The 457,930-nt window shown below is 64.3% G+C and carries 408 protein-coding genes, 4 tRNA genes, 1 other RNA gene, 1 pseudogene and 2 riboswitches (2 of these 416 cut by a window edge); of the genes and pseudogenes, 179 read left to right on the top strand and 235 right to left on the bottom strand.

The annotated features are described in order from the left end of the window. The 7 genes from H3H51_RS11675 to H3H51_RS11645 all read right to left on the bottom strand — a co-directional run. Positions 1-451, bottom strand: partial view of a hypothetical protein gene (locus H3H51_RS11675; protein WP_183089203.1) — the 5' portion only. Its footprint begins 104 nt before the window's first position; only the first 451 of its 555 coding nucleotides appear in the window; the start codon lies at positions 449-451; its stop codon lies beyond the left edge, outside the window. Positions 452-543: 92 nt separating this feature from the next. Continuing rightward, positions 544-1,257: a TetR/AcrR family transcriptional regulator gene (locus H3H51_RS11670; protein ID WP_183089202.1), complete on the bottom strand. Its 714-nt coding sequence runs from the start codon at positions 1,255-1,257 to the stop codon at positions 544-546. Positions 1,258-1,393: 136 nt separating this feature from the next. Beyond that, positions 1,394-2,896: a lysine--tRNA ligase gene (gene lysS / locus H3H51_RS11665; RefSeq protein ID WP_183089201.1), complete on the bottom strand. Its 1,503-nt coding sequence runs from the start codon at positions 2,894-2,896 to the stop codon at positions 1,394-1,396. 178 nt (positions 2,897-3,074) lie between these two features. Continuing rightward, a protein-coding gene (gene prfB, locus H3H51_RS11660) for a peptide chain release factor 2 (RefSeq protein ID WP_182834046.1) occupies positions 3,075-4,170 on the bottom strand; the annotation gives its coding sequence in 2 pieces (ribosomal slippage) (positions 3,075-4,097 and positions 4,099-4,170; 1,095 coding nt in all). A gap of 209 nt (positions 4,171-4,379) precedes the next feature. Further along, complete coding sequence (locus H3H51_RS11655) at positions 4,380-5,381, bottom strand: autotransporter outer membrane beta-barrel domain-containing protein (RefSeq protein ID WP_183089200.1); 1,002 nt, start codon at positions 5,379-5,381, stop codon at positions 4,380-4,382. 57 nt (positions 5,382-5,438) lie between these two features. Further along, entirely contained in the window at positions 5,439-6,794 is a 1,356-nt protein-coding gene (gene xrtQ / locus H3H51_RS11650; RefSeq protein WP_183089199.1) for an exosortase Q, read from the bottom strand. After that, positions 6,791-8,815, bottom strand: coding sequence for a VIT and vWA domain-containing protein (locus tag H3H51_RS11645; RefSeq protein ID WP_235981347.1), 2,025 nt, complete (start codon positions 8,813-8,815; stop codon positions 6,791-6,793). Before H3H51_RS11645 ends, xrtQ begins: the two co-directional genes overlap by 4 nt. A 127-nt stretch (positions 8,816-8,942) precedes the next feature. Here H3H51_RS11645 and H3H51_RS11640 point away from each other — a divergent pair, with 127 nt between their 5' ends. After that, the gene (locus H3H51_RS11640; RefSeq protein WP_235981346.1) at positions 8,943-10,646 is read left to right on the top strand and encodes a sensor domain-containing diguanylate cyclase; all 1,704 of its coding nucleotides are present in this window, start codon (positions 8,943-8,945) and stop codon (positions 10,644-10,646) included. A gap of 98 nt (positions 10,647-10,744) precedes the next feature. Here the strand turns inward: H3H51_RS11640 and H3H51_RS11635 are convergent, their stop codons facing one another. Next, the gene (locus H3H51_RS11635) at positions 10,745-11,494 is read right to left on the bottom strand and encodes a tellurite resistance TerB family protein (RefSeq protein WP_183089198.1); all 750 of its coding nucleotides are present in this window, start codon (positions 11,492-11,494) and stop codon (positions 10,745-10,747) included. Positions 11,495-11,726: 232 nt separating this feature from the next. Between H3H51_RS11635 and H3H51_RS11630 the strand changes: the two genes are divergently transcribed. From H3H51_RS11630 to H3H51_RS11595, 8 genes are all read left to right on the top strand, one after another. Beyond that, positions 11,727-12,638, top strand: coding sequence for a LysR family transcriptional regulator (locus H3H51_RS11630; RefSeq protein ID WP_183089197.1), 912 nt, complete (start codon positions 11,727-11,729; stop codon positions 12,636-12,638). Positions 12,639-12,772: 134 nt separating this feature from the next. Beyond that, on the top strand, positions 12,773-14,227 hold the full coding sequence (locus tag H3H51_RS11625) for a gamma-aminobutyraldehyde dehydrogenase (RefSeq protein WP_407926493.1): 1,455 nt from the start codon (positions 12,773-12,775) through the stop codon (positions 14,225-14,227). A gap of 77 nt (positions 14,228-14,304) precedes the next feature. After that, complete coding sequence (gene ydcS, locus H3H51_RS11620; protein ID WP_183089195.1) at positions 14,305-15,456, top strand: putative ABC transporter substrate-binding protein YdcS; 1,152 nt, start codon at positions 14,305-14,307, stop codon at positions 15,454-15,456. 372 nt (positions 15,457-15,828) lie between these two features. After that, positions 15,829-16,857, top strand: coding sequence for an ABC transporter ATP-binding protein (locus tag H3H51_RS11615; protein ID WP_183089194.1), 1,029 nt, complete (start codon positions 15,829-15,831; stop codon positions 16,855-16,857). Between the two features lies 1 nt (position 16,858). Then, positions 16,859-17,803 carry an ABC transporter permease gene (locus H3H51_RS11610; RefSeq protein ID WP_183089193.1) on the top strand — a complete coding sequence of 315 codons (945 nt, stop codon included), beginning with the start codon at positions 16,859-16,861 and terminating at the stop codon, positions 17,801-17,803. After that, a complete protein-coding gene (locus H3H51_RS11605; RefSeq protein WP_183089192.1) occupies positions 17,793-18,614 on the top strand; it encodes an ABC transporter permease in 822 nt (273 codons plus the stop codon). Before H3H51_RS11610 ends, H3H51_RS11605 begins: the two co-directional genes overlap by 11 nt. 143 nt (positions 18,615-18,757) lie before the next feature. Continuing rightward, on the top strand, positions 18,758-20,182 hold the full coding sequence (locus H3H51_RS11600; protein WP_183089191.1) for a gamma-aminobutyraldehyde dehydrogenase: 1,425 nt from the start codon (positions 18,758-18,760) through the stop codon (positions 20,180-20,182). A 159-nt stretch (positions 20,183-20,341) separates the two neighbouring features. Then, positions 20,342-20,818 (top strand): ester cyclase, encoded by a 477-nt coding sequence (locus tag H3H51_RS11595; protein WP_183089190.1) that lies wholly within the window; start codon positions 20,342-20,344, stop codon positions 20,816-20,818. A 37-nt stretch (positions 20,819-20,855) separates the two neighbouring features. Here H3H51_RS11595 and H3H51_RS11590 read toward each other — a convergent pair whose 3' ends face one another. Beyond that, positions 20,856-21,293, bottom strand: coding sequence for a nucleoside deaminase (locus H3H51_RS11590; RefSeq protein ID WP_183089189.1), 438 nt, complete (start codon positions 21,291-21,293; stop codon positions 20,856-20,858). A gap of 259 nt (positions 21,294-21,552) precedes the next feature. Here H3H51_RS11590 and H3H51_RS11585 point away from each other — a divergent pair, with 259 nt between their 5' ends. Further along, on the top strand, positions 21,553-22,236 hold the full coding sequence (locus H3H51_RS11585) for a transglutaminase-like cysteine peptidase (RefSeq protein WP_183089188.1): 684 nt from the start codon (positions 21,553-21,555) through the stop codon (positions 22,234-22,236). Positions 22,237-22,380: 144 nt separating this feature from the next. Here H3H51_RS11585 and H3H51_RS11580 read toward each other — a convergent pair whose 3' ends face one another. The 4 genes from H3H51_RS11580 to H3H51_RS11565 form a co-directional block, all read right to left on the bottom strand. Next, positions 22,381-23,715: a choice-of-anchor Q domain-containing protein gene (locus H3H51_RS11580; RefSeq protein ID WP_183089187.1), complete on the bottom strand. Its 1,335-nt coding sequence runs from the start codon at positions 23,713-23,715 to the stop codon at positions 22,381-22,383. 128 nt (positions 23,716-23,843) lie between these two features. Then, positions 23,844-25,559 carry a single-stranded-DNA-specific exonuclease RecJ gene (gene recJ / locus H3H51_RS11575; RefSeq protein WP_183089186.1) on the bottom strand — a complete coding sequence of 572 codons (1,716 nt, stop codon included), beginning with the start codon at positions 25,557-25,559 and terminating at the stop codon, positions 23,844-23,846. A 63-nt stretch (positions 25,560-25,622) separates the two neighbouring features. Further along, positions 25,623-26,027 carry a DUF1330 domain-containing protein gene (locus H3H51_RS11570; RefSeq protein WP_183089185.1) on the bottom strand — a complete coding sequence of 135 codons (405 nt, stop codon included), beginning with the start codon at positions 26,025-26,027 and terminating at the stop codon, positions 25,623-25,625. Positions 26,028-26,159: 132 nt separating this feature from the next. After that, a complete protein-coding gene (locus H3H51_RS11565; RefSeq protein ID WP_183089184.1) occupies positions 26,160-26,699 on the bottom strand; it encodes a YaeQ family protein in 540 nt (179 codons plus the stop codon). A gap of 98 nt (positions 26,700-26,797) precedes the next feature. Between H3H51_RS11565 and H3H51_RS11560 the strand changes: the two genes are divergently transcribed. From H3H51_RS11560 to H3H51_RS11545, 4 genes are all read left to right on the top strand, one after another. Further along, positions 26,798-27,997 (top strand): CaiB/BaiF CoA transferase family protein, encoded by a 1,200-nt coding sequence (locus tag H3H51_RS11560; RefSeq protein WP_183089183.1) that lies wholly within the window; start codon positions 26,798-26,800, stop codon positions 27,995-27,997. A 166-nt stretch (positions 27,998-28,163) separates the two neighbouring features. After that, complete coding sequence (locus H3H51_RS11555) at positions 28,164-29,117, top strand: ornithine cyclodeaminase family protein (RefSeq protein ID WP_183089182.1); 954 nt, start codon at positions 28,164-28,166, stop codon at positions 29,115-29,117. Continuing rightward, the gene (locus H3H51_RS11550; protein ID WP_220790957.1) at positions 29,114-30,247 is read left to right on the top strand and encodes an NAD(P)/FAD-dependent oxidoreductase; all 1,134 of its coding nucleotides are present in this window, start codon (positions 29,114-29,116) and stop codon (positions 30,245-30,247) included. Before H3H51_RS11555 ends, H3H51_RS11550 begins: the two co-directional genes overlap by 4 nt. Positions 30,248-30,306: 59 nt before the next feature. After that, complete coding sequence (locus tag H3H51_RS11545; protein ID WP_183089181.1) at positions 30,307-30,930, top strand: helix-turn-helix transcriptional regulator; 624 nt, start codon at positions 30,307-30,309, stop codon at positions 30,928-30,930. Between the two features lie 94 nt (positions 30,931-31,024). On the opposite strand, the gene H3H51_RS11540 is transcribed toward H3H51_RS11545, so the two are convergent. The 6 genes from H3H51_RS11540 to dmeF form a co-directional block, all read right to left on the bottom strand. Then, positions 31,025-31,801 carry an ABC transporter substrate-binding protein gene (locus tag H3H51_RS11540; protein WP_183089180.1) on the bottom strand — a complete coding sequence of 259 codons (777 nt, stop codon included), beginning with the start codon at positions 31,799-31,801 and terminating at the stop codon, positions 31,025-31,027. A 301-nt stretch (positions 31,802-32,102) separates the two neighbouring features. Further along, a complete protein-coding gene (moaE, locus tag H3H51_RS11535) occupies positions 32,103-32,558 on the bottom strand; it encodes a molybdopterin synthase catalytic subunit MoaE (RefSeq protein ID WP_183089179.1) in 456 nt (151 codons plus the stop codon). A gap of 1 nt (position 32,559) precedes the next feature. Next, entirely contained in the window at positions 32,560-32,805 is a 246-nt protein-coding gene (locus H3H51_RS11530; RefSeq protein WP_183089178.1) for a MoaD/ThiS family protein, read from the bottom strand. Continuing rightward, entirely contained in the window at positions 32,802-33,308 is a 507-nt protein-coding gene (moaC, locus tag H3H51_RS11525) for a cyclic pyranopterin monophosphate synthase MoaC (RefSeq protein ID WP_183089177.1), read from the bottom strand. Before moaC ends, H3H51_RS11530 begins: the two co-directional genes overlap by 4 nt. A 111-nt stretch (positions 33,309-33,419) precedes the next feature. Beyond that, positions 33,420-34,811 (bottom strand): PhoH family protein, encoded by a 1,392-nt coding sequence (locus tag H3H51_RS11520; protein WP_183089176.1) that lies wholly within the window; start codon positions 34,809-34,811, stop codon positions 33,420-33,422. Between the two features lie 259 nt (positions 34,812-35,070). Continuing rightward, positions 35,071-36,081 carry a CDF family Co(II)/Ni(II) efflux transporter DmeF gene (dmeF, locus tag H3H51_RS11515; RefSeq protein WP_183089175.1) on the bottom strand — a complete coding sequence of 337 codons (1,011 nt, stop codon included), beginning with the start codon at positions 36,079-36,081 and terminating at the stop codon, positions 35,071-35,073. A gap of 138 nt (positions 36,082-36,219) precedes the next feature. On the opposite strand from dmeF, the gene yaaA reads away from it, so the two are divergent. From yaaA to H3H51_RS11440, 15 genes are all read left to right on the top strand, one after another. Then, a complete protein-coding gene (gene yaaA, locus H3H51_RS11510) occupies positions 36,220-36,999 on the top strand; it encodes a peroxide stress protein YaaA (RefSeq protein WP_183089174.1) in 780 nt (259 codons plus the stop codon). Positions 37,000-37,661: 662 nt separating this feature from the next. Next, on the top strand, positions 37,662-38,972 hold the full coding sequence (gene algD, locus H3H51_RS11505) for a GDP-mannose 6-dehydrogenase (RefSeq protein ID WP_183089173.1): 1,311 nt from the start codon (positions 37,662-37,664) through the stop codon (positions 38,970-38,972). Between the two features lie 61 nt (positions 38,973-39,033). Continuing rightward, positions 39,034-40,515: a mannuronan synthase gene (gene alg8, locus H3H51_RS11500; RefSeq protein WP_183089172.1), complete on the top strand. Its 1,482-nt coding sequence runs from the start codon at positions 39,034-39,036 to the stop codon at positions 40,513-40,515. 26 nt (positions 40,516-40,541) lie between these two features. Next, positions 40,542-41,747, top strand: a complete 1,206-nt coding sequence (locus H3H51_RS11495; protein WP_183089171.1) for a PilZ domain-containing protein — start codon at positions 40,542-40,544, stop codon at positions 41,745-41,747. Positions 41,748-42,007: 260 nt separating this feature from the next. Then, on the top strand, positions 42,008-43,372 hold the full coding sequence (gene algK / locus H3H51_RS11490) for an alginate biosynthesis TPR repeat lipoprotein AlgK (protein WP_183089357.1): 1,365 nt from the start codon (positions 42,008-42,010) through the stop codon (positions 43,370-43,372). Between the two features lie 64 nt (positions 43,373-43,436). After that, positions 43,437-44,846: an alginate export family protein gene (locus tag H3H51_RS11485; RefSeq protein ID WP_407926499.1), complete on the top strand. Its 1,410-nt coding sequence runs from the start codon at positions 43,437-43,439 to the stop codon at positions 44,844-44,846. A 10-nt stretch (positions 44,847-44,856) separates the two neighbouring features. Then, positions 44,857-46,518, top strand: a complete 1,662-nt coding sequence (gene algG, locus H3H51_RS11480) for a mannuronan 5-epimerase AlgG (protein ID WP_183089169.1) — start codon at positions 44,857-44,859, stop codon at positions 46,516-46,518. A gap of 12 nt (positions 46,519-46,530) precedes the next feature. Then, positions 46,531-47,952 carry an alginate O-acetyltransferase gene (locus H3H51_RS11475; RefSeq protein ID WP_183089168.1) on the top strand — a complete coding sequence of 474 codons (1,422 nt, stop codon included), beginning with the start codon at positions 46,531-46,533 and terminating at the stop codon, positions 47,950-47,952. A gap of 16 nt (positions 47,953-47,968) precedes the next feature. After that, positions 47,969-49,069 carry a mannuronate-specific alginate lyase gene (locus tag H3H51_RS11470; protein WP_183089167.1) on the top strand — a complete coding sequence of 367 codons (1,101 nt, stop codon included), beginning with the start codon at positions 47,969-47,971 and terminating at the stop codon, positions 49,067-49,069. A gap of 294 nt (positions 49,070-49,363) precedes the next feature. Next, positions 49,364-50,866: an MBOAT family O-acyltransferase gene (locus H3H51_RS11465; RefSeq protein ID WP_183089166.1), complete on the top strand. Its 1,503-nt coding sequence runs from the start codon at positions 49,364-49,366 to the stop codon at positions 50,864-50,866. Between the two features lie 12 nt (positions 50,867-50,878). Next, on the top strand, positions 50,879-52,024 hold the full coding sequence (locus H3H51_RS11460) for an alginate O-acetyltransferase (protein WP_183089165.1): 1,146 nt from the start codon (positions 50,879-50,881) through the stop codon (positions 52,022-52,024). Positions 52,025-52,119: 95 nt separating this feature from the next. Further along, positions 52,120-52,764, top strand: coding sequence for an alginate O-acetyltransferase AlgF (locus tag H3H51_RS11455; RefSeq protein WP_183089164.1), 645 nt, complete (start codon positions 52,120-52,122; stop codon positions 52,762-52,764). 184 nt (positions 52,765-52,948) lie between these two features. Further along, positions 52,949-54,388: a mannose-1-phosphate guanylyltransferase/mannose-6-phosphate isomerase gene (locus H3H51_RS11450; RefSeq protein WP_183089163.1), complete on the top strand. Its 1,440-nt coding sequence runs from the start codon at positions 52,949-52,951 to the stop codon at positions 54,386-54,388. A 496-nt stretch (positions 54,389-54,884) separates the two neighbouring features. Beyond that, positions 54,885-55,718, top strand: a complete 834-nt coding sequence (locus H3H51_RS11445; RefSeq protein WP_183089162.1) for an SDR family oxidoreductase — start codon at positions 54,885-54,887, stop codon at positions 55,716-55,718. Positions 55,719-55,723: 5 nt separating this feature from the next. After that, positions 55,724-56,101 carry a hypothetical protein gene (locus H3H51_RS11440; RefSeq protein WP_183089161.1) on the top strand — a complete coding sequence of 126 codons (378 nt, stop codon included), beginning with the start codon at positions 55,724-55,726 and terminating at the stop codon, positions 56,099-56,101. Between the two features lie 97 nt (positions 56,102-56,198). Here the strand turns inward: H3H51_RS11440 and H3H51_RS21300 are convergent. From H3H51_RS21300 to H3H51_RS11415, 5 genes and pseudogenes are all read right to left on the bottom strand, one after another. Continuing rightward, a pseudogene (locus tag H3H51_RS21300) lies at positions 56,199-56,419 on the bottom strand (EamA family transporter); the annotation flags it as partial. Beyond that, a complete protein-coding gene (locus H3H51_RS11430; RefSeq protein ID WP_235981345.1) occupies positions 56,420-56,743 on the bottom strand; it encodes a DUF3325 domain-containing protein in 324 nt (107 codons plus the stop codon). Continuing rightward, entirely contained in the window at positions 56,743-58,269 is a 1,527-nt protein-coding gene (locus H3H51_RS11425) for a PepSY-associated TM helix domain-containing protein (protein WP_183089160.1), read from the bottom strand. Before H3H51_RS11425 ends, H3H51_RS11430 begins: the two co-directional genes overlap by 1 nt. Further along, positions 58,266-58,562: a DUF3649 domain-containing protein gene (locus tag H3H51_RS11420; RefSeq protein WP_183089159.1), complete on the bottom strand. Its 297-nt coding sequence runs from the start codon at positions 58,560-58,562 to the stop codon at positions 58,266-58,268. Before H3H51_RS11420 ends, H3H51_RS11425 begins: the two co-directional genes overlap by 4 nt. A 327-nt stretch (positions 58,563-58,889) precedes the next feature. After that, positions 58,890-59,387 (bottom strand): phosphate-starvation-inducible protein PsiE, encoded by a 498-nt coding sequence (locus H3H51_RS11415; RefSeq protein WP_183089158.1) that lies wholly within the window; start codon positions 59,385-59,387, stop codon positions 58,890-58,892. Between the two features lie 188 nt (positions 59,388-59,575). On the opposite strand from H3H51_RS11415, the gene H3H51_RS11410 reads away from it, so the two are divergent. After that, a complete protein-coding gene (locus tag H3H51_RS11410; protein WP_183089157.1) occupies positions 59,576-60,025 on the top strand; it encodes a MarR family winged helix-turn-helix transcriptional regulator in 450 nt (149 codons plus the stop codon). 232 nt (positions 60,026-60,257) lie between these two features. Continuing rightward, positions 60,258-60,686, top strand: coding sequence for an organic hydroperoxide resistance protein (locus tag H3H51_RS11405; RefSeq protein ID WP_183089156.1), 429 nt, complete (start codon positions 60,258-60,260; stop codon positions 60,684-60,686). Positions 60,687-60,972: 286 nt separating this feature from the next. Here H3H51_RS11405 and H3H51_RS11400 read toward each other — a convergent pair whose 3' ends face one another. From H3H51_RS11400 to purL, 3 genes are all read right to left on the bottom strand, one after another. Next, positions 60,973-61,290: a Nif3-like dinuclear metal center hexameric protein gene (locus H3H51_RS11400; protein WP_183089155.1), complete on the bottom strand. Its 318-nt coding sequence runs from the start codon at positions 61,288-61,290 to the stop codon at positions 60,973-60,975. A 198-nt stretch (positions 61,291-61,488) separates the two neighbouring features. Then, positions 61,489-61,758, bottom strand: a complete 270-nt coding sequence (locus tag H3H51_RS11395; protein ID WP_183089154.1) for a CDGSH iron-sulfur domain-containing protein — start codon at positions 61,756-61,758, stop codon at positions 61,489-61,491. A gap of 30 nt (positions 61,759-61,788) precedes the next feature. Further along, the gene (purL, locus tag H3H51_RS11390; protein WP_183089153.1) at positions 61,789-65,685 is read right to left on the bottom strand and encodes a phosphoribosylformylglycinamidine synthase; all 3,897 of its coding nucleotides are present in this window, start codon (positions 65,683-65,685) and stop codon (positions 61,789-61,791) included. A gap of 219 nt (positions 65,686-65,904) precedes the next feature. Here purL and mltF point away from each other — a divergent pair, with 219 nt between their 5' ends. Beyond that, on the top strand, positions 65,905-67,377 hold the full coding sequence (gene mltF, locus H3H51_RS11385) for a membrane-bound lytic murein transglycosylase MltF (protein ID WP_183089152.1): 1,473 nt from the start codon (positions 65,905-65,907) through the stop codon (positions 67,375-67,377). Positions 67,378-67,402: 25 nt separating this feature from the next. Here mltF and tadA read toward each other — a convergent pair whose 3' ends face one another. The 5 genes from tadA to H3H51_RS11360 form a co-directional block, all read right to left on the bottom strand. Continuing rightward, the gene (tadA, locus tag H3H51_RS11380; RefSeq protein WP_183089151.1) at positions 67,403-67,882 is read right to left on the bottom strand and encodes a tRNA adenosine(34) deaminase TadA; all 480 of its coding nucleotides are present in this window, start codon (positions 67,880-67,882) and stop codon (positions 67,403-67,405) included. Continuing rightward, complete coding sequence (locus H3H51_RS11375) at positions 67,882-69,252, bottom strand: multicopper oxidase family protein (protein ID WP_183089150.1); 1,371 nt, start codon at positions 69,250-69,252, stop codon at positions 67,882-67,884. The genes tadA and H3H51_RS11375 overlap by 1 nt, the downstream gene beginning before the upstream one ends. A gap of 196 nt (positions 69,253-69,448) precedes the next feature. After that, positions 69,449-71,029 carry a glutamine-hydrolyzing GMP synthase gene (gene guaA / locus H3H51_RS11370; protein ID WP_183089149.1) on the bottom strand — a complete coding sequence of 527 codons (1,581 nt, stop codon included), beginning with the start codon at positions 71,027-71,029 and terminating at the stop codon, positions 69,449-69,451. 117 nt (positions 71,030-71,146) lie between these two features. Further along, complete coding sequence (gene guaB, locus H3H51_RS11365) at positions 71,147-72,616, bottom strand: IMP dehydrogenase (RefSeq protein ID WP_183089148.1); 1,470 nt, start codon at positions 72,614-72,616, stop codon at positions 71,147-71,149. Positions 72,617-72,733: 117 nt separating this feature from the next. After that, complete coding sequence (locus tag H3H51_RS11360) at positions 72,734-73,285, bottom strand: sugar ABC transporter ATPase (protein ID WP_183089147.1); 552 nt, start codon at positions 73,283-73,285, stop codon at positions 72,734-72,736. Positions 73,286-73,391: 106 nt separating this feature from the next. Here H3H51_RS11360 and xseA point away from each other — a divergent pair, with 106 nt between their 5' ends. From xseA to leuA, 5 genes are all read left to right on the top strand, one after another. Then, positions 73,392-74,771, top strand: coding sequence for an exodeoxyribonuclease VII large subunit (gene xseA, locus H3H51_RS11355; protein WP_183089356.1), 1,380 nt, complete (start codon positions 73,392-73,394; stop codon positions 74,769-74,771). 52 nt (positions 74,772-74,823) lie between these two features. Further along, a complete protein-coding gene (locus tag H3H51_RS11350; RefSeq protein WP_183089146.1) occupies positions 74,824-75,642 on the top strand; it encodes a peptidoglycan DD-metalloendopeptidase family protein in 819 nt (272 codons plus the stop codon). Positions 75,643-75,758: 116 nt separating this feature from the next. Continuing rightward, positions 75,759-76,427 carry a glutathione S-transferase gene (locus H3H51_RS11345; RefSeq protein WP_183089145.1) on the top strand — a complete coding sequence of 223 codons (669 nt, stop codon included), beginning with the start codon at positions 75,759-75,761 and terminating at the stop codon, positions 76,425-76,427. A 103-nt stretch (positions 76,428-76,530) separates the two neighbouring features. Beyond that, a complete protein-coding gene (locus tag H3H51_RS11340) occupies positions 76,531-77,784 on the top strand; it encodes a mechanosensitive ion channel family protein (RefSeq protein ID WP_183089144.1) in 1,254 nt (417 codons plus the stop codon). Between the two features lie 307 nt (positions 77,785-78,091). After that, a complete protein-coding gene (leuA, locus tag H3H51_RS11335) occupies positions 78,092-79,762 on the top strand; it encodes a 2-isopropylmalate synthase (protein ID WP_183089143.1) in 1,671 nt (556 codons plus the stop codon). 66 nt (positions 79,763-79,828) lie between these two features. Here leuA and H3H51_RS11330 read toward each other — a convergent pair whose 3' ends face one another. The 22 genes from H3H51_RS11330 to trmJ form a co-directional block, all read right to left on the bottom strand. After that, the gene (locus H3H51_RS11330; protein ID WP_183089142.1) at positions 79,829-80,287 is read right to left on the bottom strand and encodes a hypothetical protein; all 459 of its coding nucleotides are present in this window, start codon (positions 80,285-80,287) and stop codon (positions 79,829-79,831) included. 18 nt (positions 80,288-80,305) lie between these two features. Then, positions 80,306-81,094, bottom strand: coding sequence for an amidohydrolase (locus H3H51_RS11325; protein WP_183089141.1), 789 nt, complete (start codon positions 81,092-81,094; stop codon positions 80,306-80,308). An 84-nt stretch (positions 81,095-81,178) separates the two neighbouring features. Continuing rightward, positions 81,179-82,327 carry a pyridoxal phosphate-dependent aminotransferase gene (locus tag H3H51_RS11320; RefSeq protein ID WP_183089140.1) on the bottom strand — a complete coding sequence of 383 codons (1,149 nt, stop codon included), beginning with the start codon at positions 82,325-82,327 and terminating at the stop codon, positions 81,179-81,181. Between the two features lie 145 nt (positions 82,328-82,472). Next, a complete protein-coding gene (gene der / locus H3H51_RS11315) occupies positions 82,473-83,936 on the bottom strand; it encodes a ribosome biogenesis GTPase Der (RefSeq protein WP_183089139.1) in 1,464 nt (487 codons plus the stop codon). 79 nt (positions 83,937-84,015) lie between these two features. Next, positions 84,016-85,167: an outer membrane protein assembly factor BamB gene (gene bamB / locus H3H51_RS11310; RefSeq protein WP_183089138.1), complete on the bottom strand. Its 1,152-nt coding sequence runs from the start codon at positions 85,165-85,167 to the stop codon at positions 84,016-84,018. Beyond that, positions 85,160-85,795 (bottom strand): YfgM family protein, encoded by a 636-nt coding sequence (locus H3H51_RS11305; RefSeq protein ID WP_183089355.1) that lies wholly within the window; start codon positions 85,793-85,795, stop codon positions 85,160-85,162. Before H3H51_RS11305 ends, bamB begins: the two co-directional genes overlap by 8 nt. A 33-nt stretch (positions 85,796-85,828) precedes the next feature. Continuing rightward, positions 85,829-87,118 carry a histidine--tRNA ligase gene (gene hisS, locus H3H51_RS11300; RefSeq protein WP_183089137.1) on the bottom strand — a complete coding sequence of 430 codons (1,290 nt, stop codon included), beginning with the start codon at positions 87,116-87,118 and terminating at the stop codon, positions 85,829-85,831. A gap of 18 nt (positions 87,119-87,136) precedes the next feature. Next, on the bottom strand, positions 87,137-88,249 hold the full coding sequence (gene ispG, locus H3H51_RS11295) for a flavodoxin-dependent (E)-4-hydroxy-3-methylbut-2-enyl-diphosphate synthase (protein ID WP_183089136.1): 1,113 nt from the start codon (positions 88,247-88,249) through the stop codon (positions 87,137-87,139). A gap of 8 nt (positions 88,250-88,257) precedes the next feature. Continuing rightward, a complete protein-coding gene (locus H3H51_RS11290; RefSeq protein WP_183089135.1) occupies positions 88,258-89,298 on the bottom strand; it encodes a RodZ domain-containing protein in 1,041 nt (346 codons plus the stop codon). Beyond that, positions 89,298-90,059, bottom strand: a complete 762-nt coding sequence (pilW, locus tag H3H51_RS11285) for a type IV pilus biogenesis/stability protein PilW (protein WP_183089134.1) — start codon at positions 90,057-90,059, stop codon at positions 89,298-89,300. The genes H3H51_RS11290 and pilW overlap by 1 nt, the downstream gene beginning before the upstream one ends. 13 nt (positions 90,060-90,072) lie before the next feature. Continuing rightward, positions 90,073-91,221: a 23S rRNA (adenine(2503)-C(2))-methyltransferase RlmN gene (gene rlmN / locus H3H51_RS11280; protein WP_183089133.1), complete on the bottom strand. Its 1,149-nt coding sequence runs from the start codon at positions 91,219-91,221 to the stop codon at positions 90,073-90,075. Positions 91,222-91,245: 24 nt separating this feature from the next. Further along, the gene (gene ndk / locus H3H51_RS11275; protein WP_173209171.1) at positions 91,246-91,677 is read right to left on the bottom strand and encodes a nucleoside-diphosphate kinase; all 432 of its coding nucleotides are present in this window, start codon (positions 91,675-91,677) and stop codon (positions 91,246-91,248) included. Positions 91,678-91,778: 101 nt separating this feature from the next. Further along, the gene (iscX, locus tag H3H51_RS11270) at positions 91,779-91,979 is read right to left on the bottom strand and encodes a Fe-S cluster assembly protein IscX (protein ID WP_183089132.1); all 201 of its coding nucleotides are present in this window, start codon (positions 91,977-91,979) and stop codon (positions 91,779-91,781) included. A 14-nt stretch (positions 91,980-91,993) separates the two neighbouring features. Continuing rightward, positions 91,994-92,335 (bottom strand): ISC system 2Fe-2S type ferredoxin, encoded by a 342-nt coding sequence (gene fdx / locus H3H51_RS11265; protein ID WP_183089131.1) that lies wholly within the window; start codon positions 92,333-92,335, stop codon positions 91,994-91,996. Next, positions 92,335-94,203, bottom strand: a complete 1,869-nt coding sequence (hscA, locus tag H3H51_RS11260; RefSeq protein ID WP_183089130.1) for a Fe-S protein assembly chaperone HscA — start codon at positions 94,201-94,203, stop codon at positions 92,335-92,337. The genes fdx and hscA overlap by 1 nt, the downstream gene beginning before the upstream one ends. A gap of 42 nt (positions 94,204-94,245) precedes the next feature. Then, positions 94,246-94,767, bottom strand: a complete 522-nt coding sequence (gene hscB / locus H3H51_RS11255; protein WP_183089129.1) for a co-chaperone HscB — start codon at positions 94,765-94,767, stop codon at positions 94,246-94,248. A 4-nt stretch (positions 94,768-94,771) separates the two neighbouring features. After that, entirely contained in the window at positions 94,772-95,095 is a 324-nt protein-coding gene (gene iscA, locus H3H51_RS11250) for an iron-sulfur cluster assembly protein IscA (protein ID WP_183089128.1), read from the bottom strand. Positions 95,096-95,121: 26 nt separating this feature from the next. Beyond that, positions 95,122-95,508: a Fe-S cluster assembly scaffold IscU gene (iscU, locus tag H3H51_RS11245; protein ID WP_040261926.1), complete on the bottom strand. Its 387-nt coding sequence runs from the start codon at positions 95,506-95,508 to the stop codon at positions 95,122-95,124. A 49-nt stretch (positions 95,509-95,557) separates the two neighbouring features. Continuing rightward, a complete protein-coding gene (locus tag H3H51_RS11240) occupies positions 95,558-96,772 on the bottom strand; it encodes an IscS subfamily cysteine desulfurase (RefSeq protein WP_183089127.1) in 1,215 nt (404 codons plus the stop codon). A gap of 30 nt (positions 96,773-96,802) precedes the next feature. Beyond that, a complete protein-coding gene (gene iscR / locus H3H51_RS11235; protein WP_183089126.1) occupies positions 96,803-97,294 on the bottom strand; it encodes a Fe-S cluster assembly transcriptional regulator IscR in 492 nt (163 codons plus the stop codon). Positions 97,295-97,433: 139 nt separating this feature from the next. Continuing rightward, on the bottom strand, positions 97,434-98,213 hold the full coding sequence (gene cysE / locus H3H51_RS11230; RefSeq protein WP_235981344.1) for a serine O-acetyltransferase: 780 nt from the start codon (positions 98,211-98,213) through the stop codon (positions 97,434-97,436). Beyond that, on the bottom strand, positions 98,206-99,021 hold the full coding sequence (gene trmJ, locus H3H51_RS11225; RefSeq protein ID WP_407926498.1) for a tRNA (cytosine(32)/uridine(32)-2'-O)-methyltransferase TrmJ: 816 nt from the start codon (positions 99,019-99,021) through the stop codon (positions 98,206-98,208). The genes cysE and trmJ overlap by 8 nt, the downstream gene beginning before the upstream one ends. 110 nt (positions 99,022-99,131) lie before the next feature. Here trmJ and suhB point away from each other — a divergent pair, with 110 nt between their 5' ends. Next, on the top strand, positions 99,132-99,947 hold the full coding sequence (gene suhB / locus H3H51_RS11220) for a type III secretion system regulator SuhB (RefSeq protein WP_183089123.1): 816 nt from the start codon (positions 99,132-99,134) through the stop codon (positions 99,945-99,947). Positions 99,948-100,010: 63 nt separating this feature from the next. Here suhB and H3H51_RS11215 read toward each other — a convergent pair whose 3' ends face one another. The 6 genes from H3H51_RS11215 to queA all read right to left on the bottom strand — a co-directional run bounded on the left by H3H51_RS11215 (position 100,011) and on the right by queA (position 106,269). After that, complete coding sequence (locus H3H51_RS11215; protein ID WP_183089122.1) at positions 100,011-100,559, bottom strand: glycine zipper 2TM domain-containing protein; 549 nt, start codon at positions 100,557-100,559, stop codon at positions 100,011-100,013. Positions 100,560-100,740: 181 nt separating this feature from the next. Continuing rightward, positions 100,741-101,649, bottom strand: a complete 909-nt coding sequence (gene secF, locus H3H51_RS11210; RefSeq protein WP_183089121.1) for a protein translocase subunit SecF — start codon at positions 101,647-101,649, stop codon at positions 100,741-100,743. Between the two features lie 9 nt (positions 101,650-101,658). Beyond that, the gene (gene secD, locus H3H51_RS11205) at positions 101,659-103,527 is read right to left on the bottom strand and encodes a protein translocase subunit SecD (protein ID WP_183089120.1); all 1,869 of its coding nucleotides are present in this window, start codon (positions 103,525-103,527) and stop codon (positions 101,659-101,661) included. A gap of 61 nt (positions 103,528-103,588) precedes the next feature. After that, positions 103,589-103,930 (bottom strand): preprotein translocase subunit YajC, encoded by a 342-nt coding sequence (gene yajC, locus H3H51_RS11200; RefSeq protein ID WP_183089119.1) that lies wholly within the window; start codon positions 103,928-103,930, stop codon positions 103,589-103,591. 159 nt (positions 103,931-104,089) lie between these two features. After that, complete coding sequence (gene tgt, locus H3H51_RS11195; RefSeq protein ID WP_183089354.1) at positions 104,090-105,208, bottom strand: tRNA guanosine(34) transglycosylase Tgt; 1,119 nt, start codon at positions 105,206-105,208, stop codon at positions 104,090-104,092. 5 nt (positions 105,209-105,213) lie between these two features. Then, positions 105,214-106,269: a tRNA preQ1(34) S-adenosylmethionine ribosyltransferase-isomerase QueA gene (gene queA / locus H3H51_RS11190; RefSeq protein WP_183089118.1), complete on the bottom strand. Its 1,056-nt coding sequence runs from the start codon at positions 106,267-106,269 to the stop codon at positions 105,214-105,216. Positions 106,270-106,377: 108 nt separating this feature from the next. Here queA and H3H51_RS11185 point away from each other — a divergent pair. The 10 genes from H3H51_RS11185 to H3H51_RS11140 all read left to right on the top strand — a co-directional run bounded on the left by H3H51_RS11185 (position 106,378) and on the right by H3H51_RS11140 (position 119,156). Continuing rightward, positions 106,378-106,461: transfer RNA gene (locus H3H51_RS11185), tRNA-Leu, on the top strand. Positions 106,462-106,753: 292 nt separating this feature from the next. Continuing rightward, complete coding sequence (locus H3H51_RS11180; protein ID WP_160082300.1) at positions 106,754-106,966, top strand: cold-shock protein; 213 nt, start codon at positions 106,754-106,756, stop codon at positions 106,964-106,966. A 101-nt stretch (positions 106,967-107,067) separates the two neighbouring features. Next, a complete protein-coding gene (locus tag H3H51_RS11175; protein WP_183089117.1) occupies positions 107,068-107,571 on the top strand; it encodes an RDD family protein in 504 nt (167 codons plus the stop codon). Between the two features lie 154 nt (positions 107,572-107,725). After that, positions 107,726-109,060, top strand: a complete 1,335-nt coding sequence (locus tag H3H51_RS11170) for an imelysin family protein (protein WP_183089116.1) — start codon at positions 107,726-107,728, stop codon at positions 109,058-109,060. A 209-nt stretch (positions 109,061-109,269) separates the two neighbouring features. Then, positions 109,270-110,682 carry a di-heme oxidoreductase family protein gene (locus H3H51_RS11165; protein ID WP_183089115.1) on the top strand — a complete coding sequence of 471 codons (1,413 nt, stop codon included), beginning with the start codon at positions 109,270-109,272 and terminating at the stop codon, positions 110,680-110,682. 10 nt (positions 110,683-110,692) lie between these two features. Continuing rightward, the gene (locus tag H3H51_RS11160) at positions 110,693-111,757 is read left to right on the top strand and encodes an imelysin family protein (RefSeq protein WP_183089114.1); all 1,065 of its coding nucleotides are present in this window, start codon (positions 110,693-110,695) and stop codon (positions 111,755-111,757) included. A gap of 3 nt (positions 111,758-111,760) precedes the next feature. After that, on the top strand, positions 111,761-112,855 hold the full coding sequence (locus H3H51_RS11155) for a DUF1513 domain-containing protein (protein ID WP_183089113.1): 1,095 nt from the start codon (positions 111,761-111,763) through the stop codon (positions 112,853-112,855). A gap of 208 nt (positions 112,856-113,063) precedes the next feature. Then, complete coding sequence (locus H3H51_RS11150; RefSeq protein WP_183089112.1) at positions 113,064-114,689, top strand: methyl-accepting chemotaxis protein; 1,626 nt, start codon at positions 113,064-113,066, stop codon at positions 114,687-114,689. A 183-nt stretch (positions 114,690-114,872) separates the two neighbouring features. Beyond that, positions 114,873-116,018 carry an efflux RND transporter periplasmic adaptor subunit gene (locus tag H3H51_RS11145; RefSeq protein ID WP_183089111.1) on the top strand — a complete coding sequence of 382 codons (1,146 nt, stop codon included), beginning with the start codon at positions 114,873-114,875 and terminating at the stop codon, positions 116,016-116,018. An 87-nt stretch (positions 116,019-116,105) separates the two neighbouring features. Further along, on the top strand, positions 116,106-119,156 hold the full coding sequence (locus tag H3H51_RS11140) for a multidrug efflux RND transporter permease subunit (protein WP_183089110.1): 3,051 nt from the start codon (positions 116,106-116,108) through the stop codon (positions 119,154-119,156). Positions 119,157-119,211: 55 nt separating this feature from the next. Here the strand turns inward: H3H51_RS11140 and H3H51_RS11135 are convergent, their stop codons facing one another. From H3H51_RS11135 to H3H51_RS11115, 5 genes are all read right to left on the bottom strand, one after another. Further along, positions 119,212-119,454, bottom strand: a complete 243-nt coding sequence (locus H3H51_RS11135; protein ID WP_183089109.1) for a hypothetical protein — start codon at positions 119,452-119,454, stop codon at positions 119,212-119,214. A gap of 2 nt (positions 119,455-119,456) precedes the next feature. Further along, a complete protein-coding gene (locus H3H51_RS11130; protein ID WP_183089108.1) occupies positions 119,457-120,122 on the bottom strand; it encodes a lipopolysaccharide kinase InaA family protein in 666 nt (221 codons plus the stop codon). A 329-nt stretch (positions 120,123-120,451) separates the two neighbouring features. Then, entirely contained in the window at positions 120,452-121,732 is a 1,281-nt protein-coding gene (locus H3H51_RS11125) for a sensor histidine kinase (protein WP_183089107.1), read from the bottom strand. Between the two features lies 1 nt (position 121,733). Next, positions 121,734-122,402, bottom strand: coding sequence for a response regulator transcription factor (locus H3H51_RS11120; protein WP_183089106.1), 669 nt, complete (start codon positions 122,400-122,402; stop codon positions 121,734-121,736). 366 nt (positions 122,403-122,768) lie between these two features. Continuing rightward, a complete protein-coding gene (locus H3H51_RS11115) occupies positions 122,769-123,527 on the bottom strand; it encodes an SDR family oxidoreductase (protein WP_183089105.1) in 759 nt (252 codons plus the stop codon). Positions 123,528-123,639: 112 nt separating this feature from the next. On the opposite strand from H3H51_RS11115, the gene H3H51_RS11110 reads away from it, so the two are divergent. The 4 genes from H3H51_RS11110 (at position 123,640) to groL (ending at position 127,115) form a co-directional block, all read left to right on the top strand. Continuing rightward, complete coding sequence (locus H3H51_RS11110) at positions 123,640-124,371, top strand: HugZ family pyridoxamine 5'-phosphate oxidase (protein ID WP_183089104.1); 732 nt, start codon at positions 123,640-123,642, stop codon at positions 124,369-124,371. 63 nt (positions 124,372-124,434) lie between these two features. Beyond that, positions 124,435-124,884, top strand: coding sequence for an FxsA family protein (locus H3H51_RS11105; protein ID WP_183089103.1), 450 nt, complete (start codon positions 124,435-124,437; stop codon positions 124,882-124,884). Between the two features lie 250 nt (positions 124,885-125,134). Beyond that, a complete protein-coding gene (locus H3H51_RS11100) occupies positions 125,135-125,428 on the top strand; it encodes a co-chaperone GroES (protein WP_173209219.1) in 294 nt (97 codons plus the stop codon). A 46-nt stretch (positions 125,429-125,474) separates the two neighbouring features. Continuing rightward, positions 125,475-127,115, top strand: a complete 1,641-nt coding sequence (gene groL, locus H3H51_RS11095) for a chaperonin GroEL (protein ID WP_183089102.1) — start codon at positions 125,475-125,477, stop codon at positions 127,113-127,115. Between the two features lie 171 nt (positions 127,116-127,286). On the opposite strand, the gene H3H51_RS11090 is transcribed toward groL, so the two are convergent. After that, a complete protein-coding gene (locus tag H3H51_RS11090; RefSeq protein ID WP_183089101.1) occupies positions 127,287-128,294 on the bottom strand; it encodes a DUF481 domain-containing protein in 1,008 nt (335 codons plus the stop codon). Between the two features lie 164 nt (positions 128,295-128,458). Next, a complete protein-coding gene (locus H3H51_RS11085) occupies positions 128,459-129,457 on the bottom strand; it encodes a DUF481 domain-containing protein (RefSeq protein WP_183089100.1) in 999 nt (332 codons plus the stop codon). On the opposite strand from H3H51_RS11085, the gene H3H51_RS11080 reads away from it, so the two are divergent. After that, entirely contained in the window at positions 129,444-129,848 is a 405-nt protein-coding gene (locus tag H3H51_RS11080) for an MGMT family protein (RefSeq protein ID WP_407926486.1), read from the top strand. The two genes, H3H51_RS11085 and H3H51_RS11080, sit on opposite strands and share 14 nt — an antisense overlap. A gap of 38 nt (positions 129,849-129,886) precedes the next feature. Continuing rightward, positions 129,887-131,518 (top strand): AmpG family muropeptide MFS transporter, encoded by a 1,632-nt coding sequence (locus H3H51_RS11075; RefSeq protein ID WP_183089099.1) that lies wholly within the window; start codon positions 129,887-129,889, stop codon positions 131,516-131,518. Here H3H51_RS11075 and H3H51_RS11070 read toward each other — a convergent pair. Both H3H51_RS11070 and H3H51_RS11065 read right to left on the bottom strand, forming a co-directional pair. Further along, complete coding sequence (locus tag H3H51_RS11070) at positions 131,515-132,366, bottom strand: mechanosensitive ion channel family protein (protein ID WP_183089098.1); 852 nt, start codon at positions 132,364-132,366, stop codon at positions 131,515-131,517. The genes H3H51_RS11075 and H3H51_RS11070 overlap by 4 nt on opposite strands. Positions 132,367-132,543: 177 nt before the next feature. Further along, complete coding sequence (locus H3H51_RS11065; protein ID WP_183089097.1) at positions 132,544-133,023, bottom strand: YajQ family cyclic di-GMP-binding protein; 480 nt, start codon at positions 133,021-133,023, stop codon at positions 132,544-132,546. Positions 133,024-133,443: 420 nt separating this feature from the next. Here H3H51_RS11065 and H3H51_RS11060 point away from each other — a divergent pair, with 420 nt between their 5' ends. From H3H51_RS11060 to H3H51_RS11045, 4 genes are read left to right on the top strand one after another with little or no spacing between them, the layout of a single operon-like run. After that, positions 133,444-134,409: a response regulator gene (locus tag H3H51_RS11060; protein ID WP_183089096.1), complete on the top strand. Its 966-nt coding sequence runs from the start codon at positions 133,444-133,446 to the stop codon at positions 134,407-134,409. Continuing rightward, positions 134,406-135,317, top strand: coding sequence for a putative 2-dehydropantoate 2-reductase (locus tag H3H51_RS11055; protein WP_183089095.1), 912 nt, complete (start codon positions 134,406-134,408; stop codon positions 135,315-135,317). The genes H3H51_RS11060 and H3H51_RS11055 overlap by 4 nt, the downstream gene beginning before the upstream one ends. A gap of 55 nt (positions 135,318-135,372) precedes the next feature. Then, positions 135,373-137,388, top strand: coding sequence for a HAMP domain-containing sensor histidine kinase (locus H3H51_RS11050; RefSeq protein ID WP_183089352.1), 2,016 nt, complete (start codon positions 135,373-135,375; stop codon positions 137,386-137,388). 1 nt (position 137,389) lies between these two features. Beyond that, complete coding sequence (locus H3H51_RS11045) at positions 137,390-137,965, top strand: cob(I)yrinic acid a,c-diamide adenosyltransferase (RefSeq protein WP_183089094.1); 576 nt, start codon at positions 137,390-137,392, stop codon at positions 137,963-137,965. A gap of 21 nt (positions 137,966-137,986) precedes the next feature. On the opposite strand, the gene H3H51_RS11040 is transcribed toward H3H51_RS11045, so the two are convergent. The 4 genes from H3H51_RS11040 to secA form a co-directional block, all read right to left on the bottom strand. Beyond that, entirely contained in the window at positions 137,987-138,937 is a 951-nt protein-coding gene (locus tag H3H51_RS11040; protein ID WP_183089093.1) for a Nudix family hydrolase, read from the bottom strand. Then, the gene (locus H3H51_RS11035; protein ID WP_183089092.1) at positions 138,934-139,572 is read right to left on the bottom strand and encodes a glutathione S-transferase family protein; all 639 of its coding nucleotides are present in this window, start codon (positions 139,570-139,572) and stop codon (positions 138,934-138,936) included. Before H3H51_RS11035 ends, H3H51_RS11040 begins: the two co-directional genes overlap by 4 nt. A 266-nt stretch (positions 139,573-139,838) precedes the next feature. Further along, the gene (argJ, locus tag H3H51_RS11030) at positions 139,839-141,056 is read right to left on the bottom strand and encodes a bifunctional glutamate N-acetyltransferase/amino-acid acetyltransferase ArgJ (RefSeq protein WP_183089091.1); all 1,218 of its coding nucleotides are present in this window, start codon (positions 141,054-141,056) and stop codon (positions 139,839-139,841) included. A 117-nt stretch (positions 141,057-141,173) separates the two neighbouring features. Further along, positions 141,174-143,909, bottom strand: coding sequence for a preprotein translocase subunit SecA (gene secA, locus H3H51_RS11025; RefSeq protein WP_183089090.1), 2,736 nt, complete (start codon positions 143,907-143,909; stop codon positions 141,174-141,176). 248 nt (positions 143,910-144,157) lie between these two features. Between secA and H3H51_RS11020 the strand changes: the two genes are divergently transcribed. Then, on the top strand, positions 144,158-144,616 hold the full coding sequence (locus H3H51_RS11020) for a DUF721 domain-containing protein (protein ID WP_183089089.1): 459 nt from the start codon (positions 144,158-144,160) through the stop codon (positions 144,614-144,616). 62 nt (positions 144,617-144,678) lie between these two features. Here H3H51_RS11020 and lpxC read toward each other — a convergent pair whose 3' ends face one another. The 18 genes from lpxC to rsmI form a co-directional block, all read right to left on the bottom strand. Beyond that, positions 144,679-145,590 carry a UDP-3-O-acyl-N-acetylglucosamine deacetylase gene (lpxC, locus tag H3H51_RS11015; RefSeq protein WP_183089088.1) on the bottom strand — a complete coding sequence of 304 codons (912 nt, stop codon included), beginning with the start codon at positions 145,588-145,590 and terminating at the stop codon, positions 144,679-144,681. A gap of 112 nt (positions 145,591-145,702) precedes the next feature. Then, a complete protein-coding gene (gene ftsZ, locus H3H51_RS11010; RefSeq protein ID WP_183089087.1) occupies positions 145,703-146,899 on the bottom strand; it encodes a cell division protein FtsZ in 1,197 nt (398 codons plus the stop codon). Positions 146,900-146,952: 53 nt separating this feature from the next. Beyond that, complete coding sequence (ftsA, locus tag H3H51_RS11005; protein WP_183089086.1) at positions 146,953-148,200, bottom strand: cell division protein FtsA; 1,248 nt, start codon at positions 148,198-148,200, stop codon at positions 146,953-146,955. Positions 148,201-148,220: 20 nt separating this feature from the next. Then, positions 148,221-149,078 carry a cell division protein FtsQ/DivIB gene (locus tag H3H51_RS11000; protein ID WP_183089085.1) on the bottom strand — a complete coding sequence of 286 codons (858 nt, stop codon included), beginning with the start codon at positions 149,076-149,078 and terminating at the stop codon, positions 148,221-148,223. A 3-nt stretch (positions 149,079-149,081) separates the two neighbouring features. Continuing rightward, positions 149,082-150,023, bottom strand: coding sequence for a D-alanine--D-alanine ligase (locus H3H51_RS10995; RefSeq protein ID WP_183089084.1), 942 nt, complete (start codon positions 150,021-150,023; stop codon positions 149,082-149,084). Next, the gene (gene murC / locus H3H51_RS10990) at positions 150,020-151,462 is read right to left on the bottom strand and encodes a UDP-N-acetylmuramate--L-alanine ligase (RefSeq protein ID WP_183089083.1); all 1,443 of its coding nucleotides are present in this window, start codon (positions 151,460-151,462) and stop codon (positions 150,020-150,022) included. The genes H3H51_RS10995 and murC overlap by 4 nt, the downstream gene beginning before the upstream one ends. After that, positions 151,455-152,525, bottom strand: coding sequence for an undecaprenyldiphospho-muramoylpentapeptide beta-N-acetylglucosaminyltransferase (murG, locus tag H3H51_RS10985; protein ID WP_183089082.1), 1,071 nt, complete (start codon positions 152,523-152,525; stop codon positions 151,455-151,457). The genes murC and murG overlap by 8 nt, the downstream gene beginning before the upstream one ends. Further along, positions 152,515-153,735 carry a putative lipid II flippase FtsW gene (gene ftsW, locus H3H51_RS10980; protein ID WP_407926485.1) on the bottom strand — a complete coding sequence of 407 codons (1,221 nt, stop codon included), beginning with the start codon at positions 153,733-153,735 and terminating at the stop codon, positions 152,515-152,517. Before ftsW ends, murG begins: the two co-directional genes overlap by 11 nt. After that, positions 153,732-155,078 carry a UDP-N-acetylmuramoyl-L-alanine--D-glutamate ligase gene (gene murD, locus H3H51_RS10975; protein ID WP_183089081.1) on the bottom strand — a complete coding sequence of 449 codons (1,347 nt, stop codon included), beginning with the start codon at positions 155,076-155,078 and terminating at the stop codon, positions 153,732-153,734. The genes ftsW and murD overlap by 4 nt, the downstream gene beginning before the upstream one ends. Positions 155,079-155,083: 5 nt before the next feature. Next, the gene (gene mraY / locus H3H51_RS10970) at positions 155,084-156,166 is read right to left on the bottom strand and encodes a phospho-N-acetylmuramoyl-pentapeptide-transferase (RefSeq protein WP_183089080.1); all 1,083 of its coding nucleotides are present in this window, start codon (positions 156,164-156,166) and stop codon (positions 155,084-155,086) included. Beyond that, positions 156,167-157,549 carry a UDP-N-acetylmuramoyl-tripeptide--D-alanyl-D-alanine ligase gene (locus H3H51_RS10965; protein WP_183089079.1) on the bottom strand — a complete coding sequence of 461 codons (1,383 nt, stop codon included), beginning with the start codon at positions 157,547-157,549 and terminating at the stop codon, positions 156,167-156,169. Continuing rightward, complete coding sequence (murE, locus tag H3H51_RS10960) at positions 157,542-159,005, bottom strand: UDP-N-acetylmuramoyl-L-alanyl-D-glutamate--2,6-diaminopimelate ligase (RefSeq protein ID WP_183089078.1); 1,464 nt, start codon at positions 159,003-159,005, stop codon at positions 157,542-157,544. Before murE ends, H3H51_RS10965 begins: the two co-directional genes overlap by 8 nt. Then, positions 159,005-160,756 (bottom strand): peptidoglycan D,D-transpeptidase FtsI family protein, encoded by a 1,752-nt coding sequence (locus tag H3H51_RS10955; RefSeq protein WP_183089077.1) that lies wholly within the window; start codon positions 160,754-160,756, stop codon positions 159,005-159,007. The genes murE and H3H51_RS10955 overlap by 1 nt, the downstream gene beginning before the upstream one ends. Next, a complete protein-coding gene (ftsL, locus tag H3H51_RS10950; protein ID WP_183089076.1) occupies positions 160,753-161,046 on the bottom strand; it encodes a cell division protein FtsL in 294 nt (97 codons plus the stop codon). The genes H3H51_RS10955 and ftsL overlap by 4 nt, the downstream gene beginning before the upstream one ends. Further along, entirely contained in the window at positions 161,043-161,984 is a 942-nt protein-coding gene (gene rsmH / locus H3H51_RS10945) for a 16S rRNA (cytosine(1402)-N(4))-methyltransferase RsmH (protein ID WP_183089075.1), read from the bottom strand. The genes ftsL and rsmH overlap by 4 nt, the downstream gene beginning before the upstream one ends. Before the next feature lie 2 nt (positions 161,985-161,986). Then, complete coding sequence (gene mraZ, locus H3H51_RS10940) at positions 161,987-162,442, bottom strand: division/cell wall cluster transcriptional repressor MraZ (protein WP_183089074.1); 456 nt, start codon at positions 162,440-162,442, stop codon at positions 161,987-161,989. Positions 162,443-162,753: 311 nt separating this feature from the next. After that, positions 162,754-163,101, bottom strand: an RNA gene (gene rnpB / locus H3H51_RS10935) — RNase P RNA component class A. A gap of 40 nt (positions 163,102-163,141) precedes the next feature. Then, on the bottom strand, positions 163,142-164,014 hold the full coding sequence (gene rsmI / locus H3H51_RS10930; RefSeq protein WP_183089073.1) for a 16S rRNA (cytidine(1402)-2'-O)-methyltransferase: 873 nt from the start codon (positions 164,012-164,014) through the stop codon (positions 163,142-163,144). A 122-nt stretch (positions 164,015-164,136) separates the two neighbouring features. On the opposite strand from rsmI, the gene H3H51_RS10925 reads away from it, so the two are divergent. From H3H51_RS10925 to H3H51_RS10910, 4 genes are all read left to right on the top strand, one after another. After that, positions 164,137-165,951, top strand: coding sequence for a penicillin-binding protein activator (locus tag H3H51_RS10925; RefSeq protein ID WP_183089072.1), 1,815 nt, complete (start codon positions 164,137-164,139; stop codon positions 165,949-165,951). Further along, a complete protein-coding gene (locus H3H51_RS10920; protein ID WP_183089071.1) occupies positions 165,911-166,303 on the top strand; it encodes a YraN family protein in 393 nt (130 codons plus the stop codon). Before H3H51_RS10925 ends, H3H51_RS10920 begins: the two co-directional genes overlap by 41 nt. A gap of 154 nt (positions 166,304-166,457) precedes the next feature. Continuing rightward, complete coding sequence (locus tag H3H51_RS10915) at positions 166,458-167,051, top strand: phosphoheptose isomerase (protein WP_183089070.1); 594 nt, start codon at positions 166,458-166,460, stop codon at positions 167,049-167,051. Continuing rightward, positions 167,048-167,581 carry a BON domain-containing protein gene (locus H3H51_RS10910; protein WP_183089069.1) on the top strand — a complete coding sequence of 178 codons (534 nt, stop codon included), beginning with the start codon at positions 167,048-167,050 and terminating at the stop codon, positions 167,579-167,581. Before H3H51_RS10915 ends, H3H51_RS10910 begins: the two co-directional genes overlap by 4 nt. Positions 167,582-167,632: 51 nt before the next feature. On the opposite strand, the gene H3H51_RS10905 is transcribed toward H3H51_RS10910, so the two are convergent. From H3H51_RS10905 to rplM, 7 genes are all read right to left on the bottom strand, one after another. Next, positions 167,633-168,055, bottom strand: coding sequence for a ClpXP protease specificity-enhancing factor (locus H3H51_RS10905; RefSeq protein WP_183089068.1), 423 nt, complete (start codon positions 168,053-168,055; stop codon positions 167,633-167,635). Positions 168,056-168,075: 20 nt separating this feature from the next. Beyond that, on the bottom strand, positions 168,076-168,693 hold the full coding sequence (locus H3H51_RS10900) for a glutathione S-transferase N-terminal domain-containing protein (RefSeq protein ID WP_183089067.1): 618 nt from the start codon (positions 168,691-168,693) through the stop codon (positions 168,076-168,078). A 90-nt stretch (positions 168,694-168,783) separates the two neighbouring features. Beyond that, positions 168,784-169,566, bottom strand: a complete 783-nt coding sequence (locus H3H51_RS10895) for a cytochrome c1 (protein WP_183089066.1) — start codon at positions 169,564-169,566, stop codon at positions 168,784-168,786. Further along, complete coding sequence (locus tag H3H51_RS10890) at positions 169,566-170,777, bottom strand: cytochrome b (RefSeq protein WP_183089350.1); 1,212 nt, start codon at positions 170,775-170,777, stop codon at positions 169,566-169,568. The genes H3H51_RS10895 and H3H51_RS10890 overlap by 1 nt, the downstream gene beginning before the upstream one ends. Then, entirely contained in the window at positions 170,777-171,370 is a 594-nt protein-coding gene (gene petA, locus H3H51_RS10885; RefSeq protein WP_183089065.1) for a ubiquinol-cytochrome c reductase iron-sulfur subunit, read from the bottom strand. Before petA ends, H3H51_RS10890 begins: the two co-directional genes overlap by 1 nt. 255 nt (positions 171,371-171,625) lie before the next feature. Then, positions 171,626-172,018 (bottom strand): 30S ribosomal protein S9, encoded by a 393-nt coding sequence (rpsI, locus tag H3H51_RS10880; protein ID WP_183089064.1) that lies wholly within the window; start codon positions 172,016-172,018, stop codon positions 171,626-171,628. 14 nt (positions 172,019-172,032) lie between these two features. Then, complete coding sequence (gene rplM / locus H3H51_RS10875) at positions 172,033-172,461, bottom strand: 50S ribosomal protein L13 (protein ID WP_183089063.1); 429 nt, start codon at positions 172,459-172,461, stop codon at positions 172,033-172,035. 277 nt (positions 172,462-172,738) lie between these two features. Here rplM and H3H51_RS10870 point away from each other — a divergent pair, with 277 nt between their 5' ends. Further along, positions 172,739-173,776, top strand: a complete 1,038-nt coding sequence (locus H3H51_RS10870) for an NADP(H)-dependent aldo-keto reductase (protein ID WP_183089062.1) — start codon at positions 172,739-172,741, stop codon at positions 173,774-173,776. 58 nt (positions 173,777-173,834) lie between these two features. Here the strand turns inward: H3H51_RS10870 and H3H51_RS10865 are convergent, their stop codons facing one another. Beyond that, positions 173,835-174,971 (bottom strand): acyl-CoA dehydrogenase family protein, encoded by a 1,137-nt coding sequence (locus H3H51_RS10865; protein WP_183089061.1) that lies wholly within the window; start codon positions 174,969-174,971, stop codon positions 173,835-173,837. A gap of 142 nt (positions 174,972-175,113) precedes the next feature. On the opposite strand from H3H51_RS10865, the gene H3H51_RS10860 reads away from it, so the two are divergent. After that, entirely contained in the window at positions 175,114-176,109 is a 996-nt protein-coding gene (locus tag H3H51_RS10860; RefSeq protein WP_407926484.1) for a GlxA family transcriptional regulator, read from the top strand. Positions 176,110-176,259: 150 nt separating this feature from the next. Here H3H51_RS10860 and zapE read toward each other — a convergent pair whose 3' ends face one another. From zapE to H3H51_RS10845, 3 genes are all read right to left on the bottom strand, one after another. Next, positions 176,260-177,354, bottom strand: coding sequence for a cell division protein ZapE (gene zapE, locus H3H51_RS10855; protein ID WP_183089060.1), 1,095 nt, complete (start codon positions 177,352-177,354; stop codon positions 176,260-176,262). A gap of 85 nt (positions 177,355-177,439) precedes the next feature. After that, the gene (locus H3H51_RS10850; protein WP_183089059.1) at positions 177,440-178,834 is read right to left on the bottom strand and encodes a tryptophan--tRNA ligase; all 1,395 of its coding nucleotides are present in this window, start codon (positions 178,832-178,834) and stop codon (positions 177,440-177,442) included. Positions 178,835-178,852: 18 nt separating this feature from the next. Next, the gene (locus H3H51_RS10845; RefSeq protein ID WP_183089348.1) at positions 178,853-179,476 is read right to left on the bottom strand and encodes an alpha/beta hydrolase; all 624 of its coding nucleotides are present in this window, start codon (positions 179,474-179,476) and stop codon (positions 178,853-178,855) included. Positions 179,477-179,614: 138 nt separating this feature from the next. Here H3H51_RS10845 and H3H51_RS10840 point away from each other — a divergent pair, with 138 nt between their 5' ends. Next, positions 179,615-180,049 (top strand): YhcB family protein, encoded by a 435-nt coding sequence (locus tag H3H51_RS10840; protein ID WP_183089058.1) that lies wholly within the window; start codon positions 179,615-179,617, stop codon positions 180,047-180,049. Positions 180,050-180,196: 147 nt separating this feature from the next. On the opposite strand, the gene cysN is transcribed toward H3H51_RS10840, so the two are convergent. The 3 genes from cysN to H3H51_RS10825 all read right to left on the bottom strand — a co-directional run bounded on the left by cysN (position 180,197) and on the right by H3H51_RS10825 (position 183,929). Continuing rightward, entirely contained in the window at positions 180,197-182,095 is a 1,899-nt protein-coding gene (gene cysN / locus H3H51_RS10835; RefSeq protein WP_183089057.1) for a sulfate adenylyltransferase subunit CysN, read from the bottom strand. A 1-nt stretch (position 182,096) separates the two neighbouring features. Next, complete coding sequence (gene cysD, locus H3H51_RS10830; protein WP_043309127.1) at positions 182,097-183,014, bottom strand: sulfate adenylyltransferase subunit CysD; 918 nt, start codon at positions 183,012-183,014, stop codon at positions 182,097-182,099. 156 nt (positions 183,015-183,170) lie between these two features. Further along, positions 183,171-183,929, bottom strand: coding sequence for a Nif3-like dinuclear metal center hexameric protein (locus tag H3H51_RS10825; RefSeq protein WP_183089056.1), 759 nt, complete (start codon positions 183,927-183,929; stop codon positions 183,171-183,173). 381 nt (positions 183,930-184,310) lie between these two features. Between H3H51_RS10825 and algW the strand changes: the two genes are divergently transcribed. Then, positions 184,311-185,465, top strand: coding sequence for a Do family serine endopeptidase AlgW (gene algW / locus H3H51_RS10820; RefSeq protein ID WP_183089055.1), 1,155 nt, complete (start codon positions 184,311-184,313; stop codon positions 185,463-185,465). A 46-nt stretch (positions 185,466-185,511) separates the two neighbouring features. Here the strand turns inward: algW and hisC are convergent, their stop codons facing one another. The 10 genes from hisC to H3H51_RS10770 form a co-directional block, all read right to left on the bottom strand. Further along, positions 185,512-186,567, bottom strand: coding sequence for a histidinol-phosphate transaminase (gene hisC, locus H3H51_RS10815; RefSeq protein ID WP_183089054.1), 1,056 nt, complete (start codon positions 186,565-186,567; stop codon positions 185,512-185,514). 109 nt (positions 186,568-186,676) lie between these two features. Continuing rightward, the gene (gene hisD / locus H3H51_RS10810) at positions 186,677-187,987 is read right to left on the bottom strand and encodes a histidinol dehydrogenase (RefSeq protein WP_183089053.1); all 1,311 of its coding nucleotides are present in this window, start codon (positions 187,985-187,987) and stop codon (positions 186,677-186,679) included. A gap of 123 nt (positions 187,988-188,110) precedes the next feature. Continuing rightward, a complete protein-coding gene (gene hisG, locus H3H51_RS10805; protein WP_183089052.1) occupies positions 188,111-188,746 on the bottom strand; it encodes an ATP phosphoribosyltransferase in 636 nt (211 codons plus the stop codon). An 81-nt stretch (positions 188,747-188,827) separates the two neighbouring features. Next, positions 188,828-190,093, bottom strand: coding sequence for a UDP-N-acetylglucosamine 1-carboxyvinyltransferase (murA, locus tag H3H51_RS10800; RefSeq protein ID WP_183089051.1), 1,266 nt, complete (start codon positions 190,091-190,093; stop codon positions 188,828-188,830). Positions 190,094-190,115: 22 nt separating this feature from the next. Next, a complete protein-coding gene (locus H3H51_RS10795; RefSeq protein WP_183089050.1) occupies positions 190,116-190,355 on the bottom strand; it encodes a BolA family protein in 240 nt (79 codons plus the stop codon). Positions 190,356-190,479: 124 nt separating this feature from the next. Further along, complete coding sequence (locus H3H51_RS10790; protein WP_183089049.1) at positions 190,480-190,788, bottom strand: STAS domain-containing protein; 309 nt, start codon at positions 190,786-190,788, stop codon at positions 190,480-190,482. Then, positions 190,785-191,429: an MlaC/ttg2D family ABC transporter substrate-binding protein gene (locus H3H51_RS10785; RefSeq protein ID WP_183089347.1), complete on the bottom strand. Its 645-nt coding sequence runs from the start codon at positions 191,427-191,429 to the stop codon at positions 190,785-190,787. The genes H3H51_RS10790 and H3H51_RS10785 overlap by 4 nt, the downstream gene beginning before the upstream one ends. Before the next feature lie 2 nt (positions 191,430-191,431). Further along, positions 191,432-191,899, bottom strand: a complete 468-nt coding sequence (mlaD, locus tag H3H51_RS10780) for an outer membrane lipid asymmetry maintenance protein MlaD (protein ID WP_183089048.1) — start codon at positions 191,897-191,899, stop codon at positions 191,432-191,434. Then, complete coding sequence (gene mlaE / locus H3H51_RS10775) at positions 191,899-192,696, bottom strand: lipid asymmetry maintenance ABC transporter permease subunit MlaE (protein WP_183089047.1); 798 nt, start codon at positions 192,694-192,696, stop codon at positions 191,899-191,901. The genes mlaD and mlaE overlap by 1 nt, the downstream gene beginning before the upstream one ends. After that, positions 192,696-193,505 (bottom strand): ATP-binding cassette domain-containing protein, encoded by an 810-nt coding sequence (locus tag H3H51_RS10770; protein WP_183089046.1) that lies wholly within the window; start codon positions 193,503-193,505, stop codon positions 192,696-192,698. The genes mlaE and H3H51_RS10770 overlap by 1 nt, the downstream gene beginning before the upstream one ends. 244 nt (positions 193,506-193,749) lie before the next feature. Between H3H51_RS10770 and H3H51_RS10765 the strand changes: the two genes are divergently transcribed. From H3H51_RS10765 to H3H51_RS10720, 10 genes are all read left to right on the top strand, one after another. Further along, the gene (locus tag H3H51_RS10765) at positions 193,750-194,724 is read left to right on the top strand and encodes a KpsF/GutQ family sugar-phosphate isomerase (protein WP_183089045.1); all 975 of its coding nucleotides are present in this window, start codon (positions 193,750-193,752) and stop codon (positions 194,722-194,724) included. Beyond that, the gene (locus H3H51_RS10760; RefSeq protein WP_183089044.1) at positions 194,725-195,249 is read left to right on the top strand and encodes a KdsC family phosphatase; all 525 of its coding nucleotides are present in this window, start codon (positions 194,725-194,727) and stop codon (positions 195,247-195,249) included. An 8-nt stretch (positions 195,250-195,257) separates the two neighbouring features. Continuing rightward, complete coding sequence (gene lptC, locus H3H51_RS10755; RefSeq protein ID WP_183089043.1) at positions 195,258-195,827, top strand: LPS export ABC transporter periplasmic protein LptC; 570 nt, start codon at positions 195,258-195,260, stop codon at positions 195,825-195,827. Next, on the top strand, positions 195,814-196,359 hold the full coding sequence (gene lptA / locus H3H51_RS10750) for a lipopolysaccharide transport periplasmic protein LptA (protein WP_183089042.1): 546 nt from the start codon (positions 195,814-195,816) through the stop codon (positions 196,357-196,359). Before lptC ends, lptA begins: the two co-directional genes overlap by 14 nt. Beyond that, on the top strand, positions 196,359-197,084 hold the full coding sequence (gene lptB / locus H3H51_RS10745; protein WP_183089041.1) for an LPS export ABC transporter ATP-binding protein: 726 nt from the start codon (positions 196,359-196,361) through the stop codon (positions 197,082-197,084). The genes lptA and lptB overlap by 1 nt, the downstream gene beginning before the upstream one ends. 145 nt (positions 197,085-197,229) lie before the next feature. Further along, positions 197,230-198,720 carry an RNA polymerase factor sigma-54 gene (locus H3H51_RS10740; RefSeq protein ID WP_183089040.1) on the top strand — a complete coding sequence of 497 codons (1,491 nt, stop codon included), beginning with the start codon at positions 197,230-197,232 and terminating at the stop codon, positions 198,718-198,720. 158 nt (positions 198,721-198,878) lie between these two features. Next, a complete protein-coding gene (hpf, locus tag H3H51_RS10735) occupies positions 198,879-199,187 on the top strand; it encodes a ribosome hibernation-promoting factor, HPF/YfiA family (RefSeq protein ID WP_183089039.1) in 309 nt (102 codons plus the stop codon). Between the two features lie 13 nt (positions 199,188-199,200). Next, complete coding sequence (gene ptsN, locus H3H51_RS10730; protein WP_183089038.1) at positions 199,201-199,665, top strand: PTS IIA-like nitrogen regulatory protein PtsN; 465 nt, start codon at positions 199,201-199,203, stop codon at positions 199,663-199,665. A 21-nt stretch (positions 199,666-199,686) separates the two neighbouring features. Beyond that, on the top strand, positions 199,687-200,544 hold the full coding sequence (gene rapZ / locus H3H51_RS10725) for an RNase adapter RapZ (protein WP_183089037.1): 858 nt from the start codon (positions 199,687-199,689) through the stop codon (positions 200,542-200,544). A gap of 8 nt (positions 200,545-200,552) precedes the next feature. Next, on the top strand, positions 200,553-200,825 hold the full coding sequence (locus tag H3H51_RS10720; protein WP_183089036.1) for an HPr family phosphocarrier protein: 273 nt from the start codon (positions 200,553-200,555) through the stop codon (positions 200,823-200,825). A 62-nt stretch (positions 200,826-200,887) separates the two neighbouring features. Here the strand turns inward: H3H51_RS10720 and pmbA are convergent, their stop codons facing one another. Then, on the bottom strand, positions 200,888-202,234 hold the full coding sequence (gene pmbA, locus H3H51_RS10715; RefSeq protein WP_183089035.1) for a metalloprotease PmbA: 1,347 nt from the start codon (positions 202,232-202,234) through the stop codon (positions 200,888-200,890). 91 nt (positions 202,235-202,325) lie between these two features. Here pmbA and yjgA point away from each other — a divergent pair, with 91 nt between their 5' ends. Continuing rightward, positions 202,326-202,847 (top strand): ribosome biogenesis factor YjgA, encoded by a 522-nt coding sequence (gene yjgA, locus H3H51_RS10710; RefSeq protein ID WP_183089034.1) that lies wholly within the window; start codon positions 202,326-202,328, stop codon positions 202,845-202,847. 23 nt (positions 202,848-202,870) lie between these two features. On the opposite strand, the gene tldD is transcribed toward yjgA, so the two are convergent. From tldD to mreB, 8 genes are all read right to left on the bottom strand, one after another. Next, positions 202,871-204,313: a metalloprotease TldD gene (gene tldD, locus H3H51_RS10705; protein WP_183089033.1), complete on the bottom strand. Its 1,443-nt coding sequence runs from the start codon at positions 204,311-204,313 to the stop codon at positions 202,871-202,873. Next, entirely contained in the window at positions 204,310-205,164 is an 855-nt protein-coding gene (locus H3H51_RS10700) for a carbon-nitrogen hydrolase family protein (RefSeq protein WP_183089032.1), read from the bottom strand. Before H3H51_RS10700 ends, tldD begins: the two co-directional genes overlap by 4 nt. 101 nt (positions 205,165-205,265) lie before the next feature. Then, positions 205,266-209,108: a YhdP family protein gene (locus H3H51_RS10695; protein ID WP_183089031.1), complete on the bottom strand. Its 3,843-nt coding sequence runs from the start codon at positions 209,106-209,108 to the stop codon at positions 205,266-205,268. 13 nt (positions 209,109-209,121) lie between these two features. Continuing rightward, positions 209,122-210,579: a ribonuclease G gene (rng, locus tag H3H51_RS10690; RefSeq protein WP_183089030.1), complete on the bottom strand. Its 1,458-nt coding sequence runs from the start codon at positions 210,577-210,579 to the stop codon at positions 209,122-209,124. A gap of 60 nt (positions 210,580-210,639) precedes the next feature. Then, complete coding sequence (locus H3H51_RS10685; protein ID WP_183089029.1) at positions 210,640-211,239, bottom strand: Maf family protein; 600 nt, start codon at positions 211,237-211,239, stop codon at positions 210,640-210,642. A 39-nt stretch (positions 211,240-211,278) separates the two neighbouring features. Continuing rightward, on the bottom strand, positions 211,279-211,767 hold the full coding sequence (gene mreD, locus H3H51_RS10680) for a rod shape-determining protein MreD (RefSeq protein ID WP_183089028.1): 489 nt from the start codon (positions 211,765-211,767) through the stop codon (positions 211,279-211,281). Then, positions 211,767-212,753, bottom strand: a complete 987-nt coding sequence (gene mreC, locus H3H51_RS10675; RefSeq protein ID WP_407926483.1) for a rod shape-determining protein MreC — start codon at positions 212,751-212,753, stop codon at positions 211,767-211,769. Before mreC ends, mreD begins: the two co-directional genes overlap by 1 nt. Before the next feature lie 126 nt (positions 212,754-212,879). Further along, complete coding sequence (gene mreB, locus H3H51_RS10670; protein WP_183089027.1) at positions 212,880-213,920, bottom strand: rod shape-determining protein MreB; 1,041 nt, start codon at positions 213,918-213,920, stop codon at positions 212,880-212,882. Between the two features lie 217 nt (positions 213,921-214,137). Between mreB and gatC the strand changes: the two genes are divergently transcribed. From gatC to H3H51_RS10645, 5 genes are all read left to right on the top strand, one after another. After that, positions 214,138-214,425 carry an Asp-tRNA(Asn)/Glu-tRNA(Gln) amidotransferase subunit GatC gene (gene gatC, locus H3H51_RS10665; protein ID WP_183089026.1) on the top strand — a complete coding sequence of 96 codons (288 nt, stop codon included), beginning with the start codon at positions 214,138-214,140 and terminating at the stop codon, positions 214,423-214,425. 16 nt (positions 214,426-214,441) lie between these two features. Beyond that, positions 214,442-215,893 carry an Asp-tRNA(Asn)/Glu-tRNA(Gln) amidotransferase subunit GatA gene (gene gatA, locus H3H51_RS10660; RefSeq protein ID WP_183089025.1) on the top strand — a complete coding sequence of 484 codons (1,452 nt, stop codon included), beginning with the start codon at positions 214,442-214,444 and terminating at the stop codon, positions 215,891-215,893. An 11-nt stretch (positions 215,894-215,904) separates the two neighbouring features. After that, positions 215,905-217,353: an Asp-tRNA(Asn)/Glu-tRNA(Gln) amidotransferase subunit GatB gene (gatB, locus tag H3H51_RS10655; RefSeq protein WP_183089024.1), complete on the top strand. Its 1,449-nt coding sequence runs from the start codon at positions 215,905-215,907 to the stop codon at positions 217,351-217,353. 234 nt (positions 217,354-217,587) lie between these two features. After that, positions 217,588-217,962, top strand: coding sequence for a septal ring lytic transglycosylase RlpA family protein (locus H3H51_RS10650; RefSeq protein ID WP_183089023.1), 375 nt, complete (start codon positions 217,588-217,590; stop codon positions 217,960-217,962). A 36-nt stretch (positions 217,963-217,998) separates the two neighbouring features. Then, positions 217,999-218,382 (top strand): carboxymuconolactone decarboxylase family protein, encoded by a 384-nt coding sequence (locus tag H3H51_RS10645; protein WP_183089022.1) that lies wholly within the window; start codon positions 217,999-218,001, stop codon positions 218,380-218,382. A 154-nt stretch (positions 218,383-218,536) separates the two neighbouring features. Here H3H51_RS10645 and H3H51_RS10640 read toward each other — a convergent pair whose 3' ends face one another. The 9 genes from H3H51_RS10640 to H3H51_RS10600 all read right to left on the bottom strand — a co-directional run bounded on the left by H3H51_RS10640 (position 218,537) and on the right by H3H51_RS10600 (position 232,003). Beyond that, the gene (locus H3H51_RS10640; protein WP_407926482.1) at positions 218,537-219,325 is read right to left on the bottom strand and encodes a YfaP family protein; all 789 of its coding nucleotides are present in this window, start codon (positions 219,323-219,325) and stop codon (positions 218,537-218,539) included. A 5-nt stretch (positions 219,326-219,330) separates the two neighbouring features. Further along, positions 219,331-220,974 carry a DUF2300 domain-containing protein gene (locus H3H51_RS10635; RefSeq protein ID WP_183089021.1) on the bottom strand — a complete coding sequence of 548 codons (1,644 nt, stop codon included), beginning with the start codon at positions 220,972-220,974 and terminating at the stop codon, positions 219,331-219,333. A gap of 4 nt (positions 220,975-220,978) precedes the next feature. Next, positions 220,979-225,535, bottom strand: coding sequence for an alpha-2-macroglobulin family protein (locus H3H51_RS10630; RefSeq protein WP_235981343.1), 4,557 nt, complete (start codon positions 225,533-225,535; stop codon positions 220,979-220,981). After that, the gene (locus tag H3H51_RS10625) at positions 225,532-226,170 is read right to left on the bottom strand and encodes a DUF1175 domain-containing protein (RefSeq protein ID WP_183089019.1); all 639 of its coding nucleotides are present in this window, start codon (positions 226,168-226,170) and stop codon (positions 225,532-225,534) included. Before H3H51_RS10625 ends, H3H51_RS10630 begins: the two co-directional genes overlap by 4 nt. After that, positions 226,167-228,005, bottom strand: a complete 1,839-nt coding sequence (locus tag H3H51_RS10620; protein ID WP_183089018.1) for a DUF2138 domain-containing protein — start codon at positions 228,003-228,005, stop codon at positions 226,167-226,169. Before H3H51_RS10620 ends, H3H51_RS10625 begins: the two co-directional genes overlap by 4 nt. 35 nt (positions 228,006-228,040) lie before the next feature. Next, positions 228,041-228,829, bottom strand: coding sequence for a YfaP family protein (locus H3H51_RS10615; protein WP_183089017.1), 789 nt, complete (start codon positions 228,827-228,829; stop codon positions 228,041-228,043). A 218-nt stretch (positions 228,830-229,047) separates the two neighbouring features. Beyond that, on the bottom strand, positions 229,048-229,989 hold the full coding sequence (locus H3H51_RS10610; RefSeq protein ID WP_183089016.1) for an AEC family transporter: 942 nt from the start codon (positions 229,987-229,989) through the stop codon (positions 229,048-229,050). 183 nt (positions 229,990-230,172) lie between these two features. Next, a complete protein-coding gene (locus H3H51_RS10605) occupies positions 230,173-230,733 on the bottom strand; it encodes a response regulator transcription factor (protein ID WP_183089015.1) in 561 nt (186 codons plus the stop codon). Next, positions 230,726-232,003, bottom strand: coding sequence for an ATP-binding protein (locus H3H51_RS10600; RefSeq protein ID WP_183089014.1), 1,278 nt, complete (start codon positions 232,001-232,003; stop codon positions 230,726-230,728). Before H3H51_RS10600 ends, H3H51_RS10605 begins: the two co-directional genes overlap by 8 nt. A gap of 286 nt (positions 232,004-232,289) precedes the next feature. Here H3H51_RS10600 and H3H51_RS10595 point away from each other — a divergent pair, with 286 nt between their 5' ends. The 6 genes from H3H51_RS10595 (at position 232,290) to H3H51_RS10570 (ending at position 239,538) form a co-directional block, all read left to right on the top strand. Further along, complete coding sequence (locus tag H3H51_RS10595; RefSeq protein WP_183089013.1) at positions 232,290-233,000, top strand: SIMPL domain-containing protein; 711 nt, start codon at positions 232,290-232,292, stop codon at positions 232,998-233,000. Between the two features lie 401 nt (positions 233,001-233,401). Continuing rightward, positions 233,402-234,994 carry an ABC transporter substrate-binding protein gene (locus H3H51_RS10590; RefSeq protein WP_183089012.1) on the top strand — a complete coding sequence of 531 codons (1,593 nt, stop codon included), beginning with the start codon at positions 233,402-233,404 and terminating at the stop codon, positions 234,992-234,994. A 202-nt stretch (positions 234,995-235,196) separates the two neighbouring features. Next, positions 235,197-236,207 (top strand): ABC transporter permease subunit, encoded by a 1,011-nt coding sequence (locus H3H51_RS10585; RefSeq protein WP_183089011.1) that lies wholly within the window; start codon positions 235,197-235,199, stop codon positions 236,205-236,207. 209 nt (positions 236,208-236,416) lie between these two features. Then, the gene (locus tag H3H51_RS10580) at positions 236,417-237,325 is read left to right on the top strand and encodes an ABC transporter permease subunit (RefSeq protein ID WP_183089010.1); all 909 of its coding nucleotides are present in this window, start codon (positions 236,417-236,419) and stop codon (positions 237,323-237,325) included. A 252-nt stretch (positions 237,326-237,577) separates the two neighbouring features. Continuing rightward, on the top strand, positions 237,578-238,567 hold the full coding sequence (locus H3H51_RS10575; protein WP_183089009.1) for an ABC transporter ATP-binding protein: 990 nt from the start codon (positions 237,578-237,580) through the stop codon (positions 238,565-238,567). After that, a complete protein-coding gene (locus H3H51_RS10570) occupies positions 238,567-239,538 on the top strand; it encodes a peptide ABC transporter ATP-binding protein (protein ID WP_183089008.1) in 972 nt (323 codons plus the stop codon). The genes H3H51_RS10575 and H3H51_RS10570 overlap by 1 nt, the downstream gene beginning before the upstream one ends. A 39-nt stretch (positions 239,539-239,577) precedes the next feature. Here the strand turns inward: H3H51_RS10570 and H3H51_RS10565 are convergent, their stop codons facing one another. From H3H51_RS10565 to H3H51_RS10550, 4 genes are all read right to left on the bottom strand, one after another. Beyond that, on the bottom strand, positions 239,578-240,498 hold the full coding sequence (locus tag H3H51_RS10565) for a 5-oxoprolinase subunit C family protein (RefSeq protein ID WP_183089007.1): 921 nt from the start codon (positions 240,496-240,498) through the stop codon (positions 239,578-239,580). Beyond that, complete coding sequence (gene pxpB / locus H3H51_RS10560) at positions 240,495-241,172, bottom strand: 5-oxoprolinase subunit PxpB (RefSeq protein ID WP_183089006.1); 678 nt, start codon at positions 241,170-241,172, stop codon at positions 240,495-240,497. The genes H3H51_RS10565 and pxpB overlap by 4 nt, the downstream gene beginning before the upstream one ends. Continuing rightward, complete coding sequence (locus tag H3H51_RS10555) at positions 241,169-241,915, bottom strand: 5-oxoprolinase subunit PxpA (protein WP_183089005.1); 747 nt, start codon at positions 241,913-241,915, stop codon at positions 241,169-241,171. Before H3H51_RS10555 ends, pxpB begins: the two co-directional genes overlap by 4 nt. Positions 241,916-242,324: 409 nt before the next feature. After that, on the bottom strand, positions 242,325-243,488 hold the full coding sequence (locus H3H51_RS10550; RefSeq protein WP_183089004.1) for a type III PLP-dependent enzyme: 1,164 nt from the start codon (positions 243,486-243,488) through the stop codon (positions 242,325-242,327). Positions 243,489-244,083: 595 nt separating this feature from the next. Between H3H51_RS10550 and H3H51_RS10545 the strand changes: the two genes are divergently transcribed. Then, a complete protein-coding gene (locus tag H3H51_RS10545; RefSeq protein WP_183089003.1) occupies positions 244,084-245,667 on the top strand; it encodes a peptide chain release factor 3 in 1,584 nt (527 codons plus the stop codon). A gap of 146 nt (positions 245,668-245,813) precedes the next feature. Here H3H51_RS10545 and H3H51_RS10540 read toward each other — a convergent pair whose 3' ends face one another. The 10 genes from H3H51_RS10540 to urtA form a co-directional block, all read right to left on the bottom strand. Further along, on the bottom strand, positions 245,814-246,221 hold the full coding sequence (locus tag H3H51_RS10540) for an endonuclease domain-containing protein (protein WP_183089002.1): 408 nt from the start codon (positions 246,219-246,221) through the stop codon (positions 245,814-245,816). A gap of 310 nt (positions 246,222-246,531) precedes the next feature. Beyond that, entirely contained in the window at positions 246,532-247,575 is a 1,044-nt protein-coding gene (locus H3H51_RS10535) for an AAA family ATPase (protein WP_183089001.1), read from the bottom strand. A gap of 217 nt (positions 247,576-247,792) precedes the next feature. Continuing rightward, on the bottom strand, positions 247,793-248,836 hold the full coding sequence (locus tag H3H51_RS10530) for an aliphatic amidase (protein ID WP_183089000.1): 1,044 nt from the start codon (positions 248,834-248,836) through the stop codon (positions 247,793-247,795). Between the two features lie 187 nt (positions 248,837-249,023). Continuing rightward, a complete protein-coding gene (locus H3H51_RS10525; RefSeq protein WP_183088999.1) occupies positions 249,024-249,371 on the bottom strand; it encodes an FmdB family zinc ribbon protein in 348 nt (115 codons plus the stop codon). 133 nt (positions 249,372-249,504) lie between these two features. Next, the gene (gene fmdA, locus H3H51_RS10520) at positions 249,505-250,734 is read right to left on the bottom strand and encodes a formamidase (RefSeq protein WP_183088998.1); all 1,230 of its coding nucleotides are present in this window, start codon (positions 250,732-250,734) and stop codon (positions 249,505-249,507) included. 222 nt (positions 250,735-250,956) lie between these two features. Further along, the gene (gene urtE, locus H3H51_RS10515; protein ID WP_183088997.1) at positions 250,957-251,646 is read right to left on the bottom strand and encodes an urea ABC transporter ATP-binding subunit UrtE; all 690 of its coding nucleotides are present in this window, start codon (positions 251,644-251,646) and stop codon (positions 250,957-250,959) included. Positions 251,647-251,786: 140 nt separating this feature from the next. Further along, complete coding sequence (gene urtD, locus H3H51_RS10510) at positions 251,787-252,548, bottom strand: urea ABC transporter ATP-binding protein UrtD (RefSeq protein ID WP_183088996.1); 762 nt, start codon at positions 252,546-252,548, stop codon at positions 251,787-251,789. Then, positions 252,545-253,729: an urea ABC transporter permease subunit UrtC gene (gene urtC / locus H3H51_RS10505; protein WP_183088995.1), complete on the bottom strand. Its 1,185-nt coding sequence runs from the start codon at positions 253,727-253,729 to the stop codon at positions 252,545-252,547. Before urtC ends, urtD begins: the two co-directional genes overlap by 4 nt. 151 nt (positions 253,730-253,880) lie before the next feature. Then, complete coding sequence (gene urtB / locus H3H51_RS10500; protein ID WP_183088994.1) at positions 253,881-254,798, bottom strand: urea ABC transporter permease subunit UrtB; 918 nt, start codon at positions 254,796-254,798, stop codon at positions 253,881-253,883. Positions 254,799-254,994: 196 nt separating this feature from the next. Continuing rightward, positions 254,995-256,239: an urea ABC transporter substrate-binding protein gene (urtA, locus tag H3H51_RS10495; RefSeq protein WP_183088993.1), complete on the bottom strand. Its 1,245-nt coding sequence runs from the start codon at positions 256,237-256,239 to the stop codon at positions 254,995-254,997. 492 nt (positions 256,240-256,731) lie between these two features. Between urtA and H3H51_RS10490 the strand changes: the two genes are divergently transcribed. Then, positions 256,732-260,130, top strand: coding sequence for an ATP-binding protein (locus tag H3H51_RS10490; RefSeq protein ID WP_183088992.1), 3,399 nt, complete (start codon positions 256,732-256,734; stop codon positions 260,128-260,130). Continuing rightward, positions 260,105-260,779 carry a response regulator gene (locus H3H51_RS10485; protein WP_183088991.1) on the top strand — a complete coding sequence of 225 codons (675 nt, stop codon included), beginning with the start codon at positions 260,105-260,107 and terminating at the stop codon, positions 260,777-260,779. Before H3H51_RS10490 ends, H3H51_RS10485 begins: the two co-directional genes overlap by 26 nt. 337 nt (positions 260,780-261,116) lie before the next feature. Here the strand turns inward: H3H51_RS10485 and H3H51_RS10480 are convergent, their stop codons facing one another. Continuing rightward, the gene (locus H3H51_RS10480) at positions 261,117-261,290 is read right to left on the bottom strand and encodes a hypothetical protein (protein ID WP_183088990.1); all 174 of its coding nucleotides are present in this window, start codon (positions 261,288-261,290) and stop codon (positions 261,117-261,119) included. A 79-nt stretch (positions 261,291-261,369) separates the two neighbouring features. Further along, complete coding sequence (locus tag H3H51_RS10475) at positions 261,370-263,403, bottom strand: AsmA family protein (protein WP_183088989.1); 2,034 nt, start codon at positions 263,401-263,403, stop codon at positions 261,370-261,372. Between the two features lie 148 nt (positions 263,404-263,551). Between H3H51_RS10475 and H3H51_RS10470 the strand changes: the two genes are divergently transcribed. Further along, positions 263,552-264,337 carry a TatD family hydrolase gene (locus H3H51_RS10470; protein ID WP_183088988.1) on the top strand — a complete coding sequence of 262 codons (786 nt, stop codon included), beginning with the start codon at positions 263,552-263,554 and terminating at the stop codon, positions 264,335-264,337. 246 nt (positions 264,338-264,583) lie between these two features. On the opposite strand, the gene H3H51_RS10465 is transcribed toward H3H51_RS10470, so the two are convergent. From H3H51_RS10465 to H3H51_RS10450, 4 genes are all read right to left on the bottom strand, one after another. Then, positions 264,584-266,614 (bottom strand): methyl-accepting chemotaxis protein, encoded by a 2,031-nt coding sequence (locus tag H3H51_RS10465; protein WP_183088987.1) that lies wholly within the window; start codon positions 266,612-266,614, stop codon positions 264,584-264,586. Positions 266,615-267,054: 440 nt separating this feature from the next. After that, a complete protein-coding gene (gene ampE / locus H3H51_RS10460) occupies positions 267,055-267,885 on the bottom strand; it encodes a regulatory signaling modulator protein AmpE (protein WP_183088986.1) in 831 nt (276 codons plus the stop codon). Continuing rightward, a complete protein-coding gene (gene ampD, locus H3H51_RS10455; RefSeq protein WP_183088985.1) occupies positions 267,886-268,446 on the bottom strand; it encodes a 1,6-anhydro-N-acetylmuramyl-L-alanine amidase AmpD in 561 nt (186 codons plus the stop codon). A 100-nt stretch (positions 268,447-268,546) separates the two neighbouring features. Beyond that, positions 268,547-270,889, bottom strand: a complete 2,343-nt coding sequence (locus H3H51_RS10450; RefSeq protein WP_183088984.1) for a DUF1631 domain-containing protein — start codon at positions 270,887-270,889, stop codon at positions 268,547-268,549. Between the two features lie 312 nt (positions 270,890-271,201). On the opposite strand from H3H51_RS10450, the gene nadC reads away from it, so the two are divergent. Beyond that, positions 271,202-272,050, top strand: a complete 849-nt coding sequence (gene nadC, locus H3H51_RS10445; protein WP_183088983.1) for a carboxylating nicotinate-nucleotide diphosphorylase — start codon at positions 271,202-271,204, stop codon at positions 272,048-272,050. Between the two features lie 255 nt (positions 272,051-272,305). Here nadC and H3H51_RS10440 read toward each other — a convergent pair whose 3' ends face one another. Both H3H51_RS10440 and H3H51_RS21365 read right to left on the bottom strand, forming a co-directional pair. After that, complete coding sequence (locus H3H51_RS10440) at positions 272,306-273,670, bottom strand: sulfatase-like hydrolase/transferase (protein ID WP_183088982.1); 1,365 nt, start codon at positions 273,668-273,670, stop codon at positions 272,306-272,308. Between the two features lie 156 nt (positions 273,671-273,826). Next, positions 273,827-274,171 (bottom strand): prepilin-type N-terminal cleavage/methylation domain-containing protein, encoded by a 345-nt coding sequence (locus H3H51_RS21365; protein WP_183088981.1) that lies wholly within the window; start codon positions 274,169-274,171, stop codon positions 273,827-273,829. 221 nt (positions 274,172-274,392) lie between these two features. Between H3H51_RS21365 and pilB the strand changes: the two genes are divergently transcribed. From pilB to yacG, 5 genes are read left to right on the top strand one after another with little or no spacing between them, the layout of a single operon-like run. Beyond that, the gene (pilB, locus tag H3H51_RS10430; protein WP_183088980.1) at positions 274,393-276,096 is read left to right on the top strand and encodes a type IV-A pilus assembly ATPase PilB; all 1,704 of its coding nucleotides are present in this window, start codon (positions 274,393-274,395) and stop codon (positions 276,094-276,096) included. Between the two features lie 5 nt (positions 276,097-276,101). Next, a complete protein-coding gene (locus tag H3H51_RS10425) occupies positions 276,102-277,328 on the top strand; it encodes a type II secretion system F family protein (RefSeq protein WP_183088979.1) in 1,227 nt (408 codons plus the stop codon). Further along, positions 277,329-278,198 (top strand): prepilin peptidase, encoded by an 870-nt coding sequence (locus H3H51_RS10420; RefSeq protein ID WP_183088978.1) that lies wholly within the window; start codon positions 277,329-277,331, stop codon positions 278,196-278,198. After that, positions 278,198-278,809, top strand: coding sequence for a dephospho-CoA kinase (gene coaE / locus H3H51_RS10415; RefSeq protein WP_183088977.1), 612 nt, complete (start codon positions 278,198-278,200; stop codon positions 278,807-278,809). Before H3H51_RS10420 ends, coaE begins: the two co-directional genes overlap by 1 nt. Continuing rightward, positions 278,806-279,000 (top strand): DNA gyrase inhibitor YacG, encoded by a 195-nt coding sequence (yacG, locus tag H3H51_RS10410; RefSeq protein ID WP_183088976.1) that lies wholly within the window; start codon positions 278,806-278,808, stop codon positions 278,998-279,000. The genes coaE and yacG overlap by 4 nt, the downstream gene beginning before the upstream one ends. 12 nt (positions 279,001-279,012) lie before the next feature. Here the strand turns inward: yacG and H3H51_RS10405 are convergent, their stop codons facing one another. The 3 genes from H3H51_RS10405 to H3H51_RS10395 form a co-directional block, all read right to left on the bottom strand. Then, positions 279,013-279,228, bottom strand: coding sequence for a hypothetical protein (locus H3H51_RS10405; RefSeq protein ID WP_183088975.1), 216 nt, complete (start codon positions 279,226-279,228; stop codon positions 279,013-279,015). Between the two features lie 63 nt (positions 279,229-279,291). Continuing rightward, the gene (locus H3H51_RS10400) at positions 279,292-279,984 is read right to left on the bottom strand and encodes an energy-coupling factor ABC transporter permease (RefSeq protein ID WP_183088974.1); all 693 of its coding nucleotides are present in this window, start codon (positions 279,982-279,984) and stop codon (positions 279,292-279,294) included. Further along, positions 279,981-280,406, bottom strand: coding sequence for a GNAT family N-acetyltransferase (locus tag H3H51_RS10395; RefSeq protein WP_183088973.1), 426 nt, complete (start codon positions 280,404-280,406; stop codon positions 279,981-279,983). Before H3H51_RS10395 ends, H3H51_RS10400 begins: the two co-directional genes overlap by 4 nt. A gap of 96 nt (positions 280,407-280,502) precedes the next feature. Here H3H51_RS10395 and H3H51_RS10390 point away from each other — a divergent pair, with 96 nt between their 5' ends. Genes H3H51_RS10390 through H3H51_RS10375 form a run of 4 tightly spaced genes read left to right on the top strand, consistent with a single transcriptional unit; the run spans position 280,503 to position 283,194 of the window. Then, positions 280,503-281,132 (top strand): DUF1780 domain-containing protein, encoded by a 630-nt coding sequence (locus tag H3H51_RS10390; RefSeq protein ID WP_183088972.1) that lies wholly within the window; start codon positions 280,503-280,505, stop codon positions 281,130-281,132. Next, the gene (locus H3H51_RS10385; protein WP_183088971.1) at positions 281,129-281,641 is read left to right on the top strand and encodes an MOSC domain-containing protein; all 513 of its coding nucleotides are present in this window, start codon (positions 281,129-281,131) and stop codon (positions 281,639-281,641) included. Before H3H51_RS10390 ends, H3H51_RS10385 begins: the two co-directional genes overlap by 4 nt. Positions 281,642-281,665: 24 nt before the next feature. Then, positions 281,666-281,839: a DUF3094 family protein gene (locus H3H51_RS10380; protein WP_183088970.1), complete on the top strand. Its 174-nt coding sequence runs from the start codon at positions 281,666-281,668 to the stop codon at positions 281,837-281,839. A gap of 56 nt (positions 281,840-281,895) precedes the next feature. Further along, positions 281,896-283,194: an NAD(P)/FAD-dependent oxidoreductase gene (locus H3H51_RS10375; RefSeq protein WP_183088969.1), complete on the top strand. Its 1,299-nt coding sequence runs from the start codon at positions 281,896-281,898 to the stop codon at positions 283,192-283,194. A gap of 107 nt (positions 283,195-283,301) precedes the next feature. Here H3H51_RS10375 and H3H51_RS10370 read toward each other — a convergent pair. From H3H51_RS10370 to H3H51_RS10360, 3 genes are all read right to left on the bottom strand, one after another. Further along, positions 283,302-283,377, bottom strand: a tRNA-Lys gene (locus H3H51_RS10370). A 5-nt stretch (positions 283,378-283,382) separates the two neighbouring features. After that, a tRNA-Pro gene (locus H3H51_RS10365) sits at positions 283,383-283,459 on the bottom strand. Between the two features lie 10 nt (positions 283,460-283,469). After that, positions 283,470-283,545, bottom strand: a tRNA-Asn gene (locus H3H51_RS10360). A gap of 211 nt (positions 283,546-283,756) precedes the next feature. On the opposite strand from H3H51_RS10360, the gene H3H51_RS10355 reads away from it, so the two are divergent. Further along, positions 283,757-286,135 (top strand): DUF1631 domain-containing protein, encoded by a 2,379-nt coding sequence (locus H3H51_RS10355; RefSeq protein ID WP_183088968.1) that lies wholly within the window; start codon positions 283,757-283,759, stop codon positions 286,133-286,135. Between the two features lies 1 nt (position 286,136). Further along, complete coding sequence (locus tag H3H51_RS10350) at positions 286,137-286,469, top strand: PilZ domain-containing protein (protein WP_183088967.1); 333 nt, start codon at positions 286,137-286,139, stop codon at positions 286,467-286,469. Positions 286,470-286,551: 82 nt separating this feature from the next. Here the strand turns inward: H3H51_RS10350 and clpB are convergent, their stop codons facing one another. The 3 genes from clpB to rluD all read right to left on the bottom strand — a co-directional run bounded on the left by clpB (position 286,552) and on the right by rluD (position 290,942). After that, positions 286,552-289,116 (bottom strand): ATP-dependent chaperone ClpB, encoded by a 2,565-nt coding sequence (clpB, locus tag H3H51_RS10345; protein WP_183088966.1) that lies wholly within the window; start codon positions 289,114-289,116, stop codon positions 286,552-286,554. 126 nt (positions 289,117-289,242) lie between these two features. After that, complete coding sequence (gene pgeF, locus H3H51_RS10340) at positions 289,243-289,971, bottom strand: peptidoglycan editing factor PgeF (protein WP_183088965.1); 729 nt, start codon at positions 289,969-289,971, stop codon at positions 289,243-289,245. Next, on the bottom strand, positions 289,971-290,942 hold the full coding sequence (gene rluD / locus H3H51_RS10335) for a 23S rRNA pseudouridine(1911/1915/1917) synthase RluD (RefSeq protein WP_183088964.1): 972 nt from the start codon (positions 290,940-290,942) through the stop codon (positions 289,971-289,973). Before rluD ends, pgeF begins: the two co-directional genes overlap by 1 nt. Positions 290,943-291,090: 148 nt before the next feature. Between rluD and H3H51_RS10330 the strand changes: the two genes are divergently transcribed. The 4 genes from H3H51_RS10330 to H3H51_RS10315 all read left to right on the top strand — a co-directional run bounded on the left by H3H51_RS10330 (position 291,091) and on the right by H3H51_RS10315 (position 295,422). Further along, positions 291,091-292,119: an outer membrane protein assembly factor BamD gene (locus H3H51_RS10330; RefSeq protein WP_183088963.1), complete on the top strand. Its 1,029-nt coding sequence runs from the start codon at positions 291,091-291,093 to the stop codon at positions 292,117-292,119. 138 nt (positions 292,120-292,257) lie between these two features. Continuing rightward, a complete protein-coding gene (locus H3H51_RS10325) occupies positions 292,258-292,494 on the top strand; it encodes a PP0621 family protein (protein WP_183088962.1) in 237 nt (78 codons plus the stop codon). Next, entirely contained in the window at positions 292,484-294,079 is a 1,596-nt protein-coding gene (locus H3H51_RS10320; RefSeq protein ID WP_328803651.1) for a sensor histidine kinase, read from the top strand. The genes H3H51_RS10325 and H3H51_RS10320 overlap by 11 nt, the downstream gene beginning before the upstream one ends. 2 nt (positions 294,080-294,081) lie before the next feature. Beyond that, positions 294,082-295,422, top strand: coding sequence for a sigma-54-dependent transcriptional regulator (locus tag H3H51_RS10315; RefSeq protein ID WP_183088961.1), 1,341 nt, complete (start codon positions 294,082-294,084; stop codon positions 295,420-295,422). A 4-nt stretch (positions 295,423-295,426) separates the two neighbouring features. Here the strand turns inward: H3H51_RS10315 and thiO are convergent, their stop codons facing one another. Then, entirely contained in the window at positions 295,427-296,524 is a 1,098-nt protein-coding gene (thiO, locus tag H3H51_RS10310; protein ID WP_407926497.1) for a glycine oxidase ThiO, read from the bottom strand. A 73-nt stretch (positions 296,525-296,597) separates the two neighbouring features. Here thiO and H3H51_RS10305 point away from each other — a divergent pair, with 73 nt between their 5' ends. From H3H51_RS10305 to H3H51_RS10275, 7 genes are all read left to right on the top strand, one after another. Next, positions 296,598-297,113: a GspH/FimT family pseudopilin gene (locus H3H51_RS10305; RefSeq protein ID WP_183089343.1), complete on the top strand. Its 516-nt coding sequence runs from the start codon at positions 296,598-296,600 to the stop codon at positions 297,111-297,113. Positions 297,114-297,214: 101 nt separating this feature from the next. Beyond that, a complete protein-coding gene (locus H3H51_RS21360; RefSeq protein ID WP_407926481.1) occupies positions 297,215-297,670 on the top strand; it encodes a GspH/FimT family pseudopilin in 456 nt (151 codons plus the stop codon). 7 nt (positions 297,671-297,677) lie between these two features. Next, positions 297,678-298,181, top strand: coding sequence for a type IV pilus modification protein PilV (gene pilV, locus H3H51_RS10295; RefSeq protein ID WP_183088958.1), 504 nt, complete (start codon positions 297,678-297,680; stop codon positions 298,179-298,181). Beyond that, the gene (locus H3H51_RS10290) at positions 298,178-298,780 is read left to right on the top strand and encodes a PilW family protein (RefSeq protein ID WP_183088957.1); all 603 of its coding nucleotides are present in this window, start codon (positions 298,178-298,180) and stop codon (positions 298,778-298,780) included. Before pilV ends, H3H51_RS10290 begins: the two co-directional genes overlap by 4 nt. After that, a complete protein-coding gene (locus H3H51_RS10285; RefSeq protein WP_183088956.1) occupies positions 298,777-299,253 on the top strand; it encodes a PilX N-terminal domain-containing pilus assembly protein in 477 nt (158 codons plus the stop codon). Before H3H51_RS10290 ends, H3H51_RS10285 begins: the two co-directional genes overlap by 4 nt. Positions 299,254-299,306: 53 nt before the next feature. Beyond that, positions 299,307-303,929: a pilus assembly protein gene (locus tag H3H51_RS10280; protein ID WP_183088955.1), complete on the top strand. Its 4,623-nt coding sequence runs from the start codon at positions 299,307-299,309 to the stop codon at positions 303,927-303,929. A gap of 11 nt (positions 303,930-303,940) precedes the next feature. Beyond that, entirely contained in the window at positions 303,941-304,309 is a 369-nt protein-coding gene (locus H3H51_RS10275; protein ID WP_183088954.1) for a type IV pilin protein, read from the top strand. Between the two features lie 67 nt (positions 304,310-304,376). Here H3H51_RS10275 and ispH read toward each other — a convergent pair whose 3' ends face one another. From ispH to murJ, 6 genes are all read right to left on the bottom strand, one after another. Then, positions 304,377-305,321 carry a 4-hydroxy-3-methylbut-2-enyl diphosphate reductase gene (gene ispH / locus H3H51_RS10270; RefSeq protein WP_183088953.1) on the bottom strand — a complete coding sequence of 315 codons (945 nt, stop codon included), beginning with the start codon at positions 305,319-305,321 and terminating at the stop codon, positions 304,377-304,379. A gap of 81 nt (positions 305,322-305,402) precedes the next feature. Beyond that, entirely contained in the window at positions 305,403-305,840 is a 438-nt protein-coding gene (gene fkpB / locus H3H51_RS10265) for an FKBP-type peptidyl-prolyl cis-trans isomerase (RefSeq protein WP_183088952.1), read from the bottom strand. Continuing rightward, entirely contained in the window at positions 305,833-306,342 is a 510-nt protein-coding gene (gene lspA / locus H3H51_RS10260) for a signal peptidase II (RefSeq protein WP_183088951.1), read from the bottom strand. Before lspA ends, fkpB begins: the two co-directional genes overlap by 8 nt. Then, entirely contained in the window at positions 306,335-309,166 is a 2,832-nt protein-coding gene (ileS, locus tag H3H51_RS10255; RefSeq protein WP_183088950.1) for an isoleucine--tRNA ligase, read from the bottom strand. The genes lspA and ileS overlap by 8 nt, the downstream gene beginning before the upstream one ends. A gap of 51 nt (positions 309,167-309,217) precedes the next feature. Further along, the gene (gene ribF, locus H3H51_RS10250; protein ID WP_183088949.1) at positions 309,218-310,156 is read right to left on the bottom strand and encodes a bifunctional riboflavin kinase/FAD synthetase; all 939 of its coding nucleotides are present in this window, start codon (positions 310,154-310,156) and stop codon (positions 309,218-309,220) included. A gap of 82 nt (positions 310,157-310,238) precedes the next feature. Continuing rightward, the gene (gene murJ / locus H3H51_RS10245) at positions 310,239-311,783 is read right to left on the bottom strand and encodes a murein biosynthesis integral membrane protein MurJ (protein WP_183088948.1); all 1,545 of its coding nucleotides are present in this window, start codon (positions 311,781-311,783) and stop codon (positions 310,239-310,241) included. A gap of 198 nt (positions 311,784-311,981) precedes the next feature. Here murJ and rpsT point away from each other — a divergent pair, with 198 nt between their 5' ends. Next, complete coding sequence (gene rpsT / locus H3H51_RS10240) at positions 311,982-312,254, top strand: 30S ribosomal protein S20 (RefSeq protein WP_160078424.1); 273 nt, start codon at positions 311,982-311,984, stop codon at positions 312,252-312,254. Positions 312,255-312,350: 96 nt separating this feature from the next. Here rpsT and H3H51_RS10235 read toward each other — a convergent pair whose 3' ends face one another. The 5 genes from H3H51_RS10235 to rplU all read right to left on the bottom strand — a co-directional run bounded on the left by H3H51_RS10235 (position 312,351) and on the right by rplU (position 315,922). Then, complete coding sequence (locus tag H3H51_RS10235) at positions 312,351-312,812, bottom strand: CreA family protein (protein ID WP_183088947.1); 462 nt, start codon at positions 312,810-312,812, stop codon at positions 312,351-312,353. A gap of 11 nt (positions 312,813-312,823) precedes the next feature. Continuing rightward, on the bottom strand, positions 312,824-313,942 hold the full coding sequence (gene proB / locus H3H51_RS10230) for a glutamate 5-kinase (RefSeq protein WP_183088946.1): 1,119 nt from the start codon (positions 313,940-313,942) through the stop codon (positions 312,824-312,826). A gap of 61 nt (positions 313,943-314,003) precedes the next feature. After that, the gene (gene cgtA, locus H3H51_RS10225) at positions 314,004-315,230 is read right to left on the bottom strand and encodes an Obg family GTPase CgtA (RefSeq protein ID WP_183088945.1); all 1,227 of its coding nucleotides are present in this window, start codon (positions 315,228-315,230) and stop codon (positions 314,004-314,006) included. Positions 315,231-315,336: 106 nt separating this feature from the next. After that, positions 315,337-315,594 carry a 50S ribosomal protein L27 gene (gene rpmA / locus H3H51_RS10220; RefSeq protein WP_183088944.1) on the bottom strand — a complete coding sequence of 86 codons (258 nt, stop codon included), beginning with the start codon at positions 315,592-315,594 and terminating at the stop codon, positions 315,337-315,339. 16 nt (positions 315,595-315,610) lie between these two features. Continuing rightward, a complete protein-coding gene (rplU, locus tag H3H51_RS10215) occupies positions 315,611-315,922 on the bottom strand; it encodes a 50S ribosomal protein L21 (protein WP_183088943.1) in 312 nt (103 codons plus the stop codon). 305 nt (positions 315,923-316,227) lie between these two features. On the opposite strand from rplU, the gene H3H51_RS10210 reads away from it, so the two are divergent. Together H3H51_RS10210 and H3H51_RS10205 are read left to right on the top strand one after the other, a co-directional pair. Further along, positions 316,228-317,196 carry a polyprenyl synthetase family protein gene (locus H3H51_RS10210; RefSeq protein WP_183088942.1) on the top strand — a complete coding sequence of 323 codons (969 nt, stop codon included), beginning with the start codon at positions 316,228-316,230 and terminating at the stop codon, positions 317,194-317,196. Positions 317,197-317,331: 135 nt separating this feature from the next. Next, positions 317,332-317,574, top strand: a complete 243-nt coding sequence (locus H3H51_RS10205) for a PA4570 family protein (RefSeq protein ID WP_183088941.1) — start codon at positions 317,332-317,334, stop codon at positions 317,572-317,574. Positions 317,575-317,715: 141 nt separating this feature from the next. Here H3H51_RS10205 and H3H51_RS10200 read toward each other — a convergent pair whose 3' ends face one another. The 5 genes from H3H51_RS10200 to H3H51_RS10180 form a co-directional block, all read right to left on the bottom strand. Beyond that, on the bottom strand, positions 317,716-318,345 hold the full coding sequence (locus H3H51_RS10200; RefSeq protein ID WP_183088940.1) for an FKBP-type peptidyl-prolyl cis-trans isomerase: 630 nt from the start codon (positions 318,343-318,345) through the stop codon (positions 317,716-317,718). A 154-nt stretch (positions 318,346-318,499) separates the two neighbouring features. Then, positions 318,500-318,994: a TIGR00645 family protein gene (locus H3H51_RS10195; protein WP_183088939.1), complete on the bottom strand. Its 495-nt coding sequence runs from the start codon at positions 318,992-318,994 to the stop codon at positions 318,500-318,502. 191 nt (positions 318,995-319,185) lie between these two features. Then, positions 319,186-319,527, bottom strand: a complete 342-nt coding sequence (locus H3H51_RS10190; RefSeq protein WP_183088938.1) for a PA4575 family protein — start codon at positions 319,525-319,527, stop codon at positions 319,186-319,188. A gap of 188 nt (positions 319,528-319,715) precedes the next feature. Continuing rightward, complete coding sequence (locus H3H51_RS10185) at positions 319,716-322,172, bottom strand: Lon protease family protein (RefSeq protein ID WP_183088937.1); 2,457 nt, start codon at positions 322,170-322,172, stop codon at positions 319,716-319,718. Positions 322,173-322,251: 79 nt separating this feature from the next. Continuing rightward, positions 322,252-322,578 (bottom strand): TraR/DksA family transcriptional regulator, encoded by a 327-nt coding sequence (locus H3H51_RS10180; RefSeq protein WP_183088936.1) that lies wholly within the window; start codon positions 322,576-322,578, stop codon positions 322,252-322,254. A 165-nt stretch (positions 322,579-322,743) separates the two neighbouring features. Here H3H51_RS10180 and H3H51_RS10175 point away from each other — a divergent pair, with 165 nt between their 5' ends. Further along, on the top strand, positions 322,744-324,591 hold the full coding sequence (locus H3H51_RS10175) for an Lnb N-terminal periplasmic domain-containing protein (RefSeq protein WP_235981354.1): 1,848 nt from the start codon (positions 322,744-322,746) through the stop codon (positions 324,589-324,591). A gap of 112 nt (positions 324,592-324,703) precedes the next feature. Here the strand turns inward: H3H51_RS10175 and ettA are convergent, their stop codons facing one another. Further along, positions 324,704-326,371 (bottom strand): energy-dependent translational throttle protein EttA, encoded by a 1,668-nt coding sequence (gene ettA / locus H3H51_RS10170; protein ID WP_183088935.1) that lies wholly within the window; start codon positions 326,369-326,371, stop codon positions 324,704-324,706. Between the two features lie 381 nt (positions 326,372-326,752). On the opposite strand from ettA, the gene H3H51_RS10165 reads away from it, so the two are divergent. From H3H51_RS10165 to H3H51_RS10155, 3 genes are all read left to right on the top strand, one after another. Next, entirely contained in the window at positions 326,753-330,871 is a 4,119-nt protein-coding gene (locus H3H51_RS10165; protein WP_183089341.1) for a bifunctional diguanylate cyclase/phosphodiesterase, read from the top strand. Between the two features lie 140 nt (positions 330,872-331,011). Beyond that, positions 331,012-332,265, top strand: coding sequence for a serine hydroxymethyltransferase (gene glyA / locus H3H51_RS10160; RefSeq protein WP_183088934.1), 1,254 nt, complete (start codon positions 331,012-331,014; stop codon positions 332,263-332,265). A gap of 265 nt (positions 332,266-332,530) precedes the next feature. Further along, positions 332,531-336,328 (top strand): M10 family metallopeptidase C-terminal domain-containing protein, encoded by a 3,798-nt coding sequence (locus H3H51_RS10155; RefSeq protein WP_183088933.1) that lies wholly within the window; start codon positions 332,531-332,533, stop codon positions 336,326-336,328. 87 nt (positions 336,329-336,415) lie between these two features. Here the strand turns inward: H3H51_RS10155 and yjiA are convergent, their stop codons facing one another. The 3 genes from yjiA to H3H51_RS10140 all read right to left on the bottom strand — a co-directional run bounded on the left by yjiA (position 336,416) and on the right by H3H51_RS10140 (position 339,821). After that, a complete protein-coding gene (gene yjiA, locus H3H51_RS10150; protein ID WP_183088932.1) occupies positions 336,416-337,390 on the bottom strand; it encodes a GTPase in 975 nt (324 codons plus the stop codon). Between the two features lie 150 nt (positions 337,391-337,540). Further along, on the bottom strand, positions 337,541-337,744 hold the full coding sequence (locus H3H51_RS10145; RefSeq protein WP_044872209.1) for a YbdD/YjiX family protein: 204 nt from the start codon (positions 337,742-337,744) through the stop codon (positions 337,541-337,543). 10 nt (positions 337,745-337,754) lie between these two features. Continuing rightward, on the bottom strand, positions 337,755-339,821 hold the full coding sequence (locus tag H3H51_RS10140; protein WP_183088931.1) for a carbon starvation CstA family protein: 2,067 nt from the start codon (positions 339,819-339,821) through the stop codon (positions 337,755-337,757). 150 nt (positions 339,822-339,971) lie between these two features. On the opposite strand from H3H51_RS10140, the gene H3H51_RS10135 reads away from it, so the two are divergent. The 3 genes from H3H51_RS10135 to H3H51_RS10125 are packed head-to-tail and all read left to right on the top strand — an operon-like array spanning position 339,972 to position 343,696. Then, positions 339,972-341,162, top strand: a complete 1,191-nt coding sequence (locus tag H3H51_RS10135; protein WP_183088930.1) for a DUF3142 domain-containing protein — start codon at positions 339,972-339,974, stop codon at positions 341,160-341,162. Further along, the gene (locus tag H3H51_RS10130) at positions 341,149-343,332 is read left to right on the top strand and encodes a hypothetical protein (RefSeq protein WP_183088929.1); all 2,184 of its coding nucleotides are present in this window, start codon (positions 341,149-341,151) and stop codon (positions 343,330-343,332) included. Before H3H51_RS10135 ends, H3H51_RS10130 begins: the two co-directional genes overlap by 14 nt. Continuing rightward, a complete protein-coding gene (locus tag H3H51_RS10125; RefSeq protein WP_183088928.1) occupies positions 343,325-343,696 on the top strand; it encodes a PilZ domain-containing protein in 372 nt (123 codons plus the stop codon). The genes H3H51_RS10130 and H3H51_RS10125 overlap by 8 nt, the downstream gene beginning before the upstream one ends. A gap of 326 nt (positions 343,697-344,022) precedes the next feature. Here the strand turns inward: H3H51_RS10125 and radA are convergent, their stop codons facing one another. Then, positions 344,023-345,387 carry a DNA repair protein RadA gene (radA, locus tag H3H51_RS10120; protein WP_183088927.1) on the bottom strand — a complete coding sequence of 455 codons (1,365 nt, stop codon included), beginning with the start codon at positions 345,385-345,387 and terminating at the stop codon, positions 344,023-344,025. Between the two features lie 67 nt (positions 345,388-345,454). Here radA and H3H51_RS10115 point away from each other — a divergent pair, with 67 nt between their 5' ends. Beyond that, positions 345,455-345,946, top strand: a complete 492-nt coding sequence (locus H3H51_RS10115; protein ID WP_183088926.1) for a GNAT family N-acetyltransferase — start codon at positions 345,455-345,457, stop codon at positions 345,944-345,946. Here H3H51_RS10115 and H3H51_RS10110 read toward each other — a convergent pair. Beyond that, positions 345,943-346,224: a YdcH family protein gene (locus H3H51_RS10110; protein WP_183088925.1), complete on the bottom strand. Its 282-nt coding sequence runs from the start codon at positions 346,222-346,224 to the stop codon at positions 345,943-345,945. The two genes, H3H51_RS10115 and H3H51_RS10110, sit on opposite strands and share 4 nt — an antisense overlap. Positions 346,225-346,379: 155 nt before the next feature. On the opposite strand from H3H51_RS10110, the gene H3H51_RS10105 reads away from it, so the two are divergent. Continuing rightward, entirely contained in the window at positions 346,380-346,628 is a 249-nt protein-coding gene (locus H3H51_RS10105) for a YdcH family protein (RefSeq protein WP_183088924.1), read from the top strand. A gap of 125 nt (positions 346,629-346,753) precedes the next feature. Next, positions 346,754-347,182, top strand: coding sequence for a large-conductance mechanosensitive channel protein MscL (mscL, locus tag H3H51_RS10100; protein ID WP_183088923.1), 429 nt, complete (start codon positions 346,754-346,756; stop codon positions 347,180-347,182). A gap of 34 nt (positions 347,183-347,216) precedes the next feature. Here mscL and H3H51_RS10095 read toward each other — a convergent pair whose 3' ends face one another. Both H3H51_RS10095 and H3H51_RS10090 read right to left on the bottom strand, forming a co-directional pair. After that, positions 347,217-348,776, bottom strand: a complete 1,560-nt coding sequence (locus H3H51_RS10095; protein ID WP_183088922.1) for a TerC family protein — start codon at positions 348,774-348,776, stop codon at positions 347,217-347,219. Positions 348,777-349,368: 592 nt separating this feature from the next. Continuing rightward, complete coding sequence (locus H3H51_RS10090) at positions 349,369-350,145, bottom strand: ferredoxin--NADP reductase (RefSeq protein ID WP_183088921.1); 777 nt, start codon at positions 350,143-350,145, stop codon at positions 349,369-349,371. A gap of 70 nt (positions 350,146-350,215) precedes the next feature. Between H3H51_RS10090 and H3H51_RS10085 the strand changes: the two genes are divergently transcribed. The 4 genes from H3H51_RS10085 (at position 350,216) to H3H51_RS21115 (ending at position 354,307) form a co-directional block, all read left to right on the top strand. Further along, entirely contained in the window at positions 350,216-351,340 is a 1,125-nt protein-coding gene (locus H3H51_RS10085) for a methyltransferase (protein ID WP_183088920.1), read from the top strand. Between the two features lie 398 nt (positions 351,341-351,738). Beyond that, the gene (locus H3H51_RS10080) at positions 351,739-353,184 is read left to right on the top strand and encodes a cytochrome ubiquinol oxidase subunit I (protein ID WP_183088919.1); all 1,446 of its coding nucleotides are present in this window, start codon (positions 351,739-351,741) and stop codon (positions 353,182-353,184) included. Beyond that, positions 353,181-354,185: a cytochrome d ubiquinol oxidase subunit II gene (gene cydB, locus H3H51_RS10075; protein WP_183088918.1), complete on the top strand. Its 1,005-nt coding sequence runs from the start codon at positions 353,181-353,183 to the stop codon at positions 354,183-354,185. Before H3H51_RS10080 ends, cydB begins: the two co-directional genes overlap by 4 nt. Then, positions 354,185-354,307 carry a DUF2474 domain-containing protein gene (locus tag H3H51_RS21115; protein WP_220790950.1) on the top strand — a complete coding sequence of 41 codons (123 nt, stop codon included), beginning with the start codon at positions 354,185-354,187 and terminating at the stop codon, positions 354,305-354,307. The genes cydB and H3H51_RS21115 overlap by 1 nt, the downstream gene beginning before the upstream one ends. 191 nt (positions 354,308-354,498) lie before the next feature. Here H3H51_RS21115 and H3H51_RS10070 read toward each other — a convergent pair whose 3' ends face one another. After that, positions 354,499-355,137, bottom strand: a complete 639-nt coding sequence (locus H3H51_RS10070) for a cation transporter (RefSeq protein WP_183088917.1) — start codon at positions 355,135-355,137, stop codon at positions 354,499-354,501. Between the two features lie 62 nt (positions 355,138-355,199). Here H3H51_RS10070 and H3H51_RS10065 point away from each other — a divergent pair, with 62 nt between their 5' ends. From H3H51_RS10065 to H3H51_RS10055, 3 genes are all read left to right on the top strand, one after another. Next, on the top strand, positions 355,200-355,610 hold the full coding sequence (locus H3H51_RS10065; RefSeq protein WP_183088916.1) for a MerR family DNA-binding protein: 411 nt from the start codon (positions 355,200-355,202) through the stop codon (positions 355,608-355,610). 161 nt (positions 355,611-355,771) lie between these two features. Then, positions 355,772-356,134 carry a hypothetical protein gene (locus tag H3H51_RS10060; protein ID WP_183088915.1) on the top strand — a complete coding sequence of 121 codons (363 nt, stop codon included), beginning with the start codon at positions 355,772-355,774 and terminating at the stop codon, positions 356,132-356,134. A 240-nt stretch (positions 356,135-356,374) separates the two neighbouring features. Continuing rightward, positions 356,375-357,595, top strand: a complete 1,221-nt coding sequence (locus H3H51_RS10055) for an MFS transporter (RefSeq protein ID WP_183088914.1) — start codon at positions 356,375-356,377, stop codon at positions 357,593-357,595. On the opposite strand, the gene H3H51_RS10050 is transcribed toward H3H51_RS10055, so the two are convergent. The 7 genes from H3H51_RS10050 to H3H51_RS10020 form a co-directional block, all read right to left on the bottom strand. Further along, positions 357,596-358,162 carry a nucleotidyltransferase family protein gene (locus H3H51_RS10050; protein ID WP_183088913.1) on the bottom strand — a complete coding sequence of 189 codons (567 nt, stop codon included), beginning with the start codon at positions 358,160-358,162 and terminating at the stop codon, positions 357,596-357,598. A gap of 3 nt (positions 358,163-358,165) precedes the next feature. Then, positions 358,166-359,134, bottom strand: a complete 969-nt coding sequence (locus H3H51_RS10045) for an XdhC family protein (RefSeq protein WP_183088912.1) — start codon at positions 359,132-359,134, stop codon at positions 358,166-358,168. A gap of 1 nt (position 359,135) precedes the next feature. Beyond that, a complete protein-coding gene (locus tag H3H51_RS10040) occupies positions 359,136-360,341 on the bottom strand; it encodes a cytochrome c (protein WP_183088911.1) in 1,206 nt (401 codons plus the stop codon). A gap of 4 nt (positions 360,342-360,345) precedes the next feature. Then, positions 360,346-360,885 (bottom strand): (2Fe-2S)-binding protein, encoded by a 540-nt coding sequence (locus H3H51_RS10035; protein WP_183088910.1) that lies wholly within the window; start codon positions 360,883-360,885, stop codon positions 360,346-360,348. Further along, positions 360,878-363,709, bottom strand: coding sequence for a xanthine dehydrogenase family protein molybdopterin-binding subunit (locus H3H51_RS10030; protein ID WP_183088909.1), 2,832 nt, complete (start codon positions 363,707-363,709; stop codon positions 360,878-360,880). The genes H3H51_RS10035 and H3H51_RS10030 overlap by 8 nt, the downstream gene beginning before the upstream one ends. A gap of 394 nt (positions 363,710-364,103) precedes the next feature. Further along, positions 364,104-365,450, bottom strand: a complete 1,347-nt coding sequence (locus tag H3H51_RS10025) for a choice-of-anchor Q domain-containing protein (protein WP_183088908.1) — start codon at positions 365,448-365,450, stop codon at positions 364,104-364,106. A gap of 210 nt (positions 365,451-365,660) precedes the next feature. Continuing rightward, on the bottom strand, positions 365,661-366,215 hold the full coding sequence (locus H3H51_RS10020; RefSeq protein WP_183088907.1) for a DJ-1 family glyoxalase III: 555 nt from the start codon (positions 366,213-366,215) through the stop codon (positions 365,661-365,663). Between the two features lie 197 nt (positions 366,216-366,412). Here H3H51_RS10020 and H3H51_RS10015 point away from each other — a divergent pair, with 197 nt between their 5' ends. Together H3H51_RS10015 and trmA are read left to right on the top strand one after the other, a co-directional pair. Continuing rightward, complete coding sequence (locus H3H51_RS10015; RefSeq protein ID WP_183088906.1) at positions 366,413-367,711, top strand: NCS2 family permease; 1,299 nt, start codon at positions 366,413-366,415, stop codon at positions 367,709-367,711. Further along, complete coding sequence (gene trmA, locus H3H51_RS10010; RefSeq protein ID WP_183088905.1) at positions 367,708-368,793, top strand: tRNA (uridine(54)-C5)-methyltransferase TrmA; 1,086 nt, start codon at positions 367,708-367,710, stop codon at positions 368,791-368,793. Before H3H51_RS10015 ends, trmA begins: the two co-directional genes overlap by 4 nt. Before the next feature lie 226 nt (positions 368,794-369,019). Here the strand turns inward: trmA and adeC are convergent, their stop codons facing one another. Genes adeC through H3H51_RS09995 form a run of 3 tightly spaced genes read right to left on the bottom strand, consistent with a single transcriptional unit; the run spans position 369,020 to position 374,752 of the window. After that, positions 369,020-370,465, bottom strand: coding sequence for an AdeC/AdeK/OprM family multidrug efflux complex outer membrane factor (adeC, locus tag H3H51_RS10005; RefSeq protein WP_183088904.1), 1,446 nt, complete (start codon positions 370,463-370,465; stop codon positions 369,020-369,022). Further along, positions 370,462-373,599 (bottom strand): efflux RND transporter permease subunit, encoded by a 3,138-nt coding sequence (locus H3H51_RS10000; RefSeq protein WP_183088903.1) that lies wholly within the window; start codon positions 373,597-373,599, stop codon positions 370,462-370,464. The genes adeC and H3H51_RS10000 overlap by 4 nt, the downstream gene beginning before the upstream one ends. A gap of 10 nt (positions 373,600-373,609) precedes the next feature. Continuing rightward, entirely contained in the window at positions 373,610-374,752 is a 1,143-nt protein-coding gene (locus H3H51_RS09995) for an efflux RND transporter periplasmic adaptor subunit (protein WP_183088902.1), read from the bottom strand. Between the two features lie 204 nt (positions 374,753-374,956). Here H3H51_RS09995 and H3H51_RS09990 point away from each other — a divergent pair, with 204 nt between their 5' ends. Next, entirely contained in the window at positions 374,957-375,592 is a 636-nt protein-coding gene (locus H3H51_RS09990; protein WP_183088901.1) for a TetR family transcriptional regulator, read from the top strand. A gap of 908 nt (positions 375,593-376,500) precedes the next feature. On the opposite strand, the gene H3H51_RS09985 is transcribed toward H3H51_RS09990, so the two are convergent. Together H3H51_RS09985 and H3H51_RS09980 are read right to left on the bottom strand one after the other, a co-directional pair. Then, on the bottom strand, positions 376,501-377,181 hold the full coding sequence (locus tag H3H51_RS09985) for a response regulator (protein ID WP_183088900.1): 681 nt from the start codon (positions 377,179-377,181) through the stop codon (positions 376,501-376,503). Beyond that, a complete protein-coding gene (locus H3H51_RS09980; RefSeq protein ID WP_183088899.1) occupies positions 377,181-378,566 on the bottom strand; it encodes an ATP-binding protein in 1,386 nt (461 codons plus the stop codon). The genes H3H51_RS09985 and H3H51_RS09980 overlap by 1 nt, the downstream gene beginning before the upstream one ends. Positions 378,567-378,721: 155 nt before the next feature. Here H3H51_RS09980 and H3H51_RS09975 point away from each other — a divergent pair, with 155 nt between their 5' ends. The 3 genes from H3H51_RS09975 to H3H51_RS09965 are packed head-to-tail and all read left to right on the top strand — an operon-like array spanning position 378,722 to position 384,400. After that, entirely contained in the window at positions 378,722-379,876 is a 1,155-nt protein-coding gene (locus H3H51_RS09975) for an efflux RND transporter periplasmic adaptor subunit (protein WP_235981341.1), read from the top strand. Positions 379,877-379,886: 10 nt separating this feature from the next. After that, positions 379,887-383,009 carry an efflux RND transporter permease subunit gene (locus tag H3H51_RS09970; protein WP_183088897.1) on the top strand — a complete coding sequence of 1,041 codons (3,123 nt, stop codon included), beginning with the start codon at positions 379,887-379,889 and terminating at the stop codon, positions 383,007-383,009. After that, positions 383,006-384,400: an efflux transporter outer membrane subunit gene (locus H3H51_RS09965; RefSeq protein ID WP_183088896.1), complete on the top strand. Its 1,395-nt coding sequence runs from the start codon at positions 383,006-383,008 to the stop codon at positions 384,398-384,400. Before H3H51_RS09970 ends, H3H51_RS09965 begins: the two co-directional genes overlap by 4 nt. 481 nt (positions 384,401-384,881) lie before the next feature. Here the strand turns inward: H3H51_RS09965 and H3H51_RS09960 are convergent, their stop codons facing one another. From H3H51_RS09960 to H3H51_RS09950, 3 genes are all read right to left on the bottom strand, one after another. Continuing rightward, positions 384,882-385,760 (bottom strand): amino acid ABC transporter substrate-binding protein, encoded by an 879-nt coding sequence (locus tag H3H51_RS09960; RefSeq protein WP_183088895.1) that lies wholly within the window; start codon positions 385,758-385,760, stop codon positions 384,882-384,884. After that, on the bottom strand, positions 385,757-387,088 hold the full coding sequence (potE, locus tag H3H51_RS09955; RefSeq protein ID WP_183088894.1) for a putrescine-ornithine antiporter: 1,332 nt from the start codon (positions 387,086-387,088) through the stop codon (positions 385,757-385,759). The genes H3H51_RS09960 and potE overlap by 4 nt, the downstream gene beginning before the upstream one ends. Before the next feature lie 73 nt (positions 387,089-387,161). Then, positions 387,162-387,551: a DUF4345 family protein gene (locus H3H51_RS09950; protein WP_183088893.1), complete on the bottom strand. Its 390-nt coding sequence runs from the start codon at positions 387,549-387,551 to the stop codon at positions 387,162-387,164. 123 nt (positions 387,552-387,674) lie between these two features. Between H3H51_RS09950 and H3H51_RS09945 the strand changes: the two genes are divergently transcribed. Both H3H51_RS09945 and ypfJ read left to right on the top strand, forming a co-directional pair. After that, positions 387,675-388,103, top strand: coding sequence for a DUF411 domain-containing protein (locus H3H51_RS09945; RefSeq protein ID WP_183088892.1), 429 nt, complete (start codon positions 387,675-387,677; stop codon positions 388,101-388,103). A 95-nt stretch (positions 388,104-388,198) separates the two neighbouring features. After that, on the top strand, positions 388,199-389,080 hold the full coding sequence (ypfJ, locus tag H3H51_RS09940) for a KPN_02809 family neutral zinc metallopeptidase (protein ID WP_183088891.1): 882 nt from the start codon (positions 388,199-388,201) through the stop codon (positions 389,078-389,080). A gap of 44 nt (positions 389,081-389,124) precedes the next feature. Here ypfJ and H3H51_RS09935 read toward each other — a convergent pair whose 3' ends face one another. Genes H3H51_RS09935 through H3H51_RS09920 form a run of 4 tightly spaced genes read right to left on the bottom strand, consistent with a single transcriptional unit; the run spans position 389,125 to position 392,766 of the window. Next, positions 389,125-389,715 (bottom strand): HAD family hydrolase, encoded by a 591-nt coding sequence (locus H3H51_RS09935; protein ID WP_183088890.1) that lies wholly within the window; start codon positions 389,713-389,715, stop codon positions 389,125-389,127. Further along, entirely contained in the window at positions 389,712-390,581 is an 870-nt protein-coding gene (gene tesB, locus H3H51_RS09930; protein ID WP_183088889.1) for an acyl-CoA thioesterase II, read from the bottom strand. Before tesB ends, H3H51_RS09935 begins: the two co-directional genes overlap by 4 nt. A 21-nt stretch (positions 390,582-390,602) precedes the next feature. After that, positions 390,603-392,207, bottom strand: coding sequence for a nitroreductase family protein (locus H3H51_RS09925; protein WP_235981340.1), 1,605 nt, complete (start codon positions 392,205-392,207; stop codon positions 390,603-390,605). Further along, complete coding sequence (locus H3H51_RS09920; RefSeq protein ID WP_183088887.1) at positions 392,200-392,766, bottom strand: GNAT family N-acetyltransferase; 567 nt, start codon at positions 392,764-392,766, stop codon at positions 392,200-392,202. The genes H3H51_RS09925 and H3H51_RS09920 overlap by 8 nt, the downstream gene beginning before the upstream one ends. Before the next feature lie 69 nt (positions 392,767-392,835). Here H3H51_RS09920 and H3H51_RS09915 point away from each other — a divergent pair, with 69 nt between their 5' ends. Continuing rightward, positions 392,836-393,750, top strand: a complete 915-nt coding sequence (locus H3H51_RS09915) for a histone deacetylase family protein (RefSeq protein WP_183088886.1) — start codon at positions 392,836-392,838, stop codon at positions 393,748-393,750. 121 nt (positions 393,751-393,871) lie between these two features. Further along, positions 393,872-395,107 (top strand): TIGR03862 family flavoprotein, encoded by a 1,236-nt coding sequence (locus H3H51_RS09910; RefSeq protein ID WP_183088885.1) that lies wholly within the window; start codon positions 393,872-393,874, stop codon positions 395,105-395,107. Between the two features lie 342 nt (positions 395,108-395,449). Here H3H51_RS09910 and H3H51_RS09905 read toward each other — a convergent pair whose 3' ends face one another. Beyond that, a complete protein-coding gene (locus H3H51_RS09905; RefSeq protein WP_183088884.1) occupies positions 395,450-396,895 on the bottom strand; it encodes a TolC family outer membrane protein in 1,446 nt (481 codons plus the stop codon). A gap of 220 nt (positions 396,896-397,115) precedes the next feature. Continuing rightward, positions 397,116-397,222, top strand: a riboswitch (TPP riboswitch). A 90-nt stretch (positions 397,223-397,312) separates the two neighbouring features. On the opposite strand from H3H51_RS09905, the gene thiC reads away from it, so the two are divergent. Both thiC and cytX read left to right on the top strand, forming a co-directional pair. Beyond that, positions 397,313-399,193 carry a phosphomethylpyrimidine synthase ThiC gene (thiC, locus tag H3H51_RS09900; protein WP_183088883.1) on the top strand — a complete coding sequence of 627 codons (1,881 nt, stop codon included), beginning with the start codon at positions 397,313-397,315 and terminating at the stop codon, positions 399,191-399,193. Between the two features lie 152 nt (positions 399,194-399,345). After that, positions 399,346-400,644: a putative hydroxymethylpyrimidine transporter CytX gene (gene cytX, locus H3H51_RS09895; RefSeq protein ID WP_183088882.1), complete on the top strand. Its 1,299-nt coding sequence runs from the start codon at positions 399,346-399,348 to the stop codon at positions 400,642-400,644. Between the two features lie 39 nt (positions 400,645-400,683). Here cytX and H3H51_RS09890 read toward each other — a convergent pair whose 3' ends face one another. Continuing rightward, positions 400,684-401,430 carry an RsiV family protein gene (locus tag H3H51_RS09890; protein ID WP_183088881.1) on the bottom strand — a complete coding sequence of 249 codons (747 nt, stop codon included), beginning with the start codon at positions 401,428-401,430 and terminating at the stop codon, positions 400,684-400,686. 381 nt (positions 401,431-401,811) lie between these two features. On the opposite strand from H3H51_RS09890, the gene H3H51_RS09885 reads away from it, so the two are divergent. The 11 genes from H3H51_RS09885 (at position 401,812) to ispA (ending at position 412,405) form a co-directional block, all read left to right on the top strand. Beyond that, positions 401,812-402,429 carry an NUDIX domain-containing protein gene (locus H3H51_RS09885; RefSeq protein WP_183088880.1) on the top strand — a complete coding sequence of 206 codons (618 nt, stop codon included), beginning with the start codon at positions 401,812-401,814 and terminating at the stop codon, positions 402,427-402,429. After that, positions 402,426-402,872, top strand: coding sequence for a DUF1249 domain-containing protein (locus H3H51_RS09880; RefSeq protein ID WP_183088879.1), 447 nt, complete (start codon positions 402,426-402,428; stop codon positions 402,870-402,872). The genes H3H51_RS09885 and H3H51_RS09880 overlap by 4 nt, the downstream gene beginning before the upstream one ends. A 98-nt stretch (positions 402,873-402,970) precedes the next feature. Continuing rightward, a complete protein-coding gene (cpdA, locus tag H3H51_RS09875; protein WP_235981339.1) occupies positions 402,971-403,786 on the top strand; it encodes a 3',5'-cyclic-AMP phosphodiesterase in 816 nt (271 codons plus the stop codon). A 77-nt stretch (positions 403,787-403,863) separates the two neighbouring features. Beyond that, positions 403,864-404,469, top strand: a complete 606-nt coding sequence (locus tag H3H51_RS09870; RefSeq protein ID WP_183088878.1) for a YqiA/YcfP family alpha/beta fold hydrolase — start codon at positions 403,864-403,866, stop codon at positions 404,467-404,469. Between the two features lie 18 nt (positions 404,470-404,487). After that, on the top strand, positions 404,488-406,386 hold the full coding sequence (parE, locus tag H3H51_RS09865; RefSeq protein WP_183088877.1) for a DNA topoisomerase IV subunit B: 1,899 nt from the start codon (positions 404,488-404,490) through the stop codon (positions 406,384-406,386). Beyond that, positions 406,383-407,378: an esterase-like activity of phytase family protein gene (locus H3H51_RS09860; RefSeq protein WP_407926480.1), complete on the top strand. Its 996-nt coding sequence runs from the start codon at positions 406,383-406,385 to the stop codon at positions 407,376-407,378. The genes parE and H3H51_RS09860 overlap by 4 nt, the downstream gene beginning before the upstream one ends. Then, a complete protein-coding gene (locus H3H51_RS09855; protein WP_183088876.1) occupies positions 407,375-407,905 on the top strand; it encodes a retropepsin-like aspartic protease family protein in 531 nt (176 codons plus the stop codon). The genes H3H51_RS09860 and H3H51_RS09855 overlap by 4 nt, the downstream gene beginning before the upstream one ends. Before the next feature lie 37 nt (positions 407,906-407,942). Then, entirely contained in the window at positions 407,943-410,201 is a 2,259-nt protein-coding gene (gene parC, locus H3H51_RS09850) for a DNA topoisomerase IV subunit A (RefSeq protein ID WP_183088875.1), read from the top strand. A 303-nt stretch (positions 410,202-410,504) separates the two neighbouring features. Continuing rightward, positions 410,505-411,206, top strand: a complete 702-nt coding sequence (locus tag H3H51_RS09845) for a PqiC family protein (RefSeq protein WP_183088874.1) — start codon at positions 410,505-410,507, stop codon at positions 411,204-411,206. A gap of 72 nt (positions 411,207-411,278) precedes the next feature. After that, positions 411,279-411,521 (top strand): exodeoxyribonuclease VII small subunit, encoded by a 243-nt coding sequence (locus H3H51_RS09840; protein WP_183088873.1) that lies wholly within the window; start codon positions 411,279-411,281, stop codon positions 411,519-411,521. After that, complete coding sequence (ispA, locus tag H3H51_RS09835) at positions 411,518-412,405, top strand: (2E,6E)-farnesyl diphosphate synthase (protein WP_183088872.1); 888 nt, start codon at positions 411,518-411,520, stop codon at positions 412,403-412,405. The genes H3H51_RS09840 and ispA overlap by 4 nt, the downstream gene beginning before the upstream one ends. Before the next feature lie 64 nt (positions 412,406-412,469). Here the strand turns inward: ispA and H3H51_RS09830 are convergent, their stop codons facing one another. After that, a complete protein-coding gene (locus H3H51_RS09830; protein WP_183088871.1) occupies positions 412,470-413,342 on the bottom strand; it encodes a phosphatase PAP2 family protein in 873 nt (290 codons plus the stop codon). A gap of 238 nt (positions 413,343-413,580) precedes the next feature. On the opposite strand from H3H51_RS09830, the gene H3H51_RS09825 reads away from it, so the two are divergent. From H3H51_RS09825 to H3H51_RS09810, 4 genes are all read left to right on the top strand, one after another. After that, a complete protein-coding gene (locus H3H51_RS09825; protein ID WP_183088870.1) occupies positions 413,581-416,856 on the top strand; it encodes an acetyl-CoA carboxylase family protein in 3,276 nt (1,091 codons plus the stop codon). Positions 416,857-416,877: 21 nt separating this feature from the next. Beyond that, positions 416,878-417,843 (top strand): alpha/beta fold hydrolase, encoded by a 966-nt coding sequence (locus H3H51_RS09820; protein ID WP_183088869.1) that lies wholly within the window; start codon positions 416,878-416,880, stop codon positions 417,841-417,843. A gap of 83 nt (positions 417,844-417,926) precedes the next feature. Beyond that, positions 417,927-419,828 carry a 1-deoxy-D-xylulose-5-phosphate synthase gene (dxs, locus tag H3H51_RS09815; protein ID WP_183088868.1) on the top strand — a complete coding sequence of 634 codons (1,902 nt, stop codon included), beginning with the start codon at positions 417,927-417,929 and terminating at the stop codon, positions 419,826-419,828. Positions 419,829-420,021: 193 nt separating this feature from the next. Further along, positions 420,022-420,237, top strand: a riboswitch (cobalamin riboswitch). 89 nt (positions 420,238-420,326) lie between these two features. Beyond that, positions 420,327-422,207 (top strand): TonB-dependent receptor domain-containing protein, encoded by a 1,881-nt coding sequence (locus tag H3H51_RS09810; RefSeq protein ID WP_183088867.1) that lies wholly within the window; start codon positions 420,327-420,329, stop codon positions 422,205-422,207. A gap of 99 nt (positions 422,208-422,306) precedes the next feature. Here the strand turns inward: H3H51_RS09810 and H3H51_RS09805 are convergent, their stop codons facing one another. From H3H51_RS09805 to nrdR, 13 genes are all read right to left on the bottom strand, one after another. Next, positions 422,307-423,104 (bottom strand): cobalamin-binding protein, encoded by a 798-nt coding sequence (locus H3H51_RS09805; RefSeq protein WP_183088866.1) that lies wholly within the window; start codon positions 423,102-423,104, stop codon positions 422,307-422,309. Next, positions 423,104-423,523, bottom strand: coding sequence for an MFS transporter (locus H3H51_RS09800; protein WP_183088865.1), 420 nt, complete (start codon positions 423,521-423,523; stop codon positions 423,104-423,106). Before H3H51_RS09800 ends, H3H51_RS09805 begins: the two co-directional genes overlap by 1 nt. Then, the gene (ribA, locus tag H3H51_RS09795) at positions 423,520-424,131 is read right to left on the bottom strand and encodes a GTP cyclohydrolase II (RefSeq protein ID WP_183088864.1); all 612 of its coding nucleotides are present in this window, start codon (positions 424,129-424,131) and stop codon (positions 423,520-423,522) included. The genes H3H51_RS09800 and ribA overlap by 4 nt, the downstream gene beginning before the upstream one ends. Before the next feature lie 163 nt (positions 424,132-424,294). Further along, on the bottom strand, positions 424,295-424,945 hold the full coding sequence (locus H3H51_RS09790) for a retropepsin-like aspartic protease family protein (protein ID WP_183088863.1): 651 nt from the start codon (positions 424,943-424,945) through the stop codon (positions 424,295-424,297). Continuing rightward, on the bottom strand, positions 424,932-425,687 hold the full coding sequence (locus tag H3H51_RS09785) for a transporter substrate-binding domain-containing protein (protein WP_183088862.1): 756 nt from the start codon (positions 425,685-425,687) through the stop codon (positions 424,932-424,934). Before H3H51_RS09785 ends, H3H51_RS09790 begins: the two co-directional genes overlap by 14 nt. 12 nt (positions 425,688-425,699) lie before the next feature. Beyond that, positions 425,700-426,185 (bottom strand): phosphatidylglycerophosphatase A family protein, encoded by a 486-nt coding sequence (locus H3H51_RS09780; protein ID WP_328803646.1) that lies wholly within the window; start codon positions 426,183-426,185, stop codon positions 425,700-425,702. Beyond that, the gene (thiL, locus tag H3H51_RS09775; RefSeq protein WP_183088861.1) at positions 426,178-427,143 is read right to left on the bottom strand and encodes a thiamine-phosphate kinase; all 966 of its coding nucleotides are present in this window, start codon (positions 427,141-427,143) and stop codon (positions 426,178-426,180) included. Before thiL ends, H3H51_RS09780 begins: the two co-directional genes overlap by 8 nt. A 4-nt stretch (positions 427,144-427,147) precedes the next feature. Continuing rightward, positions 427,148-427,630, bottom strand: a complete 483-nt coding sequence (nusB, locus tag H3H51_RS09770) for a transcription antitermination factor NusB (protein ID WP_183088860.1) — start codon at positions 427,628-427,630, stop codon at positions 427,148-427,150. Beyond that, positions 427,627-428,103 carry a 6,7-dimethyl-8-ribityllumazine synthase gene (ribH, locus tag H3H51_RS09765; protein ID WP_173203215.1) on the bottom strand — a complete coding sequence of 159 codons (477 nt, stop codon included), beginning with the start codon at positions 428,101-428,103 and terminating at the stop codon, positions 427,627-427,629. The genes nusB and ribH overlap by 4 nt, the downstream gene beginning before the upstream one ends. 214 nt (positions 428,104-428,317) lie before the next feature. Beyond that, positions 428,318-429,397, bottom strand: coding sequence for a bifunctional 3,4-dihydroxy-2-butanone-4-phosphate synthase/GTP cyclohydrolase II (gene ribBA, locus H3H51_RS09760; RefSeq protein WP_183088859.1), 1,080 nt, complete (start codon positions 429,395-429,397; stop codon positions 428,318-428,320). A gap of 12 nt (positions 429,398-429,409) precedes the next feature. Then, positions 429,410-430,072, bottom strand: coding sequence for a riboflavin synthase (locus H3H51_RS09755; protein WP_183088858.1), 663 nt, complete (start codon positions 430,070-430,072; stop codon positions 429,410-429,412). A gap of 516 nt (positions 430,073-430,588) precedes the next feature. After that, entirely contained in the window at positions 430,589-431,713 is a 1,125-nt protein-coding gene (gene ribD / locus H3H51_RS09750) for a bifunctional diaminohydroxyphosphoribosylaminopyrimidine deaminase/5-amino-6-(5-phosphoribosylamino)uracil reductase RibD (protein WP_183088857.1), read from the bottom strand. Beyond that, positions 431,710-432,174, bottom strand: a complete 465-nt coding sequence (nrdR, locus tag H3H51_RS09745; protein WP_160488971.1) for a transcriptional regulator NrdR — start codon at positions 432,172-432,174, stop codon at positions 431,710-431,712. The genes ribD and nrdR overlap by 4 nt, the downstream gene beginning before the upstream one ends. Before the next feature lie 171 nt (positions 432,175-432,345). Here nrdR and H3H51_RS09740 point away from each other — a divergent pair, with 171 nt between their 5' ends. The 4 genes from H3H51_RS09740 to H3H51_RS09725 all read left to right on the top strand — a co-directional run bounded on the left by H3H51_RS09740 (position 432,346) and on the right by H3H51_RS09725 (position 434,969). Beyond that, positions 432,346-432,801: a YbaY family lipoprotein gene (locus tag H3H51_RS09740; RefSeq protein ID WP_183088856.1), complete on the top strand. Its 456-nt coding sequence runs from the start codon at positions 432,346-432,348 to the stop codon at positions 432,799-432,801. Continuing rightward, positions 432,798-433,454, top strand: coding sequence for a class I SAM-dependent methyltransferase (locus H3H51_RS09735; protein WP_183088855.1), 657 nt, complete (start codon positions 432,798-432,800; stop codon positions 433,452-433,454). Before H3H51_RS09740 ends, H3H51_RS09735 begins: the two co-directional genes overlap by 4 nt. 70 nt (positions 433,455-433,524) lie before the next feature. Then, positions 433,525-434,397, top strand: coding sequence for a thioredoxin (gene trxA / locus H3H51_RS09730; RefSeq protein WP_183088854.1), 873 nt, complete (start codon positions 433,525-433,527; stop codon positions 434,395-434,397). A gap of 134 nt (positions 434,398-434,531) precedes the next feature. Continuing rightward, complete coding sequence (locus H3H51_RS09725) at positions 434,532-434,969, top strand: acyl-CoA thioesterase (protein ID WP_183088853.1); 438 nt, start codon at positions 434,532-434,534, stop codon at positions 434,967-434,969. Here the strand turns inward: H3H51_RS09725 and H3H51_RS09720 are convergent, their stop codons facing one another. Beyond that, positions 434,970-435,323 carry a hypothetical protein gene (locus H3H51_RS09720; RefSeq protein ID WP_183088852.1) on the bottom strand — a complete coding sequence of 118 codons (354 nt, stop codon included), beginning with the start codon at positions 435,321-435,323 and terminating at the stop codon, positions 434,970-434,972. Positions 435,324-435,436: 113 nt separating this feature from the next. Here H3H51_RS09720 and H3H51_RS09715 point away from each other — a divergent pair, with 113 nt between their 5' ends. The 5 genes from H3H51_RS09715 (at position 435,437) to H3H51_RS09695 (ending at position 439,447) form a co-directional block, all read left to right on the top strand. Continuing rightward, on the top strand, positions 435,437-436,015 hold the full coding sequence (locus H3H51_RS09715) for a DUF2796 domain-containing protein (protein ID WP_183088851.1): 579 nt from the start codon (positions 435,437-435,439) through the stop codon (positions 436,013-436,015). Between the two features lie 118 nt (positions 436,016-436,133). Next, a complete protein-coding gene (locus H3H51_RS09710) occupies positions 436,134-436,841 on the top strand; it encodes an ABC transporter ATP-binding protein (protein ID WP_183088850.1) in 708 nt (235 codons plus the stop codon). A gap of 1 nt (position 436,842) precedes the next feature. Next, complete coding sequence (locus H3H51_RS09705) at positions 436,843-438,105, top strand: ABC transporter permease (protein WP_183088849.1); 1,263 nt, start codon at positions 436,843-436,845, stop codon at positions 438,103-438,105. A gap of 7 nt (positions 438,106-438,112) precedes the next feature. Next, positions 438,113-438,625 carry a DUF3299 domain-containing protein gene (locus H3H51_RS09700; protein WP_183088848.1) on the top strand — a complete coding sequence of 171 codons (513 nt, stop codon included), beginning with the start codon at positions 438,113-438,115 and terminating at the stop codon, positions 438,623-438,625. Between the two features lie 135 nt (positions 438,626-438,760). Then, on the top strand, positions 438,761-439,447 hold the full coding sequence (locus H3H51_RS09695; RefSeq protein WP_183088847.1) for an OmpW/AlkL family protein: 687 nt from the start codon (positions 438,761-438,763) through the stop codon (positions 439,445-439,447). A 229-nt stretch (positions 439,448-439,676) separates the two neighbouring features. On the opposite strand, the gene H3H51_RS09690 is transcribed toward H3H51_RS09695, so the two are convergent. The 5 genes from H3H51_RS09690 to H3H51_RS09670 all read right to left on the bottom strand — a co-directional run bounded on the left by H3H51_RS09690 (position 439,677) and on the right by H3H51_RS09670 (position 445,995). After that, the gene (locus tag H3H51_RS09690) at positions 439,677-440,609 is read right to left on the bottom strand and encodes an NAD-dependent epimerase/dehydratase family protein (protein WP_183088846.1); all 933 of its coding nucleotides are present in this window, start codon (positions 440,607-440,609) and stop codon (positions 439,677-439,679) included. Between the two features lie 6 nt (positions 440,610-440,615). Beyond that, positions 440,616-441,500: a sugar nucleotide-binding protein gene (locus H3H51_RS09685; RefSeq protein WP_183089337.1), complete on the bottom strand. Its 885-nt coding sequence runs from the start codon at positions 441,498-441,500 to the stop codon at positions 440,616-440,618. 484 nt (positions 441,501-441,984) lie between these two features. Next, a complete protein-coding gene (locus tag H3H51_RS09680) occupies positions 441,985-443,349 on the bottom strand; it encodes a DUF1329 domain-containing protein (protein WP_183088845.1) in 1,365 nt (454 codons plus the stop codon). Positions 443,350-443,363: 14 nt separating this feature from the next. Next, on the bottom strand, positions 443,364-445,184 hold the full coding sequence (locus H3H51_RS09675) for a DUF1302 domain-containing protein (RefSeq protein WP_183088844.1): 1,821 nt from the start codon (positions 445,182-445,184) through the stop codon (positions 443,364-443,366). Positions 445,185-445,326: 142 nt separating this feature from the next. Continuing rightward, positions 445,327-445,995 carry a TetR/AcrR family transcriptional regulator gene (locus H3H51_RS09670; protein WP_183088843.1) on the bottom strand — a complete coding sequence of 223 codons (669 nt, stop codon included), beginning with the start codon at positions 445,993-445,995 and terminating at the stop codon, positions 445,327-445,329. Between the two features lie 86 nt (positions 445,996-446,081). Here H3H51_RS09670 and H3H51_RS09665 point away from each other — a divergent pair, with 86 nt between their 5' ends. From H3H51_RS09665 to H3H51_RS09645, 5 genes are all read left to right on the top strand, one after another. Beyond that, positions 446,082-447,671, top strand: coding sequence for a xylulokinase (locus tag H3H51_RS09665; protein WP_183088842.1), 1,590 nt, complete (start codon positions 446,082-446,084; stop codon positions 447,669-447,671). A 10-nt stretch (positions 447,672-447,681) separates the two neighbouring features. Beyond that, positions 447,682-448,311: a class II aldolase/adducin family protein gene (locus H3H51_RS09660; protein WP_183088841.1), complete on the top strand. Its 630-nt coding sequence runs from the start codon at positions 447,682-447,684 to the stop codon at positions 448,309-448,311. A 27-nt stretch (positions 448,312-448,338) separates the two neighbouring features. After that, positions 448,339-449,802, top strand: a complete 1,464-nt coding sequence (locus H3H51_RS09655; RefSeq protein ID WP_183088840.1) for an aspartate aminotransferase family protein — start codon at positions 448,339-448,341, stop codon at positions 449,800-449,802. Positions 449,803-449,805: 3 nt separating this feature from the next. Next, positions 449,806-450,417, top strand: coding sequence for a hypothetical protein (locus H3H51_RS09650; RefSeq protein ID WP_183088839.1), 612 nt, complete (start codon positions 449,806-449,808; stop codon positions 450,415-450,417). Between the two features lie 293 nt (positions 450,418-450,710). After that, positions 450,711-451,748, top strand: coding sequence for an AraC family transcriptional regulator (locus tag H3H51_RS09645; RefSeq protein WP_183088838.1), 1,038 nt, complete (start codon positions 450,711-450,713; stop codon positions 451,746-451,748). Between the two features lie 270 nt (positions 451,749-452,018). Here the strand turns inward: H3H51_RS09645 and H3H51_RS09640 are convergent, their stop codons facing one another. The 3 genes from H3H51_RS09640 to H3H51_RS09630 form a co-directional block, all read right to left on the bottom strand. Further along, entirely contained in the window at positions 452,019-453,293 is a 1,275-nt protein-coding gene (locus H3H51_RS09640) for a DSD1 family PLP-dependent enzyme (protein WP_407926479.1), read from the bottom strand. Between the two features lie 152 nt (positions 453,294-453,445). Then, on the bottom strand, positions 453,446-454,840 hold the full coding sequence (locus tag H3H51_RS09635; protein WP_183088837.1) for a D-arabinono-1,4-lactone oxidase: 1,395 nt from the start codon (positions 454,838-454,840) through the stop codon (positions 453,446-453,448). 1 nt (position 454,841) lies between these two features. Beyond that, on the bottom strand, positions 454,842-455,240 hold the full coding sequence (locus H3H51_RS09630) for a c-type cytochrome (protein WP_235981338.1): 399 nt from the start codon (positions 455,238-455,240) through the stop codon (positions 454,842-454,844). A gap of 239 nt (positions 455,241-455,479) precedes the next feature. Here H3H51_RS09630 and H3H51_RS09625 point away from each other — a divergent pair, with 239 nt between their 5' ends. Together H3H51_RS09625 and H3H51_RS09620 are read left to right on the top strand one after the other, a co-directional pair. After that, the gene (locus H3H51_RS09625; RefSeq protein WP_183088835.1) at positions 455,480-456,871 is read left to right on the top strand and encodes a flavin-containing monooxygenase; all 1,392 of its coding nucleotides are present in this window, start codon (positions 455,480-455,482) and stop codon (positions 456,869-456,871) included. Between the two features lie 79 nt (positions 456,872-456,950). Continuing rightward, positions 456,951-457,799 (top strand): SDR family NAD(P)-dependent oxidoreductase, encoded by an 849-nt coding sequence (locus H3H51_RS09620; protein ID WP_183088834.1) that lies wholly within the window; start codon positions 456,951-456,953, stop codon positions 457,797-457,799. Between the two features lie 72 nt (positions 457,800-457,871). Here H3H51_RS09620 and H3H51_RS09615 read toward each other — a convergent pair whose 3' ends face one another. Further along, positions 457,872-457,930, bottom strand: the end of a protein-coding gene (locus H3H51_RS09615; RefSeq protein WP_183088833.1) for a TorF family putative porin. 682 nt of this gene lie beyond the right edge of the window; only the last 59 of its 741 coding nucleotides appear in the window; the start codon falls outside the window, past its right edge; it ends in the stop codon at positions 457,872-457,874.

Genomic DNA, 457,930 nt, shown 5'->3' with positions numbered 1-457,930 from the left:
CGGCCTCGCCTTCAGGGGTTTCCACCGGTTGGCCCTGCAGCACCTCGCCGTCAACTTCCTGGAGGATGCGCTCGACGTCGAGGTTGTAGATCACCAGCTCGTTGCCCGTGGTCAGCTCGAAGCCGGCAATAGCGAAATTGGCGCCCAGGCGCTTGGGCAGGCCGGCCGAGACATACCAGCGACGGCCATGGTGGGCGACGGTGAAGCCGTACTCCTGGATGTCCTTCAGCTCTTCCTCGCTGCCACCCCAGGCGCGCGCCTTGTAGACATTGGAGCCGGCACGGCTGACTGACAGGTATTGATGGTCGCCCCACTCGTCCTGGCGCTCCCACTCGCCGAGCAGCGGCATGGGCGCCGCCTCGTTGGCCGGAATGGGATCTTTGAAGGTGACCAGGCAACCGTTCAGCAACAGGCAGAACAAGGCGGCAACCGCAACGCGCCAGGCTTTCATTACGCACTCCTTGTGAGATTCGAACAGTCGCCAGAGGCAAAAGCAAAAGACCCCGCAGAAGCGGGGCCGGCCCCGATCGTAGGCGCTTTTTCTTACGCCCTGATGACCAGATCGAGGAAGCGCTGCAGTACCGCGCGCTGGCCCTCTATATCCAGGTTTTCCACCCCGTCGACAAGGGCATGATATTCCATCCGCAAAACAAGCGTAGTCAACACCTGCGCATCCTCGACCGGCGCGGCAGAACCCAACGCCCGCAAGGCCAGCTCAGCAAACTGGTAACGCAACTGCTGGTGGGACAACGCCAGCGGGGTCAGGGTCGGATTGGTCAGGGCTTCCTGGCGAAACGCCAGCTCGACGAGCAATTCGGCATTGCCTTCACGCGCCTTGGCTTCGACATGCGCAACCATCAGGGCGATCACCCGCTCGGCCATCTGCCGGCGCACCTGCGGGTCGCTCGCCACCGGCTCGACCAGGCGCTGGAAATCGCGGGCCACATCGGCCCAGAGCAGCGACAGGCTGGCCGAACTGCGCTCGACGAACAGCACGAAGCTGTCGGTGATCAGGTCCCGGATATCCTTGAAATAGTAGGTGGTGGCGGACAATGGCACGCCAGCCTCGGCCGCCACCGCGCGGTGGCGCACGCCGCGCAGACCGTCACGCACGATGATGCGCAACGTGGCATCGAGAATGGCCAGGCGGCGTTGCTCGCTACCCTGGCGACTGGTTTTGCGGCCCTGGTACTGGACACTATCTGCGAGCTCGCCGGCCAACTTGGCCGGGCACTCGAAGGCGGCGCTGAGCGTCACTGCTGATTAACCCCCACAAATCGCGGACAAAAAACAGGGCCTGCCCATGGGCAGACCCTCCTTTTTCGCCAGCCTGACACTACTAGCCATGTGCCATGCCGCGCTATCCGCACAGTGCCCGCAACGGGCACCGCAATCAAGCCTGCGGGCGCATATGCGGGAACAGAATCACATCGCGGATCGACGGCGAGTTGGTCAGCAGCATCACCAGGCGGTCGATACCGATGCCTTCACCGGCGGTCGGCGGCATGCCGTATTCCAGGGCGCGGACGAAGTCGGCGTCGTAGTGCATGGCCTCGTCGTCACCGGCATCCTTGTCGGCCACCTGAGCCATGAAGCGCTCGGCCTGGTCTTCCGCGTCATTCAGCTCGGAATAGGCGTTGGCGATCTCGCGGCCACCGATGAACAGCTCGAAGCGGTCGGTGACGCTCGGATCATCGTCGCTGCGACGGGCCAGCGGCGAGACTTCGAACGGGTAGCGGGTGATGAAGTGCGGCTGCTCCAGCTTATGCTCGACCAGCTCTTCGAAAATCATCACCTGCAGCTTGCCCAGACCCTCGAAGCCCAGCACCTTGGCGCCGGCTTTCTTGGCGATGGCGCGAGCCTTGTCGATGTCGGTCAGGTCGGCGGCGGTCAGCTCAGGGTTGTACTTGAGGATCGAGTCGAACACCGACAGGCGCACGAACGGCTCGCCGAAGTGGAACACCTTGTCGCCGTACGGCACGTCGGTGCTGCCGAGAACCAGCTGGGCCAGCTCGCGGAACAGCTCCTCGGTCAGGTCCATGTTGTCTTCGTAGTCGGCGTAGGCCTGGTAGAACTCGAGCATGGTGAACTCGGGGTTGTGCCGGGTCGAGACGCCTTCGTTACGGAAGTTGCGGTTGATCTCGAAGACCTTCTCGAAGCCACCAACCACCAGGCGCTTGAGGTACAGCTCCGGGGCGATGCGCAGGAACATTTCCATGTCCAGGGCGTTGTGGTGGGTTTCGAACGGCTTGGCCGCGGCGCCGCCGGGAATGGTCTGCAGCATCGGCGTTTCCACTTCGAGGAAGTCGCGCTGCATCAGGAAGCTGCGGATGTGCGCAATCACTTGCGAACGCACGCGGAAGGTCTGGCGCACGTCTTCGTTGACGATCAGGTCGACGTAGCGCTGGCGGTAGCGCTGCTCGGTGTCGGACAGGCCGTGGTGCTTGTCCGGCAGCGGGCGCAGCGACTTGGTCAGCAGGCGCACATTGGTCATCTCGACGTACAGGTCGCCTTTGCCGGAACGCGCCAGGGTGCCTTCGGCAGAGATGATGTCGCCCATGTCCCAGGTTTTCACCGCGGCCAGGGTTTCTTCGGACAGGGTCTTGCGGTTGACGTAGACCTGGATGCGCCCGGTCATATCCTGGATCACCATGAACGAGCCACGGTTGAGCATGATGCGCCCGGCAACCTTGACCGCAATGGCAGCGGCTTCCAGCTCTTCCTTGCTCTTGTCGACGTACTGTTTCTGCAGATCAGCGCAGTAGTTGTCGCGGCGGAAGTCATTGGGGAAGGCGTTGCCCTGCTCACGGATGGCAGCAAGCTTCTCTTTGCGCTGGGCAATCAGCTTGTTTTCTTCCTGTTGCAGTTCGTGTTGGTCGAGTTGTTGGTCGCTCATGATCTTGGTGGTTCCTGGTTAGGCTCTTGCCTGGGTGGAAACGGTTTACTTAACAGGGGGTGTAAAGCGTAGCGAGCGCAGGTCAGGCAAGGCGGAAGATGGCGAGGACGCGGAGTTTACGAGTGTAAATGAGCAGTCCGAGCCATCTTCCAACGCCGCCTGGCCAAGCGCAGTAGCTTTACAGCCCCTGTTTGAGGCTGGCTTCGAGGTATTCGTCTATATCGCCGTCGAGCACCTTGTCGCAGTCGCTGCGTTCGATGTTGGTGCGCAGATCCTTGATCCGCGAGGCATCGAGTACGTAGGAGCGGATCTGGTGGCCCCAGCCGATATCCGACTTGGTCTCTTCCAGCGCCTGGGATGCCGCGTTGCGCTTCTGCACTTCCTGTTCGTACAGGCGGGCACGCAGCATCTTCATCGCGGTGTCTTTGTTGGCGTGCTGCGAGCGTTCGTTCTGGCACGCCACCACGGTGTTGGTCGGTACGTGGGTGATACGTACTGCCGAGTCGGTGGTGTTGACGTGCTGACCACCGGCGCCCGAGGAGCGGTAGGTGTCGATGCGCAGGTCGGCCGGGTTGATCTCGATCTCGATGTTGTCATCGATTTCCGGCGAGACGAACACCGCAGAGAACGAGGTGTGGCGACGGTTGCCGGAGTCGAACGGGCTCTTGCGCACCAGGCGGTGTACACCAATCTCGGTACGCAGCCAGCCGAAGGCGTATTCGCCCTTGATGTGCACGGTGGCGCCCTTGATCCCGGCGACTTCGCCGGCGGACAGCTCGACGATCTCGGCGGAGAAGCCGCGCTTGTCGGCCCAGCGCAGGTACATGCGCAGCAGGATGTTGGCCCAGTCCTGCGCCTCGGTGCCGCCGGAACCGGCCTGGATATCGAGGTAAGCGTTGTTCATGTCCATCTCGCCGCTGAACATGCGGCGGAACTCCAGCTTCTCGAGGATGCCGCGCAGGCGTTCGACTTCGCTGACGATGTCGCTCACCGCGCCTTCGTCGTTCTCTTCGGCGGCCATGTCGAGCAGGTCGCGCGAGTCGGCGAGGCTGCTGTGCAGGTCATCCAGGGTGTCGACGATCAGTGCCAGGGCGGCGCGTTCGCGGCCCAGGTTCTGTGCGTATTCGGGGTTGTTCCAGACGTTCGGGTCTTCGAGTTCGCGGTTTACTTCGACGAGACGATCATGTTTGTGATCGTAGTCAAAGATACCCCCGAATGGTCTGGGTCCGCTCGGACAGGTCCTTGATGCTGTTGAGGATCGGGTTGATTTCCATGATGGGCAGCACTCGCAGGCGTAATTAAGGTTGCAGCGGCATGGCGCGGCCCGGCGTGCTGGCCAGGACGGCCGCAGACCGGACACGGCGGCAGGCCGTGACCTCGAAGGTTCTGAAAAGCCCGCGAGTATACCCGAGTCCCGCTCCAGCGGGCAGCCCGCGGGCGCGCCAGGAACCACCCGGGCAGACCGACGGGGCCGGGCCTGCGCTCAAAACCTCAGGCTGAGCCGACCAGCCAGGCTGTTGTCGCGGGCATCTTCGGCGTACTGGCCGGCGTAGGTCAGCCCCAGGTACAGATCCTGCGACAGTTCATAGTCCAGCCCCAGGTCGAGGCGCAGGTTGTCGCGCTCGAACTCACGCCCCTCCAGCGCCTCGGAAATACCACTGCTCAGGCGCACGGCCGTGCCACGCATCTGCGCGTCGACGAAACCATGCCGACCCGCCAGGCTCGCGCGGCCAACCAGCTTGCGCTGCGCCACCTGCCAGGAGGTTGCCGCGCGCCAGCCGAGGGTCAGGTAGCTGCCGTCCTGCGCCTCGCTCTGCAGGCGCAGCGCCTGGTCGCCGCCGTGCTCGCGCAGGTGATCGGCATCCAGCTGCACATAGGCCAGGCCGGCGAAAGGCTCCAGGCTGAAGTCGCGAAAATCCAGGGAGTAGCTGGCCTCGCCGAACAGCTGGGCGCTGCCGGCGCGGCTGTCGGCATGCAGTGACTGTCCGGCGCGGTGGCGCTCGCTGTGCAGCTCGTGCCAGCTGTAGGTTGCACCCAGCTTGAAACCGAGCTGGTAGAAGCGCGTCGCCGCATAACCGCCCAGGTGATAGCTGTCGACATCACTGTCACCGCCCTGCTCCGCCTGCAACTCGCTGCGCCCGGCGCCGGCCAGCACACCTGCCACCCACATGCCCTGCAAGGGCCGGTCGAGGCCGACCAGCAGCCCACCACTGCGCCGCTCCAGACGCGGTGAGCCGCTGCCAGCGTCCCACGAACCATAACCGCCATAGGCGCGCGCCCAGCTCTGCCATTGCCCGGGCTGCGCCGCACGCTCGCGGAAGGCGAAACGGATCTGCTGCAGGCGATCCAGCGCCGCCTCGCGCGGCAGGCGAGTGTCTTCCAGCAGCAGGCTGCGCTGGTCGAGCGGCAGGCTGGCGTCCGCCACGCAGAAGCCTGAAGTGAGGCCCCCGAATAACGCCAGCAGTGCTGCGTTTGTGCCTTTCATGTCGATCCGCTCTGGTTGAGTCCAGGCAGATTCTATACCCGCACGCCCACCGCAAACTTACAGAGCCTGAGCGATCGTCACCGCCCGCCAGGGCCCGGGCGAGCGCCCTGCCAGTGCGGACCAGTACCAGGCAGAGTTGTCGCTGAACGACTGGCCGGCGGCATCCTCGATGTACTCGCACACCTGCAGATCCTGACCCGCACGGCTGGCGACGAAACAGCGCTGTAGCCCGGCCCGCTCCGGGCGGCGCTGCAGGCTGATGGCCTGGATGCGATAACCCAGTCCGCGGTAGCAATCTGCCGCCGGGTGCAGCTTGCGCGTCGCGCGGGTGACATGGCGCAGGGTGATCACCTGGCGGTCGGCACTGAAACGGGCAATCGCCCCGGGAAACTGCTCGGCAAAGCGCTGCTCCACCGCCGACAGCGCCAGCGGTTGCAGCGACACACCGGCAAACTGCTGCGGCCACTCGACGAAGCCGGTGCTGCGCGTCGCCGCCGCAGGCTGCGCAACCAGCCACGGGCTGCCCGCCAGCAGCAGGAATGCCAACACCAGCCCGGCCTGTACAGGCTGCGCCACGGACGGTTCAACCCGGACAACAGGTGCAGTACGCCGCTCAGGCTCGGCGGCCGCCGCCACATAGCGCAGCACCAGGGCGCAGACGGCGACAAACACCAGCAGGCCGATCCCTTCGTGCATCCACCCGGGCAAGCCCAGACGCCCGGTTTCCTGCAGCACCAGCAGGCTGTTGCGCAGAATGTTGCCACCCAGCACCAGCACGCCCAGCAGCGGGATGCGCCGCAGCAGGCGGCGATCCGTCAGACGCAGCCAGGCCGCCGTGGCGAAAGCGGTGAAGTAGGCGACCCAGGCCATCTGAATGCCCGAACACGGCGCATCGACCATCACCAATTGCCCGGCCACATCCAGCGCACTGCCCTGGCGCGATACCGCCAGGCCTCCGGCACGCAGCAGCCAGGCACTGGCCTCGGCCGTTAGCAGACGCAAGGGATAACCGGCGAAGAACTGCAGCGACGACAGGATCGGCAAGGCCAGCAAACCCAGCCCCAGCCAGGCCAACAGCGCTTGGCCCGGCACCCGCACGGCGAGGATCGCGGCGAACAGTGCCAGCACCGCCAGCACCGAACGCAGCAGGGGCGGCAACCAGGCCTGACTGAGCAGCGCAGCAACCGTCAGCAGCAACGCCAGGCCCAGCCAGGGTAGGCGCGGTACGGCGCGCAACTGGCGCCGCTCGCGCCACAGCATCAGCAGTAGGGTCGCCAGGGCGACCAGGCCGAACGGGTCGTCCGAACCATCGCTCATCCGCCGCAGGCTCCATTGCCACAGCGGCCACAGGGCCAGCGTCGGCAACAGCAGCCATGCCCAGCCCGGCAGAGCCACCCGGTGTAGCTGCTTCACACCTGGCGCTCCAACTGGCGAGTACGCTGGCGCAGCAGCCAGCCCATGCCCAGAGCGGCGATCAACAGCATGGCCCAGGCGCTCGGCTCCGGCGTGCTCGGCACGAAGGTGCCAATCGACTGGTTGCCCACGCCTTGCGGCAACGGCAGCGGCTGCTTGACCTCAGAGCTCTGCGCCGGATCGGGGTTGCGCACCTGCTCATCGATGGCGATGAACGAGGTGTAGGCAGTCAGCAGGCTGTACTTCAGGCCCAGGTCGAGAATCGCCTGGCTGTAGCTGTAGTCGCCGCCCAAGGTTTCCTCGTCGGTCAGCGTCGCCACCTTATGACGCGCCCACAAATAGGCCAGCGCGCGGTTCTCTTCCTGCGCCTCGGTCGGAACGATCGGCACCTCGACCTGATACGGCCCACTGGCGCTACGCCCAGTCACCCGCATGCTGCCAGCCGCCTCGCCGCGCCACTTGCCGAACACCACCAGCGGGCGCTGGGCGAACAGGTCCGGCAGCTGCGGCGGCTCCACGTCATACACCTCCACCCCGCTGAAACTGACCTGCGGGTTGGCCAGCAGCGGCGCATCGATCATCTGGCGGAAGCGCTCAGCCTGCTCGTCGGCCGATTCGGCATTGAGCACCACGAAAGGCTCGCCCTGCCCGGCCCGCGCCAGGCCCTCGATCAGCAGGCGGTTGACCGAGCTGCCGATACCGAAGGCGAACAGGTTGGCCTTGTCCAGGTTGTTGCGTACCAGGGCGAAGGCCTCGCGCTCCACCGTCACATAGCCATCGGTGACCACGATAAAACTGCGCGCCCGCTCCGCATCGCTTGGCGTCGCCAGGGCCTGGCGCAGCGCCGGCAGCAGCTCGGTACCACCGCTGCCCATCTGCGTATCGAGCATGGCCAGCGCCTGCTCGATGTTCTGCGGCGTGGCCGCCTGCGACTGCGGCGCGAGCAGGGTGCTGCTGCCGGAAAACAGCAGCACGTTGAAGGTATCGACCGGGCGCAGGCGGCCGATCAGCTTCTGCAGCAGGCGCTTGGCGGTATCCAGCGGGAAGCCGTGCATCGAGCCGGAGATATCCACTACGAAGATGTATTCGCGCGGCACCAGCATCTCGCTGCGCACCTGTTGCGGCGGTGCGACCAGGGCCAGGAAGAAGTTTTCCTCGGCGCCCCTGGACAGCAGCACGCCACTCTCGAAGCGCTCGCTGCTGAGCTGGTAGTCGAGGACGAAGTCGCGGTTATTGCCATGCGCTTCCTGCGCGCCGAGACGCACCTGCGCCAGGTTCGGTGCGCTCTGCTGCAGTTCGATGCGATGGCTCGGCGAGGCAATCCCGCTCAGCGGCACCGGCGACTGCAGATCGACCTGCAGGCTGAAGCTGTCACGCGCCAGCTCGCCTGCCGGCAGATAGGGGGTGGAGACCCAGGGTTCGGCCTTGTGGCTCTCACTCCCCGGCTTGCCGTTGTAGCGCGGCCCAACCACGGTGGGGAACACGAAACGGTAGGTGCCGGCCTCGGGCAGCAGCAGCTCGGTGTAGCGCAGCTCCACGTCCACCACATCGCCGGGCAGGATGTTGGCGACGTTCATCTGGAACACGTTCTCGCGCTGCTGCTCCAGCAACGCCGCCGTCTTGCCGGCGCTCTTGGCCTGCTGGTAATCCGCCTGGGCCTTCTGTTTTTCACGGATCTGCGCGCGCAGCTCACGCTCGCCCAGGCGCACGGTCATGCCGTACACCGCCGCGCGGGTGGAGCCGGGAAATACATAGCGCGCTTCCAGCGGCCGGCTGCCCTCGTTGCGGTACTGCTGGACGATGCGCACATCGGCGATCACCCCGAGTACACGCACCTCCACCTGGGTCGACTTGAGCGGCAGGCGGTCGAGCTGCGGGTCGCTACTGTCGACTGCGAAATAGGGGCTTTCGCTGTGCGCCGTTTCCTCCATGGCGCACAGCGGTTGCGCCAGCAGCAGGGCACACAGCAGCAGAAAACGGCGGCGCAACCTCGGGCCGGCGCACGACAGATAGCGGAACATGGCAAAACTCCCTGTGACGGAACGAAAACACAGGGCTCATGCTGAGCGGGCTTTGTGGGTGCAGTTTGTAGGGTCTGTGGCGATTGTGTGGAATAGCCGATTGCAGCCCGCGACAGGTGCCAGGATCATGTTGACCAGCCCGTCGCCGCATGCCCATGCTGCCGATGCCGAATTCCCCAGGAGTTGTCGTGCCATGCCGTTTCCGCACAGCCTGCGCAGTCGTTTTGCCCTACTGATCGTCCTGCTGGTCACCCTGCTCAGTTGGCTGCTCGGCTCGTTGATCGGGCAGAACTCTAGCGAACGCATCCGCGAGGAAGTCGGCCGCGACCTGGCCGAAGTGTCGCTGCAGATGGTCGACCGCCTGGACCGCGACATGGCCAGCCGCGCCAGTTACCTGCAAGTGCTCGGCAGCCTGCGCACCCTGCGCCAGCCACAGGACAGTGCGGAAATTCGCGCCCTGCTCAACCGTTTGCAGCAAGAAATCCCCAGCATTGCCTGGATCGGCTTCACCGACCCACAAGGCAAGGTGCTGGCGTCCAGCAACAGCATTCTCGAAGGCGTCAGCCTGGCCCAGCGCCCGGTTTATATCGAAGGTATCAAGGGCCTGTTCATCGGCGACGTGCACGAGGCCGTGCTGCTGGCCAAGCTGCTGCCCAACCCCACGGGCGAGGCGATGAAGTTCGTCGATATCAGCCTGCCGATCATGGCGCCGGACGGGCAGATCGCCGGCGTGCTGGCGTCCCACCTGTCCTGGGGCTGGGCCGAAGAAGTGCGCCGCTCGCTGCTGGAACCGATCCAGGACCGGCGCAATGTCGAATTCCTCGTACTCGGCCGCGACCACACCGTGCTGCTTGGCCCCAAAGCGATGATTGGCCAGAAGCTGGAATTGTCGGCACTGCAACAAACCGCCGAAAAAGACAGCTACTGGGCCGTGCAGCAATGGCCGGACGGCAACGCCTACCTGACCGGCTTCGCCTCCAGCCAGGGCTATGGTGACTATGCCGGCCTGGGCTGGATCGTGGTCGCGCGCCAGGCGCTGGACGAGGCCTACGCCCCGGCCCGCGAGCTGATGAGCAGCACCGTGCTCTGGGGTAGCGGCCTGGCGCTGCTGTTCGCCGCCCTCGGCTGGATGTTCAGCGGCTACTTCACCCGCCCGCTGCGTGAGATCGCCCACGCCGCCGACCGCCTCAGCGCCGGCGAGATCACGGTGATCCCCGACCTGCACAGCCCCAGCGAAATCGCCATGCTCAGCCAGTCGATCCGTCACCTGGTGGAGAGCCTGACCCACCATGAAACGGCGCTCGGCATCATGGACAACAAGGCCCACAGCGACCCGCTGACCGGCCTGCCCAACCGCGCCGCGCTGGAGCGCTACCTGCCCAGCGCACAGCAATACAGCCAGGCGCACAACGGCTACCTGGCCCTGCTTTATCTCGATCTGGATGGTTTCAAACCGGTCAACGACCAGTTCGGCCATGGCGCCGGCGACCTGCTGCTCAAAGAAGTCGCCGCCCGCCTGCGCGCCTGCCTGCGTGACGGTGACCTGGTGGCGCGACTGGGTGGCGACGAATTCCTGATGATCCTGCAGGTGCCGCAACACGAGGCCCTGCAGCAGGCCCGGCAGATCGCCGAGCGGGCGCTGCACAAGCTCGCCGAACCGGCGGACCTGGACGGCCAGCTGGTGCGGATTGGTTGCAGTATTGGTGGCGCGCTCTGGCCGTTGGATCACCGCGACCTCGGCGAAGCCCTGGAGCTGGCCGACCAGGCGCTGTACCGCGCCAAGCAGGGCGGCAAGAATCGGGTGGAATTCCAGAGCCAGCAGCCGATCTGACAACCCACACGCGGGTTGCACCCGCCCTACAACCAGGCCGGCCGGGCCTCACTCGTTGGGCTTCGGCGCAGCGCACCTCAACCCAACCTGCGTTTACCTCAGGCCTTGGCCAGTTCCTGGCGCACCTGGGCTTCCAGTTCGGCCTTGAGTGCCGGCTCGAGCTTGAGCTGACGAGCCAGCTCTTCCAGATAGGCGCGCTCCATGAAGTGCTCCTCGTCGACCATCAGCACGCTGGCGATATACATCTCCGCGGCCATTTCCGGGGTGCTGGCGGCGCGCGCCACTTCGGCTGGGTCGAGCGGCTTGTTCAATTCGCCCTGCAGCCAGGTGCGCAACTCGGCATCGCCGGCGGCCAGTTGGCCCAGCTGCTCTTCGAGCAACTGCCGCTCGCGCTCGTCGACATGGCCATCAGCCTTGGCTGCCGATACCAGCGCCTTGAGGATGGCCTGGCTGTGCAGCTCGGCTTGCGGCGCGGGCAAGCGATCAACCGTCTGTGGCGGCAGCACCTGAGCGTTACCTGTCTGCTGCGAGGCCTGCCAGTTGCCGTAGGCCTTGTAGGCGATCACGCCCAGCGCGGCGAGGCCGCCGTAGGTGATGACATTGCTGCCAACCTTGCGCGCACTCTTGTTGCCCAGCAGCAGGCCCAGCGCACCAGCAGCCAGCGCACCGCCACCAGCGCCCTTGAGCAGGGTGCCGAGGTCGCCACTGGAACCGGCACCCTTGCCGCCTCCACCACCGAGCAGGCCACCCAGTGCGCCGCCCAGACCACCGGCGGACGCACCGCCTTTCTGTTGCAGTAGGTCCTGGCCGGATTTGAGCAGTTGATCGAGCAGGCCGCGGGTATTCATGGGGAGTCCTCCAGATGGAAACGGTTCCTGACAGGCGACCGATTCTAGCCACGGATAACCGCACACGAGGCCGGGCAGATGCTTCGAGATATTGCCGGGGCACGAGAATTGCGTCTGGCCAGGCCCTGGCAGGCGCAATAACGCCTGAGCATTCGTAAAAAAAGAAAGTAAACGCCTACTTTCGACAAACCATAATGACCAGCATCCGCCCTTTGCCGCGAGCCACCGTCGCATGATGACCCTGCGCCAGATCCGCCACTTCATCGCCGTCGCCGAAACCGGCTCGATTTCCGCTGCCGCCCAGGCGGTGTTCATTTCCCAGTCGACCCTGACCCTGGCCATCCAGCAGCTAGAGGAGGAAATCGGCGTCAGCCTGTTCAACCGCCACGCCAAGGGCATGAGCCTGACCCACCAGGGCCACCAGTTCCTGCGCCAGGCGCACCTGATTCTGGCCACCGTGGACAACGCCAAGCGCAGCCTGCAGCAGAGCACCGACCAGGTCGCCGGCAGCCTGACCATCGGCGTGACCAGCCTGGTTGCCGGCTATTACCTGGCCGACCTGATCACCCGCTTCCAGCGCGCCTACCCCAACGTGCAGACCCGCGTGGTCGAGGACGAGCGCCCCTACATCGAGCATCTGCTGGTCAGCGGCGAGATCGATGTCGGCGTGTTGATCCTGTCCAACCTGGAAGACCGTCATGCCCTGCAGACCGAAGTGCTGACCCACTCGCCGCATCGCCTGTGGCTACCAGCGCGACATCCTTTACTGGAGCGCGACAGCATCAGCCTGGCCGACGTGGCCAGCGAGCCGCTGATCCAGCTCAATGCCGACGAGATGGGCCTGCACACCCAGCGTATCTGGACCCGCGCCGGCTTGACGCCACGCGTAACCCTGCGCACCGCCTCAGTGGAAGCGGTGCGCAGCCTGGTGGCGGCCGGCCTCGGCCTGTCGATCCAGCCGGACATGACCTACCGACCCTGGTCCCTGGAAGGCGACATCATCGAGGCCCTGCCGCTGGCCGACCTGAGCGAGCCGCTCGACGTCGGCCTGGCCTGGCGCCGAGGCACGGCGCGGCCTGCGCTGGTCGACCCGTTCCTCACCGTAGCCCGCGAGCAACCCCACAACCGCAAGGTTTCGATTTAATCGAACGCTGCTTTCAATATTTAGAATTTGTCGACCTCTGCGCCGGGCCCTAGTCTCAGTTCCTTATGGACGCAGGGGTTCCGCGCAGCACTGGAGCCAACATGCAGGCAGAAACCAAAAAAAGAAGTCCGAAGATGTCCGAACCCACCCTGTACAGCGCATTGCTGATCGACGGCCAGTTGGTCGCCGGGGAAGGTTTGGTCGAAGCCATCATCAATCCGGCCAGCGGCGAAGTGCTCACCACCATCGCCGAAGCCTCGCTGGAGCAGGTGGAAGCCGCCGTACAGGCCGCCCACCGTGCCTTCGCCGGCTGGTCGCGGACCACTCCGGCACAGCGCGCCACAGCCTTGCTGGCCATCGCCGACGCCATCGAACAGAACGCCGATCAGCTCGCTCGCCTGGAATCGCTGAACTGCGGCAAGCCGCTGCACCTGGCGCGCCAGGACGACATTCCCGCCACCGCCGATGTATTCCGCTTCTTCGCCGGCGCCGTGCGCTGCCAGCAGGGCCAACTGGCCGGTGAATACGTACCCGGCCACACCAGCATGGTGCGCCGCGACCCGGTGGGCGTGGTTGCCTCCATCGCACCGTGGAACTACCCGCTGATGATGGCCGCGTGGAAAATCGCCCCGGCCCTGGCGGCCGGCAACACACTGATATTCAAACCCTCGGAACACACCCCACTGTCGATCCTGGCCCTGGCCCCGGCGCTGGCGCAGATCCTTCCGCCGGGCGTGCTGAACATCGTCTGTGGTGGCGGCGAAGGGGTCGGCAGCCAATTGGTCGGCCACCCGCGTATCCGCATGGTGTCGCTGACCGGCGATATCGTCACCGGGCAGAAGATCCTGCAAAGCGCCGCGCGCACGCTGAAACGCACGCACCTGGAACTGGGCGGCAAGGCGCCGGTGATCGTCTGCAACGACGCCAACCTCGACGCCGTGGTCCAGGGCATCCGCACCCATGGCTACTACAACGCCGGCCAGGACTGCACCGCCGCCTGCCGCATCTATGCCCAGGCTGGCATCCATGATCGCCTGGTCGCGGAACTGGGTGACGCCGTGGCGAGCATCCGCTTCGCCCGCAAGAAAGACAGCGACAACGAGATCGGCCCGCTGATCAGCGCGCGCCAGCGCGACCGCGTGGCCAGCTTCGTCGAGCGCGCCCTCGGCCAGCCACATATCGAGCGGGTCACCGGCGCCGCCGTGCACTCCGGGGCCGGCTTCTATTACCAGCCAACGCTGCTGGCCGGCTGCAAGCAGAACGACGAGATCGTCCAGCGCGAAGTGTTCGGCCCGGTGGTCACCGTCACCCGCTTCGACCAACTGAGCCAGGCCGTGGACTGGGCCAACGACTCCGAATACGGCCTGGCCAGCTCGGTGTGGACGCAGAACCTGGACAAGGCCATGCAGGTCGCCGGGCGCCTGCAATACGGCTGCACCTGGATCAACACCCATTTCATGCTGGCCAGCGAGATGCCCCACGGCGGCCTCAAGCGCTCCGGCTACGGCAAGGACCTGTCCAGCGACTCCTTGCAGGATTACAGCGTGGTGCGCCACATCATGGCGCGCCACGGACAACAACTAGACTGACTGATTACATCCGTTCGGCAGCGGTATCGCCGACATTTTGCTGCCCCAATAACAGTCCACAAGAAGAGGGAATCCCGATGTCCGCGCATAAAACAGCAGTGCTCAGCGCACTAGCCACCGCTCTGCTCGCCTCAGGCGCCGTGCAGGCCGCCGAACCGCTCAAGGCTCTCGGCACTGCCGAAGGCCAGCTCGACATCATTGCCTGGCCCGGTTACATCGAGCGCGGCGAAACCGACAAGAACTACGACTGGGTGACCCAGTTCGAGAAGGACAGTGGCTGCAAGGTCAACGTCAAGACCGCCGCCACCTCCGACGAGATGGTCAGCCTGATGGCCAAGGGTGGCTACGACCTGGTCACCGCCTCCGGTGACGCATCCTTGCGCCTGGTGGCCGGCAAGCGCGTACAGCCGGTCAACATCGACCTAATCCCCAGCTGGAAGAACGTCGACGAGCGCCTCAAGACCGCCGCCTGGCACACCGTGGGCGGCCAGCACTACGGCACACCCTACCAGTGGGGCCCGAACGTGCTGATGTACAACACCAACACCTTCAAGGAAGCCCCGACCAGCTGGTCCGTGGTGTTCAAGGAGCAGAACCTGCCCGACGGCAAGAGCAACAAGGGCCGCGTGCAGGCCTATGACGGCCCGATCTACATCGCCGACGCCGCGCTCTACCTGAAAGCCACCCAGCCGGACCTGGGCATCCAGGACCCCTACCTGCTGACCGAAAAACAGTACGCCGCCGTGTTGGAAGTGCTGCGCGCCCAGCAGCCGCTGATCCACCGCTACTGGCACGACGCAACCGTGCAGATGAGCGACTTCAAGAACGAAGGCGTGATGGCCTCCGGCTCCTGGCCGTACCAGGTCAACGCGCTGCAACTGGAGAAACAGCCGATCGCTTCCACCGTACCGGTCGAAGGCGCCACCGGTTGGGCCGACACCACCATGCTGCACGCCGACGCCAAGCACCCGACCTGCGCCTACAAGTGGATGGACTGGTCGCTGCAAGCCAAGGTGCAAGGCGACGTGGCCTCCTGGTTCGGCTCGCTGCCATCGGTACCTGCCGCCTGCCAGGGCAACGAGCTGCTCGGCGCCGAAGGTTGCAAGACCAATGGCTTCGACAACTTCGAGAAGATCGCCTTCTGGAAAACCCCGCAGGCCGAGGGTGGCAAGTACGTGCCTTATAGCCGCTGGACCCAGGACTACATCGCCATCATGGGTGGCAGATAACTCGCTAAGTGGGTGAGGTGCGGGCGACTGCGCGATCAGTATCAGTACCGCCGCCCTCACCTGTAGGAGCCAGCTTGCTGGCGATGCTGCTGTACGCCAGCAAGAGCGGATCGCCAGCAAGCTGGCTCCTACAGCCTTAGCGATGATCGTCTAGCCGTATTCGTAGGGTGGACGACGCTTTTTTCGTCCACCAACCGGCCTCGCCGGTGGATGGATAGAGCGCCAGCTACGCGCCCCGATCCACCCTACGCTGCGGCAGATCCGCCGCAGCTGTTCACCGTTGTACATCCACCACCGACTCTCCCGTCTTGTGTCGGCAAACCCAACCCGGGCGAGGCGGTGGTGGATGGCTTTTATCCTGGAGCGATTGAAATGACCCTTGCAGTGCAATTTACCGATGTGTCCCGCGCGTTCGGCGACGTCAAAGCCGTCGACCGGGTGTCCATCGACATCCAGGATGGCGAATTCTTTTCCATGCTCGGCCCGTCCGGCTCGGGCAAAACCACCTGCCTGCGCCTGATCGCCGGCTTCGAGCAGCCCAGCGCTGGCTCCATTCGTATTCATGGCGTGGAGGCCGTGGGCCTTGCGCCCTACCGTCGCGACGTCAACACGGTGTTCCAGGATTACGCCCTGTTCCCGCACATGAACGTGCTGGACAACGTCGCCTACGGCCTCAAGGTCAAGGGCGTCGGCAAGTCCGAACGCCTGGCCCGCGCCGAGGAAGCCCTGGGCATGGTCGCCCTCGGCAGCTACGGCGTGCGCAAACCGGCGCAACTGTCCGGCGGACAGCGTCAGCGCGTGGCCCTGGCCCGCGCCCTGGTCAACCGCCCGCGGGTACTGCTGCTCGATGAGCCGCTCGGTGCCCTCGACCTCAAGCTGCGTGAACAAATGCAGAGCGAGCTGAAGAAGCTGCAGCGCCAGCTCGGCATCACCTTCATCTTCGTCACCCACGACCAGAGCGAAGCGCTGTCCATGTCGGACCGCGTGGCGGTGTTCAACAAGGGCCGCATCGAGCAGGTCGACACTCCGCGCAACCTCTACATGAAGCCAGCCACCCCGTTCGTGGCCGAGTTCGTCGGCACCAGCAACGTGCTCAAGGGCGAGCTGGCCGCGCAGATCAACGGCTCGCCGCTGCCGGTATCGATCCGTCCGGAGCACACCCGCCTGGGCAATGGCGAAGCGCTGGGCAGCGACGAAGTGGAAGTCAGCGGCCTGCTCCACGACATCCAGTACCAGGGCGCCTCGACCCGCTTCGAGATCCAGCTGGAGAACGGCCAGAACTTCTGCGTCAGCCAGGCCAACAACCAATGGCAGCTAGGCGATGCGCCAGTGCAGCCGGGCCAGCGGGTCAGCGCGCGCTGGGCGCGTGGCGCCATGGTCGGCCTGCGCGAGGACGTGTGAGATGAGCCAGTCCCTCGCCATCGACAACACCGGCGGCGGCCTCATGCGCCGGCTGTCCGACCTGCTCTATCGCAAGCCGACGCTGTACCTGTCGATGCTGCTGATTCCGCCGCTGCTGTGGTTTGGCGCGGTGTACCTGGGCTCGTTGCTGACCCTGCTGTGGCAGGGCTTCTACACCTTCGACGACTTCAGCATGACGGTCACCCCGGCGCTGACCCTGGCCAACTTCGCGGCGCTGTTCCAGGCGGCCAACTTCGACATCATCCTGCGCACCGTCGGCATGGCGGTGGCGGTGTCGATCGGCAGTGGCCTGGTGGCCTTCCCCATCGCCTACTACATGGCGCGTTACACCACGGGCAAGACCAAGGCGTTCTTCTACATCGCGGTGATGCTGCCGATGTGGGCCAGCTACATCGTCAAGGCCTATGCCTGGACCCTGCTGCTGGCCAAGGGTGGCGTGGCCATGTGGTTCATCCAGGCGCTGCACCTGCAGCCGCTGCTGGAGCTGATTCTCGGCATCCCAGGCGTGGGCGGCAATACCCTGTCGACTTCGCACCTGGGGCGCTTCCTGGTGTTCGTCTACATCTGGCTGCCGTTCATGATCCTGCCGATCCAGGCATCGCTGGAGCGCCTGCCGCCGTCCTTGCTGCAGGCTTCCGCCGACCTCGGCGCCAAGCCACGGCAGACCTTTATGCAGGTGATCCTGCCGCTGTCGATCCCGGGCATCGCCGCGGGTTCGATCTTCACCTTCAGCCTGACCCTCGGTGACTTCATCGTGCCGCAGCTGGTGGGCCCGCCCGGCTTCTTCATCGGCAACATGGTGTATTCCCAGCAGGGCTCGATCGGCAACATGCCGATGGCCGCCGCCTTCACCCTGGTGCCGATCGTGCTGATCGCCGTGTACCTGTCCATCGTCAAACGCCTGGGGGCCTTCGATGCACTCTGACTCTTCGTCTCAAGATCAGGCATCCTGGGGTCTGAAACTGGCCGCCTGGGGCGGGTTGGTGTTCCTGCACTTCCCGATCCTGATCATTTTCATGTACGCCTTCAACACCGAGAGCTCGGGCTTCAGCTTTCCGCCGCAGGGCTTCACCCTGCACTGGTTCAGCGTGGCCCTGGCGCGTCCGGATGTATTGGAGGCGATCAAGCTGTCGGCGCAGATCGCCTGCCTGGCGACCTTCGTCGCGATGATCCTCGGCACCCTGGCGGCCGCCGCGCTTTACCGGCGCGACTTCTTCGGCAAGGAAAGCATCTCCATGCTGCTGATCCTGCCGATCGCCCTGCCCGGCATCATCACCGGCCTGGCGCTGCTGGCGGCGTTCAAGAGCTTCGGCATCGAGCCGGGCTTCCTGACCATCGTCATCGGCCACGCCACCTTCTGCGTGGTGATCGTCTACAACAACGTCATCGCGCGCTTCCGCCGCACCAGCCACAGCCTGATCGAGGCAAGCATGGACCTGGGTGCCGACGGCTGGCAGACCTTCCGCTACATCGTCCTGCCCAACCTAGGCTCGGCCCTGCTGGCCGGCGGCATGCTGGCGTTCGCCCTGTCGTTCGACGAGATCATCGTCACCACCTTCACCGCCGGCCACGAACGTACCCTGCCGCTGTGGCTGCTCAACCAGCTGGCCCGCCCGCGTGACGTACCGGTGACCAACGTGGTCGCCATGCTGGTGATGCTCGTAACCATGCTGCCGATCCTCGGCGCCTACTACCTGACCAAGGGTGGTGAAGGCGTTGCGGGCAGCGGCAAGTAGTGCTTTTCCTCCCCTCTCCCTCCGGGAGAGGGGCCGGGGGTGAGGGATACCCCCGTGCAGCTCGAAACCACCCTCACCCCAACCCCTCTCCCGGGGGGAGAGGGGCTAACACATGACGCAATAGCGATAACGAGGCTCAAGCGATGCAAACCAAACTGCTGATCAATGGCCAGCTGGTCGCTGGCGAAGGCGCCGCGCAAGCCGTGCTCAACCCATCCCTCGGCACCACCCTGGTGGAAATCAAGGAAGCCAGCGAAGCCCAGGTGGATGCCGCCGTACGCGCCGCCGATGCCGCCTTCGACAGCTGGTCGCAGACCGCGCCGAAAGACCGCTCGCTGCTGCTGCTGAAACTCGCCGACGTGATCGACGCCAACGCCGAAGAGCTGGCCCGCCTGGAGTCGCAGAACTGCGGCAAACCCTACAGCGCCGCCCTGAATGACGAGCTGCCGGCGATTGCCGATGTGTTCCGCTTCTTCGCTGGCGCCAGCCGCGTGATGAGCGGTTCCGCCGCCGGTGAATACCTGCCGGGCCACACCTCGATGATCCGCCGCGATCCGGTCGGCGTGGTCGCCTCCATCGCACCGTGGAACTACCCGCTGATGATGGCCGCCTGGAAACTCGGCCCGGCCCTGGCCGCCGGCAACACCGTGGTGCTCAAGCCTTCCGAGCAGACCCCGCTGACCGCCCTGCGCCTGGCTGAACTGGCCGCCGATATCTTCCCGGCCGGGGTGATCAACGTGGTGTTCGGCCGTGGCCCGACTGTTGGCGCACCGCTGACCGGCCACCCGAAAGTGCGCATGGTTTCGCTGACCGGCTCGGTCGCCACCGGCTCCAACATCATCAGCAGCACCGCCGACACCGTGAAGCGCATGCATATGGAACTGGGCGGCAAGGCGCCGGTGATCATCTTCGACGACGCCGACATCGACGCCGCCGTGGAAGGCATCCGCACCTTCGGCTTCTACAACGCCGGCCAGGATTGCACCGCCGCCTGCCGTATCTACGCGCAAAAAGGCATCTACGAGAAATTCGTGACCAAGCTCGCCGAAGCGGTCAGCACCCTCAAGGTCGGCCTGCAGGATGACGAAGGCACCGAACTGGGCCCGCTGATTACCCAGCAGCATCTGGACCGCGTCGCCGGCTTCGTCGAACGCGCCCGCGCCATCCCGCACATCAAGGTGCTCACCGGCGGCAAGAAGGTCGACGGCCCGGGCTTCTTCTTCGAACCGACCGTACTGGCCGGCGCCCTGCAGGACGACGAAGTGGTGCGCCGCGAAATCTTCGGCCCCGTGGTATCGGTGACCCAGTTCAACGACGAAGCCCAGGCGCTGGCCTGGGCCAACGACTCGGACTACGGCCTGGCCTCGTCGGTGTGGACCCAGGACGTAGGCCGCGCCCACCGCTTCGCCGCCCGCCTGCAGTACGGCTGCACCTGGGTCAACACGCACTTCATGCTGGTCAGCGAAATGCCCCACGGCGGGCAGAAGCTGTCGGGCTACGGCAAGGACATGTCGATGTATGGGCTGGAGGACTACACCACCGTCCGCCACGTCATGTTCAAGCATTAAGACAGCGCTCGCGCTTCGCGAGTCCGTGTAGGGCGGGTGTAACCCGCGTCTCTCACCACGCGGGTTACACCCGCCCTACGCGACTGATTTGGGCTACTGCGCGCAGCCCAGATCGCTCCGATTTTTCCACCCCACGAAAATCAGCTGGAGCAATAACAAATGCACAACGCACTCCGCACCGTCAGCTTCCTCGCCTTGTTCGCCTGCGCCGGTCTGGCCCAGGCGGCGGATGACGCCAAGGCCATCGTCGATGGCTACATGGCGGCGTGGAACGCCCACGACGCCAACAAGGCCGCCACTTTCCTCGCCGAGGATGCGGTGTACTTCGACGCCACCGTCGGCACTCCGCAGAACGGCAAGGCCGCCGCCCGCGATAACGTGATCAAGGTGTTTGTCGGCGCCGTGCCGGACCTGAAGTGGGAAATGACCAGCGCGCCGATCGTCAGCGCCGATGGCATTGCCTTCCAGTGGAAATTCAGCGGCAACAACACCGGCGCCTGGGGCGCGGAAACCCCGGCTACCGGCAAGCCGCTGTCGTTCGAAGGCGTCAGTTTCATTCGCATCAAGGGCGGCAAGATCGCCTACCAGGGCGACTACTACGACGCGCTGGGCTTCAACAAGCAACTCGGCTGGTAACCCCACCGCGATGCCCGGTCACCGGGCATCGCCTGCTCTACTCGCCGATGTCCTCGTTCCACAGTTCGGGGCGGGCAGCGATGAATTCCTCCATCAGCTGCACGCACGCCGCGTCCTGCAGCACTTCCAGCGTTACCCCCCGCTCACGCAGCCACGCTTCCTCGCCCATGAAGGTGCGGTTCTCGCCGATGATCACCTGCGGGATGCCGTACAGCAGGATCGCCCCGCTGCACATGGCGCAAGGCGACAAGGTGGTATAGAGCACCGCCTCGCGGTACACGCTGGCGGGCTGACGCCCGGCGTTCTCGAACGCATCCATCTCCCCATGGCGAATGGCACTGCCCTGCTGCACCCGACGATTGTGCCCGCGCCCGATGATGCGGCCCTTGTGGACAATCACCGAGCCGATGGGAATACCGCCCTCGGCTAGCCCCAGGCGGGCTTCGTCGATAGCAGCCTGCATGAACTGATCCATGGTCATACCTCGTTAGCCGATTAGCCTGCGTGCCCGTTAGGCGCTTATAGCCTAGCCCTTCAACGACGTGCCAGATACGCCACCATTGGCTGCCACACAGCGTGCATCGTGACCTGCAGTTCGTCGGCCCGCATCCGGCAGGCAGGCAAAGGGTGTCGGCCGTCACAGCAGCGCGCCAGGCGTGGCCTCTAGGATCGGCGGCATAACAAGAAGCGGCTGCCGTCCTGGCGGGCCGACGTATGCAGACCCCGACACGACCATGCCCGAACGCTCCCCGCATCGAGTGACACCCCTGCGCCGCGCGCTGTGTTCTGCCCTTGGCATGTTGCTGTTCCTCGGCACCGGCCCCAGTCGCGCCGTCGAAGCACCGCCCTCTTCGGCCCTGGCCAGCGCCTTGAGCCAGAGCCGGCTGGAAGCCTGGCGCGGCCTGTTGACACAAGCCGGCAGCAGCGAGCGCGAGCGCCTGGAAGCGGTCAACCGCTTCATCAACCGCAGCGTCCAGCATGGCGAAGACGCCGATATCTGGGGTGAGGCCGACTACTGGGCCACCCCACTGGAAACCCTCAGCCGTGGCCGTGGCGACTGCGAGGACGTGGCCATCGCCAAGTACTTCAGCCTGGTGCGCCTGGGCGTGCCCAGCAGCAAGCTGCGCCTGACCTTCGTCAAGGCGCTGGAACTGAATCGCGCGCACATGGTGCTGGCCTACTATGCCGAGGACAGCGCCGAGCCGCTGATCCTCGACAACCTGCAAGCGCAGATCCGCCCGGCCAGCCAACGCAGCGACCTCCTGCCGGTGTATGCCTTCAACAACCTGGGGATCTATCTCGGCAGCGCCCCGCAGCGCCGCTCCAGCCAGTCACCGCAACTGCTGTCGCGCTGGCAGGACGTCAGCGAGCGGGCGTTGGCCGATGGTTCACAAATGCCGCAACCACCACAGGGCTGACCGCCCCCGCCTGACAAGGAAGGAGCGAGCTCTGCTCGCGAACCGCCTAGCGGAAACGCTTCGCGAGCAAAGCTCGCGCCTACAGACTCAACGGGGCGCCAGATGCGCCACCATCAGCCGCAGACTGCGACCCTGGCTCCCGTTTCAGCGCTTGGGTCCGCGCTCGTAGGCGCCAATGTCGCAGACGCCCAGGCCATCGCCGTCTCCATCGGCTGGGCGTGGATAGCCGCGCTGATCAACGATCGCGCATGTGCCTTGGCCGGCATCCAGCGCTGGGCTGGCGGGAGGCAGGCTGAAAACCGGCAAGCCGGCGCTGTTATCCGCCAGCGCATAGATAACCTTGCCGTAGACATCCTGATTATCGACGTAGATGTCCGCAGGGCAGGTGCTTGAATCAAAGCCGAGCAAAACTCCCCGAGCCTGCAGGATGGTCCCTTGATTGGAGCAATTTACCGACTGATTGGCGACAATCAGACTGTTACGCGCCTCCAGCAAGCCTTGGTTATGCAGGCCTGCTCCCTGGTTGTCGGCAATGGTCACATGCAACAACTTCATGCGCGGGGTGCCTTGATACAGAAGAGGGTAAGCCCCGCCGTTAGCCACAGCGCCATACCAATTATTCCTCGAACTACTGGTCGAAACAGTTGCGTTGGAAAGGGTTAGCACCCCCGAGCCGGCGTTGCGCACCGCGACGCCATGATCGCCTTCTGCGCGGCTGCCCAGAATTGCAACGCGCGCCACGCTGGCTTCGCCGATATTGAACAGCGCTGCGCCTACGCTGGTGCTGTCGGTAGTAATCACGACATTGCTGCGGAACAACGTGTCGCGCACGCTAAGCCGGCCGGCATTGAACACAGCGCCGCCTAGCGCAAGGCCAAGATCAAATACGCCGATGCTGTTGCCATCGAAAACGCTGTCATAGACCTCCAGCGCTCCCTCGTTGTATATCGCCCCGCCGCGGTGGATGCCGTTCCACAAATACCAGATGCGATTCCCCGCCAGCAGGCTACGGTGCACCACGACCTGGCCACGGTTCTCGATGCCTGCGCCGTCCGTGGAAGTGAAACCGTTGCGCAGCGTCAGATCATTCACGTTCAGCACCGCACCAGCCGCCACCTCGAACAACCGATCGATCCCGCCCGCGTCGATGATCGTGTCCTGCCGGCCAGCACCCAACAGGGTCAGGCTGCCAGAGAGCACGTCGAGATCGCCATTGAGATTCTGATCTTCGTCGTAGACGTCACCGTCCACGCCATATTCCGGAGGCAGAGTCAGACTGTAGGTACCGGCAGTCAGCACAATACGATCGGCGCCGCCCGATTGGTTGTGCACGCTAACCGCATCGCGCAGCGAGCAATGGGCGTCGCACACGCCATCGAACTGATCATCGAAACGGTTGACCCGAAAATCCTGGGCCACGACAACTTCGGAAAGAGCCAAAACAGACGCACAAGCAAGTGCGGAGACGGATGGGCGCATGGCGGAAGCTCCAGAGAGAGGACGTTATTCGCGGATAACGCCCAGCTTCCGCAGGAAGCCGCATCAGTGTGGCGAGTTAACTTCATAGGCGGCCTGCCCAACATCGTCAAGACCGTCTATCAGGCCACTCAGCGCGGCGCCAGGTGCGCCACCATCAGCTGCACGCTCTCGCGGCCCTGGTATTCGTTGACGTCGAGCTTGTAGGCCAGCTCGACCCAGCGCACGTTGGGATTGGGCCAGACTTCGCGGTCGATATTGAAGGCGATGCCGTCCAGGGTCTGCCCGCCGCACTCGGTCCTCAAAACCAGCTTGAGGTGCTTCTCGCCGACCAGGCGCTGCTGGACGATCTGGAACACGCCGTGGAACAGCGGCTCGGGGAAATGCTGCCCCCAGGGCCCGGCATGGCGCAGGGCCTTGGCCAGCTCCAGGTGGAACTCCTCGACACCCAACTGACCGTCGGACAGCAGACGGCCGGTCAGGTCGTCTTCGCTCAGCTGGCGGCGCACTTCGGCATCGAAGGCGGCGGCAAAGGCGCCATAGTTTTCCTGTGGCAGCGACAGACCAGCGGCCATGGCATGCCCGCCAAACTTGCTGATCAGCCCCGGGTGCTTGGCCGCCACCGCGTCCAGCGCATCGCGGATATGCAGCCCCGGCACCGAACGTGCCGAACCCTTGAGCAGGCCCTCACCGGCATCGGCAAAGGCGATGGCCGGCCGGTGGTAACGCTCCTTCAGGCGCGAGGCGAGGATGCCGATCACGCCCTGGTGCCAGTCCGGCTCGAACAGGCACAGGCCGAACGGCATGTCGGCCAGCGGCAGATCCTTCAGCTGGGCCAGGGCCTCGCGCTGCATGCCCTGCTCAATGGCCTTGCGGTCCTTGTTCAGCTCGTCGAGTTGCTGGGCCATGTCGCGGGCCAGCGCTTCGTCCTCGCAGAGCAGGCATTCGATGCCCAGGCTCATGTCGTCCAGGCGACCGGCCGCATTAAGGCGCGGGCCGAGGATGAAACCGAGGTCGGTGGAGGTGATGCGCCCATGCTGTCGCCCCGCCACTTCCAGCACCGCGCGCAAGCCCGGACGGGCACGCCCGGCACGAATCCGCGCCAGGCCCTGGTGCACCAGGATGCGGTTGTTGGCGTCCAGCGGCACCACGTCGGCGACACTGCCCAGAGCGACCAGGTCGAGCAGCTCGCCCAGGTTCGGCTCAGCCACGCCGCTGCTGGCGAACCAGCCCAGCTCGCGCAGGCGCGCACGCAGGGCCAGCAGCACGTAGAACATCACCCCGACCCCGGCCAGCGCCTTGCTCGGGAAGTCGCAGCCCGGCTGGTTGGGGTTGACGATGGCATCGGCCGCCGGCAATTCCGGGCCGGGCAAGTGGTGGTCGGTGACCAGTACGGTCAACCCAGCCGCCTTGGCTGCGGCCACGCCCTCAACGCTGGAGATGCCGTTGTCCACGGTCAGCAACAGGTCGGGCTGGCGCTGCAGCGCCACGGCAACGATTTCCGGAGTCAGGCCGTAGCCGTACTCGAAACGATTCGGCACCAGGTAATCGACATGCGCCGCACCGAGCATGCGCAGGCCGAGCACGCCGACCGTGCTGGCGGTGGCACCGTCCGCATCGAAGTCGCCGACGATGAGGATGCGCTGGCGCTGCTGCAGAGCCTGCACCAGCAGCTCGACCGCCGCTTCGATACCCTTCAGCTGCGAATAGGGGATCAGCCGCGCCAAGCCCTTGTCCAGCTCCGCCACGGACTGCACGCCGCGCGCCGCATACAGGCGAGTCAGCAGCGGCGGCAGGTCGCCTAGGTCGGGCAGATTGGCGGGAAGCGGGCGGGGATCGATGCGCATGGGACTCTGTCAGGTGATTTCAACAATGATGGTTCCCACGCAGCGCGTGGGAGCGAAGAGCGATCAAGGCGCGATACAGCCAATCAGTCGCGAGTCGGCCAACGCCGCGGTGCGATGGACGGTGGCAGCCTGGTACTCGCTGTCGGCGAGCATGCTCAGGAAGGCCTCCCTGCTCGGGTAACGCACCAGCAGCACCTCGTCCCAGTGCTCGTCCGGCGGCGCGATCAGCGCGACCCGTGCCTGGGCCAGCACTTCCACCCGGCCACCCACGCCCTGCACCTTGGCAAGCGCCGTGCGGCTGTAGCGGGAATAGGCTTTACGGCCGCTGCAGGCATCGTGCTCGCTGCCTTCCGGGTAACGAGCCTGCTCCTGGTAACGCAGCAGGTTGAGCATGAGGATCGGCTGATCGGCCGGCATGTTCTGGGCGAATTCGGCCAATTGTTCGCGGCTGGGATTGAGGGTCGACATGCTGCTCTCCGTCTGCTGAAAACCAGCAGCCTGGGCAGGCTGCCAGAGCGGGTCAATCTTCATCAGAGTCGCTGATAACGGCGCCAATCCGCTCGCCAGTACTCGACCATCAGCAATGGCGACCGATGCTGATCAGCGCTCGCCGGCCAGCCACTCCAGGGGAATCTCGTGCTGGCCACGCTCGTCGGTAACGAACAGCTCGCCGTCGCTGATCATCACGCTCCAGCTCACCGAACGCGGCAGGTCGCGGGCGAGGTTTTCCAGGGCTTCCTGCTGCACGCCGACCACATTGATGTTCTTCAGGCTGCGCACGCTGTCGAGCACCTTGGTCTGCCACACGCGCAGGCTGCCGTAGGTCACCAGGCTGAATTTCTCGGTACGCCGCGAGCACCAGGTGATGCGCTCGGCATCCGGCTGACCGACTTCGATCCAGTGCAGCACGCGGTCATCGAGGCTCTTCTCCCACAGCGCCGGCTCGTCGATATCCGACAGGCCGCGACCAAAGGCCAGCTGCTCGTGATACCACAGCGCATAGGCGATCAGCCGCACGCACAGGCGTTCCTCGGTTTCCGAGGGGTGCTTGGCCACGGTGAAACGCAGGCTCTCGTAGACATTGCGGTCAATGTCGGTGAGGTTCAGGTCGATTTTGTAGGGCGTGGCTTGCAGGGCCATGGGCGGGCTTCTTGGCTGGCGGGGAAAGGTCGCAAGTCTACCCGATGCCGCCCATGCGGGTTAGAGTCGCGACCACTGCCAGATGGATGGACACCCGCATGAACCTGCCCAGCAAACCCCTCGCCGGCCTGAAAGTGGTCGAGCTCGGCACCCTGATCGCCGGGCCGTTCGCCTCGCGTATCTGCGCCGAATTCGGTGCCGAGGTGGTCAAGGTCGAGTCGCCCGATGGCGGCGACCCGCTACGCAAGTGGCGCAAGCTGTACGAGGGCACCTCGCTGTGGTGGTTCGTGCAGGCGCGCAACAAGCAGTCGATCACCCTCAACCTCAAGCACGAGGCTGGGCGCGAGGTGCTGAAGAAGCTGCTGAGCGAAGCCGACATCCTGATCGAGAACTTCCGCCCCGGCGTACTGGAAAAGCTCGGCCTGGGCTGGGACGTGCTGCACGCGCTGAACCCCAAGCTGGTGATGGTGCGCCTGTCCGGTTTCGGCCAGACCGGGCCGATGCAGGACCAGCCGGGCTTCGGCGCGGTGGGCGAGTCGATGGGCGGGCTGCGCTACATCACCGGTTTCGAGGATCGCCCGCCGGTGCGCACCGGCATCTCCATCGGTGACTCCATCGCCGCGCTGTGGGGGGTGATCGGTGCGCTGATGGCGCTGCGGCACCGTGAGGTCAACGGCGGCGCCGGCCAGGTAGTGGACGTGGCGCTGTACGAGGCGATCTTCGCGATGATGGAAAGCATGGTCCCGGAGTTCGACGTGTTCGGCTTCATCCGCGAGCGCACCGGCAACATCATGCCCGGCATCACGCCCTCCTCCATCCACACCTGCGCCGACGGCAAGCACATCCAGATCGGCGCCAACGGTGATGCGATCTTCCAGCGGTTCATGCGCGCCATCGGCCGCGACGACCTGGCCGAGGCGCCAGACCTGGCCGACAACGCCGGCCGTGACGCACGGCGCGACGAGCTGTACGGGGTGATCGACCGCTGGGCCGCCAGCCTACCGCTGAGCGACGTGGAAGCCGCCCTGGTGCGCGCCGAGGTGCCGGCCAGCCGCATCTACTCGGCCGAAGACATGTTCAAGGACCCACAATTCCTCGCCCGCGAGATGTTCCTCTCGGCCAAGCTGCCGGACGGCAAGCCGTTCAAGATGCCCGGCATCGTGCCCAAGTTGAGCGAGACACCCGGTAGCGTGGAATGGACCGGGCCAACCTTGGGCGAGCACAACGCCCAGGTGCTCGGCACGCTGGGCTACAGCGCCGAGCAGATTGCTGCGCTGAAAGCCGCCGGCACGATCTGAGCCCAACGCCGGGCGGATCGAGCGAATCGCTCCGCCCGGACTACAGGCGCACCTGCGACGCAAGCATTCAGCAAGGCGTCATCCGCAGACCAACGGCCTTGCCGGAAAATACTTAAAAGTCCAAAATGGACAAATAAGTTTATTCCAGACCCGCGGAGCTTCCCTCATGCCCAGCCCGACTCCTTATGTGATCCACCAGGCAGAAGCCGCACAGCTGCTCGCTCGCATCGACGTGCCGGCTGCCCTGCGCAACATGTTCTACAGCCTGGCCGCGGCCCAGGCGGTACAGCCGGCGCAGCAACTGGTGGAGTTCCCCACGGGCGGCGACTTCATCAATTACCTGGGCGTGCTGGCCGAAGCAGGCGTCTACGGGGTCAAGACTTCCCCCTATATCCCCGGCCCGCAAGGCGCCACCGTCACCGCCTGGACCTTGCTGATGTCGATGCACAGTGGCCAGCCACTGCTGCTATGCGATGCCCATGGCCTGACCACCGCGCGCACCGCTGCCACCACCGCCCTGGCCGTCGATGAGCTGGCACCAGCCGCAGCCAGCCGCCTGGCGATCATCGGCAGCGGGCCGGTGGCGCTGGCGCACCTGCATCACGTCCAAGGCCTGCGCAATTGGCAGAGCATCCACTTGTATTCACCGAGCCTGGCCAGCAAGAGCATCGCCGAACGCGCCGCACTGCAGGCCCTGGACCCGCGCCTGAGCCTCAGCGCCAGCCAGGAGGACGCCACTGCCGAGGCCGAGGTGATCCTGCTCTGCACCTCGTCGGCCAAGCCGCTGCTCGATCCGCTGGCGCTCGGCCGCGCCACGCTGGTCACTTCGATCAGCACCAACGCCCCGCGCGCCCATGAAGTGCCGCCTGCCAGCCTGGCCGGCATGGATGTGTACTGCGACTACCGCGCCACCACGCCCGGTTCGGCCGGCGAGATGCTCCTGGCCAAGGAAGGCGGCTGGAGCCCCGAGCAGATCCGTGGCGACCTGCCCGAGTTGCTCAGCGGCCAGGCGCCGAAACCGGACTACAGCCGCCCGGTATTCTTCCGCTCCATCGGCCTGGGCCTGGAAGACATGGCGCTGGCCAATGCCCTGTACCAGCTGCGGAAACACGAGCAATGAGCGCAGTGATCGACAGCGAATTCCTGATCATCGGTGCCGGTATCGCCGGCGCCTCCACCGGCTACTTTCTCGCCCCCCACGGCAAGACCGTGCTGCTGGAACGCGAGAGCCAGCCCGGCTATCACGCCACCGGTCGCTCGGCTGCGCTGTATACCGTGGCCTATGGCACGCCGCAGGTGCGCGCGCTGACCGCTGCCAGCCGTGCCTTTCTCGATCACCCCCCAGCAGGCTTCAGCGAACACCCGCTGCTCAGCCCGCGCGGCGAGCTGGTGGTGGACTTCAGCGGGGACCCTGACGAGCTGCAGCGCCAGTATGAGAGCGGCAAGGCCAGCGTGCCGGCGATGCGCCTGCTGGATGCCGACCAAGCCTGCGCCCTGGTGCCCGTGCTGCGCCGCGACAAAGTGCAGGGCGCGATGCTCGACCCCAGCGCCGCCGACATCGACACCGACGCGCTGCACCAGGGCTTCCTGCGTGGCATCCGCCAGCAAGGCGGGGAAATCCACTGCGACCGCGACGTCACCAGCATCGGCAAGACCCAGGACGGCTGGCAGGTACGCTGCGGCCAGCAGCTATACCACGCCCGCGTGCTGATCAACGCCGCCGGCGGCTGGTGCGACGAGATTGCCAAACTGGCCGGCATCGCCCCTATCGGCCTGACGCCCAAGCGCCGCGCCGCCTTCACCTTCAACCCACCGGAAGGCGTCGACTGCCACGCCTGGCCGTGCCTGGTCAGCCTCGACGAGTCCTTCTACTTCAAGCCGGACGCCGGCCTGCTGCTGGGCTCGCCCGCCAATGCCGACCCGGTCGAACCCCATGACGTACAGCCGGAAGAACTGGATATCGCCCTCGGCATCTACCAGATAGAGGAGCACACCAGCCTGTCTATCCGGCGCCCGGCGCACACCTGGGCCGGCCTGCGCAGCTTCGTTGACGATGGCGACCTGGTGGGCGGCTACGACCCGCAAGGGCAGGACTTCTTCTGGGTGGCGGCCCAGGGCGGCTATGGCATCCAGACCAGCGCCGCGATGGGCGAGGCCTGCGCCGCGCTGATCCGCCACCTACCGCTGCCGGAGCGTTTCGCCGGGTTCGGCCTGAGCGCCGCCATGCTCTCGCCTTCCCGCCTGCGGTAAGTTGCGGCACACTCGCTGCGCCCCATCCCACGGGGCGCAGTAGCCTGGAGCCCTCGCGCATGAAGCCGACACCCGCCGCCGACCTGGACAACTTCCGCGCCATCGCCGATGCGATCGCCACCTTGTTCTTCCCGCATGCCGAGGTGGTGCTGCACGACGTGCGCACGCAGAAGATCGACCATATCGCCAACAACCTGTCCAAGCGTGCGGTCGGCGACGATGCCGCGCTGGAAGACATGCTCAGCGGCGAGGTGGATGAGCGCAACATCGGCCCCTACGAGAAACTCAACTGGGACGGACAGAAGATCCGCTCGGTCAGCACCGTGCTGCGCAACGCCAAGGGCACGCCCATCGCGGTGCTGTGCCTGAACCTGAACATCTCGATGTTCGAGAGCGCCAAGCAGGCGCTGGACCTGTTTCTCTCGGCCAGCAAATTGATCCCGCAGCCGGATGCGCTGTTTCGCGATGACTGGCAGGAGCGCATCAACACCTTCCTGCACAGCTGGCTGCGCCAGCGCCAACTCGGCCTCAACCTGCTGACCCGCGAGCACAAGCGCGAGCTGGTCGAAGCCCTGCACACCGAGGGCGCATTCAAGGGCAAGAGTGCGGCCAACTACGTGGCCAACGTGCTCAATATGGGCCGCGCCACGGTGTACAAGCACCTCAAGGAAATCAAAGCCTGAGGGCCGACGCAGAGCCACCCGGCTGGCGTCAGGCGCAACCTGCACCAGCCACAAAAAAGCCGCGCATTGCGCGGCTTTTTGCTGGGCACAGGACTCAGTCGCCGTAGATGTCGAAGCTGAAGTACTTGCTCTGGATCTTCTGGTATTCGCCATTTGCGCGGATCGCCAGGATCGCCGCATTGAGCTTGTCGAGCAGGGCCTTGTCGCCCTTGCGCACGGCGATACCAGCGCCTTCACCAAAGTAATGCGGGTCGTTGAAGTCCGGGCCGACGAAGGCGAAGCCTTTGCCTTGCTCGGTCTTGAGGAAGCCTTCATCCAATGGAATGGCATCGGCCAGGGTGCCATCGACGCGCCCGGACACCAGGTCCAGGTAGATTTCGTTCTGCGAGCTGTAGCGCACTACCTCGATGCCCTTTGGCCCCAGCACTTCGGTGGCGAAACGGTCGGTGGTGGTCGAGCGCTGCACGGCGATGCGCTTGCCCTTGAGGCTGGAGAAATCGGCGCTGACTTCACTACCCGCCTTCATCGCCAGGCGGGCAGGGCTGTAGTAGTACTTGCCGGTGAAATCCACCGACTTGCGGCGGTCTTCGGTGATGGTCATGGACGACAGGACCGCATCGACCTTCTTCACCTTCAGCGACGGAATCAGGCCGTCGAACTCCTGCTCCACCCACTGGCATTCGACCTTCATCTCGGCACACAGGGCCGCGCCGATCTCCACATCGAAGCCGGCCAGGGCGCCATCGGCCTGCTTGAAGGCGAAGGGTGGATACGCCGCCTCGATGCCCAGGCGCAAGGGTTTGTCGGCAGCGAACAGGCTGGAAGCCAGCAGGCTCAGGGCAAGACCGCCCATCAGGACGAGTTTCTTCATAGTGTGACTCCCGCAGTACAGGTGGGTACCCGCCGCAAACCGGCAGGCAGGTGGGCGTTGGCAATGCGTTGCAGGGCAGAAGAAGGTGCAGCCGAGGCGTGCCGGTGCAGAGATGGCGCTGGGTATAGCTGGCGTTGAGGCATGTTTGTCGGTCGCTAATTTGTACTTATAAATCCATACCGGACTTTTATGTACATGCCGTCAACAGCCGAAAACCGCCGTTAATCGGCGCCAGCCGAACGACTCGAAAGTGCTTGTTTGGGAGGTACAGAACGCTGGCAGCGGGCGGTTGCCAGCAGGCTCAGGACTTGGACCAGCGCGCCGCGGCCTGGCTGTCGCTGCAGCGCCCCTCGACCCAGCGCGCACCCTCGGCCGTATCTTCCTTCTTCCAGAACGGCGCGCGGGTTTTCAGGTAATCCATGATGAAGTTGCAGGCGTCGAAGGCCGCCTGGCGGTGGCTGCTGGCGGTGCCGACGAAGACGATCGGCTCCCCCGGTTCGAGCCGGCCGACGCGATGGAGGATTTCCACCCGCAACAGCGGCCAGCGCTGCTGGGCCTCGGCCGCAATCTGCTGCAGCGCCTTCTCGGTCATGCCCGGATAATGTTCGAGGAACATCCCGCGCACGGCCTGGCCGTCATTGCAGTCGCGCACGTAGCCAACGAAAGTAGCCACCGCGCCGATGCCCAGGTTGGCGGCATGCAGGGCGTTGAGCTCTACGCCCGGATCAAAGGCCTCTACCTGCACCCGGACGCTCACCCTAGCCTCCGGTGACCGTGGGGAAGAAGGCTACTTCGTCGCCATCGGCCAGCTCGGTGTCCAGGCTGCACAGTTCCTGGTTGCGGGCGCACATCAGGTTCTGTTCGGCGAGTACCTGCCACACGCCGCCACGGCCCAGCAGGTGTTCACGCAGCTGCTCCAGGCTGCCCAGGGCGGCCTGCTGCAACTGCTCGCCATCGATGCCCAGCACCTCTCGGTAACGGGCGAAATACTGTACGCGGATCATGCCTGGCTCCCTGCCTGGTTGGTTGCCGATGCGCCACCTTCAGCCTTGAAGGTGCCGCTCTTGCCGCCGGATTTCTCCAGCAGGCGAATGGATTCGATGACCATGCCGCGGTCCACCGCCTTGCACATGTCATACAGGGTCAGGGCGGCGACGCTGGCCGCGGTCAGCGCCTCCATCTCCACCCCGGTCTGCCCGGCCAGCTTGCAGCGCGCCTGGATGCGCACCGCGTCGTCGCCCTCCGCCGCCAGCTCCAGCTTGACGCTGGTGAGCATCAGCGGATGGCACAGCGGAATCAGGTCGGAGGTCTTCTTCGCCGCCTGGATGCCGGCGATGCGCGCCACGGCGAACACGTCGCCCTTGGGATGGCCACCGGCGACGATCATCTGCAGGGTCTGCGGCAGCATGCGCACCAGGGCTTCGGCCACGGCTTCACGGGATGTCACGGCCTTGTCGGTGACATCGACCATGTTGGCGCGGCCTTGGGAATCGAGATGGGTCAGCACGAGCTTGCTCCAGAGGGGATGCCGCATTGTAACGCTGCGGACATGCGGAGCGCGCTGCTTTTACCCCGCCGGCGCGCCCTCCCCGACGGGAGAGCGCGTGACGGTTGTGGGTTACATGTGGGTTTCGGCGTACTCGGCCAGCAGCGAGCGCGGCACCCCTTGCAGGGTGATGTGCACACCGTGCTCGAAGTTTTTGAAGCGTTCCGTGAGGTAGGTCAGCCCGGAGCTGGTCGCGGACAGGTAGGGGGTATCGATCTGCGCCAGGTTGCCCAGGCAGATCACCTTGGAGCCGGTACCGGCACGAGTGATGATGGTCTTCATCTGGTGCGGGGTGAGGTTCTGGCACTCGTCAATCAGGATCAGGCTGTGCTGGAAGCTGCGCCCACGGATGTAGTTGAGTGATTTGAACTGCAGCGGGACCTTTTGCAGGATGTAGTCGACGCTGCCGTGGGTGCTTTCATCATCCGAATGCAACGCCTCCAGGTTGTCGGTGATGGCCCCCAGCCAGGGCTCCATTTTCTCGGCCTCGGTACCCGGCAGGAAGCCGATGTCCTCGTCCAGCCCCTGCACGCTGCGGGTGGCGATGATGCGCCGGTAGCGCTTGCTGACCATGGTCTGTTCGATGGCCGCAGCCAGCGCCAGGATCGTCTTGCCCGAGCCGGCCGCGCCAGACAGGTTGACCAGGTGGATATCCGGATCGAGCAAGGCAAACAGCGCCAGCGACTGGTACACGTCACGCGGTTTGAGGCCCCAGGCCTCCTGGTGCAACAGCGGCTCCTGGTGCAGGTCGAGGATGCTCAGGGTGCTGCCTTCGATGCCTTTGACCCAGCCGACGAAACCCTGCTCGTCGATGATGAACTCGTTGATGTGCACGGCCGGCAGGTTGTCGATGAGCTGCACCTGGTGCCAGGTACGGCCGTGGCCCTGACGGGTCTCGACCTTGCTCACGCGGTCCCAGAACGAGCCCGTCATGTTGTGGTAGCCGCGTGACAGCAGGTTGACATCGTCTACCAGCTGGTCGGTGTGGTAGTCCTCGGACTCGATGCCACAGGCGCGCGCCTTCAGGCGCATGTTGATGTCTTTGGTCACCAGGACCACAGGCGAACCACTGCGGCGACTCTGCAGCTCCACCAGCTGGTTGATGATCTTGTTGTCGTTGAGGTGCTCCGGCAGCCAAGTGATCGGCTCCGCGCGCTTGCTCATGAGGATCGACAGGAAGCCTTGCGGGCCACTCTTGCCGCGCTGGATCGGTACGCCCTTCTCGACTTCGTCCGGCAGGGCCTCACCCAGCACCTTGTCGATCAAACGGATGGCCTGGCGGCACTCGGCGGCGACCGTGTGCTTGCCCGTCTTCAGGTTGTCCAGCTCCTCCAGCACCGTCATCGGGATGGCAACGTGGTGTTCTTCGAAGTTCAGCAGCGCGTTGGGATCGTGGATCAGGACGTTGGTGTCGAGGACGTAGAGGGTGGGCTGGGTAGAACGGTTGCGTCCGTGATCATCCATACTCGGTCACCTTATCGAGAGGCCAGTACGACGGAGACTCAGTACAGCGCTCCGTCGCGGAAGGGCCGCCGATCTCCCGGCCGAAGTCGGGAAAGTGCTAGCAAAAGTGATGGCCGATGGCCGCCACCTGTGCTGCAGGGTTCGGCGGTCTTGTAGTGTTAATACTCCAATGTGGATTACAGAAAAAAGAACTTTTTCATCGCTTTCAGGCTTTTTTATCGGCTCGACGAATAACGCTTGGCGAGCTGGGTGAGCGCCGTTAAAGTCGGAAGTCCTGCCCCTCGGCGAGATGGTCTTTCTCGCCGCAGCGATTCACCTCCACAGTCACATGCACCAACTCTGAAAAGCCCGCCAGCCGTGCCTTGTAGCGATCGGCCGAGGCGTCGCCGTGGGTCACCAGACTGGCGATGCAGGCGTACTGCGCGCGGCCGACCCGCCACAGGTGCAGATCGGCCACTTCGGTGTCCGCCTCCTGCTGCAGGCTGCTACGCACCCGCGCCACCAGCGGATCGTCCATTTCCCGGTCGACCAGCACCTTGCCGGTGTCCAGCAGCAGGCCCTTGGCCCAGACGCCGATGATGATCGCCCCGACCACGCCGATCAGCGGGTCGAGCCAGTTCCAGCCCAGCAATTTGCCGCCGAGCAGCGCCAGGATCGCCGCCACCGAGGTCAGGGCATCGGCCAGCACATGCAGGAAGGCTGCATGGCGGTTGAGGTCGCGCCCTGCGCTCGCCGGTGCGTGCCCATGCGCGTGGCTGGCGTGATCGTGATCGGTATGGGCCTGCTCGCCGTGGCCGTGAGCGTGGCCATGTTCATGGGTGTCGCGCAGTAGCCAGGCCGATGCCAGGTTCACCGCCAGGCCGATGGCCGCCACCCACAGCGCCTGGTCGAAGGCGATGCTGGCCGGCTGCCACAGCCGCCATAGCGACTCGAATGCCATGAGCACCACGACCACCATCATCAGCACCGCGCTGGCGAAGCCGGCGAGCACCTCGATCTTCCAGGTGCCGAAGGCGAAGCTGGGGTCCTGCGCATAACGGCGCGCCAGCAGGTAGGCCAACGCCGCCAGGCCAATGGCGACCATGTGCGAAGCCATGTGCCAGCCATCGGCGAGCAGTGCCATGGAGTTGAACCAGTGGCCGGCGCCAATCTCCACCACCATGGTCACCCCCGTCAGCGCTGCCACCTGCCAGGCCTGGCGTTCGGCGCTGTTCTCCAGCGGCCGGTAGTCGTGCGAGTGCATCCAGTGCGAATGATCGTGACGGCTCATGGCGACTCCTTGGCTCAGCGGCAGGCACGTCCACACTACAGCCCCGCAACCTGCGAGGGTCAAGCCAATCAACCTGATAGCTGGAGCCTGGACGGCCATCCAGCCTAGAATCGCGCCACGTTTTCTGGAGACGACCCCATGCTGATGGTGATTTCCCCCGCCAAGACCCTGGACTATGAGACGCCGCCGGTAATCGGGCGCTTCACCCAACCCGAGCATCTCGAGGATGCCCAGGTGCTGATCGCCCAATTGCGCGAGCTGAGTCCGCAGCAGATTGGCGAGCTGATGCACCTGTCGGACAAGCTGGCCGCCCTCAACGTGGCGCGCTACGGCAGCTGGCAACGGCCGTTCAACCCGTCCAACGCCAAGCAGGCCCTGCTCGCGTTCAAGGGTGACGTGTACACCGGCCTGCACGCCGAGGACTTCAGCGAGGCCGACTTCGACTTCGCCCAGAACCACCTGCGCATGCTCTCCGGCCTGTACGGCGTGCTGCGCCCGCTCGACCTGATGCAGCCCTACCGCCTGGAGATGGGCACCAAGCTGGCCAACCCGCAGGGCAAAGACCTCTATGCCTTCTGGGGCGAGCGCATCAGCGGCTGGCTCAACCAGGCGCTGGCCGAGCAAGGCGACGACGTGCTGCTCAACCTGGCCTCCAACGAGTACTTCGGCGCGGTCAAGCGCAAGGCCCTCAAGGCTCGGGTCATCGACACCGAGTTCAAGGACCTGAAGAACGGCCAGTACAAGATCATCAGCTTCTACGCCAAGAAAGCCCGCGGCCTGATGGCGCGCTATGTGACCAAGGAACGCCTGACCGACCCAGCCGGGCTGAAGGACTTTGCCTACGCCGGCTACCGCTACAGCGCCGAACAATCGAAACCGGACAGTCTGGTATTTCTGCGCGACCAGCCGCTGGACTGATTCCCCTCCTGAGTATGTAGGGCGGGTGCAACCCGCGAGGTTTTCTGCGCCTCGCACACGGGTTTCACCCACCCCTACGCGCCGCCCCAACCCCGCGCCAGCTGGCGCTCTGCTCTGCGCGCCCAAGTTGCAACAGCAACTTCCCTCCTGCGCAACATACTTCCCTCTTGAAACTTTATTGAACTTTATCAACTTCCAATTAATTACAAGTTTGCTATCACCGTGCAATTAGTTGCGGTAGTAGAAAATTTGTACTCCGTCAAAAATCGGGACGAACGGTAGGAACTATAGGAAAATTCTTACACTCTTACCCCCGTAACAACTTTCTTCACACAACTTCCGTGTGAGCCAAAACTGCCCTCCATCGCATCGAGTCCAGGCTCGACGGGCAGTTTCATACTCGAAAAAGTTACCGCGAAGTTAAAGGAGAAAAACGCCTAACCCTATAACCCGAACACAAGCCACGTGGCACTAGCCCTGGCAGGAACAAGCAAGGTAATTAAACGGGCCTGACTTTATAACAAGCCCACTTCCGCCTCCGCCTTGGGAGCCGGACTTATTAATACCTGAACAACTCATTCATTACCCGTGAATGAGCGCCTGAAACACCGTGGCTATCCGCCACTTATTGAATTGCGCGATATATGGATGAGGTGAACGCAATGCGAATCAGCATTTTCGGTTTAGGTTACGTGGGCGCCGTGTGTGCCGGCTGTCTCTCGGCCCGTGGCCATGAAGTAGTGGGTGTTGATATCTCCGCCCAGAAGATTGATCTGATCAATCAGGGCAAGTCGCCCATCGTCGAACCCGGCCTGGAAGCGTTGCTGCAACAGGGCCTGAGCAATGGCCGCCTGCGCGGCACCACCGATGTCGCCGCCGCCGTGCGTGACACCGAGGTGTCATTCATCTGCGTCGGCACGCCGAGCAAGAAGAATGGCGACCTGGAACTGGATTACATCGAAGGTGTGTGCCGCGAAATCGGCTTTGCCCTGCGCGACAAGGCCGGCCGCCACACCGTGGTGGTACGCAGCACTGTGCTGCCGGGCACCGCACAGAACGTGGTGCTGCCGATCCTCGAGGACTGCTCCGGGAAGAAGGCCGGCGTCGACTTCGGCCTGGCAGTGAACCCCGAGTTCCTGCGCGAGAGCACGGCGATCAAGGACTACGACTTCCCGCCGATGACCGTCATCGGGGAGTTCGACACGGCTTCCGGCGACCTGCTGGCCAGCATCTACGAAGAACTCGACGCCCCGATCATCCGCAAGACCATCGAGGTCGCGGAAATGATCAAGTACACCTGCAACGTCTGGCACGCGGCCAAGGTCACCTTCGCCAACGAGATCGGCAACATCGCCAAGGCGGTTGGCGTCGACGGGCGCGAGGTGATGGACGTGATCTGCCAGGACCACAAGCTCAACCTGTCCAAGTACTACATGAAGCCCGGCTTCGCCTTCGGCGGTTCCTGCCTGCCCAAGGACGTGCGCGCCCTGAACTACCGCGCCAGCTCGCTGGACGTCGATACACCGCTGATCGGTTCGCTGATGCGCAGCAACACCGCCCAGGTGCAGAACGCCTTCGACATGATCGCTGGCTACGACAAGCGCAAGGTCGCCCTGCTCGGCCTGAGCTTCAAGGCCGGCACCGACGACCTGCGCGAAAGCCCGCTGGTGGAGCTGGCCGAAATGCTCATCGGCAAGGGCTTCGACCTGAGCATCTTCGACAGCAACGTCGAGTACGCGCGCGTCTATGGCGCCAACAAGGACTACATCGAATCGAAGATCCCGCACGTCTCGTCGCTGCTCAACAGCGATTTCGACTCGGTGATCGACAACGCCGATGTGATCGTCCTGGGCAACGCCGACAAGCGCTTCGCCGGCCTGGCCGAGCGCTCGCCCGACGGCAAGCAGATCATCGACCTGGTCGGTTTCATGAGTCGCACCAGCCATGCCGGTGCCGAAGGCATCTGCTGGTAAGAACCAAAGGAGCGCTCCGAGCCAAGGCTCGGGGCAATCCCGAGACAGAACGGATGACTCTATGGACAAGCTGAAGACAGGCATCAATCAGGCCAGCGGTTGGCTGCTCTACCTGTCACTGCTGATGCTGCTGGCGCTGGCACTGCCGAGGACGGTATTCGACCCCGAGTCGAAGGATTTCCTCCTACTGATCGGCGTGGTGGGCATCTGGCGTTATTCCATGGGCGCCCTGCACTTCCTGCGCGGCTGCCTGTTCCTCTACCTGGTCTACCCGCACTACCGGCGCAAGGTGCGCAAGCTCGGCAGCGCGGCCGACCCATCGCACGTGTTCCTGCTGGTCACCAGCTTCCGCATCGACGCGTTGACCACCGCCATGGTCTACCGCTCGGTGGTCCGCGAGGCTATCGACTGCGGCTACCCGACCACCGTGGTGTGCTCCATCGTCGAGCTGTCGGATGAGCTGCTGATCAAGGACATCTGGAGCCAGCTCGCGCCACCGGCGCAGGTCACCCTGGATTTCGTGCGCATCCCCGGCACCGGCAAGCGTGACGGCCTGGCCCACGGCTTTCGCGCCATCTCGCGGCAGATGCCGGACAGCAATGCAGTGGTGGCGGTGATCGACGGCGACACCGTGCTCGGCGAAGGCGTGGTCCGCAAGACCGTGCCCTGGTTCAAGCTGTTCCCCAACGTCGGCGGCCTGACCACCAACGAGTTCTGCGAGGTACGCGGCAGCTACGTGATGAGCGAGTGGCACAAGCTGCGCTTCGCCCAGCGCCACCTGAACATGTGCTCGATGGCGCTGAGCAAGCGCGTGCTGACCATGACCGGGCGCATGTCGGTGTTCCGCGCCAGCGTGGTCACCGACCCCGAGTTCATCGCCGACGTCGAGAGCGACCACCTCGACCACTGGCGCCTGGGCCGCTTCCAGTTCCTGACTGGCGACGACAAATCCAGCTGGTACAGCCTGATGCGCCTGGGCTACGACACCTTCTACGTGCCGGATGCGGCGATCAACACGGTCGAGCATCCGCCGGAGAAGAGCTTTATCAAGGCCAGTCGCAAACTGATGTTCCGCTGGTACGGCAACAACCTGCGGCAGAACTCGCGGGCCCTGCGCCTGGGCGTGCGACGCCTCGGCGCCTTCACCAGCGTGGTGCTGTTCGACCAGCGCGTGTCGATGTGGACCAGCCTGCTCGGCCTGTGCGTGGCGATCATCGCCAGCGTCAAGTACAGCATCGCCTTCATCCTGGTTTACCTGCTGTGGATCGGCATCACCCGCCTGGTCCTCACCCTGCTCCTCAGCCTCAGCGGCCACCACATCGGACCGGCCTACCCGCTGATCCTCTATTACAACCAGATCGTCGGCGCGCTGGTGAAGATCTACGTGTTCTTCCGCCTCGACCAGCAGTCCTGGACCCGCCAGAACACCACCCTCGACCGTGGCTTGGCCAGCTTCACCCGCTGGTTTAACACCTGGTCGTCGCGCGCCATGACCTTTTCTGCCACCAGCGTTTTCATCGCCACGCTCCTGGCGTTGGTGTGACCGGAACTCGAACAGGAATTCTCCCCATGAATACAGCCGTCAATGTGGTCCACGAAGCGGAAGCCCAACGCCAGCATGCCCGGGTCAAGATCCCTGCGGTGCTGCGCTACCTGACCAAGGGACGCGAGCGCGTCGAACAGCGCATCCTCGACCTGTCTGCCGGGGGCCTGAGTTTCAGCGCCGACCGCCAGCCGGTGCAGGTGGGCGACTATTACCAGGGCCACCTGCAATTCAAGCTGGATGGCCTCAACCTGGGCATCGACATCGAGTTCCAGGTGCGCTCCTTCGAGCTCGACAGCGGCCGCGTCGGCTGCCAGTTCCACAACCTCAAACCGCGCGACATCGCCACCCTGCGCTACCTGATCAGCGCCCACCTGGCCGGCGAGATCATCAGCGTCGGCGACTTGCTCAACACCCTGCAGCGGGAGAACTTCACCAAGGCCCGCAAGCAGGGCGGCAAGGGCTCCGGCCTGGGTTTCTTCGGCCGCTTCAAGGCGATCACCCTGAGCCTAGGCATCTTCGTCGTCGGCCTGGCCGCCTTCGGCTACATCTTCCAGTCGATCTACAACCTGTACTTCGTCACCCATGCCCAGTCGGCCCTGGTCAGCGTGCCGTCCTTGCAGGTGACCATGCCGCGCGAGGGCACGGTGCAGACCCTGCTGCCCGAGGGTAGCGACAAGGTGGCCAAGGGCGCGCCCATCGCCGCCTTCTCCGCGAGCATGCTGGAAATGCTCAAGGGCCACCTGAGCGACGAGCAGCTGAGCCCGGCCAATGTCGAGGAGCTGTTCGGCAAGCAGATGAAGGGCACCCTGACCAGCCCGTGCAACTGCAAGGTGGCGCGCCAGCTGGTGGCCGACGGCCAGTTCGCCAGCAAGGGCGACGTGATCTTCGAACTGGTGCCACAGGACAGCTACGCCACCATCAACGCCAGCTTCCCTTACCGCAACCTGGCCCAGGCCAAACCCGGCTCGCGGGTCAGTTTCTGGATTGGCGATGAAGACCAGCCGCGCCACGGCCTGGTGGTCAGCACCAGCCTGCACGAAGGCGGCCTGTCCTCGGACATCCGCGCGGTGATCCAGCCCGACCAGCCGCTGCCGAGCACCTTCGCCGGCCAGCCCGTGGAAGTCACCATCGACCGCGGCCCGTCGTTCGACTGGATGATCGACAAGGCACTAGGGTCTGTTCCCGCTTCATTCACGGCCGCGACGGAGCCCGTTTATGCGCGGGACTAGGCGCGAGACGCGAAGTTTGGTCGTCCAAATGAGCCGTCGAGTAACGACGTCCCGCGCAAAAACGGGCCCGTCCCTTCGGGTTGCGCGGAAAGTCTCGCCATGCGTCGTTGTGGGACTTGGCAAGGGGACAACCATTGCCTGCATCCCACGCCTAGCCTGGCGAGACTTTCCGCAGCAACGCGGCTCGCGAATGAAGCGGGAACAGACCCTATCAGCCGATTACTGAGGAGGACGCCAGCGTGTCCCATATCGACTCCCGCATGCCCCTGGCCGCCCCGCTGCTGCTGAGCCTGGCCGTCAGCCTGGCCGGTTGCGTCGGCCTGCCGGACCAGCGCCTGGCCAACGAGGCGCTGAAGAACGGCGACACCGTCACCGCCGAGCGCAACTTCCGCGTCCTGGCCGAAATGGGCTACAGCGACGCCGCCGTCGGCCTGGCCGACCTGCAGGTGGCCAGCGGCACGCCCGAGGACCTGAAGAAAGCCGAGCAGACCTACCGCCAGGCCATGGATGAATCTCCGCGGGCCAAGGCCCGGCTCGGCAAGCTGCTGGCGCGCAAGCCCGACGCCAGCACCGCTGAGCGCCGCGAGTCGGCACAGCTGCTCGAAGAGGCCTTCACCGCCGGCGAGCCAAGCAGCCTGCTGCCGCTGGTGATGCTCTATCTGCAATATCCACAGGACTTTCCCGGCATGAACGTACAAGCGCGCATTTCCGCCTGGCGCGAGCAGGGCCACCCGCAGGCCGAGCTGGCCCAGGTCCTGGTCTATCGCACCCAGGGCACCTACAACCAGCACCTCGGCGAGATCGAACGGATCTGCCAGGGTCTGATCGAACAGGCCGACGTGTGCTACGTCGAACTCGCCACCGTGTACCAGGTGCAGGGCCAGGCCGATGCCCAGGAAGCCCTGCTGCAGCGCCTGATGAGTGGCTACCAGAGCGGCGTCGTGCCGGCCCAGCGGGTCGAGTCGGTGGCCCAGGTGCTGGCCGATGCCGAACTCGGCAAGCCGGCCGAGAACAAGGCCCAGGAGCTGCTCGAAACCATCGCCCCGCAGTACCCGGCCGCCTGGGTCAGCCTGGCCCGCCTGCTCTATGACTATCCCGGCCTGGGCGATACCGAAACCATGATGGGCTACCTCAAGCACGGCCGCGAAGCCGCCCTGCCGCGCGCCGAACTGCTGCTCGGCAAGCTCTACTACGAAGGCAAGCTGGTGCCGCAGAACCCGCAGAAGGCCGAGCAGCACCTGCGCAAGGCCGCACCCAGCGAGCCTGCCGCCAACTACCTGCTGGGGCAGATCTACCTGCGTGGCTACCTCGGCGAGGTCTATCCGCAGCAAGCCCTCGATCACCTGCTCAGCGCCGCCCGCGCCGGGCAGATCAACGCCGACTTCGCCCTCGCCCAGATGTTCTCCCAGGGCAAGGGCATCCAGCCCGACCTGACCAGCGCCTATGTGTTCAGCCAGCTGGCGCTACCCAAGAACACCCCACAAGCGGTCGAACTGGCGCGCGCCGTCAGCCAGCAGTTACCCGCCACGCAGCTGAGCCAGGCCGAGCAGAAACTGCGCGAGGAGCGCGCACTGCGCGGCGCCGCGCTGCAGGACCAGGCCCAATTGAACGCGCAGGCGCTGTAAGCGACCTGCCGGCAAGGAGCAACAGATGAAACTGAATAGGATCACCACCAGCCTGGGCCTCGGCATGTCATTGCTGACCGCCAGTTCGGCCTGGGCGGTACAGGTCACCGACCCGAACTTCGGCCTCGACGTGAAGATCACCCTGCAATCGGAAGACGACCGCGACCTCGGCACCGCCAAGGGCGGCGACGTCGAAGGCATGGGTATCGACGTGCGCCCCTGGCTGTATGGCCAGCGCGGCAACTGGAGCGCCTTCGCCATGGGCCAGGCGGTGGCGGCCAGCGACATCATCGAGACCGACACCATCCAGTCCAGCGACCTCGACGCGCAAGAAAACGCCGGTAACGACGGCCGCCAGCCGGACAAGAGCTACCTGGCGATGCGCGAATTCTGGGTCGACTATGCCGGCCTCACGCCCTACCCCGGCGAACACCTGCGCCTGGGTCGCCAGCGCGTGCGCAGCGACGAAGGCACCTGGTGGGACAACAACATCGAGGCGCTGCGCTGGAGTTTCGACACCAGCCTGGTGGAAGCCCATGCTGGCATCGCCGAGCGCTTCTCCGACTACCGCACCGACCTCGATGAACTGGCCCCGGAAGACGAAGACCGCCAGCACCTGTTCGGCGACCTGTCCTACCAGTGGACGCCCGGCCACCGGGTCGGCGTCAAGGCCCACCACAGCCATGACAGTGGCGACCTGCGCAAACCCGGCGAGACCGTCGACGAGCTGGACAAGCGCTACACCGGCGACCTTACCTGGCTCGGTCTTAACGCCGACGGCGACTTCTTCAACCCCAACTCGAAGAACCCGCTCAACTACTGGGCCCAGGCCACCTGGCTGACCGGCGATACCGAGCAGTTGCAACAGCAAGTGGTCGGCGACGAACGCATCGCCACCGGCAAGCGCGATCAGGACGTCGATGCCTGGGCCGTCGACCTCGGCCTGCGCTACAGCCTCGACGAGCAATGGAAAGTCGGCGGCGCCTATGCCCGTGGCAGTGGTGGCGGTGACGACGACAAGTCCGAGCAGTTCATGCAAACCGGCCTGGAGAGCAACCGCTCGGCCTTCACCGGCGTCGATTCGCGCGTGCACCGCTTCGGCGAGGCCTTCCGTGGCGAGCTGTCCAACCTGCAGGTAGCTACCGCCTTCGCCTCGTGGAAGCTGCAGGAAGACTACGACGCCAGTCTGGTCTACCACCGCTTCTGGCGCGTCGACGACAATCAGGACATCGGCCAGAGCGGCATCATCGCCCCGCTGCAGGACGGCGAGAAGGACGTCGGCCAGGAGCTTGACCTGGTGGTGACCAAGTACTTCAAACAGGGCCTGCTGCCCGCCGGCATGAGTGAGCACCTGGATGACCGCTCGGCCCTGGTGCGCTTGCGTGGCGGCGTGTTCAAACCCGGCAACGCCTATGCCAGCGATACCGACTCGCTGATGCATCGCGCCTTCGTCGACTTCATCTGGCGCTTCTGAGGGTATGGCCATGTACGCACAGACCATCAACCCGCCCTACTCGACCTGTAGGAGCCAGCTTGCTGGCGATCCAGGCCAGCTGAAGAGCATCGCCAGCAAGCTGGCTCCTACACCTAGCCGAGGCGTGCCCCTGGGTCTGCGCCTGCTCTGCGGCGGCGTGCTGCTCGGCCTGCTGCAACTGGCCGAAGCCAATGCGCCGCAGCCGACCAAGGAGCTCAAGGAAACCAAGAACTACACGGTGACCAGTGCGCCGATCAACCAGCTGCAACTGGCCAAGCCCACGCTGCCGGAGTTGGGCGGCTACACCCGCGAGGCGGTGCTGGCGAAGATTCAGACCAAGCCCACCGGACAGGTGGTGGTGCGGCGCATGCTGCAGCAGGACGCCCTGAAGGACTTCATCGGCGGCAACGAACGCCTGCGTGAATGGGTCAGCCGCCAGCGCGGCATTCCCCTGGCGATCTTCATCGAGGGCGGCTATGTCACGCCCAAGGACCTGGCCAAGCACCTGCCGCCCAGCCAGTTCGCCGAGACCGCACCGGGTGTATACATCGCCCGCCTGCCGTTGGTGGTCGCCCAGGGCGCCACCCTGCATGTCGGCAAGGAGGTCAAGGAACTGCGCCTGTCCCAGGAGCGCGGTGCGTTCATGGTCAACGACGGCAAGCTGTTCATCACCGACACCCAGCTCACCGCCTGGAATGAAACCAAGGACGAGCCGGCCTGGTTCAAGCAACCGAAGACCTTCCGCCCGTTCCTGGTGTCCTGGGGCGGCAGCGAGCTGTACATCGCCAAGAGCCTGGTCACCAGCCTGGGCTACGACAACTCCAAGTCCTACGGTATCTCCATCACCCAGTACACGCCGGGCATGCACGCCCGCCTGAAACGCCCGGAACCGACCGGCTGGCTGGTGGACTCCGAGTTCGTCGACCACTGGTACGGCTTCTACTGCTTCGAGGCGCAGAACGTGGTGATCAAGGGCAACACCTACCGCGACAACATCGTGTATGGCATCGACCCGCACGACCGTTCCCACGGCCTGATCATCGCCAACAACACCGTCTACGGGACCCGCAAGAAGCACGGCATCATCATCTCGCGGGAGGTCAACAACAGCTGGATCATCAACAACAAGAGCTACGACAACCAGCTCTCCGGCATCGTCATCGACCGCAACAGCGTGGGCAACCTGGTGGCCTACAACCACGTCTACCGCAACCACGCCGACGGCATCACCCTGTACGAGAGCCCGGACAACCTGCTGTGGGGCAACCAGGTGCTGAACAACGCGCGCCACGGCATCCGCATCCGCAACAGCGTGAACATCCGCCTGTACGAAAACCTCGCCGCGGCCAACGGCCTGACCGGCGTCTACGGCCACATCAAGGACCTCTCCGACACCGACCGCGACATCGCGCTCGACCCGTTCGACACCAAGGTGTCGATGATCGTGGTCGGCGGCGAGCTGGCCGCCAATGGCTCCAGCCCGCTGTCGATCGACTCGCCACTGAGCCTGGAGCTCTACAACGTGGCCCTCACCGCGCCCTCCAAGAGCACCGGCATCAGCTTCAGCGGCATTCTCGGTGAGCGCCAGGAAGAAATCCTCGACCTGCTGGTGCGCCGCAAGAAAGCCGTGCTCATCGACCCCGTCGAAAGCCAGGCCGAACTCCAGGACTGAGGAAGGAACGACATGACTCACTATCGCCCCATTCGCCCGCTGGCCCTCGCCGCCTCGCTGCTGACCCTGGCCAGCCCCGCCGCTCTCGCCGAGCCGCAATACCAGGCCCGTGCCATCGGCCCGCTGTGCCCCGCCGCGCAGAACCCGAGCAACTACAACAGCAAGTACCTGAGCTTCTTCACCACCCTGGTGCAGGGCGAGGGCGACTGGCTGTTCCGTACCCGCTACGACCTGCGCACCGACTTCGGCACCACGCGTGAGGGCTACAGCCAGTTCAAGCGCCTGCATGACGCGCTCAAGGCACGCGGCATCGAGCTGATGATCGTCTACCAGCCGACCCGCGGGCTGGTGAACCGCGAGAAGCTCACCGCTGCGGAGAAGGCCGACTTCAACTATGACCTGGCCAAGCAGAACTACCTGCAGGCCGTGGCCGAGCTGCGCAAGACCGGGATCTGGGTCACCGACCTGTCGCCGCTGTTCGACGAACAGGGCAAGGACACCGACTACTACTTCAAGGCCGACCACCACTGGACCCCGGCCGGCGCCGAGCGCACCGCCGAGCTGGTGGCCGAGACGATGAAGGACATCCCCGGTTTCGCCGAGATTCCCAAGAAGGAATTCGCCAGCAAGGTCACCGGCCTGCTGCCCAAGGCCGGCACCCTGCACAAGACCGCCACCACCTTCTGCGGCGTGAGCTACGCCACCCAGTACGTCGACCGCTACGAAACCGAGCCGGTGGGCGATACCGGTGGCGGCGACCTGTTCGGCGACGAATCCAACCCGCAGATCGCCCTGGTCGGCACCAGCAACAGCGGCCCGGCCTACAACTTCGCCGGGTTCCTCGAGCAGTACAGCGGCGCCGACGTGCTCAACATGTCAGTCAGCGGCGGTGGCTTCGACAGCGCCCTGCTGCAGTACATGAGCAGCCAGGAGTTCCACGACAGCCCGCCGAAGATCCTGGTTTGGGAGTTCGCCACCCACTACGACCTGGCCCAGCAGAGCTTCTACCGCCAGGCCGTGCCGCTGGTGAACAACGGCTGCGAAGGCCGCCCGGTGGTGATGAAGAACCAGGTCACCCTCAAGCCCGGCAGCAACGAGGTGCTGGTCAATGGCGAAGACCAGCTGCGCACCTTGCCGGCGCGCGACTACCTGGTCGACCTGACCTTCAGCGACCCGTCCGTGCATGAGTCCATGGCGACCATCTGGTACCTCAACGGCCGCCGCGAGAACTTCAAGATCGAACAGAGCGACCGCGTCGACACCGGCGGCCGCTACGTCTTCGAGCTACGCAACGACGCCGACTGGCGTGACCTCAACATGCTCGCCATGGAAATCCACAGCCCGGAAAACATGCCGGCCAAGCTCAGCGTCGAGGCCACCCTGTGCAAACGCTCGGGCGCTGGCGACAAAGCCCTCACGGCGCAAGCCGACTGAGGAGGAGGAGAAGCCCATGACACCCCGCAACTGGCTCCTGGCCACCGGCCTGCTCACCACCGCCCTGTTCACCCCACCCATCCTGGCTAGCAGCCTGGTGCCGCCCAGCGGCTATTTCACGGCGGTCGACCAGGACACCGGCGACGCCGAACGCTGCACCGCCCCGCCCAAGCCCTACACCGAGAAGCTGGAGTTTCGCAGCAAGTACGAAGGCTCCGACCAGGCCCGCTCGACCCTCAACGAGGAAGCGGAGAAAGCCTTCCGCGACAGCACCGCGGGTATCACCGAGATGGAGCGCGGGGTCAACAAGCAGGTCATGCAGTACATGCGCGAAGGCCACCGCGAACAGCTCGAATGCACCCTGCAGTGGCTGGGCAGCTGGGCCCAGGCCAACGCCCTGCTCAGCACCGAGGGCAATCACACCGGCAAGTCCATGCGCAAATGGGCGCTGGGCAGCCTGTCGTCGGCTTACCTGCGCCTGAAGTTCTCCAGCTCGCGACCACTGGCGCCCTATGCCCAGCAGTCGCAACTGATCGAGTCGTGGTTCAGCCAGTTGGCCGAGCAGACCGTCAAGGACTGGAGCGACCTGCCCCTGAAGAAGATCAACAACCACAGCTACTGGGCTGCCTGGTCAGTGATGGCAACTGCCGTGGCCCTCGACCGCCGCGACCTGTTCGACTGGTCGGTGGCGCAGTTCCGCGTCGCTGCCAGCCAGGTCGACGAACAGGGTTACCTGCCCAACGAACTCAAGCGCCGCCAGCGTGCCCTGGCCTACCACAACTACAGCCTGCCACCGCTGGCGATGGTCGCCGCCTTCGCCGAAGCCAATGGCGTCGACCTGCGCGAAGAGAACCACGCCGCGCTCAAGCGCCTGGCTGAACGGGTACTCGACGGTGTCGACGACCAGGACGCCTTCGACGACCGCACCGGCGAAGACCAGGACATGGGCGAGCTGGAGAAGAACGCCAAGTTCGCCTGGCTGGAACCCTACTGCAGCCTCTACACCTGCTCCGCTGAAGCCAGTGAGCTGAAGCAGGACATGGGCCCGTTCAAGACCTTCCGCCTCGGCGGCGACGTGACCCAGGTGTTCGAGCCGAACAAGGAAGGCGGTAGCTGACACGACGCCCCTCACCCCAACCCTCTCCCCAGAGGGGAGAGGGAGCTGGTCCGAGGAGCTGACGAGATTGGCATCCGTCACACCACCACCAACAGGCCGGCAGTAATACCCCAGGCAACACGAATACCCCCTCTCCCCTCTGGGGAGAGGGCTGGGGTGAGGGGGCGTCCCCCGCCCCACCGCAAACCCCGACCCGCACACCAGACGCGGGCGGGCAGCACGACCTTGCAGTAATACCCGGGGAGGAATGGGTGGGCCGGATGGCCCTGACAGTTCTTCGATGGAGAAAGGCGGATGGTTTTCTCGTCCAACGTGTTCCTGTTCTTGTTCCTGCCGATCTTCCTCGGCCTGTATTACTTGAGCGGCAACCGCTACCGCAACCTGCTGTTGCTGGTGGCCAGTTACATCTTCTACGCCTGGTGGCGCATCGACTTCCTCGCGCTGTTCGCCGCGGTGACGGTGTTCAACTACTGGATCGGCCTGCGTATCGGCGCAGCCGGGGTGCGCACGAAAACCGCGCAGAAATGGCTGATTCTCGGCGTGGTGATCGACCTCTGCGTGCTCGGCTACTTCAAGTACGCCAACTTCGGCGTCGACAGCCTCAACGCGATCATCGCCTCGTTCGGTTTCGAGCCGTTCATCATCACCCACATCCTGTTGCCCATCGGCATCTCGTTCTACGTGTTCGAGTCGATCAGCTACATCATCGACGTGTACCGCGGCGACACCCCGGCCACCCACAACCTGATCGATTTCGCGGCGTTTGTGGCGATCTTCCCGCACCTGATCGCCGGCCCCGTGCTGCGCTTTCGCGATCTGGTCGACCAGTTCAATCACCGCACCCACACCATCGACAAGTTCGCCGAAGGCTGCACGCGTTTCATGCAGGGCTTCATCATGAAGGTGTTCATCGCCGACAGCATCGCGCCGATCGCCGACCACGCCTTCGCCCTGGCCGACCCCACCACCGGTGACGCCTGGCTCGGCGCGCTGGCCTACACCGCGCAGCTGTACTTCGACTTCGCCGGCTACAGCAGCATGGCCATCGGCCTGGGCCTGATGATGGGTTTCCGTTTCATGGAAAACTTCCGCCAGCCGTACATCAGCCAGTCGATTACCGAGTTCTGGCGGCGCTGGCACATCAGCCTGTCCACCTGGTTGCGCGACTACCTGTACATCAGCCTGGGCGGCAATCGCGGCAGCACCTTCGCCACCTACCGCAATCTGTTCCTGACCATGCTCCTGGGCGGCCTGTGGCACGGCGCCAACTTCACCTACGTGATCTGGGGCGCCTGGCACGGCATGTGGCTGGCCATCGAGCGCGCCATGGGCGTGGATGCCGCACCACGGGCGATCAACCCGCTGAAGTGGGCCTTTACCTTCCTGCTGGTGGTGGTCGGCTGGGTGATTTTCCGCGCCGAGAACCTCGACGTGGCCTGGCGCATGTACGCGGCCATGTTCAGCTTCGGCGACTGGCGCCTCTCCGAGTTGGCTTCCGCCTCGCTGACCAGCCTGCAGATCTACACCCTGCTGCTGGCCTACGCGGTGTTGGCCATCTTCGGTATCCGCCAGTTCTTCGCCGACCCGCTGGGCGGCGCGCCGAAGGCCAGGGCAATGGAGGCCGGCGAGGCAACGGTCATCGCCGCTACGCCTAGCGGTGCGGCGGTCTATCAGCCGTCCTGGGTCAGCCAGCTGCCGCAGCTGGCCACCCGCGCAGCGCTGCTCCTGCTGTTCGCCGCGGCGGTGCTGAAACTCTCGGCGCAGAGCTTCTCGCCCTTCCTGTACTTCCAGTTCTGAGGTGTCACGACCATGACCCGAACCGCGAACCTGCTCTATATCGGCGCCTTTGCCGGCAGCCTGCTGGCCCTGGCGATCAGCTCGGCCCGCAGCTTCGGCGACTTCTCGGTGGCCACTGACACGCCCGTGCTCAACGGCAAGCTGAGCCATGCCTTCGAGAAGCACTACGACGCCGAATTTCCGGTCAAGCAATTCGGCACCAATGTCTGGGCCGCGCTGGACTTCACCCTGTTTGGCGAAGGCCGCCCCGGTGTGGTGATCGGCCAGGATGGCTGGCTGTATTCCGACGAGGAATTCAAGCCGGTGGCCGACGGCAAGCAGCACCTGCGCGACAACCTGGCGATGATCCGTGGCGTGCGCGATGAGCTGGCCAGTCAGGGCATCCAGCTGGTGCTGGCCATCGTCCCGGCCAAGTCACGGCTGTACCCGGAGTACGTCGGCGAGAACCGCATCACCCTGATGCGCCAGGACCTGTTCGAGCAGTTCCGTGGCTCGGTGCGCCGCGCCGGCATCATCGCCCCGGACCTGCTCGGCCCGCTGCAGGAAGCCAAGCACCACGGCCAGGTGTTCCTGCGCACCGACACGCACTGGACACCGCTGGGCGCCGATGTCGCCGCCCAACGCCTGAGCGCGGCGGTGCAGCGCGCGGTGACACTGCAGGGCGAGCCGCAGGACTTCGTCACCGAAGACAGCCACAGCGAATCCTACAAGGGCGACCTGACCCGCTTCCTGCCGCTCGACCCGCTGTTCGAACAGCTGATGCCGGCGCCAGACAACCTGCAGCAACGCCGCACTACCGCGGCCAATAGCAGCACAGCCGCCGATGACGCCGCGCTGTTCAGCGACAGCGCGCTGCCGGTGACCCTGGTCGGTACCAGCTACAGCGCCAACCCCAGCTGGAACTTTGCCGGCGCGCTGCGTGAGTACCTGCAGCGCGACCTGAGTAACCACGCCGAGGACGGCCACGGGCCGATCCTGCCGATGCTCAAGTACCTGCAGAGCGACGAATTGAAGAGTGCCAAGCCGCAGGTGGTGATCTGGGAATTCCCCGAGCGCTACCTGCCCATGGCCAATGACCTCAGCGAGTTCGATCCGGACTGGATCGCCGAGCTGAAGAACAGTGCAAACACGCGACTGACCGACACCGCCAGCCGCTGAAACGCCCGGCTTTCCCGGGCTTGGACGAAGCGCCACGCGCCTCATCCGGAACCACGGCCAACCGGCCACCTATGCAAGTGATGGAGGAACACCCGATGAACAGACAGACCAAACGCAGCTGGACGTCCTATGCCTGCGCCCTCGCCCTGGGTATCGGCGCCCTGCACGCCCAGGCTGACGAAGGCGGGCTGTACGGCCCACAAGCCCCCAAGGGCTCGGCCTTCGTGCGCGCTTACAACGCCGGCAATGCGGAGCTCAGCGTGAATGTCGGCAACACCGACCTCAACGACATTGCCCCGCTCGGCTCCAGCGACTTCAAGTTCCTCCCGGCGGGCAACTACAGCGCCCAGGTGGGTGCCAGCAACCTGCCGGTGAAACTGGACGCCGACAAGTACTACACCCTGGTCAACCAGCCGGGCGGCAAACCCATGCTGGTGGAAGAACCGCCGTTCAAGAACAAGCAAAAGGCCCTGGTACGGGTGCAGAACCTCTCCGACACCCAGCTGACCCTGAAGACCGTCGACGGCAAGACGCCGGTGGTCGAGGCCGTGGCGCCCAACGGCCGTGGCGAGCGCGAGATCAACCCGGTCAAGGTCGGCCTGGCGCTGTTCGACGGCGACAAGAAGGTCAGCGACCTCAAGCCGGTGGTGCTGGAGCGCGGTGAGGTGGTGTGCCTGTACATCACCGGCAGCGGCAGCCAGCTCTCGCCGGTGTGGGTCAAACGCCCAGTGGAAAGCTGATCGCTCGTGTAGGAGCCAGCTTGCTGGCGATCAGCGGCGTAACGGGCCCACGATCGCCAGCCAGCTGGCTCCTACAGAAAACCCATAGACGTACCCGCAACATAGAATCGCGGGACGTGGCTACACCTTGATCCGGAGCATTGGGGTTTGACCGGTTTACGACTCATTGAAAGGAGAAACACCCATGATTCCTGTAATCCTCTCTGGCGGCAGCGGCTCGCGACTATGGCCCCTCTCGCGCAAGCAGTACCCCAAGCAGTTCCTCGCCCTCACCGGTGAGCACACGCTGTTCCAGCAGACCCTGCAGCGCCTGGACTTCGAGGGCATGCAGCCACCGGTGCTGGTGGCCAACCTGGAGCACCGCTTCATCGTCCAGGAGCAGCTCGAACAGTTGCAGCTCAAATCGCAGATGCTGCTGCTCGAACCCTTCGGCCGCAACACCGCGCCGGCAGTCGCCATCGCCGCCATGCAGCTGCTCGCCGAAGGGCGTGACGAGTTGATGCTGGTACTCCCCGCCGACCATGTGCTGGACGACCAGCGCGCCTTCCAGCAAGCCCTGGCGCTGGCCACCGTGGCCGCGGAAAAAGGCGAGATGGTGCTGTTTGGCGTACCGGCGCTGAAGCCGGAAACCGGCTACGGCTACATCCGCGCCAACGCCGGTGATGGCGAGCTGCCGGACGGCATCAAGCGCGTCGAACAGTTCGTCGAAAAACCCGACGCCGTGCGTGCCGCTAGCTACGTGAAGTCCGGAGACTACTACTGGAACAGCGGCATGTTCCTGTTCCGCGCCAGCCGCTTCCTCGACGAACTCAAGCACCACGACGTGGACATCTACGACACCTGCCTGCTGGCTCTGGAGCGCAGCAAGCGCGAGGACGGCCACATCAGCATCGACGCCGCCACCTTCGAGTGCTGCCCGGACAACTCCATCGACTACGCGGTGATGGAGAAAACCCAGCGCGCCTGCGTGGTACCGCTGTCCGCCGGCTGGAACGACGTCGGCAGCTGGTCGTCGATCTGGGACGTGCATGCCAAGGACGACAACGGCAACGTCACCAAGGGCGATGTGGTGGTGCACAACAGCCGCAACTGCCTGGTGCACGGCAACGGCAAGCTGGTCTCGGTGATCGGCCTGGACGACATCGTCGTGGTGGAAACCAAAGACGCCATGATGGTGGCGCACAAGGACCACGTGCAGGACGTGAAGAAGATGGTTAACGAACTGGATGCCCTGGGCCGCTCGGAAACCCAGAACCACTGCGCCGTGTATCGCCCCTGGGGCAGCTACGACTCGGTGGACATGGGCGGGCGTTTCCAGGTCAAGCACATCAGCGTCAAACCCGGCGCGCAGCTCTCGCTGCAGATGCACCACCACCGCGCCGAACACTGGATCGTGGTGTCCGGCACGGCCCAGGTGACCTGCGACGACAACACCTTCCTGCTCACCGAAAACCAGTCGACCTATATCCCCATGACCTCGGTGCACCGCCTGACCAACCCCGGCAAGATCCCCCTGGAGATCATCGAGGTGCAGTCCGGCAGCTACCTGGGCGAGGACGATATCGAGCGCCTGGAGGACGTCTACGGACGCAGCGCGGAAGCCGTTAGCAGCTCGGCGCGCTGAGAAGTCCGATGTAGCCGGCTCGCTGCATGGCTGGCTACGGCTGCTCAAGCCAATATCCGTAGGGCGGGTGAAACCCGCGGCGCACACAACGCGGGTTTCACCCGCCCTACGGATTGCGCGAGACGTGAGCGGCTGCAGGTTGCGGTTCAACAACCATGAGTCGGGACCGTTGGGCTTCTTCGCGCCAGCGGTTGGCCCTCCAGCCCATATAGAAGGCTATGTCCCAGTTATGTGCTGTCAGGGGAAACCTTCCCGTTCGCCCAGCTCCGAGCTGGATTCCCGCCTGCGCGGGAATGACGAGGTAGGGGGTATGGCACAGTGTTGTCCCACCCACTCCGTCATTCCCGCGCAGGCGGGAATCCAGATGCCTCCGGCAGCACAGAAAGTAGCGAGCCAGACACAACACGTAACCGGGACATACGTTTTCGCATTGCCTTGTGTAGCATGGCCTGCGTCGCACGCGGCGCCGGGCCGCTTCTCACACAAGGAATGCAGCATGAGCCAACCCGTCGTTCTCATCACCGGATGCTCCAGCGGTATCGGCCGCGCCCTGGCCGACGCATTCCACGGCGCCGGTTATCAGGTCTGGGCCTGTGCCCGCAAACCCCAGGATCTGGCCGCGCTGAGCGCTGCCGGTTTCGTCGCGGTAGAACTCGACGTCAACGACGCCGAGGCCCAGCAACGGGCCGTCAACCGCCTGCAGGCCGAGGCCGGGCGCCTCGATGTGCTGATCAACAACGCCGGTTACGGCGCCATGGGCCCACTGCTCGATGGCGGCGCCCAGGGCATGCGCCAGCAATTCGAAACCAACGTGTTCAGCCTGGTCGAACTGACCCGCAACTGCTTCCCGCTGCTGCGCGCCAGCCGTGGCCTGGTGGTGAATATCGGCAGCGTTTCCAGCGTGCTGTTCACCCCGTTCGCCGGGGTTTACTGCGCGTCCAAGGCGGCGGTGCATGCACTGTCCAGCTCGCTGCGCCTGGAGCTGGCACCGTTCGGTATCCAGTTGATGGAAGTGCAGCCGGGCGCGATCGCCTCCAGCTTCGGCGCCAATGCCGGGCAGAGCGCAGAGCAGCTGATCAACGAGGACTCGCCCTGGTGGCCGCTGCGCGAAGGCATCCGCGCCCGCGCCAATGCCTCCCAGGAGAAACCGACACCCGCCAACGAGTTCGCCGCCGTGCTCCTGGCCGCCGCCCAGAAGCCCAAGCGCCCTGCCCTGCTGCGCATCGGCAATGGCAGCCGCAGCCTGCCGCTGATGGTGCGCTGGCTGCCGCGCGCGCTGATGGACAAGATGATGAGCAAGCGCTTCGGCCTCGACCGCAAACTGAGCTGACGCCCATGCCCAGCATCCGTCGCTATGCCCTGCACCGTTACGCCCTGGGCGCTATCACCGCGGTGCTCCCGCTCAACCTGGTGGCACGCGGCCTGCTCAAGATTGGCGGGGTGCCCGCCACCTTGCTGGTCGCCATCCTCATCGCCCTCGGCGTGCGCTGGCTGTTCATCCGCCTCGAAGGCCGGCGCCCACAGGCAATCGAGGCGTGGGTCCTGGTGCTGCTCTACGGCGTGGGGCTCGGCCTGCTCTACCTGGGCCTCTGGGCCCTGATGTGGCTGAAGGACGAACCCGGCCAGATGGGCCAGCTGATCTTCGTTCTGCACTACCTCAGCTATCCAGTGACCCTGGCGCTGGCCCTGCTGCTGGGCCGCCGCCCACGCTGAGACCGACACAGCACTCGCTCATGTAGGAGCCAGCTTGCTGGCGATCAACACGCTATCAGCCACGCGATAGCCAGCAAGCTGGCTCCTACACAAGCACTTAGCGCGCCGACAGTGCAACCGCCGCCGGCTTAGGCTGGCGGAACACCAGCACGTTGCCGAGCATCACCAAGAGCAGGCCGAACAGCACCCAACCAGCGTCAGGTAGGCGGTGAAGCCGATCACCGAGCCGGGAATCGCCAGGTACAGCAGCGAGTCGATGTAGCGCGTGTTGTATTCGAAACTGAACGGCACAGCGCTGAGCAGGCAGTAGCCCGTGAGTCAGACCAGCAGGGCCAAGCCACCAGCAGCCGGCAGGGCCACGGCGGCAGCGAACACCAGGCGTTCGCGCCAGGCCAGCAGGCTGACCAGCAGCAGACCGGCCAGCATCAGTTGGCACAGCCAGACCACCGCACCAATCTCCCCCCCCAGCGCCCGCCAGCACAGCAGCAGGCCGCCGAGCAGACCGAGCGCGGCCAGGCCACGCAGCAAGCGCTGGCGTCCCTGGCTGGGAGCACCGTTGAGCAGCAATTTGTGGTGGCGCGACATAGCCAGGCACAGGCCGGTCATGGCCAGGTAGTTCAAGGCAAAACCGAGCAGCAACATCAGGCAGTCTCCTCGACCAGGGCACGTCGATCGCGGGCGACCTTGACCGCTTGCGGCTGGGCCAGGCGCCAGGCGCACAGCGCGCTGACCAGGCCGGCGAACAGCAGGAACAGATCGATAGCGGCCAACGCCCAGTCACCGCGCGGCAGGCTCGACAGCAGGCTGCCATGGGGAGTGGTCAAGGCATTGAGCAGCGGCAGGCCCAGGGCCAGCACAGCGCCCAGCGCCAGTTGCTGGCGCAGCAGCGAGCGCGGCTGTTGCCAACGCAACGCCGACCACAGCGCCACCAGCAGCCAGCTGCCGACGAATACCCAGCCTTCGGCGACGGCACGTTCGGCCACACCAGCGGGAATCAGGCGGTTGCCCCACAGCAGCGCCAGACTGGCCAGCGGCAGGCCGGCGAACACCGCACCATTGAGCGCACGCACCAGACCGATACCGGCATCACCACGGGCCTCGCGCTTGTTCAACCAGACCTGCAAACCACCCACCAGCATGGCGCAGCCGGCAAAGCCCATCAGCAGGTACAGCAGGCGCACCAGGGTGCCGCCGAACTGCGCCATGTGCAGCCCGGTCAGCCAGGTGTAGGCGTGGTAGCCGGTGGCGGCTTTCTGTTCGTTGAGCAGGGCACCCGTCGCCTCGTCGTAGCTCAGGGTCTCCAGCGGGGGGCTGATGCGCGAGCCGTCATCCTTGCGGATATCCACCACGGCCGCTTCGTCACCCGGATGGTGCACGCTGACCCAGCCAGGCTCACCGCCGCCCCAATGCTGACGCGAACGCTCGACCAACTCGTCCAGGGACACCTGTTGCGCCGAAGGCTTGTGGATACCCTCACGGTCGTAGGCGCCCATCACTTCGCCGAAGAACTGCGTGATGTTGCTCTGGTAAGCCACCTGCGCGCCGGCCGGCATGTAGGAGGAAACGAAGATCGCCACCCCGGTGTAAGCCAGGACCAGGTGGAAGGGAAAGCCGACCACGCCGAACAGGTTGTGCGCATCCAGCCAGGCGCGCTGGCCATTGGCATTCGGGCGCAGGGTGAAGAAGTCCTTGAAGATGCGCCGATGGATGATCACCCCGGACACCAGCGCCACCAGCATGAACATGCCAGCCAGGCCGACGATGTACATGCCGATCATGCCGCCGTGCAGGTTGTAGTGCAGGGTGAAGAAGAAGAAGCCGCCCACGGTATCGGGCATCGGCTGGTTGGTTGCCGGGTCGAAGGCGACGTCGTGGAACTCTTCGGTCTTGTCGACTTCCCAGCCAGCACGCCAGTACGGCTCGCGCTCGGTCGGCTGGTGCATCCAGAAGGCATGCAGCTCATCCTTGACGTTGCTCTTGAGCCAGTCGCGGACATCATCGGTGGTCATGCTCGAGGTTTGCAGCTCGTGCAGCGCCGGGCGCATCCAGCGTTCCAGCTCGCGGTCGAAGCTGGCCACGGTGCCGGCAAAGATGATCACGAAGAGCAGCCAGCTGGGCAGCAGGCCACCCCAGGTGTGCAGGCCAGCCATGGATTGACGCAGGCTCATGGGCGGATCCCCAGTTCGGTGGGCAGGAAGGCGGCGAGGCACAGCACCAGGGTCAAGCCCCCCAGCCACAGCCAGGCGCGGGTGGCGCTGCGGGCGGCGAATACGTAGATCACCGCGGCGGTCCACACGGCGAAGCACAGCAAGCTGGCGAACACCACGCGGTCGGGGCGCGCCAACGGCAGGTAGACGGACAGGAAGGCGGTGCAGCCATAAGCCAGTGCATAGCCGCCGAGGATGGCGGCCAGCACACGCGAAGCGATGCTCCAGCGCGACAGGGATAGGTTCTTGCTCACGGGCGACTCGATTTTCCGCAGGTGGAGGGCGTGCCAGGGCTGGCACGCCACAGATGCAATCAAGCCGCATATATTATTGAGAAATATTCGCAGTGAATAGTAAGCAACCTATCTTGGCGACTGCTGGCCAGTCGCCAACCCGGCCAGGCGGGCGCAGAAAATGTCACCGCATGTTGCTGCGCTCTCAGAACCTGCCTCGGATCTTTTGAGCTAGAGCCAGGCAAGACGAAGATGGGCAAGGACGCGGAGTTTACAAATTGTAAATGAGCAGTCCGAGCCCAGCTTCAACGCAGCATGGCCGAGGATCAAGAGATCCGAGGTAGGTTCTCAGCTCTCTTCGGTATCCCGCTCATCCGCCCGTCTGGAGGTCGACACCGAAGGGAAACGCGACGAAGCGAAGCGCACCACCAATACCGCCAGACCGAGCAGCAGGATCGCCCCGGAAACGTAGACCACGCCCATGTCCGGGCGGTGGTGATGGGAAATGTCGGAAATCATCAACCGGGTCAACGCAGTGATCGCCACGTAGATCAGGAAGCGCACCGGCATGTGGTTGGTCTTGAAGTAGATGCCGACCATCGCCCCCAGTTCGAGGTAGATGAACAGCAGGAGAATGTCGTCCACCGTGATGTGGCCCTTCTCCAGCATGCCGAGGAAGGCCACCACCGAAGCCCAGGCGGTGATACCGCCAATGCCGAACAGGGCCAAGTAATGGAAGGCTTCAACCAGCAGGTTGCCCACCGATTGCGCCTGGTTGTGCATGCTCTCGCGCCATGCTTCGACCCGATTCGTTTTCACCTGTACATCCTTCTGTCGTGTGTCCATTGGGGTTTTGCGCATCTGCCTGGTAATGCCCATGCAGAATGAAGGCCAGCCGCGCAGCATGCTGCTCGATACAGACAAGGACGAGCCGCGCCTGCAAGGCCGTCACACCCACGCCCATCGGTTAAAGTTGGCGAAATAATACTTTGCGCGATAAATTGTTGCGCAAATCACCTCTCCCGGAGAGCGCCATGAGCCCGGCCAAATCCTGCGCCGCCCTGCACCTGGATAACCAGCTGTGCTTCGCCCTGTACTCCACCTCGCTGATGCTGACCAAGGTTTACAAACCTCTGTTGCAATCCATCGGCCTGACCTACCCGCAATACCTGGCCATGCTGGTGCTGTGGGAAGGCGATGGCATCACCGTCGGTGACATCAGTGCCCGCCTGCTCACCGACCCCGGCTCGCTGACGCCACTACTCAAGCGCCTGGAAGCGGAAGGCTTGATCACCCGCACCCGCAGCAGCGCCGACGAGCGCGTGGTGGAACTGCGCCTGACCGCACAGGGCCGTGCCCTGCAGAAGCAGGCCGAAGCCTTTCCCGCCTGTATTGCCGAGGCTCTTGGGCAATCCGGCAGCGAACTGATGGCACTCAAGGACGACGTGATCGCCCTGCGCGACAAGCTGCAAAATGCTCTCTGAATAGCCAGTGGCGTCCGACCCGGGCGCCCTGCGTACGCCTCTCCCTGCCCTTCCCTCCTCTCTCCCCTCACGCAGCCCAGGCCACGCCAGCTTATTCCTTAGCGCACACTTCATTAGCGCGATAAATTTTAAGAAATACCTTGCGCACTAAATAAATCATCCCTAGAGTTCGCTCCACGCACTTAGTTAGCGCGCAAAACTTTAGACAGCAAACAAATCTGGAGATACCGCCATGCAAACCATCAAAGCTCTCTACACCGCGACTGCAACTGCCACCGGTGGCCGCGACGGCCGCGCTGTTTCTTCCGACGGTTTCCTCGATGTGAAACTGACCACCCCACGTGAACTGGGCGGCCAGGGCGGCGAAGCGACCAACCCGGAACAGCTGTTCGCCGCCGGCTACTCGGCCTGCTTCATCGGCGCCCTGAAGTTCGTCGCCAGCCAGCAGAAGCAAGCCCTCCCGGCTGACGCCTCGATCACCGGCAAGGTCGGCATCGGCCAGATTCCCGGGGGCTTCGGCCTGGAAGTGGAACTGAACATCAGCCTGCCAGGCCTCGAGCAAGGCATAGCCGAAGCACTGGTCGCCGCCGCGCATCAGGTCTGCCCGTACTCCAACGCTACCCGCGGCAATATCGATGTACGCCTGAACGTCGCCGTTTAACGCCGTAATAAAAAAGGCTATGTCCCAGTTATGTGTTGCGTCACCTGACTAGCCGCTTTCCGTGCTGCCGAATGCTTCTGGATTCCCGCCTGCGCGAGAATGACGGTGAGGGTGGGACGACGCTGTGCCACACCCCAGCCTCGTCATTCCCGCGCAGGCGGGAATCCAGATCGGTGCCGAGAGGACGGAAAGGCTCCTCCTCTGGCAACACATGAATGGGACATCGCCACAAAAAAGCCCCGACTCGCCAATGGCGGGCCGGGGCTTTTGCATGTGTGGGATCGAATCAGAAACGCAGGTCGGACAGACGCCAGACGTCGAAGGCCGGGATCTCGTAGGGGTGGGCCTGCTTCATGGCCTTGACCACGTCATGGATCAGCTCATCGGCGACCACCAGCTCGACCTTCCACTCCGCCACTTCCTCGGTCCTGCCGAGCTGGCCGAGGAACGGGTCGCTGCCATTCAGAGGTCGGTACTGACCCGTGCCCAAGGTCTGCCAGCAACAGTTGTCATAGTTGTCGATGCGCCCGGCCCCAGCGGCGAACATCGCCGTCTTGACCGCATCCAGATGGCTTTCCGGCACATAGAAACACAGTTTGTACATCGGGTTCTCCAAGGTGCATCGACGAATACGGGAGCCGCTCGGCCCACCCTGCCAAAGCAATAATGGCATTTTGCCTTATCGTTGCCGAGAGGCACAGTTCGCAAGTCTGCATTGGAGTCCCACCGCAGGGGATAGTCCATTTCCTGACTAGAGTTCTTAGCCATAAGCTCGGCCGCTTTAAGAACCCGTGCAGGAAGGCTAAGTTCCTCGGGCAAAGCGCTGCCAGCGCGCCTTGAGGCCCTTGGCAGGCGGGTTGTGACTGCCGTCGCAATAAGGCAGGCGCTGTGATTGGCCACAGCGACAGAGCAGCAACCTTTGCTCGCGCAGCGGTTCGAGACGCAGACCGTCGGTACAACCGGAAAGGCAATCGGGAAGCTCGGGCGAACGCCCGCAGCGGCATAGCAGCAAGGTTTCGCCAGGCAGTACCTGGCGCACCTCGGGAAGCATGACGAAGGGGTTATCGCTCATCGACAACCCCGTCGTCGGTCAGGCGTGGACTCAGTCCACCCACACGCGGGCATTGCGGAACATGCGCAGCCAGCCGCCGTCTTCCTGCCACTCATCCGGGCGCCAGGAGTTCTGCACGGCGCGGAACACGCGCTCCGGGTGCGGCATCATGATGGTCACGCGACCATCACGGCTGCACAGGCCGGTAATCCCGCGCGGCGAACCGTTGGGGTTGGCCGGGTAGCTTTCGCTGACCTTGCCGTGGTTGTCGACAAAGCGCAGCGCCACGGTGCCGGACAGGTCGGATTCGAGCAGGGCTTCCTCGCTCTCGAACTCGGCATGGCCCTCACCGTGGGCGATGGCGATCGGCATGCGCGAACCGGCCATGCCACGCAGGAAGATCGAGGCCGACTCCTGCACCTGAACCATGGCCACGCGCGCCTCGAACTGCTCGGAGCGGTTGCGCACGAAGTGCGGCCAGAACTCGGTGCCGGGGATCAGCTCGTGCAGGTTGCTCATCATCTGGCAACCGTTGCACACGCCGAGGGCAAAGCTGTCTTTACGCGTGAAGAACTCCTGGAAGCCGTCACGGGCGCGGGCGTTGAACAGCACCGACTTGGCCCAGCCTTCGCCGGCACCCAGCACGTCGCCATAAGAGAAGCCGCCACAGGCCACCAGGCCCTTGAACTCGTCCAGGCTGACACGCCCGCTGAGGATATCGCTCATGTGCACATCGACCGCGGCGAAGCCGGCACGGTCGAACGCCGCCGCCATTTCCACCTGGCCGTTGACGCCCTGCTCGCGCAGCACCGCCACTTTCGGGCGCACGCCTTTCTTGATGTACGGCGCCGCGATGTCCTGATTGACATCGAAGCTGAGCTTCACCGACAGGCCCGGATTGTCCTCGTCGAGGAGGGTGTCGAATTCCTGTTCGGCGCACTGCACGTTGTCGCGCATGCGTTGGATCTGGTAGCTGGTCTCGGCCCACTGGCGCTGCAGCAGGCGACGCTGGCCGCCGAATACCGGCTCGCCATTGAAGCTGATGGCCACATCGCTGCCATTGATAGGCTGGCCAATCACCGCCACGCAATCACCCAGGCCGGCGGCGCTGAACTGCGCCAGCACTTCCGGCGTGGCGTCCTGATGCACCTGGATTACCGCACCGAGCTCTTCGTTGAACAGCACCGCCGCCACATCGTCCTGGCCGTCGGCCAGCGCATCGAGGAACAGGCTCAGGCCGCAGTGACCGGCGAAGGCCATTTCCAGCGCGGTGGTCAGCAGGCCGCCGTCGGAACGGTCGTGGTAAGCCAGCAGGTGACCGTCGGCGTTGAGGCCCTGGATCACCGCGAAGAAGGCTTTCAGGTCTTCGGCATCGTCGACATCAGGCACGGTCTGGCCGAGCTTGCCGTAGGTCTGCGCGAGGATCGAGCCACCCATGCGGTTCTGCCCGCGACCGAGGTCGATCAGGATCAGGTCGGTCTCGCCCTTGTCCAGGCGCAGCTGCGGGGTCAGGGTCTGGCGAATGTCGGCGACCGGGGCGAAACCGGTGACCACCAGCGACAGCGGCGAGGTCACGGATTTCTCCTGGCCTTCGTCCTGCCAGCGGGTCTTCATCGACATCGAGTCCTTGCCCACCGGGATGGTGATGCCGAGCGCCGGGCACAGCTCCATGCCCACCGCTTTCACGGTGTCGTACAGGCGCGCGTCTTCACCCGGGTGACCGGCAGCGGCCATCCAGTTGGCGGACAGTTTGATGTCGGAAATCTTCTCGATGCGCGAGGCGGCGAGGTTGGTGATGGTCTCGCCCACTGCCATACGCCCGGAAGCCGGCGCGTCGAGCAGGGCCAGCGGCGTGCGCTCGCCCATGGCCATGGCTTCGCCGGTGTAGACGTCGAAGCTGGTAGCGGTCACGGCACAGTCGGCCACCGGTACCTGCCACGGGCCGACCATCTGGTCGCGGGCAACCAGGCCGGTAATGGTGCGGTCGCCGATGGTGATCAGGAAGCTCTTGCTGGCCACTGCAGGGTGATGCAGCACGCGGGTAACGGCCTCGTCGATGGCGACGCTGGCGGCGCTGAAGTCATCGCCCTGCTCGGCTTCGCGGGTGACGCTGCGGTGCATGCGCGGCGGCTTGCCGAGCAGCACTTCGAGCGGCATGTCCACCGCCTTGCTGCCGAAGTGGCTGTCGTTCACGGTCAGGTGCGGCTCGGCGGTGGCCTCGCCGACCACGGCGAACGGGCAGCGCTCGCGCTCGCAGATAGCCTTGAAGCGCTCGAAGTCGGCGGCGTCCACGCTCATCACGTAGCGTTCCTGCGACTCGTTGCACCAGATTTCGTGCGGGGCCATGCCAGGCTCGTCGTTGGGCACGGCGCGCAGTTCGAAGCGACCGCCACGGCCGCCGTCGTTGATCAGCTCCGGCAGGGCGTTGGAGATACCGCCGGCGCCGACGTCGTGGATGAACTTGATCGGGTTGTTGTCGCCCAGCTGCCAGCAGCGGTCGATGACTTCCTGGCAGCGACGCTCCATTTCCGGGTTGTCGCGCTGCACCGAGGCGAAATCCAGGTCAGCGGAGCTGGCGCCAGTGGCCATCGAGGAAGCGGCACCGCCGCCCAGGCCGATCAGCATGGCCGGGCCGCCGAGCACGATCAGCTTGGCGCCGACCGAAATCTCGCCCTTCTGCACATGGTCTTCACGGATGTTGCCCATGCCGCCAGCGAGCATGATCGGCTTGTGGTAGCCGCGCACTTCATCGCCACGCGGACTGCCTACAGCCTGTTCGAAGGTACGGAAGTAGCCATTCAGCGCCGGACGGCCGAATTCGTTGTTGAACGCGGCGCCGCCCAGCGGCCCTTCGATCATGATGTCCAGTGCGGTGACGATGCGCTCGGGCTTGCCGTACGGCACTTCCCACGGCTGTTCGAAACCGGGGATCTGCAGGTTGGACACGGTGAAACCGGTCAGGCCGGCCTTCGGCTTGGCGCCACGCCCGGTCGCGCCTTCGTCGCGGATCTCGCCGCCGGAGCCGGTGGAGGCGCCTGGGAACGGAGCGATGGCAGTCGGGTGGTTGTGGGTTTCCACCTTCATCAGGATGTGCACCGGCTCCTGGGTCGCCGCGTATTCACGGGTTTCAGGATTGGGGAAGAAACGCCCGGCAACGTTGCCGACGATCACCGAGGCGTTGTCCTTATAAGCAGACAGCACGCCTTCGCGGTGCAGTTCGTAGGTGTTCTTGATCATGCCGAACAGGGACTTTTCCTGGCTCTCTCCGTCGATGTCCCAGCTGGCGTTGAAGATCTTGTGGCGGCAATGCTCGGAGTTGGCCTGGGCGAACATCATCAGTTCGATGTCGTGGGGGTTGCGCCCCAACTCAACGAAACTCTTCACCAGGTAGTCGATTTCGTCGTCGGCCAGGGCCAGGCCGAGCTGGACGTTGGCCTGTTCCAGGGCAGCACGACCGCCACCGAGGATGTCCACGGCGGTCAGCGGCTTGGGCTGGGCATGGCTGAACAGGTCAGCCGCCTGCTCCAGGGCACTCAGCACCAGCTGGGTCATGCGGTCATGCAACACAGCGGCGGCAGCCTGGACATCGGCCTCGCTCAACTCGCCGCTGACGTAGTAGGCAATGCCCCGTTCCAGACGCTGGATCTTCGCCAGGCCACAGTTGCGGGCGATGTCGCTGGCCTTGCTCGACCAGGGCGAAATGGTGCCAAAACGCGGAATGGTCAGGAACAGGCGACCGCTCGGCTCCTGCACCGGCACGCTCGGGCCGTATTTCAGCAGGCGGGCTAGGACTTGCTCTTCATCGGCGGAGAGCACACCGGTGACGTCGGCAAAATGCGCGAACTCGGCGTACAGACCAGTCACAGCGGGGACCTTGGCGGTCAGTTGCTTGAGCAATTTGCCGTGACGGAAAGCGGAAAGAGCGGGCGCGCCGCGCAGGATCAACATCGTGAACAGCCTCTGGGAAGGGGTGTGCTTTGAGGCCGTGCATTCTAGCCTAAAGCGCTGGCGGGCGGCACCCGTCAGCACGCCCGCACAGCGCATCCAAGCCCAGCCCTGCCTGGCGGCATCAACCGCGACAATTTGCCCAAGCTCGCGCAGCGCCTAGCAGAGCGGCAAACCGCTGTCGAGATATGGCGCCCCGTGGGCTTTGCGTATACTGCGCCGATGTTTGCCCACACCGCGTTGCGCATCCAACCAGCCGCCTGGCTGCTAGCGACCGCAATCCTTCTGCTGCTCGGGGGCTGCGATGGCGAAGCCGCCAAGCAGCCCACTACCCTCGAGCGCGTGCAGAAGGAGGGCGTGCTACGCGTGATCACCCGCAACAGCCCGGCTACCTACTTCCAGGATCGCAGCGGCGAAACCGGTTTCGAGTACGAGCTGGTCAAGCGCTTCGCCGACAACCTGGGCGTCGAGCTGAAGATCGAAACCGCGGACAACCTCGACGACCTGTTCGCCCGCCTGAACCGAACGGACGGCCCGGTGCTGGCCGCCGCCGGCCTGGTCGCCAGCGATGGGCGCAAGGCCCAGGCCAAGTTTTCCCAGCCTTACCTGGAAGTCACCCCGCAAGTTATCTACCGCAAAGGCGAGCCGCGCCCCTCGCGCCCGGATGACCTGCTCGGCAAGCGCATCATGGTGCTCAAGGGCAGCAGCCATGCCGAGCAACTGGCGCAGCTGAAAGCCAGCCAGCCCGAGCTCAAGTACGAAGAGTCGTCCGACGTCGAAGTGGTCGACCTGCTGCGCATGGTCGACGAAGGGCAGATCGACCTGACCGTGGTCGACTCCAACGAACTGGCGATGAACCAGGTGTATTTCCCCAACGTGCGCGTGGCCTTCGACTTCGGCGACGCGCGCAACCTGGGCTGGGCCCTGGCGCCGGGCAGCGACGACAGCCTGCTCAGCGAGGTCAACCACTTCCTCGCCCTAGTCGCCGAGAACGGTAGCCTGCAACGCCTCAAGGATCGCTACTACGGCCATGTCGACGTACTCGGCTACGTCGGCGCCTACACCTTCGCCCAGCACCTGCAGCAGCGCCTGCCGCGCTACGAGCAGAACTTCAAGCAGGCCGCCGACAAGCACAAGGTCGACTGGCGCCTGCTGGCCGCCATCGGTTATCAGGAGTCGATCTGGCAGCCGGATGCCACCTCCAAGACCGGCGTGCGCGGCCTGATGATGCTGACCCAGGGCACCGCCCAGGCCATGGGCGTGGTCAACCGCCTCGACGCACGGCAGAGCATCCTCGGCGGCGCCAAGTACTTCGCCCTGATCCACACCGGGCTGACCGAGGACATGAGCGAGCCGGACCGCACCTGGTTCGCCCTGGCCGCATACAACATCGGCATCGCCCACCTCGCCGACGCGCGCAAGCTCGCCGAAGCCGAAGGGCTCAACCCGAACAAATGGCTGGATGTGCAGAAGATGTTGCCGCGCCTGGCGCAGAAACAGTGGTACAGCAAGACCCGCTATGGCTATGCGCGTGGCGGCGAGACGGTGCACTTCGTGCGCAACATCCGCCGCTACTACGACATCCTCAACTGGGTAACCCAGCCGCAACTGGAAGGCACCCAGGTCGCCGAAAGCGGCATCCATATCCCAGGCATCAACCGGACCATTCCCAAGGAAGAGTCCTCCCAGCTGTAGAGCGGGCTGGTGCTAAGGTACGCGCCTACGAAGAGCGCCGCGCCTTGAAGAAGGCACTGAGCATCTCGCTGCACTCCTGCGCCAGCAACCCACCCTCGATCAGCACCCGGTGATTGAGGAACGCCTGGCTGAAGAATTCGCCGCGACTGATCGCCACACCAGCCTTGGGCTCGGTGGTGCCGAACACCACGCGCGCGATGCGCGAATGCACGATCAAGCCCGCGCACATGCTGCACGGCTCCAGCGTCACGTACAGGGTGCTGCCGGGCAGGCGGTAGTTCTGCACCACGCTGGCGGCGGCACGGATGGCGACCATCTCGGCATGGGCACTGGGGTCATGGGTGGTGATCGGGCAGTTGAAGCCGCGCCCGACGACTTCGCCATCCTGCACCAGCAACGCACCTACCGGCACCTCACCCAACGCCGCGCCTTGCCCGGCCAACGCCAGGGCCTCACGCATGAAGCGCTCATCCTGGCTGCGGTCGATGATCTTCGGCTGGCGCATCAGGCCACCGAAATCGCGGCCATCAGGCCGGTTTCCATGTGATCGATGACATGACAGTGGAACATCCACACGCCCGGGTTATCCGCGACGAAGGCGATGCGCGCGGTCTCGTTCTTGCCCAGCAGGTAGGTGTCGGTGAAGTACGGGATGATCGACTTGCGATCCGAATCCAGCACCTTGAAGCTCAGGCCGTGCAGGTGGATGGGGTGCTGGTACTGGGCCATATTGCGCAGCACGAAGATGTAGTGATTGCCCAACTTCAGGTTGGCGATGGGCCGATCCGCACAGGTCTTGTCGTTGATATCCCAGGCCTGCCCGTTGATCTGCCAGTACTTGGCGCGCCCACCCTGTGCACTTTCCGGCGCCAGGGCGGCGGTCCACTCGAAGTTGAAGCGCAAGGTCTCGGCCTGGACCAGATCCGGCTCGGCCACCGGATTGGCGGGCAATGCAGCTGGCCACTCGCCTGGCGCCTCGCTGCTGGCTACCCCCTTAAGGGTAGCCAGACGCAGCGGGCCGTTGCGCAGGGACAACTCGACGCCTGCCGCCGGCACCTTGAGCGCCAGATCAATACGCATGCCCGGCCCCAGCCAATAGTCCTTGCCCAGAGGACGCGGCTTGACCGGGTTGCCGTCCAGCGCATAGATACGCGCCTCGCCGCCCGGCAGGTTGAGGCGATAGGTCACGGTGTTGTCGAGGTTGAGCAGGCGCAGACGCACGACCTGGCCGGCCGGCAGTTCCAGGGTCGGATTGGGCACCGCGTTGATCGTGGTGAGTCGGCCGCGCGTGCCTTCACGAGCCGCTTCGCGTGGCACGCTGAAGGGGGTGAAGGCACCCTCCTCATCCACGTGCCAGGTCTTCAGCGACAGCGTGCGCTCGTGGCGGAAGCCGGTCGACTCGCGCTCCTCGATGATCAGCGGACCAACCAAGCCACGACCAAGCTGCTCGGAGCTGGTGGTATGCGGGTGATACCAGTAGCTGCCGGCATCGGGCGTGATGAAGTTGTAATCGAAGTACTCGCCCGGCAACACCGGCAACTGCGAGACATAGGGCACGCCGTCCATGTCCAGCGGCAGGCGGATGCCATGCCAGTGGATGGTGGTCGGCTCGCTCAGCTTGTTGATGAAGCGCACCCGCAGGCGCTCGCCCTGCCGGCAACGCAGCTCCACGCCTGGCGCCAGGCCGTTGTAGCCCCAGGCGGGCGTCAGGTGACCGAGCACCAGCTCCAGGTCGAACGGAGCGGCGATCAGCTCGTAGTCATGGGTCGCCACGTTCTCCGGGCGACCGAGCCAGTAACGCACGCCGCCGGCACCGAGGCCGACCACACCAAGACCGGCGAGGCCGGCAAGAATCTGTCTGCGGGTAAAAGCCATGTTCCATCCCGTGGCCCGCCTGGGGTGCGGGCGACCAATTGCAACATCTTCTCATTTCAAGGCCCGTCAAGACGAGCACGCCGACGAGGCCGATTGCCGCAGCGCCAAACCTAGAAGGCTCGCGAGCTAGAGCCTGACAAGGCAGCAGCCTTTGCAGATACGACAAGGGCAGCTCGCGCTGCCCTTGCTGGCTACATCACTCCCACTCGATGGTGGCAGGCGGCTTGCTCGACACATCGTAGGTGACGCGCGAGATGCCTTCGATCTCGTTGATGATGCGGTTGGACACCTTCTCCAGCAGCTCGTAGGGCAGATGCGCCCAGCGTGCGGTCATGAAGTCGATGGTTTCCACGGCGCGCAGGGCGACGACCCAGGCGTAGCGACGGCCGTCACCGACCACGCCGACCGATTTCACCGGCTGGAACACCACGAAGGCCTGGCTGGTCTTGTGGTACCAATCGAAGTTGTGCAGCTCTTCGAGGAAGATGTGGTCGGCGCGACGCAGGATGTCGGCGTACTCCTTCTTCACTTCGCCGAGGATGCGCACACCCAGGCCGGGGCCCGGGAACGGGTGGCGGTAGACCATGTCGTAGGGCAGGCCCAGCTCCAGGCCGATCTTGCGCACTTCGTCCTTGAACAGTTCACGCAGCGGCTCGACCAGCTTGAACTGCATGTCTTCCGGCAGGCCGCCAACGTTGTGGTGGCTCTTGATCACGTGGGCCTTGCCGGTCTTGGCGCCGGCCGACTCGATCACGTCCGGGTAGATGGTGCCCTGGGCGAGGAACTTCACGTCCTGCAGCTTGGTGGCTTCCTGATCGAACACTTCGATGAAGCTGCCGCCGATGATCTTGCGCTTCTGCTCCGGATCGCTAACGCCGGCCAGACGGCCGAGGAACAGCTCTTCGGCGTTGGCGCGGATAACCTTGACGCCCATATTCTCGGCGAACATGGCCATCACCTGGTCACCTTCGTGCAGGCGCAGCAAGCCGTTATCGACGAACACGCAGGTCAGCTGGTCGCCGATAGCCTTGTGCAGCAGGGCCGCAACCACAGAGGAGTCGACGCCGCCGGACAGGCCCAGCAGCACCTTGGAGGTGCCGACCTGGGCACGCACGGTGGCGATGGCGTCTTCGACGATGTTGGCCGGGGTCCACAGCGCAGCGCAGCCGCAGATGTCGAGGATGAAGCGCGAGAGAATGCGCCCGCCTTGCTTGGTGTGGGTCACTTCCGGGTGGAACTGCACGCCGTAGTAGCCGCGCACGTCGTCAGCCATGGCGGCGATCGGGCAGCTCGGGGTGCTGGCGAGGATGTGGAAGCCGGCCGGGATCTCGGTGACCTTGTCGCCGTGGCTCATCCACACATCGAGGCCGAATACGCCGTCGGTGTCGACGTGGTCTTCGATGCCATCGAGCAGGCGGCTCTTGCCGACCACGTCGACACGGGCATAGCCGAACTCACGCAGGTCGGAACCCTGCACACGGCCACCGAGCTGCTCGGACATGGTCTGCATGCCGTAGCAGATGCCGAAGATCGGCACATTCAGGTCGAACACCGCCTGCGGCGCGCGCGGGCTGTTGGCCTCGTGCACGGACTCCGGGCCGCCGGCGAGGATGATGCCCTTCGGCGCGTAGGCGCGGATGGCATCGTTCTCCATGTCGAACGGGTGGATTTCGCAGTACACGCCGATCTCGCGCACGCGGCGGGCGATCAGTTGGGTGTACTGGGAGCCGAAATCCAGAATCAGGATGCGGTGGGCGTGAATGTCAGGGTGAGCCATGGCCGTCTCTCGTAGCGGAATTCACAAATGACACGGGGCTGATAGCAGCCCCGGGTCTTATCTAACTTCAAAAATCGATTTGCCACGCCGCGAGTGCAGCAGCGGCACATCGATTTTTTAACCAACCCGATAGTTGGGTGCTTCCTTGGTGATCTGCACATCGTGCACGTGCGACTCGGCCATGCCGGCGCCAGTGATGCGCACGAACTCCGGCTTGGTGCGCATTTCCTCGACGGTGGCGCAGCCGGTGTAGCCCATGGAGGCACGCAGGCCGCCCATCATCTGGTGAACAATGGCGCTCATCGCGCCCTTGTACGGCACACGACCTTCGATGCCTTCCGGCACCAGCTTCTCGGCACCGGCCGAGGAATCCTGGAAGTAGCGATCGCTGGAGCCTTGCGACTGCGCCATGGCACCGAGCGAACCCATGCCACGGTAGGCCTTGTAGGAACGGCCCTGGAACAGTTCGACTTCGCCCGGCGCTTCTTCAGTACCAGCCAACATCGAGCCGATCATCACGGCGGAGGCGCCGGCGACGATGGCCTTGGACAGGTCACCGGAAAAACGGATGCCGCCGTCGGCGATCAGCGGCACACCGGTGCCAGCCAATGCAGCGGCGACGTTGGCCACGGCGGAGATTTGCGGTACGCCGACACCGGCGACGATGCGGGTGGTGCAGATCGAGCCCGGGCCGATACCGACCTTGACTGCATCGGCGCCCGCCTCGGCCAGGGCCTTGGCCGCTTCACCAGTGGCGATGTTGCCGCCGATCACCTGGACTTCCGGGAAGGTCTGCTTGACCCAGCGCACACGGTCGATCACGCCTTTGGAGTGGCCGTGGGCGGTGTCGACGATGATCACGTCGACGCCGGCAGCCACCAGCGCGGTAACCCGATCAGCGGTATCGGCACCGGTGCCGACCGCTGCGCCAACGCGCAGGCGACCTTGGTCGTCCTTGCTGGCCAGCGGGTAGGCCTTGGCCTTCTCGATATCGTTGACGGTCATCATCCCTTTCAGGTTGAAGGCGTCGTCGACGATCAGTACGCGCTCGATGCGGTGCTTGTGCAGCAGCTCGCGGGCTTCCTGCTTGTCGGCGCCTTCGCGCACGGTGACCAGGCGCTCTTTGGGCGTCATCACATCACGCACCAGCGCATCCAGGCGAGTTTCGAAACGCACGTCACGGGAGGTGACGATGCCGACCAGGTCGCCATTGCTCAGCACCGGAACGCCGGAGATGTTGTTCTGCCGTGTCAGTTCGAACAGGTCACGCACAGTGGCCTCGGCCTCGATGGTGATCGGGTCCTTGACCACGCCGGCCTCGAACTTCTTGACCTTGCGGACTTCGGCAGCTTGCTGCTCGACAGTCATGTTCTTGTGGATGATGCCGATGCCGCCTTCCTGGGCCATGGCAATCGCCAGGCGCGCTTCGGTGACGGTATCCATCGCGGCGGAAACCAGCGGGATATTCAGCACGATGCCGCGGGTCAGTTGGGTCTTGAGGCTGACGTCCTTGGGCAGGACTTCGGAATAACCAGGGATCAGGAGAACGTCGTCAAACGTCAGTGCTTCTTGGCTGATGCGCAGCATGGCGGGGCTCCCGAGCGGGAAAATAAGAAGCGCGGCATTATACCTAGCCGCCCCCATTCACTCAATGCAAAGAATCAATCGGCTCACTCCGAAATTGCCGAGCGGCACCGGCGGCGTTCACACGCGCACCAGCACCTGCGACACGGGATAGCCCAGGCGCTCGGCGAATTCCTCGAGAAAGCGTGGTTTGAAGCGTGCCTCGTCCCAGTTATTGAAGATAAAACCCAGGTTGGAGAAGGCGCACGACTGCAGGAACAGGAAGCCGTTGATGTCGTCCTCATGCCCGCATTCCGGGCAGCGGAAGTTGTCGGTGTGGCCGGGCATCCACTCTTCCAGGCTGTCGAACAGCGCTTCGCCGATCTCCCGGCGACACCCCGGGCATCCGGCTTCCTCCTTGAAATCGATGGTCGGGGTATAGATGCAGCGCTTGCTGATGACCTCCAGGCCATTCAATGGCCGGCCGAACGGCAGCAACTCCGGCCGCTGCACAATCTGCCGCGCGCCTGGCGCGATGGCATAGGCCATGCCTCGTCCGCCTCGCCCGCAGGTAGTCGGTTGTTCCTCGACAATGTTGCGTTTGACCAGCCAGCGCAGCAGCGCCCAGGCCTTGGCCTCATGCCCGGGCAGGCTGGAAATCTGCGGCACCAGGATGATCTGCTGGTCACTCATGACGACATACCGAATCGAAAACAGGCGCGCAGCTTAATCCCGGCAGCCCGCCGGTCAAGGCCGGCCGACCTATGGCTGGCCCGGCAAAGCCTTTATCATGCCGAGCATGATCAACGACCCGTTCCAGCGCCTCGGTCTCGACCGCGACGTCCTCAGCGTCAGCCAACTCAACAACCGCGCACGGCTGCTGCTGGAGGATGTGTTCGCCCAGGTCTGGGTCGAGGGCGAAATCTCCAACCTGGCCAAACCGGCCTCCGGGCACCTGTATTTCACCCTCAAGGATGGCCAGGCCCAGGTGCGCTGCGCCCTGTTCCGGCAGAACGCCACACGGGTGCGCCAGGCGCTGCGCGACGGCCTGGCGGTCAAGGTGCGCGGCAAGGTCTCGCTGTTCGAGGGGCGTGGCGACTACCAGCTGATCCTCGATACGGTCGAGCCGGCCGGTGACGGCGCCCTGCGCCTGGCCTTCGAGGCGCTCAAGGAGAAACTCTCCGCCGAAGGCCTGTTCAGCGCCGAGAACAAGATCGCCCTGCCCGCCCACCCGCAGCGCATCGGCATCATCAGCTCGCCGACCGGCGCGGTGATCCGCGACATCATCAGCGTGTTCCGCCGCCGCGCCCCGCAAGTCCGCCTGACCCTGGTGCCGACCGCAGTCCAGGGCCGCGACGCCACCGCGCAGATCGTCCGCGCCCTGCAACTGGCCGACCGCGCCGGCTTCGACGCACTGATCCTGGCCCGTGGTGGCGGTTCGCTGGAGGATCTCTGGTGCTTCAACGAAGAAGCCGTGGCCCGCGCCGTGGCAGCCTGCCAGACGCCAATCGTCAGCGCCGTCGGCCATGAAACCGATGTATCGATCAGCGATTTCGTCGCCGACGTGCGCGCGCCCACGCCATCGGCCGCCGCCGAGTTGCTGGCTCCCGATAGCAGCGACCTGCAGCAGCGCCTGGACAACCTCAAGCGCCGCCTGCTGCTGCGCCTGCAGGATCGCATCGCCCGCGAGCGCTTGCGCCTGGACGGCCTGGCCCGGCGCCTGCGCCACCCCGGTGAGCGCCTGCGCCAGCAGGCCCAGCGCCTGGATGACCTGGACATGCGCCTGCGCCGTGCCTTCAGCCAGCAACTGAACAGCCGCCACGAACGCCTGGCGCGCCTCGAAGGTCGCCTCAACGCGCAACACCCGGGGCGCAACCTGGCCCTGCTGCGCCAGCGCCTGGACAGCCTGGCCGAACGCCTGCCGCGCGCCGCCGAGCAGCAGCTGCGCCAGCGCCGCCAGACGCTTGAAAGCCTCGCGCAGACCCTGCATATCGTCAGCCCACTGGCCACCCTCGGGCGTGGCTACAGCATCCTGCTCGACGACCGCGGCCAGGCCATTCGCAACGCCGCCCAGACGCGCCCGGGGCAGAAGCTCAAGGCACGCCTCGGTGAAGGCGAGTTGGACGTGCGGGTGGAAGACAACCACCTGACGCCGGTGATCCTGTCGCTGCTGGATTAACCCTGATGGTGGATGGATAAAGCGTCATCCACCCTACGCCGGACTCCCATTTATGCGTTTGTTTGCCGCCCTGCTGCTGTGCCTCGCCCTGCCCGCCCACGCCGAAGGCTTTATCACCCGCCTGCTGAACAAGCCGGTGCCGGGCGGCGTTGCCGTGCTTGATCTGGGCGACTCTGCCAGCGCACCGCAAGCGCGTTATCAGGGCAAACCGGTGCTGGTGGTCAGGGAAGACAACCGCCGCTGGATCGCCATCGTCGGCATCCCGCTGGCGGTGAAAGCCGGTCCCCAGCAAATCGAAACGGCCGGCCGAGCGCTGAGTTTCAATGTCGGCACCAAGCACTACCGCGAGCAGCGCATCACCCTGAAGAACAAGGAACAGGTCAATCCCAGCCCCGCCAACCTCAAGCGCATCGAGCGCGAGCTGGCCGAGCAGACCCGCGCCTACCAACAGTTCAGCCCGCGCCAGCCGAGCAACCTGCTGTTCGACAAACCGGTCAACGGCCCGCTGTCTTCACCCTTCGGCCTGCGCCGCTTCTTCAATGGCGAAGAGCGCAACCCGCACTCCGGCCTCGATTTCGCCGTGGGCGCCGGTACGCCGATCAAGGCGCCGGCAGCGGGCAAGGTGATCCTGATTGGCGACTACTTCTTCAACGGCCGCACGGTGTTCGTCGACCACGGCCAGGGGCTGATCAGCATGTTCTGCCATCTGTCCAAGATCGACGTACAGCTGGGCCAGGAGCTGCCGCGCGGCGGCGTGGTCGGCCGGGTTGGCGCCACCGGACGCGCCACCGGCCCGCACATGCACTGGAACGTCAGCCTCAATGACGCGCGAGTCGACCCGGCGATCTTTATCGGCGCGTTCAAGCCTTAGAAACGGCGCACGCCCGCAGTACAAAGCGTTCGCGTATAAAGTGACAGCTACCCGCTGATCGCCCTCCCGACGTGATGGACACGGCCATCGGCATCCTCCCCGCCCCTGGAGCCACGATGATCACCGTCCACCACCTGAACAACTCGCGCTCGCAACGCATCCTCTGGCTGCTTGAAGAGCTCGGCCTGGAGTACCAGATCCAGCGTTACCAGCGTGACCCCAAGACCATGCTCGCGCCGCCGGAGCTGCGCGCCGTGCACCCGCTGGGCAAGTCACCGGTGGTCACCGATGGCGAGCTGACCCTGGCCGAGTCCGGCGCCATCATCGAGTACCTGGCCAGCCGCTATGGCGAAGCCCTACTGCCCGCTGCCGGCACGCCCGAACGGCTGCGCTGCAACTACTGGCTGCACTACGCCGAAGGCTCGGCCATGCCGCCGCTGCTGCTCAAGCTGGTGTTCGACAAGGTGGAAAACAGCCCGATGCCGTTCTTCATCAAGCCGATCGCCCGTGGCATTGCGCAGAAGGTCAAAGGTGCGTTGATCAACCCACAGTTGAAGCTGCACCTGGACTACCTCGAAGGTGAGCTGGGCAAGAGCACCTGGTTCGCCGGTGAGGACTTCAGCGCCGCCGATATCCAGATGAGCTTCCCCCTGGAGGCCGCCACCTCCCGTGGCGGGCTCGACGCCAGCCGACCGAAGCTCAAGGCCTTCCTCGAGCGCATTCACGCCCGCCCGGCCTACCGCCGCGCCCTGGAAAAAGGTGGCGAGTACGCCTACGCCAACTGAGCCCACCGACGCATTTGGCAAAAGACGCGAGGCCGAACCCCGGCAACCGGTTTGTTAAGGTAACGCCTCGCCGCCTGCTGCCCGCCGCCCGTTCAGGACATCGATGAAAAGCTACTACGACACCCTGCTCGGCTGGTTCGAGCGCTACTCCGAAGTCCACACCCTGCTCAGTGTGGCCCTGCTGCTGCTCGCCGCCTGGATTGCCAACTGGCTGGTCAAGCGCATCCTGGTGCGGGGCATCTATCGCGCCCTGCAATCCACGGCCGCGGGGCAATACCCGCTGCTGGCCGGCTCCCGGGTGATCACCCGCCTGGCCAATATCGTGCCCGCGCTGATTCTTTCGGCTGGCGTCAACCTGATCCCGCACCTGCCCGACGCCGCCATCACCGTGGTGAGCAACGTCTGTGGCGCCTTCATCATCCTGACCATCGCCCTGGCCATCGCCGGCGCGCTGAACCTGCTCAACAGCATTTATCTGCTGCGCCCCAACGCGCACCTGCGGCCGATCAAGGGCTACGTGCAGGTGGCTTCGATCCTGGTCTATGCGATTGCGACCATCCTCATCGTCGCCACCCTGATCGATCGCTCGCCGCTGATCCTGCTCTCGGGCCTCGGCGCCATGGCCGCCGTGCTGTTGCTGATCTTCCAGGACACCCTGCTGTCGCTGGTGGCCAGCGTGCAGATTTCCTCCAACGACATCATCCGCGTCGGCGACTGGGTGGAGATGCCGCAGCTCAACGCCGATGGCGACGTAATCGACATCGCCCTGCACACGGTCAAGGTGCAGAACTGGGACAAGACCATCACCGTCATCCCGACCAAGCGTTTCATCAGCGACTCGTTCAAGAACTGGCGCGGCATGCAGGAGTCCGGCGGGCGACGGATCAAGCGCTGCCTGCATCTGGACCAGAACAGCGTGCACTTTCTCAGCCCCCAGGAGCAGGCCGACCTGCAGCGTTTCGAGCTGCTGAAACCGTACCTGGAAGGCAAGCGCGCCGAGCTACAGGCCTTCAATGCCAGCTTCGCCGACCCGCTGAACGCCCGCCGCATGACCAACCTGGGTACCTTTCGCGTGTATGTCGAGCGCTACCTGCGCCAGCACGACGGCATCCACCAGGACATGACCCTGCTGGTGCGTCAGCTGCAGCCCGGCGCCGACGGCCTGCCGCTGGAAATCTACTGCTTCACCAACACCACCGCCTGGGTCGCCTACGAAGGCATCCAGTCCGATATCTTCGATCACCTGCTGGCCATTCTCCCGACCTTCGGCCTGCGCGTGTTCCAGAACCCCAGCGGCATCGACTTCCAGAGCCTGCGCAACGAGCACCTCGACGCCAGCGCCGCCAACCCGCCCTGAACGCTGTGGACACGGGCGCTAAAGCCGGAAATTATTAGCGCAATAGAAACGCCAAAAACCACTGAATACCGCCATTTAAAATCACCAATAGCAGCAGATCGCTATTAAATGGCGTTTTTCCCGCAAGACTTGCCAGCTTTAACCCCGACCGTTAGGGTTGACACTATGAACAGTGCCCACACCCTCATTCTGCTACGCCAACACGCCTGCCTGCGCCTGGTCAGCCCGCGACTACGCGGCTGAACCGACTCGCCAGATTTCTGCCTTTCTCGTTTACCCGGCCTGCCGCCACCCCAGGATTCGCATCATGACCATGCTCAAAGACCCGTCGACGAAATACCGTCCGTTCACCCCGATCAACATTCCGGACCGCACCTGGCCGGACAAGATCATCGACCAGGCGCCGATCTGGCTGAGCACCGACCTGCGTGACGGCAACCAGTCGCTGATCGAGCCAATGGACGCCGAGAAGAAGATGCGCTTCTTCAAGTGCCTGCTCGCCGTGGGCCTGAAGGAAATCGAGGTGGGCTTCCCGTCCGCCTCGCAGACCGACTTCGACTTCGTTCGCGAGCTGATCGAAGGCGGCCACATCCCCGACGACGTGACCATCCAGGTGCTGACCCAGGCCCGTGAAGACCTGATCACCCGCACCTTCGAGTCGCTCAAGGGCGCCAAGAAAGCCATCGTCCACTACTACAACGCCACCGCGCCGAGCTTCCGCCGCATCGTCTTCAACCAGGACAAGGCCGGCGTCACCGAGATCGCCGTAGAAGCGGCGAAGATCGTCAAGCGCCTGGCTGCCGCCCAGCCGGAAACCCAGTGGGGCTTCGAATACTCGCCGGAAGTGTTCAGCTCCACCGAAATCGACTTCGCCGTCGAGGTGTGCAACGCGGTGATCGGCGTGTTCCAGCCGACCCCGGCGCAGAAGCTGATCCTCAATCTGCCCGCCACCATCGAAGGCGCCACGCCGAACAACTACGCCGACCAGATCGAATGGTTCGGCCGCCATGTCGACCGTCGTGACAGCGTGCTGCTCAGCCTGCACACCCACAACGACCGTGGCACCGGCGTGGCCGCCACCGAGCTGGGCCTGATGGCCGGCGCCGACCGCGTGGAAGGCTGCCTGTTCGGCAACGGCGAGCGCACCGGCAACGTCTGCCTGGTGACCGTGGCACTCAACCTCTACACCCAGGGCGTCAACCCGCAACTGGACTTCTCCGACATCGACACCGTGCGCAAGGTGGTCGAGGAGTGCAACCAGCTGCCGGTACACCCACGTCATCCGTACGTCGGCGACCTGGTGCACACCGCGTTCTCCGGCTCGCACCAGGATGCGATCCGCAAGGGCTTCGCCCAGCAGGACCCACAAGGTGTCTGGGAAGTACCGTACCTGCCGATCGACCCAGCCGACATCGGCCGCGATTACGAGGCAGTGATTCGCGTCAACAGCCAGTCGGGCAAGGGCGGCATCACCTTCCTCCTCGAGCAGGAGTACGGCATCAGCCTGCCGCGCCGCATGCAGATCGAGTTCAGCCAGGTGGTGCAGAAGGAAACCGATCGCCTCGGCCTGGAAATGACCGCCGAGCAGATCTACGGCCTGCTGCAGAACGAGTACCTCAAGGCCAACAGCCCGTACGTGCTGAAGAGCCATCGCCTGCAGGAAGAGAACGGTATCTGCAACGTCGACATCGACGTGACCTTCAATGGTGAGCTGCGCCGCAAACACGGCACCGGCAAGGGTCCGCTGGAGGCGCTGGTCGCCGCCCTGCCGCTCAACGTGGAGATCATGGATTACCACGAGCACGCCATCAGCTCCGGCACCAACGCCCAGGCGGCGGCCTACATCGAGATCCGCGCCAACGGCGGTCGCCCGCTGCACGGCATCGGCATCGACGAGAACCTGACCACGGCGACCTTCCGCGCCCTGTTCAGCGCCCTCAACCGCGCCATGACCCAGGCCGAGGTCCAGGCGGCCTGATCTTCCGCCCAGCAAAAACACAAACCCCGCCAATTGGCGGGGTTTGTCGTTCAGGGCAGGTGAAGATCAAGCCAGACCGGTCAGCAGCATCAGCGGCACCACCACGACCAGCACCGCCACCAGCATCAACAGGCCAATGCCCACGGCACGCCAGTTGGAGTAGAAGGCGCCATCGCGCAGCCGATGCTCGGTGATTTGCGCGGCGATCAGCGACTTAGCGTAGAAGTACATGCCCATCACCTGGGCCACGGTGAAGCCGGTGCCGGAGAGATTTTCCGGCAACACGTAAGTCAGCACCGAGACCGCCAGCAGCAGGCCGATGGCCAGTAACCAGACCGTCTTCACATGCTGGTGCAACCCCAGGCTACGGAAGTTGTGCGCCAGCACGTAGGCGCCGGCCAGCGGCGTGCCGAAGAAGGTCGCCCAGCCCACAGCCGCCAGGCTATAGAGCTTCTCTCCAGCAGCCACTACACCCGGATTGACCAGGTCGGCGGCAGGGGTTTGAAACGGGTTGTTGGCATCCATGCGGGAAAATTCCTGAGGTCAGATGAGATCGAGGGAAAAGCTATCAGCATCCAGGTGAGCCGGAAAGCGCTGGCGGTAAGCCGCCAGGTTTGCCGCGCTCAGCGTGACGCGGAACACCCCGCCCGCCTCGCCCGGCGCCAGCAGGCTGTCACCCTGGAAATCCAGCACCTGGCTGTCACCGCTGTACGGGTGGCCATTGCCGTCGCTACCAATGCGATTGACCGCCGCCACATAGCACAGGTTTTCGATGGCCCGTGCCGGCAGCAGCCGGTTCCAGTGGTTGCGCCGCGCTGCGGGCCAGTTGGCGGTGTAGAGCAGCAGGTCGGTGGTGGCCGGATCACGGCTCCACACTGGAAAGCGCAGGTCGTAGCAGATCAGCGGGCGCACACGCCACCCCTTGAGTTCCAGCACCACCTGCTCGTCACCCGCCGCATAGTGTTTGTGCTCGCCGGCCATGCGGAACAGGTGGCGCTTGTCATAGTGCGCCAACGAGCCATCCGGGCGCGCCCACAGCAGACGATTGCGGTAGCTACCATCGGCAGCCTGGATGATCAGGCTGCCCGTCACCACGGCGCCAATGCGCCGGGCCTGCTCGCGCAGCCAGATCGTGGTAGGGCCACCCTCAGGCTCAGCCAGTTCGGACGAGTGCATGGAGAAGCCGGTACTGAACATTTCCGGTAGCACGACCAGATCCGCACCGCGAGCCTGCTCCAGCAGCGCGGCAAAGTGCGCGCGATTGGCGGTGGGGTCTTGCCAGGCCAGCTCGGTCTGGATCAGCGCCAGTTCGAGGTCAGATTTATCGCTCATCTCAACGCCTCAAAAATTTGTCCGTAGGAGCGAGCTCTGCTCGCGAAACTTTACGGTTGCCTCATTCGCTCGCGACGCTCGCTCCTACACAGAGCTGAGCTTGTCGGCGGCCTGGCGCAGGGTGTCTTCACGCTTGGCGAAGCAGAAACGCACCAGACGCAGCTCAGCCGGCGGCTGCTGGTAGAACACTGACACCGGAATCGCCGCCACGCCATGCTCGCGGGTCAGCCATTCGGCCATGGCCACATCGTTCAGGTCCGGGCGGATCGCCGAATAATCGACCAGCTGGAAATAGGTGCCGGCGGTACGGGTGAAGCGAAAGCGCGAGCTCGCCAGCAGGTCGCAGAACAGGTCGCGCTTGCTCTGGTAGAACGCCGGCAGTTCCTCGACGTGTTCGGGATGCTCGGTCATGAAGTCGGCCAGCGCCCATTGCAGCGGCGTTACCCCGCAAAAGCTGACGTATTGGTGGACCTTGCGCAGCTCCGCGGAAAGCGCTGGAGGCGCCACCACGTAGCCGGTCTTCCAGCCAGTGACGTGGTAGGTCTTGCCGAACGAGCTGACCACGAAGGCGCGCTGGTACAGCTCCTCGTGGGCCAGCACGCTGGCGTGCTGCACGCCATCGAACACCAGGTGCTCGTAGACCTCGTCGCTGACCAGGTAGATGTCGCGCTCGCGGATCAAAGCCGCCAGGCGATCCAGTTCGGCGCGGGAAATCAGCGCACCGCTAGGGTTGTGCGGGCTGTTGAGGATGATCAGCCGCGTGCGCGGGCTCAGCGCGTCCTGCAGGCGCTGCCAGTCGATGGAAAAATCCGCCAGGGCCAGTGGCACATGCACACAGCGTCCGCCGGCCAGCTCCACCGAAGGCTCGTAGCTGTCGTAGCTGGGATCGAAGACGATCACCTCGTCGCCAGGATGGATCAGCGCCTGGATCGCACAGAAGATCGCCTGGGTGGCGCCGGGTGTGATGGTGACTTCCGTATCGGCGCTGACGCTGCGCCCGTAGCTACGGGCGATCTTCGCCGCAACCTGCTCGCGCAGGGCTGGCAGGCCGGTCATCGCGGCGTATTGGTTATGCCCGGCGCCGATATGGCGGCCAACGGCATCACGCAGGGCCTGCGGGCCGTCGAAATCAGGAAAGCCCTGGGACAGATTGAGCGCACCGGTTTCCGCGGCGAGCTGGGACATGCGGGTGAAGATGGTGGTGCCGACGTGCGGCAACTTGCTGGTGAGCATCAGAGCAATTCCTGCTGACGGGCGCGAGCCGCGAGGATAGCCGATGGTCGCCGGCGGATGCAGCAGTCGCTGATATGAAAAAGGCGCAGAAGCTTATGTCTTCTGCGCCTTTTCAAACCCCGATAGCACGCGGCTGGTGCAGCCCTTACTTCTTGTCGCGGCGTTTCTTCTCGGCCTTCTTGTGGTGGCTCATCAGGCGACGTTTCTTGTTCACCTGACGGTCGGTGAGGGTGTTCTTCTTGCCCTCGTAGGGGTTCTCACCACTCTTGTACTCGATGCGGATCGGCGTACCGACCAGCTTGAGCACGCGCCGGTAGGTGTTCTCCAGGTAGCGCGAATAGGACTTCGGCACGGCCTCGACCTGGTTGCCGTGGATCACGATCAGCGGCGGGTTGGCGCCACCCAGGTGGGCATAACGCAGCTTGATACGACGGCTGCCAACCAGCGGCGGCTGATGCTCGCGTACTGCATCTTCGAGAATCTGCGTCAGGCGGCTGGTTGGCCAGCGGGTGATCGCCGACTTGAACGAGGCCTGCACCGACTTGTACAGGTTGCCCACGCCGGTGCCGTGCAGTGCGGAGATGAAGTGGATGTCGGCGTAGTCGACGAAGAACAGCCGGCGCTCCAGCTCGGTCTTCACGTAGTCACGCTCGCCGGACTCCATGCCGTCCCACTTGTTCAGAGCGATCACCAGCGCGCGGCCGGATTCGATGGCAAAGCCGAGCAGGTTGAGGTCGTGGTCGACCACCCCTTCGCGGGCGTCCATGACGAAGATCACAACGTTGGCGTCTTTGATCGCCTGCAGGGTCTTCACCACCGAGAACTTTTCCACTTCCTCGTGGATCTTGCCGCGCTTGCGCACACCGGCGGTGTCGATCAGCGTGTACTTCTCGTCGTTACGCTCGAACGGGATGTAGATGCTATCGCGGGTGGTGCCGGGCTGGTCATAGACCACCACGCGCTCTTCGCCGAGCATGCGGTTGACCAAGGTCGACTTGCCGACGTTGGGCCGGCCGATGATGGCGATCTTGATGCCATCCTTCTCGCTCGGGCCGGGAATGCGCTTGGCTTCTTCGCCTTCGGCAACATCCTCGTCGGTGGCGCCGTCATCCTCGTCACGGGGATATTCGCCGAGCGAGGCCTCCAGCAACTGGGTGATACCGCGGCCATGGGCGCCGGCAATCGGCAGGGCTTCGCCCATGCCCATCGGGCTGAATTCGGCACGGGCGATGTCCGGATCGATGTTGTCGATCTTGTTCACCACTAGGTAGCTGCGCTTGTTGCGCTTGCGCAGGTGCTCGCCAATCATCTGGTCGCCAGCGGTCAGGCCCGCACGGGCGTCGACTAGGAACAGCACGACATCGGCCTCCTCGATCGCCAGCAGCGACTGCTCGGCCATCTTCTCGTCGATGCCCTCCTCGTCGCCGGTGATGCCGCCGGTGTCGACCAGGATGTAGCTACGACCTTCCCATTTGGCCTCGCCGTACTGGCGATCACGGGTCAGGCCCGACAGATCGCCGACGATCGCATCGCGGGTTCGAGTCAGGCGGTTGAACAGGGTCGATTTGCCCACATTGGGACGGCCCACCAGGGCGATTACCGGAACCATTGGGCTCCTCCACAGCTAAATCCAGAAAACACAAAGGCCGCTGCCGTAGAACGGCAGCGGCCGGACATTGCAAAACAGCTTAGCGGATGGTCAGCGCGACCAGCTTCCCGCTGTTGCCGTAGGCGTAAATCCAGTCACCGACTACCAGCGGGCGCACGCGCACGCCGTCGCCGTCGATCTTCTCGCGACCGACGAAATGGCCATCCACCTGGCTCAGCAGATGCAGGTAGCCTTCGAAGTCACCGACCGCCACGTAGCTGGAGAACACTTCCGGTGCCGACAGCTGACGACGGGCCAGAGCCTCGTTGTTCCACAGCGACGAATTGGAGCGTTCATCGATACTTTCCACACTGCCGCCGGCCTGGGTCACGTAGACGTTGCCGAAGCCCTGGGCCAGGCCCACGTAGCTGGACGCATCACGCGTCCACTGCGGACGACCACTGTCGACGTCGAGCGCAGCCACCTGGCCCTGGTAGGTCACCACGTACAGGGTGCCACCGGACAGCAGCAGGTTGCCGTCGATATCAACCACACGTTCCAGCTCGGAGCGGCCTTTCGGCACGGCCACGCGCTGCTCCCACACCGGGATGCCGCGCTGGGTGTCGAGGGCAATCACCTTGCCGCTGGACAGGCCGGCGATGGCCAGGCGGTTGGTCAACACCGGGCTGCTGGTACCGCGCAGTGTCAGCACTGCCGGGCTATTTTCGAAGATCCAACGCTGGCTGCCAGTGCTGGCATCCAGGGCAATCAGACGGTCGTCCTGGGTCTGCACCACCACCACGTCACCGTTGGTGGCCGGGGCCGACAGCACTTCGCTGGTCACGCGGGCACGCCAGCGCTCTTCACCAGAGGTAGCGTCCAGGGCAATCACTTCACCTTTCAGGGTACCGACCAGCACCAGGCCGTAACCGGCACCGACACCACCGGATACCGGCAGCTCAAGGTCGACTTCCCAGGTCTTGTCGCCGGTCAGGCGATCCATGGCGACAACTTCGCCGTCTGCCGATGCGGCGTACAGGCGCTCGCCATCCACAGCCGGGGCCAGCTGGTTGTAGAGTTCGCCCTGGCCGTCACCAATGGAGCGGCTCCATTGTTTCTCCAGCTGCACTTCTTCCTGGATATCAGGCAGTTCGGCCGGTGGCAGTTCCTTCTTGCTGTTGCTGCTGCAACCCACGGCCAGAACGGCGAGGGCCAGCACTGCGGCATTCTTCCAGCGCATCACGTCACGCATCCCCTTTGGCCAGGTCGTCGAGTTTCATCTGCAGGCCGCCCACGGCCGCATCTTCGGCCAGGGAACCCTTGGCTTTCAGATAGGCCGCATGGGCGTCATCGGTACGGCCGAGCTGCACCAGCAGGTCGCCCTTGAGTTCTTCGCGGCTGGCCAGCCAGGCGCTGTCTACGTCACCATCGAGCAGCTTGAGGCCGTCTTCGATCTTGCCCTGGGCAGCCAGTACACGGGCCAGGCGCTGACGCGCCAGCTCACCGACAGTGGCATCCACAGGTTTGTCCAGCAGCGGCTTGAGCTCGGCTGCGGCGTCATCCAGCTTGCCGGATTCCACCGCCACCTTGGCCACGAACAGGCTGGCGTACTGGGCGTAGTGCGTACCGCCGAATTCAGTCTTCAGCTTGGTGGCTAGCTCGGCGACCTTGCCGGCATCCGGCTGACCGCTGGGAGTCAGGCTGGTTTCCAGCAACTGCTGGTAAACCACCGAGGCGCCTTGCGCCTGACGGGTCTGGTAGGAGTTCCAGGCTTGCCAGCCGAACACCAGCACCACCGCCAGTACGCCACCAGTCAGCAGGGGCTTGCCATTGCGCAGCCACCAGTCCTTGATCTGCGCGACTTGTTCTTCTTCGGTCATGCTCACCCCAATAACTCCTTATTCACTTGTTCTTCAGGCCTGCGCCAAACTGGCAGCGAGATGCTGCGCTAGCGCATCCCAGGCAATGGTTTGTTGTTCGCTGTCATCGCGCAAAGGTTTGCAACCTACCACGCGATTGGCCAGTTCGTCCTCACCGAGAATCAGGGCGAAACGGGCGCCACTCTTGTCGGCCTTCTTGAACTGGCTCTTGAAGCTGCCGGCACCGGCATTGACCATCAGCTGCAGCCCGGGAATGGCATCACGCAGGCGCTCGGCCAGGGTCAGGGCGGCCAGCTCGGCCGGCTCGCCAAAGGCGCACAGATAGAGATCGGCCGGGCTGTGCAGCTCCGCCGGCACCAGGCCGAGGGTTTCCAGCAGCAGCACCAGGCGCTCGACACCCATGGCGAAACCAACACCCGGAGTCGGCTTGCCACCGAACTGGCTGATCAGCCCGTCGTAACGGCCACCGGCACAGACGGTGCCTTGCGAACCGAGCTTGTCGGTGACCCACTCGAACACGGTGCGGCCGTAGTAATCGAGGCCACGCACCAGCTTCGGGTTGATTTCGTAGCGAATACCAACAGCATCCAGGCGCGCCTTGAGGCCCTCGAAGTGTGCACGCGACTCCTCGTCGAGGTAATCGTGCAGGGTCGGGGCATCGACCAGCAGGGCCTGGGTTTGCGGGTTCTTGCTGTCGAGAATACGCAGTGGGTTGGTGGTCAGGCGGCGCTGGCTGTCTTCGTCGAGCTGCTCGAAGCGCTCCTGCAGATAGGCCACCAGAGCATCGCGGTATACCGCGCGGGCTTCACTGGAGCCCAGGCTGTTCAGCTGCAGGGTTACCGCGCCGGACAACCCCAGTTGCTGCCACAGGCGCGCAGTGAGGACGATCAGCTCGGCGTCGATATCCGGCCCAGGCAGGTTGAACACTTCAACGCCGACCTGGTGGAACTGGCGATAACGGCCTTTCTGCGGTTTCTCGTAGCGGTACATCGGGCCGGCGTACCAGAGTTTCTGCACCTGGCCGCCACCGGTCAGGCCGTGCTCCAGCACCGCACGCACGCAGCCGGCAGTACCTTCCGGACGCAGGGTCAGGGACTCTGCGTTGCGGTCGAGGAAGGTGTACATCTCCTTGTCGACCACATCGGTGCCTTCGCCAATACCGCGGGCGAACAGCTCGGTGAACTCCAGCACCGGCAGACGGATTTCCTTGTAACCGTAGCCATCCAGCAAGGTGGCCAGGGTGTTTTCCAGATAACGCCAGGTTGGCGTCTGCTCCGGCAGGATGTCGTTCATGCCGCGAATGGCTTGTAGGGTCTTGCTCACAAATATTCCTTAGTGCGGTCAGCCGCGGGCGATAACGGCCGCGTCAGCCTCGACCTTCTCGGCCGCTTTCTGGCGAATCAGCTTTTCCAGCTGGTCCACCAGGTTTTCATTGGTCAGCTTCTGCGCCGGCTTGCCGTCGATATAGATCAGGTTGTTCGGCGAGCCGCCGGTGAGGCCGATATGCGCCTCCTTGGCTTCGCCGGGGCCGTTGACCACGCAGCCGATCACCGCGACATCGAGCGGTACCAGCAGGTCTTCGACGCGGGCTTCCAGCTCGTTCATGGTCTTCACCACATCGAAGTTCTGCCGCGAGCAGCTCGGGCAGGCGATGAAGTTGATGCCACGCGAGCGCAGGCGCAGGGACTTGAGGATGTCGTAGCCGACTTTGATCTCTTCTACCGGGTCCGCGGCCAGGGAAATACGGATGGTGTCGCCAATGCCGTCCATCAGCAGCATGCCCAGGCCAACCGCGGATTTCACCGTGCCGGAGCGCAGGCCGCCGGCTTCGGTAATCCCCAGGTGCAGCGGCTGCTCGATCTGCGTCGCCAGCAAACGATAGGCCTCGACGGCCATGAACACGTCGGAGGCTTTCACGCTGACCTTGAAGTCTGGGAAGTTCAGGCGATCCAGGTGTTCAACATGGCGCAGTGCCGACTCGACCAGCGCAGCTGGGGTCGGTTCGCCGTACTTCTTCTGTAGGTCTTTTTCCAACGAACCGGCATTGACCCCGATACGGATCGGGATGCCTTTGTCGCGCGCAGCCTCGACCACCGCTCGAACCCGATCTTCACGACCGATATTGCCCGGGTTGATGCGCAGACAATCGACGCCAAGCTCAGCGACACGCAGGGCGATCTGGTAGTCGAAGTGGATGTCGGCCACCAGCGGCAGATTGACCTGCTGCTTGATCCGACCGAAGGCTTCGGCAGCCTCCATATCCGGCACCGAGACGCGCACGATGTCCGCACCCGCCTCTTCCAGACGACGGATCTGCCCGACAGTAGCAGCCACGTCACAAGTGTCGGTGTTGGTCATGCTCTGCACCGCAATCGGTGCATCGCCGCCAACCGGTACCGAGCCAACCCAGATCTTGCGGGACAGGCGGCGTTTGATAGGGGATTCGCAATGCATGCTTTAGCTCACTGCCCCAGCTTGAGACGGGCGGTCTCACCATGGGTGAAGGGACCGACATCGACCTGTTGGCCATTGAAGCTGACTACCGCGCCACGGGCATAGCCCAGGCGCAGCTCGAAGGGAGCCTTGCCGTACAACTCGACACTCTCACCTTTGCGCTTGAGCGCGCTGACCAGCACCTTGCCACTGGCATCGGTGAGCTGAGTCCAGCAATCGGCACTGAACATCAGGCTGACCCGTGAATCCCCCGCAGCGGGAGTAGCGGCAGGCGCGCTGGCAGCCACTGCGGGCGGAGTCACTGCGACCGGTTCTGCGGGAGCCGGGACTGGAGCGGGCGCAACCGGTGCCACGGTATTAGCCGGAGCAGTCGTCGAAGCCGGAGCGCTCTCAGGGACCACAGGCGCAGCAGTTGACACTGGCGCCTCTACTGTTTCGCCCGCAACTACCGGGGGAGCTTCGGCCGGCACACCCGACTCGGCAGCAGGGTCGACAACCGGCTGCTCATCGTCACCTTGCACCTCAACGATGGCCTGATCCTCGGGCTCATCGAGCGGATGGATTTCGGTGGTGCCGTCGGCAGCTTCCACCTCTACATGTTCAAGACTGGTATTAGCCAGGCGCGCAGCGGAGTTGTTCGACTCACCCTGCCACCAGAAGAAACCTGCAGCCCCCAGCGCTACCAACACCAGAACGCTGAACCCGCGCAGCAGGTTGTGCGAAACCCGGGCCGGTTCCTCGATACGCCCCAGGCTGGCAACACTGCTGCCCTGGGAGTCGGTACCGGTGTATTGATCGAAATCGGCGACCAGACGATTGGAGTCCATGCCCAGCAGCTTGGCGTAGGAGCGAACATAGCCACGCGAGAAGGTATGCCCCGGCAGTTGCTCGAAAGCACCGCTCTCGACCAGTCGCAGAGCCTGCACCGTCAGGTTGAGCTGGGCCGCCACATCGGCGAGCGCCCACTCCTTGTTTTCGCGCGCCTTGCGCAGCGTCTCGCCTGGATTCACGCGAGTCGCCGCCGCTACTTCAGGATGCGAGGCCTTCATCATTGCTCCGACAGGAATTGCTGATATTCGGGAGTGCCCGGATAGAGGCGCTTGAGTTGCAGGCCAAGAGTCGCAGCCTGGTCACGGTCTTCAAAGACCTTGGCCAGACGGGTCCCCAGCAACAGGCTCTCGGCCGTTTGCTTGGCTTGCCGGCTGTAGTTCAGGTAATAAGCACGCGCCGGCACATACTGCTTGTCTTGATAGGACAGCTGGGCCATTTGAAACAAAGCCACCGAGCGCTGACTGTTCATGCGCAGCGCTTTCTCGAAGTAATGCTTGGCCTGATCCCGCTGACCAAGTTGCAGCGCCGTCAGCCCCAGATTCTCGAAAACCCGGGAGCGTTCCGGGTAAAGAGTGTCTTTGGACGCAGCGATAAACTGCTCATGGGCGTCCTTGTAGCGTTTCTGCTCGTAGAGAAAGCCGCCGTAGTTGTTCAGCAAACGGGCATCGCCCTTTTTCAGGCCTATGGCTTTGCGAAAATGCTCATCAGCAAGCTCTGGTTCCATCTCGCGCTGGAATACCAAGGCCAGTGCAGCATGCGCTTCAGCACTGCCCGAATCGATATCCAGAGCCTTGCGCAGTGGCTCCTTGGCCTTCTCAGTGGCCCCTTGATTAAGGTGCCCGATACCCAGCTGGATATAGGCATCACGAGCTTCCTCGCGCCCCTGCTGGGTACTCAATGGGTCGGCGCGACCACCGCTTTTCACACACCCCGCCAATACCACGGCAAGGGACAGCAACAGCAAAGCGCGCAAGGTCATGAAAATCCTCTCTTCAGGTTCGATTGGCAGCATCGCGAGGCTGTTCAGCCTCGTTGCCCAGCTGACGAACGGCAATATAACGCTCGCTGCGACGAGTGCGGTCCTGCACCTGTCCAACCAGCTGCCCACAGGCGGCATCAATATCATCGCCACGCGTGGTGCGTACGGTGACATTGTGTCCAGCCTGGTGCAGCAGGTCCTGGAAGCGGCGAATGGCGTTATTGCTTGGCCGTTCGTAACCGGAGAAGGGGAAGGGATTAAACGGAATCAGATTGATCTTGCAAGGAAAATCCTTGAGAAGTGCGATCATCTGCGCAGCATGCTCAGGCTGGTCGTTGACGTCCTTGAGCAGGGTGTACTCGATGGTCAGGAAACGCTTCTCGCCGAGCCCGGAGATGTACCGACGGCAGGCCGGCAGCAGCACGTCCAGCGGGTACTTCTTGTTGATCGGCACCAACTGGCTACGCAGCTCGTCATTCGGCGCGTGCAGCGACAAGGCCAGCGACACATCGATGACCTCACCCAGCTTGTCGATCATCGGCACCACGCCGGAGGTCGACAGGGTCACCTTGCGCTTGGAGATACCGTAGCCGAGGTCATCCATCATGATGCGCATGGCGGCGACTACGTTATCGAAGTTCAGCAGGGGCTCGCCCATGCCCATCATCACCACGTTGGTGACGGCACGGTCGATCTTGGCCGGCACGGTGCCGAAGGACTTATTGGCAATCCACACCTGGCCAATGATTTCGGCGGCAGTCAGGTCGCTATTGAAGCCCTGCTTGCCGGTGGAGCAAAAGCTGCAATCCAGCGCACAGCCAGCCTGGGACGACACACACAGGGTGCCGCGGCCGCCTTGCGGGATGTAAACGGTCTCGACGCAGCTGCCGGACGCCACACGAACCACCCACTTGCGGGTGCCGTCTGCGGAGATGTCCTGGCTGACAACCTCGGGGCCACGAATTTCGGCACAGGCCTTGAGCTTTTCGCGCAAGGCCTTGCCCAGATTGCTCATGGCGTCGAAATCATCGACGCCAAAGTGGTGAATCCACTTCATCACCTGGCCGGCACGGAAGCGCTTGTCTCCGATGGACTCGAAGAAGCTCTCCATTTCAGTCTGGGTCAGACCCAGCAGATTGGTTTTACCGGCAGTCTCAGTCATGAACTCACCCTCGCCTGTTCGCGATTAGCGAATGCGAGCGCACACCTCGGTGGCGGCGAAGAAGTACGCGATTTCGCGAGCAGCCGAAGCCTCGGAATCGGAACCATGTACGGCGTTCTCGTCGATGGAAACGGCGAAGTCGGCGCGAATGGTGCCGGCAGCAGCTTCTTTAGGGTTGGTAGCGCCCATCAGCTCGCGGTTCTTGGCGATAGCGTCTTCACCTTCCAGAACCTGGACGATGACCGGACCGGAAACCATGAAGGCAACCAGGTCTTTGAAGAAGCCACGCTCGCTGTGCTCGGCGTAGAAACCGCCAGCTTCGCGCTCGGACAGCTGGACCATTTTCGAAGCAACGACGCGCAGGCCGGCTTTTTCGAAACGGCTGGTGATTTCGCCGACTACGTTTTTGGCGACGGCATCGGGCTTGATGATGGAGAAAGTACGTTGAACAGCCATGTGAAACTCCGGAAACAAGGATTAAAGCGAACAAGTAAACCCGCGAATTATACGCGGGTTAGGGGAAAATGCGTAGGCCGGTGCCCGAGGGCGCCAAGCGGTCACTCGGACTCTTCGATCCAGGCAGCCTGGATCGCTTCCAGAACCTTCTCACCGCCACGCTGCGGGTCATCGCTGAAGTCCGGCAACGCGAGCACCCAGCGGTGCAGATCGACGAAGTTGACATAGCGCGGATCGACATCCGGCTTGCTGTCCGCCAGCTCGATGGCGATATCCAGCACATCAGCCCATTTCAGACTCATGACAACTCCTTGGCTCAGTGCGGCGCTTCAGCGGCGTGATTGAGCGAGTATTTCGGGATTTCGACGGTCAGGTCTTCGGTCCCGACGATTGCCTGACAGGCCAGACGCGACTGCGCTTCCAGCCCCCAGGCCCGATCAAGGAAATCCTCTTCCAGCTCGTCCGCCTCTTCCAGCGAATCGAAACCCTCGCGAATGACGCAGTGGCATGTGGTGCAGGCGCAGACGCCGCCACAGGCGTTTTCCATCTCGATGTGGTGCTCATGGGCCAGCTCGAGAATCGACGTACCGGGCTCGGCCTCGACAACCATGCCGTCAGGGCAGAACTTCTCGTGTGGCAGAAAAATGACCTGCGGCATCAGTTGTCCTCGATTTCATTCAGATTGCGCCCCGCCAGGGCGGCTTTAACCGTCGAATCCAGGCGGCGGGCAGCAAACGCGTCAGTCACTTGCGACAAGCGCCGGGTCTGCTGCTCGATGGCATAACCGTCGGCGCCTTTCATCAGCTCGACCAGCTCCTGCACCTGCATCTCGATAACCAGGCGCTCTTCGGCATCTAGCAAGCGATCACCATCTGCCCCCAGGGCAGCCTGTACCGCCTCGACCAAGCGCTGCGCATCGACCTGTTGCTCGCGCAGCACGCGGGCAACCTTGTCATCGCCGGCATTCTGGAAGGAATCCTGCAGCATGCGCGCGATCTCGCCATCGGTCAGGCCGTAGGACGGCTTGACCTGGATGCTCGCCTCGACACCAGAACCCAGCTCACGAGCCTCCACACTGAGCAAGCCGTCCGCGTCGACCTGGAAGGTCACGCGAATCTTTGCCGAGCCCGCCACCAGCGGCGGAATCCCGCGCAGCTCGAAACGCGCCAGGGAGCGGCAATCGCTGATCAGCTCACGCTCGCCCTGCAGCACATGAATCATCATGGCCGTCTGGCCATCCTTGTAGGTGGTGAAGTCCTGCGCGCGCGCCACCGGGATCGTGGTGTTGCGCGGAATGACCTTCTCCATCAGGCCGCCCATGGTTTCCAGCCCCAGGGACAGCGGAATCACGTCGAGCAGCAGCAACTCTTCACCGTCGCCACGCTTGTTGCCTGCCAGGGTGTCGGCCTGGATCGCCGCACCGATGGCCACCACCTGATCCGGATCGATATCGGTCAGCGGCTGGCGACCAAATAGCTCAGCCACTGCCGCACGCACACGCGGCACCCGCGTGGAGCCGCCGACCATGACCACCGCCTCGACCTCTTCGATCTCGATACCGGCATCACGCACCGCACGGCGGCAAGCCTTGAGGCTGCGCTGGACCATTGGCTCGACCAACGCATCGAGCTGCGCGCGCGTCAGATCGCCGCGCCAATCGCCATGCACCAGCTCCGTGGATTCGGCGGTAGTCAGTGCTTCCTTGGCCGCACAGGCCGCCTGCAACAAGCTGCGCTGGGTGCCCGGATCAATATCCATGGACAGACCAGCCTGCTGCATCATCCAGCCGGCAATCGCATGGTCGAAATCGTCGCCACCCAGGGCGCTGTCGCCACCGGTAGCCATGACTTCGAATACACCGCGACTCAGGCGCAGGATGGAAATATCGAACGTGCCACCACCCAGGTCATAGATGGCCACCACGCCTTCGGCATGCTGATCGAGACCATAGGCAACCGCCGCCGCAGTCGGCTCGTTGAGCAGGCGCAGCACATTAAGACCGGCAAGACGCGCCGCGTCCTTGGTGGCCTGGCGCTGCGCATCGTCGAAGTAGGCTGGCACGGTAATCACCGCCCCCACCAACTCGCCGCCAAGGGTCGCTTCGGCACGCTGACGCAGTGCTTTCAGAATTTCGGCCGACACTTCCACCGGACTTTTCGCGCCCTGCACCGTGTCGATGAACGGCATGTGCGACTCGCCACCGACAAAGCGGTAAGGCAATTGCTCGCCCAGCTGTTTGACGTCCGCCAGGCCACGCCCCATCAGACGCTTGACCGACAGCACAGTATTCAACGGATCGCTAGGCGCAGCGGCCTTGGCAACACGACCGACCTCGACGCGATCCGCGTGATAACGCACAGCGGACGGCAGGATCACCTGCCCGTCGGTATCCGCCAGCGGCGCGGACAACCCGCTGCGCACAGCGGCAACCAGGGAGTTGGTGGTGCCCAGGTCAATCCCCACGGCCAGACGACGCTGGTGGGGCTGAGGGCTTTGGCCGGGCTCGGCGATCTGCAGTAGGGCCATGATGCTCTGGAGTTCAGGCGCGCAGCCGGGGCCGCGCGGCGGTTAATCGTCGAGGCGCTCTTCCAGCTGGCGCACTTCGTGGGTCAGCTTGTCGAGGAACTGCATGCGGCGGACCAGGCGCTCGGCCTCTTCACGCCGTGCAGGATCATCCCAACAAGCGGCAAAACCTTCATCGAGCTCTTCCTGAGCCGTCTTCAGGCGGCGCTTGAAAACCGCCACCCCCGCCAAGTCGGCGCTGTCCTGCAAGTCTTCCAGCTCTTCACGCCACTGCATCTGCTGCAGAAGGAACTCGCCATCCTGCACGGTCACTTCCAGCGGCAACTCACGGCCACGCAGCGCCAGCAGATAAAGCGCCCGACGCGGCGCATTCTTCAGGGTCTGGTAGGCCTCGTTGAGGCTGGCCGAATGCTCTAGCGCAAGGCGCTGATCGCGCTCAGGCGCATCGGCAAAGCGATCCGGATGCACCGACTTGGCCAGCTCGCGATAGCGCACAGCAAGCTGCTGGGCATCCAAACGAAAGCTCGGCTGCAGGTCGAACAAGGCGAAATGACAGGGACTACCCATGGCTTCAGACGTTGAAGCTCTCGCCGCAGCCGCATTCGCCGCGCACGTTGGGGTTGTTGAACTTGAAGCCCTCGTTGAGGCCCTCACGAACAAAGTCCAGCTCGGTGCCATCGATATAGGCCAGGCTCTTCGGATCGATGATCACTTTCACCCCGAAGCTTTCGAACACCTGATCTTCGACCGCCAACTCGTCAACGAACTCCAGCACGTAGGCCAGGCCCGAGCAGCCGGTGGTACGCACGCCGAGGCGAATGCCCTCGCCCTTGCCGCGCCCCTCGAGGGAGCGCTGCACGTGACGGGCAGCGGATTCGGTCATGGTAATCGCCATATCAGCTCCTTACAGACTGCACAGGCTCAGAGCAGGCCTTTCTTCTGCTTGTAGTCGCGCACGGCCGCCTTGATGGCGTCCTCGGCGAGCACCGAGCAGTGGATTTTTACCGGCGGCAGAGCGAGCTCTTCAGCCAGCTGGGTGTTTTTGATGGTTTCCGCTTCATCCAGGGTCTTGCCCTTCATCCACTCGGTAGCGAGGGAGCTGGAAGCGATGGCCGAGCCGCAGCCGTAGGTCTTGAATTTGGCGTCTTCAATCACGCCCTGCTCGTTGACCTTGATCTGCAGACGCATCACGTCGCCGCACGCCGGAGCGCCAACCATGCCGGTGCCGACATCCGGATCCTCGGCATCCATCTTGCCGACGTTGCGCGGGTTCTCGTAGTGGTCGATGACCTTTTCACTGTAAGCCATGGTGCAATTCCTCTTTCATCAGGTGCCGCTCTTGGAGGCGACTAAATAATCAATGCGCCTGCCATTCAACCTTGGACAGGTCGACACCTTCTTTGAACATGTCCCACAGCGGCGACAGTTCGCGCAGCTTGTCCACGGCATCGCGAATCTTCGATGCGGCGTAATCGACTTCTTCCTCGGTGGTGAAGCGACCGAAGGTGAAACGGATCGAGCTGTGCGCCAGTTCGTCGTTGCGGCCCAGGGCGCGCAGCACGTAGGACGGTTCCAGCGACGCGGAGGTACAGGCGGAACCGGAAGAAACCGCCAGATCCTTGAGCGCCATGACCAGCGACTCACCTTCGACATAGTTGAAGCTGAGGTTGAGGTTGTGCGGTACGCGCGCAGTCAGGCTGCCGTTGAGGTACAGCTCTTCCATGCCATCGACCTGCTTGTAGAAGCGCTCACGCAGGGCCAGGATGCGCTGGTTTTCCTGGAGCATTTCTTCCTTGGCGATACGGAAGGCTTCGCCCATGCCGACGATCTGGTGGGTGGCCAGGGTGCCGGAGCGCATGCCACGCTCGTGGCCGCCACCGTGGATCAGCGCTTCCAGGCGCACGCGCGGCTTGCGGCGCACGTAGAGCGCACCGATGCCTTTGGGGCCGTAGGTCTTGTGTGCAGAGAAGGACATCAGGTCGACCTTCATCTTCTCCAGATCGATCTCCACCTTGCCGGTGGACTGCGCCGCATCGACATGGAACAGCACACCGCGCGAGCGGGTCAGCTCACCAATGGCAGTAATGTCGTTGATGGTGCCGATCTCGTTGTTGACGTGCATAACCGAGACCAGAATGGTGTCGTCACGCAGCGCACCTTCAACCATCGCAACGGTGATCAGGCCATCTTCGCCCGGCTCAAGGTAGGTCACTTCGAAGCCTTCGCGCTCAAGCTGGCGGCAGGTATCGAGCACGGCTTTGTGCTCGATCTTCGAGGTGATGATGTGTTTGCCTTTGGTGCTGTAGAAATGCGCAACACCCTTGATCGCCAGGTTGTCGGACTCGGTGGCACCGGAGGTCCAGACGATCTCGCGCGGGTCGGCATTGACCAGCTCGGCAACTTGCCGGCGGCCATTTTCCACAGCCTCTTCAGCCTTCCAGCCGAAAACGTGGGAACGCGATGCCGGGTTGCCAAAGTTGCCATCCACCAGCAGGCATTCACTCATTTTCTGCGCCACGCGCGGATCGACCGGAGTGGTGGCGGAATAGTCGAGGTAAATCGGCAATCTCATCAGGTATCTCCTATCAGGTAGGCGCCCTACTCAATCAACGGCGGACGCTTCAATCTTATCCAGGCGAGGCGTCCTGCCATTGCAGTGGCGCTGATCCTGACGCTGGGCAACTTCCTGCACCTCACGGCGCGTCACCAGATCAGCCAGGCTGATGCCACTGAGGAACTCGTGAATCTGCTGACTGAGGTCGCACCACAGATGGTGGGTGAGGCAGGTATCGCCGGAGTGGCAATCACCCTGCCCCTGGCAGCGCGTAGCATCGACCGACTCATTGACCGCATCGATCACCTGCGCCACTTGGATCACACGCATGTCGCGCGACAGCTGATAGCCGCCGCCCGGACCACGCACACTGCTAACCAGATTGCCGCGCCGCAGCTTGGCAAACAGTTGCTCCAGATAGGACAGGGAAATCCCCTGACGCTCGGAAATGTCAGCCAGGGACACAGGCCCCTGCTGGGCATGCAGCGCCAGATCGAGCATGGCGGTGACGGCGTATCGGCCTTTGGTGGTCAGGCGCATGGTAGCTACCACGAATTCGCTGAATTGCCGCAAGTATCCCCTTTTCCGACTGTTTCAGTCAACTATAAGACCGATTAAAACAGTCGGGATTAGGTGCAGCACGGGGCGCGAATGATAGCAAACTCAACTCCGCAAGGCATCAGGCCGCCGGCTTGTCGCCCTGCTCCTTGCAGACACCCTCGAAGTCCTCATCACGCAAGGCCGGCAACTCCTTGGCGCAATAGTCACTACCCAGCGCCTTGAGCGCCCCACACATGCCTTCCAGGCGCCCATCGACTGCCTGCAGGTGATCGAGCAACTGGCCAATGGCGCGCGCCACCGGATCGGGCATGTCCTGACTGACGCCGTAGGCATCGAAACCCAGCTTCTCAGCCATCGCCTGGCGCTTGGCTTCCTGCTCATCATCGGACTTGGCGATGATCCGCCCAGGAATGCCCACCGCCGTCGCACCCGCCGGCACTTCCTTGGTCACCACGGCATTCGAGCCAATCTTGGCCCCCGCACCCACGGTAAACGGCCCCAGCACCTTGGCGCCCGCCCCCACTACCACCCCGTCTTCCAGGGTTGGATGGCGCTTACCCTTGTTCCAACTGGTACCGCCCAGGGTCACACCCTGATAGAGCGTCACGTCATTGCCGATCTCAGCGGTCTCGCCGATGACGATGCCCATGCCGTGATCGATAAAGAAACGCCGACCGATCTTCGCGCCCGGATGAATCTCGATACCAGTCATCCAACGCCCGAAGTTGGAGACCATGCGCGCCAGCCATTTCCAGCCACCAAGCCAAAGCCCATGAGCCAGACGATGCAGCCAGATCGCGTGCAGCCCCGGATAGCAGGTCAGCACCTCAAACGCATTGCGCGCCGCCGGGTCGCGATGGAAAACGCTCTGGATATCTTCGCGCACACGCTCAAACATCTTCATTTCTCCGCTTGTGTGGCTCGCCACGTACTGCCTTCTGCGTTTCCGTAAGGATACCGCGCAGGATATTCATCTCCAGCTTGCTGACGTCGCTGCGCCCATACAAGCGCCGCAACCGCGACATCAGGTGCCGCGGGCTCTGCGGATCGAGGAAGCCAATCTGCACCAGCGTGCTTTCCAGATGGCCATAGAACAGCTCCAACTCATCCGCCGTCACCGGCTGCCCATCCAGCGGCGCTGCCGCCTCGACCTTGCTCATCTTGGTCGGCAACCCCTGCACCGCCAACCAGGCCATGCGCACCTCATAGGCCAGCACCTGCACGGCAGTCGCCAGGTTCAGCGAGCTGAAATCGGGATTGGAGGGGATATGCACATGAAACTGACAGCGCTGCAGCTCATCATTGGTCAGGCCGGCGTACTCACGACCGAACACCAAGGCCACCTCACCGCCACGCCCGGCGTGCTCCAGCGTAGTGGTGGCGCACTCACGCGGATCAAGTAGCGGCCAGGGAATACTGCGATCACGCGCACTGGTGCCGAGCACCACACTGCATCCGACCAGCGCCTCCTCCAGCGTGCCGACAACCTGCGCACCATCGAGGATATCGACCGCACCGGAAGCCCGCGCCACCGCCTCGGCACTGGGAAAGTCTTCGGGATCGACCAGCACCAGGCGCGACAAACCCATGTTTTTCATGGCCCGCGCGGCACCGCCGATGTTGCCGGGATGACTGGTATTGACCAGAACCACACGAATATTCTGCAGCACCGCGAGCTCCTGGCGTGAAGCGAAAGGGGCACCGATGTTACAGAAGCACCGAGACTTACGCCACGCGTGACAAAGGCTAGGCTACATCCAACAGGCTTTTCTGCTAGTATGGCCGGCTTTCTTTAACGACCCAGGTGAATCCCCTCATGCAGCCCATGCTGAATATCGCACTGCGCGCAGCCCGCAGCGCCGGTGAACTGATCTTCCGCTCCATCGAGCGCCTGGACGTCATCTCGATCAACGAGAAAGATGCCCGCGACTACGTCACCGAAATCGACCGCGCTGCCGAGCAGACGATTATCCAGGCACTGCAGAAGGCTTACCCGACGCACGGCTTCCTCGGCGAAGAAGGCGGCGCGATCCAGGGCACCGGCGATGGCGCTGACTACCAGTGGATCATCGACCCGCTGGACGGCACCACCAACTTCATCCGTGGCGTACCGCACTTTGCCGTCAGCATCGCCTGCAAATACCGCGGCCGCCTGGAGCACGCCGTGGTGCTGGACCCGGTTCGCCAGGAAGAATTCACCGCCAGCCGTGGCCGTGGCGCCGCCCTCAACGGTCGCCGCCTGCGCGTAAGCACCCGCAAGAGCCTGGACGGCGCCCTGCTCGGCACCGGTTTCCCGTTCCGCGACAGCCAACTGGAACACCTGGACAACTACTTCGGCATGTTCCGCAGCCTGGTCGGCCAGACTGCCGGCATCCGCCGCGCCGGCGCTGCCAGCCTGGACCTGGCCTACGTGGCCGCCGGTCGCTTCGACGCCTTCTGGGAGTTCGGCCTGTCCGAGTGGGACATGGCAGCTGGCGCCCTGCTGATCCAGGAAGCCGGCGGCCTGATCAGCGACTTCAGCGGCGGTCACGACTTCCTCGAGAAGGGCCAGATCGTTGCCGGCAACACCAAGTGCTTCAAAGCCGTACTGACCGCAATCCAGCCACACCTGTCGCCCGCCCTGAAACGCTAACTGCAGCGCTTTCAGCCGCATAAAAAAACCGCCCCGAAGGGCGGTTTTTTTTATGCGGGGGATTTACTGTGCAACCTGACCCTGCTGCGCCAGCACCAACTGACCCTGCTCATTGAGCGGAATTCGGCTACCCGGATCGTGATCCATACGTACCTGGCTGACTTTGCCATCCAACTGGTACTTCACGTTGTAACCCGAGAGCTTTTCGCTGGTATCGGTAACCGTGCTGCAACGGGTTTCGGTGGTGGTGTAGGTGTCACGATTCTGCATGCCCTCCTGCACTTTGTTGCCGGCATAGCCGCCACCGACCGCACCGGCCACGGTAGCGATCTTCTTGCCGCTACCGCCGCCCACCTGATTGCCCAGCAGGCCGCCAGCCAGGGCACCGATCACGGTACCGGTAATCTGGTGCTGATCCTTCACCGGCGCCTGGCGAGTCACCGCAACGTCCTTGCAAACCTCGCGCGGCGTCTTGACGGTTTCCATGATCGGCTCAACGGCCAGGACCTCAGCATACTCAGAGCCCTTGACCAGACTGTAAGTGGCGACAGCACCGCCGGCAGTAACACCCACCGCACCCAGCACTGCACCCACAATCATCGACTTGTTCATATGGTCCTCCTGAGACCCATCACAGCGGACTTTTCCGCCCTACTCCCAGCCTTGGATAGGCCTATGGCACACGAGTTCCCGAAACATTCAGACCCGCGCGATAAGTGGGAGCGCCATCACACCTGCCAGCCAATACGAAAAAGCCCGGCAGAGCCGGGCTTTTGCAAAACATAGCAGACGATCAGGGACGCTCGTCGACTTCCTCGGCCACCACCGGAGGAATCAGATCCTCACTGCTCAGGTTCAGCCAGATCAGCACCACGTTGGCGATGTAGATCGACGAGTAGGTACCCGCCAACACACCAACAAACAGGGAGATCGAGAAGCCGAACAGGTTGTCACCACCGAACACCAGCAGCGCCGCAATCGCCAGCAAGGTGGAGATCGAGGTGGCCATGGTGCGCAGCAGGGTCTGCGTGGTCGAGATGTTGATGTTCTCGATCAGGCTGGCCTTGCGCAGCACGCGGAAGTTCTCGCGCACCCGGTCAAACACCACGATGGTGTCGTTCAACGAGTAGCCGATGATGGCCAGCACCGCAGCGAGCACCGTCAGGTCGAAGGTAATCTGGAAGAACGAGAGGATGCCCAGGGTCACCACTACGTCGTGCACCAGCGAAACGATGGCCCCCACAGCGAACTTCCACTGAAAGCGGAAGGCCAGGTACAGCAGGATACCGCCCAGCGCCAGAAGCATGCCCAGGCCGCCCTGGTCACGCAGCTCTTCACCGACCTGCGGACCAACGAACTCGACTTTCTTGTCGCGAATCTGGTTGCTGGCATCGGCTGCCTGCAGCGCAGTAATCACCTTGTCGCCCAACTGCTGATCATCACCACGCAGGCGCACCACCACATCGGTGGTCGCACCGAAGCTCTGCACCAGGGCATCTTCGAAACCTGCGGACTTGAGGTTCTCGCGCACCTGATTGAGGTCGACCGGCTGCTCATAGCGCAGCTCGATCTGGGTACCGCCGGTGAAATCCAGGCCGAAGTTCAGCCCCTGGTAGAACCAGCTGCCCAGCGCAACCAGAGTCAGGAGCATGGTCACGGCGAACGCAGAATTGCGCACGCCCATGAAATTGATAGTTTTCATCTCAGCCCCTTAGATCCACAGCTTCTTGAAGTCACGACCGCCGAAGATCAGGTTGACCATCGCACGGGTCACCATGATCGCGGTGAACATCGAGGTGACGATACCCAGCGACATGGTCACGGCGAAGCCCTTGACCGGACCGGTACCCATGGCGAACAGGATGCCGCCGACCAGCAAGGTGGTCAGGTTGGCGTCGAGAATGGCCGTGTAGGCACGATCGAAGCCCTCGTGAATCGCGCGCTGCACCGACATGCCATTGGCGATCTCTTCACGAATCCGCGAGAAAATCAGCACGTTGGCGTCCACCGCCATACCCATGGTCAGGACGATACCGGCAATACCCGGCAGCGTCAGGGTCGCACCGAGCAGCGACATCAACGCCAGCAGCAGGACCATGTTGAATGCCAGGGCCACGGTCGCCAATACACCGAAGAAACGGTAGATGGCGATGATGAACAACGAGACGAAGAGCATGCCCCACAGGGAAGCATCGACACCCTTGACGATGTTTTCAGCACCCAGGCTCGGGCCAATGGTGCGCTCTTCGGCAAAGTACATCGGTGCCGCCAGACCACCGGCGCGCAGCAGCAACGCCAGTTCCGAAGACTCGCCCTGGCCATTCAGGCCGGTGATGCGGAACTGACCACCGAGCGGCGACTGAATGGTCGCCAGGCTGATGATCTTGCGCTCTTCCTGGAAGGTCTGAACCGGCACTTCTTTTTCGACGCCGTCGACCGTCTGCTTGACGTAGTGGGTCTGCGGCTTCTGCTCGATGAAGATCACCGCCATGCTGCGCCCGACATTGTTGCGGGTGGCACGGTTCATCAGCTCGCCGCCATGACCGTCGAGGCGGATGTTGACCTGCGGACGACCGTTCTCGTCGAAGCTGGCACTGGCGTCCGTCACCTGGTCACCGGTGATGATCAGGCTGCGCTCCAGCGGCACGGCCGGGCGACCCGGCTCGCGAAACTCGAAGGGCTCGGTGGAGGAACGCGGCGCATCGGCATCGGCAGCCAGGCGGAATTCCAGGTTGGCCGTTTTGCCGAGGATCCGCTTGGCTTCGGCAGTGTCCTGCACGCCCGGCAGCTCGACCACGATACGGTTGGCACCCTGACGCTGCACCAGCGGCTCGGCCACGCCCAGTTCGTTGACGCGGTTACGTACGGTGGTCAGGTTCTGCTTGATCGAGTATTCGCGAATCTCGACTTGCTTGGCCTGGCTCAGGCCCAGGCGCAACACCTGCATGCCACCGCGTTCACTGGTGGTCATCTCGAAATCATTGATGCTCTTGCGGATCAGCGCCTGAGCACTTTCCAGCTCGTCGCTGTCAGCAAAGCCCAGCTGGATCGCACCATCCTGCTGCGGCAGGCTGCGATAACGCAGACGCTCCTTGCGCAGGAGGCTCTTCACTTCGCTCTCGTAGACCTTGAGACGGGCGTCGAGCGCCTTGTCCATGTCGACTTCAAGCAGGAAGTGCACACCACCGGACAGGTCCAGACCCAGCTTCATCGGGCCAGCGCCGATATTGCGCAGCCACTGCGGCGTGGTCGGCGCCAGGTTCAGGGCCACCACGTAGTCATCACCCAGCAGTTTCAGCGCCAGGGCCTTGGCCGGCAGCTGGTCTTCCTGCTTGGCCAGGCGCACCAGGCCGCCTTTGCCCTGCTCCGCCAGCGTAGTCGCCTTGACGGTAAGGCCGGCTTCGCCGAGCGCCTTGCCGACGCGATCCAGGTCAGCCTGGCTGATCTGCAGCGCCGAGCTGTTGCCACTGATCTGGATAGCCGGATCGTCGGGATACAAATTAGGCGCGGAGTAGATGAAGCCGACCACCAGCACAGCCAGGATCAGCAGGTACTTCCACAGAGGATATTTGTTGAGCATGACGCCGCCCGTTATGACACGGGGCGCTTAATGCGCCCCGTCGTTGCTGAAGAATGAATCGTTAGATGGCTTTCAGAGTGCCCTTGGGCAGCGTCGCCGCGATGGCCTGCTTCTGGAAGCGCAGCTCAACCTTCTCGGCCACTTCAACCACCACGAAGTCATCGCTGACCTTGGTGATCTTGCCGGCGATACCGCCATTGGTGACCACTTCATCACCCTTCTGCAGGCCGCCGAGCAGGTTTTTCTGCTCCTTGGCACGCTTGGCCTGCGGGCGCCAGATCATCAGATAGAAGATGACCAGGAAGCCGACCAGGAACACCCACTCGAAACCACCAGCGGCAGGACCGGCGGCGGCAGCCGGAGCAGCGGCATCGGCGAAGGCGGCGGGAATCAGAAAACTCATGGGGAACTCCTATTACGAGGTCTTAAGGCTGTTGTTATCAGCGGCAACTCGCCATCTGGCGAGTTGGCATCAGGCGGGAGTGAAATCGGCAATTTTGCAGCGCCCTCACCTAAGTGCGGGCATGCCTGCCGGATTTCAATGGTTCAGGCCAACTACCGTTCAGGACTCCAGCGGCGGCGTCTGCAGGCCGCGCCGGGCATAGAAGGCATCGACGAAGGCGGCCAATGTACCCTGTTGAATAGCCTCGCGCAAACCAGCCATCAGGCGCTGGTAATGGCGCAAGTTATGGATGGTATTGAGCATGCTGCCGAGCATTTCGCCGCACTTATCCAGGTGATACAGGTAGGCGCGCGAGAAGTTCTGACAGGTGTAGCAATCGCAGGTCGGATCGAGCGGGGACTCGTCATGCTTATGCACCGCGTTGCGGATCTTGATCACCCCGGTATCTATGAACAGGTGGCCATTGCGCGCATTGCGCGTGGGCATCACGCAGTCGAACATGTCCACGCCACGACGCACGCCCTCGACCAGGTCTTCCGGCTTACCCACCCCCATCAGGTAGCGCGGCTTGTCGGCCGGCAGCTGCGGCGGCAGGAAGTCGAGCACGCGAATCATCTCTTCCTTCGGCTCACCGACCGACAGACCACCGATGGCCAGGCCGTCGAAGCCAATCTCGTTGAGACCTTCCAGCGAGCGCATACGCAGCTCTTCGTGCATGCCGCCCTGGACGATGCCGAACAGCGCCGACGGATTGCCCTCATGGGCATTCTTCGAGCGCTTGGCCCAACGCAGCGACAATTCCATCGAGCGCTTGGCCACATCGAAGTCCGCCGGGTACGGCGTGCACTCGTCAAAAATCATCACGATGTCGGAGCCCAGGTCGCGCTGCACCTGCATCGACTCTTCCGGCCCCATGAACACCTTGGCGCCATCCACCGGCGAGGCGAAATACACCCCCTCCTCTTTGATCTTGCGCATGGCGCCCAAGCTGAACACCTGGAAGCCGCCAGAGTCAGTGAGGATCGGCCCCTGCCACTGCATGAAGTTATGCAGGTCGCCGTGCTTCTTGATCACCTCGGTGCCCGGGCGTAGCCACAGGTGGAAGGTGTTGCCCAGAATGATCTGTGCACCAATCGCCTCAATGTCGCGCGGCAGCATGCCCTTGACCGTGCCATAGGTCCCCACCGGCATGAACGCCGGGGTTTCCACCACACCACGCGGGAAGGTCAGCCGACCGCGACGGGCACGCCCATCAGTGGCCAGCAGCTCGAAGGACATATGACTCATGGGGTTTCCTCGGGGCCGCGCGGGGCGGGATTGCGGGTGATGAACATGGCATCGCCGTAACTGAAAAAACGGTACTGCTGCTCGACGGCCGCCGCATAGGCCGCCATGGTTTCCGGATAACCGGCAAAGGCGGAAACCAGCATCAGCAGGGTCGATTCGGGCAGGTGAAAGTTGGTCACCAGGGCATCGACCACATGGATCGGTCGCCCTGGGTAAATAAAGATGTCGGTGTCGCCGCTGAATGCCTTCAGCCGGCCATCACGTGCCGCACTCTCCAGCGAACGCACGCTGGTGGTGCCCACCGCCACCACCCGACCGCCGCGCGCCTTGCACGCCGCCACGGCATCGACCACGTCCTGGCTGACTTCCAGCCATTCGAGATGCATGTGGTGGTCCTCGATGCGCTCGACGCGCACCGGCTGAAAGGTGCCCGCCCCTACGTGCAGGGTGACAAATGCGCGCTCGACGCCCTTGGCGGCAATGGCTTCGAGCAACGCTTCGTCGAAGTGCAACCCGGCAGTCGGCGCGGCCACGGCGCCAGCCTTGCTCCGATCGGAATAAACAGTCTGGTAGCGCTCGCGATCGGATGCATCGTCGGCACGATCTATATAGGGCGGCAACGGCATATGCCCGACCCGCTGCAGCAGCGGCAGCACTTCCTCATTGAAACGCAATTCAAACAGCGCATCGTGGCGCGCCAGCATCTCGGCCTCGCCGCCGCCTTCTATATGAATCAGCGAACCGGGCTTGGGCGACTTGCTCGAACGCACATGGGCCAGCACGCGATGACTGTCCAGCACGCGCTCGACCAGAATTTCCAGCTTGCCGCCAGACGCCTTCTGCCCGAACAGCCGCGCCGGAATCACCCGGGTGTTGTTGAACACCATCAGGTCGCCAGGACGCAGGTACTCGAGCAGATCGACAAAGTGTTGGTGAGCCAACTGGCCACTCTCGCCATCCAGCACCAGCAGGCGGCTGGAACGGCGCTCGGCCAGTGGGTGGCGGGCAATCAGGGCATCAGGGAGATCGAAATGAAAGTCGGCAACGCGCATGGTGGGAATCGTCTTGCAGGGCTGCAAATCTTACCGGAAACCGCACATTCTAGCCACGCACCCGGATTGACCGCATTCGACCACCTCCCTATACTCCGCCGCCATCGTGCCCCGGTGGCGGAATGGTAGACGCGGCGGATTCAAAATCCGTTTTCGAAAGGAGTGGGAGTTCGAGTCTCCCCCGGGGCACCAATCATCTTGTTCCAGCGCTCTCACGATGAGCCTGAAACCCCTCTGAAACACCCGCTACAGAGCGCCGCAAACTCGTACGAAAGTGACGATTTGCAGGGGCTTGGCAAACGTCTTTGAGTTAGCGTAGAGTGTGCCCACTGTGTTTGCATGGGTCGCCTTGAATCGTGACCTGGTGCAGTAGATCCTAGATCCGCTACATCCCGCTCGACTTCTCTTACTCTCTGCAACCAGTCCCAGCCCTCTTCGCTCGAGCAAGAGGCTGTCATCAACTCTAGTTTCAAGGAAATAAGACATGTCGAATCGTCAAACCGGCACCGTTAAGTGGTTCAACGACGAGAAGGGCTTCGGTTTCATCACCCCCGAAAGCGGTCCGGATCTGTTCGTGCACTTCCGCGCTATCGAAGGCAACGGCTTCAAGAGCCTGAAAGAAGGCCAGAAGGTTACCTTCGAAGCCGTGCAAGGCCAGAAAGGCATGCAAGCTGACAAAGTCCAGGTTCTGGGCTAAGTCGCTTCCGAAAAAGCCCCTGATGGAAACATCAGGGGCTTTTTTGTGCCTGCGATTTGTTGCCCGTACAATCCGCCGCAGTTTTCTGCCAAGAGCCTTCCATGCCCAAGCACACACTGCGCCCCACGGGTGACTACCCCGCCGCCGGCCTGATTCGCCGCCTGGCCGCGATGTTCTATGACTTCCTGTTAAGCCTCGCCCTGCTGATGGTCATCACCCTGACCTACAAGGGCATCCAGATGCTCATCATCGGCGAAGAAAGGCTGCGCCAACTATCAGACGCCGGCGCCCTGGATGGCGACCCGCTGCTATCGACCCTCCTGGTGTTGGGCCTGTTCGGCTTCTTCGCCAAATTCTGGACCCACAACGGCCAGACCCTCGGCATGCAGGTCTGGGGCGTACGCATCCAGAACGCAGATGGCTCGGCGATCAGCCTGTGGCAGGCGCTGCTGCGCTTCATGGTCGCCATCGGATCTTGGCTATGCCTGGGCCTGGGTTTTTTCTGGGTGCTGTGGGACAAGCAAAAGCGCAGCTGGCACGACATCTACTCGGACAGCCACGTCGTGCAATTGCCCAAGCATGTGCACAAGCAGGGCAAGCTTTAACAAAGGCTCCAGCCCTGATACTGCCCGCCGCGCGCATCACAACACCGCGACTGCGCGCCGCGCCCTTTGCATAAAATGAAAATCTTTCGCATTATTGCGCAGTTTTATAGCGCACTGCGTCTCGCTCTCACTTTCATATGCAAAGGAACTCGCCATGACTCGTATGCCCCTGGCTACTGCCAGCCTGCTGGCTCTCGCCATCTCCCTCGCCGGTTGTGGCGATGACAAGAAAGAAGCTGCCGCACCGCAAGCAGCCGCTCCGGCCGCTGCTACCGCCAGCGCGTCCGGCCTGAAAGTTGAAGACGCAGCCGCCAAAGCCGTGGTCAGCCACTACGCCGACATCGCCTTTGCCGTGTTCAGCGATGCCGCCAGCACCGGCAAAACCCTGCAGACCGCCATCGACGCCCTGCTCGCCAACCCCAACGACGCCACCCTGAAAGCCGCCCGTGAAGCCTGGCTGGCCGCTCGTGTCCCCTACATGCAGACTGAAGTATTCCGCTTCGGCAACGCCGTGGTCGACGACTGGGAAGGCCAGCTGAACGCCTGGCCGCTGGACGAAGGCCTGATCGACTACGTGGTCGCCGACACCGCGCAAGCCCAGGGCAACCCGGCTGGCACCGCCAACATCATCGCCAACACCGAGATTCAGGTCGGCGAAGACAAGGTCGACGTGAAAGACCTGACCGGCGAGAAACTGGCCAGCCTGAACGAGCTGGGCGGTTCCGAAGCCAACGTCGCCACCGGCTACCACGCCATCGAATTCCTCCTCTGGGGCCAAGACCTCAACGGCACCGGCCCTGGCGCGGGCGCGCGTCCGGCCAGCGACTACCTGACTGGCGATGGCGCCACCGGCGGCCACAACGACCGTCGCCGTGCCTTCCTGAAGGCAGCCACCGACCTGCTGGTCAGCGACCTCGACTCGATGGTTGCCCAGTGGAAAGCCGGCGTTGCCGACAACTATCGCGCCAAGCTGGAAGCCGAATCGGCCGAGAACGGCCTGCGCAAAATGCTCTTCGGCATGGGTAGCCTGGGCCTGGGTGAACTGGCCGGCGAGCGCATGAAAGTCGCCCTGGAAGCCAACTCCACCGAAGACGAGCACGACTGCTTCAGCGACAACACCCACAACTCGCACTACTTCGACGCCAAAGGCATCCGCAACATTTACTTGGGCGAGTACATCAAGGTCGACGGCACCACCCTGACCGGCCCGAGCCTGTCGTCTCTGGTTGCCAAGGTCGACGCGGCCGCCGACACCACCCTCAAGACCGACCTGGACGCTACCCAGGCCAAGCTGCAGGCCCTGGTCGACAGCGCTGAGAAAGACAACGTGCACTTCGACCAACTGATCGCGGCCGACAACACCACCGGCCAACAACTTGTGCGTGACGCCATCACCGCCCTGGTCACCCAGACCGGCGCGATCGAGAAGGCTTCCGCCGCCCTGGGCATCAGCGGCCTGAACCCGGACACCGCCGACCACCAGTTCTGATTACCCGTCAGCACTGACAAACGGATGCGCCCACAAGGCGCATCCGTTTTTTTTATGCGCGCTGTATCTGCTACCCAATCGTTAGAAATCACTCCCGATCTTGCTATGCCCGCGGCATTTCGCCCGGCGTGCAAACGCTAATTCCTCTTATTTGAAGTCCATTAGCCTGCTAACATCGCCGGCCTGACTCGCCGCCCTGGTTCGCTCCGATGCTCCATCCGCTCCGCCTCTGTGCACTCGCGCTGGCTTTCAGCCTGGCCGCCTGCAACCAGGCGCCGCCTCCAGCCGAACCCGGTGAAGCGCTTTCCGCTGGAGCCACCACGGTAGGTCAGCGCGACCACAACGCCTTCTCCCTGCCCTCGGCCAACCTGGCGCCCTCACGACGCCTGGACTTCGCCGTGGGCAACAGCTTCTTTCGCAACCCCTGGGTGATTGCGCCGACCACCACCATTGCCCGCGATGGCCTCGGCCCGCTGTTCAATACCAACGCCTGCCAGAACTGCCACATCAAGGATGGGCGCGGCCACCCGCCCGCCGCCAACGCCAGCAGCGCCGCATCCATGCTGGTACGCCTGTCGATCCCGGCAGATGGTTCCAGCGCACACCGCGAGCTGTTGCAGCGCAACGGCGTAGTCCCCGAGCCGGTGTATGGCGGCCAGTTGCAGGACATGAGCAACCCCGGCGTCGCTCCCGAGGGCAAGGTACGGGTGAGCTACAGCAGCGTGCCGGTGACCTTCGCCGATGGCACGCGCGTCGAGTTGCGCCAGCCGCAGCTGCAGATCAGTAACCTGGGCTACGGCCCAATGCACCCCGACGCCCTGTTCTCCGCGCGCATCGCCCCGCCGATGATTGGCCTTGGCCTGCTCGAAGCGATTCCAGAAAGCGCCCTGCTGGCCCATGCCGACCCCGACGATCGCGACGGTGATGGCATTCGTGGCGTGGCCAACCGGGTCTGGGACGACGCGCGTGGCACCACCGTACTCGGCCGCTTCGGCTGGAAGGCCGGCCAGCCCAGCCTCAACCAGCAGAACGCTCACGCCTTCGCCAACGACATGGGCCTGACCAGCAGCCTGCTGCCCCAGGACAACTGCAGCGCGGCGCAAACCGACTGCCGCAGCGCAGTCAACGGCGGTGCGCCGGAGGTCAGCGACACGATCATGGCCAGCGTGCTGTTCTACACCCGCAACCTGGCGGTACCCGCGCGCCGCGCCGTGAATGACCTGGCCGTGCGCCAGGGCAAGCAGCTGTTCAACCAGGCCGGCTGCCAGAAGTGCCACGTACCGAGCTTCACCACTGCAACCGATGCCGCCGAACCGGAGCTGGCCAATCAGACCATTCGCCCCTACAGCGACCTGCTGCTGCACGACATGGGCGACGGCCTGGCCGATGGCCGCAGCGAGTTCCAGGCCAGCGGCCGCCAGTGGCGTACCGCGCCGCTGTGGGGCATCGGCCTGACCGATACGGTCAATGGCCACACCCAGTTCCTGCACGACGGCCGCGCACGCAACCTGCTGGAGGCCATTCTCTGGCACGGCGGCGAAGCCGAAGCGGCAAAACAGCAGGTTCTCACCTACGATGCCGAGCAGCGCAGCACGCTGTTGGCGTTTCTCAACTCCCTGTAAGGAGCCACGCATGACCCGCACCCGTCTTCTGGCCAGCGCCCTCTGCGGCCTTGCCCTGAGCGCCTGCAGCCCGCAGGACCCACAGCAGAAGGCCAGCGCCGCCCTGGTCGATGGCGTCCTGTTGCCGGCCTACAGCAGCTGGAACCAGGCCAACCAGCAACTGGCCGCCAATGCCGACGCTTACTGCAGCGGCAGCCAGGACCTGGCCAGCGCGCGCCAGGCATTCCTCGCCAGCGTCAGTAGCTGGGCCGCCCTGCAACCGCTGATGGTCGGGCCACTGGCCGAAGGCAACCGCGCCTGGCAGGTGCAGTTCTGGCCGGACAAGAAGAACCTGGTGCAGCGCCAGGTCGAGGCGCTGCTCAAGAGCAAGCCGCAACTCGCCGCAGCCGACCTGGAAAAATCCAGCGTGGTGCTGCAGGGCCTGACCGCCTATGAATATGTGCTGTTCGACCCCAACATCGACCTCGACGATGCCGCGCAGAAGAGCCGCTACTGCCCGCTACTGACCGCCATCGGCCAGCACCAGCAGAAGCTCTCCGCTGACGTCCTGAGCCAGTGGCAAGCCAAGGACGGCATGGCCGACCAGCTCAAGCAGTTCCCCAATGCGCGCTACGCCGAAGCCCCCGAGGCCATCGCCGACCTGCTGCGCACCCAGGTCAGCGGCATCGACGGCCTGAAGAAAAAACTCGGCACCGCTCTCGGCCGCCAGAGCAAAGGCATCGCCCAGCCCTACCAGGCCGAGTTCTGGCGCAGCAACGCCAGCCTGACCAGCCTCGCCTCGGCCCTGGCCAGCGCCGAGCGCCTGTGGCTCGGCGCCAACCAGGACGGCGTCAAATCGCTGCTCGGCAGTGAGCAGGCCGATCTTGCCCAGCGCATCGACAAGCAGTACAGCGCCACCCGCCAGCTGCTAGCCGCCATCGACCGCCCGCTCGGTGAAATGCTCGCCGAAGAAGCCGGTCGCACCGAGCTGAACGCCTTCTATGACAGCCTCAACCAGCTGCACCGTCTGCAGGAAGGCGAGCTGGCCAAGGCCCTTGGCATCCAGCTCGGCTTCAACGCCCACGACGGAGACTGAGTGATGAAACGCAGAGCCTTCCTCGGCTTCAGCAGCGCCCTGCTGGCCGCAGGCGCCCTCGGCGGCTGGAAACTGACCCACCAGGGCGGGCAGCCGCTGCTGCTGTCCGCTCGTGACGACAGCGACGGCAAGCACTACGCCGTCGGCTATCGCCTGGACGGCAGCAAGGTCTTCGCCACCCACGTCAGTGAACGCTGCCATGACGTGGTCCCGCACCCGAGCCTGCCGCTGGCGGTGTTCGTCGGCCGCCGCCCGAGCCGCGAAAGCTACCTGGTCGACCTGCGCGACGGGCGTCTGCTACAGACCCTGGATTCGCCGAAGGATCGCCACTTCTACGGCCACGGCGTGTTCCACAAGGACGGCGAGTGGTTCTACAGCACCGAGAACGACACCTCCGACCCAGGTCGCGGCGTACTCGGCGTATACCGCGTCACCGACGGCCTGCTGCAGCGCGAGCGCGAGCTGTCCACCCACGGCCTGGGCCCGCACCAGCTGCTGTGGATGCCCGACGGCGAAACCCTGGTGGTGGCCAACGGCGGCATCCGCACCGAGGCCGACAGCCGGGTGATGATGAACCTCGATGCCATGGAAGCCAGCCTGGTGCTGATGCGCCGCGACGGCAGCCTGATCAGCAAGGAACAGTTGCCCGAGCAGATGAACAGCGTGCGCCACCTGGCCGTGGCCAGCGACGGCACCATCGTCTCCGGCCAGCAGTACGAAGGCGAACCGACCGACGCCGTGCCGTTGCTGGCGATCAAGCGTCCCGGCCAGCCGTTCCAGCACTTCCCGCTGGGCGACACGCAGCGCGCGGTGATGAACCAGTACACCGCCAGCCTGGCGATCCACAGTGAACTGCGCCTGCTGGCGCTGACCGCGCCGCGCGGCAATCGCTTCTTCATCTGGAATCTGGACAGCACCGAGCTGCTGCTGGACGCGCCACTGGCCGATTGCGCCGGGGTGGGCGCGGTGGCCAACGGCTTCGTGGTCACCTCCGGGCAAGGCCGTTGCCGCCTGTATGACTGCCGTGGCGCGCAGATCAGCGCCCAGTCGCTGGCCCTGCCAGCCGGCCTGTGGGACAACCACCTGCGCCTGGCCTGACCCCTGACGCTGAGGCAGAACTCAGCCCACGCCTACAGAACGGCCACGGACGGCCGACCTATACTCACAGAGACTTCGCACTTGCAGCCCGCACACCCTGCAGGCCAGGTGTAGCCGGCCGCCCACGCCGGGAGATAGGGATATCCGAGAAGCCGCCGCCAGCTCCTGGCGCCCGGACATTGCCATTCTCCGATGAGGCATACCTTCCATGTTCCTGCAGAAATCCTTGCGTGCGCAGATCCTCGCCTTGCTGGGCGGCAGCCTGCTGCTGATCCTGATTACCGCGCTGGCCTGTTTCAGCTTTCTCTCCAGCGGCATGCAGGCCTATCGTGGCCTGCTCGAAGGCCCACTGGAAGCCTCGCAACTGGTCGACCAGGCCAACCTCGAATTCAAATCGCAAGTCCAGGAATGGAAGAACGTCCTGCTGCGTGGCCAGTCGCCGGAGAACCTGAGCAAGTACTGGCAGCAGTTCGAAGAACAGGAATCCAAAGTGCAGGGCATCCTCGGCAAACTGGCCACCGAGGTCGCCTTCGACCCCTCATTGAAAAGCCAGGTAGAACGCCTGCGCACTGAGCACCAGGCACTCGGCGCCAACTACCGCAAAGGCCGCGATGCTTTTGTCGCCGCCGGCGCCAACGCCCAGGCCGGCGATGCCGCGGTCAAGGGTATCGACCGCGCCACCAGCGAACAGATGGGCGCCCTGGTCACCGAACTGCATGACACCAGCCTGAGCCAGGCCAAGCAGATCAATGCCGATGCCGAACGCACCATCCTGGTCGGCACATTGCTGATGCTCGGCGCCAGCGTACTGGTCGCCCTGTTCAGCCTGTGGCTGGTCAACCGCAACCTGATCGGCCCGATCACCACCCTGATCGACCATATCGCCAAGCTCAGCCAGGGCAACTTCGGCCAGCGGGTGAATGCCGACCGCCAGGACGAGCTGGGCCGCCTGGCCGTGGCCGCCAACACCCTGCGCGACTTCCTTGCCGACACCTTCACCCGCTTGAAACACAGCACCAGCCAGTTGGATACCGCCAGCGGCGAGCTGAATGCCATCGCCACGCTGATGTCCCAGGGCACCCGCGAGCAGTTCTCCCGCACCGATCAGGTGGCCACGGCCATGCACGAGATGTCCGCCACCGCGCAGCAGGTCGCCAGCCATGCGGCCGACGCAGCCGGGGCGGCGGATGATGCCGACGAGTCGGCGCGCCAGGGCGGCAAGGTGATGGAACATACCATCCAGACCATCACCACCATGCGCAGCGAGATCGCCACCACCGCCGACGTGATCCGCCGCCTGGAGAGCGACAGCGGGCGCATCGGCAAGGTGCTGGAAGTGATCCGTGGCATTGCCGAGCAAACCAACCTGTTGGCGCTCAACGCCGCCATCGAGGCTGCGCGCGCCGGCGAGCAGGGCCGAGGCTTCGCCGTGGTCGCCGACGAGGTACGCACCCTGGCCCAGCGCACTGCCGAATCCACCGCCGAGATCAACCAGATCATCGACACGGTGCAGACCGGCGCGGTCAACGCCGTGCGCGCCATCGAGAGCGGGCAGAGCCGCAGCGAGGAAGGCGTGACCCAGGTCACCGAGGCCGGCGCCATGCTGCAGCGCATCACCGGTGCGGTGGAGGCGATTCGCGACATGAACCGGCAGATCGCCACCGCCGCCGAGGAGCAGACCTCGGTGGCCGAGGACATCTCGCGCAACCTCACCGAGATCACCGCCATCGCCACCACCAACCAGGAAAACGTGCAGCGCACCGAGAGCGCCAGCCACAACCTGCACGACCTGTCCGCCCAACTCAGCGAAGTGACCAAGCGCCTCAGCGCCTGACCACAACCCGGCACAGGGACGTGCCCGGGCAGCACCATGAAACGATCGCCGCAGCAGGCTGCTGCGCTGATCGACCCGGCAATTTCTTGCAAATGCGTGCTTTTTGACTTGATCGACAAGTAAGTCTAAGGTGCCCGCTTCGCCTATTCCCAGGCTCTTCCCGTCTTGCCAAGGAACCGGAATATGTTGCTCCGCCGCATGCTCATCATGCTCGGCGTCGTCGTGCTCATCGTGCTCGCCCTCGCCGCCATCAAGGCTTACTCCGTTTACCAGCAGATCCAGATGTTCACCGCGCCGCAGCCGGCCATCAGCGTGTCGGCGGCCAAGGCCGAGCAAATGCCCTGGCAATCGCTGCTGCCCGCCATCGGCACGCTCAAGGCCTTCCAGGGCGTGGATCTGACCGCCGAAGTACAGGGCACGGTCAGCCAGGTGCTGTTCCAGTCCGGTGAAAAGGTCAAACTGGGCCAGCCGCTGCTGCAACTCGATAGCCAGGTGGAACAGGCGATCCTCGCCACCGCCCTGGCCGTGCGCAACCTGGCCCAGGTGGAATACCAGCGCGGCAAGAACCTGGCTGGCAAGCAGGCCATCTCCAAGAGCGAGTTCGACCGCTTGTATGCCGAACTGCTCAAGGCTGAAGCCAGCGTGGCGCAGCTGCAGGCCAGCCTGGACAAGAAGCGCATCCTCGCGCCTTTCGCCGGCACCATCGGCATCCGCCAGGTGGACACCGGCGACTACCTGAGCCCCGGCAACCCGATCGCCACCCTGCAGGATCTCTCCAAACTGTTCGTCGACTTCTACCTGCCGGAGCAGGCCGCGCCACAACTGGCCATCGGCCAGCGCGTACGCCTGAACGTCGCCGCTTATCCGGGCGAAGTGTTCGAGGGCGAAGTCGCCGCGATCAACCCGAAAGTCGAGGAAACCACGCGCAACCTGCAGGTCCGCGCCATGCTGGCCAACCCGGACAACAAGCTGCTGCCGGGCATGTTCGCCAACCTCGAAGTACTGCTGCCGGGTGAACAATCGGCCGTGGTGGTTCCGGAAACCGCCATCACCTACACCCTTTACGGCAACTCGGTGTACGTGATCGGCGAGAAGAAGGACGACAAGGGCAGCGTGGTGAAAGACGACAAAGGCCAGGCTGAACTGGTGGTGGAACGTCGCTTCGTCAGCACCGGCGAACGCCGCGACGGCCACGCAGTGGTCAGCAAGGGCCTCAAGCCCGGCGAGCAGGTGGTCACCGCCGGCCAGCTCAAGCTGGATAACGGCTCCCACGTGACCATCGTCGAAGACCAGGCGCTGCAATCCCAGCAGCCTGAGGCCGCGCACTGACCGTAGGAGCGGGCTCTGCCCGCGAAGCTTTGGCATAGATGCGTTCGCGAGCAGAGCTCGCTCCTACAAAAGACCCAGGAGCCACCCATGGCTTTCACCGATCCCTTCATTCGTCGCCCGGTACTGGCGACCGTGGTCAGCCTGCTGATCATCCTGCTGGGCTTCCAGGCCTTCAGCAAACTGGTGATCCGCCAGTACCCGCAGATGGAAAACGCCCTGATCACGGTGACCACCGCTTACCCCGGGGCCAACGCCGAGACCATCCAGGGCTATATCACCCAGCCGCTGCAGCAGAGCCTGGCCAGTGCCGAAGGCATCGACTACATGACGTCGACCAGCCAGCAGAACTTCTCCACCGTCGCCATCTACGCGCGCATCGGTGCCGACTCCGACCGCCTGTTCACCGAGCTGCTGGCCAAGGCCAACGAGGTGAAGAACCAACTGCCGCAGGATGCCGAAGACCCGGTGCTGAGCAAGGAAGCCGCCGACGCCTCGGCGCTGATGTACATCAGCTTCTACAGCGACGAGCTGTCCAACCCGCAGATCACCGACTACCTGTCACGGGTGATCCAACCCAAGCTGGCCACCCTGCCCGGCATGGCCGAGGCGGAGATCCTCGGCAACCAGGTGTTCGCCATGCGCCTGTGGCTGGACCCGGTGAAGATGGCCGCCTATGGCGTGACCGCCGCCGACATGGCCAGCGCCGTGCAGCGCTACAACTTCCTCTCGGCCGCCGGCCAGGTGAAGGGCGAGTACGTGGTCACCAGCATCAACGCCACCACCGACTTGAAGTCTCCGGAAGCCTTCGGCGCCATTCCGGTGAAGACCGTCGGCGACAGCCGCGTGCTGGTCCGCGATATCGCCCGGGTGGAAATGGGTGCGGAAAACTACGATTCGATCAGCTCGTTCGACGGCATCCCGTCGGTCTACATCGGCATCAAGGGCACGCCCAGCTCCAACCCGCTGGACGTGATCAAGCATGTGCGCGAAATCATGCCGGAGCTGGAAGCGCAGCTACCGCCGAACCTCAAGGTGGCCATCGCCTATGACGCCACGCGCTTTATCCAGGCCTCCATCGACGAGGTGGTGAAGACCCTGATCGAGGCGGTGCTGATCGTCATCGTGGTGGTGTTCCTGTTCCTCGGCGCATTCCGTTCGGTGCTGATCCCGGTGATCACCATTCCGCTGTCGATGATCGGCGTGCTGTTCTTCATGCAACTGATGGGCTACTCGATCAACCTGCTGACCCTGCTGGCGATGGTGTTGGCCATCGGCCTGGTGGTGGACGACGCGATCGTGGTGGTGGAAAACATTCACCGCCATATCGAGGAGGGCAAGACACCGTTCGATGCCGCCATCGAAGGTGCCCGCGAGATCGCCATCCCGGTGGTGTCGATGACCATCACCCTGGCCGCGGTGTACGCCCCCATCGGTTTCCTCGATGGCCTCACCGGTGCGCTGTTCCGCGAGTTCGCCCTGACCCTGGCCGGCGCGGTGATCATCTCCGGCATCGTCGCCCTGACCCTGTCGCCGATGATGTGCTCCAAGCTGCTGCGCCACGAGGAGAACCCCACGGGCCTGGCGCACAAGCTGGACATGCTCTTCGACAAGCTCAAGCGCCGTTACCAGAGCGCCCTGCACGGCACCCTCAACACCCGCCCGGTGGTGCTGGTGTTCGCCCTGATCGTCATGTGCCTGATCCCTGCCCTGCTCAAGTTCAGCAAAAGCGAGCTGGCGCCGGACGAGGATCAGGGCATCGTGTTCCTGATCGCCCAAGCCCCGCAGCCGACCAACCTGAACTACCTGAACGCCTACACCGACCAGTTCGTGAAGATCTTCAAGGAGTTCCCCGAGTACTACTCGTCGTTCCAGATCAACGGTTTCGACGGCGTGCAGTCGGGCATCGGCGGCTTCCTGCTGAAACCCTGGGACGAACGCGACAAGACCCAGATGGAGCTGCTGCAAGAGGTACAGGGCCGCCTCAACCAGATCCCCGGCCTGCAGATCTTCGGCTTCAACCTGCCGTCTCTGCCGGGCACCGGTGAAGGCCTGCCGTTCCAGTTCGTGATCAACACACCGAACGACTACGAGTCGCTGCTGCAGGTGGCCGAGAAGGTCAAGGCGCGCGCCATGGAGTCCGGCAAGTTCGCCTTCCTCAACGTCGACCTGGCGTTCGACAAGCCGGAAGTGGTGGTCGATATCGACCGCGAGAAGGCCGCACAGATGGGCGTGTCGATGCAGGACCTGGGCTCGACCCTGGCCATCCTGCTGGGTGAAGGCGAGATCAACCGCTTCACCATCGACGGGCGCAGCTACAAGGTCATCGCCCAGGTCGAACGCGCCTACCGCGACAATCCGGGCTGGCTGGACAGCTACTACGTGAAGAGCGAGAGCGGGCAGATGGTGGCGCTGAGCACACTGATCAAGGTCAGCGACCGCGCACGGCCGACCAAGCTCAAGCAGTTCCAGCAGCTCAACTCGGCGATCATCGAAGGCGTGCCGATCGTCAGCATGGGCGATGCGGTGGATACCATCGCGCAGATCGCCCGTGAGGAAGCGCCGCGCGGTTATGCCTTCGACTATGCCGGTGCCTCGCGCCAGTACATCCAGGAAGGCAGCGCGCTGTATGTCACCTTCGGCCTGGCCCTGGCGATCATCTTCCTGGTGCTGGCCGCGCAGTTCGAGAGCTTCCGTGATCCGCTGGTGATCCTGGTCACCGTGCCGCTGTCGATCTGCGGCGCGCTGATTCCGATCTTCCTCGGTATCTCCAGCCTCAACATCTACACCCAGGTGGGCCTGGTGACGCTGATCGGGCTGATCAGCAAGCACGGCATCCTGATCGTCGAATTCGCCAACCAGCTGCGCCGCGACGGCCTGTCGGTGCGCGAGGCGATCGAGGAAGCCGCCTCGATCCGCCTGCGTCCGGTGCTGATGACCACCGCGGCGATGGTGTTCGGCATGGTGCCACTGATCCTCGCCACCGGCGCCGGTGCGGTGAGCCGCTTCGACATCGGCCTGGTGATCGCCACCGGCATGTCGATTGGCACGCTGTTCACCCTGTTCGTCCTGCCCTGCGTCTACACCCTGCTGGCCAAGCCGGACGCGCTACCCAGCACCAGCAATGCCCCGGCGCACTAAAAGCCGGGCAACAAAAAGCCCCGCCTAGGCGGGGCTTTTTTATGGGCCGACCTTTCTACTGCGCGCCTTTCATGGCGTGGGACAGGCCAAATACCAGTAACAGCAGATTGTCGTTATCGGGCTGCGATCGCTCCAGCCGCTGCTTGTGCGCGGCAGCCGGCAATGGGCAGTACGCCGGGCCGTATTGCGCGTCGGCACCGATCACTACCGGTTCAGGCTCCTGCCAGGCGGCTGCAGCCAGGGCAGTAATGCCCAGCGAGCCGACGAGGAAAATACCTCGTGCGATTTCTAGCTTCATACCTATAACCCCTTGATAGTGCCGCCAAACACTTGCTGGTAACCGTAGATGAGTTGCTGCCACTGCGCGTCATTCCACGACGAATGGCGCTTTAGTTGCCGCAGGTCGTGTCGTGCGGCCCGCTGCCGGCTCAGCCGTTTCCTACTTTTTTCCAGATCGAGCAGGGCCACTTCCACGCCCTGCGCATCCACCTTGACGAACACATGCTTGGCATACAGGCAGCCATGCTGCCAGCGGCCCCGGTTCATCCGCGCCAACATGGCGCCGATCTGCTGCAGCAATTGCAGGTGGAGTGATTCGCCCCACTGCTCGAGACCGCCCTGGGCATACCAGCTGTCGATATCGACAAAACCATCCAGCGCCTCGCTGATCAGCAGGCCGCGCCAGCCGTGCTCGGCACCATGGCTGGCATCGCAATAGACCAGGCGCGGTACGCGCACGCCCAGGCGGCTGAGCCCCAGGTAGGCATCGCGTTCGCGCAGTACGGTGGGACGGCCGAAGGGGTGCAGCAGATTGCGATACAGATGGCCGACCTGGCGTTTGACGTACAGCAGGCTGCCGTCGGCATCGCGCAGGCGCTGTACGCCGCTCTCGCCACCCCGCCGCTGGTTGGGCGCTTCGACCCACTCGCCCTGGCGCTGCCACCACTGTTCAAACTGAACTGCCATTCCACCTACCAGCTCGAAAGTAGCCACCGATGCCATTCGTCGCTCCGCAATCGCCAGGGTTCGATCTACCGATGGCGCCATCGTTCCATGACCGATGGCGCCGAGTTTTACGTGCTGACTCGCTAATTCCCGTAACAACGGGGTAACAACGCACCGCCGTCGTAACAGGCGGGCGCCGCCATTGCGGGCGGATACAGCCTCTGGCGTGCAGCATGCAGGGGCCGGCGCAATCAGCGCGCTTATGCCTGCAAGTCGCATACCGGCCTGAGCCTGAGAAGTGTTCGGACTTAAGCTACCCCGAGGCTAAGCGCCAACAGGTGAAAAAGATGTCAATGCGCCTCGGCCGCCAGATTGACCTCGAAGCGACAGCCCCGTGGCAGTGCACTGGACAGGTCGACATGCCAGCCCTGCCCTTCGCAGATGCGCTGCACCAGCGACAAACCCAGGCCAAGCCCTTCGCCACGGGCCGAACCGCCACGCACGAACGGCTGGAACATGGCTTCGCGCTCCTCCTCGGGAATGCCCACGCCGCTGTCCTCGACCACGAAACCCTGGGCACCGAGCTCTAGCTGGATATGCCCGCTCTCGGTGTAGTGCAGGGCATTGCGCAGCAGGTTGCCAAGCACCGAGCGCAGCAGGATGGCGTTGTAGCGCACCGCGCCCGGCTCACCGCGCTGGTAGCGGAATTCCAGGCCCTTGGCCTGCGCCGCATCGCGCCACAGCGCCACCAGCTCATCCGCCACCTCGGCGAGGCTAGCCTGGGGCGTGACCAGGGTTTCATCGTTGTTGGTGCGCGCCAGCAGCAGGAAGGTCTGCACCAGCTCACGCATCTCCTCGCAGGCGCGGGTGATGCGCTGCACCTGTTTGCGCGCCCGCTCGTCCAGGCTGGGGCTTTCCTGCAGCAGCTCGCAGGAGCTGGCCAGCACCATCAGCGGCGTGCGCAGTTCGTGGCTGACATCGCTGGTGAACAGCCGCTCGCGCGCCAGCGCACGGCGCAGCAGGCCCAAGGTGGTGTCGAACGACTCGGCGAGCCTGCCAACTTCGTCCGAGGCATAGTCCGGCGCCAGCGACGGCGCCTGCTCGAGCAACTGGTCCGGGTGGCGAACCTGATTGGACAGGCGTACCACCGGCTCGATGACCTTACGTGCCAGCAGCCAGCCCAGCAGTACTGACAGCCCCATGCTGATCAGGAAGCCGACCAGCACCACGCCGAACAGCAGCTGCTCGCGCTCCTCGAACTCACTCTGGTCCTGCAGCAGCACATAGCGCCGCCCGCCGACGACCTCACCGAAGGCGTGGTAGGACTTGTCGCCACGAAACACCTCGTGGAACCCCGGCGTCAGGTGTTCCAGGTCATCCGGCAAGGCGAAGTCACCCGGCCCGCCGCTGAAATAGAACAGCTGACCCGGCTCCGGGCGGTGGCGCCAGTCCTCCATGCTTTCCATCTTGAGGAAGCGCGCCAAGTCGCCCCCCAGTTCGGTGGAGATCAGCCGCTCCTCGACCTGGTGCACGGTCTCGACGATGCCGATGGAAAAGGTCCCGCCGACGAACAGAGTCATCAGGACGAAGGCGATGACGATGCGGCGCGACAGGCTTTGCTTGAACTCCATGTTATTGCGCCAGCCGGTAGCCAACGCCGTGCACGGTGTGCAGCAGGGCCTCGTCGAAGGGTTTGTCGATCACCTGGCGCAACTGGTGCACATGGCTGCGCAGGCTGTCGCTGTCCGGGCAATCGTCGCCCCACAAGGCTTCCTCGATCATTTCCCGGCGCACCACATGTGGGCTCTTTTGCATCAGCAGGGCGAGGAGCTTGAGGCCCACCGGGTTGAGTTTGAGCACCTTGTCGCCACGCCGGACTTCCAGGGTGTCGAGGTCGTAGCTCAGGTCACCGACCTGCAGCCCGCGCTTGCCGCCACCGAGGCTGCGGCGCAGCACCGCCTCGATGCGCGCGGCCAGTTCGGAGAGGGCGAAGGGTTTGACCAGGTAATCGTCGGCACCGGAGCGAAAGCCTTTGAGCCGATCATCCAGCTGGTCGCGGGCGGTGAGCATGATCACCGGCGTATCACGGCGGGCATCCTCGCGCAGGCGCTGGCACAGGGTGTAGCCGTCGATGCCCGGCATCATGATGTCGAGCACCAGCAGGTCGTAGTGCTCGGTCACCGCCAGGTGCAGGCCGGACAGACCGTCCTGCGCGCAATCGACGGTGTAGCCCTTGATCGCCAGGTAGTCGGCCATGTTGGCCAGGATGTCGCGGTTGTCTTCCACCAGCAGGATACGCATCGTCTGTCCTCGTCGGCGCACGCGCCATTGTTCGCCACGATACCGCGACAAGCCCCTAAGCCACGTCAATTGACGGATTTTTCACGGCCAATTCACTCGCCAGCGACAGCCTGCCACTCCCGCCAGCACCTAATCCAGCCATAAAAAAGCCCCGCAGATGCGGGGCTTTTTCGAAGATAAGTCTCGACTCTGCGAGCTAGAGCCAGGCAAGGCGCAACGACCAGCAGGAGTAACAGCCGTAGGCTGGCCCGAAGGGTGAGCGCCAGCGAATCAATTGGGCAAGGGCGCGGAGTTTACGAGCTGTAAATGAGCAGCCCGAGCCCAATTTCAACGCAGCCTGGCCGACGCGCAGCAAGTCGATGCGGACTACAGGCGCAGGCCGCCGTCGAGTTCCAGGATACGACCGGTGTAATAGTCGTTTTCCAGGATGTAGGCCACCGAGTGGGCGATCTCCAGGGGCTTGCCCAGGCGCTTGAGCGGGATGCCCGAGGTCATCTTCTCCAGGGCTTCCGGCTTCATGCTGGCGACCATGTCGGTTTCGATGAAGCCCGGTGCCACGCCCGCCACGCGGATGCCGTAGCGCGCCAGCTCCTTGGCCCAGACCACGGTGTCGGCAGCGACGCCGGCCTTGGCCGCGGAGTAGTTGGCCTGGCCCATGTTGCCGGCACGGGAGATCGAGGAAATGTTGATGATGGCGCCGTCGTTCTTCAGCTCGATCATCTTCGCCGCCACTTCACGGGTGCACAGGAACACGCCGGTCAGGTTGACGTCGATTACCGACTGCCACTGGGCCAGGCTCATCTTGCTCAGCTCGCCGTCCTTGACCTTGATGGTCAGGCCGTCGCGCAGGATGCCGGCATTGTTGACCAGGCCGTTGATGGCGCCGAAGTCGGCCGCAACCTGGGCGACCATGTGGGTCACTTGCTCTTCATTGGCCACGTTGCACAGGTAGGCACGGGCATCACCACCGGCGGCCTTGCAGGCGGCAACGGCGTCGTCGAGTTTTTCCTGGTTGAGGTCAACCAGCGCCAGCTTGGCGCCCTTGGCAGCCAGGTACTCGCCCATGGCACGGCCCAGGCCCTGGCAACCGCCAGTGATGATGATGACTTTGTCTTTGAGTTGCATACTGCTTATCCCCTTTGGAAAGGTCTGGAATGCGCTCGCTGGCGGCACAAAACGTTATGCTGGCCGCCTGTTCCGCCTTGTTTTCGACGGATTCTTAGCGAGGAGTCATAAAGTGAGCGAGAAAGCCGCAAAGCATGCCCGAGAATTGCTGCTCAAGGAATACCGCGGCGTGCTTTCCACCCAGTCCAAGGCCATGCCGGGATTTCCTTTCGGATCAGTGGTGCCTTACTGCCTGGACGAGCTGGGGCGCCCGCTGATCCTCATCAGCCGCATCGCCCAGCACACCCATAACCTGCAGAAAGACGCGAAATGCTCGCTGCTGGTGGGTGAGCGCGGTGCCGAAGACGTACAGGCCGTTGGCCGCCTGACCCTGCTCGCCGAAGCCGCACCGCTGAGCGACCCGGCCGCCATCGAAGCTGCCGCCACGCGCTACTACCGCTACTTCCCCGAATCCCGGGGTTACCACCAGGCGCATGACTTCGATTTCTGGGTGCTGCAGCCGGTGCGCAGCCGCTACATCGGCGGTTTCGGCGCAATTCACTGGCTGCCCGAAGTGCACCTGGCCAACGCCTTTGCCGGGGCCAGCGAGCTGAGCATGATCGAGCACATGAACAGCGACCACGCCTCGGCCATCGCCCACTATGTCGAGCTGAGCGGCCTGCCGCGCCACGAACCGGCGCAACTGGTCGGTATCGACAGCGAAGGCTTCCACCTGCGCATCGGCAAGAGCGTGCACTGGCTGGCCTTCCCAACATCCTGTAACAGTCCCGGCGCAGTGCGCCAAGCCTTGGTACAGCTGGCCCGCGCCGAAACCTGGCCGACCGCCGAGCAGGCTTCGGCTTGAATTAAGCACAACACCCCATACTTGATCGGTATCGGAAGCCGTTCTTCCGCCAAGGACACTGTTATGCGCGTTTTTCTCTTCCTGTTCCTGCTGTTCCCGATCATCGAACTGGCTGTGCTGATCCAGGTCGGCAGCGCCATTGGCGTGCTGCCCACCCTGCTGCTGGTGATCGGCACCGCCGTGCTCGGCAGCGTGCTGCTGCGCGTGGCCGGCGTGGCCACCGCCTGGCGTGCGCGCGAGAAGCTGGCGCGCGGTGAAATGCCCGAGCAGGAGATGTTCGAGGGCCTGCTGATCGCCGTCGGTGGCGGCCTGTTGCTGCTGCCGGGCTTTATCAGCGACGTGTTCGGCCTGCTCTGCCTGATTCCCTTCACCCGCCGCCTGCTGATCGGCAACCTGCGCCGCCGCGCCGCGGAGCAGGCCCTGCGCCAACGCGCCTTCGCCGATGACCTGGCCGCGCGCTCGGGGCAGACCCGGCCGAATGTGATCGAAGGCGAATACCAGCGCCGCGACTGATCGGCGCAAAGTGCCCTACAGCCGGCCCCGTGCCGGTTCCAGGGCAGGGCGGCGCGAAAAATATTCAGCGGCCGCCCTTGAAATACCCTTGAACGCCCCTATCTAGCTTTCACCGCAAGGTTTCTGCCGGTTTCGGCAGAACAGACTTCCGCGGCCCGCCTTGGCGTGCTGCGACCGGCTCCGCCGGACTTTGCTAACCCGCCGGTACCCCCACCGGCCGCTCAAAACAACTAATCAGGAGAGATCGACAATGAAGCTTCGTCCTCTGCACGACCGCGTCGTTATCCGTCGCAGCGAAGAAGAATCGAAAACCGCTGGTGGCATCGTGCTGCCGGGCTCCGCTGCTGAAAAGCCGAACCAGGGCGTAATCGTCGCCGTGGGTACCGGTAAAGCCCTGGACAACGGTGAAGTGCGTGCCCTGGCCGTTAAAGTCGGTGACAAAGTGGTATTCGGCCCTTACTCCGGCAGCAACACCGTCAAAGTCGACGGCGAAGACCTGCTGGTGATGAGCGAGAACGAAATCCTCGCCGTCCTCGAAGCCTGATTCCCACGAATCTCCGTTCAACCCAAGAATTTAAGGAACAACCACCATGGCTGCTAAAGAAGTCAAATTCGGCGATTCCGCTCGCAAGAAAATGCTGGTCGGCGTCAACGTCCTGGCTGACGCGGTAAAAGCGACCCTCGGCCCGAAAGGCCGCAACGTGGTTCTCGAGCGCAGCTTCGGCGCGCCGCTGATCACCAAAGACGGCGTTTCCGTTGCCAAAGAAATCGAGCTGAAAGACCGCTTCGAGAACATGGGCGCCCAACTGGTCAAGGACGTTGCGTCCAAGGCCAACGACGCTGCCGGTGACGGCACCACCACCGCCACCGTACTGGCTCAAGCCATCGTCAACGAAGGCCTGAAAGCCGTCGCTGCCGGCATGAACCCGATGGACCTCAAGCGCGGCATCGACAAGGCCACCATCGCCATCGTCGCCGAGCTGAAGAACCTGTCCAAGCCGTGCACCGACACCAAGGCCATCGCCCAGGTCGGCACCATCTCCGCCAACTCCGACAACTCCATCGGCGACATCATTGCCGAAGCCATGGAAAAAGTCGGTAAAGAAGGCGTGATCACCGTTGAAGAAGGCTCGGGCCTGGAAAACGAACTGTCCGTCGTAGAAGGCATGCAGTTCGACCGTGGCTACCTGTCCCCGTACTTCATCAACAAGCCGGACACCATGGTTGCCGAGCTCGACGGCCCGCTGATCCTGCTGGTCGACAAGAAGATCTCCAACATCCGTGAACTGCTGCCGGTTCTCGAAGCTGTGGCCAAGTCCGGCCGTCCGCTGCTGATCGTGGCTGAAGACGTCGAAGGCGAAGCCCTGGCTACCCTGGTCGTCAACAACATGCGTGGCATCGTCAAAGTCGCAGCCGTCAAGGCTCCGGGCTTCGGCGACCGTCGCAAGGCCATGCTGCAGGACATCGCCATCCTCACCGGCGGTACCGTGATTTCCGAAGAAGTCGGCCTGAGCCTGGAAAGCGCCACCCTGGAGCACCTGGGTAACGCCAAACGCGTTCAGCTGAGCAAGGAAAACACCACCATCATCGACGGTGCTGGTCAGCAGGTTGATATCGAAGCCCGCGTTGCGCAGATCCGCAAGCAGGTTGAAGACACTTCCTCCGACTACGACAAAGAGAAGCTGCAAGAGCGCCTGGCCAAACTGGCTGGCGGTGTTGCCGTGATCAAAGTCGGTGCCGGCACCGAAGTTGAAATGAAAGAGAAGAAAGCCCGCGTTGAAGACGCCCTGCACGCCACCCGCGCAGCCGTCGAAGAAGGCGTGGTACCTGGCGGCGGTGTTGCCTTGGTGCGCGCCCTGCAGGCTATCGACGAGCTGAAAGGCGACAACGACGACCAGAACGTCGGTATCGCCCTGCTGCGTCGCGCTGTTGAAGCGCCGCTGCGTCAGATCGTGGCCAACGCCGGTGGCGAGCCGAGCGTAGTGGTCGACAAGGTCAAGCAAGGTTCGGGCAACTACGGCTTCAACGCCGCGACCGACACCTACGGCGACATGATCGAGATGGGTATTCTCGATCCGGCCAAAGTCACCCGCTCCGCGCTGCAGGCCGCTGCTTCCATCGGCAGCCTGATGATCACCACCGAAGCCATGATCGCCGATAGCCCGGACGACAAAGGCGCCCCGGCCATGCCGGACATGGGTGGTATGGGTGGCATGGGCGGCATGATGTAAGCCGACCGGCACCCTGCTCCAATAAAAAGCCCCGCCTAGTGCGGGGCTTTTTTATGCCTGGGTTTTCTGTAGGAGCCCGCTTGCTGACGATGCTCTGGCTTTGCAGGTGCAGCCCGGCGGGGCCGGGATCGCCAGCAAGCTGGCTCCTACACGAACGGTCCGGTGTTTGGCTTACCAGCCCACACCCAAGCCCATCATGTAACGACGCTCGTCGGTATCGCCGTTCTCGCTGGAGACTTTGTCCCACTCGGCCTTGAGGCTCAGCGAGGCCCAGCTGCTGAGTTTGTAGCGTACGCCGGCCTCGGTATCGAACTCATACTCGATGGCATCGGTGAAAGGCGCGCCCAGCTCACCCTTGCTGAACAGCTCGAAGTTCTTGCCGATCAGGTAGCGCTTGTAGTCCCACTCGAACGAGCCCGAGTTGAAGTGCTCGGTCTCGCCATTGGCGAAGGTGTAGTCGTTACGGTTGACCAGGCCGGCCACGGAGAACGCGCCCAGCTCGTCATCCCAGAACTGGTAACCGGGACCGGTACCGATGGTGCGCTGGGTTTCCAGGTCCTCGATGCGGTCGTGGGTGTACTTGAGCTGGCCCTGCCAGAAGAATTTCTCGGTGAAGAAGCGGTCGAGGTCGTAGTCCAGCTCGCTGCGATCGGTCTTCTTCTCGTCGTCCTTGGTTTCCTGGTCGTACTGCACCACCACGCCGTGGCGCCAGGCGCCGTGGCGGGCCTTGGTGTCGACGTCGATGGCGTAATCCTTGGTGTCGTTCTCGGCCTGCTTGTAGTCGGCCGACAGGTCGATGTTGCCGGTCCACGTCAGGTCCTGCACCAGCGGCTTGGGCGGCAACATCTGCGAGATGGAGCTCAGCGCCACCTGCTTGGGCGCCTCGCCATTGACCAGCTCGACCATGCCTTCACCAGCCGGGCGCAGCGACTTGGCGTGCTCGCCAACGAAATCGTCCTGTTTGACTAGCATTTCCTGGGTGCTTTCCAGGGTCGAGACCTTGTTCATGTCGAGGGTGATCGAGCCGGCATAATCGGTCTTCAGCAGCAACTTGCCACCATCGAAGAGCTGGATGGTGCCGGTGAGTTTGTCGCCGTTTTTCAGCCAGACCGTGTCGGCCAGCAGCGGAGAAGAAAAGGCGCCGAGCGCCAGGCAAAGCAGGGATCTGGAAAAGGTCATAGGATCGGCCATGGGCTTACTGAGGCAAAAAGGCGGGCATTATCCAGAGCTCCGCCGCCTGAGCAAGCACAGACCGATGATCGACCGTCGAGTTCAGTAAAAATCCCCGTCGATAACGCGCAACCAGCGAGTTAGAGCGGGGGATTCATCCGCGTATCCGGCACCTACCAGCCTACCCCCAGGCCGATCAGGTAATGCCGCTGCGAACTGGACGTGCCCACGCCATACAACTGCTCCAGCTCGTAGAGCAATGACAAGCGCGCCCAGTCGTTGAGCCGATAACGCAAGCCGGCCTCGGACTCGATGATGTAGTCGATGACCTCGATCTGCGGCTTATGCAGGGTGCCGGTGGTGTAGAACTCGAAGCGGGTGCCGCGCAACAACCGCTTGTAATCCCACTCCAACGACCAGGTGTTGAAGTCGAACTCACCATACTCGGAGTTCAGGGCCACGCGGTTGTAGCGGCTGATCAAGTCGAAGCGGCCCAGCTCGTTATCCCAGAAGCGATAACCCGGCCCAGTGCCCAGCATGCGCTGGCGATAGGCATCACTGAAGTGGTCTTCCTTGTGGTCGTAGCCCATGCGCCAGAACCAGTGATCGGTGAAGAAACGGTCGAGGTCGTACTCCACTTCCCAGTTATCCTCGGTCTCCTCGTCATTCTCGGTCTTGCGCTCCAGCTCGCCATTGAGCACGTGGCGCCAGCGGCCATGCTCGATGCGGGTGTCGCCCTTGAACTTCCATTCATCGGTGCGATTTTCGTCGCGGTCCAGGTCCAGCTTGGCGTCCAGGTTGCCTTCCCACAGACGGTCGTGGAGCAGCGGGCGCGGCGGCACCAGGCGCGTGATGCTGGCCAGCGGCACGGTGACCGTGCTGCCGTTGACCACCTGCACCATCCCCACCCCGGCAGCCTGCAGGCGCTCGCTGGCCTCGCTGTCGATACCGTCGCGGCGCAGCATCAGGGGCTTGTCCGAACTCAGGGTGTCGATATCCTTCCAGTCGATCAGCACGCGGCCGGCATACTTGGTCTGCAGCGCCAGCTTGCCGCCATCGAGCAGGATAATTTCGCCGCTCAGGCGGTCTCCATTGTTCAGCCAGACGGTGTCGGCACCGGCAGGCAGACTCAGGATCAGCAGCAGAAATGGCAACAGGATGCGCAACGACATGGTGAACGTACCGGCTAAGAGGCAGAAGACTGCGGCAGACCATGCCCCAGGCCTAGCCCCGACGGCAAGCCCGGAAGGGCGTCGGGCAGCGCTGTATCTGGTATTGGCGCAGATTCCCGAGGGCAAGGTGACCAGTTACGGCGAACTGGCCGCCCTCGCCGGCCTGGGCCGCGCGGCACGCTGGGTGGGGCGCACCCTCAGCCAGTTGCCGGAGGGCACCCGCCTGCCCTGGCACCGCGTACTCGGCGCCGGAGGGCGGCTGAGCCTGCCGCTGGGCAGCCTCTCCGGTGACGAACAGCGCGCGCGCCTGCGCGCCGAAGGCATCCTGGTCAACAACAACCGGGTCGACATACGCCGTCACGGCTGGCGCCCGATGGAGGCGAACGGTTAGAGTGCGCCCTTTGCCGATGCCCTCTCCAGATATCGCCCATGCCCCGTAAATCCTGGCGCGCCGCCCTCTCCATCTACGCCCACCCCGCCGCACTGGCACTCTTGCTGCTCGGTTTCGCCGCCGGTCTGCCGTACATGCTGGTGTTTTCCACCCTGTCGGTGTGGCTGCGTGAGGCAGGCGCCTCGTTGCAGGCGATCGGCTACGCCAGCCTGATTGGCCTGGCCTACGCGTTCAAATGGGTGTGGGCGCCGATGCTTGACCAGTGGCGCCTGCCGTTGCTCGGCAAACTCGGCCGGCGGCGTTCCTGGCTGGTGCTGTCGCAGGGGCTGGTGGCGCTCGGCCTGATCGGCATGGCGCTGTGCGACCCGCAACAGCACCTGTCGTGGCTGATCGGCGTGGCGGTGGTGGTGGCCTTCGCCTCGGCCACCCAGGACATCGCCGTGGACGCCTACCGCCTGGAGATCGTCGACGACAACCGCCAGGCCGCCCTCGCCGCCGCCTACATGGCCGGCTACCGGGTCGCCGCGCTGCTGGCCACGGCGGGTGCGCTGTATTTCGCTGGCTGGTTCGGCTCGTCGAACGACGACTACCAGCACGGTGCCTGGGCCAGCACCTACCTGATCTTCGCCATGCTGATGCTGCCAGGGCTGATCACCACCCTGTGGATGCGCGAGCCCTCGGTGCCGCTGCGCACGCAAATCTCCGCCGCGCGCTACAACCTCTATCACCAACTGGCCTCGGTGCTGGTGCTGATCGTGCTGCTGATCGCGGTGCCGGCGATGTTCACCCAACTGCTGCGCAGCGACTTCCTGCTGATGCTGCAGGGCGAGATAAGCCCGTATGAGCTGATCCACGACGACCGTGCCTTCCTGCGCTTCCTGGTCTACGGCACGCTCTCCGTCCTGTGCCTGTCGAATGTCGGTCGCCGCGGCCTGGCACCGGTGCTGACACCGGTCAACGACTTCATCCTGCGCTACCGCTGGCAGGCGCTGCTGCTGCTCGGGCTGATCGCCACCTATCGCATGTCCGATACGGTGATGGGGGTCATGGCCAACGTCTTCTACATCGACATGGGCTTCGCCAAGAGCCAGATCGCCAGCGTCAGCAAGCTGTTTGGCCTGATCATGACCCTGCTCGGCGCGGCCACTGGCGGCCTGCTGATCGTGCGTTTCGGCATCCTGCCGATTCTGCTGCTGGGCGGTGTGGCCTCGGCGGCGACCAACCTGCTGTTCGCCACGCTGTCTGAACTCGGCCCGGTGAGCCTGCCGAACTACGACGAACACACCGTGACCCAACTGCTGGCGGTGCTAGACCCGCACATGCTGATGCTGGTGGTGACCATCACCCTCGACAACCTCAGCTCCGGCCTGGCCACGGCGGCGTTCGTCGCCTACCTGTCGAGCCTGACCAACCTCAAGTTCTCGGCCACCCAGTACGCCCTGCTCAGCTCGATCATGCTGCTGTTGCCACGCCTGGTCGGCGGCTCCTCGGGGCTGATGGTGGAAAAACTCGGCTACAGCCAGTTCTTCCTCGCCACCGCCCTGCTCGGCATCCCCACGCTGATCCTGATTCTCCTGCAGTGGAGCCGCGAGCGTGGGGCACCACCTGCTCCGGCAGAGCCTGCCGGCGCGGATCAGCAGCCGAGCGTCGAGCAGAGCAAGGTCGGTTAAGCGCCGGCCTTGTCTGCGACACTGACCATGCGCACCAGCCGCTGCGCCAGCGGCAGCTCGATCTTGGCCTCGCGCAGGCGCTCGCGCACATGTTCGTTGAGCATGAAGGTCACCGCCCAGTAGTCGGCATTGCTGGTCCACAGGCGCAGCGACAGGGTGATCGAGCTTTCGCCCAGGGTCGCCACCACCACCTCGGGTGCCGGCTCGGGCAGCACCCGCGAATCGTCCGCCAGGCGCAGCAGCACCACACGGGCACGCTGCAGATCGGCATCGCTGTCCACCGCCACATCGAACACCACCTTGCGCGTGGCCTGGCGCGAGGTATTGGTGATGGTGCCGTTGGACAGCGCGCCGTTAGGCACGATCACCGTCTTGTTGTCGCCGGTGCGCAGCACGGTATGGAAGATCTGGATGCTATCGACCGTGCCGCTGACGCCCTGCGCCTCGATCCAGTCGCCGACGCGGAACGGGCGGAACAGCAGGATCAGCACACCCCCGGCGAAGTTCGCCAGGCTGCCCTGCAGGGCCAGGCCGATGGCCAGGCCGGCGGCGCCGATGGCCGCGATGAACGAGGTGGTCTCGACCCCCACCATCGACGCCACGCTGACCGCCAGGAGGATTTTCAGCACCACGTTGGCCAGGTTCTCGATAAAGCCCTGCAAGGTCTTGTCGCTGTGCCGGGTAGCGAGCAGGCCGCCCACCCGCGCGGTCAGCCGATTGATCAGCCACCAGCCGATCAGCAGGGTGAACACGGCCAGCACCAGCCGACTGCCATAGGCCACGACAACCGGGAACCAGGCCTCGGAGGCTTTCATCAGATGATCGAGATCGATTTGCGTCAGGTCCATGCCTGCTCTCCTTTTTCGCGCTGGAAACAAAAACGCCATGGCAAGCCATGGCGAAAATGATGGATGCATAAAGGGCCTGCTCCCACTTCCTTCACGGCCGTGAATGAAGCGGAAACAGACCCTTAGTACGACGGAGAAAAACCCGCTGGGTTCCTCAACTCGCCCGCACGACGTGCATCAGTCGCGGAAATTGTTGTACTGCAGCGGCATACCCAGGTCCTTGCCACGCAGCAGGGCAATGGCTTCCTGCAGGTCATCACGCTTCTTGCCGGTGATGCGTACCTGCTCACCCTGGATGGCGGCCTGTACCTTGAGCTTGGCATCCTTGACCAGGGCGACGATCTTCTTCGCCAGATCCTTGTCGATGCCCTCGCGGAAGGTGACTTCCTGCTTGATTACCTTGCCGGAGGCAAAGGGGTCTTTGGTCTCCATGCACTGGGCATCGATCTTGCGCTTGATCAGGGCCGCGCGCAGGATTTCCAGCATCTGCTCCAGCATGAAGTCGGCTTCGGCCGTCAGGGTGACGGTCTTGTCCTTACTCTCGAAACTGCACTTGCCACGCAGGTCGAAGCGACGCTCCAGATCCTTCACGGCGTTGTCCACGGCGTTGGTGAGTTCGTGCTTATCCAGTTCGGACACCACGTCGAACGTAGGCATGGAATGACTCCAGATAGACGGCGCGATCAGCATCACGGACTGTATGCGCCTGGCTTGACGGTAGAAATGGCGCGATCATTATACCCACCTTAGGGTCTGTTGCCGTTTCGGCACAACCGCGACGGAGCCTGTTTTTGCGCGGAGCTAGGCGCGAGACGCGAAGTTTGGTCGTCCAAATAAGCCGTCGAGGAACGACGTTCCGCGCAAAAACTGGCCCGTCCCTTCGGGTTGCGTGCAAAATCGCGCCATGCGGCGTTGCGGGACTTGGCAAGGGATCACCATTCCCTGCGTCCCGCGCCTAGCCCGGCGCGATTTTGCCCAGCAACGCGGCGTGCGCCGAAACGGCAACAGACCCTAAGACATGCCGTTCGGCCAAGTACCGGCGGTCATACTGCTTCCTGCCAGCGAGCACACTCAATAATGCCCAACCCCCACCTCAGCATCCTGGTCGTGGACGACGCCAAGTTCTCCAGCGCCATGATCGGCCGCGCCCTGACCCAGGCCGGCTACCAGGATGTGCGTTTCGCCAGCAGCGCTGCCGAAGCCCTGCGCCAGCTCGAGCAACGCCCTGCCAGTGTCCTGCTGGCCGACTGGCTGATGCCGGAGATGGATGGCCTGGAGCTGACCGCCCGCGTGCGCCAGCTGGACGAAACCGCCGAGCACTACACCTACGTCATCCTGCTCACCGGCAAGGAAGGCGACAACGTGATAGTCGAAGCCTTCGACCGTGGCGTCGATGACTTCATCAGCAAGGCGGCGATGAACGAGCAACTGGTACCGCGCGTCTATGCCGCGGACCGCCTGTGCAACACCCTGCACCGCCTGCTCAACGAAAACCGCATGATGACCCAGAACATCGCCAGCCTGGAGCAGCGCAACCTGGTCGACCCGCTGACCGGCCTGGGCAACCCGCGCTACCTGCAGCAGAAGCTGGTCGACAGCCTGCGCCAGGTCGAGTCGCGTGGCGGTGCCGTGTGCTACCTGCTGATCGGCCTGCAGGAAGCCGCCGCGCTGCGCCAGCAGTACGGCAACGGTTTCTACAACGAACTGCTGCATGGTGTGGCCCGCCGCCTGCAACAGCTGGTACGGCCGCTGGACGTGCTGGTGCGGGTGGACGACACCCACTTCGGCCTGATCACCCTGCTCGATGACCTGCAGGAATGCTCGCCGAGCAGCTTCAAGCGCCTGCACGAAGGCCTCAACCTCAAGGCGTTCAAGACCAGCGAAGGCTTCATCACCCTCAAGGCCGGCATCAGCCTGGTGGGCCTGGATGCCAAGTCGCTGCCGATCGATCCGCAAACCCTGCTCGATCACGCCGGCCGCCTGCTGCCCGAGTCCTACGCCAGTGGCCGCGTCAGCGCGGTGCGTCTGCCCCTGCCGCTGTGACCTGGCACGTCCTCGGCGCCGGCAGCCTGGGCAGCCTGTGGGCCGCCCGCCTGTTCCGCGCCGGGCTGCCGGTGCGCCTGATCCTGCGCAGCACCGAACGCCTGGCAGCCTACCGTGCCGCCGGCGGCCTGAGCCTGGTGGAAAACGGCCAGAGTCATCTCTACCCGATCCCCGCCGAAACCGCCGACACCAGCGGCCCGGTGCAGCGCCTGCTGCTCGCCTGCAAGGCCTACGATGCCGAGGAAGCCGCCGCCAGCCTGGCGCCGCGCTTGGGGCCGAATGCCGAGATCATCCTCCTGCAGAACGGCCTGGGCAGCCAGGATGCAGTAGCCACTCGCCTGCCGCGCGCACGCTGCATCCTCGCTTCGAGCACCGAAGGCGCCTTCCGTGAGGACGCCTTTCGCGTGGTCTTCGCCGGCCAGGGCCATACCTGGCTCGGCATCCCCGGCCAAACACAGGCGCCGGGCTGGCTGGCGGAGCTCACGCAAGCTGGTATCAGCCACGACTGGACCGCCGATATCCTCGGCAAACTGTGGCGCAAACTGGCGCTGAACTGCGCGATCAACCCGCTGACCGTGATGCACAACTGCCGCAATGGCGACCTGCGCGACTGGCCGCACGAGGTCGCCGCCCTGTGCGAGGAGCTCACCCGCCTGCTGCTGAGTTGCGCTCAGAAGGATGCAGCCGACGGCCTGCTGACCGATGTACAACGGGTGATCGAAGCCACCGCCGCCAACTACTCCTCCATGTACCAGGACGTCGCCCGCGGCCAGCGTACCGAAATCGCCTATCTGCTCGGCTACGCCTGTGCAGCCGCCCGCCAGCAGCAGCTGAACGTGCCGCGCCTGGATGCCCTGCATGCGCAGCTGCTCGCCCATCTGGCCGCTCGCGGATTGCCCCTGGTCTGAGCCCGCGCTACCCTCGTCCCTCCCAGAACCGCGGAAACCTGCGCCCTTGACCCGAATGCGCCAGCGCCTCGACAACCTGCCGGTCGGCCGCAAACTGCTCGCCGCGCTGCTGGTACTGCTGGCGACCGTGTTGCTGGTGGCCAACCTGGCCTTTATCAGCGCCGCCTACTGGATCTCCCAGGAAAGCGTCGCGCCGCAGGCCCTGCTGACCCTCGGCCGGCTGATCGCCACCCCGGAGCTCAGCCGCCACGCCCTCGCCTCGCCCCAGGCAGCCCAGGCCCTGTTGCAGCAACTGGATAGCTATGCACCGCTGCGCGCCGCCGCGCTGTACAACAGTGATGGCGTACGCCTGGCCGAGTTGCAACTCGGTGAACCGCTGCAACTGCCGCTGCGCAGCGACCGCCTGGAAAGCTGGCGCCAGGGCGAATTTCGCAACACCCAGGTGATCGAGCTGAAGCAGGCCGGCAAGAAACCCTCGGCGTACCTGCTGCTGGTGGTTTCCAGCGAGTTGCCGGGGGTGTTCTACACCAGCACCCTGACCGCCAGCGGGGTGATCCTGGTGATCAGCGTGCTGCTCTGGACCCTGATCGCCCGACAGATCCGCCGCCTGATCACCCGCCCGATCCGCCGCCTGGAAGAGCTCTCGCGCCAGGTCACCCGCGAGGAAAACTACGCCCTGCGCGCCGCACGCGGCAACCAGGACGAAATCGGCAACCTGGCCGACGCCTTCAACACCATGCTCGGGCGCATGGAAACCCGCGAGCAACTGCTCAAGCGCGCGCGCGACGACGCCGAAAGCGCCTTCGCCCAGGCCCACAGCCTGGCCGAGGAAACCCGCCACTCCAACCGCAAGCTGGAGCTGGAAGTGCAGGTGCGCAGCAAGATCGAGAAGAAGCTCACCGGCTTCCAGAACTACCTCAACAGCATCATCGACTCCATGCCTTCGGCGCTGATCGCCCTCGACGAACAGCTCTACGTCACCCAGTGGAACCAGGAGGCCAGTGCGCTTTCCGGCACCCACCTGAACGAAGCGCTGAACCAGCCGGTGTTCCTCGCCTTCCCGCCGCTCAAGCCGTTCCTCGTGCAGCTCAAGCGCACCGCCGAACAGCACCGGGTCGAGAAGATCGAGCGGGTCACCTGGAACCGCCACGACGAGCCGCACCACTACGAGCTGACCTTCTACCCGCTAACCGGCGCCGGCGGCCGTGGCGTGGTGATCCGCATCGACGACATCACCCAGCGCCTGTCGCTGGAAGACATGATGGTCCAGTCGGAGAAGATGCTGTCGGTAGGCGGCCTGGCCGCCGGCATGGCCCACGAGATCAACAACCCGCTGGGCGCCATCCTGCACAACGTGCAGAACATCCGCCGGCGCCTGTCGCCGGACCTGGCGAAAAACCAGGACCAGGCCATCGAAGTCGGCATCGCCCTCGACGATGTCAGCGCCTACCTCAGCGCCCGGGAAATCCCCCAGTTGCTCGACGGCATCCAGCAGGCCGGTTCGCGGGCGGCGAAGATCGTCAGCCACATGCTCAGTTTCAGCCGCCGCAGCAACCGGCAGATGACCCTCTGCCGACTGCCAGCGCTGATCGACCAGGCACTGGAAATCGCCGGCAACGACTTCGACCTGACCGACAGCTTCGACTTCAAGGCGCTGATCATCCAGCGCGAGTTCGACAGCCAGCTCGAGCCGGTGCCCGCCACATCCAACGAGCTGGAGCAGGTATTGCTCAACCTGCTGAAGAACGCCGCCCAGGCCATTCACCAGCGCGACGACGAGGGCGAGCCCGGGCGTATCGTGCTGCGCACCCGGCTCAACCCACCGTGGGCGGAAATCCAGGTGGAAGACAACGGCATCGGCATGCCCGAGTCCGTGCGCAAGCGCATCTTCGAGCCGTTCTTCACCACCAAGGAAGTCGGCCAGGGCACCGGCCTGGGGCTGTCTGTGTCGTATTTCATCATCACCAACAACCACAAGGGGCAGATGGAGGTGCACTCCACGCCAGGGCTGGGCACCTGCTTCACCCTGCGCCTGCCACTGAGCGCCACCACCGAACCTGCGAGCCACTGACATGGGTTATCGACTGAGCAAGATCTACACGAAGACCGGCGACCGCGGCGAAACCGGCCTCGCCGACGGCCGCCGCGTAGCCAAGGACCACCCGCGCGTGGAAGCCATGGGTGAGCTGGACACCCTCAACAGCCAGCTCGGCTTGCTGCTGGCGGACCTCGCCGAACAGGCAGGCCAGTGGCCCGGCCTGCGCGAGCTGATCGACGTGCTCACGCCTTGCCAGCACCGCCTGTTCGACCTCGGCGGCGAACTGGCGATGCCCGACTACCAGGCCTTGCAGGCTAGCGAAGTGGAACGTCTGGAAGCGGCCATCGACCGCTGGAACGAGGAACTCGGCCCGCTGGAGAACTTCATCCTGCCCGGCGGCTCACGGCTGATCGCCCAGGCCCATGTCTGCCGTAGCCATGCACGCACCGCCGAACGCCGCTGCCAGCAGCTCAACGCGCTGGAGCCACTGCGGGCGGAAGGCATGGCCTACGTCAATCGCCTGTCCGACCTGCTGTTCGTCGCCGCCCGCCTGATCGCCCGCCGCCAGCACATCGACGAAGTGCTGTGGCAGGCAGCGCAGAAGCCGTAGCACGGCAGCAGGAACAAACGCCTACAGCGGCTGTTCGGGCCAGAACGCGCGAATACCCGCAACGCCTTGGGCGCCGCACTGCCAGGCCTGTTCGAGGTCAACCGCCCCCAAGCCGCCGAGCAGGTAAGCCGGCTTGTTGAGGCCTTGCAGCAGCTCACGCGCCGCCTCCCAGCCCAGCGGCTGAGCGTCGGGATGGGTCTGGGTGGCCTGGACCGGTGACAGCGTGACGAAATCCACACCCATGCGCGTGGCCAGGGCCAACTCCTCAGGACCGTGACAGGAGGCCGCCAGCCAGCGCTGACCGGGGAATGGCCGGCCCTGGTCGGCGTACTTGCGCAGTTGCTCGGCCGTCAGGTGCCAACCGGCGGCGGGGAAATCGCCCAGCCACTCCAACGGCCCCTTGAGCATCAGCTGCGCCTTGCCGGCGCACAGACCCTGGATATCCACCGCCAGGTCGCGGTACTGGGCATCGAACATGTTCGGTGCGCGCAGCTGGATCAGCCGGATACCGCTGGCCAACGCCGCACGTACGCCGCGCAGCAGTTCACCGGGCTCCAGCTCATCCGGGGTAATCAGGTAGCGATCCGGCAAGCGCGCCGCCGCAACGATCGGCTGGTTGGCCGCCGGGAACTCGTAGTCTTCCAGCTCGCGCGGCGTGGCCCAGGCCAGCAGCTGGCCTTCGACGCCATGGGGTTCACCAGTGAAGCCTGAGACCTCCCAGACATCCAGCAGAACCTGTTTGTCCGGGTAATCGTGCTGCACTTTGATCAGCGGCCGGGCGGCGCTGACACGGATGCCCAGCTCCTCTTCGAGCTCGCGGGCCAGTGCAGCCGACACCGCCTCGCCCTCTTCCACCTTGCCGCCGGGAAACTCCCAGAGACCGCCCTGGTGCTGGCTATCCGCGCGCTTGGCGATCAGCACCCGTCCGTCGGCGCCGCGGATCACCGCAGCTGCCACGTGCACTCGCTTCATGCATTGCTCTCCGTTTCCTGCAGGCCGGCGCGGTACCACCGCTGGAACGCCGGCCATTGATAGATGGTGTTCACATACGCCTCGGCCTCGGCCGGCAACGCCACCTGATAGCTGCGCAGCCGCGCCGCCACCGGAGCGAAGAAGGCATCGGCGATGCTGACGTGACCGAACAGGTAAGGCCCGTCCTGGCCGAAGCGCTTGCGCGCCTCCTGCCACAATGCGCAGATCCGCTCGATATCGGCTTGCGCCTCTGCGGGCACCTGGCTCAGCGGCTGGTTACGGCGCAGGTTCATCGGCAGGTGGCTGCGCAGGGGCACGAAACCGCTGTGCATTTCCGCGCAGATCGAGCGGGCAAAGGCTCGCGCCGTCTGGCCAAGTGGCCACAGATGGGCCTCGGGAAAGCGCTCGGCCAGGTACTCGGCGATGGCCAGGGAATCCCAGATCACGCCGTCTTCGCACTTGAGCACCGGCACTTTGCCGGTGGGTGAATGTAGCAGCAACTGGCGCCGGCTCTCTGGCCCGTACAGCGAAACCAGCACCTCGTCGTAGGCGGCGCCCGTCAGCTCGATAGTCAGCCAGGCCCGTAGCGACCAGGACGAGAAATTCTTGTTACCGATTACCAGGGTCAGGGACATACGCGCTCTCCAGGTGCAGTGGGGTTTCACTCGACCTTAAAAGCGGCCCCCGCAGATAGCAAATTCCCGATATTCATGGGTCCATGAATATCGGGAATGCGGGTGCAGCCGGCGGTACGGTTAAACCTGTTCACGATCTCGCGAGCTAGAGATAAACGGTGGCGAAAGTGGCCGAGGAAGCGGAGTTTACGGTTGTAAATGAGCATTCCGAGGCCGCTTTCAACATCGTTTAGCCGAAGCGCAGCAGATCGCGAGCAGGTTTAAGATCAGCTGCGGTATTCCGCGTTGATTCTTACGTACTCATGGGACAGGTCGGTGGTCCAGATGGTTTCGCTGCAGGTGCCGCGCCCCAGCTCGATGCGGATACCAATCTCTTCGCGCGCCATCACCGCAGCGCCCTGCTCCTCGGTGTAGGTTGCCGCGCGCCCACCCTGGCTGGCGATGCACACCTCGCCGAGAAACACGTCGATCTTGCTCACATCCAGTTGCGGCACGCCGGCATAGCCGACGGCAGCGAGGATGCGCCCCCAGTTCGGGTCAGAGGCGAACAGCGCAGTCTTGATCAGCGGCGAGTGGGCCACGGCATAGGCGACGTCCAGGCACTCCTGATGGGTGCCGCCGCCATTGACCAGCACGGTGACGAACTTGGTCGCGCCTTCGCCGTCACGGACGATGGCCTGGGCCACTTCCATGAACACCTCGAACACCGCCTGCTTGAGCTTGGCGAACAGCTCGCCGCGGGCCTCGCTGATTTCCGGCAGCGCCGCCTGGCCGGTGGCGATCAGCATGCAGCAGTCGTTGGTCGAGGTATCGCCATCGATGGTGATGCGGTTGAACGACTTGTTCGCCGCGTCGCGCACCAGGTCCTGCAGCACGCTGCGGGCGACCTTGGCGTCGGTGGCGATGTAGCCGAGCATGGTCGCCATGTTCGGCCGGATCATCCCGGCGCCCTTGCTGATGCCGGTCACGGTGACGGTGACGCCATCGTGCTGGAACTGACGGCTGGCGCCCTTGGGCAGCGTATCGGTGGTCATGATGCCGGTGGCGGCTTCGGCCCAGTGGTTCTCGGACAGATCATCCAGCGCGGCTTGCAGGGCACCTTCGATCTTCGCCACCGGCAGCGGCTCGCCGATCACCCCAGTGGAGAATGGCAGCACGGCTTCAGCGGGTACGCCGGTCAGCGCAGCCAGGGCGTCGCAGGTGCGGCGGGCGTTGCTCAGGCCATCCGGGCCGGTGCCGGCGTTGGCATTACCGGTGTTGGTCAGCAGGTAGCGCACATCGCCCTGCAGGCGTTCGCGGGTCACCAGGACCGGCGCCGCGCAGAACGCATTGGTGGTGGTCACACCGGCCACGCGTGAGCCTTCGGCGCAGCGCATCACCACCACATCCTTGCGCCCCGGGCGCTTGATGCCGGCAGAAGAGATGCCCAGTTCGAAACCGGGAACCGGGTGCAGGACAGGCAAGGGACCAAGACCAACGGCCATGTGGGACGCTCCTTCATCAGCAGTACAAAGCCGCGCACTGGCGCGGCAAAGGTGGAAAAACGCCGCGAGCGGCTAAGCCGGTCGCGGCGTTGTTTTATATAGCAGGCCTGGCGTGGATCAGCTCAGCTGACCGTGGCAGTGCTTGTATTTTTTCCCCGAGCCGCACGGGCACGGTTCGTTACGACCGATCTTCTGCTCGGCGCGCACCGGCGCGGCAGCTACGGCCACATCACCTTCGCCTTCGGCTTCGTCAGCCATCGGCATGGCCGAGACCTCGGCGTGCTGGAACTGCATGCGCTGGGCCATGGATTCGGCTTCGCGGCGCAGGCGCTCTTCTTCCTCGACCGGGTCTTCGCGACGGATCTGCACATGGGACAGGACGCGGATGGTGTCGCGCTTGATCGACTCCAGCAGTTCCTGGAACAGGGTGAAGGATTCGCGCTTGTACTCCTGCTTCGGGTTCTTCTGCGCATAGCCGCGCAGGTGAATGCCGTGACGCAGGTGATCCATGGTCGCCAGGTGGTCTTTCCACAGGTCGTCGAGCACACGCAGCAGCATCTGCTTCTCGAAGGTACGCAGGGCCTCGGCGGTAGCCAGGGTTTCCTTCTCGGTGTAGGCAGCCACGATCTCGTCGAGGATGCGCGCACGCAGCGGCTCTTCGTAGAGCTGGGCGTCGTCGTCGAGCCATTGCTGGATCGGCAGCTTCAGGCCGAAGTTACTGTACAGCGCCTGCTCCAGACCGAAAACGTCCCACTGCTCGGGCAGCGATTGCGGCGGGATGTGCTCGTTGATCGTGGCGGTCAGTACTTCTTCGCGGAACTCGGTAATGGTCTCGCCGATGTCCTCGGCCACCAACAGGCTGTTACGCATGTGGTAGATGACTTTGCGCTGCTCGTTGGCAACGTCGTCGTATTCGAGCAGTTGCTTACGCATGTCGAAGTTGCGGCCTTCGACCTTGCGCTGGGCTTTTTCGATGGCGTTGCTGACCATGCGGTGTTCGATGGCTTCACCGGACTGCATGCCCAGGGCCTTCATGAAGTTCTTCACCCGGTCGGAGGCGAAGATGCGCATCAGGCTGTCTTCCAACGACAGGTAGAAACGGCTGGAGCCCGGGTCACCCTGGCGACCGGCACGACCACGCAGCTGGTTGTCGATACGGCGCGACTCGTGACGCTCGGAAGCGATCACATGCAGGCCACCGGACTCGATCACTTGCTGGTGACGCTTCTGCCAGTCGGCCTTGATCTGGGCGATCTGCTCATCGCTGGCATTGTCCAGGGCAGCCACTTCGACTTCCCAGTTGCCGCCGAGGAGGATGTCGGTACCACGGCCGGCCATGTTGGTGGCGATGGTCACCGCGCCCGGGCGACCGGCCTGGGCAATGATCTCGGCTTCCTTCTCGTGATACTTGGCGTTAAGCACCTTGTGCTCGATGCCTTCCTTGTTCAGCAGGGTGGAAACGTATTCGGAGCTGTCGATCGAGGCGGTACCGACCAGGATCGGCCGGCCCTGGGCCTGGCTCTCCTTGATGTCGGCAATGATCGCCGCGTACTTCTCTTCCTGGGTCAGGTAGACCAGGTCATTGTAGTCCTTGCGCGCCAGAGCCTTGTTGGTCGGGATTACCACCACGTTGAGGCCGTAGATCTGACGGAACTCGAACGCCTCGGTGTCGGCGGTACCGGTCATGCCGGACAGCTTGGTGTACAGACGGAAGTAGTTCTGGAAGGTGGTCGAGGCCAGGGTCTGGCTCTCGGCCTGGATATTCAGGCCTTCCTTGGCTTCGATGGCCTGGTGCAGGCCTTCGGACAGGCGACGGCCCGGCATGGTGCGGCCGGTGTGCTCGTCGATCAGCAGAACCTGGTCCTGCTGCACGATGTATTCGACGTTGCGGTGGAACAGCTTGTGCGCGCGCAGGCCGGCGTAGACGTGAGTCAGCAGGCCCAGGTTGTGCGCCGAGTACAGGCTCTCACCCTCGGCCAGCAGGCCGGCGCCCGTCAGCAGTTCTTCGATGTACTGGTGACCTTCTTCGTTCAGCTCGACCTGACGGGTCTTCTCGTCGATCTTGAAGTGGCCTTCCTGAGTGACCACGCCTTCCTCTTCCTCGATGTGCTGGGTGAGGCGCGGGATCAGCTTGTTGACTTCGATGTACAGCTTGGAGCTGTCTTCGGCCTGGCCGGAGATGATCAGCGGGGTGCGCGCTTCGTCGATGAGGATCGAGTCCACTTCGTCGATCACGGCGAAGTTCAGCTCGCGCTGGAACTTCTCGTCCTGGGCGAACGCCATGTTGTCGCGCAGGTAGTCGAAACCGAATTCGTTGTTGGTGCCGTAGGTGATGTCGGAGGCGTAGGCAGTGCGCTTCTCTTCCGGCGGCATGAAGGGGGTGACGATGCCCACGGACAGGCCGAGGAATTCGTACAGCGGACGCATCCAGTTGGCGTCGCGGCGGGCCAGGTAGTCGTTGACCGTGACCACGTGCACGCCTTTGCCTTCCAGGGCGTTGAGGTAGACCGCCAGGGTACCCACCAGGGTCTTGCCCTCACCGGTACGCATTTCCGCGATGGTGCCTTCGTGCAGGGCCGCACCGCCGATCAACTGGACGTCGAAGTGGCGCATGCCCATCACGCGTTTGCCTGCCTCACGGGCGACGGCGAAGGCTTCCGGCAGGATCTGGTCGAGGGTCTCGCCCTTCGCCAGGCGCGCCTTGAATTCGCCGGTCTTGTCCCGCAGTTGCTCATCGGAAAGGGCCAACATCTGCTCTTCGAGCGCATTGACTGCCGACACTACTTTGAGCATGCGTTTGACTTCACGCTCGTTCTTGCTTCCAAAGAGTTTCTTCAACAGCGGCGCAAACATATCGGCAGATTCTTCCACTAATGGGGACGGAGGGACGGCGCAAAACACCAGCCCTGCAGCCGACGAGGCTGCGTGCGAAGGGGGCATTCTACCCGGAAACGTCGGCGATGAAAGCGCATCCTGCCCTCTACACCTCAGAGGCGAATCCACCAACCAAACAGTTGTTACAACATCTATATGGGGACGCCAGCCGACAGCTACAACCCCTGTTTGCTAACATGCCGAATCATTGATCAGATTGCCCGCCCATGACCTTTCGCCCACTGCCAGCCAAGGCCACTGCCGCACTGCTGCGCGAAGCCAAGCCGCTGCAGGTGATGCTGGCCCAGGCCCACCGCTTGGCCAATTTGCAGGCGCTGGTCGATGCGCAGCTTGAGGTCGCGGCCCGCGAGCATTGCCTGGTTGCCAGTTGGCGCGACGGCTGTCTGTTGCTGCTGACCAGCAATGGCCACTGGGCCACGCGCCTGCACTACCAGCAGCGGCGCCTGCAACGCCAGCTACAGTCGCTGCCGGAGTTCGCCGGGCTGAAAAAGATCCAGATCAAGGTGCGCCCACCCACCGGACAGGTCGCGTATGTCGGCCGCCAGGCCGAGCTGTCGGACGCCGCGGCAGACAGTATCAACAGCGCCGCCGAAGGCATCAGTGATCCCAGGCTGCGCGCCGCCCTGGAGCGCCTGGCCAGTCACGCCAAGCCCAAGGAAAGCTGAAGGACAGAAAAAAACAGGCCACCCGAAGGTGGCCTGAATACAACTAGAAGGAAGGGTATCGCTTACACGGCCGCAACCGGGCGCATGTAGGAGATCGGCGCGTTGGTAGCGTCGTCGAAGATCACCACTTCCCAAGCGTCTTTCTGCTCGATCAAGGTACGCAGCAGACGATTGTTCAGGGCATGACCCGACTTGAAACCACGGAACTCGCCAATCAGGCTGTTGCCCAGCAGGTAGAGGTCGCCGATGGCGTCGAGGATCTTGTGCTTGACGAATTCGTCCTCGTAACGGAGGCCGTCTTCGTTGAGCACGCGGAACTCATCAACCACGATGGCGTTGTCCACGCTGCCGCCGAGCGCCAGGTTCTGCGAACGCAGCAGCTCGATGTCACGCATGAACCCGAAGGTACGGGCGCGACTGACTTCCTTGACAAAGGAAGTGCTGGAAAAGTCGACACTGGCGGTCTGGGTGCGACCACGAAACACCGGGTGATCGAAGTCGATCTCGAAGCTCACCTTGAAACCGTCGAAAGGCAGGAAGGTAGCGCGCTTGTCGCCCTCTTCGACTGTCACTTCGCGCAGTACGCGGATGAATTTCTTCGGTGCTTCCTGTTCTTCCAGGCCGGCCGATTGAATCAGGAATACGAAAGGACCAGCGCTGCCATCCATGATCGGCACTTCAGATGCCGAGAGCTCGACGTAGGCGTTGTCGATGCCCAGGCCTGCCATGGCCGAAAGCAGGTGCTCCACGGTATCCACCTTGACATCACCATTGACCAGAGTGGTCGACATGGTGGTCTCACCGACATTTTCCGCGCGGGCGGGGATTTCCACGACAGGGTCGAGGTCGGCGCGTCGGAACACGATACCGGTATCCACAGGTGCCGGCTTCAGGGTCAGGTAAACCTTCTCTCCCGAATGCAGGCCAACGCCGGTGGCTCGGATAATGTTCTTCAGGGTGCGTTGTTTGATCATGGCTTGGGCTACTTGTGCGCGAGTTGCGAACTGTTTTCAACAATGGCCGGCGATAATAGCAGAACCGGCCTTTGCTGAACACTAATCACCATCATACTCCCGATAGACTCAATCAATCAGCTTGGCGACGCAGGAAGGCCGGAATATCGAGATAGTCCAGGTCATCCTGAGTATTCAGCTTGGCCGCAGCGGCACTGCCGGCGAGGCTTTGACGCTGAACGGTTGGGCGCTCGTAGTCCTTGTAGTTGACGCTCGGTTGCTCGGCAGCGCGCGGGGCGGCGCTGATAACGGCAGCCGGAGCAGCTACAGCGGTCGGCACGGTATTGTCGATAACCTTGACCGGCTTCTCGATACGCGCGCCCAGGCCGGTGGCCACTACAGTCACGTGCAGCTCGTCACGTACGTCCGGATCGATCACCGCGCCCACTTTCACAGTGGCGTGTTCGGAGGCGAACGCCTCGATGATCTCGCCGACCGCAGCGTATTCGCCGAGGGACAGGTCCAGACCAGCGGTGATGTTGACCAGGATGCCACGAGCGCCCTGCAGGTTGACGTCTTCCAGCAGCGGGTTGCGGATCGCCGCTTCGGTCGCTTCGCGAGCACGGTTCGGACCGCTGGCGCAGCCGGTACCCATCATCGCCAGACCCATTTCGCCCATCACGGTTTTCACGTCAGCGAAGTCGACGTTCATCAGGCCCGGACGCTGCATGATGTCGGAGATGCCGCGCACGGCACCGGCCAGTACGTCGTCAGCCTTGGCGAAGGCGGACAGCAGGCTGGCGTCCTTGCCGAGAATGGTCAGCAGTTTTTCGTTGGGGATGGTGATCAGCGAGTCGACGCACTCGGCCAGGGCACGGATGCCCTCGTCGGCGACTTGCATGCGTTTGCGCCCTTCGAACGGGAACGGACGGGTGACCACGGCAACGGTGAGGATGCCCATTTCCTTCGCCACTTCGGCAATGATCGGGGCCGCACCGGTACCGGTACCGCCACCCATGCCGGTGGTGATGAAGACCATGTCGGCGCCACGCAGCACTTCGGCGATGCGCTCACGGTCTTCCATGGCGGCCTGACGGCCGATTTCCGGGTTGGTACCGGCACCCAGGCCCTTGGTCACGCCAGGGCCGAGTTGCAATACGCTGCGCGCGCCTACGTTCTTCAGCGCTTGCGCATCGGTGTTGGCGCAGATGAATTCAACGCCTTCGATGTTGTCCTTGATCATGTGGTTAACGGCATTACCGCCGCCGCCGCCCACGCCGATTACTTTGATAACTGCGCTTTGCGGGATGGTATCTACGAGTTCGAACATTTCCCCTCTCCTTCTTTTCTAGTTGTATCGCCTACAGCTACCGCGGGTTCACATCAGAAATTGCCCTGGACCCAGCGTTTAAGCCGTTCCAGTACTGGTGTCTTGGGTTCATCGCTATACAGGTTGCCGGCGGACATGGAGATGCCGTCGGCCTGCTTCTGCAGCCCGTACATCAGCAGGCCTACGCCTGTGGAATAGATAGGATTACGCACGACGTCGGTCAGTCCTTTGACGCTGTGGGGTACGCCCAAACGCACCGGCATGTGAAAGATCTCTTCGGCCAGTTCGACGGCACCTTCCATCTTGGCGGTGCCACCGGTGAGGACGATCCCGGCAGGGATCATGTCCTCATAGCCACTGCGCCGCAGCTCAGCCTGAATCAGGGTGAAGAGCTCGTCGTAACGGGGCTCGACAACCTCGGCAAGAGCCTGGCGGGACAGTTCCCGCGGCGGCCGATCTCCCACACTGGGAACCTTGATGGTTTCCCCCGGACCGGCCAGCTTGGCTAGGGCGCAAGCATACCGAATCTTGATCTCCTCGGCATACTGGGTCGGGGTGCGTAATGCCATTGCGATATCATTGGTAACCTGGTCACCAGCGATCGGAATCACCGCCGTGTGACGTATCGCACCTTCGGTGAAGATGGCGATGTCAGTGGTACCGCCGCCGATGTCGACCAGGCACACGCCCAGCTCCTTCTCATCGTCGGTCAGCACCGCATAAGCGGACGCCAGTTGCTCGAGGATGATGTCGTCGACTTCCAGGCCGCAGCGGCGCACGCACTTCTCGATGTTCTGCGAGGCATTCACTGCGCAGGTGACCACGTGCACCTTGGCTTCCAGGCGGACGCCGGACATGCCCAGCGGCTCGCGCACGCCTTCCTGGTTATCGATCACGTAATCCTGCGGCAGGGTGTGCAGTACACGCTGGTCGGCCGGGATTGCCACGGCCTGGGCAGCGTCAAGCACGCGCTCGAGGTCGGCCGGGCTGACTTCGCGATCACGAATGGCCACGATGCCGTGCGAGTTCAGGCTGCGAATGTGGTTGCCGGCCACGCCGACGAAGGCCGAGTGGATGCGGCAGCCCGCCATCAGTTGGGCCTCTTCCACGGCGCGCTGGATCGACTGCACGGTGGACTCGATATTGACCACCACGCCCTTCTTCAGGCCGCGCGACGGATGGGTGCCGATGCCGACGATTTCCAGTTGGCCATCGGCCGTCACCTCGCCCACCAGCGCCACCACCTTGGAGGTACCGATATCGAGGCCGACGATCATCTTGCCGCTCTGCACGATTGCCATGTCCTACTGTTCTCCTCGATTCACTGCACGGCGGCGGTTTCCACCGCCGTAGGCGCGACCGGTGTGCGCCACGCCACGGCCAGGCCGTTGGAGTAACGCAGGTCGATGCGCGCGATATTCGCGATCTGAGCCTTGAGCACCTTGTCGAAGATGGTGCTCAGGCGACGTATTTTTTCCACCAGGTGATCCCGGCCCAGCAGCAGCTCAATGCCCTGCCCGGTGCTGAGGAACCAGCTGCCATGCTCACGCAGCTCCAGGCGGGTGATGGAAAAACCCATCGGCCGCAACATCTGGCTGAGCACTTGGTACTGCTGCATCACCTGCTGCTGGGCGCGTTTCGGCCCGGACAGCAACGGCAGGTGTTCGTAGTGAGTCAGCTCGCGCGGGGCGAAGGCTTGACCCTGGTTGTTGAGCAGGGACTCGTCACCCCAGCGCGCCACCGGCAATTGTTCTTCCAAGTGGATCACCACCTGATCCGGCCACACCCGACGCACTTCGGCGTGGGCGATCCACGGCATGCGTTCCAGCTCGGCACGCATGCCAGCCAGGTTGATGGTGAAGAAGCTCGACGCCACGAACGGCGCGATGCGCTCCTGCACCACCTGCTGGCTGATGTAGCTCAGCTCGCCCTGCACACTGACCCGCGCAATCGGCCGATCGGCATACGGCAGCAGGCGCTGGGCGCCTTCATAGGTCGCGAACCCCAGCACCACCAGCAGCACCGGCCACAGCAGGCGCTTCAGCCCGCTCAGGTCCGGACGCGGAACGCGTGCCGACAGCGGCTCCTGCGCCACCATCCGGCTAGCTCCGCGCGCAGCTATCGGCTGACGCTGGGGAGCGCGGCCGATAGGTTGCGGATGGCGGAGAGTGGCGACCATGACTTAACCCCTTGCCTCAACGCTGTCGGCGAGAATCGCCAGCACCAACTGCTGGAAATCCAGACCGGCAGCACGTGCGGCCATCGGAACCAGGCTGTGATCGGTCATGCCCGGTACGGTGTTGACTTCCAGCAGCCAGAACTTGCCAGCGGCATCCTGCATCACGTCGGCGCGTGCCCAGCCCTGGGTGCCCACGGCCTCACAGGCGCGCGCGGTGAGTTCCTTCAGTTCGGCTTCCTTGTCGGCGCTGAGTCCGCAGGGAACCCGGTACTGGGTGTCATTGGCCAGGTACTTGGCGTCGTAGTCGTAGAAACTGTGCGGCGTGCCCAAGGCAATCGGTGGCAGCACCTGGCCGCGCAGCATGGCGATGGTGAACTCAGGACCGGCGATCATCTGCTCGACCAGCACCTGGGAGTCGTAACGGCTGGCATCCTTCCAGGCGGCAATCAGTGCATCGACATCGCTGACCTTGGCCATGCCGATGCTCGACCCCTCGTGGGCCGGCTTGACGAACAGCGGGAAGCCCAGCTCGGCAGCCGCCATGCGGCAGTCTTCTTCACAGGCCAGGGCGGCGTGGGCCGGCGTTGGCAGACCAAGGCTCAGCCACACGCGCTTGGTGCGCAGCTTGTCCATGGCCAGGGCGGAAGCGAGGATGCCGCTGCCGGTGTAAGGGATGCCGGCACATTCCAGCAGGCCCTGCATGGAACCGTCTTCGCCGCCACGACCGTGCAGGACGATAAAGGCGCGATCGATCTTCTCGCTGGTCAGGCGCTGCAGCAGGTCGTCACCGGCATCGATGCCGAAGGCGTCCACACCAGCCGCCAGCAGTGCTTCCAGCACCGCCGCACCGGATTTCAGCGACACCTCACGCTCGGCGCTCTTGCCGCCGAACAGCACGGCGACGCGACCGAAGGCCTTGGGATCGAGGGTGGATTGCAGACTCATTTCGACTCACCTTGAAACAGGGCATGCTTGAGCAATTGCGGAGCCACGCCGCCGATATCACCGGCACCCTGGCACAGCAGGATGTCGCCAGGACGCAGCAGCGGCTTGATGATCGGCGCGAGATCGACACCGCGCTCGACGTAGATTGGGTCCAGCTGGCCACGCTGACGGATGCTGTGGCACAGGTGACGGCTGTCGGCACCCGGGATTGGCTCTTCGCCAGCCGGGTAAACCTCCATCAGCAGCAGCACGTTGGCATCGCCAAGCACCTGCACGAAGTCGTCGTAGAGGTCGCGGGTACGGCTGTAGCGGTGCGGTTGATAGAGAATCACCAAGCGGCGCTCGGCCCAGCCACCGCGCACGGCCTTGATCACCGCCGCGACTTCGCGCGGGTGATGACCGTAGTCGTCGACCAGCATCACGCTGCCGCCGTCCACCGGCAGTTCGCCGTAGACCTGGAAGCGCCGGCCGACGCCCTGGAAACCCGACAGGCCGGCGACGATGGCGGCATCGTCGATGCCCTCGTCGGTGGCGATGGCGATGGTCGCCAGGGAGTTCAGCACGTTGTGGTTGCCCGGCATGTTGACCGACACGTTCAGCGGCTCACGGTCGCGGCGCAGCACGGTGAAGTGGGTCTGCATGCCCTTCTGCACCACGTTGATCGCGCGCACGTCGGCGTCTTCGGCGAAGCCGTAGGTCACGGTCGGACGCGCCACCTGCGGCAGCAGTTCGCGCACCACCGGATCATCCACGCAGAGCACAGCCAAGCCGTAGAACGGCAGGTTGTGCAGGAATTCGATGAAGGTTTTCTTCAGGACGTTGAAGTCACCGCCATAGGTGCTCATGTGGTCCATGTCGATATTGGTGACCACCGAGACCATCGGCTGCAGGTGCAGGAAGCTGGCGTCGCTCTCGTCGGCCTCGGCGATCAGGTAGCGGCTGCTACCGAGCTGGGCGTTGGTGCCGGCGGCGTTCAGGCGGCCACCGATGACGAAGGTCGGGTCCAGGCCACCGGCGGCGAATACCGAGGCCAGCAGGCTGGTGGTGGTGGTTTTGCCGTGGGTACCGGCGACGGCGATGCCGTGGCGGTAGCGCATCAGTTCGGCGAGCATCTCGGCACGCGGCACCACCGGAATGCGGCGCTCCAGGGCGGTGGCGACTTCCGGGTTGCTGGTGTTGACTGCACTCGACACCACCAGCACGTCAGCCTGTTCGGCGTTCTCCGCGCGGTGGCCGATGAAGATGATGGCGCCGAAGCTTTCCAGGCGCTCGGTCACGGCCGAGGCCTTGAGGTCGGAACCGGAGACTTCGTAGCCGAGGTTGAGCAGCACTTCGGCGATGCCACACATGCCGGCACCACCGATGCCAACGAAGTGGATGCGGCGGATGCGGCGCATGCGGCGGATTTCCGAACGCGCGGCGGCGGGAGATTTAGCCACGGGCCACCTCCAGGCAAGTATCCACCACCGTACGGGTGGCATCCGGCTTGGCCAGGCTGCGCGCAGTGCGGCCCATGGCCTTGAGTTTTTCAGGGTGCATCAGAACCTCGGTCAGCTGCGCGGCAAGTGTGTCCGCGTCAGTCTCGTGTTGCGGGAGCAGGAAGGCAGCGCCCTCCTTCGCCAGATATTCGGCATTGCGGGTCTGGTGGTCGTCGATCGCGTGGGGCAACGGCACCAGGAAGGACGGCAGACCAGCGGCAGCCAGCTCGCTGACAGTCAGCGCACCGGCACGGCACACCACCAGATCAGCCCAGGCGTAAGCACGCGCCATATCGCTGATGAAGGGCGCGACCTCGGCTTCGACCGCAGCTTCGCGATAACGCTCCGCAGTCACTTGATCATGTTGCTTGCCGGCCTGATGGAACACTTGCGGACGCAGCTCGCTGGCGACTTTGCCCAGTGCTGCCGGCAGCAGTTTGTTCAACGGCTCGGCGCCCAGGCTGCCGCCCAGCACCAGCAGACGCGGCTGGCGCTTGGCCAGGTCGTCGCGCGGGGTTTCCAGGAACAGTTCCTCGCGCACCGGGTTGCCGGTGGTACGCCGCTTGGCACTGTGGCCGAAGGTATTCGGGAAGCCTTCGCACACGCGCTTGGCGAACGGCACCAGGCTGCGGTTGGCAGTGCCGGCCACGGCGTTCTGCTCCTGGATGATCAGCGGCGCGCCATTCAACTTGGCGGCCAGGCCACCCGGACCGGTGACATAGCCACCCATGCCCAGCACGCACACCGGTTGCAGCTCACGCATCACCCGGCGCGCCTGCCACAGGGCACGGACCAGCTGGAACGGCGCCTTGAGCAGCGACAGCTTGCTCTTGCCACGCAGGCCACTGACGTTGATCAGGTGCAGCGGCAGACCGGCAGCCGGCACCAGCTCATTCTCGATACCGCGCGGCGTACCCAGCCAGTGCACGCTGTAGCCGCGCGCCTTGAACTCGCGGGCACAGGCCAGCGCCGGGAACACGTGGCCGCCGGTGCCGCCGGCCATAATCAGGACATTACCGGGCATGTTCGGCGCCCTCCTCGGCAAAGTCCGCTTCGTTGAATTCGACGTCTTCGCTGCCCAGGTGGGTGCGACGCTCCCACTCGATGCGCAGCAGCACGGCCAGGATCACGCAGCAAATCACCAGCGAGCTGCCGCCGTAGCTGAGGAATGGCAGGGTCAGGCCCTTGGTCGGCAGCAGGCCGACGTTCACCCCGATGTTGATCAGCACCTGGCCGATCCACAGGAAAGCCAGGCCGTAGGCCACGTAGGCGGAGAAGAACTGCTTGGCCTTTTCCGCCCACAGGCCGATGTACAGGGCGCGCACGCTGACAAAGACGAACAGCGCCACGGTGGCCAGTGCGCCGATCATGCCCAACTCCTCGGCCAGCACGGCGAACACGAAGTCGGTGTGCGCTTCCGGCAGGTAGAACTGCTTCTGGATGCTGTTGCCCAGGCCGACGCCGAACCACTCGCCACGGCCGAAGGCGATCAGTGCCTGGCTCAGCTGGTAGCCAGCACCGAACGGATCGGCCCAGGGGTCTACGAAGTTGGTCAGGCGCTGCATGCGGTAGGACTGGCTGGTCATCACCACGCCGCCGAGTGCCAGCACGCCAGCCACCAGCGGGATGAAGCGCAGCAGGTTGACCCCGCCGAGGAACAGCATGGCGATCGAAGCGCCCATCAGCACCACGGTGGCGCCGAAGTCCGGCTCGGCCAGCAGCAGCACGGCAATCGGTGCCAGCAGCAGCATCGGCTTGATGAAACCGGTGAGCTTGTTGCGCACCTCGTCCTGGCGACGCACCAGGTAGCCGGCAATGAACATCACGGTGAACAGCTTGGCCAGCTCGGACGGCTGCAGGTTGAACAGGCCGAAACCGATCCAGCGTTTGGCCCCGTTGACCTCGCGACCGATGCCCGGCACCAGCACCATGATCAGCAGGACGAAGGCCACCAGCAGCAGGCTGCCGCCATAACGCTGCCACATCGCCATCGGAATCATCAGGGTCAGCAGACCAGCCACCAGGCCGATGAGCAGATAGATCAGGTGGCGCACCATGAAGTACATCGGGTTGCCGGCCAGCGCCGTGGCCACTTCCGAGGACGCCGACGTGATCATCACCAGGCCCAGACCGAGCAGGGCCAAGCTGCCGGCCAGCAGCGGGAAGTCGAGATCGACACCACGACGGGTACGCAGTGGCGAGGGCGCGGCGAGCATGCGGGCGATCAGGCTCATTGCAGGGCCTCCGCAGCCTGGGCAAACAGGCGCCCGCGCTCTTCAAAGTTCTTGAACATGTCCAGGCTGGCGCAGGCCGGCGACAGCAGCACGGCATCGCCCGGCTGGGCCAGTTCGGCGCTGCACTGCACGGCTTCGTCGAGCGTGCTCAGGCGCACCTGCGGTACCGCATCACCCAGTGTCTCGGCCAGCCGCTCGGCATCGCGACCGAGCAGCACCACGGCGCGGCAGAACTTGGCCGCTGGCGCTTTCAGCGCGGAGAAGTCGGCGCCCTTGCCGTCGCCACCGGCGATCAGCACCAGCTTGCCGGCGATATCTGCGCCCAGGCCTTCGATGGCGGCCAGTGCGGCGCCGACGTTGGTGGCCTTGGAGTCGTCGTAGTAGCTCACCCCGCGCAGCTCACGCACCCACTGGCAACGATGAGCCAGGCCGGCAAACGTTTGCAGGGTCTGCAGCATCGGCGCGAACGGCAGGCCGACTGCGTGGCCGAGGGCCAGGGCCGCCAGGGCGTTGCTCTGGTTGTGCGCGCCACGCATTTTCAGTGCAGCAGTCGGCAGCAGGGTTTCGAACTGGAAGGCGAGGAACTTCTCGCCGCCCTCCTCGATCAGGCCGAAGCGTTTGAAGTCCGGCTTGCCCAGGCCAAAGCTCCAGCACGGAACCTGGTCGGCAATCAGCGGCCGCGACAGCGCGTCATCGCGATTCACCACCACCTGGCGGGCGCCACGGAAGATGCGGTGCTTGGCCAGGTGGTACTGCGGCATGCCGGCGTAGCGATCCATATGGTCTTCGCTGACGTTCAGGCAGGTCGCCACTTCGGCATTCAGTTGATCGGTGGTTTCCAGCTGGAAGCTGGAGAGTTCGAGCACATACAGCTCGACCTCGTCATTCAGTAGGTCCAGCGCCGGCGTGCCTAGGTTACCGCCAACCGCGACCTTCTTGCCGGCCGCCGCTGCCATTTCACCCACCAGGGTGGTCACGGTGCTTTTGGCATTGGAACCGGTGATGGCGATGATCGGTGCCTTGGCATGGCGGGCGAACAGATCGATGTCGCCGGACAGCTTGACCCCGCGCGCGGCCGCGGCCTGCAACGCTGGGGTGGCAATAGCCAGGCCCGGGCTCACGTACAGCTCCGAGGCGCGGCAGAGGAACTCCACATCCAACTCGCCGCAACGCACGTCCACCTGCGGATAGTCGCGCTGCAGGGTCGCCAGCTCCGGCGGGTTCGCGCGCGTATCCGCCACGGCGAAGCGCACGCCCTGTTGCGCGAGGAAGCGCACCAGGGACATGCCGCTCTTGCCGAGGCCGACAACGATGCGGAACTGGTCGGAAGCGATCAGCGACACTCTTATTACCTCAGTTTCAGGGTGGCCAGGCCAACCAGGACGAGAATTACGGTGATGATCCAGAAACGCACGATCACGCGCGGCTCGGGCCAGCCTTTGAGTTCGAAGTGGTGGTGGATCGGCGCCATGCGGAACACGCGCTTGCCGGTCAGCTTGAAGCTGGCGACCTGGATGATCACCGACAGGGTTTCCATGACGAACACGCCACCCATGATGAACAGGACGATTTCCTGGCGGACGATCACGGCGATGGTGCCCAGCGCCGCGCCCAGGGCCAGCGCGCCTACGTCACCCATGAAGACCTGGGCCGGGTAGGTGTTGAACCAGAGGAAGCCGAGGCCGGCACCGACCAGCGCCGCGCAGAACACGATCAGCTCGCCCGCGCCCGGCACATAAGGAATCAGCAGGTAGTCGGCGAATTTGATGTTGCCCGACAGGTAGCAGAAGATCGCCAGCGCACCGGCCACCAGCACGGTCGGCAGGATGGCCAGGCCGTCGAGGCCGTCGGTCAGATTGACGGCGTTACTGGTACCGACGATGACGAAATAGGTCAGCACCACGAAGCCCGCGCCCAGGGGAATGGCAACGTCCTTGAGCACTGGCAGGATCAGGGTGGTTTCCACCGGGCTCTGCGCGGTCATATAAAGGAAGACCGCCGCGCCCAGGCCGAATACCGATTGCCAGAAATACTTCCAGCGGCTCGGCAGGCCGCGCGAGTTCTTCTCGATCACCTTGCGATAGTCGTCGACCCAGCCGATGGCGCCGAACAGCAGGGTCACGGCCAGCACCGTCCATACATAGCGGTTGGTCAGGTCTGCCCAGAGCAGGGTGCTGACGGCGATGGCCGAGAGGATCAGCGCGCCACCCATGGTCGGCGTGCCCTTCTTCGACAGGTGCGACTGCGGGCCGTCGTTGCGTACCGATTGGCCGATCTGGCGAATTTGCAGGGTGCGGATCATCCACGGACCGAGCCACAGCGACAGGGCCAGGGCGGTCAACACGCCGAGGATCCCGCGCAGGGTCAGGTACTGGAACACACCGAAACCGGTGTAGAACTGTTGCAGGTACTCCGCCAGCAGCAGCAGCATTTAGTGACTCTCCCCTGTTGCGCGCGCATTGCTCTCAAGCAAAGCCGCGACGACTTTTTCCATCGCCGCGCTGCGCGAACCTTTAATTAGAATGGTGGTGTCGCCCGACTCGCGGCTAACGGCTGCGATCAGGCTGGCTTGGTCGGCGAAATGTTGCCCCTGCGCGCCGAAGGCCTGGACGGCATGGGTCATCAGCGGACCCACCGCGTACAGCGCGTCGGCCTTGCCGGCGGCGTAAGCGCCGACATCGCGATGGCCCTGCTCGGCCCACTCGCCCAACTCGCCAATATCTCCCAGCACCAGGACGGTGCGACCGGAGAAGCCGGCGAGTATATCAACGGCGGCGCACATCGAAATCGGGTTGGCGTTGTAGGTGTCGTCGATCACGCGCACGCCATTGGGCGCCAACTGAGCAACGGCGCGGCCCTTGACCGGCTGCAGGTTTTCCAGCCCGGCCTGGATCCCGACCAGCGGCACCCCGAGCACATGGGCAGCCGCCGCAGCGGCCAGTGCGTTGGTGACGTTGTGCGGGCCCAGCAGATTGAGCTGGATGCGCGCACTGCCCGCCGGGCTCTGCAGGGTGAAGGCCATGCAGCCACGGGCGTCGCGGGCCAGGTCGCTGGCATGGAAATCGGCGCCGCTGTCGTGCAAGGCGAAACTCAGTACCGGGCGGCCAGCGGCGCGGGCCTGCCAGGTGGCGAACGCCTTGTCGTCACGGTTGAGCACGGCCACGCCGTCTGCCGCCAGGCCTTCGAGAATCTCGCCCTTGGCTTCGATGATCTTGTCCGGCCCGCCAAACTCGCCGACATGGGCGACCCCTGCGTTGGTGATGATGGCCACTTGCGGACGGGCCAGGCCAACGGTGTAGGCGATCTCGCCGACATGGTTGGCGCCCAGCTCGATCACCGCCGCGACATGCGCAGGAGCCAGTTCGAGCAGGGTCAGCGGTGCGCCGAGGTCGTTGTTGAGGTTGCCGCGCGTGGCCAGCACGTCACCGTGCAGGCCGGCACGCAGGATGCTGGCGAGCATTTCTTTGACCGTGGTCTTGCCGCTGGAGCCGGTCACGGCAGCCAGCGGGCGGGTAAAGGCGGCGCGATTGAGCGCGCCGAGCTGGCCCAGAGCGATGCGCGTGTCCTGCACCAGCAGTTGCGGCAGCGGCGCATCCGCCACCTCGCGCTGGACCAGGGCAGCAACGGCGCCCTTGGCAGCGACGTCGGCCAGGTAATCATGGCCGTCGAAGTTCGGCCCGCTGAGGGCGATGAACAGCTGGCCAGCCTCGATCTTGCGGCTGTCGGTGGACACGGCAGCGAACGCCACGTCGGCGCCCAATACGCGCGCATTCAGCGCGGTAGCTACTTCGCTCAGCAGCAACGGCTTAAGCATGAGCGACCTCCCAGGCCTGCAGGGCCTTGGTGGTTTCGTCCAGATCGGAGAAAGCGTGGCGTACGCCAGCGATCTCCTGGTAATCCTCGTGACCCTTGCCGGCCAGCACCACCACATCACCGGCGACGGCACTGGCGATCAGCTGGGCAATGGCCTGGCCACGGCCATGAACGAATTCGACCTGTTCCGGTTGGGCGAAGCCGGCGCGGATATCGGCGACGATCTGCGCCGGATCTTCCGTACGCGGGTTGTCGTCGGTGACCAGTACGGCATCGGCCAGGCGCTCGGCCACTTCAGCCATCAGCGGACGCTTGCCGCTGTCGCGATCACCGCCGCAGCCGAACAGGCACAGCAGCCGACCGGTCACGTGCGGACGCAGGGCTTCGAGGACTTTTTCCAGGGCATCCGGGGTGTGCGCGTAGTCCACCACCACCAGCGGCAGCTTGCCACCGCCGAAGCGCTGCATGCGCCCGACTGGACCTTGCAGCTGTGGCATTACGCGGAGGATTTCATCCAGCGGGTAGTTCAGGCCGAGCAGCGCACCGACCACCGCCAGCAGGTTGCTCAGGTTGAAGCGACCGAGCAGCGGGCTGCGCAGGTTGCCTTCACCTTGTGGCGTAGCGACCAGGGCGCGCACGCCATGGTCATCGAAACTCGACTCGCGGCAGTGCAGGTAGGCGGCGCGGTCGTTCAGGCTGTAGCTGATCAGGCGCGAGGCCGAACGCTGCCCGGACAATTGGCGACCGAACTCGTCGTCCACATTGATCACCCGGCAACCCAGCTCCGGCCAGGAGAACAGCTTGGCCTTGGCCGCGCCGTAGGCTTCCATGGTGCCGTGGTAGTCGAGGTGATCGCGCGACAGGTTGGTGAACACCGCCACGTCGAAGTCCAGTGCAGCTACCCGGCCCTGATCCAGGCCATGGGACGACACTTCCATCGCCACGGCGCGGGCGCCGGCCTGTTTCAGATCGGCCAGGGTCGCCTGTACGGCAACTGGGTCGGGCGTGGTGTGGCGGCCGCTCTGCAGCGCTTCGAAGAAACCGTTGCCCAGGGTACCGACGATGCCGCAGCGCTCGCCCAGCAGATCCAGCGCCTGAGCCAGCAATTGGCTGACACTGGTCTTGCCATTGGTCCCGGTGACGCCGACCAGATGCAGCGCCCGGCTCGGTTCGCCATAGAAGCGCCCGGCGATGGCCGACAGCTGCCCAGCCAGATCCTTGAGCGCGACCAGTTCGGCAGTACCGTCGGTCATCGGCTCGGCACCGCTGGCCTCGTAGGCCACGGCGGTAGCGCCACGGGCCACGGCGTCGGCGATATGGCTGCGCCCGTCCTGCACCAGGCCGGGCACCGCGAGAAACAGGTCACCCGGACGCACCTTGCGGCTATCCAGGGTCAGTTCACGGATCAGGGTGGATGTACGTGCCTGCGGCAGCAGTTGGTTCAGTGGCATGGGCATCAGATGCGCCCTCCCTTGCTACCGCCAGCATCCGCGGTTTGCGGCTGCACGGCGTTCGGATCGACCGGCGGCGGCAGGTTGTCCGGGGTAATGTTCATCAGGCGCAGCGAGCCGGCCATGACCTTGCTGAATACGGGGGCGGAGACCAGGCCGCCGAAGTAGCCAGCCTTGCTTGGCTCGTCGATCACCACCACCATCGCAATGCGCGGATTGCTGCTCGGCGCGAAGCCGGCAAACATGGAGCGGTAGGCATTGGCGGTGTAGCCCTTGGTGCCGACGCTAGCCTTGCGCGCGGTGCCACTCTTGCCGGACACGTGGTAGCCCGGCACCTGGGCGCGGAACACCCCGCGCGGCGCCTCGATCACTTGTTGCAGCATGCCCTGCATGGTCTTGGCGACGTCCTCGGGCAGCACTTGTGCGCCCTCGGGCTTGTTATCCACGCGGGTCATCGAAAGGGGCAGCACCTTGCCGTTGTTGGCCAGGGTGGCATAGGCATGGGCCAGCTGGATCGCCGTCACCGACAGGCCGTAGCCGTAAGACAAGGTAGCGGTCTCGGCCTGGCGCCATTCGCGGTGGCTCGGCAGCGTACCGACGCGCTCACCGGGAAAACCAAGGCCGGTGTCCTGGCCAAAACCGACATTGCTCATCAGGTCGTGGATGGCTTCACCGCCGATATCGAAGGCGACCTTGCTCATGCCGACGTTACTGGAGTTGATCAGAATGCCGGTCAGATCGAGCACACGACCCTGGGTCTTGGACACGTCCTTGATGGTGTAGCGACCGATCTGCAGCGAACCTGGCCAGACTTCGACCTGGTCGGTCGGCTTCCAGCGCCCGGTCTTCAGGGCGGCGCTCATCGACAGCGGTTTGACCGTGGAGCCCGGCTCGAACACGTCGATCATCGCGCGGTTACGCATGGCGGCGGGCTGCAGATTACGGCGATTATTCGGGTTGTAGGTCGGCTGGTTGACCATGGCCAGCACTTCGCCGGTCTTCACGTCGATCATCACCAGGCTGCCGGCCTTGGCGCCGTTCTCGATCAGCGCATTGCGCAGCTCGCGGTGGGCCAGGTACTGCAGGCGCAGGTCGATGGACAGGGCCAGGGTCTTGCCGGCCTTGGCGTTCTGGCTGACCTGTACGTCCTTGATCAGACGACCGCGGCGATCCTTGAGCACCTGACGCTTGCCCGCCACGCCGGCCAGCCACTCGTCGAAAGCCAGTTCCACACCTTCACGACCGCGGTCGTCGACGTCGGTGAAGCCGATCACGTGAGCGGCCACTTCGCCAGCCGGGTAGAAACGGCGGAACTCTTCCAGGCTATAGACGCCCGGCACCTTGAGGGCGAGCACCTGCTCGCCCTGCTCGGGCGTCAGGCCACGCACGAGGTACATGAACTCGCGCTCGCTGGCCTGTTCCAGACGTTGAGTGAAGCCCTTGGGCTCCTGACCCAGTGCTGCCGCCAGGGTCGGCCACTGATCACGCGCCTTGGCCAGTTCCTTGCCGTTGGCCCACAGGGTGATCACTGGCGTACTGACGGCCAGCGGCTCGCCATTGCGATCGGTGATCAGGCCACGGTGTGCCGGAATCGGGATGTGCCGCATGCTGCGCGCGTCACCATGGGCCTGAAGGAAGTCATGATCGATCACATGCAGATCGATGATGCGCCAGGAGATCGCCCCGACCATCAATGCCAGCAGCGCCAGCACCAGGCGGAAACGCCAGGGATAGAGAGCGCCTTCGAGGCCGGTCATGGCGCCACCATCTGCACTTCGGCGGGCTCGGGAATACGCATATGCAGCTGGCCGCTGGCCAGGGCTTCAATACGGTTGTGTGCGGTCCAGGTGCTCTGCTCGAGAATCAACCGCCCCCACTCTGCCTGCGCCTTGTCGCGCACACTGAGTTCGCCATACAGGCCGTTGAGCAACTGGCGATTCCAATGCGCGCTATAGGAGACAGCAATCGCCGACAGCAGCACCGCGACGAACAGCACCAGCAAAATGGTGCTGCCAGGCGGCAACGGCTTGGCGAACAGGCGGTTCATCGCAGCTTCTCCGCCACACGCATTACCGCACTGCGCGAGCGCGGGTTGGCCTTGAGCTCGGCCTCGGAGGCGAACTGCGGCTTGCCCAGCAACTTGAGACGTGGCTCGAACGCCTTGGGGATGATCGGCAGATCGCGCGGCAGCGTGTCGGCTTCGCCCTTGGCATGGCGCTTCATGAACTGTTTGACGATACGATCTTCCAGCGAGTGGAAGCTGATCACCACCAGGCGCCCACCCACAGCCAGGCTTTCCAGGGCCGCATCGAGGCCGCCTTCCAGATCACCCAGCTCGTTATTGATATAGATGCGCAACCCCTGGAAGGCACGGGTCGCCGGATTCTTGCCTTTCTCCCAGGCCGGATTGGCCTCGGTGAGCACGGCAGCCAGGTCGCCAGTACGCTCGAACGCCTTCAGCGCACGACGCTCGACCACGGCCCGCGCCATGCGCTTGGCGAAGCGCTCTTCGCCATATTCCTTGAATACCCGGGCAATTTCCTCGGCGCTGGCGCTGGCGATGAACTCGGCGGCGCTGACGCCGGCATCCGGGTTCATGCGCATGTCCAGCGGGCCGTCATTGAGGAAGCTGAAGCCGCGCTCGGCATCGTCCAACTGCGGCGAGGACACGCCGAGGTCGAGCAGAATGCCATCGACCTTGCCCACCAGGCCGCGCACCGCAGCCTCATCGCCCAGCTCAGCAAAGCTGCGCTGCACAACGACGAAGCGGCCGTCTTCGGCCGCCAGTGCATTTCCCGTCGCAATCGCCAGTGGGTCCTTGTCGAAACCCAGCAGGCGACCGTCTGAACCGAGCCTTTCGAGTATCAGCCGGCTGTGCCCTCCGCGACCGAAGGTGCCATCCAGGTAGCAGCCATCCGCCCGCACGGCGAGGCCGTCGACGGCTTCGTCGAGCAGCACGGTGATATGGCGGAAGCTATTGGTCATGGTCACAGGATCAGGTCACGCAGGTCGTCCGGCAGAGCGCCGGGTTGTTTGATGGCGGCCAGGTCAGCATCAGCAAGTGCGTTCCAGGCATCCTCGTTCCACAGCTGGAATTTGTTCAGTTGGCCGACCAGCATCGCGTGCTTATCCAGACCGGCATGGGCGCGCAGGCGCGGCGGCACGAGGAAACGACCACTGCCATCCAGCTCTAGGTCGACGGCATTGCCGATCAACAGACGCTGCAGGCGGCGGGTTTCTTCGCGCAGGGAAGGCAACTCACGGAGCTTGGCTTCGATCAGCTCCCACTCGGGCAGCGGATAGACACAGAGGCAGGGGTCGATGGCATCGATGGTGACAATGAGCTGGCCGGCACAACGCGAAACGAGCTCGTCACGATACCGGCTCGGCATCGCGAGTCGCCCTTTGGCGTCGAGACTGATGGCGTTAGCTCCGCGAAACAAGGCTGCGCTTCCCCACTGTAATTAGCTTTCCGTGCCCAATTGACCCACTTCATGCCACTTCGTGCCACTTCGACACACTATAGAAATGCGAGCACCCCACCGTCAAGGCGCGCAAAAGGGGAAAAGTCCTTATATGACGGAGATTTAGCGAACTAAGAGGGGGTTCTGCGAGGGTAAAACGAGAGGGTTTTCGGCACGACTTTCAGCAAGTCCATGAGGTTAGACTTCGAACTTAAAGTAGTTTCTTAAGAGTAAGATTTTTTCGGTATTACGAAGAGGGGATACAGAGATGAAACAGGCGGGAGAAAAAGGAGGAGAGTCGATCTGTAAGCCGGGTTCTGTCGAGGACAGTCATTCCTCTACGACGTACATCACTGCACGCCTCTAGCAACCTACCCGGTTCCAGCGCGGGCCACGCCAATGGAACCCTATTTGGTCTTGCTCCGAGTGGGGTTTACCTAGCCACGGACTGTTGCCAGCCGCGCGGTGCGCTCTTACCGCACCTTTTCACCCTTACCGGCGCTTGCGCGCTTAGGCGGTTATTTTCTGTGGCACTTTCCGTAGGCTCACGCCTCCCAGGCGTTACCTGGCACTCCGCCCTTTGGAGCCCGGACTTTCCTCCCCCTTCTTGCGAAGGCGGCGACTGTCCGATCGACTCTCCAGCGCCAAGGGTAGCGACCCGAACGCTTCAGAACAAGCTCAAGCGTCCTTTTGCCGCTCAAGCGCAACCTGATAAAGCAGGTTTTTGCGCACCCCGGTGATCTCTGCAGCCAGTGCTGCCGCGCGCTTGAGCGGCATTTCACCTAACAGAAGATCGAGCACGCGCAGCGCTTCACCACTCACCGCCTCATCGCCCTCGGGCTCCTGCCAACCGGCCACCAGCAGTACGCATTCACCGCGCTGCTGATTGCTGTCCGCCGCCACCCAATCGTGCAACTCGCCCAGCGGCAGGCCCTTGAGCGTTTCGAAGGTTTTGGTCAGTTCGCGCCCCAACACGGCCGGGCGATCAGCACCGAACACATCGCGCATATCGGCAATGCACTCGAGAATGCGATGCGGCGCCTCATAGAAAATCAGCGTGCGCGAATCCTCCGCCACCTGCTGCAGGCGCGCCTGCCGCCCCACCGTCTTGGCCGGCAGAAAACCCTCGAAACTGAAACGATCGGAAGGCAAACCCGCAGCCGACAGTGCTGCAACCAGCGCACATGCGCCCGGCACCGGCACCACCCGCACCCCGGCAGCCCGCGCCGCGCGCACCAGATGGAAGCCCGGATCGGAGATCAACGGCGTACCGGCATCGGAGATCAACGCGACATCCTCACCCGCCTGCAGCCGGGTGAGAAAGCGCCCACCCTGCTCGCGCTCGTTGTGCTCATGACAGGCCGCCAGCGGCGTGGCTATACCGAAGTGTTGCAGCAGGCGGATCGAGTGACGCGTGTCTTCCGCCGCTATCAACGCCACTTCACGCAGAATGCGCAGGGCGCGGGCGCTGATGTCGTCGAGGTTACCGATGGGCGTGGCGACCACATACAACGTGCCGGCAACGACATCGGAAACGGCGGAAACGCTCACAGGCACACCTCGAAAAGTCGGAAAGCGCGCATTGTAGCCCGTTTCGCCGCAGCGGCATCGCACGGGGCTCGGGCCTTGGGTACAATTCGGCACTCATCTGATCAAGTACCAGGAACGTTTACATGATCGCCTGCCTGCGCCCGCTTTCCGCCTTCTGCCTCGCCGGCCTGCTTGCCGCCTGCGCCAGCTCGCCCTCGTCCACCCTGGGCGAACTGCCGCGCACGCCACAAGCCAGTATCGAACAGCTGCTGCAGCAAGCCGCCGCCAGCCCCGCCGAAGAGGCCGCATCGCTGCGCCTGTCCGCTGCCGACCTGGCTTATCAGCAACAAGATCTGGGCCGCGCCACGCGCATTCTCGAAGATGTACCACTGGAAGGCCTAAAACCGGCCCAACAGGTTTTCGCCAGCACCCTGAGCGCCGAGCTGGCAATGGCCCGCAATAAACCGAAAAGCGCCCTCAGCGCTTTGCAGCACCCGAGCCTCGAGCGCCTTGGCGAACTGCCGGTTGAACAACAGGCACGCACCCAACTGGTTCGCGCCCGCGCCCTGGAAGCCGATGGCCAGACCCTGGCTGCCGCCCGCGAGCGCGTCTACATTGCCCCGCTACTCAGCGGTAACGCCGCCAGCGCCAACCATGAGGCGATCTGGGCGCTGGTCGCCAGCTTGCCGCAGAGCCAGCTGCAAAGCTCCGGCGACAGCGACCTGGACGGCTGGCTGAGCCTGGCCCTGGCCACCAAGAGCGCCGGCACACCGGATCAGCAACTTGCCGCCATCGACGCCTGGAAAGTTCAGCACCCGCAGCACCCGGCCGCCGAGCAACTGCCGCAACAACTGAGCAAGCTCAAGGAGCTCGCGGGCCAGCCGCTGCAAAAGATCGCCCTGCTGCTGCCGGAACAAGGCCAACTGGCCGCCGTGGCACGCGCCCTGCGCGACGGCTTCATGGCTGCCCACTACCAGGCCCAGCAGGCCGGGCAGAACCCGCCGCAAGTGCAGTTCTACGACAGCTCGCGTCTGTCCTCGCTGGATGACTTCTATCGCCAGGCCCAGGCCGATGGCGTGCAACTGGTGATCGGCCCGCTGGAGAAACCGCTGGTCAAACAACTCAGCGAGCGCCCACAGCTGCCACTGACCACCCTGGCGCTGAACTACAGCGATGCAGGCCGCGAGTCGCCGGCACAGCTGTTCCAGTTCGGTCTCGCCGCCGAAGACGAAGCGCGGGAAGTCGCCCGTCGCGCCTGGGCCGACGGCATGCGCCGGGCCGTAGCCCTGGTGCCGCGTGGCGAATGGGGCGACCGCGTCCTGGCCGCCTTCCAGCAGAGTTGGCAGAACGCCGGCGGCAGCCTGATCGCCGCCGAGCATGTCGACCAACCAGTGGAGCTGGCCCAGCAGATCGCCGACCTGTTCCAGCTGCGTGAAAGCGAAAGCCGCGCCAAGCGCCTGCAGAGCACCCTCGGCACCGCCGTCGCCGGCCAGCCGGCACGCCGCCAGGACATCGACTTCATCTTCCTCGCCGCCACCCCACAGCAAGCCCAGCAGATCAAACCGACCCTGGCCTTCCAGTACGCTGGCGACGTGCCGGTCTACGCCACCTCGCACCTCTACACTGGCGGCACCAACCCGGCGCAGTACATGGATCTGGAAGGCATCCGCTTCTGCGAGACGCCCTGGCTGTTGGACGCCAACGACCCGCTGCGCCAGCAGGTGGACAGCCAGTGGCCACAAGCCGCCGGCAGCCTCGGTCGCCTGTACGCCATGGGCGTCGACGCCTACCGCCTGGCGCCGCGCCTGAGCCAACTCAAGGCCCTGCCCGACAGTCGCGTCGAAGGCCTGTCCGGCAACCTCAGCCTGAATCCAGCGCAGCGCATCGAGCGCCAGCTGCCGTGGGCCGAGTTTCGCAATGGCCAGGTTCAGCGCCTGCCGGACAGCAGCAATCAATAGCAAGAGCGAAACCGGGCGCGCTGCCGAAGCACAGGCCCGCAGCCACCTGGAACGCAACGGCCTGCGCCTGCTGGCGCAGAACTGGCTGTGCCGGCGCGGCGAGCTCGATCTGGTCATGCTCGACGGCGATACAGTAGTATTCGTCGAGGTTCGCTACCGGCGGCACAACGGCTGGGGCGGCGCACTGGAAAGCGTTGACGCGCGCAAGCGTGAACGCCTGACCCTGGCCGCACAGCACTTCCTGCAGCAGGAGAGCCGCTGGTCCAGATCGCCCTGCCGCTTTGACGTGGTGGCCATCGGCCCCGGCCAGAACACTGAATTGAACTGGCTACAGAACGCCTTTGAAACGTGAATAAGCCCGATCAAGAATTTCTAGTCGACCCGCACCAGGCGCTTCCGCTACAAAGCCGGACAACGCCCAGTGCCAAGGCTCGCATTGGCGCCCCGACGAGGGCCAACCCCGACTTCCCCGGCTGCTCCAGCCCGTACATCGAAGGTCATCAGTGATGGACATGCAATCCCGAATTCGCCAGATGTTCCAGGCCAGTATCGACACCAAGCAACAAGCCATGGAAGTGCTGGTGCCCTTTATCGAGCACGGCAGCCAGGTCATGGTCAATTCGCTGCTCAACGAGGGCAAGATCCTCACCTGCGGCAACGGTGGCTCGGCCGGCGATGCCCAGCACTTCTCTTCCGAGCTGCTCAACCGCTTCGAGCGCGAGCGCCCCAGCCTGCCGGCCATCGCCCTGACCACCGACAGCTCGACCATTACCTCGATCGCCAACGATTACAGCTACAACGAGGTGTTCTCCAAGCAGATTCGTGCACTCGGCCAGGCCGGTGACGTGCTGCTGGCGATCTCCACTAGCGGCAACTCGGCAAACGTGATCCAGGCCATCCAGGCCGCACACGATCGCGAAATGGTTGTCGTAGCCCTGACCGGGCGCGACGGCGGCGGCATGGCCTCCCTGCTGCTGCCGGAGGACGTGGAAATCCGCGTGCCGTCCAAGGTCACCGCACGCATCCAGGAAGTGCACCTGCTGGCCATCCACTGTTTGTGCGACCTGATTGACCGTCAACTTTTCGGGAGTGAAGAATGACCCGCAATCCGCTGATCCTTGCCACCCTGGCCCTCGGCCTGACTCTGGGCGGCTGCAGCAACCGCAGCATCGGCAACAAGATCGATGACCAGTTCCTCGAACCGTCCGTGGCCAGCGAGATCTCGCGCAGCCAGGCCGACCTGAGCTCGCCAACCTCGCACATCGTGGTCACCGCCTATAACGGCGTGATCCTGCTCGCCGGGCAAACCCCGCGCGCCGAGCTGAAAGAGCAGGCTGGCCAGGTCGCCACCCGCGTGCAAGGCGTGAAAAAACTGCACAACGAGCTGCAAGTGCTGCAACCGAGCTCTCTAACCGCGCGCAGCAACGACGCCCTGATCACCAGCAAGCTGAAGACCCTGATGCTGGCTGACAGCGCCGTGCCCAGCACGCGAATCAAGGTGGTGACCGAGAACGGCATCGTCTACCTGCTAGGCCTGGTTACCCGTGCCGAAGGCGCCAGCGCCACCAGCGTGGTGCAGAGCGCCTCCGGCGTACAGAAAGTGGTCAAGCTGTTCCAGTACACCGACTGACGCATTGCGCGGCCATGAAAAAGGCGATCCCGAGGGATCGCCTTTTTTGTTTCACTTGACCACTTTCAGGCTCGGCCGTCCGCTGGGCCGCGGCGGCTCACCGCCTGACGGACCATCATCCTCGGGGCCATCCTCGACCTCAGCGTCGATCTCATCATCGATCGGCGGCTCCAGTTCGAAGACCATGCCCTGGCCGTTTTCCCGCGCATAGATGGCCAGCATGCCCCCCGCCGGGATAAACAGGGAATGCGCCACACCACCGAAGCGCCCTTCAAAGCTGACTGCCTCGTTATCCATGTGCAGGTTGCGCACGGCACTCGGCGCCACGTTAAGGACAATCTGGCCGTCATTGGCAAAACCGGCCGGCACACGCACACCCGGAAACTCCGCATTGACCAGCAGATGCGGCGTGCAGTCGTTATCGACAATCCACTCGTACAGCGCGCGAACCAGGTAGGGGCGACTCGAGTTCATGACTGGGTGACCTCCTGCAATCAACGCATATCGCGTTCGACATTGGACAGACTGGCCTTGAAAGCCTCGCGAGCAAACTGCCGCTCCATGTAATCGAGCAGCGGCTTGGCCGGCTTTGGCAGCTCGATGCCCAGTAACGGCAAACGCCAGAGTATGGGCAACAGACAGCAATCAACCAGGCTCAGTTCTTCGCTAAGGAAGAATGCCTTGTCGGCAAACAACGGCGACACCCCGGTCAGGCTTTCGCGCAATTCCTTGCGAGCCACCGCCTTCAGCGCCTCCTTGCCGCGCGGCTCGATAATCTGATCGACCAGCTTGCACCAGTCACGCTGGATGCGATGGATCAGCAAACGACTATTCGCCCGAGCCACCGGATACACCGGCAACAGCGGAGGATGCGGATAGCGCTCGTCCAGATATTCCATGATCACGGTGGATTCGTACAACGACAGATCGCGATCCACCAGGGTCGGCAGACTGCCGTAGGGATTGACCTCGGCCAGCTGGGCCGGGCAACGACCACCCTCGACGTCGATGATTTCAGCGCTTACGCCCTTTTCGGCCAGCACCAGACGCACGCGGTGGGAGTAATGGTCGGCAGGGTCGGAATAGCAGGCCAGCTTATTGGGCGCGGCCATGGCGTCCCTCCTCAATTAACAGAATTACAGAAACAGAAAAACGCACGCGCCCATGATGGGCGCGTGCGTCTACAGCGGTACAGCGATAGATCAGTGCACGTCCTTCCAGTATTCGCGCTTGAGCAGGTAAGCGAACACGAAGAAGAAGGCCAGATACAGCAGCACGTAGGTACCAACGCGCTGGCTTTCCAGCTTGACCGGGTTGGCCGAGTAAGCCAGGAAGGTCACCAGGTTATGCACAGTCTCGTCGAACTCCGCCTCGGTCTGAGTACCAGACTTCGGCACGATGGTTAGCTGATCGCAGGCCTCGTGAGTGATCGGCGCACCGGTCAGCGGGTCATATTGCTTCTTGCCATCTTCGACCGACTGGACCTGCTTGCAACCAACAACCTGGCGACCTTGCAGGCCGACCAGTACGTTAGGCATGCCGACGTTCGGGAACACGGTGTTGTTCACACCCCACGGACGCTTGGAGTCCTCGTAGAAGGAGCGCAGATAGGTGTACAGCCAGTCGGTGCCGCGCACACGCGCAACCAGGGTCAGATCCGGCGGTGCAGCACCGAACCAGACCTTGGCATCGTTGGGTTGCATGCCGATCTTCATGTGGTCGCCGATCTTGGCACCGGTGAACACCAGGTTTTCCATCATCAGTGCTTCCGGAATGCCCAGATCGGTGGCTACACGCTCGTAGCGCTGGAACTTGGCACTGTGGCAGCCCATGCAATAGTTGGCGAAGGTACGCGCACCATCCTGCAGAGCGGCCTTGTCGGTCAGGTCGATGTCGACCTTGTCGAGATGGACTTCATGGCCACCGGAAGCCAGCGCCAGGGCTGGCAGAGCAGCGAATACAAATGCAGCAAGTAGCTTTTTCATCAGCCAGTCACCCTTTCCGGAACCGGTTTAGTCTTCTCCATCCGGGTGTAGAACGGCATCAGGATGAAGTAGGCGAAATACAGAGCAGTGCAAATCTGCGACAGCAGGGTACGGCCCTCAGTCGGCGCCAGAACACCCAGCACGCCGAGGATCACGAAGCTGATGCAGAACACCAGCAGCCAGATTTTGCTCATCCAGCCCTTGTAGCGCATCGACTTGACTGGGCTGCGGTCGAGCCACGGCAGGACAAACAGCACGGCAATCGCGGCGCCCATGGCGATAACGCCCAGCAGCTTGTCCGGAACGGCACGCAGGATCGCGTAGAACGGCGTGAAGTACCAAACCGGGGCAATGTGTTCAGGCGTCTTGAACGGGTTGGCCTGTTCGAAGTTCGGCTTCTCGAGGAAGTAACCACCCATTTCCGGGAAGAAGAACACGATGGCGCAGAACACGAACAGGAACACCACCACACCAACGATATCCTTCACCGAGTAGTACGGGTGGAAGGCGATGCCGTCGAGCGGGATGCCGTTCTCGTCCTTGTGCTTCTTGATGTCGACGCCGTCAGGGTTGTTCGAACCCACTTCGTGCAGAGCCAGGATGTGCAGCACGACCAGACCGAGAATGACGATCGGCAGCGCAATCACGTGCAGGGCGAAGAAGCGGTTCAGGGTGATCCCGGAAATCAGGTAGTCACCACGGATCCACATGGTCAAGTCATCGCCGATCACCGGAATGGCGCCGAACAACGAGATGATCACCTGGGCACCCCAGTAGGACATCTGACCCCACGGCAGCAGGTAGCCCATGAAGGCCTCGGCCATCAGGGCGAGGTAGATCAGCATGCCGAACACCCACACCAGCTCACGCGGCTTCTGGTAGGAGCCGTAGAGCAGACCGCGGAACATGTGCATGTACACCACGATGAAGAACGCCGAAGCGCCCGTGGAGTGCAGGTAGCGGATGATCCAGCCGAACTCCACATCACGCATGATGTATTCGACGGAGGCGAAGGCCTCCTCGGCGGACGGGGTGAAGCTCATGGTCAGCCAGATACCGGTCAGGATCTGGTTAACCAGCACCAGCAGTGCCAGGGAGCCGAAGAAGTAGAAGAAGTTGAAGTTCTTCGGGGCGTAGTACTTGCTCAGATGGTCTTCCCACATCTTGGTCGCGGGGAAGCGCGCATCGATCCAGGCCATGAACTTTTCCATCATGCTTTCTCCTGGTCTACGCCAACGATGATGACGTCATCGGACTCGTACGAGTGCGGTGGAACCGGCAGGTTCTTCGGCGCGGGCTGAGCCTTGTAGACACGACCGGCGAGGTCGTACTTGGAACCGTGGCACGGGCAGAAGTAACCACCGACCCAGTCGGCACCCAGATCCGCCGGCGCAACTTCCGGACGGAAGGACGGCGAGCAACCCAGGTGAGTGCACAGACCGACCAACACCAGCAGCTCGGGCTTGATCGAGCGGTTCTGCGGATCGACATAAGTCGGCTGCGCGGAGTCCTTGGATTCCGGGTCGGCCATCTTGTCGTGGATCTTGCCCAGATTGGCCAGGATCTCGTCAGTACGGCGCACGATGAACACAGGCTGGCCACGCCACTCAGCAACCATCTGCTGGCCGGGCTCAACCTTGCCGATATTCACTTTCACCGGTGCACCAGCGGCCTTGGCCTTGGCACTGGGGAACCATGACCCCACAAACGGAGTCGCAGCACCCACCGCTCCAGCAGCACCCACCACAGAGGTGGCCGCTACCAGGAAGCGACGCCGGCCTGCATTCACGCCGTCATTGCTCATTCAGTCGTCTCCCATCAGCTTTGTGGCCTGTTGTTCAGGCCTCTACTAAGTAATAAATCGGGCCGCACAAAATTTGCAGAATGGTAAAGAAAAGCCCCTTTTCTGACAAGGTAATTACTGGATACAAATACCTTGAAAGCCTTGCCAATCGGGCCTTAGGCCAATGCGACCAGTTGTCGCACAGCAAAAACAGGCGGCAATAAAAAACGCCCAGCTCCGAAAAGGAGACTGGGCGCTTTTGAACGTAGCAGCGAATTAACGCTTGGAGTACTGCGGACGCTTACGCGCTTTACGCAGACCAACCTTCTTACGTTCCACTTCACGAGCATCGCGAGTCACGAAGCCTGCTTTACGCAGGGCCGGACGCAGCGCCTCGTCGTAGTCCATCAGAGCACGAGTAATGCCATGACGAATTGCACCGGCTTGACCGCTGACACCACCACCGAGAACGGTGACGTAGATGTCAAACTTCTCGGTAGTCTCGGTCAGCTCCAGCGGCTGACGCACGACCATGCGAGCGGTTTCGCGACCGAAGAAGGTATCCAGGGTGCGGTTGTTGATGGAGATCTTGCCAGTACCTGGACGCAGAAAAACGCGCGCGGTAGCGGTCTTGCGACGGCCAGTGCCGTAGTTTTGAGTCGCCGACATAATGAACTATTCCGTTAAATCTTCAGTTCTTGGGGCTGCTGAGCAGTGTGCGGGTGAACAGCACCCTTGTACACCTTCAGCTTGCGATACATGTCGCGACCCAGCGGGTTCTTCGGCAGCATGCCCTTGACCGCGGTCTCGATCACGCGCTCGGGGGCCTTGGCGATCAGCTTCTCGAAGCTGATTTCCTTGATGCCACCCGGGAAACCGGAGTGCGAGTAGTACATTTTGTCGGAGGTCTTGGCGCCAGTCACACGCACCTGCTCGGCATTGATCACGACGATGTAGTCGCCGGTATCAACGTGCGGGGTGTACTCAGGCTTGTGCTTGCCACGCAGGCGGCTAGCAATTTCAGTGGCCAGACGACCCAGGGTCTGACCGGCAGCGTCGACGACGTACCAGTCGCGCTGAACAGTTTCCGGTTTTGCAGTAAAAGTCTTCATTCGCTATAGCCTCAGGGGCCGCCCTGAAAATAAGACGGCGGATCTTACTGAATAGTGCTTGCTTTGACAAGTCAAAGACGACCATTAAGACAGACGCTAATCGGGGGCTCGGGTCAGCGCGTCCGCTATGGCAAAGGTTCGGCGGGCTAGGCATCCCCACCTTCTTTCTCGTACGGGCTAGGCATCCCCGCTGAGAAAGCCGCGAAATTATGCCGATTGCAGCAGAAATAGCAACCTGCTTTGATGTTTCCCTTTCGCCACAACCAAGGAGATGCACATGGAATACCGTCCACTGGGGCGTAGCGATCTGAAAGTCAGCGCCTTGTGCCTGGGCAGCATGACCTGGGGCGAGCAGAACAACGAAGCCGAGGGTTTCGCCCAGATAGACCGCGCCAAGGCCGCCGGGATCAACTTTCTCGACACCGCTGAAATGTACCCGGTGCCGCCACGCGGCGAGACCTATGGCGCCACCGAGCGCATCATCGGTAATTATTTCAAGGCCCGCGGCAATCGTGCCGACTGGATCCTGGCGAGCAAGATCGCCGGCCCCGGCAACGGCATCGACTACATCCGCAACGCGCCGCTCAAACACAACCGCGAGCACATTCGCGCCGCCGTGGATGCCAGCCTGCAGCGCCTGCAGACCGACTGGATCGACCTTTATCAGCTGCACTGGCCGGAGCGCAACACCAACTTCTTCGGCCAGCTCGGCTATCGTCACCAGGATCAGGACTTCACCCCTCTACAGGAAATCCTCGAAGCACTGGGCGAGCAGATCAGCGCCGGCAAGATCCGCCATATCGGCCTGTCCAACGAAACGCCCTGGGGCACCATGAAGTTCCTACAACTGGCCGACAGCCTCGGCCTGGCCCGCGCAGTGTCGATCCAGAACCCCTACAACCTGCTCAACCGCAGCTTCGAGGTGGGCCTGGCAGAAGTGGCAATCCGCGAGCAGTGCGGCCTGCTGGCCTACTCCCCGCTGGCCTTCGGCATGCTTTCAGGCAAATACGAGAACGGCGCACGCCCGGCCAATGCCCGGATCAGTCTGTTCAGCCGCTTCTCGCGCTACACCAATCCACAGGCCCAGGCCGCTTGCACCCGCTACGTAGCCCTGGCCCGCGAGCACGGCCTGGACCCGGCGCAGATGGCTCTGGCCTTCGTCACCCGACAGCCGTTCGTCACCAGCAATATCATCGGCGCCACCAGCCTGGAGCAGCTGGAAAGCAACCTGGCCAGCACCAGCTTGACGCTGAGCGATGAGCTGCTGGCCGCCATCGACGCCATCCACCGCGAACAACCCAACCCCGCACCCTGAATCCCTCGCCCAAGAAAAAGCCCGGCAATTGCCGGGCTTTTTTCATTGCAGACGAGCCTTACAGGGCGCGACTGATGATCTCCTTCATGATCTCGTTGGTGCCGGCATAGATGCGCTGCACCCGCGAATCCGCCCAGGCCCGGGCGATCGGGTACTCCCACATGTAGCCGTAACCACCGTGCAGTTGCACGCACTCGTCGATCACCTTGCACTGCAGATCGGTCCCCCAGTACTTGAGCATCGCCGCGGTCGGCACATCCAGCTTGCCCTTGAGATGCAGCTCCAGGCAGCGATCGACGAATACCCGACCGATCTGCGCCTCGGTGGTCATCTCGGCCAGCTTGAAACGGGTGTTCTGGAAGTCCGCCACGGACCTGCCAAAAGCCTTGCGCTCACGGGTGTAGTCCAGCGTCCACTTGATGGCCGCCTCTGCCGAAGCAATGGCACCCACGCCGACGGTCAGGCGCTCCTGCGGCAGCTCCTGCATCAGATAGACGAAGCCCATGCCTTCCTTGCCCAGCAAGTTGCTTTTGGGAATACGCACGTCCTGGAAGAACAGCTCGGAAGTGTCCTGAGCCTTCATGCCGACCTTCTCCAGACGCTTGCCTTTGGAGAAGCCCGGTGTATCGGCATCCACCAGAAACAGACTGATACCCTTGGAACCACCTTTCGGATCGGTCTTGGCAACCACGATGACCATGTCGGCCTGCCAGCCGTTGGTGATGAAGGTCTTCGAGCCGTTGATCACATACTCGTCGCCGTCCAGCAACGCAGTGGTCTTCACCCCCTGCAGGTCGGAGCCGGTACCCGGCTCGGTCATGGCGATTGCGGTGACCACCTCACCGCTGACCATCTTCGGCAGGTAACGCTGCTTCAGCTCTTCGCTGCCGTAGTGAAGGATGTAGGGCGCAGCGATGTCCGAGTGCAGGGAGAAGCCCACGCCGGTCAGCCCCAGGCGCGCCTGCTCTTCGATCACCACAGCGCTGTAGAGGAAGTCGGCGCTCATGCCGCCGTATTCTTCCGGGATGTGCGAGCAGAGCATCCCCGCCTCGCCCGCCTTGTTCCACAGCGCGCGGTCAATGTAGCCGTCCTTCTCCCACTGGGCGTGAAACGGCACCGCCTCCTGCTCGAAGAATTTACGCACGGACTCGCGAAACTGCTCGTGCTCGTGACTGAACAGGGTTCTTGGAATCATTGTTGTACCTGCATCTGAGTGGTCATTGAGTGATCACCACTCTAGGCCAGCCCAGACGCACTAGACACTGGACACATGCGACAAAAAATAAGACGATCCAGCCACTGAATGACCGTTTCACCACCAATAAGAACAACAGCCAATGCCCGCAACAACGCCACAGACCCGTATTTGCATCCTCGCCACCGAAGGGGTGTTTGCCGCCACCCTGATGCAGGCGCGCGATTTCTTCCACATGGCCGGCATGCGCTACAGCAAGCAACAAGGCCTGGATACCGCCACCAACTTCCTGATACGCGTGGTCAGCCCCGACGGCCAATCGGTCACCAGTTTCAGCCAGGCCAATATCCAGGTCGACGGCCCGCTGGAGTCGGCCGACGTGATCATCCTGCCGGCTTTCTGGGGCGATTTCGACGAACTGCGCCAGCGCCACCCCCACGTCACCACCTGGCTCAGGGAACAGCATGCCGCCGGCGCCTCAATCTGCGGTGAAGCCACCGGCGTGTTCTGGATGGCCGAAACCGGCCTGCTCGATGGCAAGGAGGCGACCACCTATTGGCGCTTCTTCCGCGAGTTTGCCGAGCGCTTCCCCAAGGTGCTGCTCAACCAGGACAAGCACTTGTCGGATGCCGACAACCTGTACTGCGCCGGCGGGGTCACCTCGGCCTGCGACATGTACATCTACCTGATCGAGCGCTACTGCGGCGCTACCGTGGCCCAGGGCGTGGCCCGTGACATCCTCTACGAAACCCAGCGCAGCTACAGCCCCGGACGCATCGGCTTCGGCGGACAGAAGCTGCACCAGGACGTAGCCATCCTGCAGGTACAACACTGGCTGGAAGAGCATTTCGCCGAGAAATTCCGCATCGAGGATGTGGCTCGCCAGCACGGCATGAGCATTCGCAACTTCATGCGCCGCTTCCAGGCCGCCACCGGCGACAAGCCCCTGCACTATCTGCAGCGCCTGCGCATCGAGACGGCCAAGAGCCTGCTCAGCTCGACGCGCAAGAGCATCAAGACCATCAGCTACGAAGTCGGCTACGACGATGCCAGCTTCTTCGCCCGCCTGTTCCGCCAGCATGCCGAACTGTCGCCCAACCAGTACCGTCGCCAGTTCCAGCACAAGGACGGCGCCTGAAATACAGAAGACCTCTGGCCTGTAGGACGGGTGAAACCCGCGAGCCTGCCCGCGGGTTTCACCCGCCCTACGCACACAAAAACGCCGCAATTCCGTGAAGGAGTTGCGGCGTTTTTTGGTCGATCGGCAGCGGGCCTTCGCGAATCGCCGTTACGGCTTGTGTGCGCGCGCCAGGAACTCGTGGGACTGCATTTCCAGCAGGCGGCTCAAGGTGCGCTGGAACTCGAAGTTCAGGCGACCGCCGGTGTACAGGTCCTTCAGCTCCACTTCAGCCGAGATGATCAGCTTGACGTTGCGGTCGTAGAACTCATCCACCAGATTGATGAAGCGCCGCGCCATGTCGTCCTTGGCCACGCCCATCTGCTCGACGTTGGACAGGATCACCGCGTGGAAGATCTTGCCCAGTTCGATGTAGTCGTTCTGGCTACGCGGGCCATCGCACAGTTCGCGAAACTCGAACCAGGCCACGTCGTCGCCTTCCTTGCGCGCCATGATCGCGCGGTTCTCGATCATCAGCGCCTTGTACTCTTCCACCGTGCAGTGCTCGGGCAGCAGGCTGCGGAAGCTCTTCTCCAGGCTGACTTCGGCCTCGGCATCCAGCGGCCAGTGGAACAGCTCGGCCTGCTCCAGGGCACGCAGGCGGTAATCCACCCCACTGTCGACGTTGACCACGTCGGTGAACTGCTTGACCAGGGCAATCGCCGGCAGGAAGCGCGAGCGCTGCAGGCCATCCTTGTACAGGCCGTCCGGGACGATGTTGGAGGTCGCTACCAGGCTCACGCCGTTCTTGAACAGCTCCTCCAGCAGGCTGGCCAGGATCATCGCGTCGGTGATGTCGCTGACGAAGAACTCATCGAAACAGATCACCCGGGCCTCATCGGCGAAGCGCTTGCCGATGATGGTCAGTGGATTCTTCTCGCCCTTGAGGGTGCGCATTTCTTCATGCACGCGCTTCATGAAGCGGTGGAAGTGCGTGCGCATCTTGCGCTCGAACGGCAGCGCTTCGAAGAAGGTGTCGACCAGGTAGGTCTTGCCGCGACCGACGCCGCCCCAGAAATACAGGCCCTTGATCGGCTCCTGGCGCTTCTTGGTGAACAGGCCACCAAACAGGCCCGGCTTGCTGCGCTCATCGGCCACCAAGTCGTCGTACAGACGCTGCAGATGGCGCACGGCAGTTTCCTGGGCGGCGTCGTGGAAGAAGTCCGGCCGCTTCAGGTCGGCCTGGTAGCGCTCAAGAGGAGTCATGATGGGAAATTCGGTAACAAAAACGGGGCGGTCACTTTAGCGACGCACCCCGTGCTTGGCAATCAGCCAGTAGCTTGGCCGGGATTTATTCCTGCGGCGCCAGCGCCTCGCGCAGACGGGCAATACCGGCCTCACAGGCCGCGCCATCGGCAAAATCCAGGCTCTCGCCAATCAGTTCGCCATCCAGCCACAGGCCGAAACCTGCGCCCTGCGCACGCACATCCAGCGCCTCGCCGGATTGCAGGCGCTTGCTGGCCTGCCCCGCCGCCTTGCCGTCGGCGAAGGACTTGGACAGCAGCAGTTGCTCGCCAGCGGCATCCAGCAGGCGGAAACGGAAGCTGCCGTCTTCGTCGCGGAAGCTGACGAAGCGTGCAGCCTTGACCGCAGTCTTCTTAGACTTAATTACTCGACCATCCAGCTCTGCCGAAAGTGAAATCGAGGCAGCCCCCTCAATATGAACAACACGAGGCTTAAACGAGCGCAGACCCACCGCCTCACGCAGCTCGTTGAGGAACGGGGTGGCAGTCTTGCGGGCCTTGGCCGCACCAGCGAGGAGAATGTCCTCCAGATCGGCCGGCTGCTCGATCAGCGTGTGATAGCGCTCGCGGGCCTCGCCCAGTTCGTTGTCGAGCAGCTGGAACAGGCGGTTCTTCGCCTCGCCCCAGGCCAGGCCGGCGAGCAATTCGGCACGGAACTCGGCCTGCTGCGCCGGCGTAGAGAAGGCCTGGTAGAGAGTGAACAGGTGCGAGCTGTCCGGATCCTTGGCTTCGCCCGGCAGCTTGGAGTCGGTGACGATGCGGGCGATGGCATCCTTGAGCTGCTTGGCGCTGCCGAACAGCGGAATGGTGTTGTCGTAGCTCTTGCTCATCTTGCGACCGTCGAGGCCGGGCAGGGTCGCCACTTCTTCCTCGATCACCGCTTCCGGCAGGGTGAACAGCTCTTTGCCCTGGCCGAACAGATGGTTGAAGCGCTGACCGATGTCGCGGGCCATTTCCACGTGCTGGATCTGGTCGCGACCGACCGGCACCTTGTGCGCGTTGAACATCAGGATGTCCGCCGCCATCAGCACCGGGTAACTGAACAGGCCCATGGTGATGCCGGCATCCGGGTCTTCGCCCTGCTCGACGTTCTTGTCCACCGAGGCCTTGTAGGCGTGGGCGCGGTTGAGCAGGCCCTTGCCGGCGACGCAGGTGAGCAGCCAGCACAGCTCGGGAATCTCGGGGATATCGGACTGGCGGTAGAAGGTCGCCTTGTTCACGTCCAGGCCGCAGGCCAGCCAGGTGGCCGCAATCTCCAGGCGCGAACGCTGGATGCGCGCCGGGTCATCGCACTTGATCAGCGCGTGGTAGTCGGCGAGGAAATAGAACGAGTCGGCGTCAGCAGCGCGGCTGGCGACGATGGCCGGACGGATAGCGCCGGCGTAGTTGCCCAGGTGCGGGGTGCCGGTGGTGGTGATGCCAGTCAGGATTCGGGTGGTCATGTTCGGATATCGCTTCGATTAGAGACGTGGCTGAACCAGGTCTTTGAGTTCAGGCAGCTTGCCGTGAAAAAAGTGGCCGCATTCTGCCACTTTCAACAGCTCGTGAGGACGTTGCTGGGCCGCCGACCAGGCAAACACCTGTGCAGGATCGATCACTTCGTCTTGCTCAGGCTGGATCAGCGTCAATATGGCCCGCTCAGGCAGTTGCTCAGGCGGCTGCAGGCGATGCACCGCCGGGGCGACCATGAACAGCCGCTCGACGTCCACGCCCTGCTGCTCCAGGCGCCCAGCGGTCGCCGCGGCAACGAAGCCACCAAAGGAAAACCCGAACAGGCTCAGCGGCAACTGCGGCTGCTGGCCACGCAGCCAGTGAGCCGCCGCCTCGGCGTCATCCACCTCGCCGGTGCCCATGTCATGGCTGCCGGCACTGGCGCCTACGCCGCGGTAATTGAAGCGCAGGGTGCTGTAGCCCATGTCACGCACGGCACGCTGCAGGGTGGATACAACCTTATTGAGCATGGTGCCGCCCTGTACCGGGTTCGGGTGGCAGATCAGCGCCACGCCTTTGGCATCGGGCACTTCGAGGTAGAGCGCTTCCAGCGGGCCGCACGGGCCATCGAGGGAGAAAGGGGTTTCGCGGATCAACTGCGGGAACTCCGTGACCCCGGATCGGGTCGACACGTCTTGGTTAAGCACAACGCACAACACAGCTCGCGAGCGGTATACAGCGCGGTTTGGAGCCGCTACCGTAAAGCAAAGCCGTATAGAGAGGAAGGACTCGTGGAACAGACGATCACGCCCTGGTTGCTCCCCGCCATTGCCCTGCTGGCAGGTGTCGCCATCGGCTTTCTGGTGGCGCGCCTGCTGCCCAACGCCGCGCCCAATCGCACCCAGCGCCAGCTGGACGACATGCAGCAACGCTTCGAGTCCTACCAGAGCGACGTAGTGACCCATTTCAACACCACCGCCAGCCTGGTGAAGAAGCTCACCCAGAGCTACCAGGAAGTGCAGGAACACCTGTCCGAAGGTGCCAACCGCCTGGCCCTCGACGAGTTGACCCGCCAGCGCCTGCTCGCCGCACTGCATGCCGACGAAGGCAACGAAAAGCGCGAACGCCTGACCCCGCCGAAGAACAACGAAATGCCCAAGGACTACGCACCGAAGGCACCGGACGCCCCCGGCACGCTGGATGAAACTTTCGGCCTGAAGCGTTGATCAGCGGTTAACAGCCGAGAAAAAGCCCCGTCGATGCGGGGCTTTTTTACGCCTGATGGTTCCCACTCGCGGCCCCGAAACCATCAAACGGTGACCAGGCGCGCACAAAAAAGCCCCGCATGGCGGGGCCTTTTTGCCTAACCAGGCTTAGATCGCGCCGCGGGCCCGCAGTACGTCCAGCACCAGCTTCACGCCCTCTTCCACCGACACCGACTGCGTATCGATCACCAGATCGGCATTCAGCGGGATGTCGTAGGGGAAGGACTCGCCCGGGATGTTGTCGCCAGCGGCGGCATACAGGCCCTGCGGGTCACGCTCGGCGCAGACCTGCGGCGACGCTTGGACGTAGACGGTGATCAGACGATCATTGCCGATCAGCGCCTTGGCCTGTTCGCGGCCTTCGGCATCCGGAGCAACGAACGCAGCAAGGGTCAGCAGGCCGGCTTCGTTGAACTGACGCGCCACGTGAGCGGCACGGCGCCAGTTCTCGGTACGCCCGGCACGGTCCTGCGGCAGACCCTTGTTCAGGTCGTGACGCAGGTTCTGGCCGTCCAGCACGTACACCGCACGCCCCATGTCGAACAGCTTGCGCTCGACGGCATAGGCCAGGGTGCTCTTGCCGGCGCCGGACAGGCCGCTGAACAGCACGGTGGCCGGTTGCTGGCCGAAGCGCGCGGCACGCTCTTCGGTCGACACGTGGGCCAGCTCACCATGGTGAGTGCTGCCACCCGCGCCAACCGCATCGGCGATGATCATGCCGGCGCCGACGGTGCCGTTGGTCAGCCGGTCGATGACGATAAAGGCGCCGGTGGTGCGGTTGTGCGCGTAGCCGTCGAGGGCGATCGGCGCATCGAGGGCAACCTTGACCTTGCCGATCTCGTTGAGCTGCAGGCTGCTCGCGGCGCCCTCTTCCAGGGTGTTCACATCGACACGGTGGGCGATGCTGGCAATCGAGCCCGGCACGTAGCTGGTGGCGCGTTTGATGTCGTATTTCTTGCCCGGCAGCATCGGCTCTTCAGCCATCCACACCAGCATGGCGTCGAAGCTGTCGACCACCTGCGGGCGGTTGTCGGCATGCACCAGCATGTCGCCGCGGGACACGTCGATCTCGTCTTCCAGGGTCAGGGTGATCGCCTGGCCCGGGCCGGCCTGCTCCAGCTCACCCTCGAAGGTGACGATGGATTTGACCTTGCTGCCCTTGCCCGACGGCAGGGCGATGATTTCGTCGCCCTTGCGCACGATGCCGCTGGCCAGGGTGCCGGCGAAACCGCGGAAGTTCAGGTTGGGACGGTTGACGTACTGCACCGGGAAACGCAGGTCGTTGAAGTTGCGGTCACCCGCAACCTCGACGGTCTCGAGAATTTCCATCAGCGACTGGCCGGTGTACCAAGGCGATTGTTCGCTCTTGTTCACCACGTTGTCGCCCTTGAGCGCCGACATCGGTACGAAGTGCATCGAGCTTGGCTTGAAGGCAATGCCGTCGACAAACGCCAGGTAATCGCTCTTGATCTGCTCGAACACGCCCTGATCGAAGCCCTTGAGGTCCATCTTGTTGACGGCGATGACGATGTGTTTGATGCCCAGCAGGCTGGCGATGAAGCTGTGGCGCTTGGTCTGGGTCTGCACGCCGTAACGCGCGTCGATCAGGATGATCGCCAGGTCGCAGTTGGACGCGCCGGTGGCCATGTTGCGGGTGTACTGCTCATGGCCGGGGGTGTCGGCGATGATGAACTTGCGCTTGGTGGTGCTGAAATAGCGGTACGCCACGTCGATGGTGATGCCTTGCTCGCGCTCGGCTTGCAGACCGTCGACCAGCAGCGCCAGGTCGATGTCTTCACCGGTGGTGCCGACTTTTTTCGAGTCTTTGGTGATGGCATCCAAGTGGTCTTCATAGATCATCTTGGAGTCATGCAGCAGGCGGCCAATCAGCGTGCTTTTGCCGTCGTCGACGTTGCCACAGGTGAGGAAGCGCAGCAGCTCTTTACGCTCGTGCTGGGCCAGGTAGGCAAGGATGTCCTCGCTGATCAATTCGGATTGGTGCGACATATTAAAAGTACCCCTGACGTTTCTTCTCTTCCATCGAGCCGGAAGAGTCATGGTCGATCACTCGGCCTTGGCGCTCAGAGGTCTTGGCCAGCAGCATTTCCTGAATGATTTCCGGCAGGGTACTGGCGGTGGATTCCACCGCGCCCGTCAGCGGGTAGCAACCCAGGGTACGGAAGCGCACCATCTTTTTATGGATGCTGGCTTTCTGCTCAGGGGTGAGGTGTTCGAGGATGCGCTCGTCGTCGATCATGATCAGCGCGCCGTTCATCTCGATCACTTCGCGCTCTTCGGCGAAGTACAGCGGCACGATTGGAATCTGTTCCAGATAGATGTACTGCCAGATATCCAGCTCGGTCCAGTTGGACAGCGGGAATACGCGGATCGACTCGCCTTTCTTGACGTTGCCGTTGTACACGTTCCACAGCTCGGGACGCTGGTTCTTCGGGTCCCAACGGTGCTTGCTGTCGCGGAAGGAATACACGCGCTCCTTGGCGCGGGACTTCTCTTCGTCGCGGCGCGCGCCACCGAAGGCGGCGTCGAAGCCGTACTTGTCCAGCGCCTGCTTGAGACCCTCGGTCTTCATCACGTCGGTGTGCTTGGCACTACCGTAGGTGAAGGGGTTCATGTCCTGCGCCACGCCATCGGGGTTGGTATGGGTGATCAAGTCCAGGCCGTATTCTTTGACCATCTTCTCGCGGAAGCTGTACATCTCCTGGAACTTCCAGCGCGTATCGACGTGCATCACCGGGAACGGCAGCTTGCCGGGGAAAAACGCCTTGCGCGCGAGGTGCAACATCACGGCGGAGTCTTTACCGATGGAGTACAGCATCACCGGGTTATCGAACTCGGCGGCTACCTCGCGGATGATGTGGATGCTTTCCGCCTCCAACTGCTTCAGATGCGTCAATTTATCGAGCATGGCTACTCACGGCTATCTCACGAAGAGAGCGTTATTGGACGGCCTACGGGCCGTGGACGAGGGCGGCACTTTATCACAGCACCCCATTCTATTCAGGAGCCCTGTTAGATCGAAACGATCTAGCTTTATGCCTGCAGGAAAGGCCGTATTGGCGCCTTAAATCGGATTCGGACAGTCGATAAACAGGTGCTCCAGCGCGAAACGCCGCGCCAGGTAATCGCCCAGGGCCTGCACACCATAACGCTCGGTGGCATGGTGACCGGCGGCGATGAAGCTGATGCCGTTTTCGCGGGCACTGTGGAAGGTCTGCTCCGAGGCCTCGCCGGTCAGGTACAGGTCGACGCCGGCCGCGATGGCGTTGTCGATGTAGCCCTGGCCACCGCCGGTGCACCAGCCGATCTTGCGGATCATGCCTTCGCCCTCCACCAGCAGCGGCTCGCGACCGAGGACTTCCTGTACGCGGCGGGCGAAATCGCGCGCGCTCATGGGCTCATCCAGCGAACCGACCAGGCCGACAATCCTGGGATTGTTCGGGTCGAGCGGGCCTTCAACGGTGATGTCCAGCTGACGCGCCAGCTGCACGTTGTTGCCGACTTCCGCGTGCAGGTCCAGCGGCAGGTGATAGGCCAGCAGGCTGATGTCATTGCTCAGCAGGGTCTGCAGGCGACGGCGCTTGATGCCGGTGATGCAGGCATCCTCACCCTTCCAGAAGTAGCCGTGGTGCACCAGCACCACATCAGCCTCGGCCTCCACTGCCGCATCCAGCAGCGCCTGGCTGGCGGTAACGCCGCTGACGATGCGCCGTACCTGTGGCCGCCCCTCGACCTGCAGGCCATTGGGGCAATAATCGCTGATGCGCGCGGCGCTCAGAAAGCGCTCCGCTTCTTCCACCAGGGTGGTCAGGGCGATGGCCATGGGGAATCCTCTTCAATCTGTTGCGGGCACTGCATTCTTGCCGGGCGCCCGTCGGGGTCTGCTGCTGTTTCGTTCGCGAGCCGCGTTGCTGCGCAAAATCGCGCCAGGCTAGGCGTGGGACGCAGGCAATGGTCATCCCCTTGGCAAGTCCCACAACGACGCATGGCACGATTTTGCGCGCAACCCGCAGGGACGGGCCATTTTTTTGCGCGGAACGTCGCTACTCGACGGCTCATTTGGACGACCAAACCTCGCGTCTCGTGCCTAGCTCCGCACAAAAAATGGCTCCGTCGCGGTCGTGAACGAAACAGCAACAGACCCTATAATGCCGCCACCTTAAGGGCCACTCAGTGCCCTCGCAACCCTCAGGATTCTCCCTCGATGTTCAAGGCCCTGCGTTTCTATGGCTGGCCCCTGCTGGCCGGTCTGCTATTGGCGATGCTGATCATCCAGCGTTACCCGCAGTGGGTCGGCCTGCCCAGCCATGACGTGTACCTGAAGCAGGCACCGCAGTACGGCGTCGCCCAGGAAGGCCCGGTGTCCTATGCCGATGCGGTGACCAACGCTGCGCCGGCGGTGGTCAACCTGTACACCACCAAGATGGTCAGCCGCTCAACCTCGCCGATGTTCGATGACCCGGTATTCCGCCGTTTCTTCGGCGACAACCTGCCCAAGCAGCGGCGCATGGAATCCAGCCTCGGTTCGGCGGTAATCATGAGCCCGGAAGGCTACCTGCTGACCAACAACCACGTCACTGCAGGCGCCGACCAGATCGTCGTGGCGCTCAAGGACGGCCGCGAGACCGTCGCCCGCCTGGTCGGCAGCGACCCGGAAACCGACTTGGCCGTGCTCAAGATCGACCTCAAGGACCTGCCGACCATGACCCTCGGCCGCTCAGAGCAGATCAAGACCGGCGACGTCACCCTGGCCATCGGCAACCCCTTTGGCGTCGGCCAGACCGTGACCATGGGCATCATCAGCGCCACCGGGCGCAACCAGCTGGGCCTCAATACCTACGAGGACTTCATCCAGACCGACGCGGCGATCAACCCCGGCAACTCCGGCGGCGCCCTGGTCGACGCCCACGGCAACCTGATCGGCATCAACACCGCGATCTTCTCCAAGTCCGGCGGCTCGCAAGGCATCGGCTTCGCCATTCCGGTGAAACTGGCGCTCGATGTGATGAAGGCGATCATCGAGCATGGCCAGGTGATTCGTGGCTGGCTGGGCATCGAAGTGCAGCCATTGACCCAGGAACTGGCCGAGTCCTTCGGCCTGCAGGGCCGTGCTGGCATCCTGGTCGCTGGTATCTACCGCGGCGGCCCGGCGCAACTGGCCGGGCTGCAGCCTGGCGACCTGATCATGCGTATCGGCAATGAAGAAGCCATGGATGGCCGCCGCTCGATGAACCAGGTGGCACGGGCCAAGCCCGGCGAGAAGATCGTCGTCGAAGTGCTGCGCAACGGCGAGACGCTGGAGCTGACCGCCGAAATCGGCGTACGCCCCCCGCAGGAAGCCAAGCAGCAGGAAGAATGAAAAAAGGCGCCGAAAGGCGCCTTTTTTCATAGCAAAGTCCGCGCGATTACAGCACCTGAGCCAAGGCATCCAGCAGCGCCTGGTTCTGCTCCGGCGCACCAATGGTGATGCGCAGGAACTGGGCGATACGCTGCTGCTTGAAGTGACGCACGATCACGCCATGCTCACGCAGCGCCGCCGCCAGCTCAGCCGCATCGTGCTGCGGGTGACGGGTGAATACGAAGTTGGCCGCCGATGGCAGCACCTCGAAGCCCAGGGCAGACAGTGCCGCGACCAGTTGCTCACGACTGTCGATCACCGCCTGGCAGGTCTGCTGGAAATACGCCCGGTCCTCGAACGCCGCCGCCGCGCCGGCAATTGCCATGCGGTCCAGCGGGTAGGAGTTGAAGCTGTTCTTGATCCGCTCCAGCGCCTCGATCAGGTCCGGGTGACCGACCGCCAGGCCCACTCGCAGGCCCGCCAGCGAGCGTGACTTGGACAAGGTCTGCGCCACCAGCAGGTTCGGATAACGGCCGACCAGGCTGATCGCCGTTTCGCCGCCGAAGTCGATATAGGCCTCATCGACCAGCACCACCGTTTCCGGGTTGGCCTTGAGCAGGCGCTCGATGGCGTCCAGGCCCAGGGCGCAACCGGTCGGTGCATTGGGGTTGGGGAAGATGATGCCGCCGTTCGGGCGCGCATAGTCTTCCACGCGAATCTGGAACTGCTCATCCAGCGGCAAGGCCTCGTAGGCAATGCCGTACAGGCCGCAATAGACCGGGTAGAAGCTGTAGGTCACGTCCGGAAACAGCAGCGGCCGGCCGTGCTGGAACAGGCCGTGGAAGGCATGTGCCAGCACCTCGTCGGAGCCGTTGCCGACAAATACCTGGGCGGTCTGTACGCCGTAGTAGTCAGCCACCGCCTGCTTCAGGCGGTCGCTATTGGGGTCCGGATACAGGCGCAGGCTGTCATTCAGCTCGGCCTGCATGGCGGCGATCGCCCTGGGCGATGGGCCGTAGGGGTTCTCGTTGGTGTTGAGCTTGACCAGCTTGGCCAGTTTCGGCTGCTCACCCGGTACGTAGGGCACCAGGTCCTTGACGAAGGGGCTCCAGAATTTGCTCATCTGCCCTTCTCTCCTCGAATTCGTTCGATCTGCTTTGTGTAGGAGCCAGCTTGCTGGCGATCCCTATTGAGAGCATCGCCAGCAAGCTGGCTCCTACAAGGTTCGGTGTTTACGGCTTGATGCGGTACTCGGCGCTACGGGCGTGGGCGGTCAGCGACTCGCCACGGGCCAGCACGGAGGCCACCTTGCCCAGTTCAGATGCGCCTTCCGCCGAGCAATGGATGATCGACGAGCGCTTCTGGAAGTCGTACACGCCCAGCGGCGAGGAGAAGCGCGCGGTGCCGGAGGTCGGCAGCACGTGGTTGGGCCCGGCGCAGTAGTCGCCCAGCGCTTCTGCGGTGTAACGGCCCATGAAGATTGCACCGGCGTGGCGGATCTGCGGCAGGTACTGCTCGGGGTTCTCCACCGACAGCTCCAGGTGTTCCGGCGCAATACGGTTGGCCACTTCGATGGCCTGGGCCATGTCGGCCACCAGGATCAGCGCGCCACGGCCTTCCATGGAGGTGCGGGCGATGGCCTCGCGCTCCAGGGTCGGCAGCAGCTTGGCAATGCTTTCGGCGACGCGATCGAGGAACGCCGCATCCGGGCTGACCAGGATCGACTGGGCGTCTTCGTCGTGCTCGGCCTGGGAGAACAGGTCCATGGCGATCCAGTCCGGATCGGTCTGGCCGTCGCAGACCACGAGGATCTCCGAGGGACCGGCGATCATGTCGATGCCGACCTTGCCGAATACGTGGCGCTTGGCGGTGGCTACATAGATGTTGCCGGGGCCGACGATCTTGTCCACCGGCGGCACGCTTTCGGTGCCGTAGGCCAGCGCGGCCACGGCCTGGGCGCCACCGATGGTGAATACGCGGTCAACGCCGGCGATGCAGGCAGCGGCGAGGACGATCTCGTTGATCTCGCCACGCGGGGTCGGCACCACCATGACCACTTCCGGCACGCCGGCAACCTTGGCCGGGATGGCGTTCATCAGCACCGAGGAGGGGTACGACGCCTTGCCGCCCGGCACATACAGACCGGCGCGATCCAGCGGCGTGACCTTCTGCCCCAGCACCGTGCCATCGGCCTCGGTGTAGCTCCAAGAGTCCTGTTTCTGCCGCTCGTGGTACAGGCGCACGCGCTCGGCGGCCTTCTCCAGGGCGCTGCGCTGCTCGGGTGTGATGCGGGTCAGGGCCAGCTCCAGACGCTCGCGCGGCAGGATCAGGTCAGCCATCGAGGCGACGTTGAGGCCGTCGAATTTCTCGGTGAACTCGACCAGGGCAGCGTCGCCGCGCTCACGCACGGCTTTGATGATGTCGAGCACGCGCTGGTTGACGCCATCGTCCGACACACTTTCCCAGCTCAGCAGATGATCCAGATGACGAGCGAAGTCCTGGTCAGCGGCGTTGAGTCGGCGGATAGCGATGGGACTGGTCATAGCGGGCCTCTTGATTGGCAAATGCTCGGGCGTCGCTAGGCTACCAAGCCAACCGCATGGACGCCCGAGAAAAGTGGCTATGACACGGATAGGCAGACGCGGCGTAACGCCGCGTTGAGGGTATTAGCTGGGGTGTCGCGATTCGACGGCTTGGCGCAGGGTATCGATCAGCGCCTGGATGCGGCTGTGCTGCATCTTCATCGACGCCTTGTTGACCACCAGGCGCGAACTGATCTGGGCGATCAACTCCTGGGCTTCCAGACCGTTGGCGCGCAGGGTGTTGCCGGTATCGACCACGTCGATGATGACGTCAGCCAGGCCGACCAGCGGTGCCAGCTCCATGGAGCCGTACAGCTTGATCACTTCGACCTGACGGCCCTGCTCGGCGTAGTAACGCTTGGCCACGTTGACGAACTTGGTGGCCACGCGCAGGCGGCCTTTCGGCTCCGGCGCGCCAACCTTGCCGGCGGTCATCAGTTTGCACTTGGCAATCTGCAGATCCAGAGGCTCATACAGGCCCTGGCCACCGTACTCCAGCAGCACGTCCTTGCCGGCCACGCCGATGTCCGCGGCGCCATGCTCGACATAGGTCGGCACGTCGGTGGCACGGATGATCAGCAACTGCACATCGTCCTGGGTGGTGGGGATGATCAGCTTGCGGCTCTTGTCCGGATTCTCGGTCGGCACGATACCGGCCTCTGCCAGCAACGGCAGGGTGTCGTCGAGAATGCGGCCTTTGGACAGCGCGATGGTGAGCATTGCTAAACCTAATCCTTAGAAGCGCTTTGAAACGTCTGGCGCTGGCGAGCCCGGGCTCGCCAGCGGTGGAGCAACCCGCAACTAGCCCGGTACGCGGCGGATCTTGGCGCCCAGCAGCTGCAGTTTTTCCTCGATGCACTCGTAACCACGGTCGATGTGGTAGATGCGGTCGATCAGGGTTTCGCCTTCGGCGACCAGTGCGGCGATCACCAGGCTGGCGGATGCGCGCAGGTCGGTGGCCATGACGGGAGCACCCTTGAGCTGCGGTACGCCGGTGACGATGGCGGTGTTGCCCTCGACCAGGATATGCGCGCCCATGCGGTTCATTTCATAAACGTGCATGAAGCGGTTCTCGAACACCGTCTCGATCACGGTGCCGGTACCCTCGGCGATGGCGTTGAGGGAGATGAACTGCGCCTGCATGTCGGTCGGGAAAGCCGGGTACGGCGCAGTGCGCACGTTGACGGCTTTAGGGCGCTTGCCCTTCATGTCCAGCTCGATCCAGTCCTTGCCGGTGGTGATCTCGGCGCCGGCTTCCTGCAGCTTTGACAGTACGGCCTCGAGGATGGTCGGATCGGTGTCCTTCAGCTTGACCCGGCCGCCGGTAGCAGCCGCGGCCACCAGGTAGGTGCCGGTTTCGATACGGTCGGGCATCACGCTGTAGCGACCGCCACCGAGGCGCTCGACGCCGTCGATGGTGATAGTGTCGGTACCGGCACCGCTGACCTTGCCGCCCATGGCGTTGATGAAGTTGGCCAGGTCGACCACTTCCGGCTCACGCGCGGCGTTTTCCAGCACGGTACGGCCTTTCGCCAGGGCCGCGGCCATCATGATGTTCTCGGTACCGGTCACGCTGACGATATCGAAGAAGAAGTGCGCGCCACGCAGGCCGCCTTCCGGCGCCTTGGCCTTGATGTAGCCGCCTTCGACATCGATCTTCGCGCCCATGGCTTCGAGGCCACGGATGTGCAGGTCAACCGGACGCGAACCAATGGCGCAACCGCCAGGCAGCGCGACTTCGGCTTCGCCGAAGCGAGCAACCATCGGGCCGAGCACCAGGATCGAGGCGCGCATGGTTTTCACCAGCTCGTACGGCGCGACCAGGGTCTTGATGCTGCTGGCGTCGACTTCGACGCTGAGCTTCTCGTCGATGATCGGCTGCACACCCATGCGACCGAACAGCTCGATCATGGTGGTGATGTCGTGCAGGTGCGGCAAGTTGCACACGGTGACCGGGGTATCGGCCAGCAGGGTGGCTGCAAGGATCGGCAGGGCAGAGTTCTTCGCCCCGGAAATGCGGATTTCGCCGTCGAGACGGATACCGCCAGTAATAATCAGTTTGTCCATTCGGATCTCGTTGCCCGCAGGCTCAGGAACGCTCGGCCCAGGCGGCCTGGCTGAAGAATTTCATGGTCACGGCGTGGATGCTGCCATCAGCGATCCAGGCATTGAGATGGGCGTAGATCTGCTGCTGGCGTTTTACCGGGCTCAGTGCAGCCAATTCATCACTGATCAGGTTCAGCTGGAAATTGCAGCCCTCGCCTTCCACCTCAACACGGGTGTTGGGCAACTTGGCCTCCAGGAGGCTTTTTACTTCGACGGCCTGCATGCTCAACCTCGATCAGCACAATGATAGTTCGGCGGGGCATGGCCTCGCGGGTCGGCAATCATACAAAAAAGCCCCCCGCCTGCGAAGCCCGAGGGTCGGGATCGCTGACAGAGGGCCTGATTATTCAAGCCGGAGTGGCGAATAACTCGTGCAACCCGGAAACCCGGGCGATTTCCTGCATATCGCTCGGCAGGCCGCGCACGCTGAGGCTTTTACCGGCGCCGCGAGCATCGCGCATGAATGCCAGCAGCAGCGACAGGCCAACGCTGCTGGACTTTTCCACCGCGGCGCAATCAAGCACCAGGCTCGCGGCCGGGCTGCCCTGGATCAGCGCTCGCCCCGTCTCGCGCAATTGCGGGCCACTGCGGTAATCGAGCACGCCAGACAGCAGCAGCTCGCCGGCTGCGCCCTGACGGATGGCGCTTTCGCTCATTGCCCGTCGGCCTTCTGGCCGGTGGCGCTGTCCTTGGCCTTGGCGACCACGTCGGCCCAGCCGTCGATGGTCTTGTCCAGGTCGTTGCCGTTGCGCTGCATGGCATCAGCGAACTGATCACGGAACAGCTTGCCGACGTTGATGCCGTTGATGATCACGTTGCGCAGCATCCACTGACCGTTGAGCTGCACCATGGTGTAGGACACCGGATAGATGGTGCCCTTGCTGTCGCTGACTTCCATGCCGACGCTAGCACGGCCATCACCCTCGGGCTTGGCGGCCAGGACGCGGATGCCCTGGTTGTCGTATTCGAGCAGGGCATTGCCGTAGAACTGCATCAGGCTGCGCTTGAAGTTGTCTTCGAAACGCTGCAACTGCGCGTCACTGGCGCCGCGCGAGTATTTGACGGTCATGATGCTGCGCGAAATGCCTTCGCTGTCGACCACCGGACCGAGGATGCGATTCAGGCTGTCATAGAACGACTGCGGATTCTGCTTGTAGGCCTCTTTGTTGGCCTTCAGGTCACCGAGCAGCTGATTGGTGGTCTGCTCGACCACGTCATGGGCAGTCGGCGCGGCCTGAGCCAGCAGCGGCAGGATGGCAAGTGCGGCCAGCAGGCCGTTGCGCAGGGAATTGAGCATGCTCATTTGCTTTCCTTGTTCACCGAATTCATCAGGAATTTACCGATCAGGTCTTCCAGCACCAGCGAGGATTGGGTGTCGTGGATGGTCCCACCCTCTTTGAGCAGGTCTTCCTCACCACCAACGCTGATGCCGATGTACTTCTCGCCCAGCAGGCCCGCGGTGAGGATCGAGGCAGTGGAATCCACTGGCAGGTTGTCTACCCGTTTCTCCACTTCCATGGTCACCCTACCGGTATAGCTGTCGCGATCCAGGTCGATGGCCGTGACCTTACCGATGGTCACGCCCGCCATGGTCACCTTGGCCCTGACGGTAAGACCGGCAATATTGTCGAAGTTCGCATACAGCTTGTAGGTGTCGCCCGAACTTGCAGCGGACAAACCACTGACCCGCAGGGCCAGGAGCAATAACGCCAGCAGTCCAGCCAGCAGGAACAGGCCGACGCCAACTTCCAGGGAGCGGCTTTGCATCAGATATCTCCAAACATCAGGGCGGTCAGAATAAAGTCGAGGCCGAGCACGGCCAACGAGGCGTACACCACAGTCTTGGTGGTGGCGCGGCTAATGCCTTCCGAGGTGGGCTCGCAATCGTAGCCCTGGTACACGGCGATCCAGGTGACCATGAAGGCAAACACCATGCTCTTGATCACACCGTTGAGCACGTCTTCAGTGAACTGCACGCTGTTTTGCATGTTCGACCAGAACGAGCCTTCGTAGACCCCCAGCCAGTCCACCGCGACCATCGCTCCACCCCAGATGCCGACCACGCTGAAGATTGCAGCCAGCAGCGGCATGGAGATGAAACCGGCCCACAGGCGCGGCGCGATGATGTATTTGAGCGGGTCGACGCCGATCATTTCCAGGCTCGACAGCTGCTCGGTGGACTTCATGTTGCCGATTTCCGCGGTCAGTGCCGAACCGGCACGCCCGGCGAACAGCAGACCGGTCACCACCGGCCCCAGCTCACGCAGCAGGGTCAGGGCCACCATCTGCCCGACAGCCTGCTCCGAGCCATAGCTGGTGAGGATGTTGTAACCCTGCAGCGCCAGGACCATGCCAATGAACAGGCCGGCCACCACGATGATCGGCAGCGACAGCACGCCGACCGAATACAGCTGGCGAATCAGCAGTTGCCCGCCGTTGCGCAGACCACTGCGACCGAACAGCGAACTGCCCAGGAACAACGCCGAGCGCCCCATGGCCGCCACCACATCGATCCCGGAGCGACCGATCAGACGGACCCGCTCCAGCGGAGACGACTTACGCATCAACGCGCTCCCAACAAATCTTCAAGGTAATCCGGGGCCGGATAATGGAAAGGCACCGGACCGTCCGGAATGCCCTGCATGAACTGCTGGATGCGTGGGTTATCCGAATTCATCAGCTCGGCCGGCGTGCCCTGCCCCAGCACCTGGCCATCGCCTACGACATAGAGGTAGTCGGCGATGCTGGCGGTTTCGGCTAGGTCGTGGGAAACCACCACACTGGTGATCCCAAGCGCATCGTTGAGCAGGCGAATCAGACGCACCAGAACGCCCATGGCGATAGGATCCTGACCGACGAACGGTTCGTCATACATCAATATCTGCGGATCCAGGGCAATGGCCCGGGCCAGCGCCACGCGGCGCTTCATGCCACCGGACAGCTCGTCCGGCATCAGTTCCACGGCGCCACGCAGGCCCACGGCCTGCAGCTTCATCAGCACGATGTCGCGGATCATCTCGTCGGACAGCTGGGTGTGCACGCGCAGCGGGAAGGCAACGTTCTCGAACACATCCAAGTCGGTGAATAGCGCACCGCTCTGGAACAGCACACCGAACTGCTTGCGCATATCGAACAGATCGGCCCGCGACAGCGTCGGCAGGTTCTGCCCGTTGACCCAGACCTCGCCACTGGAGGGCTTAAGCTGGGCAGCAATCAAGCGCAACAAAGTGGTCTTGCCGCAGCCGGAAGGCCCCATGATGCCGGTGACCTTGCCCCGCGGGATGCGAATATCGATGTTATCGAAGATGTTGCGCGCGCCACGCTTGAAGGTCAGGCCCTTCAACTCGACGGCATAGGCATTTTCGGCGCTCATCCAAACTCCTTGTGATACAGCCTTCCATGGACAGACGCAGTATCCCGCCACCGGGGCACCGCACGCATGCTGGACAGACCGAACAAGGCGCGGAATATAGCATCGGCAGGCGCCCGGCCCAAGGCATGAGGACTTTTTCCTGATGTTTCCGGGCAACATTTCCTGCGGGAGATGGTCGGAGGTGAGCGAATCCGGCTTTGCCGTTATAATCCCCGCCTTTTCTGCCTGGCATCGTGAATCCGTCATGTTCCAATCCAGCGAACTGATCCAATCCGCACAACGCACCATTCGCCTCGAGATCGAGGCCATTGAAGCCGTGCTCGCCCGCATCAATGGCGACTTCGTGAAGGCCTGCGAGCTGCTGCTGGCCTGTAAGGGGCGTGTCGTGGTGGTTGGCATGGGCAAGTCCGGGCACGTCGGCAACAAGATCGCCGCGACCCTGGCCAGCACAGGCACGCCGGCGTTCTTCGTGCATCCGGCCGAAGCCAGCCACGGCGACATGGGCATGATCACCCGTGACGACGTGGTGATCGCCCTGTCCAACTCCGGCTCTACTGCAGAAATCGTCACCCTGCTGCCGCTGATCAAGCGCCTCGGCATCACCCTGATCAGCATGACGGGCAATCCCGACTCGCCGCTGGCCAAGGCCGCCGAGGTCAACCTGGATGCCCGCGTAGCCCAGGAAGCCTGCCCGTTGAACCTGGCCCCGACGTCATCCACCACAGTCTCCCTGGTGCTCGGCGACGCCCTGGCCATCGCCCTGTTGGAAGCACGCGGCTTCACCGCCGAAGACTTCGCCTTCTCCCACCCGGGCGGCGCCCTCGGCCGGCGCCTGCTGCTCAAGGTCGAGAACGTCATGCACAGCGGCGAACGCCTGCCCCTGGTGCAGCGCGGCACCTCGCTACGCGACGCCCTGCTGGAAATGACCAACAAAGGCCTGGGCATGACGGTGATCGTCGAAGGCGACGGCACGCTGGCCGGGATCTTCACCGACGGCGACCTGCGCCGCACCCTAGATAAAGGTATCGATGTACGCCAGGCGAGCATCGATACGGTGATGACCGTCCACGGCAAGACCGCCCGCGCCGAAATGCTCGCCGCCGAGGCTCTGAAAATCATGGAAGACCACAAGATCAACGCACTGGTAGTCGTGGATAGCGAGGACAAGCCCGTCGGCGCCCTCAACATGCACGATCTGCTGCGCGCCGGAGTGATGTAAATGAACGCTGAACTGCTGCAACGCACCCAGGCCATCAAACTGGCCATTTTCGACGTGGACGGCGTGCTGACCGATGGCCGCTTGTACTTCCTCACCGACGGCAGCGAATTCAAGACGTTCAACACCCTCGACGGCCACGGCATCAAGATGCTGATCAACTCCGGGGTGCGCACCGCCATCATCAGCGGGCGCAAGACCCCGGTGGTCGAGCGCCGCGCCCAGAACCTCGGCATCCAGCACCTGTACCAGGGCCGCGAAGACAAGCTGGTAGTGCTCGACGAACTGCTCGGCGAACTGGGACTAAGCTACGAACAGGTCGCCTACCTCGGTGACGACCTGCCCGACCTGCCGGTCATCCGCCGCGTTGGCCTGGGCATGGCCGTGGCCAGCGCCGACAGCTTCGTCCGCCAGCACGCCCACGGCGTTACCGCTGCCCGCGGCGGCGAAGGCGCCGCGCGCGAATTTTGCGAGCTGATCATGCGCGGCCAGGGCACGCTCGAAGCCGCCCAGTCCGCCTACCTCTAGGATTTTTCATGCCCGGCAAACTGCGCAACGCCCTACTCGCCATTCTGGTCGCCGCCCTGCTGGTGGCGCTCGGCTATTGGAACATCCGCCCGGAAAGCTTCATGGACAAGCCCGCCAAAGCCGATGCGGAGCAAGCCATCGACTTCTATGTGCTCAAGGCCCATACCGTGCAGTTCCAGGAAGACGGCAAGCTGCGCTACGAGATGACTGCCGACAAGCTGGAGCACCTCAAGGCCACCGACGTGACCCTGGTGCAGAAGCCCGACCTGCAGCTCTACCGCGGCACCGAGCAGCCCTGGCATGTGCAGAGCGAGCGCGGCGAAGTCGCACCGCAGGGCAGCGAGGTTGAACTGATCGACAAGGTGCGCATCGCCCGTACCGACGCAAAAGGCCGACCCACCGTGATTACCAGCAGCCGGATGACCGTATTTCCGGACAAAGAATATGCGCAGACCCAGCAAGCCGTTAGAATCGAGGCCGCCAACGGGGTGACCACGGCACAGGGAATGAAAGCGTACATGAATGACGGCAGGATCAACCTGCTGTCCAACGTAAGAGGCCAGCATGAGGTTCGTTAAAACCCTCCCCCTTCTGCTCAGTCTGGGCAGCGCACTTGGAAGTGCCGCTGCCTGGGCCCTACCCAGCGATCGCGACCAGCCGATCCGGGTACAGGCCGACAGCGCTGAACTGGACGACAAGCAAGGCGTGGCGGTGTATCGCGGCGGCGTGGTGATCACCCAGGGGACCCTGAAGATCACCGGCGACACCGTGACCATCACCCAGGACAAGAACGGCGATATCGAACTCTTCACCTCGGTGGGCAAGCCTGCCTACTACGAGCAGAAGCCGTCTGCCGACAAGGACATCGTCAAGGCCTACGGCCTGACCATCCAGTACTACGCCAGCAACGAACGCATCGTCCTGATCGACCAGGCCAAGGTCATCCAGCAGGGCAATACCTTCGAAGGCGAGAAGATCGTCTATGACACCCAGCGCCAGATCGTCAACGCCGGCCGCGCCAATGGCACCTCGGTGACCACGCCGCGCCCACGCATCGACATGGTCCTGCAACCACGCAAGAAAACCGGCCAGCCGGAGCAAGCGCAGTAATGGCGACCCTGAAAGCCCAACACCTGGCAAAGAGCTACAAGAGCCGGCAGGTCGTCCGTGACGTCAGCCTGTCCATCGACAGCGGCCAGATCGTCGGCCTGCTCGGCCCCAACGGCGCCGGCAAGACCACCTGTTTCTACATGATCGTCGGCCTGGTGCAGGCCGATCAGGGCCGCGTACTGATCGACAACCTCGACATCAGTCACCAGCCCATGCACGGCCGCGCGCGCGCCGGCATCGGCTATCTGCCGCAGGAAGCTTCGATCTTCCGCAAGCTGTCGGTGGCCGACAACATCATGGCCATCCTGGAAACCCGCAAGGACCTCGACCGTGCCGGCCGCCGCGCCGCACTGGAAGCCCTGCTGCAGGAATTCCACATCAGCCATATCCGCGACAACCTGGGCATGAGCCTGTCCGGTGGTGAGCGACGTCGCGTGGAAATCGCACGGGCCCTGGCCACCGAGCCGAAGTTCATCCTGCTCGACGAACCTTTTGCCGGCGTCGACCCGATTTCGGTCGGCGACATCAAACAGATCATCCACCACCTCAAGGCCAAGGGCATCGGCGTACTGATCACCGATCACAACGTGCGCGAGACCCTGGATATCTGCGAAACCGCCTACATCGTCAACGACGGCCAGCTGATTGCCGAAGGCGATGCCGAGACCATTCTGGCCAACCAGCTGGTCAAAGAGGTGTACCTGGGACACGAATTCCGCCTCTGACGCAGGCGCTGCTTCACTACATGGATGTTGTCAAGCCTAGGCAAAGCCCCGACTTTCGGGCATATAATTTGCTTACTGGCGGCGCCCTGGCGCCCTGTAGTGAATGGCGCATTGCGCCAGCAGATAAGGTGCAAAGCTTCCTGCCATGAAACCCTCGCTAGTCCTCAAGATGGGCCAGCAGCTGACGATGACACCTCAGCTGCAACAAGCCATTCGCCTCCTCCAGCTGTCGACCCTGGACCTGCAACAGGAAATCCAGGAAGCGCTGGAATCCAATCCCATGCTGGAACGCCAGGAAGAAGGCGAAGACTTCGACAATACCGACCCGCTGGCCGATGCCCCCGAGCAATCGACCCAGGCCGCCCCGGAACCGACCTACCAGGAAACCAACAGCAGCGTTGACTCCCTCGAGGATGGCGAATGGAACGAGCGCATCCCCAGCGAGCTGCCCGTCGACACCGCCTGGGAAGACGTCTACCAGACCAGCGCCAGCAGCCTGCCGAGCAACGATGATGACGAGTGGGACTTCACCACTCGCACCTCCGCTGGCGAAAGCCTGCAAAGCCACCTGCTGTGGCAGCTCAACCTGGTGCCGATGAGCGACACCGACAAGCTGATCGGCGTCACCATCATCGATTGCATCAACAACCAGGGTTACCTGGAAGAAAGCATCGAAGAAATCGTCGACTCCTTCGACCCGGAAATGGATGTCGAAGCCGACGAAGTCGAAGCCGTACTGCGCCGTATCCAACACTTCGAACCTGCCGGCATTGGCGCTCGCGACCTGCGCGAATGCCTGCTCCTGCAACTGCGCCAGTTCGCGGCCAATACCCCCTGGCTGGCCGAAGCCCAGCGCCTAGCCAGCGATCACCTCGACCTGCTCGGCGGCCGTGACTACAGCCAGCTGATGCGCCGTATGAAGCTCAAGGAAGACGAGCTGCGCCAGGTCATCGAGCTGATCCAGAGCCTCAACCCACGCCCCGGCTCGCAGATCGAGTCCAGCGAGCCGGAGTACGTGGTCCCGGACGTGATCGTGCGCAAGCACAACGAGCGCTGGCTGGTGGAGCTGAACCAGGAGGCCGTGCCGCGCCTGCGCGTCAATGCCCAGTACGCGGGCTTCGTCAAACGCGCCGACTCCAGCGCCGACAACACCTTCATGCGCAACCAACTGCAGGAAGCGCGCTGGTTCATCAAGAGCCTGCAGAGCCGCAACGAAACCCTGATGAAAGTGGCGACGCAGATCGTCGAGCACCAGCGCGGTTTCCTCGAATACGGCGACGAAGCGATGAAGCCGCTAGTCCTGCATGACATCGCCGAAGCGGTGGGCATGCACGAGTCGACTATCTCGCGCGTTACCACACAGAAATTCATGCACACCCCGCGTGGCATTTACGAGCTGAAATACTTCTTCTCCAGCCACGTCAGCACCTCCGAAGGCGGCGAATGCTCGTCGACCGCGATCCGCGCCATCATCAAAAAACTGGTCGCTGCGGAAAACGCGAAAAAGCCGTTGAGTGACAGCAAGATCGCTGGTTTACTGGAAGCACAGGGCATTCAGGTAGCCCGTCGCACCGTCGCCAAATACCGCGAATCCCTTGGGATAGCACCGTCGAGTGAGCGTAAGCGACTGATGTGATGCGGCACTGAGGGAAGGCTTTTGCAAAACTGGATGCGCGCCAGGCGCCCTGCCCTCCGGGGAATCAGGACAGTTCTGCAAGAGCCTTCCCAAGCCAAAGTGTTACGGTGGCAGGCCCGTTAGCCTGCCTCTTACACACGGCAACAAGGAGAAGCGGTATGCAAGTCAACATCAGTGGACATCAACTGGATGTGACCGACGCCCTGCGCGACTATGTCGGGGAAAAGCTAAGCCGGCTGGAGCGCCATTTCGACCGAATTACCAACGTCCAGGTGACGATGGAAGTCGAAAAACTCAAACAGAAAATCGAAGCAACCTTACACATCGCCGGCGGCGAAGTGGTGGCCAACGCCGAACATGAAGACATGTACGCGGCCATCGACCTACTCGCCGACAAACTCGACCGCCAACTGATCAAACACAAGGAAAAGCAGCTGGGCCGCCTGCAAGGCGCCACGGCTCGCTAAAACCTGCCAACCCATGATTCGACTTGAAAATATCCTGACCGCCGGCCGTTCCCTGGTGAACGTGCCTGGCGGCAGCAAGAAGCGTGTACTCGAACAGATTGCCAACCTGGTCGCTCGGGATCTATCCGATCTCGACGCCCAGGACATCTTCGAAAACCTGGTTGCCCGCGAGAAACTCGGCTCCACCGGTTTCGGCAACGGAATCGCCATTCCTCACTGTCGCCTGCCCGGCTGCAGCGCGCCCATCAGCGCGGTGCTGCACTTGGAAGCGGCGGTGGATTTCGACGCCATCGACGGCGCCCCGGTGGACTTGCTGTTTGTCCTCCTGGTGCCGGAAGCGGCGACCGATGAACACCTCGAACTGCTGCGCCAGATCGCCAGCATGCTCGACCGTGCAGATGTGCGTGACCGCCTGCGCCAGGCGCAGAGCAGTGAAAGCCTGTATCAGGTCGTCGTCGACGTGCAGAACGGCCGCTAAGGCCAGGGGTAGGACAGTGCCATGCGCCTGATCATCGTCAGCGGCCGCTCCGGCTCAGGCAAGAGCACTGCCCTCGACGTCCTCGAGGACAACGGCTTCTACTGCATCGACAACCTGCCGGCGATCCTGTTGCCGGAACTGGCCGAGCGCGCCCTGCTGCAGACCGAATTGCTGCATCCGCAGGTCGCCGTGTCGATCGATGCGCGCAACCTGCCCAGCCAGCTCAAGCGCTTCCCCGAGCTGCTCGAAGAGGTCCGCGCCCGTCATATCCAGTGCGATGTGCTGTACCTGGACGCCGACGAGGAGACCCTGCTCAAGCGCTTCTCCGAGACTCGCCGCCGCCACCCGCTGACCAACGAGAATCGTGCCCTGGCCGAAGCCATTCACGATGAGGCGATCCTGCTCAGCCCGATCACCGACCTGGCCGACCTGAAGATCGACACCACCCACCTCAATCTCTACCAGCTGCGCGACACCCTCAAGCTGCGCCTGCTCAACAAACCGGAGCCGGGCACCGCCTTCCTGGTCGAATCCTTCGGCTTCAAGCGTGGCATGCCGGTCGATGCGGACCTGGTGTTCGACGTGCGCTGCCTGCCCAACCCGTACTGGAAGCCCGACCTGCGCGAAATGTCCGGCCTGGAGCAGCCCGTGGCCGAGTACCTGGCCGCGCAGCCGGATGTCGAAGAGATGTACCAGGACATCCACGCCTACCTGAACAAATGGCTGCCGCGCTTCGCCGCCAGCAACCGCGCCTACGTGACCATCGCCATCGGCTGCACAGGCGGTCATCATCGCTCGGTATACTTGGCCAATCGCCTGGGTGAAGCCCTCAAGCCCATATTGAAGAACGTCCAGGTTCGCCACCGCGACCTCGGCTAAGGACTGCAATGCCTGCCTGCGAAATCACCATCTGCAACAAGCTCGGCCTGCATGCACGCGCCGCCGCCAAGTTCGTCGGCGTAGCCGGGCGCTTCCCCTGCCAGGTCAAGGTGGGCCGCACCCCAGAGAGCCTGGTCGACGGCAAGAGCATCATGGCGGTGATGATGCTGGCCGCCGGCAAAGGCACCAACCTGCACCTGCACAGCGAAGGCGAGCAGGAAGACGATGCGCTCAACGCGCTGATCGAACTGATCAACAACAAGTTCGACGAAGGCGAGTAACCCCCGAATAGCCAAAGGGCCTGCCCGGTACGCCGGACAGGCCCTTTTTCATTGCGGCCGATTTAGCTACCGGCGACGGTCATTTTCTCGATCAACACCGAGCCGGTGCGGATATTGCCGCGCAATTCCAGATCGCTGCCGACCGCAACAATCTGCTGGAACATGTCCCGCAGGTTGCCGGCGATGGTGACTTCCTGCACCGGGAACTGGATCTCGCCGTTCTCCACCCAGAAACCGGCGGCGCCACGCGAGTAATCGCCGGTGACCATGTTCAGCCCCTGCCCCATCAGCTCGGTGACCAGCAGCCCACGGCCCATGCGGCGCAGCAGGGCCTTCTGGTCTTCGTCACCATGGCTGACGAACAGGTTGTGCACGCCGCCGGAGTTGGCCGTGCTGGGCATGCCCAGCTTGCGCCCGGAATAGGTGGCGAGGATGTAGGACACCAGCTCGCCACCCGCGACGAAGGGCTTGGCATAGGTCGCCAGGCCGTCACCATCGAAGGTCGCACTGCCCATGGCGCGTGGAATATGCGGGCGCTCGTCGAGGCTCAGCCACTCGGGAAACAGGCGCTGCCCCAGCGACCCTTCGAGGAAGGATGACTTGCGATACAGGTTGCCGCCGGAAATCGCCCCGAGGAAGCTGCCGAACAGCCCGGTGGCCAGCTCGGCGGCAAACAGCACCGGCACTTCGCAGGTCGGTACCGGGCGCGCGCCCAGGCGCGCCACACTGCGTTCGGCAGCCAGGCGGCCGATGCGCGCCGGGTCGGCCAGCAGCTCGCCCTGGCGATTGACGTCATACCAGTAGTCCCGCTGCATCTGCCCTTCACCCTCGGCGATCATCACGCAGCTCAGGCTGTGGCGGGTGCTGGCGTAGCCGCCGACGAAGCCGTGGCTGTTGCCGTAGACCCGGCAGCCCTGGTGGGTATTGAGAGTGGTGCCATCGGCATTGCTGATCCGCGGGTCGGTAGCAAACGCAGACTCCTCGCAGGCCAGCGCCAGTTCGATGGCCTGCTCCGGAGCCAGTGCCCAGGGGTGATAGAGATCCAGGTCTGGCAGGTCGCGGGCCATCAGCGCCGCATCCGCCAGGCCAGAGCAATCGTCCTCGGAGGCATGCTTGGCAATCGCCAGGGCCGCCGCCACGGTTTCCCGGATCGCTGCCTCGCCACTCGCCGAGGTGCTGGCCGAGCCTTTGCGCTGGCCGAGGTACAGGGTGATGCCAAAGCCCTGGTCACGATTGAACTCGACGGTCTCCACTTCGCGTTGGCGCACCGTGGTCGACAGCCCCTGCTCCAGTGACACGGCCACTTCGCAGGCGCTGGCGCCCTGACGACGGGCCTCGGCGATGATCTGTTCGACCTGCGCCTGCAGGGCCGGCAATGCCTGCGGACCCACTGTTTCTGCTGAACTCATGTTGCACTCCACTGACAGGGCGCCCACCACCACGGGGGACAGGCAACCCCTGACTGGTTATCATGGCGGCGTTTCCCTCTGGACCGCCCCCATGGCTGATTCTTACGACGACGACTTCTCCGGTGAGAAGAGCAAAACCCAGGTCAAGCGCGAGCTGCATGCGCTGCAGGATCTCGGTCAGCGCCTCACCACCCTCAAGCCCGACCTGCTGGCCAAGCTGCCGTTGACCGACGGTATGCGCAAAGCCCTGGCCGAAGCACCGAAACACACGGCCAACGCCGCGAAAAAACGCCACGTCCAGTTCATCGGCAAACTCATGCGCGAACAGGACGTCGAGGGCATTCTTGCCCTGATCGACCAGGTCGATAGCTCCACCCGCGAATACAACGAGCGTTTCCACAACCTCGAACGCTGGCGCGATCGCCTGATCACCGGCGACGACACCACGCTGGAAAGCTTCGTCGTCGACTACCCGGAAACCGACCGCCAGCACCTGCGCAGCCTGATCCGCCATGCCCAGCACGAAGCGGCGCGAAACAAACCGCCAGCCGCCGCGCGCAAGGTCTTCAAATACATCCGCGATCTGGATGAAACCCAGCGCGGTCTGCGCTAACTCCTCTGCCGAATGGGCGCCCTTCAGGCGCCCGTGCCCCCCACGGTAATCGCATCGATCTTCAAGGTCGGCTGGCCGACGCCTACCGGCACCGACTGACCGTCCTTGCCGCAGGTCCCTACGCCGCTGTCCAGGGCCAGGTCATTGCCGACCATCGACACCCGGCTCATCGCCTCAGGGCCGTTGCCAATCAGGGTTGCGCCTTTGACCGGGGCAGTGATCTTGCCGTCCTCGATCAGGTAGGCCTCGCTGGTGGAAAAGACGAACTTGCCGCTGGTGATGTCGACCTGACCGCCGCCGAGGTTGGCGCAGTAGATACCCTTCTTCACCGAACGGATGATTTCTTCCGGGTCGCTTTCGCCCGCCAGCATGTAGGTGTTGGTCATGCGCGGCATCGGCAGGTGCGCGTAGGACTCGCGGCGACCGTTGCCGGTACGCGCCACGCCCATCAGGCGGGCGTTGAGCTTGTCCTGCATGTAGCCCTTGAGCACGCCGTTTTCGATCAGCGTGGTGCAGTTGGTTGGCGTGCCCTCGTCATCGACGCTGAGCGAGCCGCGACGCCCGGCCAGAGTGCCGTCGTCGACGATGGTGCACAGGCTGGAGGCAACCTTCTCACCCACCTTGCCGCTGTAGGCCGAACTGCCCTTGCGGTTGAAATCGCCCTCCAGGCCATGACCCACCGCTTCGTGCAGCAGCACACCGGACCAGCCGGCGCCCATCACCACCGGGAAGGTACCGGCCGGTGCCGGCTGCGCCTCGAGGTTGACCAGGGCCTGGCGCAGCGCCTCGCGGGCATAGCCCATGGCGCGGTCTTCCTCTAGGAAATAGCGGTAGTCGGTACGCCCGCCGCCGCCGTGGCCACCGCGCTCGCGACGACCGTTCTGTTCGACGATCACGCTGACGTTGAAGCGCACCAGCGGGCGAATATCCGCCCCCAGGCTGCCGTCATTGGCGGCGACCAGCACATGGTCCCAGACCCCGGCCAGGCTCACCGTGACCTGTTTGATACGCGAATCGAGGGCGCGGGTGGCGACATCCACGCGCTTGAGCAGCTCCACCTTCTCGGCGCGGTCCAGCACCTCCAGCGGGTTGCCGGCCGCATACAGTGCAGTGATCTGCGGGCTGGCAAATGCCTGCACGCGCCCCTGCTGGCCGGCCCGGGCGATCGAGCGCGCCGCACGTGCCGCCTGGCTCAGGGCCTCGGCGGTGATCGCATTGCTGTAGGCGAAGCCGGTTTTCTCGCCGGACTGGGCGCGCACGCCCACGCCCTGGTCGAGGTTGAAGCTGCCTTCCTTGACGATGCCATCTTCCAGCACCCAGGTTTCAGACACCTGGCTCTGAAAATACAGGTCGGCGGCATCGATGCCGGGGCCAGCCAGTTCACCGAGGATGCTCGGCAACTGTTCGATACTCAGGCCGCCGGGGCTCAGCAACAAGCCACTGACGGCTAACAGGGTCTCGCTCATAGGTTCTCCATTGGCGCCGGCCCGGGTTCGGCCGCCGCGAAAAATCGTCTGTGACGGGCCACCGGCATGCGCTGGCGGATCGCCGCCTGCTCGTCGCCGTCGCGCTCGGCAAGCAGTACCGCTGGGCCTTGTGCCTGCTCAGCCAATACGCGGCCCCAAGGGTCGACTACCGCCGAGTGACCGAAAGTCTCACGGCCGCCAGGATGGGTTCCACCCTGCCCGGCTGCCAACAGGTAGCACTGGGTTTCGATAGCTCGCGCACGGGTCAGTACCTGCCAATGCGCAGCCCCGGTCACGGCGGTAAAGGCCGCGGGAGCACTGATCAACTCGGCACCAGCCTCGCGCAGCCGGCTGTACAGTTCGGGGAAGCGCAAGTCGTAGCACACCGTCAGGCCCAGCCGGCCCACCGGGGTATCGGCCACCACCACCTGGCCGCCGAACGCATAGTCATCCGACTCGCGGTAGCGGCCGCGGCTGTCGGCCACGTCGACATCGAACAGGTGCAACTTGTCGTAGCGCGCCACCCGCTCGCCCTGATCGTCGACCAGCAACGAGCAGGCATGGGCCTTGGCCTGCGGCTGGCCGTCGGGCGGCAGGGGAATGGTGCCGGCGACTATCCATAACCCGAGGTCGCGGGCGGTCTGTTTCAACCAGGGCAGGATCGGGCCCGTGCCTTCGGCTTCGGCGCGGGCCATGGCCGCCAGGTCACGGCGCCCCATGGCGGCGAAGTTTTCCGGCAGCACGGCGAGGCGCGCGCCCCGCTCGGCCGCCTGTTGCAACAGGTGGCGGGCGCTGGCGAGGTTGGCCAGGACATCGTCCTGGCTGACCATCTGGATCACGGCGATGGACATGATGACTTCCGTCCGGGTAGTGACTGCATGCTACTCCATCTACAGGGCTGTTCCCGCCTCATTCGCCAGCCGCGCGGCTGTGAATCAGGCCGTATCAGTCCCTAATGGGGCTTCTCGAAGGGTTTCTCGAAACTGATTTTGGGGTCCTTCCAGTCACCCTTGACGCTGTACTGCACGCTGGCGAAACGCGCGACGCGGTCACCGAGCAGCTTGTCGACCACGAACAGGGCGCCCCCGATTGCCGGCGCACCGACGATCAGCGCCGCCAGCGGCAGGTTGTTGGTCACCGGCAGGGTCACCAGCAGCTTGGCGTCAATCTGGTCGCGCGCCATGTCCAGGGTGCCGTTCAGCTCCAGGCCGGTGGACGGCCCTTCCATCTTGATCGGTTCGCGGGTGACGAACACCCCGTCGGTGGCCACCAGCAGACCCTTCATCCGGTCGTAGCTGAGGCCCTTGCCAAGCAGGTCGGAGAAGTCCAGGCGCAGGCGCCGGCCGATGGAGTTGAAGTTGAGCAGGCCGAACACCCGCAGCGCCGAGGCCGAGCCCTGCACTTCGACGAACTGGCCCTTGCGCAGGCTGGCATCGAGGCTGCCGGAGAACCGCTTGAGGCTGATCCAGGCCGGCGAGCCCGGCCAGTTGCCGTCGGCATCCAGGCGGAAACGTTCACTGGTGGCGGTCGGCGCGAAGTTCCAGGCCAGCAGCACATCGGCCAGGTTCTCGCCTTCCAGGCGGCCCTTGTACCAACTGCGCGTGGCGCCTGGCGCGCCCTCCCAGCCGACATCGCCGTTAACCTGCATGCCCTTGAGGCCCATGGACAGCTCACTGAAACGCACGCCCTGCGGGGTGGGCCGCGCCTTGAGCGACCAGGCGCCGAGAAGTTGATCGCCCTGCAGGACCCGCTCGATATGCAGGTCCAGTGCTGGAATCTGCCGGGGGTCGACGCTGGCCAGCGGATCAGGTTTCTCCACCACCGCTTCGGCCGTCGCTGCGCTCGGCGGATCGGCCGGCGGGAACGTCAGGCGCTCGAGGTTGGCCACGATGGGCGCGCCAGCAGCATCGGGCAGCAGCACATTGCCCTTGGCTGGCGCGCTGTCCAGGTCCAGCGACCAGCCTTGTGCCGAGCGGGCAAGGCGCACGCCCAACTGCTCGAGCTGGGTACCGAAGCCCTTGAAGCGATCGATCTGCAGGTTGGCACCGCGGAAAAACTGCAACGCCTCGCGGCTGCCTTGCGTCGCCGCGTAGCGTTTGCCGGTGTCCTGCCAGGCATTCCAGTCCAGCTCGGCCAGGCGGCCGCTGATATGCAGGCCCTGCTCGTTGCTCAGAATGGCCTGGGCGCCGCCCAGGCGCAGCAGACCACGGCCCTGCATGACCTGCCCCGGCGGCGCGGCGAAGGCCAGGCTGGCCAGCCCGGCGTAATCCAGCCAGTAGCGCCGCTCATTGCCCTGCAAGGTCATGCGCCAGGTTGCCGTGCTGGTGTCGGCAGCCGCCTTGCCGAACGGCGCCGGCAGGTCGATGGCCAGGCCTTTGAGATCGGAATCGACACGCAGCTGGCTGTCCGCAGTCGCCAGTGTGATACCCAGGCGATAGGGCACCTCACCGCTCAGCGGCAGCGGCCGGGTCACGCCCAGCCAGTCGGACAGCGCCTTGACCGGCACCCGGCCATTGGCCTCGATGCGGGTTTGCAGAGTGCCCCGTGGGCCGCCGGCGATGGCCTTGCCCTGCACCGCCCGCCCGAATACCTGGGCGCGGATATCTGGCGCGCTGAGGCCGTTGCTGCTGTCGAAGCGGAAGGCGCCCTTGAGCTGACTCAGCTCCAGCTTCGGCGTGCTGATCTGCAGGCGCGCGCCCTCGGTGGCGAAATCCACCAGCACCTTGGGCTTCTGGCCCTGGGCCAGCGGAATATCCAGTTTCAGCTTGGCCGTCAGCGGGCCTTCGCCCTGCCAGCCGGCGAAGGTGGCGGCGGTGCCAATCGGCGCTTCCTGCAAAATCTTCAGAGCGTCGCCCAGGCTGCTCTGCACCTGGCCATCGAGCAGCAGGCGGGCAACCTGGCCATTGTCGACATGTGGGATGTCCACGCTGACATTCTCGACGCGGCTGTCCAGCAAGCGCCCCTCGGGCACCCGTACCTGCACGCCGCTGTCCTCGATCAGCACTTCGCCACGCGCAGCACGCAGCGCCGGCCACCCAGGCTGGAAGGCCAGCTCGGCATCATGCACGCGGAAGAACATGCTGATGCTGCGCGCCGCTGCATCGGCGCCCTTTTGCAGCGAGCCTTGGTACTCGAACCAGCCCTCGTCAACCTTGCCGCCACGAATCGCCGCCTGCAGCCACTCGGTGAGTTTGGGGCTGAGGGCGGGAGACAGGGTCGGCAGGTATTTCCCCGCGTACTTGGCATCGCCATCACGGATACCGACACGCAGGTCCATGTAGTCCTCCTGCGCCGGATCTTTCTTCAGGCGAATGAGGAAGTCGCCAGCAATCCGCCCTTCCTCGCCCACCACCTGCAAGTAGGGGCTACGCAGGGTCAGGCCCTCGTCATCCCGCTGCCAAAGCACGCGCGCAGCAGCCTGGCGGTAGCGCCAGACCTTGGGGAACAGGGTATCCAGGTGCAGGCCGAAGTTTTCACTGTTGGCCAGCAGCTCGCCGCCGCCGAGGTCGCCGGTGGCGCTGCCGGTGGCGTTTTCCACCGCGGGGATGCCATGCCAGGCACTGATGCCGGCGCGGTCGAGGTTGCTGGAGAACTGCAGGCGTTTGGCATCGCTGCGCTGCGGTAGATAAGTGAGCTGCAGATTGCGCAGGCTGCCCTGCGGCTTGAGCCCCGCGAGCGCTTCGGCGGCGGGCTCAGGCAAGGGTGCCAAACCCTGCACCAGCGGCAGCAGGGGCGCCAGGTCGAGGCGATCCACCGCCAGCTGCCACTGTTCTTCATCGGCACCCTGCGCCGCGCGGTACTGCAGGGCGGCATGCAACTCGCCCCAGCGGGTGCTGCCCAGGCTCATGGCGAGGGAATCGATCAGCACCTGGAAACCACCCTCGCGCCGTTCGAAATAGGCATTCAGGCCCAGATCATCGATCTGCACCGGCTTGCGCTCGGCATATGCGGCCTGCAGCTGCGGCGCATGCACCCGGGCGTATGCACGCTGGGCCTGGCCCTTGTCCCACTCCAGCCAGACCTCGCCACCAATGGCGGCGTGCTTGAGTGTCCACTCGCGCGTCAGGCTGGCGGGCAACCAGGCCGCCCAATCGCTATGCGGCAGGCTGAGGTACAGTTCGGCCTGGCTGGCACGCCAATCCTGGCGATCAAGACGGCTCTTCAGCTGCAACGACAAAGGCTGGCCATCGGGCAACAACAGGTGACCATCGAGGCGCAACCGGTTAACGCTGCTGCGCAGGGTGAAGCTGGCGTAGGTCAGGCTTAGCGGCTTGTGCTCGAAAGGCTCGAGCGTCAGCTGGCTGTCGAGCAGGGACAGTTCCTCGACCACCCGCAGCTGCTTGAGCAGCTGCTGCACATCCAGCGGCTTTTGCGGCTCGCGGGTCGGTATGCCCTCTACTGCCCAATGCCCGGCGGCATCCTGCTGCAGGCTGAGCTGCAAGCCTTCGACCTGCAGGTTGGCGATGCGCAATTGGCGCTTGAGCAGGCTGCCCAGTACATCTGGAACCAGGCGCACCTGATCCAGCCGCACGGCGCTACTGCCCTCGCCCAGGGTCAAATCATGCACCGTCAGCAGCGGCGCCAGGCCGCTCCAGCCGCCTTCCAGGCTACCGATCGACAGCGGCATGCCGAGCGCCGCCCGGGCCTTGCTCTCAACCTCGTCGCGGTATTCGGCAACCAGCGGAAACAGTTGCCGACCCAGGCTGACATACAGCGCCGCCAGTACCAGCAGCAGGGCGCAGAGCCCCAGCGTGACGCGCAGCAGCGTGACGAACAGGCCGGCGATACGATTCATTCAGCGCAGCGCCTCACAGCAGCACGACATCGTACTGTTCCTGGGAATACATGGTTTCCACCTGGAATTTGATCGTACGACCGATGAACGCCTCGAGGTCGGCCACGTTGCCGGACTCCTCGTCGAGCAGGCGATCGACCACTTTCTGGTTGGCCAGCACACGGTAGCCTTCCGGCTGATAGGCACGGGCCTCGCGCAGGATCTCGCGGAAGATCTCGTAGCAGATGGTTTCCGGGGTCTTCAATTTGCCACGGCCCTGGCAGCAACTGCAGGGCTCACAGAGGATCTGTTCGAGGCTTTCGCGGGTGCGCTTGCGGGTCATCTGCACCAGGCCGAGCTCGGTGATGCCGATGATGTTGGTCTTGGCGTGATCGCGCTCCAGCTGTTTTTCCAGGGTCCGCAGCACCTGGCGCTGATGCTCTTCATCTTCCATGTCGATGAAGTCGATGATGATGATGCCGCCGATGTTGCGCAGGCGCAGTTGGCGGGCAATCGCAGTGGCGGCCTCGAGGTTGGTCTTGAAGATGGTCTCTTCGAGGGTGCGATGGCCGACGAAAGCCCCGGTGTTGACGTCCACCGTGGTCATCGCCTCGGCCGGGTCAACCACCAGGTAGCCGCCGGATTTCAGCGGTACCTTGCGCTCCAGGGCACGCTGGATCTCGTCCTCGACGCCGTACAGGTCGAAGATCGGCCGCTCGCCCGGGTAGTGTTCCAGGCGGTCGGAGACTTCCGGCATCAGCTCGTCGACGAACTGGGTGATCTTCTGGAAGGTCTCCCGCGAGTCGATGCGGATCTTCTCGATCTTCGGGTTGACCAGGTCGCGCAGGGTGCGCAGGGCCAGGCTCAGGTCCTCGTAGATCACCAGCGGCGTCTTGGCGGTCTGTATCTGCCCGGCGATCTGCTCCCACAGGCGGCGCAGGTAGCGGATGTCGGCGAGAATTTCATCGGCGCCAGCACCCTCGGCCGCCGTCCTGAGAATAAAACCGCCCGCCTCCTCGATGCCTTCGGCCGCCACGCAATCGGCAACCACCTGCTTGAGGCGTTCACGCTCGGCTTCATCCTCGATCTTCAGCGAGATGCCGACGTGACTGGTGCGCGGCATGTACACCAGGTAGCGCGAGGGAATCGACAGGTGGGTGGTCAGGCGTGCGCCCTTGCTGCCGATCGGGTCCTTGGTCACCTGCACCACCAGGCTCTGGCCTTCGTGTACCAGGGCACTGATGCTCTCGACGGCACTGCCTTCGCGGGTGGAGATTTCCGCGGCATGGATGAAGGCCGCGCGGTCCAGGCCGATGTCGATGAAGGCCGCCTGCATACCCGGCAGAACCCGCACCACCTTGCCTTTATAGATGTTGCCGACGATGCCACGTCGCTGGGTGCGTTCGACGTGCACTTCCTGCAGCACACCGTTTTCCACCACCGCCACGCGCGACTCCATCGGCGTGATGTTGATCAGGATCTCTTCGCTCATGCATTCCACTCTGTGCGACGACACTGCTGGCCAGGGGCCTTGCCCCTGCCGCGGTCTTATTTATTGGCTGGCAGGCAGTGCCTGCCAGCACGGAATCCCGAATTCGTTGAGCATCTGCGCGGTTTCGCACAGGGGCAGGCCGACCACCGCCGAGTAGCTGCCCTCGATCCGCCTGACGAACACCGCCGCCAGTCCCTGAATACCATAGCTGCCCGCTTTGTCCTGCGGCTCGCCGCTGGCCCAGTAGGCCTCGGCCTCGCCAGCGCCCAGCGCGCGGAAATGCACGTGGCTGGTCACCACCTCGACCCGGCTGCGCCCGGCACTGACCAGCGCCACGGCGGTCAGCACCCGATGCTCGCGGCCCGACAAGGCGGCCAGGGTGGCCAGTGCTTCGGCGCGGTCTCGGGGTTTGCCGAGAATCTGCCCGTCGAGCACCACCGCCGTATCCGCGCCCAGCACCACGGCGTCGGCCGCGTCGCTCAGGCTGGCCAGTCCGGCTTGCGCCTTTTCCAGCGCGAGCCGCTCTACATAGCCATGCGCCGGCTCATCGGGCAATGCTGTTTCATCAATCGAGGCGATTAGCGTGACGAAGGGCACACCGATCTGCGCCAGCAATTCGCGCCGGCGGGGGGAACCCGAGGCCAGGTAAAGCGTGGCCATGCAGACATCTCCCTGTCGAGGTGGTGTGAGTGGGGTGCGTCAGTGCACACCGAAACGCTGCTGCAACCCACGCAGGATGGCGAACACCCAGGGCCAGAGCAAGGCGCTGACCAGCGCCGGCAGGACAAATTCCAGGGTATGCGGGCGCGTGCCGGTCAGGGCATTGAGCCACAGCTGTACCAGCTGGGCCAGGCCGAATACCACCATCAGCACCAGACTCTGCTGCCACATGGGGAACATGTGCAGGCGCCGTTGCAGGGTCAGCACCAGGAAGGTGATCAGCGTCAGGGTCAGGGCATGCTGGCCGAGCAAGGCGCCGTAGAGCACGTCCTGACCGAGGCCGAACAGCCAGGCCGTGATCATGCCCACCCGGTGCGGCACGGCCAGCACCCAGTAGGCGAGAAACAGCGCCGGCCACAGCGGACGACCAATCTGCATGAAGTCCGGCATCGGCACGATGCTGAGCAACAGCGACACCGCCAGGCTGAACCAGATTATCCAGCCATTGCGCGCCTTGGCCTGCACCATCAGTGGTTCTCCTGGGGAGCCGCCGGCGCGGCGCCGGGGGCGGGTACAGCGGGTGGCTGCGCGGGCGGTGTAGTGGGAGGTGTAGTGGGCGTGGTTGCCGGTGTGGCGGCCGGAGCGGGGACTTGCGACTGAACCGGCTCACCCTTGGCAGCGGCTTCGCGATCCGCCGCTTCCTGAGCCACGGCAGCCTGGGTGGCACGCTCTTCGGCGGAACGGCTGTCGGTGAACACCAGCAACATATAACGGCTGCGATTGAGGGCGGCGGTCGGCACGGCACGCACGATGGCGAACGGCTGGCCGGAGTCGTGGATCACTTCCTTGACCGTGGCCACCGGGTAGCCGGCCGGGAAACGCTGGCCCATGCCGGAGCTGACCAGCAGATCGCCTTCCTTGATGTCGGCAGTATCGGCCACATGGCGCAGCTCAAGGCGCTCCGGGTTGCCGGTACCGGCCGCGATGGCGCGCAGGCCGTTGCGATTCACCTGGACCGGGATGCTGTGATTGGTGTCGGTGAGCAGCAGCACACGCGCGGTGTAAGGCATGACTTCGACCACCTGGCCCATCAGGCCGCGGGCATCGAGCACCGGCTGGCCGATGAACGCGCCGTCCTTCTCACCCTTGTCGATCAGGATGCGATGGGTAAAGGGGTTGGGATCGACACCGATCAGTTCGGTGACCAGCACCTTCTCGTCCACCAGGGCCGCGGAGTTGAGCAACTCGCGCAGCCGTACGTTCTGCTCGGTGAGGGTGGCGAGCTTCTGCACACGCCCCTGCATCAGCAGGGCCTCGGCCTTGAGCTTCTCGTTCTCGGCAATCAGGGTGCTGCGGCTGGCGATCTGCTGGGTGGCGTTTTCCCACAGGGTCACCGGCAGGCGCGCGGTGCGGTAGGCCGGCTCGACGATCAGGCCGAGCTGCGCGCGCAGCGGGTGCAGCACCTCGAAACGGGCATCCACCACCATCAATACGGCCGACAGTACGACCAGCACGAGCAGTCGTACGCCGAGCGATGGTCCTTTGGCAAATAGCGGCTTGATGGTGGCACCCCTTAAGCAAAACCTAGAAAACAGAAAGCCGGAAGTACAAACCTCCGGCTTCGGTTTACCACGTCAGGATCACTCCGAGGAGAGCAGGTCCATGCTGTGACGGTCCATCATCTCCAGCGCACGGCCGCCACCGCGGGCTACGCAGGTCAGCGGGTCTTCGGCGACGATCACCGGCAGGCCGGTTTCCTGGGCCAGCAGCTTGTCCAGGTCGCGCAGCAGGGCGCCACCACCGGTCAGCACCAGGCCACGCTCGGCGATGTCGGAAGCCAGTTCCGGCGGCGATTGCTCAAGGGCGCTCTTGACCGCCTGAACGATGGTCGCCAGGGACTCCTGCAGCGCTTCCAGCACTTCGTTGGAATTCAGGGTGAAGCTGCGCGGTACGCCTTCGGCCAGGTTACGGCCACGCACGTCGACTTCACGGACTTCGCCACCGGCGTAGGCGGTGCCGATTTCCTGCTTGATGCGCTCGGCGGTGGATTCGCCGATCAGCGAGCCGTAGTTGCGGCGCACGTAGGTAATGATGGCTTCGTCGAAACGGTCGCCACCGACACGTACGGATTCGGCGTAGACCACGCCGTTCAGCGAGATCAGGGCGATTTCGGTGGTGCCGCCGCCGATGTCGACAACCATCGAGCCACGGGCCTCTTCAACCGGCAGGCCGGCACCGATGGCAGCGGCCATCGGCTCTTCGATCAGAAACACTTCGCGCGCACCGGCACCGAGGGCCGATTCGCGGATGGCACGACGCTCGACCTGGGTCGATTTGCACGGCACGCAGATCAGCACGCGCGGCGACGGCTGCAGGAAGCTGTTTTCGTGAACCTTGTTGATGAAGTACTGCAGCATCTTCTCGCAGACGCTGAAGTCGGCGATCACGCCGTCCTTCATCGGACGAATGGCGGAAATGTTGCCCGGAGTACGGCCGAGCATGCGCTTGGCCTCGGTACCGACGGCGACGACGCTCTTCTGGTTGTTGCCACTGGTGCGGATGGCAACCACGGACGGTTCGTTCAATACGATGCCGCGCTCGCGTACATAAATCAGGGTATTGGCGGTGCCCAGGTCGATCGACAGATCGCTGGAAAACATGCCACGCAGTTTCTTGAACATGGGGAAAAAACCCTAAGACAGAGCGCGATGAAAACGCGGGGTAAAAAAGTGCGGCAAACTCTATCAATGAGCAGCCTTTTGGGCAAGGCGGCGCATGTGCTAAATTGCCTGCTTTTCCGGGCTTTACGCCCACAATTCGCGGCCTTTGACCGCCGTACGCGGCATCCGTTCCCCGCCTGTATTTCGTCCGGTCACCCGCTTTCCCTGGAGAATCCCGATGGCGCTTGAACGCTCCGACGTGGAAAAAATCGCCCACCTGGCCCGTCTGGGCCTGAACGAAGCCGATATCCCTCGAACCACCGAGACCCTCAACAACATCCTCGGTCTGGTTGATGCCATGCAGGCGGTCAATACCGACGGCATCGAGCCGCTGGCCCACCCGCTGGAAGCCACTCAGCGCCTGCGCGCCGACCAGGTCACCGAACAGAATCAGCGTGCAGCCTATCAGGCTATCGCCCCGGCCGTGGAAAACGGTCTGTATCTGGTTCCGAAAGTCATCGAATAAAAGGAAAGGGTTTCCCATGCATCAATTGACCCTGGCCGAGATCGCCCGCGGCCTGCAGGACAAAGCCTTCTCCTCCGAAGAGCTGACCCGCGCCCTGCTGGCGCGCATCCAGCAACTCGACCCGCAGCTGAACAGCTTCATCAGCGTCACCGAAGAACTGGCCCTGAGCCAGGCCAAGGCCGCCGATGCGCGCCGCGCGGCCGGTGAAAGCGCTGCCCTGCTCGGCGCGCCGATCGCCCACAAGGACCTGTTCTGCACCCAGAACATCCTCACCAGCTGCGGCTCGAAGATTCTCAGCGGCTTCAAGGCGCCCTATAACGCCACCGTGGTCGAGAAACTCGCCAACGCCGGCACCGTGACCCTGGGCAAGCTGAACATGGACGAATTCGCCATGGGCTCGGCCAACGAATCCAGCCACTACGGCCCCGTGAAGAACCCCTGGGACCTGACCCGCGTACCGGGCGGCTCCTCCGGCGGCAGTGCCGCAGCCGTTGCGGCGCGCCTGATTCCTGCGGCCACCGGCACCGACACCGGCGGTTCGATCCGCCAACCGGCGGCACTGACCAACCTCACCGGGATCAAACCGACCTACGGTCGCGTCTCGCGCTGGGGCATGATCGCCTACGCCTCCAGCCTCGACCAGGGCGGCCCGCTGGCCCGCTCCGCCGAAGATTGCGCATTGATGCTGAGCGGCATGGCCGGTTTCGACGCCAAGGACTCGACCTGCGTCGATCAGCCGGTGGACGACTACCTCGCAGCCCTGCAGCAGCCACTGAGCGGCCTGCGCATCGGCCTGCCGAAGGAATATTTCGGCGCCGGCCTCGACAGTCGCATCGCTGACAAGGTACTGGCGGTGGTCGAAGAGCTGAAGAAGCTCGGCGCCACGGTCAAGGACATCTCCCTGCCGAACATGCAGCACGCCATTCCGGCCTACTACGTGATCGCGCCGGCCGAAGCCAGCTCCAACCTGTCGCGTTTCGACGGTGTGCGCTTCGGCTATCGCTGCGAGAACCCGATCAACCTCGAAGACCTGTACAAGCGCTCGCGCGGTGAAGGCTTCGGCGCGGAAGTGAAGCGCCGCATCATGGTCGGCACCTATGCGCTGTCCGCCGGCTACTACGACGCTTACTACTTGAAGGCGCAGAAGATCCGCCGCCTGATCAAGAACGACTTCGTCGCTGCCTTCAACCAAGTCGACGTGATCCTCGGCCCAACCACGCCGAACCTGGCCTGGAAACTGGGCGAGAAGAGTGCCGACCCGGTTTCTGCCTATCTGGAAGACATCTACACCATCACCGCCAACCTGGCCGGCATCCCCGGCCTGTCCATGCCCGCCGGCTTCGTCGACGGTCTGCCAGTTGGCGTGCAACTGCTTGCGCCCTACTTCCAGGAAGGTCGCCTGCTGAATGTCGCCCATCAGTACCAACAGGTCACTGACTGGCACACACAAGCACCGACTGGGTTCTGAGGACAGTAAACATGCAATGGGAAACCGTAATCGGGCTGGAAATTCACGCCCAGCTCAGCACCCAATCGAAGATCTTCTCGGCCAGCGCCACCACCTTCGGTGCCGAGCCCAACACCCAGGCCAGCCTGGTTGACCTCGGCATGCCCGGCACCCTGCCGGTGCTCAACGCCGAAGCGGTGCGCATGGCCTGCAAGTTTGGCCTGGCGATCGACGCGCACATCGCGCCGAGCAACATCTTCGCGCGCAAGAACTACTTCTACCCGGATCTGCCCAAGGGCTACCAGACCAGCCAGATGGACCACCCCATCGTCGGCAAGGGCTTCCTCGACATCACCCTGGAAGACGGCACGCAGAAGCGCATCGGCATCACCCGCGCGCACTTGGAAGAAGACGCCGGCAAGAGCCTGCACGAAGACTTCCACGGCATGAGCGGCATTGACCTCAACCGCGCCGGCACGCCGCTACTGGAAATCGTCTCCGAGCCGGACATCCGCTCCGCCAAGGAAGCGGTGGCCTACGTCAAGGCGATCCACGCCCTGGTGCGCTACCTCGGCATCTGTGACGGCAACATGGCCGAAGGCTCGCTGCGCTGCGACTGCAACGTCTCGGTACGGCCGAAAGGCCAGGCCGAGTTCGGCACCCGCGCCGAGATCAAGAACGTCAACTCGTTCCGCTTCATCGAGAAAGCGATCAACCACGAGGTTCAGCGCCAGATCGAACTGATCGAGGACGGCGGCAAGGTGGTGCAGGAAACCCGTCTGTACGACCCGAACAAGGACCAGACGCGCTCCATGCGCAGCAAGGAAGAAGCCAACGACTACCGCTACTTCCCCTGCCCGGACCTGCTACCGGTGGTGATCGAACAGAGCTTCCTCGACGAGATCCGCGCCAGCCTGCCGGAACTGCCGGTGCAGAAGCGCGAGCGCTTCCAGGCGCAGTTCGGCCTGTCGGCCTACGACGCCGACGTGCTGGCCACCAGCCGTGAACTGGCCGACTACTTCGAAGCGGTCAACGCGGTGTGCGGCGATGCCAAGCTGGCCGCCAACTGGGTGATGGGTGAGCTGTCCAGCCTGCTCAACAAGGACAACCTGGAAATCGATCAGTCGCCGGTTTCTGCCGAGCAACTGGGCGGCATGATCCTGCGTATCAAGGACAACACCATCAGCGGCAAGATCGCCAAGATGGTCTTCGAAGCCCTGGCCGCCGGTGAAGGCGCCAGCGCCGACGAAGTGATCGAGAAGAAAGGCCTCAAGCAGGTCACCGACTCCGGCGCCATCGAAAGCATGCTGGACGAAGTGCTGGCGGCCAACGCTGAGCAGGTCGAGCAATACCGCGCCAGCGACGAAGCCAGGCGCGGCAAGATGTTCGGCTTCTTCGTCGGCCAGGCAATGAAGGCCTCGAAAGGCAAGGCCAACCCCGGCCAGGTCAACGAGCTGCTGAAGAAGAAGCTGGAGGGGTGAGCCCCTCTTCTTTTCCAGAAACAGTCAACGCCTGCGTTGACCCGGCGAACGACCGGCCATGAATGGCCGGGCCGGACTTCCCTACCAGCCAAGGATGGCTGGCTATATCGACGCCGGGCTTGCCCGGCGTTGCCTTATTCGTAGGCTGGCTATCCACCCCATGGAATAACGCGCGGCGTTTTCCGCCAAGGCCGGTGGATGTGCGGCGCGACATCCACCCTACAGGGAGCTCGCATGTTTAAAAGCCTTCTGCCGTTGATCATCCTGCCCCCGCTGCTTGTCGGTTGCGCCAGCCAGGGCGTGGTCGACCCCCACGGTTACCGCGCCGAAGGCCAGGCCTCCTGGTACGGCGCCAAGCACCACGGACGCAAGACCGCCAGCGGCGAGCGTTTCGACCAGAACGCACTGACCGCCGCGCACCGCGAACTGCCTTTCGGCACGCAGGTGCGGGTGACCAACCTGAGCAACAGCAAAAGCGTGGTCGTGCGCATCAACGACCGTGGCCCACACACCCGCAATCGCCTGATCGACCTGTCGCAACAGGCGGCCAAACAGATCGACATGCTGCGCAGCGGCGTAGCGCCGGTGCGCGTCGAAGTCCTCGAGTAGCACGCACCCTACGCATCAATCATCCGGAGAACAGTCATGAGCGAAGAGAAGAAAAGTGGCCTGCAGGTACGCCGCGAAGTGATGGGCGACGCCTTCGTCGACCGCGCCCTGGGCAATGCCACCGAGTTCAACCAGCCGTTGCAGGACTTCATCAACGACCACGGCTGGGGCGGGGTATGGAACCGCGAAGGCCTGGATCGCAAGACCCGCAGCCTGATCACCCTGGCCGCACTGACCGCGCTGAAATGCCCGCAGGAACTGAAAGGCCACGTACGCGGCGCGCTGAACAACGGCTGCACGGTCGAGGAAATCCGCGAAGCCCTGCTGCACTGCGCGGTGTACGCCGGCGTACCGGCGGCCATCGACGCCTTCCGCGCCGCCCAGGAAGTGATCGATGCCTGGCAGGCGCCCAGCGCCTGAGCCGTAGGGCGGGTGTAACCCGCGAGCAATGCGTCAGGAACGACGAGGGCGTCACCCGCCCTGCGACTGCTTTCTGTAGGAGCCAGCTTGCTGGCGATCAGCAGCCGACTGCCTCGCGATCGCCAGCAAGCTGGCTCCTACAAAAGCGGGGGAATCAGGGATAGCTGAAGCGCTTGACCAGGGTCAGCTCACCCGGTGCGCGCATGGGCACCAGGAAGGACTCCTGTTTCTCGTTCGGCGTGCCCTCCTCGGTGATCAGGGTGATCTGCGCCGTGGTCAGGGCCACCGCCGCGTTGCCGTCGTCGCCATACCCGCCGCCGAAGTAATTGACGTAGACCAGGTACTGGCCCTTGAGCGGGGTCGGCGAAGCGATCATTTCCGGGCCGTACCCGGTGGTCACGTCGACATCCTGAGCCGCGCCATTGGCCAAGGAGCGCTCGCCGTACCAGACATGCCCGCCATCCGGCGTCACCAGGTGCAGGTCGAGGTCGGTATTGTCGCTGTCCCAGGACAGCGCCACGCGCAGCTTGGCCGGCGTCTCGCCGCTGCCCTGGTTATAGAACTGCACGCGGCGCGTCTGCTGGCCATCCGGGCTGCGCACTTCGACGTTGTTGCTGCCGGACGGGAACACGAACGGCCGATCGAAACGTCCATCCTCCTGCACCTTGAGCGGCATGCTGATGCCATTGACCACCAGCCGCGCCGGCTTTTCCGCCACCTTCGCCACGCCCTTGATCAGCCCACGAATGCGCGCCGTCTCGGCCTGGTCGGCGGCAACGTTGACCGAGGACGCCGGGTAGTTCACTTCCTGGATAAAGTGCGCGCCCTCGTCGCTACCCTGGCGCCAACCCGCACGCGGGGTGTCCAGCTGGACTTCGGCACTGGCACTCAGCGGTAGCAGGCTGGCCAGGAATAGAGCAATGGGGTGCAGGCGAACGGTCATGGGGGCTATTCCAGCAGCAGATGGCGAGCGAGGCTTTCGATGTAGTTTTCATCCTGGCCGTTGGGGTGTGCGGCAAAGGCCAGGTGCAGGTATTCGTGGGTCAGGTCGAGGCGGTCCTGCAGCGAGAACAGGCCGCGAACGAAGATGCGCCGGCGCTCGCGGTCGACATGCGGGTTGCCCGACAGCAGGCGGCACACGGCGAATTGTCCGGTTTCGCTGTAGCCCGGCTCGGCGTCCAGCGTGGCGCGCCACTGGCGACTTTGCCTGCGCAACCAGTCTTCGGCGGCCGGCAAGGGCTGGCAGGCTGCCAGCGGCTTGTCCCAACGACTCAGGCTGGCACGCGGAAAGGCACTGGCGAGAATCGCGTCATAACGCAGGCCACCATTGGCCTGGGCAACCGCCTCCTGCCAGGACAGGCGGGCCGGACCGGGTTGATCCAGGTGATAGGTGACAGGGCTACCCGCCAACACCAGGTCACTGGTCCAGGCGGCAATTTCCCGCGCCGCGGCGCTTGCCGGGCGCGGCGCCACGCGTTGGCTGGCGCTGCTGTCGCGGATCGCCAGGCATTCGCCCCGCCGCTCGGCGTTCTGCAGCAGGTAACTGCGGATCGCCACGGCCAGCGCCTTGGCCGCCTCCGCCGGCTGGGCGGAGGCTTCACGGTCCAGCACCCGCGCCACGTACTCTTCGCGCGATAGATGCGCGGTCAGTTGCAGCTGGCTGGCCGCGCCCTGCAGAAACAGCTCGCCGGCGCTTTCGATCGGCAGGCGATTGCCATTGGCAAACTCCACCTCGTAACGCCCGTGCAGGGCACCAACCCCTGCGAGTTCATCACGGCCCTGCCGACGCACCTGACGCAGGGGGTAGCGGGAGAACAGCTCGACCTCGACGCAGCTACCCGGCTCCACCGGCCAGGCCGTCGGCAGCGTGCTGCCAAGCACCTCGGCATAGCCGTGGAGAATGCTCTGGCTGGTACCGGAGCCGCCCGCCCACAGCGGCGTGCCGTCGTTCAGCCAGCCAGCGAAGCCACCCTGGCGGGCCTGTGCATCGCCATCGGCCAGCCAGCTCCAGGTCTTCACCCGCAGGCGCCCGCCGAGGGCTCCCAGCGCAGCGCTGTCCGGTGTGCGCAGTAATACATCGAGCAGCACTCGGCGAGCCTCATCCTGGGCAGGCAGCGTGGCCAGCACGCCGAGCAATTCGCCGACCGGTACCCGTCGCTGCGGCTGCAGGCCGTCGAGATCGACCAGCCAGGCCGGCGCCTGGTGGGCACGCCAGTAGCTCGACCACTGCCCCGCCTGCACGCCCAGGCGCGACGGCGTGAAATACAGACCGCACGACTGCGCCAGCGCCTGCTCGCGATCGATGCGCTCACCCGGGTTGCAGCAATAGACCTCGTCGCGATCCTGGCCGGTGCAGACATAGCCGTTGTCCGGCCGCTGGTTGTCGACCTCATAGGCGTAGACGAACAGCTTCCACAGGCTGCCCAGCGGGGTTTCCAGCTGCGCCGGCAGACTGCCGCGCGCCACCACCTGCTGCGTATCCAGTTGCAGCAGCTGATCGCCCTCCGACGTGCGCCAGGCCAGCTGCAACGGCGTCTGCCCCGCTTCGCCAAGCAGGGGCAGCAACAACGCCAGCCAGCCGAAGGGACGCATGGCGTTACTCGACCTTCAACTCGGCCAGCGCCGGATTCTGCTCGACGGCCTGTTCCTGCGGCGCATACATGCGCACATAGCGCGCCGGCGGCAGGCTGAACTGGCCTTTCTGCGAGAAACGCACCAGATGGCGCAGAACCAGCTCGCCCTGCAGGCTGTCGACCGGCACCGCATAGAGCATCTGCCCCGGCTCATGACGGGCCTTTTCCAGCGGCGCCGCTTCATCCGAGCCCAGGCCACTGACCTGGATACCCCAGGTGGTGCGCTCGACATCCGCACCCGGCGGCAGCGGCACTTCCAGCAGGCCATAGCGCCGCGCCCGCTCGCCGTCTGCCCGCAGGGTCACTTCGTCGAGGTACAGCTGGTCGCTGGACAGCGGCTCGTCGCCGACCTCCTCCACGCTGAAACTGAAAGCCTTCTCGCCCGGCACCAGGCGCAGCAGGCGGCGACTGACGCTGACATCCAGCTCGCCGGTGGGCGCCTGGGCGCTGTCGAAGCTCAGTGCAGCCGCCAGCGGACGGGCCTGCTCGGCTGGCAGGTCCAGGGCTTTGGGCAGTTCCTTGCCCTGCCATTGCCACCAGGTTTCGCCACTGGCGCCCTGCTGCGCCAGCCAGCCGGCACCCGGTGTCGCTACGCTCGCGGGTGCCGCTTGCTGCAGCGCCTGGGCCAGCCAGGTCAGGGCCAGGGCGCGCTCCAGGGTCGACTGCTCGGGCGCCAGGCGCTGCAGCAAGGCATTGGCCTGCTCCGGATCAACCTTGCCATGGGACAGGCGCACCGCCTCGGCAAACGGATGGGTGCTGGCAGCCACTCGCTCCCGAGCGCCATCCAGGCCCGCGCTGAATGCCGCCGGCAGCTTGACCTGGGTCGCCGCGGCAAGATCCGCCGCCAGCACCCGAGCAAGGGCCAGGCCGAGCTGCGAATTCGGTTCGGCCATTACCTGGCTGGTCTCGCCATCGTCGGCCAGGGTCACATCATCACCCTCACCGGCCGCGCCCAGATCACTCAGCAGGCCTTCGAGCAGGCTGTTGACCGGCAACTGCATTTCGCGGGCGAAGTCGAGGACCAGCGCACGCTGCAGCAGCGGCGTATTCGGCACCTGCTTGGCATACACCTCCAGCACGCGCTGCCAATGCTCTGGCGGCAGGTTGATGTGCAACGCGCGGCTAGCATGCCAGTCGGCGTAATAGGCGTAGGCGGTGAGGAAGGCGTCCGCCTCGGCATCGTTGCCCCACCAGGCAAAACCGGCTTCCGGGCCGGCCATCTGCACCAGGCGCAGACGGCTGTTCTGCATGATCAGGCGCAGGCGGTCACCGATGCGTGTCTCGCCCTTGGCCAGCGTCGGGTAGGCCAGGCTCAGCGGCAACAGGCGGCTGGCGGTCTGCTCGACGCAGCCGTAGGGGTAGTCGAGCAGGTCATCGAGGGCCGAGCGGAACAGCGCGCGAGAGCTGTCGTCCAGGCGCAGGCGGATGCCACTGGCATCGGCCGGCAGGCTCAGCGGATTGCTCCCAGCCGCCAGCGTCAGGTGCTGGGTGCTCAGGCGCTGCCAACCTTCGCCGGCCACGCGCAGCGTCACCCCGAGGGCATCCACCGGCTTGCCATCCTGCAGCAGCTCACCGCGCCATTCGCCTGCCACCAGTGCCGTCTCCGGCAACGGCAGGTAGTTGATGCCTTTTTCCAGTTCGACCGTGCGGCGCTGTTCCTGCCCGGCGAAATGGGTCACCAGTTCGGCCTTGGTTCCCTCCTCGCCCTGGTTGAAGGCGAACAGGCCCAGCTGCGGCTTGTCACCGGCGCGGAACAGGGTCGGCCCGCTCCACTTCAGGTACAGCGGTTTCTCCGAGCGGATGAATTGCTTCTTCTGCCCCACTTCACCGGCCTCGTTGACCGCGCGCACGGTGATGCGCCAGCGGGTCAGCGAGTCGGGCATGCGGAAAGTGAAGCGCGCCTTGCCGTCGGTATCGGTCACCAGGTCCGGCTGCCAGGCGGCAGTGTCGACTTCCTCGCGGCGCGGCCGCTCCAGCACCTTGACCCCGCGCTCGCTGCGGTTGGCGCGGCCCGGTGCGGTCGGGTTGCCCGGCAGCGCCACGTCGTAGCTGATGAACGCCAGGCTGGCACTGGTGCGCACGTTGTTGCGCCGCGGGTGATAGAAGAACTGGTCGATGCCCGGGGCGATTTCCGGCTGCAGGGCATAGATCATCTCGTCCACCACGCTGACGGTCAGGCGCGTGGCGGCGGGCTTGCCGGCAAACTGGGTGGCCAGCTCGACGCTGACCGTTTCACCCGGCTGGTAGCGCTCCTTGTCGGTGGCGATGGCGATCTCCACCTGCGGCTTGGCCACCTTGATCCCGGCGTTCTGAAAGCTGTACTCGCCGCCCTTGGTGTAAAGCACGGAGAAGGTCAGGTTGGGGGCGAAGCTGTCCTTGACTGGAATGCGCGCGCGGTACTGGGTGTCGTTGAGTTTCTCCAGCTTGAGCCAGTCGCCCCCCTTGGACAGCAGCGCAGTGGCCTCCACCTGGTCGCGCTCCAGGGTCAGCAATGCATCGCCCACCGGCTCGGGGAAGGTGATCAGCGCCAAGGCCTCGTCACCGGCCTGGTAAGCATCCTGGTCGAAGACGATCTCCACGGTGCCAGCCACGGCCTTGACCCCGTCGCCGCTGACCGAGTGGCCGGTGGCGCCGAGGATCAGGCCGTGCTTGTCCTTGAGGGTGATGCTGTAGGTGCCGGGACGCTCGAAGCTCAGGCTGAAACCCTGGTCTGCTTCATCCAGATCGCCACTGTGCTGGCTCTGGTCTTCCAGGCGCACCCACTCATAGCGCGCCGGCTTGAGCTCGGTGGGTTGCTCGCTGCGGTAGCTGAACGGCACCGCATCGCCCACCGCGCTGAAGCGCTGCGGCGTCTCCAGGCGATAACGCGCGGCGCCACGTTCGATGAGGATTTCCTTGCTGACCTTGACCCGGTAGGCGGCGCCATCGCTGGCGAACACGGTGAGCAGGTACCGGCTCGGCTTGTCCGCCGCCGGCAGATCGAGGGCCGCGCGGCCCTGGTCATCGCTGCTCAGCTCGCTGCTGGTCAGTTCGACCGGGAACTGACCGAGGTACTGCAGCTCGTTGTCGATCATCGACAGCTGCTGGGCACGCAGGCTCAGTTGCAGGCGCGCGTTCTTCACCGGCTTGCCGTCCGGGTAGACCAGCACCAGGTTGCCGGTCACCTTCTCACCGGTGCGGAAGTCCGGCTTGGCCAGGTCGAGGGCAATCTCGAAGTGCGGTTTGATGTAGTCGGCGACGCGGAAGGCGCTGCTGTAGAGCTGGTCGCGGTAGCTGAAGCGCAGCTCGTAGCCGCCGGCCACGGCATTGTCCGGCAGCTGGAAACGGCCCTGGGTGCCGGCCTTGCTGTCGAGGGCCAGGTCGAGGCTCTGCAGGGTGGTGCCGGTGGCATCCAGCACGCTGAGCTTGATCGGCGCGGCCTGTGCGGCCACCGAGTCGCGGGCGTTCTTGAACTCGCGACCGACGATCTTCACTTCCACCCAGTCGCCCGGGCGGTACAGGGGGCGATCGGTGAAGGCGTACAGTTTGGTGTCGTAGATCTCGCTGTCGTAATAGAAGTTCTCGGAGACGAACACGCCGCCTTCGCTGTCCTCGCCGAGCACGTAGGAGCGCTCCGGGCTGGCGTGCTTGAGGCGCAGCAGGCCCTGCTCATCGGTGCTGCCACTGCTCATCACGCCGAGGCCATCGCTCCACAGCACCTGGGCGCCGGCCACCGGCGTGCCCTCATGCTTGCGTGCGGTCCACACCAGCAGCTCGCCACCGGCAATCTTGCTCACCGCCACGGTGTTGGAAACGAACACCACGGTGGTCGCGCGGAACTTGCCGACCAGCGCCTCGACCAGGTACAGCCCCGGCTTGAGCTTGCCCAACGGGATGTAGACGTTGCCCGGGTTGACGCTGACGAAGGAACTGGACGAACCGGCCAGCTCGACGCCCTTGGGCGGCTGAATCGGCTTGGCATCCCACAACGGGTAGCGGAACTGCGCGATGAGCGGCAGACCCCTCATCGGCGCGTACTGCGGCTGCGCCTCGAACGGCGTTGGCGCCCGGATCGCATCGCCCATCTTCAGCTCCGGCGCCTCTTCGGTGACCTGCTTGCGCGACTCGTAGGAGAAGGCCCGCTGCATCACCCGCCGCGACTTGCGGTACCAGTTGTCCCACAGGTAGCTCAGGGTGTTGGACAGGCCTTCACCCTTGAACTCGCCTTCGGCGACCACGCGGTGCAGGTTCTTCTGCCGCTTGAGGAAATCCAGCGGCTGGTCGATGCGGTACACGCGCATGTCCACGCCGCCATAGGGCTCCATGGTGTAGCGCCGGTAGTCGCGGCCCGGCGCCTCTAGGCGCACCTGGGCCACTTCATCGGTGGCGAAGCTGGAGTCGGCGAGCAGGAAGAACGACTGCCCGTTGACCGGCATGTAGCCGCTCGACTCGACGTTGTCGTCTGCCTGGCTGACGCCCAGCGGCAGGATGGCTGCGATCAGGGCCGCAGCGGCCAGACGCGGCAAGTGCAGAGCCCTCATCGGCTGAGAAAGTGCAGTCGATAGACGCCGATAAAATTGGGGTTGGATTCGTCGGGTATCCATCGGGTGTCCTTCCATGTCATGAGTTGTTGCAGGCTCACCGAGCGCATGCCGTTGTCTGTCTGGGTGCTGGTGCCAGTGTGGTAGGCGATGTTGCGGCCCATCCAGATCATCAGGTGCTGGTCGTCACCCTGGTCGAAGAACATCAGGTCGCCGGGGCGTGCCTGGTTGAGATCGCGGCCAATCAGCTGGCTGTTGTACTGGATCAACTTGATCGCATTGACGTACGGCCCGACCTTGCCACCACCCTGTTGCCACTGCTGGGCCAGCTGGCGTTGGGCCGGGCTCAGTTCCAGCTCTGGCGGCAGGTAGCGGTTGGACAGGCCGTTGGCGCGCAGCCACTTGGCGTCGTGCACCTTGAGCGCCTCGTTGGCGGCGAAGCGCACCAGGCCGGCGCAGTCCTGCTGGTGCCAGCGCGGGCTAGGCCCCTGGCGCAGTTGCTCCTGGGCGATGCGCACGAACCAGGCGCGAAACACCTGGGACTGCTGCGTATCGAGCGGCGCCACTGCCTCTGCCCGCAGCGCCTGGCTGCACAACAGCAGCAAGGCGAGAGCGCCGTGAATAACTGTTCTCACAGGGCACGCCACTGCAGCGGCAGCCACTGCCAGGCACTGCTGGCCTCGCTACCGGCCGGCAGGGTCAGGGCGTACTTGCCGTGGGTGGACAGCGCGCGCAGCTTGGGCAGCAGGTTGCTCTGCGCGGCGTTGCGGAACACCGGCTCCATGTCTTCCGGCAGGCTTTCCAGGGTCTCGCGCTCGAACAGCGTGGCCAGTGTCTGCGGCGCCAGGTAGGCCGGTACCAGGGCGTCCTTGGGCAACACGTCGGCCAGCGGCGGAAAGCGTTTGTCCAGGGTATCCAGGGCCTTGTTCACCAGACGGTCGTCCAGCGAGAACAACAGGGTCGAGCCATGCCGCGCCAGGCTGACCCGGAAGAATCCGCTGGCGGCCAGGGCATCCGGATTCTCGGCATCGCCGCCCGGGTACTGGCCGAAGTTGGAGCCGACCTGGCGCTGCCATGTGTGCGTCGCGCCCTGCTCGCTGTCTTCGACCGGGAACTGGCCACCTTCGACATTGGCTTCCCAGGCGCCGATCAGGCTGTCGAACAGCTTGCCCAGTTCGGCATCGGTCTGCGCGCCGGCCTCGCCCTTGAGCGTGCCGACCAATAGCGGCGAATGCAGACGCGACTCGGCGTACCAGCACAGGCCGGCGGTGCCGCTGAGCTGGGCACCCAGTTCGGCGGCCACCTTGGCCTCGGCGCCGACCTTGCTCAGCAGACGCCCGGGCACGGCCGCCGCCACCGGCAGGGCAACGCAGGCGCTGGCGCCCATGGGCATGGCGCGCCACACCGGGGTGAAATCGAATTTACCCTGATCCTCTACCTCGTTCAGGGCCAGGAAGCTGTGCCAGCCCTGCCCGTCCATCTCGAAACGCAGACCGGCGAAAGCCGGGATAAAACGCTGGTAGCCGAGAGCAAGGAAGTCCGAGCTGAGGCTGATGCGTTGCTGCAACGGACCGCGCGTCTCCAGACCGAAACGCTCGGGGAAGGGATGCTGACCGGCCAGCAACGCCTCGACCGCCTCGGTCGACACCTTGGCCAGCAACGGGCCGCTCGGTTCTTCCGGCTCGACCGACTCGGCGGCAGCCTCGTCCGCCGGCACCGCAGCGTCGGGATCGACGGCAGCCACTTCGGACTGGTCATCCGCGCTGGCCGCCTCGGCAGAAGCCGGCTCGGGCTCGGGCTCGGGGGCGAACAGCATGTCGGCGCTGGACAGCAGCAACAGCTGGTCGCCGTGGGAGGCGAACAGCAGGGAACGGTCGTTGTTGTAGCGCAGGCGATAGAACGGCACCGGGGCGCCATCGACGATGAACTCGCCAGCCTGGCTCAGCTGGCTATCGTCCAGCGCCACCTTGGCCAGCGGCTCCAGGGCCTTGGCCAGGCCGCCGCGCTCGATCACCACCAGGAAGTGCTTGAGGCGACCACCGGCATCGCGCCACAGGGCGACCTCGGCCGGCTGGTCGAGCAACTCGTCGAGCAGGTTGTCGCGCAGCTGCAGGTCGTGCTCGTAGATGATCCGCCGCAGGCTGCCGGTCAGCCCGAGGCGGTCGGCATTGGCCTCGTAGTAGAACACCAGGTCCTCGGTCAGGGTGTCACGCAACAGCGGCACCGCCAGCAGGTCCTTGGGCAGGCGGCTCAGCGAGGCGCTTTCGATCAGTACGTCGGGGCGCGCCAGGTCCAGGCCCAGCAGGTTCTGCTCACCCAGCTCGCGACCCGCTTGCGGCCCCTGCCACAGCCAGCCGAACAGCCCGGCAGCCGCCACCGGCACGGCAACGGCCAGGGCGATCAGCAGCGGGCGCAGGCGACTGCCGCCAGGCGCTACGGAGCTGGTATCGGGTGTGGTGTTATCGCTCATGTGGAAACCCCAGTTCTTCCCGGCTGCGGGAGCATTCAATAGTTGAAGGATTTGATGAACAGCAGATCGCCGATGGTGCGCAGCGGCACCACGAAGGTCTCGCGCTTCTCGTTCACGGTGTTCTCGTTGAACACCAGGCTGATCTGCGAGGTGATCACCTCGTTGAGGTTGCTGCCGGCCTGGAAGTTGTAGCCCTGGCTGTTCAGGTTGCCCCAGTAGTTCACATAGATCAGGTAGGTGCCGTGCAGCGGCGCGGTCATGGTGAACATTTCCGGGCCGGGGCCGTCGACGCTGTCGACGTCCAGGCCGCCGCCATTGCTCATCACCGGATCGGCCCAGAAGGCGTGCTGGCCATCGGGGGTGACCACATGCAGGTCGAGTTCGGCCTGCGGGTCGTCCCAACCCAGAACGATGCGCACCTGGGCGGGGGTTTTCTGCGTATTGGCTTCGTAGAACTGCACGCGCTTGAGCGGCTGGCCGGCGGCGCGCAGTTCGACGCTGTTGGAGCCGGCACCAAAGTTGTAGGGCCGGGCGAAACGCCCTTCGGCGTCGGTGTAGAGCGGTAGCGGGTTGCCGTTGACCGCCAGCACATGAGGCTGGCGCTGGCTTTGCAGGCCCTTGAGCCTGCCTTCGATCATGCTGCGATTGCGCTGCGCGCCACGGTCGATGGGCGGCGTCGGGTAGGCCACGCGGGCGTTTTCCGTGCGATCGAGCAGGCCCGAATAGCGCCAGCCGGCGGCGGGTCCATCGAGGTCTGCGGAAGGTTCTGCCAGGGCAACCGACGCAGGCAGCGTCAGGCATAGCAGTAACAGCGGGGGGCGCATGATTAATCCTTTAACGGCGCTAGGTTGCCAAGGCTATCGACTGGGGAGGCGACTGACAATCGACAGTCACCGGCGCAGCCTGGAGTTTGGCAGCGAATCACATCTTTGCCGCTGCGCCGCACACTTTCGCCTGCCAGGCGTCACCTGGGCTGGCGCGCTCCGTCGCACCAACCGGGGCGCAATGGCCGCCGCGGCGAATTCGGAAGTGTCCTACAGCGTCAGATCCAGCCACCCCACTGCAGCACCAGCAAACCGACGTTGGTGCTGACCACCGCCACCAGGGTGGTGATCACGATGATCGCCGCCGCCAGCTCGTGGTTGCCGCCCGCGGCCTTGGCCATGACGAAACTGGCCGCCGCCGTGGGGCTGGCGAAGTAGAGGAAGAGGATGCCCAGCTCGGCATTGCGAAAGCCGCAGAGGAAGGCGCCGAGTGTGGCCAGCAGCGGCAGCCAGAGCATTTTCATCAGGCTGGCGCTGATGGCCAAGCCACTGCTGGCGCGCAAGGACGCCAGCGACAGGGTGCCGCCAATGCAGATCAGCGCCAGCGGCAAGGTCAGCTGCGCCAGGTACTCGCCCGAGGTGGTCAGCCAGGCCGGTAGGCTGATTTTCCAGTAGGCGAACGGAATCGCCGCCAGCACACCGATGATCAGCGGGTTGCGCAGGATGCTCTTGAAAATGCCCCAGACGCTGGCCTTGGTATTCGGGCTGTACACCTCGAGCACGATCACCGACAGGCTGTTGTAGCTGAGGATCACTACCCCACCGAGGATGCCGCCCAGAGACAGGCCGTAGTGCCCATACAGGCTGGTGGCCAGGGCCAGGCCGATGATGCCGTTGTTGCCGCGGAATGCGCCCTGCACGTAGACGCCGCGCTCGGCCAACGGCACCCGCCAGATGGCCCAGCCCCAGACCAGCAGAAAGCCCAGCAGGGTAGCCAGCACGAAATAGCCGAGTACCGCGGGCTGCAGGGCAGTCGTGAGATCGGCATGCAGGATGGCGAGAAACAGCATGACCGGCATGGTCACGTTGAACACCAGGGCCGAGGCGGTATGGATGAAGTTGACGTCGATCAGGTTGAGGCGCTTGAGGCCCACGCCGAGGAACAGCATGGCGAAAACCGGCGCGGTGATACCGATGGTTTGCTGGAAGACGGCGAACATGCGAACCCCGAACCTGACTATTTGGTTAGGTGGCTAATGATAACAGCCCAGAGCGCTGCACACCTTCCAGCAGGCTTTCGCCCGCGCGTAAATCTGTAGGAGCCCGCTTGCTGGCGATCCGTGCTCACGGGCAGCGCCGTTGATCGCCAGCAAGCTGGCTCCTACAGAACTGGCTCGGCCCGCTCAGCGGCGAACCGGGCGCTTCTGCAACTTGCGCTGCAGGGTGCGCCGGTGCATGCCCAGGGCGCGCGCGGTGGCGGAGATGTTGCCCTCGTGCTCGGCAAGCACGCGCTGGATGTGCTCCCACTGCAGGCGATCGACCGACATCGGGTTTTCCGGCACCAGGGTTTCCAGGTCGGCATGCTGGGACAGCAGCGCCGTCAGCACGTCGTCGGCGTCGGCCGGCTTGCACAGGTAGTTGGTGGCGCCGCGCTTGATCGCCTCCACGGCCGTGGCAATGCTCGAGTAACCGGTGAGGATCACCACGCGCATTTCCGGGTCCAGCTCCAGCAGCTTGGGCAGCAGCACCAGGCCGGAGTCGCCTTCCATCTTCAGGTCGACCACCGCATAGTCCGGCAGGTCTTCCTTGGCGATGGCCAGGCCTTCGTCGGCCGAGCCGGCGGTACTGACGCGCAGGCCGCGACGGCTCATGGCGCGCGCCATCACGCGGGTGAAGGTGGCGTCGTCGTCTACCAGCAGCAGGTGTGGCTGGTCTTCGCTGTCGAGGGGCAGCTCTTCACTCATGGTCATCTCCCGGGGCCAGTCTGGGCAGGCGCAGCTCGGTCAGCGTGCCGCCCTCTTCGTGGTTGTACAGTTTCACCGACCCGCCGGCCCGCGTCACGCTGGCCTGGCTGAGGAACAGGCCGAGGCCGAAGCCCTTGCCCTTGGTGGTGAAGAAGGGTTTGCCGATCTGCTCGGCGATGGCCAGCGGCACACCGGCGCCGTGGTCACGAATGCTCAGGTTGATCCACTGATGGTCCCAGTCCAGGCGGATATCCAGCTTGTCAGGGCAGGCATCGGCGGCGTTGTTCAGAAGGTTGAGCAGCGCCTGGCTCAGGTCCGCCGGCGGCGACAGGCGCGGCACGGCGCCAAAGCCCAGGCACTGGAAGCGGTAGGTGGCCTCGGGGCGCATCAGGTGCCAGCGGTTGAGGGTGGTTTCCAGCCACTGCACGACAGTCTGCTCGAACACCGCCTGGCGCCGGTCCGCCTCGGCGGCACGCACCAGGTGCTGCAGGGTTTCCTTGCACAGCTTGACCTGCTCCTGCAGCAGCGCCAGGTCGTCCTGCAGGGCCGGCTTGTCGCGGTATTCCTGGCGCAGCTCCTTGAGCAGCACGCTGATGGTCGCCAGCGGCGTACCCAGCTCATGGGCCGCACCGGCCGCCTGGGTGGCCACGGCCAGCAATTGCTGGTCACGCATCCCCTCTTCCCGGCGCAGGGCATGCAGCTCGTCCTGGCTGCGCAGGGCGCCGGCCATCTTGACCACGAAGAAGGTAATGAAGGCCGCCGACAGGGCGAAGTTCATCCACATGCCGAACAAATGCAGGCTGATCAGCATGGCCTCGTGCTGCACGTTGTTCAGGTGCAGCGGGTGATACCAGATCAGCAGCGCGGTGTAGCCGGTCAGGGCCAGGCCGGCGAGGAACATCGAATAGAACCAGGGCAGCGTCGCCGCCGCGATGGTCAGCGGCACTAAATAGTAGGAAACGAAGGGGTTGGTCGAGCCGCCCGAGTAGTACAGCAGCACGCTGTGCACGATCAGGTCGCAGGCCAGCTGCGCGGTGTACTCCAGCTCGGTCACCGGCCACGGCCCGCGCAGGCGCAGGAAGGTCAGCAGGCACAGGCCCAGGGAAATCCCCAGGGTCACGCTCAGCGCCAGCCAGGGCAGCGGCAGGATGTCCGTGAGATAGGCGATGCCCACCGACCCCGCCTGGGCGGCCAGCACCAGCAGGCGGATCAGAGTCAGGCGCCAGAGGTTCTGGCGGCTGGCGGAAAACAGTTGGACGGGGGCGTACATGTAGGCTCCGATGACGTGCAGCGAGTATAACCACGCCACCCACCCGACCGCCCCTGTGCGGCAACTCGCCGCAGCCTTGGCACAGTGCACCGAAGCCCACGCTCCCTGTAGGAGCCAGCTTGCTGGCGATCCGCCGCCGCGCAAAAGCATCGCCAGCAAGCTGGCTCCTACAACGGCATGTCGACTACCCCGGCAGCCGTGGCAGGATGACTTTCTGAACCCGGGTTAACCCGGATAGTCACAAGCCTGCGTCTAACCCCAGGACAATCCCCCAAAGGAGTTCCCCATGCTCGCTCTCAACCGTCTCGCCGCCACCTTCGCCCTCAGCCTCGGCGCCCTCGCCAGCCTGCCGGCACTGGCCGACGAGCTGCGCTACAACCAGGTGTCGCTGCGCGCCGAGGTCAGCCAGGAAGTGGCCCACGACCGCATGCTCGTGACCCTCTACAGCGAAGCCCAGGACAAGGACCCAGCCAAGCTGGCCGCTGCTACCACCACGGCCCTCAACCAGGCCATCGAGCGTGCGCGCAAGGTACAGGGCATCAGCGTCAGCCTGGGCAGCCGCAACAGCTACCCGGTGTACGAAGACGAAGGCAAGAAGATCAGTGCCTGGCGCGAACGCGGCGAAGTGCGCCTGGAAAGCGCCGACTTCGCCAGCCTGTCGCAGCTCACCGCCGACCTGCTGGGCGAGCTGAAGATGGCCGAGATGACCTTCACCGTCGCCGAGACTACCCGCCAGAAGAGTGAAGACGGCCTGATCAAACAAGCCGTGGCAGCCTTCAAGGCCCGCGCCCAGCTGGCCACCGAAGCCGTTGGCGGCAAGGGTTACAAACTGGTCAGCCTGAGCCTCAGCGGTGGCGGCTTCCAGCCAGTGATGCCGATGCGCGCCATGGCCATGGACAGCGGTTTCAGCAAGAGCGCCCCGGCGCCGCAGATCGAAGCCGGCACCAGCCGCATCACCCTGGCCGCTGATGGTGTGATCGAAGTCCAGATGCCCTGATTGAGGGCGGCGCGGTGTTCGCCAGGAGCACCACGCCGGCAATCTTCCCGCCCCGAAACGGCGAACAGGCAACACGCCCCGCGATCGTTTGAACCAGGGCCTGTTTTTAACGCGACGCGGCCAACGCACCGGCAATCGTGGACAAGCGCTTACAACTTGGCCATAGCTTCTACACTGACTGACGCTTAGGGTTTGCGTGCGGCATATGCCGTGCATGGTTTCTTGCGGGAGCCAGCAAGCGCCCTTCATGGTCATCCGCCGAATAACAATGAGGTCGACAATGCGACAGGCGCCAATCACCCCGATTGCCCACTCCACCGTGCCCCAACCAATGTGCAAGAACGCGCTCAACACCCTCTACGGCGTAAGCGCCGGCAACTAGCCGCCGCTCTTTCTCACCCATGCGCCTTTGTCTGTTGTTCCTGGCCCTGTTCCTTCCGCTCAGCCTTTCTGCCCAACCCCTGGTGGTGTGCACGGAAGCCAGCCCGGAAGGGTTCGATATCGCCCAATACACCGCCGCCACCACCGCCGATGCATCGGCGGAAACCGTGTTCGAACGCCTGGTGCAGTTCGCGCCCGGCAGCACCCATATCAACCCGGCCCTGGCGCAACGCTGGGAAGTCAGTGAAGACGGCCTGAGTTACACCTTCTACCTGCGCGAGAACGTGCAGTTTCACAGCACGCCCTGGTTCAAACCCAGCCGCGCCTTCAATGCCGACGACGTGCTGTGGAGCTTCCAGCGCCAGCGCGACCCAGCGCATCCGTGGCACGCCCTGGCCCAGCGCGGCTTTCCCTATTTCGAAGCCATGGGTTTCGCCACGCTGATCGACAAGCTGGAAAAGCTCGACGAGCACCGCGTGCGCTTTACCCTGAAACACCCCGAGGCCCCCTTCCTGGCCGACCTGGCCATGGGCTTCACCTCGATCTACTCCGCCGAATACGCCGACCAACTGCTGGCCGCCGGCACCACGGAGCAGCTCAACAGCCAGCCAGTGGGCACCGGCCCCTTCGTGTTCGAGCGCTACAGCAAGGACGCGCAGATACGCTTTCGCGCCAACCCGGACTACTGGGCCGGCGCACCGCCCAGCGAAAAGCTGCTGATGGCCATCACCCCCGACCCGAATGTGCGCGTGCAGCAGCTCAAGGCCGGCGCCTGCCAGATTGCGGTCTACCCGCGCCCGACCGACGTACCGGCGCTGCGCCAGGTGGCGAACCTGCAGGTACTGGAGCTGGACTCGCTGCTCACCGCCTACGTCGCCCTCAACACCCGACACAAGCCACTGGACGACATCCGCGTGCGCCAGGCGATCAACCTGGCCTTCGACAAGGCCGCCTACCTGCGCGCCCAGTTCGGCGAAGGTGGCGCCAGTGCCGCGATCAACCCTTACCCGGCCACCCTGCTCGGCTTCAATGACCAGCTCAAGCCCTGGCCCCACGACCCCAAGCGTGCGCGCAAGCTGCTGGCCGAAGCTGGCCTGAGCGCGGGTTTGCGCCTGTCGCTGTGGACCCGCCCTGGCGGCGGCCCGACCAATCCCAACCCAGGCATCGGCGCGCAAATGCTGCAGGCCGACCTCGCCGCCATCGGCATCCAGGCCGATATTCGCGTGTTCGAGTGGGGCGAGCTGATCAAGCGGGCGAAGAATGGTGAGCACGATCTGGTGTTCATGGGCTGGGCCGGAGACAACGGCGACCCGGACAACTTCCTCACGCCCAACCTGTCCTGTGCCGCCGCCGAATCCGGCGAGAACCAGGCGGGCTGGTGCAACCTCGAATTCGACCGACTGATCCGCGAGGCCCGCCAGCTCAGCGACCCCGACGAGCGCGCGGTGCTGTACCGCCAGGCCCTGGCGATCGTCCATGAACAGGTGCCGTGGATCGCCCTGGCCCATCCCAAGCAGTTCACCGTGATCGACAAGGACGTCGAAGGCTTTACCCTGAGCCCCATGGGGTCGAACAATTTCGCCCATGTACGGCGCGTGAAACCGGCAGAATAACCAGCGCAACGCACACTTCTACCCTAAGAGCCTGTTCACGATCTTCTGAATTAGAGCCAGACAAGGCAAAAATTACCGAGGGAGCGGAGTTTACGTGCTGTAAATGAGCATCCCGAGGTCGTTTTTAACGCGGTATGGCCGACAGTCAGGAGATCGTGAACAGGCTCTAAGAAAATTGCCCGATGCGGAGTACCACCACGCAATGCTGTCCTTCATAGCCAGGCGTCTGGGGCTGTTGATCCCCACATTCTTCGGCGTCACCTTGCTGACCTTCGCACTGATCCGCCTGATCCCCGGCGACCCCGTGGAAGTGATGATGGGCGAGCGCCACCTCGACCCCGAAATGCATACCCAGGCCATGCACCGCCTGGGCTTGGACAAGCCGCTACCGGCGCAGTACCTGGACTACATCGGCCAGCTCGCCCAGGGCGATCTGGGCCAGTCGCTGCGTACCCGCGAAGGGGTGTGGGACGAGTTCCTCATCCTGTTCCCGGCCACTCTGGAACTGTCCCTCGCCGCCCTGCTGTTCGCCGGCACCCTGGGCCTGATCGCCGGAGTGATCGCCGCCCTCAAGCGCGGCTCGCTGTTCGACCACGGGGTGATGGGCATTTCCCTGGCCGGTTACTCCATGCCGATCTTCTGGTGGGGCCTGCTGCTGATCATGTTCTTCTCCGTGTACCTGGGCTGGACGCCGGTATCCGGGCGCATCGACCTGCTCTACGACATCGAGCCGAAAACCGGCTTCATGCTGATCGACAGCCTGCTCAGCGATGAGGAGGGCGCCTTCGTCGATGCCCTCAAGCACCTGATCCTGCCGGCCATCGTGCTGGGCACCATTCCCCTGGCGGTGATCGCGCGCATGACCCGCTCGGCCATGCTCGAGGTGCTGCGCGAGGACTACATCCGCACCGCCCGCGCCAAGGGCCTGTCGCCGGCCCGCGTGGTGTTCGTGCATGGCCTGCGCAACGCGCTGATCCCGGTGCTGACGGTGTTCGGCCTGCAGGTCGGCGCCCTGCTCGCCGGCGCGGTGCTGACCGAAACCATCTTCTCCTGGCCGGGCATCGGCAAGTGGCTGATCGAGGCCATCGGCGCCCGCGACTACCCGGTGGTGCAGAACGGCATCCTGCTGATCGCCTGCCTGGTGATCCTGGTCAACTTCGTCGTGGACATCCTCTACGGCCTGGTCAACCCGCGCATTCGCCACCAGGGCTAAGAACCTATCCATGGCCTGCTGCGCGTCGGCGATACCGCGTCAAAACCAGCTTCGGAAGCTGCTTGTTGCTAACGCCCTTCAGGGCGGCCCCGAAGGGGCGAGCGAAGCGAGTCATGCTCATGTGCAACAGCACATTCCGCTTCCTCAGCCGCTTTTTCCTTGTCTCGCTCTAGCTCGCGAGGCCATGAACAGGTTCTACGGAGCCCACTATGACAACTGAAACCCTTACACCCCATGACCAGGCATTGCTCTACCCCTCGCCGCTGAAGGAATTCTGGCAAGCCTTCGCCCACAACAAAGGCGCCGTCGCTGGCCTGTTGTTCATGCTGCTGATCGTGTTCTGCGCGCTGTTCGCGCCCTGGGTCGCGCCGCATGACCCGAGCGAGCAGTTCCGCGACTTCCTGCTCACCCCTCCGGCCTGGCTGGAAGGCGGCCAGTGGCAGTTTCTCCTCGGCACCGACGAGCTGGGCCGCGACCTGCTGTCCCGCTTGATCCATGGCGCCCGCCTGTCCCTGCTGATCGGCCTGGCCTCGGTGCTGTTGTCGCTGATCCCCGGTGTCCTCATGGGCCTGTTCGCCGGTTTCTTCCCGCGACTGCTCGGCCCCGCGATCATGCGCCTGATGGACGTGATGCTGGCCCTGCCCTCGCTGCTGCTGGCGGTGGCCATCGTCGCCATCCTCGGCCCCGGCCTGATCAACACTGTGATCGCCATCGCCATCGTCTCGCTGCCGTCCTACGTGCGCCTGACCCGCGCCGCGGTGATGGGCGAACTGGGTCGCGACTACGTCACGGCCGCGCGCCTGTCCGGTGCCGGCACCCTGCGCCTGATGTTCGTCAGCGTGCTGCCCAACTGCATGGCGCCGCTGATCGTGCAGGCGACCCTGAGCTTCTCCTCGGCCATCCTGGATGCCGCAGCGCTGGGTTTCCTCGGCCTCGGTGTACAGCCGCCGACGCCCGAGTGGGGCACCATGCTGGCCTCGGCGCGCGACTACATCGAACGCGCCTGGTGGGTGGTGTCGCTACCGGGGCTGACCATCCTGCTCAGCGTGCTGGCGATCAACCTGATGGGCGACGGGTTGCGCGATGCGCTCGACCCGAAACTGAAGAATGCGCAGTAAGGAGCCCGCCATGCAGCAGCCAATCATTATCGGCGTGCGCAGCCGCACCGCCCCCTCACCCCAGCCCTCTCCCCAGAGGGGAGAGGGGGTATCCGCGCGCGCCCTCAAGCCCCTGCGCTTGGCTCTCTTTCGCCTCCAGGGCCGAAGGCTATCCACCCATCCACTCAAGCCCGCACGTTCCGCCCCCTCGCCCCTCTGGGGAGAGGGTTGGGGTGAGGGGCTGGCGGCCTCGGCCACACGGAGAGCGCACCCATGAGCCTGCTCGATATTCGCAACCTCTCGGTGCACTTCGGTGATGCCACGGCAGTACCGGTGGTCGACGGTCTCGACCTTAGCGTGGACAAGGGCGAAGTGCTGGCCATCGTTGGCGAGTCCGGCTCCGGCAAGTCGGTGACCATGCTGGCGCTGATGGGGCTGATCGATGCCCCCGGCATCGTCCGCGCCGACAGCCTGCGTTTCGACGGCCACGACATGCTCACGCTCAAGGGCCGGCAGCGCCGCCGCGTCGTCGGCAAGGACATGGCGATGGTCTTCCAGGACCCCATGACCGCGCTCAACCCCAGCTACACCGTGGGCTTCCAGATCGAAGAGGTGCTGCGTCAGCACCTCGGCCTCAAGGGCAAGGCTGCCCGTACCCGCGCCCTACAACTGCTGGAGCGGGTGGAAATTCCCGCCGCCGCCAGCCGCCTCGACGCCTACCCGCACCAGCTTTCCGGCGGCATGAGCCAGCGCGTGGCGATTGCCATGGCCATCGCCGCCGAGCCCAAGCTGCTGATCGCCGACGAGCCGACCACGGCGCTCGACGTGACCATCCAGGCGCAGATCATGGACCTGCTGCTCGACCTGCAGCGCAACGCCGGCATGGGCCTGGTGCTGATCACCCATGACCTGGCCGTGGTCGCCGAAACCGCCGACCGCGTGTGCGTGATGTATGCCGGGCAAGCGGTGGAGGTGGGCAGCGTGCCGACGCTGTTCGATGCGCCAACGCACCCCTATACCGAAGCGCTGCTCAAGGCGATTCCTGAGCAAAACTGCGGCGAGCACAGTCTGGGCGCGCGCCGTCTGGCCACCCTGCCCGGCATCGTCCCCGGCCGCTATGACCGGCCACAGGGTTGCCTGCTGGCGCCGCGCTGCCCCTATGTACAGCCACGCTGCCGCGAGCAGCGCCCAACGCTCGATGCCCATGAGCGTGGCGCGGTGCGCTGCTTCTACCCGCTCAACCTGACTGCGGAGGTGGCCTGATGAGCGCAGTGCTGAGCGCCCGTGACCTGACCCGTCACTACACGATCTCCCGCGGCCTGTTCAAGCCCAACGCCACGGTGCGCGCCCTCAATGGCGTGTCGTTCGAGCTGGAAGCCGGCAAGACCCTGGCGGTGGTCGGTGAGTCCGGCTGCGGCAAGTCGACCCTGGCCCGCGCCCTGACCCTGATCGAGCAGCCCAGCTCCGGCAGCCTGCAGATCGCCGGGCAGGAAGTCAGCGGCGCCGACAAGGCGCAACGCAAGCAACTGCGCCGCGATGTGCAGATGGTGTTCCAAAATCCCTACGCCTCGCTCAATCCACGGCAGAAGATCGGCGACCAGTTGGCCGAACCGCTGAAGATCAACACCTCGCTGTCACGCGCCGAACGCCGCGAGCAAGTGCAGGCGATGATGCAGCAGGTGGGCCTGCGCCCCGAGCACTACCAGCGCTACCCGCACATGTTCTCCGGCGGTCAGCGCCAGCGCATCGCCCTGGCCCGGGCGATGATGCTCAACCCCAAGGTGCTGGTGGCGGACGAGCCGACTTCCGCGCTGGACGTATCGATCCAGGCCCAGGTGCTCAACCTGTTCATGGACCTGCAGGACGAGTTCAACACCGGCTATGTGTTCATCTCGCACAACCTGTCGGTGGTCCGGCATGTGGCCGACGATGTGCTGGTGATGTACCTCGGCCGGCCGGTGGAAATGGGCGCCAGCGAGCTGATCTACCAGCGCCCGCTGCACCCTTACACCCAGGCGCTGCTCTCGGCCACCCCGACCCTGCATCCGGCCCCGAGCAAAGCCAAGATCAAGATTGTCGGCGAGTTGCCCGACCCGATGGCCCCGCCTTCCGGTTGCGCCTTCCACCAGCGCTGCCCCTACGCCAGCGAGCGTTGCCACAACGAGGTGCCGCAGCTGCGCCTGCTGGATGCGCGCCAGGTGGCCTGCCACCACGCGGAAACGATCAACACGTAGGGCGGGTGAAACCCGCGTTGCTCTCGCGCAGGGATGGCGTCATCGCCCGAAGAACCGATAGAACCCACGCAACTCTGCCTGCGCCTCACCCACCGTCACCGATGTGAAACGCAGCACCTGCTGCGCCGGGCACTGGGCCAGGCGCCACAGGTCCAGCGGATGCAGCCAACCCAGCAGCGGATAGCCGCCCATGGTCTGGTGATCGGCCTGCAGGATGATCGGCTGGCCATCCGGCGGCACCTGGATGGCGCCACGGGTGACGCCCAGCGACCATTGCCGATGCGGCGCCTGCAGCGGCTCGCCCTGCAGGCGTGCGCCCATGCGATCGGACTGCGGGCTGAGCTGCCAGCTCTGCTCGAGGAACGCCTGCAGCTGCGCCTCGGCAAACGCCAGCGCATCGCCGCCGGTGATCACCCGCAGCAAAGGTGTGTCACGGTAATTGGGCTGGTAGGGCCAGGGCACGCTGGCGGCACAGGCGAGCGAGGCCGCGGCGCAGGGCAGCAAATCACCCGCCTGCAGCTTGCTGCCCTGCCCGTCCAGGCCGCCCAGACCCTCGCGAATTTGCGTGGCACAACTGCCGAGCACCTGCGGCGCGGCAAAACCGCCGGGCGCCGCCAGGTAACCGCGCTGACCACTGCGGGCGAAACCCAGGCGCAAGCGCTGCCCGGCACGCAACGGAAAGCGCGACCAGGCCGGCACTGGCGCCCCGTCGATGCTGGCCGGCAAGTCGGCCCCGGTCAGCGCCAGCCAGGTGTCGACCTGGCTGTGCAGCTCGACATCCCCCAGCGCGACTTCCAGCAGCGGCGCGCCCCAGGGATTTTCCAGCAAATGGTTGGCCCAGGCCGCGGCATGCCCATCCAGCGGCCCGCTCGGCGAGACGCCGAGATGCTGCCAGCCAGGCCGGCCGGCATCCTGCAGCACGCTCAGCGGGCCGGCCTTGAGTACCTGCAGTCCACTCACGGCTGGCCGCCCTCGGCGCGGTAGGTGGCCTCATCGATGGGCAGGAAACGCACCCGGTCGCCCAGCGCCAGCGGACAGGGTGGCGTGCGCTGCACATCGAACAGTGTCCAGGGGCACCGGCCAAGCAGGTGCCAGCCGCCGGGCGAGGCTTGCGGGTAGATCGCCGTCTGCCGCTCGGCAATGGCCAGGCTGCCGGCCGGTACCCGCGTACGCGGCGTGGCCCGGCGCGGCAGGGCCAGGCGCTCAGGCAAATCGCCGAGATAAGCGAAGCCGGGAGCGAAACCGATGGCACCCACGCGGTACTCCGTCGCGCTGTGCAGTTCGATCACCTGTGCGGTGCTCAGGCCACAGGCGCTGGCCACTTCGGCCAGGTCCGCGCCGGCATACCACACGGGAATCTGGTGCAGCCGGCCGCCGTCGCCAGGTACAGGCTCGGCCAGCCAGTGCTCCAGCAGCGGCGTCAGGCGCGCAGCCAACGCCAGATGATCGGTGCGCAGCAGGTCGTAGTGCAGCAGCAGCGTGGCCCAGCCAGGCACCAGGTCGGTGAGCAACGGGCCCAGCTCCCGGCGGATACGTTCGGCCAGCCCGGCGATGCGTTGCGGCAACTCGGCGTCGGGCGTCTCGGCCAGCACCAGCAGCAGGGCTTCGGCGCCAGCCGGTTGCAGGCGGATCATGCGGCGTCCAGGTGCGCTCGCAAACGGCGTAGCACGGCCAGCGACTCGGCATTGTCGCCATGCACGCAGAGGCTGTCGGCCTGCAGTTGCAGCGGCTTGCCGTCGATATCGGCGAATGGCTCGCCACGGGCGATGGCCACGGCCTGCTGGAGAATCCGCTCGGCGTCGTGATGCACCGCGCCGGCCAGGCGCCGTGGCGCCAGTTGGCCATCGGCAAGGTAAGCGCGATCTGCAAAGGCCTCGAACAGCAGTGGCACACCCGCAGCGTCTGCCAGGCGCCGCTCGCGGCTGTTATCGGCCAGGGCCAGGGTCATCAGCGGCAAGCCCGAACGATAACCGGCGCAGGCCGCCAGCACCGCATCGAACAGGGCGTCATCGCGCACCAGGTCGTTGTACAGCGCGCCATGGGGTTTGACGTAGGCCACCTGGGTGCCGGCCGCGCGGCAGAAGGCATCCAGCGCGCCAAGCTGATACAGCACCAGCGCCGTCACCTCTTCCGGCGAACAGGCCAGGTGACGCCGACCGAAGCCCTGCAGATCGGGATAGGACGGATGCGCGCCGATGCTCACGCCATGGCGCTGCGCCAGGGCCACGCCGCGCAGCATGATCAGCGGGTCGCCGGCATGGAAACCGCAGGCCAGGTTGGCCTGGTCCACCAGCGGCATGGCGTGCTCGTCGTCACCCATGCGCCAGGCGCCATAGCTCTCGCCCATGTCGCAGTTGAGGAGGATTTTTCTATTCATGTGGGGGTTATGGCCAAAAAAGCGCAGACATGCAACCGCAGAGTAAGCCTCGATCCTGCCGATGGCCCCCACGCTCCGGCGTGGGGACCTGACCCGGGGGCGCAGACGCAGAGCGTCTGTGGCGGCGTTCCCACGCAGAGCGTGGGAACGATCAAATGTCCCAGTTATGTGTTGCCAGGTGAGAAACCTTTCCGTCCTCTCGGCACCGATCTGGATTCCCGCCTGCGCGGGAATGACGAGGCTGGGGTGTGGCACAGCGTCGTCCCACCCTCACCGTCATTCCCGCGCAGGCGGGAATCCAGAAGCATTCGGCAGCACGGAAAGCGACTAGTCAGATGACGCAACACATAACTGGGACATAGCCAAACAAAAGCCCGCGCGTGGCGGGCTTTGTTCTTCACACCTGAGGTTACAGGTAGAAGGCTTTCAGCGGCGGGAAGCCATTGAACTCCACGGCGCTGTAGCTGGTGGTGTAGGCACCGGTCGACAGCCAGTACAGGCGGTCACCGATGGCCAGGTTCAGCGGCAGGCCGTACTTGTAGTTCTCGTACATGATGTCGGCGCTGTCGCAGGTCGGGCCGGCGATGACTACTTCTTCCACTTCGCCTTTCTTCTCGGTCCAGATCGGGAACTTGATGGACTCGTCCATGGTTTCGATCAGGCCGCTGAACTTGCCCACGTCGACGTACACCCAGCGCTCCACGGCGGTACGCGACTTGCGCGCGACCAGCACCACTTCGCTGACCAGGATGCCGGCGTTGGCGATCAGCGAGCGGCCCGGCTCGAGGATGATTTCCGGCAGGTCGTCGCCGAAGTCTTCCTTGAGGAAGCGAATGATCTCTTCGGCGTAGGTTTCCAGGCTGTTGGTGCGGGTGATGTAGTTGGCCGGGAAGCCGCCACCCATATTGATCAACTGCAGGGTGATGCCGTCTTCTTCTTTCAGGCGCTCGAAGATCACCTTCACCTTGGCGATCGCTGCGTCCCACACCGAGATATCGCGCTGCTGCGAACCCACGTGGAAGGACAGGCCGTAAGGCACCAGGCCCAGATCACGGGCGAGGATCAGCAGATCCATGGCCATGTCGGTCTGGCAGCCGAATTTGCGCGACAGCGGCCAGTCGGCAGTGGTCGAGCCTTCGGTGAGGATGCGCACATAGACTTTCGAGCCCGGTGCGGCCTTGGCGATGTTGCGCAGGTCGGCTTCCGAGTCGGTGGCATACAGGCGCACGCCCTTCTCGTAGAAGTAGCGAATGTCCTTGGATTTCTTGATGGTGTTGCCGTAGCTCATGCGCTCCGGGCCGACACCGGTGGCCAGCACCTTGTCCAGCTCATAGATGGAGGCGATGTCGAAGTTCGAGCCCTTGTCGCGCAGCAACTCGATGATCTCGGTGGCCGGGTTGGCCTTGACTGCGTAGTAGACCTTGGCGAATTCGAAACCGGCGCGCAGGTCATCGTAGGCCTGGCTGATGATCGCGGTGTCGATCACCACGAAGGGGGTTTCTTGCTTGTCGGCGAAGGCCTTCATTTTCTGGAAGGTTTCGCGCGGGTAGTAGTCTTCGACCTCGATCGACATGCGGGGACTCCAAATGGGTAAAAAGCAAGCAATGGGTGCTTAACAGGGATGGCTCTGGATAAAGAGCCGCGAACGTCTAATCCGTTTCCCCACTTTGGTTCGCCTACTTCCCAAGGCATGTCGCCGAGTACCCTGTGGGTCTCTCGTCGTCAGTACTTGAGCCGGATGGATCGTTTCCAGCATGGACGTTCGGGCGCGAACTTTAGGACCATGGGGACCTGAGATCAATCAAAAATTGCCGCTGTTTTGCACCTGGTTGTCGCCTACCTGATTGACTGTTTTTAATCCTTAACAAAACGTCCGGAATGCTGCACAAAACAGTCTTGCAGGCCGCATTTCACGGGCAGTGGCGGCATCCGTGGCCACACTCAGCATCAACCTCTTTTTTGACAGACAGACGACGGCCTCTCGGGTTCCAGCGCAGCGCCCGACGGTTGCACCTGAAGGTCGTGCGCCGGCCAGCCCTGTACCTGACGCGCGCTCGTCGGACTATCGGGCCTGATCGCGCCGGCGTTTCCCGTTATAATCGCGCGTTTTTCGGGGCGCCCGGCCAGGGCTGCTTCAGCCCGCAACCGTTTCAGCCAGGCACGTACCCATGACCACCCAGGCCATCGAAGTCGGCAAACGCCGCACGTTCGCGATCATTTCCCACCCCGACGCCGGTAAGACCACCATTACCGAGAAGCTGCTGCTGATGGGCAAGGCGATTGCCGTGGCCGGTACGGTGAAGTCGCGCAAGTCCGACCGCCATGCGACGTCCGACTGGATGGAGATGGAGAAACAGCGCGGTATTTCCATCACCACCTCGGTGATGCAGTTCCCCTACCGCGAGCACATGATCAACCTGCTCGACACCCCCGGCCACGAAGACTTCTCCGAAGACACCTACCGCACCCTGACCGCGGTGGACTCGGCGCTGATGGTGCTCGACGGCGGTAAAGGCGTTGAGCCACGCACCATCGCCCTGATGGACGTGTGCCGCCTGCGCGACACACCCATCGTCAGCTTCATCAACAAGCTCGACCGCGACATTCGCGACCCGATCGAACTGCTCGACGAGATCGAAGCCGTTCTGAAGATCAAGGCCGCGCCGATCACCTGGCCGATCGGTTGCTACCGCGATTTCAAGGGCGTGTACCACCTGGCCGACGACTACATCATCGTCTACACCCCGGGCCACGGCCACGAGCGCACCGAAACCAAGATCATCGAGAAACTCGACTCCGACGAAGCCCGCGCCCACCTGGGCGACGAGTACGAGCGCTTCATCGAGCAGCTTGAGCTGGTGCAGGGCGCCTGCCACGAATTCGACCAGGACGAGTTCATGAACGGCCAGCTGACGCCAGTGTTCTTCGGCACCGCGCTGGGCAACTTCGGCGTCGACCACGTGCTCGACGCGGTGGTCGACTGGGCACCGAAGCCGCTGGCCCGTGTAGCCAACGAGCGCACCGTGGAGCCGGTGGAAGAGAAGTTCAGCGGCTTCGTGTTCAAGATCCAGGCGAACATGGACCCCAAGCACCGCGACCGCATCGCCTTCATGCGCATCTGCTCGGGCAAATACTCGCAAGGCATGAAGATGCGCCACGTGCGCCTGGGCAAGGACGTGCGCATCGGCGACGCCCTGACCTTCTTCTCCAGCGAGCGTGAGCAGCTGGAAGAGGCCTACGCCGGCGACATCATCGGCCTGCACAACCACGGCACCATCCAGATCGGCGACACCTTCACCGAAGGCGAAGCGCTGGGCTTCACCGGCATCCCGCACTTCGCCCCGGAACTGTTCCGCCGCGTGCGCCTGCGTGACCCGCTGAAATCCAAGCAGCTGCGCCAGGGCCTGCAACAGCTGGCCGAGGAAGGCGCGACCCAGGTGTTCTTCCCCGAGCGCAGCAACGACATCATCCTCGGCGCGGTCGGCGTGCTTCAGTTCGACGTGGTCGCCAGCCGCCTGAAGGAGGAATACAAGGTCGAGTGTTCCTACGAGCCGATCACCGTCTGGTCGGCACGCTGGATCGATTGCAGCGACAAGAAGAAGCTTGAGGAATTCTCCAACAAGGCGGTGGAAAACCTCGCCCTGGATGGCGGCGGCCACCTCACCTACCTGGCGCCGACTCGGGTCAACCTGGCGCTGATGGAAGAGCGCTGGCCGGACGTGAAATTCCGCGCGACGCGCGAGCATCACTAAGGTCGCTGCATCGCCCCCTCACCCTGCCCTCTCCCCAGAGGGGAGAGAGTTCTGACGAGGTGGGGGGATGGTCTTCAGCTGTCATCCTTTAGGGGAGTGCCTGACGGAGCAACCAGAAGCACTTCTCAGCACCAGGCCCGCACCTCCTACCCCCTCGCCCCTTTGGGGAGAGGGCCGGGGTGAGGGGTCGTACCCTCCAGCTGCCGCAAAACTTCCCCCAGCACCTCGGGCAACTGTCGCAACACCTCTAGATTGCTGAAGCGAATCACCCGGATACCCAGCGTCTGCAGGTGCTCGCTACGCTGCGCATCTCGCCGCAGCGCTTCATCGGTGAAGTGCTGCCCGCCATCCAGCTCAATAGCCAGCTTTAGCTCGGCACAGTAGAAGTCCAGCACGTAGGGTGGGCAAGGAAACTGACGCCGAAACTTGCAACCGGCCAGTTGACGGTTGCGCAGGTGTTGCCAGAGCCGACCTTCACAATCAGTCTGGTCCTGGCGCAACTGCTGGGCGAACTGGCGTTGCTCGGCTGTAGCTCGGGAGGGTGTTCTGGGCATGGGCTCACGTCCTTGTGAGTGGGTAATGACCGCCCCCTCACCCCAACCCTCTCCCCAGAGGGGAGAGGGGGTATTCGAGTGGGCTGGGGGTGAAGTGGTGAGCTTTCAGGATAGTCACTGCCTGATACTCAGTCGCACCAACCTGTGACTGCTCTCTCCTTTCTCCTTTCCACTCTCTCTGCTGTGCTCTGGAGTCTGGAGTCTGGAGTCTGCAGGCCAACAAAGCACCTCTGCCCAGCGCCGAACAGCCCCCTCTCCCCTCTGGGGAGAGGGCTGGGGTGAGGGGTGTCACCAACAGCAACCCAAAGCCCTACCCATCCCCCCGCACCACCAGCCTTCCCTCCTCCACCCGCACCAGCATGCGGATCACCGCCGGATCATCCAGCAGGCATTCGGCAATCGCAGGCTCCAGCTCGGTGCGCACACGTCGCCCCAACGCACGCGCGCCATAGCGCGGGTCATGCTCGCGGCAGAGAAAAACCAGGGCAGACTCGTCCAGCATCACACCTCGCCCCTGCTTGCCCAGGCGCTGGTTGAGCTTGCTCAGTTCGATCTCCATCAAGGCCCCCAACCATTCACCCTCGATGCGCTCGAAACCCAGGATGCGGTCGATGCGATTGAGGAATTCCGGGTCGAAGTGGCCATGCAGTGCCTGTTCCAGCACCGCCTGCTCGGCGCGGGGCACGAGGCCCAGCCAGTTCCGCCAGCCACTCTGGAAGCGCTCGCGGTAGCGCCGCGCGTCCTGCGCGCCGATGTTGCTGGTCATGAAGATCAGGCTGTTGCGAAAGTCGATGGTCTTGCTGCCGGCCGTCAGGGTCAGGCGGCCGTTTTCCAGCACGCCGAGCAGGCTGCGCAGCACTTCCTTGCTGGCCTTTTCCAGTTCGTCGAACAGTACGATGCCGGGCCGACTGTAGGTGCCCTGGATTGCCTCGATGTCGAACAGCGTGGTGCCTTCCTTGCTGCCGACATAACCGGGCGGCGCTCCGGTCAAAGCAGCGGCGTAGTGCTCCTGGGCCAGGGTATGCATGTCGATGCGGCAGAAGGCGTCGGCGCGGCCGTGGATGGCCTCGGCCAGCAGGCGCACGATTTCGGTCTTGCCGACGCCGGTAGGGCCCATGAACAGGTTCACCGCCAGCGGGCGCTCACGCTCGCCGATATCGGCCTTGACCACCTTGAGCAGCGACTCCACCTGCTCCAGCACGGCGTCCTGGCCGACGATGCGGGCGCGCAGCAGGCTCATCACCTGGGCGGGATCGAAGAGAAACCGCGACTGCAGCTTGCCCGAGGGTGGCGGCACTGAAGCCTGGGCCAGCTGTTCGCGGTTGTGGTCGAGCAGGTCGTTGACGAAGGGCATGGCAAGGTCCTGCGATCTGCTCCCTCGCCCCTCTGGGGAGAGGGCTGGGGTGAGGGGTGTTGGACGAGTAAAAGAAGGACTAGCGCTGTTGCCGGACAGAGCCCCCTCATCCCGGCCTTCTCCCCAAAGGGGAGAAGGGGGTATCCGAGTGCATCTGCGGCCCTTGAACGCCGCGGGTTGCACCCGCCATACGGTTACAGGGCCGGGGAGCAACGCCTCACCCCGCCACTTTCTCCTTGCCAGGATGCGGCAGTTCGCCCACCGGGCAATCGGCCACGCCGATGGTCTTGCGGGTCATCTTCTCCACGTCTTCCTGGGCCTTCTGCGCGTCCATCACCCAGGTGCGGTAGAAGTCGAACGGGCAGTCGGCCACGCCCTTGTCGCCATCGCCGGAGTTGTATACGCCGGTGTAGCCACGGTGCAGCAGCTTGAACAGGTGGTTCTGCGACTGGTCGTTGGCGCGTGCGTCGCGGATCTGCGAGACGGAGAGCTGGGCGTACTGGATGCCCATTTCCTCTTCGCCGCACTCGCCGAGGGTGCGCCCGTCGAAGCCGATGATCGCCGAGTGGCCGAAGTAGCTGTACACGCCGTCGAAGCCGGCGGCGTTGGCCACCGCCACGTAGCAGTTGTTGGCCCAGGCCATGGTCTTGGACATCAGCACCTGCTGTTCCTTGGCCGGGTACATGTAGCCCTGGCAACGCACGATCAGCTCGGCGCCCTTCATCGCGCAGTCGCGCCAGATTTCCGGGTAGTTGCCGTCGTCGCAGATGATCAGGCTGATCTTCATGCCCTTCGGGCCTTCGGACACATAGGTGCGGTCGCCCGGGTACCAGCCTTCGATCGGGCACCAGGGGATGCACTTGCGGTACTTCTGCACGATCTCGCCCTGGTCATTGATCAGGATGAGAGTGTTGTACGGCGCCTTGTGCGGGTGTTCTTCGTGACGCTCGCCGGTCAGCGAGAAGATGCCCCAGGTCTTGGCCTCGCGGCAGGCGGCGGAGAAGATCGCCGTCTCGTCGCCGGGGATGGTCGCCGCCGTGGCCATCATCTCGTCGTTGTCATACATGATGCCCATGGTGCTGTACTCGGGGAACACCACCAGGTCCATGCCCGGCAGGCCGAGCTTCATGCCCTTGATCATCTCGGCGATCTTGCGCGCGTTGTCGAGCACCTCGGCCTTGCTGTGCAGGCGCGGCATCTTGTAGTTGACGACGGCGACGCCGACGGTGTCCGGGCTGCTGGAAATATCGCCGTGACGCATAGGAAGCTCCTCGATTCGTAGGGTGGAAAACCGCGAAGCGTTTTCCACCACAGGGGGGACAACGGTGGACAAACAGAGCGTTGTCCACCCTACGGGCTGGATTCCCGCCTACGCCGGAATGACGGTGTGGAGGGGTGATGCCCGTGCCCACGTCATCCCCGCGCAGGCGGGGATCCAATGAACAGCCTCAGTGGCTGATCATCCACGGCCGGCCGGCTGGCTTGCCCTTCATGGCATGCGGGTTGGCCTTGGTCGGGGCCAGGGGCTTGTTCGGGGTGCAGCAGCCGCAGCCCTTGGGGTGCTCGCGCGTCTGCTTGTATTCGTCGAGCGTCTGCGGCGCGTTGGCGCTGCGCTCGTTGGCTGCGATGGCGCGGCGCTGGCTGCCGGGCATGGTCGCCAGGCCCGGTGCGGAAAGGATCACCCGACCGCTCTGCATGCCACAGGACGGGCAATCGCAGGGCTGGTCGCGCTCGGCCATCGGCCGCAAGCGGGTGAAGTCGCCGCAATCGGCACAGTCGTATTCGTAGATCGGCATAACGGACTCCTGGGCAGCGGTTCGGCGGCACATGGCCGCCAAGCCGGTAGTGCGGTGTGACAGGTCCCGAGTGTTCGCCACCCGGGCCGGGATGAACGCCGTCCAGAGCCCCATCCCCGCCCGGGTGAGGAACTCACTTGTCCGGCGCGATGGGCAGGTCGATGCTGCCGTCGAGGTGCTTGATCGGGCCGGAGGCATTGGGGTTGATGTCGAAGTCGAAGATGTCGGTCGGCAGCCACAGCGTGGCGCAGGCGTTGGGCACGTCGACGATGCCGCTGATGTGCCCCTGCACCGGCGCCGAGCCGAGCAGCGCGTAACCCTGGGCCGGCGAGTAGCCGAACTTGGTCAGGTAGTTGATGGCGTTCAGGCAGGCCTGCTTGTAGGCGATGTTGACGTCGAGGTAGTGCTGCTTGCCGGCCTCGTCCACCGAGATGCCTTCGAAGATCAGGTAGTTGTTGTAGTGCGGGGTGATCGGGCTCGGTTTGAACACCGGGTTCTTGATCCCGTACTTGGCCATGCCGCCTTTGATCAGCTCAACCTTCATGTGCACCCAGCCGGCCATTTCGATGGCGCCGCAGAAGGTGATTTCACCGTCGCCCTGGCTGAAGTGCAGGTCGCCCACCGAAAGGCCGGCGCCGTCGACGTAGACCGGGAAGAAGATCTTCGAGCCGCGTGACAGGTCCTTGATGTCGCAGTTGCCGCCATGCTCGCGCGGCGGAACGGTGCGCGCGCCGGTCAGCGCGGCCAGGTCGCGGGCCTCGCCTTTCATCTTGCCCATGTGCGCGGTTGGCGCCATCGGCGGGTTGGCCAGGGCCGGTACGCGGTGCGGGTCGGTGTCGATCAGCTCCTGCTCGCGCTTGTTCCAGTCAGCCAGCATCTTGTGGTCCGGCAGGCAACCGATCAGGCCGGGGTGGATCAGGCCGGCGAAGTTCACACCCGGAATGTGCCGGCTGCTGGTGAACATGCCCTTGAAGTCCCAGATGGCCTTCTGCGCCATGGGGAAATGGTCGGTGAGAAAACCACCACCGTTCTGCTTGGAGAAGAAGCCGTTGAAGCCCCACTGCGAGTCGGCCATGGCGCCGATGTCGAGCAGGTCGACCACCAGCAGGTCACCCGGCTCGGCGCCGTGTACGCCGACCGGGCCGGACAGGTAGTGCACGGTGGACAGGTCGACGTCGCGCACATCGCTCGCATCGTCGTTGTTCTTGATCGCGCCGGCGGTCCAGTCATAGGTCTCGAGGATGAAGTCGTCACCTGGCTTGACCCAGCAGGCCATCGGGATATCCGGGTGCCAGCGGTTGTGGATCTGCTCGTTCTCGGTGGCGGGCTGGTTGAGATTGACCTTGATCAGCGTTTCGGTCATGACAAAGCTCCTGGGACCATTGATGGGGGCTTGGCGCAGTGGCGCCGGGGTACGGAGCTAGTCTTGAACGTGCCGCGAAATCGGAAAATACGTCGGATGACGTACTGCTGTAACTCAGCATCCACGCGGCCTTGCGCCACATTTCACGGAGACGAAAAAAGCCGGCGTGCAGGAAGCACACGCCAGCCGGAAAACGCATGAAATGGAGCGATGAGCGCCGCGCTAGACCGAGAGGTAACGGCTGATCGTCGCTTCATCCACCTTGTCGCGGGTCTCTTCCACCACGAACTTGCCCTTCTCGATCACCAGGAAACGGTCGGCGATTTCCATGGTGAACGACAGCACCTGCTCGGACACCACGATGGTCAGGTCGCGCAGGTTGCGGATCTCCTTCAGCTTGTGGGCGATGTCCTTGATGATCGACGGCTGGATGCCCTCGGTGGGCTCATCCAGCAGCAGCACCTTGGGGTTGGTCGCCAGCGCGCGGGCGATGGCCAGCTGCTGTTGCTGACCGCCGGAGAGGTTGCCGCCCTTGCGCGCACGCATCTCGTGCAGCACCGGGAACAGGGCATAGAGGTCATCCGGCACCTTGCCCTTGGCCGAGGCTGGCAGGCCGGTCTGGATGTTCTCCAGCACGGTCATGTGCGAGAAGATCATCCGCCCCTGCGGCACGTAGGCGATGCCGTGTTCGACGCGCTGGTGGGTTTCCAGCTTGGACACGTCCTTGCCGTCGACCGTGATCTGCCCGCCCCATTGCGGCAGCACGCCCATCAGGCTCTTGAACAGGGTGGTCTTGCCCATGCCGTTGCGGCCCATGACCGCGACGATTTCCTTCTTCTCCACATTGAGGTTGAGTTCGTGGAGGATCTGGCTCTGGCCGTAGCCGGAAACGAGGTTGCTGATCTGGAACATGTTTGACTCCTTGTACGCGCAGCCGTACAGGCGCGCGAAGAATGAACCTGTAGGAGCCAGCTTGCTGGCGATCAGCGGACCGGTAGCGCACCGATCGCCAGCAAGCTGGCTCCTACGCAAAGCATCAGGCGCTCAGGCCATCAATGCCCCAGGTACACCTCGATCACCTTCGGATTGGTCTGCACCGCCTCCATGCTGCCCTCGGCCAGCACCTTGCCCTGGTGCAGCACGGTGACGCGGTGGGCGATGCTTTTGACGAATTCCATGTCGTGCTCGATGACCAGCACCGAACGGCCTTTGCTGATGCGGTTGAGCAGTTCGGCGGTCTGGACTCGCTCACTGACGCTCATGCCGGCCACCGGCTCGTCGAGCATCAGCAGCGCCGGGTCCTGCATCAGCAGCATGCCAATTTCCAGCCACTGCTTCTGGCCGTGGGAGAGCAGGTCGGCCTGCTTGTCGAGCAGCTCGCTGAGGAAGATTTCCCCGGCCACTTCCTCGACCCGCGCGACCACCTCGGCCGTGCGCTTGAAAAACAGCGCGCCGAACACCTTGCGGCCCTTGGGGTAGGACATTTCCAGGTTCTCGAACACCGTCAGGTTTTCGTAGATCGACGGGTTCTGGAACTTGCGCCCGACCCCGGCGCGGACGATGTCGTACTCGCGCATCTTGGTCAGCTCGCGGCCATCGAACTCGATGCTGCCGGTGGTGGATTTGGTCTTGCCGCAGATCAGGTCGAGCACGGTGGTCTTGCCGGCACCGTTGGGGCCGATGACCACGTGCACTTCGTTGCGGTCGACATACAGGTTGAGGTCGTTGACCGCCTTGAAGCCGTCGAACGATACGGTCAGGCCTTCGATGGCCAACACCGGCTTGGCCGCCTGGAATCCTGCTGGGCTGCTCATGGCGTGGTCTCCAGTTCACGAACGGGTTGTTTGAGCGGCGCCTTGGCGACCGGCACGCGGGCCTTGGTCTCGGCCTGGCCGAAGACCTTCTGGCCGACCGGGATACGCGAGATCCACTTGCGCCCGTGGCTTTCCCACAGGCCGGCGATGCCGTTGGGGAAGTACATGACCACGACGATGAACAGGCCGCCCATCAGGTACAGCCACAGCTCGGGGAAGCTCTCGGAGAAGTAGGTCTTGCCGAAGCTCACCAGCAGCGTGCCGTACACCGCGCCGAGCAGCGACATGCGCCCGCCCACCGCTGCGAAGATGACCATCTCGATCGACGGCACGATGCCGACGAAGCTCGGCGACATGAAGCCGACCTGCAGGGCGAACATCGCCCCGCCGATGGCCGAGAACGCCGCCGCCACGCAGAACACGAAGATCTTGAAGCTGGCCACGTCGTAGCCGGAGAAACGCACACGCTCTTCCTTGTCACGCATGGCCATGAGCAGGCGGCCGAGCTTGGAGGTGAGGATGAAGCGCCCGAGCAGGATGCAGCCCAGCAGCAGGAAGGCGTTGACGAAGTAGAGGATGATCTTCGCCGAGTCGTCGCGGATGTCCCAACCGAGCAGGGTGCGCAGGTCGGTGATGCCGTTGACGCCACCGGTGAGGCCCTGCTGGCCGATGATCAGGATGGTCAGGATCGCCGCGATGGCCTGGGTGACGATGGAGAAGTACACGTCGCCGACGCGGCGCTTGAACATGGCAACGCCGATGATCAGCGCCAGCAGGGTCGGTACCGCGATCACCGCCAGCAGGGTGAAGCTGAAGCTGTGGAACGGCTGCCACATCATCGGCAGCTCGGTGATCTGGTTCCAGTCCATGAAGTCCGGAATGCCGGGGGTGGATTGGATCTTGGTGCTTTCCGGGTCCGATGCCTCGAGCTTGAGGAACATCGCCATGCAGTAGCCACCAACGCCGAAGAAGATGCCCTGGCCGAGGCTGAGGATGCCGCCGTAGCCCCAGCACAGCACCAGGCCAACGGCGACGAAGGCGTAGGTCAGGTATTTGCCGACCATGTTCAGGCGGAAGGTGTCCAGCATCAGCGGGAACACCACCAGGATCAGCGTGGCCAGCACCAGCAGGCCGATGGCCCCCTGCTTGCCACCCAGCAGGCTTTCATATGCGTTTTTCATGGACGGCTTCCTATCATTTGCATCTGTTTGTGCATCACATCTGTCGTGCGGGCCCACTGGGTCCCCGCCTTCGCGAGGACGACAGCAAACACTCCGTCATTCCCGCGTAGGCGGGAATCCAGAAGGCACGCCGCCACACACGTCCGGGCAATCACTTCCTGACCTTGATCGAGAAGAGCCCCTGCGGACGCAGCATCAGGATCAGGATCACCGCCGACAGGGTCAGTACCTTGGCCATCGAGCCGGAGAGGAAGAACTCCATGATCGATTGCGCCTGGGCGATGGTGAACGCCGAGGCGATAGTGCCGAGCAGGCTGGCCGCGCCGCCGAAGACCACGGTGAGGAAGGTGTCGACGATGTACAGCGAACCCGCGGTCGGCCCAGTGGAACCGATGGTGGTGAACGCCGCGCCGGCGACACCGGCCACGCCACAACCGAGGGCGAAGGTCATGCGGTCGACCTTCTTGGTGTTGATCCCCACCGCGCGGCTCATCACCCGGTTCTGCATGGTGGCGCGCACCTGCAGGCCCCAGCGCGAGCGGTAGAGCATGAGGAAGATGGTGGCGGTGCAGAGGATGGTCAGGCCCATGACGAACAGGCCGTTCTTGGGAATGTCGATGGCCTCGGTGGGGTTCCACGAGCCCATGATCCACTCGGGCATTTCCGCGCCGACTTCACGGGCGCCGAAGATCGAGCGAAACGCCTGCTGCATCACCAGGGACAGGCCCCAGGTCGCCAGCAGGGTGTCCAGCGGACGGTGGTAGAGCTTGCTGATCATCGCCCATTCCACTAGCCAGCCTAGTGCGCCGGCGATCAGGAAGGACACGATGATGGCGAAGAAGAAGTAGTACGGCTGCATGGCCGGGAAGTAATGCAGGGTCAGCGTCGAGATCACATAGGTGGTGTAGGCGCCAACGGTGAGGAACTCGCCGTGGGCCATGTTGATCACGCCCATCTGGCCGAAGATGATCGCCAGTCCCAGTGCCATCAGCAGCAGCACACAGAACACCGACAAGCCGTTGAACCCCTGCATAACGGCAATTGCGCCGAAGTCGGATAGCCATTCCATGATGATGGTCTCCTGGTGGTGGGAGGTTGTTCGTAGCCTCTGGCGAGGCTGGTCACGCGGAGCTTTGTGTAGGAGCCAGCTTGCTGGCGATCGGTGCCTGCAATGGCCGACACGCTGGGCAGAGCGATCGCCAGCAAGCTGGCTCCTACGTAAAGCGAAGGCGGAGGGCTATGCGCCCTCCGCAAGGTGCTGCTGCTTACTGGTAGCCTTTGGGGAACGGGTTCGGCTCGATCAGCTCGGACTCGTGGACCACTTTGAAGGTGCCGTCAGCCTGGATCTCGGCGATGCGCGCCTTGCTCCACAAGTGATGGTTGTCGTGCACTTTCACGTAGCCTTCCGGCGCGGTGGTCAGCTCGATGCCCGGGGAGGCGGCAACCACTTTGTCGACGTCGAAGCTGCCGGCCTTCTCGACCGCGGCTTTCCACAACCATGGGCCGAGGTAGCCGGCCTGGGTCACGTCGCCGATGACCGAATCCTTGCCGTACTTGGCCTTGAACTCTTCAACAAATTTCTTGTTGTTGGGATTGTCCAGGGTCTGGAAGTACTTCATCGAGGAGTAGAAGCCCTTCATGTTCTCGCCGCCGATGCCGAGCATTTCATCCTCGGTCACGGAGAGGGTCAGCAGGGTTTGCTTGTCGGCGGTGATGCCGGCGGCTTTCAGCTGTTTGTAGAAGGCCACGTTGGAGCCGCCCACAACTGCCGCGAAGACCACGTCCGGTTTCTTCAGCTTGATCTTGTTGGTCAGCGAGCCGAACTGGGTGTTGCCCAGCGGGTAGTACTCTTCGCCGACGACCTTGCCGCCGAGCACGTTCTCGATGTGCTTGCGGGCGATCTTCATCGAGGTGCGCGGCCAGATGTAGTCCGAGCCGAGCAGGTAGAAGGTCTTGGCGCCCTTCTCCTTGGCGATCCAGTCGAGGCTGGCGAGGATCTGCTGGGTCGCTTCCTGGCCGGTGTAGATGACGTTCTTGGATTGCTCCAGGCCTTCGTAGAAGGTCGGGTAGTAGAGCAGGCCGTTGTCCTTCTCGAAGATCGGCAGCACGGCTTTGCGCGAGGCCGAGGTCCAGCAGCCGAACACGGCGGCGACCTTGTCGCTCTCCAGCAGCTTCTTGGCTTTCTCGGCGAAGGTCGGCCAGTCGGAGGCGCCGTCTTCCTGGATCACCTTGATCTGCCGGCCGAGGATGCCGCCCGAGGCGTTGATCTGGTCGATGGCCAGGCGTTCGGCCTGGATCGAACCGGTTTCCGAGATTGCCATGGTGCCGGTGGCCGAGTGCAACTGGCCGACGGTCACGGTGGTGTCGGTGATGGCAAGGCCGGTGGTGTTGACGTCGTCAGCCGCCGCGGTCTGGCTGAACACACTGGCCGCCAGCAACGAGAGTGCCGCGGCACCCAGCGTCAGCCGGCGGGGAAGAAAGCGTTTCGCACCCGTCACTCGAGAATCCATGGTCTTGCTCCTCTGTGGTTTGTTCCGCCCCGGCTCGCCTTGGAACCTCTTTCGGACTTGCTGCGCGTCGGCGATCCGGCGTTAAAAGCCGCCTCGGAATGCTCATTTACCACTCGTAAACTGCGCTTCCTCGGCTGCCTTTTGCCTTGTCTCGCCTTAGCTCGCCAAATCCGAAAAGAGGTTCCTCGGGTACCGGCTTGGGGTTGAGGCAAGCATGCGATTGGCAGGTGCCCGGGCGGTATACGCAGGTTGACGTAACGGCATACGTCATCTGACGTAGGGCCAAGCGCACCGTGCTGGTGCAAGATCGCGCCCGAAAACCAGCCAGACAGAAGCGAGCACCGCTTGCTGTAGGAGCCAGCTTGCTGGCGATCAGCGTTTGCACGGTGCCGCGTGATCGCCAGCAAGCTGGCTCCTACAGTCGGGGCATGGTTGTTGCAGCTTCGCCGTACGGCCCGCCGGCCATCGAACCGACCCCAGGGAACAGCTTCCGTGCAACCAACCGGCACCCAGCGCATCGTCAAGATCCGCCGCGACTACAACAGCTGGGTCGCCGACGAGACCATGGAGGACTACGCGCTGCGCTTCACGCCGAAGTCGTTTCGCAAATGGTCCGAGCTGCGCATCGCCAACACCGCCCTGGGCGCGGTGTCGTTCCTCGCCCTGGAGGCCATCGGCGGCGCCCTGGCGATCAGCTACGGCTTCACCAACACCCTGTGGGCCGTGCTCGCGGTGGCGCTGGTGATCTTCCTCACCGGCCTGCCGATCAGCTACTACGCGGCGCGCTATGGCGTGGACATGGACCTGCTGACCCGTGGCGCCGGCTTCGGCTACATCGGCTCGACCATCACCTCGCTGATCTACGCCAGCTTCACCTTCCTGTTCTTCGCCCTCGAAGCGGCGATCATGGCGCTGGCCCTGGAGCTGTATTTCAAGATCCCGCTGGCGCTGGCCTACGTGATCTGTTCGATCATCGTGATCCCCCTGGTGGCCTACGGGGTGACCCTGATCAACCGCCTGCAGATGTGGACGCAGCCGCTGTGGCTGGTGCTGTTGCTGCTGCCGTACCTGTTCGTGATGTGGAAGAACCCGGATGCGCTGAGCGACTGGACCACCTTCAGCGGCCGCGAAGGCGATGGCGGCGCGTTCAACCTGCTGTACTTCGGCGCCGCCTGCACCGTGGCGCTGTCGCTGGTGACGCAGATCGGCGAGCAGGTCGACTACCTGCGCTTCCTCCCGGAACAGAGCGCCGCCAATCGCAAGCGCTGGTGGGCCGCCCTGCTCATGGCCGGGCCGGGCTGGATCATCCCCGGCGCGCTGAAGATGCTCGCCGGCGCCTTCCTGACCTTCCTCGCCCTGCAGCACGAAGTGCCCATCGAGCGCGCCGCCGAGCCCACGCAGATGTACCTGGTGGCGTTCAACTACGTGTTCAGCTCGCCCGAGTGGGCGCTGGGCGCCATGGTGCTGTTCGTCATCGTCTCGCAGATCAAGATCAACCTGACCAACGCCTATGCCGGCTCGCTGGCCTGGTCGAACTTCTTCGCCCGCGTCACCCACAGCCATCCAGGCCGTGTGGTGTGGCTGGTGTTCAACGTCGCCATCGCCCTGATGCTGATGGAGCTGGGCGTGTTCGATGCGATCCAGCAGGTGCTCGGCCTGTACGCCAACATCGCCATCGCCTGGATTGGCGCACTGGTCGCCGACCTGGTGATCAACAAGCCGCTGGGCCTGTCGCCCAAGTTCATCGAGTTCAAGCGCGCACACCTGTACGACATCAACCCCGTGGGTGTCGGCGCCATGCTGATCGCCTCCCTGCTGTCGATCCTCGCCTACGCCGGCTTGTTCGGCGCCCTGGCCGAGGCCGCTTCGCCGATGGTGGCGCTGGGCGCGGCCTTCATCAGCGCGCCGCTGATCGCCTGGCTGACCAAGGGCCGCTACTACATCGCCCGCACCAGCGACCCGCTGCTGCTGTACCCCGCCGGCCCGTGCGAAACCGTGCAGTGCGGCCTGTGCAGCAACGCATTCGAGGCGCCGGACATGGCCTTCTGCCCGGCCTACAGCACGCCGATCTGCTCGCTGTGCTGCTCGCTCGACGCGCGCTGCGGCGACGCCTGCAAACCCCACGCGCGCCTGGCCGAACAGATGGACGATTTCGTTCGCTGGATCTACCCCAAGGCCTCGATCCCGCGCCTGCACAGCCGCCTGGCGCAGTACATGGGCCTGCTGGTGTTGCTGGTACTGATGCTGTTCGGCGCGCTGGCACTGATCTACAGCCAGGTCTCCCACGGCTTGGTGCCGCATTCGCCAGAGGTGCAACAGACGCTCTACCAGGCCTTCCTCAAGGCCTTCCTGACGCTCTCGGTATTCGCCGCGATCCTCGCCTGGTGGGTGGTGCTGACCCGCGAGAGCCGCAGCGTGGCGCAGAAGGAATCGGACCGGCAGACCCTGCTGCTGATGCAGGAAATCGAAGCGCACCGGCGTACCGACGAGGAACTGCAGAAAGCCAAGGAAGCCAGCGAAGCGGCCAACGCAGCGAAGAGCCGCTATGTCACCGGCCTGTCCCACGAGCTGCGCACGCCGCTCAACAGCATCCTCGGCTACACCCAGATCCTGCAGCGCGACGCGGCCATGCCCGGCCAGCACAAGGATGCCCTGGCGACCATCTTCCGCAGCGGCTCGCACCTGCTGTCACTGATCGACGGCCTGCTCGACGTGGCCAAGATCGAGGCAGGCAAGCTCAACCTGGAACTCTCGGAAATCCCCTTCCCCGAATTCATCCACCAGATCGACCGCATGTTCACCCCGCAGGCCGAAGAGAAAGGCCTGCGCTTTCGCATGGAAACCAGCGGGCGCATGCCGGCGGTGGTGCGCGGCGACGAGAAGCGCGTGCGGCAGATCCTGATCAACCTGCTGGGCAACGCGGTGCGCTTCACCGACAGCGGCGAGGTGCGCCTGCGCGTCAGCTACCTGCGCGAGACGGCCAGCTTCGAAATCATCGACACCGGCATCGGCATCGACCCGGAGCAGATCGAGCGGATCTTCCAGCCCTTCGAGCGCGGCGACCTGATGCGCCAGGACAACGGCGTCGGCCTGGGCCTGACCATCACCCGCATGCTCACCTCGCTGATGGGCGGCGAGCTGTCGGTGAAGAGCGTGCTCGACCAGGGCACCAGCTTCCAGGTGCGCCTGTTCCTCTCCGAGGTGCGGGTGCCGCAGGCGGTGGTGCACGTCGAGCACGACATCATCGGCTACCAGGGCCCGCGCCGACTGATCCTGGTGGTGGACGACCACATCGAGCACCGCCGCGTGCTGGCCGGCATGCTCGAGCCGCTGGGCTTCCAGATCGCCCAAGCGGCCAACGGCCAGGAGGCGATCCGCCAGGTGGCGCTGCTCAACCCTGACCTGATCTTCATGGACCTGTCGATGCCGCAGATGGATGGCTGGGAAACCAGCCGGCTGATCCGCCGCAACGCCCTGTCGCAGGCGCCGATCATCGTGCTCTCGGCCAACGCCTTCGCCGACGACCGCGAGCGCAGTGTGGCTGCCGCCTGCAACGACTACCTGGCCAAGCCGGTGCACACCCCGCAACTGCTGGAGCGCATCCAGCAGCAACTGGGCCTGCAATGGCTGCACCGCAGCGCCGAAGAAAGCTCACCGGCTGCGCCACCCGCCGAGCTGCCGAACCCGCTCGACCTCGCCGAGCTGCGCGAACTGGTGGCCCTCGGGTACATGCGCGGGATTCAGGACAAGCTCGACGCCATCGAACAACAGAGCCCGGCCTGCGCCGGCTTCACCGCCCCGTGGCGCGCCCTGGCCAAGGGTTTCCGCCTGGACGAACTCAACCAGCAACTCAAGGAGGCCGAACATGAATGCTCTCACGCAGCTTGCTGAGCGCGGCACCGTACTGATCGTCGACGATACGCCGGACAACCTCGCCCTGCTCTCCGATGCCCTGGATGCCGCCGGCTACATGGTGCTGGTGGCGCTCGACGGGCAAAGCGCGCTGAACCGCATTCAACGCCGGCGCCCGGACCTGATCCTGCTCGACGCGATGATGCCCGGCATCAACGGCTTCGAGACCTGCCGGCGGATCAAGGAACAGCCGGACAGCGCCGACATCCCGGTGGTGTTCATGACCGCCCTGACCGACAGCGAACACGTGGTGGAAGGCTTCGCCGCGGGCGGCAGCGACTACGTGACCAAGCCGATCCACACCGATGAGGTGCTGGCCCGCGTCGCTGCCCACCTGCGCACCGCGCGCATCCTCCAGTCAGCCCGCGCCGCCGCCCAGCCGGTGGACCTGACCCTGAGCAACGAGCCGACCTACGAGGCCCTGTCGAGCCGCTTCCAGCTCACCGAACGCGAAGTGGAAGTGCTGCGCTGGGTCGCCTGCGGCAAGACCAACCGCGATATCGGCGACATCCTCGGCCTCAGCCCGCGCACGGTGAACAAGCACCTGGAGCACGTCTACGTGAAGCTCGGCGTGGAAACCCGCACCGCAGCGGCGGCCGTGGCGATCTCGGCCAGCGTGGCGCGCTGACTGCTACCGAAGGTGGGCATCACTGATTGGCATCCGCCACGCCCCCTCACCCCAGCCCTCTCCCCAGAGGGGGGAGGGGGTATTCGTGCAGAACTGCCGCCCTGCGCGCCTCACCCGACCGTCTTGGGTCGACGCGATTCGGCAACCTCAACGGGAAAAACCACACGCTCACCGAGCCTCGCTTCTTCTTTGCTGCCCCGGCCGCAACAGCCCCCATGCCTAGTACAACAAGCGGCTCTCGCTAACAAATGCGCACACGCCCATAAGCCCCTCGAATCCGCCCCCTCTCCCCTTTGGGGAGAGGGCTGGGGTGAGGGGTCGAGCTCAACATGGACGACTACCCCTTACCCTGCATCTGCTTCAGCAACGGCGCGCACTGGCTATCGTCCCCGCCACTGCTCGGCGCAATCAGCCCGGCTGCCGGAGCCACCGCCACGCCGAGTGCCAGCAGCCCAGCACCGCGCAGGACCAGCGGCACACCCCCAGCCGGCTGCTTGAAGATACCGCGCACACCAATACCCCCCTCCAATCCACCCCCTCTCCCCCCTGGGGAGAGGGCTGGGGTGAGGGGTCGGGCTCAACATGAATGGCTAACCCTTGCCCTGCATCTGCCTCAACAACGGCGCGCACTGGCTATCGTCGCCACCACTGCTCGGCGCAATCAGTGCCACCAGCCCGGCTGCCGGCGCCACCGCCACGCCGAGTGCCAGCAGCCCGGCGCCGCGCAGGGCCAGCGGCACACCCTGCACGCCGGCATCCGGCTGCTTGAAGGTACCGCGCACATACAGCGGCGAGCGCAGAGAGAAGATGCGCAGGCCCTTGGACGCCGGCGTCACGCTCAGGTCCAGCTGCTCGCTGGCGAAGTTGGCAGTGCCGTCGACCTTGATCACAGCGTTCTCGGTATCGACCACGAACAGCCGCGTGCTCATCAGGCCCTGCTTCATGCCCAGGTCGGCAGCCGCGCAGTTGATCTTCACCTCGTCGTCGCCGAACAGCTTGCCGACCATGTAGTTGCCGACGTTGAGCCCGGCGATCTCCATCAGGCTGCGGCTGACCGCGCCGTCATTGATCAGCAGCTTGACCCCACCATTGGCAGTCCCCAACAGCGCGGCCACCGAGTTACCCGTGCCGCTCAAGTCAGCGTCGCCATTCAGCTCGCCGAAGCTGGTCTGCATCGGCGCAAAACCGGGGAACAGCTGCTTGAGCTTGAAGCCGCGTGCACTCAGGCGCAGCGTGCCTTGCAGCGGCACGCGCGTACCGTCCAGGCGGACCTGCGATTCCAGCTTGCCGCCGGCCACGCCGAAGCGCAGCGGCTCCAGGCTGAGTTGGCCATCATTGAGTACGACATGGGTATCCAGGTCGCTGATCGGCAATTTGTCGCTGTGCACGATGCGCTTGCCGGTGAAGCGCACATCGGCGTCCATCGCCCGCCAGCGCTCGGTGCGAAATTCCTCTACCGGCAGCACCTTGCCCGCCGGTTGGCTGGCCGCCGCACCGCGCTCCTTTTTCTCGGCATTGGAGTCGGCACCGATCAACGGCGCCAGGTCGGCGAACAGCAGCTGGTTGGAGGTCAGCTGGCCAGACAACTTGGGCCGAGGCTGACGCGCGACGAAGGTCAGGTCGCCATGGATATCGCTGTCACCGATACGACCATTGAAGTCCCGGTAACGAAAACTGGCGCCGCCGGCATCGCGCAACTGGGCGCTGAGGCGACCATCGGTGGTGTAGGCCGGCGTGGCGGGCAAGGTGACGCCCGTCAGCGCATAGAGGTGGCCCAGGCTGCTGCCGGACAGGCGCAGGCGCAGATCGAGGGCGCCGAGGTTCTTCGGATCGCTGAGGGTACCGGCCAGCACGATACGCGTGCTGCCGGCGCGGATATCGGCCTGCAGCGGAAACGGCCGCTGCGCATCCTGCAGCGCCAGCAGGCCACCGACCTTGCCCTCGCCCGCCAGCGGCTGGCCCTTGTAGCGGCCCTTGGCCTGCCAGGCGAAGGCGTAATCCTGCGGGGAGGAATCGGTGGCCTGCGCGGCTGCCTTGCCGACGATGTCACTGAACGGAATGGGCTTGCCGAGCGGGTCTATCTGCACCTGCAACTGGGTGTTCAGGCTCTGGTCGTCGAGGGTTACCTGGCCCTTGTCGAAGCCGATGGTGCCGATATCCAGGGTCCAGGGTGAAGGCGTTTGCGCATCGGCCGGATCGCCCAGGTCGAAACTCCAGTTGCTGCGGCCATCGGCCAGGCGCTGCAGGCTGGCGGCGGGCGCCACCAGGTCGATACGCGGGCTGCGTACGGTCTTCCACAGCAGGGGCAGTGGCGACAGGCTGAACTGCACCCGCTGCAGGCTGACGAAGGACTCGCCCTTGGCCCACGACGGATTGCCCAACACCAGTTGCTCGGCGGAAAAATGCGGCCAGGGCAGCCAGCCACGCCACCCTCCCTCCTCCGGCTGGCGCTGCCAGACCACACGCAGGTCACCGTTAATCGCAAAGGGGCGGTTCAGCGCCGCAGAAACCTGCGTGTTCAACGTCGGCCTGGCCAGGTTCCAGTCGAACAGCGCCAGGAACAGCAGCAGCGCCGCCAACAACAGCAACGCCACGGCGAACAGGCCGCCCAACAGCTTACGCATCCGCACATTCGACTCCCGGCATGCGCCCACACCTCCAAACGATAAGACTTACCAGGTCTGACTGACGAAACCGGGGAATGCTCCCCCGCGCTGGCAGCCCGCCGCAAAATGCCCGATCCTGTGGGCCCTGGCCAGCGTAAAAATGCCCATGCAGCTGATCGACACTCACACCCACCTCGACTTCCCCGACTTCGACGCCGACCGCGCCGAACTGCTGGCGCGCAGCCGTGCGGCCGGCGTGGCGAAGCTGGTGGTGCTCGGCGTGTACCAGGCCAACTGGCAGCGCCTGTGGGACCTGGTACAACAGGAAGACGGCCTGTACGCGGCCTTCGGCTTGCACCCGGTGTACCTCGAGCAGCACCAACCCGAACACCTCGCCGAGCTGCGCGACTGGCTGCAGCGCCTGGCCAGCCACCCGCGCCTGTGCGCGGTAGGTGAATTCGGTTTGGACTACTTCCTCGAACAGCTCGATCGCCAACGCCAGCAGGAACTGTTCGAAGCACAGCTGATGCTGGCCAACGAGGTCGAGCTGCCGGTGCTGCTGCATGTGCGGCGTGCCCATGCCGCGACCATCGCCACGCTCAAACGCTTGCGTCCTCGGCGCGGCGGCATCATCCATGCCTTCGCTGGCAGCGTTGAAGAAGCCCGCGAATACCTCAAGCTGGGCTTCAAGCTCGGCCTCGGCGGCGCGCCAACCTGGCCGCAGGCCCTGCGCCTACGCAAGGTGGTGGCGCAATTACCGCTGGAGGCGATCGTGCTGGAAACCGACGCCCCGGACATGGCCCCAGCCATGCACCCCAACCAGCGCAACAGCCCCGAATACCTGGCCGACATCTGCCGCGTGCTCGCCGAGCTACGCGGTATCAGCCCGGAAGAGCTGGCCACCGCCAGCAGCCACAACGCCGCCGAGCTGTTCGGCTGGCCGACCCCGTAGGGCGGGTGCAACCCGCGAGAACAAGCACCGCGGGTTGCACCCGCCCTACCCTGAAATGACAAACCCGCTGCTGTTCTTCGCAATAGCAGGCAGCCGTAGGAGCGAGCTCTGCTCGCGAACCAGGCAGCGCAAGAGCTTCGCGAGCAGAGCTCGCGCCTACAGGGGCACAATCCAGCATCGGGGGTCACTCGCCCCAGAAACGACAAAGCCCGCCAATTGGCGGGCTTTGTTTCAACCGCGTATCGATCAGACGCGGAAGGTGCTGATCAGCTGCTTGAGGCGCGCCACCTGGTCGGACAGCTCACGGCTGGCCTGCTCGGTCTGTACTGCGCCTTCGGCCGTACGCTCGCCCGCCTGATTGATCTCGACGATGTTCATGTCGATATCGTGAGCCACGGCGGTCTGCTGCTCGGCGGCAGCAGCGATCTGCTGGTTCTGGTCGACGATCATGCCGACCGCGCCGAGGATGTTCTCCAGCGCCAGTTGCACCTGCGAGGACTGGCTGACGGTGCTGTCGACCATCTGGTGGCTACCGTTCATGGCAGTCACCGTGGCGTTAACCCCGGTCTGCAGGCGGCCGATCATCTGCTCGATTTCCTCGGTGGACTGGTGCGTACGCTTGGCCAGGTTGCGCACCTCGTCGGCCACCACGGCAAACCCACGGCCCTGCTCACCGGCACGTGCCGCCTCGATGGCCGCGTTGAGCGCGAGCAGGTTGGTCTGCCCGGCAATGCCCTTGATCACTTCCAGCACCTGGCTGATCGAGGCGCTGTCGGAGGCCAGCTGGTTGATCACCGTGACCGACTGATCGATCTCGCTGGCCAGGCGCTGAATGCTGCCGACCTGCGATTCCACCAGGGCACGACCGCTGACCGTCTCCTCGTTGACGCTCTGCGCACTGCCCACGGCGGCGGCAGCGCTGCGCGCGACCTCCTGGGCGGTGGCGGACATCTGGTTCATCGCCGTGGCGACCTGTTCGATCTGCCCACGCTGGGCGCTGACCGCCTGGCTGCTCTCGCCGGAAACCACTTCGACCTTGTCGGCCTGGCGCTCGACCTCGGTGACGGTCTTGCCAACCAGATCGATCAGCTCGCGAATTTTCTCCACGGTGCCGTTGAACACTTGGCCCAGCTCGCCCAGCTCGTCCTGGCTCTTGACGCTGACCTTGACGGTCATGTCGCCGGCGGCGACCTGGCCGAGGGTCTTGCCGAAGCCCTTGAGGGTGGTGCGGGTGGACACGTAGAAGCCGCCGTAGAGGTAGCCGATCAGCAGGAACACCAGCACCAGGGCCGCGACGAGCAGGATCATCTGCGTGCGCTTCTGCCCCAGGCGCTGGCCCAGTTCCTGGTCGAGGAACTGCAGCACGGCGTCGTTCAGCGCATAGGTCTTGTCGATGTCCGCGCTGCTGGTGTCGAAGAAGGCCTGCCAGGATGCGTCCAGGCTGTCGGCCATGAGGATTTCTTCCTCCAGGCGCGTGTTGGCGGCGGTCAGGGTGCTGCGGCTGTCATCGGCCAGCGTACTCAGGGCCTGCTGGGCCTTGGGCTTGTCCTGCAGCGCGCTCTGGATCTTGAAGCCGTACTCGGCATTGAGCTTTTCCAGCTCGGCCAGCAGCTCGTCGAGCTTGCCGCTGTCGGACGAACCGAGGATGTGCAGGCCCAGCGACGTGGAACCCAGCGCACGGCCCTTGCTCAGCGCCTTGGTCACCGGTGGGGTGACACTGGTGACCAGTTCGGACATCTGCCGCACCGTCAGGTCAGTGTCCTGACTAAGGCCCGCCTGGCTGGCAACGAACTTGATGAAGACTTCGGCGTTATCCAGCGCCTTGACCACCAGGCCAGCCTTGCTGCGCTGCGACTCCTCCTGCAGGACGGCGGCGAGAGCGGTCTTGATCGCATCACGCTGAGTGTTGAATTCGGCGACCTTCTGCTCGTCCTGGCTGCTCGGCGCCAAGCCGTCGATGGCCGTCTGCACGCGCTCTTGCAGGGTATTGATCTGCGCCAGCAACGCTTCCGACTCGCCGGATTGGCCCAGCGCGGCGTTGATTTCGAGCAAATCATTGAGCTGCTCGAGATCACGGCGCAGCTTGAGGCTGTCCTTGAGCAGGCCGATGCTTTGCAGTTCGGTGCGGGTATCGACGAACTCGTGATAGGAGTCGCGCACCAGGTAGAAGTTGGTGACCAGCATGGGCAGGAAGAAAAGTACGCTGATCAAACTGAACTTCATACCGAAGCTCAGGCGGTTCATGAGCGCTATGGCCGGATACAGCACGCTATTCACTAGACGTCTCCTGTTGCCATTATTGTTGTATTCCGGCCGGGAGCAGACCGGGAATTGAACGGCAAGATAATGTAATCAGTACATGAAGCCTGCGACGATCGAGCGCCTCAGGCAGCGGTTCCTGCTGGCCCCTGCAGCCAGTAGCCACAGAAGGTCGTCAACAGTTCCCGCAAGGGATGCACCAGGCAGGTACACGCCCCAATGGTGACCTGTATACCGGATATCGACCCCATCCTCTGTAACTTAAGGTTAAGAGTACGCCTGTAATCCGTACCGGCATTGACCTGAGTCGTGCCAGCCGTGGAATCCAGGCTAAACCGGGCGCCGACGAACGGCGGCAGCCGCACCCGCTCAGGCGCGCGCCCCGTCATCACGAAATCTTATGCCACACCGTTCACCGGGTTGATCCGACCTGGATCGACTGACGCCAAAGGAGTTGCCTAGAACAGCAGAATCCACACGGCAAACGCCGCGTACCAGAGCACCGCCGAACGCACCAGTAACTGCCACAACTCATCCAGGCTATTGACCCCCGCCTCGCCGGCTTGCGGTTCGGGTAGTTCGCCGGCCGCGCGCCCGGCGTTGCTCAGCAGATCGGCGGCCGGAATATCCCAGGCCAGCAGATCGTGCAGCACCGCGCGACTGACCGCAGCGAAATTGCCGACCAGGGCAAAGCTGGCGGCCAAAAACCGCACCGGCAGCCAGTCCAGGGCATGCCGCAGTTGCGCGGCGCGCTCGGCCAGAACCGGTTGGGTGGCGTGCTCGGCGGTCAATGCCAGCAGGCGATAGGCCAGCGCCAATGCCGGCCCCAGCAGGGCATACCAGAAGATCACCGCGAAAAAGCCCTGATAGGCCTGCCACAGCTCATAACCCTGCACGCGCAGCAGCAGTTCCGCCTCAGCATCGGCCTCCAGGCCCATGTCACGCTCGGCCACATGCAGGGCGGCCTGCTCGTCACCACGGCGCCAGGCATCACGAAACGGCCCCAGGGCCGTCAGCACATCGCCACGCCCCAGGCTGTAGACCAGCACCAGCAGATGCACCGGCAGCGCCAGCCAGCCATACGCCAGCGGCTGGATGATCAACAGCAGCAACCCCAGCAGCGCCATCGGCACCAGCACCAGCAGCGCCAGCGAGATCCACGGCTCCGCCCCCGGGCGCCCCTCGACCCGCGCCAGCCATTGCCGCCAGAAGCCATCCTGCTGGATACGCTGGCGTCCGGAAGACAGCTTCTCTACCCAGACCACCAGCAACAGCACCAGGAAATTCATCTACCGCTCCCCTCGTTCGCTCAACGCCGCACGCATTCGCGCCCAGTCGAAGTACGGCCCCGGGTCGGTCTTGCGCCCTGGAGCAATATCGCTGTGACCGCAGATGCGCTGGACACTCAATTCAGGATAGGCCTGCAACAGCTGACGGGTCAGCGCGACCAGGCTCGAATACTGGGCATCGGTGAAAGGCTGCTCGTCCGTGCCCTCCAACTCGATTCCCAGGGAGAAATCGTTACAGCCCTCGCGCCCGTCAAAACGGGATACACCGGCATGCCAGGCGCGCTCGCCACAACCAACGAACTGGGTCACCCCGCCATCACGCTCGATCAGGAAGTGCGCCGAAACCCGTAAGTGGACGATATCGGCGAAATACGGATGCTCGTCGCCCGGTAGACAGTTCTGGAACAACTGCTGCACCTTGCCCGTGCCGAACTGGCCAGGCGGCAGACTGATGTTGTGGATGACCAACAGAGACACCTCGCCACTCGGGCGGGCATTGAAATTCGGCGATGGACAGTGCTGCACACCGGCGCACCAGCCTGTGACGGGGTCCAGCTGCATAAGGGCTCCTTGAACACTGCCGCCACTCTAGCAGAGGCGGCCACCCGGAAACGACAACGCCCGGCACAGGGCCGGGCGTTGTAGGCAAACAAGCAAGGCGTCAGTCGCCCTTGAGCTTGCGCAGGTTGCCGATCACCGACTCCAGCGCCCGGTCGAACAGCAGCGCATCGTCGAGCATACGGATCGCGCCGCGACGGAACTCTACTGCCAGGCCCATGCGCGTCTTCTCCTGGACCTTCATGCCGGTACGGTTGACGAAGATGAACTTGCCGGTCGGCTTGATGATCGCCGCCAGCTTGCAGCGCAGCTTGTGCTCTTCGTCTTCCTGGATTTCCACCCAGCTGCCAACCCGCAGGCTGTCGACCTGACCAAGCGCCTCATCGTCATCCGGCAAGCTGGCTTCGGGCTCCTGCTGACGGGTCTCGCCCGGCGCCAGGAGGATAATTTCTTCGACCACCTCGACCATCGCCGGCGGCTCGACGACCGGGTCCAGATCGATCGACGGCAAGTCCAGCATCGGCATGCCGCTCAGTTCGGCAGCCACGCCTTCGTCGGCTGTCGCACCTTCAACAGCTTCCGGCTCGGGCTCTGGCTGTACTTCCGGCAGGCTGCGCTTGAAGCGCTGGAAGGCCTGCACATGCACCGACTCCAGCTGGCTGAAGAACTCGCTGGTAACGAACGGATCGATGGCCGCACTGGCCAACCCGTCACGAAGGGATTTCAGCAGGCTAGGCACCAGCTCCAGCAGGCGCAGGCGATCTTCCGGCGACTCGTGGGGCTCGACGCTCCATACCAGGTCGTCCATCACCGCCAGCGCAGCCTGCCAGTCATCAGACTCGACACCGTGCTTGAGGCAGGTCAGCTGCAGCACCTTGCTCCAGCCTTCCTGCAGCAGACGCACCACCACCTCCGGCAGGGTCTTGCCAAGCAACCGCGCATTCAGCGCCTGCTCGACCTGCTGGCGGGCCTGATCGGCCTTGGCCCGGCCTTCCTCGGCGTCACGGGTGCGCTGTTCCAGCAGTTCGCTGCGGCGGCGCTCGTCGCCGGTATAGGCAAGGAACTCGGCCAGCACATCGGAGAAGATCGCCGGATCATCGCTGAAGTCATTGAGCAGTCGTTGCACCACCTGCTCGATGCGCTGATACAGCACATCGCGCTGCGCATCACCCTGCCCACTCCAGCCGAGCGCCGCAGAGGCAATCTCGTTGAGCAGACGACGGGCCGGATGGCTGCCGCGACTAAAGAACGTCTTGTCCAGCACCGCAACCTTGAGCATCGGGATCTGCAGACGGCCAATCAACGCCTTGAGCGAGTCCGGCAAGGTGCGGTCATCGAGAATGAACTCGAAGAGCATGGCGACCAGATTGATCACATCCTCGTCGACTTCGCCGACTACCCGCGACTTGCCACTCTTGGCACTGGCCCGGGTCAGCAGCTGTTCCAACTGGCTGCGCAGGTTGTAGTCATCCTGTTCCGGCGCGATCTCACCTGGCAGGCGTTGCTGCAAGTGAGAAAGCAGGCGCATCAGGTCATTGCTGGAAATCGGCAGCGCATCGGCCGGCATCTGCCGGCGCGGAGCCGCGCCACTGCCACGCACGTGCGACAGCAGCTCCTGCAACACGCCGAAGACCTCCTGCTCACCGGCACTGCCGTAGCCCGCGGACTCGCCCTGAACCACCTCGGCAGCCTGATCGCGCGCTGCACGGCCGGTACCCGGCTGAGCCGGCGCCTGGCGACGTGCCGGCGGAGCCGACTTCAATTCCGGCAACACGCCAGCCTCGACCAGTTGCTGGTTGGACGCGGCATAGAGCTGGTCGAGATCGGCCAGCACGTATTTTTCAAACAGCTTGAGGATGATCAGCTTGACCCGGATCTCCACGCCCAGCCCGGCGCAGGCATCGAGGAAGCGCTCGCAGAGCATGCGCGGCCCGAGCGGATTGCTCTTGTCGTCGAGTTTCTGGGTAATCATCGCGTTGAGGCGGGTGGTCAGGTGACCCAATGCCATGCCGTCACGGCTCATCACCCGCGCCACCATGGCATCGAGGGCAACCGACTCTTCCAGGACGTCGTCCTGCACCAGAGACAAACTGTCGAACGAAACAGGCGCCAGCTGTGGCGGCTTGCCGATTTCGTATTGATTGAGGGTGGCGAAGCTCTCGAAGACCTTCTGCAGGAAGCCGCGCTCGATGGACTTGCGCTTCAGGCGCAGGTCGCGCATGGCTTCAAAGAAGGCGTTCTGCTCGGCGTTGCTGTTCGCGCGATCGGCCATCTCAAAGAGAGTGTCGTCCGCATTGTCGAACAGCGCCTGCAGCGCCTGCTTGAGCTGCTGTGCCGCTTTGTCGCGCACCTGAATAAGAGCCACGGGAAGCCTTCCTGCCGGCGAAGCTGGCGATTGCTCAGGGGCTACCTTGTTCAGGTGCACCACTTTCGCGTCAGTCTGCATTGAGAGTCTCCCGCAGGCACCCGGTCTGGGTCTGCCTGCTTACGATCGGCGGGACGCTATCCGTAACGTCAAAGGTATGGCGTCAAAATCTATGGCCAACCTTATTATAGGGGGAGGCGAAGAATGACCAAATACCCCATTCGTTAGACATGACCTGGTTCACAGAGCGCGGAATTAACAGCGCCGAACGGTCACGCCCACCCACCGAGCTGCCCTATCTGTCTAGCAGATGGACCGCAATTTCTCCCATAAGCTCCCTGCACCGACCGTCGGCAATCCTTATAATCGCGCCACCAGACTGCGGAGGCCGCCATGCCCAACCTGATCCTTGCCGACCTCGGCGCCGAAATCGAAGCCAACGTGCGCCGCGCCCTGCGCGAAGATATCGGCAGTGGCGACATCACCGCCCAACTGATTCCCGCCGAACGCCTAGCCCAGGCCAGCATCATCACCCGTGAAGATGCCGTGGTTTGCGGTACTGCCTGGGTCGACGCGGTATTTCGTCAGCTCGACCCGCGCGTAGCCGTGCATTGGCACGTCGCCGATGGTGAGCGCGTCAGCGCCAACCAGGTGTTGTTCAGCCTTGAAGGCCCGGCCCGCGCCCTGCTTAGCGGCGAGCGCAGCGCTTTGAACTTCCTGCAAAGCCTGTCCGCCGTCGCCACCCGCTGCCAGCACTTTGCCGACCTGGTGCAAGGCACCCAGGTCAAACTGCTGGACACCCGCAAGACCTTGCCAGGCCTGCGCCTGGCACAGAAGTACGCCGTAACCCAGGGCGGCTGCCACAACCACCGCATCGGCCTGTACGACGCCTTCCTGATCAAGGAAAACCACATCGCCGCCTGCGGCGGTATCGCCCAAGCCATCAGCGCCGCCCACGGCATCGCCCCAGGCAAGCCGGTAGAAGTCGAAGTGGAAAGTCTGGAAGAACTGCAACAAGCCCTGGATGCCGACGCCGACATCATCATGCTCGACGAACTGAGCCTGGACGACATGCGCAAAGCCGTAGCCATAACTGCCGGCCGCGCCAAGCTGGAAGCCTCCGGCGGCATCAACGAAAGCACCCTTCGCACCATCGCCGAAACCGGTGTGGACTACATCTCCATTGGCAGCCTGACCAAGGACGTCAAAGCCATCGACCTGTCGATGCGCCTCAGCCTGTAAGCCGCAAATCGCAACCAACAAAAAGCCCAGCCAATGCGGGGCTTTCTTTTATATGGTGCGGAGACAGGAATCGAATCTGCGACCTTCGCGTTACGAGCACGCAGCCCTACAGACTGACCGGCACCGACATGGAACGTGCGCGAACATCCTCCACAACAAAGGTGTAATTACATGCAGAGTGCACTGGCGATGCCTCACCAGAACCCCTAACGACTGCGCCACATGACGGCAAAGTCCGCATGGATTACCCAAACATTATCTGACCACACCAGAAACCCAGGGCACCACCTCCTGATTAAATGACCGAGTCTTCTCAGCAACATTCAGCAGCATAGGGACATGATCCCCTACTAGCACAAACTCTACTCCTTTCATCTCTGGCGAAGACAGCAAACGCGCAAACCCCTCGAAAAATTGCGCCTGCAATTTGAAATTTCGACACGATTCTGTATCGACAGCGACCCCATAAGCCTCGCAATCAAACAGATCTTCTCGTAAGTCACGAAGATCATATGGCCCATGTGAGTTCAAGGTAAGCCAATAGAAAAAACGACGACCAGGCTGTGCAAAGAAATCTATTACAACGGGAAGCAGGTCAAGATCACAAGCCCCAGGAAATGAGTAGCAACGCTGAGGCCAAGTGCGATCTTCAAAAAAAACGCGCTGATCGAGCCCTGCACGTGGATACCAGTGATGCCGGTCATACATAAGACTAGTTGCGCCATGCATCGAGGCCGTCGCAAAACCTTTCTCACGCAAGCGATTAGGCAAACAACCCTCAAAACCATGAGTAACATTCGCCAAATTATAGTGTTCGGGATAAAGATGACAGAGTTCTCGCAACTCCCCTGCGAGGGTCATACCCGAATAATTGATTTCCCCGTAGTTAGCACCAGGAAGCTTGAGTTTTCGTAGTGGAGCCAGTATAGCGTCCTGAATACGTGCCTCTTTCGGCACCCCCCAGGACTCCACAACCACCAGCAACATCCTTCCGGTTCCACCACCATTACTTACCTCATTCCAGAAAGGGTCTGATGCACTCTTCCCCTTCAGCGCAACCAGCGGATCACCTTCACCAGCAAACATATTCAAGAAAAGTCCGTTACGCGCTTTTATCCACGCAACCGACTGGCTCTCAACCCACGAGTACTCAGCCGCACGATAATATCTACTTTTACCCAACGTCTCGGATGGCGGAGCCAATACACTGGCCAATGCCAATATATTAAAAGAAACAAGAGCGACTAATCTGTTAACTCTCCCAGCCGCATAAAACACAACCGCAGCCAGAAGCAGCACAACAGTTAAAACCAGCACAACCAACAGCAGATACTTAACCGATGCGAGCTTGCTGAACTGCAAGAGATAGAGAACGTCACTCACACGATTGAACGGCATGACCTGCCCCAACAAACTTAGAACATCCACCACCAATACACTGGCGAGCGCAGCTGCACCCAACCAACGCCAGCCGAAAGCAAGAAGCAGGGTACAAATCGCAAAATCGAGATTAACGGCAGGCCGCCCGACACCTAAACCATAAGCACATAGGGCCAGAACAGCATTGGGCAAAAAAAAGGCACCAAGCCAGAAAAACACACAAGGCACTATACGACGCATATCACAACATCCCTGTTTCCAACTGACTGAATTTGAAAAAACCGCATACAAAAGCAAAATGATTGAAAGAAAAAAACCCCGGCAAGCCGGGGTTTCTCATACAAACTGAAGACATATAGCTATCAACAGCTTGCCTTTAGCTTAAGCCTGAACTAATCAGCTACCAGCAGAGCAGGTAGTAGTAGTCCAATCACACGTAATTACGGTGGCATCTGCATCTTTCGCAGTGAAAGTAGCATTACCTGTGAGCGCTGCAAGGGTAGCAGGATCAGCTGCAGTGGAGGAGGCGCAAGCAGAAGACGCGTAAGCAGTCGGAGTTGTTTCAGCAATGATCGACGCCGCACGCGCCTTAACATGGGCAGCAGCCTCGCCCAGGCAAGAGTTGATCTTGCCCTTATTGACGTATTCTTGGTAAGCCGGCAGTGCGATAGCAGCCAGAATACCGATGATCGCTACTACGATCATCAGTTCGATCAGGGTAAAACCTTTTTGAGCTTTCATGGACTATCTCCTGAGTAATGGGCAGGTCCAGCGACCTGAATACACCAAAGCACCCTTCATGCCAACTTTACTCCCTCGCCTAGCCGGCATGTTGGCGAATCACTGCACAAGCTTCCACTCAACAGGCAGTCACTAACTGCCACTTTTCGTCACCCCAACGAGCAAGGTTTGGCAGGGATAGGCAACTAAGCTATAAGGCTTGGATTGTTATGGAGCCCGCAATGAACGATCTCCCCGCCCTCACCGGCCTGGCCAAACAAGTGGTCATCGCCGAGCTGCTGGATGAAAAAGCCGCCCTGCAAGCCCAGCAACAGGCTCAGCGCAACAAATTGTCGCTAGTGACGTACCTGGTACAAAACAAGCTGGTTAAAAGCCGTGCACTGGCCGAGCTGACCTCCGAGCAGTTCGGGGTGGCTTTTGTCGACCTCAATGTAATCGACAAGGACAGCCAACCCCGCGAGCTAATCAGTGAAAAGCTGATTCGCCAGCACCGCGCACTCCCCCTGTGGCGCCGCGGCAATAAATTGTTCATCGGCATCTCCGACCCAACCAATCACCAGGCCACCACCGATATCCAGTTCAGCACCGGACTCAACACCGAAGCCATTCTGGTGGAGGACGATAAACTCGGTGATGCTATCGAGAAGTTCTTCGACTCCGCGAGCAGTGGAATGGAAGGGTTGGCCGATGTCGACCTAGAGGGACTGGATGTCGAAGCCGTCAATGATGACAAAGACGACAGTGGTGGCGGTAATGATGCTGACGACGCCCCCGTCGTACGATTCGTCAACAAGATGCTGCTGGATGCCATCAAAGGCGGCTCATCCGACCTGCACTTCGAGCCCTACGAGAAAGCCTACCGAGTACGCTTCCGCACCGACGGTATGCTGCACGAAACGGCGCGCCCGCCGATCCAGCTCGCCCCGCGCATATCCGCGCGCCTCAAGGTAATGGCCGGCCTCGATATCTCTGAGCGCCGCAGGCCGCAGGACGGCCGCATCAAGATGAAAATCTCCAAGAGCAAAGCCATCGACTTTCGGGTCAACACCCTGCCCACACTCTGGGGCGAAAAAATCGTGATGCGGATTCTCGACCCGAGTAGCGCACAAATGGGCATCGACGCCCTCGGCTACGAAGAGTCGCAAAAAGACCTTTATATGACCGCCCTGAAACAACCACAGGGCATGATCCTGGTCACCGGCCCTACCGGCTCGGGCAAAACCGTTTCATTGTATACCGGCCTGAATATTCTCAATACCGCCGACGTGAACATTTCCACAGCAGAAGATCCGGTGGAAATCAACCTGGAGGGTATCAACCAGGTCAACGTCAACCCAAGACACGGTATGGACTTCTCGCAAGCTCTTCGTGCGTTCCTGCGCCAGGACCCGGACATCATCATGGTCGGCGAAATCCGCGACCTGGAAACCGCCGAAATTGCCATCAAGGCTGCGCAAACTGGCCACATGGTCATGTCGACCCTGCACACCAATAGCGCCGCCGAAACCCTGACTCGCCTGCGTAACATGGGCGTACCCAGCTTCAACATTGCCACATCAGTCAACCTGATCATTGCCCAGCGCCTGGCACGCAAACTCTGCAGCACTTGCAAACGTGAAGTAGCCATTCCGCACGAGACATTGCGCGAGGAAGGCTTCAAGGACGCAGAGATCGGTACGTTCAAGATCTACGGCCCTGTCGGCTGTGAAAACTGCAAGGACGGCTACAAAGGTCGATTGGGGATTTATGAAGTGGTTAAAAACACGCCGGCGCTGCAGCGGATTATCATGGAAGATGGCAACTCCATCGATATTGCCGCACAAATGCGCAAAGACGGCTTCAATGATCTGCGCAGATCCGGTTTGATCAAGGTAATTCAAGGCACCACCAGCCTTGAAGAAATCAATCGCGTGACCAAGGACTGACACCCATGGCGGAAAAAGCACTAAAAACAAGCCAGTTCTCTTGGGAGGGCACCAATCGACAAGGTGCGAAAATCAAGGGCGAGCTAAGCGGGCTCAATCCTGCACTGGTCAAAGCACAGCTGCGCAAGCAAGGCATCAATCCGATCAAGGTTCGCAAAAAGTCTGCCTCACTATTCAGTGCAGGCAAGCCAATCAAACCAATGGACATTGCTCTGTTCACCCGCCAGATGGCGACCATGATGAAGGCCGGCGTGCCATTACTGCAGGCGTTCGAGATAATTGGCGAGGGATTTGAAAATCCCAACATGCGCAAGCTGGTGGATGACCTAAAACAGGAAGTTGCAGCAGGCAACTCCTTTGCCACCGCCCTGCGTAAACAGCCTAAATATTTTGACGATCTTTACTGCAACCTGGTCGACTCCGGCGAGCAGGCTGGCGCCTTGGAAACTCTTCTTGATCGTGTCGCCACCTACAAAGAAAAGACTGAGGCAATGAAGGCCAAGATCAAGAAGGCCATGACCTACCCTATCGCAGTAATAGTGGTGGCAGTCATCGTGACCTCTGTTCTATTGATCAAGGTAGTCCCCGCGTTCAAAGAGGTTTTTGAAGGCTTTGGAGCAGAACTGCCGGCCTTTACTCAGATGGTAGTAACCATGTCTGAGGGACTTCAGAGATGGTGGTTCGTCTTTGTCGCAGTATTGTTTGGAGCGGCATGGGCGCTCAAAGAAGCCAACCAGCGCTCGGAAAAATTCCGTAACTGGAAAGATCGCACTCTGCTGAAAGCACCGATTATCGGGGATATTTTGTACAAATCGGCTATTGCACGATATGCACGAACCCTAGCCACCACCTTCGCTGCAGGCGTACCTCTGGTTGACTCCCTGGACTCAGTAGCAGGAGCGGTGGGTAACGTGGTTTTTCGCAACGCAGTGCTCAAGGTCAAACAGGACGTTTCATCGGGCTCACAACTGAACTTCGCCATGCGCACCACTGCAGTATTCCCTACCATGGCTATTCAAATGACAGCTATTGGCGAGGAATCTGGCGCTCTAGACGTTATGTTGGACAAAGTAGCAACGTTCTATGAAGACGAAGTAGACAACAAAGTCGACAATCTCGCTACGCTGATGGAACCCATGATCATGGCTGTACTTGGCGTCTTGGTCGGCGGCCTCATCATCGCCATGTACCTGCCTCTCTTCCAACTGGGCAACGTAGTGGGCGGCAAGTAAATGTCACTGATCGACTTTCTGGCCGGCAATTTGCTGGCCTTTGTTTTATCCGTATTTCTGCTCGGCCTGTTGATTGGCAGCTTCCTTAACGTTGTTATCTACCGTCTACCCAAGATGATGTTCCGCGACTGGAGAACACAGGCCCGCGAAGTCCTTGAGCTACCGGAAGAGCCTGCAACCAGCACCTTCAACCTCGTTCTCCCCCACTCCAGCTGCCCCCACTGCAACCATCAGATCAAGGCCTGGGAAAACATCCCGGTAGTCAGCTATCTGTTCCTCGGCGGCAAGTGCTCCAGCTGCAAAGCGCCCATCAGCAAACGCTACCCGCTGGTGGAACTTGCCTGCGGCCTGCTCTCTGGCTATGTCGCCTATCACTTCGGCTTTGGCTGGCAAGCCGCCGGGATGCTGATGCTGACCTGGGGGCTGCTGGCGATGAGCCTGATCGATTGTGATCACCAGCTACTGCCAGACTCCTTGGTTCTGCCGCTGCTGTGGCTGGGTTTGATCGTCAACAACTTCGGTCTGATCACCAACCTGGAAGACGCCCTGTGGGGCGCTGTTGCTGGCTATCTCAGCCTGTGGTCGGTGTATTGGCTGTTCAAACTGCTGACCGGCAAGGAAGGCATGGGCTACGGCGACTTCAAACTGCTGGCCATGCTCGGCGCCTGGGGTGGCTGGCAGGTATTGCCGCTGACCATCCTGCTGTCGTCTCTGGTAGGCGCGGTATTGGGCGTGATCATGCTGCGCCTGCGCAATCAGGAAACCAGCACACCAATCCCCTTCGGCCCCTACCTGGCAATTGCCGGCTGGATTGCGCTGCTCTGGGGTGATCAAATAACCGGGACCTATCTCCACTTCGCCGGTTTTTGATGAGCACACCCTGGATTCTTGGCCTTACGGGCGGTATTGGCAGCGGCAAGAGCGCCGTTGCCCAGCACTTCATGGAGCTTGGCGTGCATCTGGTCGATGCCGACCATGCCGCCCGCTGGGTGGTCGAGCCCGGCAAACCAGCTTTGGCGAAAATCGTCGAACGCTTCGGCGAGCAGGTACTGCAGGCCGATGGCACGCTGAACCGCGCCCGCCTCCGTGAACTGGTGTTTCAGGACGAGCAGCAACGACGCTGGCTGGAAAGCCTGCTGCACCCGCTGATCGGCCAGGAAATCGCCCAGTACCTGGCCAAGGCTGAATCACCCTATGCGATTCTGGTTTCGCCATTGCTGGTGGAGTCCGGCCAACACCGCATGACCCAGCGCGTGCTGGTGGTGGACGCGCCGGAGCAATTGCAGCTGCAGCGCACCATGGTGCGCGACCAGAGCAGCGAGGAGCAGGTCAAAGCCATCCTGCGCGTCCAGGCCAATCGCGAAGAACGCCTGCGACACGCCGACGACATCCTGGTCAACGACCGCGACTTGGCCTGGCTAAACAGCGAGGTCGAACGCCTGCATCACTTTTATCTGACCCTACGCGGAGGCCAACCATGAGTGCCACAGTGGATTGCCCAACCTGCGGCGCGCCCGTCGAATGGGGCCCGCAAAGCCCGAGCCGGCCGTTCTGCAGCGAGCGCTGCAAATTGATCGATCTCGGCGCCTGGGCCACGGAAGCCCACGCCATTCCCGGCGACAACCTGGAAGACGAGCTGTTTTCCGAAGACATGCCGCCACGCGGACACTGAGCCGCCCTCGACTCAGGGGCGCATGAAACTGTAATCCCGCTCGCTATCGAGATTGTCGGCGAGAAATTGCAGCTCATGCGCCAAGTCTTCACTGCTGCGCGATGTACCATTCTGTTCGACCACCGCACTGAGCAACGCGCGTAAAGCCAGCACGGCGTCAAAACCCAACTCTTCGCCCCGCACACGGCTCGCCGCCACTTCGCGCCGCGCCCATTCGTGAATACTCATTCCCGATCCCTCTGCTGTTTTCGCCAGCATGCCCGGCTCGCCTCGTGGAGTGGTTGACCCGGATCAATCATGCGGGACGTCGTCATCCTTCCAGGGCGCAGACAGGTAGCGCGTGCGATTGAACGTCTCCAGCCAGTCCGGATAGAACACCACCAGCCCGGTGACCAGCATGCCGTTGATGAATGCCTCGGGGAACATCACCAGCCACAGGTAGCCGATGAAGTCCTCCAGCCACGGCGGCATCACATACAGCCCGTCGAACCACAGCACGCCCAAACCGGTGAGCAGGCACAGCATCGCCGCCAGCCCTGCCGGAAAGAAGCCGCAGCAGAAGATGTAGACGAACAGATTGCGCGGCTGACGGCGCTCGACCCATTGCGCGAAGAACTCGGTGACCGCCACCGGAATCAGTACCAGCAACACACCATTGACGCCCAGCGCCGCCAGATCCTGCCGCCCCACCAGCAACAAGCCCAGCTGCGCAGCGAGTCCGCCCAGAACAGCCAGCGGCCAATCCAGCAACAGGGTTACTGCCGTCATGCCAATGAAATGGAAGGACAGCCCCGAGGCGAAATCACGCCTGACTAACCAGAGCAGGAACAACCCCAGCATGGTGCCGAACAGCAGGTGTTGGCGACGCTGGTCACTGAACAGCTCGACCCAGGGCGCGCGCCAGGCAGCCCAGAGCACGAAGGCGAGATACACCAGCCAGCCCACCCACAGGCTACTGGCCGACAGCAGCGCTGAACTGATCACGACTCAACCACCGTCGTGGAGAACACCTGAATATCGTCGCGCGCAGCCCAACCGCCCTGCGCGCGCCAGAAATCCATGGACTGCTGCGCATCGCGCACGACGAAGACGTGGGACTTGTCGATACCCAAGGCCGCCAGGCGCGTCAGCACCTCATCCAGCAATGCCTGCGCCAGTCCCCGCCCGCGCCAAGGCTCATCCACCACCAGATGCTGCAGGTAGCCGCGGCGACCGTCATGCCCGGCCATGACACAACCAACCAATTGGCCTTCGATGTCACAGGCCAGGCTGAGCCCCGGATTACGCGCCAGATAGGCACAGAACGGCGTGAAGGCATCCTCGGGACGCAGACGGATACCGGGCGTGCGCCGCCACAGAGCGACGAGCGCCGCATGGTCGGCCGGAGCGATGGGACGAATCGACATGGCAACCCTCAACAACGATGGCCCAGTCTACACCCGGCCATCCCGGGCTTCAGCGCGACCACTGCCGCCCGGCGCATTTGCGGTTATGCTGCGGCCATGGACGACTCCGACTACCTGCGCCTGCTCACCCGGCAGGCCGAGCAGGCCAACGACTTCCTATCCAATGCGCGCAAGTGGGAGCGCGAGCGCTGGGTCTGCCAGCGCCTGCTGCTCGGGCTGAACGTGCCCTTTCGCCAGGAAGAGTTCAGTGGCTCTGCCCAGGAACCGCCCGACGTACAGTTTCGCGAGGCGAATTTCGAAGTGTTCTTCGTCCTCGATGAAGGCCGCCGCCTGAATGACGAATGGCGTGCCGAGCTAGAGCGCCGCCGCGGCGCCCTGTCCCTCAGCCAGCTTCTGCGCCGCGAGCGACGCCCCCGGCGCATGCCCGCCAGCGAGTTGCAGGCGCGCCTGGCCACCACCCTGCGCAAGAAGGCGCACAACTACCGCGAGCGCGGCATCGATCTCAGCGAGCTGGACCTGCTGGCCTTTGTCAGCTTGAAACGCGACCTGCCGGACTTCAACACACCGTTCCCGCCACCCGGCGAGTACCTGCGCCAGGGTTGGCGCTCGCTGTCACTGGTCGGCCCAACCTACAGCCGCGTGCTGTTCGCCCATGCCGATGCGCCGGACTTCCTGCGCAACAACCTGGGCCGCACCACCCTGTTCGATGTCGGGATCAGCCTGTGAGCCCGCTACAGGAGTTGATCGCAGTGGTGCCGCAACAAGGCCAGGTGCGCTGGATCGGCGTACGCCCGCAATCGCGCGGCGACATGCTCGAACTGCAAGCCGTGGAAGCGCGTCGTGAAGCCGGGCTGACTGGTGACCACGCCCGTCCGGGGCCGCGTAACGCGCGCCAGGTGACACTGATCCAGTGGGAACACCTGGCCGTGATCAGCGCCCTGCTCGAGCGCCCCGCACAACATCCCATCGTTCCCGCCGACCTGCGCCGCAACCTGGCCATCGGCGGGATCAACCTGTTCAGCCTCAAGAACCGGCGCTTTCGCATCGGCCAGGCCATTTTCGAAACCACCGGCTGGTGCCAACCCTGCGCGCGCCTGGAGGAACGCCTCGGCACAGGCACCTTCCAAGCCACTCGCGGCCATGGCGGCATCACCGCTCGCGTACTGCAGGGCGGGATCATTCGCCTGGGCGATGCGCTTTGCGTTGAGCCGCTGTCCGCGAGCCAGCTAGAATGACTTCATCAACCCGCGAGGCCTGCCATGTCCAGCCGCTTGAGCCCAGAAGATCAGCAACGCGTTGACCAATACCTGAGCGCTCCGCAACACCAGGTCGAACGCAAGCCGTTCCGCACCTGGCGCCTGCTGGGCATCACCCTGCTGATCGTCATCGCCCTCGGCGTTCTCAGCCGCCTCCTTTCCCGCCTGGTGCTCTGAGCTGCTTCGCGCTCGCCCGGCCACTACGGATTCCGTAAGCCTTATGAGATATCCCCATGACACATCGCATCGTGATCGTCGGCGGCGGCGCCGGCGGCCTGGAGCTTGCTACCCGCCTGGGTAGCACCTTGGGTAAACGCGGCCAGGCCAAGGTTGTACTGGTCGACGCCAACCTCACCCACATCTGGAAACCGCTGCTGCACGAAGTGGCCTCCGGCTCGCTGAACTCCTCCGAGGACGAACTGAACTACGTGGCCCAGGCCAAGTGGAATCATTTCGAGTTTCAGCTGGGGCGCATGAGCGCGCTCGACCGCGCCAAGCGCCGCATCCGCCTGGCCGCCACCCTCGACGAAGATGGCGGCGAGCTGCTGCCCGAGCGCGAGCTGACCTACGACAGCCTGGTCATCGCCGTCGGCAGCACCACCAACGACTTCGGCACCCCTGGCGCGGGCGAGCACTGCATCTTCCTCGACACCCGCGAGCAGGCCGAGCGCTTCCACCGCCAACTACTCAGCCACTACCTGCGCGCCCACGCCGGACGCCTGGACGACAGCCACATCAGCGTGGCCATCGTCGGTGCCGGTGCCACCGGGGTCGAACTGGCCGCCGAGCTACACCATGCCGCCCACGAACTGGCCGCCTATGGCCTGGACGGCATCCAGCCGCAGAACATGCGTATCACCCTGGTCGAAGCCGGCCCACGGGTACTGCCCGCACTGCCCGAGCGCATCAGCGGCCCGGTGCACAAGACCCTGGAAAAGCTCGGCGTCACGGTACTGACCGGCACCGCCGTCAGCCAGGTGAACAGCACCGCCCTGCTCACCGCCCAGGGCATGGAGATCCCGGCCAGCCTGAAAGTCTGGGCCGCCGGCATCCGCGCACCGGCCTTCCTCAGGGATCTCGACGGACTGGAAAGCAACCGGATCAACCAGCTAGTGGTGCGCCCTACCCTGCAAACCACCCTGGACGACAATATCTTCGCCTTCGGCGACTGCGCCGCCTGCCCCATCGGCGACGGCAGCGAGCGCACCGTACCGCCCCGCGCTCAAGCCGCCCACCAACAAGCCTCGCTACTGGCCAAGGCGCTCAAGCTGCGCCTCAATGGCGAAGCACTGCCGACCTTCAGCTACCGCGACTACGGCTCGCTGATCTCGCTGTCGCGCTTCTCTGCGGTCGGCAACCTGATGGGCAACCTGATGGGGAGCGTCAAACTGGAAGGCTGGCTGGCGCGGATGTTCTACATTTCGCTGTACCGCATGCACCAGATGGCCCTGTACGGAATTTTCCGCACCGCCCTGCTGATGCTCAGCGACCGCATCGGCCGCAGCACCGAACCACGCCTCAAGTTGCATTGAGGCGGTTGTGAAGCGCATGGCAATAGGTCGTGCGCTCCACGACACCAAATCACAGGCAATAAAAAACCCGCACTTGGCGGGTTTCTTACTTTCAAGCAAGCTTGAAATGGTGGGTCGTGTGGGATTCGAACCTACGACCAATTGGTTAAAAGCCAACTGCTCTACCAACTGAGCTAACGACCCAAAAATGGTCGGGGTAGGGGGATTCGAACTCCCGACATCTTGCTCCCAAAGCAAGCGCGCTACCGGACTGCGCTATACCCCGATAAGAAAGTTGGCTCCACGACCTGGACTCGAACCAGGGACCCAGTGATTAACAGTCACTTGCTCTACCAACTGAGCTATCGCGGAACTTGTAACCTTCTCGCTCCTTTACTGGCTTCGGCTTTCGCCGTTTCCCGTATCAGAGGCGCGCCATTTTACCCACCAAAAAATTGCTGTCAACCCTTTAAAAGACTTATTGAACAATGCTTTGCCGAAAAATAACCGACTACTCTATCTTTGCAGCATGTTCTCCCTCACAGCGGCCTGAGCAAGGTCGCCGTTACACCCAGGATTACCCATGAGTTCCCAGGACGCTCCGCCCCCACCCCCCAAACCCATACCCGGGCTGGCAAGCCGCGGCATCCAGCCTCGCTTCAGCGAACTGGTGCAGGACTGCCGCAAACTGGTGATGAACAATCTGGCAGAGCATCTCGGCGGGGTCTTCGCTCAAGTCGACGACAGCCTTTTCGAATGCGCAGAAAAAGCCGAGAACAATCGGCTACAGACCCTGTTTTTCGACAGCATGCGCGACATCCGCAAGCTGCGCCCGCAAGTCGAGCGCAGCTACCACCAGCGCATCGCACAGAATTTCTCCGACTTCCTCGAGGGCAAGCTGAAAGCCGTACCCGGCAGCGGCGCGCTCGACGCCGAGCTGCTGGAGCTGGTGCAGAACGAGGAATATGAAGAAAGCCTGCAGGTGACCAATATGGTCAGCCGCGTGCGCGCCCACAGCGCACGCAGCCTGTTTGCCCTCGACCAGCGCCTGGCCCTGCTCAACAACGGCCACAAACTCGGCGAAGACAGCAACCCGTTCGGCCCCCAGGCAATTGCCGATGCCTTCCGCGGCGCCCTGGCGCCCCATCCGTTCCCGCTGCGGATCAAGGTCATTCTTTACATGCTGTTCGATCGCAACGTGATGGAGGGCCTCGACTCTCTATACGAGATGCTCAACCAGCGCCTGATCGCCGCCGGCATCCTGCCCAACCTCAAATTCACCCCGCAGCGCGCCGCCAGCAGTGCCGAACGCCCGAGCGAACCTACCGCGCCGGTAGCGGACGGCAACCCTCCTGCCCCGAGACACGAAACCGGCGCCGCACGTGGCAACACCAGCAGCCCCTATACCGGGCCGGCCGCAGGCACTGGCCAACCACTGCCACCTGCTGACCTCAACGCGCCGCCGTCAGCCGACCCGACCCAACTGTTCGGCGGCCTGACCGCGCTACTCAGCGAGCGCCGCGAGCGTGACATCGACGCCCCGCTACCCGGCGGCGCCCGCAGTATCGCTAGCTTCTCGCCGCGCACGGCCACCAGCACTTACAGTGCCAACGAACTGCTGGCGGCACTCAACCGCCTGCAGGAGCAGTCCGCCAGCAACCTAGCCCAGCGCCTGCACAACCCGCAGCCGGTGGAAGAGCTCAAGGCCGGCCTGCAGCAGCAACTGGAAACCCATAGCGCGCTCCCCGGTCAGCAGAAGCTGTCCGATCAGGAAGCCGACGTGATCGACCTGGTCGGCATGCTGTTCGACTTCATCCTCGATGACGACAACCTGCCGGACACCTGCAAGACCGCCCTCTCCCACCTGCACACGCCCTACCTCAAAGTGGCGCTGCAGGACAAAGCCCTGTTCACCCAGCATCACCACCCCGCCCGCCGCCTGCTCAACACCATGGCCCAGGCCGGCGTGCTGTATGGCGGCGAAGGCGACGAACGCGGACTGCTGGCGAAGATGCAGTGGGTGGTCGAACGGGTGATCCACGGCTTCGTCGGCGACCTGCAGCTCTTCGACAGCCTGCTGGAAGAGTTCAACGAATTCGTTGCCACCCTCAAGCACAAGGTCGAGTTACGCGAGCGCCGCGCCGTGGAGGCCGCCAAGGGCCGCGACAAGCTGCTCGGCGCCCGCCAGCTGGCCGTCGAGGTCATCGCCAAGGCAGTGAATGAGCGTGAGCTGCCGACGATCATCCGCAACTTCCTCGAACTGACCTGGGCCGATGTGCTGGTCTTCGTGCTGCTCCGCCATGGCGAGCGCAGCACGGAATGGCAGCGCTCCGGCGAAGTCGCCGAACTGCTGGCCTGGAGCGGCACCGTGCTCGACGCCGACGGCCGCGCGCGCCTGCAAAGCCAGCGCGTGTCGCTGCTCGACGACCTGCGCAAGGGCCTGGAACTGCTCGGCGGCTACCACGAGGATGGCGTCCGCCGCCTGCTGCAGGACATCGTTGCCTGCCAGCACGCCGTGCAGGCCCAGCAGCCGCAACTGGCCGCACAGATCAAGACCCAGCTGCCGGACAGCCCGCTCGGTGCCATGCTCGGCGAGGACGCCGTACTGGCCGAACCGGCCAAGCCCAGCGGCACCCTTTCGCCACGCACCCAGGCGCTGATCAAGGAGCTGCAACAGGTCGAATTCGGCACCTGGTTCGAATTCGTCCAAGGTGAAGACACTCGCGCGCTGAAGCTGTCCTGGTTCAGCCCGACCACGCATAACTACATGTTTGTCGACCACAGCGGACAACGCGTGGCGATCAAACCGATCCGCCAACTGGCCCAGGAAATGGAACAGGGGTTGGCACGCATCGTCACACCCGAGCGCGGATCCCCCCTGGTAGATCGTGCCCTCAGTGCGATCTATCGCGTTCTCCAGCGCTTTACCGGGCGCGCCACCGAAGTCGAACAAGGAGCCTGATTTGGACGACCGTCGTCAACACAGCCGGCATGCCACCGAGCTGCACATCGAGGTCTTCGACCTTCACTCCGGCCGCCGCCTCGGGCGCGTCGTTGACCTCTCCGCAGACGGCTTCATGCTGTTCAGCGAGAGCCCACTGGAAAACGACTCGGTCTGGGAATGCCGCCTGACAGTGGAGCCGCCGGTGGATGACATCCATGAGATCCGCCTGGGCGCCGACTGCCTCTGGAGCCGCCCCGGCGCCAATAACCAGAATGGCTGGAGCGGCTTCCACATCATCGACCTGGCCGACGAGCAGGCCAGCGCGCTGGAAGTCGTCCTGCAGCATATCTAGGCCCTGGCAGCACAAACAAAACGCCCCGCACGGCAAGCCGTAGCGGGGCGTTGTTGTATGCAGCCCGAGCGAGCCGCCAGGCTTAGCTGAAGACCAACTGCTCGCCTTCGACCCGCGCCTTGATCTGCGCGCCCGGCAGGAAGGTCCCCGCCAGGATCAGCTGCGCCAGCGGGTTCTCGATCCAGCGCTGGATCGCCCGCTTCAGCGGCCGCGCGCCATATACCGGGTCGTAGCCGACGGCCACCAGCTTATCCAGTGCCTCGTCCGACAGCTCCAGATGCAGCTCGCGCTCGGCCAGGCGCTTGCTCAGGCGCTGCAGCTGGATCTGCGCGATACCGGCGATCTGCTCACGACCCAGCGGCTCGAACACCACCACCTCGTCGATGCGGTTGATGAACTCGGGGCGGAAGTGGCTACTCACCGCATCCATCACCGCCGCACGCTGCGCCTCGCGGTCGCCGACCAGCTCCTGGATCTGCGCCGAACCGAGGTTGGAGGTCATCACCACCACGGTATTGCGGAAGTCCACGGTGCGTCCGTGACTGTCGGTCAGGCGGCCATCCTCAAGCACCTGCAGAAGGATGTTGAACACATCCGGGTGAGCCTTTTCCACCTCGTCGAGCAGCACCACGCCGTAAGGCTTGCGGCGCACCGCCTCGGTCAGGTAGCCACCCTCCTCGTAACCGACGTAGCCGGGCGGCGCGCCGATCAAGCGGGCCACGGAGTGCTTCTCCATGAACTCGGACATGTCGATGCGCACCATCGCCTCCTCGGTATCGAAGAGAAACTCGGCCAGCGCCTTGCACAGCTCGGTCTTGCCCACCCCGGTAGGGCCGAGGAAGAGGAACGAGCCGCTCGGCCGATTGGGGTCGGACAAGCCGGCACGGGAACGGCGCACGGCACTGGATACCGCCACCACCGCCTCGTCCTGGCCGATCACGCGCTGGTGCAGCAGGCCTTCCATCTTCAACAGCTTGTCGCGCTCGCCTTCGAGCATCTTGGCCACCGGAATGCCGGTCCACTTGGACACCACTTCGGCGATTTCTTCATCGGTGACCTTGTTGCGCAGCAGCTGGTTTTCCACCTTGCCGTGCTGGTCGACCATCTGCAGGCTGCGCTCCAGGTCGGGGATTACCCCGTACTGCAGCTCGGCCATGCGTTGCAGGTCGGACTTGCGCCGCGCCGCCTCGAGGTCAGCCTTGGCCTGCTCGATGCGTTGCTGGATCTGCGCCGCGCCCTGCACCTCGGCCTTCTCCGACTTCCAGATTTCCTCCAGGTCGGCGTATTCCAGCTCCAGCTTGGCGATATCTTCCTTGAGCTTTTCCAGGCGTTTGAGCGCCGCGTCGTCGTCTTCCTTCTTCAACGCTTCGCGCTCGATTTTCAACTGGATCAGGCGCCGTTCCAGACGATCCAGCGCCTCCGGCTTGGAGTCGATTTCCATGCGAATGCGGCTGGCCGCCTCGTCGATCAGGTCGATGGCCTTGTCCGGCAACTGGCGATCGGTGATGTAGCGATGGCTGAGCTTGGCCGCCGCGATGATCGCGCCATCGGTGATAGTCACCCCGTGGTGCACCTCATAACGCTCTTTGAGGCCACGCAGGATGGCGATGGTGTCTTCTTCGCTCGGCTCGTCGACCAGCACTTTCTGGAAACGCCGCTCCAGCGCGGCATCCTTCTCGATGTACTGGCGGTACTCATCCAGGGTGGTGGCGCCGACGCAGTGCAGCTCGCCACGGGCCAAGGCCGGCTTGAGCATGTTGCCGGCATCCATCGCGCCCTCGGCCTTGCCGGCGCCAACCATGGTGTGCAGCTCGTCGATGAACAGGATGATCCGCCCTTCCTGCTTGCTCAGTTCATTGAGCAGCGACTTCAAGCGCTCTTCGAACTCGCCACGGAACTTGGCACCGGCGATCAGCGAGCCCATGTCCAGGGACAGCAAGCGCTTGTCCTTCAGCCCGTCCGGCACCTCGCCATTGACGATGCGCTGGGCCAGGCCTTCGGCGATGGCGGTCTTGCCCACGCCCGGCTCGCCGATCAGCACCGGGTTGTTCTTGGTGCGACGCTGCAGAACCTGGATGGTGCGGCGGATTTCGTCGTCGCGACCAATCACCGGATCGAGTTTGCCTTCTTCGGCCCGCGCAGTGAGGTCGACGCAGTACTTGTCCAGCGCCTGGCGTGATTCCTCGACGTTGGGGTCGTTCACCGCCTGACCGCCGCGCAGGTTAGTGACCGCGTTCTCCAAGGCCTTCTTGGTCACGCCCTGGGCCAGCAGCAGCTTGCCCAGCTTGGTGTTGTCGTCCATCGCCGCCAGCAGCACCAGCTCACTGGAGATGAACTGGTCGCCCTTCTGCTGCGCCAGGCGATCGGCCTGGTTGAGCAGGCGTGCGAGGTCCTGCGACAGGTTGACGTCGCCGGTGGGGTTCTGGATTTTCGCCAGGTGGTCGAGTTCCTTGGTCAGCGCCTGGCGCAGGCCATTGACGTCGAAACCGACCTGCATCAGCAGCGGTTTGATGGTGCCGCCCTGCTGATCGAGCAGCGCCTGCAACAGGTGCAGGGGTTCGATGGCCGCGTGGTCAAGGCCCACAGCCACGGATTGTGCATCGGAAAGGGCAAGCTGCAGCTTGCTGGTTAAACGGTCTATTCGCATGGGTGTTCGTCCTTCCTTTTAGGGGCAGACCGGGGCGATGAGCACCCCTGAAACGAAAAGCCTGCCGAGATGAAGACTAGATGAGGACAGTTTCCCGCGATTCAAGCGCAGCTCGCTTGATTAGCGTCAATCAGCCAGCCAGACCAGCGAGGCAAAACGCCCGGTGCGTGATGCACGACGGTAGGAAAAGAAGCGCGGATCGCTGACCGTGCAGTAGCCACCGCCATACACCGCAGTGACGCCGCGAGCGGCCAAGCGGATGCGCGCCAGGGCGTAGATATCGGCCATGAACTTGCCGTCATTCGCACTGGGACGGAAAGCCTGCTCGGCGTCGGCATGGCTAGAGACGAAAGCCTCGCGCACCTCGGCGCCGACCTCGAAAGCCGCCGGACCAATAGCCGGACCGAGCCATACCAGCACCTGCTCGGGCGGCAGGGCCAAGGCATCCAGGGTCGCCTCCAGCACACCACCGGCCAACCCGCGCCAGCCGGCATGGGCAGCAGCCACGCGGGTGCCGGCACGATCGCAGAACAATGCCGGCAGGCAATCGGCAGTCAGCACCGCGCTGGCGATGCCGGGTGTGGCACTCCAGCTGGCATCGGCCTCGGCGACCAGAGCCGGATTGGCTTCGGCCACAGCAATGCCGTGCACCTGGCGCAACCAGGCCGGCTGACAGCGCAACTGCGAAATCAGGAGAAGGCGATTGGCGCTGACGGCCTGCAGATCATCCTCGACATGGTCGCCGAGGTTGAGGCTGTCGAAGGGCGCAAGGCTGACACCGCCGGCACGGGTGGTGACGCAGGCCCGCACATTGGCCGGTGCCGGCCAGTCGGGAGTCAGCCAGTCAGCGCTCATCAGACGAAGGATTCGTTGTCCTGGCGCAGCAGGGACAGCATCCATACGAGGTCATCCGGCAATGGCGATTCCCACTTCATGCGCTGCCCGGTGATCGGGTGGATGAGTTCGAGGAAACGCGCATGCAGGGCCTGGCGCGGGAATTCCTTGAGGGTCTGCACCAGGGTCGGACTGGCTGCCGGCGGAATACGGAAGCGCCCGGCGTATAGCGGGTCGCCCACCAGAGGGAAGCCGACATGGGTCATGTGCACGCGAATCTGGTGGGTGCGGCCGGTTTCCAGCTTGACCCGTACATGGGTGTGCGAGCGGAAACGCTCGAGCACGCGGTAATGGGTCACCGCCTGCTTGCCGCCATCGATCACCGCCATGCGCTGGCGGTTGGCCGAGCTGCGGCCGATCGGCGCGTCGATCTTGCCACCGGAGGTGACCACGCCGATCACGATGCATTCATAGATGCGGCTGACCGAGCGCTTCTGCATCTGGTCGACCAGCTTGGTCTGCGCCTGCAGGGTCTTGGCCACGACCATCAGGCCGGTGGTGTCCTTGTCCAGGCGATGGACGATGCCGGCGCGCGGCACGTTGATGATGTCCGGCACATGGTGCAGCAGGGCGTTGAGCAGGGTACCGTCGGCATGCCCGGCAGCCGGGTGGACCACCAGGCCGGCCGGCTTGTCGATCACCAGCAGGTGCTCGTCCTCGTAGACGATATTCAGCGCGATGTCCTGCGCAATCCACTCGCCCTGGGCCTCTTGCTCGGCCTCCAGGGCCAGCACGGCGCCACCGTGCACGATGTCGCGCGGGCGCACCACGGCGCCGTCGACAGTCAGGCGGCCATCCTTGATCCAGGTCGACAGGCGCGAGCGCGAGTATTCGTCGAACAGCTGGGCTGCGACCTGGTCGAGGCGTTGCCCACCTAGTGCGGAGGGCACTTCGGCGGAGAGTTGGATGAGCTGATCGGAATCTTCGGACATGGGCTACTGCGGAGGGCGGTGCAGCTTTTGGTTTCGGCTGCACGCTGTGGTTAAATACGGCGTCTTTGTCCCGGGTGTTTCCGGGGCGCTCATCATAACAGGACGGTCCAGGCCAAGACAGCCGACCGTCACAGGGACGCAAGCCGCCATGCAAGTGAAACACCTGCTGCTGATCGCAATCCTCTCCCTCACCGCCGCCTGCTCTTCCAAACCGGAAGTGGACGAGAACCTGAGCGAGACCGAGCTGTACCAGCAGGCCCAGGAAGACCTCAACGACAGCAGCTACAACAACGCCGTAGCCAAGCTGAAGGCCCTGGAATCGCGCTATCCCTTCGGCCGCTACGCCGAACAGGCCCAGCTCGAGCTGATCTACGCCTACTACAAGAACGCCGAGCCGGAAGCTGCCAAGTCGGCCGCCGAGCGCTTCATTCGCCTGCACCCGCAACACGCCAACGCCGACTATGCCTACTACGTAAAAGGCCTGGCCTCGTTCGACCAGGACCGCGGCCTGCTGGCGCGCTTCCTGCCGCTGGACATGACCAAGCGCGACCCAGGCGCCGCACGCGACTCGTTCAACGAATTCGCCCAGCTCACCAGCCGCTACCCGAACAGCCGCTACGCCCCGGACGCCAAGGCGCGCATGGTCTACCTGCGCAACCTGCTGGCCGCTTACGAAATCCACGTCGCCCACTACTACCTGACCCGTCAGGCCTATGTCGCCGCTGCCAACCGCGGTCGCTATGTCGTGGAAAACTTCCAGGAAACCCCGGCAGTCGGCGACGGCCTGGCCGTGATGACCGAAGCCTACCAGCGCCTGGAAATGAACGACCTGGCCGCCACCAGCCTGGAAACCCTGAAGTTCAACTACCCAGACCACCCGAGCCTGGTCGACGGCAACTTCGTTCCGCTCGAAGAAGAAGCCGACAACCGCTCCTGGCTGGCCAAGGCCACCCTCGGCCTGATCGAATCCGACGCCCCGCTGCCACCGGGCGAAACCCGCGCCAGCCAGGACGTGATCAAGCAGTACGAAGACGCCCAGGAACAGATCCCGGACGAGCTGCAGCCGGAATATCAGAACGAAGCCAAAGAGCAGGCCCAGGAAGAACAACAGGAAGCCGAAGGCAACAACGACGACCGCTCCTGGTTCAGCTACATGACCTTCGGCGTCTTCGACTGAACAACGCCGCGTCAGTAAAAGGGAGGCCTCGGCCTCCCTTTTTCATGCCTGCCACTCGGCCCAGCCGCCTGCTTTATCTGCTGCGCCAGGGCTGCGACCTTGGCTACACTGCTCGCCTGCCAACAAGAAGAGCCCGCCATGTTCCGTCTGCTGTTCTGGATTGCCCTGATCACCGCCGCCGTGTGGCTCTGGCGACGACTCAAACGCCCCGCCACTCCGGCACAAAAAGCTGCCCCACAGGATGACCCGGCGCCCATGGTGCGCTGCGCCCAGTGCGGCGTGCATATCCCGCAGTTACAGGCACTGAGCGCGGACAACCGCTGGTATTGCAGCCAGGCCCACCTGCAACAGGGCCCAGGCAACAGTGAACGCTGATGCCCTGAGCCTGGCCGGTGCCCAAGGCCGCCGGATACTGCGCCTCTACCACCTGTACCGGGTCTCGGTCGGTATGGCCCTGGTACTGCTGATCTCCAGCAACCTGGACGACGAGCTGCTGGACCTGGCCCACGAGCAACTGTTCCGCTACGGCAGCTGGGCCTATCTGGTGCTCAACGTGCTGGTGGCCGTGCTGATCCAGCGCCCGCGCCACCTATTGCAGGTATTCAGCCTGGCGCTGCTGGATGTGCTGCTGCTGTCCGCACTGTTCTATTCCGCCGGCGGCATCCCCAGCGGCATCGGCAACCTGCTGATCGTCGCGGTGGCCATCGCCAACATCCTGCTGCGCGGCCGCATCGGCCTGCTGATTGCGGCTGTCGCAGCCAGCGGCATGATCTACCTGACCTTCTACCTCAGCCTCAGCCGCCCGATTGCCGCCGGCCAATATGTGCAGGCCGGCACGCTGGGCGCACTGTGCTTTGCCGCCGCGATCTTCCTCCAGGGCCTGAGCCGGCGCCTGCAGGTCAGCGAACGCCTGGCCGAACAGCGCGCGGTCGACGTCGCCAGCCTCGAAGCGCTGAACTCGCTGATCCTGCAGCGCATGCGTACCGGCATCCTGGTGCTCGACCGGCAGAACCGCGTACTGCTGGCCAACCAGGGCGCGCAGATCCTGCTCAACCGTAACGAACTGGCCGGCAAGGTGCTCGACCCGCACTGCCCCGATCTGGTCAAACGCCTGCAGCAATGGCAGCAGAACCCCACCCTGCGCCCGCAAAGCCTGCAGATAGTCGCCGACGGCCCGCTGCTGCAGCCGAGCTTCATTTTCCTCCAGCGTGGCAACGAACAGCACACCCTGGTGTTTCTCGACGACATCTCGCAGATCACCCAACAGGCCCAGCAACTCAAGCTGGCCTCCCTCGGCCGCCTGACCGCAGGCATCGCCCACGAGATCCGCAACCCGCTCGGCGCCATCAGCCACGCCGCCCAGTTGCTGCAAGAGTCGGAAGAACTGGAAAGCCCCGACCGGCGCCTGGCCCAGATCATCCAGGACCATTCGCGGCGGATGAACCTGGTGATCGAGAACGTTCTGCAGCTCTCGCGCCGGCGCCAGGCCGAGCCCCAACTGCTCGACCTGAAATACTGGCTGCACCGTTTCGCCAGCGAATTCCGCAACTCCCTGGCGACCCTCGACCAGACCCTGCACCTGGAAACCATCGGCGGCAGCCTGCAGACTCGTATGGACCCGCACCAGCTGACCCAGGTGCTGACCAACCTGGTGCAGAACGGCCTGCGCTACAGTGCGCAAAAGCACCAACTGGGCCAGGTCTGGCTAAAGTTGTTCCGCGACGCGGAAAGCGACCTGCCGGTACTCGAAGTGCTCGACGACGGCCCCGGCGTGCCGGAAGAGCAGGTGCAACACATCTTCGAGCCGTTCTATACCACCGACAACAAAGGCACCGGCCTGGGCCTGTATATTTCCCGCGAACTGTGTGAAAGCAACCAGGCGCGCCTCGACTACAAACCCCGCGAGGGCGGCGGCAGTTGCTTCCGCATCACCTTCGCCCATCCACGCAAGCTGAGCTGACCATGAGCACCCGGCAAAGAGCCCTGATCGTCGACGACGAGCCCGACATCCGCGAACTCCTGGAAATCACCCTGGGCCGGATGAAGCTCGACACGCGCAGCGCGCGCAACGTCAAGGAAGCCCGCGAGTGGCTGGCGCGCGAGCCCTTCGACCTATGCCTGACCGACATGCGCCTGCCCGACGGTACGGGCCTGGAGATCGTGCAGCATATTCAGCAGCGCCACCCGCAGGTGCCAGTGGCGATGATCACCGCCTACGGCAGCCTGGACACCGCGATCAATGCACTCAAGGCCGGCGCCTTCGACTTCCTGACCAAGCCGGTCGACCTCGGCCGCCTGCGTGAACTGGTCGCCACCGCCCTGCGCCTGCGCAGTGCCACTGACGAAGAAGTCACGGTCGATACCCGCCTGCTCGGCGAGTCGCCACCGATGCGCACCCTGCGCGGGCAGATCCTCAAACTCGCGCGCAGCCAGGCGCCGGTCTATATCAGCGGCGAATCGGGCAGCGGCAAGGAGCTGGTCGCCCGCCTGATCCACGAACAGGGGCCACGCGCCGAACGCCCGTTCGTGCCGGTCAACTGCGGCGCCATCCCCTCGGAGCTGATGGAAAGCGAATTTTTCGGCCACAAGAAAGGCAGTTTCACCGGTGCCATCGAAGACAAACAGGGGCTGTTCCAGGCCGCCAATGGCGGCACCCTGTTCCTCGACGAAGTCGCCGACCTGCCGCTGAGCATGCAGGTCAAGCTACTGCGCGCCATCCAGGAAAAAGCCGTGCGCGCCGTTGGGGGCCAGCAGGAAGTAGTGGTCGACGTACGCATCCTCTGCGCTACGCACAAGGACCTCGCCGCCGAAGTCGCCGCCGGCCGCTTCCGCCAGGATCTGTTCTACCGCCTCAACGTCATCGAACTGCGCGTGCCACCGCTACGCGAGCGCCGCGAGGACATCCCGCTACTCGCCGACACCATGCTGCACCGCCTCTGCGAAGGCACCGGCCTGCCCCTGACCCGACTGGCCGACGAGGCCATGGACAAGCTCAAGAGCTACCGCTTCCCCGGCAACGTGCGCGAACTGGAGAACATGCTCGAACGCGCCTACACCCTGTGCGAAGGCGAGCAGATCAAGGCCAGCGACCTGCGCCTGGCCGAAACCAGCACCAGCAGCGAAGGCGGCGAAGCCTCGCTGGCACAGATCGACAACCTGGAGGACTACCTGGAAGACATCGAGCGCAAGCTGATCATGCAGGCGCTCGAGGAAACCCGCTGGAACCGCACCGCTGCAGCCCAGCGCCTGGGCCTGACCTTCCGCTCGATGCGCTATCGCCTGAAGAAGCTGGGGATCGACTAATTCGTCAACCCAGCCGGCCAGCAGGGGAATAGGGGGCAGGATCGACAATCGGCTCGCGCCCAAGCATCAGATCCGCCAGCAGCCGGCAGGACGCTGGCGCCAGTACCAAACCATTGCGGTAATGCCCGCAGTTGAGCCACAGCCCCGGATAACCCGGCACCTCGCCAATAAAGGGAATACCTTCGGGCGAGCCCGGACGCAATCCAGCCCAATGCCCGACCACCTCGGCCTCTGCCAGCGCCGGCAGTAGCTCTACAGCAGAAGCCTTCAGGCTCGCCAGGGCCACCTCGGTCGGCGTCTTGTCGAACCCTGCATGCTCCAAGGTGCTGCCGATCAGGATGTGGCCATCCTTGCGCGGAATGGCATAGCGCCCCCTGGCCAACACCATGCTCGGCAAGAAGTCCTCGGCACACTTGTAGAGAATCATCTGCCCCTTCACCGGCTCGACCGGCAGACTCAACCCCAGACTTGCCAACAACTCACCGCTCCAGGCGCCGGCGGCAAGCACCACTTGCTCGGCACGAACCTCGCCAGCCGAGGTCATCACCCCGCAGACACGTCCATCCTGCCGAATGAAGCCCTTCACCTCACACTGCTCATGCAACTGCACATTAGGCATGGCTTGCAAGGCCGCTCGCAGCGCCTTCATCAGGCGCGGGTTGCGTACGTTGGCTACGTCCGGCATGTGGATGGCGCTCGCAAAACCATCCCCCAGTGAAGGCACGGCAGAGTAAACCTCAGCCATCGCTACTTTCTGCAGCCTGCAGTCATTGCCCTGAGGCCAGAGCAACGCATCGCGCTCATCTTCCAGGTCGAGCCAGTACAGACCAGTCGAATGCACTTGCGGGTCAATCCCGGTATCAAGCCGGAGCAGCTCGCCCAACTGGGGATAGTAGCTCTGCGACCATTGCGCCAGAGCGGTGACCGCAGGTCCGTAGCGCCAGGGATACAAAGGGGAAACGATGCCCCCTCCAGCCCACGAAGCCTCGCCGCCGACCCCGCCACGCTCGACAAGCACAACCTCAACACCCTGCGAGCCGAAATTCAGCGCACTCAACAAGCCGAGTGCGCCACCTCCCACTATTGCAATCCGAACCGGCATCCCGCTTGGCATTCAACAACCTCTATCTACACTCAGCAACGCACTCAAACACCATCAGCAAGGATGCTGAAACATGAAGAGAATCCATGGCCATAGCCTGGCCGAACTGCTTATTGGCTTATCAATACTGGCCATTCTACTCAGCACCGCCGCCCCCGCACTGAGCGGAATGATCGAGAACAACGAAACGACCTACGCCATTAACCAGATGACTGGCGCTATCAATCACGCACGCAGCGCCGCTGTTTTCAGTCACCAAACCACAGTTCTTTGTGCAGGAGAAACTGACTGCAGCCGCACCACCACATGGAACGACTCACTGCTCATCTTCCACGACATTAATAACAACAGCCGCATAGACAACGGAGAGTCCGCACTACGCCATGAACAACTTCCCGATGGTTATTCCTGGCACTGGTCAAGCTTTCGCAAGCTAACGCAGATTATCTACGAACAGAATGGCACCACCCAGGCGGCCAACGGCACCCTGACCCTGTGCAAAAACGGGAAACCGCGACGACAGATCGTCATCAGCCTGTCTGGCAGAGTTCGCCAACAAGCCCCGCGACCCGAAAAAACCTGCAGCTAAGTCACTCATCGCGCTTTTGCTACGCCTGTCCGCTTCAAGTGGTCACCCAAACTGGCGCTCATTAGCATCCATTGTCAGAAATCCCTTGAATCGAGATCGCCATGTCCTGCAGCCGAACAATGGATAGACGACACACAGGCCAACAACGAGGCTTTTCTCTGTTGGAGCTGATGGTCGTGCTGGCAATCATCGCGATTGTCGCGCTGATTGCCCTTCCAGATTTCCGGTCGACCCTCGACGCCAGTCGCACAACATCTGCCGCCAATAATCTGCTAGGCGCCTTTAAGCTGGCTCGCAGCGAAGCAGTCCTCCGCCGAGCCAGCGTAACCGTATGCCCAAGCAGCGATCAGAGCACCTGCAGCGGTAGCTGGAGCGATGGCGGGGTAGTCCGCACTAATGCAGGCGTAGTGATTCGCACCATCCCTGCAGCAGGCGGTGTAACGATTGCCGGAGCCGCGATCAGCTTCAACGGGGACGGCACCTCAGCCGGAGGCAGCGTAACAGTAGATACACGCACCGTTACGGTAAACCCAATCGGCCACAGCAAAGTTGAGTAAGCGCCCGATGAGAACTCACCCAACCCTCCGCAGCCATGGTTTCACGCTGATTGAAGTCATGGTTGCCCTGGTCGTACTCGCGGTTGGCCTGCTGGGAATGGCAAGCCTGATGGTCCGCAGCCAGCAATCGAATGAAAGCGCGTACGCGCGCAGTCAAGCCACCCTGCTGGCCTACGACATCATCGAAAGAATGCGAACCAACAAACTAGCCTACTCAGCACTGGAGTCCCGCAAAGTCAGTTTTGCCACCCAGAACAGCGCCTACGCCTTAAGCGCCCTGCCGAACTGCGCTACACCGGCCACAGGCACTCAGGCCGTAGGGAGCGCACGAGCAGCACAAGATCTCGCCCAATGGTGCGCTTCGGTACGCACCAATCTGCCTAGCGTCGTACCCGGACAAACCAGCATCGTTCGCGGAACAGGGGCGGAAATAAACACTTACACCGTGAATATCGCCTGGCTGGAAAGTAGCCAGGACACGCAGTTCGTCCGCGTGGAGGCTGAGCTATGAAAAACTACTCTCGCGGATTCTCCTTGGTTGAACTGATGGTTGCGGTCCTCATCAGCTCGATTCTCATCCTGGGCGTTACCGACCTGTTCATGAGTTCGTATTTTTCCAGTCGCAACAACACCGAGCTGGCCCAAATGCAGGAAAGTGGGCGTATTGCCCTGGAAATCATCGGTGCCGATGCCAGACGAGCAGGCTACCAAGGCTGCGGTATTGCGGCAGATACGGAAACCCCGCTCCCCAATAGCGGTGGGACTCTGCCAGACGATGCGGTAACCAGCACAGCAGCCAGCAACATTACCTTCCGCTATGCCGTTCCGGGTAGCGGCTGCACTGATGCCACGGGTAGCTCGACTGCTCTGGACCTGACCAATCCGCCGATCACCTACAGCAGCGCCAACAACACCATATCCCGCAACGACGACCCGATCCTCGATGACGCCAGCATGGCTGTCGAGTTTCTTCCATCAGGCAGCGCCGTCTCCGCCACAGCCATTCGGGTGACCATCACCATCAGCGACTCGCGCGGCGCCAATGAAATCACTCCACTGAACGCCCGTACCTTTAGCGGCACCTACGAACTGAGGAACCGCCTGCTATGAACAATCACAAGCAACGCGGCATCGTCCTTGTGGTGAGCCTGCTTCTACTCTTGATCCTCACCCTGATCGCGATTACTGCCGCCAACCAGTCCTCATTGCAGCTGCGCATTTCATCCAACAGTCAGGAGCAAAATGCGGCCTTCCAGGCTGCAGAAAGCGGCCTCATCAAATGGACTGAATCGTACTTTCAAAGCACCAGCTACTCGATGCCCAGCGCCACGTTCGCCCCCACCATGGATCTAACAGCGGGCCCTGTGACCGCGGTCAGCAATGGAAGCCCCCGTGAGACATTTTCAATTCTGGCAATTTCCAACCCCAAAACCTGCTCTGGTCAAGGTATGCGCCCGGGAAGCATTGAACTCTATTGCTTTGAAGTTCAAAGCACCGGCCAGGCGTGTGACAACGACGGCAACTGCACAGCTACCGCGGTACACCGACAAGGTGGCCAGCGCCGAGGCGCTACAAGCCTCTAGCCACCAAACCATTTCGTAAATCTTTGGGCGCACCGCTGCCAAGGAATCGCAACATGAAAAGCTCACGCTTCCTGCGTACAACCCTTTCATCCTGCCTGGCCAGCGCCCTGATTTTTTCCAGTGCCCTCAGCCACGCCGACGATACAGAGATCTTCTTCAGTAGCCCCGACACCAGTGTGGGCACAGCCAAACCTAACGTGCTGTTTATCCTCGACAACTCCGGCTCAATGAACTGGGGGCTGACTACCAACCAGAATGCCACCGGTGGTGCCAAATCACGGATGACGGTGCTCAAAGAGTCCTTCAGCGACATTCTGGGAAATACCTCAGGCATCAATGCCGGCATCATGGTGCTCAATAGCCGAGGCGAGTACGGCAACAGCCGCTTCATGTATCCAGTCACTGATATCGATCAAACCGTACCATCCAGCAACGTAATCTCAGCCAGCACACCTGGCATCCTCGTATCTGGCGACGACGCGACACAAGCAACGAACCCGCTGGGCACGGCCGTCACCGATGCGCCGACCTTGGTAATGGGAACGATCGGCACCACCAACACCGTGGCCAGCAACCCCATCATTACCCTCGATGATGCAAGCATCAACTTCCGCAAAACCTACAACTCCGCCGACTATGCCTGCCGAATGAACAGCGCCATAGTCACGCGCAACAAGGCCCCCTGCCAGGGCGAAGCAACTCGCACAACCGATAACCTCAGAACATCGGAAGTGCTCTTCCACTTCCAAGGGCTAAGTATTCCCGCAGGTGCAACCATCAGCAATGCGTACATTGCTATGACAGCATCAAGCAACAGGGCTAATAACACAGCTCGAAACCCTGCAATCACTGTAAAGCTACAGCAGAGCAAAGCCCCGGCAGTTCTGAATGACAATGAGGCCATAGCAGCGTCCCGCACCTTTACTAACGATACAATTACACCTACAGGTGGTTGGTCAACCGGCGGCCAAGTACAGATCAACCTGACCTCGCAACTGAACACTCTGCGCAGCGTCACCCCTTCTGCCGATCCAATTTCCTCTGTGCTGGCCCGCATTTATATTGGTGGAAGCAATAACTACTCGATCTATACAAGCGGCTACATGCCTCAGCTCGTAGTCGAGTACACGTCCACCTCCAATGTTGATGAAACCCGCATGGCCGCCTTGCGCTTCCAGGATGTCGGGATTCCGGCAGGCGCGACAATCAACTCCGCAACCATCAGTTTTGTGCCGGCGGCCAGCAGTTCGGCAGGCGATGCCACCTTTGAAGTTCGCGCCGAAAACACCAGCAGTGCCACCTTATTCACGGCCGGCTCTAACCTGACAACCAGAACCAAGAGCGCACCAATAGACTGGACGGCTCCCGCCTGGGTCGCAGCCCCTACGCCCGCCCCTGTCACAGGCCCTGATGTAACCAGCCTGGTGCAAGGTGTCGTGAGCGGTACTGGCTGGTGCGGTAACAACGCCATGGCGTTTTATATTTCGCCCAAAGCCGGAAACACCAGCAACCGAGTGGCCTACAGCATCGACGGCGCTGGCGGCCTGCAGCCGGTTCTCAACGTCAGCTACAGCGGCGGTAGCAGTGGCTGCATCAACCCGATCATTGAGCTACGCGTCAATGCCGAGAAAAACGATGCTTATGAGTCATCCGGCGGGACCATCAGTGTTGCCGGCACCACCCTACCGCTGGACAGAGCTCTAATAGCGGCACGATTTGAACAGGTACGCATCCTCAAGAACGCAACAATCATGGATGCCAGGCTGGCAATAACCCCGGCCAACACCGTGAGTTCACCTAACATGAGCACTACCATCAGCGTTGAGAATACGGACAACTCAGCGGGGTTCATCTCTGAAGAAGACAACCTGAGCGACCGCAACAAAACAGGCAGCAACAGCTGCACGTTCAACGCGGCCAATGGCGGGTGGCTAACGGGACAAACCGTATATTGCGCCCCGTCCGGGCTAGCCAGCAGCCTGCAGAACGTGTTTGCCCGTGCGGGCTGGGCAGCCAACAACGCCATCAGTGTGTTCCTCGCCCAATCAGGCGACTCCTCACTCAACGCCGTGGCTTACGAACAGAACCCTTCGCAATCCATCAAACTGCGCATCAAAATTGCCAACGGCGGCCTGGCCGACCAGGGCACCGTTACCGTTCGCGATGAAATGGTCGCAGGCGTGAACAACATGTTCGCCGAAGACGGCACCCCCATAGTGCCGACGCTGTATGACGCCGCTCGCTATCTGCGTGGAAGCCTGAGTGGAAGACCCACGCCTATGACCGCCTCCTGCCAGCCGACCCACTTGGTACTGCTGACCGACGGCCAAGCCAATGGCAATACCACTGACGCGAAAGACGGCATTAGAGGCATCGCCGGCAGTTGCTCAGGTGACGCTACAGATGATGGCGAAAAGTGCGCGCGCACCCTGGCCACCTACATGTTCACCAACGACCAACTCAGCACCCTTGCTGGCGACAATAAAGTCACCACGCATACTGTTGGCTTCGCCCTGGATGCCAGCGGCACCACCGCCAGCACCAACATCAAGAACTTCCTGAAAGACATTGCCACCAACGGCGGTGGCTCCTTCAACAGCGCCGAAACATCTGGTGAACTCACCAAGGCCTTCAACAAAATCTTGGGTGAAGTCTTGGCAACCGACACCACATTTGTCAGCGCCAGCGCACCGGTAAACACCTTCAACCGCCAAGACAACAAGGATGAGCTGTACTTCTCCCTGTTCCGACCATCAGCTACGGATCGCTGGGCAGGCAACCTCAAACGCTACCGTATGGATACCAGCAGCGGCGATGCCATCATTGTTGACCGTGATGGCACAGCGGCCATTGACCCTGCTTCCGGCTATTTCAAGAGCGACATTCGCAGCTGGTGGACCCCTAACACCATGAAAGACGGCTCCGTTGTCGCTGATGGTGGGGCCGCTTCACAGCTACCGACCCCAGCCAGTCGCAATCTATTTACCAATGTCACCTCGGGCAGCAACACTCTCACTGCCATTGACACCAGCAACGCCGCACTTACCACCACCGCACTCTCTGCATCGACCGCCCAGGAGCGAGTGGACCTCATCACTTATATCCGCGGCCTCAGCAGTGGAGTCGAACGCAAGGCTGTGGGTGACCCGATTCATGCCACGCCCAGCCTGATCACCTATAGCTGCACCACCTACACCAACGGCATCTGCACGGACGAAGAGCAGAGCGCCATCATCGGTACCAACGAAGGCTTTGTGCAGATGTTCAACACCAAGACCGGTGCCGAGCAATTTGCCTTCATGCCAGCTCCCTTGCTGCCTAACATCAAGCGCCTGATGGCCAACGAAGCAAGCGCGGAGCACAGCACCGAGACCCATCCATACGGCATGGACAACACCGTTACCGTGTGGGCAAACGACGCCAACAACAACGGCGTTATTGGTACCGGTGAGTTCGTCTATGCCTACGCCACCATGGGCCGAGGCGGCAAGGACATATACGCACTGGACATCACCAACCGCACCTCCCCCAGCTTGCTGTGGAAAATCCAGGGGGGCGTTACCAGCGGCTTTGGCAGCCTTGGACAAACCTGGTCTGCACCCGTAAAAACCAAGATCAAAATTGGCAGCACCATTACCGATGTACTGGTATTTGGTGGCGGTTACGACCCAGACCAAGACAATGCCACTGTGCGCACCACTGACGATCAGGGCAATGCCGTCTACATCGTCAATGCTCGTACAGGCTCCCTGATCTGGTCCGCGTCCAAAACAAACGGCTTCTCAGCCATGGACTACAGCATTCCGAGCGGAGTCAGCGTGGTTGGCCTGCAGACCGACGCCAATGGCAATGCCTACGTTGACCCCAACGGGCTGGCTGGCCAGATCTTCGTAGGCGATATGGGCGGCCAAGTCTGGCGCTTCCACGTCCACAATGGCCAGAGCGGCACAGGCCTGGTAACGGGCGGCGTATTTGCCAGCGTAGCGGGTAGTGATGCCGCCGGCGCTCGGCGCTTCTACCACGAGCCAGAGATCGCGCTAGCCACTGTTGGCAATGCGCTCAATCTGACTGTCAATATCGGATCTGGCTATCGCGGGCACCCACTGAATAAAGTTATTCAGGACCGTTTCTACTCATTCCGCACAGAAAACCTAAACGGGATAGGTGGCATTCTTACTGAGGCCAATCTGTACGATGCCACCAGTCTGACAACTGCAACTGCTGCGCAACTGGAAGACCTTCAGGCCGAAGACGGTTGGTATATCCGCCTGACTCGTTCGGGAGAGAAAGTGCTGTCCCGCCCACTGGTCATCGACGGCAAATTGCTGTTCAACACCTATGAACCTGAAGTCAGCCAGAACTCCTGCAAAGCAGCTCCAGGCACAACTCGCGGGTATACCGTGTCCTTGCTGGACTCCACCGCTATCAACACCACTCGCGACGTGGATACACAGGGCAGCAGCCTGCCGTCCAACCCGCAACTGTTCTGCCAGGGCAACAGCTGCTGGGCTTATAACGACCCATCGCAACTGGTTGAAGGCAACGGCGGGGATGACGATGATGACCAGTGCGACAGCGCAGCAAACCCAGAGAAATGCCGCTGCGACAAGAACCCAATCTGTATCTGGATGCCAAGCACGCCACGCACCTATTGGACAGATGAGCCGGTCAACTGAGAACCCGAACAATGAAAAAACAGAACGGTTTTACCCTGATAGAACTGATGATTACGATACTAATCATTGCGGTATTGGCTGCGATTGCCCTGCCTAGCTACACCGCCTATTTAGAGCGAGCCGCCTGCGAAGACGGCAAAGCCTTACTCAATGGTGCTGCCAACGCCATGGAGCGTGCCAGAGCGCAAAATAATGGCAGCTACGACGCAAACACGACCATGCCAAACTCAACTTCCGAGTTTGGGGTAGCTGCAAGCAACGTGTCAGCTGCCGACTACCGACTTACTGCAACAGCGGCCGGCCGGCTAAATGGAAACTTGACCCTGAACGCCGCTAACGTGCGCGGGGGCAGCCTCGCCGGCCAATGTGCATGGCAGTAAATAAGCGATAAGAAAAAGCCGACTCATCTGAGTCGGCTTTTTTGTGTCTCTAGATAAGCAGCTAGAATTACAAGCTCTTTACCCGCAGCTCCTTGGGCATCGAGAACGTCACGTTCTCCGGTCGCCCAAGCAGCTCCTCCGCGCCAACCGCCCCCCAGCTACGCAGCCGCTCAACCACTCCGAGCACGAGCACCTCTGGAGCTGATGCGCCTGCAGTGATGCCAATGCGCTGCACATTGGCAAACCAGTCCTGCTTGAGATCTTCGGCACCATCGATCAGATAGGCCGGCGTATCGAGGCGCTCAGCCAGCTCACGCAGTCGATTGGAGTTGGAGCTGTTCGGGCTGCCCACCACCAACACCACATCACACTCGCTGGCCAGTTGCTTGACCGCATCCTGGCGGTTCTGGGTGGCGTAGCAGATGTCGTCCTTGCGCGGCCCACCAATGCTGGGGAACTTGCTGCGCAGGGCATCGATGACTCGACTGGTGTCGTCCATCGACAGTGTGGTCTGGGTGACAAAGGCTAGTGACTCGGGGTTGCGGACCACCAGATTGGCCACGTCTTCTTCGTCTTCGACCAGATAGATGGCCCCGCCATTGCGGTCATCGTATTGGCCCATGGTGCCTTCGACTTCCGGGTGCCCTTCGTGGCCGATCAGGATGCATTCGCGGCCGTCGCGGCTGTAGCGCGCGACTTCAAGATGCACCTTGGTTACCAGGGGGCAGGTCGCATCGAAGACTTTCAGGCCCCGCCGATCAGCCTCCTGGCGCACGGCCTGGGATACGCCATGCGCGCTGAAGATGACGATGGTGTTGTCCGGCACCTGATCCAGCTCTTCAACGAAGATCGCACCGCGCGAACGCAAGTCCTCGACCACGAATTTGTTGTGCACCACTTCGTGTCGCACATAGATCGGTGCGCCGAATACTTCTAGCGCCCGATTGACGATCTCGATGGCGCGGTCGACGCCTGCACAAAAGCCGCGGGGGTTGGCGAGTTTGATTTGCATGCTGTGGATCTCGGCGCGCGATAGGCAGATGGGGAGAGTGTACGCCGCCCGACAGGTCGAGCGCCCTCCCCTGCTAAAGGATCAGGCGGGACGAACCTCGATGATTTCGACATCGAAGCTCAGCGTCTTGCCAGACAGCGGATGATTGAAGTCGATGGTCACCTGGGCGTCATCGAACGCCTTGACCACGCCTGGCAGCTCGGCATTGGCGGCATCGTTGAAGATCACCAGCAGCCCTTCGGACAGCTCCATGTCCGCGAATTGCGAGCGTGGCATGACCTGCACATTCTGCGGATTGGGCTGACCAAAGGCGTTCTCCGGCTCGATCTGCAGGCTGCGCTTGTCACCGGCCTTGAAGCCGAACAGTGCCGCCTCGAAACCCGGCAACAGGTTGCCATCGCCGACCTTGAAGGTCGCCGGGCTCTTGTCGAAGGTGCTGTCGACCACATCGCCGTTAGCCAGCTTGAGGGCGAAATGCAGGGTCACTTCCTTGTCCGGGCCAATACGTTGCTCAGTCATGGGCAGGTTCTCCGGACTTCTTGCTCTTGAACATATCCAGCGCCAGCATCACCGCGCCCAGGGTAATGGCGCTGTCCGCCAGGTTGAAGGCGGGGAATCGGTACAGGTCCTGCCAGTGCACCAGGATGAAATCGACCACGTGGCCGAGCACCATCCGGTCGTACAGGTTGCCCAATGCACCACCCAGGACCAGGGCCAAGGCAATGGCCAGCCAGGTTTCATCGGCTTTCAGACGCTTGAGCCAGACCACCAGCACCGCGCTGACGCCCAGGGCGATGGCCGCGAAGAACCAGCGCTGCCAGCCCGACTCGCCAGCCAGGAAGCTGAACGCCGCGCCACGGTTGTACACATGGACCCAGTCAAAGTAGCCATCGAGCACGACCACACGCTGGCCATACTCCAGCATGTGCAGCACGACCTGCTTGCTGCCCTGATCGAGCACGAACACCAGCAGCGCCAGCCACAACCAGGCCAAGCGACCGAAACGACTGACCTCAGGCATGCTTGCGCACCTCGCCTGCACCTTCGATGTTGTCTACGCAGCGCTCGCACAGCTCAGGATGCGCGGCATTGCTGCCGACATCCGCGCGGAAGTGCCAGCAACGGCCGCACTTGGCATGGGCCGACTTGACGATTTTCAGTTTCAGGCCCGCCACCTCGCTAACCACGGCATCGGCCGGCGCATCGGCCAGCGGCGCGACAGCAGCCGTCGAGGTGATCAGGGCGAAGCGCAGCTCGTCGCCCAACTTGGCCAGGGCGGTTTGCAGCGACTCGTCGCCAAACAGAGTGACTTCTGCCTGCAGGCTGCCGCCGATGGCCTTGGCCGCGCGCAGGTTCTCCAGCTCCTTGTTCACCGCCGCTTTCACGGCCATGACCTGATCCCAGTAGGCGCGATCCAGCTCGAAGCCTTCCGGCAAACGATTCAGGCCGTCGTACCAGGTGTTCAGCAGCACCGACTCGTTACGCTCACCCGGCAGGAACTGCCAGATCTCGTCGGCGGTGAACGCCAGAATCGGCGCGATCCAGCGCACCAACGCCTCGGCGATATGGAACAGGGCGCTCTGGCAGGAGCGACGGGCGATGCTGTCGGCCTGGGTGGTGTACTGGCGGTCCTTGATGATGTCGAGGTAGAAGCCGCCCAGCTCCTGCACGCAGAAGTTGTGCACCTTGGAGTAGACGTTCCAGAAGCGGTATTCGCCGTAGGCCTCGATGATCTCTTCCTGCAGGCGCGCTGCAGCGTCCAGGGCCCAGCGATCCAGATCGAGCATCTGTTCGACCGGCAGCAGGTCCTTGGCCGGATCGAAACCATTGAGGTTGGAAAGCAGGAAGCGCGTGGTGTTGCGGATACGCCGGTAGGCGTCGGCGCTGCGCTGCAGGATGACCTTGGACACGGCCATCTCGCCCGAGTAGTCGGTGGAGGCAACCCACAGACGCATGATGTCGGCGCCCAGGCTGTCGTTGACCTCCTGCGGGGCAACCACGTTGCCGAGGGACTTGGACATTTTGCGGCCGTTCTCGTCGACCACGAAACCGTGGGTCAGCAGCGCCTTGTACGGCGCATGGCCGTCGATGGCGCAACCGGTCAGCAAGGACGAATGGAACCAGCCGCGGTGCTGGTCCGAACCTTCCAGATAAAGGTCAGCGCGCGGGCCGGTTGCATGTCCCAACGGGTGCGAGCCGCGCAGCACGTGCCAGTGGGTGGTGCCGGAATCAAACCAGACGTCCAGGGTGTCGCTGATCTTGTCGTACTGCGCCGCTTCGTCGCCGAGCAGTTCGCTGGCGTCGAGCTTGAACCAGGCCTCGATGCCCTGCTCCTCGACGCGCGCGGCCACTTGCTCCATCAACTCAACGGTGCGCGGGTGCAGTTCGCCGCTTTCCTTGTGCAGGAAGAACGGGATCGGCACGCCCCAGTTACGCTGGCGCGAGATGCACCAGTCCGGACGCCCGGCGATCATGCTGTGCAGACGCGCTTGGCCCCAGGCCGGGACGAACTCGGTCTGCTCGATGGCGGACAACGCGCGCTCACGCAGGGTGGCGCCCTGCTCCGGCTGCTTGTCCATGCCGACGAACCACTGCGCGGTGGCGCGGTAGATCAGCGGGGTCTTGTGTCGCCAGCAGTGCATGTAGCTGTGCTGGATGGCTTCATGCTTGAGCAGCGCGCCGACTTCGTCGAGCTTGGCGACAATGGCCGGGTTGGCCTTCCAGATGAACTGGCCGCCGAAGAACGGCAGGTCGCTGACGTACACGCCGTTGCTCTGCACCGGGCTGAGGATGTCGTCGTTGCTCATGCCGTACTGCTTGCACGAGCGGAAGTCGTCTTCGCCGTAGGCCGGCGCCGAGTGGACGATGCCAGTACCGGCGCCCAGTTCGACGTACTCGGCCAGGTAGACCGGCGCGAAGCGCTCGTAGAACGGGTGGCGGAAGCGGATGTTTTCCAGCGCGGAGCCGGCCGCCGTGGCGATCACCTGGCCTTGCAGGCCGTAGCGCGCCAGGCTGCTTTCAACCAGCTCTTCGGCCAGCAGCAGCAGACGCTCGCCGGTATCGACCAGGGCGTAGGTGAACTCCGGGTGGACGTTGAGCGCCTGGTTGGCCGGGATGGTCCACGGCGTGGTGGTCCAGATCACGATGCTGGCGGGCTTGGCCAGCTCGCTCAGGCCGAAGGCGGCAGCCAGCTGGGCAGCGTCCTCAACGACGAAGGCGACGTCGATGGCATCGGATTTCTTGTCCTGATACTCGACTTCCGCCTCGGCCAGGGCCGAACCGCAATCGAAGCACCAGTTCACCGGCTTCAGGCCCTTGAACACGAAACCTTGCTTGACCATTTCGGCCAGGGCGCGGATTTCACCGGCCTCGTTGGCGAAGGCCATGGTCTTGTACGGGTTGTCCCACTCGCCCAGCACGCCCAGGCGGATGAAGTCGGCCTTCTGCCCTTCGATCTGCTCGCCGGCATAGGTGCGGCAGCGCTCGCGGGTCAAGTCGGACGGCTGATTCTTGCCGAAGGTAGTCTCGACCTTGTGTTCGATCGGCAGACCATGACAGTCCCAGCCCGGCACGTAGGGGGCATCGAAGCCGGCCAGGGTCTTGGAGCGGATAATCATGTCCTTGAGGATCTTATTGACCGCGTGACCGATGTGGATGCTGCCGTTGGCGTAGGGCGGGCCATCGTGCAGGACGAACTTCGGCCGGCCTTCGCCAAGCTGGCGCAACTTCTGGTACAGGCCAATGCTGTCCCAGTGCGCCAGGGTTTGCGGCTCGCGCTGCGGCAGGCCGGCTTTCATCGGGAAGGCAGTATCCGGGAGGTTCAGCGTGGCTTTGTAGTCGGTCATCTCAGGCTCTTGGACTTAATCAATACGAGCGGTGGTCAATACGAACCGCGGTCAATCCAGCGGCTGGCCCAGCCAGTAGGCGCGGGCGGCGGCGACATCCGCCGCTATCGCGATCTTCAATGCCTCCAGTGAGGCGAAGCGCTGCTCATCGCGCAGCTTGTGGTGGAACACCACCGTCAGGCGCCGGCCGTAGATATCCCCGGCAAACTCCAACAGATGCACTTCCAAGTGGGGCAGACCATCGCCGACGACCGTAGGCCGCAGGCCGATATTGGCCACCCCGTGGTGGCGCTGACCATCGATCAACGCACTGACCAGAAACACACCGCGCAACGGCGGCTGACGGCGCTTGAGCTGCACATTGGCCGTTGGCGAACCGAGCTGGCGGGCCAGCTTCTGCCCATGCAACACCCGTCCGGCCAAAGCAAAGGGACGTCCCAGCAGACGCTCGGCCAACTCCAGCTCACCCGCCTGCAAGGCCTGGCGTACGCGGGTGCTGCTGATGCGCTCGCCATCCAGCTCGACGGTCAATGCCGCCTCGACGCTGAAATCCTGCTCGATGCCGGCCTGGACCAGAAAGGCGAAATCACCCGAGCGATCGCAGCCGAAACGAAAGTCATCGCCGACCTCGAGGTGCTTGACGTGCAAGCCCTCAACCAGCACCTGGCGAACGAATTCGGCCGCCGACAACTCGCGCAAACGACGATTGAAAGCCAGGCATAGCACGCGATCGACGCCTTCGGCGGCCAGCAGCTCAAGCTTCTCGCGCAGGCGAGTCAGACGTGCCGGAGCGGTATCCGGGCCGAAGTACTCGCGCGGCTGCGGCTCGAAGATCACCACGCAGCTCGGCACACCCAGCTCGATCGCCCGCTCGCGCAGACGCGCCAGAATGGCCTGGTGCCCACGGTGCACGCCATCGAAGTTGCCGATGGTGGCAACGCATCCCTGGGTCAGGGGTAGCAGATTGTGGAGGCCTCGGACCAGCTGCATAGCGCGCTTCTTGCTTACAAAGTGGTCGATTATACGCACACCGGGCAACGGACAACAGGCAGCACGTCCGCCACCTGACCCGTTAGGGCGCCGCGCGCCGGGCAAAATCGCGCAAACGGAAACCCAGCAGCAGCAGCACGCCGAAATAGACCAGGCCACCAACCGACACCAGCGCCGCCAGGCGCAACAGACGCACGAGCATGCCGTCATCAGCCCAGGGCGGCATGAAGTGCATGACCAGCAGCAGCACCGCGACCATGCTCAACAGGGCCAGCAAAAGTTTGCCGAGAAACACCCACCAGCCGGCCTGCGGTTGATACAGCCCGCCTTTGCGCAATTGCCAATACAACAACCCGGCATTCAAACAGGCCGCCAGGCTGATGGACAGCGCCAGGCCGGCATGCGCCAGGGGAATCACGAAGACGAACAGCAGGTTCATCAGCTGCGTGGCCAGCAGGCTGATAACGGCTATTTTCACCGGCGTCCTGATGTTCTGCTGGGCATAGAAGCCGGGCGCCAGGATTTTTATCAGCGTAATACCCAGCAGACCGACCGAGTAGGCGATCAATGCCCGCTGCGTCATGTCGGCATCGCTGGCCGTGAACTGGCCGTACTGGAACAGCGAAACGGTCAGCGGCTCGGCCAGCACCGCCAGCGCCAGCGCCGCCGGCAGCACCAGCAGGAAACACAGGCGCAACCCCCAGTCGAGCAGCCGCGAGTAATCCTCACGATTGGCGCTGGCGTAGGTTTTCGACAAGGCCGGCAACAGGATGGTGCCCAGGGCCACACCCAGCACCCCGGAAGGCAGCTCCATCAGGCGGTCGGCGTAGTACATCCAGGACACCGAGCCCGCCACCAGAAAGGAGGCGAAGATCGTGTTGATGATCAGCGAAATCTGGCTGACCGACACGCCGAAAATTGCCGGCCCCATCTGTTTGAGTACGCGCCACACGCCCGTATCGCGAAGGCTCAGGCGCGGCAGCACGAGCATGCCGATCCTCTTCAGGTGCGGCAGCTGATAAAGCAGTTGCAGCAGGCCGCCGACCAACACCGCCCAGGCCAGCGCCATGATCGGCGGATCAAAGTAAGGCGCCAAGAACAGCATGAACCCGATCATGCTGACGTTAAGCAGCGTCGGTACGAAGGCCGGCACTGAAAAGCGATTCCAGGTATTGAGCACCGCCCCCGCCAGCGACGACAGGGAGATCAGCAGAATATAAGGAAAGGTCACCCGCAGCAGATCGACCGTCAGACCGAAGCGATCGGCCTCATCGGCAAACCCCGGCGCCGACACCCAGACGATCCAGGGCGCCGCGACCATACCCAGCAAAGTGACCAACGCCAGCACCAGGGTCAGCAGGCCCGACACATAGGCAATAAAGGTACGCGTCGCCTCCTCGCCCTGCTGCATCTTGTATTCCGCCAGGATCGGCACGAACGCCTGGGAAAATGCCCCTTCGGCAAAAATGCGCCGCAGCAGGTTGGGCAGCTTGAACGCCACCACCCAGGCGTCCGACGCCACTCCGGCGCCGAAGATGCGCGCCATCAAAGTATCGCGGACAAAGCCCAGCACGCGGGACAGCATGGTCAGAGAGCTGACAGCAGCCAGCGACTTGAGCAGATTCATGGAATAATTCGGCTTCCAGAGGCGAGCACAGCAGACCGACCGATTCATCGGCGCGCGAAGGCACCGAGTGTAACCACCCGCCGCTGGTCAGACCAGCACAGGGATGGATCATCAGGCTTGACATCAGCCGCCCAGCTCGGCATGATTCGCGGCCTTATTTGTTGCTATCCCCCCAGTTTTTTTTCGAGGAGCTTGACGGTGGCCAATACACCTTCTGCCAAAAAACGCGCCAAACAGGCTGAGAAGCGTCGTAGCCATAACGCCAGCCTGCGCTCCATGGTTCGTACTTACATCAAGAACGTGGTCAAGGCTATCGACGCCAAAGACCTGGAAAAAGCGCAAACCGCTTACGTTCTGGCTGTGCCAGTAATCGACCGCATGGCCGACAAAGGCATCATCCACAAGAACAAAGCCGCTCGTCACAAGAGCCGCCTGAACGGTCACATCAAGGCACTGGCTACCGCCGCCTAAGATGTACCACTCTAAAAAACCGGCCTAGGCCGGTTTTTTATTGCCCGCATCTTTCCAGACAGAAAAAACCCGGAGCTGGCTCCGGGTTTTTCTTTTTTACTGACCCGCCCAGGGCAGGATCGGAATGGCCGTCACCGCATTCTGCGGACTGCCTTCGATGATTCGGTCGCTGTACACCAGATAGATCAGCGTATTGCGCTTTTCATCGAAGAACCGCACCACCTGCATGGTCTTGAACACCAGCGAGGTGCGCTCCTTGAATACCTCCTCGCCATCCTTGAGCGTGCCAGAGAAGCGAATCGCGCCCACCTGGCGGCAAGCAATGGAGGCCTCGGCACGATCTTCGGCCAGACCCAGACCACCCTTGACCCCACCAGTCTTGGCGCGCGACAGGTAGCAGGTCACCCCCTCGACTTTCGGGTCATCGAAAGCCTCGACCACGATCTTGTCGTTCGGACCGACCCACTTGAACACCGTGGAGACCTCGCCCACCTCTTCCGCCGCAGCCAGCAACGGCAACATCAGCAAACCGCCCAGCAATCCCTTCGCCATACGCATGCGCACTCTCCTCAAACCAGAATCAGGTTATCCCGGTGCACCAACTCCGGCTCGTCGACATAGCCCAGCAGCTTCTCGATCGCATCCGACGGCTGGCCGACGATTTTCTGCGCCTCGAGCGCGCTGTAGTTAGCCAGGCCCCGGGCAATCTCACGACCATCAGGCGCGACGCACACCACCATTTCACCACGACGGAAACTGCCTTGCACTTCCTTGACCCCAACCGGCAGCAGGCTCTTGCGATCCTGCAACAACGCCTTCACCGCCCCCGCATCCAGCACCAGGGTGCCGCGAGTCTGCAGATGCCCGGCCAGCCACTGCTTGCGCGCCGCCAGCAGGCCGCGCTCCGGCGCCAATAAGGTACCCAGGCGCTCGCCCGACTTGAGCCGATCGAGCACGCGCTCGATCCGCCCACCGACAATCACCGTGTAGGCACCGGATCGCGCCGCCAGCCGCGCCGCGCGCAGCTTGGTCTGCATACCACCACGCCCCAGTGCACCACCCGTACCGCCCGCCACCGCATCCAGCGACGGATCGTCGGCGCGCGCCTCGAAAATCAGCTGGGCATCGGGATTGTGCCGCGGATCGGCATCGAACATGCCGTCACGGTCGGTGAGGATTACCAGCAAATCGGCCTCGACCAGGTTGGCCACCAGCGCCGCCAAGGTGTCGTTGTCACCGAAACGGATCTCGTCGGTGACCACCGTGTCGTTTTCGTTGATCACCGGAATAGTGCCGAGCTCGACCAGCGTGCGCAGGGTGCTGCGCGCATTCAGGTAGCGCTTGCGATCCGACAGGTCGTCATGGGTCAGCAGCACCTGCGCCGTATGCTTGCCATGCTCGGCAAAACTCGACTCCCAGGCCTGCACCAGCCCCATCTGCCCCACCGCAGCAGCAGCCTGCAGCTCATGAATGGCACTCGGACGGGACGTCCAGCCCAGGCGACTCATGCCTGCCGCCACCGCACCGGACGACACCAGCACCAACTCGACGCCCGCCTCGCGCAGCGCCACCATCTGCTCGACCCACACCGCCATGGCCGCACGATCCAGGCCACGCCCATCCGCGGTCAGCAGCGCACTACCGATCTTCACCACCCAGCGCTGGGCGCCGGTCACCTTGTCCCGCATGTCGTCAAATCCTACTGGCCAGTCAGCACAACGCCGCTATCAAGCGGCGCTGTACGATACCTCAATCGCGAACGTAGATGATCTCCGGACCATCTTCGTCATCCTCGAAATCATCATCCCAGACATCATCATCACCGATGTCATCGACACTCTTCAGCCCCGCCTTGCGCAGCGCACGCTTGTCGTCCAACGCCTGCAGACGGGCACGCGCCTCATCCTCAATGCGCTGATCCAGCTCGGCCAGCTCGGCGGCATAGGCCGGCTCCTCGACTTTGCGCAGCTCGCGCTCGTCAAGGTAACGCATGATCGCCTGGCTCAGCGCCTCGGTGCCTTCACTCTCCAGGGCCGAGATAACAAAGACTGGACCCCGCCAGTCCAGGCGCTCGATCACCGCACGCATGCGCTCCTCGCGCTCATCATCGAGCAACTGATCAGCCTTGTTCAGCACCAGCCAGCGATCACGATCGGCCAGGGCCGGACTGAACTTCTCCAGCTCGCGAATAATGACTTCAGCCGCCTCGGCCGGATCACTCTGATCCAGCGGCGCCATATCCACCAGATGCAGGAGCAAGCGAGTACGCGCCAAGTGCTTGAGGAAGCGAATGCCCAGGCCAGCGCCTTCGGAGGCGCCCTCGATCAGACCCGGAATGTCGGCGACCACGAAGCTCTTGTAGCGCCCTACACTGACCACACCCAGGTTCGGCACCAGGGTGGTGAAGGGATAATCCGCCACCTTCGGCTTGGCTGCAGAGACCGAACGAATGAAGGTGCTCTTGCCGGCGTTCGGCAGACCGAGCAGACCAACATCGGCCAGCACTTTCAGCTCCAGCTTGAGGTCGCGCGCCTCGCCCGGCTTGCCCGGCGTGGTCTGACGCGGCGCACGGTTGGTACTGGACTTGAAGCGGGTATTACCCAGACCGTGCCAGCCACCATGAGCCACCATCAGGCGCTGACCCGGCTTGGTCAGATCCCCAATGATTTCCTGGGTACTGGCATCGATCACCGTGGTACCGACCGGAACCGGCAGAATCAGATCCTCACCCTTGGCACCAGTACACTCGGTACTGCCGCCCTTCTCGCCATTGCGCGCATTGAAACGACGCGTATAGCGATAGTCGACCAGGGTGTTCAGGTTCGGATCGGCTTCCATATAGATAGAGCCGCCGTCACCGCCATCGCCGCCGTTGGGGCCACCCTTCTCGATGAACTTCTCACGACGAAAGCTCATCATGCCGTTACCGCCGTCACCGGCTTTTACAAAAATCGAAACTTCATCGACGAATTTCATGGGTACGCCTCCCGTCTCGGCGACGGGCTAGTGGAACACTGGATACAGGATATACAGAAACAAAAAAGCCCCGTCGCGAGACGGGGCTTTTTCAGCAAGCGCGGACTTAGGCAGTCACGACGCTCACGTAACGACGACCGAAGGCGCCTTTAACTTCAAACTTGACCACGCCGTCGACTTTAGCGAACAGAGTGTGGTCTTTACCCATGCCAACGCCGTAGCCAGCGTGGAATTGGGTGCCGCGCTGACGCACGATGATGTTGCCGGCTTTGATAACCTGGCTGCCATACATCTTCACGCCAAGGCGTTTGCTTTCTGAGTCGCGGCCGTTACGAGTACTACCGCCAGCTTTCTTGTGTGCCATGAGTCAAACCCTCCAATCAGGCCTGGATGCCAGTGATCTTGATTTCGGTGAACCACTGACGGTGGCCCTGACGCTTCATGTGGTGCTTACGACGGCGGAACTTGATGATGGTCACTTTGTCGTGACGGCCCTGGGCGATCACTTCAGCAACAACCTTGGCACCATCAACTACCGGAGCGCCGATTTTAACGTCGTCACCGTTGCCGATCAGCAGAACGCGATCAAAAGTCACGGATTCGCCAGTGGCGACTTCCAGCTTTTCGATCTTGAGGAACTCACCTTCGGCGACTTTGTATTGCTTGCCACCGGTAACAATTACTGCGTACATGGATATCTCTCCGTTAAACCTGCTCACCCGACTCTTTATAGGAAGAGTTATTGGCCGGCATGGCTGCTTGGGTCTGCATTGAACCCTAGCAATTGCGTAAGGCAGGGAGTGCCCAAAGAAGTTAGGGGCCGCGATTGTACGGAAAGCCGGATAGCGAGGCAAGCCCTAGCAGTGCTTGCCTTGACAGCCCAAACCCCGCCCCCTAGCATGCCGCGCAGCCCGTATAGAGCCCGGCCCGGCATGCCCTTTGCCCGTTTCCACTCCCGAGAAACACGCCGGCACCAGCCCAGGAGCCCCCGTCAACGATGCAACCCCAGGCCTTTTACAGCGTGGTGGCGGACGATTTCGCCGCCGTCGACGGGATAATCCGCCGCCAGCTGGTCTCCCGAGTGCCCCTGGTGGAAAAGATCGGCGACTACATCATTTCCGCCGGCGGCAAGCGCTTGCGCCCGCTCCTGGTACTGCTCAGCGGCAAGGCACTCGGCTATCAGGCTGACGACCTGCGCCTGCTGGCCGCCACCATCGAATTCCTGCACACCGCCACCCTGCTGCATGACGACGTGGTCGACATGTCCGGCATGCGCCGCGGCCGTGCCACCGCCAACGCGCAATGGGGCAACGCGCCCAGCGTGCTGGTAGGCGACTTCCTCTATTCGCGCTCGTTCGAAATGATGGTCGAGCTCGGCTGCATGCCGGTGATGAAAATCCTCTCGCGCGCCACCCGAGTGATCGCCGAAGGCGAAGTGCTGCAGCTGTCGAAGATCCGCGACGCCAGCACCACCGAAGAAACCTACATGGAAGTCATCCGCGGCAAGACCGCCATGCTCTTCGAGGCCTCGACCCACAGCGCCGCCGCGCTGGCCGGCGCCAACCAGGCGCAGAGCGAAGCCCTGAGCCGCTTCGGCGACCACCTCGGCATCGCCTTCCAGCTGGTCGACGACCTGCTCGACTACCAGGGCGACGCCGCCACCCTCGGCAAGAACGTCGGTGACGACCTAGCCGAAGGCAAGCCAACCCTGCCGCTGATCTACACCATGCGCGAAGGCACCGCCGAACAGGCTTCCCTGGTGCGCACAGCCATCCAGAAAGGCGGTCTCGACGACCTGGAAAGCATTCGCGCCGCCGTCGAAGCCTCCGGCGCCCTGGCCTACACCGCCAAACTCGCCCGCGAGCATGCCGACCAAGCCATCGCCTGCCTTGCTGCCCTGCCGGAAAACGCCTACCGCGATGCCCTGAGCGAGCTGTGCCGCTTCGCCGTAGCCCGCACGCACTGACCGCTCAACACTCCATAAAAGCCCGTCCCTGTGACGGGCTTTTTATTTGCCCGACAAAAGGCGGCGATTGAGGCTTGCTATTATTTGAATAGGAATTATTCTCATCTCAACGGTTCACGACAAGGAGATAGAGCCATGACCTATTTGATTGACGCCTGGCTGGATCGCCCGCACCCCTACCTGCGCATCCTCAATCGGGAAACGGGCGAGGTGTGCGTCGTACTGGAAGAGGAAGCCATCGATGAACTGCGCGACCAGGGCGATCTCGACCTGAGCGGTCTCAACTCCAGCGAGCCGATCGTGCTCAAGGAGCTGGTTCGCAGCCTGTTTCTGTTCTGCTACGCCCGGGCATTGCGCCCTCACGGCGAGTTGCACTGAGCAACAACCTAACGCAAGGACGCGTCAGGCACATGGCCGCCACCGCACAGGCTAGCCATGGCGCAGGAGCAACGGAGCCCCTGCTGATGCCCGAATGATCAGGACGATCATTCGGGCATCGCTTTTTATCGGGATCGAATGTTACAGGATCTCGAGCAGCTCGACGTCAAACACCAGCACGCTGTGCGGCGGGATGCTGCCAACGTCCTGGCCGCCATAGGCCAGTTCGCTCGGCACGTGCAGGCGCCATTTGCTGCCGGTGTTCATCAGTTGCAGCGCCTCGATCCAGCCGGCGATCACACCACCGACCGGAAACTCAGCCGGCTGGCCGCGCTCGTAGGAGCTGTCGAACACGGTGCCGTCGATCAGGGTGCCGTGATAGTGGGTACGCACGTGGTCTTCGCGGGATGGCTTGGCGCCCTCGCCAGCTACCAGCACTTCGTACTGCAGGCCGGATTCCAGCACGGTCACGCCGTCACGCTTGGCGTTCTCGACCAGGTATTCGCGACCGGCACCCGCAGCAGCTTCGGCCTTGGCAGCGGCTTCGGCCTGCATGATTTCACGGATCACGCGGAAGCTGGCGTTCAGCGCTTCCGGGGAAACCTGGCTCGGCTGGCCACCAAAGGCGTCGCGCAGGCCGGCGACCACGGCTTCCAGGCTGACGCCCGGCGGCGGGTTGTCACGCAGTTGGTCGCCGAGTTGACGGCCGATGCCGTAGCTGACGCGGCCCTCGTCGGTGGACAGTTCGTTGGACAGGTTGACTTCGGACATGGCCGGGCTCCACTAGCGGACAAAAAAGGGCGGCCAGCCTAGCACAGAGCCACACCGCGCATGCAGCCACAGATCTGCCCGAGTGCCGGGGCTGGAAACACAACCGCCCGGACATTCTGCAATGGCCGGGCGGCGGGTGAAGCGCAAGCGCGGATCAGTGGTCGTGCTTGGTCAGCTTGTCCAGATAGCCCATGGCGAAGGCCGAGACCACGAAGGCCATATGAATGATCACGTACCACTTGAGGTGCTCCACCTCAATGTTCTCCGCATTCATGAACACTTTGAGCAGATGGATCGAAGAGATCGCCACGATGGAGGCCGCTACCTTCATCTTCAGCGAGCCGGAGTCCATCTTGCCCAGCCAGCTGAGCTTCTCCTTGCCCTCGTCGATATCCAGCTGCGAAACGAAGTTCTCATAGCCGGAGATCATCACCATCACCAGCAGGCCACCGACAAGGGCCATGTCTATCAGCGACAGGATCACCAGAATCAGATCCGCTTCGGCTATGGAGAACACGCTGGGGATGATGTGGAAGACTTCCTGGAAGAACTTCAACGCCAACGCCAGGAGTCCCAGCGACAGACCGAAGTAGATGGGAGCCAGCAGCCAGCGCGAGGCGTACATCGCGTTTTCGATAAAGCGTTCCATGGAAATCCCGTCATCTGAAAAACCGGTCGCGAGTATACCCAGCCAGGCGCGCAGGACAAAGGCAGCAAGGGTTACAGGGGTTATCCACGCTTGCTGTGGATAACCTTGTGGGCAGGGCTGGGACGGATGGCTGCAAGCCTGCCGCTATGCCGCGTCGGCGCGATTGGGCAAAAAGCGCTCAGTCGTGCGCTTCAGCTTTCCGGACGCAACTGGCAATCAGCCAGGGAACGGCAGCGTTCGCCGTTCAGGCGGCGCAGTTCGGCTTGCAGGTGCAGACGCCAGATGGGCTCGTCCGTACAGGCTTCGTAGCCTTGGATGGACAGGCACTGGGCGATCGAATCGAGCACCGTTTCTGCCACGAAAGGCCCGTGGAATGGGCCTTGCGCCTTGATCGCCGACGGTTGCGCGCCAGACATGCCGGCGGCGCAGAGCAGCGTCCACAAGCCGCGCTCGCCCGCCAGCGGGCGAATCAGGCATTCGATGCGGGTGGTCAGGCCCAGGCACTGACGGGTAAGACAGAGGCTGCGCGGCATGGCGGCGATCCTCGCGAGGTCTGGCCCTCAGACTACACCCCGTGGCGCCGCTTCGGGAAGATCGAAGTTACCCCCGCGCACTGTGGATAACTCTGTGGAAAGAACGGGGGAAAGCCGCCCCGGCCGACGCCGTTCGCGGCTGCCGGGCAACTGCTCAGTGACTGACCAGTTGCCCGGCGGTCGAGGCGTCATTCCTTGGGCTTTTTCGGCGCCGGCTTCGCCCTGGGCTTGGCCGCCGGTTTGGCCTTCTCTTCCGGCTTGGCCGGCTCCTCTTCTTCCATGCCCATCTCGGCGATGCTGCGCAGGCGCTCGACGACCCGGGCGTTGACGCTGCCCTTGGCGAATTCGCCCTGCTCGTCTTGCGCACCAGCCGGCTCACCGAGCAGCAGACCGAGGGCTTCGTCGACGTGACGCACAGCGTAGACGTGGAACTGCCCGGCACGCGCCGCCTGCAGCACACGCTCGTCGAGCATCAGGTTGCTGACGTTGGAGTGCGGGATGATCACGCCCTGCTCGCCAGTCAGGCCGCGCGCCTCGCACAGGCGGAAGAAGCCTTCGATCTTCTCGTTGACCCCGCCGATGGCCTGCACCTCGCCGAACTGGTTGATCGAGCCGGTGATCGCGAAGCACTGCTTGAGCGGCGTGCGCGACAGGGCCGAGATCAGGGTGCAGACCTCGCCGAGCGAAGCGCTGTCGCCGTCTACATAGCCGTAGGACTGTTCCAGGGCGATGCTCGCGGAGATTTCCAACGGGAACTCCTGGGCGTAGCGGCTGCCGAGGAAGCCGGTGAGGATCATCACCCCCTTGGAGTGGATCGGCTGGCCCAGGTTGACCTCGCGCTCGATGTCGACGATGCCGCTGCCGCCCGGGTAGACGGTGGCGGAAATCCGCGCCGGCATACCGAAGGCCGAGTCGCCCACTTCCAGCACGGTCAGGCCGTTGCACTTGCCCACCGCCGAGCCGGCGGTGTCGATCAGGATGATGCCGGCCAGCATGTCGTCGATGATCCGTGCCGAGACCCGCCCGGTGCGCGTGGCCTTGGCCTTCAACGCGCGCTCGATATGGCCGGCGTCGGTCACCGCATCCCCGGCCAACTGGCGCACGAAGTCGGCCTCGCTGACCAACTGGAACAGGTCGCCGATACGCGCCGACAGGCGCCCCTGGTGTTCGGCCAGGCGCGCGCTGTAGGTCGCCAGGCGCGCCACGGCGGCGGCAGTCAGCGGCGCCATGCCCTCTTCCGAGGTACGCGTGCGCAGCAACTGAGCGAACTGCTCCAGGCTTTCGTCGCCCACAGCAATTTCCTCGTCGAAGTCGACCAGCACGCGGAACATCTCCTGGAAGTCCGAATCCAGGTCCTGCAGGGTGTAGTACAGCTGGCGCGAGCCGATGATGATCACCTTGAGCTGCAGCGGAATCATCTGCGGCGTGAGGGTGACGGTGGCGATGCGGCCGAGGTCGCCCAGCGGCGACTCCATCTTCAACTGGCGCGAATGCAGGGCGCGCTTGAGCGCATCCCAGACGAACGGCTCGCTGAGCAGCTTCTCTGCCTCGACGATCAGGTAGCCGCCGTTGGCGCGGTGCAGCGCGCCCGGGCGCAACTGCCGATAGCTGGTGTAGAGCGCGCCCTGGTCGGTGTTGTACTCGATGCGGCCGAACAGGTTGTCGTAGGTCGGATGCGGCTCGAACACCACCGGCGCACCACCATCGACATGATGACCAACCACCAGGCTCGGCAGGTACTGCTCCTCGATCATCTCGCGGCGCTGGGCATCGGGCTTGTCGTCGGCCAGCAGGTCGACCACGGTTTTCAGCAGATGCACCTGCATCGCCTGCAGGTAGCCGCAGACGCCGGCGTTCTCCGCGTACTTCTCCGACAGCGGCGCCAGCAGCGGCTGCAGGGCCAAACTGATGGTTTCCTCGTTGAGCTGGCGCAGCTGGTTGCTCAGCTCGCGCTTCCACTGCGGCAGACCGGTGAGCTCTTCGTTGAGGCGCTCCTCGAGGTCGGAGATATCGACATGAAAGCGCTCGCGCTCGGCCTCCGGCAATTGGGCGAACTCGGCTTCGTCGAGGGCCTTGCCGTCCTTCATCGGGGTGAAGGCGATGTTGCTGGCGTCACGGTAGAGCGCCACGTCCTTTTCCAGCGCCAGACGCTCGATCACATCCAGCGCCTTGTCGTAGCGCTGGTTGAAGACCCGGTCGATCACGCTCTTCTTCTGCTGGTAGGTCGGCGTTTCGAACACTGCCGGGAAGGTCGACAGCAGGTTGTCCATCAAATGGCCGAGATCGGCGATGAACTCGGCGGCAGTGCCGGCCGGCAGCTCCAGTGCGCGAGGCTCGCGCGGTTCGTCGAAATGGTTGACGTAGAGCCAGTCCTGCGGCGTTGCCAGGCGCTTGGCCTCTGCCTTGAGGTAGCGCTGGACGAAGGAGAAGCGCCCGGTGCCGGGCTCGCCCATGACATACACGTTGTAACCGGGGCGCGGCATCGCCACACCAAACTGCAGGGCTTCTACCGCGCGCTCCTGGCCGAGCACGCCGCGAAACGGATCCAGATCATCGGTGGTGGTGAAATTGAACTGGTCGGCGGGGCAGGGACGGGTCAGGGCATCAGGCGCCAGACGCAAGCTGGCAGCGAAGGATTCGGGCATCGGAAGTCCTTATCAGGCGGTACGGCACCGCGGAGTGTCAGGCTCATTCTTGCGCCGCCGCGACGCCACTGGCAAGGCATCAACTCGCTGATTTATCCGCGCAGGCCAGACAGAACTCGGCCGCCGGCAACACCGCCAGGCGCGCCTGGTTGATCGGCTCACCACAACGCTGGCAGTCGCCATAACCACCCTCGTCCAGCCGCAGGCGCGCCAACCCGACCTGGCGCAAACCCGCCTCGGCCTCGGCCAGCAGGGCCTCCAGCACTTCATCGTTCTGCCGCTCCTGGGCTTGCTCGGCGAAGTCGGCCTGGTGCGGCTGACCCAGATCGCGGCGAATCGAACGGGCACGCTGGCTGTACTCGGCAAACAGCTGATCCAGCGCGGCACGCGGGTCAAAGGTGCTCATGGCGCCACTCCTGAGAGGTTTCCTTCAGTGTGGCCCCATCTGCCACACCTGCACGGGCGCCGGTCAGCTTGCGCAATCAGGCAACCTGACCTTGCTTGACAGCCCCCTGCGCACTGCGAAAAGCTCGGCCATCGCAGCACGAGAAGGCGTTTGCCCTTGAAATGGATGTTCCCGGCCCTGGCCATGAGCCTCGCCTTGCCGCTATACGCTGCCCCGCAACCCTCCACCGAACGCTTGCATGCCCTGGCCAACGACAGCTACTGGCTGTCGCTCGGCCACTATGAGCGCGGCAAGCTGGGCGGCTGGCGCAGCTATGTCGACGATCCGGCCTTCTTTCTCGCCGCGGACGGTGCCAGTGACCCTGCGGCCGAACTCAGCGCCACCCTCAACGCCCTCTACAAGCCGGCCGAACTCGGCGACCAGCACCCGCAATGTGTCTACCCGGCCCGTACCCGCTGGTTGCGCGCACAGCTACAACTGAACGACCTGCCGCAGCCGACCTGTAGCGAATACCGTGGCTGGTTCAAGGAAATCCAGCCGCACAGCACGGTGCTGGTGTTCCCCGCGGCCTACCTGAACAGTCCGTCGTCGATGTTCGGCCACACCCTGCTGCGCATCGACCAGGCCGACGTCGACACCAACAGCACCGCCCTGCTCAGTTACGCGCTGAACTTCGGCGCCTACATCGAAGGCATGGACAACAGCCTGCTGTATGCCTGGAAAGGCCTGGTTGGCGGCTACCCGGGGCTGTTCTCGCTAGTGCCCTACCGCGAGAAGCTGGCCGAATACAGCCGCCTGGAAAACCGTGACCTGTGGGAGTACCGGCTGAACCTCAGCAGCGCCGAAACCGAACGCATGGTCGAGCACGTCTGGGAACTCAAGCAGGTGCGCTTCGACTACTACTTCTTCGACGAGAACTGCTCCTACCGCCTGCTGGAGCTGCTGGAAATCGCCCGCCCGGGCATCGAGCTGACCGAACAATTCCCACTGACCGCGATCCCCACCGACACCGTGCGCGCCGTGCAACAGGCGGGGCTGGTCGAACGCATCGACTACCGCCCCTCGCGTGAACGCGAGCTGCTGGGCCGCGCCGATGACCTGGACAGCGCCGAGCAGGACTGGGTGAACCGCATCGCCGCCGACGAGCAGTTGCTCAACAGTGCCGAATTCCAGGCCCTGCCCGCGCCGCGCCGCGCACTGATCCAGGACGCCACCTACCGCCTGCTGCGCTACCAGGCCGCCGGTGAAGCCCGTGACAGCGCCCAGGCCAAGCGCAGCTTCACCCTGCTGCAGGCCATCAACCGCAACCCGCCACCGCAGCTGGAGATCCCCCGCCCCGACTTGCCCCAGGACGGCCACCAGTCGCGCACCTGGCAACTCGGCGCCGGCACCCACGAGGACCGCGCCTTCGCCGAATACGGCCTGCGCATGGCCTACCACGACCTGACCGACAACGCCGAAGGCTTCCCCCTCGGCGCCCAGATCGAAATCCTCCAGCTCAAACTGCGCCAGTACGAAGGCAACCACTGGCAGGTGCAGCAGCTCGACCTGGCCAACATCCGCTCGCTGACACCACGCGGACAACTGCTCAAGCCCTGGTCCTGGCAGGTCGGCGGCGGCCTGCAGCGAGTCCCCGGCGAGAGCGACGATGATGAAACCCTGGTCAGCCATTTCAATGGCGGCGTCGGCGGCACCTGGCAACTCGGCGACGACAGCCTGGGCTTCGCCCTGGCGACTGCACGCCTGGAGCACCACGAAGACTTCGCCTCCTTTATCAGCCCGGCGCTGGGCTTCGACACCGGCCTGCTGTGGCGCAACCCGCTGGGTAACCTGAGCCTGGAAGCCAAGGGCGACTACTTCCACAACGGCGAAGTGCGCCGCAGCCTGTCACTGAACCAGCAGTGGGAGCTGTCGACCAACCTAGGCCTGCGCCTGTCCGCCCAGCGCCAGTTCAGCCAACTGTCCAGCCCGCAGAACGAGGTGATGCTGGAGTTGAAGTGGTACCACTACTGACCGCAGCGCAGGCGGGTTAAGGCCCGGCGGCGAGCAGCCAGCCCGGGCTTCGCTACGCGCAGCACACAAACGAAAACGGAGCCTTGCGGCTCCGTTCTGTTTTGCTGGGCGGTTACTGCGCCAGCTTCTTGTAACGCACGCGGTGCGGCTGTGCGGCCGCCTCGCCCAGGCGTTTCTTGCGGTCGGCTTCGTACTCGGTGTAGTTGCCTTCGAAGAACTCGATATGCGAGTCATCTTCGTACGCCAGGATGTGGGTGGCCACACGGTCGAGGAACCACCGATCGTGAGAGATCACAATCGCGGCGCCCGGGAAGTCGAGCAGCGCCTCTTCCAGCGAACGCAGGGTTTCCACGTCGAGGTCGTTGGACGGCTCGTCGAGCAGCAGGACGTTGGCGCCTTCCTTCAAGGTCAGGGCCAGGTGCAGGCGGCCACGCTCACCACCGGAGAGGTCCTTGACGAACTTCTGCTGGTCGCCGCCCTTGAAGTTGAAGCGGCCAACGTAGGTGCGCGACGGCACTTCATAGTTGCCGATCTTGATCATGTCGGAACCACCGGAGATGGCTTCCCACACGGTCTTGCTGCCGTCGAGGTCGTCGCGGCTCTGGTCGACGCAGGCCATCTGCACGGTTTCACCGATTTCGATGCTGCCCGAATCCGGCTGCTCCTTGCCCATCAGCATGCGGAACAGGGTCGACTTACCGGCACCGTTGCCGCCAATCACGCCAACGATGGCGCCCTTGGGCATGCTGAACGACAGGTTGTCGATCAGCGCGCGGTCGCCGTAGCCCTTGCCGACGTTGATGAAGTCGATGACCTTGTCGCCCAGGCGCGGGCCGACCGGGATGTAGATCTCGTTGGTCTCGCTGCGTTTCTGGAATTCCTGCGACTGCATTTCCTCGAAGCGCTGCAGGCGCGCCTTGGACTTCGACTGGCGGGCCTTGGCGCCTTTGCGCACCCACTCCAGTTCGTCCTTCATCGCTTTCTCGTGGGCCGACTGCTGCTTGGATTCCTGGGCCAGGCGGTTGGATTTGGCCTCCAGCCAGCCGGAATAGTTGCCTTCGTACGGGATGCCGGCGCCACGGTCGAGTTCGAGAATCCAGCCGGCGACGTTGTCGAGGAAGTAACGATCGTGGGTGATCGCCACCACGGTGCCGGGGAAGTTGTGCAGGAACTGCTCCAGCCAGGCGACGGAATCGGCGTCCAGGTGGTTGGTCGGTTCGTCCAGCAGCAGCATGTCCGGGGCCGACAGCAGCAGGCGGCACAGGGCCACGCGGCGCTTCTCGCCACCGGAGAGGTGCTCGACCTTGGCATCCCAGGCCGGCAGGCGCAGGGCGTCGGCGGCGACTTCCAGCTGGCGCTCGAGGTTGTGGCCGTCGGCGGCCTGGAGGATGGCTTCCAGCTTAGCCTGCTCGGCGGCCAGCTTGTCGAAGTCGGCATCCGGCTCGGCATAGGCGGCGTAGACCTCATCGAGGCGCGCCTGGGCGTCCTTGATCACACTGACCGCTTCTTCCACCACTTCGCGCACGGTCTTGTTCGGGTCGAGCTGCGGCTCCTGCGGCAGGTAGCCGACATTCAGCTCGGGCATCGCACGGGCTTCACCGTCGAACTCGGTGTCGACGCCGGCCATAATCTTCAGCAGGGTGGACTTGCCCGAGCCGTTGAGGCCGAGCACGCCGATCTTGGCGCCGGGGAAGAACGACAGGGAGATGTTCTTGAGGATTTCCCGCTTCGGCGGCACGACTTTGCCGAGCCGATGCATGGTGTAGACGTATTGAGCCACGTGGATGACCTTGGTTCTGTATTGGAGATGGAGAGGGAACAGCGCGCCGCGGGCCGATTGGCCGCGACAACATTCCGGGCGAATGAGCATGATAGCCCTTGCGCCCGCGTGCGTGCGGCGAAAGCTACCGCAATGCGCAAAACGGGGCAAACAACGCTGGTCGGCAAACCGGCATCGGCTGATGGCACTTTGCCCAGCTTCAAGGCATGCTAGCCGCCTTTGATTACCTGGCTTACAGTCCGAAGCCTGGCAGTTGTATCAGCAGGATTCCTTGGCGTGTCCCGACCCCACTTCTTCCGCCGCTCTCGCCAGCCGAGCGACTCGTTCACCAGCCCCTATCGCGGCTCGCTCAAGGGCGTCCTCGGTTTATTGGTGACGCTGATGCTGGGTCTGCTGCTGTGGCAGTTGCAGCAGGAGTTCCAGACCCAGGAGAACAGCGAGCGCCAACGCAGCCTGGCCTATAGCGAACAACTCGCCAGCCACCTGGGCCTGGCCCTCAAGCTCAAGGCCGAGGCCGGCCAGGCCTATCTGTTGCGCGCCGCGCCACAGCCCCTTCCCGCCGAGCAGTGGCCGGCCCTGCTCGACGACCTCCATGGCGTCTACCCGGCGCTGCACAGCCTGGTCTGGTTCGACGCCGACGGCCGGGTACTGGCCGACAGCTCACCGTCCAGCGACGATGCCGCGCTGCTGGGCGAATTGCTCAGCCAGCGCCGCCAGCCCTATCAGTTCGCCTACGGCCCGCGCGAGCAGGGCCTGATCTACCTGCTGCTGCCGCGTCCGGGTGACAAGGCCCACAGCGGTGGCTGGCTGGTGCGCCTGCATGTGACCGCCCTGCAGAACTGGCTGCCGGCCAGCCATGACGACCTGGCCTGGCTGCTGGTGGACCGCCCCAGCGGCCTGGTCATCCTGCGCCGCCCCGCTACCGCCCAGGCGGCCACCAATACCCCGCCCAGCGCTGCCGAACAGGCGCAGAGCATCGAGCAACTGCCGCTGGCCGGCAGCGAGTGGCAAGTGCAGAGCCTGTTCGATGCCAGCGCCCTGCGCGCCGAGCTGATGCCGCTGCAGGCCGGCAAGCTGCTGCTGTTTATCCTCTGCGCCACCCTGTCGCTGCTGGCCCTGTTCGGCCTGCTGCGCGAGCAGCGCAGCCTGCGGGCGCACAACGCCCTGTCGCGGCAATCGCTGGAAGACGCCATCGGCGCACTCGGCGCCATCGATGAGCGGGTACTGGTGACCCAACCCGACGGCCATATCAGCTACCTCAACCCGCGCGCCGAACAGATGTTCGGCCTCGGCCGCGCCGCCGCCAGCGAGATGCACATGCTGCAGCTGCTGCCCGCCGTGGCGCCCTGGCTGGAAAGCGCCTTCTATGAACAGAAGGACCCCATCGAGATCCTCCAGGACGGCGACAAGCGCCTGTTCACCGTGACCTGCCACGCGCTCTACACCGACAACCCCGAACCCGCTCGCGCCTGGGTGCTGCGCGATGTCACCGAGCAGCAGAAGGCCGTCGACGTCCTGCAGGACACCCGCCGGCGCTACCAGGACATCTTCGAGGGCAGCGGCATCGCCCTCTGCGTGATCGACCTCAGCGGGCTGAAAAACTTTCTCGACCAGCAGGGCCTGCGCCACAGCAGCGAGCTTCCAGCATGGCTGCAGCAGAGCCCCGACAACCATCTGGGCCTGCAGAGCCAGGTGCGCATCACCGAGATGAACAAGGTGGCTACGCAGCTGCTGGGTGTCGAGTCGCCGCAGCAGGCCTGGGATTACCTGTTCGGCGCGCGCCCCCTGCGCATCGGCGGCAGCCGCCACGCCCTGATCGCCGCCCTGCTCGATGGCGACCTGAACATGACGGTCGAGAGCCGCATGCGCACGCCCCACGGCCACGAGCGCTACCTGTGGCTGACCCTGCAATTGCCCAAGCGGGCCAGCGAGCTCACCGCAGTCACCCTGAGCATCCACGACATCACCAGCCGCAAGCGCATCGAACTGTCGCTGGTGGAGCGCGAGCGCTTCTGGTCGGATGTGGTGCGTGCGGTGCCGGACACCCTCTATGTGCACGACATGAGCAACCAGCGGGTGCTGTTCAGCAACAACCGCCTCGGCCCGGACCTCGGCTACAGCAAGGGCGAGCTGATGGCGATGGGCGACAAGCTGTGGGAAAAGATCCTTCACCCGGACGACGTCGAGCTGTACCAGCGCGTGCGCAACCTGCAGAAAGTGGTTGGCAACAAGCAGACCCTTCACTGCCAGTTGCGCTGGCGCCACCGCGACGGTAGCTGGCACTGGTTCGACGTGCGCGAGCACGCCCTCAGCCGCGATGCCAATGGCCGCGTCAGCCGCCTGATCGGCGTGGCCAAGGACATCACCGCGGAGATCACCTCCAAGGTCAGCCTGAGTGACAGCGAACGCCGCTACCGCATGCTGGCGGAAAGCATCAGCGACGTGATCCTGTCGACCAACAGCAGCCTGCAGCTCAACTACGTCAGCCCCTCCGTCGAAGCCTTCTTTGGCTACAGCCCGGAATGGATACTGCACAACGGCCTGCTCAGCACCGTGACCAGCCAGCGACAACTGGCCAACCTGCAGGAGCTGCTGGTCGAGGCAACTGCCGCCCTGGGCAACCCGGAGCTGCTTGCCAACCTGGAAGAACGCCTGACCGGCAAGGTGTTCATCTTCGACTGCCTGCGCGCCGATGGCCGCAAGATCACCGTGGAAATGCGCATGATGCTGATGCGCGACGAGCAGAGCCGCTTCGAGGGCGTCCTCGGCATCGCCCGCGACATCAGCCAGCAGCGCCGCGCCGAACGCGACCTGCGCATGGCCGCCACGGTGTTCGAGCACTCCACGGCGGCGATCATGGTCACCGACCCGGCCGGCTATATCGTGCAGACCAACAAGACCTTCCAGCGCCTCACTGGCTACACCGCCGCGCAGGTGCTCGACCAGCTGCCGGCCATGCTCACCGCCGATCGCCAGCAGGCCGGCCAGCTCAACTTCATCCTCGCCCAGCTCAACCAGCACGGCATCTGGGAAGGCGAGCTATGGCTCAAGCGCGCGGGTGGCGAGCAGTATCCGGCGTGGGTCGGCATCACCGCGGTGCAGGACGACGACGGCGACCTGGTCAGCTACGTGTGCTTCTTCAACGACATCAGCGAACGCAAGGCCAGCGAACAGCGCATCCACCGCCTGGCCTACTACGACGCCCTGACCCTGCTGCCCAACCGCACGCTGTTCCAGGACCGCCTGCACACCGCCCTGCAGCATGCCGAACGGCATGAGGAATGGGTGGTGCTGATGTTCCTCGACCTCGACCGCTTCAAGCCGATCAACGACTCCCTCGGCCACGCCGCCGGCGACCGCATGCTCAAGGACGTGGCTGTGCGCTTGGCCGCCTGCGTCGATGAAGACGACACCGTGGCGCGCATGGGCGGCGACGAGTTCACCCTGCTGCTGCAGGCGCGCACCACCCGCGAAGGCGCGCTGAACCGCGCCATTCACGTCGCCGAGCAGATTCTCTCCAGCCTGGCCCAGCCGTTCATCCTGCAGGGCCGCGAGTTCTTCGTCACCGCCAGTATCGGCATCGCCCTCGCCCCGCAGGACGGCGACGAGCTGAGCCAGCTGATGAAGAACGCCGACACCGCCATGTACCACGCCAAGGAGCGCGGCAAGAACAACTTCCAGTTCTACCAGGCCGACATGAACGCCACCGCGCTGCAGCGCCTGGAACTGGAAAGCGACCTGCGCCACGCCCTCGAACAGCAGCAGTTCCTTCTTTATTACCAGCCGCAGTTCAGCGGCGACGGCAAGCGCCTGACCGGCGTCGAGGCCCTGTTGCGCTGGCAGCACCCGCGCCGCGGCCTGGTGCCGCCCGGCGAGTTCATCCCGGTGCTGGAAGAGCTCGGCCTGGTGGTACAGGTCGGCGACTGGGTGCTCGAAGAAGCCTGCAAGCAGATCCGCCTGTGGCATGCCGCCCAGGTGCGCGTGCCGAAGATCTCGGTCAACCTCTCGGCCCGCCAGTTCGCCGACGGCCAGTTGGCCATGCGCATCTCGCGCACGCTGGAAGAAAGTGGCGTACCGCCCGCCTGCCTGGAACTGGAGCTGACCGAGAGCATCCTGATGCGCGATGTCGGCGAGACCTTGCAGATCCTCAACAGCCTGAAGAAGCTCGGCCTGTGCATCGCGGTGGACGATTTCGGCACTGGCTACTCCTCGCTCAACTACCTCAAGCAGTTCCCCATCGACGTGCTGAAGATCGACCGCAGCTTCGTCGACGGCCTGCCCGGTGGCGAGCAGGATGCGCAGATCGCCCGCGCCATCATTGCCATGGCCCACAGCCTGAACCTGGCGGTGATCGCCGAGGGCGTGGAAACCCAGGAGCAGCTCGACTTCCTGCGCGAACACGACTGCGACGAGGTGCAGGGCTTCCTGTTCGGCAAACCGATGCCGGCCAAGCAGTTCGAGGCGCAGTTCAGCGGCCAGGCGCTGTTCGTCCTCAACTGAAACCCACGGCTCGCGCCCACGCGCGCCGGGTGAAAGCCGCTTATCCGCCACATGACTGCCTTTCATATGCCAGCGCTCGGCGTATGGGGTAGAATCCCCGCCCTATTTCAACCGCCCAACTGATTATTCAGGGGATTGCCATGTTCAGCCGTGATTTGACCCTCGCCCGCTACGATGCCGACCTGTTTGCCGCGATGGAGCAAGAAGCCCAGCGCCAGGAAGAGCACATCGAGCTGATCGCTTCCGAGAACTACACCAGCCCGGCAGTGATGGAAGCCCAGGGCAGCGTGCTGACCAACAAGTACGCCGAAGGCTACCCGGGCAAGCGCTACTACGGTGGCTGCGAGTACGTCGACGTGGTCGAGCAACTGGCCATCGACCGTGCCAAACAGCTGTTCGGCGCCGACTACGCCAACGTCCAGCCGCACGCCGGTTCGCAAGCCAACAGCGCAGTGTTCCTGGCCCTGCTGCAAGCCGGCGACACCATCCTCGGCATGAGCCTGGCCCACGGCGGTCACCTGACCCACGGCGCCAGCGTTTCCTCCTCCGGCAAGCTGTACAACGCAGTGCAGTACGGCATCAACGACCAGGGCCTGATCGACTACGACGAAGTCGAGCGCCTGGCCGTCGAGCACAAGCCGAAGATGATCATCGCCGGTTTCTCCGCCTACTCGCAGGTGCTGGACTTCCCGCGCTTCCGCGCCATCGCCGACAAGGTTGGTGCCTACCTGTTCGTCGACATGGCCCACGTTGCCGGCCTGGTTGCCGCTGGCGTGTACCCGAACCCGGTGCCATTCGCCGACGTGGTCACCACCACCACCCACAAGACCCTGCGCGGTCCGCGTGGCGGCCTGATCCTCGCTCGCAAGAACGAAGAGATCGAGAAGAAGCTCAACTCCGCCGTCTTCCCGGGCGCCCAGGGTGGCCCGCTGGAGCACGTGATCGCGGCCAAGGCCGTGTGCTTCAAGGAAGCCCTGCAGCCGGAATTCAAGACCTACCAGGAACAAGTGGTGAAGAACGCCCAGGCCATGGCCCAGGTCTTCCTCGACCGTGGTTTCGACGTGGTTTCCGGCGGCACCAAGAACCACCTGTTCCTGCTGTCCCTGATCAAACAGGACATCACCGGTAAAGACGCCGACGCCGCCCTGGGTCGCGCCTTCATCACCGTGAACAAGAACAGCGTGCCGAACGACCCGCGTTCGCCGTTCGTCACCTCCGGCCTGCGCATCGGTACCCCGGCTGTGACCACCCGCGGCTTCAAGGAAGTCGACTGCCGCGAGCTGGCCACCTGGATCTGCGACATCCTGGAAAACATGGGCGACGAAGCCGTGGTCGACCGCGTACGCGGCCAGGTCAAGGCGATCTGCGCCAAGCTGCCGGTGTACGGCAACTAAGCGTCAAATTTCCAACAGAAAAGCCCGGCATCTGCCGGGCTTTTTTGTGCCTGCAATAGCGGCATGCCATTTTTATGGCACAACGAAATATGAGAATAAATAAGTATTTATTTCAATTACTTATACAAAAAAAATAATCATTTAACGGCGCCGCGCCAATTTACCGCCGAACGGTCCTCGCCAGACTGTTGCAGACGCTTTACACCATGACCCTTCTGTTTTTTCAGATCGCTACGAACTCGCAGCGGCTACAAGGGGGTGCGTCATGATCTTCAATACACAGGACGACGATAGCCTGTTATCCAGCGAGCCAAGCGACCCGTTACTGCTGCTCGTCGAAGGCAGCGCCGACAATGACAAACTGATCGGCAGCGCAGCCGACGAACACCTGCTCGGCCTGGGCGGCGACGACAAGCTCAGCGGGGGTGGCGGGAACGATCTGTTGGTCGGCGGCGCGGGCCGGGACACGCTCACCGGGGGCAGTGGCGCAGACACCTTTCGCTTCAGCGCAGTGACGGACAGCTACCGCACCAGCAGCAGCCTCAACAGCGACAGCATCACCGACTTCGATGGCGCGCTCGATCGCATAGACCTAACCGGCCTCGGCTTCAGCGCTCTGGGCAACGGCTATGGCGGCACCCTGCGGCTCAGCTACAGCAGCGCCAGCGACCGCACCTACCTGAAGTCCTACGAGGCTGATGCCGATGGCAACTACTTCGAACTAGCCTTCCAGGGCGACCAGCTGACCGCCCTGAACGCCACCAACATCCTCTTCACGGGCAACGCCACAACCAACAACGCACCTGTGATTAACGAGCCGTTGCTGGATCAAACCACCACTGAAAACAGCGCCTTCACCTACACCTTTGCGCCCACCAGCTTCACCGACCCGGACGCCGACAACCTGAGCTACAGCGTCACGCAGAACAACGGCGCGGCGCTGCCATCCTGGCTGTCGTTCAACCCCGCCACCCGCACCTTCAACGGCACGCCTGGGCTGGACGCAGCCGGCACCTATGAGATCAAGGTCAACGCCAGCGATGGTCGCGGCGGCACGGGCTCATACGTCTTCCTGATCAACGTGAGCGATGCGCCGCCAGACAGCTCGACCCTGTCCGGCAGCGACGGCAATGACTACCTGACCGGTACTTCGGCTGACGAACAGTTGCTCGGCATGGCCGGCGACGATGTGCTCAATGGCGGTTCAGGCAACGATGTGCTCAATGGCGGCGCCGGCCGCGACACACTCACCGGCGGCCATGGCGCCGACACCTTTCGCTTCAGCGCGGTGACTGACAGCTACCGCTCCAGTACCAGCCAGCACAACGACACCATCACCGACTTCGACGGAGCATTCGACCGACTCGATCTCTCCGGCCTGGGTTTCAGCGCCCTGGGCAACGGCTACGGCGGCACGCTGTTGCTCAGCTACAGCAGCGCCAGTGATCGCACCTATTTGAAATCCTACGAGCCCGATGCCAGTGGCAATCGCTTCGAGCTGACCTTCCAGGGCAATCAGCTGACCGCCCTGAACGCCACGAACATCATTTTCGAAGCCACCCTACCGCCACCTCCTCCACCGCCGCCGCCTCCTCCGCCCGACCTCAGCACACTCACCGGCACCAGTGGCGATGACACGCTGACCGGCACCGACACCAATGAGTTGCTGCTGGGTAATGCCGGCGCAGACAAGCTCAATGGCGGGGGTGGCAACGATGTGCTCGACGGCGGCGCCGGCAAGGATTTGCTGACGGGCGGCACGGGCAGCGACACGTTTCGCTTTAGCGACAAACTCGACAGCTTCCGCAACTACGGGCCCAGCGACATCAGCTCTGCGGACACCATTCAGGACTTCAGCGCGGGCGTCGACAAGATCGACCTGTCAGCCCTGGGGATCACCGGCCTGGGTAATGGCTACGACCACACGCTGTACGTGACGCTCAACGACACGGGCACCAAGACCTCACTCAAATCCCGCGAACCCGACGCCGACGGCAACACCTTCGAAATCGCCCTGGCGGGCAACCATCTGGGCAGCCTGAGCGCGGCAGACTTCATTTTTGCCGAACCCACGCCGCAGAACACCCTCTTCATCCCCACCCTCGGCCAATCCAACTCGCGGGCACTGCGCATGCTCTCGGGGGACGAAGAGTCCGGGGTCACGGAAATGGTCAGCCAGCTGACCCGCTATACCGACTTCGACAAGGTGGAAAGCCTGTTCTTCGACCCGGACGATGAACCGGTGGACATCGCTGTAGGCGGCAGCACCGTCACCGGGAGATCAACCGCGACCGATTCGGAAAAGGCCAAGTCCTGGTGGTACAGCGACACCGATCAGCCAGGCGAAGCGCTGCTCAACGCGGTCAGCATTCTGAGCAGCCAGCTGGCCACCCTCCAAGCCAAGGGCAGCGTGACCATGGCGATGGTCTGGGGCCAGGGCGAGGACAACGCCATGACCTATGCCTTGGCCGCGGACAAGCAGGCTGAAATCGAGCTGTATAAGAGCAATACGCTGAAGGTCTTCGACTACCTGAAAACCCAGCTGGGCACCCCGGACCTGGTGTTCTACGTGATGCTGACGGGCAACTATCAGGCCGAAGCCGCCGCGCTGCGCGGTTTTAACGAGGCCGAAATTGCCGATATCGTCGCCGGCACCCAGGCCATCCGCCAGGCCCAGCTGGAGATAGCCGCCAGCCGTAGCGACGTGAAGATAGCCGTCGACTACACCGACCTGCCGATGCGCTACGACGTCGACCCGCTGACCTACTACTACGACGTCTGGCATATGCCCGGAGAAGCCAGCGAGATCATAGGCCAGCGCCTGGCGGACTTTATCGCCAACGACCTGGGCTACCAGAGCACCGACAGCGACAACAACGACCCCAGCACGATTTCCAGGTACCCCGCCCACCACGTCCTGGGCGGCGACGGCGACGACCTGCTGGTCGGTACACCCGGTGGCAACACCTTCGACGGCGGCCTCGGCAACGACCACATGGAAGGTGGCGCCGGCAGTGACGTCTATATCGTCGATAGCATTGGCGACAGCGTGAGCGAAACCGGCGCCAACCTCAGTGCCGAGGAATATGACACCGTGCAATCCTCGGTGGACTGGACGCTCGGCGACAACCTGGAGAACCTCAGCCTGGTCGGCCCCCTGGCACGCAATGGCACCGGCAACAGCCTGGACAACATCATCGGCGGCAATGCCCTGGACAACCTGCTGGATGGCGGGGCCGGCGTGGACGTCATGCTCGGCGGCGCGGGGGCGGATACCTATATCGTCGACAATGTGGGCGATCTGGTCGTGGAGGGCGCAGACGCGGGGTTCGACCGGGTATTCAGCAGCGCAACCAGCTACACCTTGCCCAGCTACGTCGAACAGCTCTACCTGATGGCGCTGGGCAACAGCAACGGCACGGGCAACGCCCAGGACAACACCCTGTTTGCCAGCAGCGGTGACAACGTACTGAACGGCGGCCTCGGCAACGACACGCTGTCCTATGCCTTCGCCGAAGCCGGCGTCACGGTCAGGCTGTCCACCTCACAGGCCCAGGCAACCGGAGGCTCCGGCCTCGACACGCTGCGCAATCTGGAAAACCTGATCGGCAGTGACTACGCCGACACCTTGAGTGGTAACACCAGCAGCAACATCCTGCACGGCGGGGCTGGTGACGACATTCTCAATGGCAGTGATGGCGACGACGTGCTGATTGGCGGGAGCGGGGTCGACCACCTCAGCGGTGGCAACGGCGCTGACCGCTATGTATTCAACGCACCGGACGACTCAGGCCTGGCCGAACTGGCTGACCTGGTGTCTGGCTTCAAGAGCAGCGAAGGCGACCGCATCGACTTCTCAGCCCTGGATGCCAACCCTTTGACCGAGGCACGGGAAGCCTTCACCTTCATCGGGAGCGAGGCCTTCAGTGAGTCTGATGCAACCGGCCAATTACGCTTCGCCGACGGCGTTCTGTACGGCAGCACCAATCTCGATGGCGCTGCGGAATTCATGATCAAACTGCTCGGGATGACGGAGTTCTCGCAGAGCGATTATTTGTCCTGATCCAGCGCACAGGGTGGATCACGCCCTATCGATCCACCACCAGGCCGCTCGGTGGATGTACAAGGCGACATCCACCCTGCCAGCCATCTATGCAATGACCTCGGCAAAGCCGGCGCGGATGGCCTCCTCCGGCAGGTTGTCGCCGATGAATACCAGCACGCTCTCGCGCGCCTCGTCGGCGCGCCACTCGCTGTCGTAGTCGAAGCCGTACAGGCGCAGCACGCCCTGGAACACCATGCGCCGCTCCTCGCCGGCAATCGCCAGCACGCCCTTGTAGCGCAGCAGCGAGCTGCCGTGGGTCTCCAGCAGGTTTTCCATGAAGGCACTGAGCTTGTCGATATCCAGCGGCTGCGTGCTTTTCAGCACCAGGGTGGCGATCCGATCAATGCTCGAACCTGCCGGCGTCAGCGGCCGCAGGGTCAGGCCCGGGGCAATGTCGGCATTGAGGTTGAAGCCACGAATATCCAGCAACTCGGTCAGGTCGATGCGGCCGTGCTCGACCACGCGGATCGCCGCACGCCGGTTGATCCGTTGCAAGCGCTGGGTCAGCGCCTCGACGTGGGCGGCATCGACCAGGTCGGTCTTGCTCAGCAGGATGCGGTCGGCAAAACCGACCTGGGCCTGGGCGATGGTTTCCTGCAGGTGACGCTCGGCGTTGGCCGCGTCCACCAGGGTGATGATGCCGTCGAGCACATAGCGCTCGCACAGTTCCTCCTCGGCGAAGAAGGTCTGCGCCACCGGCGCCGGGTCGGCCAGGCCGGTGCATTCGATCACCAGGCGGTCGAAGGCCAGTTCGCCGCTGTCGAGCTTGTCCAGCAGCAGGTACAGGGCCTTTTCCAGCTCGACGTGGATCGAGCAGCAGACGCAGCCATTGGCCAGGGTCATGACCTCGACCGGCTCGCTGCCGAGCAATTGGCCGTCGATCGGCGTGTCGCTGAATTCGTTTTCGATCACCGCCAGCTTGAGGCCGTGCTCGGCCTGCAGCATGTGGCGCAGCAGGGTGGTCTTGCCGGCACCGAGAAAACCGCTGAGCACGGTGACGGGAATGGGGGTATGGGACATGCGGATCATCCTGCGTAGGGTGGGTCGGGGCGCGCAGCTCGCGGCTTATCGACCCACCGTGCGGGTTATCGGTGGATGAACAAAGCGTCATCCACCCTACAAAAGAACACGCCACGGCAAGCGTGGCGTGTGGGCAGTGCGGCGAGGATATCAGCAGCAGCGAATCGGCCTGCCCTTGCCACCGCCATATCGCGCTTCCTGGCGCTCGCGGAAGAACTCTTCGTAGCTCATCACCGGCTTGTCCGGGTGCTTGTTGCGCATGTGCTCGACGTAATTGTCGTAGTCGGGCATGCCCACCAGCATCCGTGCGGCCTGGCCCAGGTATTTGCCCATCCGACTCAGGTCATTGAACATGCGCGTCTCCTCAAGCGTCCGGAATCGGCTGGTAGGGAGCTTCCCGATCGGTGCGCTCCGGCTTGATCCACGAAGCCCGGCCGACCTTGACCGCGTAGAACAGCACGCTGAGCACGACGAACAGGAACAGTACGGTCAGCGTGGCGTTGGTGTACGCGTTGAAGATCACGTGGTTCATCTGGCTGATGTCCTTGGCCGGGGCAAGGATCTGCCCGGCGTCCAGCGCATCGCTGTACTTCTTGGCCAGGGCCAGGAAGCCCACCGCAGGGTTCGGATCCAGCAGCTTGATCAGGCCCGCCGTGGTGGTGCAGATCAGCAGCCAGGTGGCCGGAATCAGGGTGACCCAGACATAGCGCTGGCGCTTCATCTTGATCAGCACCACCGCACCGAGCATCAGTGCGATACCGGCGAGCATCTGGTTGGAGATGCCGAACAGCGGCCACAAGGTGTTGATGCCGCCCAGCGGATCGATCACGCCCTGGTACAGCAGCCAGCCCCACATCGCCACGCAGCCGGCGGTGGCAATCAGGTTGGCGGTCCAGGACTCGGTGCGTTTCAGCGCCGGAACGAAGTTGCCCAGCAGGTCCTGCAGCATGAAGCGCCCGGCACGGGTGCCGGCGTCCACCGCGGTGAGGATGAACAGCGCCTCGAACAGGATGGCGAAGTGGTACCAGAACGCCATGGTGTTCTCACCCGGCAGCACGCTGTGGAGGATCTGCGCGATACCCACGGCAAGGGTCGGCGCACCACCGGCACGGGCCAGGATGGTGTGCTCGCCGATGTCACGGGCGACCGCTTCCAGCGCGTCAGGCGTGATGGCGAAGCCCCAGCTGCTGACGGTGGCGGCGACGGTCGCAACGTCCGAGCCGACTACGGCAGCCGGGCTGTTCATGGCGAAGTACACGCCCGGCTCGATCACCGAGGCGGCGACCATGGCCATGATGGCGACGAACGACTCCATCAGCATGCCGCCGTAGCCGATGTAGCGCGCGTGGGATTCGTTGGCCAGCAGCTTGGGCGTGGTGCCCGAACTGATCAGCGCATGGAAGCCGGACACCGCGCCACAGGCGATGGTGATGAACAGGAAGGGGAACAGCGTGCCTTTCCACACCGGGCCGGTGCCGTCGGTGAACTGGGTCAGCGCCGGCATTTTCAGCTCGGGCATGACGACGAGAATTCCGATGGCCAGGGCGATGATGGTGCCGATCTTGAGGAAGGTCGACAGGTAGTCACGCGGCGCCAGGATCAGCCACACCGGCAGTACTGCAGCGACGAAACCGTAGCCAATCAGCATCCAGGTGATCTGCACACCGGTGAAGGTGAAGGCCGGGCCCCATACCGGGTCGGCAGCGATCTGCCCGCCTAGCCAGATAGAGCCGAGCAGCAGCGCCACGCCGACCACGGAAATCTCGCCGATGCGGCCCGGGCGGATGTAGCGCATGTAGATGCCCATGAACATCGCGATGGGGATGGTCGCCATCACCGTGAACATGCCCCACGGGCTTTCGGCCAGGGCCTTGACCACGATCAGCGAGAGCACCGCAAGGATGATGATCATGATCAGGAAGGCGCCGAACAGCGCGATGGTGCCAGGCACCTGGCCCATTTCCTCGCGCACCAGCTCGCCCAGGGAGCGGCCGTTGCGACGGGTGGAAATGAACAGGACCATGAAGTCCTGCACGGCCCCGGCCAGCACCACGCCGGCGATCAGCCAGAGCGTGCCGGGCAGGTAGCCCATCTGCGCGGCGAGTACTGGACCGACCAGGGGGCCGGCGCCAGCAATGGCGGCGAAGTGGTGACCGAAGAGGATGTGCTTGTTGGTCGGAACGTAGTCCAGACCATCGTTATTGAGTACTGCAGGGGTAGCACGGGTTGGATCGAGCTGCATCACCTTGGTGGCGATGAACAGACTGTAGTAGCGGTAGGCAACCAGGTAGAGGGCGACCGCAGCCACCACAATCCACAAGGCGTTGATGGCTTCGCCGCGACGCAAGGCCACGACACCCAAGGCGCACGCGCCCACCACTGCCAGCACTGCCCAGGGCAGGTGGCGCAGCAGGCTATTGTTATTGTTCATATGAACTCCCAACTAATGGACAGACAGGCTGCCGCACAAGCTTAGTCGGTATACGGCAATCCTCTATGCGACCATGGTCTAGACGCGACACACGCCCTTTTCCCACGCTGTAAACTAGCCGCCCCAGCGACCGCCAGGATGCACCGTCGCATGCCCAGAATCCCCTTCGTTATCCCCCTGCTGCTGAGCCTGCTCGGCCTGGCTGCATGCAGCCCGCCGCCGACACTCGACCAGCAGCTGTATATCTGGCAACGCCAGTGGCGCCCGGCCCATGTCGAGGCGTTGGCGCAGACCCGCCTGGACTTCTCCACCCTGCGCGTCCTCGCGCTGCAGGCCCACCCGAAGGCAGGCTGGGCGCGCGCCTACCCCGACCTGCAACTGCTCAAGCGCGACGGCCGCCCGCTGGTCGCCGTGGTACGCCTGGATGGCCAGCTGCCGCAGCTCGACCCGCGCGCCATCGGTGAGCAGATAACCAGCCTGCTGCACGACTGGCAGGCCGCCGGCATCCAGCTGGCCGGGCTGGAAATCGACCATGACTGCGCCACCGCGCGCCTGCCGGCCTACGCCGCGCTGCTGCAAGACCTGCGCCGCCAGCTGCCCGCCGAGCTCAAGCTGAGCATCACCGCCCTGCCCGCCTGGCTGGCCAGCGACCAACTGGAACCGCTGCTGGCCAGCGTCGACAGCTCAGTGCTGCAGGTACATGCCGTCAGCGACCCGCGCCGTGGCCTGTTCGATGCCGAGCAGGCGCAACACTGGGCCGCAGAATATGCCGCGCGCAGCCCGTCACCCTTTCTCCTGGCCCTGCCGGCGTACGGCGTGGCCCTGCTCGACAGCCCGGCCGGCGCGCCACGGGTGGAAGGCGAAGCGCCGCTGCGCCAGGGCGGCACCCGTCGTGAACTGCAGGCCGACCCGCAACACGTCGCCAGCCTGCTGGCCGAGCTGCGCGACGATCCGCCGCCGGGCCTGAGCGGCATCATCTGGTTCCGCCTGCCCCTGGCTGGTGATCGCCGCGCTTGGCCCATCGACACCCTGCTGGCGGTGGTACGTGGCCAGCCGCTGCGCCCGGCCCTGGACCTGCACGCCCAGCAGAACGGCCAGCTCAGCGAACTGCAGCTGGTCAACCGGGGCAACCTGGCCAGCGCCCTGCCGGCACACATCGAACTACCCGCCCAGGGCTGCACAGCGGCCGATGGCCTCGGCGCCTACCGCGTCACCAGTACCCCCCAGGGCCTGCGCTTCACCCGTCAACACCCCGGACAACTCGCCGCCGGCAGCCAGCGCGCGCTGGGCTGGGCGCGCTGCACGCAGATCGATCAAGGAGGATTGCATGTCGAGCTTTAAAAACCACCGCCACCATCTGCTGGCTCTGGCCATCGCCAGTCTGTTGCCGCTGGGCACGGTCCAGGCCTGCGGGCCGGGCTTTCCCCATCGCTTGCTGGAAGACAGGTCCCAAACGCTGAAAGAGCTACCAGAAGGCAGCTTCGAATTTGAAATACGCCGGATAAGTCAGCCAATACCGGGACTCGGGCAGGCTGGCGAGGCGACATTCGATCGCTATTTTGAAGCGCCAGACCCACGAGATAGTGAATCCCGCACCGCCAGTGAAAAGCAGCAGCTCAGCCCTAAGTATTTCTCCCTGGTCAGTCGACTGCGCGACCTGACTGACGCACGCCAGGCTGAGATCGAAGGTGCCGAGCTCCCTCCCGAACTGCGCCTGTACACAGCCGGCGCAGTGGCCTTCACCCAGTACGACATGGCCCTGGCCGCCGACTACTTCCGTCGCGTGCTGGCTCTGCCCGCTGCCGAGCGACCCCTGCGCAGCACATGGGCTGCCTACTCTCTGGGCCGTGCCCTGGCCGTGCTGGCGATCAGCGCACCTAACAGCATGCTGGACGATGTGGCCGCCCTGCAGCGCCAACACGATCTGCGCCAGCAGGCACAAGCGGCCTTCCGGCAGGCCAGAGAGCTTAGCATTGCCGGCCTCGCCGACCCTCTTGAGCTAGGCATCGCCAGCCTCGGCGAGGAAGCCCGCCTGGCCATGGACGATGGCAACTGGGATGCCGCCATTCACCTCTACACCAGCCAGTTCCTGCATGGTTCCAGCACCGGCTACAGCTCGCTCGGCTACGTCTACGGCAGGCTCTACCAGATGAACGACGAAGAGCTTCGCCCACTACTGGGCAGCCCGGAGGTTCAGCAGTTTGTGGCAGCGAAGCTGTTCAGCCAGCTTTACGGTTACAGCAGCAAGACACCTCCCCCACGTCTACTGCGCCTGCTGCAGGAAACCAGTATCCAGCCACAGATCGCCGACCGCCTGGCCGCACTGAGCTACCAACTGGGCGACTATGCAGCGGCTCGCCGCTTCGTCGAGCAGGCCGGTGGCAGCGGCCTGGCCTGGTGGTTGAGGGCCAAGCTGGCGCTGCAAGACGGCGACAAAGCAGCCGCGACCGAAGCCTACGCCGAAGCCGCCAAGGCATTTCCCATGGAAGAGGACTGGGGCACGCGCGTGAGGCCCGGATATGAAAAGCTCAAACCGCGCTGCCGGGTCGAAGGCGAGATGGCCATCCTGGCCTTGGAGCGCGGCGACTACCTGGAGGCCTTCGACCAGCTTTACCACAGCGGAGAAATCTACTGGCAAGACTCTGCCGAAGTAGCCGAGCGGGTTCTAACCAGCAACGAACTCAAGGATTATGTGGACAACAAAGTCCCCGCTAATGGCGAGCGACTAAGCGCCTGGGATCGCCCGCCAGTCACGGCCCTCCGCGAACTGCTCGGCCGCCGCCTGCTGCGCGAAGGGCGTTACGCCGAGGCCGTGCCCTACTTCGCCAGCGCCGAGCTGCAAGAAGCGGCCCGCCAGTACGGCGCGGCCCGTGAGCAGGCCGCAGACGCCTGGACCGCCATCGGCCGCGCAGAAAGCTACTACCGCGCGGCCAAGCTGGCACGCGAGCAGGGCATGGAATTACTCGGCTATGAACTGAGCCCAGACGAAGCTTGGAGCGGCGGCGCTTTCGGCAACGAGTTCGGTAAACCGCTACAGGCTGACGGCCTGCTCACGGCCGCCGAAGCCGAACGGCAGAATGCCAGCGCCGCCGAACCCAATCGCCGCTACCACTACCGCTGGGTCGCCGCCGACCTCGCCAGCCAGGCCGCCGACCTGCTGCCAGCCCGCAGCCAGTCCTTCGCCGCAACGCTGTGCAAGGCCACCGGCTGGCTGATCAACAACGACTACCCGGCCGCGCGGCGCTACTACCTGCGTTATGTCGAACAGGGCGCCTATGTGCCCTGGGGCGGCGCGTTCGGTAGCAATGCCTGCCAGGAGCCGGACTTCGAGCGCGCCAGCCAGTTGCTCTGGTCGGAACGCGAGCAGGCCGTGCGCCAGGCGCTGCGCCCGTACAAATATTGGCTGCCCCTCGGCCTGCTGCTGATAGTGGCCGCTGGCATCTACGGGCGGCAGCGACGCCGCGCCTTGGCTATAGTGGATAAAACCGCAGAGGAATCACGCAATGAGTGATACGAGCAACGAGCGCCGACGTTTCCAGCGCATCGCTTTCGACGCCGCCACCGAGCTCACCCAGGGCGAGCGGCGCTGGGCCGTGGTCTTGCAGGATGTGTCGCTCAAAGGCCTGCTGGTGGAGCGCCCGCGCGACTGGAACGGCGACCCCGACCAGCCTTTCACGGCCACCATCAAGCTCGACGGCGACATCCAGCTGCAGATGGAAGTGGTGCTGACCCGCACCCGTGGCGAACTGCTCGGCTTCGTCTGCCGGCATATCGACCTGGACTCGATCAGCCACCTGCGCCGCCTGGTGGAACTCAACCTCGGCGACGAAAGCCTGCTGGAACGAGAGCTGGCCGCGCTCGGCGAGGACGACTGAGCCCCCCCGCCTACGCCCCACCCTGTAGGAGCCAGCTTGCTGGCGATGCTCGTGTAAGAGCCGGCTCACGATCTTCTGAATTAGAGCAAGACAAGGCAAAAATGACCGAGGGAGCGGAGTTTACGTGCTGTAAATGAGCATCCCGAGGTCGTTTTTAACGCGGTATGGCCGACAGTCAGGAGATCGTGAACAGACTCTAAGGGCACTGATCGCCAGCAAGCTGGCTCCTACAGACTCTCCCCACACCTCAGTGATTGCTCCCGGCAGCGGATTTGCGCTGGCACCAGCGCGCCTGCACCTTCACGCAACCGAGCGCCGCAGGCGTATCACTCGAACAACGCATCCAGCGCCTGTTCCAGACGTGTCACGGCGACGATCTGCAGCCCAGGCGGCGCCTCCTTCGGCGCATTGCCCTTGGGCACGATGGCGCGCTTGAAACCATGCTTGGCCGCTTCCTTCAAGCGCTCCTGGCCGCTCGGCACCGGGCGGATCTCGCCGCTCAGGCCAATCTCGCCGAACACCAGCAGGTCGTGCGGCAACGGCTTGTTGCGCAGGCTGGAAATCACCGCCGCCATCAGTGCCAGGTCGGAGGCCGTCTCCAATACCTTGACCCCGCCGACCACGTTGAGGAACACGTCCTGGTCGTAGGTGGGAATGCCGCCGTGCCGGTGCAGCACGGCCAGCAGCATGGCCAGGCGGTTCTGATCCAGGCCCAGGGTGACGCGGCGCGGGTTGGCCATGTGGCTGGTGTCGACCAGTGCCTGCACCTCCACCAGCATCGGCCGGGTGCCTTCCCAGGTGGCCATCACCACACTGCCCGGCACTTCCTCCTGGGCGCGGGTGAGGAAGATGGCAGAGGGGTTGGTGACTTCCTTGAGGCCCTTGTCGGTCATGCCGAACACGCCCAGTTCGTTGACCGCGCCGAAGCGGTTCTTCACCGCGCGCAGCAAGCGCAGGCGGCCATCGGACTCGCCCTCGAAATACAGCACCGTGTCGACCATGTGCTCCAGCACACGCGGACCAGCCAGGGCGCCCTCCTTGGTCACGTGGCCGACCAGAAAGATCGCCGTGCCGCTCTGCTTGGCGAAGCGCACCAGCAGCGCCGCGCTCTCACGCACCTGGGCCACGCCGCCGGGGGCGGACTGCAGCTGCTCGGTGAAGATGGTCTGGATCGAGTCGATCACCATCACCTTGGGCTGCTCGCGGCGCGCCACCTCGATGATTGATTCGATGCAGGTCTCGGTCATCACCTTGAGCTTGTCCTGCGGCAGTTCCAGGCGCCGCGCACGCATGGCCACCTGCTGCTGCGACTCCTCGCCGGTGACGTACAGGGCCGGCAGGCGCTGGGCGATATTGCACAGGGTCTGCAGCAGGATGGTCGACTTGCCGATGCCAGGGTCGCCGCCGATCAGCACCACAGACCCATCCACCAGGCCGCCGCCGAGCACCCGGTCCAGCTCACCGGAGACGGTGGAGAAGCGCGGCACTTCCTCGACGCTGACCTCGGCCAGGGTCTTCACCTGCGCCTGCTGCCCGGCCCAGCCGCCACGCCCGCTGGGGGTGGCCGCGCCGGCTTCGAGCATGGTTTCGGTCAGGGTGTTCCACGCGCCGCACTCGCCGCACTGCCCGGCCCACTTGGGAAAGGTGGCGCCGCACTCGGTGCAGCCGTACATGCGCTTGGCCTTGGCCATGACAGTTTCCCTCTGGCAAAAACGGCGATAATAGCGCCCCGAGCCGCCCTTGCCCTACGAGTCCGTCATGCAGATAGAACTTGTCCCGACCACTGACGAACAGCTACCGCTGATCCGCAACCTCTATCAGTTCTATGCCTACGAGTCGTCGGACTGGGAACAGGAAGACGTCGAAGTCGATGGCCGCTTCTATATCCATGAGCCGCATTTGCAGCGCTACTGGCAGGAGTCGGACTGGAGCGCGCAGCTGATTCTGGTCGACGGCTTCATTGCCGGCTTCCTGTTGATCGAACGCAGCGAGCTGCCGGGCATCGACGCCCTGGAACTGGCCGATCTGTTTATCCTCAAGAAGTACCGGCGCCTGGGTATCGGCCGCGTCCTGGTGCAACAGGTACTGGCCAGCGGTGGCACCTGGCTGATGCGCTTCTACGGCCAGGACGAACTGGCTGCAGCCTTCTGCCGGCAGATGCTCAGCGAAGTGCCGCTGGGGACGCGGCAGATCTGGCCGGAAGACGACGCCGAGCTACTCAGCTACCTGGTCAACCCACCGCTGCATTAACGGCTGCTGCAGGCTTTGCCGCAACCGCAGCACTGCTCGGTAGCGCGTTTGAAATGATGAGCCAGGGTGTCGCGATACACCTGACGAGAGCGCTTCAGGCGCCCGAGGGAAAGCTCGTCGATCCGTTCCATACCGCTTTCGGCCCGTTCAAGGCGAGCGTCGAGCGCATCGAACTGTTCGACCAAGTACGCGAAGTGGCTGTCGCGCTGACGCATACGCTGCATTTCCATGCGCAGCTCGGAAAACTCCTGTGGTACTAGTTGACGTTGACTCTTCATCGCAATGGCTCCTGAAGGTGGTGTACATATTTTAACCAACCACAAGAACCAACCCTTGACCTCGGTCAAGTCAGCCGGCGGCAACCCTCGCAATGACGACCATCTCAACCACTGAGCTAGGCTGAACAGGACATGCACAGTCTGGAGGAGTCACCATGCCGCTCGAACATCATCCGCTCACCCGTGAATTCCCCGAATACCGCCAACAGCTGCAGAGCCTGCATGCCAGCGACAGTCACTTCGCCCAGATGGCCAGGCAGTACGAGGCGCTGGACAAGCGCATCTATGAAGTCGAAGACGGCCGAGAATCCCTCGACGACCTTGCCTTGCATGCGCTGAAGAACGAGCGCGTGCAGCTCAAGGACCAGATCGCCGAGCGTCTGCGCAAGGCCAACGGCGCCTGAACCCACTGCGGATCAGGGCCGCTGGCCCTGCCGCCCCAACCTTGCCCCGAGCCCACAACCACCGTTGCAGAGACCTGCGGCTGGTTTACACTGGCCCGCATAACCAGAACCTCAGGGAGTGAAACATGAGCATCCTCAGCGAATTCAAGGCCTTCGCCGTCAAGGGCAATGTGGTCGACATGGCCGTCGGTATCATCATTGGCGCAGCCTTCGGCAAGATCGTCAGCTCCTTCGTCGGCGACGTGATCATGCCGCCGATCGGCCTGTTGATCGGTGGGGTCGACTTCTCGCAGCTGGCCATCACCCTGCGCGAAGGCGTTGCCGCCACCGACACCAGCGCAGCCGTGCCGGCAGTGCTGCTGAGCTACGGCAAGTTCATCCAGACCATTCTCGACTTCACCATCGTCGCCTTCGCCATCTTCATGGGGGTCAAGGCGATCAACAAACTCAAGCGCGATGAGGCCGAGGCGCCGACCGTAGCGCCCGTGCCAACGGCAGAGGAAGTGCTGCTGACGGAGATCCGCGATCTGCTGAAGAACCAGCAGAAGCCCTGAAGAAAAACGGCGCCCGCAGGCGCCGTTTTCATTTTCACTGCGGCTCGGGAGTGAGCAGCAGGCGGTTGACCCGTCGCTCGCGCACTTCCTCCACGCGCATGTGCCAGCCAGCGAACTGCACCTCGTCACCCACCGCAGGCAGGCGGTCAAGCAGGCTCATCACCAGGCCGGCGAGGGTCTGGTAGTCCTCGGTGGGCTGGGCCTGCAGGCCGATGCGCGAACGCAGCAGGGCCAGGTTGAGTGCGCCGCTGACGAGGAAACCAGCCCCCGCCGGCTCGATGTCCGGGCCGTCCACCTCGCTGGCGTCCGGCAGCTCACCTGCGATGGCCTCGAGGATGTCGGTCAGCGTCAGCAGGCCGACGAAGCCACCGAACTCGTTGACCACGAAAGCCACGTGGGTCGAGGCCTGGCGCATCTGCTCCAGGGCGCCGAGCACCGCGCAGCTGTCCGGCAGGTTGAGCGGTTGGCGCAGCAAGCCTTCGATGTCCGGCTCACGCTGGTCCAGCAGCTCCCGGAGCAGCTCCTTCTTGTGCACGAAGCCCAGCGGCTCGTCCACCTGGCCGTCGCGGATCACCAGCAGGCGCGAGTGCGGCGACTCCAGCAGGGCCTGGCGAATCTGCTCGGGAGCATGGGCCAGGTCGATCTGGTCGACCGCCATACGCCCGGTCATCACCTCGGTGATCGGCTGCTCGGCCAGGCCCAGCACGCCGCGGATCATCACCCGCTCGCGACGATCGAACAGCGCCGGCTCGCCGGTACCGCCTTCGAGCATGTCGGCGATTTCCTCGCCCACCTCGTCGGCCTCGACCTTGCCACCGAGCAGGCGCAGCACGGCATGCGCGGTGCGGTCACGCATGCCCCGGCCGTTCTGCATCTGCCGCTTGCGCTTGTGGCGCACCAGCTGGTTGGCCACCTCGATAAGGATGGAGAAGCCGATGGCCGCGTACAGGTAGCCCTTGGGAATGTGGAAGCCCAGGCCTTCGGCGGTCAGGCTGAAGCCGATCATCATCAAAAAGCCCAGGCACAGCATAATCACCGTCGGGTGGGCGTTGACGAAGGCGGTCAGCGGTTTGCTGGCCACGATCATCAGGCCGATCGAGATGATCACGGCGATCATCATCACTTCCAGGTGCTCGACCATGCCCACGGCGGTGATCACCGCGTCCAGGGAGAACACCGCATCGAGCACGACGATCTGCGCCACCACCGGCCAGAACAGCGCATAGGTGCGGCTGCCGCCCGGCTGATGGATACGGCCCTCAAGCCGTTCGTGCAGCTCCATGGTGGCCTTGAACAGCAGGAACACACCACCGAACAGCATGATCAGGTCACGCCCGGAGAAGCTGTGGCCGAACACCTCGACCAGCGGCTCGGTCAGGGTCACCAGCCAGGAGATGCTCGCCAGCAGGCCCAGGCGCATCAGCAGCGCCAGGCTCAGGCCGATCAGCCGCGCGCGGTCACGCAGGTGCGGCGGCAGCTTGTCGGCGAGAATCGCGATAAACACCAGGTTGTCGATGCCCAGCACGATCTCCAGGACGATCAGCGTGAGCAGGCCGAGCCAGGCGGTGGGATCGGATATCCATTCGAAGATCATGCGACCCTCCGCGCAGGCGTCGACGCAGCGCGGGCACGGCAAGCGCGGCGCTGGGCATATCGTTCAGGCGAAATCGGGGAGAAACGCGCGGCGGCGTCAGGGGAAGGGAGGCCACTCGGGGGTGGCGGGCAACAGTCGCTGTCCATGGGGTCCGTTTAGGGAAAAAAGGACGGCCATCCTAGCGGCCCTGCCGCCAATCCCTAAGCGGCAAAGCGTTACCAATTCTTAACGGTGCCCTACCAATAGCTCTCCACCGCGCCCGGCAGCCGTGAAGCATCTATCGCGGTATTTCCAAACGAAACGAGGGAACGACCAACCATCACCTCGTCGTTCCCGTAGGCGGGAACCCTGTGTGAGCCCTCCTGGATTCCCGCCTGCGCGGGAATGACGGTGGTTAACTCATGCACTCCGCGCGAGCGCTACCAGTAGTTCTCCACCACTACCGCGCCCCGCAGCCGCGAAGTATCTGCCGCGGTATTTCCGGGTGGAGCGTGGGAACGATCAACCATCACCTCGTCGTTCCCGCGTAGGCGGGAACCCAGTGTGGGCCCCTCCTGGATTCCCGCCTGCGCGGGAATGACGCTCGAGAGCCCTACCAGTAGTTTTCCACGGCCACCGCGCCCGGCCGCCGGGTCAGGCTCAGTTGCATGTCACGGGTTTTCAGTACCGCGCGGGTGTCTTCGATCATCTGCGGGTTGCCGCACAGCATCACCCGCGAATGTTCCGGGCTCAGCTCCAGGCCAGCAGCGCGCTCCAGTTCGCCGTTCTCGATCAGCGTGGTAATGCGTGCATGCAGCGCGCCGGGCACTTGCTCGCGGGTCACCACCGGCACGTAAATCAGCTTGTGCCCGGCGCCTTCCAGCCACTCACGCTGCGGCAGTTCGGCGATCAGTTGCTGATAGGCCAGCTCGCCACGGTCACGGGCGCTGTAGACCAGAACAATGCGCTCGAAACGCTGCCAGGCCTCCAGGTCCTGCAGGATCGACAGGAACGGCGCCAGCCCGGTGCCGGTGCCGAGCAACCACAGGTCGCGGCCATCGGGGAAGCGGTCGAGGGTGAGGTAACCGACGGCCTGCTTCTCTACCAGCAGCTCGTCGCCAGCCTTGAGCCGGCACAATTCACTGGTGAACTCACCGCCGGGCACGACGATGGAGAAGAACTCCAGGTAGTCGTCATGGGGCGCCGACACCACCGAATACGCACGCCAGACCACCGAGCCGTCGGCCTTGCGCACGCCCAGGCGGGCGAACTGCCCGGCGCGAAAGCGAAAGCCCGCATCGCGCGTGCAGCGCAGGCTGAACAGGGTGGGCGACCAGACGTGCACGTCAGTCAGGGTCTGGCGAGTGAACTTCTCTTCGCTGGCAGTCATACTTTGCGTCCCTCATACACAGTTGCCCCAGTGTCCCGCAAAGCGGGCCCGGCAAACACCGACGGTTTCCATGCCTATTCTCGACACGCCCTTTGCCCAGCTCGATCTGCTTCGCCAGCCCGAGATGCCCAACGAACCCCTGCAGGCCTTCGACGCGGCGGACGAGTACCTGCTCGCCCACCTGCATGAGCAAGGCCTGGCGGCCGATGCGCGGGTATTGCTGCTCAATGACGGCTTCGGCGCCCTGGCCACCAGCCTGGCGGCGCACTGCCAGGTGACCAGCAGCGGCGACTCGCACCTGGGCCACCTGGCGCTGCAGAAGAACCTGGCGGGCAATGGCCAGCGCTACGATGGCGTACCGTTCGTACCGGCCAGCGAAGTGGCACAGGGGCCGTTCGACTGGGTGCTGATCCGCGTACCGAAAACCCTGGCCCTGCTGGAGGAACAGCTGATCCGCCTGCACGGCCAGCTCGCCCCCGGCGCGCAGGTGGTTGCCGCGGCGATGATCAAGCATCTGCCACGCGCCGCCGGCGACCTGCTGGAAAAGTATGTCGGCCCGGTCCAAGCCTCGCTGGCAGTGAAAAAGGCCCGCCTGCTGTTCGCCACGCCAGAGGCCAAGCCGGCGCCCAGCTCGCCCTACCCGACCCGCTACCGCCTGGAGCAGCCGCCCATCGAGCTGCTCAACCACGCCAACGTGTTCTGCCGCGAAGGCCTGGACATCGGCACCCGCGCCTTCCTCCCGCACCTGCCGCAGGCCCTCGGCGAGCTGCGTGTAGCCGACCTCGGCTGCGGCAACGGCGTGCTCGCCATTGCCTATGCCCTAGCCAACCCGCAGGCGCAGCTGACCCTGGTCGACGAGTCCTACATGGCCGTGCAGTCGGCCCGGGAGAACTGGCAGGCGGCGCTGGGCGAGCGCCCGGTGACGATCCGCGCCGACGATGGCCTGGCCGGCCAGGCGCCGGACTCGCTGGACCTGGTGCTGTGCAACCCGCCGTTCCACCAGCAGCAGGTGGTCGGCGACTTCCTCGCCTGGCGCATGTTCCAGCAGGCCCGCGCGGCGCTGGTCAAAGGCGGCGAGCTGTGGATAGTCGGCAACCGCCACCTGGGCTACCACGCCAAGCTGAGCAAGCTGTTCCGCGGCGTGCAGCAGGTGGCGGCCAACCCCAAGTTCGTGGTGCTCAAGGCCACCAAGTAAGCAGCCACGCCGGCCCCACTCGCCTCATGCAGGCCGGGGAACCTGTACCAGGAGCAACGCGGGTTTCACCCGCCCTGCGCTCTTCAGCCCCGTCGTCCTCGCGCAGGCGGGGACCCAGAAGAGCTTCCGCCAGCTCGGCTCCAGCGAAATGTACCGAGTTGCCGGCCGCTGGATCCCCGCCTGCGCGGGGATGACGGGGTAAAAGCACCTCGCCGCGAAAAGCGGAACTCCCTTGCTGCCCGGCACCTCCTAAGCTCAAGCAAGGCAAACCCGGTGCCTCATGGCCCCGGGCATGGCGAGTCACTGCGACAAATTGCCCAATGCGACAATCCGCCAGCTACGGTCGAGGCCACAGAGGGCGGATCATTGACCCAGATCAATGTCATGAGGGGCCCCACATGTTTGGCCTGGACGCACTGGAACTGGCACGCCTGCAGTTCGCTTTCACCATTTCCTTCCACATCGTCTTTCCCGCCATCAGTATCGGGCTGGCCAGCTACCTGGCCGTGCTCGAAGGCCTGTGGCTGAAGACCAAGAACGAGGTGTACTACGACCTGTTCCGCTTCTGGCTGCAGATCTTCGCCGTGGCCTTCGGCATGGGCGTGGTCTCCGGGGTGGTGATGAGCTACCAGTTCGGCACCAACTGGAGCCAGCTCTCCACGGCTGCCGGCAGCATCATGGGGCCGTTGCTGACCTACGAGGTGCTCACCGCGTTTTTCCTCGAGGCCGGCTTCCTCGGCATCATGCTGTTCGGCCTGAACAAGGTGGGCAAAGGCCTGCACTTCTTCGCCACCCTGATGGTGGCCATCGGCACGCTGATCTCGACCTTCTGGATTCTCTCCTCCAACAGCTGGATGCAGACGCCGCAGGGCTACAGCCTGGTCGACGGGGTGTTCTACCCGGAAAGCTGGTGGGACATCGTGTTCAACCCGTCCTTCCCCTACCGCCTGGCGCACATGGCGGTGGCGGCCTTCCTCAGCACCGCCTTCATCGTCGGTGCAACCGCGGCCTGGCACCTGCTCAAGGGCAAGCGCGACCCGGCGACGCGCATGATGTTCTCCATGGCGCTGTGGATGGCGCTGCTAGTGGCGCCAGTGCAGGCGCTGATCGGCGATGCCCACGGCCTCAATACCCTCAAGTACCAGCCGGCCAAGGTGGCCGCCATGGAAGGCCACTGGGACACCGAGAAAGGCGTGCCGCTGCTGCTGTTCGGCATCCCCGACATGCAGGCGGAAACCACCAAGTACGCCATCGGCATCCCGCGCCTGGCCAGCCTGATCCTCACCCACGACCTCGATGGCGAGATCAAGGGCCTCAAGGAATGGGCGCCAGAGGATCGGCCAAACGCGCTGATGGTGTTCTGGAGCTTCCGCGTGATGGTCGGCCTCGGCCTGCTGATGATCCTCGCCGGCGCAATCGGCCTGTGGCTGCGTATGCGCGGGCGGCTGTACGAGTCGCCGGGGCTGCAGCGCTTCATGCTGCTGATGGGCCCGGCCGGGCTGATCGCCCTGCTGGCCGGCTGGGTCACTACCGAAGTCGGGCGCCAGCCCTGGGTGGTCTACGGCCTGCTGCGCACCTCCGACGCGGTGTCCAACCACAGCGCCGGGCAGATGGGCGCGACCCTGAGCATCTTCGTGGTGGTTTACCTCGCGGTGTTCGGCGTCGGCATCACCTACCTGCTGCGCATGATGCGCAAAGGTCCGGTGCTAGGCCTGCTGCACAGTCATGCGGTTGAGGAAGAATCCGGCCCCGGCCACCAGCGCACGCCATCGCGGCCGCTGTCTGCCGCCGAAGAGAGCGTCGACGAAGACGGTGCCGATGACCAACAGGAGCCACGCCCATGACTATCGACCTGCCGCTGATCTGGGCCGGGGTGATCGCCTTCGGCATCTTCATGTACGTGGTGATGGATGGCTTCGACCTCGGCATCGGCATCCTCTACCCGTTCTTCCGCGACAAGGACGAACGCGACGCCATGATGAACACCGTGGCGCCGATCTGGGACGGCAATGAAACCTGGCTGGTGCTGGGCGGCGCGGGGTTGTTTGCCGCCTTCCCGCTGGCCTATTCGGTGGTGCTCACGGCGCTGTACCTGCCGCTGGTGATAATGCTCATTGCCCTGATCTTCCGCGGCGTGGCCTTCGAGTTCCGCTTCAAGGCCAAGCGCACCCGCTATGTATGGGACGCGGCCTTCATCGGCGGTTCGCTGGTGGCGACCTTCTGCCAGGGCGTTGTGCTCGGCGCCTTCATCGACGGCATCAAGGTGGAGAACCGCGCCTTCGCTGGCGGCCCGTTCGACTGGCTGGCGCCCTTCCCGCTGTTCTGCGGCGCGGGGCTGGTGGTCGGTTACGCCATGCTCGGCTGTGCCTGGCTGCTGCTGAAGACCGAGGGCAAGCTGCGCCACAAGATGTACAAACTGATGCTGCCGCTGACCTGCGTGCTGCTCGTGTTCATTGCCGTGGTCAGCCTGTGGACGCCGCTGGCCCACCCGGAAATCGCCCAGCGCTGGTTCACCCTGCCCAACCTGTTCTACTTCATCCCGGTGCCGACGCTGGTGGCGGTGACCATTCTCGGCATCGTCCGTGCCGTGCAGCTGAAAATCGATTGGCAGCCGTTCGTCCTGACCCTGGTGCTGATCGCACTGTCCTACGTGGGCCTGGCCATCAGCGTGTGGCCGAACATCATCCCGCCGTCCGTGAGCATCTGGGACGCCTCGGCGCCGGAAAGCAGCCAGGCCTTCGCCCTGGTCGGGGTCGCCATCATGGTTCCGATCATCCTCATCTACACCGCGTACAGCTATTACGTGTTCCGCGGCAAGGTGAAGGTTGGCGAGGGCTACCACTGATGGACGCACCGAAGAAACCGCTGGCCCAGCGCCTGGCCTGGTTCGCCGTCCTGTGGCTGGGCGGCGTGCTGGCAGTAAGCCTGCTGGCCTATGCCATCAAGTGGGGCATGGGCCTGGCCTGAAAGCCCTGCTGGTTATCCACCCTACAAAAGCGGGCCATGGGTAGGGTGGAAAACCGCGAGGCGTTTTCCACCGTGGGCACAGCACCGCAGATCAATAGGCTGGGTAGAGGCGTTGTTTGCCGAAACCCGGCGCAGGCTCGCTGGGTTTCGCTGCGCTCTACCCAGCCTACAGCCAGTGCGCAGCGGGCCGGTCAGTGCGCATGGCCATGCCCATCATCCTTCAGCTCGCCGTCGGCCTGGCGCAACACCTGCACGGCGGCGGAGATGGCCAGCGCGGCCATGATGCTGGCCACGATCAGGTCCGGCCAGGCACTGCCGGTGCCAAACACGCCCAGCGCGGCGAGCAGCACGGCGAGATTGCCCAGGGCATCGTTGCGCGTGCACAACCAGACGCTGCGCATGTTGCTGTCACCTTCGCGGTAGGCATACAGCAGCGCCGCCACACCGAGGTTGGCCAACAACGCCAGGCTGCCGATCAGGCCCATGGTCGGTGCACTCGGCACCCCGCCCTGCCACCACTGCCAGAGCGCCGCGCCGAGCACGCCGAAGCCGAACAGCAGCATGCTCGCCGCCTTGAACTGCGCGGCGCGAGCGCGCAACGCCAGGCTCATGCCGAGCACCCACAGGCTGATGGCGTAGTTGGCGGAGTCGCCGAGAAAATCCAGCGAGTCAGCCAGCAGCGATACCGAACCGGCGCGCAACCCCGCACCGATCTCCACCAGGAACATCGCCAGGTTGACCGCCAGGGCTATCCACAGGATGCGCCGGTAGCGCGGCGTGCGGCGGGTATCCGGTTCGTGCGAGTCGTGATTGCAGCAGTGAGCACCCATGAGGCTTCTCCTTGGTTCAGGTGCAGAGTAGGCTAAACCCCGTAGTCACTACGGAGTCAACCATGGACAAGCCCCTCACCATTGGCGCCCTCAGCCGCGAGAGCGGCGTCAACCTGGAGACCATCCGTTTCTACGAACGCTCTGGCCTGCTGCCGCAGCCACGGCGCAGTGCGGCGGGCTATCGGCATTACCAGGAGGTGGATATACGGCGCCTGCGCTTTATCCGCCGTGGCCGCGAACTGGGTTTCAGCCTGGAGGAAATCCGTAGCCTGCTGGATCTCGCCGCCCACCCCGAAAGCCCCTGCGACGCCGCCGACCGCATGGCCCGCGAGCACCTGGACGCCATCGAGACGCGCATCCGCGATTTGCAGAACATGCAGGCCGAACTGAGCAAGATCGCCACCTGCCAGAGCGGCCACGCCGAGCATTGTCGCCTGCTGGAAGCCCTGGATAGCCGCGACTGCTGCGCCTGAAGACCACACCGAAAACGCCAGGACGCAGCGCTGGCAAGGCCTGAGCTAACTATCACGCGTCTCGATGTTCACTATGGAGAAGGCTTACTTCCGCGTTTTCGTCGCTGCCACGAACATAGCCCTCGTACTCACTTCCCCACACCCGATACGAGGAAAACAACATGAAAAACGCACTCATCACCACCGCCCTGCTGGTCGCCACCCTGTCCTCCGCCAGCGTCTTCGCTGACAGTGGTTACTTCAATACCAAGCAAGGCAAAGACGTCGCCGACAGCGGCTACTTCAACACCAAGCAGGGCAAAGACGTCGCTGACAGTGGCTACTTCAACACCAAGCAAGGCAAAGACGTCGCCGACAGCGGCTACTTCAACACCAAGCAAGGCAAAGACGTCGCTGACAGTGGCTACTTCAACACCAAGCAAGGCAAAGACGTCACCGACAGCGGCTACTTCAACACCAAGCAAGGCAAAGACGTTGCCGACAGCGGCTACTTCAACACCAAGCAGGGCAAAGACGTGGCCTGACCGCCGAGCCAGGCACCGAACAGGTTTTCCTCTTCCACAGAAGGATTGTTCGCTTGAAGCTCTCCCGCCGAACCGGTGATCGCCCAGCGCTCACCGGTTCTTTTTTGCCCGCGTATTGCCTCGCCGTGAACAGCAACAGACGGGGCGATAAGCGAACACAGCGTTCAGCATTCGCAACGGCGGCTGGCGCCAGGCGTGCTAGGCTGGGGAACTCGTTAGCCGCCTAAGTATTACCCCATCATGTCCCAGCTTCTTCTGCGCCGGCACAAGCCGTTCATGGCCTTCTGGCTGGCCCGCGTGTTTACCGCCAGCGGCTTCCAGATGCTCACCGTGGCCATCGGCTGGCACCTTTACCAGCTCACCGGCAGCGTGCTCGACCTGGGCCTGGTCGGCCTCGCCGAATTCCTCCCGCGCCTGCTGTTCATGCTGCATGCCGGGCACACCGCCGACCGCTTCGAGCGGCGCAAGATCGCCGCGGTCTGCCAGAGCGTGCAGGCCCTGGTAGCCCTGGCCCTGCTGCTGGGCAGCAGCACCGACAATGTCAGCCGCGAGATGATCTTCGGCCTGGCCTTCCTGCTCGGCCTGGCCCGTACCTTCGAGATGCCAGCGACCCAGGCCCTGCTGCCCAACGTGGTGCCCGCCGAACTGTTCCCCCGCGCCGTGGCGGCCTCGGCTTCGGCCATGCAGGCCGCGACCATCGTTGCACCGGCCCTCGGCGGCCTGTTGTATGCCTTCGGCGCCCAGTGGGTGTATGGCCCGGCGACCCTGCTCTACGTGCTGGCCTGCACCCTGATGCTCAGCCTCACGGCGACCGGTCAGGTGCTGCGCAAGGACCCCGCCAGCATCGAATCGCTGCTGGCGGGCATCCGCTTCATTCGCAGTAAACCGGACGTGCTCGGCTCGATTTCCCTGGACCTGTTCGCCGTGCTGCTCGGTGGCGCCACCGCGCTGCTGCCGGTGTTCGCCAAGGACATCCTGCTCACCGGCCCCTGGGGCCTGGGCCTGCTGCGCTCGGCACCGGCGGTCGGCGCGCTACTGATGTCGCTGTGGCTGGCCCACTACCCGATCGAGCGACGCACCGGGCCGATCATGTTCACCTCGGTGGCGGTGTTCGGCGTGGCGACCATCGCCTTCGGCCTGTCGACCTCGTTCTGGTTCAGCCTGGCGGTGCTGGTGGTATTGGGCGCCGCAGACATGATCAGCATGGTCATCCGTGGCGCCCTGGTGCAACTGGACACGCCGGACGCGATGCGCGGCCGGGTCAGCGCGGTCAACGGCCTGTTCATCGGCGCCTCCAACCAGCTCGGCGAGTTCGAGTCCGGCGTCACTGCGCACTGGTTCGGCACCGTGCCGGCGGTGATGATCGGCGGGGTCGGCACGCTGCTGGTGACCGGCACCTGGATCAAGCTGTTCCCGACCCTGGCGCGCCGCGATCATCTGCATGCGCCGCGCGGCGACTGATCAGCCCAACGCCTGCGGCGTATCCACGTCGCGCAGCACGCCGGGGTCATCCAGGCTGATCGCGCGCCAGGCCGACTCATGGGCCGCCAGTACGGCCTTGGCGCCCTGATCGCCATGCAGCTGAGTCAGCGCCGACCAGTGCTGGCGACCGAACAACACCGGGTGGCCGCGCTGGCCCCGGTGCAAGGGAAAGACGATGTGTTCGGCGTCAGACGCCTGCACCAACTGGCGCAGGCTGGCCGGGTCGATCCATGGCATGTCGCCCAGCAGTACCGCCAGAGCTGACTCGGGCCGTCCGAGCAGCACCTGCACCCCGGCCGCCAGGCTGTGGCCCATGCCCTGCTGCGCATCCGCACAGCGAATCACCGGCTGATCCGCCGGCAGGCCCAGCACAGCCGGGTCATCGTCCTCACGCAACACCACCCACACCGCATCGAACACCTGCCGTGCTTGCGCTACGCAGGTCGCCAGCAAGCCACGGCCATCGGTCAGTAGCGCCCGGCGCTTGTCACTGCCAAAACGTCGACCTTGGCCGGCGGCGAGGATCAGGGCAATCACATCCGCCACGGCTCAGAGCTGCTCGCGGGCGATGCCGTTGCGCACGCGCAGGATGTCGGCCAGCACCGCCAGGGCAATTTCCGCCGGGGTCCTGCTGCCCAGGTTGAGGCCGATCGGCGCACTGATGCGCGCCAGGTCATCGCGGCTCAGGCCGCCGACGCGTAGCAGGCGCTCGAAGCGTTTTTCGGTGGTACGCAGCGAGCCCATCACGCCGATATAGAAGGCCGGCGTGCGCACCGCTTCGATCATCGCCAGGTCGTCGATGCGCGGGTCGTGGGTCAGCGCCACCACGGCGGTGTCGGCATGGCACAAGCCGGCGCGGATGGCTTCGGAGGGCAGCTCGCGGCGAATCTCCACGCCCGGCAACGCCACACCGGCCAGGGCTTCTTCGCGCGGGTCGCAGAGGATCACTTCGAAGCCCAGGCTCTGGGCGAACTCGGCGCACACCAAGGCCACGCTGGAGCAGCCGGCCAGCAGCAGGCGCTGCGCGGCACCGACGCGGATGTGCAGGCTGTCGCCGGCCGATTCGATGCGCGGGCCCTGGGCACGGTCATCCTCCACGCTACGCGCCCCATCGCCCAGGCTGACGGTGCGCAACAGGCGACGCTGGCCACGCAGCGCACCCGCCAGCTCGCGCAGATGAGCCTGCACTTCGCAAGTGGCCGGCAGGTTTTCCACCAGCACTTCCAGTACGCCGCCGCAGGGCAAGGTCAGTCGCGCGTCGGGGCCGCCGTCGCCGTAGCGCACTAACTGCGCCGGGGCGGCAAACTCGCCCTGCCTGAGCTGTTCGAGAAAGTCGTCCTCGACGCAGCCACCGGACAGCGAGCCGAGCCATTCGCCGCTGCCATTGGCCACCAGCAATGCGCCCGGTGCACGCGGCGCCGAGCCGTAGGTGGAGAGCACCGTGCACAGCCACACGCGCTGGCCGGCGGCGGACCAGGCCAGGGCGCGCTCGATCACCTGCAGGTCGAGGTGTTGCACCTTATTCCCCCGCCTCGCCGCGCAAGTCGGCCACCTGACTCGGTGGCAGGTCGCCGCTCGCCCCGCCCCAGGTCTGGCGCAGGTAGTTGAGCAAGTCACCCAGTTGCGCATCGCTCAGGGTGTCGTGGAAGCCAGGCATCGGCTGCATGCGCTCGAAGCCGGTGAACTGCTGTTCCTTGATGCCGTCGTCGATCACCCGCAGCAGGTTGCGCGGGTCACTCAAGCGCAAGGTGGTGTTGCCGTTCATTGCCACGGCCACATGGGGCACACCCTCACCGTCGACACCGTGACAACCGGCGCAAACGTTGAGGTAGTCCTGGCGCCCGCGCCGGGCGCTATCGCCCAGTTTGTCCAGCGGCTGGGTGGCGACAACCTTGACCGCCGGCGGCTCGTCGCCGAGCAGGAAGGTGGCCATGGCCAGGTGGTCTTCCTTGGGCAGGTACTGGGTGCTGTGGTGCAGCACCGGGTACATCTCGTTGAACATCGAACCCTGGGCACTGATGCCGTGCTTGAGGAATTGCGCCAGGTCTTCGGTGGTCCAGCCGCGCTCCGCCAGGTCTACCGCCAGCAGGCTGGGCGCCTCATAGCCGCCGAGCACGCCACCCTGCAGGCGCTGCTCTTGCTGCAAGGCGCCGAGCTTGTTGCGCGGGGTGTGGCACTCGCCGCAGTGGCCGAGCACCTCCACCAGGTACTGGCCGCGCTGCCAGGTCTCGCTGTTGTCCGCCGCCGGCTGCAACTGCACGCTGTCCTGGTACAGCAGGTTCCAGAATTTCAGGCCAAAACGCACGTTGTAGGGGAAGGACAAGTCGGTTTCGGCATTCGGCCGGGCCACCGGCGCCAGGCTCATCAGGTAGGCGTAGATGGCATCGGAGTCCTCGCGGCTGATCAGCCGGTACGAGGTGTAAGGCATCGCGGGATAGAGCTGCGCGCCATCCGGGCGCTGGCCGTCGGTGAGCACGCGGTACAGGTCGTCGGCGCTGTAGTGGCCGATGCCGTGCTCCTTGTCCGGGGTGATGTTGGTGCCGTAGATGATGCCGTACGGTGAATTCAGCGGCAGGCCGCCGGCATACTCGGCACCGCCCTCGGCGGTGTGGCAGGCCGCGCAATCGGCGGCACGGGCCAGGTAGCGGCCACGCTCGATCTGCGCCGAATCGGCCGCGTGGGCGGCGAGCGGCAGCAGCAGGCTGGCCATCAGCACTATGCGCATGGGTTCACCCTTCCTTGACCAGGCCAAGTTCTTCCACCACCGCACGGGTGGCCGCGTAATAGCGCACATAGCCGGTACAGCGGCAGATGTGATGACCCAGCGCGTCTTCGATTTCCTGCTCCAGCTCGCTGCGCTTGATCGGCTGGCGCTGCAGCTTTTCCACCAGCACGGTGGCCGCGTTGACGTAGCCAGGCGTGCAGTAGCTGCACTGGAAGGCGAACTGGTCGACGAACTTCTGCTGCACCGGGTTGAGCTCGCTGACCACGCCGGCAGCATCGCGCTTGGCATGGCCCTCGATGGTGCGCACCTTCTTGCCATCGAAGAAGTGCGCGCCGGTGATGCAGGTGCGCATTTCCTCGCTGGTACCGTCGGGCTTGTCGAGGATCACCACACACGCATGGCAGATGCCCTGGCCACAGCCCAGGCGCGAGCCGGTGAGGTTGAGGTGCTCGTGCAGCAGGTCGATCATCATCAGGTCGTCGGCCACATCAAGGGGGCCGACCGCCTGGCCGTTGAGGGTCAGGCTCAGTGCGCGCTTAGCCATGCAAGGCCTCCTTGATGCGGGCAGGTGTCAGGGGCAGGTCGCGCAGGCGCTTGCCGGTGGCATGGGCGACGGCGTTGACGATGGCGCCGACCACCGGAATCATCACCACCTCGGCGATGCCCTTGGGTGGATCGCTGGGTGACAGCGGCGGCAGGATTTCCCCGCTTTGCGCCCACACAGCCACGTCCTTGGCGCGCGGCAGGACATAGCGGTTGAAGTTCCACTGGCCCTCGCCCGGCCCGCCCTCGTACTTGGGCATTTCCTCCAGCAGGGCGTGGCCGATGCCCATGGCGATGCCGCCTTCGAGCTGGCCGAGTACCAGCTCCGGCACGATGGTGCGCCCACACTCCAGCCAGGAGTGGTGGCTGAGCACCTGCGCGGCGCCGCTGCCCTTGTTGACCTTGACCTCCACCAGGGTGGCCACCGGGCTGTAGTAGGTGACCATGGCGTTGTTCAGCTGGGTGTCCGGGTAGTGCACGTTGAGGCGATCGAGCAGGTGGAAGCCGTGGCTGTTGATCCGCGCTTTCTTCTCCTCGCTGGCGCCGTTGCCGTATTTCAGCGCCACGGCATCCAGCGGCACGCGCTCGCGGCTGCCGTCGATGTCGAACTCGGCATCGGCCCAGCTCCAGCGGTTGAAGCCATGCACAGAGGCGCCGGTAACCAGGCCCAGTTCATGGGCCTTGCGCGCCAGCACGGCAAAGGCGATCGGCGGCATGCCACTGGCGGTCAGCTTGCCCTCGACCCAGTGCGCTTCCTCGCGGCGCACCACATAGGGGTTGGCCAGGCCACCCTGGATGCCCTGCCCCCACAGGTTCAGCGCCGCCGGCCACAGGCCGTGGTTGAACAGCAGCCGCGCCGCCTCACGGGTGGCATGGCTGGAGTAGTAGGCCGAGTTGGTCGCCGAGGATGGCGAAGCGATGCGTGCCACCCAGCGCGGGTTCTTCAGCGCGGCATCCTGCTCGGCCGGGCTGGTGATGTAGGGGTTGCCGCTGGTAATCAGTGCCAGCTCGGCCCATTCGGTCACGCCGGTCTTGATCTCGTCGGCAGGATGGCCGAGCCAATCGGCCACCAGCAGCGCCTGCGAGGTGGACATGCCGGTGCCCATGTCGATGGCGATCTGGCGCAGGCTGATGCGCCCTTCGGCATCGAACTCGACGCTGGCCATGGGCGCTTCGGCGCCGGTGCCGAAGTCCTTCTGGCAAATGGCGAAACCGACGCCGTAATAGTTGTCCGGGTCCTCGGCATCGAAGCGCGCCTTGCGCGCCACGCGCTCCTTCCACACCGGATGTTCGGCGGCCTTGTGCAGGATCTCGTCGAGGCGCAGGGCCCCAGCCGGGATCGCGCCCTGGGTGTTCTTCATGCCGGACTGCATGGCGTTCTTCAGGCGCAGTTCGATGGCATCGACGCCCAGGCGCTCGGCCACTTCGTCGACCATCATCTCGGTCGCCGCCATGGTCTGCAGGGTGCCGTAGCCGCGCATGGAGCCAGCCTCGACGCCGCGCGAATGATAGGCCGTGGCCGCCAGGTCGCTGCGCGGCATGTAGTAGATGGATTGCGCCGCCGTGGCGCCAACCGCCGCCACCGAGGGGCTGTAGTTGATGCGCCCGCCGCCATCAACATCCATGTGCGCGCGGAAGATGTGGAAGCGCTGATCCTGCTTGCTCACCGCCAACTGGTAATGCATGTCGAACGGGTGGCGCTTGATGCCGCTCTGGAACTGCTCGTAGCGGTCATTGGCCAGGCGCACCGGCACACCTTCGCCATAGAGCGCGGCCAGGGCGGCGTAGAAGACGAAGATGTTGTTGTCCTTGGAGCCGTAGCCGACCGTGTAGCCCGGGTGCATGGTCAACGCCTGCACGGCGAACTTGGACGGCGCCAGCATGTGCGCGCACTGCTCGGCCACCTCGAACGGGCACTGGGTGGCCACGACGAAATGCAGGGTGCCGCTGGCCGCGTCGAACCAGCCGTTGCCATTGTCCGGTTCCAGCGCCGCCGGCTCGATGGACTGGGTGGTGTAGCGCTCGTCGAACACCAGCCAGTCGTCCGGCGGGCTGGCCAGTTGCTCTTGCATGCGCTCGGCATGGTAGAGGCCCTGCTGGGTCAGGTCGCCGTCGAGCTTGGCGCCTTGCGACCAGCTGGGTTTCTTGTCGCGGATCATCGGGAACAGCATGGTGTTCTTCAGGCTGGAAAACTCGTCCGCGGCAAACGGGTCATCCGCCGCCACCCGCACGAAGCGGAAGCTGCCGTAGGGGTCACGGCTGTAGGGCTCGGCCTTGGCGCCGTAGCGGATCACCTGGTCGTTGAACTTGAGCAGTTTCTTGGCCTGGCGATAGCGCTCGAAGTCATGCCAGATCAGCATCGCCACCGGGTGACCGAGAAACATCGGCACCTGGCCTTCCGGCAGGAACGGGTCAGGCCCGTGGGACTCCGGCCAGGCGATGCCATCGCGGGCCAGGTCGACGGCGGTGACCACCCGATCCGGCGCCAGCTCGTCGCTGAGCATCGACAGGTCCAGGCCGGCGTACAGCTGGTCGGCCTTGGTCGCCTTGAGCAGCAGTGCATGGCCCTGGCGCTGCGGCCAGCCGGGCATGTCCTGGGCGCGGATATCACGGGCGAAGACCTTGGCCCCACAGGCCTTGGACACTCCGTCGATGCGCCCACGGGCCTGGCCGGCGCTGCCGTACCAGGGTTTCGGGTTGGCGGTGACCTGCTCCTCGAACAGCGCGGCGAAGGCGCGGCTGCCCAGGGGGACAAGGCTGATACCGATACCAGCGACGACGCTGCCCTGGAGGAAGGCGCGCCGGGAGAAATCACGGTTGGACATGAGCGGTCCTCTGGAACGGATCATGGTCCGCTCCTCATTTTCATCAACTCGACAACAACGGTAGCTGCCGTTGCAACTGAATTGAGCGTAGCCGACGGCAGCTGGACGATTCGGCCAGCACACGCGCACACCGCCAGCGCGAGCTTCAGCTCTCAGCGTAGAAGGTGTTTGCGGGATATCACGCGCAGGCAGCAAGGGCAGCAGCGGGCGCCGGTTGAGTCAAGCCGGCAAGGGTAAGCCCGACCCGACGCCCCTGCAGCGCCGGGCATGGCAAACAGCCTGGGCCTACGCGCGGTTCGCCGCATTCGCCCTAGCAAACCATCCGCGACCTACAGACTTGGCGGGGGAGTAATGCCCAGGCTATCCCTCGGCAGAACCTGCGCTAACGAGCCGCTCACGGCCCACTGCGTTCGTAGGCCCCCATGTCGCTCACGGCGATGCCATCACCATCGCCATCGCGCGGCCGAGTCACGCCGCGCTGGTCATGGCTATTGACCGTCCGCTGTGTCGCATCAATGGCCGGGCTGGCGCGGCGCAACGCATGGGTGGCGGTGTAGCCGCCGTTGTTCGCCAGCGGGTAGAGCACCTTGGTCCAGGTCAGCGCATCGTCGACCCAAAAATCGCTCGTGCAATTGCCCTGATCGGTGCCGAGCAGCAGGGCAAGTGCCGCGAAGCCCCCTGCGTTACTGCAATTGGCCGGCACGCCATTGAGCTGGTTGCCGGCAATTACGCTACTGCTGACCCGCAACGTGCCCATATTGCTCACGCCCAGGCCGCTGTTACCGGCGACGGTCACCGATATCAACCGGGTGCGCACCCTGCGGTCATTGGTGAAACCCTGAATACCGCTGGCAATCACCCCATTGGTGGTGATGCCGGGATTGCCGCTGATGGTGCTGTTGATCAGGAGCAGGTCGCCCTCCTCGCGATTGGCAATCGCGCTACCACCCCCGCCATACAGCGGCACCCCGGCCGTGTTGGCGACAAAGGTACTGCGCGTGACCTCCGCCTTGCCGGTGTTGTACAGCGCGCCGCCCTGGCCATAGTCGGCGTCGGTATCGGTCACGCTGTTGCCACGGAAGGTGGTGTCGCTCACCCACAGCGCGGCAACGTTGTAGATCGCCCCGCCACGGCCGAAGAAGCCTTCGTCGCCATTGGAGTTGTTGCCCTCGAACAGCGAGCGGGAGATGGTCATGCTGTTGAAGTTGGCCAGCGCGCCGCCCTGGCCCTGGATACCGGCATCGGCGCGGTTGTTGATGAAGCTGACGTACTGGGCCAGCAGGCTGCCGTGGTTGCGCACGGCGCCGCCGTAGGTATCCGCCAAGCCCTCGCGCAGGGTCAGGCGCCGCAGCAGCAGTTCCGCCTGCGGAAGGACGTCGAACAAGCGATCACCGGAGCCCTTGATGATGGTGTCCGCCTGGCCGTGGCCGAGAATGGTCAGGCGCGGGGCGGCGATATCCAGATCGCCGCGCACGCCGGCATTCTCGTCAGGGTCGGGGTCTTCGTCGTAATTCCAGGGCGGGTCGTTCAACGTCAGCGTGTAGGTGCCCGCACTCAGGACGATGCGGGATGCGCCGGGCGTCTGGTTGGCCCGGTAGACCGTCTCGCGCAGTGAGCAGTCGGTGACGCAAGCGATATCGAAGCTGTCGGCGGTCTTGCTGACGAAGAACAGCGTTTCGGCCTGGACGAGAGGGACAAACAGGGTGGCGGCGAGCGTGGCGAGGGTACGGAATCCGGACATGGTGCTTCTCCTTGAAGGATGTAGGTCCTTGACGGAGAAAGCGCGGCTTCCGGCAGTGAGCGCCGCAGGGCAACTGCCGGGCCTGCATGACTGAGGCAGGGTAACCGATACGCCGCCAACAACAGCGCCCGTCGGTCAGTCACTGCGCCGCGGCCCTGGTCGTGCAAAGCGCGGCGCAGACACATCCGCCGCCACCGGGCGGCGCGGGGATCAGGGCACCAGCAGGGCTTTTGCCACCGCAGCCCGCGCGCTGCGGCCGACCAGTTGCTCGATCAGGGTCAGGGCGAACTCCATGGCACTGGCCGGGCCCTGGCTGGTGATGCAGTTGCCGTCGACCACCACCGGCGCATCGACGAAGGTGCAACCGGACAGGCGGTCGCTGAACGCCGGGTAGCAGGTCATCCGCCGTTGCTTGAGTACACCGTAAGCCTGCAGGGCCACCGCCGGCGCCGCGCAGATGGCGGCGAACAGCTTGCCGGCCTTGGCCTGGGCCACCACCTTTTCCGCCAACGGGGCGTGCTCGGCCAGGTGCTCGGCGCCCGGCATGCCGCCGGGCAGCACGATCAGGTCGAAATCCTGGGCCAGCACATCGACCAGCATGGTGTCGGCGGTGATCCGCGTACCCCGGGCGCAGGTGAACATGCGCCGGCTCTCGATACTGGCCACCACCACTTCCAGCTCGGCGCGGCGCAGCACGTCGATCAGGGTCACGGTTTCGATATCTTCCACGCCATCGGCGACGGCGATCAGGACTCGGGCTGTCATGGTTGGCTCCTTGCGAACGAAACTGATGCTGTCCGTCCGGTCATAAATTCACCGCTCGGAGGTGAGCTGGTATGATGCGCGCCTTTTTCCGGACCCGGCACAATTCTGCACTCGATTTCCTCCGAGCCTGCAGCCTTTGTGCTTTGCTTTCGCGCAGTCCGCAAGCCATGCCGCACTAGCCTCACGGGGAATCCACCATGCTGGAAAAGTTGTTCCAACTCAAGGCACACAACACCTCGGTGCGCACCGAGATACTTGCCGGTATCACCACCTTCCTGACGATGGCCTACATCCTCTTCGTCAACCCGGCAATCCTCGGCGAGACCGGCATGGACAAGGGCGCGATCTTCGTCGCCACCTGTCTGGCCGCGGCCATCGGCTCGGCGCTGATGGGCCTGATCGCCAACTACCCGATCGCCCTGGCGCCGGGCATGGGCCTCAACGCCTTCTTCACCTACACCGTGGTCCTGCACATGGGCCACACCTGGCAGGTCGCCCTCGGCGCGGTGTTCATCTCCGCCACGCTGTTCTTCCTGCTGTCGATCTTCCGCATCCGCGAGTGGATCGTGAACAGCATTCCGCTGCCGCTGCGCTCGGCGATTGCCGCTGGTATCGGCCTGTTCCTCGCGTTGATCGCCCTGAAGGAAGCCGGCCTGGTGGTCGCCAACCCGGCCACCCTGGTCGGCCTCGGTGACCTGCACGCGCCGGGCCCGCTGCTGGCCATCCTCGGTTTCTTCCTGATCGTTGCCCTGGAAGCCCGTCGCGTCACTGGCGCGGTGATGATCGGCATTCTGGTAGTGACCGCCATCGCCATCGCCCTGGGCGTGACCCAGTTCGGCGGCATCGTCTCCATGCCACCTTCGATCGCGCCGACCTTCCTGCAACTGGACATCATGGGCGCGCTCGACGTGGGCATGATCAGCGTGATCTTCGCCTTCCTGTTCGTCGACCTGTTCGACAACACCGGCACCCTGATCGGCGTGGCCAAACGCGCCGGGCTGATGAGCAAAGAAGGCCACCTGCCGAAGATGGGCCGTGCCCTGATCGCCGACAGCGCTGCCGCCATGGGTGGTTCGCTGCTGGGCACCAGCACCACCACCAGCTACATCGAGTCCGCCTCGGGCGTAGCTGCCGGTGGCCGTACCGGCCTGACCGCCATCGTGGTGGCGATTCTGTTCCTCCTGGCGCTGTTCTTCGCCCCGCTGGCGGGTACCGTTCCGGCCTTCGCCACCGCGCCGGCGCTGCTGTTCGTCGCCGTGCTGATGACCTCCGGCCTGGCCGAGATCGACTGGGATGACATCACCGTCGCCGCGCCGGTGGTGATCACCGCCCTGGCCATGCCGCTGACCTTCTCCATCGCCAACGGCATCGCCTTCGGCTTCATCGCCTGGGTGGTGATCAAGGCCCTGGCCGGTCGCTTCAAGGACCTCAACCCGGCGCTGGTGGTACTCGCCGCGATCTTCGTCATCAAGTTCGGCTTCACCGCCGCCGCATGACCCAGGTCCGAGACGAAGCGGCCTACGCCGCCCAACTGAACGACAAGGTCGCCCGCCTGCGCGAGCTGCTGGCGCCCTTCTCTGCTCCCGAGCCCGAGGTGTTCAGCTCGCCAGGCGAGCACTACCGCCTGCGCGCCGAGTTCCGCCTGTGGCGCGAACAGGAAGAGCGGCATTACGCGATGTTCGCCGCCGGCGACAAGCACACGCCGATCCTGATCGACACCTTCCCCATCGCCAGCCAGCGCATCAACGAGTTGATGCCGCGCCTGAAGAGCGCCTGGCAGGGTAGCGCCACCCTGGCTTTCAAGCTGTTCCAGGTCGAGTTTCTCACCACCCTGGCCGGCGATGCGTTGATCACCCTGTGCTACCACCGCCCGCTGGACGCCGCCTGGCAGGCCGCGGCCGAGCAGTTGGCGGCCAGCCTGGGCGTCAGCCTGGTCGGCCGTTCGCGCGGCCAGCGCCTGGTGATCGGGCGTGATTACGTGCAAGAAGAAATGACCGTGGCCGGGCGGACCTTCCGCTATCGCCAGCCGGAAGGCGCCTTCAGCCAGCCCAACGGCCTGGTCTGCCAGCAGATGCTCAACTGGGCGGTGGATGTGCTGGGCGAGCGTGACGACGACCTGCTGGAGCTGTACTGCGGCAACGGCAACTTCACCCTGCCGCTGTCCACCCGCGTGCGCAAGGTACTGGCCACCGAGATCAGCAAGAGCTCGGTGAATGCCGCACTGGCCAACCTGGCCGACAACGGCATCGACAACATCGAGCTGGTTCGCCTGTCTGCCGAAGAGCTGACCCAGGCGCTCAATGAAGTCCGCCCGTTCCGCCGCCTGGCCGACATCGACCTGAAGTCCTACGACTTCGGCGCCGTATTCGTCGACCCGCCGCGCGCCGGCATGGACCCGGACACCTGCGAGCTGACCCGGCGCTTCGACAGCATCCTGTACATCTCCTGCAACCCGGAGACCCTGGCCGCCAATATCGCCCAGCTCAACGATACCCACCGTATCGAACGCTGCGCGCTGTTCGACCAGTTCCCCTGGACGCATCACATGGAAAGCGGCGTACTGCTGGTACGCCGCTGAGCCTCGGCTGTAGGGCGGGTGAAACCCGCGTGGCGACCCTTCGCGGGTTGCACCCGCCCTACGCGTTGCCGATGTCAGCCGCTGAGCCCATACCTGTAGGAGCCAGCTTGCTGGCGATCGACCACTGCACGGGGCCTGATCGCCAGCAAGCTGGCTCCTACACAAGCGGATCCGCGCCCACAAAAAAGCCCCGGCATGCCGGGGCTTTTTTGTTTCAGGCTGACCGTCAGTCCGCCGCAGGCGCGGCCGCCAGGGTGGTCTGCTCATGCCAGCCGCCGCCGAGGGCCTTGTACAGGTTGACCTCGCTGGTCAGCTGGTTGAGGCGGTCGCCGATCAGTTGCTGCTTGGCGCTGAACAGCTGGCGCTGGGCGTCGAGCAGGGTCAGGTAGCTGTCCACCCCGGTGCGGAAGCGGCGTTCGGCCAGACGGTAGTACTCCTCGCTGGTACCGACCAGCGCGCGCTGGGCGGTGAGCTGCTCCTCGTAGGTGGTACGCGCGGCCAGGCCATCGGCGACTTCCTGGAAGGCGGTCTGGATGGCTTTCTCGTAGCTGGCGACCTGGATGTTCTTCTGCACCTCGGCGTAGTCGAGGTTGGCCTTCAGACGACCGGCCGTGAAGATCGGCAGGTTGATCGACGGCTGGAACAGCCAGCTACCCGAACCGCCATCGAACAACCCGGACAGCTCGCTGCTGGCACTGCCGGCGTTGGCGGTCAGGCTGATATTGGGGAAGAACGCCGCACGCGCCGCACCAATGCTGGCGTTCGCCGCCTGCAGCTGATGCTCGGCCTGGACTACATCCGGGCGGCGTTGCAGCAGTTCGGATGGCAGCCCGGCCGGCACTTCGGCCAGCAGGTCGGCGTTCAGCACTTCACCCTGCGGCAGGCTCGCCGGCACGCCGTTGCCCAGCAGCAGCGCCAGGGCGTTGCGGTCCTGGGCGACCAGGCGGCTGTACTGCGCCAGGCTGACTTCGGCGCTCTGCACCGAAGTGCGCGCCTGGCTCAGCGACAGCGCATCGGCCACGCCGACATTGAAGCTGCGCTCGGTGAGGGCGTAGCTCTTGCGGTAGGTCTCCAGGGTATCGCGGGTCAGTTGCAGCAGTTGCTGGTCGGCCTGCAGGGTCAGGTAGGCATTGGCCACGCTGGCCACCAGGCTGATCTGCGTACTGCGCTGCGCCTCTTCACTGGCGAAGTAGAGCTGCAAGGCCTGCTCGTCGAGGCTGCGCAGGCGACCGAAGAAGTCGATCTCCCAGGCACTGGTGCCCAGCGTCGCGCTGTACTGGCCGCTGGTGGTGGGCTCGCCACTCGACGACAGATCGCCTGGCAGGCGCTGGCGGGTGCCATCGCCGGCCGCGGCAATGCTCGGGAACAATTCCGAGCGCTGGATGCGGTGCTGCGCGCGGTAGGCGTCGACATTCAACGCGGCGATGCGCAGGTCGCGGTTGTTGCTCAGCGCCACCTCGACCAATTGCTGCAGCGCCGGGTCGCGGAAGAATTCGCGCCAGCCCAGGGCCGCCGCCGACACGTCGGTCTGCGCAGCAGCATTGGCGGTGTAGGCCGCGCCCTGTGGCCAGGCACCATCCACCGGGGCATCCGGGCGCTGGTAATCGGGGATCATGCTGCAGCCGCCGAGCAACACGCTGGCGACGGCAAGGGACAACAGGGACTGCCTCACTGGACGGCCTCCTCTTTGATGGCATCTTTGCTGCGCTTGTCCTTGAACAACGAGCAGACCAGGACGTAGAACAGCGGCACCCAGAAGATCGCCAGGACCGTGGCCGTGAGCATGCCGCCAATCACGCCGGTACCGATGGCGTGCTGGCTGCCGGAACCGGCGCCCGTGGAGATCGCCATCGGCACCACGCCGAGGATGAACGCCAGCGAGGTCATGATGATCGGGCGCAGACGCATGCGGCAGGCCTCGATGGCCGCGTCGAACAGGCTTCTGCCCTGCTCGTGCAGCTCCTTGGCGAATTCGACGATGAGGATCGCGTTCTTCGCCGACAGGCCAATGGTGGTGAGCAGGCCGACCTGGAAGAACACGTCGTTGCTCAGGCCACGCATGCTGGTGAACAGCAGCGCACCGATGATCCCCAGTGGCACCACCAGCATCACCGAGAACGGGATCGACCAGCTCTCGTACAACGCCGCCAGGCAGAGGAACACCACCAGCAGCGACAGGGCGTACAGCGCCGGCGCCTGGGAGCCGGACAGGCGCTCCTCGTAGGACAGCCCGGTCCAGGAATAACCGACACCTGCCGGCAGTTGCTTGATGATCTCCTCGACGGCCGCCATGGCCTCGCCCGAGCTGTGCCCCGGCGCCGGTTCACCGAGAATCTCGATGGCCGGCACGCCGTTGTAGCGCGCCAGCTTCGGCGCACCGTAGACCCACTCGCCGCTGGCGAAGGCGCTGAACGGCACCATCTGCCCGTCGTCGTTGCGCACGTACCACTTGCCGAGGTCATCGGGGTTCATCCGCGCTTCCGGCACACCTTGCAGGTAGACCTTCTTCACCCGACCGCGGTCGATGAAGTCGTTGACGTAGCTGGCACCCCAGGCGATGGCCACGGTGTTGTTGATGTTGGCCAGGGACACGCCGTGGGCGCTGGCCTTCTCGTCATCGATCAACAGCTGGTACTGCGGCTCGTCGTACAGACCGTTGGCGCGCACGCGGGCCAGCACCGGGTTCTGCTTGGCCAGTTCGAGGAACTGGTCGCGGGCGGCGTTGAGGGTTTCATGGCCGACGCCGGCGCGGTCCTGCAGGAAGAAGTCGAAACCGGTGGCGTTACCCATCTCCAGCACGGCCGGCGGGGCGAAGGCGAACACCATGGCATCGCGGAAGCTGAAGAAGTGCTGCTGCGCGCGTTCGGCCAGGCTGAACACGCTGTGCTCGGCACCCGGACGCTCTTCCCAGGGCTTGAGCATGATGAAGGCCATGCCCGAGCTCTGACCGCGACCGGCGAAGTTGAAGCCGGTGACGGTGAACACCGATTTGACCGTGTCTTTCTCGTCGGCCAGCAGGTATTCGCGCATCTGGTCGACCACCGCCTGGGTGCGTTCAGCACTGGCGCCGGCCGGAGTCTGCACCTGGGCGAACAGCACGCCCTGGTCTTCCTCGGGGAGGAAGGCGGTGGGGATGCGGGTGAACATCCAGGCCATGATGGCGACGATCACCAGGTACAGCACCACGAACGGCAGGCGGCGTTTGAGGATGCCGCGCACGCTGCGCTCGTAGCCGTTGACGCTGCGCTCGAAGCCACGGTTGAACCAGCCGAAGAAGCCGCGCTTGGGCGCATGGTGGCCCTTGGCGACCGGCTTGAGCAGGGTCGCGCAGAGCGCCGGGGTGAACACCAGGGCAACCAGCACCGAGAGGGCCATGGCCGACACGATGGTGATCGAGAACTGCCGGTAGATCACCCCCGTGGAACCGCCGAAGAAGGCCATCGGCAGGAACACCGCCGACAGCACCAGGGCGATACCGATCAGCGCTCCCTGGATCTGGCCCATGGACTTGCGCGTGGCTTCCAGCGGCGACAGGCCTTCTTCGGCCATCACCCGCTCGACGTTCTCCACCACCACGATGGCGTCATCCACCAGCAGGCCGATGGCCAGGACCATGGCGAACATGGTCAGGGTGTTGATGGTGAAGCCGAAGGCAGCCAGCACGCCAAAGGTGCCAAGCAATACCACCGGCACCGCCAGGGTGGGAATGATGGTGGCGCGGAAGTTCTGCAGGAACAGGAACATCACCAGGAACACCAGCACGATGGCTTCGCCCAGGGTGTGCACCACGCCTTCGATGGAGGCCGAGACCACCGGGGTGGTGTCGTAGGGGAACACCACTTTCATCCCGGCGGGGAAGAACGGCTGCAGCTCATCGATGGTCGCGCGCAGGGCACGGGCGGTGTCCAGGGCGTTGGCGCCGGTGGCCAGCTTGACCGCCAGGCCGGATGCCGGGTTGCCGTTGTACTGCGCGCTGATGGCGTAGTTCTCGCCGCCCAGCTCGATCTTGGCGACATCGCTGAGGCGCACTTGCGAGCCGTCACGGCTGACCTTGAGCAGGATCGCGCCGAACTGCTCGGGCGTCTGCAGGCGGGTCTTGCCGATGATGGTGGCGTTCAGCTGGGTGCCCGGCGAAGCCGGCAGACCGCCGAGCTGGCCGGAGGAAATCTGTACGTTCTGCGCCTGGATCGCGGTCTTCACGTCCACCGGCGTCAGCTGGTAGTTGAGCAGCTTGGCCGGATCGAGCCAGATGCGCATGGCGTACTGCGAGCCGAACACCTGGAAGTCGCCGACACCCTTGGTGCGCGAAATGGCGTCCTGCATGTTGGAGACGATGTAGTTGGACAGGTCGTTCTTGTCCATCGATCCGTCTTCGGAAACCACGCCGATCACCAGCAGGAAGTTCTTCACTGCCTTGGTCACGCGGATGCCCTGCTGCTGCACTTCCTGCGGCAACAAGGGAGTGGCCAGCTGCAGTTTGTTCTGCACCTGGACCTGGGCAATGTCCGGGTTGGTGCCCTGCTCGAAGGTGGCGGTGACGGTCATGCTGCCGTCGGAGTTGCTCTCCGAGGACAGGTAGCGCAGGCCGTCGATGCCATTCATCTGCTGCTCGATGACCTGCACCACGGTGTCCTGCACGGTCTGCGCGGAAGCGCCCGGGTAGGTAACCTGGATGGCGATGGCCGGTGCGGCGATGCTCGGGTATTGGTTGATCGGGAGTTTGAGGATGGACAGGCCACCCGCCAGCATGATCACCAGGGCGATTACCCAGGCGAAGATCGGCCGGTCGATGAAGAACTTCGACATCTGTCGCTCCTTAAGGGCGCTTGGCCAGGTCGGAACCTGAGGCGCGCTCGCTGGCGACATTGGTCGCCGGCGCCACGGTCACTTCGACGCCCGGATGGACGAACTGCAGGCCCTCGGTGATCAGACGATCACCCGGCTGCAGGCCTTCGCTGACCAGCCAGCGGTTGCCCTGGGTGCGTTCGGCCTGAACCTTGCGCAGCTCGACCTTGTTGTCGGCGCCCACCACCAGCGCGGTGGCCTGGCCCTTGAGGTCACGGGTGATGCCCTGCTGCGGCGCGAGAATCGCCTGGCGGTTGACCCCGGAGCTGAGCTGCGCGTGAACGAACATGCCCGGCAGCAGGTTGTGTTGCGGGTTGGGGAATACCGCACGCAGGACCACCGAACCGGTGCCCTCGTCCACCGAGACTTCGGAGAACTCCAGGGTGCCGTCGTGCTCGTAGGTGCTGCCGTCTTCCAGGGTCAGCTGGACCTTGGCAGCGTTCTCGCCGGCCTTCTGCAACTGGCCGCTGGCCAGTTCGCGGCGCAGGCGCAGCAGGTCCTTGGTCGGCTGGGTGACGTCGACATAGATCGGGTCGAGCTGCTGGATGGTGGCCATCGCCAGCACCTGGCCGTTGCTCACCAGCGCACCCTCGGTCACCAGCGAGCGACCGACGCGACCGGAGATCGGCGCCATCACCTTGGTGTAGCGCAGGTCGATGCGTGCACGCTCCAGCGCCGCTTCGGCCTGCAGGCGCGCGGCCTGGGCCTCGTCATAGGCCTGCTTGCTCACGGCCTGGTCGGCGACCAGATCCTTGTAGCGCTCGGCCAGCGACTGGGTCGAGGCCAGCGTGGCCTGGGCGCTCTTGTAGGTCGACTGATAGACGGACGAGTCGATCTGGTACAGCTGCTGCCCGGCCTTGACCTCGGAACCCTCGGTGAACAGGCGCTTCTGGATGATCCCATCGACCTGCGGACGCACTTCGGCGATGCGGTAGGCCGTGGTGCGCCCCGGCAGCTCGGCGGTCAGGGTGAACGGTTCGGCTTGCAGGGTGACAACGCCTACTTGCGGCGCATGGGCGGCGGCCGGAGCCTCGCCCTCTTTGCAGCCCGCGAGGGTGAGCGTGGCCAGCGCGATAGCGGAAACCATAGCGGCGAAGGCTGGCTTCTTGTGCATCTGAAACGACCTCATAAGGGAATAGACCTTCCGCCGCGCGAGGCACCGGAAGGGGAACAGGAATTGGATTGTTTAGGCTGCTAACGAATATACTTACGTACGTGAATGTTTGTAAATGATTCTTCTCACCAGCCTGTGAAATTTTGTGTCGCGCCGCGGCGCTGCCTTTCACCGCGCCTGAACCGCCACCGAGAGCCCCTGCGCATGGTCCGACGTACCAAAGAAGAAGCCGAAGAAACCCGCCTGCAGATACTCGATGCAGCCGAGCGGATTTTTCATGACAAGGGCGTCTCGCGCACCGCACTGGCGGATATCGCCACTGCCGCCGGGGTCAGCCGGGGTGCCATCTACTGGCACTTCCAGAACAAGGTCGAACTGTTCCAGGCGCTAATCGATCGCCTGCGCCTACCGCTGGAGGACCTGGCCCAGGCCAGTGAAAGCGACGTCGAACCCAACCCGCTGGGGCGCCTGCGCGAACTGCTGATCCGTGTGCTCCAGCGCGTGGAACAGGACCCACAGTGCCGGCGCGTCAGCGAGATCCTGCAGCACAAGTGCGAATACACCGACGACCTCGGCGACCTGCGCCAGAAGATGCAGACCTTCCACCTGGAGTGCGACCAGCGCATCGAGAAGTCGCTGCGCAATGCGGTCAACAAAGGCCAGCTGCCGGCCACGCTGAACTGCCAGCGTGCCGCCTTCAGCCTGCACGCCTATATCGATGGCCTGCAGGCGCACTGGCTGCTCTGCCCGCAACAGCACAGCCTGGCCGAACAGGCGGAAAGCCTGGTGGACGCCCTGCTCGACATGCTGCGCAGCAGCCCGGCGCTGCGCGACGCCTGATTACCGCCACGGCGTTTGTAGGAGCGAGCTCTGCTCGCGAAGCATGTGCGCCGCCGGGTTCGCGAGCAGAGCTCGCTCCTACAGGGGCGGTGCTGCGTGCCGGAATATCAGCACCGCACTCTGTAACGCGTAGGGCGGGTGAAACCCGCGTTGCCGCCACCGCGGGTTGCACCCGCCCTACGATGACAAAACGGGCTCACCTGGCGCACGCGCTAACTCCCCTCGCCCCTCCGGGGAGAGGGGCTGGGGGTGAGGGGAAATCGCTACCACGCGGCCTACCTGAACGTCCGCCCCTCACCCTAACCCTCTCCCCAGAGGGGCGAGGGGATAAAAGCAAAACCGCGCCGCCACGGCCCTGGAGCAAACCCGGCGCCGAGTGGTGACTGATTAGCCACGGCTTTTGTAGGAGCGAGCTCTGCTCGCGAAGCATGTGCGCCGCCGGGTTCGCGAGCAGAGCTCGCTCCTACAGGGGCGGTGCAGCGTGCCTGAATATCAGCACCTCACCCTGTAACGCGTAGGGCGGGTGAAACCCGCGTTGCCACCACCGCGGGTTGCACCCGCCCTACGATGACAAAACGGGCTCACCTGGCGCACGCGCTAACTCCCCTCCCCCTCCGGGGAGAGGGGCTGGGGGTGAGGGGAAATCGCTACCACGCGGCCTACCTGAACGTCCGACCCTCACCCTAACCCTCTCCCCAGAGGGGCGAGGGGATAAAAGCAAAACTTCCACTCGGCGGCGCCCGACACCACTGTGACGCAGGAGCGTCACGGGATCGGCTCCCACGCAGAGCGCGGGAGCCATCGGCTCTGATGGCTCCCGCCACGTTTTTTTTGTAGGAGCGAGCTCTGCTCGCGAAGTGTTTGCGCTGCTGGGTTCGCGAGCAGAGCTCGCTCCTACAGGCCTGCGCTTACAGCTCCAGCTTGTAGCCCACGCCATAGATCGAATGCACCAGCTCCTGCCCCGGCGCGGCCTGTTCCAGTTTGCGCCGCAGGTTCTTCACGTGGCTGTCCACGGTGCGGTCGGTAACCACGCGGTGGTCGCTGTATAGCCGGTCCATCAGTTGATCACGGGAAAACACCCGCCCCGGCGCGCCGGCCAGGCAGGCGAGCAGGCGGAACTCCACCGGTGTCAGGTCCAGGTCGGCACCGTTGAAACTGGCCTGGTAGCGCTCGGCATCCAGTTGCAGGCCGGTTTCCGCCTGGCGTGGTCGGCGGCGCAGGATGGCCCGTGCCCGCGCCACCACTTCACGCGGGCTGAACGGCTTGCAGATGTAGTCGTCGGCGCCCAGGTCAAGGCCAAGCAGGCGATCAACCTCCTCCACCCGCGCGGTGATCAGGATGATCGGCACCTCGCTGAAAGCCCGCAGATCGCGGCAGATCGCCAGGCCGTCGCGGCCCGGCAGCATGATGTCGAGCAGGATCAGATCCGGCTCGGCCGCACGCACCGCCGGTTCCACGGCCAGGCCGCTGTCCAGGCAATCGACCTGGTGCCCGGCCGCCTGCAGGTAGTCGCGCAGCAGCGCGGCCAGCTTGGGTTCGTCTTCCACCACCAGGATGCGCGCCGGAGGTAGTTCGTCGTTGTGCAACATCACGCCCCCTCCTGCGGCAGGCTGAGGTGCAGCCACAGGCCGCCCAGTGGCGAAGGCCGCGCCTCGAGGGTGCCGCCATGGGCCTCGGCGATACTGCGGCAGATTGCCAACCCCAGGCCCGAGCCGCCACTGGCGCGGCCGCGCGAGGCCTCGCCACGGAAGAAGCGCTCGAACAGCTTGGCCAGGTCGGCCTCGGCCACGCCGGGCGCCGAGTCGAGCCAGTCCAGGCTGACTCGCTCGCCATCGCCCTGCAGACGGATGCGCAGGCGCCCGCCGGCTTCGGTGTAGCGCAGGCTGTTTTCCAGCAGGTTGCCCAGCAGCTGGCGCAGGCGCCCGTCATCGGCCAGCACCGGCAACGGCGCGGCAGGCAACTGCAGTTCCAGCACCAGGCCTCTCTCCTGGCAACGTTCGGTAGCGCCGGCCAGGGCCTGCTCCAGCAGCTCGACCAGGTCCACCCGCTGCTTGCGGTAGGTCAGCGCGCCGACATCGGCCAGCGACAGTTCATAGAGGTCATCGACCAGCTTGCTCAGTTGGCCCACTTCATCCTGGAGCGAACGCAGCGACTCGCCGTCAAGCTTGCGCACGCCATCTTCCAGCGCCTCCAGCTCGCCGCGCAGCACGGCCAGCGGGGTGCGCAGTTCGTGGGAAATATCCGCCATGAAGTCGCGGCGCATGCGTTCGTTGCGCTCCAGGGTATGCGCCAACTGGTTGAAGTCACGGGCCAGCTGGCCGACCTCATCGTCACTGGCGACCATCACCCGCTCGGCATAATCGCCGGCGGCCAGGCGGTGGGTGGCCTCGGCCACCTGGCGCACCGGAGCGAGCAGGCGCCGGGTCGCCCAGCCGGCAATCAGCGCCGCCAGCAGCAGCGCCAGTGCGCCGACCGCCAGGCTGGCCAGCAACTGGTTGCGCAACAGGCGCTCGCCGCCGGCCTCGGTGACGCTCTGGAACGGCGCCATGGCCAGCCAGCCGACAAGCTGGCCCTCCACCTCAATGGGCATGCGCACGGCATCGGTGCCCATCTCGATAAAACCCATGACCTTGCGCTGCTGACTGTCCAGCAGGGAGATGCGGAACACCGCGCCGGTGAGGTCGGACACCGGCAGGTCCCAGGTCATGCCCGTGCGGCTGCGAGCGTCCTGCGGGTGAATCATGCTGAACCACTCATCGCGATTGTCACGCAGGAAATCCCAGCTGCCGTGGCGCCGGTAGCCCTCGACGAAGCGCGGCAGCACGGAGGTCATGCGCTGCTCGGTCAGCTCGTTGATGTAGCCGATAAAGCCGCGACCGAAGCTCCAGCCGCCGGCCACGAACATGGCCAGGGCGACGAACAGGGCGGTGCTGAGCACGGCGAGGAAGAGTTTGCGCGACAGGCTGAGTTTCATGGCGGGCCAGAACAGTGGGCATGCCTCTATTAAGGCCGCCCGCACCGCGGGATTCAACGCCTCCCCGGCAATCTCCAAATTCTCTGCACATTTGCCCCGCAGTATCGGCTGCATAGAAAAGTCGATAGCCCGGCGTGTGCCGGATGGAGAGACAGATGCACCGCATGCCCACCACCGTACTGGCCCTGGTCATGGCCATCGCCCTCGGCGCCTGTTCCGCGCCAGACACCCCGCCCGCCGCCCGCATCAGCGAAGTCGGCACCCTGACCCTGACGCCGCAGGCGCAGACCGTCACCAGCGAACTGCCGGGGCGCACCAAGGCCTGGCTGAGCGCGGAAATTCGCCCGCAGGTCGGCGGCATCGTCAAACAGCGCCTGTTCACCGAAGGCGCCGAGGTCAAGGCCGGCGAAGCGCTGTACCGCCTCGACCCCGCGCCGTACCAGGCCACCTATGCCCAGGCCAAGGCCAGCGCCGCCGAAGCCAAGGCCAGCCTGACCTCGGCCCGCCTGAAAGCCACCCGCTACGCCGGCCTGGTGAAGATCGACGCGATCAGCCAGCAGGACAACGAAGACGCCCAGGCCAGCCTGCAAAGCGCCGAGGCGGCCTACCAGGCGGCCCAGGCCAGCGTCGACAGCGCACGCATCGACCTCGGCTACACCACCATCGTGTCGCCCATCGCCGGGCGTATCGAAACCTCCAGCGTCACCCCCGGCGCGCTGGTCACCGCCAGCCAGGACAGCGTGCTGACCACCGTGCAGCAGCTCGATCCGCTGTATGTCGACATCACCCAATCCAGCGCCGAAGTGCTGCGCCTCAAGCGCGAGCTGGCCGCCGGCACCCTCAGTGGCGCCGACCAGGACGGGGTGAAGATCGAACTGCTGCTGGAAGACGGCAGCCACTACAGCCACGCCGGGCGCCTGCAGTTCAGCGGTGCCAGCGTCTCCGAGAGCACCGGCAGCGTGACCCTGCGCGCCGTGGTGCCCAACTCGGACGGCCTGCTGCTGCCCGGCATGTATGTACGCGCCGTGCTCAGCGAAGCGGTCGACCCGCAGGCCCTACTGGTGCCGCAGCGCGCGGTGACGCGCAGCCACAGCGGCGCCACCAGCGTGCTGCTGGTGGTCAACGGCAAGGTCGAGCAGCGCCTGGTCAGCGTCGGCCGCAGCGTCGGCAACCAGTGGTGGGTGACCTCCGGGTTGAAGGCCGGCGACCAGGTGATCGTCGAGGGCGGGCAGAAAGTCCGCATCGGCGACAACGTCAGCAGCGTCGCGGTGCCGGCTGGCAATAGCCCGGCCGCCGTGGCGAGCAACTGAGGATCAGGTCATGGCACGTTTCTTCATCGACCGACCGATCTTCGCCTGGGTCATCGCCATCGTCATCATGCTCGCCGGCGGGCTGTCCATCAGCCAGTTGCCGCTGGAGCAGTACCCGGATATCGCGCCGCCCACCGTGCGTATTTCCGCCACCTACACCGGCGCCTCGGCCAAGACCATCGAAGACTCGGTGACCCAGGTGATCGAGCAGCAGATGAAAGGCCTCGACGGCCTGGTGTACATGTCTGCCAGCAGCAGCTCGGCCGGCAGCGCCAGCATCAACCTGACCTTCGCCGCCGGCACCGATGCCGACGTGGCGCAGATGCAGGTGCAGAACAAGCTGCAGCAGGCCGAATCGCGCCTGCCGCAAGCGGTGCAGACCCAGGGCATCACGGTAACCAAGGGCGGCTCCGACTTCCTGCTGATCATCGCCCTGCAGTCGGCCAACCCGAGTGTGACCAGCACCGATGTCGGCGATTTCATCGACAGCACCCTGCTCGACCAGGTCAGCCGCGTCGACGGCGTGGGCGAGGTGCAGACCCTGGGCTCGGCCTACGCCATGCGCATCTGGCTGGACCCGGCCAAGCTGGAGCAATACGCGCTGATGCCCAGCGACGTGAGCAGCGCCCTCGAAGCGCAGAACACCGAAGTCTCCGCCGGCCAGCTCGGCGCCCTGCCGGCCGTGGCCGGACAGGAACTCAACGCCACCATCAGCGCGCGCAGCAAGCTGCAGACGGTCGAGCAGTTCCGCAACATCGTCCTCAAGTCGGCCAGTGACGGCTCCCTGGTGCTGCTTGCCGACGTGGCCCGGGTCGAACTCGGCAGCGAGAGCTACGACGTGGTCACCGCCCTCAACGGCAAGCCCTCGGCAGCCATGGGCGTGACCCTCGCCACCGGCGCCAACGCCCTGGATACCGCGGCGGCCGTGAAGGCCAAGGTCGCCGAGCTGCAAGCCAACTTCCCGGTTGAGATGCAGCTGGAAACCGCCATTCCCTACGACACCACGCCGTTCGTCAGCCTCTCCATCGAGGAAGTGGTCAAGGCGCTGTTCGAGGCCATCGCCCTGGTGGTGGCGATCATGTTCCTGTTCCTGCAGAACTGGCGTGCCACGCTGATCCCGGCGATCACCGTGCCGGTGGTGCTGCTCGGCACCTTCGGCGTGCTGGCCGCGTTCGGCTACTCGATCAACACCCTGAGCATGTTCGCCATGGTTCTGGCCATCGGCCTGCTGGTGGACGACGCCATCGTGGTGGTGGAAAACGTCGAGCGGGTGATGGCCGAACAAGGCCTGTCGCCACTGGAGGCCACGCGCCAGTCGATGAACGAGATCAGCGGCGCGCTGGTCGGTATCGCCCTGGTGCTGTCGGCGGTGTTCATCCCCATGGCCTTCTTCGGCGGCTCCACGGGGGTGATCTACCGGCAGTTCTCGGTGACCGTCGTCAGCGCCATGCTGCTCTCGGTGCTGGTGGCCATGACCCTCAGCCCGGCGCTGTGCGCCACCCTGCTCAAGCCCGGCCACGGCCAGGCGCCGCAACGGGGCTTCTTCGCCTGGTTCAACCGCACCTTCGAGCGCAATGCCGCGCGCTACCAGCGTGGCGTCGGCAGCGTGCTGCGCCGCGGGCCGCGCATGCTGGTTCTTTATGCGGCCATCCTCGCGGTGCTGGCGGTGGGTTATGCACGCCTGCCCGGCTCGTTCCTGCCCGACGAGGACCAGGGCATGCTGATGGCCATGATCCAACTGCCGGTCGGCGCCACCGACGCGCGCACCCAGGCCGCCACCCAGCAGTTCGTCGACTACATCCTGGCCCAGCCGGAAGTCGATTCGCTGGTCAGCATCACCGGCATGGGCATGGGCGGCAACGCGCAGAACTCCGGCCGGGCGTTCATCAAGCTGAAGGACTGGAGCCTGCGCGCAGGCGCCGAACAGACCGGCGCGGCCATCGCCCGGCGCGCCACCATCGCCCTGTCCAACCTGCGCGATGCGAGCATCTTCGTCATGCAGCCGCCGGCCATTCGCGGCCTCGGTGAAAGCTCCGGCTTCACCCTGCAGCTCAAGGATGTCGGCGGAGTTGACCATGACGCGCTGATCGCCGCGCGCGACCAGTTCCTCGCCCTCGCCGCCCACAGCGACAAGCTGGTTGGCGTGCGCAGCACCGGCCTCGACGACACCCCGGAACTGCGCGTGGCCATCGACGACCGCAAGAGCGGCGCCTTCAGCCTGGCCACGGCCGACATCAACAGCACCCTGGGCACCGCCATGGGCGGCAGCTACGTCAACGACTTCATCCACAACGGCCGGGTGAAGAAAGTCTATGTGCAGGGCGAAGCCGCCACGCGCATGCAGGCCGAGGACATCAACCACTGGTACGTGCGCAACAGCGCCGACGAAATGGTTCCGTTCAGCGCCTTCGCCAGCAGCGCCTGGAGCTTCGGTTCGCCGCTGCTGGAGCGCTACAACGGCAACGCCTCGGTGGAGCTGGTGGGCGACCCGGCGGCCGGGGTCAGCTCCGGCGAGGCCATGAGCGAGGTGGAGAACCTGCTCGCCCAGTTGCCGGCCGGCATCGGCCATGAATGGTCGGGGCAGTCCTACCAGGAGCGCCTGTCCGGCTCCCAGGCGCCGTTGCTGTATGCGGTGTCGATCCTCTTCGTGTTCCTCTGCCTGGCAGCGCTGTACGAAAGCTGGTCGGTGCCCTTCGCGGTGATGCTGGTGGTGCCGCTGGGCATCGTCGGCGCGGTGCTGGCCACCGGCCTGGCCGGGCTCTCCAACGACGTGTACTTCCAGGTCGGCCTGCTCACCACCGTGGGCCTGGCGGCGAAGAACGCGATTCTCATCGTCGAGTTCGCCAAGCACCTGCAGGAGCAGGGCCAAGACCTGGTCAGCGCGGCGCTGGAAGCCTGCCGCCAGCGCCTGCGGCCGATCCTGATGACCTCGCTGGCGTTCATGTTCGGCGTACTGCCGCTGGCCCTCAGCAGCGGCGCCGGAGCCGGCGGACGCCAGGCCATCGGCACCGGCGTGCTGGGCGGGATGTTCAGCGCCACGCTGCTGGGCATCTTCCTGGTGCCGCTGTTCTTCGTCCTGGTCCGCCGCCTGGCGAGCAAAACCGCCACCCCAACCACAGGAGCGCAGGCATGATCGCGCTGAGCCGTTTCTTCCCGCTGCTGCCGGCCCTGCTGCTGGCCGGCTGCGTCAACCTTGCCCCGACCTATGAACAGCCGCAGGCGCCGGTGCCCAGCCAATGGACCGCCAGCGGCCTGGGCGAAACCCGCGCCGATATCGGCTGGAAGGGTTTCTTCCTCGACGCCCGCCTGCGCCAGGTGATCGAACAGGCGCTGGGCAACAACCGCGACCTGCGCGTGGCTGCCCTCAACGTCGACAAGGCGCGCGCCCAGTACCGCATCCAGCGCGCCACGCTGTTGCCGAGCGTGAGTGCCGGTGTCAGTGGCAGCCACAGCCGCACCCCGGCCAGCGTCAGCGGCGCCGACAGTGCCAGCACCAGCCACCAGTACAGTGCCGAACTGGGTTTCAGCAGCTACGAGCTGGACCTGTTCGGCCGCGTGCGCAACCTCAGCGATGCCGCCCTGGAAAGCTACCTGGCCCTGGAACAGACTCAGCGCAGCACGCAGATCAGCCTGGTGGCGGAAGTCGCCAATGCCTGGCTGACCCTGGCCGCCGACCGCGCCCTGCTGCAACTGGCCGAGGAAACCCTGGCCAGCCAGCAGGCCAGCTACTCCCTGCAGCAGCGCAGCCATGCCTTGGGCAACACTTCCGGGCTGGCCCTGGCCCAGGCGCAGAGCACGGTGGAGTCGGCACGCGGTGACGTGGCCAGCTACCAGAGCCAGATCCAGCAGGACCGCAACGCGCTCAATCTGCTGGTAGGCGACACAGTGGCCGACGCCCTGCTGCCTGCCGGGCTGGGCAGCGACAGTGCGCAGCTGCTGGAAATCCCTGCCGCCCTGCCCTCCAGCGTGCTGCAGCAGCGCCCCGATGTGCTGGCCGCCGAGCATGAGCTGAAAGCCGCCAACGCCGACATCGGCGCCGCGCGCGCGGCGTTCTTCCCCAGCATCAGCCTGACCGCTGCCGCCGGCTCCAGCAGCACCGCGCTGAACAACCTGTTCAGCGGCGGCAGCGGCGCCTGGAGCTTCGCCCCGAGCATCAGCCTGCCGCTCTTCGATGGCGGCACCAACCGGGCCAACCTGGATGTCGCCAAGAGCGACCAGGCGATCCAGCTGGCGACCTACGAGCAGACGCTGCAAAGCGCCTTCCGCGAAGTCGCCGACGCCCTCGCCGTGCGCAGCACCCTGGAGCAACGCCTGGACGCGCAACTGGCCCTGACCGACGCCACGGACAAGAGCTACCAGCTGTCCGATGCGCTCTACCGCAACGGCGCCAGCAGCTACCTGGAAGCCCTCGATGCACAACGCTCGCTGTATGCCGCCCGCCAGGACCTGATCAGCCTGCAACTGACCGAGCAGAGCAACCGCATCACCCTGTACAAGGTGCTGGGTGGCGGGTTTGCCGAGTAATGGACGGTGCCGCCGGGTGCCGATCAAGCGCCCGGCTGGCTGAGGCCCGCGAAACCGGCGCTACCACCACGGGTCGCGTCCGGCCTGCGACGGCCTTTGTAGGAGCGAGCTCTGCTCGCGAAACATTGGCGCCGCCGGGTTCGCGAGCAGAGCTCGCTCCTACAGGGGCGGTGCAGCGTGCCTGAATATCAGCACCTCACCCTGTAACGCGTAGGGCGGGTGAAACCCGCGTTGCCACCACCGCGGGTTGCGCCCGCCCTACGATGACAAACCGAGCTCACCTGGCGCACGCACTGACTCCCCTCGCCCCTCCGGGGAGAGGGGCTGGGGGTGAGGGGAAATGGCCACCACGCGGCCTACCTGAACGTCCGCCCCTCACCCTGACCCTCTCCCCAGAGGGGCTAGGGGATAAAAGCAAAACCGCGCCGCAGCCCTGGAGCAAACCCGGGGGTGGAAGCAAAGCCTCGCCCTGAGGCAAACCTCAATGCAGGGTATTGGCGCGAAACATCAGCCGCACCCGCTCGGTCGGCGCGCCGAAGTAGCGGCTGTAGATGGGCTCGATCTGTCCGCTGCGGTACAGCTCGCTGAGGGTGCTGTCGACCAGCAGGCGGAAATCCTCGTCGTCACGCGCCAGCACCAGCCCCACCGGCTCCAGGTCGAACACCCGGTCGAGCACTTGCAGGCGCTGGTCCAGGCCGCTGCTGGTCAGCCAGTTGTGCAGCAACACGCGGTCGGAGAAGAAGGCATCGGCCTGGCCCTCGACCAATAGCTGCATACCCTCCTGCAGGTTCTTCACCGGGCGCAGGCTGGCGATCACCTTGAGTTCGCGCATGCGATCACGTGCCCATTGCTCCGTACTGCTGCCGGCCAGCACCAGGAAGCGCCGGTTGGACAGCCCACGGGCAATGTTGGCCCGCCACTGCGGCGCATTGGGTACCACCTCGCCATTGAGCAACTGCACCAGGCTCGGCGGCGCCTCCCGACTCACCACCACGCCACGCCCGGCGGTATAGATCGGCAGGGAAAAGCTGACCTGGCGGCGCCGCTCGAGGGTTTCCACCGTAGCGCTGCAGAACAGATCCAGGCTGCCCTGGTGAACCGCCGCCAGCCCTTCCTCCAGGCCCATGGGCTGAAAGCGCGCCTGCACGTGCTCCAGCCCCTGCTCGCGACGCACATGCTCGACCACCTGCTGGCACAGCTCGATGGCATAGCCCTTGGCCTGACCATCCTGGGTGGCGGAAAACGGTGCCAGCTCGGCCAGGTAGCCGATATTCAGTTGCTGGCTGGCACGCACCCGCTCCAGGGTTTGCGCACCGGCCAGCAGCGGCAGCAGGGCAAGACACACCAGCAGGCGCTTCATGGCCGGCCCTCCTGTACGGGTGCATCACGGTTTTCCAGCATCCGGTCGGCAATGTAGCCAAACAACAGATAACCCACCGCCGTCACCAGCATGCCGCCGAACACCGCCTCGGTGCCGGAGGCGTACAGCGCGTAGAAGCTGTAACCCATGGCGATCAGCAGGGCGAACACGTTGCGGTTGTGCACCGAGCGCGACACCCCGGCCTTCTGCATGATGATCAGCAACGCCGACAGCGAGGTGATGTAGGGAATGATGTTGGTCACCGCCGCCAGGTTGACCAGCTTGGAGAATTGCTCCGAGGCGTTCGGCGAGATGGTCGACAGGGCCATCAGCGTCTGCAGCACAGCATTGGCGAGCAGCCCGGCCAGCGGCGCACCGAGCAGCGTGGTGCGGCTGAACAGGCGCGGGAACATGCGCTGGTCGGCAGTGACCTTGGCCGTCTGCGCCAGGGTGAACTGCCAGCCGAGCAGCGAGCCAACGCAGGCAATCACCGCCAGCGCCATGATGATGTTGCCCACCAGCGGGTTGAACATCTGCGCATAGACGTAGGCGAACGGCGCGCTGGAGCTGGCCAGCTCGGCGTTCGGCACGATGCCCTGGATCACCGTGGTCGAGAGGATGTACACCACCGCCGCACCGAAGGTACCCAGCAGGCAGGCCAGTGGCACGTTGCGCTTGGGGTTCTCCACCGCCTCGGAGTTCTGCGCCGCCGACTCCATGCCGAGGAAGGCCCACAGGGTCAGCGGAATGCTCTGCGCAATGACCTGGCTGGTGGGCAGTTCGTTGGGGTTCCAGGCTGCCTCCAGGATCGCCGGATCGAACCAGAACCAGCCGACCACCGACAATCCGGCCACAGGAATAATGACGCCCCAGACGGTCACCGAGCCAATCTGCCCGGTGACCTTGGGCCCGCCGAAGTTGGCCAGCGAGGTCAGCCAGATCAGCCCCACCGTGCCGACGAACAAGGGAATCGCGCCGCTGCCCAGCCACGGCAGGAATGGCGTGAGGTAACCGACGGCGGAGATGGCGATGGCCACGTTGCCGATGGCCAGGGACAGGAAGTACAGGTAGGAGCAGAGGAAGAACGCCGACTTGCCGTGCGCCTCCTCGGTGTAGGCGGACATGCCGCCAGGGCGCGTGCAGTACACCCCGCACTGGGCGAAGCAGTAGGCGATGGCCATCGAGCCGATCGCCGTGATGACCCAGGATAACAGCGACACCGCGCCCAACTGGGCCATGCTCGACGGCAGCAGGATGATCCCCGAGCCCATCATGTTCACCGCCACCAGGGTGGTGAGCCCCATCAGACTCATCTTCTTCGCCGCCATTAAAAACTCCTTGTTGACCAGGACAGCTGCTGTCACCGCTCAAGGGTAGTGCCTGGCAGAGCCTCCTGCCGGCTTAATCGGGGCGATCCAGGCGGCGCAGCACGAACAGCGCGAGGCCGGCGGAAACCAACTCGAAGAGCATGGCGCTGAGGTTGAAGGTCTGCTGCAGGCCACCGTCCAGCCACAGCCCGCCAAGGCGCGCGACAAACAGGCTGGCATACAGCAGCACCAGCAGCGCCAGGGCGCCACGCAACCACTCCTGGCGCACCAGCGCCAGTACCAGGTACAGCCCCAGGCCGAGCTGCAGGCCGCCGTAATAGGCGCGCACATCGGTGATCGCCGCGGGTTCCATCAACAGCATGCCGCTGAGGTTGGCCATTTCCTGCGGGCGAATGAAATAGGCCAGGCCGAAGCCGACGAGAATCAGGGCCTGCACGATAAGCAGGATGCGGGCAGACAGCATGGTGAGCTCCTCAAAGGTCGCAGCGAGCATAGCAGGCCACTGGTTGCACCCGGTTACAGTCGCGGCCTGGGGCCGGAATGAGGCGAGGGCTATCCTGCGCAGGTCATTACTGGAGACCCCACCATGCGCACTCTGCTGCTTGCCGCCACCCTCTTCACCACCGCCGCCCAGGCCGCTGGCCCGGTGATGGACGTTTACCGCGACCCCAACTGCGGCTGCTGCAAAGCCTGGATCAGCCACCTGCAAAGCAACGGCATCCAGGTCAACGACCACGTCGAGAGCGACATGAGCGCACTCAAGCAACGCCTCGGCGTGCCACCACGCCTGGCGTCTTGCCACACCGGAGTGATCAACGGCCAGTTCGTCGAAGGCCATGTACCGGCTGCCGATGTGCTCAAGCTGGGCGCCCAGCCCGATCTGCTTGGCCTCGCTGTACCCGGCATGCCGGCCGGCTCACCAGGGATGGAAATGGGCAGCCGCCAGGACGCCTACCAGGTCATCGGCCTGGAGCGCGACGGTGACGAACGCGTGGTCGCCCACTACCCCGACTGATCGCGCAGAACTGATTGCCCAGCCACTGACCGCCGGTATGGCGCCAATGCCGTGTAGGGACGACACTCTCTAGCTCGTCATAAAGGAGAACGGTGATGCGCTGGGAACGGGCAAGACGCAGTGACAACGTGGTGGACGCACGCGGCAGCGGTGGCAATCGCGGCATGCGCTTTGGCGGTGGCAAGGGCCTGAGCCTGGGCGGCATTGCCGTGGTGGTGGTGATCGGCCTGCTGATGGGCCAGGACCCGCTGACGATTCTCGGCAACATCGCCGGCCAGGCCGTGCAGCCGGGCGGCATGGAGCAACAGCAGCAGGCCGCCCCGGCCGCCAACGACCCGCAGAGTGAATTCGTGCGCGCCGTGCTCGGCGATACCGAAGACACCTGGCGCACGCTCTTCCAGAGTGCCGGCAAGCAGTACCAGGACCCGAAACTGGTGCTGTTCAGCGGTGGGGTCAATTCGGCCTGCGGCTTTGCCGATTCCGCCGTCGGCCCGTTCTATTGCCCCGGCGATCGCCAGGTCTATCTCGACCTGGGCTTCTTCCGTGAACTGGAAACCCGCTTCGCCGCCGCTGGCGACTTCGCCCAGGCCTATGTGATCGCCCACGAGATCGGCCACCACGTGCAGACCCTGCTCGGCGTCTCGGCCAAGGTCAGCGCGGCCCGCCAGCGCGGCGAGAAACTCGAAGGCGACAACGGCCTGCTGGTGCGCCAGGAATTGCAGGCCGACTGCCTGGCCGGCGTCTGGGCATACCATGCGCAGAAGCGTCTGGACTGGCTGGAGGCTGGCGATGTGGAGGAAGCCCTCAACGCCGCCAATGCCATCGGCGATGACCGCCTGCAGAAACAAAGCCGCGGCCAGGTGATGCCCGACTCCTTCACCCACGGCACCTCGGCGCAGCGCGTGCGCTGGTTCAAGACCGGCTTCGACAACGGCGAACCGGGCCGTTGCGATACCTTCAAGGCCGCAAAACTGTAGGACGTTTACAACCCGCGCTAGTCGGTACGCGGGCTGCATCCGCCCTAGGCGAGATGCGCCAGCAGCGCGGCGCAGTCCCCCGCGTGCAGATCGGTCAGCTCCGGCCAGGGATTTTCCGCCAGGTTGACCAGTACGCTGAACGCGCCGGCGGCGCGGGCGCAATCCAGGTCGAAACGGTAGTCGCCGACCATCACCAGCTCGCCGGGTGCCACGCCCCAGCGCGCCGCCAGCTGCAGCAGGCCATCCGGGTCGGGTTTGGGGATCGCCTCGTCGCGGCCGATCACATCGGCGCTGGCAAAGCAGTCGCCCAGGCCGATCGCCGCCAGGGTCAGCAGCGCCAGCTCATGGGCATTGCGGGTGAGGATACCGAGGCGGATGCCCCGCGCGTGCAGAGCGCGCACCAGCTCCACCGCACCCGGCGCGGCTACAGACGCGATGGCAAGCTCGCGCTCGTGCTCCAGCAGCCAGGCGTGCTTGGCCTGGGCTTCGGCCTCGGGCAGCGCCGCCAGGTGGTGGAGGATGTCGTGGTCCTGGGGAATGCCCAGGGCCCGCTTGATCGCCGCGAAATCGTGCACGGCGATGGTCAGGGTGCCGTCCATGTCGAACACCCAGTGGCGGGCACTCAGCAGATTCATTTCCAGTCTTCGCGCAGGCGCGTCAGGCCTTCCTGAGCCACCGAGGCCACCAGCTCACCCTGGCGATTGAAGATGCTGCCGCGGGCAAAGCCACGGGCATTACCCGCCCAGGGACTGTCCATGGCGTACAGCAGCCACTCGTCCGCGCGCACGTTGCGGTGGAACCACAGGGAGTGGTCGAGGCTGGCCACCTGCATGAACTTCTGCCACACCGACACGCCGTGAGGCAGCATCGAGGTGGTCAGCAGGTTGAAGTCCGAGGCGTAGGCAAGGATGTATTTGTGGATCGCCGGGATGTCCGGCAAGGCGCCGTCGGCGCGGAACCACACATACTTCACCGGTTCGCTGGACTGCGGGTCAAACGGGTTGCCAAAGCTGACCGGGCGGATTTCGATCGGTTTCTCGCCCACTGCGCGTTCGCGCATGCGCGGCGGCAATAGGTGCGCGATCAGGCGCACCTGCTCGGTTTCCGTTGGCAGCTCTTCCGGGCCGGGAATATCCGGCATCTGGATCTGGTGGTGGAAGCCCTCTTCGTCGGCCTGGAACGAGGCGCTGCAGGTGAAGATCGGCGCGCCCTTCTGGATCGCGGTCACCCTCCGGGTGCTGAAGCTGCCGCCGTCACGCACGCGGTCGACCTGGTAGACCACCGGCAGGCTGGCATCGCCCGGGCGCAGGAAATAGCCGTGCATCGAATGCACATGGCGCTCGGACTCCACCGTCTGGCTGGCCGCCGACAGCGACTGGCCGAGCACCTGGCCACCGAACAGCTGGCGAAAGCCCAGGTCCTGGCTGACCCCACGGAACAGGTTTTCCTCGATGGCCTCCAGGCTCAACAGGGCAACCAGGTCCTCCAACAATTGACTCATGCAACTTCTCCTCGGCGCAGCTCAAGGCTGCGGCGGAATTCTTGGTTCAATATAGGCCGGCTGGCTGGACAGACGCTCGTCCCACACCGCGCGGCCAATGGTGAAATGGTAAAGGCTTTGCCAACGGCTGTCGGCCAGTTCGAGCAACTCATGCAGCGAATCATCGAAAAAGCAGCCGATCCCAGTGGCCGACAGCCCGGCGGCTTCCGCCTCCAGGTAGAGCACCTGGCCGATCTGCCCACACTCCCGATACAGCTGCGGATACTGCCAGGGCCCCTGCGCCAGGGCCTGGTCGAAGCGCGCCAGCATGGCCACGGCGACGCAACCATCGCTGGCGATGTCCTGGCCGCAGGAGAGGAACGCCGACAGCCCACGGGCATCACCCGTCAACAAACGATAGAGCGGCAGTTGCGGGTGCGCACGCTGCCAGAGGAAATCGCCGCGCATGCCCGGCTGCGCCTGGTCATCGCCACGCGCCAGCCAGTACAGGCCGGGGTCGAGCCCCTGCACGCGATGGACAAACAGCAGCAGGTCGACCTGCGCCGGCTCGCCGGCCAGGGCGAACGGCACCGGTGCATTGGCCGGCAGCACGCGCCGCAGCCAGGCGAACAGCAGCTCGGCCTGGATGCCGCTGCGTCCGTCCATGCTCTGCGCGCTGCGCCGCCGATGCAGGATCGGCCGTAGCGGCAGGCCGGGATTATCCACCGCGACCAGGCCTGCCTCCGCATGCCAGGGCACAGCGGGCAAGGCCGGCGCACGACACAGGGCATGCACCCGTTCCAGCTCAGGCCACTGGCGGTACTCGCGCGACAGGCGATTGGGCTGACCGCTCAGATCCTGCGCCGCCAGGCCATCGAGCAGTGCTGCCGGCAAGGGGAATTCCTCGGCCTGCGCCGGACCAATCCACAGCAGGCAGTCGGCCCATTCGGCTTCGTGGAAGCCTGGGCGATCCAGCCCCAGCAGCGCATCCAGACGCAGTTCGGCCACACCGCGCAACAGGCGCACCTGCCAGCCCTGGATGCTGGCGGCGATGGCCAGCGCCGCCAGGGCGTGACCCAGGTCATGCTGGCAGTAGCGATAGGCCCGTTCGCCGTATTTCCAGGCCTCGCGCCAGGGGATGCTGGACAGGCCGAGGAGAAAACCACCCGCTGGCAGCGCCGCCGCCAGTTGCCGGGCCAGGGGCTCGGCCAGCTCGGCGCGGACCTCCAGCGCATGCACGTCCGGCGCGTAGTGGGCCAGCAGTGCGCCGTCTTCCAGCGCCTCCGACGGCAGCAACAAATAGGCCTCGGTCGGGTGCAGGTTGCCCGATGAGGGATTGACCCGCAGCGCCCAGCGGTTGCCGCCCGACTCTTTCCAGGCAGACAGCGCCAGGCTGTCGTAAAGCACCTGCGACAGGCTGGCGCGATTGAGCGGTGCCGGCGTGGCAGCCGGGCCGGCGAAGGCGCTGTCGTAGCTCGGCGACTCCTCCTGCGGGCGGTGCCACAGCTCGATCAGGCGCGCGCCCTCGTAGCGCCGAAACGCGGCTGGCTGCGTTGCCCAGTCCAGCTGACCGGGGCCCGGCGCATAGCGCTGCGGCTGGTGTTTGCTCAGTTCGTGATAGGCGCGCACCTGCTGTTCCTTATTCAACCGTCGCCTCCAACCAGGCCTGCCACGACAAGCGGTAGAGCACATGAGGGCGCAGCGGATGGCCCTGCGGCAAGCGTGGATGCTCGAAGTCGCCAGCCTTGTCGTGCTGCATGCTAAGACGCTGCATCAGCCCCAGGGATGGCAGGTTGGCCGGCGTGGTGAACGCCACGACCTCATCGAGCCCCAGCTGGGTAAACGCGCAGTACAGCGCCATCTCCGCAGCCTCCAGCGCATAGCCCTGACGCCAGAATGCAGGGTGCAGGCGCCAGGCGATTTCCACCGCCGGGGTGAAGGACGCCTCAAACCCCACGTGCTGGAAGCCGAGCACGCCGATCAGTCCCGGCTGATCGCGCCGTTCCAGCACCCACGGGCCGAAGCCGTGCTCGGCAAAGTGCTGGCGAATATGCCCGGCCAGGGCATCGCTCTCGGCCACGCTCATGCAGGCGGGGAAATGCCGCATCACCTCGGCGTCGCCATTCAGCGCGGCGAACGCCGGCAGATCGCTGTCGAGCCAGGAACGCAGGCGCAGCCGCGGTGTGTGCAATTCGATCGGTTCCATTGCCTGTCCCTTGAGGCCACCATCAGGCCCACAGCATACTGCCTGGCACGCCTTCCCGAGAGCCTGGCAATGCCCCTGCCGCTGGTCTACCACGACGACTACAGCCCTCCCTTCCCGGACAACCACCGTTTCCCGATGGAAAAATTCCGCCTGCTGCGTGATCACCTGGTGGACAGCGGCCTGACCACCGATGCCGCACTGCAACGCCCGCAGATCTGCCCGGCCGAGGTGCTGGCCCTGGCCCACTGCCCGGCCTATATCGAACGCTTCCTCGCCGGCGAACTGAGCCACGATGAACAGCGCCGCCTCGGTTTGCCCTGGAGTGAGGCCCTGGCGCGGCGCACCGTGCGCGCGGTCGGCGGCTCGCTGCTGGCCGCCGAACTTGCCCTACAGCATGGCGCGGCCTGCCACCTGGCCGGCGGCACCCACCACGCCCATTTCGACCATGCTTCCGGCTTCTGCATCTTCAATGACCTGGCCGTGGTCGCCCTGCACCTGCTGGAAAGTGGTCGGGCCGGGCGGGTGCTGATCTTCGACTGCGACGTACATCAGGGCGACGGCACCGCGCGCATCCTGGAAAACGTGCCCGATGCGGTCACCGTGTCGCTGCACTGCGAAAAGAACTTCCCGGCGCGCAAGGCCCGTAGCGACTGGGATATCGGCCTGCCCAACGGCATGGGCGACACCGACTACCTGAAGACGGTCAACGACAGCCTGGCCTACCTGCTGCCGCTGTATCAGCCGGATATCGTGCTCTACGACGCCGGCGTGGACGTGCACAAGGACGATGCGCTGGGCTACCTGCAACTCACCGACGCCGGCATCGCCGCCCGCGACAGCGCCGTGTTCGAGCACTGCCTGGGGCGCGACATCCCGGTGGTCGGCCTTATCGGCGGCGGCTACGACAAGGACCGCGCCGCCCTCGCCCGCCGCCACGGCATCCTCCACCACAGCGCCCAGCGTGTGCTGGACGGGCTGTCGTAGGAGCGAGCTCTGCTCGCGAAGCCCTTGAGGCCAACCCATTCGTGAGCAGAGCTCGCGCCTACAAAAAACCGTCCGCGCCTCGGTTAGAATGACCGCCCCCTTTGCTGCGATCACACCCGCCATGAGCCACGCCCACTCCGCTGCCCCGCCTTCTGTTGCCGTGATCGGCGGCGGCCCCGCCGGCCTGATGGCGGCCGAGGTGCTGGCCGCAGCCGGGGTGCGCGTCGACCTGTACGACGCCATGCCGTCGGTGGGGCGCAAGTTCCTCCTGGCCGGGGTCGGCGGGATGAACATCACCCACTCGGAAGACAAGCCGGCTTTCCTCGCGCGCTACCGCGAGCGCCGCGCGGAAATCGCCGCACTGCTGGAAGACTTTGATGCCGATGGGCTGCGTGCCTGGATTCATGGCCTGGGGATCGAGACCTTCGTCGGCTCGTCTGGCCGGGTTTTCCCCAGCGACATGAAAGCCGCGCCGCTGCTGCGCGCCTGGCTCAAGCGCCTGCGTGAGAGCGGCGTGCAGATCCACACCCGCCAGCGCTGGCTGGGCTGGAACGCCGACGGCAACCTGCGCCTGCGTAGCGCCACCGGCGAAGTGACGCGGCACGCCGATGCCACGGTGCTGGCCCTTGGTGGCGGCAGTTGGGCGCGCCTGGGGTCGGACGGCGCCTGGGTGCCGTTGCTGCAGGCTCGCGGGGTCGATATTGCTACGCTGCAGCCGGCCAACTGCGGCTTCGAGGTGAAGAGCTGGAGCGCCCTGCTGCGCGACAAGTTCGCCGGCGCGCCGGTGAAGAACATTGCCCTGGCCCTGCAGGGCGAAGCGCCCCGACGTGGCGAATTCATCCTCACCGCGACCGGTGTCGAGGGCAGCCTGGTGTATGCCTGGTCCGCCGCCATCCGTGAGCGGATCAACCAGCACGGCAGCGCGACCCTGTTGCTCGACCTGCTGCCGGATCGCAGCCAGGACAAGATCGAAGCCGCGCTGAACAAGCCACGCGGCTCGCGCTCCATGGCCAAGCACCTGCACAGCCAACTGGGCATCGACGGGGTCAAGGCCGCGCTGCTGCGTGAGCGCACCAGCGCCGAGCAGTTCGCCGACAGCGCGCAACTGGCCGCCGCGATCAAGGCCCTGCCGATCGTCCTGCGCCGCCCACGACCGCTGGACGAAGCCATCAGCAGCGCCGGCGGCATCAGCTTCGCCGCCCTCGACCCGCACTTGATGCTGCAGCAGTTGCCGGGCGTATTCTGCGCCGGGGAAATGCTCGACTGGGAAGCGCCCACCGGCGGCTACCTACTCACCGCCTGCTTCGCCAGCGGTCGCGCGGCTGGATTAGGCGCCTTGAAGTGGCTGGATCTGTAGGAACCCTCGCACTAAATCCCGCCGATAAGATGGCTATGTCCCAGTTATGTGTTGCCAAGGAAAACCTTCGCACTCGCGTAACGCCGAGCTGGATTCCCGCCTGCGCGGGAATGACGGAGTGGGTGGGACGGCGCTGTGCCACACCTCTGCCTCGTCATTACTCGCTGAGCTCGCCCATTAGGGCCGCACTGAAGTGCGTTCAGCGCAAGCGCTGTCCCGCGAAGGCGGGAATCCAGACATCTCCGGCAGCACAGAACGCGACTAGTCAGATGACGCAATACGTAACCAGGACATAGCCCATAAAAAAGCCCGGCATCTGCCGGGCTTTTCGTTGCGTCGCACTCAGTACTCGCTGTTGCCTTTGAGCTGAGCCTCCGCGGCCTTGGCCAGGTCTGGCGGCAGGAAATCCTTGTCCGGGTTGTAGTCCGGCTTGAGGAAGCCCGACAGCGCGTCCAGGTCGGACGGCGCCAGGGTGCCGGCAGCCTGTTTCAGGCGCAGGTTGTTGAGGATGTAGTCGTAGCGCGCATCGTTGTAGTTACGCACCGAGCTGTACAGCTGACGCTGGGCATCAAGCACGTCGACGATGTTGCGGGTACCGACCTGGTAGCCGATTTCGGTGGCTTCCAGGGCACTTTGGTTGGAGATGATCGACTGCTTGCGCGCCTGCACGGTTTCCACGTCGGTGTTCACCGCGCGGTGCAGGTTGCGGGTGTTTTCCACGATCTGCCGGCGCAGGCTCTCGCGCTGCTGCTCGGTCTGGTCGAGGCGCTGGTAGGCCTCGCGCACTTGCGAGCTGGTCAGGCCGCCGCTGTAGATCGGGATGTTCAGCTGCAAGCCGATGGTGGTCTGCTCGGCATCGCCGTTGTAGCGCAGGCCCGAGCCGGTCGGGTTGCTGAAGCCAAGGGAGTCGTTGTCACCCTTCTGGTACTGCGCCACCGCATCGACAGTCGGCGCGTGGCCGGCCTTACGCTGGCGCAGGGTTTCTTCGGCGGCGTCGACGGCGTAGTTGCTGGCCTGCAGATTGAGGTTCTGCTGGGCGGCAGTGTCGACCCAGGCCTTGGCGTCGTTAGGCACCGGCGCGAGGATCGGCAGGGTGTGCTGCACACCTTCGATCGCGGCGTATTCGTTGTTGGTCAGGGTGACCAGGGCCTGGAAGGCATCATCCACGGCGCGCTGGGCGAGGATGCGGTTGGCACGGGAGGTGTCATAACCGGCCTGGGCTTCCAGCACGTCGGTCTTGTCCGACAGGCCGACGTCAAAACGCTCGTTGGCCTGGTCCAGCTGGCGCTTGAACGCCGCTTCTTCGGCCTTGGTCGAGGCCAGGGTGTCCTGGGCGCGCAGCACGGCGAAATAGGTCTCGGCGCTCTGCAGGATCAGGTTCTGCTCGGTGGCCGACAGCGACAGGCTGGCCTGCTCGTTGCTGGCCTTGGCCGCCTGGTACTGGAACCAGCGGTCCGCACGGAACAGCGGCTGGCTCAGACTGGCACGGTAGGACAAGCCGCTGCGCGTGGCACTGACGTCATCCAGGGAGGTGTCCACATTGGTGTGGGTATCGGTGGCATCGGCGCCGCCCGAGAGGTTCGGCAGCAGGCCGGCACGGGCTTGCGGTACGACTTCACTGATGGCGCCGTAGTTGGCGCGGGCAGCGGCGAGGTCGGCGTTGTTCTTCACCGCCTCGTTATAGACGGTCACCAGACCGGTTTTGCCGCTCTGCACAGGCTCTGCGGCCCAAGCCAGTCCGGAAGTGGCGGTAGCTACTGCGAGCGCCAGAGAGAGTCTGCGTAGCATGATCAATCCTAGATGCGGGGGAATCGGGCAAGGCTAAGGGGGCCTGCAACAGTGGTCAAGGCACAACGGGCCTGAGCACAGCCTAGTTTGCAATAAGCTTTGTTGCCGGGTTGCAACAATACTCTACTCGTCGGTTCAGTTTATATTTTTTTCCGTGGTTCTTAGAGCCTCTAATCGACCAGCGCATTGGTTTATCCCTGCCGGTTGATTAGACTGGCCGCTGTTCTTGTCGGGGTGCCCAGAGTCGTGGGCTGAGATCGGATAGTTCCGGATCCCGTTGAACCTGATCAGGTTAAAGCCTGCGTAGGGAACAAGATGTACTCGCCTCCCGGCGAGCCCCTCTGCACCAGCCCTGGTGCGCCCGCGCCATTTTTCCACGCCTCAGGTTCGCTCCGACATCTCGCCAGGAGTCCGTCGATGCGTGCCGAACATAAAAACCTCAGTGAATCCGCCCAGGTCGACCAGCAGTCGATCCAGCCCCTGCCGCGCTCGCAGAAAATCTACGTGCAGGGCTCGCGCCCCGACATCCGCGTGCCTATGCGCGAGATCAGCCTGGATGTGACCCCGACAGCCTTCGGCGGCGAGATCAACGCCCCGGTCACCGTCTATGACACCTCCGGCCCCTACACCGACCCGGCCGTGCAGATCGACGTGCGCAAAGGCCTGGCCGATGTGCGCAGCGCCTGGATCGATGACCGTGGCGACACGGAGCGCCTCGACGGCCTCTCCTCCGAGTTCGGCCAGCGCCGCCTGGCCGACGCCGAGCTGACCGCCATGCGCTTCGCCCACGTGCGCAACCCGCGCCGCGCCAAGACCGGCGCCAATGTCAGCCAGATGCACTACGCGCGTCAGGGCATCATCACGCCGGAGATGGAATACGTCGCCATTCGCGAGAACATGAAGCTCGCCGAGCATCGCGCCGCTGGCCTGCTCGATGCGCAGCACGCCGGTCACAGTTTCGGCGCCAGCATTCCCAAGGAAATCACCGCAGAATTTGTCCGCGACGAAATCGCCCGTGGCCGCGCCATCATCCCGGCGAATATCAACCACGTTGAGTTGGAGCCGATGATCATCGGCCGCAACTTCCTGGTGAAGATCAACGGCAATATCGGCAACAGTGCGCTGGGCTCGTCCATTGAAGAAGAAGTGGCCAAGCTGACCTGGGGCATCCGCTGGGGCTCGGACACGGTGATGGACCTGTCCACCGGCAAACACATTCACGAAACCCGCGAGTGGATCATCCGCAACTCGCCGGTGCCGATCGGTACCGTGCCGATCTACCAGGCACTGGAGAAGGTCAACGGCGTCGCCGAGGACCTGACCTGGGAGCTGTTCCGCGACACCCTGATCGAGCAAGCCGAGCAAGGCGTGGACTACTTCACCATCCACGCCGGTGTGCTGCTGCGCTATGTGCCGCTGACGGCCAAACGGGTCACCGGCATCGTGTCGCGTGGCGGCTCGATCATGGCCAAGTGGTGCCTGGCGCACCACAAAGAGAACTTCCTCTACACCCACTTCGACGACATCTGCGAAATCATGAAGGCCTACGATGTGTCCTTCTCCCTCGGCGATGGCCTGCGCCCAGGCTCGATTGCCGACGCCAACGACGCGGCGCAATTTGGCGAGCTGGAAACCTTGGGCGAGCTGACCAAGATCGCCTGGAAACACGACGTGCAATGCATGATCGAAGGCCCCGGCCACGTGCCGATGCAGTTGATCAAGGAGAACATGGACAAGCAGCTGGAATGCTGTGACGAGGCGCCGTTCTACACCCTCGGCCCGCTGACCACTGACATCGCGCCAGGCTACGACCACATCACCTCGGGCATCGGTGCGGCCATGATCGGCTGGTTCGGTTGCGCCATGCTCTGCTACGTCACGCCCAAGGAGCACCTGGGCTTGCCGAACAAGGATGACGTCAAGACCGGCATCATCACCTACAAGATTGCAGCCCACGCCGCCGACCTTGCCAAAGGCCACCCCGGCGCGCAGATCCGCGATAACGCGCTGTCCAAGGCGCGTTTCGAATTCCGCTGGGAAGACCAGTTCAACCTCGGCCTCGACCCGGACACCGCGCGCAGCTTCCACGACGAAACCCTACCCAAGGACTCGGCCAAGGTCGCGCATTTCTGCTCCATGTGCGGGCCGAAATTCTGCTCGATGAAGATCACCCAGGAAGTCCGCGACTACGCCAAGGACAACGGCCTGTCCGACGAGAGCAAGGCAGTCGAGGCAGGCTTCAAGGAACAGGCCCAGCGTTTCAAGGGCGAGGGTTCAGTGATCTACAAGCAGGCCTGACCCCGCGCTCTTGTAGGAGCCAGCTTGCTGGCGATCAGCGACGCACCGGCTGCGAACAGCAGATCGCCAGCAAGCTGGCTCCTACAGGAACACTCATCGCAATGTTGCGACTTTTAGTGCGCAACCGTTTCCCACCCACTGAGACGTCCCGCATGGCCATCCCCTCCAACACCTACTCCCCCGGCGTTGCCATCTCCACCGCCCAGCGCGTGTTCGGTGCACGCGACATGTTTTCCCTGTGGTTTTCCCTGGGCGTCGGCCTGATGGTGCTGCAACTGGGCAGCATCCTCGCGCCGGGGCTGGGCCTGGCCGGCGGGGTTGGCGCGATCCTGCTCGGCACCGCAGTTGGCATGCTGTTGCTCGGCAGCGTGGCGGTGATCGGCACAGACACCGGGCTGTCGTCGATGTCCGCGCTGAAACTCAGCCTGGGCAGCCAGGGCGCGGTGCTGCCGGCGTTGCTCAACCTGCTGCAGCTGGTCGGCTGGGGCGCCTTCGAGATCATCGTCATGCGCGACGCCGCCAGCCTGCTGGCCGGCAAGGTGTTCGCCGAGGGCAGCGTGCTCACCAGCCCGATCCTGTGGACCCTGTTCTTCGGCGCCCTGGCGACCCTGCTGGCGGTGACCGGGCCGCTGACCTTCGTGCGCCGGGTGCTGCGCAAATGGGGCATCTGGCTGCTGCTCGGTGCCTGCGCCTGGCTGACCTGGAACCTGTTCGACAAAGCCGACCTCGGCGCCCTCTGGGCCCGCGCCGGGGATGGCTCGCTGCCGTTCGCCCTGGGCTTCGACATCGCCATCGCCATGCCGCTGTCCTGGCTGCCGCTGATCGCCGACTACTCGCGCTTCGGCAAGGCCGCCGGCCGCGTGTTCGCCGGTACTGCAGTGGGCTTCTTCTGCGGCAACGTGTGGCTGATGAGCCTGGGCGTGGCCTACACCCTGGCGTTCGCCCCAAGCGGCGAGATGAACGCCCTGCTCCTGGCCCTGGCTGGCGCCGGCCTGGGTATTCCGCTGCTGCTGATCCTGCTCGACGAGTCGGAAAACGCCTTCGCCGACATCCACTCGGCGGCCGTTTCCAGCGGCACGCTGGTGGCGCTGAAGGTCGAGCACCTGGCGCTGGCCATCGGCGCGCTGTGCACGTTGATCGCCCTGTTCGCGCCGCTGGCCGAGTACCAGAACTTCCTGCTACTGATCGGCTCGGTGTTCGCCCCGCTGTTCGGCGTGGTGCTGGTCGACCACTTCATCCTGCGCCGCCGTCGCGCCGAGCTGGCACCGCGCGTCGGCCTGCGCTGGGACACGCTGATTGCCTGGTTCTGCGGTGCGGCGGTGTATCACCTGCTCGCCCACTTCGCCCCAGAGATCGGCGCCACCCTGCCGGCACTGCTGCTGGCCGGCGGCCTGCAATTCGTGCTCGGCAAAGTCGCCGGAGCGAGTGCAGCGCTGCGTACGGCAGAGTGAGCCTCGGCCGGAGCAGCCCAACGCTGCGCCGGCCCGCGATCAACCGCGACCGGGGAAATACTGCGGTTTGAGAATGCCGTTGAGGCGCGGATAGGGAATCTTCAGTTCGGGATGGCCGGTCGAGTACGGCGCGATGCGATCGATGTCGTACTTGAGCAGCACCGAGCCGAAGTTCAGCGCGATATTGGGCGTGCGCTCGAACGGCCAGGTCTGCACGTATTCGGCATCCTGATCGTGACCATTGGCAACCAGCCAAGCCTGGTGCGCCAGCTGCGCGGCCTGCCAGAAAGCCTCCTCCTCGCCCGGCAGGAGCATGTCCTGCAGGCTCAGCACCTTGTCCAGTTGGCGGTCGTAGTTGAGGTAAGTGCGCCCCGGAATACCGTGGTCGCCACCGGTGAAGCGATAGCTGGACAGCTCGATGATCACCAGACGGTCATGCTGCGCCACTATCTTCGCCTGCAGGTAGCTGCTCCAGCCCGGCTTGGCGCTGGCCAGGAAGTCGTCTTCGTAGCGCTGCAGCGAGCTAGGCGTCGGGTCGCCCGGCAGTTCGCGGGTCAGCCCCAGCAGGCGCTGTTCGACCAAAGCATTCAGCGCCGGAAGGCCGTCGAGGCGCTGCAGGTCGATATTCACCAGCGGGCAATCGCTGCCACTGCAGCCTGGCTGGCGATGCTCCCAAGCTTGCCGACTAGCGGTCAGCGGCTGCTGTTCGGCGGGCTTGAACAGGCTCTGGCATGCGCTTATGGTCAATGCGAGCGTGGCGAGGCAGACGAGCTTGTACAGACGCATGCGGTTTCCTTGTCGTGCGGCGCGGAGGGTGTTTCGACCCTGCTCGCCTGGGGGCGTTCCCGATGGGGCGCGATGAAAAGTCAGCATTCTCCCCTGCGGCGCAGCATCCTCCAAGAATGCTGCGTCAGATGGAAGGGCGCGTTTGCAGGCTGTTGAAAAACGTTAGCGAGGCAGCCAGCGCAAGGAAAAAACAGGCGAAAAAGCGCAGTTTACGAATGGTAAATGAGCATGACTCGCTTCGCTCACCCTGCGGGCCGCGCTAAAGCGCGTTAGCCGCAAGCGGCTTTCTGAGCCTGTTTTTAACGCGGCGATGGCAACGCAGGTAGTTTTTCAACAACCTGCTAGGATGGCGCGAATACCGAAAATCACGAGTGCACCTGCATGTCCGAACGCTTCATCCCCGACCCGCATGCCGTCGAGATCATCCAGCGCGAATCCTGCTTTCGCGGCTTCTACAAGCTCGACCGCCTGCACCTGCGCCATCGCCAGTTCTCTGGCGAGATGGGCCCGCAGCTCAGTCGCGAACTGTTCGTGCGCCACGATGCAGTGTGCGTGCTGCCCTACGACCCGCAACGCGATTGCGTGGTGCTGATCGAGCAGTTCCGCGTCGGTGCCATGGAAAAAACCGCCAACCCCTGGTTGCTGGAGCTGGTCGCGGGCCTGATCGACAAGGACGAGGAGCCCGACGAAGTGGCCCGCCGCGAAGCCATCGAAGAGGCCAACCTGACCCTCGGCGCGCTGTGGCCGATCACCACCTACTTCCCCTCGCCCGGCGGCTCCGATGAGCGCGTGTACCTGTATGTCGCCCGCTGCGACAGCCAGGGCGCGGGCGGCGTGCACGGCCTGGCCGAGGAAGGCGAGGATATTCGCGTGCATGTCTGGCCGCTGGAAGATGCCCTGCAAGCGGTCAAGGACGGGCGCATCAACAACGCCGCCAGCATCATCGCCCTGCAGTGGTTGGCACTGAATCGTACGGAAGTGCGGGGGCTGTGGTCATGAATCTGCTGCGCGAGCGCTATCGGGTCGACCTGGTCGAGCTGCAGTCTGCTTGCGAAGCCAACTACGCGCGCCTGCTGCGCCTGCTGCCGGCGATGCGTGACGAGCCCAACGAGCGCCGCGTGGCCCTGAGCCAGGGCGACCAGCTGCTCGGCGTGCTGGTGCTGCAGGTGCTGGAAGCCTGCCCCTACACCACCACCCTGCGCGTCAGCCAGGAACACAGCCTGCCATGGCTGCCGGTGCCCAAGCTGGAAGTGCGGGTGTACCACGACGCACGCATGGCCGAGGTGGTCAGCGCGGAAAATGCCCGGCGTTTTCGCAGCATCTACACCTACCCGAACGCCGCCATGCACCAGCCCGACGAGAAGACCCAGCTCAACCTGTTTCTCGGCGAATGGCTGACCCACTGCCTGGCCTGCGGCCATGAGCTGGCTGCCGTTCGCTGAGCGGCATACTCGGCAACTGGTACCAGTTCACGTTTAGCGGGTTTACCGAATCCACCTTGACCCACCATAATCCTGAGAACACGTTCAGGAGTTGGCCCTTGTCGCGCCATTTGTCTCATGCTGTTGACCCTTCGGTGCTGCTGGTGCAGCTATCCGACAGTCACCTGTTTGCCGAAGAAGACGGCAAGCTGCTGGGCATGAACACCCGCGACAGCCTGGAGCGAGTGATCGAAAAGGTCCTCGTCGAGCAGCCACAGATTGACCTGATGCTCGCCACCGGCGACCTCTCGCAAGATGGCAGCACCGCCTCCTATCAACGTTTTCGCCAGCTCACCGGCGCCCTGGCCGACCAGGCCCGCTGGTTTCCCGGCAACCACGACGAACTCCCGGCGATGCGCGACGCCTGCAACGGCAGCAACCTGCTGGAGCCGGTGCTGGATATCGGCAACTGGCGCGTGACCCTGCTCGACTCCTCGATTCCCGGCGCCGTACCCGGCTTCCTCAGTGACGATCAGCTCAAGCTGCTGGAGCAATCCCTCAGCGAGGCGCCCGATCGCCACCACCTGGTGTGCTTCCACCACCATCCGGTATCGATCGGCTGCACCTGGATGGAGCCCATCGGCCTGCGCAACCCGGACGCCCTGTTCGCCGTGCTCAAGCGCTTTCCGCAGGCCAAAGCTGTGCTCTGGGGGCATATCCACCAGGAATTCGACCAGATGCGTGACGGCATTCGCCTGCTCGCATCGCCCTCGACCTGCGTGCAGTTCGCCCCGGGCAGCGAGGAATTCCAGGTCGATACCACCGCCCCGGGCTACCGCTGGCTGCGCCTGCATGCCGATGGCCAGCTGGAAACCGGCGTCTCGCGGGTCACCGATATCCAGTTCGAAGTGGACTACAGCGTCAAAGGCTACTGACCGACTGCCACCACGCAGCGCTTCACCCCGTCAACGGCTTGCAGCCTGCCGTCTCCAGCTTGTAGCCTCCCCACCCCATGACCAGCATCCTTTATATCCACGGCCTCAACAGCTCGCCGACCTCGACCAAGGCCAGCCAGCTGCAGCAGGTCGCCGAACGCTGCGGGATTGCCCCGCACCTGCGGGTTCCTGCACTGCACCACCATCCACGCCAGGCCATCGCGCAGTTGCAGGCGGCCATCGCCGAGCTGGGCCGGCCGCTATTGGTGGGCAGTTCGCTGGGCGGCTATTACGCCACCTATCTGGCTGAGCAGCATGGCCTGAGCGCGCTGCTGATCAACCCTGCGGTGAGCCCGCATCGGCTGTTCGACGGCTACCTGGGCGAACAGCTCAATCACTACAGCGGCGAAACCTGGCAACTGACCCAGGACCACGTCGACGCCCTGGCCGAGCTGGAAGTCCCCCCACCGCAGGACGCCGAGCGCTACCATGTATGGCTGCAGAGCGCCGACGAGACCCTCGACTACCGCCAGGCCGAGCGCTACTACCAGGGCTGCCAGCTGGATATCCAGGAAGGCGGCGACCACAGCTACCAAGGCTTCGCCTCACGTATTGCGGAAATCCTCACCCTCGCCGGCTTCGCCCCGGCGCGGTGGGCCGATTTCGACTTTTCCACTCTTTGAAGAAGATCTAGAGACCCCATGGCCCAGCAGAACACCTACAACGCCGATGCCATCGAAGTCCTCTCCGGCCTCGACCCGGTGCGCAAGCGCCCGGGCATGTACACCGACACCTCGCGGCCCAACCACCTGGCCCAGGAAGTCATCGACAACAGCGTCGACGAGGCCCTCGCCGGCCACGCCAAATCGATCCAGGTGATCCTCCACGAGGACAACTCCCTGGAAGTGCTCGACGACGGCCGCGGCATGCCGGTGGACATCCACCCGGAAGAAGGCGTGCCCGGCGTCGAGCTGATCCTCACCAAGCTGCACGCCGGCGGCAAGTTCTCCAACAAGAACTACCAGTTCTCCGGCGGCCTGCACGGCGTGGGCATCTCAGTGGTCAACGCGCTGTCGACCCAGGTGATCATCACCGTCAAGCGCGACGGCAACGAGTACCAGATGAGCTTCGCCGACGGCTTCAAGGCCAGCGACCTGGCCGTGGTCGGCAGCGTGGGCAAGCGCAACACCGGCACCAGCGTGCATTTCTGGCCGGACCCCAAATATTTCGACAGCTTCAAGTTCTCGGTCAGCCGCCTCAAGCACGTGCTCAAAGCCAAGGCCGTGCTCTGCCCGGGCCTGGCCGTGAGTTTCGAGGACAAGGCCAGCGGCGAGAAAGTCGAGTGGCACTACGAGGACGGCCTGCGCTCCTACCTGGCCGACTCGGTCAGCGAACACCTGCGCCTGCCCGAGGAGCCCTTCGTCGGTAGCCTCGCCGGCAACAAGGAAGCGGTCGACTGGGCCCTGCTGTGGCTGCCCGAGGGCGGCGAAAGCGTGCAGGAAAGCTACGTCAACCTGATCCCAACCGCCCAGGGCGGCACCCACGTCAACGGCCTGCGCCAGGGCCTGCTCGACGCCATGCGCGAGTTCTGCGAGTTCCGCAACCTGCTGCCGCGCGGCGTCAAGCTGGCCCCGGAAGACGTCTGGGAGCGCATCGCCTTCGTCCTCTCGATGAAGATGCAGGAGCCGCAATTCTCCGGGCAGACCAAGGAGCGCCTGTCCTCGCGCGAGGCCGCAGCCTTCGTCTCCGGCGTGGTGAAAGACGCCTTCAGCCTGTGGCTCAACACCCACCCGGAAATGGGCCTGGCCCTGGCCGAACTGGCGATCAACAACGCCGGGCGCCGCCTCAAGGCGAGCAAGAAGGTCGAGCGCAAGAAGATCACCCAGGGCCCGGCGCTGCCCGGCAAGCTGGCTGACTGCGCCGGCCAGGACCCGATGCGTTCCGAACTGTTTCTGGTCGAAGGTGACTCCGCCGGCGGTTCGGCCAAGCAGGCGCGCGATAAGGAATTCCAGGCGATCCTGCCGCTGCGCGGCAAGATCCTCAACACCTGGGAAGTCGACGGCGGCGAAGTGCTGGCCAGCCAGGAAGTGCACAACATCGCCGTGGCCATCGGCGTCGATCCGGGCTCGGCCGATCTTGGCGAGCTGCGCTACGGCAAGGTGTGCATCCTCGCCGACGCCGACTCCGACGGCTTGCACATCGCCACCCTGATCTGCGCGCTGTTCGTGCGCCACTTCCGCCCGCTGGTGGATGCCGGCCACGTCTACGTCGCCATGCCGCCGCTGTACCGCATCGACCTGGGCAAGGAGATCTTCTACGCCCTCGACGATGCCGAGCGCGATGGCATCCTCGATCGCCTGGTCGCCGAGAAACGCCGCGGCAAGCCGCAGGTCACCCGCTTCAAAGGTCTCGGTGAGATGAACCCGCCGCAGCTGCGCGAAACCACCATGGACCCCAACACCCGGCGCCTGGTGCAACTGACCCTGGAAGACTTCGAGGGCACGATCGAGATCATGGACATGTTGCTGGCGAAGAAGCGTGCCGGCGACCGCAAGAGCTGGCTGGAGTCGAAAGGCAACCTGGCCGAGGTTCTGGCGTGAGGCTGAGTGCCGCCCTCGCGGGTGTGTTGTTCAGCAGTGCCCTGTATGCCGCCGAGGCGCCCATCGCCGTGCCGGTCGAGCTGAAACTGCTCGCCGAGCACCCGATCGACGGTATGCCCAGCGGCAACCTGTCCGGCCTCAGCCGCTGTGGCAACGAATGGCAGGCGGTGTCCGATCATGACGACAACCGCCTTTATCGCCTGCAACCACAGGACACTGCCTGGACGGCCGAAGCCGAACACTTCGACGTGCCACCACCGCCAGCCAGCGGATTGCCCTGGGGCCTGCGCATGCGCACCTGGGCGGCCAACATCCTGCGTGGCGCCGACATGGACTTCGAGGGCCTGAGCTGCGACAGCCTGGGCAATCGTTACCTGGCCAGCGAGGCCCATGCCGCCGTGCTGCAGGTGACCCCGGGCGGCCAGGCCGAATGGCTCAACCTGCCGGGCAACCTGGTACGCCAGGCGCGGGCCAGCGGCATGTTGCTGCACTACAACGCCCAGCTCGAAGGCGTCAGCATCGCCCCGGATGGCAAACGCCTGTGGCTGGCCGCCGAGCGCGAGCGCCGGGGCTTGCTGGTGCTGCACAAGCCGAACAGCAGCTGGACCTGCAGCGGCGGCTGCGTGCTGCTGTCGCAAGCCGGCAAGGAACCCTCGGTGGCCGAGCCGAACAGCGGTATCAGCCTGCCGCGGGACTTCTCCGACGTGCACTTCTTCAAAGAGAAACTGTTCACCCTGGAGCGCGCCGCCCATCGCATCTGCCGGCGCGACCTCAACGCCGGCAAGGTGGAGAAATGCTGGTCGTTCGCCGCCGCAGCCCTCGCCGATGCCCGTCGCTACTCCGGCCCCTTCGGCGTGGCCGAAGCGCTGTGGCTGGATGCCGACGGCGCCTGGCTTGGCGTGGACAACGGTGATGCACACCGCGATGACGGAGAAGAGCGCCCACTGATCTGGCATTTCGCTGCGCCCAAGGGCGGCTGGAGCGCGCCATGAGCGACACGCCACCTGCCGGCCAGCGCGCCGGCCGCGTGATGCTGATTTGCGCCTGGATCGCCGCCCTGGCGCTGGCCACCTATTGGTTCGGCAACTGGGAAGAGCGCCGCGCCAACCCCAACCAGCAGCCGCAATCGATGCATGGCGAAGGCTTCATCGAAGTGCGCCTGGCCAGCGGCCGCGGCGGTCATTACCTGCTGGACGGGCAGATCGACGGGCAAACCGTGACCTTCCTCCTCGACACCGGTGCCAGCGCCGTGGCGATCCCCGCTGACCTGGCCAAGCGCCTGGGCCTCACGCGCGGTGCGCCGGTCACCCTGAAGACCGCCAACGGCCTGTCCACCGGCTACCGCACGCACCTGACCAGCCTGCAGCTCGGCGAGATCCAGTTGCACGACGTGGCGGCGCTGATCACCCCCGGCATGGATGGCGACGAGGTGCTGCTCGGCATGAGCGCCCTCAAGCAACTCGAATTCACCCAGCGCGACGGCACCCTGGTGCTGCGCCAGACGACTTCCCTGAAATGACCCTTTTCGCAATGACCACTTTGGCAATGAGGCACGCATGAGCGACATCCTCGATTTGAGCCTGGACGGCGTGGAGCGGCGCTCCCTCGCCGACTTCACCGAGCAGGCTTATCTCAACTACTCCATGTACGTGATCATGGACCGCGCCCTGCCGCACATCGGCGACGGCCTCAAGCCGGTGCAACGGCGCATCGTCTATGCGATGAGCGAGCTGGGCCTGGACGCCGACTCCAAGCACAAGAAATCGGCGCGTACCGTCGGTGACGTGCTCGGCAAGTTCCACCCGCACGGCGACAGCGCCTGCTACGAAGCCATGGTGCTGATGGCCCAGCCGTTCAGCTACCGCTACACCCTGGTCGACGGCCAGGGCAACTGGGGTGCGCCGGACGATCCGAAATCCTTCGCCGCCATGCGTTACACCGAGGCGCGCCTATCGCGCTACTCGGAAGTGCTGCTGACCGAACTGGGCCAGGGCACGGTGGACTGGGTGCCGAACTTCGACGGCACCCTCGACGAGCCGGCCACCCTGCCGGCGCGCCTGCCGAACATCCTGCTCAACGGCACCACCGGCATCGCCGTGGGCATGGCCACCGACGTGCCGCCGCACAACCTGCGTGAAGTCGCCGCCGCCTGCGTGCGCCTGCTCGACGAGCCGAGCGCCACGGTCGAGCAGCTGTGCGAACACATCCTCGGCCCGGACTTCCCCACCGAGGCGGAAGTCATCACCCCGCGCGCCGACCTGCTGAAGATCTACGAAACCGGCAAGGGCTCGGTGCGCATGCGCGCCGTGTACCGCGTCGAGGACGGCGACATCGTGGTCACCGCCCTGCCGCACCAGGTTTCCGGCGCCAAGGTGCTGGAACAGATCGCCGCGCAGATGCAGGCGAAGAAGCTACCGATGGTCGCCGACCTGCGCGACGAGTCGGACCATGAGCACCCCTGCCGCATCGTCATCATCCCGCGCTCCAACCGCGTGGATGCCGACGAGCTGATGCAGCACCTGTTCGCCACCACCGAGCTGGAGTCCAGCTACCGGGTCAACACCAACGTCATCGGCCTCGACGGCAAGCCGTCGGTGAAAGACCTGCGCACCCTGCTCACCGAGTGGCTGGTGTACCGCGTCAACACCGTGCGCCGTCGCCTGCAGTTCCGCCTGGACAAGGTCGAGAAGCGCCTGCACCTGTTGGAAGGTTTGCTCACCGCCTTCCTCAACCTGGATGAAGTGATCCACATCATCCGCACCGAGGATCAGCCCAAGCCGGTGCTGATGGAGCGCTTCGGCCTCACCGACATCCAGGCCGACTACATCCTCGACACCCGCCTGCGCCAGCTGGCCCGCCTGGAAGAGATGAAAATCCGTGGCGAGCAGGACGAGCTGGCCAAGGAACGCGCCAAGCTGCTGGCCCTGCTCGGCAGCGAAACCAAGCTGAAAAAGCTGGTGCGCCAGGAAATCCTCGACGACGCCGAGAAGTACGGTGATGACCGCCGCTCGCCGATCGTCGCCCGCGCCGAAGCCAAGGCCCTCAGCGAAAACGAGCTGATGCCGACCGAACCGGTCACCGTGGTGCTCTCGGAAAAAGGCTGGGTGCGCTGCGCCAAGGGCCACGACATCGACGCCACCGGCCTGTCGTACAAGGCCGGCGACGGCTTCAAGACCTCTGCACCGGGGCGCTCGAACCAGTTCGCCGTGTTTATCGACTCGACCGGGCGCAGCTACTCGCTGGCCGCCCACACGCTGCCCTCGGCACGCGGCCAGGGCGAACCGCTCACCGGTCGCCTGCAACCGCCACCGGGCGCGACCTTCGACTGCGTGCTGCTGCCCGACGACAACGCGCTGTACGTGATCGCCTCGGACGCCGGCTACGGCTTCGTGGTCAAGGGCGAGGACCTGCAGGCCAAGAACAAGGCCGGCAAGACCCTGCTGACCCTGCCCACCGGCGCCCTGGTAGTACCGCCCAAGCCGGTGGCCAACCGTGAGGAAGACTGGCTGGCCGCGGTGACCACCGAAGGCCGCCTGCTGCTGTTCAAGGTCGCCGACCTGCCGCAACTGGGCAAAGGCAAGGGCAACAAGATCATCGGCATCCCCGGTGACCGCGTCGCCAGCCGCGAGGAATACCTCACCGACCTCGCCGTGCTGCCCGCAGGCAGCACCCTGGTGCTGCAGGCTGGCAAGCGCACCCTGTCGCTCAAGCCGGACGACCTGGAGCATTACAAGGGCGAGCGTGGACGCCGTGGCAACAAGCTGCCGCGCGGCTTCCAGCGGGTCGACACGCTGCTGGTGGAAAGCCCGAGCTGATCCTGCAGAAGCCTGGACAACGCCGCGCCTCCTTACCGGGAACGCGGCGTTTGTCTTTGTAGGAGCGAGCTCTGCTCGCGAAGCTCTTGCGTCGTCGGCTTCGCGAGCAGAGCTCGCTCCTACACCATGCTCCTACTGCCTGACACACGCACAAACACTCGCTTGCGACCAGGCGCCAGAGCCCCGCAGGGCGCTTCGGGCTGGAGTCCGAGGGCACTTTGACGGATGATAGGCGGCCGCAGGTTGCACGCCTGCACCGTGTATCAATGCCGGCCGCTTGCCGGAACTACCAGGGTGAAATGAATGACTGTGCTGCGCCTTCCCGTTGTTTTGCTGCTGTCCGGCCTGCTTGGCCTGGTCGGTTGCACGGCGCATAAACCGGTACCGCTGTACCAACTGGATGCCGGCAGCCCCGGCGTTCCCAAGCAGGCCCAGGGCCTGGCCGTACTGCTCGGCCCGGTGCTGATTGCCGACTACCTGCAGCGTGAAGCCTTCCTCCAGCGCCAGACCGACGGCAGCCTGGTGCCTGCCGACGATGCGCGCTGGGCCGGCAGCCTGGCCGCCGATATCGACCAGGTCCTGCTGCGCCAGCTGGCCGCGCGCCTGGACAGCCAGCGCCTGGTGCTGGCCCCGGCCCACAGTGGCTTCACCCCCGACGTACAAGTACTGCTGAACGTCAGTCGCCTGGATTCCGGCCCCGATCATCCGGCCGTGCTGGAAGCCCAGTGGCGCCTGCTCGACCGTAGCGGACAGCTGCGCGACAGCCGTCTGGTGCGCCTGCAGGAGCCCCATGATGGCAGCGCCGCCGACCAGGTTCAGGCGCAGAGCCGCCTGCTGCGCCAGTTGGTGCAACTGCTGGGCGATGCCATCGAGCCGCTGCGCAACCAGCCGATTGCCGAAGCGAGCAAGCCAACCCCGCCGCCCGTTCGCCCGAGCAAACCGAAAAACCAGGAAATCCCCAGGCTCTCGCCGCCCCGCAATGGCGGTGAAGTGCTGCGTTTCTGAGCTGCACCTGCTGATCTTTTGCGCGGTACCGCTGGTGCCGCTCCCGTTTCACCTGCACCGAGACAGCCCGCCATGGCCCGCAAGAAAGCCGCCGTCGACTTCGAACAATCCCTTGCCGATCTGCAACAACTGGTCGAGCGCCTGGAAGGTGGCGAGCTGTCGCTGGAAGACTCGCTGAGCGCCTTCGAGCAGGGCATCCGCCTGACTCGCGACTGCCAGTCCGCCCTGGCCCAGGCCGAGCAGAAGGTACAAGTGCTGCTGGAACGCGACGGCGAGCTGGAGGAAGCCCCCTTCGACGCGGACGACCAGGCATGATCGGCGCCTACCAGCAACGCTGCCAGACCCGGGTCGACGCGGCCCTGGACAGCCTCTTCGACGCGCCGCGCAGCGAACTGGCGCGCCTCTACCAGGCCATGCGCTACAGCGTGGTCAACGGGGGTAAGCGCGTACGCCCGCTGCTGGTCTACGCCGCCTGCGAAGCCCTCGACGGCGACCTTGAACGGGCCGATGGCGCCGCCTGCGCCGTGGAGCTGATCCACGCCTACTCGCTGGTGCACGACGACTTGCCGGCCATGGACGACGACGACCTGCGCCGCGGCCAGCCGACCACCCACAAAGCCTTCGACGAGGCCTGCGCCATCCTCGCCGGCGACGGCCTGCAAAGCCTGGCCTTCGAAGTGCTCGCCGACGCCCGCCGCAACCCGCAGGACGCTGACCTGCGCCTGTCCATGGTCATGGGCCTGGCACGCGCCGCCGGCCCGGCCGGAATGGTCGGCGGCCAGGCCATCGACCTCGGTTCGGTCGGCCAGCAGCTCGACCAGAAAGCCCTGGAAGTGATGCACCGGCACAAGACCGGCGCCCTGATCGAAGCCAGCGTGCAGCTCGGCGCCCTGGCCAGCGGCAACGCCGACGAGGCCGCGCTGCGCTCGCTGCAACAGTACGCGCGGGCCATCGGCCTGGCGTTCCAGGTGCAGGACGACATCCTCGACGTGGAAAGCGACACTGCCACCCTGGGCAAGACCCAGGGCAAGGACGAAGCCAACCACAAGCCGACCTACCCCGCCCTGCTCGGCCTCGACGCCGCCAAGGCCTACGCCCTGGAACTGCGCGACCAGGCGCTGCACGCCCTGCGCCCGTTCGGCAACAGCGCCGAACCGCTGCGCGAGCTGGCGCGTTATATCGTCGAGCGCCGCAGCTAAGCCTGTCCTCCATGAAAAACGCCGGGCATCGACCCGGCGTTTTTCATGGTGCGCCCCTACCGAGCTACTCCGCGGCCACGGCTTCGCCGCGAGGCGCGCATGCCGTGCGCGTAACCAGCACACGCATGCGGACCAGCAGCCAGGGCATCGCCAGGGTCACGAACAACCCCATCAGCACGCCGCGCAGCACCTGCCAGGCCATGGGCTGCAGGCCGAGCTGCAACTCCAGCACCTTGAGCAGCTTCTGCAGCAGGATGAAACCCAGCGCCCCCAGCACAGCTGCCAGCACGCGCCGCCAGAGCACCACGCCAGCGCTGAAATCGAGCAACCGTTTCTCGACACGCCAGCCAACCACAGCACCGACCAGCAGGCCGACGAACAGCGGCACATAGTCCGGCGCCTCACCCGGCCACAACGCCAGGCTCGCCGCGCCGACCAGCACAATGCTGAGCACGTGCCAGCCAACATGGGCCTCCGGCCACCAGGCAAGCCCCCTGAGCCTCGCAAAGATCAGCAGGGTGGCGCCGCCGAGCAGCGCGCCGACCAGCACATCCTCAACATCATGGGCGGCGAGGTACAGCCGGCTCAGGCACACGCCCAGGCAGATCAGCGTACACAGCAGCGTCAGCCACAATCGCCGCACCTCATACGCCAACCCCAGCCACAGCACCACCGCCAGCTGCGCATGGCCACTGGGTAGTCCGTAGCTGGCGCCCACGCGGTCATCGAGGCGCAGCGCCAGCGGCGGGCGCGGGTCCTGGAAGATGTCCTTGAACAAGGCGTTGAGCCAGGCGGAGATACCAATCAACAGCAGCAAGCGGAAGAAACTGTGCTTGTTCCAGCCCCAGTAACCGATGGGGATGGCAAACAGCAGGAAGGTGCCATAGCCGAGCCAGGTGAAGGCGTTTGCCAACTGGGTCAGCTCGGGGCTGCGCAACGGCAGTTGCCCAGCTCATTTCGTGCAGCAGTTCGAACATCTCGCAGCCTGTTTTTCTTGTTCTCGGGCCGGGGATTGAACCAGCCCGGGCGCCCACTCGCCAGCGCCGAATCGGCCAATTGCTCGGCCGCTCGATAACCACGCAGCAGGTGGCGATATTCGGCGCACTGGGCAACCGTTCTGCGCGCCGGCGCAAGCGCCTAAGCTGGGACATTAGTTTTTTCCGCCTGGAGCCACCATGCCGTTTTCCGCCCTGCTGATCGCCAACCGCGGCGAGATCGCCATTCGTATCGCCCGCGCGTGCGACGACCTGGGTATCCGCTCAGTCGCGGTATTCGCCGAAGACGACAGCGCCAGCCTGCATTGCCGCCAGGCCAACCACGCCGTGCCCCTCAAGGGCCGCGGCGTGCCGGCCTACCTGGACATGGACCAGTTGATCGCCATTGCCCACGAACAGGGCTGCGAGGCCATTCACCCCGGATACGGCTTCCTCGCCGAGAACGCCGAGTTCGCCCGCCGTTGTGCCACGGCGAATATCCGCTTTATCGGCCCGGCGCCGCAGGTACTCGAACTGTTCGGCGACAAGGCCGCCGCCCGCGCCCTGGCCGAGCGCTGCGGGGTGCCGCTGGTCAGCGGTATCAACCATGCGGTGAGCCTGGAGCAGGCCGGCGCCTTCCTCGCCGAACACGGAGCGGTGATGCTCAAGGCCCTGGCCGGTGGTGGCGGCCGTGGCATGCGTGCAGTGCTGGCCGACAGCGAACTGGCCGAAGCCTATGCGCGCTGCCAGTCGGAAGCCCAGGCCGCCTTCGGCAACGGCGCGCTGTATGTCGAGCAGTTGGTCAGCCAGGCGCGGCATATCGAAGTGCAGGTGCTCGGCGATGGTTCGGGCGCGGTCAGCCACCTGTGGGAGCGCGACTGCAGCCTGCAGCGGCGCAACCAGAAACTCATCGAGATCGCCCCCAGCCCCGGCCTGGACGCCGGCGTGCGTGAAGCGATCATCGCCGCCGCCCTGCAACTGGCCGGCGAGGTGAAATACCAGGGCATCGGCACCTTCGAGTTCCTGCTCGACGAGCAGCAGCCAGGGCGCTTCTACTTCATGGAGGCCAACCCGCGGGTGCAGGTCGAGCACACCGTCACCGAACAGGTGACCGGCGTCGACCTGCTGCACACCCAGCTCAAGCTGGTCGCCGGCCAGTCCCTGGCCGAACTCGGCCTGCTGCAGCCACCGGCACTCAACGGTTACGCCGTGCAACTGCGGATCAACCTGGAAACCCTGCACGCCGACGGCAGCACCCGCCCCGCCGTCGGCACCCTCAGCGCCTACCAGCCACCCAGCGGCCCTGGCTTGCGCGTGGATGGCTACGGCTATGCCGGCTACCCGGTGAGCCCCAGCTACGACTCGCTGCTGGCCAAGCTGATCGCCCATGGCGCGGACTACCCTGCCGCCCTGCGTCGGGTCTACCGCGCCCTCTGCGAGTTCCGCCTGGAAGGCGTGGCGAGCAACCTGCACCTGCTGCAGAACCTGCTGCAACGCGAAGAAGTCCAGGCCAACCGAGTCAACACCCGCTTCGTCGAAAGCCACCTGGGCGAGCTGCTCGGCGCACGTGGCGAGGCCCACCCGCACCACTACTTCGCTGCCAGCGCCGCGCTGGCAGGCCCGGCGCAACGCAGCGTCGATGCACCGCCCGGCACCCTGGCGCTTAACACGCCGAGCACCGGCGTGCTGGTCAGCCTGGACGTGGCCGAAGGTGATGCCGTGGCCGCCGGCCAGGCCATCGCCGTACTGGAAGCGATGAAGATGGAGTTCGTGGTCAAGGCCAGCCACAGCGGCATCGTCCGCGTGCTCGCCGCGCAACCCGGCGACGCCCTGGGCGAAGGCCAGGCGCTGCTGTTCATCGAGCCTGCCGAGGTCGACGGCAGTGGTCTGCAGGACGAACAGAACCTCGACCTGGCGCACATCCGCGCTGATCTGGCCGAAGTGCTGGAACGTCATGAACGCCTCACCGATGCGCGACGCCCGACGGCCGTGGCCAAGCGCCGCAAAACCGGCCAGCGCACCACCCGCGAGAACCTCGCCGACCTGCTGGATGAAGGCAGCTTCATCGAATACGGCGCCATGGCCCTGGCCGCCCAGCGCCGCCGCCGCTCACGCGAGGAGCTGATGGAACTGAGCCCGGCCGATGGCCTGGTCGCCGGTATCGGTACGGTCAATGCCGAGGAGTTCGGCAGCCACGCCGGGCGCTGCATGGCCATCGCCTACGACTACACGGTGTTCGCCGGCACCCAGGGCGTGATCAACCACAAGAAGACCGACCGCATGCTCGGCCTGGCTGAACAGCAGCGCCTGCCTCTGGTGCTGTTCGCTGAGGGCGGCGGCGGCCGGCCGGGCGATACCGACTTCGTCGGCGTGGCCGGGCTGGACTGCCACACCTTCATCGGCCTGGCCAAGCTGTCCGGCCTGGCCCCGACCGTCGGGATCGTTTCCGGGCGCTGCTTCGCCGGTAACGCTGCCCTACTTGGCTGCTGCGACGTGATCATCGCCGCCAAGGACGCCACCGTCGGCATGGCCGGCCCGGCGATGATCGAAGGTGGCGGCCTGGGCCGCTTCACCCCTGAACAGGTCGGCCCGACCAGCGTGCAAGGGCCGAACGGGGTGATCGACGTACTGGTGGAGAACGAAGAGGAAGCGGTGCACGCCGCCAAGCAATACCTGTCCTACTTCCAGGGCGAGCGCGCTGACTGGCGCTGCGCCGACCAGCGCGAACTGCGCCACCTGATCCCGGAAAACCGCCTGCGCGTCTACGACATTCGCCAGGTCATCGCCACCCTGGCCGATACCGGCAGCGTGCTGGAACTACGCCGCCAGTTCGCGCCGGGGCTGATCACCGCCTTCATCCGCCTCGAAGGCAAGCCCTTCGGCCTGATCGCCAACAACCCGGGCCACCTGGGCGGCGCCATCGATGCGCTGGCCGGCGACAAGGCCGCGCGCTTCATGCAGCTGTGCGACGCCTTCGATATCCCCATGGTCTCGCTGTGCGACACCCCCGGCTTCATGGTCGGCCCGGAGGCGGAGAAACAGGCAACGGTGCGCCATGTGTCGCGCATGTTCGTCGCCGCCGCCAGCCTCAGCGTGCCGTTCTTCACCGTGGTGCTGCGCAAGGGCTACGGCCTCGGCGCCCAGGCCATGGCCGCCGGCAGTTTCCACTCGCCACTGTTCACCATCGCCTGGCCCAGCGGCGAGTTCGGTGCCATGGGGCTGGAAGGTGCGGTGCGCCTGGGCTTCTCCAAGGAACTGGAAGCCCAGCCAGACGACGCCACACGGCAGAAACTGTTCGACAAACTGGTGGCCAAGGCCTACCAGAACGGCAAGGGCCTGAACATGGCCAGCTACCTGGAGATCGACGCGGTGATCGACCCGCTGGAAACCCGCGCCTGGCTGCTGCGCGGGCTGAACAGCGCACCACGCCCGGCCGCGCGCTCCGGCAAGAAACGTCCTTTCGTCGACACCTGGTAACCCGGCACAGGAATGCACCCCATGCACGATTTCGAGCACCACCTGCTGGCCGTCAACGGCATCCAGCTCAGCCTGTACAGCACCGGCCCCGCAGACGGGCGCCCAGTGTGGCTGCTGCATGGATTTCCCGAGTGCTGGTACTCCTGGCACCAGCAGGCGCAGGCCCTGGCCCGCGCCGGCTACCGCGTGCTGATCCCGGAAATGCGCGGCTATGGCCAGAGCAGCGCCCCGGCCGAACCCGAGGCCTACGCCCTGCTGACGCTGTGTGCGGACATCCAGGCGGCCATGGATCACCTTGGCCATGACCACGTCTGCGTGATCGGCCATGACTGGGGCGCGCCGGTGGCCTGGCACCTGGCTCTGCTCGAACCGCAGCGGGTCAGGGTGCTCGGCGCCATGTCGGTGCCGTTCGGCGGGCGGCCCAAGCGCCCGGCCATCGACATTATGCGCGAGGCCAATGCCGGGCGTTTCAACTACATCCTCTACTTCCAGGAACCGGGCGTGGCCGAGGCCGAGCTGGATGCCAACATCGAACGCAGCCTGCGCCTGCTGCTCAGCGACCTGGGCGACGCCCTGCTGCGCGAGAAGCCCGCCGATTCGCGCATGCTCGACGAACTCGATGCTGATCCGGCACTGCCAGCCTGGTGCGACGAAGCGGAGTTCGCCATCTACCGCCGTACCCTGGCCAACGGCTTTCGCGGGCCGCTAAACTGGTACCGCAACTTCGCCCGCAACTGGCAGGACACCGAAAGCCTGGCCGGCCGCCAGATCGAGCAGCCAACGCTGTTCCTGGTCGGCGAACAGGACCCGGTCGCGCGCCTCGAGGCCTACACCCTCAAGCGCATGGCCGAGCTGGTGCCACGCCTGGAGCAACATCGCCTGGGCAACTGCGGCCACTGGCTGCAGAGTGAGCAGCCGGCGCGGGTCAACGCGCTGCTGGCGGACTTCCTCGACCGGCATTACCCGGGCACAAAAACGCCTGGCTAAGCGGGGCTAGACGGCAGTTTGGGCAGCGCCGCGCGCATCAGGTAAACTGCCGCATCTTTTGTATACCTATAACGATCTGCCTGATGCCCACGACTTTCCACGAGATCCCCCGCGAGCGCCCCGCCACGCCCCTGCTCGACCGTGCAGAAACGCCGGTGGGCCTGCGCCGCCTGGCTGAAAGCGAGCTGGAAACCCTCGCCGACGAGCTGCGCCAGACCCTGCTGTACAGCGTGGGGCAGACCGGCGGGCACTTCGGCGCCGGCCTCGGCGTGATCGAGCTGACCATCGCCCTGCACTACATCTTCGACACCCCGGACGACCGCCTGGTATGGGACGTCGGCCACCAGGCCTACCCGCACAAGATCCTCACCGGGCGCCGCGAGCGCATGGGCACGCTGCGCCAGAAAGACGGCCTGGCCGCCTTCCCGCGCCGCAGCGAGAGCGAGTACGACACCTTCGGCGTCGGCCACTCCAGCACCAGCATCAGCGCCGCCCTGGGCATGGCCATCGCGGCCCGCCTGCAGGGCAGCAAGCGCAAGAGCGTGGCGGTAATCGGTGACGGCGCGCTGACCGCCGGCATGGCTTTCGAGGCGCTGAACCATGCGTCCGACGTGAAAGCCAACATGCTGGTGGTGCTCAACGACAACGACATGTCGATCTCCAAGAACGTCGGCGGCCTGTCCAACTACCTGGCCAAGATCATCTCCAGCCGCACCTATTCGAGCATGCGCGAAGGCAGCAAGAAGATCCTCTCGCGCCTGCCCGGCGCCTGGGAGATCGCGCGCAAGGTCGAAGAACACGCCAAGGGCATGCTGGTCCCCGGCACCCTGTTCGAGGAGCTGGGCTGGAACTACGTCGGCCCCATCGACGGCCACGACCTGCCGACCCTGGTCGCCACCCTGCGCAACATGCGCGACCTGGAAGGCCCGCAGTTCCTCCATGTGGTAACCAAGAAGGGCAAGGGCTTCGCCCCGGCCGAGGTCGACCCGATCGGCTACCACGCGATCACCAAGCTGGAACCGATCAAGACGACCGCCAGCGAGGAGCCGAAGAAAGCTTCCGGCCCCAAATACTCCGCCGTGTTCGGCCAGTGGCTGTGCGACATGGCCGCCGAAGACCCACGCCTGGTCGGCATCACTCCGGCGATGAAGGAAGGCTCCGACCTGGTGGCTTTCAGCGAGCGCTTTCCCGAGCGCTATTTCGACGTGGCCATCGCCGAGCAGCATGCGGTGACCCTGGCCGCCGGCATGGCCTGCGATGGCGCCAAGCCGGTGGTGGCGATCTACTCGACCTTCCTCCAGCGCGCCTACGATCAACTGATTCATGACGTGGCCGTGCAGCACCTCGACGTGCTGTTCGCCATCGACCGCGCCGGCCTGGTCGGCGAAGACGGCCCGACCCACGCTGGCAGCTTCGACATCTCCTACCTGCGCTGCATCCCCGGCATGCTGGTGATGACCCCGAGCGACGAGAACGAACTGCGCCTGGCACTCACCACCGGTTACCACTTCAACGGCCCGGCGGCGGTGCGCTACCCACGCGGCAGCGGCCCGAACACACCGATCGAGCCGGCACTGGAAACCCTGGAAATCGGCAAGGGCCTGGTGCGTCGGCGCGGCAATCGAGTCGCCCTGCTGGCGTTCGGCGTGCAGCTGGCCGAAGCGCTCAAGGTTGGCGAAACCCTGGACGCCACGGTGGTCGACATGCGCTTCGTCAAACCCCTGGACGAAGCCTTGGTGCGCGAACTAGCGGCCAGCCATGAACTGCTGGTGACCCTCGAGGAAAACGCCATCATGGGTGGCGCCGGCAGCGCAGTGAGCGAATACCTGGCGCAACAAGGCCTGCTCAAGCCCGTACTGCACCTGGGCCTGCCAGACAGCTACGTCGAGCACGCCAAGCCGGCACAGATGCTCGCCGAATGCGGCCTGGACCAGGCCGGCATCGAAGCGGCCGTACGCGCCCGCCTGGCTCAACTGCCCGCCTAAGCCCAGCGCCTCCTGTAGGAGCCAGCTTGCTGGCTATCGCAGACCATCCGCCCGCACCGACGCATCCGCGGGCCCGCTGATCGCCAGCAAGCTGGCTCCTACAGCCGAGGTGGCGACTGACGTGAGCGGCGCTCATGTCGCCACGAGTCGAACCCGCTTGTTTTTCATACAGCCGCGCACTAAGGTGCGCGGCGTTTTTCATTTCCGCCACGGTGCGCCGCTGCTCTCAGCACGGCGTTAAACGGGAAGCCGGTGCGCTCCACCCTGGAGCCATCCCGGCGCTGCCCCCGCAACGGTAATCGACGGCAGGTTGCCACCTGCACGCTGACCATAAGCCACTGGATTCATCCGGGAAGGCGGATCAGCGCGAGTCGAGAGCCCGGAGACCGGCCTTGGCGGATCGACTGGTGTTGCGGAGGGCATCACCGTCAAGCGCTGGCTACGGCCAGGGCTTGTCCTGCCCTTCTCAAAAGTCTGCCGACCTTTGAGGATTTATCGATGAAGTTGTCCCGCCTTTCCCTTGCCGTGGCCCTGCTGCCTTGCGCCCCGGTTTACGCCGCATCCAGCCAGGATGATGCGCTGAAGCTGTCGGAAACCCTGATCAGCGCCAACCGCGAGGTGCAGCAGCGCAGCGCCAGCACCTCGGCCAGCACGGTGTTCACCCGCGCCGATATCGAGCGCCTGCAACCGAGCTCCGTGACTGACCTGCTCAACCGCGTTCCTGGCGTGCAGACCGTGCAGAGCGGTGGCCAGGGCAGCCTGACCAGCCTGTACATCCGCGGCACCAAGGCCGCACAGAGCCTGGTACTGGTCGACGGCATGCGCATCGGCTCGGCCAGCTCCGGCGACAGCAACCTGCAGCACCTGAACATCGAGCAGATCGAACGTATCGAAGTGCTGCGCGGGCCACGTTCGGCGGTCTACGGTGCAGACGCCATCGGCGGCGTGGTGCAGATTTTCACCCGCCGCAGCGCCGGCGAAGGGCTCAAGCCTTACGTGCGCATGGGCTACGGCAGCCGTGGCAGCTGGCAGCGCAGCGCCGGGGTTTCCGGGGGCGACGAGCAGACACGCTTCAGCCTCGGCGGCAGCCTCGACGAAACCAACGGCATCGACCGCAGCGGCCCGTCCTACCCCGCCGACCAGGATCACGACGCCTACCGCAACAAAGCCTTCAGCCTGAGCCTCAGCCACAGCTTCAGCGACAACATAGAGGCCGGGATCAACGTGCTCGACCAGCGCGGGCGCACCGAGTACGACAACCCGTTCGGCCGCTTCGACATGACCACCTTCGAATCGGTCGAGCAGGACCCATACAGCGACTTCACCGTCAGCAGCGTCTCCAGCTACCTCGACGCACAGGTCAGCGAGGCGTGGAACAGCCGCCTGGAAGTCGGCCACAGCGAGAACCGCGAAGAGAGCCTGGACAAGCTCAGCGACGAGCGCGGCCTGTTCAATACCTACCGTGACTCGGTCAACTGGCTGAACACCCTGAGCCTCAACGACCAGCACAGCCTGCTGCTCGGTGGCGAGTGGTACGAAGACCAGCTCAACAGCAATACCGCCTTCAGCGAACAGCAGCGCTGGAACCAGGCCGCCTTCGTCCAGCATCGCTACCAGGCCGAGCACTTCTCCACCGAGCTGGGCCTGCGCCACGACAAGAACGAGCAGTTCGGCAGCGAGAACACCTGGAGCGGCGCGCTGACCCTGCCGCTGAATGCCAGCAACGACCTGATCCTGTCCTACAGCGAAGGCTTCCGCGCGCCGACCTTTAACGACCTCTACTACCCGGACTACAGCAACCCGGACCTCAAGCCCGAGCACTCCAAGAGCTATGAGCTGCAATGGCGCAGCCAGCTGGCCGAGAAAACCCGCCTGGAAGCCTCGGTCTACCGCACCGACATCGAAGACGCCATTGCCAGCGACCAGAACTTCATCCCGCAGAACATCGCCCAGGCGCGGATCAACGGTTTCGAAGCCGCATTGCAGCAGGAGCTGTTCGGCTGGCAGGGGCAGCTGGGCGTAGCCTTCGTCGACCCGCGCGACCGTGACAGCGGCCATACCCTCAATCGCCGCGCTCGCCGCACCCTGAGCCTGGACCTGGATCGCAGCTTCGGCAGCGTCGCCGTCGGCGCCAGCTGGCAGGCCCTGAGCCGCAGCTACGACGACCCGGACAACCAGGACGAACTGGCCGGCTATGGCCTGCTGGCCCTGCGCAGCAGCTGGCAGACCACGCCCGAGCTGAAGCTGGAACTGAAGCTGGATAACGTGCTGGACAAGGACTACCAGCGCGCCCTGTACGAGCACGAAGGCCAGCAGTACGGCTACCAGCAGGAAGGCCGCACCGCGCTGGTCGGCTTCACCTGGACGCCCGCCCTGTAAGCGCCCTCCGATGAAACGCAAAAGGCCCCGCTTGGGGCCTTTTGTCTATCTGCTCGGTGGCCGTGGCATGGCGCCACCGACGCGGCCAATCATCCAGGCCTAGCGCGCCCTGGCCAGCAACTCGCAGAGTTTCTCGGTGGCGGCCAGCATCTGGAAGCTGGGCCGCTCCAGCCCCTTGTCCGGCACCACCCAGAGCTGCTGGCGACGGGTCGCCTGCAGCTGCGGCCAGGCCTTCCAGGCGTCCAGCTCGGCCGCACTGCCGCCGAGGATCACCGCCGGATCACGCTGCAGCACTGCCTCGGTGCTGACCTGCGGCGCCGGTAGAGTCAGGTCGGCGAACAGGTTTTCGGCACCGCACAGGCGCAAGGCATCACTGATGATCTGCCCGCCACCCACGGTGTACAGCGGCTGATGCCAGACCTGATAGAACACTGGCAGCGCCGGCTCGCGTCGATAAGTTTGCTGCAAGCGCTGCAGGCCGGCGCGAAAGCGCTCAGCCAGCTCACGCCCCTGGCGTTCATGACCGACGCGTGCGCCGACCTCGGCGAATTGCCCGGCCAGTTGCTGCAGGTCATGGGGTTCGCCCACATACAGGGCGATGCCGAAGCGGCGCAGCTGCTCGCGCTGGTTCTCCGGCACGCTGTCCGGCCACAGCAGGATCAGATCGGGTTTCAGGCTGAGCAGGGTTTCCAGTTCCAGCTGGCCATAGCGCCCCACCGAAGGCACGCCGACCAGCGCCGCCGGCCGCTCACCGCCATCGAGCACGCCGACCAGCTGCTCGCCAGCGCCGAGTTCGAGCATGATTTCGGTCATCGAAGGCGCCAGGCTGACCACCCGCTGCGCTGCCAGTGACGGCAGGCTCAGCGCGACCAGGCAGGCCGCGAGTAGCAGGCGCATCAACCGAGCTGGCGAGGAATGCGATACAGGCAGAACAGCATCAGGCTGCTCAACGCCAGCAGCACCAGGGCCACGGCGTGCAGCCCGGTGAACAACGCCGGCACGCCGACCCAGGCCGGCAAGGCGGCAGCGGCGAATGCCAGACGCCGCCGACGTGCCAGCTCGATCCAGGCGGCCGGCTCTGCAGCAGTGTCCAGCGCCTGTTCGGTGGCGATCAGTGCGCGTTTGTAGGCGGAAAACAGCGGCAAGGTGACGAACAGCGAAGCCATGCCGGCGACGAACAGCGGCAGCTCCAGCACTTGCAGCACCGGCGCCTGGCTGCCGAACAGCAGATTGGTGAGAAACAGCGGCGCCAGGGCGAAGCCGAGCCAACGCCACCACTCGAGGGCGAGCCGGCGACGCACTTCGGTGCGCGTCACTCGGCTTCTTCCTGGTGCTGCAAGCCGAGCATGTGGCCGAGCTTGCCGGCCTTGGTCGTCAGGTACTTGCGGTTGTGCACGTTGAGGCGGATTTCCAGCGGATGGCGCTCGGCCACGCGCACGCCGAAACCTTCCAGCGCCTTGACCTTGCGTGGGTTGTTGGTCATCAGCTTGATCGCGCTAATGCCCAGGTGATCGAGCATCGGCTGGCAGATCGAGTAATCACGCTGGTCGGCGGCAAAACCCAGGCGCTCGTTGGCTTCCACCGTATCGGCGCCGGCATCCTGCAGCTCGTAGGCGCGAATCTTGTTGAGCAGGCCGATGCCACGGCCTTCCTGGCGCAGGTACAGCAGTACGCCACGGCCTTCCTCGGCAATCGCGCGCAGGGCGGCTTCGAGCTGGGCACCGCAATCGCAGCGCTGGCTGAACAGGGCATCGCCGGTCAGGCATTCGGAATGCAGGCGACCCAGCACGGGCAGGCCATCGCTGAAATCACCGAGGGTCAGAGCCACATGCTCCTTGCCGCTGGCTTCATCGAGGAAGCCATGCATGGTGAAGGTCGCAAAAGGCGTGGGCAGCTTGGAGGCGGCGACGAAGACGACGGACACCGGATGCTCCTGATAATGGTCGGCAGAAAGGCCGGCATTGTACCAGCAGCACCCGCCGCCCGGTCAGCGCGAATTGTGCGGCATAAGGATCAGGCTATTCGATGGATCAATCGAGGCAGGCGCCTGCTCACGATCTCGCGAGTCGGGGATCGTGGACCGGCTCTCAGATCTTCGATTCCAGCAGCAGCACGCCATTGTCCTCGCGCCAGCGCACGCGACTGAGGAAACTCATGCCCAACAGCACCTCGGTCGGCGAGTCACCTTCCAGCACAGCGGCCTCGACGCCCAGCACTTCCAGTCCGGCGACCTTGACGCTGTCCAGGCGGATGCGCCAGCCGCGCACATTGCCACCCGCAGTACCGGCCACCATCGGCGTGCCGACCACGCGGTAATCGATGCCCAGGCGCCGCGCCTGGCCTTCGTTCATCGCCACCGAGGTAGCCCCGGTGTCGACCAGGAACTGCACCGGATGGCCTTCGATCGAACCCGCCACCCAGAAATGCCCACCCACCCCCTTGGTGATGCTGGCCTGGGTTTTCTGCGGCACCGCCATACCGGCCTGGTTGTACTCGCGCGAGATCTCGTAGGTACGCTGCACGCCATCCACCTGCAGTACCGCACCCTTGCTGCTGGCACTCAGCACCTTTACACCGCCTGGCCCGGTCTGCCCGGCCTTGACCAGCTTGCGCTGGCCGTCCACCAGCAACACCGCCGCATTGGGGAACAGGCCCACCACCTGCACCTGGGTTTCGGCCTGCACCAGCGGGCTGCACATCAGCAGCACACTCGCTGCGAGGAGTTCAAGGCGACGCATTGGATCTCTCCATGTCCGGGTCGAAGGGGTAAGGCTGCTGCCAGTGCTGGAACAGCGAACGCAAGGCACCGCTATGCACCAGCTCGGCCATGCGCTGGTCGAACAACGCGGCCAGGGCACGGCCACGGGCGTTGTCGGCAAATCCGGGATACAGCGCCAGGCGGGTCAGCTGGGTCGTGCGATAAAGCGCGGCCGTGGAACTGCTGTTGAGCACCTCCTCGATCTCGCTATCCGCGTCGATATAGAAGTCGGCATGGTCATGCTCGAGCATGCCGAGGATACCGCTGCGCCGCTCGATCTCCTGAAAATGGCTGATCCCTGGCAGGTAGGCCTGGTAGTCGTAGCCGCGCATCCAGGCCAGGCGGAACTGGCCCAGGTTTTCCAGCGTCGGCACCGGCTTGCTGCTCAGGCTCAGCGCGGTGATGCGGTCGGCGTCGTAGTTCCACTGCGGGTAGAACACACCCTGGCTGATTTCATCGCGGTACGAACCCAGCCAGGCATCCGCCTCGCTGCGCTGCACCAGGCCGATGGAGCGGGTGTAGGGCACCGAGTGGAAAACCATCTTCACTCCGGCCGGCTCGAACACCAGCCGCATGATGTCCCAGGCCAGGCCGCTGCCATCGTGATTGGTGTGCCCGGCCCAGTACTCGCTGACGATCTCGATTTGCGCCGGCAACGGGTCTGCGGCATGCACGCTTGGCACGCCGAGGCACAGCAGCAGAGTCAACAGCCAAGCACGCATGCTTACCCCCGATCAGGCGAAGCCCCAGACCAGCAATTGCATCGCCAGCCAGGCAAACACCCCGGCCAGCACATCGTCGAGCATGATCCCGACGCCGCCATGCACATGCCGATCGATCCAGCTGATCGGCCAGGGCTTGAGGATGTCGAACAGGCGGAACACCAGAAAGCCTAGCAGCAGCCACTGCCACCCTTCGGGCACCAGCCACAGGGTGATCCACATGCCGACCATCTCGTCCCAGACGATGCCTTCGTGGTCGTGCACGCGCATGTCCTCGGCGACCCGCCCGCACAGCCAGAAGCCGAACAGCATGGTCACGCCGAGCATCAGCCAGTAGCCCCAGTCCGGCAGCATCTGCCACAGCGGAATGAAGGGGATGGCCACCAGCGAGCCCCAGGTACCCGGCGCCTTGGGCATCAGCCCGGAGCCGAAGCCGAAGGCGAGGAAATGCCAGGGATTGCGCCACACCCGCGGTGGCACCTTTACCGATTCAGTCACCCGCACTCCCAAAATGTTGATAGCCCGCGCGTGGCGGGTCGACAAGACAGCCCGCCGCGTCCAGCAACTGTACGCCCGAGCCGGCCAGCACCTGGCCAATCACCGCGCAGGCAGGCCATTGGGCACGCAGGGCGGGCAAATGTTCAGCCGGCAGAGTAAACGCCAGTCGGTAGTCATCGCCACCGGCCAGCGCACAATCACGGGCCGCGACACCGGCAATTTCCTGCAATGCCGGTGATAACGGCACGCGCTGCGCCTCGATCTGCAGCGCCAGCCCCGACGCCGCGGCGATGTGTCCGCAGTCGGCCAGCAGACCATCGGAAATATCCAGCGCCGCAGTCGCACGGCCCCGCAGCCATTGGCCGAGGGCCAACTGCGGCTGCGGTGCCCAGTAACGCTGCAGCAACTGCTGCGCCGCCGGCCCGCTGCTCTCGCGCTGACCGAGCACCAGCGGCAATGCGCCGGCCGCATCGCCCAGTTCGCCGCCGACACACAGCAGATCGCCCGCCTGCGCACCGCTGCGGGTCAGCGCCTGGCCGGCCGGCACGCGGCCGAATACGGTCAGAGTCAGGCTCAGCGGGCCACGGGTGGTATCCCCGCCGACCAGTGCCAGCCCACAGTCCTGCGCCATCTGCGACAAACCCTGGGCGAACGCCTGCAGCCAGGCAGCGTCGGCCTGTTCCACAGTCATCGCCAGGGTAAAGCCCAGAGGAGCAGCGCCCATGGCTGCCAGGTCACTGGCCGCCACCGCCAGCGCACGCTGGCCGAGCAGGAAAGGATCGGGGGAATGGGGAAAGTGCACACCAACGACCAGGGTGTCAGTGGACACCGCCAGTTGCTCGCCGGGTGGCAGTTGCAGCAGGGCACAGTCGTCGCCGATACCCAGGGCGACTCCTTCGGCCGGCTGCGCGCAGGGCGCAGCGGCGAAGAAGCGGCGGATAAGCTCGAACTCGCCCAAGGCCTCAGCGCTTGTGGGCGCTGACTTCGGCCGCGCGCAGAGTCGGTGCCAGCTTGTCCAGCACGCCGTTGACGAACTTGTGTCCGTCGGTGGCGCCGAACACCTTGGCCAGCTCGATACCTTCGTTGATCACCACGCGATAAGGCACGTCGACCCGGCTGCGTAGCTCCCAGGTGGACAGGCGCAGGATGGCCAGCTCGACCGGGTCCAGCTCGTCCAGCGGACGATCCAGGCAAGGCGTGATGGCCTCGTCGATCTCGGTCTTCTGGGTGGCCACGCCCACGAGGATCTCGTGGAAGTAGCCGCCATCGACGCCGCTGAAGTCGTTATCGACGCGAAACTGCGCTTCGATCTCGTTCAGCGATTGACCGGCCATGTGCCACTGATACAGGGCCTGCATGCCCAGGCTGCGGGCAACTCGGCGCGTGGCAATCTTGCCCTTGGCCTTGGGTTGCGCGTCCTGGCTGTCGTCGTGGTTAAGGCTCACTTGGCCTCCAGCTGCGCCAGCAGACTGACCATTTCCAGAGCGGACAGGGCAGCTTCAGCGCCCTTGTTACCGGCCTTGGTGCCGGAACGCTCGATGGCTTGCTCGATGGAATCAACGGTCAGCACGCCGAAGGACACCGGCACGCCGTATTCCATGGACACCTGGGCCAGGCCCTTGGTGCACTCGCCAGCGACGTATTCGAAGTGCGGGGTACCGCCACGGATCACGGCGCCGAGGGCGATGATGGCCGCGTATTCGCCACGCTGGGCGACTTTCTGGGTGACCAGCGGGATTTCGAAAGCACCTGGGGCGCGGATGATGGTGATGTCGCTTTCGCTCACACCGTGGCGAACCAGGGCGTCAACTGCGCCACTGACCAGGCTTTCGACGACGAAGCTGTTGAAGCGGCCGACCACCAGGGCGTAGCGGCCTTTGGGGGCGATGAAGGTACCTTCGATGGTCTTCAGGGTCATGGCGAGTCTCAGTCTGTATAAAGAGCCGGGACGCCTGCTGGCGGCCCGTAGGTAGTTAATCGCGAACGTCACACCGGTGAAACGAGAGCGTAGCGAGCGCCGGATAGGCAAGGCGAACGCAGGCGAGGACGCGGAGTTTACTGAGTGTAAATGAGCAGTCCGAGCCTGCTTTCAACGCAGCATAGCCAAGCGTAGTAGCTCTCGTTTTATCGGTTCATTCAGCGGGCAGGTATTCTACTACTTCCAGGTCGAAACCGGATATCGCGTTGAACTTCATCGGCGAGCTCATCAGGCGCATCTTGCGCACGCCGAGGTCACGCAGGATCTGCGAACCAGCCCCCACGGTGCTGTAGGTAGCCGGGCTCGGCGCCTGCTGGCGGCCGAGGTGGGCCAGCAGCTCCGGACCGCTGAGCGGGTTGCCCAGCAGCAGCACCACGCCGCTGCCGGCCTTGGCCACTTCGCTCATGGCCGCACGCAGGCTCCAGCGCCCCGGCTGGTTGACCATGAACAGGTCGCGCAGCGGGTCCATGTTGTGCACACGCACCAGGGTCGGTTCTTCGGCGCACACCTTGCCCAGGGTCAGGGCCATGTGCGCGGTGTCTTCCACCGAGTCGCGGTAGGTGACCAGGGTGAATTGCCCCAGTTCGCTATCCAGCGCCTGCTCGGCAATGCGCTCGACGGTGCGCTCGTGGATCAGGCGATAGTGGATCAGGTCGGCGATGGTGCCGATCTTCAGGCCGTGCTCGGCAGCGAACACTTCCAGCTCCGGGCGACGGGCCATGGTGCCGTCGTCGTTCATGATCTCGCAGATCACCCCGCTCGGCTCGAAACCACCCATGCGCGCCAGGTCGCAGGCCGCCTCGGTGTGGCCGGCACGGGCCAGCACGCCACCGGGCTGGGCCATCAGCGGGAAGATATGGCCGGGGCTGACGATATCGTCGGCTACGGCATTGCGCGCCACGGCGGCCAGCACGGTACGCGCGCGGTCGGCGGCGGAGATACCGGTGGTGACGCCTTCGGCGGCCTCGATGGAAACGGTGAACTTGGTGCCGAAGCCGGAACCGTTGCGCGGCGCCATCAGTGGCAGCTTGAGCAGCTCACAGCGTTCGCGGGTCATCGGCATGCAGATCAGGCCACGGGCGAAGCGGGCCATGAAGTTGATGTGCTCGGCGGTGACGCATTCGGAAGCGATGATGATGTCGCCCTCGTTCTCGCGATCCTCGTCATCCATGAGGATGACCATCTTGCCAGCGCGAATGTCTTCGATCAGTTCTTCTGCGGTATTCAGAGCCATGAGGGCTATTCCTTACTTGTTCAGGTAGCCGTGTTCGGCCAGAAAACTTTCGCTGATGCCGGAAGCGGCCGGTTCGGCAGCCTTGTCGCCGAGCAGCAGGCGCTCCAGGTAACGCGCCAGCAGGTCGACCTCGAGGTTGACCTGCCGCCCCGGGCGGTAGTCAGCCATGATGGTCTCGACCAGGGTGTGCGGCACGATGGTCAACTCGAATTCGGCGCCATTCACCGCGTTCACCGTCAGGCTGGTGCCGTCGACGGTGATCGAGCCCTTGAGCGCGATGTACTTGGCCAACTCACGCGGGGCGCGGATGCGGAACTGGATGGCGCGGGCGTTCTCCTCGCGGGAAACCACCTCACCGACGCCGTCGACATGGCCGCTGACCAGATGGCCGCCGAGGCGGGTGGTCGGCGTCAGGGCCTTTTCCAGGTTGACCCGGCTGCCCGCTTTCAAGTCGATGAAGGCGCTGCGCGCCAGGGTTTCGCGGCTGACGTCGGCCCAGAAGCCGTTGCCAGGCAACTCCACGGCGGTCAGGCAGATGCCGTTCACCGCGATGCTGTCACCCAGCTTCACATCCGCCAGATCAAGCTTGCCGGTCTCGACATACACGCGTACGTCGCCGCCCTTGGGGCTCAACGCACGGATGGTGCCGATCGCTTCGATGATTCCGGTAAACATCAGACCTCCCCTACTGGCAGCTCAGCGCCGCTGCACACAGGCTGGCGGGCAGAACGAAAAGCATAAGACATCACTACGCACTCCTGTTCGGAAAACAAACAGGGCGATGGGATCGATAGGGATTTTCGCGGGCGCAGACGCACGGCGCCCCGGAAGGGAATCCCGCTCTCTCTTTATCCGGACTTTAACCGTCGGCCCCGGAATCACACCGGGTCTGCTGACCTTGCTGCCCCGCGCAAAGGAGGGAGGGAAGCAAGCGCTCGCGGGCTAGGCAGAAGCTGACTTTAGATCTCGCGAGCTAGCGCCAGACAAGGCGAAATTGAGCGAGGGCGCGGAGTTTACGAGCTGTAAATGAGCAGCCCGAGCTCAATTTCAACGCCGTATGGCCGACGCGCAGCAGATCTAAAACAGGTTCTTGGTGCCATTACCGCCGGTGGGGAATTACACCCCGCCCTGAGAACGTTGCAGCCTTGGAGGGCTGCGGCCTGCTTTTTACCACAAAAGCGCGACGCGCTTCTACGCGGGGCGCTTGGGTAGCGCGATGATCCGCCAGTCGGCACCGACCGCACGGATCTCGCGGATCTCCAGCTCCTGCGCCTCGGCCATGCGTGCCAGCGGCCAGTCGAGCAACGGCCGCGCACTGGAACCGAGAAACTTGGGGGCGACGAACAGCTGGTACTCGTCGACCAGCCCGGCGCGGGCAAATGCGCCGGCCAGACGCGGCCCGGCCTCGACCAGCACTTCGTTGGCACCACGCCCGGCCAGTTCCATGAGCAGCTTGCGCAGGTCGACATGGCCATTGCTGCCCGGCACCGCGAGCAGCTCGTGGCCGTCCTCGAGGAAACGGTCACGCGCTGCCGCGGCGGCGCAGGTGGCAACCAGCGCTGCGCCGGTCTGGTAGAAGGGCGCGGACAGTGGCACACGCAGGCGCCCGTCGATCAGCACGCGCAGCGGCGGGCGCGTTACTGCCAGGGCAGTCATCTCGGCGTTCAGGCCCAGCTCGTCCGGGCGCACGGTCAGGCGCGCCTGGTCGGTAAGTACGGTATCGGCGCCGGTGAGGATGGCGCTGGCCCGCGCGCGCAGGCGCTGTACCGCAGAGCGCGCTTCCGGGCCGGTGATCCACTGACTCTCGCCACTGGCCATGGCCGTGCGCCCGTCCAGGCTCATGGCCAACTTGACCCGCACGAACGGCAGGCCGTGCTCCATGCGTTTGATGAAGCCGGCGTTGAGCGCGCGCGCCTCGGCCTCAAGCACGCCACTCTGCACCGCGATACCGGCGTGCATCAGGCGCAGCAGGCCCTTGCCGGAGACTTCCGGGTTGGGGTCCTGCATGGCCGCGACCACCCGCGCCACGCCGGCGGCGACCAGCGCATCGGCGCAGGGCGGTGTGCGCCCATGGTGGCTGCAGGGTTCGAGGGTGACATAGGCGGTGGCGCCTTGCGCCTGGGCGCCGGCCTGGCGCAGGGCATGCACTTCGGCATGCGGCTCACCGGCGCGAGCGTGCCAGCCTTCGCCAACGATACGACCGCCCCGCACGATGACGCAACCGACACGGGGATTGGGATGGGTGGAGTACAACCCCTTGCGCGCCAGCTCCAGCGCACGGGCCATGAACTGCTGATCGGGCGGCACTGCACTCATGGTTTCGCTGGCTCGCGCGCCAGGCGATCGATTTCCTCGCGGAATTCGTTGAGGTCCTGAAAGCGCCGGTACACCGAGGCGAAGCGGATATAGGCGACCTCATCGAGCTTCTGCAGCTCGGTCATCACCAGCTCACCGAGCACCAGCGACTTGATCTCGCGCTCGCCAGTGGCGCGCAGCTTCTGCTTGATATGGGCGATTGCCTCTTCCAGGCGCTCGACGCTGACCGGGCGCTTCTCCAGCGCACGCTGCATGCCGGCGCGCAGCTTGTCTTCGTCGAAGGGCTGGCGGCTGCCGTCCTGCTTGATCAGGCGCGGCATCACCAGCTCGGCGGTTTCGAAGGTGGTGAAACGCTCACCGCAGGCCAGGCATTCGCGGCGGCGGCGGACCTGCTCGCCTTCGGCGACCAGGCGCGAGTCGATGACCTTGGTGTCGTTGGCAGCGCAGAAGGGGCAATGCATGGCGGGAAACGGCCCTATAAAACGGTGGCTCATGGTAGCGCATCCCCCCGGCAAGACAAGCCAGGGGCTTTGCGGTATACAGGCGCCCTGCATACAGGCCGGATACGCGCCACCGCGCGCTACTCTAGCTATACACCGCCTGTCCTTCGCCCCTATCGCGTCGAGTCCATCATGTCGATACGCCCCCTGCTGCTGACTTCCGCCTTTCTGCTGCTGGCCGCCTGCGCCAGCGAGCCCGCCAAACCCGTGGCACCCGCCGCGCCCAAACCGGCTCCGGCGGCCAAGCCCGCAGCCGAAATCGAAGCGCCGCTGCCCAGCCATATGCGCGAGCTGCGCGGCAGCCTGAGCACGCCACCCCAAGGCAGCGAAGTGGAGATGGCGCTGCTGGTGGTCGACGAGCGCGACCGTCCACAGCAACTGCTGGCCAGCCTCAAGCTGGCAGGCACTGGGCAGGACCTGGCGTTTCGCCTGCCCTTCAACCCGGAATACTTTCCTGCGGGGGCCCGCGTCGAGCTGCGCGCGCGGGTCAGCCTGTCCGGTCGCCTGATCCAGCACCTGCCGGCACAACGCATCCAGCAGGCGCAGACCCAGGAGCTCGGCGCACTGCGCTTGGTCAGCGCGCCATGATGGCTCCGGCCATCCTGCAGGACGCCTTGCAAGAGCTGCTGGGCGATGCGCGTCTGGTGGCGGAAACCCTGCCCGGCACCGACCTCAAGCTGTGGCTGATCGATGCGGCAAACATGGACCGCTGCTTCAGCCCGGAAGAGACCCGCCTGATCCTCGAAGAGCCGCCCTACTGGAGCTTCTGCTGGGCCAGCGGCCTGGTGCTGGCGCGCTGGCTGGCAGAGCAGCCCGAGTGGGTGCGCGGCAAACGCGTGCTGGATTTCGGCGCGGGCTCCGGCGTGGCCGCCATTGCCGCCGCCAAGGCCGGCGCCCTGGAAGTGGTGGCCTGCGACCTCGACCCGCTGGCCATCGCGTCCTGCCGGGCCAATGCCGAGCTGAACGGCGTAGAGCTGAGCTACTCGCTGGACTTCTTCGCCGAGGCCGATCGCTTCGACCTGATCATCGTTGCCGATGTGCTCTACGACCGCGCCAACCTGCCACTGCTCGACCACTTCCTCAGCCGCGGCCGCGAGGCGCTGGTCGCCGATTCACGGGTCAAGGACTTCCAGCATCCGCTGTACCAGCGCCTGGGCATGCTCGAAGCCTGTACCTGGCCGGACCTGGCCGAACCGGCGGAGTTTCGCCATGTCAGCCTGTACCACGCTCGGCGCGACTAGCGCCGGCCTTGTATCCAGGCCAGTGCGCCCGCATCTATAGTTCCAGCCTTTCGCCTTTCCGAGATCGATCATGAGCGATACCCCTTACATCTTCGACGTTTCCGGCGCCGCTAGCTTCGAACAGCTGGTGATCGAGAACTCCTTCCACAAACCGGTGCTGGTGGACTTCTGGGCCGAATGGTGTGCGCCGTGCAAAGCGCTGATGCCGCTGCTGGCCAAGGTTGCCGAGGAGTATCGCGGCGAACTGCTGCTGGCCAAGGTCGACTGCGACGCCGAACAGGACATCGTCCAGCGCTTCGGCATCCGCAGCCTACCCACCGTGGTGCTGTTCAAGGACGGCCAGCCGGTGGACGGCTTCGCCGGTGCGCAGCCGGAGTCGGCGATTCGCGAGATGCTCAAGCCGCATGTCGCCGAACCCGCCCCGCTGGTAGCCGACCCGATGGAAGCGGCGCAGGCGCTGTTCGCCGAGGGCCATTTTGGCGAGGCCGAAGCACTGTTGCAGCAGGTGCTGACCGAGAACAACGCGAACGCCGCAGCGCTGATCCTCTACGCCCGCTGCCTGGCCGAACGCGGCGAGCTGGGTGAAGCGGAAACCGTGCTCAATGCGGTGAAGAGCGACGAACACAAGCAGGCCCTGGCCGGCGCCAAGGCGCAGCTGACCTTCCTGCGTCAGGCCGCCGACCTGCCGGACAGCGCCGAGCTGAAAAGCCGCCTGGCGCAAGACGGCAACGATGACGAAGCCACCTACCAGCTGGCCATCCAACAACTGGCGCGCCAGCAGTACGAGGCGGCGCTGGACGGCCTGCTCAAGCTGTTCGTGCGCAACCGCAGCTACGCCGAAGGCATAGCCCACAAGACCCTGCTGCAGGTGTTCGACCTGCTCGGCAACGATCACCCGCTGGTGACGCTGTACCGCCGCAAGCTGTACCAGGCGATCTACTGAGAAACGATCTCCTGACTGTCGGCCATACTGCGTTAAAAACGGCCTCGGGCTGCTCATTTACAACTGTAAACTCCGCGCCCTCGGCCGTTTTTGCCTTGTCTGGCTCTAATTCAGAAGATCGTAAAGGCTTTGATATGACCCAGCCCTTCACCCTGCTGCTGCGCGTGCGCTACGGCGAGTGCGATGCCCAGCAGGTGGTGTTCAACGCGCGCTATGGCGACTATATCGACGTAGCCGTCACTGAGTTCTACCGGACGCTGTTCGGCAGCTATCAGAGCCTGCTGGACCGAGGCCTGGACAGCCAGGTGGTGCGCATGGCGACCGACTGGAGTTCGCCGGCACGCTTCGATGATGTGCTCGCCCTGCAGGTGCAGACGCTGCGCCTCGGCACCACCTCCTACAGCCTGCAGGTGGACATCCTCCACCACGCCGAGCAGCGCCTCGTGGCGCGCAGCGAAATCACCTATGTGATGGTCGATGCGCAAGCGTTCAGCAAGGCAGCCATTCCCGATGACCTGCGCGCGCAGTTCGAGCGCGGCGCCCCGGATGTGCTGATCAACCAGGCCGGCTGATCAGCCGATCCAGCGATACAGCGGCGCTTCGGCGCCGCTTTCTATTTGTACCTGCGGGCAATGGCGCAAGCGCACCAGCAAGCGCTTGCCGGCTGCCGCACCGCCGGCCAGGGCCGCCAGTTCGGCAAGCAGTTGCGGGCCTTCCATCACCCCGGCGCGCTGCAACAACTCCTGCGCGGTTTGCCACAGGCCGTCCTGGGCGCGCGGCGGCGCTTCGGTGCGCGGTGCAGCAGGCACATCGACAGGCAGCACGTCACGCGGCAACAACGCTGCCAGTTGCGCCCAGTCTTCCTGATCCATCTCCACCGACAGATCCACCGGCCAGTCGCCGACTCGCCCCTTGATACGCAGCATCTTTCCCACTCCCGAACATCAGGCCGCCATGCTGCCACGCATGCAGGGGCTGGCCAATCGCGACAAATAAATGTTACAACATAACCTAACACTTACTTGCCGGAGTTCGATTCATGCGCCGTACCCTGCTCGCCCTGTCTATCGCCCTGCTGCCATTGTCCTTTGCCCAGGCCGCCAGCCATGAACACGACCACTCCCACGAAGAGCACGGCAGCCTTGGTGCCCACGAACACGGCGTGGCCAGCCTGAACGTGGCGCTGGATGGCCAGACCCTGGAGATCCAGCTGGAAAGCCCGGCGATGAACCTGGTCGGCTTCGAACACGCCGCCAGCAGTGACGCAGACAAGGCCAAGGTAGCCGCCGCCCGCGCACAGCTGGAACAACCAGCCAGCCTGTTCAACCTGCCCGCTGCCGCCGGCTGCACCCTCGCCGCAATGGAACTGCACAGCCCGTTGTTCGGCAAACCGGCCCATGAACACACAGAAGCGGAGCATGAGCACAGCCATGAACACGCCGATGTCGACGCCGACTACCGCTTCGACTGCAACGCCCCGCAGCACCTAACAGCCATCGACCTGGCGGTGTTCTTCCAGCAATTCCCGGCCACCGAAAAACTCAACGCACAGCTGATCGGCCCGAGCGGCCAGCAAGGTGCCGAACTGAACAAGGGCAACGCGCGCCTGAGTTTCTAAGGGCCGACCCCAGTCTTGTAGGAGCGAGCTCTGCTCGCGAAGCTCTCGCACAGCCTGATTCGCGAGCAGAGCTCGCTCCTACGGTAAGCTGCCACCTTCGCCTGCACACGGCCTGACCATGTCCCAAGCACTGATCGAACTCAACGACCTCGGCTTCGCCTGGCCCGGCCAGGCTGAGCTGCTGGATATCCCAGCGTTTACTCTGGATGCCGGCGAAAGCCTGTTCCTCAAAGGCCCCAGTGGCAGCGGCAAGACCACCCTGCTGGGCCTGCTCGGCGGGGTACAGAAGCCCGGCCGTGGCAGCGTGAAGCTGCTCGGCAGCGACCTGGCGCAACTCTCTGCCAGCGCCCGCGACCGCTTCCGTGTCGATCACACCGGCTACATCTTCCAGCAGTTCAACCTGCTGCCTTTTCTCTCGGTGCGCGAGAACGTCGAGCTGCCCTGCCGCTTCTCCAAGACGCGTGCCGAACGTGCCCGCCAGCGCCACGGCAGTGTGGATGCAGCCGCTGCTGCGCTGCTCGAACACCTGGGACTGCAGGCGGACCTGCTGCAGCGCCGCGCCGACTCGCTGTCGATCGGCCAGCAGCAACGGGTCGCCGCCGCTCGCGCCCTGATCGGCCAGCCTGAGCTGGTGATCGCCGACGAACCAACCTCGGCCCTGGATGCCGACGCCCGCGAGGCGTTCCTGCGCCTGCTGTTCGCCGAATGCCGCGAAGCCGGTGCCAGCCTGCTGTTCGTCAGCCATGACCAGAGCCTGGCGCCACTGTTCGACCGCGCCCTCTCGCTGGCCGAACTCAACCGCGCCAGCCGCGCCGTGGAGGCCTGACATGCACCTGCTACGGATCGCCCTGGCCAGCCTCAACAACCGCCGCTTCACCGCCCTGCTCACGGTGTTCGCCATCGCCCTGTCGGTGTGCCTGCTGCTCGCCGTCGAGCGGGTGCGCAGCGAAGCCCGCGCCAGTTTCGCCAGCACCATCAGTGGCACCGACCTGATCGTCGGCGCCCGTTCGGGCTCGGTGAACCTGCTGCTGTATTCGGTGTTCCGCATCGGCAACGCCACCAACAACATTCGCTGGGACAGTTTCGAAACCCTGGCCCGGCAGCCGCAGGTTAAGTGGGCCATCCCGTTGTCGCTGGGTGACTCGCACCGTGGCTACCGGGTACTCGGCACCGATGCCGGTTATTTCGAGCACTACCGCTATGGCCGCGCCCAGCCGCTGCAACTGGCCGAGGGCAAGCCGTTCGCCGAGCTGTTCGAGGTGGTGCTCGGTGCCGAAGTGGCGCAGGCGCTGCACTACAAACTCGGTGACCAGATCGTCCTGGCCCACGGCGTCAGCGCTGTCAGCCTGACCCAGCACGGCGACAAACCCTTCACCGTGGTCGGCATCCTCGCCCGCACCGGTACGCCGGTGGACCGCACCCTGCATATTTCCCTTGAAGGCATGGAGGCGCTGCACGTCGACTGGCAGAACGGCGTACCGGCCCAGGGCGCCGGTAAGGTTTCCGCCGAGCAGGCGCGCGCCATGCACCTGCAGCCGCAAGCCATCACCGCCGTGTTGCTGGGGCTGAAGAGCAAGATCGCCACCTTCGCGGTGCAACGCCAGGTCAACGAATTCCGTGGCGAACCGTTGCAGGCAATCCTTCCCGGCGTAGCGCTGCAGGAGCTGTGGAGCCTGATGGGCGTGGCCGAGCAGGCGCTGTTCGTGGTCTCGCTGTTCGTCGTGCTGACCGGGCTGATCGGCATGCTCACCGCCATTCTCACCAGCCTCAACGAACGCCGCCGCGAGATGGCCATCCTCCGTTCCGTGGGCGCGCGGCCCTGGCATATCGCCGGCCTGTTGGTGCTGGAAGCCCTGGCCCTGGCCCTGGCGGGCGTCGCCCTGGGCCTGGCGCTGCTCTACCTCGGTATCGCTGCCAGCCAGGGTTATGTGCAGGCGCAGTACGGTCTGTTCCTGCCGCTGGCGCTACCGACCGGCTATGAGTGGAGCCTGCTCGGCGCTATCCTGGCCGCCGCCCTGCTGATGGGCAGCGTGCCGGCCTGGCGCGCCTATCGGCAGTCGCTAGCCGATGGATTGTCGATTCGCCTGTGAGGTAGTCATGCGTGGTTTGCTGTTCGCCCTGCTGTTGTCCTGTACCACCCCGCTCTGGGCGGCGGAGCCACGCACACTGACCTGGGTCGAGATGATTCCAGCGGACGCCCCGCCGCAAACGGCGCAGCAGGCACCGATGCACGACCTCTCGCAACTGGCCGATGCCCTGGCGGCGGAAAGCGGCCCGGCAGCGACCCAGTCGTCGCCGGCAGCGCCAGTGGTGCAAGGGCTGGACGGCCAGCAGATCAAGCTGCCGGGCTATATCGTGCCGCTCGACGTGACCGAGGAAGGCCGGGTGACCGAGTTCCTCTTCGTGCCGTACTTCGGCGCCTGCATCCATGTGCCGCCACCGCCATCGAACCAGATCGTGCACGTCACCACCGAGCTGGGGGTGATGATGGACGAGCTGTCGCAACCGTTCTGGATCGAGGGGCCGATGAAGGTCGAGGCCAGCACCAGCGACATGGGCAGCGCCGGCTACCAGATGGCCGCCGAGAAGATCTATCCCTACGAGATGTAGGCCTCGCGCTGTGCCAAATTGACGCAGCGCCGCTGCCAGGCAACACTCCCTGCCATTGAGCTGGGTCAATAAGCGCCCCACCGGGCCTGCTGATAATGAACTCAGCCAAACATTTACACCTTGATGGAGCACACCATGCACAAGTCCCTGCTGAAGGTATCCCTTCTCGCGCTGGCCATTGCCGCGCCCATGGCCCACGCCTTCGAGGCCGGCGACATCATCGTTCGCGCCGGCGCAATCACCGTCGACCCGCATGAGAGCAGCAGCGATATCTGGGTTGGCGCCCTCGACACCGACGTGGCAGGCAGCAAGGCCACCCTCGACAGCGACACCCAGCTGGGCCTGAACTTCGCCTACATGGCCACTGACCACATTGGCATTGAGCTGCTGGCCGCCACCCCGTTCAGCCACAACGTCGGCGTCAAGGGCATGCCCGGGGCGTTCGCCGGCCTGAATGGCAAGCTCGGCGAGATCAAGCAACTGCCGCCGACCCTGAGCGTGCTGTACTACCCGATGGACAGCAAGGCGGCCTTCCAGCCCTATGCGGGCGTGGGCATCAACTACACCTGGTTCTACGACACCAAACTGAGCAGCTCCGCCGAAGACAAAGGCTTCAGCAGCCTGGATCTGGACGACTCCTGGGGCCTGGCCGGCCAGGTGGGCATGGACTACATGCTCAGCGACAACATCATGCTCAACGCTCAGGTGCGTTATATCGATATCGACACCAAGGGCACCACCAACTACGGCGGCCGTGAAGTCGAAGTCGACGTGGACGTAGATCCCTGGGTCTATATGGTTGGTCTGGGCTACAAATTTTAGCCCGTTAGGATCTCTTGATCGTCGGCCATACTGCGTTGAAATTGGGCTCGGGCTGCTCATTTACAGCTCGTAAACTCCGCGCCCTCGCCCAATCTCGCCTTGTCTGGCTCTAGCTCAAGAAATCCTGAGTCTCACGTTTAGATACGAAGCAAAAAGCCCCGCAGTGCGGGGCTTTTTTGTGGGCGACGCTGGCGTAACCCGCGAATCGGCAACGCGGGTTTCACCCGCCCTACGCGCGGCCCAGCAGGGTGGCCAGGCCGACTTGCAGCGGGGTCGCCGGGGGCATCAGGAAGCGCTCGAGCAGCAGGCCATTGTCGGCGCGCGAGTGGCGGATATCGCCGGGGCGGGCCTCGCCATGGCTGACCGGCGGCAGGCTGCCCAGTACACCCCGAATGGCGTCGAGCAACTGGTTGAGGCTGATCGACTGGTTGTGCCCGACGTTCACCGCGCCGCCCTGCACCTGGGCGTTGGTCAGCGCCTGCACCAGCAGCGGCACCAGATCGGCGACGTAGAAGAAGTCGCGGGTCTGCTCGCCATCGCCGAACACCTTGATCGGCGTGCCGGCCTGGGCACGCTCGGTGAAGATGCTGATCACCCCGGAATAGGGCGAGGATGGATCCTGGCGCGGGCCGAAGATATTGAAGAAGCGGAAGATCGCCGGTTCCAGGCCGTGCTGGCGCTGGTAGAAGTCCAGGTAAAACTCGCTGGCCAGCTTGTCGGCGGCGTAGGGCGTGAGCGGTGCCTTGGGCGTGTCCTCGCGCACCGCAACACCTTCGCCGTTGTTGCCGTAGACGGCCGCGCTGGAGGCGAATACCACCCGGCGCACACCCGCCTCGCGCATGGCTTCGCACAGGTTCAGCGTGCCAATGAAATTGCTCTGGTGGGTGCTCACCGGGTCGTCCACCGAAGCCTGTACCGAGGCCACCGCAGCCAGGTGCGCGACAGCCTGGCACCCGGCCACTGCACGACGCATCAGTGCGGCGTCGGCGACATCGCCTTCGAGCAGTTCCAGGCGTGGATTGTCCAGCGCCAGGTTGCTGCGTCGCCCGGTGGACAGGTTATCCAGCACGCGCACGCGGTAACCGGCCGCGAGCAGGGCGTCGGCCAGGTGCGAACCGATGAAGCCGGCACCGCCAGTGATCAGGATCGGGGAGTCAGTCATGGGCTCTCAACTGTGTCGGTAGAAGCGATCGAGCAACGCCGGCAAACCTGCTCGCCAGGCGCGCGGCTTGATGCCGAACGTATGGAAGATCTTCTTGCAGGCCAGCACCGCGTGCTGCGGCTCGTCGGCGGCATCCGAGCGCGCGGCGTGGGCCTGGGCGCTGACTTCCTGGACCTGCAACGGATGCAGCGGCCGCGCATCACCGAGAATCGCCTGGCCCAGCGCCAGCGGCGTGGTCGCCTCATGCGCGCCGTAATGGTAGGTGCCCCACAGCGGGGTCTGGCAATCGAGCTGCTTGAGCACGGCGAGGATCACCCGCGCCGCGTCGTCGACCAGGGTCGGGTTGCCACGACGGTCGTCGGCCATGAACAGCTCCTGGCCCAGTTCGGCGCGGTGCAGGAAGCGCCCGAGCAGGCCCTCGGCACTGTCATCCAGCAGCCAGCCGAAACGCAGCAGCACATGCCGTGGGCAGGTGGCGCGCACGCACTGCTCGATACGGCGCAGGGCCTGGCCACGCAGGCCGAGGGGCACCGGTTCATCCTTCTCGCTGTACGCGGTGGCGCGCGAGCCATCGAACACGCGGTAGCTGGAGGGCTGCAGCAGCAGGATGTTGTGGTGCTGGCACAGCTCGGCCAGGCGCTCGACCGCACGCTCCTGCTGGGCGAAGCGGGCTTCGTCGACAGTTTCCGCCTGGAACCAGTCGAAGTAGTAGGCGAGGTTGATCAGCGCGGCGGGACGGGTTTCGTCCAGCAGCAGGGTCAGGCTGGACGCGTCCCAGCCACCCTCGGGCGGGCGTGGGGCGAGGAAGCCGATATCGTCTTCGGCGCCCAGGCGGATCAGCGCCTGCCCCAAGGCATTGCCGCCGCCCAGCAGCATCAGGCGCATGCGCATGGTGGTGCGGGTTACTCCAGTCACGAAAAAAAGAGGCTGCCAGGCAGCCAGACTGCCTGCATTTTGCGGGTTTTACCCGGGGCCGTCACCCGCAAAGTGCCGAACAGGCGCCGGGGCGCCTGTTCGAGGGGGTAGATGAGCTCTGGGTGTGTGCCGAGCCACCCCTGCCGAGCTGCCGGGAGCACACCCGCTTCCTGTAGGAGCCAGCTTGCTGGCGATCCCAAGCAGCGGGAAGCATGGGGGATTGGCACGACCCGCTGATCGCCAGCAAGCTGGCTCCTACAGGGGGGCGGGTGAAACCAGAGGGGCCGTCTTGCCCCCCTACCGAGCCGCCGGGAGCACACCCGCTTCCTGTAGGAGCCAGCTTGCTGGCGATCCCAGGCAACGGGAAGCATGGGGGACTGGCACGGCCCGCTGATCGCCAGCAAGCTGGCTCCTACAGGGGTTGGGCGGGCTAAACCTGGAGGGGTCGCCCGCCTACTCGTTACTGCGTGCCTTTACGGCGCAGGCTGGCGGGGGTCCAGTTGCTTTCCGGCGGCGGGGTGAGGAGGAACTGGCGTGGCGCCTTCTCGTTGTTGCGCAGGCCGATCGCCGTGTAGCTGCGGGCGATCAGGTCGTGGAACACCAGGTTCACCGGGGTGATCACCGGCACCTCGTAGGCGTTCTTGGTGAAGGCCAGGTTGACGTGCCACAACTCGCCACGGGCGTCGTAGTTTTCCACCATCAGGGCGTACCAGCTGTCCTCGTCGAGGTAGAAGCGGCGCTTGGCGTGCACGTGGCGCTGGCCTGCACGCAGTGTGGCTTCAATCACCCACACGCGGTGCATTTCCCAGCGTGTCAGGTCGCTGTTGAGGTGGCCTGGCTTGACCAGTTCATCGACCTTCAGCCCCGGTTTTTCCATGGCGTAGTTGTGGTACGGCACCAGCAGTTCCTGCTTGCCCACCAGCTTCCAGTCGTAGCGGTCGGTGGCGCCGTTGTACATGTCGGTGTCGTCGGCGTAGATGCCATCGATCGGCGTGTCGTAGGCCAGCGTCGGCGCACGGCGCACGCGGCGCTGGCCAGGGTTGTAAATCCACGCCGAACGCGGCGCGGCAACCTGGTCAATGGTTTCCTGCACCAGCAGCGCTCGGCCGACATCACGCGACGGCGGCAGCAGTTCGCTGCCGAAGTAGTAAATGATGTTGTCGAGGCTGCCGGCGTCCTTCTTCGGGTTGTAGTAGTTGGACAGCAGCTGGATATGCTCGCGCAGTATCGAATAGCTGCCGCTCGGGGTGACCTGCGCGGTCACCGCCACTTCGTCGATGTAGCGGCCCTGCCAGCGGGCAATGTGGTTCCAGATCGCCTGGCGGCCATCGGCCGGAATCGGGAACGGAATCCCCGCATAGGCATTCACCAGGCCGTAGCCAGCGCCGTCCAGCTCGGCCTTCTGCGCGTTGACGAAGGTGTTCTGGTAGATGTCCTGCGGCGCCGCAAAACTACGGTGGCTGGTGTAGACCGGCACCTTGAAGGTCTGCGGATAGGTCTTCAGCAGCGCCTTGACCCCTTCGCTGAGGTAGGCGGCATCGGCCTGCATGTTCTGCGCATCGATCACCCGCAGCGGCTTCTCGCCAGCATAGGGGTCGACATGGAAGCTGCCGGGGCCGCCGTAGCCGGCCGGGGCTTGGGTCATCCCGCCGGTCCACTCGGGAATGCCATGGGCGGCATCGCCTTTGCGTTCGGCACCGAAGGGCGTGAGTGTGCTGTTGAGTTGGGCCGCCTGCTCGGCGCTGACCTTGGCCTGGGCCGCCAACGGCAGCAGCAGACCCAGCGAGAGCAGGACGAAACTGGCACGCGAAACTGTTCTGATCATGGTGGTTCCTGCGGTCAGAAGGAGTAGGAAACGTTGAGGGCGACGTGGTCGCGGTCGATCAGCGCGTTGTCTTTGCGCGCGCCCCAGAACGAGGTGTAACTCAGCTTGCCGCCCAGCTTCTGGCCGTACTTGGCGCCCAGTTCGAGGGTGGCGGACTTGCGCCCCTGGATGAAGTTCTCGTTGAGCGCCGGCGAGGTGCCGGAGACGTCCTGGCGGAAGGTGATGGCCGGCATCAGGTCGATATTCGGCCGCACGTCCTGATACAGGCCGGAGAGGTTCAGCGTGTAGCCCCAGGCGAAGGAATCCAGGTAGGCGTAGTTGACCGTGTCGAGCAGGCTGCCCGGCACATGGTTGAACGCCGCCTCGGCCAGCACCATCACGTCATCCAGGCCGGCCGTCGGGCCGAAGGTGTGGATCGCCGAGACCGAGCCGGTATACAGCTCGTGGCGCTTGTACAGGTCGATACCGCGGCGCGGGTCGTTGGCCGAGCCGTCGCCGAACTCGCCCAGATCGATGCTGCCGCCACTGGCCCCGCCGCCGCCGAGTGCGCCTTCGGCCATCTGCTCCAGCTCGTAGGTCATCGCCGGTTCGATCGGCGCGTTGGGCCGGTAGGTCAACTCGCCCGCCAGGCTGGTGTCACCGAGAGTGCCGGACGCACTCAGGCCGAACAGGCGGATGTCCTCGGGGTAGATGAAGTCGTAGTAAGTGCTGTCGAGCAGGGCCAGGCCGTCGACCAGCGGCACCGAGGCCGGATCGAACGCCTGAGCCAAGCCGCACAAGTCGCTGAAGCGCCCGCCCGTACCGCCGCTGCAGGCAAAGGACTGGCCTTTCTGTACCTGGAGGAACGGCACCTTGCTGTGGTAGTTGAGGTAGTAGAGGCTGAACTCGGTGTTGTTCCAGTCCTCGGCCAGGTAACGCATGGCCACGCCGAACTGGCCGTCGTCACGGGCATCGTGCTCCTTGCCATAGCGCGCACCGGCGACCACGCCATTCTCGCCGTTCAGTCCCGGCACCAGATCGGCCAGGCCGCCCAGCTCGTTGCGCAGGTCGACCAGCACACCGTTGCTGCCCTTGCCGAAGTAATCCTGGTTGTTCAGGAAAGCGCCGGTAGGGATCAGCTCGTGGCCCTTCCACTCCAGGCCGTAGAAGCCTTCGATGTTGAGCTGGTCGGTCAGGCCGAACTGCCCGGAGACCATGTTGGTCGGCAGCAGGGCATCCTTGAAGCTGGCGTTGGGCAGCACCACACGGCCGATGTCCACCGGGTTGATCACGTTGAGGCCGTCGGCATAGAAGATGCCCTCGCCCCAGTTGATCACCTGGCGTCCCAGCCGCACGCTGACCGGCCGCTCGCCGATGTAGCGGTTGGTGTAGAGGTAGGCGTCGAGCAGGCGCGAGCGGTGCCCGGCGCGGTTTTCCAGATCGGAGGGGAAGCGCTCGTCACTGTCGGTGTTGTGGGTGTCGAAACCGTCGCCGCTAGGGTCGTGGTCCATCAACTGGGTGTCGTACCAGGCCGTGCCGCGCACGAACAGGCCGTCCTGTTCAGTACGCACATGCAGCTCGGAGGTCAGCTTGAACTCGTTAGAGACGAAGCCGCGGTCGTAGTACTCGCTGCCATCGTTGTTGTTGATGAAAACGTTACTGCCGCCGCTCTGGATATGCTCCGGCGCGGTGGTGCGGTACACCGAGGTGTACTCGGCCACGCTCTCCAGCGAGGTGGTCAGATTCGGCCCGGTGTCGATCTGGAAAGCCTGGACCTGCTGTGCGCCCAAAATTCCCACGGCCAACGCCAATGCATGCTTTGCCGGTAGCCCGGCTTTATCGTTGTTATGCGACATGCTGCTATCCCCTAGCGGTTGTGAGGCGAAACTAGCTGACTTGCGAAACCCTCCGTGGGGCCGATCCGGACAAAAAGCGGTGCCGAAAGGGCCCCTGACACAATTTCTTACTTTCGCTGCGCGTCCCACCGCGCGGCACTCACTACGCCTGCCGAGCAAAGGCCTCGAGGCTGTTGGCGTAGACGAATTGCAAAGTGCGCTTGAGCTGCAACAGGGTGCGCGAGCGCTCCGGCTCGGGCAGCGACAACGCCAGCTTGGTCACCGAGCTGCCGGCCTCGCAGAGCAGCAGCGCCAGGCCGCGCACCTGTTCCGGATCAGCCGCCGGCTGGGCGGCGCAAATGGCGCGGGCGACCAGCTCGGTGGTGGCCAGGGTGTCGGCGCTGTTCAGCGCACGCAGTTCGGGCGAAGCGACCACGCAGCCCCAGACCTCAACGAAACCGGGATGGCTACTCTGGATGTCGACCATCAGGTCGATCAGCCGCTCGATCATCGCTCCCGCTGTCGCGCTGTCCGGCGCGCCGCTGATCTGCGCCAGGTCGGCCTGCAAACGCTCGCCGACGCTACTGGTGTAGCGCTGCCAGACTTCCTGGACGATCGCCAGCTTGGTCGGGAAATACAGGTACAACGAGGCGATGGGCAGGCTCGCCTCGCGGGCGATCTCACGCATCGACACGGCTTCGTAGCCCCGCGCCGCAATCAGCTCCAGGGCGACCTTGAGGATCGCCTCGAAGCGCACCTGGCTGCGTTCCTGTTTCGGCTCGCGGCGCACTCGTGGTGTTGGCGGGGTGCTTGACAAAGTTTTGTTGGCCACAGCATTCTCGAAAACATGAGCAATGCTTATGTTTTAGCGCGACTCTCGCAAAATGGGAAGAGGCTGATGGCAAAGAGGCGAAAACAGTGAGTCACGACGAACGCTTGGTACTGGCGGTGGACCTTGGCAGCTCCGGCTGCAAGACCGCCCTGGTCGGCCTGGACGGCCGGGTACGTGCATTCGCCTTCCGCGCCGTGACCAGCCATGTGCTGCCGGGCGCCGGGGTCGAGCAGTGCCCGGAAGACTGGTGGCAGGCCTTCGAGGACAGCGCCCGCGACGTGCTGCACAGCAACGCCGGCGCATCCGCCAAGGTAGTCGCCGTGGCGTGCTCCTGCCAGGGCGAAGCCACCCTGCCGGTGGACCACGACGGCAATCCGCTGGCCCGTGCCCTGCTGTACATGGACATGCGCGGCCAGGCCGCCGTGCAGCGCCAGGTCGGCGGTCGCCTGCCACGCGTGGCCGGCTACGACCCGCTGAAACTGTGGCGCTGGCTGCGCCTGACCGGCGGCGCCCCGGCGCTGTCCGGCAAGGACCCGTTCGGCCATATCGCCTTCATCCGCGAAGCGATGCCCGAGCTTTACGCGCGCACCGCCAAGTTCCTCAACGTCCTCGACTTCATGAACCTGCGCCTGACCGGGCGCACGGTCGCCACCGTGGATTCGGCGCTGACCACCTGGGTCACCGACAACCGCGACCCGGCCAATATCCGCTACGACGATGGCCTGCTGCGCCTGGCCGGGCTGCAGCGCGAACAACTGCCGGAACTGGTGCGCTGCAGCGACGTGCTCGGCCCGCTGCGCCCGGCCGTGGCCGAACGCCTGGGCCTGCCCAGCGGCGTGCCGGTGGTGGCCGGCGCAGTGGACAACACCGCCTCGGCCCTCGGTTCCGGCGCCGTGGCGGATAACGCCCTACACCTCTACGTCGGCACCTCGTCGTGGATCGGCGCCCATGTGGCGAAGAAGAAAACCGACGTATTCAAGCAGATCGCCGCCGTGCCCTGCGCCCTGCCCGACCGCTACCTGATGATGGTCATGCAGTCGGCCGCCGGCGCCAACCTGAGCTTCCTGCGCGACCGCATCCTGTTCGCCAAGGACGCCCTGCTGCAGGACGAAGCCGGCCCGGACGTCTACCGCATCCTCGACGAAATCGCCGCCGGCGTGCCGGCCGGCTCCCGTGGCCTGCTCTACCTGCCCTGGCTGATGGGCGAGCGCAGCCCGGTGGACGACGCCAACCTGCGCGCCGGCCTGCTCAACCTGAGCCTGGAGCACGCCCGCGAAGACATGGTGCGGGCCTTCCTCGAAGGCGTGGCGCTGAACACGCGCTGGATGATGGAAGCGGTCGAAGGCTTCCTCGGTCAGGCGGCGCAGGAAATCACCCTGGTTGGCGGCGGTGGCCAGTCCGACGTGTGGAGCCAGATCTTCGCCGACGTGCTGGGCATCACCGTGCACCAGCCAGAGCAGCCGATCCAGGCCAATGCCCGGGGCGCAGCCTTCCTCGCCGGCGTCGGTATCGGCGCCATGGGATTTGCCGACATTCCCCAACGCGTTGCCGTACGCCGCAGCTTCGAACCGAGCGCCGGCAACCGCCAGCGCTACACCGACAGCTACGCCACTTTCCGCGCCGCGCACAAGGCGCTGGCACCGTTCTACGCCAGCCTTCACGGAGCCAAGCCATGAGCCACACAACATGAGTATCGAACAGCAAGCCTGCGAGGCCGTGGTGCGTACCGCCGTGGCGCTGGCCGACCAGGGTTTCCTCGCCGGCGTCGGCGGCAACCTGGCGCTGCGCATCGACGCCGAGCACTTCGCCGTCACCCCCTCGGCCAGCGACTACTACGCCATGGCCGCGGAAGACATCTGCGTGCTGCGCCTGAGCGATCTGCAACAGCTCACCGGTAACGGCAAGCCTTCAGTGGAAAGCGGCCTGCACGCCTGCATGTTCAAGGCCCGCCCGGACTGCTGGGCCAGCGTGCACACCCACCAGCCGGTGGCCAGCGCCTTCACCCTGCTCGACCGGCCATTGCCGATCGCCGATGACGAAGCGCGCCGACTGATCGGCGGCGACGTGCCGGTGTGCGCCTACGCCCCCTCCGGCACCAGCTGGCTGGCCAGCAATGTCGGCAAGCGCGTGCGCTTCGACCTGAATGCCTACCTGATGCGCAACCACGGCGCGGTGTGCCTCGGCACCACCCTCGACGACGCCTGCCGCGTGGTAAGCCTGCTCGAGCAGGAAGCCGTGCGCTGGTTCCAGCGCGCCCTCGCCGCCCAGCCCGATAACCGCCAGTTCCAGCATGCCCTGGCTGCGCTGAATGCCTAGTCCCGAATTATTAGAAGAGAACCCGCGATGAACGCCTCCACTCAGCCTGACCCGCAAACCTCCGGCATCTCCCACTGGCCGGACACCGACGCCATCGACACACGCCTCAAGGCGCTGATCAAGCAGCCGATCCGGCCGATCCGCCGGGAAAACATGGACAAGGTCCTCGGCTACTTCAACAACCAGTGCCAGGCCTCCAAGCGCCTCGCCGAACAGGCCGCGACGGTGATCCCCGGCGGCGTGCAGCACAACCTGGCGTTCAACTACCCCTTCGCCCTGGCGATGAGCAAGGCGGAAGGCGCGCATCTGCAAGACGTCGACGGCAACCGCTACATCGACTTCCTCCAGGCCGGCGGGCCGACCCTGCTTGGCAGCAACGACCCGGTGGTGCAGGAAAAGGTCATCGAGACCCTGCGCGACTGCGGCCCGGTCACCGGCCTGCTGCACGAGTACGAATTCAAGCTGGCCGAACTGGTGTGCCGCCATGTGCCGTCGGTCGAGATGTTCCGCATGCTCGCCTCCGGCACCGAGTCGGTGATGGGCGCCATCCGCCTGGCCCGCGCCTACACCGGCAAGAAATGGGTGATCAAGATCGGCGGCGCCTACCACGGCTGGAGCGACCAGCTGGTGTACGGCATGCGCATTCCCGGCACTGGCCGGCGTGAGGCCGTGGGCATCCCGCGCGGCGCCACCAGCCACACCCAGGAAAGCTTCCCCAACGACCTCGCGGCGATTCGTCGGCGCCTGCAACTCAACCGCCTGCGTGGCGGCACCGCGGCGATCATCGTCGAGCCGCTCGGCCCGGAAAGCGGCACCCGCCCGGCGCGCAAGGACTTCAACGCCAACCTGCGCAAGCTGTGCGACGAGTTCGGCGCGCTGCTGATCTTCGACGAAGTGGTCAGCGGCTTCCGCGTCGGCATGGGCGGCGCCCAGGGCTACTTCGGCGTGCTGCCGGACCTGACCATCTTCGGCAAGTGCCTGACCGGCGGCTACCCGATGGCCGGTGGCATCGGCGGCCGGCGCGAGGTGATGATGCTGCTGGCCGGCGGCATCGGCGGCAAGCAGACCAAGCGCGCCTTCGTCGGCGGCACCCTGACCGCCAACCCGCTGTCCTGCGTGGCCGGCTACTACAGCCTGATCGAGATGGAGAAGCGCAACGCGCCCTTCGTCGCCGGTCGTGCCGGTGACCGCCTGACCGCCGGCCTGGCGCAGATCATCGAGCGTCGCGGCCTGCCCTACGTGGTCTACAACCAGGGCTCGGTGGTGCACCTGCAAACCTCCGGCGTGCTGCTGCTCAACGTACGCAACCCGATCCAGCTGCTGCGCGAGGTCAACCCGCGCAAACACATGATGGAAGAGATGGGCGCCGCCTACATGGCCCACGGCCTGGTGACCCTGGCCGGCAGCCGCATGTACACCAGCGCCGCCGACACCGACGAGATCATCGACGAAGCGCTCAATCGCTTCGACGATGTCTTCGGCCTGGTCTGAGCCATGCACGACGAACTGCTGCAGGCCGGCGCGCGGATGAGCGCCAAGGGCTTTCTCAATGATGCGGGCGACAGCCTGTCGCTGCTGCTGCCGGGCACCGGGCGCATGCTCCTGCTGCTGGCGGGCGAGGCGCCGCGTGAAGTCGAACTGAGCAAGGCCGAAACCGGCCTGGCCGCCCTGCACGCGCAGGTCTACCGGCTGCGTGGCGATGCCGGCGCGGTGGCGACCCTGAGCCCGCGCTGGAGCCTGCAACTGGGCGAACTGGGTGAAGCCATGCCGTCGGTATTCGACGAGCAGGCGCGGCATATCGGCCGCTCCTGGGCGCCGGCGGTTGCCGGGCAACTGCCCGCCGTGCTCGTCGCTGGCGGCAACGCCGGGCTGGTCGACGGTCGCCTGCTGGCCGTCGGCGTCACGCGCAACCGCATGCTGTTCAATGCCGAACTGTTCGAGAAGTGCGCCATGGCCTACGTGCTGGCGCGCCTCGGTGGCGGCCGGGTCAAGCAGGTGCCGTGGTGGGTACGCCTGATCGCCGGCCGTCGCCTGCTCAAGGACCAGGCCAACGCCGCCACCCAGCACGCCGCCGGGCAAGCATCTGCCGAGTTGGGGGCTTACTGACCGTAGGGTGGATGACGCTCTATTCATCCACCGATGGCCCCGCTCGGTGGATCGGTAAAGCGCGATCCACCCTACGTCTGGTTCGCACGTGCTACCTGTAGGAGCCAGCTTGCTGGCGATGCGTCTTCTCGAGGCATTGATCGCCAGCAAGCTGGCTCCTACGAAAAGCGGCGACTGGCGCCATGCCGCCGGCCCATGCTAACTATGGAAAACGGCGCCCAGCGAGGCGCCACATAACAACAAGAACCGGGCGCGTGACGCCTCGATAACGACCGCCTGCCAGGAGCGTGTCCATGAAACCCATCGCCGATCCGCGCTATTCGGAGGCCTCCGCCCCGCCGCAGATCTCGCGCTTCCTGCTGCAGCACGTGGCCGCCCTCGGCCGCGACCCGGCCCTGCTCTGTCGCGGCCTGGGCTTCGAGCCGGACGACCTGAAGAAACCCGACTATCGCCTGTCTTACCGGCAGAGCTACCTGCTGGTGCGCCGTGCCCTGCACAGCCTGGACGACAGCGGCCTGGGCCTGGCCGTGGGCAGCCGGCAGACCGCCGTGTCCTGGGGCCTGGTGGGCATGGCCATGCTCGCCAGCCCGACCCTGGGTGAAGCGCTGGACCTGGCCATCCGTTACCAGCGCCACACCGGCGCCCTGCTCGACTACGAGATGGAACTGCGCGGCGGGCGCTGCCTGGTGTTCGCCAGCACGCGCTTCTTCGACCCGGACGTGGCGGTGTTCTACCTGGAGGAAGCCTTCGCCAGCTCCCTGGCCATCGTCCGTCACCTGTCCGGCCAGGACCTGACCCTCGACCGCATCGAACTGGAATATGCGCGCCCGCCGCACTGGCAGCGTTACGCGGAGATCTTCCGCTGCCCGGTGAAGTTCGGTGCCGGGCACAACCTGATCGCCTTCGACGCGCGCTGGCTGGAGCTACCGCTGCCGACCCGCGACGACTATGTCGCCGCCGAGATCGCCGAGTTGCTGGACAGCGCACGCTGGGAACAGAGCGGCAGCTCCGACCTGATCGAAACCATCCAGCGCGAAGTGCGCAAGAGCCTCTGCCGCCCGCCACAACTGGCCGAACTGGCGCAGCAGCTCAACCTCGGTGAACGCACCCTGCGCCGGCGCATCGACGAGGCCGGCCTGTCCTACCACGGCATCGTCGACTCCGTGCGCCGGGCCAAGGCCCTGGCCCTGCTCAGCCACCGCGACAGCCGGCTGATCGACGTGGCCAGCGAGACCGGCTTCAGCGACGTGCGCAACTTCCGCCGCGCCTTCAAACGCTGGACCGGGGTGACGCCGCGAACGGCCAAGCAGCGGATCGCCCAAGAGTCCTAGCGGACTGCCAGCCCCTCACCCCAGCCCTCTCCCGGAGGGAGAGGGAGTCAGTCCGGGGTGCCGGTGAACCACGCGCTCGAATCCAGCCGCGTTCCAGCCCTCTCCCGAAGGGAGAGGGGATCAGTCCGGAGTGCCAGGAAACACCGTGCTTGCAACCAGCAACGAGCCAGCCCCCTCTCCCTCCGGGAGAGGGGGCTGGGGTGAGGGGCTGGCTGGCAGCGCGGAGTGGTCGGCGCTCCCCGGCCCCTCTCCCAAAAGGTGAGGAAAAACCTACTCCTGATACACCGGCCAACGCTCGACGATCTTGCCGCCACGCACCGCCAGCAGATCACCGAACTGCAGCAGCACCGACTCGCTCTGGGTCGGTCGCAGGAACACCTGGTCGTCCACCTCCAGGCTCACCGTCGGCGAGCCATTGACCAGTTCCTGGTTCGAGCTGCGCCCGTACAGGCCACTCAACTGCAGCCCGGCGGGCGAGACCAGATCAGCCTGCCAGTTGCCGCCATAGATGAAGAAGGTTTCGCGCTGGTTGACGTCCCACCAGGCGAACAGCCGTGATTTCTCGTCCAGGGCCGGGATGCGCAACGCCCCCGTGCGCTTGAGCACCGGCGTGGCGATGTACACCGCCGGTTCGTGCCCGGTCAGCGACGGCAGATCGTAATGGCTGGGTTTGAGCAGGCCGGTGCCGATCGCCACTTCGCTGCTCAACTTCTCGTGCTCGTGGGCCCGGTAGCTGGGGCTGCCGGCGGTGTTCAGGGTCAGGCCCTCGCGCCACAGGGCCGGGAAACGCTGACGAGTGAAATCCACATAGCCCTGGTACAGCGTCATCACCTTGGCCAGCAGTTCGTCCTGGGTGCCGAGCACTGAGGGCAGGTTCATGCCGACGAAGGGGTCGTAACCCATGAAGCCGGCGAACTCCAGGTGCTGCGGGTTATCCGCGATCAGTTGCAACAGCTGCCCCAGCGTCTGCGTGTCACTCACGCCGCCGCGATGCAGGCCGACGTCCAGTTCGATGTTGATGCGCAGCCGCGTGCCCAGCCCCTGGGCCAGCGCCAGGTATTGCTGCAGGCGTTCGGGGGTGTCGATCAGCCACTGCAGCTGCTTCGCAGGATCGAAGGAGCCACTGTGCTGCTCATAGAACAGCTGCGCCGAGCGCACCGGCAGCGGCTTGCCGAGCAGGATGTCGGCCTCGGGAAACAGCCGCGCATCGTGATTGAGGAAGGGCTGGTGGAAGGACATCAGCCGCCGGGTGCCGAGGCGCTCACCGATGTAGCGCAACAGGCCGGGCGCCGGCAGCGACTTCTCCACCAGGCGCAGCTGCTTGCCACTGCGGGCGAGGAACTGGCGCACCACCTCGATATTCTGGTCGAGCCGGTCGAGGTCGATCAGCAGGCTCGGGCGCATCGGCCCGTGGGCCTTGAGTTCCTGGTTCAGTGCCTGGAAATAGCCATCGTGCGGCTGCCCCCGATCACCCGGGCGCAGCCAGGTGGCAGCCAGCAGACCGCCGGCGCCCAGGCCGGCCAGCACAAGCGTGCGTCGTTTCATCCCTACTCCTTAGAACCTGTTTCGGGTCTTTTGAGCTAGAGCCAGGCTAGGCAAAAACAGGCGAGGACGCGGAGTTTACGAAGTGTAAATGAGCAGTCCGAGCCTGTTTTTAACGACGCATGGCCGACGATCAAGAGATCCGAGACAGGTTCTTAACCGATGTTGAGGCCGAACAGGCTGGCCAGGTGCGCGTTGACGAAGCGCCCGTGCGGGTCCAGCGCCTGGCGCAGTTCGGTGAATTCCTTCCAGCGCGGGTACAGCGCCGCCAGCTGACGCGCACCCAGGCTGTGCAGCTTGCCCCAGTGCGGCCGCCCCTCATACTTCCAGAAGATCGGCTCGATCGCGGCGAAGAACTCGCGATGGTCCATCGCATGGTGCTGGTGGATCGACAGCGCACAACTGTCGCGCCCCTCGAACATGCTCAGAGGAATGTCGTCGGCCTTCACGTAGCGGTACTCGACCGGCATCCAGGTGCGCAGGTTGCCGTCGTCGATGCGCTTGAGGATCTCGCGCAAACAGGCCGGGCCGTGCTCGGCCGGCACCGAGTACTCCATCTCGTTGAAGCGCACGTTGCGCACGTTGGCGAAGATCTCGTAGGAGGCGTCCACCCGGTCGTCGAAGCTGGCCAAGTGGCGCATATTGTTGAGCAAGCTGCGGCGCAGATCGGGGGAGTCGCTCAGGTGCTTGTCCAGCCCCTCGATGATGTCGATGAAGCCGTTGCCGCCCTCCTCGTCCGGTGGCACCGGCGGCGTGCTCGGGTCCTCGGTCTCGTTCAGCGCCACCGACAGCGCGTAGTCGGAATGGGTGATGACCAGCATCTCCCAGTGCTGGTTGTCGCGCTTGAGGTTTTCGACATCCTCCAGCAGCTCCTCGGTCTTGCCCAACCACTGGCGCTCGCGCAGGCGGAAGGCGGCGCGGTTCTGCATGCGCACCTTGGTCACCACGCCCAGCGCGCCGAGGGAGACACGCGCGGCGGCGAACAGCTCAGGGTTGTTCTCACGGCTACAGTCGAGCACCTCGCCGGTGGCGCTGACCAGTTGCAGGCCGCTCACCTGAGAGGAGTAGGAACCGAAACCGATGCCGGTGCCGTGGGTCGAGGTGGCGATCGCCCCGGCCAGGGTCTGGTAGTCGGTGTCGGCCATGTTGACCAGCGCCTGGCCGACCTCCTTGAGAGGCGCGCCCATGCTCGACATCGGCGTGCCGCCGCCGAACTCCGCTTGCAGGGTCTGCGCGTCATGCGCCAGCAGCCCGGAGAAGTTGCTCAGCGACAGCAAGGTGTCGTCGGTGGGTACCAGCGCACTGAAGGAATGCCCTGAGCCGACCGGGCGGATCTTGCCCGAGGCCTTACGGATGATCTGCACCAGCTCGTCGAGGTTCTTTGGCGCCAGCCGCTCCAGCGGCAGGCAGCTCTGCACGCCGGACCAGTTGCGCCAGGGTATGGGTCGCGGCGTGTCTGCGGCCCACAGCGAGCGGGCCGGCAACGCCAGGCAGGCGCCCAGCAGGCTGGCACGCTGCAACAGCTGACGACGGGAGAATGGCTGCCCCATGTCACTGGCCCTCCGCTGGTTTCGGCATGGCCGACATGAATGTGATCAGCGCGCGGAAATCCTGCTCCGAGCACTGCATGCACAGCCCCAGCGGCGGCATGCCCTGGAAGCCATTGATGCTGTGGTCCAGCAGCGTATCCATGCCCTTCTCCAGGCGCGGCGCCCAGGCGGCGCTATCGCCGGTCAGCGGTGCACCGGCGGCGGGGTTGGCATGGCACTGCTTGCAACTGGCGCCATACAGCTGCGCCAGCGCCGCATCCGCCGGCACGCTCTGCACAGCGGTTTGTGCCGGCGGCGCATCATCACCGCAGCCAGCCAGCAGCACGCCCAGCCCCAACAGCATGGCCCAGCCGCGCCAGACACCGGCCGACCTCAGCCCCCCATTTCGCCCTGCCCGCATAGTTTCCTCCGCGCCTTTGCTCATCTCGATAACGCCACACTAAAGCAGCGGCGCGTGGCGTATGAGGTCTCAAACGGCCAGCCAAGAACAGCACAACGGCCAAAACCCGGCGCAGATTCGGCGCGGCTACGCACCGTTGCGACTGGCCGTTTCTGCCCCCTTTCGCGGCCACTCCACCCCTGTGGATCTGTACGACCCTTGCTAACGTGGACACATCAGCCACTACAGGAGCCCGCACCGTGAGCACAGCGAACGACAGCATCCACGACTGCGGCGATGCCGTGTGCATCATCGGCGGCGGCCCCGGCGGCCTGTGCATGGCCCGCGCACTCAAGCGCCAGGGTCTGGACTACGAACAGTTCGAGCGCCACAGCGATGTCGGCGGCGTGTGGGACATCACTAACCCCGGCACGCCGATGTACGAGTCCGCGCACTTCATCTCCTCGCGCGACCTCTCCGGCTTTCTCGACTTCCCGATGCCCAAGCACTTCCCCGATTACCCGAGTAACCGGCAGATCCTCGAATACGCCCGCGCCTTCGCCCACACCTTCGGCCTGTACGAGCACATCCGTTTCAACACCGCCGTCGAACACGTCGCCAAGCGCGAGGACGGGCGCTGGCAGGTGACCCTGCAAGGCGGCGAGAAGCGCTGCTACCGCGCCGTGGTCTGCGCCACCGGCTGCAACTGGGACCCGAACATGCCGGCCATCAAGGGCCAGTTCAACGGCGAGATCCGCCACTCGGTGACCTTCAAGAAGGCCGACGAATTCAACGGCAAGCGCGTGCTGATCATCGGCGCCGGCAACTCCGGCGCGGACATCGCCTGCGACGCGGCCAGCCACGCCGACAAAGCCTTTATCAGCCTGCGCCGTGGCTACCACTTCATTCCCAAGCACCTGTTCGGCCTGCCCGCCGATGAAGTCAGCGAGAGCGGCCCGCACCTGCCGCTCTGGCTGGTACGCCCGGTGTTCAGCCTGATCCTGCGCCTGATCAACGGCAACCTGACCCGCTTCGGCCTGCCCAAGCCGGACCACAAGCTGTTCGAAAGCCACCCGCTGATGAACACCCAGCTGCTGCACTACCTGCAGCACGGCGACATCCAGGCCAAGCCCGACCTCGACCACTTCGACGGCGATTACGCGGTGTTCAAGGACGGCAGCCGCGAGCAGATCGACCTGGCGCTGTACGCCACCGGCTACAAGTGGAGCTGCAAGTACGCCGCCGACTACTTCGAATGGAAGGGCGGGCGCCCGCAGCTGTACCTGTCGATCTTCAGCCGCCAGCACCACAACCTGTTCGGCATCGGCTACCTGGAAACCAACTCCAGCGCCTACAAGCTGTTCGACAACGAAGCCCACGCGGTGGCCTGCTACCTGCGCGACCAGCTGCAACGCCCCGAGCAGGCGCGCCAGTTCGAGCAGCTGATCGCCAACGACGACCCGGACCTGTCCGGCGGCATCGACTTCGTCAAATCCCAGCGCCACGAGGTGTACCTGGAAGTCCACGCGCTGAAGACCTACCTGCGCAAACTGCGCAAGAACATGGACTGGGGCGAGCTGGACGAGGGCTACTACGCCAGCTTGCGCCGCAGTGCGGCCACGCCCGCGTCGTGCGCACCAGCGCTCCCGTAGCCCGGACTTCAGTCCGGGAAACCGCCGCCCCGTACTGAAGTCCGGGCTACGCAAAATGACACCCAGGCGAGGACACGTCATGCACCCAGTGGTACTGATTACCGGCGCTGCCGGCGGCATCGGCCAGGCCATCTGCGAGCGGCTGATCCAGCGCGGCATGCGCCTGGTGCTGGTGGACATCCAGGCCGAGCGCCTGCAACAGGTGGCCGAACGCCTCGGCGAACAGGCCACGCCGTTCGCCGCCGACCTCACCGACCACGACGCCCTCGCCCGCCTGATGAGTTTTGTCGAAGAGCGCTTCGGCCGCCTCGACATCCTCATCAACAACGCCGGCATCGCCCGTGTGGAAGCCTTCGACGAACGCTCGGTAGAGAGCATCCTCGGCGAGCTGAACATCAACCTGGTCGCGCCGCTGGTGCTGACCCGCCTGGCCATCCCGCTGCTCAAGCGCTCGGCCGATGCGCGGGTGATTTCCACCGTGTCCCTGGGCGGCATCTTCCCGCTGCCGGAAACGCCGATCTACGCCGCCAGCAAGTTCGGCCTGCGCGGCGCCATGCTGTCGATCGGCCTGGACCTGGCGAGCAAGGGCATCAAGGTCGGCTCGATCCTCCCCGCCGCCACCGAGACGGCGATGCTGCGCCATGAAGCCATCCACGGCGGCAACGCCCTGCAATTCATCGACCCACCGCAGCAACCGGAAGACGTCGCCGAACAGGTCCTGCTGATGCTCGACAAGCCTTGCCTGGAGCGCACACCCAAGGCCAGCGAGTCGTGGCTGTCCAACCTGGCGATGCTGTTTCCCAACCTGCTCCCCAGGACCATCCTGCTGTTCAGGAAGCGCGGCGAAAAAGGCCTGCAACGCTACCTGGAGTCCCTCGGCGAACGCGGCCTGGCGCAACGGGTGAATGGCCGCTGGGAGTTGAAGTAGGTGTTTTCGCTGAGAACAAAAAGCCCGCATCAAGCGGGCTTTTTGTTGGGCGACAGATTCGCTTTCGGTCGGTCAGAACGACTTGCTGGCGCTAGCCACCCAGGTGGCGCTGCAGGTGTCCTGGAAGCCGT

Source organism: Aquipseudomonas ullengensis (genome assembly GCF_014174475.1).
Lineage (GTDB): Bacteria > Pseudomonadota > Gammaproteobacteria > Pseudomonadales > Pseudomonadaceae > Aquipseudomonas > Aquipseudomonas ullengensis.
This window is presented reverse-complemented; position numbering and strand designations above follow the sequence as displayed.

What these genes read in the sequence shown, in the direction of transcription:
- lysS (WP_183089201.1), bottom strand. Translation starts at nt 2,896, where the DNA reads ATGAGCGACCAACAACTCGACCAACACGAACTGCAACAGGAAGAAAAC.
- H3H51_RS11655 (WP_183089200.1), bottom strand. Translation starts at nt 5,381, where the DNA reads ATGAAAGGCACAAACGCAGCACTGCTGGCGTTATTCGGGGGCCTCACT.
- H3H51_RS11645 (WP_235981347.1), bottom strand. Translation starts at nt 8,815, where the DNA reads ATGTTCCGCTATCTGTCGTGCGCCGGCCCGAGGTTGCGCCGCCGTTTT.
- H3H51_RS11640 (WP_235981346.1), top strand. Translation starts at nt 8,943, where the DNA reads ATGTTGACCAGCCCGTCGCCGCATGCCCATGCTGCCGATGCCGAATTC.
- H3H51_RS11635 (WP_183089198.1), bottom strand. Translation starts at nt 11,494, where the DNA reads ATGAATACCCGCGGCCTGCTCGATCAACTGCTCAAATCCGGCCAGGAC.
- H3H51_RS11630 (WP_183089197.1), top strand. Translation starts at nt 11,727, where the DNA reads ATGATGACCCTGCGCCAGATCCGCCACTTCATCGCCGTCGCCGAAACC.
- H3H51_RS11625 (WP_407926493.1), top strand. Translation starts at nt 12,773, where the DNA reads ATGTCCGAACCCACCCTGTACAGCGCATTGCTGATCGACGGCCAGTTG.
- ydcS (WP_183089195.1), top strand. Translation starts at nt 14,305, where the DNA reads ATGTCCGCGCATAAAACAGCAGTGCTCAGCGCACTAGCCACCGCTCTG.
- H3H51_RS11615 (WP_183089194.1), top strand. Translation starts at nt 15,829, where the DNA reads ATGACCCTTGCAGTGCAATTTACCGATGTGTCCCGCGCGTTCGGCGAC.
- H3H51_RS11610 (WP_183089193.1), top strand. Translation starts at nt 16,859, where the DNA reads ATGAGCCAGTCCCTCGCCATCGACAACACCGGCGGCGGCCTCATGCGC.
- H3H51_RS11605 (WP_183089192.1), top strand. Translation starts at nt 17,793, where the DNA reads ATGCACTCTGACTCTTCGTCTCAAGATCAGGCATCCTGGGGTCTGAAA.
- H3H51_RS11600 (WP_183089191.1), top strand. Translation starts at nt 18,758, where the DNA reads ATGCAAACCAAACTGCTGATCAATGGCCAGCTGGTCGCTGGCGAAGGC.
- H3H51_RS11595 (WP_183089190.1), top strand. Translation starts at nt 20,342, where the DNA reads ATGCACAACGCACTCCGCACCGTCAGCTTCCTCGCCTTGTTCGCCTGC.
- H3H51_RS11590 (WP_183089189.1), bottom strand. Translation starts at nt 21,293, where the DNA reads ATGGATCAGTTCATGCAGGCTGCTATCGACGAAGCCCGCCTGGGGCTA.
- H3H51_RS11585 (WP_183089188.1), top strand. Translation starts at nt 21,553, where the DNA reads ATGCCCGAACGCTCCCCGCATCGAGTGACACCCCTGCGCCGCGCGCTG.
- H3H51_RS11580 (WP_183089187.1), bottom strand. Translation starts at nt 23,715, where the DNA reads ATGCGCCCATCCGTCTCCGCACTTGCTTGTGCGTCTGTTTTGGCTCTT.
- recJ (WP_183089186.1), bottom strand. Translation starts at nt 25,559, where the DNA reads ATGCGCATCGATCCCCGCCCGCTTCCCGCCAATCTGCCCGACCTAGGC.
- H3H51_RS11570 (WP_183089185.1), bottom strand. Translation starts at nt 26,027, where the DNA reads ATGTCGACCCTCAATCCCAGCCGCGAACAATTGGCCGAATTCGCCCAG.
- H3H51_RS11565 (WP_183089184.1), bottom strand. Translation starts at nt 26,699, where the DNA reads ATGGCCCTGCAAGCCACGCCCTACAAAATCGACCTGAACCTCACCGAC.
- H3H51_RS11560 (WP_183089183.1), top strand. Translation starts at nt 26,798, where the DNA reads ATGAACCTGCCCAGCAAACCCCTCGCCGGCCTGAAAGTGGTCGAGCTC.
- H3H51_RS11555 (WP_183089182.1), top strand. Translation starts at nt 28,164, where the DNA reads ATGCCCAGCCCGACTCCTTATGTGATCCACCAGGCAGAAGCCGCACAG.
- H3H51_RS11550 (WP_220790957.1), top strand. Translation starts at nt 29,114, where the DNA reads ATGAGCGCAGTGATCGACAGCGAATTCCTGATCATCGGTGCCGGTATC.
- H3H51_RS11545 (WP_183089181.1), top strand. Translation starts at nt 30,307, where the DNA reads ATGAAGCCGACACCCGCCGCCGACCTGGACAACTTCCGCGCCATCGCC.
- H3H51_RS11540 (WP_183089180.1), bottom strand. Translation starts at nt 31,801, where the DNA reads ATGAAGAAACTCGTCCTGATGGGCGGTCTTGCCCTGAGCCTGCTGGCT.
- H3H51_RS11530 (WP_183089178.1), bottom strand. Translation starts at nt 32,805, where the DNA reads ATGATCCGCGTACAGTATTTCGCCCGTTACCGAGAGGTGCTGGGCATC.
- H3H51_RS11520 (WP_183089176.1), bottom strand. Translation starts at nt 34,811, where the DNA reads ATGGATGATCACGGACGCAACCGTTCTACCCAGCCCACCCTCTACGTC.
- dmeF (WP_183089175.1), bottom strand. Translation starts at nt 36,081, where the DNA reads ATGAGCCGTCACGATCATTCGCACTGGATGCACTCGCACGACTACCGG.
- yaaA (WP_183089174.1), top strand. Translation starts at nt 36,220, where the DNA reads ATGCTGATGGTGATTTCCCCCGCCAAGACCCTGGACTATGAGACGCCG.
- algD (WP_183089173.1), top strand. Translation starts at nt 37,662, where the DNA reads ATGCGAATCAGCATTTTCGGTTTAGGTTACGTGGGCGCCGTGTGTGCC.
- alg8 (WP_183089172.1), top strand. Translation starts at nt 39,034, where the DNA reads ATGGACAAGCTGAAGACAGGCATCAATCAGGCCAGCGGTTGGCTGCTC.
- H3H51_RS11495 (WP_183089171.1), top strand. Translation starts at nt 40,542, where the DNA reads ATGAATACAGCCGTCAATGTGGTCCACGAAGCGGAAGCCCAACGCCAG.
- algK (WP_183089357.1), top strand. Translation starts at nt 42,008, where the DNA reads ATGCCCCTGGCCGCCCCGCTGCTGCTGAGCCTGGCCGTCAGCCTGGCC.
- H3H51_RS11485 (WP_407926499.1), top strand. Translation starts at nt 43,437, where the DNA reads ATGTCATTGCTGACCGCCAGTTCGGCCTGGGCGGTACAGGTCACCGAC.
- algG (WP_183089169.1), top strand. Translation starts at nt 44,857, where the DNA reads ATGTACGCACAGACCATCAACCCGCCCTACTCGACCTGTAGGAGCCAG.
- H3H51_RS11475 (WP_183089168.1), top strand. Translation starts at nt 46,531, where the DNA reads ATGACTCACTATCGCCCCATTCGCCCGCTGGCCCTCGCCGCCTCGCTG.
- H3H51_RS11470 (WP_183089167.1), top strand. Translation starts at nt 47,969, where the DNA reads ATGACACCCCGCAACTGGCTCCTGGCCACCGGCCTGCTCACCACCGCC.
- H3H51_RS11465 (WP_183089166.1), top strand. Translation starts at nt 49,364, where the DNA reads ATGGTTTTCTCGTCCAACGTGTTCCTGTTCTTGTTCCTGCCGATCTTC.
- H3H51_RS11460 (WP_183089165.1), top strand. Translation starts at nt 50,879, where the DNA reads ATGACCCGAACCGCGAACCTGCTCTATATCGGCGCCTTTGCCGGCAGC.
- H3H51_RS11455 (WP_183089164.1), top strand. Translation starts at nt 52,120, where the DNA reads ATGAACAGACAGACCAAACGCAGCTGGACGTCCTATGCCTGCGCCCTC.
- H3H51_RS11450 (WP_183089163.1), top strand. Translation starts at nt 52,949, where the DNA reads ATGATTCCTGTAATCCTCTCTGGCGGCAGCGGCTCGCGACTATGGCCC.
- H3H51_RS11445 (WP_183089162.1), top strand. Translation starts at nt 54,885, where the DNA reads ATGAGCCAACCCGTCGTTCTCATCACCGGATGCTCCAGCGGTATCGGC.
- H3H51_RS11440 (WP_183089161.1), top strand. Translation starts at nt 55,724, where the DNA reads ATGCCCAGCATCCGTCGCTATGCCCTGCACCGTTACGCCCTGGGCGCT.
- H3H51_RS11430 (WP_235981345.1), bottom strand. Translation starts at nt 56,743, where the DNA reads ATGTTGCTGCTCGGTTTTGCCTTGAACTACCTGGCCATGACCGGCCTG.
- H3H51_RS11425 (WP_183089160.1), bottom strand. Translation starts at nt 58,269, where the DNA reads ATGAGCCTGCGTCAATCCATGGCTGGCCTGCACACCTGGGGTGGCCTG.
- H3H51_RS11415 (WP_183089158.1), bottom strand. Translation starts at nt 59,387, where the DNA reads ATGGACACACGACAGAAGGATGTACAGGTGAAAACGAATCGGGTCGAA.
- H3H51_RS11410 (WP_183089157.1), top strand. Translation starts at nt 59,576, where the DNA reads ATGAGCCCGGCCAAATCCTGCGCCGCCCTGCACCTGGATAACCAGCTG.
- H3H51_RS11405 (WP_183089156.1), top strand. Translation starts at nt 60,258, where the DNA reads ATGCAAACCATCAAAGCTCTCTACACCGCGACTGCAACTGCCACCGGT.
- H3H51_RS11400 (WP_183089155.1), bottom strand. Translation starts at nt 61,290, where the DNA reads ATGTACAAACTGTGTTTCTATGTGCCGGAAAGCCATCTGGATGCGGTC.
- H3H51_RS11395 (WP_183089154.1), bottom strand. Translation starts at nt 61,758, where the DNA reads ATGAGCGATAACCCCTTCGTCATGCTTCCCGAGGTGCGCCAGGTACTG.
- purL (WP_183089153.1), bottom strand. Translation starts at nt 65,685, where the DNA reads ATGTTGATCCTGCGCGGCGCGCCCGCTCTTTCCGCTTTCCGTCACGGC.
- mltF (WP_183089152.1), top strand. Translation starts at nt 65,905, where the DNA reads ATGTTTGCCCACACCGCGTTGCGCATCCAACCAGCCGCCTGGCTGCTA.
- tadA (WP_183089151.1), bottom strand. Translation starts at nt 67,882, where the DNA reads ATGCGCCAGCCGAAGATCATCGACCGCAGCCAGGATGAGCGCTTCATG.
- H3H51_RS11375 (WP_183089150.1), bottom strand. Translation starts at nt 69,252, where the DNA reads ATGGCTTTTACCCGCAGACAGATTCTTGCCGGCCTCGCCGGTCTTGGT.
- guaA (WP_183089149.1), bottom strand. Translation starts at nt 71,029, where the DNA reads ATGGCTCACCCTGACATTCACGCCCACCGCATCCTGATTCTGGATTTC.
- guaB (WP_183089148.1), bottom strand. Translation starts at nt 72,616, where the DNA reads ATGCTGCGCATCAGCCAAGAAGCACTGACGTTTGACGACGTTCTCCTG.
- H3H51_RS11360 (WP_183089147.1), bottom strand. Translation starts at nt 73,285, where the DNA reads ATGAGTGACCAGCAGATCATCCTGGTGCCGCAGATTTCCAGCCTGCCC.
- xseA (WP_183089356.1), top strand. Translation starts at nt 73,392, where the DNA reads ATGATCAACGACCCGTTCCAGCGCCTCGGTCTCGACCGCGACGTCCTC.
- H3H51_RS11350 (WP_183089146.1), top strand. Translation starts at nt 74,824, where the DNA reads ATGCGTTTGTTTGCCGCCCTGCTGCTGTGCCTCGCCCTGCCCGCCCAC.
- H3H51_RS11345 (WP_183089145.1), top strand. Translation starts at nt 75,759, where the DNA reads ATGATCACCGTCCACCACCTGAACAACTCGCGCTCGCAACGCATCCTC.
- H3H51_RS11340 (WP_183089144.1), top strand. Translation starts at nt 76,531, where the DNA reads ATGAAAAGCTACTACGACACCCTGCTCGGCTGGTTCGAGCGCTACTCC.
- leuA (WP_183089143.1), top strand. Translation starts at nt 78,092, where the DNA reads ATGACCATGCTCAAAGACCCGTCGACGAAATACCGTCCGTTCACCCCG.
- H3H51_RS11330 (WP_183089142.1), bottom strand. Translation starts at nt 80,287, where the DNA reads ATGGATGCCAACAACCCGTTTCAAACCCCTGCCGCCGACCTGGTCAAT.
- H3H51_RS11325 (WP_183089141.1), bottom strand. Translation starts at nt 81,094, where the DNA reads ATGAGCGATAAATCTGACCTCGAACTGGCGCTGATCCAGACCGAGCTG.
- H3H51_RS11320 (WP_183089140.1), bottom strand. Translation starts at nt 82,327, where the DNA reads ATGCTCACCAGCAAGTTGCCGCACGTCGGCACCACCATCTTCACCCGC.
- der (WP_183089139.1), bottom strand. Translation starts at nt 83,936, where the DNA reads ATGGTTCCGGTAATCGCCCTGGTGGGCCGTCCCAATGTGGGCAAATCG.
- bamB (WP_183089138.1), bottom strand. Translation starts at nt 85,167, where the DNA reads ATGCGTGACGTGATGCGCTGGAAGAATGCCGCAGTGCTGGCCCTCGCC.
- H3H51_RS11305 (WP_183089355.1), bottom strand. Translation starts at nt 85,795, where the DNA reads ATGACCGAAGAAGAACAAGTCGCGCAGATCAAGGACTGGTGGCTGCGC.
- ispG (WP_183089136.1), bottom strand. Translation starts at nt 88,249, where the DNA reads ATGCATTGCGAATCCCCTATCAAACGCCGCCTGTCCCGCAAGATCTGG.
- H3H51_RS11290 (WP_183089135.1), bottom strand. Translation starts at nt 89,298, where the DNA reads ATGAAGGCCTCGCATCCTGAAGTAGCGGCGGCGACTCGCGTGAATCCA.
- pilW (WP_183089134.1), bottom strand. Translation starts at nt 90,059, where the DNA reads ATGACCTTGCGCGCTTTGCTGTTGCTGTCCCTTGCCGTGGTATTGGCG.
- rlmN (WP_183089133.1), bottom strand. Translation starts at nt 91,221, where the DNA reads ATGACTGAGACTGCCGGTAAAACCAATCTGCTGGGTCTGACCCAGACT.
- ndk (WP_173209171.1), bottom strand. Translation starts at nt 91,677, where the DNA reads ATGGCTGTTCAACGTACTTTCTCCATCATCAAGCCCGATGCCGTCGCC.
- iscX (WP_183089132.1), bottom strand. Translation starts at nt 91,979, where the DNA reads ATGAGTCTGAAATGGGCTGATGTGCTGGATATCGCCATCGAGCTGGCG.
- fdx (WP_183089131.1), bottom strand. Translation starts at nt 92,335, where the DNA reads ATGCCGCAGGTCATTTTTCTGCCACACGAGAAGTTCTGCCCTGACGGC.
- hscA (WP_183089130.1), bottom strand. Translation starts at nt 94,203, where the DNA reads ATGGCCCTACTGCAGATCGCCGAGCCCGGCCAAAGCCCTCAGCCCCAC.
- hscB (WP_183089129.1), bottom strand. Translation starts at nt 94,767, where the DNA reads ATGGGTAGTCCCTGTCATTTCGCCTTGTTCGACCTGCAGCCGAGCTTT.
- iscA (WP_183089128.1), bottom strand. Translation starts at nt 95,095, where the DNA reads ATGGCGATTACCATGACCGAATCCGCTGCCCGTCACGTGCAGCGCTCC.
- iscU (WP_040261926.1), bottom strand. Translation starts at nt 95,508, where the DNA reads ATGGCTTACAGTGAAAAGGTCATCGACCACTACGAGAACCCGCGCAAC.
- H3H51_RS11240 (WP_183089127.1), bottom strand. Translation starts at nt 96,772, where the DNA reads ATGAGATTGCCGATTTACCTCGACTATTCCGCCACCACTCCGGTCGAT.
- iscR (WP_183089126.1), bottom strand. Translation starts at nt 97,294, where the DNA reads ATGCGCCTGACCACCAAAGGCCGATACGCCGTCACCGCCATGCTCGAT.
- cysE (WP_235981344.1), bottom strand. Translation starts at nt 98,213, where the DNA reads ATGTTTGAGCGTGTGCGCGAAGATATCCAGAGCGTTTTCCATCGCGAC.
- suhB (WP_183089123.1), top strand. Translation starts at nt 99,132, where the DNA reads ATGCAGCCCATGCTGAATATCGCACTGCGCGCAGCCCGCAGCGCCGGT.
- H3H51_RS11215 (WP_183089122.1), bottom strand. Translation starts at nt 100,559, where the DNA reads ATGAACAAGTCGATGATTGTGGGTGCAGTGCTGGGTGCGGTGGGTGTT.
- secF (WP_183089121.1), bottom strand. Translation starts at nt 101,649, where the DNA reads ATGAAAACTATCAATTTCATGGGCGTGCGCAATTCTGCGTTCGCCGTG.
- secD (WP_183089120.1), bottom strand. Translation starts at nt 103,527, where the DNA reads ATGCTCAACAAATATCCTCTGTGGAAGTACCTGCTGATCCTGGCTGTG.
- yajC (WP_183089119.1), bottom strand. Translation starts at nt 103,930, where the DNA reads ATGAGTTTTCTGATTCCCGCCGCCTTCGCCGATGCCGCTGCTCCGGCT.
- tgt (WP_183089354.1), bottom strand. Translation starts at nt 105,208, where the DNA reads ATGTCCTTCGAGCTGCTGGCCACTGATGGGCGTGCCCGTCGCGGTCGG.
- queA (WP_183089118.1), bottom strand. Translation starts at nt 106,269, where the DNA reads ATGCGCGTTGCCGACTTTCATTTCGATCTCCCTGATGCCCTGATTGCC.
- H3H51_RS11180 (WP_160082300.1), top strand. Translation starts at nt 106,754, where the DNA reads ATGTCGAATCGTCAAACCGGCACCGTTAAGTGGTTCAACGACGAGAAG.
- H3H51_RS11175 (WP_183089117.1), top strand. Translation starts at nt 107,068, where the DNA reads ATGCCCAAGCACACACTGCGCCCCACGGGTGACTACCCCGCCGCCGGC.
- H3H51_RS11170 (WP_183089116.1), top strand. Translation starts at nt 107,726, where the DNA reads ATGACTCGTATGCCCCTGGCTACTGCCAGCCTGCTGGCTCTCGCCATC.
- H3H51_RS11165 (WP_183089115.1), top strand. Translation starts at nt 109,270, where the DNA reads ATGCTCCATCCGCTCCGCCTCTGTGCACTCGCGCTGGCTTTCAGCCTG.
- H3H51_RS11160 (WP_183089114.1), top strand. Translation starts at nt 110,693, where the DNA reads ATGACCCGCACCCGTCTTCTGGCCAGCGCCCTCTGCGGCCTTGCCCTG.
- H3H51_RS11155 (WP_183089113.1), top strand. Translation starts at nt 111,761, where the DNA reads ATGAAACGCAGAGCCTTCCTCGGCTTCAGCAGCGCCCTGCTGGCCGCA.
- H3H51_RS11150 (WP_183089112.1), top strand. Translation starts at nt 113,064, where the DNA reads ATGTTCCTGCAGAAATCCTTGCGTGCGCAGATCCTCGCCTTGCTGGGC.
- H3H51_RS11145 (WP_183089111.1), top strand. Translation starts at nt 114,873, where the DNA reads ATGTTGCTCCGCCGCATGCTCATCATGCTCGGCGTCGTCGTGCTCATC.
- H3H51_RS11140 (WP_183089110.1), top strand. Translation starts at nt 116,106, where the DNA reads ATGGCTTTCACCGATCCCTTCATTCGTCGCCCGGTACTGGCGACCGTG.
- H3H51_RS11135 (WP_183089109.1), bottom strand. Translation starts at nt 119,454, where the DNA reads ATGAAGCTAGAAATCGCACGAGGTATTTTCCTCGTCGGCTCGCTGGGC.
- H3H51_RS11130 (WP_183089108.1), bottom strand. Translation starts at nt 120,122, where the DNA reads ATGGCAGTTCAGTTTGAACAGTGGTGGCAGCGCCAGGGCGAGTGGGTC.
- H3H51_RS11125 (WP_183089107.1), bottom strand. Translation starts at nt 121,732, where the DNA reads ATGGAGTTCAAGCAAAGCCTGTCGCGCCGCATCGTCATCGCCTTCGTC.
- H3H51_RS11120 (WP_183089106.1), bottom strand. Translation starts at nt 122,402, where the DNA reads ATGCGTATCCTGCTGGTGGAAGACAACCGCGACATCCTGGCCAACATG.
- H3H51_RS11115 (WP_183089105.1), bottom strand. Translation starts at nt 123,527, where the DNA reads ATGCAACTCAAAGACAAAGTCATCATCATCACTGGCGGTTGCCAGGGC.
- H3H51_RS11105 (WP_183089103.1), top strand. Translation starts at nt 124,435, where the DNA reads ATGCGCGTTTTTCTCTTCCTGTTCCTGCTGTTCCCGATCATCGAACTG.
- H3H51_RS11100 (WP_173209219.1), top strand. Translation starts at nt 125,135, where the DNA reads ATGAAGCTTCGTCCTCTGCACGACCGCGTCGTTATCCGTCGCAGCGAA.
- groL (WP_183089102.1), top strand. Translation starts at nt 125,475, where the DNA reads ATGGCTGCTAAAGAAGTCAAATTCGGCGATTCCGCTCGCAAGAAAATG.
- H3H51_RS11090 (WP_183089101.1), bottom strand. Translation starts at nt 128,294, where the DNA reads ATGACCTTTTCCAGATCCCTGCTTTGCCTGGCGCTCGGCGCCTTTTCT.
- H3H51_RS11080 (WP_407926486.1), top strand. Translation starts at nt 129,444, where the DNA reads ATGCGCAACGACATGGTGAACGTACCGGCTAAGAGGCAGAAGACTGCG.
- H3H51_RS11085 (WP_183089100.1), bottom strand. Translation starts at nt 129,457, where the DNA reads ATGTCGTTGCGCATCCTGTTGCCATTTCTGCTGCTGATCCTGAGTCTG.
- H3H51_RS11075 (WP_183089099.1), top strand. Translation starts at nt 129,887, where the DNA reads ATGCCCCGTAAATCCTGGCGCGCCGCCCTCTCCATCTACGCCCACCCC.
- H3H51_RS11070 (WP_183089098.1), bottom strand. Translation starts at nt 132,366, where the DNA reads ATGGACCTGACGCAAATCGATCTCGATCATCTGATGAAAGCCTCCGAG.
- H3H51_RS11065 (WP_183089097.1), bottom strand. Translation starts at nt 133,023, where the DNA reads ATGCCTACGTTCGACGTGGTGTCCGAACTGGATAAGCACGAACTCACC.
- H3H51_RS11060 (WP_183089096.1), top strand. Translation starts at nt 133,444, where the DNA reads ATGCCCAACCCCCACCTCAGCATCCTGGTCGTGGACGACGCCAAGTTC.
- H3H51_RS11050 (WP_183089352.1), top strand. Translation starts at nt 135,373, where the DNA reads ATGCGCCAGCGCCTCGACAACCTGCCGGTCGGCCGCAAACTGCTCGCC.
- H3H51_RS11045 (WP_183089094.1), top strand. Translation starts at nt 137,390, where the DNA reads ATGGGTTATCGACTGAGCAAGATCTACACGAAGACCGGCGACCGCGGC.
- H3H51_RS11040 (WP_183089093.1), bottom strand. Translation starts at nt 138,937, where the DNA reads ATGAAGCGAGTGCACGTGGCAGCTGCGGTGATCCGCGGCGCCGACGGA.
- H3H51_RS11035 (WP_183089092.1), bottom strand. Translation starts at nt 139,572, where the DNA reads ATGTCCCTGACCCTGGTAATCGGTAACAAGAATTTCTCGTCCTGGTCG.
- argJ (WP_183089091.1), bottom strand. Translation starts at nt 141,056, where the DNA reads ATGGCCGTTGGTCTTGGTCCCTTGCCTGTCCTGCACCCGGTTCCCGGT.
- secA (WP_183089090.1), bottom strand. Translation starts at nt 143,909, where the DNA reads ATGTTTGCGCCGCTGTTGAAGAAACTCTTTGGAAGCAAGAACGAGCGT.
- H3H51_RS11020 (WP_183089089.1), top strand. Translation starts at nt 144,158, where the DNA reads ATGACCTTTCGCCCACTGCCAGCCAAGGCCACTGCCGCACTGCTGCGC.
- lpxC (WP_183089088.1), bottom strand. Translation starts at nt 145,590, where the DNA reads ATGATCAAACAACGCACCCTGAAGAACATTATCCGAGCCACCGGCGTT.
- ftsZ (WP_183089087.1), bottom strand. Translation starts at nt 146,899, where the DNA reads ATGTTCGAACTCGTAGATACCATCCCGCAAAGCGCAGTTATCAAAGTA.
- ftsA (WP_183089086.1), bottom strand. Translation starts at nt 148,200, where the DNA reads ATGGCAATCGTGCAGAGCGGCAAGATGATCGTCGGCCTCGATATCGGT.
- H3H51_RS11000 (WP_183089085.1), bottom strand. Translation starts at nt 149,078, where the DNA reads ATGGTCGCCACTCTCCGCCATCCGCAACCTATCGGCCGCGCTCCCCAG.
- H3H51_RS10995 (WP_183089084.1), bottom strand. Translation starts at nt 150,023, where the DNA reads ATGAGTCTGCAATCCACCCTCGATCCCAAGGCCTTCGGTCGCGTCGCC.
- murG (WP_183089082.1), bottom strand. Translation starts at nt 152,525, where the DNA reads ATGCCCGGTAATGTCCTGATTATGGCCGGCGGCACCGGCGGCCACGTG.
- ftsW (WP_407926485.1), bottom strand. Translation starts at nt 153,735, where the DNA reads ATGAGCCTGATCGCCCGCATGCTCGCCGCGCCCTCGCCACTGCGTACC.
- mraY (WP_183089080.1), bottom strand. Translation starts at nt 156,166, where the DNA reads ATGCTGCTGCTGCTGGCGGAGTACCTGCAACAGTTCTACACCGGTTTC.
- H3H51_RS10965 (WP_183089079.1), bottom strand. Translation starts at nt 157,549, where the DNA reads ATGCTTAAGCCGTTGCTGCTGAGCGAAGTAGCTACCGCGCTGAATGCG.
- murE (WP_183089078.1), bottom strand. Translation starts at nt 159,005, where the DNA reads ATGCCCATGCCACTGAACCAACTGCTGCCGCAGGCACGTACATCCACC.
- H3H51_RS10955 (WP_183089077.1), bottom strand. Translation starts at nt 160,756, where the DNA reads ATGACCGGCCTCGAAGGCGCTCTCTATCCCTGGCGTTTCCGCCTGGTG.
- ftsL (WP_183089076.1), bottom strand. Translation starts at nt 161,046, where the DNA reads ATGAACCGCCTGTTCGCCAAGCCGTTGCCGCCTGGCAGCACCATTTTG.
- rsmH (WP_183089075.1), bottom strand. Translation starts at nt 161,984, where the DNA reads ATGACCAATAGCTTCCGCCATATCACCGTGCTGCTCGACGAAGCCGTC.
- H3H51_RS10925 (WP_183089072.1), top strand. Translation starts at nt 164,137, where the DNA reads ATGATCGCCTGCCTGCGCCCGCTTTCCGCCTTCTGCCTCGCCGGCCTG.
- H3H51_RS10920 (WP_183089071.1), top strand. Translation starts at nt 165,911, where the DNA reads ATGGCCAGGTTCAGCGCCTGCCGGACAGCAGCAATCAATAGCAAGAGC.
- H3H51_RS10915 (WP_183089070.1), top strand. Translation starts at nt 166,458, where the DNA reads ATGGACATGCAATCCCGAATTCGCCAGATGTTCCAGGCCAGTATCGAC.
- H3H51_RS10910 (WP_183089069.1), top strand. Translation starts at nt 167,048, where the DNA reads ATGACCCGCAATCCGCTGATCCTTGCCACCCTGGCCCTCGGCCTGACT.
- H3H51_RS10905 (WP_183089068.1), bottom strand. Translation starts at nt 168,055, where the DNA reads ATGAACTCGAGTCGCCCCTACCTGGTTCGCGCGCTGTACGAGTGGATT.
- H3H51_RS10900 (WP_183089067.1), bottom strand. Translation starts at nt 168,693, where the DNA reads ATGGCCGCGCCCAATAAGCTGGCCTGCTATTCCGACCCTGCCGACCAT.
- H3H51_RS10895 (WP_183089066.1), bottom strand. Translation starts at nt 169,566, where the DNA reads ATGAAAAAGCTACTTGCTGCATTTGTATTCGCTGCTCTGCCAGCCCTG.
- H3H51_RS10890 (WP_183089350.1), bottom strand. Translation starts at nt 170,777, where the DNA reads ATGGAAAAGTTCATGGCCTGGATCGATGCGCGCTTCCCCGCGACCAAG.
- petA (WP_183089065.1), bottom strand. Translation starts at nt 171,370, where the DNA reads ATGAGCAATGACGGCGTGAATGCAGGCCGGCGTCGCTTCCTGGTAGCG.
- rpsI (WP_183089064.1), bottom strand. Translation starts at nt 172,018, where the DNA reads ATGTCGGCGACTCAAAACTACGGCACTGGCCGTCGCAAGACCGCTACC.
- rplM (WP_183089063.1), bottom strand. Translation starts at nt 172,461, where the DNA reads ATGAAGACTTTTACTGCAAAACCGGAAACTGTTCAGCGCGACTGGTAC.
- H3H51_RS10870 (WP_183089062.1), top strand. Translation starts at nt 172,739, where the DNA reads ATGGAATACCGTCCACTGGGGCGTAGCGATCTGAAAGTCAGCGCCTTG.
- H3H51_RS10865 (WP_183089061.1), bottom strand. Translation starts at nt 174,971, where the DNA reads ATGATTCCAAGAACCCTGTTCAGTCACGAGCACGAGCAGTTTCGCGAG.
- H3H51_RS10860 (WP_407926484.1), top strand. Translation starts at nt 175,114, where the DNA reads ATGCCCGCAACAACGCCACAGACCCGTATTTGCATCCTCGCCACCGAA.
- zapE (WP_183089060.1), bottom strand. Translation starts at nt 177,354, where the DNA reads ATGACTCCTCTTGAGCGCTACCAGGCCGACCTGAAGCGGCCGGACTTC.
- H3H51_RS10850 (WP_183089059.1), bottom strand. Translation starts at nt 178,834, where the DNA reads ATGACCACCCGAATCCTGACTGGCATCACCACCACCGGCACCCCGCAC.
- cysN (WP_183089057.1), bottom strand. Translation starts at nt 182,095, where the DNA reads ATGTCGCACCAATCCGAATTGATCAGCGAGGACATCCTTGCCTACCTG.
- cysD (WP_043309127.1), bottom strand. Translation starts at nt 183,014, where the DNA reads ATGCTCGATAAATTGACGCATCTGAAGCAGTTGGAGGCGGAAAGCATC.
- H3H51_RS10825 (WP_183089056.1), bottom strand. Translation starts at nt 183,929, where the DNA reads ATGGCCATCGCCCTGACCACCCTGGTGGAAGAAGCGGAGCGCTTTCTG.
- algW (WP_183089055.1), top strand. Translation starts at nt 184,311, where the DNA reads ATGTTCAAGGCCCTGCGTTTCTATGGCTGGCCCCTGCTGGCCGGTCTG.
- hisC (WP_183089054.1), bottom strand. Translation starts at nt 186,567, where the DNA reads ATGAGCAAATTCTGGAGCCCCTTCGTCAAGGACCTGGTGCCCTACGTA.
- hisD (WP_183089053.1), bottom strand. Translation starts at nt 187,987, where the DNA reads ATGACCAGTCCCATCGCTATCCGCCGACTCAACGCCGCTGACCAGGAC.
- hisG (WP_183089052.1), bottom strand. Translation starts at nt 188,746, where the DNA reads ATGCTCACCATCGCGCTGTCCAAAGGCCGCATTCTCGACGACACCCTG.
- murA (WP_183089051.1), bottom strand. Translation starts at nt 190,093, where the DNA reads ATGGACAAACTGATTATTACTGGCGGTATCCGTCTCGACGGCGAAATC.
- H3H51_RS10795 (WP_183089050.1), bottom strand. Translation starts at nt 190,355, where the DNA reads ATGCAGGCCGTCGAAGTAAAAAGCCTCCTGGAGGCCAAGTTGCCCAAC.
- H3H51_RS10790 (WP_183089049.1), bottom strand. Translation starts at nt 190,788, where the DNA reads ATGAGCGAAAGCGCCATCCGTCAGGGCGCAGCCGGCGAGCTGCTGCTG.
- H3H51_RS10785 (WP_183089347.1), bottom strand. Translation starts at nt 191,429, where the DNA reads ATGCTCAATTCCCTGCGCAACGGCCTGCTGGCCGCACTTGCCATCCTG.
- mlaD (WP_183089048.1), bottom strand. Translation starts at nt 191,899, where the DNA reads ATGCAAAGCCGCTCCCTGGAAGTTGGCGTCGGCCTGTTCCTGCTGGCT.
- mlaE (WP_183089047.1), bottom strand. Translation starts at nt 192,696, where the DNA reads ATGCGTAAGTCGTCTCCGCTGGAGCGGGTCCGTCTGATCGGTCGCTCC.
- H3H51_RS10770 (WP_183089046.1), bottom strand. Translation starts at nt 193,505, where the DNA reads ATGAGCGCCGAAAATGCCTATGCCGTCGAGTTGAAGGGCCTGACCTTC.
- H3H51_RS10765 (WP_183089045.1), top strand. Translation starts at nt 193,750, where the DNA reads ATGTTCCAATCCAGCGAACTGATCCAATCCGCACAACGCACCATTCGC.
- H3H51_RS10760 (WP_183089044.1), top strand. Translation starts at nt 194,725, where the DNA reads ATGAACGCTGAACTGCTGCAACGCACCCAGGCCATCAAACTGGCCATT.
- lptC (WP_183089043.1), top strand. Translation starts at nt 195,258, where the DNA reads ATGCCCGGCAAACTGCGCAACGCCCTACTCGCCATTCTGGTCGCCGCC.
- lptA (WP_183089042.1), top strand. Translation starts at nt 195,814, where the DNA reads ATGAGGTTCGTTAAAACCCTCCCCCTTCTGCTCAGTCTGGGCAGCGCA.
- lptB (WP_183089041.1), top strand. Translation starts at nt 196,359, where the DNA reads ATGGCGACCCTGAAAGCCCAACACCTGGCAAAGAGCTACAAGAGCCGG.
- H3H51_RS10740 (WP_183089040.1), top strand. Translation starts at nt 197,230, where the DNA reads ATGAAACCCTCGCTAGTCCTCAAGATGGGCCAGCAGCTGACGATGACA.
- hpf (WP_183089039.1), top strand. Translation starts at nt 198,879, where the DNA reads ATGCAAGTCAACATCAGTGGACATCAACTGGATGTGACCGACGCCCTG.
- ptsN (WP_183089038.1), top strand. Translation starts at nt 199,201, where the DNA reads ATGATTCGACTTGAAAATATCCTGACCGCCGGCCGTTCCCTGGTGAAC.
- rapZ (WP_183089037.1), top strand. Translation starts at nt 199,687, where the DNA reads ATGCGCCTGATCATCGTCAGCGGCCGCTCCGGCTCAGGCAAGAGCACT.
- H3H51_RS10720 (WP_183089036.1), top strand. Translation starts at nt 200,553, where the DNA reads ATGCCTGCCTGCGAAATCACCATCTGCAACAAGCTCGGCCTGCATGCA.
- pmbA (WP_183089035.1), bottom strand. Translation starts at nt 202,234, where the DNA reads ATGAGTTCAGCAGAAACAGTGGGTCCGCAGGCATTGCCGGCCCTGCAG.
- yjgA (WP_183089034.1), top strand. Translation starts at nt 202,326, where the DNA reads ATGGCTGATTCTTACGACGACGACTTCTCCGGTGAGAAGAGCAAAACC.
- tldD (WP_183089033.1), bottom strand. Translation starts at nt 204,313, where the DNA reads ATGAGCGAGACCCTGTTAGCCGTCAGTGGCTTGTTGCTGAGCCCCGGC.
- H3H51_RS10700 (WP_183089032.1), bottom strand. Translation starts at nt 205,164, where the DNA reads ATGTCCATCGCCGTGATCCAGATGGTCAGCCAGGACGATGTCCTGGCC.
- H3H51_RS10695 (WP_183089031.1), bottom strand. Translation starts at nt 209,108, where the DNA reads ATGAATCGTATCGCCGGCCTGTTCGTCACGCTGCTGCGCGTCACGCTG.
- rng (WP_183089030.1), bottom strand. Translation starts at nt 210,579, where the DNA reads ATGAGCGAAGAGATCCTGATCAACATCACGCCGATGGAGTCGCGCGTG.
- H3H51_RS10685 (WP_183089029.1), bottom strand. Translation starts at nt 211,239, where the DNA reads ATGGCCACGCTTTACCTGGCCTCGGGTTCCCCCCGCCGGCGCGAATTG.
- mreD (WP_183089028.1), bottom strand. Translation starts at nt 211,767, where the DNA reads ATGGTGCAGGCCAAGGCGCGCAATGGCTGGATAATCTGGTTCAGCCTG.
- mreB (WP_183089027.1), bottom strand. Translation starts at nt 213,920, where the DNA reads ATGTTCAAGAAACTGCGTGGCATGTTTTCCAGCGATCTGTCGATCGAC.
- gatC (WP_183089026.1), top strand. Translation starts at nt 214,138, where the DNA reads ATGGCGCTTGAACGCTCCGACGTGGAAAAAATCGCCCACCTGGCCCGT.
- gatA (WP_183089025.1), top strand. Translation starts at nt 214,442, where the DNA reads ATGCATCAATTGACCCTGGCCGAGATCGCCCGCGGCCTGCAGGACAAA.
- gatB (WP_183089024.1), top strand. Translation starts at nt 215,905, where the DNA reads ATGCAATGGGAAACCGTAATCGGGCTGGAAATTCACGCCCAGCTCAGC.
- H3H51_RS10650 (WP_183089023.1), top strand. Translation starts at nt 217,588, where the DNA reads ATGTTTAAAAGCCTTCTGCCGTTGATCATCCTGCCCCCGCTGCTTGTC.
- H3H51_RS10645 (WP_183089022.1), top strand. Translation starts at nt 217,999, where the DNA reads ATGAGCGAAGAGAAGAAAAGTGGCCTGCAGGTACGCCGCGAAGTGATG.
- H3H51_RS10640 (WP_407926482.1), bottom strand. Translation starts at nt 219,325, where the DNA reads ATGACCGTTCGCCTGCACCCCATTGCTCTATTCCTGGCCAGCCTGCTA.
- H3H51_RS10635 (WP_183089021.1), bottom strand. Translation starts at nt 220,974, where the DNA reads ATGCGTCCCTTCGGCTGGCTGGCGTTGTTGCTGCCCCTGCTTGGCGAA.
- H3H51_RS10630 (WP_235981343.1), bottom strand. Translation starts at nt 225,535, where the DNA reads ATGAGGGCTCTGCACTTGCCGCGTCTGGCCGCTGCGGCCCTGATCGCA.
- H3H51_RS10620 (WP_183089018.1), bottom strand. Translation starts at nt 228,005, where the DNA reads ATGAGCGATAACACCACACCCGATACCAGCTCCGTAGCGCCTGGCGGC.
- H3H51_RS10615 (WP_183089017.1), bottom strand. Translation starts at nt 228,829, where the DNA reads ATGCGCCCCCCGCTGTTACTGCTATGCCTGACGCTGCCTGCGTCGGTT.
- H3H51_RS10610 (WP_183089016.1), bottom strand. Translation starts at nt 229,989, where the DNA reads ATGTTCGCCGTCTTCCAGCAAACCATCGGTATCACCGCGCCGGTTTTC.
- H3H51_RS10605 (WP_183089015.1), bottom strand. Translation starts at nt 230,733, where the DNA reads ATGAGTGAAGAGCTGCCCCTCGACAGCGAAGACCAGCCACACCTGCTG.
- H3H51_RS10600 (WP_183089014.1), bottom strand. Translation starts at nt 232,003, where the DNA reads ATGTACGCCCCCGTCCAACTGTTTTCCGCCAGCCGCCAGAACCTCTGG.
- H3H51_RS10595 (WP_183089013.1), top strand. Translation starts at nt 232,290, where the DNA reads ATGCTCGCTCTCAACCGTCTCGCCGCCACCTTCGCCCTCAGCCTCGGC.
- H3H51_RS10590 (WP_183089012.1), top strand. Translation starts at nt 233,402, where the DNA reads ATGCGCCTTTGTCTGTTGTTCCTGGCCCTGTTCCTTCCGCTCAGCCTT.
- H3H51_RS10585 (WP_183089011.1), top strand. Translation starts at nt 235,197, where the DNA reads ATGCTGTCCTTCATAGCCAGGCGTCTGGGGCTGTTGATCCCCACATTC.
- H3H51_RS10580 (WP_183089010.1), top strand. Translation starts at nt 236,417, where the DNA reads ATGACAACTGAAACCCTTACACCCCATGACCAGGCATTGCTCTACCCC.
- H3H51_RS10575 (WP_183089009.1), top strand. Translation starts at nt 237,578, where the DNA reads ATGAGCCTGCTCGATATTCGCAACCTCTCGGTGCACTTCGGTGATGCC.
- H3H51_RS10570 (WP_183089008.1), top strand. Translation starts at nt 238,567, where the DNA reads ATGAGCGCAGTGCTGAGCGCCCGTGACCTGACCCGTCACTACACGATC.
- pxpB (WP_183089006.1), bottom strand. Translation starts at nt 241,172, where the DNA reads ATGATCCGCCTGCAACCGGCTGGCGCCGAAGCCCTGCTGCTGGTGCTG.
- H3H51_RS10555 (WP_183089005.1), bottom strand. Translation starts at nt 241,915, where the DNA reads ATGAATAGAAAAATCCTCCTCAACTGCGACATGGGCGAGAGCTATGGC.
- H3H51_RS10550 (WP_183089004.1), bottom strand. Translation starts at nt 243,488, where the DNA reads ATGTCGATCGAGGTCGAAGACTACTACCCGCGCGAAACCTTCCAGAAA.
- H3H51_RS10545 (WP_183089003.1), top strand. Translation starts at nt 244,084, where the DNA reads ATGACCACCCAGGCCATCGAAGTCGGCAAACGCCGCACGTTCGCGATC.
- H3H51_RS10540 (WP_183089002.1), bottom strand. Translation starts at nt 246,221, where the DNA reads ATGCCCAGAACACCCTCCCGAGCTACAGCCGAGCAACGCCAGTTCGCC.
- H3H51_RS10535 (WP_183089001.1), bottom strand. Translation starts at nt 247,575, where the DNA reads ATGCCCTTCGTCAACGACCTGCTCGACCACAACCGCGAACAGCTGGCC.
- H3H51_RS10530 (WP_183089000.1), bottom strand. Translation starts at nt 248,836, where the DNA reads ATGCGTCACGGCGATATTTCCAGCAGCCCGGACACCGTCGGCGTCGCC.
- H3H51_RS10525 (WP_183088999.1), bottom strand. Translation starts at nt 249,371, where the DNA reads ATGCCGATCTACGAATACGACTGTGCCGATTGCGGCGACTTCACCCGC.
- fmdA (WP_183088998.1), bottom strand. Translation starts at nt 250,734, where the DNA reads ATGACCGAAACGCTGATCAAGGTCAATCTCAACCAGCCCGCCACCGAG.
- urtE (WP_183088997.1), bottom strand. Translation starts at nt 251,646, where the DNA reads ATGTTCCAGATCAGCAACCTCGTTTCCGGCTACGGCCAGAGCCAGATC.
- urtD (WP_183088996.1), bottom strand. Translation starts at nt 252,548, where the DNA reads ATGAGCAGCCCAGCAGGATTCCAGGCGGCCAAGCCGGTGTTGGCCATC.
- urtC (WP_183088995.1), bottom strand. Translation starts at nt 253,729, where the DNA reads ATGAAAAACGCATATGAAAGCCTGCTGGGTGGCAAGCAGGGGGCCATC.
- urtB (WP_183088994.1), bottom strand. Translation starts at nt 254,798, where the DNA reads ATGGAATGGCTATCCGACTTCGGCGCAATTGCCGTTATGCAGGGGTTC.
- urtA (WP_183088993.1), bottom strand. Translation starts at nt 256,239, where the DNA reads ATGGATTCTCGAGTGACGGGTGCGAAACGCTTTCTTCCCCGCCGGCTG.
- H3H51_RS10485 (WP_183088991.1), top strand. Translation starts at nt 260,105, where the DNA reads ATGAATGCTCTCACGCAGCTTGCTGAGCGCGGCACCGTACTGATCGTC.
- H3H51_RS10475 (WP_183088989.1), bottom strand. Translation starts at nt 263,403, where the DNA reads ATGCGTAAGCTGTTGGGCGGCCTGTTCGCCGTGGCGTTGCTGTTGTTG.
- H3H51_RS10470 (WP_183088988.1), top strand. Translation starts at nt 263,552, where the DNA reads ATGCAGCTGATCGACACTCACACCCACCTCGACTTCCCCGACTTCGAC.
- ampE (WP_183088986.1), bottom strand. Translation starts at nt 267,885, where the DNA reads ATGAATTTCCTGGTGCTGTTGCTGGTGGTCTGGGTAGAGAAGCTGTCT.
- ampD (WP_183088985.1), bottom strand. Translation starts at nt 268,446, where the DNA reads ATGCAGCTGGACCCCGTCACAGGCTGGTGCGCCGGTGTGCAGCACTGT.
- H3H51_RS10450 (WP_183088984.1), bottom strand. Translation starts at nt 270,889, where the DNA reads ATGCAGACTGACGCGAAAGTGGTGCACCTGAACAAGGTAGCCCCTGAG.
- nadC (WP_183088983.1), top strand. Translation starts at nt 271,202, where the DNA reads ATGCCCAACCTGATCCTTGCCGACCTCGGCGCCGAAATCGAAGCCAAC.
- H3H51_RS10440 (WP_183088982.1), bottom strand. Translation starts at nt 273,670, where the DNA reads ATGCGTCGTATAGTGCCTTGTGTGTTTTTCTGGCTTGGTGCCTTTTTT.
- H3H51_RS21365 (WP_183088981.1), bottom strand. Translation starts at nt 274,171, where the DNA reads ATGAAAGCTCAAAAAGGTTTTACCCTGATCGAACTGATGATCGTAGTA.
- pilB (WP_183088980.1), top strand. Translation starts at nt 274,393, where the DNA reads ATGAACGATCTCCCCGCCCTCACCGGCCTGGCCAAACAAGTGGTCATC.
- H3H51_RS10425 (WP_183088979.1), top strand. Translation starts at nt 276,102, where the DNA reads ATGGCGGAAAAAGCACTAAAAACAAGCCAGTTCTCTTGGGAGGGCACC.
- H3H51_RS10420 (WP_183088978.1), top strand. Translation starts at nt 277,329, where the DNA reads ATGTCACTGATCGACTTTCTGGCCGGCAATTTGCTGGCCTTTGTTTTA.
- coaE (WP_183088977.1), top strand. Translation starts at nt 278,198, where the DNA reads ATGAGCACACCCTGGATTCTTGGCCTTACGGGCGGTATTGGCAGCGGC.
- yacG (WP_183088976.1), top strand. Translation starts at nt 278,806, where the DNA reads ATGAGTGCCACAGTGGATTGCCCAACCTGCGGCGCGCCCGTCGAATGG.
- H3H51_RS10405 (WP_183088975.1), bottom strand. Translation starts at nt 279,228, where the DNA reads ATGAGTATTCACGAATGGGCGCGGCGCGAAGTGGCGGCGAGCCGTGTG.
- H3H51_RS10395 (WP_183088973.1), bottom strand. Translation starts at nt 280,406, where the DNA reads ATGTCGATTCGTCCCATCGCTCCGGCCGACCATGCGGCGCTCGTCGCT.
- H3H51_RS10390 (WP_183088972.1), top strand. Translation starts at nt 280,503, where the DNA reads ATGGACGACTCCGACTACCTGCGCCTGCTCACCCGGCAGGCCGAGCAG.
- H3H51_RS10380 (WP_183088970.1), top strand. Translation starts at nt 281,666, where the DNA reads ATGTCCAGCCGCTTGAGCCCAGAAGATCAGCAACGCGTTGACCAATAC.
- H3H51_RS10375 (WP_183088969.1), top strand. Translation starts at nt 281,896, where the DNA reads ATGACACATCGCATCGTGATCGTCGGCGGCGGCGCCGGCGGCCTGGAG.
- H3H51_RS10355 (WP_183088968.1), top strand. Translation starts at nt 283,757, where the DNA reads ATGAGTTCCCAGGACGCTCCGCCCCCACCCCCCAAACCCATACCCGGG.
- clpB (WP_183088966.1), bottom strand. Translation starts at nt 289,116, where the DNA reads ATGCGAATAGACCGTTTAACCAGCAAGCTGCAGCTTGCCCTTTCCGAT.
- pgeF (WP_183088965.1), bottom strand. Translation starts at nt 289,971, where the DNA reads ATGAGCGCTGACTGGCTGACTCCCGACTGGCCGGCACCGGCCAATGTG.
- rluD (WP_183088964.1), bottom strand. Translation starts at nt 290,942, where the DNA reads ATGTCCGAAGATTCCGATCAGCTCATCCAACTCTCCGCCGAAGTGCCC.
- H3H51_RS10330 (WP_183088963.1), top strand. Translation starts at nt 291,091, where the DNA reads ATGCAAGTGAAACACCTGCTGCTGATCGCAATCCTCTCCCTCACCGCC.
- H3H51_RS10325 (WP_183088962.1), top strand. Translation starts at nt 292,258, where the DNA reads ATGTTCCGTCTGCTGTTCTGGATTGCCCTGATCACCGCCGCCGTGTGG.
- H3H51_RS10315 (WP_183088961.1), top strand. Translation starts at nt 294,082, where the DNA reads ATGAGCACCCGGCAAAGAGCCCTGATCGTCGACGACGAGCCCGACATC.
- thiO (WP_407926497.1), bottom strand. Translation starts at nt 296,524, where the DNA reads ATGCCGGTTCGGATTGCAATAGTGGGAGGTGGCGCACTCGGCTTGTTG.
- H3H51_RS10305 (WP_183089343.1), top strand. Translation starts at nt 296,598, where the DNA reads ATGAAGAGAATCCATGGCCATAGCCTGGCCGAACTGCTTATTGGCTTA.
- H3H51_RS21360 (WP_407926481.1), top strand. Translation starts at nt 297,215, where the DNA reads ATGTCCTGCAGCCGAACAATGGATAGACGACACACAGGCCAACAACGA.
- pilV (WP_183088958.1), top strand. Translation starts at nt 297,678, where the DNA reads ATGAGAACTCACCCAACCCTCCGCAGCCATGGTTTCACGCTGATTGAA.
- H3H51_RS10290 (WP_183088957.1), top strand. Translation starts at nt 298,178, where the DNA reads ATGAAAAACTACTCTCGCGGATTCTCCTTGGTTGAACTGATGGTTGCG.
- H3H51_RS10285 (WP_183088956.1), top strand. Translation starts at nt 298,777, where the DNA reads ATGAACAATCACAAGCAACGCGGCATCGTCCTTGTGGTGAGCCTGCTT.
- H3H51_RS10280 (WP_183088955.1), top strand. Translation starts at nt 299,307, where the DNA reads ATGAAAAGCTCACGCTTCCTGCGTACAACCCTTTCATCCTGCCTGGCC.
- H3H51_RS10275 (WP_183088954.1), top strand. Translation starts at nt 303,941, where the DNA reads ATGAAAAAACAGAACGGTTTTACCCTGATAGAACTGATGATTACGATA.
- ispH (WP_183088953.1), bottom strand. Translation starts at nt 305,321, where the DNA reads ATGCAAATCAAACTCGCCAACCCCCGCGGCTTTTGTGCAGGCGTCGAC.
- fkpB (WP_183088952.1), bottom strand. Translation starts at nt 305,840, where the DNA reads ATGACTGAGCAACGTATTGGCCCGGACAAGGAAGTGACCCTGCATTTC.
- lspA (WP_183088951.1), bottom strand. Translation starts at nt 306,342, where the DNA reads ATGCCTGAGGTCAGTCGTTTCGGTCGCTTGGCCTGGTTGTGGCTGGCG.
- ileS (WP_183088950.1), bottom strand. Translation starts at nt 309,166, where the DNA reads ATGACCGACTACAAAGCCACGCTGAACCTCCCGGATACTGCCTTCCCG.
- ribF (WP_183088949.1), bottom strand. Translation starts at nt 310,156, where the DNA reads ATGCAGCTGGTCCGAGGCCTCCACAATCTGCTACCCCTGACCCAGGGA.
- murJ (WP_183088948.1), bottom strand. Translation starts at nt 311,783, where the DNA reads ATGAATCTGCTCAAGTCGCTGGCTGCTGTCAGCTCTCTGACCATGCTG.
- H3H51_RS10235 (WP_183088947.1), bottom strand. Translation starts at nt 312,812, where the DNA reads ATGCGTATGGCGAAGGGATTGCTGGGCGGTTTGCTGATGTTGCCGTTG.
- proB (WP_183088946.1), bottom strand. Translation starts at nt 313,942, where the DNA reads ATGCGGGACAAGGTGACCGGCGCCCAGCGCTGGGTGGTGAAGATCGGT.
- cgtA (WP_183088945.1), bottom strand. Translation starts at nt 315,230, where the DNA reads ATGAAATTCGTCGATGAAGTTTCGATTTTTGTAAAAGCCGGTGACGGC.
- rpmA (WP_183088944.1), bottom strand. Translation starts at nt 315,594, where the DNA reads ATGGCACACAAGAAAGCTGGCGGTAGTACTCGTAACGGCCGCGACTCA.
- rplU (WP_183088943.1), bottom strand. Translation starts at nt 315,922, where the DNA reads ATGTACGCAGTAATTGTTACCGGTGGCAAGCAATACAAAGTCGCCGAA.
- H3H51_RS10210 (WP_183088942.1), top strand. Translation starts at nt 316,228, where the DNA reads ATGCAACCCCAGGCCTTTTACAGCGTGGTGGCGGACGATTTCGCCGCC.
- H3H51_RS10205 (WP_183088941.1), top strand. Translation starts at nt 317,332, where the DNA reads ATGACCTATTTGATTGACGCCTGGCTGGATCGCCCGCACCCCTACCTG.
- H3H51_RS10200 (WP_183088940.1), bottom strand. Translation starts at nt 318,345, where the DNA reads ATGTCCGAAGTCAACCTGTCCAACGAACTGTCCACCGACGAGGGCCGC.
- H3H51_RS10195 (WP_183088939.1), bottom strand. Translation starts at nt 318,994, where the DNA reads ATGGAACGCTTTATCGAAAACGCGATGTACGCCTCGCGCTGGCTGCTG.
- H3H51_RS10190 (WP_183088938.1), bottom strand. Translation starts at nt 319,527, where the DNA reads ATGCCGCGCAGCCTCTGTCTTACCCGTCAGTGCCTGGGCCTGACCACC.
- H3H51_RS10185 (WP_183088937.1), bottom strand. Translation starts at nt 322,172, where the DNA reads ATGCCCGAATCCTTCGCTGCCAGCTTGCGTCTGGCGCCTGATGCCCTG.
- H3H51_RS10180 (WP_183088936.1), bottom strand. Translation starts at nt 322,578, where the DNA reads ATGAGCACCTTTGACCCGCGTGCCGCGCTGGATCAGCTGTTTGCCGAG.
- H3H51_RS10175 (WP_235981354.1), top strand. Translation starts at nt 322,744, where the DNA reads ATGTTCCCGGCCCTGGCCATGAGCCTCGCCTTGCCGCTATACGCTGCC.
- H3H51_RS10165 (WP_183089341.1), top strand. Translation starts at nt 326,753, where the DNA reads ATGCTGGGTCTGCTGCTGTGGCAGTTGCAGCAGGAGTTCCAGACCCAG.
- glyA (WP_183088934.1), top strand. Translation starts at nt 331,012, where the DNA reads ATGTTCAGCCGTGATTTGACCCTCGCCCGCTACGATGCCGACCTGTTT.
- H3H51_RS10155 (WP_183088933.1), top strand. Translation starts at nt 332,531, where the DNA reads ATGATCTTCAATACACAGGACGACGATAGCCTGTTATCCAGCGAGCCA.
- yjiA (WP_183088932.1), bottom strand. Translation starts at nt 337,390, where the DNA reads ATGTCCCATACCCCCATTCCCGTCACCGTGCTCAGCGGTTTTCTCGGT.
- H3H51_RS10145 (WP_044872209.1), bottom strand. Translation starts at nt 337,744, where the DNA reads ATGTTCAATGACCTGAGTCGGATGGGCAAATACCTGGGCCAGGCCGCA.
- H3H51_RS10140 (WP_183088931.1), bottom strand. Translation starts at nt 339,821, where the DNA reads ATGAACAATAACAATAGCCTGCTGCGCCACCTGCCCTGGGCAGTGCTG.
- H3H51_RS10135 (WP_183088930.1), top strand. Translation starts at nt 339,972, where the DNA reads ATGCCCAGAATCCCCTTCGTTATCCCCCTGCTGCTGAGCCTGCTCGGC.
- H3H51_RS10130 (WP_183088929.1), top strand. Translation starts at nt 341,149, where the DNA reads ATGTCGAGCTTTAAAAACCACCGCCACCATCTGCTGGCTCTGGCCATC.
- H3H51_RS10125 (WP_183088928.1), top strand. Translation starts at nt 343,325, where the DNA reads ATGAGTGATACGAGCAACGAGCGCCGACGTTTCCAGCGCATCGCTTTC.
- radA (WP_183088927.1), bottom strand. Translation starts at nt 345,387, where the DNA reads ATGGCCAAGGCCAAGCGCATGTACGGCTGCACCGAGTGCGGCGCCACC.
- H3H51_RS10115 (WP_183088926.1), top strand. Translation starts at nt 345,455, where the DNA reads ATGCAGATAGAACTTGTCCCGACCACTGACGAACAGCTACCGCTGATC.
- H3H51_RS10110 (WP_183088925.1), bottom strand. Translation starts at nt 346,224, where the DNA reads ATGAAGAGTCAACGTCAACTAGTACCACAGGAGTTTTCCGAGCTGCGC.
- H3H51_RS10105 (WP_183088924.1), top strand. Translation starts at nt 346,380, where the DNA reads ATGCCGCTCGAACATCATCCGCTCACCCGTGAATTCCCCGAATACCGC.
- mscL (WP_183088923.1), top strand. Translation starts at nt 346,754, where the DNA reads ATGAGCATCCTCAGCGAATTCAAGGCCTTCGCCGTCAAGGGCAATGTG.
- H3H51_RS10095 (WP_183088922.1), bottom strand. Translation starts at nt 348,776, where the DNA reads ATGATCTTCGAATGGATATCCGATCCCACCGCCTGGCTCGGCCTGCTC.
- H3H51_RS10090 (WP_183088921.1), bottom strand. Translation starts at nt 350,145, where the DNA reads ATGACTGCCAGCGAAGAGAAGTTCACTCGCCAGACCCTGACTGACGTG.
- H3H51_RS10085 (WP_183088920.1), top strand. Translation starts at nt 350,216, where the DNA reads ATGCCTATTCTCGACACGCCCTTTGCCCAGCTCGATCTGCTTCGCCAG.
- H3H51_RS10080 (WP_183088919.1), top strand. Translation starts at nt 351,739, where the DNA reads ATGTTTGGCCTGGACGCACTGGAACTGGCACGCCTGCAGTTCGCTTTC.
- cydB (WP_183088918.1), top strand. Translation starts at nt 353,181, where the DNA reads ATGACTATCGACCTGCCGCTGATCTGGGCCGGGGTGATCGCCTTCGGC.
- H3H51_RS21115 (WP_220790950.1), top strand. Translation starts at nt 354,185, where the DNA reads ATGGACGCACCGAAGAAACCGCTGGCCCAGCGCCTGGCCTGGTTCGCC.
- H3H51_RS10070 (WP_183088917.1), bottom strand. Translation starts at nt 355,137, where the DNA reads ATGGGTGCTCACTGCTGCAATCACGACTCGCACGAACCGGATACCCGC.
- H3H51_RS10065 (WP_183088916.1), top strand. Translation starts at nt 355,200, where the DNA reads ATGGACAAGCCCCTCACCATTGGCGCCCTCAGCCGCGAGAGCGGCGTC.
- H3H51_RS10060 (WP_183088915.1), top strand. Translation starts at nt 355,772, where the DNA reads ATGAAAAACGCACTCATCACCACCGCCCTGCTGGTCGCCACCCTGTCC.
- H3H51_RS10055 (WP_183088914.1), top strand. Translation starts at nt 356,375, where the DNA reads ATGTCCCAGCTTCTTCTGCGCCGGCACAAGCCGTTCATGGCCTTCTGG.
- H3H51_RS10040 (WP_183088911.1), bottom strand. Translation starts at nt 360,341, where the DNA reads ATGCGCATAGTGCTGATGGCCAGCCTGCTGCTGCCGCTCGCCGCCCAC.
- H3H51_RS10035 (WP_183088910.1), bottom strand. Translation starts at nt 360,885, where the DNA reads ATGGCTAAGCGCGCACTGAGCCTGACCCTCAACGGCCAGGCGGTCGGC.
- H3H51_RS10030 (WP_183088909.1), bottom strand. Translation starts at nt 363,709, where the DNA reads ATGTCCAACCGTGATTTCTCCCGGCGCGCCTTCCTCCAGGGCAGCGTC.
- H3H51_RS10025 (WP_183088908.1), bottom strand. Translation starts at nt 365,450, where the DNA reads ATGTCCGGATTCCGTACCCTCGCCACGCTCGCCGCCACCCTGTTTGTC.
- H3H51_RS10020 (WP_183088907.1), bottom strand. Translation starts at nt 366,215, where the DNA reads ATGACAGCCCGAGTCCTGATCGCCGTCGCCGATGGCGTGGAAGATATC.
- H3H51_RS10015 (WP_183088906.1), top strand. Translation starts at nt 366,413, where the DNA reads ATGCTGGAAAAGTTGTTCCAACTCAAGGCACACAACACCTCGGTGCGC.
- trmA (WP_183088905.1), top strand. Translation starts at nt 367,708, where the DNA reads ATGACCCAGGTCCGAGACGAAGCGGCCTACGCCGCCCAACTGAACGAC.
- H3H51_RS10000 (WP_183088903.1), bottom strand. Translation starts at nt 373,599, where the DNA reads ATGTCGAAGTTCTTCATCGACCGGCCGATCTTCGCCTGGGTAATCGCC.
- H3H51_RS09995 (WP_183088902.1), bottom strand. Translation starts at nt 374,752, where the DNA reads ATGCACAAGAAGCCAGCCTTCGCCGCTATGGTTTCCGCTATCGCGCTG.
- H3H51_RS09990 (WP_183088901.1), top strand. Translation starts at nt 374,957, where the DNA reads ATGGTCCGACGTACCAAAGAAGAAGCCGAAGAAACCCGCCTGCAGATA.
- H3H51_RS09985 (WP_183088900.1), bottom strand. Translation starts at nt 377,181, where the DNA reads ATGTTGCACAACGACGAACTACCTCCGGCGCGCATCCTGGTGGTGGAA.
- H3H51_RS09980 (WP_183088899.1), bottom strand. Translation starts at nt 378,566, where the DNA reads ATGAAACTCAGCCTGTCGCGCAAACTCTTCCTCGCCGTGCTCAGCACC.
- H3H51_RS09975 (WP_235981341.1), top strand. Translation starts at nt 378,722, where the DNA reads ATGCACCGCATGCCCACCACCGTACTGGCCCTGGTCATGGCCATCGCC.
- H3H51_RS09970 (WP_183088897.1), top strand. Translation starts at nt 379,887, where the DNA reads ATGGCACGTTTCTTCATCGACCGACCGATCTTCGCCTGGGTCATCGCC.
- H3H51_RS09965 (WP_183088896.1), top strand. Translation starts at nt 383,006, where the DNA reads ATGATCGCGCTGAGCCGTTTCTTCCCGCTGCTGCCGGCCCTGCTGCTG.
- H3H51_RS09960 (WP_183088895.1), bottom strand. Translation starts at nt 385,760, where the DNA reads ATGAAGCGCCTGCTGGTGTGTCTTGCCCTGCTGCCGCTGCTGGCCGGT.
- potE (WP_183088894.1), bottom strand. Translation starts at nt 387,088, where the DNA reads ATGGCGGCGAAGAAGATGAGTCTGATGGGGCTCACCACCCTGGTGGCG.
- H3H51_RS09950 (WP_183088893.1), bottom strand. Translation starts at nt 387,551, where the DNA reads ATGCTGTCTGCCCGCATCCTGCTTATCGTGCAGGCCCTGATTCTCGTC.
- H3H51_RS09945 (WP_183088892.1), top strand. Translation starts at nt 387,675, where the DNA reads ATGCGCACTCTGCTGCTTGCCGCCACCCTCTTCACCACCGCCGCCCAG.
- ypfJ (WP_183088891.1), top strand. Translation starts at nt 388,199, where the DNA reads ATGCGCTGGGAACGGGCAAGACGCAGTGACAACGTGGTGGACGCACGC.
- H3H51_RS09935 (WP_183088890.1), bottom strand. Translation starts at nt 389,715, where the DNA reads ATGAATCTGCTGAGTGCCCGCCACTGGGTGTTCGACATGGACGGCACC.
- tesB (WP_183088889.1), bottom strand. Translation starts at nt 390,581, where the DNA reads ATGAGTCAATTGTTGGAGGACCTGGTTGCCCTGTTGAGCCTGGAGGCC.
- H3H51_RS09920 (WP_183088887.1), bottom strand. Translation starts at nt 392,766, where the DNA reads ATGGAACCGATCGAATTGCACACACCGCGGCTGCGCCTGCGTTCCTGG.
- H3H51_RS09915 (WP_183088886.1), top strand. Translation starts at nt 392,836, where the DNA reads ATGCCCCTGCCGCTGGTCTACCACGACGACTACAGCCCTCCCTTCCCG.
- H3H51_RS09910 (WP_183088885.1), top strand. Translation starts at nt 393,872, where the DNA reads ATGAGCCACGCCCACTCCGCTGCCCCGCCTTCTGTTGCCGTGATCGGC.
- H3H51_RS09905 (WP_183088884.1), bottom strand. Translation starts at nt 396,895, where the DNA reads ATGCTACGCAGACTCTCTCTGGCGCTCGCAGTAGCTACCGCCACTTCC.
- thiC (WP_183088883.1), top strand. Translation starts at nt 397,313, where the DNA reads ATGCGTGCCGAACATAAAAACCTCAGTGAATCCGCCCAGGTCGACCAG.
- cytX (WP_183088882.1), top strand. Translation starts at nt 399,346, where the DNA reads ATGGCCATCCCCTCCAACACCTACTCCCCCGGCGTTGCCATCTCCACC.
- H3H51_RS09890 (WP_183088881.1), bottom strand. Translation starts at nt 401,430, where the DNA reads ATGCGTCTGTACAAGCTCGTCTGCCTCGCCACGCTCGCATTGACCATA.
- H3H51_RS09885 (WP_183088880.1), top strand. Translation starts at nt 401,812, where the DNA reads ATGTCCGAACGCTTCATCCCCGACCCGCATGCCGTCGAGATCATCCAG.
- H3H51_RS09880 (WP_183088879.1), top strand. Translation starts at nt 402,426, where the DNA reads ATGAATCTGCTGCGCGAGCGCTATCGGGTCGACCTGGTCGAGCTGCAG.
- H3H51_RS09870 (WP_183088878.1), top strand. Translation starts at nt 403,864, where the DNA reads ATGACCAGCATCCTTTATATCCACGGCCTCAACAGCTCGCCGACCTCG.
- parE (WP_183088877.1), top strand. Translation starts at nt 404,488, where the DNA reads ATGGCCCAGCAGAACACCTACAACGCCGATGCCATCGAAGTCCTCTCC.
- H3H51_RS09855 (WP_183088876.1), top strand. Translation starts at nt 407,375, where the DNA reads ATGAGCGACACGCCACCTGCCGGCCAGCGCGCCGGCCGCGTGATGCTG.
- parC (WP_183088875.1), top strand. Translation starts at nt 407,943, where the DNA reads ATGAGCGACATCCTCGATTTGAGCCTGGACGGCGTGGAGCGGCGCTCC.
- H3H51_RS09845 (WP_183088874.1), top strand. Translation starts at nt 410,505, where the DNA reads ATGACTGTGCTGCGCCTTCCCGTTGTTTTGCTGCTGTCCGGCCTGCTT.
- H3H51_RS09840 (WP_183088873.1), top strand. Translation starts at nt 411,279, where the DNA reads ATGGCCCGCAAGAAAGCCGCCGTCGACTTCGAACAATCCCTTGCCGAT.
- ispA (WP_183088872.1), top strand. Translation starts at nt 411,518, where the DNA reads ATGATCGGCGCCTACCAGCAACGCTGCCAGACCCGGGTCGACGCGGCC.
- H3H51_RS09825 (WP_183088870.1), top strand. Translation starts at nt 413,581, where the DNA reads ATGCCGTTTTCCGCCCTGCTGATCGCCAACCGCGGCGAGATCGCCATT.
- H3H51_RS09820 (WP_183088869.1), top strand. Translation starts at nt 416,878, where the DNA reads ATGCACGATTTCGAGCACCACCTGCTGGCCGTCAACGGCATCCAGCTC.
- dxs (WP_183088868.1), top strand. Translation starts at nt 417,927, where the DNA reads ATGCCCACGACTTTCCACGAGATCCCCCGCGAGCGCCCCGCCACGCCC.
- H3H51_RS09810 (WP_183088867.1), top strand. Translation starts at nt 420,327, where the DNA reads ATGAAGTTGTCCCGCCTTTCCCTTGCCGTGGCCCTGCTGCCTTGCGCC.
- H3H51_RS09805 (WP_183088866.1), bottom strand. Translation starts at nt 423,104, where the DNA reads ATGCGCCTGCTACTCGCGGCCTGCCTGGTCGCGCTGAGCCTGCCGTCA.
- H3H51_RS09790 (WP_183088863.1), bottom strand. Translation starts at nt 424,945, where the DNA reads ATGCGTCGCCTTGAACTCCTCGCAGCGAGTGTGCTGCTGATGTGCAGC.
- H3H51_RS09785 (WP_183088862.1), bottom strand. Translation starts at nt 425,687, where the DNA reads ATGCGTGCTTGGCTGTTGACTCTGCTGCTGTGCCTCGGCGTGCCAAGC.
- ribH (WP_173203215.1), bottom strand. Translation starts at nt 428,103, where the DNA reads ATGACCCTGAAGACCATCGAAGGTACCTTCATCGCCCCCAAAGGCCGC.
- ribBA (WP_183088859.1), bottom strand. Translation starts at nt 429,397, where the DNA reads ATGGCTCTGAATACCGCAGAAGAACTGATCGAAGACATTCGCGCTGGC.
- H3H51_RS09755 (WP_183088858.1), bottom strand. Translation starts at nt 430,072, where the DNA reads ATGTTTACCGGAATCATCGAAGCGATCGGCACCATCCGTGCGTTGAGC.
- ribD (WP_183088857.1), bottom strand. Translation starts at nt 431,713, where the DNA reads ATGAGTGCAGTGCCGCCCGATCAGCAGTTCATGGCCCGTGCGCTGGAG.
- nrdR (WP_160488971.1), bottom strand. Translation starts at nt 432,174, where the DNA reads ATGCATTGCCCCTTCTGCGCTGCCAACGACACCAAGGTCATCGACTCG.
- H3H51_RS09740 (WP_183088856.1), top strand. Translation starts at nt 432,346, where the DNA reads ATGTCGATACGCCCCCTGCTGCTGACTTCCGCCTTTCTGCTGCTGGCC.
- H3H51_RS09735 (WP_183088855.1), top strand. Translation starts at nt 432,798, where the DNA reads ATGATGGCTCCGGCCATCCTGCAGGACGCCTTGCAAGAGCTGCTGGGC.
- trxA (WP_183088854.1), top strand. Translation starts at nt 433,525, where the DNA reads ATGAGCGATACCCCTTACATCTTCGACGTTTCCGGCGCCGCTAGCTTC.
- H3H51_RS09725 (WP_183088853.1), top strand. Translation starts at nt 434,532, where the DNA reads ATGACCCAGCCCTTCACCCTGCTGCTGCGCGTGCGCTACGGCGAGTGC.
- H3H51_RS09720 (WP_183088852.1), bottom strand. Translation starts at nt 435,323, where the DNA reads ATGCTGCGTATCAAGGGGCGAGTCGGCGACTGGCCGGTGGATCTGTCG.
- H3H51_RS09715 (WP_183088851.1), top strand. Translation starts at nt 435,437, where the DNA reads ATGCGCCGTACCCTGCTCGCCCTGTCTATCGCCCTGCTGCCATTGTCC.
- H3H51_RS09710 (WP_183088850.1), top strand. Translation starts at nt 436,134, where the DNA reads ATGTCCCAAGCACTGATCGAACTCAACGACCTCGGCTTCGCCTGGCCC.
- H3H51_RS09705 (WP_183088849.1), top strand. Translation starts at nt 436,843, where the DNA reads ATGCACCTGCTACGGATCGCCCTGGCCAGCCTCAACAACCGCCGCTTC.
- H3H51_RS09700 (WP_183088848.1), top strand. Translation starts at nt 438,113, where the DNA reads ATGCGTGGTTTGCTGTTCGCCCTGCTGTTGTCCTGTACCACCCCGCTC.
- H3H51_RS09695 (WP_183088847.1), top strand. Translation starts at nt 438,761, where the DNA reads ATGCACAAGTCCCTGCTGAAGGTATCCCTTCTCGCGCTGGCCATTGCC.
- H3H51_RS09690 (WP_183088846.1), bottom strand. Translation starts at nt 440,609, where the DNA reads ATGACTGACTCCCCGATCCTGATCACTGGCGGTGCCGGCTTCATCGGT.
- H3H51_RS09685 (WP_183089337.1), bottom strand. Translation starts at nt 441,500, where the DNA reads ATGCGCATGCGCCTGATGCTGCTGGGCGGCGGCAATGCCTTGGGGCAG.
- H3H51_RS09680 (WP_183088845.1), bottom strand. Translation starts at nt 443,349, where the DNA reads ATGATCAGAACAGTTTCGCGTGCCAGTTTCGTCCTGCTCTCGCTGGGT.
- H3H51_RS09675 (WP_183088844.1), bottom strand. Translation starts at nt 445,184, where the DNA reads ATGTCGCATAACAACGATAAAGCCGGGCTACCGGCAAAGCATGCATTG.
- H3H51_RS09660 (WP_183088841.1), top strand. Translation starts at nt 447,682, where the DNA reads ATGAGTATCGAACAGCAAGCCTGCGAGGCCGTGGTGCGTACCGCCGTG.
- H3H51_RS09655 (WP_183088840.1), top strand. Translation starts at nt 448,339, where the DNA reads ATGAACGCCTCCACTCAGCCTGACCCGCAAACCTCCGGCATCTCCCAC.
- H3H51_RS09650 (WP_183088839.1), top strand. Translation starts at nt 449,806, where the DNA reads ATGCACGACGAACTGCTGCAGGCCGGCGCGCGGATGAGCGCCAAGGGC.
- H3H51_RS09645 (WP_183088838.1), top strand. Translation starts at nt 450,711, where the DNA reads ATGAAACCCATCGCCGATCCGCGCTATTCGGAGGCCTCCGCCCCGCCG.
- H3H51_RS09640 (WP_407926479.1), bottom strand. Translation starts at nt 453,293, where the DNA reads ATGAAACGACGCACGCTTGTGCTGGCCGGCCTGGGCGCCGGCGGTCTG.
- H3H51_RS09635 (WP_183088837.1), bottom strand. Translation starts at nt 454,840, where the DNA reads ATGGGGCAGCCATTCTCCCGTCGTCAGCTGTTGCAGCGTGCCAGCCTG.
- H3H51_RS09630 (WP_235981338.1), bottom strand. Translation starts at nt 455,240, where the DNA reads ATGCGGGCAGGGCGAAATGGGGGGCTGAGGTCGGCCGGTGTCTGGCGC.
- H3H51_RS09620 (WP_183088834.1), top strand. Translation starts at nt 456,951, where the DNA reads ATGCACCCAGTGGTACTGATTACCGGCGCTGCCGGCGGCATCGGCCAG.